Origin of the sequence: Terrimonas ferruginea DSM 30193, assembly GCF_000425585.1 — a bacterium.
GTDB lineage: Bacteria > Bacteroidota > Bacteroidia > Chitinophagales > Chitinophagaceae > Terrimonas > Terrimonas ferruginea.
Map to the genome: position 1 here is coordinate 1 of NZ_AUDS01000008.1, position 361,787 is coordinate 361,787.

General features: G+C 47.4%; 305 protein-coding genes, 3 tRNA genes and 4 pseudogenes. 142 read left to right on the plus strand and 170 right to left on the minus strand.

All coding sequences use genetic code 11. From position 1 onward, the window contains the following. Positions 1-352: 352 nt before the first annotated feature. Complete coding sequence (locus H608_RS0100010; protein ID WP_028785868.1) at positions 353-1,423, minus strand: mechanosensitive ion channel family protein; 1,071 nt, start codon at positions 1,421-1,423, stop codon at positions 353-355. A gap of 354 nt (positions 1,424-1,777) precedes the next feature. Here H608_RS0100010 and gcvT point away from each other — a divergent pair, with 354 nt between their 5' ends. The 7 genes from gcvT (at position 1,778) to H608_RS0100045 (ending at position 15,770) form a co-directional block, all read left to right on the plus strand. Then, positions 1,778-2,863 (plus strand): glycine cleavage system aminomethyltransferase GcvT, encoded by a 1,086-nt coding sequence (gene gcvT, locus H608_RS0100015; RefSeq protein ID WP_028785869.1) that lies wholly within the window; start codon positions 1,778-1,780, stop codon positions 2,861-2,863. Positions 2,864-2,975: 112 nt separating this feature from the next. Next, on the plus strand, positions 2,976-3,452 hold the full coding sequence (locus H608_RS0100020) for an SRPBCC family protein (RefSeq protein WP_028785870.1): 477 nt from the start codon (positions 2,976-2,978) through the stop codon (positions 3,450-3,452). A 636-nt stretch (positions 3,453-4,088) separates the two neighbouring features. Continuing rightward, positions 4,089-4,838 (plus strand): 2-phosphosulfolactate phosphatase, encoded by a 750-nt coding sequence (locus tag H608_RS0100025; RefSeq protein ID WP_245565692.1) that lies wholly within the window; start codon positions 4,089-4,091, stop codon positions 4,836-4,838. A gap of 148 nt (positions 4,839-4,986) precedes the next feature. Then, on the plus strand, positions 4,987-8,748 hold the full coding sequence (locus H608_RS0100030; protein ID WP_028785872.1) for a DEAD/DEAH box helicase: 3,762 nt from the start codon (positions 4,987-4,989) through the stop codon (positions 8,746-8,748). A 352-nt stretch (positions 8,749-9,100) separates the two neighbouring features. After that, positions 9,101-12,031, plus strand: coding sequence for an outer membrane beta-barrel protein (locus H608_RS20660; protein ID WP_081658726.1), 2,931 nt, complete (start codon positions 9,101-9,103; stop codon positions 12,029-12,031). Between the two features lie 246 nt (positions 12,032-12,277). Then, on the plus strand, positions 12,278-12,880 hold the full coding sequence (locus H608_RS0100040; protein ID WP_028785873.1) for a hypothetical protein: 603 nt from the start codon (positions 12,278-12,280) through the stop codon (positions 12,878-12,880). A gap of 91 nt (positions 12,881-12,971) precedes the next feature. Beyond that, positions 12,972-15,770 carry an outer membrane beta-barrel family protein gene (locus H608_RS0100045; RefSeq protein ID WP_028785874.1) on the plus strand — a complete coding sequence of 933 codons (2,799 nt, stop codon included), beginning with the start codon at positions 12,972-12,974 and terminating at the stop codon, positions 15,768-15,770. A gap of 115 nt (positions 15,771-15,885) precedes the next feature. Here the strand turns inward: H608_RS0100045 and H608_RS0100050 are convergent, their stop codons facing one another. The 10 genes from H608_RS0100050 to H608_RS0100095 all read right to left on the minus strand — a co-directional run bounded on the left by H608_RS0100050 (position 15,886) and on the right by H608_RS0100095 (position 29,206). Then, on the minus strand, positions 15,886-17,583 hold the full coding sequence (locus tag H608_RS0100050; RefSeq protein WP_038006546.1) for a HAMP domain-containing sensor histidine kinase: 1,698 nt from the start codon (positions 17,581-17,583) through the stop codon (positions 15,886-15,888). Positions 17,584-17,585: 2 nt separating this feature from the next. Next, positions 17,586-18,659, minus strand: a complete 1,074-nt coding sequence (locus H608_RS20665) for a histidine kinase (RefSeq protein ID WP_051267859.1) — start codon at positions 18,657-18,659, stop codon at positions 17,586-17,588. A gap of 9 nt (positions 18,660-18,668) precedes the next feature. Further along, positions 18,669-19,748 carry a porin gene (locus H608_RS0100060; protein WP_028785876.1) on the minus strand — a complete coding sequence of 360 codons (1,080 nt, stop codon included), beginning with the start codon at positions 19,746-19,748 and terminating at the stop codon, positions 18,669-18,671. A gap of 7 nt (positions 19,749-19,755) precedes the next feature. After that, positions 19,756-20,319, minus strand: coding sequence for a K(+)-transporting ATPase subunit C (locus H608_RS0100065; protein ID WP_028785877.1), 564 nt, complete (start codon positions 20,317-20,319; stop codon positions 19,756-19,758). Between the two features lie 18 nt (positions 20,320-20,337). Beyond that, positions 20,338-22,374, minus strand: a complete 2,037-nt coding sequence (gene kdpB, locus H608_RS0100070; protein WP_028785878.1) for a potassium-transporting ATPase subunit KdpB — start codon at positions 22,372-22,374, stop codon at positions 20,338-20,340. An 18-nt stretch (positions 22,375-22,392) separates the two neighbouring features. Next, complete coding sequence (gene kdpA / locus H608_RS0100075; protein WP_028785879.1) at positions 22,393-24,108, minus strand: potassium-transporting ATPase subunit KdpA; 1,716 nt, start codon at positions 24,106-24,108, stop codon at positions 22,393-22,395. A gap of 3 nt (positions 24,109-24,111) precedes the next feature. Beyond that, entirely contained in the window at positions 24,112-24,192 is an 81-nt protein-coding gene (kdpF, locus tag H608_RS24885; protein WP_162142831.1) for a K(+)-transporting ATPase subunit F, read from the minus strand. A 272-nt stretch (positions 24,193-24,464) separates the two neighbouring features. Then, positions 24,465-25,808: a sigma-54-dependent transcriptional regulator gene (locus H608_RS0100085; RefSeq protein ID WP_342664834.1), complete on the minus strand. Its 1,344-nt coding sequence runs from the start codon at positions 25,806-25,808 to the stop codon at positions 24,465-24,467. 173 nt (positions 25,809-25,981) lie between these two features. Continuing rightward, positions 25,982-28,258, minus strand: coding sequence for a cation:proton antiporter domain-containing protein (locus H608_RS0100090; RefSeq protein ID WP_028785881.1), 2,277 nt, complete (start codon positions 28,256-28,258; stop codon positions 25,982-25,984). Between the two features lie 159 nt (positions 28,259-28,417). After that, positions 28,418-29,206 (minus strand): GLPGLI family protein, encoded by a 789-nt coding sequence (locus tag H608_RS0100095; protein WP_028785882.1) that lies wholly within the window; start codon positions 29,204-29,206, stop codon positions 28,418-28,420. 159 nt (positions 29,207-29,365) lie between these two features. On the opposite strand from H608_RS0100095, the gene H608_RS23240 reads away from it, so the two are divergent. The 5 genes from H608_RS23240 to nagA all read left to right on the plus strand — a co-directional run bounded on the left by H608_RS23240 (position 29,366) and on the right by nagA (position 33,852). Next, complete coding sequence (locus tag H608_RS23240; protein ID WP_051267860.1) at positions 29,366-30,988, plus strand: sensor histidine kinase; 1,623 nt, start codon at positions 29,366-29,368, stop codon at positions 30,986-30,988. Between the two features lie 5 nt (positions 30,989-30,993). Next, complete coding sequence (locus H608_RS0100105; protein WP_028785883.1) at positions 30,994-31,683, plus strand: response regulator transcription factor; 690 nt, start codon at positions 30,994-30,996, stop codon at positions 31,681-31,683. A gap of 106 nt (positions 31,684-31,789) precedes the next feature. Next, the gene (locus tag H608_RS20675) at positions 31,790-32,404 is read left to right on the plus strand and encodes a Pr6Pr family membrane protein (RefSeq protein WP_051267861.1); all 615 of its coding nucleotides are present in this window, start codon (positions 31,790-31,792) and stop codon (positions 32,402-32,404) included. Positions 32,405-32,452: 48 nt separating this feature from the next. Beyond that, positions 32,453-32,746: a hypothetical protein gene (locus H608_RS0100115; protein WP_028785884.1), complete on the plus strand. Its 294-nt coding sequence runs from the start codon at positions 32,453-32,455 to the stop codon at positions 32,744-32,746. Continuing rightward, a complete protein-coding gene (gene nagA, locus H608_RS0100120) occupies positions 32,743-33,852 on the plus strand; it encodes an N-acetylglucosamine-6-phosphate deacetylase (RefSeq protein WP_028785885.1) in 1,110 nt (369 codons plus the stop codon). Before H608_RS0100115 ends, nagA begins: the two co-directional genes overlap by 4 nt. On the opposite strand, the gene H608_RS0100125 is transcribed toward nagA, so the two are convergent. The 7 genes from H608_RS0100125 to mqnC form a co-directional block, all read right to left on the minus strand. Then, positions 33,853-34,410, minus strand: coding sequence for a dihydrofolate reductase family protein (locus H608_RS0100125; protein WP_028785886.1), 558 nt, complete (start codon positions 34,408-34,410; stop codon positions 33,853-33,855). A 232-nt stretch (positions 34,411-34,642) separates the two neighbouring features. Continuing rightward, on the minus strand, positions 34,643-36,457 hold the full coding sequence (locus H608_RS0100130) for a right-handed parallel beta-helix repeat-containing protein (protein WP_028785887.1): 1,815 nt from the start codon (positions 36,455-36,457) through the stop codon (positions 34,643-34,645). A 158-nt stretch (positions 36,458-36,615) separates the two neighbouring features. After that, on the minus strand, positions 36,616-37,536 hold the full coding sequence (locus H608_RS0100135; RefSeq protein WP_038006550.1) for a YeiH family protein: 921 nt from the start codon (positions 37,534-37,536) through the stop codon (positions 36,616-36,618). A gap of 56 nt (positions 37,537-37,592) precedes the next feature. Further along, complete coding sequence (locus H608_RS0100140) at positions 37,593-38,489, minus strand: LysR family transcriptional regulator (protein ID WP_028785889.1); 897 nt, start codon at positions 38,487-38,489, stop codon at positions 37,593-37,595. A 334-nt stretch (positions 38,490-38,823) separates the two neighbouring features. After that, on the minus strand, positions 38,824-39,327 hold the full coding sequence (locus H608_RS23245; protein WP_051267862.1) for a hypothetical protein: 504 nt from the start codon (positions 39,325-39,327) through the stop codon (positions 38,824-38,826). Between the two features lie 144 nt (positions 39,328-39,471). After that, entirely contained in the window at positions 39,472-39,804 is a 333-nt protein-coding gene (locus H608_RS0100150) for a DUF3817 domain-containing protein (RefSeq protein WP_051267863.1), read from the minus strand. 132 nt (positions 39,805-39,936) lie between these two features. Next, a complete protein-coding gene (gene mqnC / locus H608_RS0100155) occupies positions 39,937-41,061 on the minus strand; it encodes a cyclic dehypoxanthinyl futalosine synthase (protein ID WP_028785891.1) in 1,125 nt (374 codons plus the stop codon). A 164-nt stretch (positions 41,062-41,225) separates the two neighbouring features. Between mqnC and H608_RS0100160 the strand changes: the two genes are divergently transcribed. The 4 genes from H608_RS0100160 (at position 41,226) to H608_RS0100175 (ending at position 47,585) form a co-directional block, all read left to right on the plus strand. Further along, entirely contained in the window at positions 41,226-42,425 is a 1,200-nt protein-coding gene (locus tag H608_RS0100160) for an aspartyl protease family protein (protein ID WP_038006553.1), read from the plus strand. A 95-nt stretch (positions 42,426-42,520) separates the two neighbouring features. Further along, complete coding sequence (locus H608_RS23250; protein ID WP_051267865.1) at positions 42,521-45,055, plus strand: endonuclease; 2,535 nt, start codon at positions 42,521-42,523, stop codon at positions 45,053-45,055. Beyond that, positions 45,052-46,290: a M16 family metallopeptidase gene (locus H608_RS0100170; RefSeq protein ID WP_028785893.1), complete on the plus strand. Its 1,239-nt coding sequence runs from the start codon at positions 45,052-45,054 to the stop codon at positions 46,288-46,290. Before H608_RS23250 ends, H608_RS0100170 begins: the two co-directional genes overlap by 4 nt. Positions 46,291-46,310: 20 nt before the next feature. Next, positions 46,311-47,585: a M16 family metallopeptidase gene (locus H608_RS0100175; protein WP_028785894.1), complete on the plus strand. Its 1,275-nt coding sequence runs from the start codon at positions 46,311-46,313 to the stop codon at positions 47,583-47,585. Between the two features lie 2 nt (positions 47,586-47,587). Here H608_RS0100175 and H608_RS20690 read toward each other — a convergent pair whose 3' ends face one another. Next, on the minus strand, positions 47,588-48,673 hold the full coding sequence (locus H608_RS20690; RefSeq protein WP_162142826.1) for a DUF4421 domain-containing protein: 1,086 nt from the start codon (positions 48,671-48,673) through the stop codon (positions 47,588-47,590). 164 nt (positions 48,674-48,837) lie between these two features. Here H608_RS20690 and H608_RS0100185 point away from each other — a divergent pair, with 164 nt between their 5' ends. Beyond that, positions 48,838-50,832 (plus strand): alpha-ketoacid dehydrogenase subunit alpha/beta, encoded by a 1,995-nt coding sequence (locus tag H608_RS0100185; RefSeq protein ID WP_028785895.1) that lies wholly within the window; start codon positions 48,838-48,840, stop codon positions 50,830-50,832. Here H608_RS0100185 and H608_RS0100190 read toward each other — a convergent pair whose 3' ends face one another. The 7 genes from H608_RS0100190 to H608_RS0100220 all read right to left on the minus strand — a co-directional run bounded on the left by H608_RS0100190 (position 50,833) and on the right by H608_RS0100220 (position 56,566). Further along, on the minus strand, positions 50,833-51,822 hold the full coding sequence (locus tag H608_RS0100190; protein WP_028785896.1) for an MvdC/MvdD family ATP grasp protein: 990 nt from the start codon (positions 51,820-51,822) through the stop codon (positions 50,833-50,835). It lies immediately after the preceding gene. Between the two features lie 287 nt (positions 51,823-52,109). Beyond that, positions 52,110-53,120: an MvdC/MvdD family ATP grasp protein gene (locus H608_RS0100195; RefSeq protein WP_028785897.1), complete on the minus strand. Its 1,011-nt coding sequence runs from the start codon at positions 53,118-53,120 to the stop codon at positions 52,110-52,112. Between the two features lie 69 nt (positions 53,121-53,189). Beyond that, the gene (locus H608_RS0100200) at positions 53,190-53,372 is read right to left on the minus strand and encodes a microviridin/marinostatin family tricyclic proteinase inhibitor (protein ID WP_028785898.1); all 183 of its coding nucleotides are present in this window, start codon (positions 53,370-53,372) and stop codon (positions 53,190-53,192) included. A gap of 96 nt (positions 53,373-53,468) precedes the next feature. Then, the gene (locus H608_RS0100205) at positions 53,469-53,654 is read right to left on the minus strand and encodes a microviridin/marinostatin family tricyclic proteinase inhibitor (protein ID WP_028785899.1); all 186 of its coding nucleotides are present in this window, start codon (positions 53,652-53,654) and stop codon (positions 53,469-53,471) included. A 142-nt stretch (positions 53,655-53,796) separates the two neighbouring features. Beyond that, positions 53,797-55,380, minus strand: a complete 1,584-nt coding sequence (locus H608_RS0100210) for an N-acyl-D-amino-acid deacylase family protein (protein ID WP_028785900.1) — start codon at positions 55,378-55,380, stop codon at positions 53,797-53,799. Between the two features lie 129 nt (positions 55,381-55,509). Next, the gene (locus tag H608_RS0100215; RefSeq protein WP_028785901.1) at positions 55,510-55,932 is read right to left on the minus strand and encodes a YybH family protein; all 423 of its coding nucleotides are present in this window, start codon (positions 55,930-55,932) and stop codon (positions 55,510-55,512) included. A gap of 241 nt (positions 55,933-56,173) precedes the next feature. Next, positions 56,174-56,566, minus strand: coding sequence for a MerC domain-containing protein (locus H608_RS0100220; protein ID WP_028785902.1), 393 nt, complete (start codon positions 56,564-56,566; stop codon positions 56,174-56,176). 222 nt (positions 56,567-56,788) lie between these two features. On the opposite strand from H608_RS0100220, the gene H608_RS0100225 reads away from it, so the two are divergent. Both H608_RS0100225 and H608_RS0100230 read left to right on the plus strand, forming a co-directional pair. Further along, entirely contained in the window at positions 56,789-57,394 is a 606-nt protein-coding gene (locus tag H608_RS0100225) for an SCO family protein (protein WP_028785903.1), read from the plus strand. 13 nt (positions 57,395-57,407) lie between these two features. Further along, positions 57,408-57,827, plus strand: coding sequence for a Fur family transcriptional regulator (locus tag H608_RS0100230; RefSeq protein WP_028785904.1), 420 nt, complete (start codon positions 57,408-57,410; stop codon positions 57,825-57,827). A 296-nt stretch (positions 57,828-58,123) separates the two neighbouring features. Here the strand turns inward: H608_RS0100230 and H608_RS0100235 are convergent, their stop codons facing one another. Then, the gene (locus H608_RS0100235; protein ID WP_038006558.1) at positions 58,124-59,851 is read right to left on the minus strand and encodes a M3 family oligoendopeptidase; all 1,728 of its coding nucleotides are present in this window, start codon (positions 59,849-59,851) and stop codon (positions 58,124-58,126) included. Between the two features lie 255 nt (positions 59,852-60,106). Beyond that, positions 60,107-60,685: a DUF5606 family protein gene (locus H608_RS0100240; RefSeq protein ID WP_028785906.1), complete on the minus strand. Its 579-nt coding sequence runs from the start codon at positions 60,683-60,685 to the stop codon at positions 60,107-60,109. 165 nt (positions 60,686-60,850) lie between these two features. On the opposite strand from H608_RS0100240, the gene H608_RS20695 reads away from it, so the two are divergent. The 5 genes from H608_RS20695 to H608_RS0100265 are packed head-to-tail and all read left to right on the plus strand — an operon-like array spanning position 60,851 to position 65,743. Next, complete coding sequence (locus H608_RS20695; protein WP_051267867.1) at positions 60,851-63,748, plus strand: outer membrane beta-barrel protein; 2,898 nt, start codon at positions 60,851-60,853, stop codon at positions 63,746-63,748. Between the two features lie 59 nt (positions 63,749-63,807). Next, positions 63,808-64,368, plus strand: a complete 561-nt coding sequence (locus H608_RS0100250; protein WP_028785907.1) for an RNA polymerase sigma factor — start codon at positions 63,808-63,810, stop codon at positions 64,366-64,368. Between the two features lie 49 nt (positions 64,369-64,417). Then, entirely contained in the window at positions 64,418-64,762 is a 345-nt protein-coding gene (locus H608_RS0100255) for a hypothetical protein (protein ID WP_028785908.1), read from the plus strand. After that, positions 64,762-65,292: a Spy/CpxP family protein refolding chaperone gene (locus tag H608_RS0100260; RefSeq protein ID WP_028785909.1), complete on the plus strand. Its 531-nt coding sequence runs from the start codon at positions 64,762-64,764 to the stop codon at positions 65,290-65,292. Before H608_RS0100255 ends, H608_RS0100260 begins: the two co-directional genes overlap by 1 nt. Before the next feature lie 43 nt (positions 65,293-65,335). Beyond that, the gene (locus tag H608_RS0100265; protein WP_028785910.1) at positions 65,336-65,743 is read left to right on the plus strand and encodes a hypothetical protein; all 408 of its coding nucleotides are present in this window, start codon (positions 65,336-65,338) and stop codon (positions 65,741-65,743) included. A gap of 54 nt (positions 65,744-65,797) precedes the next feature. On the opposite strand, the gene H608_RS0100270 is transcribed toward H608_RS0100265, so the two are convergent. Both H608_RS0100270 and H608_RS0100275 read right to left on the minus strand, forming a co-directional pair. Further along, a complete protein-coding gene (locus H608_RS0100270) occupies positions 65,798-66,553 on the minus strand; it encodes a LytR/AlgR family response regulator transcription factor (RefSeq protein WP_028785911.1) in 756 nt (251 codons plus the stop codon). A gap of 9 nt (positions 66,554-66,562) precedes the next feature. Further along, positions 66,563-67,639 carry a sensor histidine kinase gene (locus H608_RS0100275; RefSeq protein WP_245565693.1) on the minus strand — a complete coding sequence of 359 codons (1,077 nt, stop codon included), beginning with the start codon at positions 67,637-67,639 and terminating at the stop codon, positions 66,563-66,565. A gap of 119 nt (positions 67,640-67,758) precedes the next feature. Between H608_RS0100275 and H608_RS0100280 the strand changes: the two genes are divergently transcribed. Continuing rightward, positions 67,759-68,256 (plus strand): SRPBCC family protein, encoded by a 498-nt coding sequence (locus H608_RS0100280; RefSeq protein ID WP_028785913.1) that lies wholly within the window; start codon positions 67,759-67,761, stop codon positions 68,254-68,256. A 46-nt stretch (positions 68,257-68,302) separates the two neighbouring features. Here the strand turns inward: H608_RS0100280 and H608_RS0100285 are convergent, their stop codons facing one another. From H608_RS0100285 to recA, 9 genes are all read right to left on the minus strand, one after another. Then, positions 68,303-68,974: a DUF1579 domain-containing protein gene (locus H608_RS0100285; RefSeq protein WP_028785914.1), complete on the minus strand. Its 672-nt coding sequence runs from the start codon at positions 68,972-68,974 to the stop codon at positions 68,303-68,305. 98 nt (positions 68,975-69,072) lie between these two features. Then, on the minus strand, positions 69,073-69,729 hold the full coding sequence (locus H608_RS0100290) for a DsbA family protein (RefSeq protein WP_028785915.1): 657 nt from the start codon (positions 69,727-69,729) through the stop codon (positions 69,073-69,075). 168 nt (positions 69,730-69,897) lie between these two features. Next, positions 69,898-72,750 carry a DNA polymerase I gene (gene polA, locus H608_RS0100295; protein WP_028785916.1) on the minus strand — a complete coding sequence of 951 codons (2,853 nt, stop codon included), beginning with the start codon at positions 72,748-72,750 and terminating at the stop codon, positions 69,898-69,900. Between the two features lie 190 nt (positions 72,751-72,940). Next, positions 72,941-73,174, minus strand: coding sequence for a hypothetical protein (locus H608_RS0100300; RefSeq protein ID WP_028785917.1), 234 nt, complete (start codon positions 73,172-73,174; stop codon positions 72,941-72,943). 149 nt (positions 73,175-73,323) lie between these two features. After that, a complete protein-coding gene (gene uvrB / locus H608_RS0100305; protein ID WP_028785918.1) occupies positions 73,324-75,363 on the minus strand; it encodes an excinuclease ABC subunit UvrB in 2,040 nt (679 codons plus the stop codon). 51 nt (positions 75,364-75,414) lie between these two features. Next, positions 75,415-75,870: a methylglyoxal synthase gene (locus tag H608_RS0100310; protein WP_028785919.1), complete on the minus strand. Its 456-nt coding sequence runs from the start codon at positions 75,868-75,870 to the stop codon at positions 75,415-75,417. A gap of 131 nt (positions 75,871-76,001) precedes the next feature. Next, positions 76,002-76,538, minus strand: coding sequence for a YceI family protein (locus H608_RS23255; protein WP_028785920.1), 537 nt, complete (start codon positions 76,536-76,538; stop codon positions 76,002-76,004). A 36-nt stretch (positions 76,539-76,574) separates the two neighbouring features. Continuing rightward, complete coding sequence (locus tag H608_RS0100320; protein ID WP_028785921.1) at positions 76,575-77,477, minus strand: OB-fold protein; 903 nt, start codon at positions 77,475-77,477, stop codon at positions 76,575-76,577. Positions 77,478-78,514: 1,037 nt separating this feature from the next. Then, positions 78,515-79,525: a recombinase RecA gene (gene recA / locus H608_RS0100325; RefSeq protein WP_028785922.1), complete on the minus strand. Its 1,011-nt coding sequence runs from the start codon at positions 79,523-79,525 to the stop codon at positions 78,515-78,517. 218 nt (positions 79,526-79,743) lie between these two features. Here recA and H608_RS0100330 point away from each other — a divergent pair, with 218 nt between their 5' ends. Further along, complete coding sequence (locus H608_RS0100330) at positions 79,744-81,618, plus strand: transglutaminase domain-containing protein (protein WP_028785923.1); 1,875 nt, start codon at positions 79,744-79,746, stop codon at positions 81,616-81,618. Between the two features lie 24 nt (positions 81,619-81,642). After that, entirely contained in the window at positions 81,643-83,907 is a 2,265-nt protein-coding gene (locus H608_RS0100335) for a DUF3857 domain-containing protein (RefSeq protein WP_081658730.1), read from the plus strand. A 562-nt stretch (positions 83,908-84,469) separates the two neighbouring features. Here H608_RS0100335 and H608_RS0100345 read toward each other — a convergent pair. After that, positions 84,470-85,165: a hypothetical protein gene (locus H608_RS0100345; RefSeq protein ID WP_028785926.1), complete on the minus strand. Its 696-nt coding sequence runs from the start codon at positions 85,163-85,165 to the stop codon at positions 84,470-84,472. Positions 85,166-85,342: 177 nt separating this feature from the next. Between H608_RS0100345 and H608_RS0100350 the strand changes: the two genes are divergently transcribed. From H608_RS0100350 to H608_RS0100365, 4 genes are read left to right on the plus strand one after another with little or no spacing between them, the layout of a single operon-like run. Next, positions 85,343-85,819 (plus strand): glucosaminidase domain-containing protein, encoded by a 477-nt coding sequence (locus H608_RS0100350; RefSeq protein WP_028785927.1) that lies wholly within the window; start codon positions 85,343-85,345, stop codon positions 85,817-85,819. An 18-nt stretch (positions 85,820-85,837) separates the two neighbouring features. Then, a complete protein-coding gene (locus H608_RS0100355) occupies positions 85,838-87,217 on the plus strand; it encodes an SGNH/GDSL hydrolase family protein (protein ID WP_051267868.1) in 1,380 nt (459 codons plus the stop codon). Between the two features lie 9 nt (positions 87,218-87,226). Further along, positions 87,227-88,879 (plus strand): MBOAT family O-acyltransferase, encoded by a 1,653-nt coding sequence (locus H608_RS0100360; protein ID WP_028785929.1) that lies wholly within the window; start codon positions 87,227-87,229, stop codon positions 88,877-88,879. Between the two features lie 45 nt (positions 88,880-88,924). Continuing rightward, entirely contained in the window at positions 88,925-89,281 is a 357-nt protein-coding gene (locus H608_RS0100365; RefSeq protein WP_245565694.1) for a DUF3127 domain-containing protein, read from the plus strand. A gap of 128 nt (positions 89,282-89,409) precedes the next feature. Here H608_RS0100365 and H608_RS0100370 read toward each other — a convergent pair whose 3' ends face one another. Together H608_RS0100370 and rpoN are read right to left on the minus strand one after the other, a co-directional pair. Continuing rightward, entirely contained in the window at positions 89,410-90,654 is a 1,245-nt protein-coding gene (locus H608_RS0100370) for a GDSL-type esterase/lipase family protein (RefSeq protein WP_028785931.1), read from the minus strand. A gap of 42 nt (positions 90,655-90,696) precedes the next feature. Next, positions 90,697-92,184 carry an RNA polymerase factor sigma-54 gene (gene rpoN / locus H608_RS0100375; RefSeq protein WP_038006565.1) on the minus strand — a complete coding sequence of 496 codons (1,488 nt, stop codon included), beginning with the start codon at positions 92,182-92,184 and terminating at the stop codon, positions 90,697-90,699. Positions 92,185-92,283: 99 nt separating this feature from the next. Here rpoN and H608_RS0100380 point away from each other — a divergent pair, with 99 nt between their 5' ends. Beyond that, positions 92,284-92,631 carry a hypothetical protein gene (locus tag H608_RS0100380; RefSeq protein ID WP_028785933.1) on the plus strand — a complete coding sequence of 116 codons (348 nt, stop codon included), beginning with the start codon at positions 92,284-92,286 and terminating at the stop codon, positions 92,629-92,631. On the opposite strand, the gene H608_RS20705 is transcribed toward H608_RS0100380, so the two are convergent. The 5 genes from H608_RS20705 to H608_RS0100405 form a co-directional block, all read right to left on the minus strand. Beyond that, the gene (locus tag H608_RS20705) at positions 92,628-93,860 is read right to left on the minus strand and encodes a glycoside hydrolase family 10-like protein (RefSeq protein ID WP_051267869.1); all 1,233 of its coding nucleotides are present in this window, start codon (positions 93,858-93,860) and stop codon (positions 92,628-92,630) included. The genes H608_RS0100380 and H608_RS20705 overlap by 4 nt on opposite strands. Positions 93,861-94,119: 259 nt before the next feature. Next, the gene (locus H608_RS0100390) at positions 94,120-94,581 is read right to left on the minus strand and encodes a MarR family winged helix-turn-helix transcriptional regulator (protein ID WP_028785934.1); all 462 of its coding nucleotides are present in this window, start codon (positions 94,579-94,581) and stop codon (positions 94,120-94,122) included. Between the two features lie 27 nt (positions 94,582-94,608). Then, positions 94,609-95,091 (minus strand): DinB family protein, encoded by a 483-nt coding sequence (locus H608_RS23260; protein ID WP_051267870.1) that lies wholly within the window; start codon positions 95,089-95,091, stop codon positions 94,609-94,611. A 71-nt stretch (positions 95,092-95,162) separates the two neighbouring features. Continuing rightward, entirely contained in the window at positions 95,163-96,188 is a 1,026-nt protein-coding gene (locus H608_RS0100400) for an SPASM domain-containing protein (RefSeq protein ID WP_028785936.1), read from the minus strand. Between the two features lie 109 nt (positions 96,189-96,297). Continuing rightward, positions 96,298-97,035 (minus strand): murein L,D-transpeptidase catalytic domain family protein, encoded by a 738-nt coding sequence (locus H608_RS0100405; protein WP_028785937.1) that lies wholly within the window; start codon positions 97,033-97,035, stop codon positions 96,298-96,300. A gap of 401 nt (positions 97,036-97,436) precedes the next feature. Here H608_RS0100405 and H608_RS23265 point away from each other — a divergent pair, with 401 nt between their 5' ends. The 5 genes from H608_RS23265 to H608_RS0100430 all read left to right on the plus strand — a co-directional run bounded on the left by H608_RS23265 (position 97,437) and on the right by H608_RS0100430 (position 104,410). Next, the gene (locus tag H608_RS23265) at positions 97,437-100,490 is read left to right on the plus strand and encodes a PAS domain S-box protein (RefSeq protein WP_162142827.1); all 3,054 of its coding nucleotides are present in this window, start codon (positions 97,437-97,439) and stop codon (positions 100,488-100,490) included. Positions 100,491-100,516: 26 nt separating this feature from the next. Continuing rightward, on the plus strand, positions 100,517-101,146 hold the full coding sequence (locus H608_RS0100415; RefSeq protein ID WP_028785938.1) for a response regulator: 630 nt from the start codon (positions 100,517-100,519) through the stop codon (positions 101,144-101,146). 105 nt (positions 101,147-101,251) lie between these two features. Continuing rightward, positions 101,252-101,623 carry a response regulator gene (locus tag H608_RS0100420; RefSeq protein WP_028785939.1) on the plus strand — a complete coding sequence of 124 codons (372 nt, stop codon included), beginning with the start codon at positions 101,252-101,254 and terminating at the stop codon, positions 101,621-101,623. Positions 101,624-101,806: 183 nt separating this feature from the next. Beyond that, the gene (locus H608_RS0100425) at positions 101,807-102,208 is read left to right on the plus strand and encodes a response regulator (RefSeq protein WP_028785940.1); all 402 of its coding nucleotides are present in this window, start codon (positions 101,807-101,809) and stop codon (positions 102,206-102,208) included. 12 nt (positions 102,209-102,220) lie between these two features. Continuing rightward, positions 102,221-104,410 carry a PAS domain-containing sensor histidine kinase gene (locus tag H608_RS0100430; protein ID WP_081658732.1) on the plus strand — a complete coding sequence of 730 codons (2,190 nt, stop codon included), beginning with the start codon at positions 102,221-102,223 and terminating at the stop codon, positions 104,408-104,410. 609 nt (positions 104,411-105,019) lie between these two features. On the opposite strand, the gene H608_RS0100435 is transcribed toward H608_RS0100430, so the two are convergent. Beyond that, positions 105,020-106,441: an MATE family efflux transporter gene (locus H608_RS0100435; RefSeq protein ID WP_051267873.1), complete on the minus strand. Its 1,422-nt coding sequence runs from the start codon at positions 106,439-106,441 to the stop codon at positions 105,020-105,022. A gap of 561 nt (positions 106,442-107,002) precedes the next feature. On the opposite strand from H608_RS0100435, the gene H608_RS0100440 reads away from it, so the two are divergent. Next, positions 107,003-107,179 carry a hypothetical protein gene (locus H608_RS0100440; RefSeq protein ID WP_155989995.1) on the plus strand — a complete coding sequence of 59 codons (177 nt, stop codon included), beginning with the start codon at positions 107,003-107,005 and terminating at the stop codon, positions 107,177-107,179. A 123-nt stretch (positions 107,180-107,302) separates the two neighbouring features. Here H608_RS0100440 and H608_RS0100445 read toward each other — a convergent pair whose 3' ends face one another. Genes H608_RS0100445 through H608_RS0100460 form a run of 4 tightly spaced genes read right to left on the minus strand, consistent with a single transcriptional unit; the run spans position 107,303 to position 113,629 of the window. Further along, a complete protein-coding gene (locus H608_RS0100445) occupies positions 107,303-108,166 on the minus strand; it encodes a DUF7281 domain-containing protein (protein ID WP_425425952.1) in 864 nt (287 codons plus the stop codon). Between the two features lie 36 nt (positions 108,167-108,202). Next, on the minus strand, positions 108,203-111,859 hold the full coding sequence (locus tag H608_RS0100450) for an ATP-binding protein (RefSeq protein ID WP_028785945.1): 3,657 nt from the start codon (positions 111,857-111,859) through the stop codon (positions 108,203-108,205). Then, positions 111,843-112,415, minus strand: a complete 573-nt coding sequence (locus H608_RS0100455; RefSeq protein ID WP_028785946.1) for a condensin complex protein MksE — start codon at positions 112,413-112,415, stop codon at positions 111,843-111,845. The genes H608_RS0100450 and H608_RS0100455 overlap by 17 nt, the downstream gene beginning before the upstream one ends. A gap of 26 nt (positions 112,416-112,441) precedes the next feature. After that, entirely contained in the window at positions 112,442-113,629 is a 1,188-nt protein-coding gene (locus tag H608_RS0100460; protein WP_028785947.1) for a hypothetical protein, read from the minus strand. 278 nt (positions 113,630-113,907) lie between these two features. On the opposite strand from H608_RS0100460, the gene H608_RS0100465 reads away from it, so the two are divergent. The 3 genes from H608_RS0100465 to H608_RS0100475 all read left to right on the plus strand — a co-directional run bounded on the left by H608_RS0100465 (position 113,908) and on the right by H608_RS0100475 (position 115,340). Next, positions 113,908-114,369, plus strand: a complete 462-nt coding sequence (locus H608_RS0100465) for an Hsp20/alpha crystallin family protein (protein ID WP_028785948.1) — start codon at positions 113,908-113,910, stop codon at positions 114,367-114,369. A 146-nt stretch (positions 114,370-114,515) separates the two neighbouring features. Then, positions 114,516-114,944, plus strand: coding sequence for a MauE/DoxX family redox-associated membrane protein (locus H608_RS23270; RefSeq protein ID WP_051267874.1), 429 nt, complete (start codon positions 114,516-114,518; stop codon positions 114,942-114,944). A gap of 66 nt (positions 114,945-115,010) precedes the next feature. Beyond that, entirely contained in the window at positions 115,011-115,340 is a 330-nt protein-coding gene (locus tag H608_RS0100475; RefSeq protein ID WP_028785949.1) for a hypothetical protein, read from the plus strand. Positions 115,341-115,411: 71 nt separating this feature from the next. Here the strand turns inward: H608_RS0100475 and H608_RS0100480 are convergent, their stop codons facing one another. The 6 genes from H608_RS0100480 to H608_RS0100510 all read right to left on the minus strand — a co-directional run bounded on the left by H608_RS0100480 (position 115,412) and on the right by H608_RS0100510 (position 124,002). Continuing rightward, positions 115,412-116,752 carry a RagB/SusD family nutrient uptake outer membrane protein gene (locus H608_RS0100480; protein ID WP_028785950.1) on the minus strand — a complete coding sequence of 447 codons (1,341 nt, stop codon included), beginning with the start codon at positions 116,750-116,752 and terminating at the stop codon, positions 115,412-115,414. Between the two features lie 18 nt (positions 116,753-116,770). Next, entirely contained in the window at positions 116,771-119,956 is a 3,186-nt protein-coding gene (locus H608_RS0100485) for a SusC/RagA family TonB-linked outer membrane protein (protein WP_028785951.1), read from the minus strand. Between the two features lie 31 nt (positions 119,957-119,987). Next, positions 119,988-120,938: a thioredoxin family protein gene (locus H608_RS0100490; protein WP_028785952.1), complete on the minus strand. Its 951-nt coding sequence runs from the start codon at positions 120,936-120,938 to the stop codon at positions 119,988-119,990. A 594-nt stretch (positions 120,939-121,532) separates the two neighbouring features. Next, positions 121,533-122,189 (minus strand): DUF3800 domain-containing protein, encoded by a 657-nt coding sequence (locus H608_RS23275; protein ID WP_051267875.1) that lies wholly within the window; start codon positions 122,187-122,189, stop codon positions 121,533-121,535. A gap of 381 nt (positions 122,190-122,570) precedes the next feature. After that, positions 122,571-123,239 carry a response regulator transcription factor gene (locus H608_RS0100505; RefSeq protein WP_028785953.1) on the minus strand — a complete coding sequence of 223 codons (669 nt, stop codon included), beginning with the start codon at positions 123,237-123,239 and terminating at the stop codon, positions 122,571-122,573. After that, positions 123,232-124,002 carry a sensor histidine kinase gene (locus H608_RS0100510; protein WP_028785954.1) on the minus strand — a complete coding sequence of 257 codons (771 nt, stop codon included), beginning with the start codon at positions 124,000-124,002 and terminating at the stop codon, positions 123,232-123,234. The genes H608_RS0100505 and H608_RS0100510 overlap by 8 nt, the downstream gene beginning before the upstream one ends. A gap of 166 nt (positions 124,003-124,168) precedes the next feature. Between H608_RS0100510 and H608_RS0100515 the strand changes: the two genes are divergently transcribed. After that, the gene (locus H608_RS0100515) at positions 124,169-125,152 is read left to right on the plus strand and encodes a GlxA family transcriptional regulator (RefSeq protein WP_028785955.1); all 984 of its coding nucleotides are present in this window, start codon (positions 124,169-124,171) and stop codon (positions 125,150-125,152) included. A gap of 14 nt (positions 125,153-125,166) precedes the next feature. After that, on the plus strand, positions 125,167-125,844 hold the full coding sequence (locus H608_RS0100520; protein WP_051267876.1) for a rhodanese-like domain-containing protein: 678 nt from the start codon (positions 125,167-125,169) through the stop codon (positions 125,842-125,844). Positions 125,845-125,942: 98 nt separating this feature from the next. Here H608_RS0100520 and H608_RS0100525 read toward each other — a convergent pair whose 3' ends face one another. Further along, entirely contained in the window at positions 125,943-126,704 is a 762-nt protein-coding gene (locus H608_RS0100525; RefSeq protein WP_028785957.1) for a DUF3050 domain-containing protein, read from the minus strand. Positions 126,705-126,832: 128 nt separating this feature from the next. Between H608_RS0100525 and H608_RS0100530 the strand changes: the two genes are divergently transcribed. The 3 genes from H608_RS0100530 (at position 126,833) to H608_RS0100540 (ending at position 130,439) form a co-directional block, all read left to right on the plus strand. Then, positions 126,833-127,975, plus strand: a complete 1,143-nt coding sequence (locus H608_RS0100530) for a hypothetical protein (RefSeq protein WP_155989997.1) — start codon at positions 126,833-126,835, stop codon at positions 127,973-127,975. 70 nt (positions 127,976-128,045) lie between these two features. Then, positions 128,046-129,299 carry a serine aminopeptidase domain-containing protein gene (locus H608_RS0100535; protein ID WP_051267877.1) on the plus strand — a complete coding sequence of 418 codons (1,254 nt, stop codon included), beginning with the start codon at positions 128,046-128,048 and terminating at the stop codon, positions 129,297-129,299. A gap of 135 nt (positions 129,300-129,434) precedes the next feature. Further along, entirely contained in the window at positions 129,435-130,439 is a 1,005-nt protein-coding gene (locus H608_RS0100540; protein ID WP_028785960.1) for an IS30 family transposase, read from the plus strand. A gap of 67 nt (positions 130,440-130,506) precedes the next feature. Here H608_RS0100540 and H608_RS0100545 read toward each other — a convergent pair whose 3' ends face one another. Together H608_RS0100545 and H608_RS20730 are read right to left on the minus strand one after the other, a co-directional pair. Beyond that, positions 130,507-130,797: a GNAT family N-acetyltransferase gene (locus H608_RS0100545; protein WP_028785961.1), complete on the minus strand. Its 291-nt coding sequence runs from the start codon at positions 130,795-130,797 to the stop codon at positions 130,507-130,509. Positions 130,798-130,881: 84 nt separating this feature from the next. Further along, complete coding sequence (locus H608_RS20730; protein ID WP_081658735.1) at positions 130,882-131,754, minus strand: carboxylesterase family protein; 873 nt, start codon at positions 131,752-131,754, stop codon at positions 130,882-130,884. A 59-nt stretch (positions 131,755-131,813) separates the two neighbouring features. Between H608_RS20730 and H608_RS0100555 the strand changes: the two genes are divergently transcribed. The 6 genes from H608_RS0100555 (at position 131,814) to H608_RS0100580 (ending at position 135,394) form a co-directional block, all read left to right on the plus strand. Further along, positions 131,814-132,134: an ArsR/SmtB family transcription factor gene (locus H608_RS0100555; protein ID WP_028785962.1), complete on the plus strand. Its 321-nt coding sequence runs from the start codon at positions 131,814-131,816 to the stop codon at positions 132,132-132,134. A 9-nt stretch (positions 132,135-132,143) separates the two neighbouring features. Continuing rightward, the gene (locus tag H608_RS0100560; RefSeq protein ID WP_028785963.1) at positions 132,144-132,611 is read left to right on the plus strand and encodes an SRPBCC domain-containing protein; all 468 of its coding nucleotides are present in this window, start codon (positions 132,144-132,146) and stop codon (positions 132,609-132,611) included. 5 nt (positions 132,612-132,616) lie between these two features. Beyond that, a complete protein-coding gene (locus H608_RS0100565; protein WP_211226998.1) occupies positions 132,617-133,210 on the plus strand; it encodes a YdeI/OmpD-associated family protein in 594 nt (197 codons plus the stop codon). Positions 133,211-133,220: 10 nt separating this feature from the next. After that, positions 133,221-133,610, plus strand: a complete 390-nt coding sequence (locus H608_RS0100570) for a DoxX family protein (RefSeq protein ID WP_081658736.1) — start codon at positions 133,221-133,223, stop codon at positions 133,608-133,610. Between the two features lie 40 nt (positions 133,611-133,650). Continuing rightward, positions 133,651-134,214, plus strand: a complete 564-nt coding sequence (locus H608_RS0100575; protein WP_028785966.1) for a DUF4256 domain-containing protein — start codon at positions 133,651-133,653, stop codon at positions 134,212-134,214. A gap of 73 nt (positions 134,215-134,287) precedes the next feature. Further along, positions 134,288-135,394: a DNA alkylation repair protein gene (locus H608_RS0100580; protein WP_028785967.1), complete on the plus strand. Its 1,107-nt coding sequence runs from the start codon at positions 134,288-134,290 to the stop codon at positions 135,392-135,394. A gap of 855 nt (positions 135,395-136,249) precedes the next feature. On the opposite strand, the gene H608_RS0100585 is transcribed toward H608_RS0100580, so the two are convergent. Together H608_RS0100585 and folE are read right to left on the minus strand one after the other, a co-directional pair. Continuing rightward, positions 136,250-136,702 (minus strand): SRPBCC family protein, encoded by a 453-nt coding sequence (locus H608_RS0100585; RefSeq protein WP_028785968.1) that lies wholly within the window; start codon positions 136,700-136,702, stop codon positions 136,250-136,252. Between the two features lie 96 nt (positions 136,703-136,798). Next, entirely contained in the window at positions 136,799-137,473 is a 675-nt protein-coding gene (gene folE / locus H608_RS0100590) for a GTP cyclohydrolase I FolE (RefSeq protein ID WP_051267880.1), read from the minus strand. A gap of 167 nt (positions 137,474-137,640) precedes the next feature. On the opposite strand from folE, the gene H608_RS20735 reads away from it, so the two are divergent. Next, a complete protein-coding gene (locus H608_RS20735; RefSeq protein WP_038006572.1) occupies positions 137,641-138,519 on the plus strand; it encodes a MerR family transcriptional regulator in 879 nt (292 codons plus the stop codon). On the opposite strand, the gene H608_RS24870 is transcribed toward H608_RS20735, so the two are convergent. Both H608_RS24870 and H608_RS20740 read right to left on the minus strand, forming a co-directional pair. Further along, positions 138,489-138,665, minus strand: a complete 177-nt coding sequence (locus tag H608_RS24870; protein WP_071836894.1) for a DUF2256 domain-containing protein — start codon at positions 138,663-138,665, stop codon at positions 138,489-138,491. The genes H608_RS20735 and H608_RS24870 overlap by 31 nt on opposite strands. A 23-nt stretch (positions 138,666-138,688) precedes the next feature. Beyond that, positions 138,689-139,978 (minus strand): DASH family cryptochrome, encoded by a 1,290-nt coding sequence (locus tag H608_RS20740; protein WP_051267881.1) that lies wholly within the window; start codon positions 139,976-139,978, stop codon positions 138,689-138,691. A gap of 67 nt (positions 139,979-140,045) precedes the next feature. Between H608_RS20740 and H608_RS0100605 the strand changes: the two genes are divergently transcribed. Continuing rightward, complete coding sequence (locus H608_RS0100605; protein WP_028785970.1) at positions 140,046-141,530, plus strand: cryptochrome/photolyase family protein; 1,485 nt, start codon at positions 140,046-140,048, stop codon at positions 141,528-141,530. Positions 141,531-141,543: 13 nt separating this feature from the next. On the opposite strand, the gene H608_RS24285 is transcribed toward H608_RS0100605, so the two are convergent. From H608_RS24285 to H608_RS0100615, 3 genes are all read right to left on the minus strand, one after another. After that, on the minus strand, positions 141,544-142,065 hold the full coding sequence (locus H608_RS24285; protein ID WP_155989998.1) for a hypothetical protein: 522 nt from the start codon (positions 142,063-142,065) through the stop codon (positions 141,544-141,546). Between the two features lie 245 nt (positions 142,066-142,310). Then, a complete protein-coding gene (locus H608_RS0100610; RefSeq protein ID WP_028785971.1) occupies positions 142,311-143,366 on the minus strand; it encodes a DNA polymerase beta superfamily protein in 1,056 nt (351 codons plus the stop codon). Between the two features lie 7 nt (positions 143,367-143,373). Next, a complete protein-coding gene (locus H608_RS0100615) occupies positions 143,374-144,255 on the minus strand; it encodes a nucleotidyltransferase domain-containing protein (protein WP_211227000.1) in 882 nt (293 codons plus the stop codon). 389 nt (positions 144,256-144,644) lie between these two features. On the opposite strand from H608_RS0100615, the gene H608_RS20745 reads away from it, so the two are divergent. The 14 genes from H608_RS20745 to H608_RS0100700 all read left to right on the plus strand — a co-directional run bounded on the left by H608_RS20745 (position 144,645) and on the right by H608_RS0100700 (position 167,981). Then, positions 144,645-148,784, plus strand: coding sequence for a response regulator (locus tag H608_RS20745; protein WP_051267882.1), 4,140 nt, complete (start codon positions 144,645-144,647; stop codon positions 148,782-148,784). 628 nt (positions 148,785-149,412) lie between these two features. Continuing rightward, complete coding sequence (locus tag H608_RS0100640; RefSeq protein WP_211227002.1) at positions 149,413-152,517, plus strand: SusC/RagA family TonB-linked outer membrane protein; 3,105 nt, start codon at positions 149,413-149,415, stop codon at positions 152,515-152,517. A gap of 36 nt (positions 152,518-152,553) precedes the next feature. Then, positions 152,554-154,032, plus strand: a complete 1,479-nt coding sequence (locus H608_RS0100645) for a RagB/SusD family nutrient uptake outer membrane protein (protein ID WP_028785974.1) — start codon at positions 152,554-152,556, stop codon at positions 154,030-154,032. Positions 154,033-154,128: 96 nt separating this feature from the next. Beyond that, positions 154,129-155,190, plus strand: coding sequence for a glycoside hydrolase family 130 protein (locus tag H608_RS0100650; protein WP_038006578.1), 1,062 nt, complete (start codon positions 154,129-154,131; stop codon positions 155,188-155,190). A 4-nt stretch (positions 155,191-155,194) separates the two neighbouring features. After that, positions 155,195-156,490, plus strand: coding sequence for an MFS transporter (locus H608_RS0100655; RefSeq protein WP_028785976.1), 1,296 nt, complete (start codon positions 155,195-155,197; stop codon positions 156,488-156,490). Positions 156,491-156,596: 106 nt separating this feature from the next. Then, positions 156,597-158,327, plus strand: coding sequence for a hypothetical protein (locus tag H608_RS20750; RefSeq protein WP_071836900.1), 1,731 nt, complete (start codon positions 156,597-156,599; stop codon positions 158,325-158,327). Positions 158,328-158,491: 164 nt separating this feature from the next. After that, positions 158,492-159,187, plus strand: a complete 696-nt coding sequence (locus H608_RS0100665; protein WP_028785977.1) for a LytR/AlgR family response regulator transcription factor — start codon at positions 158,492-158,494, stop codon at positions 159,185-159,187. 210 nt (positions 159,188-159,397) lie between these two features. After that, complete coding sequence (locus H608_RS0100670; RefSeq protein ID WP_028785978.1) at positions 159,398-159,607, plus strand: hypothetical protein; 210 nt, start codon at positions 159,398-159,400, stop codon at positions 159,605-159,607. Positions 159,608-159,633: 26 nt separating this feature from the next. Further along, entirely contained in the window at positions 159,634-161,817 is a 2,184-nt protein-coding gene (locus tag H608_RS0100675; RefSeq protein WP_028785979.1) for an ATP-binding protein, read from the plus strand. A 101-nt stretch (positions 161,818-161,918) separates the two neighbouring features. Next, a complete protein-coding gene (locus H608_RS0100680) occupies positions 161,919-165,302 on the plus strand; it encodes a trifunctional glycoside hydrolase family 18/polysaccharide deacetylase/glycosyltransferase family 2 protein (protein WP_028785980.1) in 3,384 nt (1,127 codons plus the stop codon). A gap of 143 nt (positions 165,303-165,445) precedes the next feature. Further along, positions 165,446-165,799, plus strand: a complete 354-nt coding sequence (locus H608_RS0100685; RefSeq protein WP_028785981.1) for a hypothetical protein — start codon at positions 165,446-165,448, stop codon at positions 165,797-165,799. A gap of 170 nt (positions 165,800-165,969) precedes the next feature. Beyond that, the gene (locus H608_RS0100690; RefSeq protein ID WP_028785982.1) at positions 165,970-166,551 is read left to right on the plus strand and encodes a hypothetical protein; all 582 of its coding nucleotides are present in this window, start codon (positions 165,970-165,972) and stop codon (positions 166,549-166,551) included. Positions 166,552-166,643: 92 nt separating this feature from the next. Continuing rightward, positions 166,644-167,336, plus strand: coding sequence for a VIT1/CCC1 transporter family protein (locus tag H608_RS0100695; RefSeq protein ID WP_211227004.1), 693 nt, complete (start codon positions 166,644-166,646; stop codon positions 167,334-167,336). 15 nt (positions 167,337-167,351) lie between these two features. Then, positions 167,352-167,981, plus strand: a complete 630-nt coding sequence (locus H608_RS0100700; RefSeq protein ID WP_028785984.1) for an MgtC/SapB family protein — start codon at positions 167,352-167,354, stop codon at positions 167,979-167,981. Between the two features lie 3 nt (positions 167,982-167,984). On the opposite strand, the gene H608_RS0100705 is transcribed toward H608_RS0100700, so the two are convergent. Further along, positions 167,985-168,557 (minus strand): NAD(P)H-dependent oxidoreductase, encoded by a 573-nt coding sequence (locus H608_RS0100705; RefSeq protein WP_028785985.1) that lies wholly within the window; start codon positions 168,555-168,557, stop codon positions 167,985-167,987. Positions 168,558-168,709: 152 nt separating this feature from the next. Here H608_RS0100705 and H608_RS0100710 point away from each other — a divergent pair, with 152 nt between their 5' ends. After that, positions 168,710-169,231 (plus strand): hypothetical protein, encoded by a 522-nt coding sequence (locus H608_RS0100710; RefSeq protein ID WP_028785986.1) that lies wholly within the window; start codon positions 168,710-168,712, stop codon positions 169,229-169,231. A 253-nt stretch (positions 169,232-169,484) separates the two neighbouring features. Here the strand turns inward: H608_RS0100710 and H608_RS0100715 are convergent, their stop codons facing one another. The 8 genes and pseudogenes from H608_RS0100715 to H608_RS0100745 form a co-directional block, all read right to left on the minus strand. Further along, positions 169,485-170,828 (minus strand): alkaline phosphatase family protein, encoded by a 1,344-nt coding sequence (locus tag H608_RS0100715; protein ID WP_028785987.1) that lies wholly within the window; start codon positions 170,826-170,828, stop codon positions 169,485-169,487. Positions 170,829-170,849: 21 nt separating this feature from the next. Next, positions 170,850-171,554: an HD domain-containing protein gene (locus H608_RS0100720; protein ID WP_155989999.1), complete on the minus strand. Its 705-nt coding sequence runs from the start codon at positions 171,552-171,554 to the stop codon at positions 170,850-170,852. Between the two features lie 6 nt (positions 171,555-171,560). Beyond that, entirely contained in the window at positions 171,561-172,991 is a 1,431-nt protein-coding gene (locus H608_RS0100725) for a tetratricopeptide repeat protein (RefSeq protein ID WP_028785989.1), read from the minus strand. Between the two features lie 21 nt (positions 172,992-173,012). Then, positions 173,013-175,901, minus strand: a complete 2,889-nt coding sequence (locus tag H608_RS20755; RefSeq protein ID WP_081658739.1) for a TonB-dependent receptor domain-containing protein — start codon at positions 175,899-175,901, stop codon at positions 173,013-173,015. A 240-nt stretch (positions 175,902-176,141) separates the two neighbouring features. Next, positions 176,142-176,378, minus strand: coding sequence for a hypothetical protein (locus H608_RS24590; RefSeq protein WP_211227006.1), 237 nt, complete (start codon positions 176,376-176,378; stop codon positions 176,142-176,144). 36 nt (positions 176,379-176,414) lie between these two features. Then, positions 176,415-176,537 (minus strand): hypothetical protein, encoded by a 123-nt coding sequence (locus H608_RS24790; protein WP_281169152.1) that lies wholly within the window; start codon positions 176,535-176,537, stop codon positions 176,415-176,417. 26 nt (positions 176,538-176,563) lie between these two features. After that, positions 176,564-177,264 (minus strand): annotated as a pseudogene (locus H608_RS20765) (SDR family oxidoreductase). A 72-nt stretch (positions 177,265-177,336) separates the two neighbouring features. Continuing rightward, positions 177,337-178,188, minus strand: a complete 852-nt coding sequence (locus tag H608_RS0100745; protein ID WP_028785990.1) for a bifunctional transcriptional activator/DNA repair enzyme AdaA — start codon at positions 178,186-178,188, stop codon at positions 177,337-177,339. 159 nt (positions 178,189-178,347) lie between these two features. On the opposite strand from H608_RS0100745, the gene H608_RS0100750 reads away from it, so the two are divergent. Further along, the gene (locus tag H608_RS0100750) at positions 178,348-179,349 is read left to right on the plus strand and encodes an aldo/keto reductase (protein ID WP_028785991.1); all 1,002 of its coding nucleotides are present in this window, start codon (positions 178,348-178,350) and stop codon (positions 179,347-179,349) included. Positions 179,350-179,475: 126 nt separating this feature from the next. Here H608_RS0100750 and H608_RS0100755 read toward each other — a convergent pair whose 3' ends face one another. The 5 genes from H608_RS0100755 to H608_RS23280 all read right to left on the minus strand — a co-directional run bounded on the left by H608_RS0100755 (position 179,476) and on the right by H608_RS23280 (position 190,707). Continuing rightward, positions 179,476-180,876 (minus strand): S41 family peptidase, encoded by a 1,401-nt coding sequence (locus tag H608_RS0100755; RefSeq protein WP_028785992.1) that lies wholly within the window; start codon positions 180,874-180,876, stop codon positions 179,476-179,478. Between the two features lie 64 nt (positions 180,877-180,940). Beyond that, complete coding sequence (locus tag H608_RS0100760; RefSeq protein ID WP_028785993.1) at positions 180,941-182,077, minus strand: helix-turn-helix domain-containing protein; 1,137 nt, start codon at positions 182,075-182,077, stop codon at positions 180,941-180,943. 233 nt (positions 182,078-182,310) lie between these two features. Next, positions 182,311-183,651 (minus strand): Fic family protein, encoded by a 1,341-nt coding sequence (locus H608_RS20770; RefSeq protein WP_162142828.1) that lies wholly within the window; start codon positions 183,649-183,651, stop codon positions 182,311-182,313. 160 nt (positions 183,652-183,811) lie between these two features. Next, positions 183,812-188,389, minus strand: coding sequence for a PKD-like domain-containing protein (locus tag H608_RS0100770; RefSeq protein ID WP_028785994.1), 4,578 nt, complete (start codon positions 188,387-188,389; stop codon positions 183,812-183,814). 329 nt (positions 188,390-188,718) lie between these two features. Beyond that, positions 188,719-190,707: a metallophosphoesterase family protein gene (locus tag H608_RS23280; protein ID WP_051267886.1), complete on the minus strand. Its 1,989-nt coding sequence runs from the start codon at positions 190,705-190,707 to the stop codon at positions 188,719-188,721. Positions 190,708-190,887: 180 nt separating this feature from the next. Between H608_RS23280 and H608_RS0100780 the strand changes: the two genes are divergently transcribed. Together H608_RS0100780 and H608_RS0100785 are read left to right on the plus strand one after the other, a co-directional pair. Continuing rightward, positions 190,888-192,120, plus strand: coding sequence for a WG repeat-containing protein (locus H608_RS0100780; RefSeq protein ID WP_028785995.1), 1,233 nt, complete (start codon positions 190,888-190,890; stop codon positions 192,118-192,120). 44 nt (positions 192,121-192,164) lie between these two features. After that, the gene (locus tag H608_RS0100785; RefSeq protein WP_028785996.1) at positions 192,165-193,403 is read left to right on the plus strand and encodes a WG repeat-containing protein; all 1,239 of its coding nucleotides are present in this window, start codon (positions 192,165-192,167) and stop codon (positions 193,401-193,403) included. A gap of 215 nt (positions 193,404-193,618) precedes the next feature. On the opposite strand, the gene H608_RS0100790 is transcribed toward H608_RS0100785, so the two are convergent. From H608_RS0100790 to H608_RS23285, 7 genes are all read right to left on the minus strand, one after another. Next, positions 193,619-194,956 carry a DUF4302 domain-containing protein gene (locus H608_RS0100790; protein ID WP_028785997.1) on the minus strand — a complete coding sequence of 446 codons (1,338 nt, stop codon included), beginning with the start codon at positions 194,954-194,956 and terminating at the stop codon, positions 193,619-193,621. 17 nt (positions 194,957-194,973) lie between these two features. Then, complete coding sequence (locus tag H608_RS0100795; RefSeq protein WP_028785998.1) at positions 194,974-195,897, minus strand: zinc-binding metallopeptidase; 924 nt, start codon at positions 195,895-195,897, stop codon at positions 194,974-194,976. Between the two features lie 19 nt (positions 195,898-195,916). Further along, entirely contained in the window at positions 195,917-197,419 is a 1,503-nt protein-coding gene (locus H608_RS0100800; protein ID WP_038006586.1) for a RagB/SusD family nutrient uptake outer membrane protein, read from the minus strand. After that, positions 197,419-201,045 carry a SusC/RagA family TonB-linked outer membrane protein gene (locus H608_RS0100805; RefSeq protein WP_051267887.1) on the minus strand — a complete coding sequence of 1,209 codons (3,627 nt, stop codon included), beginning with the start codon at positions 201,043-201,045 and terminating at the stop codon, positions 197,419-197,421. The genes H608_RS0100800 and H608_RS0100805 overlap by 1 nt, the downstream gene beginning before the upstream one ends. Before the next feature lie 58 nt (positions 201,046-201,103). After that, positions 201,104-202,288 carry a FecR family protein gene (locus H608_RS20780; RefSeq protein WP_051267888.1) on the minus strand — a complete coding sequence of 395 codons (1,185 nt, stop codon included), beginning with the start codon at positions 202,286-202,288 and terminating at the stop codon, positions 201,104-201,106. Between the two features lie 18 nt (positions 202,289-202,306). After that, positions 202,307-202,864: an RNA polymerase sigma factor gene (locus H608_RS0100815; protein ID WP_081658741.1), complete on the minus strand. Its 558-nt coding sequence runs from the start codon at positions 202,862-202,864 to the stop codon at positions 202,307-202,309. Between the two features lie 109 nt (positions 202,865-202,973). Then, a complete protein-coding gene (locus H608_RS23285; protein WP_051267890.1) occupies positions 202,974-203,564 on the minus strand; it encodes an RNA polymerase sigma factor in 591 nt (196 codons plus the stop codon). A 247-nt stretch (positions 203,565-203,811) separates the two neighbouring features. Here H608_RS23285 and H608_RS0100830 point away from each other — a divergent pair, with 247 nt between their 5' ends. Then, positions 203,812-205,155, plus strand: coding sequence for a hypothetical protein (locus H608_RS0100830; protein ID WP_028786002.1), 1,344 nt, complete (start codon positions 203,812-203,814; stop codon positions 205,153-205,155). Between the two features lie 66 nt (positions 205,156-205,221). Here H608_RS0100830 and H608_RS0100835 read toward each other — a convergent pair whose 3' ends face one another. The 6 genes from H608_RS0100835 to H608_RS0100860 form a co-directional block, all read right to left on the minus strand. After that, on the minus strand, positions 205,222-205,842 hold the full coding sequence (locus tag H608_RS0100835; protein ID WP_028786003.1) for a hypothetical protein: 621 nt from the start codon (positions 205,840-205,842) through the stop codon (positions 205,222-205,224). Positions 205,843-206,012: 170 nt separating this feature from the next. Next, a complete protein-coding gene (locus tag H608_RS0100840) occupies positions 206,013-210,854 on the minus strand; it encodes a DNA repair ATPase (protein WP_028786004.1) in 4,842 nt (1,613 codons plus the stop codon). Between the two features lie 110 nt (positions 210,855-210,964). Further along, the gene (locus H608_RS0100845) at positions 210,965-212,992 is read right to left on the minus strand and encodes a flotillin family protein (protein ID WP_028786005.1); all 2,028 of its coding nucleotides are present in this window, start codon (positions 212,990-212,992) and stop codon (positions 210,965-210,967) included. Between the two features lie 65 nt (positions 212,993-213,057). Beyond that, positions 213,058-213,735 (minus strand): OB-fold-containig protein, encoded by a 678-nt coding sequence (locus H608_RS0100850; RefSeq protein WP_028786006.1) that lies wholly within the window; start codon positions 213,733-213,735, stop codon positions 213,058-213,060. A 6-nt stretch (positions 213,736-213,741) separates the two neighbouring features. Beyond that, positions 213,742-214,452, minus strand: coding sequence for a PspA/IM30 family protein (locus H608_RS0100855; protein WP_028786007.1), 711 nt, complete (start codon positions 214,450-214,452; stop codon positions 213,742-213,744). 44 nt (positions 214,453-214,496) lie between these two features. Further along, positions 214,497-214,889, minus strand: coding sequence for a YbjN domain-containing protein (locus H608_RS0100860; protein ID WP_028786008.1), 393 nt, complete (start codon positions 214,887-214,889; stop codon positions 214,497-214,499). A gap of 104 nt (positions 214,890-214,993) precedes the next feature. Here H608_RS0100860 and H608_RS20790 point away from each other — a divergent pair, with 104 nt between their 5' ends. From H608_RS20790 to H608_RS0100885, 4 genes are all read left to right on the plus strand, one after another. Beyond that, positions 214,994-215,671, plus strand: a complete 678-nt coding sequence (locus H608_RS20790; RefSeq protein ID WP_051267891.1) for a helix-turn-helix domain-containing protein — start codon at positions 214,994-214,996, stop codon at positions 215,669-215,671. Positions 215,672-215,830: 159 nt separating this feature from the next. After that, positions 215,831-216,826 carry a virulence RhuM family protein/type II toxin-antitoxin system death-on-curing family toxin gene (locus tag H608_RS0100875; RefSeq protein ID WP_028786009.1) on the plus strand — a complete coding sequence of 332 codons (996 nt, stop codon included), beginning with the start codon at positions 215,831-215,833 and terminating at the stop codon, positions 216,824-216,826. 54 nt (positions 216,827-216,880) lie between these two features. Then, on the plus strand, positions 216,881-217,357 hold the full coding sequence (locus H608_RS0100880; protein WP_051267892.1) for a PPC domain-containing DNA-binding protein: 477 nt from the start codon (positions 216,881-216,883) through the stop codon (positions 217,355-217,357). A gap of 75 nt (positions 217,358-217,432) precedes the next feature. Next, positions 217,433-217,822, plus strand: coding sequence for a hypothetical protein (locus tag H608_RS0100885; RefSeq protein ID WP_028786011.1), 390 nt, complete (start codon positions 217,433-217,435; stop codon positions 217,820-217,822). Here H608_RS0100885 and H608_RS20795 read toward each other — a convergent pair. Genes H608_RS20795 through H608_RS24290 form a run of 4 tightly spaced genes read right to left on the minus strand, consistent with a single transcriptional unit; the run spans position 217,800 to position 220,137 of the window. After that, positions 217,800-218,189 (minus strand): DoxX family protein, encoded by a 390-nt coding sequence (locus H608_RS20795; protein ID WP_051267893.1) that lies wholly within the window; start codon positions 218,187-218,189, stop codon positions 217,800-217,802. The genes H608_RS0100885 and H608_RS20795 overlap by 23 nt on opposite strands. Positions 218,190-218,240: 51 nt before the next feature. After that, positions 218,241-218,945: a LytR/AlgR family response regulator transcription factor gene (locus tag H608_RS0100895; RefSeq protein ID WP_155990000.1), complete on the minus strand. Its 705-nt coding sequence runs from the start codon at positions 218,943-218,945 to the stop codon at positions 218,241-218,243. Positions 218,946-218,962: 17 nt separating this feature from the next. Further along, complete coding sequence (locus H608_RS20800) at positions 218,963-219,982, minus strand: sensor histidine kinase (RefSeq protein ID WP_051267895.1); 1,020 nt, start codon at positions 219,980-219,982, stop codon at positions 218,963-218,965. 11 nt (positions 219,983-219,993) lie between these two features. Continuing rightward, on the minus strand, positions 219,994-220,137 hold the full coding sequence (locus tag H608_RS24290) for a hypothetical protein (RefSeq protein WP_155990001.1): 144 nt from the start codon (positions 220,135-220,137) through the stop codon (positions 219,994-219,996). Between H608_RS24290 and H608_RS0100905 the strand changes: the two genes are divergently transcribed. Both H608_RS0100905 and H608_RS0100910 read left to right on the plus strand, forming a co-directional pair. Continuing rightward, positions 220,138-221,013 carry a DUF5694 domain-containing protein gene (locus tag H608_RS0100905; protein WP_028786013.1) on the plus strand — a complete coding sequence of 292 codons (876 nt, stop codon included), beginning with the start codon at positions 220,138-220,140 and terminating at the stop codon, positions 221,011-221,013. A gap of 214 nt (positions 221,014-221,227) precedes the next feature. Then, on the plus strand, positions 221,228-222,049 hold the full coding sequence (locus H608_RS0100910) for a hypothetical protein (protein WP_028786014.1): 822 nt from the start codon (positions 221,228-221,230) through the stop codon (positions 222,047-222,049). Here H608_RS0100910 and xth read toward each other — a convergent pair. Further along, positions 222,036-222,824, minus strand: a complete 789-nt coding sequence (gene xth, locus H608_RS0100915) for an exodeoxyribonuclease III (RefSeq protein ID WP_028786015.1) — start codon at positions 222,822-222,824, stop codon at positions 222,036-222,038. The two genes, H608_RS0100910 and xth, sit on opposite strands and share 14 nt — an antisense overlap. Positions 222,825-222,834: 10 nt before the next feature. Next, positions 222,835-224,799, minus strand: coding sequence for a DNA ligase D (ligD, locus tag H608_RS20805; protein ID WP_245565696.1), 1,965 nt, complete (start codon positions 224,797-224,799; stop codon positions 222,835-222,837). Between the two features lie 99 nt (positions 224,800-224,898). Between ligD and H608_RS20810 the strand changes: the two genes are divergently transcribed. From H608_RS20810 to H608_RS20820, 3 genes are all read left to right on the plus strand, one after another. Further along, positions 224,899-225,654, plus strand: a complete 756-nt coding sequence (locus tag H608_RS20810) for a DUF72 domain-containing protein (RefSeq protein ID WP_038006593.1) — start codon at positions 224,899-224,901, stop codon at positions 225,652-225,654. Positions 225,655-225,681: 27 nt separating this feature from the next. Continuing rightward, positions 225,682-226,587 carry a lytic transglycosylase domain-containing protein gene (locus tag H608_RS20815; protein ID WP_071836895.1) on the plus strand — a complete coding sequence of 302 codons (906 nt, stop codon included), beginning with the start codon at positions 225,682-225,684 and terminating at the stop codon, positions 226,585-226,587. 84 nt (positions 226,588-226,671) lie between these two features. Further along, positions 226,672-227,001: a hypothetical protein gene (locus H608_RS20820; RefSeq protein WP_051267896.1), complete on the plus strand. Its 330-nt coding sequence runs from the start codon at positions 226,672-226,674 to the stop codon at positions 226,999-227,001. Positions 227,002-227,004: 3 nt separating this feature from the next. Here the strand turns inward: H608_RS20820 and H608_RS0100940 are convergent, their stop codons facing one another. The 3 genes from H608_RS0100940 to H608_RS0100950 form a co-directional block, all read right to left on the minus strand. Beyond that, on the minus strand, positions 227,005-227,511 hold the full coding sequence (locus H608_RS0100940) for a hypothetical protein (protein WP_028786016.1): 507 nt from the start codon (positions 227,509-227,511) through the stop codon (positions 227,005-227,007). Positions 227,512-227,634: 123 nt separating this feature from the next. Beyond that, on the minus strand, positions 227,635-228,471 hold the full coding sequence (locus tag H608_RS0100945; protein WP_245565697.1) for an SDR family oxidoreductase: 837 nt from the start codon (positions 228,469-228,471) through the stop codon (positions 227,635-227,637). A 100-nt stretch (positions 228,472-228,571) separates the two neighbouring features. After that, a complete protein-coding gene (locus tag H608_RS0100950; protein ID WP_028786018.1) occupies positions 228,572-229,480 on the minus strand; it encodes a helix-turn-helix domain-containing protein in 909 nt (302 codons plus the stop codon). A gap of 125 nt (positions 229,481-229,605) precedes the next feature. Between H608_RS0100950 and H608_RS0100955 the strand changes: the two genes are divergently transcribed. Further along, positions 229,606-230,211 (plus strand): class I SAM-dependent methyltransferase, encoded by a 606-nt coding sequence (locus tag H608_RS0100955; protein ID WP_038006596.1) that lies wholly within the window; start codon positions 229,606-229,608, stop codon positions 230,209-230,211. On the opposite strand, the gene H608_RS0100960 is transcribed toward H608_RS0100955, so the two are convergent. Beyond that, positions 230,186-230,947, minus strand: a complete 762-nt coding sequence (locus H608_RS0100960; protein WP_028786020.1) for a methyltransferase domain-containing protein — start codon at positions 230,945-230,947, stop codon at positions 230,186-230,188. The genes H608_RS0100955 and H608_RS0100960 overlap by 26 nt on opposite strands. A 98-nt stretch (positions 230,948-231,045) precedes the next feature. Here H608_RS0100960 and H608_RS0100965 point away from each other — a divergent pair, with 98 nt between their 5' ends. Further along, positions 231,046-231,399, plus strand: a complete 354-nt coding sequence (locus H608_RS0100965) for a nuclear transport factor 2 family protein (RefSeq protein ID WP_028786021.1) — start codon at positions 231,046-231,048, stop codon at positions 231,397-231,399. Between the two features lies 1 nt (position 231,400). On the opposite strand, the gene H608_RS0100970 is transcribed toward H608_RS0100965, so the two are convergent. Then, complete coding sequence (locus H608_RS0100970; protein ID WP_155990002.1) at positions 231,401-231,700, minus strand: hypothetical protein; 300 nt, start codon at positions 231,698-231,700, stop codon at positions 231,401-231,403. 91 nt (positions 231,701-231,791) lie between these two features. Between H608_RS0100970 and H608_RS0100975 the strand changes: the two genes are divergently transcribed. The 4 genes from H608_RS0100975 to H608_RS20825 all read left to right on the plus strand — a co-directional run bounded on the left by H608_RS0100975 (position 231,792) and on the right by H608_RS20825 (position 238,706). Further along, positions 231,792-232,370 carry a Crp/Fnr family transcriptional regulator gene (locus tag H608_RS0100975; protein WP_028786023.1) on the plus strand — a complete coding sequence of 193 codons (579 nt, stop codon included), beginning with the start codon at positions 231,792-231,794 and terminating at the stop codon, positions 232,368-232,370. Positions 232,371-232,451: 81 nt separating this feature from the next. Beyond that, positions 232,452-232,856 (plus strand): VOC family protein, encoded by a 405-nt coding sequence (locus H608_RS0100980; protein WP_028786024.1) that lies wholly within the window; start codon positions 232,452-232,454, stop codon positions 232,854-232,856. A 313-nt stretch (positions 232,857-233,169) separates the two neighbouring features. After that, the gene (locus tag H608_RS0100985) at positions 233,170-235,290 is read left to right on the plus strand and encodes a catalase (RefSeq protein WP_028786025.1); all 2,121 of its coding nucleotides are present in this window, start codon (positions 233,170-233,172) and stop codon (positions 235,288-235,290) included. Between the two features lie 341 nt (positions 235,291-235,631). Continuing rightward, positions 235,632-238,706, plus strand: coding sequence for a T9SS type A sorting domain-containing protein (locus H608_RS20825; protein WP_071836896.1), 3,075 nt, complete (start codon positions 235,632-235,634; stop codon positions 238,704-238,706). Positions 238,707-238,992: 286 nt separating this feature from the next. Here the strand turns inward: H608_RS20825 and H608_RS0100995 are convergent, their stop codons facing one another. Then, a complete protein-coding gene (locus H608_RS0100995) occupies positions 238,993-239,967 on the minus strand; it encodes a hypothetical protein (protein ID WP_155990003.1) in 975 nt (324 codons plus the stop codon). 11 nt (positions 239,968-239,978) lie between these two features. Then, positions 239,979-240,671: a hypothetical protein gene (locus H608_RS24295; RefSeq protein ID WP_155990004.1), complete on the minus strand. Its 693-nt coding sequence runs from the start codon at positions 240,669-240,671 to the stop codon at positions 239,979-239,981. 263 nt (positions 240,672-240,934) lie between these two features. Here H608_RS24295 and H608_RS23290 point away from each other — a divergent pair, with 263 nt between their 5' ends. The 4 genes from H608_RS23290 (at position 240,935) to H608_RS0101020 (ending at position 245,087) form a co-directional block, all read left to right on the plus strand. Continuing rightward, complete coding sequence (locus H608_RS23290) at positions 240,935-241,714, plus strand: energy transducer TonB (RefSeq protein ID WP_028786028.1); 780 nt, start codon at positions 240,935-240,937, stop codon at positions 241,712-241,714. A 128-nt stretch (positions 241,715-241,842) separates the two neighbouring features. Beyond that, positions 241,843-243,372, plus strand: coding sequence for a SulP family inorganic anion transporter (locus H608_RS0101010; RefSeq protein ID WP_028786029.1), 1,530 nt, complete (start codon positions 241,843-241,845; stop codon positions 243,370-243,372). 271 nt (positions 243,373-243,643) lie between these two features. Beyond that, positions 243,644-244,258 (plus strand): hypothetical protein, encoded by a 615-nt coding sequence (locus H608_RS24300; protein ID WP_155990005.1) that lies wholly within the window; start codon positions 243,644-243,646, stop codon positions 244,256-244,258. Positions 244,259-244,505: 247 nt separating this feature from the next. Beyond that, positions 244,506-245,087: a hypothetical protein gene (locus H608_RS0101020; RefSeq protein WP_155990006.1), complete on the plus strand. Its 582-nt coding sequence runs from the start codon at positions 244,506-244,508 to the stop codon at positions 245,085-245,087. Between the two features lie 103 nt (positions 245,088-245,190). Here H608_RS0101020 and H608_RS0101025 read toward each other — a convergent pair whose 3' ends face one another. Continuing rightward, complete coding sequence (locus H608_RS0101025; protein WP_028786032.1) at positions 245,191-245,514, minus strand: hypothetical protein; 324 nt, start codon at positions 245,512-245,514, stop codon at positions 245,191-245,193. Between the two features lie 21 nt (positions 245,515-245,535). Further along, positions 245,536-246,327 carry an SDR family oxidoreductase gene (locus H608_RS0101030; RefSeq protein ID WP_028786033.1) on the minus strand — a complete coding sequence of 264 codons (792 nt, stop codon included), beginning with the start codon at positions 246,325-246,327 and terminating at the stop codon, positions 245,536-245,538. Between the two features lie 128 nt (positions 246,328-246,455). On the opposite strand from H608_RS0101030, the gene H608_RS0101035 reads away from it, so the two are divergent. Beyond that, a complete protein-coding gene (locus H608_RS0101035) occupies positions 246,456-246,803 on the plus strand; it encodes a winged helix-turn-helix transcriptional regulator (protein ID WP_028786034.1) in 348 nt (115 codons plus the stop codon). Between the two features lie 201 nt (positions 246,804-247,004). Here the strand turns inward: H608_RS0101035 and H608_RS0101040 are convergent, their stop codons facing one another. Continuing rightward, the gene (locus H608_RS0101040; RefSeq protein ID WP_028786035.1) at positions 247,005-247,376 is read right to left on the minus strand and encodes a hypothetical protein; all 372 of its coding nucleotides are present in this window, start codon (positions 247,374-247,376) and stop codon (positions 247,005-247,007) included. A 283-nt stretch (positions 247,377-247,659) separates the two neighbouring features. After that, entirely contained in the window at positions 247,660-248,790 is a 1,131-nt protein-coding gene (locus tag H608_RS0101045; RefSeq protein ID WP_028786036.1) for a S41 family peptidase, read from the minus strand. Positions 248,791-249,126: 336 nt separating this feature from the next. Here H608_RS0101045 and H608_RS0101050 point away from each other — a divergent pair, with 336 nt between their 5' ends. The 5 genes and pseudogenes from H608_RS0101050 to H608_RS24895 all read left to right on the plus strand — a co-directional run. Continuing rightward, positions 249,127-250,002 carry an SDR family oxidoreductase gene (locus H608_RS0101050; protein WP_038006600.1) on the plus strand — a complete coding sequence of 292 codons (876 nt, stop codon included), beginning with the start codon at positions 249,127-249,129 and terminating at the stop codon, positions 250,000-250,002. A gap of 133 nt (positions 250,003-250,135) precedes the next feature. Next, on the plus strand, positions 250,136-251,062 hold the full coding sequence (locus H608_RS0101055; protein ID WP_028786038.1) for a helix-turn-helix domain-containing protein: 927 nt from the start codon (positions 250,136-250,138) through the stop codon (positions 251,060-251,062). Positions 251,063-251,154: 92 nt separating this feature from the next. Next, the gene (locus H608_RS0101060) at positions 251,155-252,540 is read left to right on the plus strand and encodes an ATP-binding protein (RefSeq protein ID WP_028786039.1); all 1,386 of its coding nucleotides are present in this window, start codon (positions 251,155-251,157) and stop codon (positions 252,538-252,540) included. A 166-nt stretch (positions 252,541-252,706) separates the two neighbouring features. After that, positions 252,707-253,033, plus strand: a complete 327-nt coding sequence (locus H608_RS24890; RefSeq protein ID WP_081658743.1) for a DDE-type integrase/transposase/recombinase — start codon at positions 252,707-252,709, stop codon at positions 253,031-253,033. Continuing rightward, positions 252,952-253,152, plus strand: a pseudogene (locus tag H608_RS24895) (integrase core domain-containing protein); the annotation flags it as partial. The gene H608_RS24890 and the pseudogene H608_RS24895, both read left to right, overlap by 82 nt. Positions 253,153-253,440: 288 nt before the next feature. On the opposite strand, the gene H608_RS0101065 reads toward H608_RS24895, so the two are convergent. The 5 genes from H608_RS0101065 to H608_RS0101085 form a co-directional block, all read right to left on the minus strand. Continuing rightward, positions 253,441-253,950, minus strand: coding sequence for a hypothetical protein (locus tag H608_RS0101065; RefSeq protein WP_028786040.1), 510 nt, complete (start codon positions 253,948-253,950; stop codon positions 253,441-253,443). 182 nt (positions 253,951-254,132) lie between these two features. After that, a tRNA-Asn gene (locus H608_RS0101070) sits at positions 254,133-254,206 on the minus strand. Between the two features lie 89 nt (positions 254,207-254,295). After that, positions 254,296-257,532 carry an error-prone DNA polymerase gene (locus H608_RS0101075; RefSeq protein ID WP_028786041.1) on the minus strand — a complete coding sequence of 1,079 codons (3,237 nt, stop codon included), beginning with the start codon at positions 257,530-257,532 and terminating at the stop codon, positions 254,296-254,298. Between the two features lie 210 nt (positions 257,533-257,742). Next, complete coding sequence (locus tag H608_RS0101080; protein WP_028786042.1) at positions 257,743-259,245, minus strand: Y-family DNA polymerase; 1,503 nt, start codon at positions 259,243-259,245, stop codon at positions 257,743-257,745. 2 nt (positions 259,246-259,247) lie between these two features. Beyond that, positions 259,248-259,976, minus strand: coding sequence for an ImuA family protein (locus H608_RS0101085; RefSeq protein ID WP_028786043.1), 729 nt, complete (start codon positions 259,974-259,976; stop codon positions 259,248-259,250). A gap of 234 nt (positions 259,977-260,210) precedes the next feature. Between H608_RS0101085 and H608_RS0101090 the strand changes: the two genes are divergently transcribed. The 3 genes from H608_RS0101090 to H608_RS0101100 all read left to right on the plus strand — a co-directional run bounded on the left by H608_RS0101090 (position 260,211) and on the right by H608_RS0101100 (position 262,331). Further along, positions 260,211-260,534 carry an ArsR/SmtB family transcription factor gene (locus tag H608_RS0101090; RefSeq protein WP_028786044.1) on the plus strand — a complete coding sequence of 108 codons (324 nt, stop codon included), beginning with the start codon at positions 260,211-260,213 and terminating at the stop codon, positions 260,532-260,534. A 9-nt stretch (positions 260,535-260,543) separates the two neighbouring features. Continuing rightward, complete coding sequence (locus tag H608_RS24215) at positions 260,544-261,482, plus strand: SRPBCC domain-containing protein (protein ID WP_081658745.1); 939 nt, start codon at positions 260,544-260,546, stop codon at positions 261,480-261,482. Between the two features lie 69 nt (positions 261,483-261,551). Beyond that, complete coding sequence (locus tag H608_RS0101100; protein ID WP_028786046.1) at positions 261,552-262,331, plus strand: hypothetical protein; 780 nt, start codon at positions 261,552-261,554, stop codon at positions 262,329-262,331. Between the two features lie 6 nt (positions 262,332-262,337). Here the strand turns inward: H608_RS0101100 and H608_RS0101105 are convergent, their stop codons facing one another. The 5 genes from H608_RS0101105 to H608_RS0101130 all read right to left on the minus strand — a co-directional run bounded on the left by H608_RS0101105 (position 262,338) and on the right by H608_RS0101130 (position 269,274). After that, a complete protein-coding gene (locus tag H608_RS0101105; protein ID WP_028786047.1) occupies positions 262,338-263,651 on the minus strand; it encodes a TolC family protein in 1,314 nt (437 codons plus the stop codon). A gap of 29 nt (positions 263,652-263,680) precedes the next feature. Further along, a complete protein-coding gene (locus H608_RS0101110; protein ID WP_211227008.1) occupies positions 263,681-265,969 on the minus strand; it encodes a peptidase domain-containing ABC transporter in 2,289 nt (762 codons plus the stop codon). Continuing rightward, positions 265,947-267,119 (minus strand): HlyD family secretion protein, encoded by a 1,173-nt coding sequence (locus H608_RS0101115; protein ID WP_028786049.1) that lies wholly within the window; start codon positions 267,117-267,119, stop codon positions 265,947-265,949. The genes H608_RS0101110 and H608_RS0101115 overlap by 23 nt, the downstream gene beginning before the upstream one ends. Positions 267,120-267,193: 74 nt before the next feature. Then, positions 267,194-267,394 carry a hypothetical protein gene (locus H608_RS0101120; protein WP_028786050.1) on the minus strand — a complete coding sequence of 67 codons (201 nt, stop codon included), beginning with the start codon at positions 267,392-267,394 and terminating at the stop codon, positions 267,194-267,196. A 461-nt stretch (positions 267,395-267,855) separates the two neighbouring features. Then, complete coding sequence (locus tag H608_RS0101130) at positions 267,856-269,274, minus strand: RtcB family protein (RefSeq protein WP_028786052.1); 1,419 nt, start codon at positions 269,272-269,274, stop codon at positions 267,856-267,858. A gap of 196 nt (positions 269,275-269,470) precedes the next feature. Here H608_RS0101130 and H608_RS0101135 point away from each other — a divergent pair, with 196 nt between their 5' ends. Next, positions 269,471-270,487 carry a helix-turn-helix transcriptional regulator gene (locus tag H608_RS0101135; protein WP_028786053.1) on the plus strand — a complete coding sequence of 339 codons (1,017 nt, stop codon included), beginning with the start codon at positions 269,471-269,473 and terminating at the stop codon, positions 270,485-270,487. Between the two features lie 82 nt (positions 270,488-270,569). On the opposite strand, the gene H608_RS0101140 is transcribed toward H608_RS0101135, so the two are convergent. Beyond that, positions 270,570-271,049, minus strand: a complete 480-nt coding sequence (locus H608_RS0101140) for a DinB family protein (protein ID WP_028786054.1) — start codon at positions 271,047-271,049, stop codon at positions 270,570-270,572. 108 nt (positions 271,050-271,157) lie between these two features. Here H608_RS0101140 and cysC point away from each other — a divergent pair, with 108 nt between their 5' ends. Then, positions 271,158-271,691 carry an adenylyl-sulfate kinase gene (cysC, locus tag H608_RS0101145; protein ID WP_038006604.1) on the plus strand — a complete coding sequence of 178 codons (534 nt, stop codon included), beginning with the start codon at positions 271,158-271,160 and terminating at the stop codon, positions 271,689-271,691. Here cysC and H608_RS20835 read toward each other — a convergent pair. The 4 genes from H608_RS20835 to hflX all read right to left on the minus strand — a co-directional run bounded on the left by H608_RS20835 (position 271,649) and on the right by hflX (position 275,354). Beyond that, on the minus strand, positions 271,649-272,629 hold the full coding sequence (locus tag H608_RS20835; RefSeq protein ID WP_162142829.1) for a sulfotransferase family protein: 981 nt from the start codon (positions 272,627-272,629) through the stop codon (positions 271,649-271,651). The two genes, cysC and H608_RS20835, sit on opposite strands and share 43 nt — an antisense overlap. After that, positions 272,614-273,291, minus strand: a complete 678-nt coding sequence (locus H608_RS0101155) for a Fe2+-dependent dioxygenase (RefSeq protein ID WP_028786056.1) — start codon at positions 273,289-273,291, stop codon at positions 272,614-272,616. The genes H608_RS20835 and H608_RS0101155 overlap by 16 nt, the downstream gene beginning before the upstream one ends. Positions 273,292-273,344: 53 nt before the next feature. After that, positions 273,345-273,677, minus strand: coding sequence for a Rieske (2Fe-2S) protein (locus H608_RS0101160; protein ID WP_038006605.1), 333 nt, complete (start codon positions 273,675-273,677; stop codon positions 273,345-273,347). A gap of 486 nt (positions 273,678-274,163) precedes the next feature. Beyond that, complete coding sequence (hflX, locus tag H608_RS0101165) at positions 274,164-275,354, minus strand: GTPase HflX (RefSeq protein WP_028786058.1); 1,191 nt, start codon at positions 275,352-275,354, stop codon at positions 274,164-274,166. An 86-nt stretch (positions 275,355-275,440) separates the two neighbouring features. Here hflX and H608_RS0101170 point away from each other — a divergent pair, with 86 nt between their 5' ends. Further along, complete coding sequence (locus tag H608_RS0101170) at positions 275,441-276,394, plus strand: bifunctional helix-turn-helix transcriptional regulator/GNAT family N-acetyltransferase (RefSeq protein ID WP_028786059.1); 954 nt, start codon at positions 275,441-275,443, stop codon at positions 276,392-276,394. 51 nt (positions 276,395-276,445) lie between these two features. Here H608_RS0101170 and H608_RS0101175 read toward each other — a convergent pair whose 3' ends face one another. Continuing rightward, positions 276,446-277,171: an outer membrane beta-barrel protein gene (locus H608_RS0101175; RefSeq protein WP_028786060.1), complete on the minus strand. Its 726-nt coding sequence runs from the start codon at positions 277,169-277,171 to the stop codon at positions 276,446-276,448. Between the two features lie 429 nt (positions 277,172-277,600). On the opposite strand from H608_RS0101175, the gene H608_RS0101180 reads away from it, so the two are divergent. Beyond that, positions 277,601-277,792 (plus strand): hypothetical protein, encoded by a 192-nt coding sequence (locus H608_RS0101180; protein ID WP_028786061.1) that lies wholly within the window; start codon positions 277,601-277,603, stop codon positions 277,790-277,792. Positions 277,793-278,076: 284 nt separating this feature from the next. Then, positions 278,077-278,223, plus strand: a pseudogene (locus tag H608_RS24900) (HigA family addiction module antitoxin); the annotation flags it as partial. A gap of 201 nt (positions 278,224-278,424) precedes the next feature. Here the strand turns inward: H608_RS24900 and H608_RS0101185 are convergent. The 4 genes from H608_RS0101185 to H608_RS0101200 form a co-directional block, all read right to left on the minus strand. Next, positions 278,425-279,561: a hypothetical protein gene (locus tag H608_RS0101185; RefSeq protein ID WP_028786062.1), complete on the minus strand. Its 1,137-nt coding sequence runs from the start codon at positions 279,559-279,561 to the stop codon at positions 278,425-278,427. Further along, positions 279,558-280,100, minus strand: a complete 543-nt coding sequence (locus tag H608_RS0101190; RefSeq protein WP_028786063.1) for a DUF4365 domain-containing protein — start codon at positions 280,098-280,100, stop codon at positions 279,558-279,560. Before H608_RS0101190 ends, H608_RS0101185 begins: the two co-directional genes overlap by 4 nt. 129 nt (positions 280,101-280,229) lie before the next feature. After that, positions 280,230-280,303: transfer RNA gene (locus H608_RS0101195), tRNA-Ile, on the minus strand. A 58-nt stretch (positions 280,304-280,361) separates the two neighbouring features. After that, positions 280,362-280,607, minus strand: coding sequence for a DUF4834 family protein (locus tag H608_RS0101200; protein WP_028786064.1), 246 nt, complete (start codon positions 280,605-280,607; stop codon positions 280,362-280,364). 219 nt (positions 280,608-280,826) lie between these two features. On the opposite strand from H608_RS0101200, the gene H608_RS0101205 reads away from it, so the two are divergent. The 6 genes from H608_RS0101205 (at position 280,827) to H608_RS0101230 (ending at position 289,729) form a co-directional block, all read left to right on the plus strand. After that, a complete protein-coding gene (locus H608_RS0101205; protein WP_245565698.1) occupies positions 280,827-281,270 on the plus strand; it encodes a ribosome maturation factor RimP in 444 nt (147 codons plus the stop codon). A gap of 54 nt (positions 281,271-281,324) precedes the next feature. Beyond that, positions 281,325-282,569 (plus strand): transcription termination factor NusA, encoded by a 1,245-nt coding sequence (gene nusA, locus H608_RS0101210; RefSeq protein ID WP_038006608.1) that lies wholly within the window; start codon positions 281,325-281,327, stop codon positions 282,567-282,569. 113 nt (positions 282,570-282,682) lie between these two features. Next, positions 282,683-285,571 carry a translation initiation factor IF-2 gene (gene infB / locus H608_RS0101215; protein WP_028786067.1) on the plus strand — a complete coding sequence of 963 codons (2,889 nt, stop codon included), beginning with the start codon at positions 282,683-282,685 and terminating at the stop codon, positions 285,569-285,571. Between the two features lie 114 nt (positions 285,572-285,685). Next, positions 285,686-287,068, plus strand: coding sequence for a peptidylprolyl isomerase (locus H608_RS0101220; RefSeq protein WP_028786068.1), 1,383 nt, complete (start codon positions 285,686-285,688; stop codon positions 287,066-287,068). A 148-nt stretch (positions 287,069-287,216) separates the two neighbouring features. Next, positions 287,217-289,064, plus strand: a complete 1,848-nt coding sequence (locus H608_RS0101225) for an amidophosphoribosyltransferase (protein ID WP_028786069.1) — start codon at positions 287,217-287,219, stop codon at positions 289,062-289,064. Between the two features lie 167 nt (positions 289,065-289,231). Continuing rightward, entirely contained in the window at positions 289,232-289,729 is a 498-nt protein-coding gene (locus tag H608_RS0101230; RefSeq protein WP_028786070.1) for a SixA phosphatase family protein, read from the plus strand. Here H608_RS0101230 and H608_RS0101235 read toward each other — a convergent pair. Genes H608_RS0101235 through H608_RS23295 form a run of 3 tightly spaced genes read right to left on the minus strand, consistent with a single transcriptional unit; the run spans position 289,726 to position 292,147 of the window. Continuing rightward, positions 289,726-289,968: a 4a-hydroxytetrahydrobiopterin dehydratase gene (locus H608_RS0101235; protein ID WP_028786071.1), complete on the minus strand. Its 243-nt coding sequence runs from the start codon at positions 289,966-289,968 to the stop codon at positions 289,726-289,728. The two genes, H608_RS0101230 and H608_RS0101235, sit on opposite strands and share 4 nt — an antisense overlap. Before the next feature lie 40 nt (positions 289,969-290,008). Then, a complete protein-coding gene (locus H608_RS0101240) occupies positions 290,009-290,458 on the minus strand; it encodes an IPExxxVDY family protein (RefSeq protein WP_028786072.1) in 450 nt (149 codons plus the stop codon). Between the two features lie 51 nt (positions 290,459-290,509). Continuing rightward, positions 290,510-292,147 (minus strand): M28 family peptidase, encoded by a 1,638-nt coding sequence (locus H608_RS23295; RefSeq protein WP_162142830.1) that lies wholly within the window; start codon positions 292,145-292,147, stop codon positions 290,510-290,512. 171 nt (positions 292,148-292,318) lie between these two features. Between H608_RS23295 and crtD the strand changes: the two genes are divergently transcribed. From crtD to H608_RS0101280, 7 genes are all read left to right on the plus strand, one after another. Next, positions 292,319-293,800, plus strand: a complete 1,482-nt coding sequence (crtD, locus tag H608_RS0101250; protein ID WP_028786073.1) for a 1-hydroxycarotenoid 3,4-desaturase CrtD — start codon at positions 292,319-292,321, stop codon at positions 293,798-293,800. A gap of 66 nt (positions 293,801-293,866) precedes the next feature. Next, positions 293,867-294,619 carry an ABC transporter ATP-binding protein gene (locus H608_RS0101255; RefSeq protein WP_038006612.1) on the plus strand — a complete coding sequence of 251 codons (753 nt, stop codon included), beginning with the start codon at positions 293,867-293,869 and terminating at the stop codon, positions 294,617-294,619. A 1-nt stretch (position 294,620) separates the two neighbouring features. Next, a complete protein-coding gene (locus tag H608_RS0101260; protein ID WP_028786075.1) occupies positions 294,621-295,928 on the plus strand; it encodes an ABC transporter permease in 1,308 nt (435 codons plus the stop codon). 39 nt (positions 295,929-295,967) lie between these two features. Continuing rightward, positions 295,968-296,219: an acyl carrier protein gene (locus H608_RS0101265; RefSeq protein WP_028786076.1), complete on the plus strand. Its 252-nt coding sequence runs from the start codon at positions 295,968-295,970 to the stop codon at positions 296,217-296,219. A gap of 4 nt (positions 296,220-296,223) precedes the next feature. Then, a complete protein-coding gene (locus tag H608_RS0101270) occupies positions 296,224-297,531 on the plus strand; it encodes a hypothetical protein (RefSeq protein WP_028786077.1) in 1,308 nt (435 codons plus the stop codon). Positions 297,532-297,706: 175 nt separating this feature from the next. Further along, on the plus strand, positions 297,707-298,957 hold the full coding sequence (locus H608_RS0101275) for an FAD-dependent oxidoreductase (protein WP_028786078.1): 1,251 nt from the start codon (positions 297,707-297,709) through the stop codon (positions 298,955-298,957). Between the two features lie 33 nt (positions 298,958-298,990). Further along, positions 298,991-300,430 carry a class I adenylate-forming enzyme family protein gene (locus H608_RS0101280; RefSeq protein ID WP_028786079.1) on the plus strand — a complete coding sequence of 480 codons (1,440 nt, stop codon included), beginning with the start codon at positions 298,991-298,993 and terminating at the stop codon, positions 300,428-300,430. Between the two features lie 89 nt (positions 300,431-300,519). On the opposite strand, the gene H608_RS0101285 is transcribed toward H608_RS0101280, so the two are convergent. The 7 genes from H608_RS0101285 to H608_RS0101315 form a co-directional block, all read right to left on the minus strand. Then, positions 300,520-301,272, minus strand: a complete 753-nt coding sequence (locus H608_RS0101285; protein WP_028786080.1) for an MBL fold metallo-hydrolase — start codon at positions 301,270-301,272, stop codon at positions 300,520-300,522. A 153-nt stretch (positions 301,273-301,425) separates the two neighbouring features. Continuing rightward, positions 301,426-302,139, minus strand: a complete 714-nt coding sequence (locus H608_RS0101290; protein WP_028786081.1) for a lycopene cyclase domain-containing protein — start codon at positions 302,137-302,139, stop codon at positions 301,426-301,428. A gap of 6 nt (positions 302,140-302,145) precedes the next feature. After that, the gene (locus H608_RS20845) at positions 302,146-302,664 is read right to left on the minus strand and encodes a sterol desaturase family protein (protein ID WP_051267900.1); all 519 of its coding nucleotides are present in this window, start codon (positions 302,662-302,664) and stop codon (positions 302,146-302,148) included. 16 nt (positions 302,665-302,680) lie between these two features. Continuing rightward, positions 302,681-303,328 (minus strand): carotenoid biosynthesis protein, encoded by a 648-nt coding sequence (locus H608_RS20850; protein ID WP_051267901.1) that lies wholly within the window; start codon positions 303,326-303,328, stop codon positions 302,681-302,683. Next, on the minus strand, positions 303,321-303,845 hold the full coding sequence (gene idi / locus H608_RS0101305; protein ID WP_038006615.1) for an isopentenyl-diphosphate Delta-isomerase: 525 nt from the start codon (positions 303,843-303,845) through the stop codon (positions 303,321-303,323). Before idi ends, H608_RS20850 begins: the two co-directional genes overlap by 8 nt. A 2-nt stretch (positions 303,846-303,847) precedes the next feature. After that, positions 303,848-304,684, minus strand: a complete 837-nt coding sequence (locus tag H608_RS0101310) for a phytoene/squalene synthase family protein (protein WP_028786083.1) — start codon at positions 304,682-304,684, stop codon at positions 303,848-303,850. Between the two features lie 132 nt (positions 304,685-304,816). Then, complete coding sequence (locus H608_RS0101315; protein ID WP_211227009.1) at positions 304,817-306,304, minus strand: phytoene desaturase family protein; 1,488 nt, start codon at positions 306,302-306,304, stop codon at positions 304,817-304,819. Positions 306,305-306,541: 237 nt separating this feature from the next. Between H608_RS0101315 and feoB the strand changes: the two genes are divergently transcribed. Next, positions 306,542-308,599: a ferrous iron transport protein B gene (gene feoB / locus H608_RS0101320; protein ID WP_245565702.1), complete on the plus strand. Its 2,058-nt coding sequence runs from the start codon at positions 306,542-306,544 to the stop codon at positions 308,597-308,599. Here the strand turns inward: feoB and H608_RS0101325 are convergent. Together H608_RS0101325 and H608_RS0101330 are read right to left on the minus strand one after the other, a co-directional pair. Then, positions 308,588-309,487, minus strand: a complete 900-nt coding sequence (locus H608_RS0101325) for a serine hydrolase (RefSeq protein WP_028786086.1) — start codon at positions 309,485-309,487, stop codon at positions 308,588-308,590. The two genes, feoB and H608_RS0101325, sit on opposite strands and share 12 nt — an antisense overlap. Further along, positions 309,484-310,758, minus strand: a complete 1,275-nt coding sequence (locus H608_RS0101330) for an amidohydrolase (RefSeq protein ID WP_028786087.1) — start codon at positions 310,756-310,758, stop codon at positions 309,484-309,486. Before H608_RS0101330 ends, H608_RS0101325 begins: the two co-directional genes overlap by 4 nt. 122 nt (positions 310,759-310,880) lie before the next feature. Between H608_RS0101330 and H608_RS0101335 the strand changes: the two genes are divergently transcribed. Continuing rightward, the gene (locus H608_RS0101335; protein ID WP_028786088.1) at positions 310,881-312,119 is read left to right on the plus strand and encodes a chromate transporter; all 1,239 of its coding nucleotides are present in this window, start codon (positions 310,881-310,883) and stop codon (positions 312,117-312,119) included. A gap of 6 nt (positions 312,120-312,125) precedes the next feature. Here H608_RS0101335 and nadD read toward each other — a convergent pair whose 3' ends face one another. Both nadD and H608_RS0101345 read right to left on the minus strand, forming a co-directional pair. Beyond that, a complete protein-coding gene (gene nadD / locus H608_RS0101340; protein WP_028786089.1) occupies positions 312,126-312,698 on the minus strand; it encodes a nicotinate (nicotinamide) nucleotide adenylyltransferase in 573 nt (190 codons plus the stop codon). A gap of 15 nt (positions 312,699-312,713) precedes the next feature. Beyond that, entirely contained in the window at positions 312,714-312,944 is a 231-nt protein-coding gene (locus tag H608_RS0101345; RefSeq protein WP_038006618.1) for a FeoA family protein, read from the minus strand. Positions 312,945-313,004: 60 nt separating this feature from the next. On the opposite strand from H608_RS0101345, the gene ybeY reads away from it, so the two are divergent. From ybeY to H608_RS24305, 4 genes are all read left to right on the plus strand, one after another. Beyond that, positions 313,005-313,460: an rRNA maturation RNase YbeY gene (gene ybeY, locus H608_RS0101350; RefSeq protein WP_028786091.1), complete on the plus strand. Its 456-nt coding sequence runs from the start codon at positions 313,005-313,007 to the stop codon at positions 313,458-313,460. Positions 313,461-314,481: 1,021 nt separating this feature from the next. Beyond that, complete coding sequence (mnmG, locus tag H608_RS0101355) at positions 314,482-316,344, plus strand: tRNA uridine-5-carboxymethylaminomethyl(34) synthesis enzyme MnmG (protein WP_028786092.1); 1,863 nt, start codon at positions 314,482-314,484, stop codon at positions 316,342-316,344. Between the two features lie 70 nt (positions 316,345-316,414). Continuing rightward, positions 316,415-318,796: a T9SS type B sorting domain-containing protein gene (locus H608_RS0101360; RefSeq protein ID WP_028786093.1), complete on the plus strand. Its 2,382-nt coding sequence runs from the start codon at positions 316,415-316,417 to the stop codon at positions 318,794-318,796. Between the two features lie 129 nt (positions 318,797-318,925). After that, complete coding sequence (locus H608_RS24305) at positions 318,926-319,357, plus strand: hypothetical protein (protein ID WP_071836898.1); 432 nt, start codon at positions 318,926-318,928, stop codon at positions 319,355-319,357. A 316-nt stretch (positions 319,358-319,673) separates the two neighbouring features. On the opposite strand, the gene H608_RS0101370 is transcribed toward H608_RS24305, so the two are convergent. Further along, a tRNA-Phe gene (locus H608_RS0101370) sits at positions 319,674-319,746 on the minus strand. Positions 319,747-319,891: 145 nt separating this feature from the next. Further along, the gene (gene recQ, locus H608_RS0101375; protein ID WP_081658748.1) at positions 319,892-322,156 is read right to left on the minus strand and encodes a DNA helicase RecQ; all 2,265 of its coding nucleotides are present in this window, start codon (positions 322,154-322,156) and stop codon (positions 319,892-319,894) included. A 269-nt stretch (positions 322,157-322,425) separates the two neighbouring features. Between recQ and H608_RS0101380 the strand changes: the two genes are divergently transcribed. From H608_RS0101380 to H608_RS0101405, 6 genes are all read left to right on the plus strand, one after another. Beyond that, positions 322,426-323,391, plus strand: coding sequence for a KpsF/GutQ family sugar-phosphate isomerase (locus H608_RS0101380; RefSeq protein WP_028786095.1), 966 nt, complete (start codon positions 322,426-322,428; stop codon positions 323,389-323,391). A 71-nt stretch (positions 323,392-323,462) separates the two neighbouring features. Next, the gene (locus H608_RS0101385; RefSeq protein ID WP_028786096.1) at positions 323,463-324,545 is read left to right on the plus strand and encodes a mannose-1-phosphate guanylyltransferase; all 1,083 of its coding nucleotides are present in this window, start codon (positions 323,463-323,465) and stop codon (positions 324,543-324,545) included. Positions 324,546-324,554: 9 nt separating this feature from the next. Beyond that, positions 324,555-325,277, plus strand: a complete 723-nt coding sequence (locus H608_RS0101390) for a 3'-5' exonuclease (protein WP_028786097.1) — start codon at positions 324,555-324,557, stop codon at positions 325,275-325,277. A 5-nt stretch (positions 325,278-325,282) separates the two neighbouring features. After that, the gene (locus H608_RS0101395; RefSeq protein ID WP_028786098.1) at positions 325,283-325,615 is read left to right on the plus strand and encodes an MmcQ/YjbR family DNA-binding protein; all 333 of its coding nucleotides are present in this window, start codon (positions 325,283-325,285) and stop codon (positions 325,613-325,615) included. A gap of 30 nt (positions 325,616-325,645) precedes the next feature. Further along, entirely contained in the window at positions 325,646-327,316 is a 1,671-nt protein-coding gene (locus tag H608_RS0101400) for a hypothetical protein (RefSeq protein ID WP_028786099.1), read from the plus strand. A 62-nt stretch (positions 327,317-327,378) separates the two neighbouring features. After that, entirely contained in the window at positions 327,379-328,527 is a 1,149-nt protein-coding gene (locus H608_RS0101405) for a methionine aminotransferase (RefSeq protein WP_028786100.1), read from the plus strand. On the opposite strand, the gene nadA is transcribed toward H608_RS0101405, so the two are convergent. Next, positions 328,528-329,538, minus strand: a complete 1,011-nt coding sequence (nadA, locus tag H608_RS0101410; protein ID WP_028786101.1) for a quinolinate synthase NadA — start codon at positions 329,536-329,538, stop codon at positions 328,528-328,530. A gap of 564 nt (positions 329,539-330,102) precedes the next feature. Between nadA and H608_RS0101415 the strand changes: the two genes are divergently transcribed. The 3 genes from H608_RS0101415 to H608_RS0101425 all read left to right on the plus strand — a co-directional run bounded on the left by H608_RS0101415 (position 330,103) and on the right by H608_RS0101425 (position 335,223). Further along, positions 330,103-332,268, plus strand: a complete 2,166-nt coding sequence (locus H608_RS0101415; RefSeq protein WP_028786102.1) for a S46 family peptidase — start codon at positions 330,103-330,105, stop codon at positions 332,266-332,268. Positions 332,269-332,429: 161 nt separating this feature from the next. After that, entirely contained in the window at positions 332,430-334,607 is a 2,178-nt protein-coding gene (locus tag H608_RS0101420; RefSeq protein ID WP_028786103.1) for a peptidylprolyl isomerase, read from the plus strand. A gap of 100 nt (positions 334,608-334,707) precedes the next feature. Then, entirely contained in the window at positions 334,708-335,223 is a 516-nt protein-coding gene (locus H608_RS0101425; RefSeq protein WP_028786104.1) for a DUF2480 family protein, read from the plus strand. 4 nt (positions 335,224-335,227) lie between these two features. Here the strand turns inward: H608_RS0101425 and corA are convergent, their stop codons facing one another. From corA to dnaN, 5 genes are all read right to left on the minus strand, one after another. Then, positions 335,228-336,337 (minus strand): magnesium/cobalt transporter CorA, encoded by a 1,110-nt coding sequence (gene corA / locus H608_RS0101430; RefSeq protein WP_245565699.1) that lies wholly within the window; start codon positions 336,335-336,337, stop codon positions 335,228-335,230. A 160-nt stretch (positions 336,338-336,497) separates the two neighbouring features. Next, entirely contained in the window at positions 336,498-337,223 is a 726-nt protein-coding gene (gene kdsB / locus H608_RS0101435; protein WP_028786106.1) for a 3-deoxy-manno-octulosonate cytidylyltransferase, read from the minus strand. Positions 337,224-337,249: 26 nt separating this feature from the next. Next, positions 337,250-338,074 carry a sterol desaturase family protein gene (locus H608_RS0101440; RefSeq protein WP_028786107.1) on the minus strand — a complete coding sequence of 275 codons (825 nt, stop codon included), beginning with the start codon at positions 338,072-338,074 and terminating at the stop codon, positions 337,250-337,252. 43 nt (positions 338,075-338,117) lie between these two features. After that, entirely contained in the window at positions 338,118-338,510 is a 393-nt protein-coding gene (locus H608_RS0101445) for a putative signal transducing protein (protein ID WP_028786108.1), read from the minus strand. Between the two features lie 243 nt (positions 338,511-338,753). Then, the gene (gene dnaN, locus H608_RS0101450; protein WP_028786109.1) at positions 338,754-339,869 is read right to left on the minus strand and encodes a DNA polymerase III subunit beta; all 1,116 of its coding nucleotides are present in this window, start codon (positions 339,867-339,869) and stop codon (positions 338,754-338,756) included. Between the two features lie 144 nt (positions 339,870-340,013). Between dnaN and H608_RS0101455 the strand changes: the two genes are divergently transcribed. The 4 genes from H608_RS0101455 (at position 340,014) to H608_RS0101470 (ending at position 343,935) form a co-directional block, all read left to right on the plus strand. Then, entirely contained in the window at positions 340,014-341,339 is a 1,326-nt protein-coding gene (locus tag H608_RS0101455; protein WP_028786110.1) for a type III secretion system chaperone family protein, read from the plus strand. Positions 341,340-341,365: 26 nt separating this feature from the next. Further along, entirely contained in the window at positions 341,366-342,469 is a 1,104-nt protein-coding gene (locus H608_RS0101460; RefSeq protein WP_028786111.1) for a trypsin-like peptidase domain-containing protein, read from the plus strand. Positions 342,470-342,520: 51 nt separating this feature from the next. Next, positions 342,521-343,375, plus strand: coding sequence for a hypothetical protein (locus H608_RS0101465; protein ID WP_155990007.1), 855 nt, complete (start codon positions 342,521-342,523; stop codon positions 343,373-343,375). Positions 343,376-343,449: 74 nt separating this feature from the next. After that, on the plus strand, positions 343,450-343,935 hold the full coding sequence (locus H608_RS0101470) for a regulatory protein RecX (RefSeq protein WP_028786113.1): 486 nt from the start codon (positions 343,450-343,452) through the stop codon (positions 343,933-343,935). A gap of 34 nt (positions 343,936-343,969) precedes the next feature. On the opposite strand, the gene H608_RS20855 is transcribed toward H608_RS0101470, so the two are convergent. After that, positions 343,970-345,628, minus strand: coding sequence for a PQQ-dependent sugar dehydrogenase (locus tag H608_RS20855; protein WP_051267902.1), 1,659 nt, complete (start codon positions 345,626-345,628; stop codon positions 343,970-343,972). Between the two features lie 67 nt (positions 345,629-345,695). Further along, positions 345,696-346,367 carry a hypothetical protein gene (locus tag H608_RS0101480; protein ID WP_028786114.1) on the minus strand — a complete coding sequence of 224 codons (672 nt, stop codon included), beginning with the start codon at positions 346,365-346,367 and terminating at the stop codon, positions 345,696-345,698. Between the two features lie 165 nt (positions 346,368-346,532). Between H608_RS0101480 and H608_RS0101485 the strand changes: the two genes are divergently transcribed. Further along, positions 346,533-347,321 carry an amidohydrolase gene (locus tag H608_RS0101485; RefSeq protein WP_028786115.1) on the plus strand — a complete coding sequence of 263 codons (789 nt, stop codon included), beginning with the start codon at positions 346,533-346,535 and terminating at the stop codon, positions 347,319-347,321. Here H608_RS0101485 and H608_RS20860 read toward each other — a convergent pair. The 3 genes from H608_RS20860 to H608_RS0101500 are packed head-to-tail and all read right to left on the minus strand — an operon-like array spanning position 347,273 to position 350,693. Then, entirely contained in the window at positions 347,273-348,805 is a 1,533-nt protein-coding gene (locus H608_RS20860) for a S41 family peptidase (protein WP_051267903.1), read from the minus strand. The two genes, H608_RS0101485 and H608_RS20860, sit on opposite strands and share 49 nt — an antisense overlap. A 53-nt stretch (positions 348,806-348,858) precedes the next feature. Then, positions 348,859-349,896 carry a thiamine-phosphate kinase gene (gene thiL / locus H608_RS0101495; RefSeq protein ID WP_028786116.1) on the minus strand — a complete coding sequence of 346 codons (1,038 nt, stop codon included), beginning with the start codon at positions 349,894-349,896 and terminating at the stop codon, positions 348,859-348,861. A gap of 17 nt (positions 349,897-349,913) precedes the next feature. After that, the gene (locus tag H608_RS0101500; protein ID WP_038006623.1) at positions 349,914-350,693 is read right to left on the minus strand and encodes an inositol monophosphatase family protein; all 780 of its coding nucleotides are present in this window, start codon (positions 350,691-350,693) and stop codon (positions 349,914-349,916) included. Positions 350,694-350,779: 86 nt separating this feature from the next. Between H608_RS0101500 and H608_RS0101505 the strand changes: the two genes are divergently transcribed. The 3 genes from H608_RS0101505 to H608_RS0101515 all read left to right on the plus strand — a co-directional run bounded on the left by H608_RS0101505 (position 350,780) and on the right by H608_RS0101515 (position 355,015). Further along, entirely contained in the window at positions 350,780-352,720 is a 1,941-nt protein-coding gene (locus tag H608_RS0101505; protein ID WP_028786118.1) for a glycosyltransferase family 2 protein, read from the plus strand. Positions 352,721-352,806: 86 nt separating this feature from the next. Continuing rightward, on the plus strand, positions 352,807-354,342 hold the full coding sequence (locus H608_RS0101510; RefSeq protein WP_028786119.1) for a GH3 family acyl-acid amido synthetase: 1,536 nt from the start codon (positions 352,807-352,809) through the stop codon (positions 354,340-354,342). 43 nt (positions 354,343-354,385) lie between these two features. After that, a complete protein-coding gene (locus H608_RS0101515; protein ID WP_028786120.1) occupies positions 354,386-355,015 on the plus strand; it encodes a LysE family translocator in 630 nt (209 codons plus the stop codon). A 269-nt stretch (positions 355,016-355,284) separates the two neighbouring features. On the opposite strand, the gene H608_RS0101520 is transcribed toward H608_RS0101515, so the two are convergent. The 11 genes and pseudogenes from H608_RS0101520 to H608_RS0101575 form a co-directional block, all read right to left on the minus strand. Beyond that, positions 355,285-355,842 carry a hypothetical protein gene (locus H608_RS0101520; RefSeq protein WP_155990008.1) on the minus strand — a complete coding sequence of 186 codons (558 nt, stop codon included), beginning with the start codon at positions 355,840-355,842 and terminating at the stop codon, positions 355,285-355,287. A gap of 15 nt (positions 355,843-355,857) precedes the next feature. Beyond that, a complete protein-coding gene (locus H608_RS0101525) occupies positions 355,858-356,430 on the minus strand; it encodes a hypothetical protein (protein ID WP_155990009.1) in 573 nt (190 codons plus the stop codon). Between the two features lie 94 nt (positions 356,431-356,524). Further along, positions 356,525-357,115 (minus strand): hypothetical protein, encoded by a 591-nt coding sequence (locus H608_RS0101530; RefSeq protein WP_028786123.1) that lies wholly within the window; start codon positions 357,113-357,115, stop codon positions 356,525-356,527. A 25-nt stretch (positions 357,116-357,140) separates the two neighbouring features. Next, positions 357,141-358,013: an RHS repeat-associated core domain-containing protein gene (locus H608_RS0101535; protein ID WP_155990010.1), complete on the minus strand. Its 873-nt coding sequence runs from the start codon at positions 358,011-358,013 to the stop codon at positions 357,141-357,143. 239 nt (positions 358,014-358,252) lie between these two features. Next, the gene (locus H608_RS0101545; RefSeq protein ID WP_028786125.1) at positions 358,253-358,552 is read right to left on the minus strand and encodes a hypothetical protein; all 300 of its coding nucleotides are present in this window, start codon (positions 358,550-358,552) and stop codon (positions 358,253-358,255) included. Positions 358,553-358,575: 23 nt separating this feature from the next. Further along, entirely contained in the window at positions 358,576-358,842 is a 267-nt protein-coding gene (locus tag H608_RS24905; protein WP_028786126.1) for a DUF7683 domain-containing protein, read from the minus strand. After that, positions 358,843-359,082, minus strand: coding sequence for a hypothetical protein (locus H608_RS24715; protein WP_245565700.1), 240 nt, complete (start codon positions 359,080-359,082; stop codon positions 358,843-358,845). Between the two features lie 33 nt (positions 359,083-359,115). Continuing rightward, positions 359,116-359,358 (minus strand): annotated as a pseudogene (locus H608_RS24910) (colicin E3/pyocin S6 family cytotoxin); the annotation flags it as partial. A 381-nt stretch (positions 359,359-359,739) separates the two neighbouring features. Next, positions 359,740-360,222, minus strand: coding sequence for an SMI1/KNR4 family protein (locus tag H608_RS0101565; protein WP_028786129.1), 483 nt, complete (start codon positions 360,220-360,222; stop codon positions 359,740-359,742). Positions 360,223-360,377: 155 nt separating this feature from the next. Continuing rightward, complete coding sequence (locus tag H608_RS0101570; RefSeq protein WP_028786130.1) at positions 360,378-360,686, minus strand: hypothetical protein; 309 nt, start codon at positions 360,684-360,686, stop codon at positions 360,378-360,380. A gap of 1 nt (position 360,687) precedes the next feature. Further along, a partial coding sequence (locus H608_RS0101575; protein WP_028786131.1) for an RHS repeat-associated core domain-containing protein occupies positions 360,688-361,787 on the minus strand: 1,100 nt, incomplete at its 5' end.

A 361,787-nucleotide genomic window follows, 5' to 3' on the forward strand; every position in this document is an offset into this window, starting at 1 on the left:
TGAAGCGGCAGATCGCTGTCCAGGATCTTTTGGTAAAAGCTGTTGAGCTCACGCTGTATGGAACGGGAAAGGCCCTGCACTAACAGAACAATCAAATGAACAAAGGTCAGCTTGCGATCACGGACAAATCCATTCCGGCCGGATTCTGTACGGCAGTCGCTAACAAATTGTTCATTATGTAATTTTTGAGTTAATTCATTGAGATAGGTTACTCTAAAAACAGGTTCGCTATTCAATACCCCCCTGTAATCCTATCCTAAAAATAACAAACTTTTTCTCTACTTAACACCTGTCAAAGAACTTCAGCCTTAAGGAAACGACATTGATTCACCATTGACCATTCACTATTCACTTATTGACGATTCAACATTGCCGCTCCTTCCTGCAAATACACCATACTCGCCGGGTGTGCAAACGAAATACCTTCTTCTGCAAAACGCTGAAATATCTCCAGGCTCACGGCATGATGCACATCCATGAATTTGATGTAATCCGCCGACTCTACATAATACACGATTTCGAATTGTATTGAAGACTCGCCTAATGTTTTTAAATGTGCCCGGTCAAAACTTACTTCCTCCTGCTCTGCAACGATTGATTTTATCATTGCCGGAATGTTGCGCAGGCTTTCAGCATCGGTCTGATAAGTAACGTTGATGATGAACACCACACGACGGCGCTGCAATCTTTTGTAGTTATGAATAACCGTCTTCACCATTTCGGCATTGGGCATCACCAGTTGCTGTCCATCGAGGCTGCGCACATGAGATGTTTTGATGCCGATCTTTTCAACGATACCACTGTTGTTTCCCACTGCAATAAAGTCGCCGACCTCAAAAGGCTTGTCAAAAAAGATGACCAGATAACTGAAGAGATCGCCGAGTATGTTTTGCGCAGCCAATGCAATGGCAATACCACCCACGCCAAGTCCTGCAATGATTGTGGTCACATCATAACCAAGATTATCAATGAGCATGATAAGACCTGCCGCCCATACGATGATTTTTACAATGAGTAAAATGCCGTTGAGTTGCCGGAGCCGTTCAGGCGGCTCCTGCCTGCGTTGCATGGCGGCCTGTACCATTCCATGCAAGAGAAAATTGATCAGTCGTATCACAAACCAGCTTACTACTACCAGCATGGCCACATCCAATATCTTGCTGAATCTGGGATGAAGGTTGAGTTGCAGCAGTATGCTGTAGTTAACAGAAAGATAAGCGAGCGGTAACAAAAATTTCTCTGCAGCGGTTACCAGCAGGTCATCGAATTGATGTTTGGTCCGGCTGGTTATTTTACGGAGAACACGTATGAGCTGACCACGCAGGAGCCGCAGCACGAGCCAGGACAGCACAACGCCGCCCAATGCGATCAGGTATGCCAAAACAGTATTGCCCCAGTAGGTCTGGTAAAGTAATTCCTTCATGTTACAAGGGATTTAAAGTATGAGTGCAGGGATTGGTTGCGGGAGCTGCAAAGATAAGACAAATGTGAGAGAAGGCACGTCAATCGTGAATCGTCAATGGTGAATAAGTCAATAAGTGAATGGTGAATAGTGAAGGGTGAATGCCATGGTTCGTGTATACACGAACCATGGAGTAGAAGTGATCTACCAGTTTCACCAGAGCAGCTTACTTGCCATTTATTACCGATAACCGCTGCTCGCCTATAACCTTACACCCTATGCCTTACACCTTACACCTTATGCCTTACGCCTTATGCCTTACACCTTCTCTCAAAACTTATAACTGAATGCTTACAACTTATTACCTTCGTGGCCATGAAAGCAACGCCATTTACGGAAAAACATATCGCCCTCGGAGCCAAGATGGCTCCGTTCGCCGGCTACAACATGCCTATTTCATATACCGGTATTAATGATGAACATGCCGCCGTGCGCAAAAACGCCGGTGTGTTCGATGTAAGCCACATGGGCGAATTCATTCTTAAAGGTGAAAATGCTTTGGACCTCATACAACGCGTTACCAGCAACGATGCTTCCAAACTCAAAGCAGGCCAGGCTCAATATAGCTGCCTCCCGAATGATAACGGCGGTATCATCGATGACCTGCTTGTTTATTGCATAGAAGAAAACAAAACCTACATGCTGGTGGTAAATGCCTCCAACATCGAAAAAGACTGGAATGCAATCAGCCGTTTCAATGACAAGGATGTTGAAATGCATAATATCTCCGAAAAAACTGCGTTGCTTGCCGTACAAGGTCCTGCCGCTACCCGCATCATTCAATCCCTGACAGATCTCGATGTACTCAACCTGAAATATTACACATTTGCCAAAGGCCGGTTTGCCGGTGTAGACAATGTACTGATCAGCGCTACCGGTTATACCGGTGCCGGTGGTGTGGAGATTTATTTTGAAGACAAAGACGATGACGCTTCCAAAATCTGGGACGCGATCTTTGAAGCAGGTGCAGAGGCAGGCATCAAGCCTGTTGGCCTTGGTGCACGCGATACACTCCGACTCGAAATGGGTTATTGCCTTTACGGCAACGACATCGACGACAACACTTCACCACTCGAAGCCGGACTTGGCTGGATCACACGTTTCACCAAAGAGTTCAATGGACGCGCGATCATCGAGCAACAGAAAGCCGCAGGCGTGGAGCGCAAACTCGTAGGTTTTGAAATGATAGACAAAGGCATTCCACGTCAGGGCTATGAAATAAAAGATCACACGGGTGCCACAATCGGTCATGTAACATCCGGTACGCAATCCCCCAGTTTCGGCAAAGCCATTGGTCTTGGTTATGTGAGTACGGCTTTTGCCTCGATCGACACACCGGTGTTCATCAAGGTGCGCGACAAACTGCTGCAGGCCAAAGTGGTTAAATTGCCCTTTGCCTGATTCTTTACTATAATCTTAACCGGTCAGCCCTGAGGCCGATACTTCAGCACTCGAAGGGTGGCCCGAATCTTCGGGCCCTGAGCTTGTCGAAGGGTTGACTTTTGAATTGGTAATGCCTACGATTCATCTTACTACATTTATCCAGGCTCCGGCAGCCCGCGTATTCGATCTCGCACGCAGCATCGACCTGCACCGGATTTCTATGGAGAAATTCAGGGAAGAACCCGTAGCCGGTACCCGGTCGGGACTGATCGAACAAGGTGAAACCGTCACCTGGAGAGCCAAACACCTTTTCAAGAACAGATTGCTGCGGGCACGCATCACCGAAATGAAAAGGCCCGAAAAATTTACCGACGAACAAGCCGAGGGAGATTTCAGCTCCATGCGCCATGAACATTATTTCAAACCCTGCGAGAACGGCACGATCCTCATCGACCTTTTTCATTTTGAAACGCCGTACGGCTGGTTGGGAAAAATGGTGAATACCGTGTACCTGACCGGTTACATGAAGCGCATGCTCGAACACCGTAACGAAGTGATAAAGAAATATGCCGAAAGCGATCAGTGGAGAAAGCTGCTGCAGGCGTGAATGGTGAATAGTGAATGGCTGTTTTCACCTTAAGCCTTATACCTTATACCTTATGCCTTAAGCCTTATACCTAACAGCCTCCAAAGTCGCTTAAGGGGCAAAGCTGCTGCAGGCGTGAATCGTCAATCGTCAATCGTGAATAGTGAATGGCTGTTTTCACCTTAAGCCTTATACCTTAAACCTTATGCCTTAAGCCTTATACCTAACAGCCTCCAAAGTCGCTTAAGGGGCAAAGCTGCTGCAGGTGTGAATCGTCAATCGTCAATCGTGAATGGTGAATAGTGAATGGCTGTTTTCACCTTAAGCCTTATACCTTAAACCTTATGCCTTAAGCCTTATACCTAACAGCCTCCAAAGTCGCTTAAGGGGCAAAGCTGCTGCAGGTGTGAATCGTCAATCGTCAATCGTGAATGGTGAATAGTGAATGGCTGTTTTCACCTTAAGCCTTATATCTAACAGCCTCCAAAGTCGCTTAAGGGGCAAAGACGGAAAGAATTACTTAAAACCTATGCCCGAAGTATCGGGCGGCGTTTCCACCTTACACCTTAAGCCTTAAGCCTTCAACCCTACACCTTATACCCTACACCTTATACCTTACGCCTTACGCCTTCCACCTTTCACCTAATTACTGTATTTTTGCGCCTCGTTATGGAAAACAAACCATCGCTACACACTTCGTTATCCCCTGCTTTACTCCATCTTTACGACCTGAGCAGCAGCATAGTAGTTATTATTGACGTTTTCCGGGCTACCTCCACTATCGCGTCCGCTTTGTACAATGGTGCCCGCTGTGTAATCCCCGTAGATTCCGTTCCTAAAGCAATCGAGATCAGCCGCAATATCGATGGCATCGCCGCCGGTGAACGCGACGGTAAATTAGCTGAAGGCCTCAGCCATGGCAATTCCCCACTCGAATACCAGCGTGAGTTTATTGAAAACAAAACCTTGGTGCTCACTACTACCAACGGTACACGCCTGCTTCACATGGCACTCGAAAGAGGCGCCGATACCATCATTTCCGGCTCCTTCCCCAACCTTTCCGCCGTTTGCCAGTACCTGGTAGCACAAAAGAAAAATGTAGTGCTTGGCTGCGCCGGCTGGAAAGACCGCTTCAACCTCGAAGACACCCTGTTTGCCGGGGCCGTGATCAGCCAGGTGAAGAAACACTTCACCATCCATTGCGACAGCTCCCTGATGGCCGAAGCCATGTACGCCAAACACAAGAATAACCTCGCCGGATTTGCACCCAAACTCACGCATTATCACCGCCTTGTAGAACGTTTCGGACTGATCGAAGACATTAATTTTTGCCTCACCCCCGACGGAGCCAACGTACTGCCGGTATACAAGGAAGGGAAACTGGTTGTAGAGCAGGCAAACTCCTAAAGATACGACAATTTAATGGCTTCCGGCGGGCTTGCGCCTTATTTAATAATTCTTCGGTTTTTCCAAGGAAATACGCCTGCTATTCTTTTATTTTTGCCGATTGCCCTTGTCCAAAGGACCTGGATCACCTGTTAAAATTGTACTTGTTTTGGCCTTACCTCACCTTATCAAATATGTCTATACCCACGGTACGGATGAAGTGATCCGTCGTGGCAAAAAAATTCACGCGATCAACTTCGTGGAGCTGATTGAATACGACGACCTTTTCGGGTCCGCCGTATTCCGTGTTAAAGACGATACCTATTCCACTTTTTATAAAGTATATATCCAGAAGTTCAAGGAGCCGCAGTCGCTGTCATTGCGCTGTACCTGCCCCTATAATCTTGGAGATATTTGCCGCCATGAAACAGCGGCCCTGTTCTATTTACAGGAACTGATCGATAAAGGACAACTGCGTGCAGGCGATACCCAATACGATCAGCGGCACACGGTGGCCAAGATGAAACAACTGGACATCAAAACACTCCGGTTGCTTTCTTCCCCCGAGATCATGGAAGAAGCGGAAAAATTTCTCAGTGAAAATTCTGTCACCATTCTGCATGCGGAAAATGAAATGGTGAAAGCGGAAGTAACCCTGAATGGCAGCACCTATCCCGTTATCATCCGCAAAAACGAAGAAAGAAATTTTGATACCAGTTGCGATTACGCAGATGAAGACCATCTGCTTTGTCTTCCTAAAATAATCGTGTTCCTTCATCTCTTGCAGCAACACGGTGCTAATTATTTCGACAGCATCCGCAACTGGGATAAAGAAAAAAATAAACTCCTCGAGGCTTATGGCTACTCTTTGAGCGACGACCTCAAAGGGAAGTTTGAATTTGTATACAAAGAAGGCAAACCCTTCCTGCGTGTGCTCGATCCTTCCATCAAGCGTGTAGTGCAACCAGCCCTCACACCGCGACCGGTGCTGCTGCCGCAGAAACCGAAGGAGGAAGAAGTGATGGTGGAAGAACCGGAAGCGCCTTCGCCCACCAAACGCCTCGCCGTCGTTTTCAATTTCAACAAAGCCAATTATCCCTACTTCACGCTCGACGTGGTTTCCGGTGATGCTTCCGACGGCGATATGCCCTTTGCCGGCAATGTTGAAAAGCTGGACATCAGCCGCTATGTCAATGCCGATCTTTATCCCGAACAGGACCGCAACATGCTGAGTGCACTGCGCAAATTGCAGGAGGCAGAGATCAGCAAATATGTGAGCCGCAACTCGCCCTTCTCCGGTATCTGGGAAAACATCATCCAGTCCGACGATGAAGAATTGCCCGAGGAAACAAAATCACTGATGGCAGAATACATGCTGCCCAAACTCAAAAAGATCCTTACCGACCCCGAGGGCAGCTCGATCTTCTTCATCCTTCCGAAAGGAAAGTCTTTCAAAACTTCACACCTCGAACCTTTGCAACCTGTTGCCGATTCAGCGCAACCAAAGTTTTATGTAAAAAAGGAAAACGATCAATACAGCGTTCAGGTTAAAGCCAAACTGGGGAATCTCGAGTATGAACTCGAAGACAATGAAAGCCCCAGCGGCATGCTGTTTCTTTACAACAACCAACTCCATCTCTGGCCGGAAAAAGAAACCATGCAACTGGTGGAAAAATTCGGCACAAATGGCAAAATGCTGATCTCCGCCGCCAATTGGCCTAAACAACTGACTGAATTCGTTTTGCCATTGACACGCGAATACAAAGTTGATTTCGATAAAAGTCTCGTACAGGAAATCAAAGACGGCGAACCGGAGGTAAATCTTTTTCTCGTTGAAAAAGGCGACTACCTGATCTTCCAGCCTTCTTTCACTTACAAAGGTTATGAAACCCGCGCCCGCGACCGCGATGCAGTTGTGGTGCCGCAGGACGGCAAAGTGACCATCGTTCACCGCAACCGCGACGCGGAGAGGTTATTTGTTGAAAAGTTACAGAACCTTCATTCCAATTTTATCGTGGATGAAGAGAACGGTTCTCTCGCATTGAAAGGCAGCGATGTGTTAAAAAACAACTGGTTCTTCCTCTTCGTGGATGCGATGAAGGACATGAAGACGCCGGTATTCGGATTTGAAGCGCTCCGTAATTTCCGCTTCAATACCGCCAAACCCCAGACACGCATTTTCATCAGCAGCAATACCGATTGGTTCGACGCAAAAGTGGATATCATTTTCGGCGATCAGAAAGTAACCGTAGCTGAAGTAAAACGTGCGCTAGCCAACAAACAGCAATTCGTACAACTGAATGACGGCACACTCGGTATCCTGCCTGAAGAATGGCTGAAAAAATATTCATTACTCTTCCGCGTGGGCGAAGGCAACAGCAACAACCTGAAGCTTTCCCGTTATCACCTGAGCGTAGTGGACGAATTGTATGAAAACCGTGATGAAGAAGAGCTGAGCATTCAACTGGAAGAGAAATATGATCGCCTGCGTCAGTTCAACCAGATCGAAGAGATCGAACCTTCCGAAACACTGAAGCCGATCCTGCGCCCTTACCAGGTAGCCGGTTATCAGTGGCTCAATTATCTCAAAGACATCAACTGGGGCGGTATTCTGGCCGATGACATGGGTCTGGGTAAAACCGTGCAGGCGCTTTCCTTCATGGAATATTATCACCGCCGCAACGAACGCCTGAAGGCATTGGTGGTTTGTCCTACCACGCTTATCTATAACTGGGAAAACGAGATCAAGAAGTTTACCCCAACGCTTACATACCGTATTCATCACGGCCCTCTCCGCACGCGCGACAGGGAGCAGATGATCGATCACAATATTACCATCACCACTTATGGAACCTTGCGCAGCGATATCAAACTGCTGATGAGCATCGACTTCGATTATGTGGTACTGGATGAAAGTCAGGCGATCAAGAATCCTACCAGCAAGGTAACCAAGGCCGCCTGCCTGCTCAATGCCAAGCACCGTCTCTGTCTCAGTGGTACGCCGCTGCAGAACAACACCTTCGATGTGTTTGCCCAAATGAACTTCCTCAACCCGGGCATGCTGGGAACCATGGAGTTTTTCCGCCAGGAATTTGCCATTCCCATCGATAAATTCGGAGAGGCCGACCGCAAGGATCACCTCAAAAAAATATTGTACCCCTTTATTCTCCGCCGTACCAAAGAGCAGGTAGCCAAAGACCTGCCGGCCAAACAGGAAATGGTATTGTGGTGCGAAATGGAACCCGATCAACGCAATATTTATGATGCCTACCGCAATGATTTCCGCGACCGCATCCTCGGCTCCATCGAAAACCAGGGTATACAGAAATCACAACTCACGATCTTGCAGGGCCTGATGAAGCTCCGCCAGATCTGCGATTCGCCGGCCATTCTCAACGAAGAAGAAAAATTCGAGAACCATTCTATCAAATTGGAAGAGATCAGTCGTGAACTCACCGAAAACATCGGTGACCATAAGGCGCTTATCTTCTCGCAATTCCTGGGTATGCTGGCCCTCATCCGCGCCAGACTGGAAGAACTGGGCATTTCGTACGAATATTTCGACGGAAGCACCTCGGCACCCGACCGCGAAAAGGCGATCCAGCGATTCCAGAACGATGATACGGTCCGCGTATTCCTCATTTCACTCAAAGCAGGTGGCGTAGGTCTCAACCTCACCGCCGCGGATTACGTATATATCGTCGATCCCTGGTGGAACCCGGCCGTAGAGCAACAGGCCATCGACCGTACACACCGGATCGGGCAGACGAAGAACATTTTCGCTTACCGCATGATCTGTAAAGACACGATCGAAGACAAGATCATCCAGTTGCAGGAGAAGAAACGCGCCCTCGCTAAAGACATCATTTCAGACGATACCTCGTTTGTGAAGAGCCTCACGCGCGAGGATGTGGAGTATTTGTTTAGTTAAGGCGAGAGGTGTAAGGCCCGACACTTCGGGCCGAAGCTTCGGCCATAAGTTTTAAGTAATAAGTTGTAAGTAGTTCTTTGCGTCTTTGCTCCTTAGGCGACTTTGCGTGAAACCGGAGTTTCTGTTCACGCAAAGCTGCGAGTAATTAAGGCGTGAGGCTGAAGGCATAAGGAGTAGGATGGGAACAGCTATTCACTATTCACCATTCACTATTCACTTATTGACCATTCACTTATTGACGATCCGTCCGGCCAGAACTACCGTCTGTCCATTTTTCAGGCAGATCGGCCATCCGGCACAGGTTTGTATGCATACTTACGTATAATTTCGCTTACTATATTCTGAACTACTTATGAGATCACTTATCCTTTTCTTACTGTTACTGGCAGTTGCCGGCCCTGTGATGGCCCAGAAAAACGACGGCCAGATCACGGGCAAACTGGTTGATACCGCCGCCGCAGCCCAGCCCGTTGTTGACGCAACGATTTCCTTACTCAAGGCCTCGGATTCATCCCTGGTCACCTTTACACTCAGCAACAAAGAAGGCAGGTTTGAAATAAAAGGATTACCCACAGGCAGCTACCGCCTCATCATCACCCACCAGGCTTTCAACGAAATCAAAAGAGAGATAACCTTATCCGATGATAAGCGTCAGCAGGATCTCGGCGACGTGATCGTGGGAAAAGACATACGTACATTAGGAGAAGTAGTGGTAACAAGCGAAGCGCCGATCGTGGTGAAAGGTGATACCATCCAGTTCAATGCCAGCGGCTTCAAAACAAGACCCAACGCCACAGTAGAAGACCTGCTGAAAAAACTGCCCGGCGTGGAAGTAGATAAAGAAGGTAACGTAAAAGCACAGGGCGAACAGGTACAGAAAGTTTATGTGGATGGCAAAGAGTTTTTCGGCAATGACCCCAAACTGGCTACCCGCAACCTCACCGCCGATATGGTGGAAAGCGTACAGGTATTCGACGACATGAGCGACCAGGCCAAGTTCACCAAAATCGACGATGGCAGCAGAAGCAAAACACTCAACATCAAATTAAAAAAGGATCGCAACAAAGGCATCTTCGGCCGCGCATTGGCTGGTTACGGCGACCAGGGCCGCTATAAAGGCAACCTGAGCGTCAATAAATTTAACGGCCCGCAACGGCTATCGCTTTTACTAAATACCAATAACGTCAATGAACTCGGGTTTTCTTTCTCCGACGTGATCGGCGCCATGGGTGGTTTTGGCGGTGGCGGTGGTGGATTTGGAGGCGGCGGCGGAGGCGGTTTCGGTGGTGGCGGCGGTGGCTTAGGCGGTAGCGGCCTCAATATGGTAGCCGCACGTGGCGCCGGTTTCGGCAACATCGGCGCAGGCGCTACCGGCATCATCAAGTCATTCTCTACCGGTCTGAACTATACTGATGAGTGGGGCAAAAAGGTAAAAGCTTCCGGCAGCTATTTCTTCTCGCGCACCAATGCCGACCAGGAACAAGGCATTCTCCGCCGCAGCACCTTCACCGATCCTTCCACCAACATCGACTCTGTGGTGGGACTGAACCGTCAGGCGCTTACCAATAATATCAATCAAAACCATCGTTTCAATATGCGCATCGAAGCGCAGATCGACTCGCTGAGTTCTATTTTGTATACACCTTCACTGACATTACAACATTCAGAAAACAGCAACCAGGACACAGCTTTCACCAACGTAGAACAACAAAACCTGAAGTTTCTTGCCCTCACCAGCAACCGCGTCAACAGCAACAGCCGTGATGGTTACAGCTGGAACAACAACCTGCTTTATCGCAGGCGCTTCCGCAAGACCGGCCGTACGCTTACACTTGGCTGGTCCAACACATGGGGACGCAGCACGGCCAACGGCGCCTTGCGTGCCAATAATGATTTTTATGATGAAAACGGCAACCCGCTGAATTTCACCCGTCAAAATCAGCAGGACGAACAAAAAACACGCACGAGCAATAACGTGGTGAGCGCATCGTATACCGAACCGCTCGGCCTCAACAAACTGCTCGAGTTCAACTATGCTTATACGTTCAATAAGAACACCTCAAACAAAGAAACCTTCAACTACAACCCGGTTTCCGATAAATACGACAGTCCAAACCTGCCGCTGACCAACGAATTCGAAAACCTGTTCAATGCTCACCGTGTCGGCGCCAACTTCCGTGTACAAAAACCAAAATATAACTATCAACTCGGTTTCGCGGTACAACAGGCTACCCTGGAAAGCAAAAGCTACCAGGCGCTTACCGGCAAAGATTCTGTGAGCAAAGCAAACTATACCAACCTGTTCCCGACCTTCAATTTCAATTTCACACCTGCGCGCAGCAAGAACCTCCGCTTCTCGTACAATGGACGTACCAACCAGCCAACCATCAGCCAGTTGCAGAACGTGCCGGACGTAACGGATCCGCTGAACGTAAGCACAGGTAATCCCGACCTGAAACAGGAATTCAATCATACCTTCAACGTAGGCTACAGCACTTTCAACATTCTCACCTTTAAATTCATTGCTGCCAACATCAACGTCAGCACAACAGCTAATAAGATTGTGAACTCGATCGACACCCTGGGCCGGGGCGTACAGCTGACACGTCCGGTGAATATGAACGGTTATACGCGCGCCTTCTCCTTTGTTACATTGGGTCTGCCGTTTAAGAGCGCGAAATGGAAGGGCTCCAGCGTGAACCTCACCAACAACCTCGTTTACCTGCGTGATGTGGGCCTGCTGTATAAACAACGTAACATCGGTAAAACATTTACCGGCACACAGGCTGTTGGCGTGAACCTGAATAAAGACAAATACAATATAGGGCTGAATGCGGGCATCACTTATACGAACATCGCGTATTCAGTGAACAAGGCGCTCAACGAAAGCTATTTCACCCAGACCTATTCAACCGACTTGTCTTACAACCTGCCGAAAGATTTCATCATCTCTACGGATTTTGATTACCTGATCAACACGGGCCGTGCCGAAGGATTCAACCAGAATATTCCGTTGTGGAATGCGTCGATAGCCAAACAAATCTTCAAAAAGAAAAACGGCGAGATCCGTGTATCGGTAAATGACATCCTTAATCAAAATAAAAGCATCACGCGTACCAACAGTGACAACTATATCCAGGATACACGCAGCATGGTATTGCGCAGATATTTCCTCGTAAGTTTCCTCATCAATATCAATCGCATGGGAGGCAAAGCGCCGCAACAAATGCCGCTGCCACCCGGCATGAACAGGATGATGAACCGGAATATCCGTTTTAATTAAAAGGTATAAGGTGGAAGGTTTAAGGTATAGGGTATACGGCGAAGCCTTTGCTCCTTATGCAGCTTGCGTGACACCGGCGCTCTTTTCACGCAAAGCCGCAAAGGAATTAAGGCGCAAAGGTTGCTATTTTGACCATTCACTATTCACTCATTGACAATTCACAATTGAGATTTTTTTGAATTTTGACTTTTGAATTTTGAATTAATAACTAGCTTTGAGCGTTCTTAACCCTTTAATCCAAACTGAATGAAATCCAATCTACACTGCTTTCTTTTTCTCGTTTGCTTTTCGCTTTTTACTTCTTCCGTCAATGCACAATTAAAATCTCCTTTTGCCAAAGGGCGCTCGGTAGCACAGGATGTGGAGAAAATCCTCGACGATTATCCCAATCGCTTCAGCAGTTTCACGGGAGAAAAGATTGCCGAAAACCCGCAGTCTGTTGAGTATGCCTGTACTTTTCTGCCGGAAGGCGCGGAAGAATCTGTCATCACACGTTACAGCGCAGGTGGCAGAAGAACTGTGGTGGCCTGGCGCGCCACGATGCTGACGACCGAAAATTTTAGCGAAGCAAGCAAAAAATTCCGCCAGCTCTACAGCGCACTTAACAACAAAAAGATCTCCATCCGCCTCAATCCTTACAACCTCAAAAACGAAGGCACCTATGAACCGCCTACGGAAGAAAAGGATTTTTACTCCGTTATTTTCAAACTCGATCCCAACGATGACCGCTATGGCCACCTGCGCGTGGAAGTAAGCCTGCAGGCAGTGATGATGGAATGGAGAATCAGCGTGATCGTTTATGAACGCGACCGCGCCGACAACGAACGTGGCGATATCAAGGCCGATTAAGCTTTAACATCCATTAACATTATAGCAAGGCTAATTAACCGGCCTTGCAGCTGGCTAAGAATACTTTCGTAACCGGAAAAAACTACCGGCTATGCGTCAGACCTTTACCCTGCTTATTCTGCTTTTTGTTACCACCACCATCCATTCGCAACGCAACGGCGTGGTCCGCGGCGTTCTTACGGACACCCTGAACAATGTTTCCGTAGTGGATGCCACCGTTACCGTCATGAACAGGAAAGACTCATCACTGGTGAGTTTTGGCATGACAGACAACACGGGCAAATTTGAAATAACCAACCTTCCGACAGGAGAGTATCGCTTGCTGTTTTCGCATGTCGCTTTCCACAACACTTCCGTTTTTTTTAAAATAACGGCAGAGCAGCGAACCGCAGAGCTGGGACGAATCGTGATGCACGACCGGACCAAAGTGCTCGATGAGATCATCGTAAAACAGGAAGCCGCACCTGTAACCATGATCGGTGATACGATTCAATATCACGCTCCGGCATTCCGCACACCGCCAAATGCCAGCGTAGAACAATTACTGAAAAAACTGCCCGGCATCGAAGTGGCAAAAGACGGTACCATCAAAGCACAGGGACAGGAAGTAAAACGGGTACTGGTCGACGGCAAGGAATTTTTCGGCAGCGACCCCAAGATGGCCACCAAAAACCTCCCTGCCGATGCCATTGAAAAAGTACAGTTGTACGACCGCATGAGCGACCAGTCACAACTCACCGGCTTCGACGACGGCAACAGCCAGAAAACATTAAACCTGAAATTAAAAGAAGACAGGAAGAAAGGCAGCTTCGGAAAAATCATGGGCGGCGGTGGCACCGACGGACGCTTCGAAGGCCGCTTCAACCTGAATTCCTTCAAGGGGGCACGGCAGATGTCTGTATTGGGGCTGACTAACAATACCAATAAAGAAGGCTTCTCCTTCATGGACCTGATGAACTTCAGCGGCGACCTGAGCCGGATGCTGCAGGGCGGCGGCAGCTTCAGCCTCAGCGGCGACGACCCAAATGCGGAACTGCTCCGGTCCATGGGCAACACCAACAGCGGTGTACGCACTATCTGGGGTGGCGGCGTGAACTATAATAACCTGATCGGAAAAAAGGCCGAGTTCACTTCCAATTATTTTTACAATGCGTACAATCCGCTTACTTACTCCGATGTAAATCGCCAATACCTGTTGCCTGATTCTACCTATTTCTCTACCCGCTCCACAAGAACAGACAACAGCTACCAGACGCATCGCCTTAATCTTGGTTTAGATTACCAGATCGATTCATTCCATTCCCTTAAAATCACACCTTCGATCGGTTATCAGCGCAACAACATGGACAGCTGGAGTGCCTATACTCAAAGCGGTGAAGAAGGTCGCGTCAGCAACCAGGGCACTACCGCATCCGGACAATCAGGTTCCACTTTTAATTTCAATAATGATGCTTTGTTCCGTAAAAAATTCAGGAAACGCGGACGCACGTTGTCGCTGCTCCTGCAAACTTCTTTATCCAGCGGAAACAGCGATGGCGATCTGAAAATAAACAACCAGTTTTTCGACAGGTCAGGTAATCCGGCGGGGCAGCAGTTAGCCGATCAGCAGATATTCAAAGACAATAGTTTGTCGGGCTACACCGCACGAGCGGCTTACACGGAACCGATAGGACGATACTCGTTGATGGAATGGAGCGTTGCGCAGGGAAAAACAAAAAACCGTTCAGAAAAAACAACCTACGATTATAGTGCTGCCAGTGGCAAATATGATGAGTTGAACGATTCCCTGACCAATGATTTTACCAACCGTTATGGATACGTAAACGCCGGTATCCGCTGGCGTACACAGAAAAGGAAATTCCTCTATTCTGTTGGCGCCAACTGGCAGCAGGCCAACCTCGAAGGAGAAATAATAGCGGTGAAAGATTCCATTATCCGTAAGTCATTTACCAATATCCTGCCTACCGCACGTTTGCAATACAAGTTCACCAACAACAAGAGCATCACTTTACTTTACCGTACCAGCACCAATCAGCCAAACGTGAACCAACTGCAACCGGTGCCTGATATCAGCAACCCGCTAAACATCAAAGAAGGTAACCCGGATCTGAAACAGGAGTACCAGCACAACCTGCAAATCAATTATAACAGCATCAGCACGTTCAAAGGAAAAAGTTTTTTTGCCGCACTCAATGCTTCACGTGTAGACAATAAGATCGTGAATGCAGATACGTTGCAGGCAAATGGGGTGAAACGCACACGGCCTGTGAATGTGAATGGTGTTTACAATGTAATGGGAAATATCAATTATGGCATTCCATTGCGGTTTACGAAAGGAAGACTGCGTGCCGGAGCCACCCTGTTGTACAACCGCGGTCGTCAGTTCATCAACGGGCAGGGCAACGACATCTCCATGTTCAATGCGGCCCCACGTTTAGCGCTCGACTTTGATATTTCGGATAAAATTGACTGGACTTTCTCCGCTGCCGTAAACTATACGCGCACAGGCTATTCATTGCAACCTGCCCTTAACAACCAATTCATCTCGCAGGATTATGAAACCGAATTAAACATTGAGTTGCCAAAGCAATTCCGTTTTTCAACCGATTTTCTTTACCGTGTCAACAATCAGCGGGCAAGTGGTTTCAATGCGAAAGTGCCGTTGTGGGGTGCCTCTCTCAGCAAGCTTTTCCTGAAAGGTCAGCGGGGAGAACTGAAATTCACGGCCAACGACATCCTGAACCGCAACCTTGGTATCAATCGCACCACTGTACAAAATTTCATTGAGGACAGCCGCGTAAATACGGTGCGCCGTTATTTTATGCTGAGCTTCACTTACAGCCTGAGCAAGGTTGGCCTGGGGCAACCGAACGGGATCAGAATCAGGTAGAGGAATAGGTGAATCAGTGAATGTGCCTCCTGTCTTAATGCCCTGGTTCGTGATACAGAAACCAGGGGAGCAGTTTCATTCACTGATTGACTGATTCACTTATTCACCTATTGACCTATTCACTGACTGCCCCGCTGGCGGCCAAACCAAACCCAAACGTACTCCCCTTCCCATACTCGCTCTCCACCCAGATCCGCCCGCCCTGTGCTTCAATGAACTCGCGGCTGATGGCGAGGCCGAGACCGGTGCCGCCGGCTTTGGAGCCCGGCACCTTGAAAAAGCGGTCAAACACCTTCTCCTGGTATTCTTTGGGAATGCCCGGTCCCTGATCCGTAACGGAGAAAACCACATTTCCTTCTTTCCGGTAAATACGCAGCGTCACTATCTGTTCTTCTGACGAATACTTAATCGCATTCATCAGGAAATTATTCAATACCCAGGTAGTTTTTTCTGCATCGGCTTTGACCGCCGGCAGGTCTTTTTCAAATGTCCGTTCGATCACCACCTGCTTTTCCCGCGCTGCTGTGTTCACCGATAACACCGCATTTTCCATGATCGAGACAGGATCCGTCTCGGCAATATCCAACTGTATCTTGCCCGCCTCTACCTGCGACATATTCAACAGTTCGCTTAGTATACGCAGCATACGCTGGTTGTCTTGTTTGAGGTTGTTGATGAGCTCGCGTTGTTCTTCTGTAAGGGTACTCACACGCTCATCAGACAACAACTTCAGGCTGAAATCAGAAGAAGCCAGCGGTGTTTTTAATTCGTGAGAGATGGTGGCGATGAAATTCGTTTTGGCCACATCCAGTTCCTTAAAGGAAGTGATGTTGCGGAGAATGATCACCTTACTGTTCGCATCCTGCTGCGATATATCGATGATCTCTTTGGTAAAATAGTTCTCGCGGTTATCGAGTACAATTTTGAAGGGAAGGTTACCTCTGTCTTCCAGTAAAAAACGAAACAGGTCATTTCTGCTGCTTACCTGCTCAACAGATTTCCCGACTACGTCTGTTGTCTGCATACCGAGCAGTTGCAAAGCCTGGTCGTTGGCAAACAGGATAACATCATTTTTATCGATCCCTATGCTGGCTTCTTTCAGGCTGTTGATCACCGCTTCAGCCCTGGTTTTTTCGAAGATTAGTTTATTTAGGTTGCTGTTTTCAAAATATTCCAGGCGTTCGGCCATGTCATTGAATGATTCGGCCATCTGGCCAAACTCATCCTTGCGATCAAGGTGGATACGGAAATGATAGTTCTTCCGCGCTATTTCGCGGAGGCCTTCTGTTAATGTGCTTATCGGCGTGGTAAGTACACCCGGAAAATTGAAAGAGAAAGTAAAGCCGATCAGAAAAATAATAGCGGCCAGCAGGGTGATATAGGTAAGTGCCGTATTGGCGGTATTACCCGCTTTTATATTTTTCGTTTCGATTGCCGACATATTGAGACGAAGCACCGTGTGTAAGGCCGCTCTTATTTCGGCAAGGCCAGCTTTACCTGTATCAAGTTTATATTTTTCATAAGCTGCTCTCACGCGGTGCGTAGCTTCCTGTTCGCCCGGCTCGGTGATATTCTGTTCCTGCTTTTTTAACAGGCTGTCAAATGCCGCCGGCAGGATTTTGCCCTCGCCGGATGTATCCATGATCTGTTGCAGGGAATACGTATAATCCAGCGACTCATAGTTATTCTTTAAAATGAGTGTAGCGTCATTTTTCAGCCGCACCAGGTGAAAGATGCCCACACCGCAGGAAAGCAGTGTCAGCAGAAAAAGGAACAATGTTCCCAGCCGTATCCTTTTCTTTACCGTTGTCATGTTCAGGACAAAATTACCAGGTCTACGTCATTTTCCGACAGGGCTTTCAATAAGCCGTTGAAAACGCCTGTGCGCAAAATGATCCGCCAGAGTTTAATATGTGGTTTGCCGATGCAGACGGTCGTGATTTTTTTAGTTTGAATTTCATGGATAATGGCGCGGGCAATGTTCTCTTCTTTCACCTGCAACACTTCCGCCCCCAACTCCGTCGCATTTTGAAAGTTATTGATCAGGTGACGTTGAGCCGCCAGTGATATTTTATCCGTCGATTCCCTGGCGGTCTGTACATAAAGTACATACCATTTGCTGTTGTAATAAGAAGCCAGCCTCGCCGTTTTGCGGATAATGTGCTGCGCGATAAGATGGTTCGACGAAATGCAGGCCAGCAGCCGTTCGTGGCGCCAGGGTTTTTCTTTGGCCGTTACTTCATAGTCAACCTTACGCTCTACCTGGCCTGCCACTTCTTTTAAGGCCAGCTCGCGTAGCTGAAGGATTTTATCGGGTTTAAAAAAGTTTTGTAACGCCTGTTGTACTTTACTCGCATCATAGATCTTCCCTTCTTTCAACCGTGTGATGAGGTCGTCTGCGCTGAGGTCGATGTTCACTACTTCATTGGCGATCTGCAGCATTTTATCCGGAATACGCTCTTTCACTTCCACGCCCGTGATCGTTTTCACATCCTGGTTGATGCTTTCGATGTGTTGTATGTTCACGGCAGAAATAACATCGATACCGGCCTCGAGAATATCCATCACGTCCTGCCAGCGCTTGGCATTTTTACTGCCGGGGATATTGGTATGCGCCAGTTCATCCACGATCACCACAGCCGGATGCAACAGCAGGATGGCCTGTACATCGAGCTCTTCGAGTTGTTTGCCTTTATAGAATACTTTTCTGCGGGGAATGACGGGCAAGCCTTCCACCAGCGCTTCCGTTTCCACCCGGCCGTGCGTTTCCACATAACCGATTTTTATGTTGACACCGTTGCGCAGCAGGTTATGTGCTTCCTGGAGCATGCGGTAAGTTTTACCCACGCCCGCACTCATGCCGATATAAATTTTTAGTTTGCCCGTCATATAGTGTTATTAAAAACTCACCGCCGCAGAGAAAGTAATGGTGGTTGTGTTATCGGTTGCTACGCCATCTTTTGAAAAAATAGCGTCTTTGCTTTTCAGCCATCGTCCTTCTGCCCGCAAGGCGAGATTGGAAAAAGGCAGATAGTCGGCATTGAATGAAATACCGGATGTCCTGAATCCGTCCGGCGTTCCGGTGGCAATGATCACTCCGTTTTTGTCTTCGTAATACTCCCCGCGCAGGGCGAATGCCCATTTCGCTACAGGCGTGAACCGCAATATGCCAACCGGCGAATACCAGGTGTTCATTTCACTTCCGCCTTTGGCTTTTTGTTCGGTACCTATATCCAGTCCTGCAGTAAAGCCCCATTGATCAGAAAATTGAAAGATGCCATAAACATTGTGAAAGAGCCGGTTCAACCTGACGGAATCGGGTTTATCAGAACCATAGAAGGTACTGTAGTTAAGCGTGAGCTTACTGGCCGGCTTATACGTCACCTGTGTTCCCCAATTCATTTTTGAATTGGCATCCACGCGTTTGATGCGCTGCCACCCATTCAGCGCAAGGGCACTGAATGTCCATTTACCATCATTGGTGCCATAAGTCAGTTTGGCGCCGCTTTCATAATAAGGAGAGTTTTCCGCCATCAGACTCCGGGTCAATGCCCAGCAGTCTTTGCTCACCGCGCTTTCAAAACCTATATGTGAGGGGAAAATGCCGATGTCGAACCAAAGATTATGTTTTGTACTGAGCTTGTATCCGGCATTGGCCTCGAAAATATTTTTCATCACGCCGGTCTCCGCAGCATAGTTGGCATTGATATACGTACCCGCTGCCAGGGCAATATTGGCTCTTACGCGTTCGGTATTGTACGCCGCCTTTATATAAGCCAGGTTGGCCGTGAATTCATTATGCCTGTTATGGCTGTACAAAAATCCGGGGCGATTGTTATCCGCCGGTTTATTGAAATCATAGCTATAGTATGCTTCTGCGTAGCCGCTGATAGTCAAGGGAGAAGTTTGCCTGGTAGTATCCTGCGCTGCACCTGCCAGTGATAATAAAAGGGCAGCACTTGTCATCCTGAGTTTCATGTTTAATTTATTTTAATTCGTCGAGTGCAATATTGAGTTGGAGCACGTTAATTTTTGATGGTCCGAATACACCAGCCAGCGGTGCCTCGGTGTGCGCATCGACCAGAGATTTTATTTTCTCTTCTGCAAGGCCACGCGCCGCGGCTATTCTTTTTACCTGGATGAATGCGGATGCGGGTGATATGTGCGGGTCCAGACCACTGCCCGATGCCGTTACCATTTCCGCCGGAATGTCTTCTTTTCTTATCCCGGGATTATGCACCAGGAAGCTGTTGATGCGATCTTGTACGAGTTGGAGGTAATCGGGATTAGACGGGCCTTTGTTGGATCCCGCCGAACCCGCCGCATTGTAATCAGCCGCGCTGGGACGTCCCCAGAAATACTTGTCTTGCGTGAACTTTTGTCCCACATTGGAATAACCCACTACTTTGCCATTGACCTTTTCTGTCTGGCCTTTGCCGACGCCCGGTGTCAGTTTGCCTACGGCAGCGATCACCAATGGATAAACAACAGCACACAACACGATCATGACCAGCGTGAGACGAAGTGATATTGAAAGATTCTTTTTCATGTTTATATTTTTTAATGCTTACATAAATAAACCAAGCAGCATATCGATCAGCTTGATGCCGATGAAAGGAACGATCACGCCACCCAAACCGTAAATGAGCAGGTTTCTTCTGAGCAATGCCGAAGCGCCGATGGGTTTATAACTCACGCCTTTCAATGCGAGTGGTATCAGCATCGGTATGATGATGGCATTGAAAATAACCGCTGAAAGAATCGCCGACTCCGGGCTCTTCAATCCCATGATGTTGAGCGATTGCAATGCCGGTATGGCGGCAATGAACAGCGCCGGAACGATCGCAAAGTATTTGGCCACGTCGTTGGCAATGGAAAATGTTGTAAGCGTACCACGGGTGATCAGCAGCTGCTTACCGATTTCCACCACTTCGATCAGTTTGGTAGGATCGTTGTCGAGGTCCACCATATTGCCGGCTTCTTTGGCGGCCTGCGTGCCGCTGTTCATCGCCACGCCAACATCCGCCTGTGCCAATGCGGGTGCGTCGTTGGTGCCGTCGCCCATCATGGCCACGAGTTTACCGGCGTTCTGTTCTTTTTTGATGTAATTCATTTTATCCTCGGGTTTTGCTTCCGCGATAAAATCATCCACACCGGCTTTTTCGGCAATGTACTTTGCGGTCAGGGGATTGTCGCCGGTTACCATTACCGTTTTCACACCCATTTTACGTAAGCGCTGAAAGCGTTCCTGAATGCCGGGTTTGATGATATCCTGCAGTTCGATTACACCTTTTATCTTATTGTTAACGGCTACCACCAGCGGGGTGCCGCCATTTTCCGCAATCGATTTTACTTTTTGTTCGGTAGTGTGAGACACTGTGTGTCCCGCCTGGATCGCCATTTGGCGGATAGCATCGAATGCCCCTTTCCGGATTTTATTACCATCAGGTGTGTCCACACCGCTGCTTCTTGTTTCTGCCGTGAATTGTACGAACTGCGATCCTGCTGCTGCCTGCGCATTCACGCCTTTGGCATGTGCCAGCTCCACAATAGATTTTCCCTCGGGTGTATCATCCGATAAAGAACTCAGCAAAGCTTTTTGGATAAATTCATTTTCATCTTCCGTTTCCGTTGCGTAAAAGTGGGTGGCTTTGCGATTGCCGATTGTGATGGTGCCGGTTTTATCAAGCAACAATACATCTACGTCGCCTGCGGTCTCCACCGCTTTACCGCTTTTTGCTATTACGTTTGCCCGGAGTGCCCTGTCCATACCCGCGATACCAATAGCAGATAACAAGCCGCCGATGGTGGTGGGAATAAGGCAGACAAAGAGTGAAATGAAAGCAGCGATTGTGATCGGCGTGTTGGCATAGTCAGCAAAAGGCTTCAGCGTCACGCACACGATAATGAAGATCAGGGTGAACGATGCCAGCAGAATCGTCAATGCAATTTCGTTCGGCGTTTTTTGCCGGGATGCTCCTTCCACAAGTGCAATCATTTTATCAAGGAATGATTCGCCGGGTTGCGTGGTTACTTTCACAACAATGCGGTCGCTGAGTACTTTTGTTCCACCTGTAACGGAAGACTTGTCGCCACCTGCTTCGCGTATTACCGGAGCAGATTCGCCGGTAATAGCCGATTCATCGATGGTGGCGATGCCCTGGGTAATCTCCCCGTCCATCGGAATAATATCGCCTGCTTCGCAAACAAATTGATCACCGAGGTGCAGCATGGAAGAAGAGAGGATGTCTATTTTTCCATCTGATGTGATCTTTTTAGCCGGCGTTTCTTCGCGCGTTTTGCGGAGGCTTTCTGCCTGGGCTTTGCCGCGCGCCTCTGCCAATGCTTCCGCGAAGTTGGCAAAGAGAACGGTCAACAGGAGAATAGAAAAGATCACCCAATTATACCAGGCAGCGCCTTGCGAAAGATCACCGGTAATCAACTGATAAAGTGAAACGATCAACATGACGGCCGTGCCGATCTCTACGGTGAACATCACCGGATTTTTGATCATCAATCCGGGATGCAGCTTTACGAACGACTGGCGGATGGCCGTGTTGACGAGTGAAGGTTCGAAAAGACTTACTTTATTATGTTGTTTCATTATGCTTGTAATTAGCTGTTAGTATAAAGAGAAGTACTCCGCCAGTGGTCCGAGTGTCAATGCAGGGAAAAATGATAACGCATTGATGACAATGATCACGGCAAAGGTCATGATGCCGAAGGTCCAGGAGTCTATGCGGAGCGTACCCGGAGAATCGGGAATGAATTTTTTATTCGCCAGCAAACCGATGATGGCAACAGGACCGATAATCGGAATAAACCGCGCGAGGAGCAGGACGATGCCTGTCGTTACATTCCAGAACACATTGTTATCGCCCAGCCCCTCAAAGCCGGATCCGTTATTGGCATTGGCTGAGGTGTACTCGTATAACATTTCCGAAAAGCCATGATAGGATGGATTATTGAGCCAGCTTCCCGGCTTTACCGCCCACGCCATCTCCGGATGATGTGCTACCATATACGCGGCCAATGCCACAAATCCTTTTATGAGAAATGCCGACAGCAACGTAACCAGTGCAGCGATCTTCACTTCGCGGGCTTCTACTTTGTGGCCCATGAACTCCGGCGTTCGTCCTACCATCAACCCGGAAATAAAAACGGCAATGATGATATAAATGAGATAGTTTAATATCCCCACCCCGCATCCGCCATAAAAAGCATTGATCATCATGCCTAACAATTGCATCAGCCCGGAAACCGGCATGGAACTGTCGTGCATGGAATTCACAGAACCGGTAGAGATGATTGTGGTTACCGTACTCCAATAAGCGGATGCGGCGGGACCGAACCTCACTTCTTTCCCTTCCATGGCTCCCGTTGCCTGCGTGATGCCCATTTTTTCTATGGCAGGATTACCGCCTACTTCCGCCATGATCGTAGGAATGAGCAGGCAAAGCATGCCCAGCGTCATGATACCAAACAACACCCTGGCGAGTTTGCGCCTGTTCAAATAAAACCCAAGGGCAAAGAGCAATGCCACTGGTATCACTACCTGCATGACCATTTCCAGGATATTGGTAAAGTAATTCGGGTTCTCCAGGGGATGTGCAGAGTTGGTACCGAACCAGCCGCCACCATTTGTACCCAGATGTTTAATAGCGATCATACCAGCCGCCGGCCCGCGCGACACCTGCACAGAATCGCCCTGCAGGGTAGTGATCGTATCTTTTCCATCGAAGCTGGTGGGTGTGCCGTTGAAGGCAAGCAGCACCGCACCGATGATGCAAAGCGGTAATAAGATGCGGGTAATGGACCGCGTAAATAAGTTCCAGAAGTTGCCGAGGTTTTGCGTTGTCTTATGTTTAAGACCATTCAGCATGCCGGCAAGCGCAGCAATACCCGTGGCGGCACTTACAAATTGCAGGAAAGTGATCACAAATAACTGTGTGAAATAAGTAAGTCCCGATTCGCCGGAATAATGTTGCAGGTTACAATTGACAAGGAAACTGATAGCGGTATTAAAAGCAAGATCAGGTGTTTGCCCGCCATTGCCGTCAGGGTTCAGCGGGAGTTTATCCTGGAACACCAGCAACAACATGGCATACACCAGCCACAGCATGTTGATGGTGAGCATGGCTTTGAGAAACTGTTTCCAGTTCATCGGCTCTTTGGGATCGATGCCCGATACCCGGAAGAAGAAACGCTCCGCCGGGTTCATAAGATCCATAAAACTTTTTTCGCCGCTGAATACCCGCGCAATGTATTTGCCGAGGGGATAAGCCAGCAGCAGCGTCAATAAAAAGGTGAATACGACACCTGTAATTTCGCCGGTCATAAATCAGAATTTTTCAGGTTTGATCAATACATAAAGGAGATAGCCGAAGACAAACAGAGAGAGAATAAAGAGTAGGTTCATCATAGTTTTAAATTTTTTCAAACCAATCAATGCATTTATAAAAAAGTCCGAAAATGAGCAGGCCGGCTGCCAGAAGAATTACCGTGAGCATGAGCTGTTGTTTGAATGAAAGTGTTTGTTTCCACGGCTGGCATAAGGCAAAAGAGATACCGCCCGCTTTCTGTCAAAGCGATTAGCCCTTTAAGGAAATGAGGAGCAACCAGTTAAAGAATGCTGTCAGAAAAAGTGGAACTGTGCCGGCATAAAAAAACCTTCTCATTTTGAGAAGGTTTTTTTCATTTTGAGAAATCCGGTGATATCTGGTATTCTTCCATTTTGCGGTAAAGTGTGGCCAGGCCGATCTCGAGTAGTTTGGCAGCACGTGTTTTATTCCATTGCGTTGCCTGTAATATTTTTCGGATATGCTGTTGCTCTACCGCAGCGAGTGAAAGGCCGGCTGTTGAAACACCTGAATGTTGTTGTATCTCGAAAGGCAGATGTTCCGGGAGAATAAGCTGGTCATCCTGTAACACAAATGCTCTTTCGAGCACGTTCTTCAATTCACGGATATTTCCTTTCCAGGAATATTTTTTCAGTAAGGACATGGCTTCCGCACTGACGGCCGGTGCAGGCGCCTGATTTCTTTTGGCCAGTTGCTGAAGAAATACTTCAACGAGTGCCGGAATATCTTCTGTGCGTTCGCGCAGTGCGGGAAGTGGTATGCTGAATACATTGAGGCGATAATAAAGATCTTCGCGAAAACGTCCCTGCCCTGCCTCCGCTCGCAGGTCCCTGTTGGTAGCTGCAATGATGCGTACATCGGCCGATGAAACTTTTGTATCGCCGAGTTTGATGAACTGACCGTTTTCCAGCACGCGCAGCAGCTTTGCCTGCAGGTCGATGTGCAACTCGCCTATTTCATCCAGGAAGAGTGTGCCACCGTTGGCCATTTCAATCAATCCTTTTTTGTCTTTGTTGGCTCCCGTAAATGCGCCGGCTTTGTGCCCGAACAGTTCTCCTTCGAGCAGGTCTCTGGCAAAAGCGCTGCAATTGAGCGCGATGAAGGGCTGGTCTTTTCGTTTGCTGCTTTGGTGAATGGCATTGGCAAAAACTTCCTTACCCGAGCCGGTTTCTCCCAATAACAGTACAGTGGAATCGCCGGGGGCTATGCGTTTGGCGAGGTTGATTGCTGTTTGTATGCTTTTGCTTTGGCCAATGATGGTGTCAAATCTGTACTTGTCTGTCCATTCAAGTTTGACGGCATTCTTGCGGTTGAGCAGGGCCTGCTCTACGGCCTGGTGCAGCAGCGGAATGATGCGGTCGTTGTCATTTCCTTTTACGAGGTAATCAAACGCTCCTTTTTTCATGGCGTTTACCCCATCGGGAATATTGCCGAATGCGGTAAGCAAAATGATCTCCGTGCCGGGATATGCTTTTTTTACGGTTGCCACAAAATCAACGCCGTTGCCATCAGGCAGGCGTACGTCGCAGAGAATGACTTCGGGTTGCTGTTGTTGCAGTTGTATCGTTGCGGCTTTTATGGTAGAGGCTTCCGTAACCGAAAACCCTTCCAGCGCAATGATCCGGCCCAGCAATTTCCGGAGTTGTTCTTCATCGTCTATGATCAGAATGTTTTTCAAAGTCAAAATTCAAAAGCGCCATCGTGAAACGTCAATCGTCAATCGTGAATCGGCTGTTTCACTTATAACTTATTACTTAAAACCTAATACCTATGGCCGAAGCTTCGGCCCGAAGTATCGGGCGGCTGTTTAACCTTAAGCCCTACCCCTTATACCTTATACCTTACACCTTTCTATGGTTTCAACACCAACACCGACGGCGAATGCGACAACCACTCGCTTTGGGCCTCTACCGCTTTTTTCCAGCTTTCGAAGCTGATCAGCATCAGATCCTGCTGGCCGAGTTGGGCTTCGGTTATCGTCTCATCACCGGCGATCAGGATGCGTCCTGAAAGGTCTTGTTCCACCGACGTGATCGTATGACGTATTTCCGGATTCTGCGCAATGATGCCCGATGCGTCCTGCACGGTTACCAGGGCTTCGCTGTTGTGCATCAGCTTTTGTGCATAGATCAGCAGGAAACTATCGCTCATGGCAAAGAACGGAATATAAATGCGATTCACCTTTTCCATGCCCTTATCCAGGAAGATACCAACCGGCACTTTGGTGCCGCGGGTGATCTGGCGGATACGTTCGTCAAATACAGCGGTTTCAAACAAACCTTCCTTACCGGTGATTGTATCGTACAGACGTTCGGGGTTGATGATGCGGTTGGTGAACCCTAACAGTTTGCCCAGCAGTGTGCCTTCGAATACGGAATGTCCGGCACCAACCAGCAACAGATCGTATTGGCCGGAATTCGCTGTTCCGATGATCTCTCCTTCGATGTCGGATGTGGGTTTGAATAAATTAGCAACCGGAAGATTGAGGCGTTCTGCTTCCTGGCTGATCGGTTCAAAGTTATCTTTTTCCACTTCGGCCTGGTTAAACGCATTGAGTTCGGCACTTGAGGAAAGGTGAAGCGCCGTTACCGATGCCTGTGCAATATTTTTCCGGATAAGGCTATTGGCAAGCTTTAGCAGGGCTATACCTTTTTCCGGCGTACTGAATGACACCAATACATTATAGGTTCGCGGTTTTTCCAGGGGTGCTGTCGGATCGTCGGCCGATTTGGAACGGCTGAACCGGTTGATCAGATCGAGTGCAGGTCCGGTCATGAAAGTGGTTACCAGCGCCATGATCACCATCATGGCAAATACTTCTTTCGTCATTACGCCCAGGTCGTAACCGATGTTCAACACGATCAGTTCCATCAGTCCACGGGTGTTCATCAATGCACCCAAGGCAAGGCTGTCTTTCCAGCTTTGCCCTACGAATCGTGCAGCCAGCGCGCTTCCTACAAACTTGCCCACTACGGCTACCAATATGATCAAACCGCAGATTTTCCACAGATACGGGTCGTTGAGCAGGCCTATTTCCGTTCTCAAACCGGTGAATACAAAGAACAATGGCAGCAATAATACCATCGAAACGTCTTCCACCTTTTCAATAAAAATATTACGGAAGTTGGCGGTAGCCGGCATGATCATTCCCGCCATGAACGCGCCGAACAAGGCATGAATGCCGATCACTTCCGTTGCATACGAAGAAATCAGCAGGATGATAAAGAAGATGGCCACGGCAGGTTTGCCGAGTGATTCACGGTTGGAATATTTTTCTCCGAGTTTTTTCAAAAACGGTTGTACTACTTTGAGCATGATCACTACATAAGCACCTGCCATCAGGATTGTGTACACGGAGCTGTAAATAGATCCGGCTTTTACAATCGCGATAACCGCCGCCAGGATACACCAGGCAGTAATATCATCTGCTGCCGCACAGGTAATGGCTACCGTGCCCAGTCGCGTTTTAGACAACCCCCGTTCCTGCACGATGCGCGCGAGTACCGGAAAAGCGGTTATACTCATCGCAATACCGGTGAATAAGGAGAAGGAAAGGAAACGTATCCCCGGCGGGGCGAATTCTGTATATATGTAATAGGCCAGTGTGATGCCCAACGCAAAAGGGAATATGATACTGGCATGGCTCACCACAATAGCATCTTTGGCTTTATTGCGCAGCACTTTCAGATCGAGTTCCATTCCCACTACAAACATGAAAAGGATCAGGCCGATCTGGCTGAGGAATTGCAGGTTGGGAAGCGACTGTGGAGGAAAAAGAAAAGAGGAAAATCCCGGGAAATAAGTGCCGATAAAAGAAGGGCCTAAAAAAATACCCGCAATGATCTCCCCGATCACCGACGGCTGGCGGATTTTTTTGAAGAGGTAACCAAACACTCTTGCCACCACAATGATGGTGATGATCTGCAGCAACAGGATGGACAACGGATGCGTCAGGTTTTCCGAATAAGTTTGCTGAAACTGATCCCACGAAGACCCGGGCATTTTTGGCTTACGAAAGGCGGCCGTTCCCGACTCCAGCTTTTCACCGCGATGAATAATAAACCAGATCAATGCGGAGAAGCCCGCAATGGTCAATACATAAAAAGAGAGATTCCTGTACTTTTTCATGAGTGGTCGTTGAAACTGTGCGGCGCAGCATCGTCAGGTTTGTGCTCATCTTCTCCGGAAGCACGATTGTGGCGTAAAGATAAACTTTCCGGGTTGAGCTTAACATGAAAAAAGCGGCACCAGGACGGCACCGCTTCCGAGCAAAGATGGCTTATCTTTTTATCCGCCGATGCGTATTACGCCACCACTGTTTTTCCGTAGTTCGTCGGTCATCTTTTTTCGTTCTTCCGCAAATGCCGTTGCCGTCATCTTTTTGCCCTTGGTCGGCTCTTTCAGGGTTGAAGCAGTGGCTTTGGCATTTATCTCCACCGCGCGGTAGATTAATTTTCCGTTATTCATTTCAAGCTGCAGGATCATACCGGGCAATTGACCCTGCATCTCCGGACCGCCGGGCACAGGTATGTCCGTTGCATACCAGGCAATGGCCAGACTTGTATCGATGACCTCCTTGTTTTCCATTTTTCCGTTCTCCATGCGCATGCTCGTGCGTTTCATGATGCGTTCGGTCGTTGCTTTGCGGCAGGGATGTCCGAGGATGTCCATCGTTTCGTCACTCAGTTTCCATTTGGCCATTCTGATGCTGTCGGTAACCAGATAGGTTTTTTCAAACATTTCTTTCTGCTCAATACGCAGCCCTCTTTTAAAGTCACAAAAAATAATATCGCTGCTGCCCAAGCCCACCGTACGTATAGTTAACCCTCCGCCCGAACCCATATCTGGATCCTGGCTGTCGTCGGGCAACTGCAGGCTGGTCATCTGGTCGTTTTTAAAATTTACTTCAAGGCGATTGACACGCGGCTTGGATAACTGCCGTTCCAGTTCAGGGTTGCCGGCAATCGAGATCTGTGTCTGTAAGGTGCGTTCATAGATGATCCGGCCTTCTTTCTGTTGTGCATGAAGCGTGGTAGCCGCAAGCAACGTAATCGCCGGAATAAACAGTCGTTTCATATCGTTTTTTGTTTAAATAAATGGACAACAGCCTGTGGTATCTGTCAGGGTCCAAAGCTAAGTGCCGGTCTATTCCCAATAAGTTAAGGCACCTTGGTTTTAGGTTAATAAACGTTAATAATACTACCCCGCTCAAAGGCATTCCTTTACTTTTGATATATGAAAAAAACGGCGTGGTTGCTGGCACTGATCATTCCTGCTATCCTTGTGGTGGCGGGCTTCCAGGTCTACTGGCTGGCCGATACATTTCAACGTGAAAAAAAGACGCTTGATATAAAAGTCAATACCGCCTTCAGCGAAATGACACGCCAGATGCAGGATTCATCGATCCAGGCGAAGATCACCGGCATCATCAAAGACTCCAATCGCGTAGTGGTTCGTGCCACAAAATCTGCTGCGAGCACCAAGAAAACGCCCGGGCCGGCGGAAGCACGTGCAGCAAGGCTTGCCGCCGCCGTCAGCAAACAACTCCCTGAAGATTCTGTACGCGTGCGGGTGTCCGGCAATTCGGGTATGATCATCACTTTCCGCAAAACAGCTCAGTCAGATTCGCTGGGCACCGTATTCCCGCTGGATTCCATCAATCCGGATCACATCAAGCGCATCGTAATTACAAGCGGAGGTTCTTCGCCCGAAAACATTTCGCGGGCACTCGACTCTATAAAAAAAAGAACACAACTGAGAGCACTCAGCACCGACACTTTACGAAGATTGTTTCGCCGAACCAATACACCTTCGCGTGTACCCGGTAGCGTAACAGTAAGACCGGTTAAGTTTTCCTATCGCGACAGCGGATTCAACGGTGCCATCCGTATTGATTCTATTCTGTATGATACACTGCCGCTGAACCTGCTGGTGAACAAATTCAACCACAGGCTGGATTCCATGCAGGCCCGGGTGCCCTTTTCCATTCTCCATAAAAAGGAGCAGGACAGTACGGCTTATCCCATGATACCATCGTATGAGTTATCCGTTGGCAATACAACTCCCTACTTATTGAAACGATTGAGTCTGCCGATCGTGTTTTCAGTAGGTCTTGTTACCATCACGCTGCTCTCCTTCTTCCTGCTTTATGCGGGCCTCAAACGGCAGCAACGCCTGGCCGCTATCAAACAGGAGTTTATCAGCAACATCACACACGAACTCAAGACGCCGATCGCCACCGTGGGTGTAGCCATCGAAGCATTGCGCAATTTCAATGCACTCAACGATCCCGCCCGCACACGCGAATACCTCGATATCTCCCGCAACGAATTGCAACGTCTGTCACTGCTGGTGGATAAAGTCCTCAAGCTTTCCATGTTTGAGAAAAAAGAAATTGAACTGAGACCCGAGCTTGTCAACCTGCAGGAATTAGTGGAGGAAGTAGCGGAGTCCATGCGTTTGCAACTGGAAAAACAACAAGCGTCGCTTTCCATCGAAACCAGCGGCGAATGCACCATTACGGGCGACAAACTTCACTTGCAAAGCCTGGTGTTCAACCTGGTGGACAACGCACTTAAGTACAGCAGCGAACATCCGCAGATAACCGTTCGTCTTCAGGGTACTGAAAATGACCTGGCCCTTGAAGTGAGTGACAATGGCATCGGCATACCACCCGAATACCGGCAAAAAGTATTTGAGAAATTTTTCCGCGTGCCACATGGCGACACACACAATGCCAAAGGCCACGGACTCGGCCTGAGTTATGTGGCACAGGTGGTAGCCAAGCACAACGGCACCATCCATATTGAACCGGGGACCGGTGGTGGCACAAGATTCATCATCCATTTCCCAAAATAAAATGCATGGAACCGATCAGAATATTTTATGTGGAAGACGAAGTGTTTCTGGGCAAAATTGTCAAGGAAAGCCTGGAAAGCCGCGGGTTTGAAGTGGTAATGGAAGCCGATGGCGGACGGGCAATGGAGGTGTTTGCCGGCAGCCGGGCCGATATCTGCGTGCTCGATATCATGCTGCCCAACAAAGATGGCTTCGCCATTGCAGATGAAATACGTCAGCTCAATGAAGACATTCCCATCATTTTCCTGACGGCAAAGACGCAAACAGAAGATGTGATAAAAGGATTTTCTGTCGGTGGCAACGATTATATCCGCAAGCCCTTCAGCGTGGAAGAACTGATCGTACGCATACAGCATGCTTTACGCCGGCGCGTAGATGCACCCGCGCAAACCTCTTCCGATTCGGTCGCTATCGGGAAATTTCATTTTCACCTCAACCGGCAGGTACTTTCCAACAATACGGCAGAACGAAAACTTTCCTATCGCGAAAGCGAATTGTTACGCTTGCTGTACGAACACCGCGACCGCGTGATCGACCGCCGCGACGTACTCAATCTGCTTTGGGGCAACGACTCCTTTTTCAACAGCCGCAACCTGGATGTATACATCACCAAACTGCGCAGTTACCTGCGGGAAGACCCCAGCCTCGAGATCATTACCATAAAAGGAATCGGCTATCGCTTTGTAACCGGTTAGCGGATACTGAAACTCAGCACTTGCTTTAGACCGTTGCTTTTGTATCTTTAAAACATGGCAAACAGTGCCGGCACCTAAGCGACCGCTAAACTAAAACAACCTGCTAATGTCTTCCAACAAACTGTTATACGGTATTTTTATACTGGTGGTCGCCTGGTTTGCCTTAATAGCGCAATGGATTATCACCATATTCGGGCTTGTTGACTTTCTCAGTTTCTTTACGGTGCAAAGTAATCTGATGGTGGCCGTCTGCCTTAGTTTTTCACTTTTACTGCCACGTTCAAAGCCCGGCATTTTCTTCGCAAAAAGCAGCGTGCAGTCGGCAATCGCCTTATATATATTTATTGTCGGGCTTGTTTATAATACACTGCTCCGGGGCCTTGCAGACTATACAGGGCTTCAATGGGTCCTGGATAACCTGCTGCATGTGGCGGTGCCGATCTTGTTTGTCATCTATTGGTTTCTGTTCACGCCGCGCACCTTTTTCCGGTGGAGCCAATGCTTGTACTGGCTGATATACCCTTTCTTTTATACACTTTATTCGATGATAAGAGGTTCCATTGTGCATTGGTACCCTTATCCTTTCCTCAATGTGGATACGCTTGGCTATGCACAGGTATTCATCAATATGTTTTTTATATTGGGGGCATTCAGTATAGCCGGGCTGATCATCATTGCCATCAACCGTTCGGCCGGAAAAGGCCGGATTATTTCCAATTGAATTAATACCAGGCTGATGCTGCAATAGCATAAAAGCTATCTTTGGGTAATGAAGCGCAAGACCTTCCGCAATACCGTATTTCTTTTTATCGTTGGCGTCATTCTGGCGTCCTTTATTACAAGGCCGGGGCTTAACGATTTCACTGCTTACCTGGAAAAAAGCGGCCAGCTAAAAAGTCCGCCCTCGATCGAACATAGTAGCAGTGGCCTGTATTCCACCTTCACCGTTACTTATTTTGAGCCTGTTGCCGATACTGTCGCCGGTGGCGGGAGCAAGATCGTAGCCGTGCCCGCACGCAAAGAAAGTTATATCGGATTCCTGGGACGATTCTGGAAACAATGAGCAACAGACAGGTTTATATTCCTGGTCAACTCTTTACCGGCGACAACTGGTTGAGCGGTCATGCCGTGGTTACAACCGGCACTGAAATAACTGCCGTCATTCCCGCAAACCTTCTTCCTGACGATGCAGTTGTGACAAAACTGCCGGATATTTCCATGGTGCCCGCCTTTATCGATGTGCAGCTTTATGGTGCATCAAAACGATTACTATCTGCTTACCCGGATACAGAAAGTCTTTCCCTATTGAATGAAAGCAACCGCCGTGGTGGCACGGCATTATGTCTTCCTACCATCGCCACCAATACACAGGAGGTTTGCCTGAAAGCGATCGATGCGGTGAAAGCCTACCATGCTGCAGGCGGAGAGGGCATTTACGGTCTTCATCTTGAAGGTCCGTGGCTGCATCCCTTGCGCAGGGGTGCGCATATTGAATCGCTCATTCATCCGCCAACAGAAGATGAAGTTGCCCGCCTGCTTGATTATGGCGCTGAGGTGATCAAAATGATCACGCTGGCACCGGAAGTTTGCACGGAGCCTATTATCCGGCGTTTGCTCGACGCAGGCATCGTTCTTTCTGCCGGACACAGCAACGCTACTTATGCCGAGGCTGTCAACGGTTTCAGCCAGGGCATCAGCGCTGTCACGCATTTATTCAATGCCATGAGTCCGCTTCATCACCGGGAACCCGGATTGGCGGGCGCCGCAATGGACGACAAACGGATCATGTCGGGCATCATTCCCGATGGTTATCATGTGGATTATGCCGCAGTGCGTATTGCCAAAGCTGCAATGGGCGAACGGCTCTTTGCGATCACGGATGCCGTTACCGAAACGGATCAGGGACCTTATCAACATACACCTGCGGGCGATAAATATGAAGCGGCAGGTATTCTCAGCGGTTCTGCCCTCACCATGGAAAAATGTCTGCACAACCTGGTAACGCATGTACACCTCGCTGAGAGCGAAGCGCTGCGTATGTGTTCATTGTATCCTGCGCGCGTACTGCGGCTTGATTATAAACTCGGCAAAATTGAACCGGGCTATAAAGCGTGTTTTACTTTATTGGATAAGGCGCTGCATGTGAAGGAAGTGATCGGCTTTGCCTGATTATCTGGTATAATGAAGCGCTATACACCCTGATTTGAGCGTTTTCGACTCAGCAAGTTTCAATGGTAACTTTTCCGGCAGGCTCACATTGTCGAACAACCGTCTGCCTTCCCCCACGATCAGTGGCTGCACCATAATACGGTACTCATCGATCAGGTCAAGCTCCATCAGTTGCGAAGGGAGATCGACTCCGCCGAGCAGCATGTCTCCACCTTCTTCCTCTTTAAGTTTAAGTATCGCTTCCCACAGGTCGGTATTAATAATGTTTGTTTTCGGATCGTCTGCTTTCTCCAGCGTACGCGAAAACACAATGATTTTTTTAACGGAAATAAATGCTTCCGCAAACTCGCTCATTGAGTCGGCGGGGCCGGTATGATTTTTTGCCACATCGGGCCAGAACGGGACCATCAGCTCATAGGTCTTGCGTCCGTAAACAAACACATCCACTTCGCGCAGCAGATCCGCGAAATAGGTATGTACATCTTCACCGGCCATTCCTTTGGTGTGATCACAACAGCCATCGAGGGTAATATTTATCGAATAGATTAGCTTCCGCATACGAAATGATTTATTGTTCCTTCCAAATTAATCCGCTCTTGTATTCCGGCAAAAAGAAAAGAGGCCGACCCGGAAATTATCCGGACCAACCTCTTTCCCTTCGAGAGCCTCAGGACCCGAATATTCGGGACCACCCTTCGGGAGCCTCAGGGAACACCCTTCGAGAACCTCAGGAGCGCCTTCGGGAGCCTCAGGGCCCGAAGATTCGGGCCACCATTCGAGAACCTCAGGGTCAATTTCTCAGCGGCACCGTTGTCTCGATACCCTGACCAAGCACACGTACATATACATAGCCGCGTGCGCCGATGGCAGGAACGGTTACTTCGGCCCGGTTGCGTCCCTGTACAGCCGTGGCATTGTACTGTCCGAGGAACTGACCTGTGGCCGAGTAGAAACGGAATTGAACCTGTTGTGCCACAGGACTATTAAATTCCGCAGTTACTTTCCTTGACGCCGGAATTTCGGTTGGATACAATTTAAATCTATTCAAAGGAGGCAGCTTCACTTCTATCACCTGAGAGTACTCAAAACGGCCGAGCGCGTCAACCATACGAAGACGGTAGAAGACCGAACCATTTTGCCAGTTGGGACTTGCATCTTCGTAAGTATAAGAGCGCGGGGTATTGCTATTGCCCGATGCCGCCACGGTACCGATGGTACTGAATGTTGTGGCATCGATGCTGCTTTGCACTTCAAAACTGCTGCTGAACAATTCCGCCGAAGTTGACCAATTGAGCAACGATGTCTGGCTCTGCGTCAGCGCCGCGGTAAAATTCAGTAGTTGAATGGGTGAAGGGATGTACGTATTGTAGGTAATAAGACCAAGCGTAGCGTTATCGGTTTTATGGAAAATAGTGGCCTCCACGCCTGTTGCATCACCTACGCCCCAATAGTTGTTTTGTGCCATGATCGGATCAGATGAATTGTTGTACACACTGATGCCGGGCGTGGTATTGTTGGTATTGCCGATGAAATAGTTTTTGCCATCATCGGTTGTATCGGCATTATTGAGGTTACCGAGATTAGGCTGAGGACCGGTGAGTGTGGCGCCGGAGCCTACGATGGTAATACCCCACAGGTTATTCTTGAAGATATTGCCCGTGATGATTGTGTTCTGTTTGCTGCTGGCGCTGCCGCCGCTCAGGCTGATACCGCTACCGCCTGTGTTGGAGTTGCCTTCGATATTATTTCCATCAATAACATTGTAGCTGACCAGCGCGTTAACGTTGGCACCACCATTCAGGAACACACCGTAGCGGTTGCCGCGGATCAGGTTGTTGGATATAACAGCGTAAGTATTTCCCAAAGGAAGAAAGCCAATGCCACCTGTCATAACGGAGCCGGCATCGAGGATCTGGCAGTTAAGAATCTTAACCGTGTCGTCACCGGCGCTGGTAGCACCAAGGTTGATCTGCGGAACGTTCTGCCCAGCCGTACCATTCCCCCGGAATGTACAACCGATCATTTTCGGCGCATTGAAGATGTTGGCACCACCCTGGATCGCCGCACGTTTGTTATCGATAAAACGGCTGTTGGTGATCATGGGGCTGGAGCGGAAAAGCGCTATTGCGCCATTGCCGAAAGAAGTAGAACTGCTGTTGTTGTTATAGCGGAACGTACAGTCGTCGATCCTGATGTGTGAATCGGACAGGCGGCACGATACGGCATATTCGAACGTCAGTTTTTTAAGCGACGTGTTGTTGCTGGTGTCGATACGCATCCCTAAAAATCCGGTCGCAGGATCCTGCGCGGTGAACGTAACACCGGTGGGCGGATTCACGATGAGCGTTGCGCCACCTCTGACCCACAAAAAAGTGTTGGGTGCAAACCGCACGTTGGCATTTTGTGCAATGTTGAGAATATCCGTCTTGCGGATCTCAACGGTGTCGTTGATGATGTAATCGGTACCGTTGAAGGTAACAATGCCTCCAGAAAGACTAACAAGATCCGTGAGGGTAAGTGTAACACCTGTACCAGGCGTTACAAAGTTTGCTTTGCTTTGAAGCAGAAAGGAAAAAAGAAAAAGGCAGAGTAAAGTTTTTCTCATAATAACGATGATTTTGACAGACAAAAAAAGATTACCCGGACCTGGCCGGCCTCCGGTATGGACAATAGATGACGGCTTCATCCGAATGCGTGATGAAGATACAGAATCACCTCAACTCTGAATGAGTACAATAAACACAATACAAGTGCTTGTATGTCTTACATCGTTTTACAAATAACCCAAAGGCTTATTGCCGCAATAAAAATCCATACCGACGTGCCCATCAGCAACGGCCGCCAACCCGCTCTGCGCAAGAGTTTTGGCGTAAGCGAAGCGCCTACCCAAAACAATGTAACAACCAACAACCGGTGACACACCGCTACAATGTCTTTGGTAAAAAAATCAGGCAGCGGCAGCCAGGCGTTTAACAAAACCGCAACCGCAAAAACCAGCATAAACCATGGCACGCGTAAACTTTTGAGGGTGCGGTGTTTTATCCAACCTATGCCAGCCGTCAACGGGATGATCCACAATGCACGTATCAGTTTAACGGTTGTCGCTATCTGCAAAGCAACCATTCCATACTTCTGTGCGGCGCCCGCAACAGAACTCGTATCGTGTATGGCAATAGCTGCCCAGAAACCAAACTGCTCCTGCGTCAATGATAACAGTTGTCCTATCCAGGGAAAAACCACCAGTGCTATTGCGTTCAAAATAAACACCGTGATCAGGGCAACGGCGATCTCCTCTTCACGCGCTTTAATAACCGGCGCCGTGGCCGCTATAGCGCTTCCCCCACAAATAGCCGTGCCTACAGCAACCAACGCCGTTGTACGTTTTGGAAGATGAAACAGACGTCCGGCAAACCATCCGGCTGCCAATGTCACCACTACTGATCCTGCAGCCAGCCACCAGCCTGCTGCTCCGGCTTGCAAGGCAGCCGTAACCGGCACACCGAAACCAAGACCCGCAACAGATATCTGCAAAAGCAAACGCGTGATCCCGGCACTGTGCTGTTCAAAAGGATGGCCCGCAATTGAAACAATGAAAATACCCGCGAGCAAAGCAACCGGTGCAGACACGAAAGGAAAAAGACAACAAAGCAAACCTGCGGTAAAAAGAAAATGGTTCCGTTTCATGTTGCAAAATTGCAACGACCCTGCCGCATAGCCCTATACACATTTGTTATGCGTGATCACTTTCTGTTATAACGTTTGCGGATAAACTGAAGTAGTGTGGCAGACAAACCGGAAGGCTTGCCCTGGAGGTGAACAAAATAGAAAGTACGTGGGACAGACCATCCTTTCACCGGAATGATCCGGAATTCTTTCCCGGCCAGTTCCGGCTGCAAAGCTGCTACCGGCACGATGCCGAGGCAATTGGTATGACGCAGAAAAGATTTAATACCTTCCGTACTGCCGATATGCATTACAAGGTTCATGTTGTCGAGCCGCATATCATGCGATGCCAGTGCATGCTCCACCACTTCCAGGCTACCGGAGCCACGTTCCCGCAACACCAATGGCAAAGCGGCCAGTTGTTTCAGCGACAGGGAAACCTGTTTGGCCAAAGGTTGTTGTGTATGCGCAACGACTACCAGTTCATCTTCCCGGAAAGCTGTGTACCGGAGTTGGGTGTTTCTTGTTTTGCCTTCTACAAAACCGAGCTCGATCTTTTTATCTAGCAGTGCGGCTTCTATTTGTTGCGTATTGCCGTTGAGTAACGAAAGCTTTACATCGGGATAAGCCTGATAAAATCCGGCAAGCATCGAGGGCAACACGTATTGCCCGATCGTGGTGCTGGCGCCGAGTTGCAGGGCGCCGGCAAAGCGCTGACGAAGCTGGTTGATATCGAAATCGATCTGTTTGTAGATGTCAGACACGCGTCCCGCATGTGCGAGCAGAATATCGCCTGCCTGCGTAAGTTGAACGCGGTTGGCTTTGCGTTCAAATAAACTAACGCCCAGTTCTTCTTCCAGTTCGCGGATATGCCGGGTAACGGCAGGCTGTGTGATGAAAAGTTCTGCTGCGGCTTTGGTAAAGCTGAGATGAGCGGCTACGGCCTGAAACACTTTTAAACGGAAATCGCGCATACGGGAAGGTAAGTTAAACAGCCGCCCGATACTTCGGGCAGAAGCTTCGGCCATAGGTATTAGGTAATAAGTATTAAGTAATAAGTATTAAGTAATAAGTATTAAGTTAAAACAGCCTTTAGTGCTTTGTTAAACGTAATGGTGGCGCGAGATATAAGTTGGCGCCCTTGTTGGTCTCCGGACCAACGGGCAAGCGCCAGGTTGCTTTGACAGGTTAAAGTCAACTTCGTACATAACGCAACGACAGGTTTTAAAATCTTCCGAACATTTGTGGTGTCTCAATGCTGGTTCGTGAAAACACGAACCAGGGATACAAAATATATTCACCATTCACTTATTGACTTATTGCCCTGTTCACCTGCATAAGCACCTCCTGCATTTTCTCAGGCTGCCGTGTACCCAACGTGAGGCGGCTGCCGGATTTTTTCACCAGATGGAGACCGGTCTTGCCACCCAGTGTATAAACGGTACCGTGGCCTGTCAGCCGCCATCCGTATCCGACAAAGCCATAGTCGAGCATTTCTGCCTTTTTCAGATCAGACCAGCGGATGAAATGGAATTTTTTTCTGAACGGACTCCAGCGATAGTACACGCCTTCGCGCGTCAGTTGTGTCTCTAAAAAACAAAAATGAAAAAGCAATAAAAGGGAAAGAGGAAGCAGGGCGCCGGCGATGAGTAAACCATCCGTTGCGGGTTTGTCGCCAAAAGGTTTCCCCAAAACAAGTTGCTGAAAGATGCCGTAGGCGAACAACAGAGTCAACCCCAATAACAGCACATAAAAAGGAATAGTGTGACGGCCGCGGAAGTATTGTTTTTCCCTGAACAATATTGGTTCCATAGTTGACAATAAGTTATAAGTGCTAAGTGGTAAGTTATAAGTAAACAGCCGGTAGAAGCCCGAAGTATCGGGCGTAAGGAGGGAACGAAAAGCATTGACCATTGACCATTCACTATTCACCATTCACCATTCACTATTCACCATTCACCTATTAACCGCTGCCTCTTCTTCCTTCTTCCATTGTTTTTCCATTACAAACGTACCGAATGGAATGATGGAGGCGACAAAGGCTTTCAGTATCCAGCCCCAGCTTTTTTTATACTCGCGTTTTACTTCGAGTGCCATTATACCGAAAGCCACGAACAGCACACCGTGCAGCCCGCCCACAATGGTTACTGCCTTAGGCATATCCGCCCAGTATTTCAAAGGCATGGCGATCAGCAAAAGCACGAGAAAAGAAACTCCTTCTGCCCAACCAATTTTTCTGAACCAGCTAAATGATTTTGCATCGGGTTGAGGACTTTGTGTTCCTGTCATGAGAAATGTTTGTCAATAGTAAATATTTTTTGCGGGGCCGGCGCGTCTATTTCACGCAAAGGCGCTTAAGGAGCAAAGGCGCAAAGAACAGCGATACCCCACACCTTACACCTTATCCCTTATCCTTATGCCTCAGTAGTCGACCACCTGCTCCACAATCGTCTGTGGTATCTCGCGCCATTCGTACTGCTGATTGCGGAGTTGCGGCTCAAAGCCGGCTTCGCGGATCGCATCCTGGATGGTTTTATAGGTAAAACGGTGAGGTGCGCCGGCGGCACTTACCACATTTTCTTCGATCATGATACTGCCGAAGTCGTTGGCTCCCGCATGCAGGCACAGTTGTGCCGTTTGCTTACCAACCGTCAGCCAGCTTGCCTGGATATTTTTCACATTCGGCAGCATGATGCGGCTGAGCGAGATCATGCGGATATATTCGTCGGGAGTGGTCAGGTTGTGAACGCCGCGGATCCTTGCCAGTAATGTGTCCACATCCTGGAAGGTCCAGGGAATGAATGCCAGGAAACCTTTGGCATGTTCGGGTTTCCGGCTTTGCACTTCGCGGATGCTAACCAGGTGTTCGAAGCGTTCTTCGATCGTTTCCACGTGTCCGAACATCATGGTGGCAGAAGTGGTGATATCCAGTTTGTGTGCTTCGTGCATCACATCCAGCCATTCCTGCGCGCCACATTTCCCTTTGGAGATGAGGCGGCGTACGCGGTCGGTCAGTATTTCGGCGCCGGCACCGGGCAGGCTGTCGAGGCCCGCTTCTTTAAGGGCTGACAATACTTCGTGGTGGGTGCTTTTTTCAAGTTTGGTGATATGTGCGATCTCGGGCGGCCCGAGTGCGTGCAGTTTTACATGCGGAAACTCCTGCTTCAATTGGCGGAAGGTATCGGCATAGAATTGTAATCCGAGTTCGGGGTGGTGACCGCCCTGCAGCAGCAATTGATCGCCGCCGTACCGGAGTGTTTCTTCAATTTTCCGGCGATACGTGGGCATATCGGTAATGTAGGCATCCGCATGACCCGGTATTCTGAAAAAGTTGCAGAATTTACAGTTGGCAATGCACACGTTCGTGGTGTTCACATTACGATCTATCTGCCAGGTTACTTTTCCGTGCGGCACCTGTTTTTTGCGCAGCTCATCAGCGATGTACATCAGATCGGCCAGCGGTGCATGGTGATACAGATATACGCCTTCCTCAACGGAAAGGAAGCCGAAGCCGGCAGCTTTCTTATAAAGTTCTTCCAATTGCATAAACGGGATTATCGGCTGCAAAGTTATACCATGTAAAACAAAAGGACGTCAGAAAGGTTGCGTAGCTGCCGTCCGGCGGGCATTATTTGCCGTCGGTTGATGACCCGGGGCCGGGCGGGGGAAAAAGCTTAAATTGAGTATGCCTGTCAAAAAACGGTTACCACATGCCGGCGCGATTGCTTTACCTGCTTATGTTTCTTGGGCTTAACTGGCCCTGTAGCCCCGTGGCTGCACAGGAGGAGTTTGTGGAACCACCAGCCCGTTTCCTCAGCCGCACGCCTATCGGACTTTTCACCGGCGGCGTGGTGGTGCTCAGAGCCCGGCTCGAACCTTTCACCGACACACTTAGTTTTATTTTCGACACCGGCAGCAGTGGCATTTCGCTGGATTCGTCTACGGCAGTTTATCTCGGCCTGCAGCCCGGCCCGCCCGAAAAAACGATCCGCGGCATTGCCGGTATGAGAAGAGTCGGTTTCCTGCACAACCGCAGCCTCACCCTCGACGACCTTACTATCGACAGCCTGAATTTTCATGTCAACGATTATAGTATCCTTACCGAAGTGTACGGCGAAAAGATCGATGGCATCATCGGTTATTCCATCCTCAGCCGGTACATCTTACAGATCAATTACGACAGCCTGTTCATTGACTTTTACAGCCCGGGAATAATCCGCTATCCCAGGGGCGGCACCCTTTTCAAACCACAGATCAACAATCTTCCGCTGATCACGGCCCGCGTCCGCGACGAACGCCCGATCAACTCCCGTTTTTTATACGATGTAGGCGCGGGATTATGTGTCCTCTTTTCCTCCGACTTCATCAAGGACAGCACCCTGCTCGGACGCAAGCGGAAGTTTTATCCCAAACAAGGCGAAGGCGTTGGCGGCAAGATCGATATGCAAATGACGCTGCTCAAAGAGTTCCGGCTCGGCCCCTACCGCTTCCGGCGCGTGCCGGTTTATATTTTTGATGATGAGAACAACGTAACGTCGTATCCGCAATTGGGCGGATTGATCGGCAACGACCTGCTGCGGCGGTTCAACTGCATTCTTAATTACCCTAAAAGAGAGTTTTACCTCATCCCCAATACGCATTTCAAAGAACCATTCGACTATGCGTATTCCGGGCTTGAACTTTATCTCATCAATGGCGTCATAACGGTCGGCGATGTGGCGCCGGGCTCACCCGCGGACAGGGCGAAAATCAAGGAAGGTGACCATGTACTGGCCATCAACAATAATTTTTCCCAGAACCTTAACCAGTATAAAGTGGCCTTGCAGGCGACAGGTCAGCACATCAAATTATTGCTTCGCCGGAACGGGCAACTCATCACGGTGGAGTTCACGATAAAGCGGATCCGGTAGGCCGGGCTTCTTTTTTTTACCTCATTTTTTCCTCCCATCTTTGTCGCTGCGCAGGCCGCAACCCGCTACCGGCGCGTGTCTAAATGTTGCTTTTTATGAAAAAACTCCTTCTGCTTGCCTTCACCGCCCTCACTGCAATCGTGGCCTGGTGCCAGGGCAGCGAGACCTTTATCAACATTCCCACCAACCAGGGCAACTATGCCCTTCGTCAATGGACGGGCGACAACGGACTTCCCTGGTCTGCCACTGACTCCCGCACAGACCAATGGGCCACAGCCAGCGGCAATAAAGCCATCTGCTATCGCAATGGCATCGTTTCGTGCGATGGCATCCCCGGAGGCATCGGCTCCCTTACTTTTCGTCACCGCCTGCCTTTTGACGCCAACGCAAGCATCCAGGTTTGGGTGAATAATTCACAAGTCGGAACAGCTGCCGTCACCGGCACGTCCCAATCAACAACGATATCAGGTATCAATATCGCCGGCAATTTCAAACTGGAATTCCGCAATGCCTCGACCACTACACGTATTGCATTGGATGATGTGGTATGGACGGGCTACGCGGCACAGGCCTGCACCACTCCCACAGCACAACCACAATCACTCATTTTCAATTCCGTTACGCAAAACAGTATCGCCGCTTCTTTTACCGCAGCTTCACCCGCCGCAGATCAGTATCTCGTGTTGATGAGTACGGCACCTTCGCTGACCGGCTTTCCCGTTAACGGCAATATTTATTCCACGGAAGATGTAATTGGCAATGCAGTAGTGGTGGCCAACAGCAGCACCACTTCTTTTACCGTAAATAGCCTGAGTCCCGCCACTGCTTATTACTTTTTTGTTTTCGCACTTAATAATCAAAATTGCTCCGGGGGTCCGCTTTATCTTACCACGACTCCCCTGAGCGGCAATATAACGACCAGTGCACCGCCGGTTTGTGCCACACCGGCAGCAGGTCCGGGTTCACTTACCTTGAATGCCACTGCCAGTACGGTGAGCGGCAGTTTTGCTGCCGTTGCAGGTGCTGATGGTTACCTGGTGGTGCAAAGTTCTTCCGCAACATTGGGTGCCATACCCGCGGCTATGACAAGTTATGCTCCGGGTTCTGCGTTTGGCAGCGGAACAGTTGTGAAGTTTGGCGCAGGCACCAGTTTCACGGCCACCGGCCTCAGCCCCAACACCCCTTATTATTTCTTCGTATTTGCGGTAAGCGGCTTCAGTTGCACCGGCGGACCTCTTTACAATACCACTTCAGGTAACGGCACCATCTCCACCAATGACAACACCACCGGTGAACCTGCGGGTTATTATTCCACCACTACCGGTAAAACCTGTGAGGCATTGAAAACCGAACTTTCCACGATCATCACCAGCGGCCACTCTCCGCGCACTTACGGCGATCTCTGGACACAATACCTGAGCACGGATGTCATTCCTAATCCTGCCGGTGCCGGCAACGTGATCTGGGATATGTATTCCTTCAAAGCCAATGGCACGGCCAACTATTACTATACGCCGGGCAGCGATCAATGTGGCCAATACGACAGTGAAGCCGATTGCTATAACCGCGAACACAGCTTCCCCGCAAGCTGGTTCAACGATGCCGCACCCGCGATCACCGATTATCATCATATTTTCCCGACTGATGGCTGGGTCAATAACAAGCGGTCCAATCACAAATACGGTGTGGTGGCCTCCGCCAGTTATACTTCGTCCAACCTTAGCAAACTTGGCACTTCTGCCACTGCCGGCATCAACGGAGAAGTATTTGAACCAATTGATGAGTACAAAGGGGATGTAGCGCGCGCTTATCTCTATATGGTCACCCGCTATGAAACCAACCTCAGCACCTGGAAAAATTACAACACCGAAGGCGCCGCAACGTTGACAGCGGCCACTTTCCCCGGCGTGGAAATAAATTACCTGCGGCTGATGATCAAATGGCACCGGCAGGATCCGGTAAGCAACAAAGAAATTGTCCGCAACAACGGCGGATACAATTTCCAGGGAAACCGCAACCCGTATGTGGATCATCCGGAATTTGTGGACCTTGTCTGGAACAATACCTGCACGGGACTCGGCGCGCTGCCCGTAGATATTCTGTTGTTCTCCGGTAAACTAACCGGCGATAAAATTGTTTTAACATGGGAAGTTGATAATGAACGCAATCTTTCCCGTTATGAGGTAGAAAAAAGTTTCAACGGCACAAGCTTTACGTTCATCGGCCAGGTATCGGCTACCGGCCTGCCTGCTTATCATTTTACCGAGTCGGTTCAGGCTTTTCGCGGAAGAAGAGTATTTTACCGCCTCAAAAAAGTAGACAGGGACGGCCGCTTCACGTACAGCGAAGTTTTCACCGTTCATATTCCGGCTGTCAACAAAATGAGCGTTTATCCCAATCCTGCCCGCCATACCCTGAGCGTGCAATTGACAGAAAACGTCAATACCCCGGTTGAGATAAAACTGACCGACATGACTGGCCGCCTGCAAATGCAGATGAACTACCAGGCAGAAGCCGGACTGATCAACATTCCGCTGACAAAGATCAACAGCGGATTATACCTGCTCACCGTGCGCAACGGTGAGCAGCAATACACACAAAAAGTAATAGTAGATAAAATACATCCATGATACAATTTGATCGATTTACACTTTCCAACGGGCTTCGCGTAATCGTACACCAGGATACGTCCACGCCGATGGCCGTGATGAACGTGATGTACGACGTGGGCGCACGCGATGAAGATCCGGACCGCACCGGCTTTGCCCATCTTTTTGAACACCTCATGTTCGGAGGCTCCGTGAACATTCCCGATTACGACGAGCCATTGCAAATGGCCGGCGGAGAAAACAACGCTTACACCACAAACGATCTCACCAACTATTATATCACCCTGCCGTCGGAAAACCTGGAAACAGCTTTCTGGCTCGAAAGCGATCGCATGCTGTCGCTGGCTTTTGATGAAAAAAGCCTGGAAGTACAACGAAAAGTAGTTTGCGAAGAATTCAAAGAACATTATCTCAACAAACCTTACGGAGATGTGTGGCACACGCTGCGCAGCGTGGCTTATAAAGAACATCCTTACCGCTGGATGACCATCGGGGAAAAACTGGCCCACATCGAAGACGCAAAACTCGAAGATGTAAAAGCCTTTTTCTTTAAACATTACCGTCCGCAAAACGCGGTGCTGGTGGTTGCCGGAAACGTAACGACCGAACAGGTAAAAACATTGACAGAGAAATGGTTTGGTGATATCCCCGCCGGGGATAAATATGAACGCCACCTGCCGCAGGAGCCCGAACAAACCGAAGCGCGCAAGAAAGAAATGCATGCGGCCGTTCCTGTCGATGCATTCTACAAATGCTGGCACATGGCTTCACGTCTCGACAAGCGTTATTACATCGCTGATCTGCTCACCGACATTCTCGGAGGTGGCGCTTCCAGCCGGTTGTATCAATCGCTGGTAAAAGAACAACGGTTGTTCAGCAATATCGAGTGTTTTCATTTCGGCAGCACCGATGCCGGCCTCGCCTGCATCAGCGGAAAGCTGGTAAAAGGTGTAACGATGGAGCAGGCAGAAAAAGCGGTAGAGGCAGAACTCGAGAAAATGAAAACGGCTACGGTTTCCGACACTGAACTCCAGAAAGTGAAGAACAAAACCGAAAGCATGATCGCTTTCGAAGACATGAGCGTGATGAGCCGCGCGGGCAGCCTCGCTTATTATGAAATACTCGGCGATGCCGCACTCATGAACCAGGAGCTCGACAGATACGCTGCCGTAACCGCTGCCGATATTCTGCAGGAAAGCAGGATCCTGTTCCGCCCCGAAAACAGCAGCACGCTTTATTATTACGCCAAACAGTAAGTTACCTTTCAATCAACAACATGCCAGACAGATCCATAGCTCCCGTAATTGTAGATGCCGTCGATTTTAATCCCAAACTGCAACCCTGCGAAAAATGGACGCTTAAAAACGGAGTAGAAGTTTATAGTGTAAATGCCGGTGCCGAAGAACTCATGTCGCTGGAACTCGTCTTTTATGCAGGCAACTGGTTTGAAGAGAAAAACCTCGTAGCGGCCACTACCAATTTTTTATTGAAAAATGGTACCCGCCAGCGCAATGCCTTCCAGATAAACGAACATTTTGAATATTACGGCGCGCATCTCAGCCGCGCCTGCTACAATGAAACGTCCACGCTTTCCCTGCACACACTTACCAAACACGTCCGCGAGCTGCTGCCCGTTGTACGCGAACTGGTGACCGACGCGCAAATGCCGGAAGAAGAATTATCCATCTACCAGCAAAACATGAAGCAGCGACTGAAAGTGAACCTTCGCAAAGCCGATTTTGTAGCCGGACGCCTGATCGATGTATACCTTTTCGGAGAAGAACATCCCTATGGCCGTTATACCAGAGATGAAGATTTCGACACCCTGAACCGCGAGGAGCTGTTGCAATTCTATCGCCGGTATTACCAGCAGGGACGTTTTATTATTTTCGCCGCAGGCAAATTGCCATCCGACCTCGAAGCATTGCTCAATGAGTACTTCGGTGATCTGCCTACGCAGCCTGTGACCCTTCCCACACACGCGTTGCAACCGGCAACCGAAAAAAAATACCGCATCAGCAACGATCCGGATGGTGTACAGGGCTCTATCCGCATCGCGCGCGAATTCCCGAATCGTCATCACCCCGATTTTATCCGCGTGCAAACGCTCAACAGTTTATTCGGCGGCTTCTTCGGATCGCGGCTGATGAGCAATATCCGTGAAGACAAGGGTTATACCTACGGCATTCACAGTTACCTGCTCAACCACATTCATGATTCTGCGTGGATGATCAGCACCGAAGCAGGTAAAGAAGTTTGCGAAGCCACCATTGCGGAAGTATACAAGGAAATGAAGGAACTGCGCGAAGTAGCGGTAGATGATGAAGAACTGTCGCTGGTTAAAAACTTCATGATCGGCAGCATCCTCGGCGACCTGGACGGACCTTTCCAGATCATCGGCAGGTGGAAAAATCTTATCCTCAACGGACTCGACGATCAGTATTTCTATAAATCCATTGAAACGATCAAAAGCATCACGCCGCAGGAATTACAGGAACTGGCCAACCGCTATCTCGTAGAGAAAGATTTTTATGAACTGGTAGTGGTATAAGGTTATTTACCTTCTGTGCTGATGATTGGCAATTTCTCTTCTGCATTGCGCAGACGTTTACGCAAAATACCTTTGGGATTAAACCGCTTTGCAACCGTAAGGCGGTAATTTCCCGTGGAAACAATATAGCGGTAATCATCCGTTGCACTGCCAACAGACACGCGGTTTCCAAACCACGAAATATTGGCGGTCCACGTATCGCTGTTATAGCCCACTACCGCACGGAAAATAAGGTTGGGGCTGAAGGTCACGCGTGTACGGCTTGTATTGTCCTCTTCAAATTCTTTAATGAAACTGAGGTCGCCATTGACAGTAGCGGAGCCTGTAAGGAAGAAATGTTTTTTCAGTACCCAGGTGTAAGCATAGCCGGCACCTGGTCCTACTTCCCAGAAACGCGCCTTGCGCACGTCCTGCTGCGGAAACACATCGGCATATTCCGAAGGCACCAGCGCACTGTCGCCGCGGATAGTGCCATAATATACTTCACCACCTAACAGGAAGGAACCTGCTGATTTTTTCTGCCATTCATTTTGCAAAAATGCGGCGCGGTAAGAAAATTGACGGGAGTTGAACAGACGGTACAGCGCACCACCGATCATCTGTACTTTCAGATCGGGTCGCGTATAATAAGCCTCATCCGGAGCCGCCGCCTTTCCTTTCGGCCGCAGGTAGTAGCCTTTGTAAAATTGTCCGAATATATCGCCGACCCATTTGCGTGCATAAATGTGCGATTGCAGGTCGAGGGAACGCGTTTTGCCTTTGTCTTTATTGTCCGGATCCACGAAACGCAGGGGAACGCCCACGTTCAATGTGAGGATGCCGTAGGTCACGCCCACGCCCGCATTCAAAGCATTATTGGGTTGATAGTGCAGCGTCCGGTTGTTATCGGTATTGCGAAGGCGAAGACTGGTATATTTCTGTGAAAAGAATACCCGGCCGGTGATGAGCTTAGGATAGGTCTGGTAATAGCTGCTGTCGAATGGCACGGGTTTGCGGCGTTGCGCAGAAACAGACATCGGCGTCGAAAGGGCCATTATCAGCAGGACCGACGTAAAAACGAAAAGCAAACAGGCTCGGGATTGTTGCATAGTGTAAACATAAAGCAAAAAACTATGCCGCATCTGCAGCAACGCGCTACCCAATGAGAGTACCCGCAATAACCTGCGAAAAATGGTTGGTTAAGCGGAATATTTTCCCCGCTCCGTAAAGCCCACGCCCTTTTACGTTAATTTTACCCGCAAAGCATGTTTCCATGAATTTCGACCGGAAGGATCTCTCCAAAGAACAATTGCTCGACATATACCGGAAGCTGTTATGGCCCCGGATGATAGAAGAAAAAATGCTCGTCCTGCTGCGCCAGGGAAAAATCAGCAAATGGTTCAGTGGTATCGGCCAGGAGGCCATTGCCGTTGGCGCTACCATGGCGCTGGATAAAGATGAATGGATCATGCCGTTGCACCGCAACCTCGGCGTATTCACCACCCGCGATATGCCGCTCGATAAACTGGTAAAACAATGGCAGGGCAGCCGCGACGGGTACAGCAAGGGCCGCGAACGCAGTTTCCATTTCGGCAATAAAGAGCATCATATCTGCGGAATGATCTCCCACCTCGGTCCGCAACTCGCTATTGCAGATGGTGTGGCATTGGCACATAAACTCCGTCAGGAATCTAAAGTATCACTGGCCTTCACCGGCGAAGGCGGTACCAGCGAAGGCGACTTCCACGAAGCGCTCAACGTGGCCGCCGTCTGGGACCTGCCCGTCATTTTCCTCATAGAAAATAACGGCTACGGACTGAGTACGCCTACAAGCGAACAATACCGCTGCATCAGCCTCGTTGACCGGGCCAAAGGCTACGGCATGGAAGGCGTGCAGGTAGATGGTAACAATATTCTGCAGATGTATGATACCATCCGCGGTGTGCGCGACTATTGCATTAAACACCAGAAACCTTACCTGATCGAAGCCATCACTTTCCGCATGCGCGGACATGAAGAAGCCAGCGGCACCAAATATGTACCGCCGCATCTCTTCGAATTATGGAAACAAAAAGACCCGGTCGATAATTTTGAGCAATACCTGGTCGCAGAAGGCGTATTGACGGAAACACTCCGCGATGAAATCCGTCAGGGATTCCGCGAGAAAATAGAAAGCGAATTGGTAAAAGGTTTCGAAGCACCGCCGATGCCCGTGGATGAAGAGGAAGAAGTAAATGATGTATATGCGGAGTCCGCACCCGGTGCACGTGTACTCGATCATTCCGGCATGGAAGACGAACCGTCTACCGAACTCCGGTTCATCGATGCTATCCGCCAGGGATTGCAGCAATCGATGGTTAAGCACCCGAATCTCGTGTTGATGGGACAAGACATTGCCGAATACGGAGGCGCCTTCAAGATCACCGAAGGCTTTGTACAGGAATTTGGTAAAGAACGCGTACGTAATACGCCCATCTGTGAAAGCGCCATCGTTGGTGCAGCATTGGGTTTAAGCCTGGAAGGACATAAGGCCGTTATGGAAATGCAATTTGCAGATTTTGTAACCGTAGGCTTTAACCAGATCGTCAACAACCTGGCGAAAATCCATTATCGCTGGGGACAAAATGCGGATGTGGTTGTGCGGATGCCTACGGGCGGTGGTGTGGGCGCAGGTCCTTTTCACAGCCAAAGCAATGAGGCCTGGTTTGTGCACACACCCGGATTGAAAATAGTATACCCTTCCACCCCTGCCGACGCAAAAGGATTGCTGATCGCCGCGATCAATGATCCCAACCCTGTTTTATTCTTTGAACACAAAGCACTTTACAGAAGTGTGAGCGGGCAGGTTCCGGATGAAATATATGAAGTGCCGATCGGTAAAGCACGCCAGGTAAGAAGCGGCGACGAGATCAGCATCATCACCTATGGAAGTGGCGTACACTGGGCGGAAGACTATGCAGCCGAACATCCCGAAATATCGATCGACATTCTCGATCTCAGAACATTACTGCCATTGGATTATACGGCCATCCGCGACGCGGTGCGCCGCACGGGCCGCGTGTTGCTGCTGCACGAAGACACACTCACCGGTGGCATTGGCGGAGAAATAGCGGCGTGGATCGCCGAGCACTGTTTCAAATGGCTCGATGCACCCGTGATGCGTTGCGCTTCGTGGGACACACCTATCCCCTTCAATATAGAACTGGAAAAAGGATTCATGGCCAAATCACGCCTCGGCGAAAGCATCGAAAAATTGTTGAACTACTGATCAATTCTTTCCCTGCGCCAGTAACCAACCGGCGATCGCCTGTGAAATCTCGTGCCGGCAAAGCCTGTCCAGCCAGAAGTATTCGCCGGCGGCATTGACCTCGAGGAAATAATAATTATCCTGCGGATCGATGATGATGTCGATAGCGCCATACTCGATTTGGAGAATGGACATGAGCCGCAATAATTTTTGGTGAATCTCTTGAGGCAAAGCAAAAGGTTCCCATTTGTCGATGAGTGCCACACCTTCCTTGCGCCAATCCAATTTGGCTTCTTCGTTTTGCTGCGAGTCAACACCGAAGGCAAAAACCTTTTCCCCGATTATCGTGATACGCAATTCTCTTTTCTTTTCAATTTTTTCCTGGAATACCATCGGGCAATACTGCACGGACTCGAGGTCATCGGCATCAGCGGCCTCGAGTTGATTGGTAAATACCACATGCTCCGTTTTTTCTTTATAAATAGCAAAAGAGCTTTGCATTTTGGTAATCACGGGGCCACCCACGCGATCCATGAACGCGCGGATATCATTTGCATCATTGCTGATGCAGGTGGCAGGAATCATCAAACCCACTTCGCGGGCCACCAATAGTTGTTGTTCCTTGCTATCGAGGCGTCGATAGGTTGCGGGTCGGCCGAGTGTATAGCAACGCAGCCCTTCGATCATACCAAAAATCGTTTGCCGTATCTCGCCAACGGCGGCCTGGTAAAACTCGCGGTCCAGGATGTCTTTCAGGTCACCCGTGATATTGTAGGCACGACGGAACCAAGCGGCGTGCAGGGACTCAAGCTCGTGCGCCACGCCGTCGGTATGCAGGGTTATTTTCCAATCACCGTCAACATAAGAGGTGGTCAGTGTATGATGTAACGGATAAAGGTCTACGTTGAAGCGTACCACTTCTGCGCCGGCTTCTTCCAGGAATCTCGTTACGTGTCCGATGCATTCGTTATCACGGCTATGGGTGACAATTAAAATTTTCTTTTTACTCATATTACTTTTTTTATAAAGGCTGAAGGTATAAGGTGTAAGGCCCGACACTTCGGGCTAAGGTATAAGTTGGCACCCTTAATGGTCTCCCAGTTAGCGCCCTTGTTGGTCTCCCGACCAACAAGCAAGCCTCAGGTTTTTTTGATAGGTTAAGGTCCACTTCGTACACAACGCAAGGATGAGCAGGTCAGTTGGTCTGGAGACCAACGGTGGCGTGATGCAGGATGACAGGTTTTAAAATCTTCCGAACACTTGTTGGTCGGAGACCAACAAGGGCCTCTCCCCGATCCTTACGCCTTATACCTTACGCCTTCCACCTTCTCCATCAATAAATCTGCAATTGTTTCAGCGATCGGATAATGCAGATCGCGTTGCAGCATACCCCATTCGCCCTGCGGATTTACTTCCAGAAAAACATATTCGCCATCCGGCTGGCGAATGATATCGATGGCGCCGAAAGATAATTGCAGGGATTGCATCAGCGCATGTAATTTTTCTTTTAACGGACCAGGCAACTCATAGGCCTGCCACCGGGATGCTCCTGTATGCGTGCGCCAGTCGGTGGTAGCCGAGCCATCCCCGTATTGCGAAGCAACAATGGCTGTATCGATACGACCGGTAAAAAAACGGCCGGCGATATATACTACGCGCAATTCATAAGCCTTGTTGATGGCCTGCTGAAAAATCATCGGGCAGTAAATCAGCGATTGCAATCCCGCAAGGTCTGCTTCCTGCAAAAAGGTTGCCGGGAAAAAAGCACCGCGCCCATGCATATTGCGTTGCAGTCCGCCGTGCAGTTTCATGATCACCTGCCCGTTGTGGCGATGATAAAAATCACGGACAGCCTGTTCGTCGCTGGTGAACAACGTATCAGGAACAACAAGGCCGGCTGCTCTTGCTTTCTGCAATTGATACATTTTCCGGTCTATCACATATTGAGCATGATGAAAATCGTTGATCCATGGACGGTCTTTCAATTCATCCACCAGCAATTGCCATACGGTATTATATTCCTGCCGATAGATGGCGAGAAAATCTTCGTCGAGTGCTTCGGGCGTATCGAGGTGCCAGATCTTGCGGTACCATACGGCTTTTACCTGTGAGAGATCGACTATTGCTCCGCCTGCAGACGTCAATATCATTTTGCGAGGCTGACCTTTTTCATCGGAATATGCAAAACGGTAGCCGGTAGCCAGTTGGTCGGTATCCAGCCGGAAGCAGGGAATATGGCGGCGTTCGAGATATTCTTTGAAAATATCGATCGTATAGGTGTCTTGTGAATGCGTGATGTAAAGGATCATAAAGGGGCAGCCGTGAAGTAAAAAGGCTGCCGGAAAAGACCGGCAGCCTCTGCATGTTGACGTTAATGATTATACACCTCCTTCGTCGCCGTCGGAAGGGTATTTGTGTGTTTCATCGTGATGATCCAGCCACGGTTTTGTGATGGATGATTCCAGTTGTTCACCGTTGGCATTTTCCTGCGGCTGCGGCACATTCTTGTGTTGTGACTCCAGGAACTTTGCAAAAAAGGGCTGTTGCTTTTTTTCTTCCATGTTTCGCATTTTTTTACGTTAGTGAAAATTGGGAACGAGTGAATTTGTCCGTGCTGCGTACGCAGACAGATAAGTGTTGATGTTGTTTACCCGGGCTTAAATTTCGTCGCCGTCCGAGGGATACTTCTGCGTTTGCTCCATGTCGAGCCATGGCTTGGTTATCCATGCTTCTACGGACTGCTGCTCGCTGGAAGTTACGCGGCCATCAGGGTTTGTCTGCTTGTCCTGGTTTTCCAGGAAACGTGCAAAAAAGGGTTGCTTTTTTTCGTTTGAGGTTTGCATACAAATTTTCATTTAGGAATGAAGGAAATACTGACTGATGGCTTGTGAGTACAGTAAGTTAAGGAAAAAAAATTCATTCCCGGCAAGCTTTTCCGCCGAAATAACACGTTCAGATTTTCGCGCAACTGATAACAGTTGATTATTAAAGGGTTTTTCCCTGGCCGTACAAGGCCTTTCCCGACCGGGCGCCGGTATGTTTCTCCTGGTCCACCGTCACCTGGCCGTTGACGACCACAAAATGAAAGCCGGTGGAATAAGCGTGTGGTTTTGAAAACGTGGATACATCGTTTACTTGTTTTTCATCAAACACCACGATATCTGCAGCAAAGCCCGGCTGAAGCAAACCACGTTCATGCAATTGAAACTTTTGTGCCGGCAGGGAGGTCATGCGGCGGATCGCTTCTTCGAGTGAAATCACTTTTTCTTCGCGCACATATTTACCCAATACACGTGCATTGGTGCCATAGCCACGCGGATGCGGCATGCCGGCATTCAGCACGCGGATCGAAGCATCGCTGGCAAACATGTTAAAAGGATATTGCATGATGCGTTTTACATCTTCCTCTCCCATACCGTGAAATACGGCACTGGCTCCACCGGCGATCATGATATCGAGTACGGTGATGGCTTCTTCGCGGGCTTTGTGTTTGCGGCCTTTGAGTAAATTGATTTCTTCGATACTTTTTCCGTTATAAGAAGTGTCGGCAGCGTGATAAGCCACTACGGCATAATTGAAATGTTTGAGTTTGCGTTTTTTCAAACGGGCCAGCATGCTTTTGATCACGTACTCGCGCACTTCGGGGCGCTGCAACCGCGCGCGGATGCTGTCTTGTCCGTCGGCCAGGATTTCATCAGGGATCAACGTACTGATGGAAGTGCTGCTGGCGGTATAAGGATACTGATCGATGGTCACTTCTATCCCCTGGCGGCGCGCGGCTTCCACCATAGCGACGGTTTCGCGGCTGCGTCCCCAGTTTTGCTGACCACTTAATTTGAAATGCGAAATCTGTACAGGAATATTTGCTTCACGGCCAATGGTGAGCGCTTCTTCGATGGCCGCGGTAACGCTATCGCCTTCATCGCGCATGTGGCTGGCATAAACACCGTGATAGCGGGCCGTAACGCGGGCCAGTGAAACGATCTCGGGAGTTTTGGTATAAGTACCGGGTATATAAATGAGTCCGGTAGAAAGGCCGACCGCACCATCTTTCATGGCTTTGTCGACCAGTTGTTCCATTTTTTCCAATTCGGCTGGCGTAGCATCGCGGTTGGCTCTTCCCATGACGGCTTTGCGCACATCATTGTGCCCGATTAGCGAAGCCACGTTGACGGATAACTTCAAGGAATCGATCCAGCGCAGGTATTTGCCGATGTTGACATTGGAAGAGCCGCAATTGCCGGTGATCACGGTGGTAACACCGTCGTAAATGAAATTGGCAGCGGTAGGGTCTTTCACTTCATCGTCTTCTATATGTGTATGCACATCGATGAAGCCGGGTGCCACAATCAGACCGGTTGCATCGATGGTGCGTGCGGCGTTGAACTTTAAGGCCGTGCCCGCCTGAATAATGCGGCCGTTGCTGATGGCCACGTCGCCGTAGTACCAACTGTTGCCCGTGCCGTCGATGATCTTACCGTTTTTGATCAGCAGATCACAGGAGGGAATGTTTTGGGCAAAAAGCAAAACAGGCAGGAAAGCAAGGAGTGACAGCGCGCATTTTTTCATAGGGGGAAGTTACGGTATGCGGCAGAGTAAACAAAAGAACTGATGACCTGAAATGAGGACGATGCAGGTTATTGCTTTTATTATTTTTCTTACTAAAATAAAAAGATCAGCAGCCGCATCAACCGGCACTCAGCTACTATGATCGGAAACAATCACCCATTTGTTATTGATCTTGCGGAACAGCAGGGTGAAATGTCCGCTGAGGTCACCAATCGATCTGGCGAGATGCCATTTTCCTACCACAGAAAAATAAATCACCGATAAACGCTTTACCTGGATGATATCGAAATGCAACTTGCCCATGGCGGCGGTATCGGGATAACCTTTTTTATAATTGTTCAACGTATTCTGCCAGCCGTAGGTAACGCCCGACTTGCCAATGAACATAAGGGAATCGCTTCGCCAGTAGCCGTCCATAAACGCTTCGAGGTTGCCGCTGTTCCAGGCAGCCGTCTGCCGGTCAAGCGTGGTGCGTATTTGTTTTTCATCCGCTGATTGTGCGTGCAGCACGGCGGACAACAAAAGAGCGGTGAGGAGGGTTTGCATTTTCATACGGCGAAGATAAACAGCCGCCCGATACTTCGGGCCGATACTTCGGGCCGAAGCTTCGGCCTAAGTAATAAGTTATAAGTATTAGGTACTATGTATTCTTTGCGTCCCGGCTTCCTGGCGTCTTTGCGTGAACCCTTCGGGATGCCGAAGTATCGGCCTCAGGGAGGCAAAGGCGCAAAGCTATTCACCATTGACGATTCACGATTCCCGATTCACGCCACTTGCCTTTTGAATTTTGAATTTAATGATTGCAATCTTCCTCATGCGCATGATCATGCTGGCGGCAATAACGGAAATTGAGGAAATGCGCGGCCACGATGAAACCAACCGAAGGGATCAGCAGCCAGTGATTGTGATGCGCGAAAAGAAGTCTGACAATGAGGAGCGCCATTCCAACGGAAAATAAAATAACCGGCAACTGGCGGTGATGATGCAGACGATAACCGTGATACAATGAATAAACGCCCACAATAAGTGCCAGCAGCACCATTCCCGCTTCGAAGTAATGATTATCAATGATGTTGACGCCGAAAAGCGGAAGGCTGCTCATGACCAGGGGCAACAGCGCACAGTGGATCGCGCAGGCCAATGAAGCCCCGATACCCAATGCGTCCCAATTGATCCTGAATTTCATAAAGGACAGCAAAAATACATAAAAAGCAACAATGTTGCAAAATAGATATGCAGGAGTTTCGTTAAAATGCCAAAATGCAGGTCTTCCGTTTCAGTTGGCTTAACTTTGCAAAAAAAGGGTGGTTCTGTTTTCAACACCGCCTGTTTGCGTGAATATCAACAAAAGCGCCAGGAGATTGTTCTCGCTTTATTCACTATTGACAAGTCACAATTGACCCCGGATATGAAAAAGAAATTATTATACGGATTGTTTTTCGGCGCGCTGATGCTCGGGTTTTATTTTATGTTGACGGCATTGATCCCGGGATTCGGTCAACGCAAAGTAAATCCCATCAGTGAAGTAAAGCCTTTCCGCTTTACGAACCAGGACGGTATTGCTGTGACCAATGAAGATGTGAAAGGGAAAGTGTACGTAGCGGAATATTTCTTTACTACCTGCCCCGGCATCTGCCCCATGATGAATAACAACATGCGGCTGGTATATGATCGTTTCAAAGAAAACCCCGACTTTCTGATCTTATCGCATACCTGCCAGCCGGAAGTGGATTCTCCCGCAGTATTGCGTCATTACGCGGATTCCATGAAAGTGGACACGAAGCGTTGGGTATTCCTGACCGGGCGCAAAGACAGCCTTTACAATATGGCGCGGCTCAGTTATTCGATCGATGACCCGGCCAATAACCTGCAGAATTTCCAGGACGATTTCATGCACACCCAATTCTGGGCGCTCGTGGACCGCGAAGGGAAAGTGCGCAAGATCTACGACGGCCTGAAGAAAGCCGAAGTAAAAGAACTGATCAGCGATGCTGAAAAATTTTTGAAGAAGTAAACAGCAACAAGTCATGAAAGAAGATATTACCAATATTCTCAAGCGCAACAGCCTCAGTCTTACCGCCAGCCGCGAAAAGATCCTGCAGTTGTTTCTCAGCAATGATGGCGCCTTGTCGCATGGTGATATTGAAAAGAAAGCCGGCGAGCGTTTTGATCGCGTAACCGTCTACCGCACACTTCAGACCTTCACGGAGAAAGGGATCATTCATACGATTCCCACAGCCGATAATGCCGTGCGGTATGCTTTATGCAAAGACAATTGTTCCGAAGGTCATCATCATGATCATCATGTGCATTTCATCTGCCAGCAGTGCAAACAAACTTTTTGCCTGGATGATGTAGTTACACCCGATATCAAATTACCACGTGGTTATGCCTTATCACATATTGAGGTTGTAGCGGAGGGAGTGTGCAGACAGTGTAAGAGATGATTTGCCTTTGGCAAAATGTGTAAATGTGCCCGTCTTTCAGACGGGACCATGTGTAAGTGTGAAAATGAAAAAAGCATTTCTCACATTTTCACATGGCCCCTGCAAGGGCACATTTACACATTAAATAAAAAAGCCCCCGTGTGGAAACACGGCGACTTAGGTTAAGGCTCTGATTAGTAGCTATGTGAAGACTACTGGTGTAGTCGTATAATCTTTATCAATAATACCCGGTAAAAGTAATAGTCCTCTGCCAAATTTCCGAATTATTGACCTACCATCTTCTGGGTATTTTTCGGCTATTTTTCCAGGTGATTTAACTCCTGATCCACAAACTGCATCAAGCCGCGGATATGATCCGGTGAAAGGTCGAAAACCAGGCCTGCAGCGGCAAAAAGCTGCGGCAATGTGCGGGTTCCGCCTAAACTTAACGCTTGTTCGTAATTGTCTAATGCCTTGTCCGGATTCGCTTTATACTGTTGCCACAGACCGATAGCACCCAGTTGCGCAATTCCGTATTCAATATAATAAAACGGCACTTCGAACAAATGCAATTGCCGCTGCCATCCATAAGCGCGGTATTCTTCCAGTCCGGTAACATCCAGTTCTGAAGAGGTAAACTCGTTCAGTATCTCCGACCATTTCGCGCGGCGCTCTTCAACCGTATGCTGCGGATGTTCATAGGCCCAATGCTGAAACTTGTCGATCGTAGCGATCCAGGGGAAGATCGTGATCACACGCTCGAGTTGCTGTGTACGTGCACGGCGCAGTTCCTCCGGCGAATCAAAGAATACATCCCAATGATCCATGCTGAATAATTCCATGCTCATACTGGCTACTTCCGCGATCTCCGTGGGATATTCTTTGAACCCGTTGAGCTCGAGCGGATGAGCAAGGAATGAATGAATGGCATGGCCACCTTCATGTACCATCGTGGTTACATCATCGAGCTGCCCGGCCGCATTCATGAAGATGAACGGCGCGCCGCTTTCGGCAAGCGGGCAGTTATATCCCCCGGGCGCTTTGCCCTTGCGGCTTTCGAGATCGAGATGACCAAGCGCTTTCATTTTGCGCAGGCAATCCGCGAAGAAAGGACGCAGGCGGGTAAAACAATCGATGGTTTTTTCTACCAGCTCTTCGCCGGTGCGGAACGGGCGAAGCGGCTGTGTACCGGCCGGTTCCGCGTCTATATCCCAGGGACGCAGCGTGTCCAGACCGAGTTGCTTCTTTTTGGTACGATAGATCTGATCTACCAGCGGCATCACGTGCAGCTTTACCGCTTCCTGAAATTTGAAACAATCTTCTTTGGTATAATCAAAGCGGCCGAGTTCACGGAAACGGTAATCGCGGTAGTTATCAAATCCTGCATTTACCGCTATCTGGTGACGCTTCTGCAACATGGAGGTAAACAGTTCATCGAGTGTTTCCTTGTCCTGCAAACGGCGATCGGCTATTTTGCGGTAAACGTCCTCACGCAATCCGCGGTCGGAATCTTCGAGGAAACGTGCTGCCTGTTGTAAGGTGAATTCTTCTCCGTTCACCTGCACGGTCATTTTACCGGCCACCATGCCAAACTTCTGTGCTTCCACGTTCAGTTCGGCCTGCAGCGGCACGTTGGCCGGGCGGAACAGTTCGATGCTCTTACGCACGTTGCGCAGGTAGGTGAAATATGCGTCCTGATCGAGGTCTTTTACAAAAGGATTTTCAACCAGCTTGCGGTTGAGCAGATCCGACCATTCCTGGATTTTCGGTTGTATTTCCATCATGAAGAAGTTGAAAGCTTCTTCGAGTTGTTTGTTCTCCGTATCGCAGGTCATGCGTATCTGGCGCCAGCAAGCGTCTTCACTGATCACGGCTTCAAGTTCGCTGGCATCTTTCAACCATTGCTGCAGCTCTTCCGCCGAACCGATATTACGGTCGCGGAGATCGGTGAAGTAGGGCTCCAGCGTATTCCATGCAGTAACGGTAAAGTCAGCGGGCAAAAAGTGGCGGGGAAGTTTTTGTATGTCTGCGTTCATTGTAGTCATATAACGTTCGTTGAAGGCTTCTTGTTTAGGTAAAAGGGATAAGGCGTAGGGTTATAAGTTTTAAGTAGTAAGTTATAAGTACAACAGCCCGGAAAAAGTCAAAATTCGAAAAAGGAACAACATACCTATTGACGATTGACTATTCACCATTCACTATTCACCATTCACTTTTGACTTTTGACTTCTTTGTTTTTTTCCTGAAAAAACAAAAGCGGGAGCTTTCGGCCACCCGCTCTGCTTATGTAATGAGCTGAATTATTCTGCTTTTTTCTTCGCTGCCTTTTTCGCAGGTTTCTTTTCTTCGTCGCCGTCTTCTTTCTTCTTAGCGGCTTTTTTTGCAGGCTTCTCTTCGGCGGCCTCTTCTTTTTCTTCTTTTTTCTTCGCAGCCTTTTTCGCTGGCTTTTCTTCCACAGGCGCTTCTTCTACTTCTTCAGTTTCTTCTTCTTCAGGCTCGGAGAGTTTGAGTTCTACGTTATTTTTCTGCAGCACTTCAAACCATTTCACCATCTTTTTCATATCGCTGCCGTATACGCGCTCGAAGTCCATATCGGGATAGGCAGACTCAAAGTATTTTTTGATCGCGCCGTTGTCTTTTACATCGGGCAATTGACCACCTGCTTTTTGCATTGCCTGGAATACCTCCACGAGGTTCACATTATCGCGGATGGTATATATTTCGATACTTTCCAGGTGTGAGAACTGGTGTATACGGGAAGAGGCAAATTTTGTTGTCTGGTCATCCAATGAACGCACAATGGCTCCGTCTGTTTTGCTGCTGATCAGTTCGTACAGTCCGGGCAAACCGCTAACGGCTACGAGTTTACTATATTCCATAATTCTAATATGTTAAGGACGTGCAAGATAAATGAGTTCTGGCAAATGAACGCCCCCTGAGCCCCTGATCTTTTATTTTAGGAAAAACTTAGTTAACCGGGATATTTAGCGCCGCCGCCGAAAGAAACTGTCCTTCATGGCGTCTTATAGGGAATAATAGTTTATATGAAGGGATTTCAACTTTTGATTATTGGCCTCATCTTTTCAGTGGCCGCCAAAGCACAGTCTGTAACCGGAAAACTTCTCGATCTTATTGATAATAAACCTTTAGCAGGTGCAACAGTGCTACTTAAAGGTGCCCGCGACTCCACCGTTCAGTACAATTCCCTTGCCGACAGCACCGGTTCTTTCCGGTTCGATGGCATGGCGCTGGACAGCTTTTACCTCGAAGTAAGCGCCATCGGTTATGAGCGTTACCGCCAGATTGTGCCGTTAAATGACTCGGTTACCAACCTCCAGCTCGGTACTCTTTTTATCCCCAAAACCTCTGTTCAGCTCGGCGGAGTGACCGTAACGTCCACCGCAGCAGCTACCGTACAGAAAGGTGATACCACCCAATTCAGCGCCGGCCAGTTCAAAGTGAACCCCGACGCCACCACAGAAGACCTCATCAAAAAGATGCCCGGCATCACCGTAGACAGAGACGGAACAGTGACTGCACAGGGCGAACAGGTGCGAAAAGTAACCATCGACGGCAAGGATTTTTTTGGCGATGATGCTTCCGCAGCGCTCCGCAACCTTCCTTCCGAAGTAGTAGATAAAATCCAGGTATTTGACCGGCTGAGCGATCAGGCGCAGCAAACAGGCTTTGACGATGGCAATTCCGTTAAAGCCATCAACATCGTTACCAAATCCGGTATCAAGAACGGACAGTTCGGCCGCGTGTTCGCAGGCTATGGTACCAACGACCGCTACCAGGCCGGAGGTAATATCAGCCTGTTCAACGGCGATCGCCGTATTTCATTCGTAGGCAATTTCAATAATATCAACCAGCAAAACTTTGGTGCACAGGATCTGCTCGGCCTCACCAGCAGCAGGGGCAATAACCGCGGTGGTGGCGGCCGTGGCGGCGGTGGCAATCGCGGAGGCGGAGGCAATCGTGGCGGTGGTGGCGGATTTGGAGGCGACAACTTCCAGGTAGGCCAGCAGGCCGGTATCAGCCGCACCAACGCGGCAGGTATCAACTTCACCGATAAGTGGGGCAAAAAAGTAGATGTACAGGCCAGCTATTTCTTTAACCAGAGCCGCAACATCAACGACAATATTACCCGTACTACCACTCCATTGAATGCAGACAGCACCCGCGAGAATAACCAGTTCAACCGCGCAGAAAGCCAGAACTACAATCACCGCATCAACATGCGCCTGCAATACAATATCGACTCCAACAATTCGATCACTATTATTCCAAGCCTGAACTTTCAAAAGAACAGATCAATCACCAACGCTTTTGAAAACACGCTTTATCTGCCCAACGATACGGCCAACACTTCAACGAGCGACAGAAACGTACTGCGTAGCGGCTACAACCTGCGCAACAGCATTTTCTACCGCCACTCCTTTGCCAAACGCGGCCGCGTGCTCTTCGTTGGTTTCAATACAACATTGAATAAAAACAACGGCGAAACTTACAGCAATGCCAATTACCGTTTCTTTGAAACCGGTGGTATCCGCGATTCGTTGCAGAATCAGTTTACCGATAATCCTACCAGCGGTTATACATTGTCCGGTAACATCTCTTACATGGAACCGCTGGGACAAAATAGCCAGTTGCAGATCAGCTACGAACCTTCTTACACGAAAAACAAAGCAGATCAGCAGACTTTTGGTTTTGATGAACTGGGAGGCAAATACACGGAGTTCATCCCTGCCCTTTCCAACCAATTCGATAACACGGTTACCACGCAAAACGGCGGATTGACCTATCGTCTCGGCAATAGCCGCGACAACCAGTTTTCTGTTGGTGTAAACCTGCAGCATTCGGTATTACAGAGCGACCGCACGTTCCCGACCGTGACAAATGTGAATCAATCGTTCACCAATGTATTGCCGAATCTCCGCTGGCGCAAAAAGATCGGGCAGCGCAGCAACATCAACCTGTTCTATCGTGCAAGTACCAACTTCCCGAGCATCTCGCAGTTGCAGGACGTGGTAAACAACAGCAACGAGTTGCGTAAAAGTGTCGGCAATCCCAACCTGAAACAATCTTATAATCACTTTGTAACGGCGCGCTACATTTTCACCAATACACAGAAAGGACAAAGTTTCTTTGCCAACATATTCCTGCAGGCGCAGCAGAACTATATCAGCAATGCCACGTTTATCGCGCGCCAGGACTCGGTAATCCAGCCCGGAAGTGTATTGGCCGCCAATGCACAGCTCACCAAACCGGTAAACCTGGATGGATATAAAAGCCTGCGTACCTTCTTTACATTCAGTCAGCCTATTAAAGTGATCAAGACAAACCTGAACCTGAATGCAGGTTTCAGTTACTCACGCCTGCCCGGCCTGCTGAATAATGTAGAGAACATCACCAACAACTATACCTATAGCGGCGGCATCGTACTGGCGAGCAACATCAGTGAATACATTGATTTCAACCTGTCGTACAATGCCAACTACAATACCGTTCACAGCAATACGGTGACCAGCAGCAATACCAGCTACCTCAATCAGGCGGCCGGCATCCAGTTGAACCTGTTATCGAAGAGCGGATGGTTTGTTCAGAATGACGTGAGCAATCAATCCTACTCCGGCTTGTCCGACGGATTCAACCAGAGCTATTGGTTGTGGAATGCAGCGGTTGGTAAAAAATTCCTGAAGAGTCGCGCAGCAGAACTGAAATTGTCGGTGTTCGATTTGCTGAAGCAGAACCAGAGTATTTATCGTGAAGTAGGCTCCAACAATGAGATCATCGATTCGCAGAGCAATGTGTTGCAGCAATACTTCATGCTGACGTTTACGTACAGCCTGCGCAACTTCGGCAAAGGCCGTGCGGCAAGTCAGGGTCGCGGTGGTGGTGAGCGCCCGAGAGGTGATGGTCCCCCGCCGATGATGTTCTGATAGTACTACGAGCTACGGAACAGAAAAAAGTGTAATATCGTTCTCCTAAAACATGCACGTTGGATGAAAGGCTACTGGTGGAGCGATTGAAAGAAGGTGACGAATCCGCCTTCCGTATCATCGTTGATACCTGGCAGAATATGGTTTACAACACGGTGCTGGGTATTGTGCAGCAGGCAGAAGATGCCGAAGACATCACCCAGGATGTGTTCGTACAAGTGTACCAGTCCATCCATTCGTTTAAGGGAGATGCTAAATTTTCCACCTGGCTTTATCGCATTGCGGTAACCAAATCCCTGGATCACGAACGAAAGAAAAAACGAAAGAAACGTTTCGGCTTTATCAGAAGCCTCTTTGGTGAAGACAATGAAGTGGTGATCCATCCGCCTGATTTTAACCACCCGGGCGTAGCACTGGACAAAAAAGAAAAAGCCGCCGCCCTGTTTCATGCTATCAATCTGCTGCCCGAAAATCAACGGATCGCATTTGTGCTGAATAAAGTAGAAGGGCTTAGTTATCAGGAAGTAAGCGATGTAATGGAAACATCGGTGTCGTCGGTGGAATCCCTGCTGCATCGTGCCAAGAGCAATCTTCGTAAACACCTGGAAGAAGAAAAATAATGAAATGACACAAAGGTTTGTGTGACAAATAACGTCTAAAACTATAGTCATGAGTGAGCAAAAGCATAGAGACACAGAAGAGATCATGGACAGCCTTGATGGCATCCGCCGCGCCACGCCGGCTCCTTTTCTTTACACGCGGGTGAAAGCCCGTCTGCAAAAAGAAGGACGCACGATCTGGGAGCAGTTGGGTTCATTTGTGGCCCGTCCCGTAGTAACCGTATCCACGCTGATACTGGTGCTGATCTTTAATGCAGTGATCGTAGTGAATAAAGAAAAATCGGTGGAGTCGTCGCGCATTGCGATCACCTCACCGCAGGATAATAATTCCTACGATGAAACCAGCCTGCTTGCTGCCACCACATCTTATGACTATGTAAATGCTGAACCGTAATGAATAATGCTTCGAAAAACAGGACTTTGCTGTTCATCATTGCATTCTTGTTGCTGACGAATATTGCAGTCGTTGTTTATTTTCTCCGTCAGCCGGATTGTAATAAAAACGGAAAGGATGCTGCACCACCACCACAGGGGCAACCCGGTGGAAGAAACGGCATAGCGACCCAACTCCAGAAAGACGTTGGTTTTTCCGAGCAACAGATAGCGCAGTACAAAGACATGAAAGCTGCCCATTGGAAAATTGCCAAGCCCCTGTTCGATGCCATGCAAAAATCCAAAGACAGTCTTTATGAACTGGTAAAACTGCCCACCGTTGATGAAGCTTTGCTTCAACAGCGTGCAGAAAATATTTCGGAGCGGCAGAAAGCGCTGGAAATACAGGGCTTCCGTCATTTCAAAGAAGTGCGTGGGCTTTGCACACCGGAACAATTGCCGCGGTATGATTCGCTGCTGAAAAAAATCATCAACCGGAAAGGACGTCCGCAAAGCGGACCGCAGGCCGCAGATAGTACGGCCCATAAATAAGTAACAGTTGACACACAATATCAATACCTCACATTTTACCGCTATGCTTAAAAAATCAATCTTAGCCGCCTCCTTCAGCCTGGTGCTGGCAGTTGCTGCAAATGCTCAGGGCGGATTTCAACGCCGCACTGTTGAAGAACGTGTACAAACCGTTCATCAGAAAATAGATTCGGCTTTCAAACCAAGCGCGGAAGTGCTTACGAAAGTTGACGCTGCTTTCAAAACGTATTACACGGAGCAGGATAAAATCATGGCTGAATCGCGCAGCGAAGGCCAGCGTCCCGACATGGATGCGCTCCGCAAAAAAATGGAACCGCTGATAGACGCACGCGACAAAGAACTGAAAGCCGTGCTCACAGAGGACCAATTCAAAAAATTTAAAGACGAGATTGAACCTTCACTCCGTCAGCGCCGCCCGGGTGGTGGCAACGAACGCCGCAGAGACGGTTAACTTTTTTCGTAGTTTAATGTGCATGTCGCCTGGCATTTTCTAGTGCCGGGCTTTTTATTGCCCCATCCATTCCTTGAATGCCGTTACGTTTTCCTGTGAGATCACTACTTCCTCCCCTACGGCCGGTTGCAATTCCAGCAACAGCTTGCTTTTCGGATAGGTTTTAATGCGCTGGATCGCCGACATGTTTACCAGGTATTTTCTATTTACCCGGTAAAATAATTCCGGATCCAGTTGACGCTCGATATCTGTCAGCGACTGATCCAGTATAAATTTCGATCCCTTAGATTCAACAAGGCATACTACTTTGTGTGTAGCATAGAAATAGGCAATGTCTTCCGTACGGATACTCACATAATCGGCGCCGCGTTTTACCAGGAACCTTTTTTTATGTGCGCCTGCAGGTTCTGCCTGCTGCCAGCGTTGCAGCGCATCGAGATGGTTGGAAAAGAATTTGCGCAGCAATTCATACTTGCGCAGGGAAGCGCCCAGCTTTTCCTGGCTTACGGGTTTCAGTAAATAGTCGATGCCGTTTTGTTCAAAAGCCTGTTGCCAGTAATTGTCATATGCTGTAATGAAGATCGCGGGACAACCCGGGTTTATTTCTTCGAAAATGCGGAACGACAATCCGTCGGACAATTGTATATCCATCAGCAACAGGTCCGGCACGGGGTATTGCCGCAGCCAGTCAACTGTTTCGCTGATGCTGTCAGTGATGCCTACTACTTCTGCATCGGGTTTTGCCAACCGCACAGCTTTTTCCAGTTTTTGTGCTGCCGGCTTTTCATCTTCAACAATTAAAATCCTCATAGTTTTTGTTTAACCGATCTTTAATAACGGGAGCCCTACTTCAAAACTCTCTTCGGTTTCATGGACAATGATCTCCATACCGGTGGTTAACCTGTAACGGTCTCGCAGGTTATTAAGACCGATGTAAGACCCGGTGGCGGCAGATTCTTTTCGATGGATCGGATTGTACACCCAAAGGGTGTGATCGCGTACGCTCATAATAATTGTCAGTGGATGGCTTTCGGAAAAACGATTGTGCTTCACGGCATTTTCCACCAGCAATTGTAATGATATCGGTGGGACAAGATGTTCATCCAAAATGTTGCACGGTACGGAAGAATTAAGTTGCAACCCCTCCTCAAAACGGATTTTGAGTAAGGAAAAATAATTCTGCAGAAACTGTACTTCTTCGCGCAGCAAAACCAGTTCACGGCCTTTCGTTTGTAAAAGATAACGGTAAACACCGGCGAGATCATCATTGAACTGCCGCGCCCGCGAAGGTTTTTCTTCAATGAGATGCGATAAGGTGTTCAATGAATTAAAAATAAAATGCGGATCGATCTGATTCTTCAATGCCTCCAGTTCGGCCTCTGCTTTGGCGCGTTCGAGTTGCTCATTGCGCAGCATTTCATTTTCCGACGCCTTTACAAGAAATACGGTTTCGTATACGTGGGCAATAAAAATAACACATACGAGAATAATGAGTGTGGCCAGGATGATGGTCTGCCGGTCGGGAGGACCGGGAACAAACAATTGATACCAACCCAGCAACATCAATACGCTAAGGGGAATGGTATAAAAACAGATCGTGAGCAGCATGGCAACGATCTTGTGTACGGGTTTGCGGTACCAGTCGAAATAGCTTCTCAGCGAAAAATGCAGATAGCGGTTGCCCTGCCAGACCACCAGTGAGATCAGCGTGGTATAAACGAAACTCAGCCGGTTGAAATTAACGGAAAGATCAACCTCCCTTATCATACCCGAAACCAGCGGAATGCAAATGCCGAGTATGGGTATGACAATGAAGCGAAACCATCTGTCATTGACCGGCGTAAACGGCCGTGGTTTCGTCGCGGAAGAGAAGGTATTGATCGTCCATTTTTCCATACTGAGCAAGGTAAAGTTATAAGTAATAAGTATTAAGTTATAAGTTGGATAATAGTGGCAGGTCAATAGACAGTCTGGCTGTTTTACTTATTACTTAATACTTAAAAACTTAAAACTATATGGATTTCGATTGGAGCCGTTTTCGTGTAAAAATTCCTGTAAGGGCCGACCTGGAAACATTATACCGTTGCTGGAGTACCCGCGGTGGCATGGAACGCTGGTTCCTGCGCGCTTGTGAATACCGCCGCCCCGATGGTACATTGCTGAAAGACGATGAACCCGTGTCCGTTGGCGACACTTACAAGTGGCACTGGCATGGCTATTCCGATGAAGACACCGAGCACGGAACGATACTGGAAACGAACGGAAAAGATTTATTCCGTTTCAGTTTCGGCAAAGCCGGTAATTGCACCGTCAGACTTTATGAAGAAGAGGGTGAGCACATCGTAGAACTTGTACAGGAAAACATCCCGACCGACGAAAGCGGGAAAGTATATTACCACATGGGATGCAAGAACGGATGGACCTTTCACATGACCGATATGAAATCTATCCTTGAAGGAGGTGTGGACCTGCGCAACCGTAACCTGAACCTGAAAGGCGTAGCGAATTCCTGATTAGCCTGACGTCCCGCCTTGTAGCGGGACGTCAGACATCAGTTACTTATTTTTTCCTTGTGAGTTTGAGCTCCATCATTTTGAATTCTTTGCCATCCGGAGCGGGCCCGTACATTTCCATTACCTGGTTGTTGTCGTCCACTATCCTGAATACTTCTCTCACATTCATTTCACGACCGTTACCGGCACTGGGATCCACACATGTTCCGCTGAGGTTCATGCTTTTGGAAGCATCGTCCCATTTTCCTCTCATAACCATCAGGCCTGTGCCTACGTTGTCTACCCATGTAGTGATAAATTCTTTCCGTGCATTATCATAAGCTACGGTGCTGCGGCCTTCGAACGGCATGCCCATCATCTCACTTTTGTGAATGGACTCCTGGTAGCGGCCACCCATGATCATTTTGTTGACGGTAGTGCCTTTGCTTACCTGTGGTGGTGCACCGGGTGCGTGCCACATGGTGCTTTCGCTGGTCCAGTTACCATCCCAGCTGGCCATCATCTTGTGTACATCGGATGGAGTGGCATAGGCTTCCCAGTTCTTCATCATGGTTGCGGAATCCGGCATTGTGTAAGACTGGTCTTTAGCATCGGCAGGCTTGTCTTTTTCCACCACAGTGGAATTGGAATCTTTTGTAGCGTCGGTGTTCTTGGTTTCGTTGTTACAGGCAGTGGCAATCATGGCCGTAGCCATGCAGGCAAACAGTATACGTTTCATAAACAATGGTTTTTGAAACGATAAGGTAGCGTTACGCCTTCAGAATGCCTAAAATAAGCAGACCAAACAGGAAATTAGGGAGACGAACACCAGTTTGATCAGCCCTCATTTAATTGCTTCAAAGCATCGTCCAGCCTCGCTTTCAGGGTTTCATGACTCGTGTAACCCCTTGCAAGCAGGTAAAGCCGGGCATCCGAAGCCTGAATAAATACGGCAGGGAAACCTGTTACTTTCAAATGACGGCAGAGCTCGAATTCCTCTTCGGCTTTCTCGCGGTAAGCTTCAAAGTGAAGGCGTGAATAAAAGATTTCCGCTTCTATTGCATACTTCTCCAGCAGGTGACGATACGCTTCATCGTCGTCCAGGTCGCGGCCTTCGAAGTTGAGTGCATATTGCAGATCCGAAGCAAACTCCACCTGCCTCTCCGGGTAAATTTCTTTGAAAATAACCATGGCAATCGCCGGTTTCAGCGAATTGGGAAACCAATCGCTCTTATCCGGATTTTCCATGTGCCAGAGAAAATCCTGCCCGAACTTGATACCTGTCGTTTCCTCCACCATGGGATAATGTGCTTTCACAATGCCCGCCAGCGCGCTCACCGGTTTTACATATTCGCCGGTAATCATTCCTCCCGACAATACTTCTATATGACAGGTTTCCGCGTATTCTTCTGCGATCTTTTTCATCACCGGGCTGAAGCCATAGCACCAGCCGCAATAAGCATCATAGCAATAATATATAGCGTGTTTTTTCATGAGTGAATCGTGAATGGTGAATCGTCAATCGTGAATCGTCAATCGTGAATCGTGAATCGTGAATCGTGAATCGTCAATAAAACAGCCCTATACAATCGCTAAAAGCTCAAGGACCAATTTATGGCTGTTTATACTTACTACTTATAACTTATTACTTACAACGGCTGTTTAATGCGCTTCCAGCCAGTTATTTCCTGTTCCTGCTTCGGCAATCACCGGCACATCATTGGGTAATATCAGTGCCGACTGCATGGCGTCGAGAATAAGCGGTTTTAACCGGTCGAGCTCTTCGCGGTACACATCAAAGATCAATTCGTCGTGCACCTGCAGGATCATCCGGCTTTTAAAACCTTCGTCCTTCATCATCTTGTGCACTTTGATCATCGCCATCTTGATCATGTCGGCAGCCGTACCTTGTATGGGTGAGTTAATGGCATTTCGCTCCGCGAATCCGCGCACCGTGAAGTTGGAAGAGCCAATATCGCGCAGCCAGCGTTTACGTCCCATCAATGTCTGCACATAACCATGTTCACGCGCAAAATTGATCGTATTGTCCATGTATTGCTGAATACCGGCAAATTGTTTTTTATAGTTATCGATGATCTCTTTGGCTTCCGTGCGGGAAATGCCGAGGTTATCGGCAAGACCAAACGCGCCCTGACCATAGATAATGCCGAAGTTTACACTTTTCGCTTTATACCGCATCTCTTTGGTCACGTCTTCTTCTGCGATATTGTAAACTTTGGCGGCCGTTGCCGTATGGATATCTGTTCCTTTCTGAAAGGCCTCGCACATAGCGGGGTCGCCGCTGATGGCCGCCACAATCCGCAATTCAATCTGCGAATAGTCGGCAGACAACAACACATGTTCTTCATCGCGCGGAATAAAGGCCTTGCGTATTTCCTTGCCTCTGTCCGTACGGACGGGAATGTTTTGCAGGTTGGGATTATTGCTTGCCAGACGGCCCGTAACCGCGACGGCTTGCCCGTAAGTGGTATGCACGCGCCCGGTTTTGCTGTTGATCAGCACCGGCAACGCGTCTACATAAGTTGATTTGAGTTTGGTCAGTTCGCGGAAGGTCAGGATGTCGGCAACGATCGGGCTTTTGTTTTCCAATTTGGCCAGCACATCTTCACCTGTTGCATACTGACCGGTCTTGGTTTTTTTTGCTTTCGGATCGAGTTGCAGTTTTTCAAACAATACTTCGCCCAATTGTTTGGGTGAAGCAAGATTGAATCTTACACCTGCCTGCTGGTATACCCGTTCTTCAGCGGTCTTTGCATCTTTTTCAAGTTCGCGGGAGTATTCATGGAGAAACGGGATATCTATCTTCACGCCTTCAAATTCCATATCGGTGAGCACGGGCACGAGCGGGTTCTCCACTTCATTGAACAAACGCTCCACTTCCTTTTCTTTTATCTGCGGAGCAAATACTTGTTTTAATTGCAAGGTGATGTCGGCATCTTCTGCTGCATAGTCCTTGATTTTTTCGAGTTCCACATCGCGCATAGTCCCCTGGCCTTTTCCTTTTTTACCAATGAGCTCCTCAATGGACACCGGTTCGTAGCCAAGATACTTTGCGCTCAACTCATCCATGCTGCGTTTGCCGTCTGGTTCTATCACGTAATGCGCCAGCATCGTGTCAAAGAACTGGCCTTTGATTTCCACACCGTACCATTTCAAGATCAACAGGTCGTACTTGATGTTTTGTCCGATCCAGGTGATTGTCGGATTGCCGAACAGTGGCAGGAAATGTTCGAGTACGGCCAATGTTTGCTCTTTGCCGGGAGGACACGGAACATAGAACGCTTCACCGGGTACTACAGAAAAGCTAAGCCCGACCAATTCGGCTTCGTTGGCATCGATGCCCGTTGTTTCCGTGTCGAAACAAATTTCCGTGTGATCGGATAACTTGCTGACAAGGTGTTGTATTTCTTCCGGCGTAGTGCATGCTTCGTAATGGTGCGGTGTGTTGTGAATATTGTTGCCGCCGCCTTCGATGAGTTGTGCGATGCCCGGCACTTCCTCTGTTGATTTTTTGGAAGCGGGTTCCGGAGCGGCGATCACATTACCAAAAAGATCGGTTTGCACAGCCTGCGGTGCCGCGGCAGTTTTTGCAATTGTTTCTTCAGTACCAGAGGAAGGCAACTCTTCACCGAGCAAGCGCTTGGTGAGTGTTTTAAACTCCAGTTCGGCGAACACTTCACTGAGCGCTGGTTTGTCCCACTCTTTCAGGCAAAAATCTTCTTCATGAAAAACAACCGGAACATTGGTAATGATGGTCGCCAGTTTTTTCGAAAGAATGGCGCTCTCGCGGCCGGCTCTGATCTTCTCGCCCATCGATCCTTTGATCTTATCGGCATTGTCCAGGATATTTTCGAGTGTTTCGTATTCGGCAAGCAATTTGGCTGCTGTTTTTTCACCAATCCCTTTAATACCCGGAATATTATCGACGGCATCACCCATCAGGCCGAGCACGTCGATCACTTGTGATACGTCTTTGATCCCCCATTTGGCGCATACTTCTGCGGGCCCCATGATCTCCACCTCACCGCCCTGGTAGCCGGGTTTGTAAATCTTGATTTTTTCGCTCACGAGCTGGCCATAATCTTTATCGGGTGTGACCATGAATACTTCGTAACCAGCGGCTTCGGCTTGTTTGCTCAATGCGCCGATCACGTCATCGGCTTCGTATCCGTCGATGGCGATAACCGGGATGTTGAATCCTTCAATGATACGGATGATATCGGGTACAGCCAGGGAAATATCTTCGGGTGTTTCCTGGCGATTGGCTTTATAATCAGCAAAATCGGTGTGGCGCTCTGTGGGCGCGGCCGTATCGAAACACACGGCCATGTGTGTAGGCTTTTGTTTATTGATGAGTTCGGTCAGGGCGTTGGTAAAACCAAACTGGGCATTGGTGTTTTTGCCTTTGCTGGTCAGCCGCGGGCTGCGGATCAGTGCATAGTAAGCCCGGAAAATCAATGCATAGGCGTCGAGCAGAAAGAGTCTTTTGTCCATGCCGCTAAGGTAATCCGTTTCGCGCTTTCCACCAGCCACCGGCGAACCAGCCGGGTCAACAAACCGACCGGGCAAAAAAAAGCCCTGCTAAAAAATTAGCTGGGCGTGTCTAAACTCTGCTTTGTTTGAAAAAGATCATGCAAGGGCGAAGTAAAAACTTCACCAGAGCCGAGGCTAAAAAAATTTATCCTTACTGCTGTGCAAGCTGACCTGCAGCCAGTGGCTGACCGGCGGTCTTTTGTTGCAAATATGCTTCGGGGTGTTCTACTACTACAGTACCTGTAACGCTGGCTGATTTGTGCTGGTTTTCAACAACAGGCACAATGGAAGCGCTTTGATCTTTGTGAATGAAGTTCAGGTAGAGAGCGAAGAAAAGAAGGTTGAATGCAGAAAAATTCAGGATTTTCTGAACACGACGTTTCATATCTATTGGATTTTTTGGTTTTAAAAAATATTGGATTCCCGTGGTTTTCATGTGCAAGATAGAGCGGCACATAATGGTTCGCAAGTTCCGGCGGGTGGAATTTGTCAAAATAGAGGGAAAATACAAAAGGGCGTTTCGTAGTATTACGATTACACTTTCATGCCTTCCAATTGTTTTTGCAGGGCGAACATTTCGTCGCGCAGGCGGGCCGCTTCCATGAAATCCAGGTCCCGCGCGGCTTTCTCCATGTCTTTGCGCATTTTACCAATAGCTTTTTCCACCTGCGGAATGGTTTTGTAAACGGGTTGTTCATCGGCGGCCTGGCTGATCATATCCTGGCTATCGGCAATGGCATAAGGATTGGCCGGATCGAAGCCTTTGACATCGAGCACGGATGTTTGGGCAAACACCTGTTCCTTGCTTTTCTTGACGGTTTGGGGCGTAATGTTATGTTCGATATTATAAGCCATCTGTTTCTCGCGGCGGCGCAGTGTTTCATCAATTGTTTTCTGCATGCTGTCGGTCATCTTATCCGCATAAAAGATCACACGTCCGTCTACGTTGCGCGCAGCGCGGCCTGCCGTTTGGGTAAGTGATTTCTCATTCCGCAGGAAACCTTCCTTGTCGGCATCGAGGATGGCCACCAGCGATACTTCCGGGAGATCCAAACCTTCCCGCAGCAGGTTTACCCCAACGAGCACGTCGATATCGCCCAGCCGTAACTGGCGCAGGATCTCCACGCGCTCCAATGTATCTACTTCGCTGTGGATGTATTTGGATTTGATATTGATGCGGTGGAGGTATTTGTCCATTTCCTCCGCCATGCGTTTGGTGAGGGTGGTCACCAGCACGCGATCACCTTTCTTCACTGTTTTATCGATCTCGTCGAGCAGATCATCGATCTGGTTAACGGATGGTCTTATTTCAATAGGCGGATCGAGCAGACCTGTTGGCCTTACCACCTGCTCCACTACCACACCATCTGTTTTTTGCAATTCATAGTCATCGGGTGTAGCGGATACAAATACTACCTGGTTCAGCAGCGATTCAAATTCATGAAAGTTGAGTGGCCGGTTATCCAGTGCGGAAGGCAGGCGGAATCCGTAATCAACCAGGATGAGTTTGCGGCTTCTGTCGCCGCCATACATACCACTTACCTGCGGAATGGTCTGGTGGCTTTCGTCGATCACCATCAGAAAGTCTTTGGGAAAATAATCGAGCAGGCAGAAGGGACGCGTGCCTGGCAGGCGGCGGTCGAAAAAGCGGGAATAGTTTTCGATACCGTTGCAATAACCCAGTTCGCGGATCATTTCCAGGTCATACTCCACGCGTTCTTTCAGGCGTTGCGCTTCGATGAGTTTGCCCGAAGCTTTATAATATTCCACCTGCGCCGCCATTTCATCCTGTATTTCATACAGCACCTGCTGCATGATGTCTTTGGGCGCTACATAAAGATTAGCAGGAAAGATGGCTGCATTTTCCATTACACCAATGCGTTTGCCGGTTACCTTTTCGATGCTTTCTATTTCTTCAATTTCATCTCCGAAAAAAGTAATGCGATAGCCATAATCAACATAAGGAAGGTTAATATCAACGGTGTCTCCTTTTACGCGGAATGTACCGCGGTTGAACTCCAGTGTGGTGCGTGTATAAAGTGAATTGACAAGATTATGGAGAAAAGCCTGCCGTGAAATGGATTGTCCTTTGTTGACACGGATGATCCCGTTTTCGTAGTCCGTGGGATTACCCATACCATAAATACAGCTTACGGATGCCACCACGATGATGTCGCGGCGGCCGCTGAGTAAGCTCGAAGTAGCACGCAGGCGGAGTTTATCCAGCTCGTCATTGATGCTGAGATCTTTTTCGATGTATACATCACTCACCGGCATATAGGCTTCCGGCTGGTAGTAGTCGTAATAGGAAACAAAATATTCAACCGCATTTTCGGGGAAGAACTGACGGAACTCACCGTAGAGTTGTGCTACGAGTGTTTTGTTATGCGTCAATACCAGCGTAGGACGTTGCACGTTCTGGATCACATTGGCCATGGTGTAGGTCTTGCCCGATCCGGTTACGCCCAGCAGGGTCTGAAACCTTTCACCGCTTTGTATTCCTTCAGTAAGTTGACGTATTGCTTCGGGTTGATCTCCGGCCGGAGTATAGGGACTGTGTAACTGGAAAGCCATACTGCAATTTACCACAGTTTTGCCTTCTTTAACCGTTAAAAAACACAGAACTCAGGAAGTAATTTTCCTGTTCAGATAGGCGGAAAAATCGGGAAGCAGTGGTTCATAATCTTCCGTCATCAGGGGGCTGGTGAGCAGGAAGTCGGCGGTGGCTTCGTTGCAGGCGGTGGGGATATTCCAGGTGGCGGCTACGCGCAGCAGTGCTTTCACGTCGGGGTCATGGGGTTGCGCCTCCATTGGATCCCAGAAAAAGATGAGCACGTCTATTTTTCCTTCGGCGATGCTGGCACCGATCTGCTGATCGCCGCCGAGTGGACCGCTGAGAAACTTGGTTACCGTTACCTCAATGGCGCCTTCTACCATGGAGCCCGTGGTGCCGGTGGCGTACAAGGCATGGCGTGTAAGTGCCTCGCGGTTGCGGATGGACCAGCGGATCAATTCGTCTTTGCGATGATCGTGCGCTACCAGTGCAATGTGTTTGCGGCTTCCCAAAACTCTAGTGCTCATGGCCTAAAGATAAAAAAGCTCCCGCATGCGGGAGCTTTTTTAATTCAAAAATTTGCCTCGTCAATGGTCAATCGTGAATCGTCAATATGTATTGCCTTCTATTCACGATTGACGATTCACCATTCACGTTTTTACTTAAACTCAGCGTTTACGTTCACTTTAGGAGTTTTGCTGATCTTCTCACCGTCAGCCATTACACCATAGTCGGCCAGTGTAAGATCGAAAGAAGAAGAAGCGGTAACGCTTGAACCTTTTACCACGAATGTAACAGGAACAGTAACGTCGTTTGTTTTGTCTTTCACTGTCAGTTTACCGGCAACGTCGGCAGTATAAGAACCATCTTTACCGAAGTTCACTTTCGAAGGATCAACGATTTTACCGGCGAAGGTGAAGGTTTTGTATTTATCGGAATTCAGCCATCTTTCTCCGTTGAAATGTTCCTGGATCGTTGCGTTGGGGAACACGAAGTTTTTCACCGGTACTTCAAATGCAACTGCAGAAGTCTTGGTGTTAAGAGAAGCGATAGCTGTTTTGTTTTCAGCTTTGGGGAATGCGTCTTTAGGCGTAGTAGCATCGAAGCTAACTGTTGCGGAAGACGTGGTCTTTTTTTGAGCGAAAGCGCTGCCGGTCAGGGCCACGAGAGCCAGGGCAAGAATGATTCTTTTCATTTTTGTTTGTTGTTTGTTTAGTTAAGTTTTATTTATTCAGGGTTGATTGAGAACGCAACGTTCGAAGTTGATGATCCTTGTTTCGAGGATCTCGCTGTATACATCTCCGCTACAGGCGCCTTTCACGCCGATGCTATCGCCTTCTTTGAGGTCTTTCACACGGCTGAAAGAAGTTTTGTCGAACGGAAAAATAATGTAGGATCCGTTTTCATCAGCGAATTTGACATTCAATGTTGAATCGGCAGATTTCTGAATTTCGGCTATGCGGCCATTGACCAGCACGATCTGGTTGAGGTATTTTTTATTGGCGGTGCTGTCACCGGTTTCGAATTCTTTCAGCAGCGCCTGCGCGCTGACGGTATAAGCGGGCTTGATATCGTCGGTCTTTTCGTAGGTTTTGTTTTCGATATAGCTGCTGATCAGGATGAACCCGGCCCAGGTGGCCAGCGGCCCCAGCAGGACAATGATAATGCGACCAGGAAGCGGAAAGGCACCGGAAGTGATGATGATGCCGACACCTGTTGCCATGGCTATCCACCAGGCTGGCTGGATGGCGGCCCAAACATCTTCAACGGCACCGAGCATATTCAACGTGCGGGTGAAAAGAAAGAACACGGTGGCGAGGCTCAAGGTCAATACACCGGCGAGGCAGGAGAAAAACCAGCGTTTACGTCCAAATACCGACTGACCCAAAGCGATCAATGCCGCGGCCGGAGCAAACCAGAAAATATAGTTCACCCATGCAAACTGCGGGAAGGGGTTGCTAAGACCGAATCTTGCGGAAGACACTTCAAAAAAACGACCGCCGGGAAAATCGGCGCCATTGATTTTGTGGCCGTCCCAGGACACCCAGCTCAGAAAAAAAACACCTATGAGTAAGGTGCCGAATACAAGGTGCAGTGCGCGACTGACTTTTGAAGGGGAAGCTTGTGCGGTCATATCAATTTATTAAGCCAAAAATATAATGTTTAAACATTGAGCGGGTTGATGTATGTTAAGAAGTTGCGGTTAGTTGTAAGTAATAAGTTATAAGTTGTTTGTACAAGCTCTTAGGTCTCACTCGTCTCCTTGCCGGTCTTTTGAATTTTGACTTTTTACTTTTGAATTGTTATGACGCAAAGGATTCGCCACAAGTTCAAACTAAAAGTCAAAATATCGTCAAAAAGAGGCTTAATAAGTTTTAAGTAGTAAGTTTTACGTGCCGCCCCCGTCTACGCCGGGAGTTTGGGGTCAGACCGGGGCTTTATTACGTTAGTGACTTATTACTTGTCCGCGGCATTTGGATTGTCGGCTGTTGGTTCGTGTATACACGAACCAAGGCAGCTTGAGAGTCTGACCATTCACTTATTCACTGATTCCCCTATTGCTCTCCGCTGACTTCCGGTTATCGGCTGGGAATTCTCAGTCAAACCACAACTGTTTATTCGATTGTCGGCCCCTGGTTCGTGTATACACGAACCAGGGCAGCTTGGGAGTATGACCATTCACTTATTCCTGATTCCACTATTGCTCTCCGCTGGCTTCCGGTTATCGGCTGGGAATTTCCGGTCAAACCACAACTGTTTATTCGATTGTCGGCCCCTGGTTCGTGTATACACGAACCAGGGCAGCTTGGGAGTATGACCGTTCACTGATTGATCTATTGCCGTCCCTGAGGTTCTCGAAGGGCGGTCCCTGAGGTTCTCGAAGGGCAAAAAAAACCGCTCCGTGAAAACGGAACGGTGACACTTACTAACCCATCTAAACCTAAAAAGGTTTAAACATTACATTCTTTATAAAAAGCCCGAGGGCATCCTTTCTTATTTTTTGTTGTTTTTCAGGTGATTAGCATTGACCAGGCAGATCGATCCCGCCCGGACATAACTATTCCCTTAGCTGATTTTCATCGCTAAAGCGCACAGCTCCCATGAAGCTTTCTGCCGCTTTGCTTTACTTTTTACCTTGTTTGTGGAACTACTTTACAACCAGCCTGCTTATCAGGAAGCCTGCATTTCCTTGATCTTCTCCCGGATCTTGGTCTCAATCTCCATGGAAAGCTCAGGATTATCAAGCAGCAACTGACGAACCGCATCACGGCCCTGGCCGAGTTTATCGCTGTTGTAGCTGAACCAGCTACCGCTCTTCTGAACGATGCCCAGTTCTACACCCATGTCGATGATCTCGCCGGTTTTGGAGATACCCTGGCCGAATATGATATCGAATTCAGCAGCGCGGAAAGGAGGCGCCACTTTGTTTTTTACCACTTTTACTTTTACACGGTTACCAATCGCTTCGTCACCATCCTTTATCTGTGTGCTGCGACGGATATCCAAACGTACAGACGCATAGAATTTCAGCGCATTACCACCAGTGGTGGTTTCGGGGTTACCGAACATTACACCGATCTTCTCGCGCAACTGGTTAATGAATATGCAAATAGTATTAGTCTTCGAAATAGTTGCTGTCAGTTTACGGAGAGCCTGGCTCATCAGACGGGCCTGAAGACCCATCTTGCTGTCACCCATTTCTCCTTCGAGTTCACCTTTTGGTACAAGTGCAGCTACCGAGTCGATCACGACCACATCCAGCGCGCCGGAAAGAATCAAACGGTCGGCAATTTCCAACGCCTGCTCACCATAATCCGGCTGGGAGATCAGCAGATTATCAACATCCACCCCCAGTTTCTTGGCATATGAACTGTCAAAAGCGTGCTCCGCATCGATGATGGCACACATGCCACCCTTTTTCTGCGCTTCCGCAATAACATGGGTTGCCACCGTGGTTTTACCAGATGATTCCGGACCATAGATCTCTACCACACGGCCACGCGGTAAACCGCCAATACCCAACGCCACATCCAGGCCGATAGAACCGGTGGACACTACTTCCTGCGTGACCTCGCCTTTTTCATTCATCATCATTACACTGCCCTTACCAAAATCTTTGTCGATCTTGTCCATGGTAAGCTTGAGCGCCTTTAATTTCTCTGCATTGGTATTGCTTGACATTTCTATAGTTTTTGCTGTTTGTCCCAAAATTATATGCTTTAATTACCGCCCACCTAAAAATTTTACTAACGGTACAAAACTAAATCATTTAGCAACACGGCGCTAATTTTTTTGGATTTTTTTCTTTTCCCCGCCATCCTGCATTTACCGCCCGGCCCATTTACTTTATTTGACGGATATTTGCACCCGAACCAACTCCGTCCACCAAAACTAAGAGCATGCAACGCCTTTTCCCTGGGATTTCAGCGGCCATTTTGCTGTTTTTTTCCACCAGCCTGCAGGCGCAGGATACCGACAACAATGTGGTCGTCGAAAACAAGATCCAGACCTTCCGCTTTCAGACAGCCGCCAAAGGCGAACGCGTTGAGATTGCCGAAGAGTATGACGTCACCTTCCGCTGCAACGATGTGCGTACCGAAATCCCCTTCAGCGAAATGTACGATTCCACCACCACCATCGACGATGTAACCATATATGTTAACGGCAGCAAAGCCAAACAGATCCGCCCGCGCTACGAATACTATTCCGTAGAAAGCATTTTCTATTCCGATGCCCGCATCTGCTACTTTTCCCTGCCGCTCGAAAAAAGAAACAGCACCAGCCGCGTCGTACTCCGCAGAACCCATCAGGACCCGCAGTATTTTACCAGCGTTTATTTCACAGAACCCTATCTCACTGAAAAAAAGACGGTTCGCTTTATCATACCCATCTGGATGAACGCAGAGCTGGTGGAGTATAATTTCAAAGGCTTCGATATCCGGAAGGCCGAGTCTATCGAAAATAATGAACGCATCATTACTTATACACTCAGCAATATTCCCAAACCCATGCGCGAGTCAAGAGCACCGGGCAGCTCCTATATCCGCCCGCATATCCTTGTGCGCTGCCAGGAAGCCAGGCCGGGCAATAAGCAATTCGTTTATTTTAAGACATTGCAGGATCAATACAAATGGTATATATCCCTGGTACGCCAGGTGCAGGATGACCAGGAGCTACTTAAAAAGAAAGCGACCGAACTCACCGCCGGCCTCTCGTCCGACATGGAAAAAGTAAAAGCCATTTTTTATTGGGTACAGCAACATATCCGCTACATCGCTTTTGAAGATGGTATTGCCGGTTTCCGCCCCGCTCCCGCCGGCGATGTGCTTCGCAAACAATACGGCGATTGTAAAGGGATGGCCAATCTCACCCGCGGATTATTAAAAGCCATCGGCCTAGATGCCCGCGTGTGCTGGCTCGGTACCAATCATATCGCTTATGATTATTCCACACCTTCCATGGCCGTAGATAATCACATGATCTGCGCATGGATTTATAAGGGTAAAAAATATTTTCTCGATGCTACCGAAACCAATATCGGCCTGAATGAATACGCCGAACGCATCCAGGGCCGGCAGGTGTTGATCGAAAACGGCGACAGCTACCTGCTCGAAACCATACCCGCCACTACACCCGAACAAAACGTTCAACGGGAGACGGCCAAACTGCATTTCGCAAACGCACTCGACCTCAAAGGCGATGTACAACTTTCTTTCAAAGGCGAATCACGCTCAGACCTGCTCAACAGCATCGAACGTACCAAGAAAGACAATATGCAGCAATCGCTGATCTCTTATCTTTCCAAAAGCAACCAGGATTATGCCATTGAAAATCTGCAACCCGCCATTTTCAATACACCCGATACCCTGCTCAACATTCAATACCATTTGCATTTCCGCAACGCCATTACTGCGTTCGACAAAGAACTTTATGCAGAACTGGATTTCCGGAAGGAGATGAACGACTTTCGCGTTGACGCGGCCAAACGCCAGCACGATATCCTGCTTCCTTATAAAGAACATATCATTACCGAAATAGAACTGGATATTCCCGCAGGCTATCGCGTTAAAACCGTTCCCGATAACCTGAAAAGCCAGCATACCAACGCCGACGTTTCCATTTCTTATCAGCAAAAACCCGGTAAACTTATTTACCGCAAAGAGATTCGCATCAAGGAAACCTGGTTGCGTAAAGCCGATTTTGAAAAATGGAACACCTTTATCAATGGACTCGCCGGCAAGTACCGCGAACAGATCGTTTTTGAAAAGAATTAAACCCACCAGAAAACCAAGCCAAGCATGAAACATTTCCTGGGACTTTGTGTCCTCCTTCTCTCTTTGTCTGTTGCAGCACAGAATGATGATTACAAAAAGATGGCCGACGAACTCGAGCAACGCATTTTCGGTACGCCGGATACGGCTTTTGCAGCCAATACGGTTCCGGATTTTTATAAAAATGAGTCCGCTGTTATCCTCGCAAAAAAGATCAGCCTCGAGACCAGCTCCAAAAAAGTAGGCAGCTTTTTCGTGAACCGCAGTGCACGCACCATGTTCAACTTCCTGAATATTTACCGGGAAAAAATTCTTCTCAACGACAAATCCGCACTCGACGAATACTCCGAACTCACCTTCACCGAATTACAGGAAAAAAACAAAACCATTGTTGGTAATTATAAGAACTATTCATTTGTCAATATCCGTCTCATCAAACCCGACGGCAGCGTTCATAAAATAAACGTGGACGAAGCGGTAGCGCTGGAAGGAAGAAACAACAAGAAAAAAATAGCGATCCCCGGTCTGTCGGTTGGTGATATCCTTGATTTTTATTCTGTAAAATATTACGATATCAACAGTGCTGCACAAAATCAAATGCCCGATGAATCGAATGAAGTACTTGCGGGAGACTATCCGGTGATCAACTACGAATTGAGCTTTGTGTTCGACAGCCGTTTTTCTGCAGAATATCAAACGATCAATGGCGCACCTGACTTTAAAGTAACCTACGATTCAGAAGAAGAATCCAACCGGCTGGTATTGAAAGCCCGCCATCTTCCGAAGATGAAAGACATGTTGTGGTATTCCATTCCACGCCAGATCCCTATTGTGCGGGTAAAATATACAACGGGCAGTATTGTGCGTAAAGACCTTCCGGCCATCAAACCCGGTAGCGTGGAGAAGGCGAAGAAATACGAAAACCTGATCGAAGCAAAGTTTGGAGATATTGCTGCCAACATTTTCACTTTGCAGACAAGAGCAGGCTCACCTTATTATTCGCGCGGCTTTGCCCCTTTCCGCGAGCAGTTCCGCGACGCGTATAAAAAATATAAAAAGGCACATCCCGAAGCCGATAATACAGACTCGCTTATTTCGTATCTGTACCGGTTTAGCAAGTGGACGGATTCTTATTCCAGTTTCGACCTCGAATCCAATTTCTCTACACCTTATATCGAGTATGGCCTGTATCATCAGATACTTGGCTGCCTGCAGTTTGCTTTCACGCTGGAAAAAGAATATAAAATCCCCAGCGATATCGTGATCGTGGCGGGACGCAACAGTGTATCGCGCGACAACCTTTTTGATTTGACAGACCTGAGCGTAATGGTACGTGCTGGTAGCAAGAAAGAGCGTTTCTTCTCCTACTCCACCAGTCTTTACCAGGAAAATGAAATCCCGGCTTCCTTCCAGGGCGAAGAGGCTAAAGTAATCTACTTCGATTTTTCACGCAGCAATATTGATTTCGACAAAGGAAGAGTGATCAAGCTGCCGGTGAGTTCGCATAAAGACAATAACAAGGCGGAAAAGCTTCGCGTAAAATTCAACGCTGACAATCCCGAGCAAATGCTGATCTACCGCAACCAGAAAGCAACAGGCATCCAACGCCGGGATCAACAGGCCTGGCTTGGTTTGTTTGAAGACGCGGCCATGGAAGCCGGCTGGTCGGTTGGAGAAAACAAAACATTACTCGAGATCAACGACGACCGCAATAAAAAATCGAGAAAGCAGGCCGATGAGTTAGCCTCCGTGATCAAAAAAGCACGTACCGAAAAGAAAAAAGCTTTCGAAAACGAAATAGAAAGCTCGTACGGCACCGCCGCCAAAGAACTCAAGGATTTCAGGATCATTTCCCTGGGATCAATGCCCGGTCAGCCGGTGTTTGAAATGGAACAAAATTTTGTCATGGAAGGCTGGGTGAAAAAAGCCGGTAATAATTATATCGTGGATGCCGGTAAGCTCATCACCGAGCAACTGGAACTGAAACCCGACCAGCGCGAACGGAAGATCAGCGTGTACATGCCTTATCCGCGCAGCTACAGCTACCAGATTGAATTGGAAATCCCCGAAGGTTTTACAGCCGAAGGATTGGATAAATTTAACCGCAAGGTGGAGAATGTTTCGGGAGGTTTTGTTACCACCGCACGCACCGAAAATAATAAGGTGCTGATCACGGCCGAGAAATGGTATACCAAATCATGGGAGCCGGTAGAGAACTGGCCGAACATTACGGCATTTATCGATGAGGCATTCCAGTTTACCAAAGAGAAAATATTGCTGAGAAAAAAATAACATCGTTCATGTATGTTATGTTCTCACCCTAACTCTTCGGAATATTTCAAACCCTGTCAGGCAGACATCAGCCACCGTTGATTTCCAGACCAACGGGCCTGCTCGCTCTTGCGTTATGTACGAAGTTGACCTTAGCCTATCGAAGCAATCCGACTCCTGCTTGTCGGTCGGGAGACCAACAAAGGCGCTAATTTGTCCCTCTCGTAGACATCAGCCACCGTTGATTTCCAGACCAACGGGTCCGCTCGCTCTTGCGTTATGTACGAAGTTGACCTTAGCCTGTCGAAGCAATCCGACTCCTGTTTGTTGGTCGGGAGACCAACAAAGGCGCTAATTTGTAGCTCTCGTAGACATACGCCCCCGTTGGTCTCCAGACCAACGGACCTGCTCGCTCTTGCGTTATCTACGAAGTTGACCTTAGCCTGTCGAAGCAATCCGACTGCTTGTTGGTCGGGAGACCAACAAAGGCGCTAATTTGTACCTCTCGTAGACATACGCCCCCGTTGGTCTTCAGACCAACGGGCCTGCTCGCTCTTGCGTTATGGCGTTAATAATGCCTTTTTTATACCGTAAAAAAAACAGCAATCACCACGGAGGCAATACCGGCAATTAAACCAAGGTATACTTCAGCCGTAGTATGATCGGACACGATCAGGCGCGATGTGCAGGTAATACCGCCTACGAGCAGGGCCACCATCATATAAACCGTAAAACTGATATCTGATCCCAGCGCCAGGAATCCGAGGAAGCCGAGCATTACGCCAATGGAAATAGCATGCAGACTGATCTTCATGCGGATGTTGGCCATCAGCGCTATAATGGAAGAAACGAAAATGGCCAGCCCAAGCACAACAATACTCCTTGGGATTTCAGGTAAGTTCTTCCATACATACCAGATCCAGAAATACAAGGTCATGCAAGCGATGATCGGAATGATGCGGTCTTTCTGCGTGCGGAGTTGAATGGAGTCAAGAAATTTCAACGCCTTCAGCAGAAGCAGGATAACAACGGGGAAAAAGAAATACGGAAGAAAAGCCTGGATAAAAATCAGCACTTTTTTTTCCGCCGGAAATCCGGTGAACATTGATGGATGAATGAACAACAGGAAGGCGATCGTATACAACGGGATAAATACCGGATGGAATAAATAGGAGAAAAAACGCGCGAATGCTTTCACGATGGGTGAAAACTGTACCTGCGGAAGTTCATTGGCTTCCACCAGTTCGCTGTCACGGTTTACGATCAATCGGGTGTTCATATTCTTTATAAAATGCTAGAAATATCCCGCAAGATAAATCATTCCGGCGGAGGCAGCAGCAATACCCCGCAATTGCAACGTATCAGATGCTAAATTCATCAGGATACTATGAAAAATCGGCATTTTCTTGTAGGTTTACCGCCATCCATGGCATGTATACCCCGTAAAAAACGACGAATGCTGCCTTTTCGCAGGACTTTTATTTTCCTCGGCCTGCTGGCGCTGATGGTGCTAACCGTTCCGGCCCGGGCACAAAAGGCGTATGTCAGTAAATACCGGCCGTTGGCAGATTCGCTGTCAGCCGTGTACGGCATCCCGAGTTCCGTAATCCTGGCAGTGGCCATCGTCGAATCAGGTGCCGGCACTACGCGCAACGCCCGTTTACTGAATAATCATTTTGGCATCGTAGGCAGCAACCGGCTTCAGAAAACACATGGCATCCGCACGCGCTACAAACAATACCCCAGTGTGGCCGCATCCTATGCGGCATTTTGTCAATTGGTGGCACGAAGAAAATTTTATCCTAAATTGAAGGGGGAAAAGGATTACCGGAAATGGGTCGAAGCCATCAGCAAGACCGGCTATTCGGAACGTCCCGCAGAATGGCGGAAAAAAATAATCACTGCTATTCAAAGAAATAAACTGGCTAACTAATCGTTTCTTCGTGTTTGTATGAATAGCAACCGCCGCGTCTTCCTATTTGTGGTGTATGCCGTTTCGGCTTATTTGTTTTTTTCCCTTGTGAGCTACGCGTTTGGTTTGCATTGGCGTCCGTTCGACCGTGTGAACCTGATTGCCGATGTGGTAACAGGTGATTCCACCTTCCTCGCCGACGGACCCGGGTCCGATACAACAGGTGGCAGCCAACCCATCATCATTGAAGAAAGACCACAACAGGACTTTTTACTTTACCACACACCTCATTACATTACCGGGTTTCAAACCGACACCAGCCTGGCTTCGCTGCCACACCTGATGGCAAAGTTGTATGCGTTGAAAAACGGGCAGCAGCAAAAGATCCGCATCGCCTATTTCGGTGACAGCATGATCGAAAACGACCTGCTGACACAAACATTCCGCAAACGTCTGCAGGAATATTTCGGCGGACAAGGCGTGGGTTTTGTCAATATCAATTTTGTAGGTCACAAACTGCGGCAGACCATCGAACACGATTACTCCAACGGATGGAAGGACGACAACCTGCGCAACGCAAGCGACAAATCCACACTCTATTTATCCGGCCACCGTTTCACTACTTCAGGCGACTGGGTGAGCGTAACCGATAAAACAATTACCGATTCCACTTACGTTACGGAGAAAATTTTACTCTGCGGAAAAACAGAAGCGCCGGTTACCATACGCGTGAACGGACAACCGGTGAGCATCAACGCCGACAAATCATTCAACCGCATCGTACTGGCCTCAGACATTTCCCGCAAACTGCGACTGGACGTGGACGACAGCCGTTTGCCCCTCTACGGCGTTTCATTTGAACCGCTTTCGGGTGTGATCGTTGATAATTTCTCTTTCCGTGGCTCACGTGGCGATGAATACAAATCACTTGACAGCAATTTCCTGCAGACAATCGCGCAGGAAAACCCTTACGACCTGATCATTTTTCAATACGGTGTGAATGTATTGTTCCGCGCCAACGATAAAAACTTTACCTGGTACGCGCGCATGCTGATGCCGGTAGTGGAACGGTTCCGCAGTAGTTTCCCCAAAGCAGATTTCCTGATTACCGGAACAGCAGACCGCGCATTCCGTTACCCTGACGGCTATGCTACTGCCGTGGGCATCGATACCCTGCTGAAGATCCAGGCTACCACCGCTTATGAAACAGGTTCGTATTTCTATAACCTGTACAGTACGATGGGCGGAAAAAATTCAATTGTGGATTGGGCCAACCGTAAACCATCCTTAGCAAACAAAGATTATGTACACCCTAATCACCAGGGTGCTGAAATACTCGGCAATTGGTTTTTTGAAGACCTGCTTCGTGAGTTTGAAAAATACAGCCGGCGCCAGCAAAAAGGTGATACTCCAAAATAAAAGTTAAGTATGCCATCGTTCGATATTGATGCTTTTCTTCATCAGTTCGTCTACGACGAATCCAATCCGCTGTTGTTCAACAATGGGTTCTTTGTTTTTTTCTTCGCCACATTCATGGCTTTGTATTACCGGTTCCGGCATAACTACGTCGTACGCCGTTATATCTTTTGCGCTTTTTCTCTTTACTTTTTTTACAAAGCGAGCGGCTGGTTTGTAGGACTCGTGATCGTTTCGGCAATTGTCGATTTCATTTTATCCAATGCCATCTGGCGGCAAAAAAATAAAACGAAAAAAACCACGCTGCTGGTGATCAGCATCGTGTTCAACCTCGGGCTGCTGTTCACTTTCAAATACACCAACTTTTTTATCTCGCTGTCCAATGACTTATTAAATACGGGGTTTCATCCGTTGAATATCCTGTTGCCGATCGGCATATCCTTTTACACGTTCGAAAACCTGAGTTATACGGTGGACGTATATCGCGGGCAATTTGAGCCTGCGCGCAAGTTCAGCGACTACCTGCTATTCCTTTCATTCTTCCCTAAACTGATGATGGGACCGATTGTGCGAGCACATGATTTTGTACCGCAGATCAACAAGCCCTACGAGATCACGGAAACGGATTTTGCCAAAGGATTTTACCTGATTATTTCCGGTCTTATTAAAAAACTGGTCATCTCGGATTTTATCACACTGAATTTTGTCAACTATATCTTTGACGATCCGGGGCGCTATACGGGCGTTGAAAACCTGTTTGCCGTTTACGCGTATGCGATTGTTATCTACTGCGACTTCAGTGGTTACAGTGATGTGGCGATAGGGATTGCGCGTTGGCTGGGTTTTCATATTCCGACCAACTTCCTTTCGCCTTATCAAAGTAAAAGCATCACCGAATTTTGGCGGCGCTGGCATATTTCCCTCTCCTCCTGGCTGCGCGACTACCTGTACATTCCCATCGGTGGCAACCGAGGCGCCACCATTACCACCTGGATCTTTTCGCTGCTCTTCTTTGCAGGGAGCTATTTTGCCGGTGTTCACCTGCTTGGGTTTGGCGTAGTCGGCTCGCTGCTGATGAGTGCAGGCATCCTCCTGATCTTTCTTTTGCCGGCCATTATCGAGCGAAAAAAGAAAGGAGTGGCTGCCAATATGAACCTGCTGACAACGATGTTGCTCGGTGGCTTCTGGCATGGTGCCAACTGGAATTTTATAATCTGGGGAGCGTTGCATGGCATAGCCCTGGCCGTACATAAAGTTTGGATGCTGCTGACGGCCAACCGCATCCGCGAAACAAAGTTGTCACGCATACTCGCGGTATTACTGACCTTTCATTTTGTGTGTTTCTGCTGGGTATTTTTCAAATCTGCGGACTTTGATGAAAGCACTCCCGACTTCGATCGTGCAATGGTGATGTTGCGCCAGATCTGGTATAATTTCGACTTCTCCGTATGGGGCGCATTCAGCAACAACTACTGGCCCGTGCTGCTGATGATGACAATCGGTTATCTCATTCATGCCATTCCGGATAATTATGCAGATAAATTGATCGGTCGTGTGGGACGTATTCCGCTGATCGGTTACCTGGTCATCTTCTTCCTGTTTGTGTTGTTGTATGGCTCCCTGAAATCGTCGGAACCGGTGATGCCGATTTATCTGCAGTTTTAAGAAAAACGGGAAATAGCCTACATTCGCAGCAAAATAACACGGTCTATGTCAATGCAACTTACAGCCAAACTTGTGCAGGTATTACCGCTGCAGAAAGGTCAGGGAAAGAATGGCGAATGGAAAAAACAGGATATCATCGTTGAAACCGATGGTCAGTATCCGAAGAAAGTGTGTGTTTCCATCTGGGGCGACAAGATCAACGACAACCAACTGAAACCAGGCAACTCGCTTACCATCTCCTTCGACGTTGAAAGCCGCGAATATAACGGCCGCTGGTATACCGATGTAAAAGCGTGGAAAGTGGAACTGGCCGGCGGCGCAGGACCTGTTGATGCCAGCCCTTCAGACGACTATCACGATACGCCGTTGACAAGCGATCATGAGGATGATCTTCCCTTCTAGAATGTGAAAATGTGCCGGCCCTCCGGGCCGGATGTGGAAATGTAAAATGAAATACAATGTAGCAGCGTCTGGAAATCCATTTTCACATTTACACATGGACCCGGCCTCGCCGGGCGCATTTCAAATCGCTACTGCGATTTGAACTTCCCTTCCCACCAGCTATTATAGCCCAAAGCAAGCGCATTCCAGAGCAGATCGCCCTGAAGGCGGTAACCTTCTACCGTATAATGTACGCGGTCGCGGTTAACGAGGCCGCGCTGTATCCAGCGTAGCATAGAGCCGGAACCACCGCTGACGCGGAACAGATCCCACAATGCTATTTGCTGGTTATTGCAATAAGCCGCCAGCGCCTGGTTGAGTTGACGCAAAACCGGATTGGCCACTTTCCCTTTGTAAGAATCGGGCGCGGTGGTGATGAGAATAGCGGCGTTGGGAGAAATTTCTTTGATGCGTTTAATCATGGCGGTTACCTGTTGCTCGAATTCTGCACCTTTGAATACGGAACGTTGCGCTTCATTTGTGCCCATCGATACAATGTAAAGATCTGCGTTGAGGGCGGGCAATTGCTGCCAGAACAAAGACGATTGTACATAGTGATCATAACGTGCACCGTTGACACCGATGGTATGTACCAACACTCCGGCGCTGTCATTTTCCATCGATACACCATAAAATTCTTTGGCAGAAGCTGAGGGCAATGAACTCAGCGTGATGGATGAGGAAGGAATACCGAGCCGGACCGGTATGTAGCTAAGACTGTCGGCGTCTTCGCGGCGCAACAAATACGGCGCTTCGCCGGTATTGGGTTCGAGTATCCAGCCGTTACTCCTGTTATCGTCTACAAATACTTTGATTTGGGTAAAGGTCTGCGGTTGTCCGTTGACCGGCTTGAGCGAAATAGAAAAAGAAGCAGTAGAGGCCAAACTGCGTATGACGAACCCGCCAATACCTGGCGTCAAGGGAAGTTCGGGATGTGCGAGGCGGTTTAATTGCCACTTTACCGGTGATGATGTGAGAATATCATCCGGCGGGTTGGAGCCTGCCAGGCGATGGGGAAATACCAGACCGCGGCCCGCATTCCCGAAATATTGCTGAAAACTCTGACGCACGCGTGCCGTCATAAAATCGCCCTGCACATGCGAATCACCGATATGCACAATGGAAACAACGCCCTTTCCTGTCTGTCGGAGCTTGAATAATTTTTCATAAAAACTATCCAGGCCATTGCTGTTGAAAATGCGGTTGTAAACGGGATGAATAAAGTTGTAGCGGCGGGCCAGATCAGCGTCTGTAAGCGGAAGTGGTTGCGCAAGCGCTACTGAACCTGTAATAAGGAGCAGGAGGATGATATAAAATGACCGTCTGGTATTCATGTATGCGGTTCCCTGGCCCGGTAAGCCCGGGGCGGCGCGGCTTTACAGCTCTTTACGGAGACGTGCCACAGGAATGTTCAGTTGCTCGCGGTATTTGGCTACGGTGCGGCGGGCAATATTGTAACCTTTCTCCTGGAGCATTTCGGTCAGTCGTTCGTCACTCAGCGGATGTTTTTTGCTTTCTGATTCGATCAGATCGCTCAATATCTTTTTCACTTCACGTGTGGACACTTCTTCACCACTTTCCGTGCTCAATGATTCACTGAAGAAGAATTTGAGACGGTAGGTGCCGAATTCCGTTTGTACGAACTTGCTGTTGGCCACACGGCTGACAGTGGAAATATCGAGGTTTGTTTTTTCTGCAATGTCTTTCAGGATCATCGGCTTGAGGTTGGTCTCGTCGCCGGTGAGGAAGAAGTCGTGCTGGTGATCCATGATCGCGGTCATCGTCGACAGCAATGTATGCTGGCGTTGTTTGATAGCATCGATGAACCATTTGGCTGCGTCGATCTTTTGTTTGATGAAAAGAACGGCTTCTTTCTGACGTTTATCTTTTTTGGCACCACGGTCGTACTCCTTCATCATATCGCGGTAACCTTCGCTGATGCGAAGCTCGGGAGCGTTGCGGCCGTTGAGCGTAAGTTCGAGTTTACCGCCGTTGTTGAGAATGAAAAAGTCGGGGACCACATAGCTTTCGGCTTTGTTGATCTCGCCGATGTTTCCGCCGGGTTTGGGGTTGAGTTTGATGATCTGCTGCATAACGGCCTTCAGTTCCTGGTCGTTCAGACCAAGACCACGCTGGATTTTTTCGTAATGCTTCTTGGTAAACTCATCGAAATATTTTTGAATAGCGAGGATCGCTGTGTCAACATCCTTGCCTTCTTCTTTCTGACGGAATAATTGCAGAAGCAGGCATTCCGGAAGATCGCGGGCGGCTACGCCGGGGGGATCGAATTGCTGGATCCTTCTGATCAGCCCTTCTACTTCTTCTTCGGTGGTGGAAATATTCTGGCGGAAAGCGAGGTCATCCACGATCGCAGGAGTTTCGCGGCGGAGATAGCCGTCTTCGTCGATACTGCCCACCAGGTGCTCGGCAATTTTTTTCTCTTTTTCGTCGAGGTTCAGCAGTCCGAGCTGATCAAACAGCATATCATAAAAGCTGGTTTCCGTTTTGAACGGAAGTTGCTTTTTTTCGTCGTCTTCGGGATAATTATCGTCCCGCATTTTATAGTCGGCTACTTCGTCGTCACCTTCGTGAACATATTCGCTTACGTCGATGTTATCGTAATCATCAGTGCTGCCGTCGGCTTCGGAATCGTATTCGTCCGCGTCACTGAACTCGTCTTTCATATCATCGTGCGAGTCTTCATGCTTTTCCTCGTCGAGTTCGAGTGCGGGATTTTCTTCCAGTTCTTCTTTAATCCGCTCTTCGAGGTTTTGCGTAGGTACCTGCAGCAACTTCATCAGCTGAATTTGCTGTGGGGAAAGTTTCTGCAGGAATTTCTGTTGAAGGGATTGACTTAGAGCCATCTATATAATAGTTGAACCGTTATAAAGGCCTAAAGTTTCCAAAAATTCGGCCAATTAGCAAAAATCAGGCCGTAAATTTACAAATAAATCATTTAAAAGATGGTGCAACGCATTTGTGGGTTACTTGTTGTCCTCTTATGGGTATCAAACGGGGAAATTTTTTCACAGAATTTACCGGGAAGCGCCCCGTTTTCCCCGAATGCAGGCATTTCGGTAGTCCGTCCTGTGCAACCGGATTCGTCGCTGGCATTCAACCGGTTGTTTGTATCCTACCCGCTTTTTTCACCTTCTTCTGTAGCGGGGAAACCTGCCAGCCTGCCTTTTTTCTGCCGGATTGAGGCGGCTTTTGAGCAAAAAACTTCCCTCCCGCTGCGTGTGCGGCTCGGATCGCTGGCTTATACTGATTACCTGGAGAAGAAGTCGGGCACCAATCCGCGGATCCCTTAAAGTGCAGCAGGCGTTACGCGCTGCGGCAGCCAGGGCATCGGCGGAATCTGGGCAGGCAGCCGGTAATAATTGTTCTGCAGGCTGTCGTTCCAGCCATTGGGATTGCGGTTGAAAGATTTACTGCTGAAATAAATACTTCCCTGCACGTTTTTTTCCTCGCGTAATAACTGGATCTGCCTGGGCAGTTCTTCCGGATTTTTCCAGGCCGCGCTTTTTTCTCCCGCGCGATAAATACCATGACCGATATAGACGTGCCGGCCATAACTGTGATCGGCCCACCATTTCACCATTTTTTCGTACGCGATAAACTTGTTACCGATTTCTAAATACAATTGCGGAGCAACGTAATCGATCCAGCCTTTGCGCAGCCAGAGGAGAATATCGGCGTACAGGTCGTCGTAATTGGTTTGTCCTGCTTTGCTGTCGCTTCCCATCGGATCTTTATCACCATTGCGCCATACGCCGAAAGGTGAGATGCCGAATTTGCAGAAAGGTTTTTCCTTTTTGATGGCACTGTCGAGCTTGCGGATGATCGAATCCACGTTGGCACGACGCCAGTCATCTTTGGATAAAGTAGAACCTGATTTCATATAGGCAGCGCCATCAGGAAACTCCTGGCCAGCGATGCGGTAAGGGTAGAAATAATCGTCCATGTGGATGGCATCCACATCATAACGCTTAACGATATCGGCAACAACGGTCACTACAAAATTCTGTGCATCGTTATTCGACGGATCGAAATAACGTTTGCCGCCATAATCGAGGAACCAATTGGGTTTAAGTTTGGTGAGATGTGTTGGCGCGATGGAGGAGCCGCCAATTTTGAAATCGGCGCGATAGGGATTGCACCATGCGTGAAACTCCATTCCGCGTTTGTGTGCCTCCTTGATCATGAATTCCAGCGGATCATAAAAAGGAACCGGAGGTTGTCCCTGTTTGCCGGTAAGCCATTGGCTCCACGGTTCGTATTGTGAAGGATAAAAAGCGTCTGCTGCGGGCCGCACCTGTACAATCACGGCGTTCATGCCATTGCGTTTGTGCATGTCGAGCTGGCGGATATATTCCGCACGTTGCAGTTCGGGGTCGGATACATTCCTGGGAGGCCAGTCGATATTATCTACAGTAGCAATCCATACACCTCTGAATTCGTAAGCGGGCAATTGGGCATGCGTAACCGGTCCGGCGAAGGATAAACATAAGGCGGCAAAGGCACAGACGATAAGTTTCATTCGTTCAATGTTCGGGGCAAGAAGTTAAAAGGCTAAAATAGGTCAATTTGCCAAGAAGCGGGTGAGAAGAAAAGTTAATGCGCGGGAAGGAAAGGCGGAAGGTTTAAGGTGTAAGGCCCGACACTTCGGGCCGAAGCTTCGGCCATAAGTATTAAGTATTAAGTGTTAAGTATTAAGTAAAACAGCCATTGACGATTCACGATTGACCATTGACCATTCACCATTGACCATTCACCATTGACGATTCACGATTGCCCATTCACGATTGCCGGTTCACGCGGATCTTGTCCAGCAAATCGCTCAACAGTCCTGCTTCTTTCTGCGTGAGATTGCTGAGAATATTATCGATCTCATCCTGTCGTTCATCCATTTTTTCGAGAAGGCGGCGGCCTCTTTCGGAAATGAGAATATCCACCAGTCTCTTGTCCTCGCGACAGGTGGCTTTTTTGGCCAGGCCCTTGATCACCAGACGGTCGACAATGCGGCTGGTATCGCTCATTTTATCCAGCATGCGTTCGCGGATCTGGAGCGTGGAAAGTGGTTGCGGATAGCTGCCGCGTAAAATGCGGAGAATATTGAACTGCTGGGGAGTAATGTCTTCGCTTGCGCAGAAGTTTTTGATTTGCTCCATCACCCATCCATAAGTATAAAGCAGATTGATAGACGCTTTCTGATATTCGTTGTTGAAACTGCTTTGCGAAATGTCGTTACCGATGCCCATAGGCTGTTTTTTAATAGAAAATTGCCGTTAAACAGTGGCAACCGCTTTCAGTTGGGCGGCCAGCTTAAATATGGCAAACAAATGGTGTGCCTCATGCAACAGGAAAAAGTTGAGGCATTGCACCAAATTCATTTCTCCGTAAGTTTTATGAACCCCTTTTTTAGCCAGGTCATATTCGGCAAAGCCATTCAGTTCGGCGGCCATGGACTTGCGCGTGCCGAGCAATTCGCGCATCACGTCCACAGTGGTCTTGTTGCAGATTTCGGGAAAACACGGATCTTCTTCGGCCACATACACTTCAAGTATGGGCGCATCGCCGTCAAGGATTTTTTTGATCCGGTCGATCATCACGTGCTGGTAGCAGGAAAGGTGGGCGATGTGTTGGAAAATGGACCATTTACCCGGAATTACTTCCTGGTGTACCTGGTCGTCAGACAGCCCGTCAATTATATCCAGTAATGACTTGTGCTGGTATTGCAGCCGGGTTGAAATGGATGAAGGCATTTGCATATACAGTGATTTTGGTGGCCGCCTCTCTTAAATATCGGAAAATATTTTAAAACAAGGCGGCGGCTACTGTGCTATCCCCACACGCGCGTTCCTTCGCTGCAGTTGGCACAGATATCTATTTCTTTCCGTCCTTTCAGCAACTTGGTGCGAAAGGTGCGGTAAACGGGGCTTTTCCAGATTTCGCGGAAGCTCTGTTGTTTGAGATCGCCCATGCGGTGAGAGGCGTCTTTGTCAAAACAACACGGAGCCACCAGGCCGTCCCATGTAATAACAGGATCATGCCAGAGGCGCCAGCAATGATTGGAGAGCTTTCCTTTGAATTCGTAGCCCTTGCCGGTCTTGCGATACCGGCTGAATCGGTCGAGGGTAGGGATTAAACGGTTGGGGTCGTTTTCATAGTCATAGATCTGGGCGGTTTTCAGCCAGACGTCGTCAACGCCAATCTCTTCGGCCAGTTGGCGGACTTCATCGATCTGGTGTTCATTGGGCTTTACAACGAGAAATTGAAAGATCACAAAAGGTGTGCTGCTTTTCATTTCGCGTTTGGCCTGAACGATATTCCTGGCACCGGCCAGCACTTTTTCAAGACGGCCGCCTACGCGGTATTGCTGGTATACATCCTGTGTGGTGCCATCGATCGAGATGATCAGCCTGTCGAGACCGCTTTCAACCGTGCGGCGTGCATTCTGTTCGGTAAGATAATGCGCGTTGGTAGACGTAGCGGTATAGATTTTTTTCTCCGAAGCATATTTTACCATATCCAGGAATGCCGGGTTCAGGTAGGGCTCGCCCTGGAAATAAAATACAAGGTAAAAAAGTTCGCGGTGCAACTGATCGATGGTTTCACGGAAAAAATCCCGTTGAAGCATACCTGTGGGGCGGGTGAATGCACGCAGGCCACTGGGGCATTCCGGGCAGCGGAGATTGCAGGAGGTAGTGGGTTCAAAGGAAATGGACACCGGCATTCCCCATTGTACGGGCTTGCCAGTCCATTTGCTGTAATAATAACTGCCCAGCACCCTGGCAGCATTCCAGCCGCGGCGCCAGGTAAGTTTACCCAACATATTCCTCACATCTTTCCTGTTGAAACGGGACATTACCACAAAGATAGCCGCATGGGACCAAATCGCGTCATGCCTTTCATTCAAACAAAAACCCCTGCGGCAAAGCAGGGGTCATTTGTATCAATCCATCCTTAGTATCCAATCAACCATTTAGTATTTTCGAGCCCTTCAGATAGGAGGCTGTAGGATGGTATATAAATAGTACCGAACCGTTTTTGATTGTATTGATGAGTTGCGCGCTTTCCGCAGCAGGCACCGCAGGGCAACCAAAACTTCTGCCCATGTAGGAACCACCCCATTTTTCTCCGATATAATTGGCACCATGCACCACGATTGCGCGCTGGTAAGCGTTATCATTAATACCTTTCTCAATGCCATTTACACGCAGGGAAAGGCCATGCTGTCCCATGTAAGTTTCTCCGGTAATATAAAAACCGAGGCTACTTTGCAGCGATTCCGGACGATTGCTGAAGTTGCTGGCGAACTCAGCTCCCGAATTGCGGCCATGTGCCACATATGTGTATTTAACCAGTTTTCCCTCCGACATATCGATCAGGAAAAGACGTTTGCTGTTGGAAGAGCGACTGAAATCACAAATGGTCAGATAGCCGGGTTCTTCGATGCGGTGATCCTCAAGCATGTGCTCATACCCCCTGACGGCATAACGAAAAGCTTCTTCTGAAAGACCTTTGTCGTCCAGATCGAGCGAATCATAAAGCGCATTGAATACGGCTTCGTTGTTTTTTGTTTCGGGAACCGGTTTTTCTGCTACTGAGGCGGAAAGTGTTCTGGAAGAAGCAGGCTTTACAAGGGGCAACCAGGCCAGACCTGCAAGGGAAAAAATTAATAATAATAGTGATACCGGATGTAGTTTTTTCACAGGTTGATGTTTTAGAGGAATTGGTATAACGTTAGCGGGTACAAAGTTAGTATATGCAAAAAGGGATACTGTTAAAAAAACCTATAAGAAAAAACAGAACTGAAAAAAGTTTATTGGTGTGCGTTACATTACATATTTTATTTAATTTTAAAACATAACACGCTATATGAGGGAAAAAGGTTGATTTCAGAGCGGAACTCATCAGAAAAGGATTTGATTTTTGACGAACCATGTTTTTTTATTACCTTAGAAATTAAAGCCTTATCCCGGTTTCTACTCTTCTGCACTCGTCCCGTTACTCCACCTTGCAATGAGTGATGGCAGCCTCACCGGTATGGCCCTGCTAACCTTTGGATTGTATTATTTCAACCCGGTCACGGCTGGGAATGACGATTCAAATCATGACGTATTTAGAACCGGATATTGTTCTTCAAAATCAATTTAAACGTTGGTCCTTCCGCCTGGCAGGAGCTATCGTATTGCTTGGTTTGTTGGTACTTGTGGCCTGGCTGCTGGGCCTGGGACAATTATATATCAATGGACGTCTTTTCGTTCAGATGAATCCATTGACCGCCGTATGTTTTATTGTTCTTGCTGCCGCGTATTGGCTGCTCAACAGGCATTCACGCACAACCGGCCCGATGCTGTGCATCCTGGTGGCGCTCGTGGCTTTGTCCAAAGTGATCGAATGGGTGGGCGGCCCGGCTTTGGCACTCGACCAGTTATTGTTTTCAGGACAATTGCGGCAGCATACCCCGCCGAATCAAATGGCTCCCAATACGGCAGCGGGACTGCTCATTGTAAGTGCCGGGCTATTGCTGTTGAATGTAAATATCCGTTCCCGGCACAGGCCTGCTCATTACCTTGCTTTTTTACTATTTATTCTTTCGCTCGCCTCCCTGCTTGGTTATCTCTACCAGGTAGAACAATTTTACGGCATCATGACTTATATACCCATGTCGCTGCTGACGGCACTGGGTTTCTTTTTGTTTTCACTGGTCTTATTTTTTCAGGCACCCGATAAGGGTTTTATGCAATTGCTCACGAACCGCCTGCCGGGCAGCAATACCGCGCGCTTACTCGTGCCTGCCGCCATCATCGTTCCCGCTGCACTCGGATTGATGCGTTTATGGGGCACCTGGGAAGGCGTTTACACACACGAATCTGGCGTGGTATTCTACTCACTCAGCATCACTGTTATTTTTCTCGCCATTATTTTTTATCACACCTACCAGGTTAATCAGCGGGAAGGAGAACGGCTGCGTACCGAAGAAGCCCTGCAGCTCAGTGAGCAGCAAATCCGTAATATTTTTACACACGCACCCGATGCCGTTGTGGTGATGGACAACGATGGCCGGATCGACAAATGGAACAATGAAGCCGAGCGCCTGTTTGGATGGAGTGCGAAAGAAGCTCTGGGACAGCCGTTAAAAGATCTCATCATGCCCGCAGGGCAAAATGCCGATATCATACAATACATCGATGCTGCGCGGATCGCAACGCCTGACGACACCATCGATCTCACGGCAGAAAAAAAAGATGGCTCTTCGCTGGACGTAGCACTGCGCATCTCCCCGCTCCAATTAAAAGATTCGCTGTTATTTGTAGGGTTTATCCGCGACATTACCGAACGAAAGCAGGTAGAAAACAGACTCAAAAGTTTCAACGAAGAACTGGCCCTGCAGGTGCGTGACCGTACAAGAGAAATACAGGAAATATTCGAGCGTGTAACCGACGGCTTCATTGCGCTGGATAATAATTTTTACTTCACTTATGTCAATCAGCGTGCGGGCGAAATACTTCATCGCGATCCGGTGAAACTTACCGGGAAAAACATCTGGGAAGAATTTCCGGAAATGGTGAACTCGCCATCGTTCTTTGCCTATCACAAAGCGCTGGCCACACAACAACATCTTTTTGTTACGGACCAATACGAACCGCTCGGGCTCTGGCACGAAGACCAGATCTATGCGTCGGCAAATGGCCTTTCTGTTTTTCTCAGGGATATATCAGAGAAAATGAAAAGCGAAAAAGCCGTGCGTGAAGCGGAAGCACTGGCCGACAAACTCATCGACAGCCTGCCCGGTGTATTTTATTTCTATAATGCCGATGGAAAATTCATCCGCTGGAACCGCCGGCTCGAAGAAGTAACAGGCTATTCGAGTGAAGAAATTGCCGCTATGCATCCCGTTGAATTATTCCCCGACGACGAAAAGGAATACATCGCAGGGCGTATCAATACCGTTTTTGAAACCGGAGCAAATGATGCCGAGGCCAGTTTCATCAGCCGCACCGGCGAAAGAACGCCTTACCATTTCAAAGCGGTACTGGTCGATTACAAAGGCGGACCCTGCCTGCTCGGGACCGGCATCGACATTCGCGAACGCAAGCAGGCCGAACAGGAACTGAGAGAGTCTGAACAAAAATACAAGTTGCTCTTCCAAAGCAACCCATTGCCGATGTGGATGCTTAGTCTGCCGGACTATGACATCATCGAAGTGAACCAGGCTGCGCTGGTGCAATATCAATATGAGCGTGAAGAATTTCTGGCTCTCGATATCATGAATCTGCGGCCTGAAGAAGACCGCCGCAAACTGGAAGTAGTTACCAACCGCAACTTCCGCGGACTTTATCACGCAGGCGTGTGGCGGCACTCAAGAAAAGATGAAAGCATCATCTATGTCAATATCACCACGCACGATATTATTTATGAAGGAAAACCCGTTCGCCTGGTATTGGCCGATGAAATGACGGAGCAATATCTCGCCGAGGAAAAACTCCGGGATTCCTACGCTTCCATCCGTGAGCTCACTGAATACCTGCAGAACGTGCGCGAAGAAGAACGCCTGAATATCTCCCGGGAAATACACGATGAGTTGGGACAGTTACTGACTGTATTGAAAATGGATGTGTCGTGGATCAACCGGAAAATTGAAGAAGACAATGCACCGGTAAAAAATAAAATCGGGGAAGTGCTGAGCCTGATCGACAATACCGTAACGACCGTAAGGCGCATTGCCTCTGAATTGCGGCCGAGCCTTCTGGATAATCTCGGCCTGCTGGCTGCCATGGAATGGCATGTAGGTGAATTTGAAAAACGCTCGGGAATCAAAAAATATTTATCATTGCCGGAAACGGAAGTGCCGCTGCCGGACCCTGTTAAAATCGGACTGTTCCGTATCATGCAGGAATCGTTGACAAACGTAGGCCGCCACTCGGGCGCTACGGAAGTAACGGTGACACTCACGGAAGAAAATGAAGGCCTGGTATTGGTAATACATGACAACGGACATGGATTTGATCCGGCCAAGCCGCGGAAAAAGACATTGGGGTTATTAGGGATGAAAGAGCGTGCCGAGGTGATGGGTGGTAGTTATGAAATCAGCAGCCGCCCCGGTGAAGGCACAACCGTGACAGTGACAGTACCGGTAACAAAAGAAATTATTGCAACGTGAACCGTTGTTGAAACCATTTATAAGTTATGCTCAAGATTTTAATTGCAGACGACCATGCCGTAGTCCGCAAAGGCCTGAAACAAATTTTGCTGGAGGAATATCCGTCCGCAGAAATCGGTGAGGTAGAAGATGCAGAAAGCCTCATCACCGCGGTTATCGGCAAACCCTGGGATATCGTTATTTGCGATATGAACATGCCGGGTCGGAGCGGACTCGACGCCCTCACGCAGATCAAACAGACTGCTCCCGATCTTCCGGTGCTTATCATGAGCATGTATCCGGAAGATCAATACGCGTTGCGGGTATTGAAAGCCGGCGCCTCCGGTTACCTGGGAAAAAACACGATCCACGATGACATCATCAAGGCTGTGCAGACATTGCAGCTCGGGAGGAAATTCATTACCCCGGCCGTAGCAGAAAAACTGGCCGACGCTTTCGGCGGCAACAGTGAAAAAGCAGCACATGAGTTTTTATCCGACCGCGAGTTTGACGTGTTCAAATTACTGGCTGATGGCAATTCCGTGTCAGACATCGCTTCCCGCCTCTCGCTCAGCAGTACGACGGTGAGTACTTACCGTTCGCGCATTCTGGAAAAAATGAACCTGAAATCCAATTCAGAGCTGACGCGTTACGCCATTGAACATCACCTGATTTAGTAGTTTGTAGTTAAAACACTACACAAATTCCTTACGGCGGCCTACAATTGCTCCGCCCGGCAGCAGGTAATTTGCAAGGAACATCTGACCAGATGTTACCTCGCTATGCTCAGAATACTTATAGCAGATGATCATGCAGCCGTACGCCAAAGCCTGAAGGATATTTTGCTGGAAGAATTTGTTTCCTCGCACGTCGATGAAGCGGATGACACAGATACCCTGCTGGAAAAAATTGCAGACGGCAACTGGGATATTATCGTCTCAGACCTTGATATGCCGGGAGGTGGCGGACTAGCCATGCTAAAACACATTCGTTCTGCCAATAATTCTACGCCCGTTATAATCGTGAGTATGTTTCCTGCCGATCAATACGAGCAAAGAGTGATCGATGCAGGAGCCAATGCATTTCTCGGCAAAGATTTTATCGCAACAAAGCTTTGTCCGCTGATCAGGGAGATCACCGGGAGTGTCAGGTAAATATTGACTTATTGACTCAAACTAAGTGATTCCACCAGACTCAGGCAAGAGTATCCACTAATCGTTTGATTAATGTAGACCTCGCACTACAATCCTGCCAACCCATCCCTACATTTATTTGGTACACATATTGATTTTCTATGATAGGCGGTTGATCTTATTTTGTATGTAAGACTACCTATCATGAAACAACACCGCCTGTTATTAGTAGACGATAGCCAGGTGTTCCTGCAGCGCTTGCATATAATGCTCGCTGAGCTCGAACCTGTTGAGGAGATTCATACGGCGAACAATTATGAACAAGCGCTTTCCGTACTCGACAACACCGGCTGCACCATTGCCTTACTCGACATCGATATGCCGGGACGTAATGGTTTACAATTATTACGCGCTATTAAAAAGCGCGACGAAGATGTATCTGTAATCATGTTATCCAACCAGGATAATGATATATACAGGAAAGAATCGATTAAACGCGGAGCCGCATTTTTTGTCGATAAGACGGCAGAAATAGAGCGTCTCCCTGAATTGATAAATAGTTTTTCTTTTGATATGATTGACGACCTTCAAAAAACCTTACCTTAGTCGCGTACCCTTATGACCAAAACAACGCTGGCGTCTATCCGACAATTAATTGGCGCATCCCATAGTCCTTCGAACCGTTTTCTTTCCGTTATCGACGAAAGTGGGCAGATTATTTGCGCTAATACAGGTATGGTCAAAGGGCTGTTGATCAGCCATCCGAAAACATCCCCGGTTAATTTTCTCGAATTACTTCATCCCGTACATACGGCTGATTTTTGGAAATCGCTGCGCATTGCAGGTGGTGGAGCTTCCCCGGTCATGGAAGTTTTTCTTCGTCATGAACATCCCAACCCGATGCGCTGGCAGTTCAACCTGCTCGATGACGATGGAGGCAGGCGAACTTTTTTATGCGTAGGCCATCCATTGATGGACCGTGAACGCCAGCAACGCTTCAATAAACTTGCCGCCAGTCATTGTCAACTGATCGTTGAAGGACTGTCCGGTATCATCTTCCAGGATCACCAGGGCGAAATCATTGCCGTCAACAAAAAAGCGGCAGCTATTCTCGGCACCAATCTCGAACAATTATACCGCGCCGACAACATTTCACAGTTGTGGGAGACTATGCTGGCCGTAACCGATGATAACGGGCAACGTGTTGCATTCCGCGATGCGCCTTTTCTAAAGGCAGCCCGCACAGGTCTTGTACAGAAACGTACGCTTTGCCTGCAACTACCCAACGGTGATACCCGCTGGGTAATGTTCAATGCACAACCTTTACCCGAAGACAGCGACGGGCAGGCGCTCGTACTTACGAACATTGTGGATGTTACACGCGAACGCCGCCTCTCGGGCAAACTCCGTGAAAAAAATGCCATCATCGACGGCTTCATGAAGTCGACACCGCATCTCTGCTGGATGGTAGATGAAGACACACGTCTTCAATTCGCCAGCGATGCCTTCTTCCGCCTGTTCCAGGCTGACGAAAAAAAATCGATCGGCCGCCGCATCAGTGAAGTGGTACCAAGCGTGGTAACGGATGCCGTTTACCAAAAACACATCGAAGTACTCGAATCAGGTATTCCGGTAGAACTCAATCATAAAGTAAAATGGGCCGATGGAAGCAATTTCATTTGCCATATCAATATTTTTCCGATCGAAAGCAACTCCGCAAAAAGATTGCTTGGCGGCCAGGCTGTGATCATTCCGGATAATGGCGCATTGCAACACGAACTTCACCAGGCCAATGAGCGGCTGCTTCATCTCAGCCGCGCCACCACAGACGCCATCTGGGAATGGGATATGCAGACCGGCAATATGTTCCGCAACGAAACATTGATGGACATGATCGGTTACCAGGTCGATCATTCCCGCGGTCTTTCCTGGTGGCTTCGCCGTATTCATCCCGAAGACCGCAACCGCGTGGCCGATTCAGTACGCGATGCAACGGAAAGCCAGCATCAGTCGTGGCAGGAAGAATACCGTTTCAAATGCGCAGACGGCTCTTATAAGCAAATGCGTGATAAAGGATTTGTAGTATACGAAAATGGCCTTCCGGTTAAAATGATCGGATCACTCACAGATATTTCCTATCAGCGCGAACTGGAAGATAAACTGGCCGACGAAAAGATTCTGCAGCAAAAGAAAGTATCCGAGACGGTGATTCACATGCTGGAAAAAGAAAGAAGCCGCATTGGGCATGAACTGCACGACAACGTAAACCAACTGTTATCTACCAGCAAACTGTTCATCGATGTACTGCAGCCTGCGACAGACCAATTGCAGCTCAAAGAAAAAAGTATCAATTATCTGCTGATGGCTATTGAAGAGATCCGCAATCTCTCCAAAGAACTTGTGGCGCCGCAGATGAACCACGGAAGCCTGGTGGATGCTATTGGCGCATTGGTGGAAGACATCAATCTCGCCGGCAAAATTCATTTTAGTTTTATCAATACGCTCGACGATACCGATGTATCAGTGGGCAAACGCACGACCCTGTTCCGCATTGTACAGGAGCATATCAAGAACATCATCAAACACAGCGGCGCCTCCGAAACCAATATTATACTTGGCGCAACGGACGGGCAGATCCGCCTGCTGATCCGCGACAATGGCAAAGGATTCGATCCCCAACAAACTTATCGCGGCATTGGCCTGGCCAGCATATATGAGCGCACCAAATTCTACAATGGCAAGGCCGATATTCAGTCCATTCCGGGTAATGGTTGTGTGCTGAATGTGAGCATTCCGCTGGCTGATTAGTCAGGGTGGAGGCAGCAGGTTTAAGGCATAGGGCTGACGGCAACGGCCGTTATGATTCCTGCGGCCTATACTTCAGCCTCAACGTCTCCATGGTTCGTGTATACACCTCAACTGTTCGAACGTTTAACCAAAAGTTGCTTTTCATTTTTAAACGTAATGGCGGCGCGAGTATAAGTTGGCGCCCTTGTTGGTCTCCCGACCAACAAGCAAGCGTCAGGTTGCTTTGCGAGGTTAAGGTCAACTTCGGACCTGACTCAAGGATGAGCAGGTCCGTTGGTCTGGAGACCAACGGTGGCGTGATGTCGGATTAACAGGTTTTAAAATCTTCCGAACAGTGTAGTGTGTACCCCGTTGAAAGGCCGGAGTATCGGCCTCAGGGGGGCGCAAGAATATTCACTTATTGACCTATTCATTTATAAAAAAGTATCCCGCCAAAGCGGGACACAGTGAAAAGGACGGCTCGTCCGGTGATGGCCCCTGGACCATACAACGAGCTGCTTGTCCGACAAAGTAACACTCCGGGTTGCATCACCGGAATAGAATCCTTTATCAATAAATCGTCGTTATATATTTACCGTTACGTAGTTATCCTACTACAAGTACCGGTCATCAGATATTCACCTTCTGCCATTTTCCCTTGCGGAAAAGAATAAAGGCTACGACTGCAACAACCGTCTCTGCAACAGGTACGGCAATGAACACGCCGGTTGGGCCCCATGCGAAATGAATGGCCAGGGTATAAGCAAGCGGCACCTGAATCATCCAGAAGCAAACGAGGTTCACCCATGTAGGCGTCCAGGTGTCTCCGGCTCCGTTAAAAGCATTAATCATTACCATACCGATTCCGTAGAAAATAAAACCGGCACTGAGAATGCGTAATGCCTGCACTCCCACCCGACGCACCTCGGGATCATTGGTAAACAATCCAACGAACCAGTGGCCGCATGCAAAAAACAGGATCATTACAACGCCCATGAAGATGACATTATACAACGTTGTCTTCATTACAGACTCCGATGCACGCTGCGGTTGTTTGGCTCCGAGATTTTGTCCAACTAATGTCGCCGCCGCATTACTCAAACCCCATGCAGGTAACATAAAAAACATCATCAGCCGGAGTGCCGTCTGGTAACCGGCCGAACCATGATCACCGCCGGTCTCTGCCACCCATTTCGCCAGAAATATCCAGCTACAGGAAGCAATAACAAACTGAAACACCGCAGGTGCAGACAATTTGATAATGGCACGTATCAGTGAAAAATCAGGTTTCCAATGTTCGAGGCGTACACGCAGTTGCTGGTTGCCGCGGAACAAATAATAAAGCTGATAAATAACACCGATGCCGCGGCCGACGGCGGTAGCAATGGCCGCACCGGTGAGGCCGAGACTACCGAAAGGTCCGTAACCACCCACCAGTACAATACATAAAATGATATTGCATACGTTGGCCACTGCCAGACTTTTCATGGCGATGGCCGCATTGCCTGCACCACGGAAAATACCATTGATCAGAAACAGCAACATAATCACAACACTGCTTCCCATCATGATGCGTACGAAGATGGTTCCGTGTGAAACCACGGCAGGTGAACCACCCATCAGGCGGAGAATATCGGATGCGAATATCATTCCCACAATGCTTAACGTAACCGTTACTGCAATGGCGATGATCAATACCTGCACACCGGCGCGTGCGGCCTCTTCGGGCTTCTTCTCGCCTACTCTCCGCGCAACCATGGCAGTGGCTGCCATACTCATTCCTATTGCCAATGAATAAATAACGGTGAGTACAGACTCGGTAAGACTAACGGTTTGAATAGCAGCACTGCTCTCTTCGAGGTGACCTACAAAGTAAAGATCAACGAGTGCGAAAACAGATTCCATGGCCATCTCCAGCATCATGGGGATAGCCAGCATAAAGATGGCGCTGCGAATACTGACCTGCGTATAATCCAATTCTTCGCCTTTGATAGCGCGGATAATACGATTGAAAAAAGACACAGGCCGGTCCTTATAAATCGATTGAGACATAAAATAACATTGTTGAATAAAGAATGGCAAGGGTCACATCGTGCGATGCGCCGTTGTATTAAAGAAGCATTAAAAAGGGCAGGTTCTGGTTTATAATGGGGGCGAACCTTAGCAGATCTTCATAAGTGTATACTTGAGGGAAGCGAAGCTAAATTGAAACCACGAGCTGTCAAAACAAAATATACCCGGAACCCGGGAATCTCCTACCAGAGGCGGACAAATGCCGACGAGCCGGGTGACGGCATGAGTGGTACAACAAAATAATTTACAGTGATATATGTCTTTACGCTGCGTATAAAATATTTTGCCGACAACACATAGTCGTGAACCGCTGCACCTGTTTATAAAAAAATTCCCTACAAAACAGATAGACAATTGTTTACTATAATATGAAAAGAAAATTTTACTAAAGCATCCCCTTATTATGTTATATCGGAGAAGATATTCACATTTTGGCAAGGTTGGCAACGTTATTGTTTTATGGTGTCAGAAGCTTGCAATCACGGTTACCGTGAAGTATCAGCATCGTAATTATTTGTTTTATTTATAAATTCTATGATCATGAAAAAAGTATTTTTTGCATGCGCCATAGCTGTATCAGCTATCGCATTTGCTACCACAAACAGTGGTGCCATCAAGAGTGAAAAGTTCAATCAAACATACCAGGATACGGTTCCTAAAGACACAACCGTTCCCGATACTACTAAGACTCCGCCAAGCGTATTCTTTCAGCAGTAACGGAAGCCTGGTAAGGTTTACCCTAAGCAAAGTGTAAAGCCGCTCCCATGGAGCGGCTTTATTAATATGTAAATGTGGAAATGTGCCCGCCTGCGGCGGGGCCATGCGTAAATGAGGTGTGGTTCATCCCGACACATCCTTCTCCTTCAGATATATTTCTTGTTCTATTACCTTCCTATTTTTCAATAACAACTCATATAGTCTGATCGCATCATCATCTTTAACATCTTCTAATTTCTTTCTTAGGTGAAATTGTTCATTATACAATTTCGTGCTGCCGTCTTTCAGTTTTTCACCGAGATTTCCTGGGATTAATAATGAAGCCCGGACTCCGAGTTTGGCTTTGTATTCATCGAGATAAATATTCATACCAGCCCAATCAAAATCACCGAAATGTATGTATGGATTTTGATGACGGCTGATCCACGTAACCAGGTCTCCGGAATAGGGATAGCGACAAACAAACAATGCTTCTTTAATATTCAGTTCGTCCGGCAGTCGCCGGGGGTAACGAAATACTTCTCCGTTCTCCACTCCGACAATCTTAATGCCTGAAGGGATTTCGAAGCCTGTCCAGTCGTATATATGAATGAACGTCCCTTCCTGCGGAGGCAGCACAAGCAATCGTCCATTTAGTTTCGCTTCTATTGGCTTAATTGAATTGACCAGAAATCCTTCGAACGTTCTCTTGCGTGTGAGTTTTGAATTGGTTGCCACGGCCACGGCATCAGCGCGTAATGGTCCGGGTTGCTCCAGCTCGTCGACGTACTTGTCAAGATCCGGAATGCCCTTTTTATTCCGCAGATAATTGATAACGGCGTCTTTGTTGTGCGCGTAAAGAGCCTTTCTTGTCCTTCCGACCTGCACAATAGTTACCACCTGCTCTTCCATCAATTCACGAAAAATAGCCTGCGACAATTCCGATAACGGAACCGGTTTATCGGAAGATAACAGGTCCCTTAATTTCCTCGCTGCTGCTAAAGTCATTTCCACATTTTCACATTTACATATTTACACATTCTGTCATGCTTCCTGCAAAGCAATATGCGTGATGATCCGCTTGATGCGCGTGTTACGCTTCGCGTCTTTTTCCAGCTTGTAAATATGACGGTAGTTCAACGCATTCGTTTCTGTAGGCGAACCATTGATCAGCAGGATATTCCTGTCGTTGGCAAACTGCAGGATGCCCTTGATGTTATTCGGGTGAAGTTTGCCGATTTCATCCATCATACAATGTAACCGGAACTCGCGGAAGCGTTTGCTGGCGCCTTCTTTGAACACGTTCAGCAACATGATGTTGATCATGGCTTTTACCAGTACGTCCGTTCCTTCCGATCCTACATTCGACAGCTTTTCCACCCAGCCGGTATCGTTCTGGTTTTCTTCAATACGGAATTTCAATTCAAATGAATCAGACAATGATACCGTGTCTTTTCTGTACTCGCTGATGGCCTTGCTTAACTGACGAAGCAATTCAACGGCTTTCTTGTTTTTGCTTACCTGATCTACTGAAGAAAACAGGTTGAGGCCGCCGATATCAAATGCATTTTCATCATTGTATTTTTTGATCTGCAACAACAACTGCACTACCTTATTCGCACTATCGTCGATACGCAGTTCGATTTTCCGGATGGCGCCCACAAAGTTTTTGTTATCGAAGTCTTTGTTAATGTTGGTGATCACCTTCTGGATATCGCCGGTCTTCGACATCAGGTCGCCGGTTTCTTTTCCTACCAGCCTGATCACATTCGCAAAGCGTTCATTGACCCGCTTTTCAAATTCTTCGATCTTACTGTTATTCACAAATTCGTTGAGGTCCTCCGCGAATTGCTGATAACTGTGTTTATCCGTAAGGCTTTCCGGGAAGGCAAAGATGTTGGCTGCTGAAAAGTTACCCAGGAATTTGTTCGCCGCTTCCTTCAGGTCATCGAGACGTTTGATCGCTGTATAATAACAGCGGTTCATATCGTCGATGAGCGTTTTTGTAGACTTATCGTTTTTATAGATTTCTTTTTCTTCGGTATAAGCAGCCGGCAGACTCAGGTAAGCTTCGGTTTGCTGGAAACGGACGAATGCACGGGCATCGTCTTCAGCCTGCCGGAGCTGATCCTGCAGTTGTTGCTGACGCAGATCCGTTTCATTCATCTCCGCATAGATTTTTTCTTTCTGCACCTTATACTTCTCCTGCTCGAGTTCATATTGCTTTTCGAGTTGTCCCTTTTGTGTTTTGTAACTGTCGGACTTATCGATAAGCTCTTTTTTATCTTTTTTATACTCGGCCACCAGGTCGCGGCGGTCGTCGATAAATTTCAGTTCTTCTTTTATCTGACGAATTCTTTCCGTGATTGCATCCAGCCGGCTGGTGTCGGCGCCTTTGCCGGCGAGCTCTTCCTGTTGCCGGTTTTGTAACTCCTGGCGTTGTTGCTGAAGGTTGTTCCGGAAGACCTTGATTTCTTCGTTCAGTTGCTGTGTTTGCTGTGTAAGCAAATGATCGACTGCCGCTACTTTTTTAGTGTGTTCGCGTTCGCGTGCTTTCAATTGACGAACGAGCTCTTCTTCCGTGTTTTGCAAGGCCTGTTGAGCCTGCACCAATCCTTCACTTGCAGCGCCTATGGCCGCATCCGCCTGTGCCAGTGCCTCACGGCGGGCTTCCAGGGCCTTTACTTCCCAATCTTTTTGCTGCAGTCTCGCCTGCGTCAATTGAATGGTATCCTGCTCCTGCTTGTATTGTTTTTCCAATAATCCGTCTTTCGTATCTTTCAGCAACGGCTGATATTTCTTGCGCAGTTTCTCCAGTTGCTGGTTCTGCTGTGCTTGCAGTCCCTGCAATTGTTTCTGTTCATCCTCCATCAATTGTTGCAGTTGTTTGATGTCGGATTTATAAGCAGCAAGCGTTTTTACCTGTACCGGCAGGTCGGACAAGCTGAGTTTTATACCGAAAAGGTTGTCGCCCGTTTTGGCCACCTCTGGTTGCAATTCGGTATCGAACAATACGTCTTCGTGAAGAAGGCGGCCGATAGTATCTTCCCAGCCTGCCTTGTTTTTGTTGAGCCAGCCGTACAGCGATTGCTCGCTGCTTTCGAGTTTGGCATTGATTGCATCAATTTGTTTCTGACGCGCCGCAATGGCATCCTGTAATTTTTCCTGCTGACGTTCTGTTGCCTGGCGAACGGATGTTTCATCCAGCTCCCATTGTTTTTGTAATGTTTCTGCCTTGTTCTTCAGGTGTTCCAGTTCATGCGTGTTCTGCTGAATAGCAAGCTCGTAGGCGGCCACCGTGCCCCGTGCTTCATCCTGTTCTGCTTCAAAGAAGCGCTGGTGTGTGATCGTGGCTTTCCGGAGTTTTTCCTGTTGGAGATTGGCCTGCTGCTGTTCTACCGATTGACGGCCGGTTTCGATCGCCTGGTCGTGCTGCTGTCTTGTGTCAGCAATGATTTTTTCCAGCCAAACGCGCGCTGTTTCTTTTTCATTTGCCGCTTGTTCGCGCAGCGCTATTTGTTCTTCTTTTTTATCCTGCTCAAATGCACGCTCCGATTGTTCGATGGATTGCAAAAGGCTTTCAAATTTCTGGGTTACTTCGGAGAATTGCGTGGTTAGCAGGCTTCTTTCCTTGTCGAGGCGCGCTTGTTCGGTGTCAAGATCGCGGCGTTTCGCCACGCGTTCCATTATCTGGTCTATTTGCTGACGGCTGTAATAGTCCGCTTTCTCTTTTGCTTTTTTGATATCACTTTCCAGTACGCTTACCTCGCCTTTGATCTTGTCAGCTTTGTTGTGGAAGCGTTGCTCCGCTCCTTCTGCTTTGTCGCGCAGGGCGGCTTTTTCTGCTTCCCCTTTTTCGCGTTTATCCACCAGTTTGGGAATGCTGCGTTGGATCTGTGCCGCAGTCCACGCAAGCTGTAAGGCAAAAGAATTCTTTTCGCTTTCCAGGTGACGGATAGCGAGGTGATTTTTTACTACGTTCTCCGCCTGCCGCTGGATCGCGGGTTGTTTATACAGGTGAATGTCATTCAGTTGCTGCTCGAAGCTCTTGAGGTGATGCATGTAACTCTGCAGATCGATCGTGATGTCTTCTTCGTTGAGCGACATGATCATCGTCTGTTTGATGAACTCTGCTTCCAGCTTGCTGTTGAGGAATACGTTCTGAATGGTACGCGGAATATTCTGGTACTGCTTGCTCTGCAGCAAGGCATATTTTACAAATTCCTTTTTCCCTACTTCATTGTTCCCGTAAAGAATATCGCGGTATTCTTCGTAACGGTCGATCTTGCGGGTATGATCAATGCCGCGTGCGTCGAGAATATGGCGGTTGTCTTCCCATTTTTCAAATGCCCGTCCGTCTTCGGCCACAAAAATATCGCGGTCATAGGCGCCGTCGAAGAAACGGAAACATACTTTGCCCTGGCTCTTGAAGGCGACGATACAGAATGGTCCGCCTTCGCGCATTACTTCATAGATCAGGAATGAATTCTGAAAAGGGAAATAATATTCGGCAAAACTTTTCTTCTCACGGGAGATGCCGAGTTTGAGGGTGTCTGCATTATAGAAAAACAGCACGGCGCGGAGCAACGTGCTCTTTCCGACGCCTTGTGTACCGATCAGGTGAACGTTGCCGTCGACCATTACCTCTGCGTAACGGATGGTGGCACTGTTGATGAATACGATCTTATTCAGGTATCTCATGTACGATCTCCTCTTGTATTTGGATACTGACGATTAGTTGTTTGATGTAATTGAACGAGGTGAGCACTTTGTATTGCATGGTGATCTCGTTCTCCAGTTCTGCATAACCCGGCGCTACCAGTTGCTTTTCCACGAGCGTGCTGATGCGGTCGGAATAACTTCCGTCGCCGGTGAGCCTTTTCATGATCTCCAGTTTGTCTTTCAGGCTGGCATCGATTTTTACCTGTACCATGATATCGGAAGGGGTAAAACGAAAGCCCGGGGCAAAACCGTTATTGAAAGCCGTGAAGAAATCCACTACGTCGATCCAGCGGTAGGCCTGTTCGATTTTGTTTTCCAGCGTTGCACGCGCTTCGGTGCGCGAGAAATAAAAATATTCATCGCCTTTCTCCAATACAAAACCAATGGCCATGAAATAATGATACAGGTCGTCGAAATTTTCTTCAATGACCGTATACAGCTTGCGGCTGCTGTCTTCCACACTGTTGCTGCAGATAAACTTTCCCTTGCTGAGCCATTCAAAAATATCGGCAGTATGACGGTTGGGTATGTTCATGATGCGTTTTTGATAAAAAATAAAAATTACCGGGGCAGTACGACTGCGTACTCAACAGTACCATCGTCCTGGTAAGCTTCCTTGATCACAAAATCCTGTTCGTACATCGATACCATCTGGCAGAAGATGGTGATCTTTTCTTCATAGCTTACTTCCCGCGGATAATTGTATTGCATGATATAGTTATAGAGATGGCGTCCCGATGCGGTGAATCCGTTGCGGATCTCTTCGAGGTCGATGTAAATTTCCTCTTCCGTTTGGGGCAGCAGGTCGTCGCTGGCAATGCTTTCTGCCACGGCCATGGAAGGGCGTTTGGCTTGTTTTAGTTTGTCCGCCACCTTGCGCACCGACTGGTTGCCCTCATCGGTGTGCAGCAGATCGAGTGAAAGTTTGAGCGGATAAGCAGGTCTTGATTCAAAGACCACATCGTTTTTCTGCTGCATCAGTTCGGCCAGGTTGGTCTTGGCTTTGAGTTCGAACTGATCTTTCAGGTACTTCACCTGTTTGATTTTTTCCTGTACGCGGCTATGATATTTAACCTGGTTCAGGTATTCGATCACCTGCTTCTGCGTTTCGATAAGGTTGTGGCGGCTTTCGGTCAACTGGCCGCGCAGCAATCCGACTACCTGTTTCAGTTCTTCGTCCATCGCCGTGGTGAAGAAGGTGAGTTCTTCATCGGTGATGAGGTGATCGGTTTGTTCGATGAGGTTATAAACGGCACGTCGTTTTTCATCGAGCGATTCCAGTTTGGCGATCTTAATGCCGTAATTCGGTTCTGTTTTGAAGGTGTTCTCGATATTCCGGTTAAGATCGATCACATTGCGCAGTGTGATACGCCCGATCTTGCGGAGCGCTCCTTTGACCTGTTTGAGATAGGAATAGCGGCGGTGTTCGTTATTTTCCTGCAGGTAATAAACGATGTGTTGTTTAACCTGCTGAATATTTTCGTTAATATAAGAGGTATTGATCTCTTCGTTGACCTCGAGTACCTGTTCAAAAAATTGTTGAAACTGATCGTCGATTTCCACGTAGGGACCGTTGCGCCGCAGCAATTGTTTATTGATGAGTATCTCCAGCTTGTCCTCGCCCATGATCTCGGCGGCGTCATCATATTTGAAAGCAAAAGACTTTCGCTTCTCAAACATTTCCACCAGCAGATCCCGCGCCCAGTAAAGGGTGTTCACCAGTTCTTTAAGCGAAAGAAGGTACGACATTGGTTCGTCGGCAATTGTTTTAAAAAGATGGATGCAGCCTGCAATAGCAGGGGAGCGAAAATAAGGGTTTTAGGGCTGAATCCGGCGGTGGTTTTTCCCCGAAAAAGAAAGCATTAATTTGTTGTATATCAGATGTTTAAACCCTATTAAAGTGAATTTTTTGCAGGAAAAACTGCAAAACTGACAAGGAAAAGGACGGATTTTCAGTTTTGTGGCCACTGGTACAGCTTTCGCTGTTTTCTGGTTGATTGTAAAAAAATAAAAACAAGGAGGTTGTTATGACCACAAATCTGGTAAAAAGAAACAATGGCGGTCCCTCTTTCAGCAATGTAATGGACCAGGTTTTCCGGAACAGTCTTAACCGCTTTTTTGACGATGAACCCTGGGGTCTGGAAAAGACTCCGTTGAGAACTGCTCCGGTGAACATCCGTGAAACGGATCAATCTTATGAACTGGAACTGATTGCACCCGGATGCCGGAAGGAAGATTTTAAAATCAATCTTCAGGGAAATCAATTGATGATTTCATTTGAACATTCAACAGAGAAAAAAGAAAAAGACAAACAAGGCAATTGGGTGCGCCAGGAGTACCAGCATCAATCGTTTAGCCGGAGCTTTACGCTGGATGATTCGGTGGATGCGGAAAAAATCGTGGCGCGTTACGAGGATGGTATTCTCCATCTCAACCTGCCGAAGACCGAACGTGCTGCCCGCACCAACCGGACTATCGAGATAAATTAAGTGGGATTTTTAGTGTTAAAAAGCAAAAGCTGTCTGCCTCGGTGCGGGCAGCTTTTCATTTTTTTAAAAGGTAGTACTACGCAGTCAAATCAGGTAGTGCCACGCTTGACCCCGGCTTTATAGTGGCGCATATTGCAGAAAAAAGAATGAAAAGGAACTGGCCGGTGGAAGTTGCGGCGTCGCTGCTGATCCTGTTGTTTGCTTACACTGGCATCAGCAAAGCAGCGGGTGTTCCGCAATTGATCATTACGTTGCGGCAATCGTTTGGTCCGCTGTTGTATGACGCGATTTGGGCTTATGTGCTGATTGGCACTGAACTACTGGCGGTGCTGTTGTTGCTGATCCCTTATCTGCGGCCGGCCGGCTTTTTACTCTCTTCATTTTTGATGACCCTCTTTCTCTTGTATACGGTTTACGGTTGGATGCATCCGCGTGACATGCCTTGCAGTTGTGGCGGCGTGATCGGCGGCATGAGCTGGCCGGTGCATACAGTGTTCAACGGTGTGTTTTGGCTGATCGCTTTATACGGATCGGTGAAGAGTATTAAAACGAGACTCAACTATTTATTGCAATAAACAGGTTTTGAAAAGTCTGTTCCTGTAAAAAACGGACGCATCTGACAACTTTTAAATTTTTCCTGTATGAAAAAGTATGTATTTGGTCTTGGCAGTTTGCTGCTGGCCGCTGTATTGTTTGCATTTACGCCTTCGCCTAAAGTGGAAAAGGCTTCGCTCGATCAGGGTTATTTCACGCGCTTGAGTGGTGACGGTACGCAGCCGGAGCACTACGAATATGTAGGCAACGTGCAGCCTTCAGACGGCTGTGTGACAGGCACAGTAATCTGTACGATCAAGGCAGATATTGATGAAATGGGATCTTCCGACCCTGCCCTGTGGCTTCCCGATTTTTCTTCCGGCAACCCGGTAGACAACGAGTCAGAATTTGATCTGATTACCAAACGCGCTAACTGACGGCGCAAAAAAGGGGCTGTTGTGAGCAGCCCCTTTGTTTTCTGTGTACGGAGTTAAAAACTAATCGGCAATTAACGTGGATTTTGCGGCATCCCGGTCATGTCGATAACGCGGCGGGGAATTGGTATGGCGTAACGCAGATCGTTGGGCAACAACTCGAGCAGTTCATTTCCGATCTTTCGTCTTACAATGATATTTGCTCCCCGTTTGTTCCATCTTTTGAGATCGAAAAAACGCAGACCGCGAAACGTCAGCTCCTTTCTTCGCTCTGTACGGATTATGGCGATAGCATCCTCTTTAGAATTGGCCGTCAATGGAACAAATGTGCCCGTTCTCCATCTTTTTTCAAGCAGCAGGTTTAACGTTGCCATACCATCGGTATAAAACCCCTGTTCCGTCAACGCTTCTGCTTTGATCAGGTAGGCTTCTGGTGAACTAATCCCGGAAAAAAAATATCCCCCTGCATATGACCCGGTGTGTGCCTGACCGTCTGTGACCGTATTAAAGAATAACTTTCGCCGCAGATCATCGGTGGAATAAGAACGGTACAATAACGTGTCGACCCTTACCCTGTTAGGAAACATGAACGGGGATGACCCGCCAACGGCATGAAAGATTACATCCTCGTTAAACATCGGGAATGCCGCTCCCGGATTGAGGCTGACATTGTTATAGTTCAACAGTGTCGGATACAACCGGGTGCATGAATCAGCGTAATCACCTGCCTTCTTAAAGTCGTTAATGGTAAGGTAAATACGCGCCAACAATGCGAACGCGGCGGGCTTGCAGGGTCTTGTTTTATAAACCGGCTCAACCGGCAATCCACGCAATGCTTCCGTGGCATCGAACAAAATCTGATCGTAACACTCTTTCACACTGCTGCGAACAGAGAGAATATTGAAGTCTGATTTTAACCTTAAACAAACACCCATGTCCGTATGGTAAGTGGACGGATCATAAGCCGGGGCAAAAGTGTTTATCAAAAGATTATAAGCATATGCACGGAAAAAATGTGCAGTGGAATAAACGCGGTCCCATTGAAGGGCGTTGCGATCTGTCCGGTCGATCTCACTTATTTTTTCCAGCACTATATTGGTGTAATTTATAACGAGGTAAGCCTGCGACCAGGTAGACTGGACCTGATCGAAAAAATATTCAGGACCCCATGTATAATTGTTATAACTCCCTTGGTCAAGGGTGGCTAATGTTGCCGGCGGAACATATACATCGTCAGAACTACCGTCGGCATGGTCAGCCATCATGAAGCTCATGGCATTGCCATGATCCATCATCTTTTCAATATCATCGAGCGTAGATGGTATCACCATGGCCGCATCCTGCCTCTCATCCAGGAATTTTTTACAGGAAAGCAGTAAGCAACTACTGCAAAAGATCAGCAATATTTTTTTCATGCTATAATTTTTTGTTGGTTAAAATCCGGCACGCAGGCCGATTGAATAGGTTTTGATGGGTTGCAGATCCTGGTACTCCGGATCGAGGCCTTTGCTATTGGCGCGCCAGATGATACCAAGATTGGAAGCCAATCCGTACACACTGATATTTTTAATACCGGCTCTCGCAAGTAAGTTGCCGGGCAGTTGATAGTTCAGGCTGATAAACTGTAGCCGTACATGCCCCGCTTTTTCCACTAATGCTTCCGAGTTACTGTAAAACGCGTCAAAATTTGCAGGCACGGGGTACACAAATGCCGGCACATCGGTGTGCAGTTCGTCGCCGGGTTGCCGCCAGCGGTCAGCAAAATCACTGTGTAATCTGTTTCGGGCGCTATACGCCTGACTGTAGTCAACAGACCTCCGCATAAAATAATGACCAAACTTATAAAGCAGGTTCACCGTGGCAGAAACACCTTTCCAACTGAATGTATTTTCCAGGTTACCGAAATAAGCCGGTGTGCTTCGCCCTTTCGTTACCAGGTCGTTTTGTGTAATGCCATTACCCGTTAACTGTGAATAAGCACTGCTCACCTGCCCGTTCAGATATCCGCGTGGTGCACCTGTGGCAGGATCGAGCCCGGCCCATTTGTAAACAATAATGCCGTACACCGGCGCGCCTTCCCGCGCTGTAATCGCCGATCCGGTTTTTACATAGGAGGAGCCGGTAAAGCTCACATTGTAAAAACTGGTAATCTCGTCTGTATTATAATTGAACAACACGCGTGTTTCCCAACGGAAAGCTTTATCGATGTTGCGGGTAAGCAAACTAAGCTCCACGCCTCTTCCTTTCATGGCCGCCACATTCCGCAAAACGGTATTACCAGCGCCCGCTGTGGGATCTACAGGTGTCGTAGCGATCAGGTCTGTCGCCTTTTTCCAATACCATTCCAGCGAGCCGCTGATGCGGTTACCTGAAGTGGCAAAATCAACGGCCACGTTGCGCATCCGTACTTTTTCCCATCTTAATTCAGGGTTAGCATATTGCGTAACTACGGATATGGGCAAAGGCGTGAATTGTGAAGTGGTTCCGTAGCGAATAATCGTTACCGCAGATCTCACAGGATCTACATTACCACTGAATCCATGTGAAGCGCGGAAACGCAAAACCGGCAACCATTCTACGCGATAAAATTTTTCCGTTGCGGCATTCCAGGCCACGCCGGCCGACCACAAAGGGTTCCAACGGTTATTGGTATTTACGCCGAGTACATTCGATGCATCACGCCGCGCACTCACTGTAGCGGTGTAACGCGACAAATAAGTATAAGCCGCATTTCCGTAATAAGAAACAAAACGGTTATCCTTCCGGCTCCTGGAATCGATGTTGGAGATGCGCGTTTGAGATCCGCTGACATAGGTAGGGATTGTGTTTACCACATCCACCGGTGTACTTACCTCGTGTTCCTTATCGTAGCCGTATAACCGGTAATTCTTTGAGGTGGTTACGGTTTTTCTTACATCCGATCCGGCAATGGCGCTGATCTCATGATCATGCCATTTTTTTTGCAAAGACATCTGAAGGCGGCCATTCAGCGCCTGCATCATGTCATCGCTGTTATCCAGTATGCCGCCTAATGGAATATTGTATTTCACGGCGCCGGTAGCCCGGTTAAGCTGTGAATAGGTATTTATGCGATCCCGGGTATAATAGCTCTCCTGGGCATAATACCTCGTGCCATATTTTACCTGGTCTTCATGCTGGAAGCTGGCATTCAACGTAAGAAATGAGGACAGTTTGTACCGCAGATCTGCGGTTGTACGCCAGTGTCTGTATTGTGTTCTGTTCTGCGTGTGTTTGTAATCGTCCAGCGGATAATAATTCCAGTTCAGCAGCTTTCCCATGCCGGTCGTGTCTTTGTACGATTGACGATAATCCTTGTAGATAGGCAATGCGTTTCCATTATCATCCATCAGTTTCGCATACGGATATAGCATTACTCCGTTGAATGTGATTTCGCTCCATTCAGGCCGGTTATAAGTCATGGTGCCGTTGTTCAGGGAAATGGAAACATCGGCTTCCAGTTTTTTCGACAGTTTTATCGAAGCTGCCGACCGCAGGGATAATCGTTCATATACCGCATCGGCGCTGCTCCGGTTGTTATCATAACCCGCAGAAAAATTCCAGGACATCTGTCTGCTGCCGCCACTTATTCCCAGTGCATATTGCTGGTTCAATGAGTTTTGATACAGGTATTTCTCCATGTCAGATCTGTAATCGAGCTGGCGGAGCGAGTCGAGAAGGTAATTGGTTTGTGCCGCAGACAATTCCCCTCTTCGCTGACGGAAGAGAATTTCATAGGCCGGTGTAAATACGGGTTTGAAATTGGACAGGGTATCTGAAAAGCGGTGGTTCCGCGCAAACAGCAACTGTTCCATTTCTATATAGTCAGCCGAGCCCGCGTAACGCAGTTGATAAAGATCCGGTTTTCCGCCAAACGTATAACTGTTGTTGAAGGAAACCTGTAGTGGTTTATCGAAGCGTCCTTTTTTGGTGGTAACCACTACCACACCATTGCCGGCACGTGCACCCCATATCGAAGCGGCGGCCGCATCTTTCAAGATGGTAATGCTTTCAATTTCATTGGGGTTGATGTTGGATAAATCTCCTTCATAGGGAAAATTATCCAGGATCACCAGCAGGTTTTTCGGACCGTTAAAGGAACTAACCCCGCGCAGCGTGATGCCGGGCCTGCTTACTGCTTTATCGAACAACAACGATGACTGACCTTCGAGGCGATCGAGCAATGAAGAGGCCACCTGCCTGTTCAATATGGTGCTGTCTATTACTTCAAAGGAGCCGGTGATACGTTCGCGTGGCAGGCGCTGATAGCCGGTGCTGATCACGTTTACTTCCTGCAGGTCAGTGGAAGCAACCAGCAAAATTTCGTTGCCGGAGGATTGAAGCGCTGTAACGGGCATATCGAGCGGTTGGTAACCCGCAGCGCTGATACGTAGCGTATCCGGTGTGGTGGTGATCAGCAGGGAGAAAGAACCCTGTGCATCGGCCACCGTGTGTGTACGGCTCCGGATGGCGGTAATGGTTGCGTGGGCCACCGGCGTTCGTTCGCCGGAGCGGCGTATGTGGCCGCTGTAGCTACCCGGGTCCTGCGCCGAAAGCGCGGATGCCGTGAGCAGCATGATCAGTAAAATGAATGTTCGCATAAGTATAGGTTGTTTTGGTGAAGAAATGGTTCTATAGCCGGTCGGTGAGGATGGTGCTTGTAATGAGGCGGCCATTGGTTTTCACAGTTTTTTCTTTGCGTTGGTAGTTGAAAAGCCGGTCAAAGTCTTCGAGCATCAGCCGGCGGATGGTGGATTGATCTGTGGTGGCTGGCACCATCAGTTCGTAGCAATAACGGTACTGATTGCTATCGGATGCAGGATTGAAAGCGAGGGTGTCGCGCAGTCTTAAATCGAAATTTCTTTCAGAGGAAGGAGTGGCATAATAATAAAGTTCTTTCCGCGTCACATTAATCAGGTAAATACGGCGTACTGAATTATTATAAAGTAAATGTCTGCCCACGCCGTCTGCCAAACCTTCGGCATAAGGCAACAGGGAAGAACTGATCAACGGTGGCCGGAGAAGCAGCAACTCTTCCTGTGTAGCGAAAGGTTGCTCGCGTTGAAAGTTTATGAAGTCTTTCTTTAGCGGAAGACTGATCGTCTTTCGGTGGGTAAGGTCATTGAGCGCAGCAGGTGTTACTTCTTTGGCGCCTGTAATTGCTGCCACCCGCCCTGAATGTCCGATCCATACGAGATGGGGAACGAGATAATAAGGAAATCGCTTTCGTAAAAGCGTATCAGCTGTTAAAAAAGAAAGGTGAGGGGATCGGAGCAGGGCAGGTGTCAGCAATTTGTTCTGCAGTTCGGGATAGGTATAACGCGTGACTGCAATAATTTGTAAGGACGCGGGCAATGAGGCGCCGATGCTGTCGAGATAACGCAACTGCTGGTCGCAGCTTCCGCAGGTGGGGTTGATAAAAACAAGGAGTAGCGGCTGGTCTTTGCCCGTGAAGGCACGTGGCTGTCCTTTGCTGTAAACAACAGCGGGTTGCCAGTGTAATGTATCGCCAACAGTGAGTGGTTGGGCATGCAGGTGCAATGCCGGGCATAGGATGCCCAGGACGAAAAACAATGTTTTCATTTTGCCTAAAATTTTAAGATCAATAAATCAGGAGCAGGAAGGATGCTCCTTACACAGGGTTCTTTGGCTTCTTGGCGTATTGGTTGCGCACGAGATAAATAGCCCTGTGCGGCCGGAGGGAAGCCTCGGAAAAAATGGGAGCAGTAAAAGCAGCGGCCATTTTCATAACAAAAGGTTTAAACTTCCGCCCGGCAATGAGGAAGGTTCATGGTCTCCGGACAGCGGAGTACATGGTTGCCGTGACTGGCGGTCTGACCAAATATAGAACACGGTGGAATAAAAAAAACATACGTCAATAAGACGAATAAAATCACCTGTATGCTGAAATGAAAACAGTACGTATTAATGCGGCTGGTGTTGATGCGGGCTTACAAGCCTGAAGCAACAGCTATTCAATTGATTAAAAAATGAGTAAGGTGAAAACACCCGCAAAACAATGAGGAAAACATTCGTGGAAACGCGATAGGAGAAATTGGGTAGGGAAAACCGGAGGGAGAAGGTGGAAGGTGTAGGGCGTAAGTAAGGGAGAAGGTGATAGCTTTTTCATACCCATGGTTCTTGTATACAAGAACCATGGAAGAATCAAGTTTGGCCTTAGTTAAAAAACAATTGCTTCTCCCTAATAGAACCGGCAAGCAAATCGCACCAGGAGGAATGTTTGTCTTCATATTTACTCCAAACGATGTTTGTTATCCAGTCGATAAAGATAATACCATCATCAGTATGACTATGTGTTGGGTTGTCCTTCAAAAATGTTTCCTTATTCCTATGATAAAAAGTAAGCGTCTGCAGGTAATCAATACAACTGCTTCCGCTTAACCGTTTGACGTTCCGGTAGTCTCTGGTTATTTTACACGTTTCGTGCAGGTCAATGTGATCGAGAAGCGACTCCCCCATCATGTAATTGTAAAGAGAATTTCCGTCTCTTCTGAATCCGGCATTTACACCTTCTTTCCGGACAGTAATTGCCCCTAAATTAAAATCGGTGTACTTATTTACCATCTTTATCGCTTCTTTACAGATAAACTCTTTATGATGCGATTTCAGATCAGAAGCTTTTATTTCAACCTTTGGATTAAAATTGAATTTGTTATAAAAATCTCTGACCAGACGTTTGGGAATATTGCAATGCGTAATTGGGTTAATCAAATAACCAATTGTCAGGTATCTGCTTGATCCTCCTTGTCGGTATGGTGAATGAAATTTCCAGCCTAAATCGCCGCTTTCATCCATGTAAATATGGCTGTGCATTCGTAGTAGTGTATGGGCATAAAAAAAGGCAGTCCCTGAAGGCGGTGCACTTACAGTACACTTATGATAACCCAGATGGTCGTCACGCTTGTTCAGGCTTTATCTGCCGTTCACAAATATACAAATGCCAGACTGATCTGCTAAATTTCTTTGTAAAAGATTTCTTAATTGTGAGGGAAGGCATCAGGGAAGTAGTAAGTAAAACAGCCGTGGTCCCGGAGCGACTAAACTATCGCACACCCATGGTTCGTGTATACACGAACCATGGAGAGTACACAGTAAATAGACTATCTCAAACACTACCAATCCTACACCCTTGGTTCGTGTATTCACGAACCAAGGAAAAGTAAACAGCAAATGGACTATTGATAATTCACGCATTCACAACTTAAAAATCCCCCTCCGGATCGCAAATACTACCAATCCCGCCACCGTACGCACACCTGCCTTTTCCATTATGCGCAAACGATACCCCTCGATAGTACGGATACTTAGGAACAGCTTTTCCGATATGTCGCGGTTGGAGAGCTCGCTGCAGATCAGCCGCATGATTTCCTGCTCCCGCTCAGAGAAGCGTATTTCCGAGGCCAGCGGATTATTGGGATCGAAACGCGAGGTGGCAATAAATCTTGTCAGCCGTTGCGCAATATGTGGTGAGTAGTAGTTTTCCTGCTGATGCACCGCGCGAATCGCTTCGAGGATTTCACGCTTGCTGGCGTTTTTCAACAGATATCCCTGTGCACCCGCCTTAATGGTATCGATCACCAATACATCATTATCGTAGGAAGAAAGCGCAATAACGCCGATCTGGGGAAACCGCTCGCGGATAAGCTTCGTTACCTCTATCCCGTCCATCTCCGGCATTTCAATATCTACCAGTACTACGTCTGGCATCGTCGATTCAACCAAACGCAGCAACGACCGGCCATCCGCTGCACTGCCGACCAACACGATATCCGGCACACGCCTGAACAGAATAGCAAATCCATCCCGGAAAATCTCGTGGTCATCGGCCATCACAATCTGAATGGTGACAGGATAGTTATTCATGCGTATCAATTGACTTTGCAGGAAACGTAATAGTTATCGAAGTGCCTTTACCGGGAGATGTTGTTAAATAAAACGATCCGCCAAGCAGTTCCGCCCTGTGATATAACTGATATAAGCCGCGTCCGGAGTGCCTGCTGTTATTGATAATGTGTTCATGAAAGCCACAACCGTCATCTACCCCGTAAAGATGGACCAGTTTATCTTTTACAAAAAAATGAATGTCAAGTTTTGATGCCCTTGCATGGCGTGCCGTATTGTGTACGATCTCCTGTACCATCCGAAATAGCTGAATGGATTGTTGTTGCGAAAGCGGCGGCAATGGGTTGACGGTTAAATTTATTTTTACCGGAAATGATTCCTGTGCAGCGTGAATAAATGCTACAATCGCATCGGTTGCACCTTTGCGGATCAATACGGCCGGCAGCAGATCATGCGCAATGACCCGCAACCGCTCATGTATGTGATCGAGATGCTTACGGGATTTTTCCAGCAGTAAATGGTCTTCATCGGTAGCCGGCTCTATTTCTTCCAGTTGAAACCTTATGGCCGATACCAACGGACCCAGATCATCATGCAGATCGGACGCAATCCGCAGCCTTTCCTTTTCCATGATAGCAATCTCCACTTCCGTGCGATTTTGCTGCAACCGTACATAACGCCGGTGCAGCCTTACCATGATGGCCATAAATATAATCAGACAACAACCAATCAGGCAGGCCGTGATCAGTATGGCCTGGTATAGTGTTCGCTCATGCAGATCCATCGGATAAAGTTTAGGGCATCACTAAGTTACAGCGGCAAGTTTATCGGAAATAGCCTTATAAAAAACCGTACTACTACGCTTTTTGCACTTGAAAGGCATTTTAAAGGGGGTATATACGGCCATTACAGGGGTTGATTGCGACGGCCGCAGCCGGTACTTTTGGTAGATGAAAAAGATTACCATCCTCATCCCCGAGGGCGAAACCAGCCTCAGCAATATTGAAGCTGCCTATAAAATGTTTTCCAAAGTAAACGAAGCCGTGGAAGCCCGTGGCGGCCTTCCGCTTTTCAAAGTAGAACTGGCGGGTCTTACGCGCGAATCCTCCGTGGGCAAAGGCCTGTTTCGCATTCACCCCGATAAAGTATTCCAGGAGATCGAACAGACCGATCTGATCATTATTCCCGCCGTACACGGTGATATGCAAAAAGTGGTGGAGGCCAATTCCGCCATGATCCCCTGGCTGGTGCGTCAATATAAAAATGGCGCAGAACTGGTGTCGCTGTGTATCGGCGCTTTCATTCTTGCTTCAACGGGTTTGCTCAATGGCCGCAGTTGCACCACGCACTGGCTTTCGGCAGATGAGTTTAAAAAAATGTACCCGGAGGTTAATCTGCAACCTTATAAGATCATTACGGATGAACACGGTATTTATTCCAGCGGCGGCGCTTATTCTTCGCTCAATCTTATTTTATACCTCGTAGAAAAATTTGCCGGCAGGGAAATGGCCCTCCGCTCCTCGAAAATTTTTGAGGTGGATATCGAGCGCAACAGCCAGTCGCCGTTTATCATGTTCAGCGGGCAGAAAGATCACGAAGACGATTCCATTAAACAGGCTCAGTTGTTCATCGAAAAAAATTTCCAGGATCGTATCACTGTCGATCAACTGGCCGATATGCTGGCGCTTGGCAGACGTAATCTTGAGCGCCGTTTCAAAAAAGCAACATCGAACACGGTGGTGGAATATATCCAGCGCGTCAAGATCGAAGCGGCCAAACAAAGCCTGGAGTCGTCAAGAGAAAACGTAAACGAAGTGATGTACAGCGTTGGCTACGCAGATCCGAAAGCGTTTCGCCTCACATTCAAAAAGATAACGGGCCTGTCGCCCATCGAGTACCGCAATAAATACAACCGCAGCATTCCTGCGGCATGAGTTATCTTTGCGGTATGTTTTTACGCTTCCTTTTTATCCTGTTTATGGCTTTGCCTGTGGCAAAGGTTTGTGCTCAGTCCGAACTCGACGCAGAAAAATTTTCTCAAAAAGTCGCTGACACAACTATCCAATTGTTAGATGTACGCACATCGAAGGAATATAATTCCGGCCACCTGAAACATGCATTGCAGGCAGACTGGAACCAGCCCGATCAGTTTCGTGAGCGTGTGCAGAGTCTCGACAAACAAAAGCCTGTATATGTTTACTGCCTGGTAGGTGGCCGCAGCAGTGCCGCTGCGCAGTGGCTCCGTGAAAAAGGCTTTACTGTATACAACCTGCAAGGCGGCATCAATGCCTGGAAAAAAGCTAATAAACCGGTAGAACAGGCAGAAGCCATACCACCAATCAGTTATGCTGAATATCTGTCGCGTATTCCGGCAAAGGGGCTGGCCCTGGCGGATGTTGGTGCTCCCTGGTGTCCACCCTGCCGTAAGATGGCTCCGGTGATCGATTCCATCGAACAACAATACCCAAAAGTAAAAGTGATCCGCGTCGATGGCAGCGGACAGGATGCATTAATGGATCAATTGCAGGTCCATTCGTTCCCCACTATTATTCTTTATAAAAACGGAAAAGAGATCTGGAGGAAAGAAGGAGTGATGGAGGTGAAGGAGATAACGAAGCAATGGTGAATCGTGAATCGTCAATGGTGAATGGTGAATCGTCAATGGTGAATGGTGAATCGTCAATGGGTGAACAGGTCGGCTGTTTACTTAATACTTATAACTTACTACTTACAACTCTCCGCCACGGCATCCCACAATTTCCTTCTCAACGTAAGCGCCTTTACACAGGCTTCGGTCGCCTCCTGCCAGCGCTGACTGTCCTCACCACAAAGTTCTTCCACCATTTGCAACGCAAGCTTACTATGATGATCGCCGTCTACTTCAATATGGCGTTCGAGATAATAACGGAACGTAGTTAACTCGGAGGGATATTTTTCTGATAAACGCGTCACCATTTCATGAAACATATCGGGGATCAGGTCTTCACGGCCGAAGGTAAACACGGCCGCCTGCACATGTACCGGAGCATTTTCAATCAACTCGAATGTAAATCCGCAAAATTCTTTCACTGCCGGTGGCAAGGGTTCGTTATTGATAACATCCCGTACCGTTTTACCGGCAGCCAACGCTTTTATTACATTGGAAATGCCGGTCGTATCGGCAGCCATTTCCTGCATTGACCGGAGATATAATTCAAAATGGCTTATACGGTTGCCTTCCTGGTCCACATCACTTTCTTCGCCGGTTACGATTTCATTGACGAGGAAACGTGTATTGGCCGAACCTACAGGCAGCCAGGGATTGGCTACACAGGTAAGATGGCGCTGCAAACTTTTCAGCAAACTCATAAAATCCCACACCGCAAAAACATGGTATTGGGTAAAAGTCTGCAGGTCTTTCAGCTCCTGTAAATGCGCATAAAGCGGATGATGGATGATTTTATTCCGCTCCGCTTCAATGGCAGATTGCAAAGTGGTGTAGTTCATAACCGGTATTTTTCGAATTGCGTGCAAAGATAACTGTCTGAAGCATGGGCCGGGACAGAAAAACCGGAAAAAACCCCGGTGTCACCAATCGGGATACAGGGTATTTTAGCCGCTTAACACCTTATACTATGTCACTCCTTACCACCATTGCCAGGAACCTGGCAGCTATCTGTAGTTTTGTCATCATTGCATCCGTAAATGCGCAGCAACCCGTAGAGGTTACGGATCAGAAAATCAAGATCAGCGCAAAAAGCAGTGAAGAACTTTTATTTGCTTTTGCCGCCGGAGACCAGGTTGTATTCAATTTTTCCGAAATCAACAAAAAAGACCTGAAAGAGCTTGAAATCCTGGAATATCCCAACGTTTCAAAATTCGCGGAATACAAAATCGAAAAAATAACAGATAAACGCTTGTCGGTAACCCGCAATACCGTGCTGGTATTCCGGTTCAAAAACAGTTCGTTTGTCAGCCGCATCTGCCATATCAATATTCAGCGCATTCCGGCTTCTCGCCAAACACAGCATTTCAATCCCGCCGTTGTATGGAAGATGCGTTCTGATACAACCTGGAATACTGTTATAAAAAATGTGGCAGAGGGTTATGATACCGTTTATAATCAGACCGTGAGAAAAGTAGTAGTCAGGAAAGATACGCTGGAAGAACTGATCATTGATAAGATACAGCGCGTGCATTCCGTAACCAATGGTAACGGAAACACCACCAGTATTAGTTTTTTACTTCCTGTGAATGTTAATCTTCCTAATAACCGTAAGCGGGTCATTGGCTGGGCTTACTGGATTGCCGTGGGAGACGAAGCACGTAAGGCCTGGGAGAAAAACCTGAGAGCTGTACAAAAAGTAGCAATACAGACTGCCCCCTTAACTCCGTTAGGGGCGTTGATTACAGGAGTCGTTACAGAACTCATTATTCCTACGTTAGGCGAAGATGTGATCTATGCTATTACCGATGAGGATAACCGTAATTTGTTTATCAATAACCAGACTTATCGTCACTACGGAAATGGTAAAGGTCCCGGCGGAGTGGAGAAGGTCACGCACCCCGCCTTATCACAGGGGCGTTATTTTATCTGCCTAAGCAATGACAATTTCAGGACGGGCGTCGACGCCACTGTTAAGGTGCTGGCCCTGGTAGAGCAAACGGTATTGGAGGACAAAGCCTTCACAGACATGGAAGTTACGCCGCGTTACAGGAAAGAAATGTTGCAGGAACCGAGTGTACGTCAATACCGCTTCCCCTTTCCTGCCGATTAGCGGATTGGCTCTTACAGAAAAAAATGGGATATTCGTCTGAATCACTGATACCAGCAATAAATCTTTTAGCATGACAACCCGTTTATTCTTATTCATCGCCGTATGCCTTCCCTTTGCTACGACTGCGCAATCCGATAATAAAACCAAAGCGGTCCGCTTCATGCAATGGCTCAGTAATAACGAAGCGGATTCTGCAGCAACCCTGGTTGCGCCGGAAGTAGCGGGCAAGCTCTCCGGCCCTGTACTACAAGGCGCCTGGCAGCAGATCTCCGCGGCTTATGGCAAATGCGAATCCGTGTCGAGCAGTTCCGCCGCTAACGACGCCTCCATATCAGTAGATGGCACTTTTGAAAAAGCCATCCTTGTTTTTGCTATTAATTTTAACGACAAGGGCATCATAGGTTTCTTCGTATCGGGAAGTAAAGAACGAAACCTGGTAATTTCTGCATTTAAAGAAGAAGAGAAAGCAATTGACGTAAACGGTGGCAAGCTTTATGGCACATTGATGTTGCCAGACAACAAAACCACATTTCCCATTGTAATGATTATTGCCGGCAGCGGTTCCACCGACAGAAACGGGAACAGCATTCCCTTGCTGACCGCCGGCTCCTATCGCCTGCTGGCAGAAGCCTTGGCGAAAAACGGCATCGGCTCTTTCCGCTATGATAAGCGCGGCGTCGGCGAAAGCAGTTCATTCAATCCGCCCGCCACCTCAGCCTTGTTCAATGATTATATCAGCGATGCAGCCACGCTCGTAAAGGAATTACATAAAGACAAACGCGTGTCAAAAGTGATTGTCGCCGGACACAGCGAAGGTTCCCTGATCGGTATGGTCGCCGCGCGGGAAGAAAAAGCGGAAGGTTTTATTTCGCTCTGCGGCGCAGGCGAACCAATCAACTATACCTTATCGCGTCAGTTAAAACAACAATTGCCCATTATGGGCAATAAGATCGATAACATTCTCGACAGTCTTAAAAATGGCAATACGGTTAAAGAGGTGCCGCCAATATTGCAATCCATCTTCAACCCGCAACTACAACCTTACCTCATTTCCTGGATACGGTTCGACCCGCGTGAAGAAATTAAAAAGATGAAAATGCCGGTACTGATCATCGGCGGCGGTACGGATGTGCAGGTGCCCGTTGCCGATGCTGAAGTATTGCATAAAGCGCTTCCTTCATCGAAAAAATTGATCATCGATAGTATGAACCATATCCTCAAAAATGCTCCGTCCGATCGCGCAGCTAACATTGCGACTTATACAAAAGCTGATCTGCCTTTAAGCCGGGAACTAGTGGAGGCGATAATAGCGTTTACGAAGTGAGAGTATGACTTCCGACGAATGTGAAAATGTGTTATTGGCTGAGTTCAATAGATAAGTGCAATTTTTGAAAACAAAAGAAAAAAGCTTTTAAGGGCTTTTTTCTTTTGACTGAGTAGTGCAATCTTTGGATTACTTATGTCAAAAAACTACACTCATCTCAGTTTGGTACAAAGATATCAGATTGAGGTATTGCTTTTAGCGGGTTGCCAACAAAAACAGGTTGCTGCTCAATTGAATGTTCATCCCAGTACCATCAGCCGGGAGTTAAAGCGTAATACCGGTCTTCGCGGTAAACATGCCCAACAGTACCTTGCCTTTAATGCCCAGCGCCGGGCTGACCTGCGCCATACGCATAAGCCTAAACATGTGGTATTTAATGAAGCAGAGAAGCTGCAGGTTTGTTCGCTGATGCAGGTACAGAAGTGGAGCCCTGAACTGATCAGCGCCTACCTTCGCCGGCAGGGACAGCCGATGGTAAGCCATGAACGGATTTATCAGTGGATCTGGCATTGCAAGCATTCTAACTGCGGAGAGGATCGCCCTTACAAAGAGATTTTCCGGCTGCTCAGGCATGGTCGCAGGCGAAGGAAACGGGGTAACCGCAAGGACTCCCGGGGTATTATCCATGGCCGGGTAGGCATTGACAAAAGACCGGCCATTGTAGCCAAAAGAGAGCGTACCGGGGATATTGAAGTAGATCTGATGGTGGGCAAAAACCACCGGGGTGCTATCCTGGTAATGACCGACAGAGCTACCCTGCATACCCGTTTACACAAGCTCCTTACCAAGGACAGCCGGGACATTACACGGGCTATCATTAAACGATTGTCTGTGTCGGACTATGAGATCAGAACATTGACCTTTGATAATGATCAAAGCTTTAGCGGACACCTGCAAATAGCCGATAAGCTCAAAGCCAGCACCTATTTTACCCGTCCCTATACCAGCCAGGACAAAGGAACAGTGGAAAACAGGATCGGCGTATTAAGACGCTTTCTACCTAAAAAAACGGATCTTAGCCTGGTTAATCATCAACAAATAAAAAAAATACAGGCCTTTCTGAACGAAAGACCTGTACGGAAATTTAATTATCTAACACCTAATCAAGTACTACAACAAAAAATTGCACTAGCTACTTGAACTTGGATTGTTTTGCATTTTCACATCTTCACATTTATCACATTTTCACATTTATCACATTTTCACATTATTCTCTCTGCCACACATCCTCATACAACTCCGGATGGCGTTTGAACTGCGCCAGCACGTAAGGACAAAGCGGTACCACCTTCAGGTTGTTTTCACGCGCATGTGCAAGCATGGCATCGAGCATTAGTTTTGCCCAGCCCTTGCCCTCGCCTCCGGCAAATACTTCGGTGTGGTAAACTGTCAACAGGTTGTTGTGAATACCCACTTCCATTTCGCCTTTCTTCTCCCCTCCTTCATACAGGTCGAATGCCTGATGATTGCGTTCGTTTCTTTCAAATTTTATTTCCATAGTTATAAATTCAAAAGTCAAAATTAATAATTCAAAAAAAGATACCTGAAGCAGCGAGATCGGGATATTTTGAATTTTGACTTTTTACTTTTGAATTGAGAAAAGCCATTCCGCCCAGTTTCTTCTGCTAACAATTTCCTGCTGCATCTCATTATGTCCAAGACCGTTGTATTCGATCAGGCTTGTTTTTGCATTTTTCTTTTGGCTAATCTCCCCGAAAAAGCGGCGGTCGCTGTCAATCGGGTTTTCATTGTCCGCATTTCCGTGGATCAGCATTAACGGAAATTTTTGCAGACGATCCAGTTGGTCAAATTGCGGAATACCCGATATACTAACGGCTGCAGCAAACCACTCCGGATGGCGCGATATCACATTCGTGACCGTCGATGCACCCATCGAAAATCCAACCACATAGATGCGGTTAGTGTCGATACGCGGATCATGCCGGTAGTGATCGATCAAGGCCAGGGCCATTTCCCCGCAGGGCTGCATGATTGATCGCAACACAGCACGCGTACTGTCCATTACGTAGTTCGATGACCGGGATGGAAACTGCGGCACTATTACAAACGCCGGAAAAGCCCGGCGGTTCAGCGAATCCGCAAAATACTTTGCCAGTATGCCTACCTGGCCGCGATTGTCCGTTCCCACAGCGCCAGATCCGTGAAATACAATCACCAGCGGATATTTTTTGGCGACCGGTTCCGGCGCCCGAAGAAACCGGTACGGCAGGCGGCCACTTTTATTTTCAAAAACAAGACTGTCAAACATTTCCACCGGTATCGACCGCAAAGCCATTACTTTCTGCTGTCTTGCCAACGTATCCGCTGACGGTATACGTGTCTGGTGCAATGCCTCCGAAGCGCCGCATGAATAAATGACCATCGCTGCAACAAAGCCTGTCCATAAGTACCGGAGATTCATCTGATCGTATTTTGCGTAAAGATAAAAAGCCACGAGAAAAAATTTGCGTAGCTAAATAACTACGCTTATATTTGTAGCCAAATAGCTACACAATGAATCTGAGAAGGGATGTTTTCCAGGCAATCGCTGATCCGACAAGACGAGCGATTCTTTTATTGCTCACCTCGCAATCCATGACGGCCGGCGCCATCGCGGCCAATTTCGATACCGCGCGCCCAACCGTTTCCAAACATTTGCAGATCCTCATCGAATGCGAATTGATCGAACAGGAACCAAACGGCCGCGAAATGCATTATCACCTGAATCCACAGAAAATAAAAGAGATCGCCGCGTTCATCGAACCCTTCCGCAAACTTTGGGACGATCGCTTCAATAAGCTGGAAGCCATCATGAAAAAACACAAACCGAAATAAAGCTATTATATGGAACAAAAAACAAAAGTCCACGCCGAAGACGGCCGCTCCGATTTGCTGATTACCCGGGAATTCGATCTTCCACTCGAACTCCTGTTCAAAGCTTACCAGGACCCCGAGATCGTTGAACAATGGATGGGTACCAAAGTGCTCAAATTGGAAAACAAAAAACATGGCAGCTGGCAGTTCCAGACATCTGATGACAAAGGAAATATTTTGTTCAGCGCTAATGGCACCGTGCACGAGTTTGTCGAAAACAAACGGATCGTCCGGACTTTTGAAATGGACAACGCAGGGTTTGAAGTTCAACTCGAGTTCCTCGAATTCGAAGCCGTTAATGAAGACACCAGCAGGCTGAATATGCACATCGTGTACCGCTCCAATGCCCACCGCGATGAAATGCTGAAGCTGCCATTTGCCTATGGCATCAATATGGCACACGACCAGTTACAGAAAGTTGTCAGCCAACTAAAATAATCGTTATGGCAAAACATGCAATCAGTCAGGATGTTGATTTTTATTTTGATAAAGCAGAAAAATGGCAGGAAGCCATCACACGCCTTCGTACGCTTATACTTGACTGCGGGCTGAACGAAGAGTTAAAGTGGGGTTGCCCCTGCTATACGTCCGAAGGCAGCAACATCGTGCTGATCCATACATTCAAAGAATATTGTGCGCTCTTGTTTTTCAAAGGCGCTTTGCTTCGCGATGAACAGCAACTGCTTATTCAGCAGTCGAAAAATGTACAGGCGGCGAGACAGTTTCGCTTTACTGATGCCAAAGAAGTAACCAATCATAAAACAGCTATCAAAGCATACGTGTATGAAGCCATCGAGATTGAACGTGCCGGATTGAAAGTGCCTTTGAAAAAGACTACGGCTTATGAAGTTCCGGAGGAGTTTCAACAAAAACTCGACAAAAAAGCTTCGCTCAAAAAAGCATTTGAAGCCCTGACTCCCGGACGCCAACGCGCCTACCTGTTGCATTTTGCAGCGCCGAAACAATCCAAAACACGCGAGTCGAGAATAGAAAAAGCGATTCCGCATATCATGCAGGGAAAAGGATTAAACGATTAAACTACCAACCATGAAAATCGAAAAACGCAACAGGCTCATTTACTGGATTGCAACGGCATGGCTTGCTTTGGGCATGTTGTCCACAGCCATCGTGCAACTCCTGCATCACCGGCAAGAGCTCGACAGCATCACGCATCTCGGATACCCGGCTTACCTGCTTACGATTATCGGTGCCTGGAAGATCCTGGGCGTCATCGCTGTACTGGTTCCGGGATTTCTTTTGTTGAAAGAATGGGCTTATGCCGGTTTTTTCTTTGTGATGTCGGGCGCCGTTGTTTCCCATATTATCATGAACGATTCTTTTAAAGAAATCGGCCCCGGACTGTTGTTGATTGCACTGACTGTTTTGTCGTGGTATTTCCGCCCGCCCAATAGAAGAATTGCCACTCATTCCAATTGATCTGTAGTAAATTCATCTCTCCTTTTCAAACAAATGAACCATGAGCCCTAACAAAAAGTTACCCGCCCAACAGAGCAAGGAACTGCTTCGGGCGTTAAAAACCCGTTTTGAAAAAAATATGGCACGCCACAAAGGAATCGCCTGGGCCGATGTGGAAGCGAAGCTGGAAACTAATCCCGGCAAACTCCGGTCGCTGGATGAAATGGAAAGTACGGAAGGTGAACCGGATGTAATTGGTTACGATAAAAAAACAGGCGAATACCTTTTTGTTGATTGCTCGGCCGAAAGCCCCAAGGGACGCAGAAGCGTTTGTTATGATCATGAAGCGTTAGAGTCAAGAAAAGAACATAAGCCCAATCATAGTGCCGTAGGCATGGCTGAGGAAATGGGAATTGAATTGTTGACGGAAGAACAATACCGCGAGCTGCAAAAGCTCGGGAAGTTTGATACCAAAACATCGAGCTGGATCGTTACGCCTCCCGATATCAGAAAGCTGAAAGGCGCCTTGTTCGGCGACTGGCGCTATGGTCATGTATTTGTTTACCACAACGGTGCAGAGTCGTATTATGCTGCACGCGGATTCCGCGGCCTGTTGCGGGTGTGATCGTCAGGCCGCAAAAAACATCCTTGACGCTTTCATAAAACGACCGAATTTTGCGCCAGATAATATCATCGTTATGGCGCTCATCAAAGACATCTACTCCAAAGAATTTTACGACCGTTTTTCCAAAAGCCTTGCAGTTGTGCGGCCCGGCAACAATGCGGCTTCCTTCACACGCAAGGTGATGAATAAAAACTTTGCCGGAATGGAATGGAAGGAAAGAATGCAGCATACTACGGTGACGCTACATGACTACCTGCCAGAAAAATTCCCTGCGGCCGCCCGCACAATAACGAAACTTATCCGCCAGCTTCGCAAAGACGGCTGGAATGGCGGCCTGGAGTTCATGTTTCTCCCTGATTATATCGCAACTTACGGCCTTGATCATTTCGATGCATCTGCGGAAGCATTGGAAGAGATCACTCAATTCATCAGTGCGGAATTTGCTGTCCGTCCTTTTTTGTTGAAATATGGGCAACGCATGCTCGAGGTGATGACCGGCTGGTCCATGCATCCGCATTATGCAGTGCGGCGGCTGGCGAGTGAAGGCAGCCGTCCGCGTTTGCCCTGGGCGATGGCCATCCCTTCATTGAAAGCCGATCCGGCTCCGCTATTTCCTTTACTGGAAAATTTAAAAACAGATCCGCATGAATGGGTCCGCCGGAGCGTGGCGAATCACATCAATGATATAGCGAAAGATCATCCGCATGTGGTGTTGCAATTTGCCAAAAACTGGAAAAATATCAGTGCCGAAACCGATGGCATCATCCGCCATGGCAGCCGGACTTTGTTGAAAAAAGGTCATCCGGAAATACTTGCTTATTTCGGCTTAGATGATAAAGGTATCGGTTGGCAGGACTTTACGATCCACACACCTAAAGTAAAAGAACATGATAAGCTGAAATTTAGTTTCAGTGTACAGAATCAAACTAAAAAACCGGTAACGATCCGCCTGGAGTATGCTGTTCATTTTTTACGGGCAAATGGTCAGTTATCACCCAAGGTTTTCAAAATAAGTGAGCGCAGTTATGCTGCCGGTGAATTGGTGACGCTGACACGCGAGCATAGTTTCAAACCTATCACCACGCGTGTGTATTATCAAGGGCCACATAAGGTGTCGTTGATTATTAATGGAAGGGAGAAAGAAGTGGCGGATTTTGTTTATGGGAGTAGGAAGTATTGAGTTTTAAGTAATAAGTAAAACAGCCTTGGTTCGTGAAGACACCACAACTGTTCGGAAGATTTTTAAACCCTTTCAATCCGGTATCACGCCACCGTTGGTCGCCAGACCAACGGACCTGCTCAGCCCTGAGTCAGGTACGAAATCGACCTTAATCTCTCAAAGAAACCTCACCCTTGCTTGTTGGTCGGGAGACCAACAAGGGCGCTAACTAAAAAGAGTAAATTCTCACTGGTTCATGTACAGACCACAGATGTTCGGAGAATTTTAAACCCTGTCAATCCGGTATCACGCCACCGTTGGTCGCCAGATCAACGGACCTGCTCAGCCCTGAGTCGGGTACGAAATCGACCTTAATCTCTCAAAGAAACCTCACCCTTGCTTGTTGGTCGGGAGACCAACAAGGGCGCTAACTAAAAAGAGTAAATTCTCCCTGGTTCGTGTACACACCACAGATGTTCGGAGAATTTTACACCCTGTCAATCCGGTATCACGCCACCGTTGGTCTCCAGACCAACGGGCCCGTTCATCTTTGAGTTTTGTACGAAGTTGACCTAACCTGTCAAAGCAACCTCACGCTTGCTTGTTGGTCGGGAGACCAACAAGGGCGCTAACTGGGAGACCAACAAGGGCGCTAACTTATACCTCACGCCGCCATTACATTTAAAAATGAAAAGCGACTCTTGAGCGTAAACTTTCCGAACAATTTGTGGTGTGTACCCCTTCGAGAGCCTCAGGGAACGCCTTCGAGAGCCGAAGTATCGGCCTCAGGGAGCACAAATGGGAGTCATTTCACCATTCACCGATTCACTTATTCACTTATTGACGATTCACGATTGACGATTCACGATTGACCATTCACGCAAACAGCTCATCCAATTTCTTTTTCCTGAAATCAAAAATGCCCTGCAATTGCTTTTTCACAAAAAGGCCATGCGCTATTGTTCCTAAAAAACCTAAGGGCAACTTATAATGAACGATGTCGGTCATCAAAGTGCCTTCGGGCGTTTCCTTCAGAAAATGTTTGTGGTGCCAGAATGAGTACGGACCGAAGCGTTGTTCATCAATGAAATATTCTTTGTCCTTCACTTGTGTGATCTCGGTTACCCAATGCAAACGGATACCGAATACTGGTGACACATAATATTCAATGATCTGGCCGGGAAATACTTTTTCTTCCGGCGCCGACAACACTGTAAACTTCATGTAATCCGGGGTGATCGTGGCCAGGTTGGCGGGATTGCTCATAAAGTCCCAGACGCGATCGAGCGGCGCTTTGATCAATTGCTGACTATGGATGGTGTAAAGCACAGTTATAGTATTTTCAATACAGCTGTATAAGTTAACTATTTAATCCTGGAAAAAAGCCCCCGACGAGGCGGGGGGCTTTTCGAAAAATTACAGGGATCACAAGCTCCTCAGAAATTCGTTACGCGTCATATTTTCCCTGAACTTTCCTTCGTAAAACGAAGAGATGGTGGAAGAGCCGGTGTCCTGTACTCCTCGCATCGAAACACACATATGACTGGCCTCTATCCTGACGGCTACATCTTTTGTTTGTAATATCTGTTGCAACGCCTTCCCGATCTGAACCGTTAGCCTCTCCTGCACTTGTGGCCTTTTTGCAAAATATTGTACAACCCGATTGAGTTTCGACAACCCGATGACTTTGCCGGAAGGGATATATGCAACATTCGCTTTTCCGTAGATCGGTACAAAATGATGCTCACAATGGCTGAAAACCGAAATATCCTTTTCGATCAGCATTTCCCTATACGCATACTGGTTCTCAAACAACGTTATATCCGGCATTTTGGCGGGATCAAGTCCTGAGAAAATTTCCTGCACATACATCTTAGCCACACGCAAGGGAGTTCCTCTCAAACTGTCGTCCTTAATATCAAGTCCCAGCGTATTCATGATTTCACCAAAATGATACGCTATACTTTTGATTTTCTCGGTTTCGGTCAGCGCAAAGGCGTCTTCCCTCAGTGGGGTTTCATAGCTGTGCCCGGTACGATGATCGTCTTCCAAGGCTTCGTTTTCTGAATTGTGCCGCCAGGCCCGGTCTGTTATTTTCATATAATTACTTACTAACAACATTATAAGTACAAAGTTGAGGCCATTTGTCTAATTTTTTAAATAAAATGTTAGACAAAAGATGTAGGCACATAACTTATTGAAACTGTGTTGTCTTCTTTTTGTTTGGGCTGGTTTTTGTATATTTTTGATCGATAATCCTAATCAACTTGGAGCGGTATTTTATCAAAGATGTAGAAAGGCTTACCGGCATCAGTGCCCATTCATTACGGGCCTGGGAAAAGCGATATGGTGTGTTGAAGCCACACCGTACGGATACCAATATCCGTTTTTATGATGCCGGCCAGGTAAGGCGGTTGCTGAACATAGCCGTACTTCAGTCTGCTGGCTACCGTATTTCCAGCCTTATGCAGCTAAATGATGATGAAATGGCAACCGCCATTCTCATGCAGGAGCAGCAAATGACCGTGGAAAATGGTCAACTCGACCTGCCCGTTAATAACCTGGTGGCGTCGATGCTGGCATTTGACGAACAGCTTTTTACTAATATACTGTCCACTGCCATCAGGCGGTACGGTGTTTATGAAACCATGTTATATGTTGTATATCCTTTTCTCCGCAAAACATCTTTGTTATGGAGTATCGACAACATAACACCTGCACAGGAACATTTTGCCAGTCAGCTTATCCGGAGAAAATTGCAGTCGGAGATTGATATGATCCCCCCTGTTATAAGTACGACTAAAACCTTTTTGCTTTTCCTTCCGCCGGGCGAAACGCATGAAATAGGGTTGCTTTTTGCCGATTACCTGATCCGGCGTGCAGGATACAAGTCAATAAACCTGGGGCCGGATTTACCATATAAGAGCTTGGGTGTGGCCATCGCCGGTATCAAACCCACCCATTTACTCACTTTCTTCGGCGGCAGTTCAGACACCGCAGTCCATTTTAATGAAATTTCCTCGTTAACCAAATTGCATAAAAAGCTACAGGCCCTGATCTGTACATCGAAGCTGCTGACCGGGAAACATGCTGCCGACCGCGTGCGCATATTGGATCAACCGGAAAAATTGTTTGATTTTCTCTGAGGTGTTCTGCGGCACCGCTCACTGCAGTAGCGGACCTCCGGCCAGTTTTTCTCCCATTTTTTTCGCCAACGGAATGGTCGTTGACAAACGGGACAAACTTTTTGCGGCAGTGCTGATTTATTGGTAAACCGGGTGAATTTTTTCATGGGATTTGTGTTAAACAGGAATCTTACACCAGCCAGCGTTTTCTATAAGTACCCGAGGAATCGTATAACATCGACTGGCGGCTGGTATTAAAATAGCGGTCCTTGCGGGGGTCACAACCCACACCGGCAACATATGCCCAATTGCCATAGTTGCTGTACACATCGTAATCAACTAGCTGGTGTTCAAACCAGGAAGCGCCGATCCGCCAATCCATTTGAATATCATGCACAAAATAACTGGCCACGTTTTGACGACCACGATTGCTCATATAGCCGGTCAGTCTCAACTCGTTCATATTGGCATCAACCAGTTCATCGCCCGTTTTTCCATAGATCCAGTTTTTCAGCAGCTCAGGATTTTTGCTTTTGACCGTTATTTTTTCCTTAAGCCCGCTGGCGCGGAAATATTTCCGTCCATTCTTTGCCATATTGAAGCGGAAAAAATCGCGCCATAGCAACTCAAACCCGAGCCAATAGGTGGACTTATCAGCTCCGTATTGTTTCTCGAACGCCTTTATTTCATGTATAATCTGCCGTGCAGACAGGCAGCCGATACTTAGCCACGCAGAAAACTTCGACGAATTATTCTTGCCCACCATTTCGTTTCGCGTCAGGAAGTAAGACTTTACGGCCTGCGTATCCCATACAAACTCCTTGAGGCGGGCGAGTCCGGCGGTTTCGCCCCCTTTAAAAAATATGGATGCCCGGTCATCGGGCACCACTTCTGCCAGGCCAAATGCACTCAGTGATGGTATTTCGCCCAGGGCAATATCTGGCATGCGCGGCAGCGAAGCGGGCAGATCGAGCGGGTCGCCGGGCTGGCTGAGGGCTTCTACCCAGTGTCTGAAGGATGTGAAGGTGTCCGGAATAGCATTTCGCCTGAATGGCAACTGTTCAAGATGATAAAGTGACGCCGTTTCGCTGAGATGCCATCGCACGCCCAGATCTGACAGCTCGTTGATCAATACCTGCTCCTGGGTTTCTTCGTAAGGCGAAAATTCTTTTCCAAAAAAGAGGTGTGTCAGCGCAAACTGCCTGCACAATTCGGGAATAATCTGCTCTGGTATGCCTACACGAATGATCAGGTCTCTCCCGCGTTCCTGCAATTGTCTGCGCAGATCAGCCACCGACTGCCACATAAAACGTCCGCGAAAATGACCGGTTCGGGGCCATCCGTGATCGGTTTTGGCAAAAATCCGGGGATCAAAAATATAAAGGGGTACCCATACGTCGGCTCGCTCCAGGCTCGCCAGCAGCGCCGGATGATCATGAAGACGGAGATCGTTGCGAAACCAAAGTAAATGCCTTGACATGGGCCTGTTTTTTGTATTTTCAGCTGTCTAAGAATTTGAAGCAAAAATTAGACAAAAATAGCTTGCCATGAACGAAATTTCAATTGTTTTTCCACATCAGTTATTTATGTCGCATCCTGCCCTGTCAAAAAAAAGGGAAGTGTGGCTGGTAGAAGAGCAGTTATTTTTCAAACAATACGCTTTCCATAAAAAGAAGCTCGTGTTCCACCGGGCTTCCATGCAATACTATGCGGATTTTCTCCGCAAAAAAGGTTACACCGTTCATATTACTGAAGCTGTTGAAGAGGCAGACATACGATTGCTTGTCAAAAAATGGAACGGTAAAGTATCCGCTATTCACATAGCTGATGTTGTGGATGACTGGCTGGATCGCAGACTGACCAAAGCAGGTGAGATGAATAATATAAGATTGATCCGCTATGCGAGTCCTGGTTTTCTGAACGAAGATCCCTGGCAGGATGGCTTGTTGAAAAATAACCGGTATTACCAGGCAGACTTTTATATTGGTCAGCGCACAGGCCGGCAGATATTGTTGGACCGCACAGGCAAGCCGGAAGGAGGCAAATGGAGTTTCGATACAGACAACAGGAAACGTTTACCGAAAAATCAGGCTGTTCCGGTACTGGCGATTCCTTATAACAACCATTATTTGCCTGAAGCGGTAAAATACATCAATAAACACTTCGCCAATAACTACGGTGTTGTCGATGGCCTATTCGGTTATGCGGAAGGATTTTATCCTGTTACCCATGCTGAAGCTGAAGCCTGGCTCGATGATTTTCTGGCCTACCGATTTTCTTTATTTGGCGATTACGAAGATGCGATTGACCGCCGGCACGCCGTATGGTTCCATTCGGTGCTATCTCCTTTGCTGAATGCCGGCTTGCTGACACCGCAGCAGGTAATTGACCGTGCACTGGAAGCGGGCACGGAGAAGCGCATACCCATAAATGCACTGGAAGGATTTGTGCGGCAGATCATGGGGTGGCGCGAATTCATCCGGCTGGTGTATATAAGAGAAGGGCGAAAACAGCGCACACGCCACTTCTGGAACTTTCACCGTCCGGTCCCGGAATCATTCTGGAACGGGACAACAGGCATTGCTCCAGTGGATCAGGTCATCCGCAGTGTATTGAACAACGCTTATGCACATCATATCGAGCGGCTGATGGTAATGGGAAACTTCATGCTGCTCTGCGAATTTAATCCTGATGATGTGTACCGCTGGTTCATGGAACTATTTATCGATGCTTACGACTGGGTAATGGTGCCCAATGTTTATGGTATGAGCCAGTTTGCCGACGGTGGTTTGATGACCACCAAACCTTATATCAGCGGCTCCAACTACCTCATGAAAATGGGCAACTGGCCAAAAGGACATTGGCAGGAAAAATGGGACGGACTTTTCTGGCGTTTCTTATCAAAGCAGCGTGATTTCTTCCAGCGCCAACCGCGTCTGGGGATGCTGCTGACAACCTGGGATAAAATGGATAGGGAAAAGCAGAAAATGCATTTGAAAAATGCGGATGAATTTTTGAAAGGTCTGGGGTGATTAATTTTTTACCTCAACGTCGACTGGGACTACTACGTGTGTGCGGCTGTACGTATGTACCATTGCTTCTGTAATACCCTTTAACCTGTACAGGGCCTCCGGACGATGGCGGAGTACTGGCCGTACGTGTTGATTTATTACCTGTGTTTAATGGACCCGACTGGTTATTTCGCTGCGCAGATGCAGAATAAGAATCCTGGCCGTCCGCTAATTCACTTCTATACTTTTTAAAAGCATATGTCGAATCGCTATTGATATAAAGTTTTTTTACCTCTGCTTTTGAGCAAGCTATTTCGCGGGAGAACTTTCGTTTTACTATGTAGCCTCCTCTATTGGCATACACAATCTTCCTGTAACCCTGTTTGGCATTCCCGGCAAGCATATTTTTTCCGTAAGGAATAAAAAAGGCCGCTGGTGATGTACTATCAGCAGTTGCGTATACCGCGATTCGTTCGTCAACGCTGCAGAGGTGTGTGCTTTGGCATCCGCCGAAAATCGCTCCAAGAGTCAAAACAAATAACAATTTCTTTCTCATAATAAGGTTTGTACAACCAAACTATGAAGAAGTCAACAAGTGCTAAAACTTGAGGTCAAAAAACCGGAATTTTCCCCTTCCGGACTTTCATGATTGTATTGCTTCCGCTATGCCTAAATCCGGGCTTGCCCAGCCCCATTGTACAATAAGCATGCTTTGGCGACGCATTTAAATGAAGGCATTCCTCGCGGTGGCTACGTTCTCCAAGTCGGTCTGTAAATAAAACATGATAAATCTTGGGCCTGTTATTGCCGATCATAAATTTGTTTCCTGATCTTTATCAGCAGCTCTTCGGCCAGTTCGGGATCCGGGGATTCTGGCAGATCACTTTTTTCATACGCCTCCTCTATAGAGATCATTTTCTCATCCACCATTTTAACCAACTCGTCAAAAGCATAGTTTCCGGCTTTTATTCCAAGTAAAAACTCCCTGTCAGGCCTGAATACATTGATTGTTTTGAACCTGGCAATCTCTTCCGCCATGGATAACAAGCGCATGGTGTGCATCATATTTTTAGTATCGTACTGCCTGCCGTGCGTCATATTGGTTTTGTATCGATCTTCGTTTCTCTTCTCTAACCATTCGTGGTATTCGCGGTATTCCCTGCAATGCATGGAGTATCCGTCCTTATTAAAATAAAGCAAACCTGAGGGTGCCATTCCCTTGGAGATCTCGCTGGTATTAACATCATTGCTCCCGGCTGATCTAACAATTCCGTTCAGCCGGGTATTCTCTGGCATATTCCGTTGTACGAATAGTTTATAACAATCTTTGAAATGATTCATTGCACCAAGCCCACAGTCTTCCTGCATAATTCCCTCGTATTGCAACCACTCATTCAAGGAATATGTCGCGTTACCTGAATAAACCCAACAAAAATCCATTACCCCCTTTCGCACCGGAGCCTCCCGAACATTCATTTTTTTATTAAGTCCGCGCGCTTTTTGCATTTGAGTTCTGGCATATCCGGCGAATGTATCCCGACACAATTTCGAAAGAAATATCTGAGGATCAAACATATCCATCACCGGATGCCGGAAAAGTATATGCGACCGCGGAGTCGCCAGCAATTCCAGCACTCCCGGATTGTTTTTCAGCAGCAATTCAATCAGCCTGCCTATTTCAAAAAATGTTTCGTCATTAGTAGGATTAGATACCTGTGGAGTATAATTTAATCCATACAATTCAGTCATGGGCTGAATGAATACGCCTTTAAGATCCGTGTCTGATCGAGGTCCATCTAGGTTATACGCCCTGCTACCGCTGATACATTTCAAAAGGAAGTGCTCAGGTTCGTTCATTAGTCTTTCATATATCATACTCCAACTGCTTTCTGAAAAAATTATCCAAATAGGCTTTGTTGAATTGCTTGGGCTTGGTCGACATTGTCTTTTCGCGGCAATACTCCAAAGTTCTCACAATCCAGTTGTCAAGTATCATGGATCGTTGAATAGCATCTTTTTCTGTCACGTCTTTTTTGATTGTCAGAAACCTGTCGATTTCGTTTTGCCAGTTTTGATCTAAGACCTGTACTCTCAATAATGACAACTGCATCGGCGGGCAATTTTGGTTATCGACCGTCCACTGTGCCGCCAGCAGCGAACGTAATACATAAAAATATTTTTTCAGCCGCATCGTGTCTCCTCCCGACTCAGCATTCCAGACATTTGTTGCCATTGAAAGATAATGGTGGGCTGCGGCACGTGGGGAAAAATAATGTTCCTGCAGTTTCAGCAACGAAGTCGAAAAATCCTGATCCTGGTAATAAACAATCGGGGATTGCAGCCACTCATATAAAGGTGCATTCGACTTCATGAATAGCTGAAGACTCTTTCTTAATTCCCAACCTCCGATATCCAGCAGTTCATTTACCGGTAAGTCGATGGTATCAGCGGGCATTGAAATACTCAAATATTCTTCCTGTCTGTGCCGATAAATGAAACGCACATCGTAATCGCTGTCAGTTGAAGGAAATCCCCACGCACGTGATCCGGATTCACAGGCATAAAGGATTTTGATTGAATGCTTTTCCGCCAGTTCTTTAAGTTTCCCGGTTATTAAATCCTGCATTTCGCCTTGTTTGTTGTTTTTATGCGAATATCCGACGTTTCCAATTATCATTGGAAATCTCCCTCCCCACAGCAGTAGCAAAAGCCCCGGCAGTGATCCGATGTGTATGATGAGCGCCACATGCAGGATTTTCACCCGCACTCTGCCGGGACATTTTGCTATATATCCCTTCTTCGGATGTAAAACTAGCATGCACCACAACCACAACAATGAGAAAATCACGCATGGATCGGCGTTTTTTTCAGCCCACCTGTCTTTATCCCATAACCTCACTTCAAACAAGCCTGATATAAATTCAAAAGTCGAAAAAGATTCCGCGGCCGAGACTTTTCACGCAAAGCTGCACAAGAAGTAAAGACGCAAAGCAACGCCTATACCTAAACCTTACCCCAATACCTTACGCCTTATACCTTACACCTTATACCCTATGCCTTATCCCCTATACCTTATAACTTACAACTTATTACCTAACTTTAACACACTTTAAGGCTCACCTACAACTCACGCCAATGCGTCGCCTACTTGCCATCCTGTTATCGCTTGCCCTGGCCGGCACACGCATCAGTGCTATGCCCGGTGATACCGAACCTTTTTCCCTTCAACAGTACGATAACCGCAGCGGCCTCTCCAACAGTTCCATTAATTTCCTTTTCTCCGACCGCTCCAATCTCCTTTGGGTCGGCACCTGGGATGGATTGAACCGCTATAACGGCTCCGGCTTTCATGTCTTCAATTACAGCCGCGAAAACGACAGCCGCAGCATCGGCAGCAACGTAATCCAAAAACTCAGCGAAGACCGCGATGGCAATATCTGGATCACCACCATCGAAGGTATTTCACGTTATACTAAATCGACAGGCCGCTTTTCCCATTATTTTTATAACCAGTACCGCCGCTCGCGTGTCAGTGAAAACGAATTCGCCCTGGCCATCGATACCGCCGGCAACGTTTTTTGCCTCAGCCAAAAGACCGGCCTCAGCCGCTATTATGCAGCCACCGATCAGTTCGTTCCCGTACAATTACCCCTGCAAAATGCCCAACCGCTTGTCAACCTGGCCATCGACGCGGCCAATCGCTTGTGGATGCTCGATGCAGGCGGCCGCTTGTTTGGTTTCTCCGCCACTACTTTGCATCCTGTCGCCGGTTTTCATGCCATTACAAATGTGAGCCAACTCTTTCCCGTTGATGGCCGCATTTTTTTTACCAATCAGCAAAACCAGTTGATGCAGGTCGACCCTGTTTCGCCCGGCACTAATTTTTTATTGCAACTTCCCGCTCCGCTGGCTGCTATCGGATTTTATAAAAATCATTTTTTCCTCGCCTGGACCACACGCGGTTGCGGTATCTATAATCAAAATTTTCAACCCGATAATTTTCTGGGTGACCAGTCACGACAGTTTGATCAGCTCCGCCTTACTGCTTTTGCCTCCGGCACTGAAGATATTCTCTGGTGTGGTACCGACGGCAGCGGCCTCGTAAAGTTGTGGCCCAAAACCAAACCTTTCGGCACCGTCACTACTTCCGATAATGGCACACCTTATAACCGGTCCGTTCGTTCCTTCACCGAAGTAAACGGCAACCTCTGGGTAGGCACCAAAGGCAACGGCATCCTTGTACTGGATAATTTCCGGCAACTGCGTGACCAGGCTCCGCGACATTTTCTTACCGCCCCCGCTTCACTCGATAATAATGCCGTTTATGCGTTGCTGAAAGGCGCTGATGACCTTGTGTACATCGGCACCGACGGACGCGGTATCGGGGTTTATGACGAACGGAAACAACGTTTTTATAAATGGAACGAGATCAAAAAGTCATCCGTTGCCGAATTCGGCTCCGTTTACAGCATCCGCCAGGACAATGACCGTTCACTCTGGATCGGCACCAGCGGCTTCGGCCTTATCCATTTGCTGATCGATCGCGACAACGATGGTTTAAGTCTGCGTTTTTTAGAACGTTTTACTTACAACGGAGGCGACAGCGGCCCCGCCAATGATATCATTTACGCACTGGCCGACGGCGGTCAGGATAAGCTATGGATCGGTTGCCGTTATGGTGGTTTGAGCCTGCTCGATAAGAAAACGAAAAAGTTCCGCACATTCAAAGCCTTTGCTTACGAGGGCAGCCTTTCCAACAACGATGTACTTTCTTTGTTCCGCGATCAGCAACAACGTTTGTGGATCGGCACCAGTTACGGATTGAACTGGCTGGACGAATCAGTGCTAAACACGCCCTATCCCGTTTTTCAAAAACTGACAACGGCTGAAGGGTTGCCCAACAATACCATTCATGCGATCGAGCAGGACAGTCTTGGCCATATCTGGATCAGCAGCAATAAAGGTCTCGCCTGTATCAACCGCGATGGTAAAATCTCTTTTTACCAGCAGATCGACGGCTTACAAAGCAATGAATTCAGCGATGGCGCCGTGTGGAAAGACAATAACGGATATCTGTATTTTGGTGGCATCTATGGTTTCAATCATTTTCTGCCACGCCAGATTGCGCGCTCTTCCTGGCAGCCGCGCTTATTGGTATCCGGGTTGGTTATCGGTGACCGGCGTCCTGCCGGCGACGGTTACCAGGTGATCGATCAAAACGCCCGTTACGAAACCCCTTACACGGTTGAACGCAATGCCAATTATTTTGAAGTAGATATCAAAGCACTGAGTTTTTTGAACGCGGAGAAATGCGAATACGCTTATTTCCTCAGCGGATACGATAAGGCCTGGAAATATACCGGTACCAATGGCCGCATCAATTACAGCAACCTGTTGCCCGGTACTTACAAGTTATGGGTAAAATGGAGTAACGGCGACGGTGCCTGGTCGTCGGAAAAAATGTTGCTCAGCATAGAAGTGAAACAGTATTTCTGGCTTCGCTGGTATGCATTGTTGTTCTACGCCTTGTTGCTCGGTTCCGTTATATATATTATATACCGCTACCGCAAAAACAGACAGGAGATCCGTCATCAACTGGAAGTAGAGCATTTGCTGCGCGAAAAAGATGAAACCGCCCACCGCAGCCGTATTGGCTTTTTTACCAATATTGCCCACGAATTGCAAACGCCGCTCACGCTGATCATGGGTTCTGCGGAAAGATTCCGCGACAAAAAATCAGGCGGGCAAAACCGCGACGGCAATTATTTCCTTTCAATTATCCATCAACAGGCATCCAAACTCACCTATCTCGTACATCAGTTGCTGGATTTCCGCAAGGCGGAAGAAGGGTTTGCTTCGAATCATTATGCTTTTATTTCTCTTTCAGAATTGTTGCAAAATCTTGCGGAGCCTTTTGCTCCGCTCGGCGAGCGCAATAAAATGGAGTTTGATATCCAGATCGAGGAAGGCATCAGCGGCTGGACCGATAAAGACAAATTGGAAAAGGTTATTTATAATCTTTTATCCAATGCATTCAAATATACCGGCAACGGCGAACAGATCAGTTTTCGCGCTTTGCGCAACAGTGCAGATGATAAATTGGAAATTGAAGTCACCAATCCCTGCAACCCGGTTTCGCACAGCGAACTCACGCATTTGTTTGACCAGTTTTATACCGGCACACAATCCGTTAAAGGTGATAAGTTCGGCACAGGCATCGGGCTTGCTTTTACCCGGCAGCTTGTAGATCTGTTGTATGGAAAAATTGACTGCCGCTATGAGCAGGGCCGTATTATTTTCTCCGTCAGCCTGCCGCTGCAACCCCCGGCCATGGCGGCCGTGCCTGCCGCCGAATTAACCGGCACCGATCAGCCGTCTTCGCTCTATAAAGCCATCACAACGACCGAGCCGGGACCCTCATTATCTGTATCGCCGGAAGAAACCAACAAAACCGCGCTCATCGAACAATTGGAGAACAAAGACAGACAAAGCATTTTGTTAGTCGAAGATGACGAAGACATCCGTTTCCTGTTGAAAGACCTTTTGCGCGAAGATTATATCATTCACGAAGCGGCCGACGGGCTCGAAGCCATCGGGCTGATTGAAAAACTGATTCCCGATCTCGTGATCTGCGATGTGATGATGCCGAACATGAACGGACTGGAGTTGTGCAATCGCGTCAAGAACACATCGGCCACCTGCCATATTCCTTTTCTCATTCTTTCCGCCCGCGGCAGCGAAGACCACCGTCTCGAAGGTTATGAAGTGGGAGCCGATGCCTATATCGCAAAACCATTTCAGGCCAGCCATCTGAAAACCCGTGTCAGAAAACTGATCGAATACCGGCGCAAGCTCCTGCATATTTTCAGTCAGAACGAAACCGGCGACAACCTCGCCAATCCCGAACTGGCAGCGGAAGACCGGAAGTTCCTTATCCAACTCGCGCAACTCATCCATACGCATATCGCGGAGGCAGAACTGAATGCCGTGTTGCTGGAAAAACATTTCAGTTTGAGTAAAATGCAACTTTACCGGCGACTGAAAACCCTCACCGGCATGACGCCTGGCGAGTTCATCAAACATCTTCGTTTGCAGGAAGCCGCGCGGATGCTGAAGACCACGCAACTCACGGTCACCGAAATTTTCTACCAGACCGGTTTCAACAACCAATCCTACTTCTTCCGGGAGTTCCGGAAAAAATATCAATGCGCTCCCAACGAATACCGAACACAACACTCGGCATCTGCTTTGCGGTCAGAGGAAGGTGAAAGGTAAAAGGTGCAGGGCATAAAGTGTTTTAGCCTCGCCACTGTTGGCTCATTGCCGCCATTTTAAACCGGACCCGACCCGTTGGTCTGGAACCAACAGGGGCCTTATGAGAAAAAAAAGGACCAACATCTCACCGTTCTTGGTCTGGAGACCAATAGGGGCATTGTGAGAAGAGCAAGGACGAAACATCCCGCCGTTGTTGGTCTCCAGACCAACAACAAACAAGCAGCACCTCCACAGCACAAATGAATAAAAAATAAAATATGTTCCCTAAACAGCCAACCCATGGTTCGTGTATACACGAACCATGGCATGTCGGGCGGCCCATTCACATAGTCATCCACTACGAAGATTTGATCTCACCAATCAAAAAACACCCTGTTTTGTAATTATAGTACAGTGAAATGCAACAATAGTGTAGTGATTCTTTTTTATAAGAGGCTAATTTTCAACCTCAAATTTTGCTGTATGCCATTTCCAAAACGATGCTTGTTACCTCCGGGTGCCAGTTCCGGCATCCCTTATTCTTACCAATCCGATTCGTCATCCATCTCACAAAACAATTTTCATCCTCCGGTGAAGAGATCAATTCGCTGATCTTCTTCAGGTCATTCACTGCTAAAACGGTTGTATTATGAAAAAACTAACTATGATTGATTTGGGACTGCGTGCGCATTTTGGCGGCACCAGACCATTGGCCTTTTTACTCCTCTTTTTATGTTTCGGCACATTCGCCTTTGCGCAAACAACACGTATCTCTGGTAAAGTCACCAACATCCAGGGCGAACCCATGAGTGGCGTTACCGTAAAAGCCGGTAGTCAGACCGCCGTTACCGACAACGATGGTTATTATGCGCTGGAGGCCACTCCCGGCGATTCCTTACAGATCTCCTATGTCGGTTTTAAAGCACTCAGCCGCGTCATCACAGCCGGCGGCAATCAATTGAATCTTACACTCGAACCGCAGGAAAACACACTCGGTGACGTGGTAGTGGTTGGTTATAGCAGCCAGCGCAGAAACTCCATCACCGGCGCGGTGAGTTCGGTAGACATGAACAGCCTTTCCAAAACGCGTATTCCCGAAGTGGGACAGGCTTTGCAGGGCCAGGTAGCCGGTGTATTCGTTGCCGCCAATACCGGTGCCCCCGGCGACGGTTTTAAATTGCGGATCCGCGGCGAATCCACTCTCGGCAATAATGATGTATTATATGTAGTGGACGGTGTGCCTACACGTGATATCCGCTTTTTAAATGGAAATGATATCGCTTCCATGACTGTATTGAAAGATGCGGCTTCTGCCGCCATCTACGGTTCACGCGCCTCTGCGGGCGTTGTGGTGATCACCACCAAAAGTGGTCAAAAGGGAAAGACCAGCATCGACGTTGATTACTTCACTGGTTTTTACAACGCCGTGAACCTGCCGAAAATGCTGAACGCCAGTCAATACATGACCGTGAAAGACAAAGCATGGCGCAACACATTGGGTAATGATCCCAACGGCACCAGCCCCTACCAGGCTGATCTTGGCCGCCCGGGTATGGCCAATACAGATTGGTTGAATGAATTGTTTGAAACCGGCATCACCAACAGCGTACAGGTTTCCGCAAGCGGCGGTACCGATAAAGTACAGTTCTTACTTTCTGCCGGTTATTTCGGACAGAACGGTATTGTGGTGGAAGATAATGACCAGTTCATGCGTTATAATTTTCGTATCAATGTCAATGCACAGTTAACCGAACGCCTCAGAATAGGCACCAACCTCAACCTGAGTTACGCAAAGCAGGATAAAATGTCTTCTGCCGGCGACGCACCCGGTGTGATCCGCCACGCTTTGATCCGCCCGCCGGTTCTTCCTGTGTATAAAGACCCTTCCGATCCTACTTACAAACCCAACGACCCCTACACCGATCTGCCTTTTTACACGGGCAACAACGGTGGATGGAGCCGCAATTACGAATACTCCTCTAATCCGATCGCGATCGTGCATTTCACCGATGATAAACGCAAGACTTACCAGACCTTCGGAAATGCGTATGCTGAGTATGCTTTCCTGCGTGATAAGTCGCTGCGCTTCCGCACCAACCTCGGTGCCGATATCAGCTTTGCACATAACAAAAACTTTGCACAGAATTTCGGCGACGACAACGACAATGATCCGGCTGAATTATACCCCGGACAGGGACGCAACAACCGCCCGAATAACCTCGACGAAAATTTCGGCGAAGCCTTCACTTTCACTTTTACCAATACATTGAATTATGCCAAAACATTGGCCGGCCGTCATAATATCAACGTATTATTAGGTACAGAAAGCATCAGCCTTCGCACCTCCGGCATTGGTGGCAGCCGTCAGAATTTTGACAACAGCACGCCTCCTTTCCGCTATCTCGATTATGGAAGTGATGTAAACAAGAACAGCGCAGGCTCCGCAACAGAATGGAATCTCGTTTCCTTCTTCGGATCGGCCGGTTATAGTTTTGAAAACAAATACTTCGTAAACGGAACTCTCCGCGCAGACGGTTCTTCCCGCTTCGGACCGAATAACCGCTGGGGTTATTTCCCTTCCGTTTCAGGTGCATGGCGCATTTCACAGGAGTCATTCATGCAAAATATTACGTGGCTCGACGACCTGAAATTGCGCGCAAGCTGGGGCCAGGCCGGCAACCAGGAAATTCCTGACAAGGCCTACGAAACCCTGGTTTCACAAGTGGGTGGTGTCGTTAACATCGTTCGCTACGGCAACCCCGACATCCGCTGGGAAACGACCAGCCAGACCGATATCGGATTTGAGTTGTCTGCTTTGCGCAACAAACTCAGTTTTACCGCTGATTATTTCAACAAAAGAACGTCCGATATCCTGCTCGCTGTAGGACTGCCTGCCGTGTCAGTTGGTGTTATTGCACCTACGTATGTAAATGCTGGCGAAGTAACCAACAAAGGTCTTGAGTTCTCCATCGGTTACCAGAACCGCGACCGCGTCTTTAAGTATGGCGTTAACGCAAACCTGTCAACCGTTACCAATCGCGTAGACAAACTCCAGACATTCGTAAAAAATATCATCGATGATGCCACGCATACCCGTACGGTAGTGGGTCAGCCGATCAGTTCTTATTATGGACTGGTATTCGACGGCATCTACCAGAACGCTGGTGAAATCACGCGTCATCTGTTTACCAATGCCAATGGTGCATTGCCCGGCGACATCCGCTTTAAAGACATCAACAACGATGGTCAGATCAATGCGGATGACCGCGCCTTCATCGGTAATCCTATTCCGAAATACACTTACGGTTTGTTCTTCAATGCCGAATACAAAAACTTCGACATCAGCTTCCTGGTGCAGGGCGTGCAGGATGTAGACCGCTACAATGACCTGAAACAAATCCTGAATTACGACAGCCGTCCTTTCAATTCCACAACTGACGTGCTCAATTCATGGGATGGAGAAGGAAGCAGCAACACCACGCCCCGCCTCACTTTCAATAACAACGGCGGTGCCAACGTGTCGAGCGTGTTTGTAGAAGATGCTTCTTATGTACGTCTTAAAAATATCGAGATAGGTTATAACCTGTCGATGAAGAAAGGCAACCTGAAAGCATTACGTTTTTATGTTGCTGCGCAAAACCTGATCACTATTACCGATTATTCCGGTCTGGATCCAGAATCCACTTCGCTGATCGACAAGGGTACTTATCCTCAGTCACGCGGATTCCTGATTGGTGCAAGACTCAAACTCTAAACAAAGCGGTTATTTAATCAACTAAAAAAGAAACTGATGAAAGCTATAATCACTTCTGCTTGCATAGCCGGGTTACTTGCCTTTACCGGTTGCAAGAAAACGCTGGATACGGATGCCATCGGTCTTACAACGATCGACCAGGTAAATGCCGTACCTACGCTCAATACCGTTGAATCTTCTGTACGTTCATCTTATCAGCTCATGTCTAACCGCCTGAACATACTCGGTCAGTGGGATTGGGGAGGCGGACTTGTTTTTCATAATGATTTCGTACTGCAGGACATTGCCTCCGATGATGTAGAAAAAAAATGGAGTCCTGACGGTGACCAGCCCTGGATGGATGAAGTGAACAACTTTACGTTCACGTCTACCAACGGCGGGCCCAATGGCCTTTGGAAATACAACTATGAAGGCATCAAACGTATTAACCTGGCCATTCAGCTACTGACCAAACCAGACATCGAAGCGATCACCGGTATTACTCCCGCGCGCAAAAATCAATTACTCGGCGAAGCTTACTTTATCCGCTCGCATTATTATTTCTCCCTGATCACCAACTTCGGGGATGTGCCGCTGATCCTGAAACCTGTGCAGACATACCAGGAAGCTTTTGAAGTGGCCGTGCGCGCCCCGGCAGCACAGATCTGGGACACCATTAAGGCCAACCTGGCAACGGCAAAAACATTACTGCCGAATACAAAATACAGCTCTACTACGGAGAAATGGCGCGTATCAAAAGGTGCCGTCATTGCCATGCAGGCCAAAGCAGCCCTGTATACAAAAAAATGGGCGGATGTATTAACCTTCGTAACAGAACTGGAAACCCTGGGCTTTTATCATCTTAATGCAAATTATTTCAGCTCTTTCAATACCGAGTTTACCGACGACGAAGTAATCTTTGCCTATGACCACCGTTCGCAGGAGCAGCCCGCAAATGGTAACGGCATCTGCGCACCGCTCGGCTGGGGATTCCTGGCGCCGAGTACCGATTTCCTGAATGCATTCGAAGCAAACGATCCGCGTAAACTTTATACCGTGAACACGGCTTTGCAAAACGTCAACAAATTACTTGGCAGCATAGACGGCACCAACAAAGGCAATGACGACGCGCCCAACAACCGCATCTATATCCGCTATGCCGATGTGCTGTTGTGGAAGGCCGAAGCTTATCTTGAAACACAGCAATATCCCCAGGCCATTGCAGCGATCAACCTGGTGCGTGCACGTGCCCGCACATCGGTCAGCGCCACCGGCACCGTTCCTCCCGCCGGTACATTGCCTGACCGTCCGGCATCAACAGATCCGGTTACCATTAAAAACTGGCTGATTGCTGAACGCCGCGTGGAGCTTGGTTTTGAAGAGCAGCGTATGGCCGACCTCAAACGCTGGGGCATCGCCAAGCAGGTAATGACCGCACAGGGGAAAAACTTCCAGGACCGTCATTATCTCTACCCGATTCCGCAAAGTGAGATCGATGCTTCTGCCGGTACACTGACGCAGAATTCCGGTTACTGATTTCTCGTTTACGATTCATACACTTCCTGCCCTCTGTCCCGCTTGCGGGACGGAGGAACAGGAAACTTTTTCCCGCACCTTTCAATTGATACCTTCATGAGCACCGCTACCGATCTGGCAAAACGTTTTTCACAAAACCCGTTGCTTTCTCCCGGCGATCTTCATCCAAGTATGGAAGGATTGGAAATTGCCTGCCTGCTCAATCCCGGCGTATTTCAGTTTGATGGAAAAACATGGCTGATCGTTCGCGTGGCGGAAAGGCCAAAGCAGCAGGACGGCATCATCTCCTTCCCTGTGCTGGATGGCAAAGGCGGCATGCAGATCATGGAAATACCATCGGACTCGCCGGAACTCGACGCCTCCGATGCGCGCGTGATCAATTATCAAGGACAGGATTTTCTCACCACACTTTCTCATCTGCGTTTACTCTGCAGCGACGATGGCATCAACTTCCGCGAGCCCGAAGGTTATCCCAAACTTATGGGCGAGGGTAAATTGCAAACCTTCGGTATTGAAGACTGCCGCGTCAGCCAGTTAGGTGAACAATACTACCTGACCTATACTTCCGTTTCTGAAAACGGAGTAGGCGTTGGCATGAAAACGACTCGCGACTGGAAAACATTTACCGACCACGGTATGATCATTCCACCGCACAATAAAGACTGCGCTATTTTCGAAGAAACCGTCAACGGCAACTATTATGCGCTGCACAGGCCCAGCAGTGTTGACCTCGGCGGCAACTATATCTGGCTTGCTTCTTCTCCCGACAGCATCCACTGGGGAGATCACCGTTGTTTGCTGCGCACGCGTCCGGGACATTGGGATAGCAAACGTGTTGGCGCCGGTGCTGCTCCCATTAGAACAGCAAAAGGCTGGCTGGAAATCTATCACGGGGCAAACGAAGCACATCAATATTGCCTTGGGGCCGTTTTATTGGACCTCAATGATCCTTCCATCGTGATTGCAAGAAGCGAAGAGCCGCTGATGCAACCGCTGGCGGAATATGAACGTACCGGATTTTTTGGTCATGTGGTATTTACCAATGGGCATATTGTACATCCCGATGGCGACCGGCTTACCATCTATTACGGCGCGGCTGACGAACACGTTTGTGCCGCCGACTTTTCAATCAAAGAAATTCTATCACAATTAATCTGAAAATATGCTGGGTAAATTAAACAAAGAGATCAGACATTTTCAGCAGCAACCGCACGACTTCAAGATATTGGTGTTAACCAACCTGGTCTATGCTTTTGTGTTGCCGGTTATCGACATCTTCGTGGCTGCATATGTGATGCGTCATTCCAATGATCCCTCCAAAGTAGTGATCTATCAGTTGACGATCTATACGGGCATTCCGCTGACATTTTTACTGAATGGCATCCTGCTTAAACATTTCAATATCCGCAAACTGTATTCCGCGGGCATGATGCTGAGCGGCATTTCCATGATCATCATGATGTCGCTCAAAACCCTTGATCTCGTGGGAATTGGCGTAGCGGGCATTACGATGGGCCTGTCTTTTGGTTTTTATTGGGCCAACCGTGATTACCTGGCGTTGGCCATCACCAACGATCACAACCGGAATTACTATTATGGACTGGAAACTTTTTTCTATACGATTATCGCCGTTATTATTCCGTTTATGATCGGCTGGTTCATTGAGTTCAGAGGCGGCGGCACCGACGACAAAGTGAACGGTTCTTACCGGATCATTACAGGTGCCGTATTAGTGATTACCATCCTTGCATCAATCGTCTGCTTCAGAGGCAACTTTAAAAATCCCGCACAGAAAAAATATATTTTTTTCAAATTTCATCCGCTCTGGTACCGGCTGCTATCGCTGGCGATGCTGAAAGGCCTGGCGCAGGGGTTCCTGGTAACGGCACCGGCCATGCTGATCATGCAATTATTGGGAAAAGAAGGCGCATTGGGTTCTGCCCAATCTATTGGTGCCATTATTGCCGCCGTAGTGATGTATGTACTCGGACGTTTTTCAAAACCTTCGGACCGTGTCAAAATATTCGCAGCCGGACTCGGCCTGTTTTTCCTGGGTGCTTTGTTCAATGGTATCCTGTTCAACGGCACCGGCGTGGTAATTTTTATTTTGCTCTTGCTGATTGCCAAGCCGCTGATGGACCTCGCTTATTTTCCCATACAATTCAAAGTGATCGATATTGTGTCGAAAATTGAGAACCGTGGTGAGTTTGCCTACATCATGAACCACGAATGGGGATTGTATGTCGGCCGCTTTCTCGGCGCGGGCACATTCCTGGCGCTGGCTTATCTTGTATCGAGAGATGCAGCATTACGCTACGCTATTGTGATCATTGCGGCACTCCAGCTTTGTTCCATTTTTGTAGCGAAAAAAATTATCGCCGAAGGAGAAAAGCTTCAACCCGCAGAAGAACCTGAAGAAGAGAAAGTGACGAGCGCCGTGGCGGAATCGATTGTATAATGGCATGGCCATTATACAAAATGTGTAAATGTGCCCGCCGGCGGCGGGACCATGTGTCCCGAAGCCTCGGGAATGCGAAAATGATATTTTAAAAAAGTAAATGATCATGAAGAAAGTTATAACCCTTGGACTGGCATTATCAACCTTATTCATAGCTCACACCCAGGTTGTTCAACGAAAACTGCAACGCGTGGAAAAAATGGCGCAGTTGCCACAGCCTTACCACATCATTGATTACCGCGGGCTGGCACATAAATTCGATGAAACGGTATACGACTTCAATGCCAAAGGCAAACACTGGCCGCTGATCTGGATGGACAGCTCACGCAAAAATGTGGACCAGGTAGTGGCGGGCATTTACACCGCTATCGGCGACGTGCGCCAGGGACCGGCGCACAACAAGGGAATGTTTCATGAATCCCTCGCCACCATGGGCGCTGTGCTGGGCGCAACGCTCGTTGGCATCGATAAATCAGCACAGCAACACAACTATGTGTCCATGCTGAAAAATTATTTCAACAGCGGCACCGGCTGGAACATCATGATGAACAACACCTGCCCCGAAGTGGCGTTGCTCGGTGGCGGTTATGGCCGTGACTGGTGGTATGATGTTTATCCGAATGTATTGTTTTATGCCATTTATGATCTTTATCCCAACGAACCGGGCTTCACCGATATCGCGCGTACGATCGCAGAAAGATTTTATGCCGCCGACTCCATACTGAACGGTAATTATAACTGGTCGTTTTTTGACTACGGGAAAATGAAACCCATGAAAAACGACATCTGCATCCAGCCCGATGCGGCAGCCGGTCATGCATGGGTGCTTTACAGCGCATGGAAAAAATTTGGCGATAAACGTTACCTGCAAGGTGCCCAACGCGCCATGAAAGCTTTGCAGGCACAGCCCGCCAATCCTACTTACGAAGTGCTGATGCCTTTTGGTGCTTATCTCGCCGCGCGTATGTATGCAGAAACGGGACAGCATTTTGATACGGATAAAATGTTGCGCTGGAGTTTTGACGGCACGCCCAAATGCCGCGAGGGCTGGGGCGTATTGGTAGGAAAATGGAATGGCTTCGATATTTCCGGTATCGTCGGCAGCACTTTTGACCGCGGTGGTTATGGATTTCTAATGAACACTTATGATGCTGCCTGGCCATTGGTGCCGATGGTTCGTTATGATGCTTCTTCGGCCAATGCAATCGGCCGCTGGATGCTCAACGCCGCCAATGCCGCGCGTTTCTTTTATCCGCAATACATTCCTGCCGAACACCAGACCCTGCCCGATCTCGCCGAAGTAACCAAAGGCGTGATCGCTTACGAAGGCATCATCAAAAATCCTTCGTACGAAGCATACCGCCATCTCAAAGCTCCCGTGGCCCAGGGCGACGGTCCGTTGTGGGTGCAGGACCAGAATCCTCCGGAATCGCAGTTCAGCGTATACGGCAGCGGGCATGTAGGCATTTTCGGCAGCATCATCGACACCACGGATGTGCAGGGCATTTTACGGCTCAATCTGCTGGCTACCGATTTCTTCCGCGACAACGCTTTCCCTTCTTACCTCTATTACAATCCGCATACGGCAGCACGAAAGGTGTCGGTGATAATTCCTGAAGGACAAAAAGCCGATTTGTACAATACGGTTACGCGCCGTTTCATCGCGCGCAATGTAAGTGGTAAAAGCAAAATTTCCATTCCGGCCAGGAGCTCGGCGGTTATTGTTATTTGTCCCGCCGGCGGCAAACAAGTGATCCGCAAAGGGCAGTTACTGGTGAATGATACGGTGGTTGATTATGGTGTAAGTTCAAACAGCCGCCCGATGCTTCGGGCATAAGTAATAAGTATTAAGTACTAAGTATAGCAGCCATAACCGCCCTTCGAGAACCTCAGGGAGCTGTTATGGCTGTTTTATTGACGATTGACAATTGACGATTGACAATTGACGATTGACCCAATAAGGGTATTCGTCCGCGAAAAGGTATTTACTATCTTTATCGCATGAATTGCCTTATTGTAGACGACAATAAAATAGCAAGAACCACCCTCAGGCAGATGGCCGGCAAGGTCCGCGATCTTATCGTAACCGGGGAGTGCGAAACCGCTATGGACGCCTACAATCTCATGCAGGAACAACCTGTGGACCTGCTGCTCCTCGATATCGAAATGCCCGGCATGACCGGCCTCGAGCTTACCAAACACCTGGGAGATAACCGGCCGGTTATCATTTTCACTACGTCAAAAAAAGAATATGCTTCCGAAGCATTTGACCTGAACGTGGCCGACTACGTGATCAAACCCGTGAATCCCGCGCGTTTTCTCCAGGCAATAGACAAAGCCCGCGACATCATCGACAGCCGCCGCGAAGAGGTAAAACTCGAAGAGGACAATTTCCTTTTTATCCGCGATTCCGCCATTGTCAGACGGCTCAATCTCGACGAGATCCTGTATGCCGAAGCCATGGGTGATTACGTCAAACTGCACACCCTTCATAGATTTTTTGCCATTCATACCACCCTCAAGGCCGTGGAAGAACGATTACCCGTCTCCCGGTTTATCCGCGTACACCGCTCTTATGTAGTGGCAGTCAATAAGATCGACACCATTCAGGACGGCGCCATTGTGATCCAGGGCAAGCCGGTTCCCGTAGCGGACGCCTACCGCGCAGCCCTCAACCGCCGGATGAATATCCTGTAAGCCCGTCTTTTGCCCATTTCAACGACTCATTTTGCCTTTTTACCGATTGGGCCGCCGCAACCCTTCCGGACGGTTATAGATTTGTTCTCAGAAGCGATCGAAACAAATAATACGAACGAATCGACATAAAAATATTTTCAACCTTTCTTCTCATAAGCAGTTGGTTTTGGTTTACCCGGGCTGTATGTCTATACGGCCCTCTTTTTTATCATGAAAAAATTCTTTTACACCATATTATTTTTTGCAGACACGCTGATCCTGATCCTGCTCGCATTCTTCCTGCTGCGGGGTCTCGATGAAGGCATGCGCCCGCTGAATTGCACGCTCACCGTTGCCGGTATCGGTGGCAGCATCGTGCTGCTGGTATGGTTGCTCCGCCGTTATCTCAACATCAGAACTCCCGACCACCATCATCCCTGATTTTTAGTACATTCGAGGTATAGCGTATGACGGCAAAAAAACTGGTCTATTATATCCTGGCCGCTTTTATAGCGGGAACGCTGACCCTCGTTTATATTCAATACAACTCTTCCAAAAACATCAACGAACTGATCCGCGGCAATGAATTGTTGCTCGGGGAAATGAATGTCAGCAATCAACTCAAAGACCTGGAGAAAGGTGTGCTGACCGTGGAAAGCAAAGTCCGTGGCGCCGTCACCACACGCGACACATCGCTCGTGGAGGGGCTGGCACAGCAGATGGCCCGCATCGACAGCGAATTGTTATTACTGCAGAAATTATCCGACAACGACAGTTCCATTCTTTTTATCGACCAGCTCGACGATCTCGTACACGAGAAACTTTTATTTAACAGGACCATACTCGACTCCCTTCGCGAACATGGTAAAGCTTCCGCTGAAGCATTGATCACAACCAAAAAAGGTCATGACCTGACCATCGCCATTACTTCCACCATTGAAAAAGTGGACAGCGCCCGCCGGAAAATTTTAGCCGAGACCACCGCCGTCATCGACCGGAGCGGCAAACGTGCTTTGCAACTAAGTACCATTTTAATAGTGATCGTGCTCATCAGTGCCGCGGGATTATTCTGGTACATTATCAACATCATTCGCAAGCAGCTACGCCTGATAGACGCATTGAATATTTCTGAAAAACAAGTACTCGAGTCCGCACGGATCAAAGAAAACTTCCTGGCCAACATGAGCCATGAGATACGCACGCCCATGCATGCGATCCTAGGTTTTACCAACCTGCTTCAACGCCGTCAGCTCGATAACACCTCCAAAGAATATGTACAAACCATTCAGAAGTCGAGTGAAAACCTGCTCAGCCTGATCAATGACATACTTGATCTTTCCAAGATAGAAGCCGGCATGATGCGCATCGAGTCTGTGCCATTCAGCATAAGAGGTTTGTTGCATTCGGTAACAGTAATGCTGCGTTCGCGGGCTGCCGAAAAAGGCATCGGGTTGGAAGCCCGGGTGGCGCCAGGTGTTCCTGACACACTCGAAGGCGACGCTTCACGTCTCACGCAAATACTGGTGAATCTCATTGGCAACGCTATCAAATTCACACAACAGGGAAAGGTGACCGTACATATCGAAGAGGGCCTGCGCAACGGCGATGTATTGCAAACACGCATTTTGGTAAAAGATACCGGCATTGGTATTGCCGCCGCCAAACAAGCCGCGATCTTCGATCGCTTCAGACAAGCGGAAGATAATGTTACAAGACAGTATGGCGGTACTGGTCTCGGGCTTTCCATTGTACAGGAACTGGTGAGCCTGCAAAACGGACAACTGTTACTGGAAAGTGAACCCGGAAAGGGAAGCCTTTTCACCGTCATCCTACCCTATCATATTGCCAAAGACCAACCGGCTGGCGCAACGGAGGAAAGCAACACGTCCATCGATCTTGGCTATATCAAATTACTGGTGGCAGAAGACAATCCGGTCAACCAGCAATTAATCCGCCACTTGTTTCATGAGTGGAATATCTCTTTTGACCTGGTAGGAAACGGTCTGCTGGCTATTGAAAAATTGAAACAAGAGGCATACGATCTCGTATTAATGGATATTCAGATGCCGGAAATGGATGGCTACACTGCAGCGCGCCACATCCGTGACGTATTGCACCTGTCAACCCCGGTGATTGCCATGACCGCACATGCTTTCGCAGGCGAAAGAGAGAAATGCCTCAGCTTCGGCATGAACGAATACATCGCCAAACCTATCCGCGAAGAGCAATTAAAAGATTTACTCATCAAATTCACCGGAGCGCCGGTTTCCGATCGCCGGCCAACGTCCTTCAATGAGCCGCGGCCTTCTTATCAACACATCGACCTTACTTATATGAAAGAGGTCAGCGGCGGCGATAAGGAATATGAACAAACCGTGACAGCGCAATTCATTGAAGCTATACCCGAAGACCTTGCCAACCTGCAACAATCCTGGCAGCACGGCGATCACGCCAGCGTTAAACGCATTGCCCACAATATGAAAACGACTGTTTCCATAATGGGACTGGATATCGCTTTGCAACCTTTCCTCGACCGGCTTGAATACGATCAACCGGACAGTGCCTCCTTTGCCACCAACTTCGCAGGCTTACAGGAAAAATGCATGGCCGCATTGGATGAAGCCGCTCATTTCCTCACGACGCTTAAATAATTCACCGAGCATTTTTGCCCGTTCGGCTAAACCTGACCAGGTAACACTTACCGCATAAGTAGTTTTGAGCTGTTATTATCAAACGGCAAAAACCACTTCTTATGTCAGGCAGCAAACAGGTTTTCCAAACATCATCACGGCTCCGCTGGAGGGCTTTTCAATGGACCGCCCGCGTGGTACTGCTTTGCCTGATACTCATGGTACCCGTAGTATTGATCACGCTTGCCCGTGGCCTGCGACCCGGATTGCCAGCCCTCACCGGTGAAGACAGTTTACTGCGGGCTAACGCACATCCCGTTATTCCTGCCGGTCTCAACAACAAGGACCTGAAAAAATACAAAGGTTTTAATGAATACCTCAAAGCCCGTCAGCATCTGCGCCAGCTCACGGATTCCTGCCGGGTGAAAACCAACACCCAGCGTATCAGAGCTGCCTTCTACGTTGACTGGGATCCGCAGTCTTTTTATTCCTTACAGGAAAATGCCAACCGGTTGAATACCGTTATTCCCGAATGGTTCTTTATCGATCCGGTAAAAGATACATTGGTTACCCGCATTGATACGGCCGCACTGGCGAGTATGAGAAAAGCGGGGATGAGAATTCTGCCACTGCTCAACAACGTGAACATCCATGATGAAAACGGCAACTTTGATGGCAACCTGCTTCACCGCATCCTGCATGATCCGGCTAAAAAAGCGAGACTGCTCAACCAGCTTGTGCAAACATTAAAAGCCAACAATTTCCAGGGCATCAATATCGACTTTGAAGATTTTCAGGAAAAAGGAGACGAACCAATCATCGCTTTTCAACATGAACTGTATGACCGGCTGCATGCAGCTGGCCTATTGGTTACGCAGGACATCATGGCCAACAACAGCGACTTCAACATCACTGAACTATCGAAGTACAATGATTATATGTTCCTGATGGCTTACGATGAACATTACAGCGAAAGTGTTCCCGGCCCCGTGAGCAGCCAGCGGTGGATTGAAAAAATGCTCGATGAAACCGCGGCAAATATCCCGTCTGACAAGATCATTCTTTGTATAGCCGGCTATGGCTACGATTGGCCCGAAGGCCGCGAAGCCACTACCATCACCTATCAGCAGGCACTGGCAAAAGCCAAGCAATACAACGCCACCATTGATTTCAATAACGACACATATAGCAGCCATTATCAATACACAGATGCAGACGGTTTGAAACATGAAGTATATTTCACCGATGCCGCCGGCAATTTCAATACCATCCGTTTTGCCGATGAATACGGAACGGCAGGCACTGCCCTCTGGCGCCTGGGAAGTGAAGACGCGCGCCTGTGGGGGTTTTACAACAAACCACTCGACAATGAAAGCCTGGCGGCGCATCCCTTCAAATATCAATCACTGGAACAGGTAAAAGCCGTTGTCGAACGACCCGACTACATCGGTGATGGTGAAATACTCAATGTGATCAGCGCACCCGAGCAAGGCCAGATAAAAATCGATATCGACAGCACGGAGAATATGATCGCGGAGCAGCGGTATGTGTCCATGCCTTCAAGATATGTGATTCAGAAATATGGAAAAGTAAACAAACAGGTTGTGCTCACCTTCGACGACGGACCAGACCCCATTTATACACCGCAGGTTCTTGACATCTTAAAAAAAGAAAAAGTCCCCGCCGCTTTTTTTGTTGTGGGAATAGAAGCAGAAACAAACCTCCCTTTATTGCGAAGGATTTATCGTGAAGGCCATGAGATCGGCAATCACACCTTTACACACCCCAATATTGCGGCCGTAAGTGCAGATCGTGCAGCAACCGAAATGGAAACCACCCGATTGCTGATCGAAGCAGTAACCGGACACAGCACGGTGTTGTTTCGAGCACCTTACAATGCAGATGCGGAACCAAGTTCCGATGTTGAGTTAAGACCTGTGGCACTCAGCAAACAACAACATTATTATACAGTCGGAGAAAGCATCGATCCGGAAGACTGGGAAACACCGATCAATGCTGACACCATTTACAATCGCGTGGTCAGGCAATACGAAGCCAACCCGGACAAGGGCATTATTCTTTTGCACGATGCCGGTGGCGACCGCTCCGCAACAGTGGAAGCATTGCCACGTATCATCCATTATTTCAAAAACAAAAACATTCAGTTTACCACCGTTGCGGGTTTGCTTCATACCAACAAAGAAACCATCATGCCTGCCGTACACAGCGGATGGATCGGTTTGAACGGAAGCATCTTTGAGGCAGGATACTGGTTGCAATACCTCCTGACGACAGCATTCTGGCTCGCCATACTGTTGGGCCTCGGCCGGATCGGCTTACTCGGTATCATGGCGATTATGCAGAAGATCAGGAAGAGGAAAGCAGTGCACCAGGCATTCATTGAACAATCATTACCCGAAGTAACGATTCTCGTTCCCGCTTACAATGAAGAAATAACTGCCGTAAAAACGATCAGCAACTTACTGATGCAGGACTACCCCGCATATTCCATTCTCTTTATCGACGACGGCTCAAAGGACCAGACATTTGAGAAAGTAAAAATGGCCTTCGGCAGCGAACCTCGCGTGCGGCTGCTATCGAAAGCTAACGGGGGAAAAGCATCTGCGCTTAACACCGGTGTGCAGGAGGCCACTACCGAAATGGTCGTTTGCATAGATGCCGACACTCAACTGCGGCCCGATGCCATCAGACGACTGGTAGAAGCCATGCTGCGCAAACCTTTAACGGGAGCCGCCGCCGGCAATGTAAAAGTCGGCAACGCGCGCACCTTACTCACACGCTGGCAAAGTATTGAATATACCACATCGCAGAATTTTGACCGTCGTGCATTGGAGCTGGTCAATGCTATTACGGTAGTGCCCGGCGCCATCGGAATATTCAGAAAAGAAGCGATAGAAAAGGCCGGCGGATTTACGTCCGATACATTGGCAGAAGACTGCGACCTTACTATACGCATGCTGCGTCAAGGTTACACAGTGGTGAACTGCCCCGATGCCGTCGCGGTTACCGAAGCCCCGGAGACACTCCGGCAATTCATGAAACAACGGTTTCGCTGGAGCTACGGTGTGATGCAGGCATTCTGGAAAAACAGGCAGGCCTTGTTCAATACAAAACAAAAAGGATTAGGATTTGTGGCCATGCCGAACATCCTGTTCTTTCAGATCCTATTGCCCCTGCTGGCACCGCTTGCAGACCTGGTGCTGATCAGCAGCCTGATCTGGAACCGCCATCATCCCGAAAGTCTTGAGAAGATCGGGCTGTATTACCTGGTGTTCCTGGCAGTTGATCTGCTCGTGGGAGCGATTGCCTTCGCTTTTGAAAAGGAAAAGCCCTGGAAGCTGTTCTGGTTATTGCCACAGCGCTTTATCTACCGCCAACTGATGTATGTCATATTATTTAAGTCAATACGTAAAGCCATCAAAGGTGAAAACCAGGGATGGGGCGTACTGCAACGAACCGGTTCTGTGCAGGTGATCACGCAATAGATCAATAAGTGAATAAGCAATAGGATTTCACCGACTGATTTTGCCCAACGGCCGATTGCCTCAATAAAAACGATAAAGGTGAATGTAGGTTTACATCAACGGAGCAAACGATCAACAACTGCTCTTTTAATAAAACAAACATCATGAAAAAAATCATTCTTGCCGCCTTTGCCATCATCGGATTCAGCGCAGCCAGTTTTGCGCAAACAACACAAAAAGTTGCCGAACCTGTACAAAAGAAAGAACATAAAATGGTGCAGCCTGCAAAAACTGTTACAAGTAAAAACCAGGCAAACATGACAAGCGCCACCGCGCCCGGCGTAACCCAGAAAAAACAAACAACACCTGTAACGGCAACCGGTCCCGCTAAAAAAGACGGCACACCGGACATGCGTTACAAAGCCAATAAAACAGCCGTTGCAGCCACACCACCCAAACACCTGAAGAAGGATGGAACACCAGACAAACGTTACACAGAAAATAAGAAGAAAAGCTGATCCTGTTCATTCCATCCGACCCTCGCCCCCGGCGATGACCGGGGGCTCTTTCCTCAATAAGTGAACAGATCTGCTATAATTGTTAAGTTATTGACTTATTCACCTATTCACTGATTGACCTATTGACTGATTCACTGATTCATTTATTGCTGACTTTTTAATTTTGAATTATGAAAAAGTTCCTGATGCTCTCAGCCGGCGCCATGCTGATCAGCAGCATTACCCTGGCGCAAAACGAAGTGGCCATCAAAAAAAATGAAAAAGCCCTGAAGCAGGAAGAGAAGCAGCTCCGGGAGGAAAAGAAAGAAACACGAAAGGAACTGAAGAAACTGGAAGGAAAAGAGGTCAGCTACATGACCAAACAACAATTTTATCATGATTTCGATGGCCTGACAGGTGAAACCTGGCGCCGTACCGAAAACTATGATATCGCCGCCTTCACACAGGATGGCATCAGAAAATCCGCGTATTACGACAGCAATTCCAAACTGGTCGGCACCGTTGAACCTAAAACGGTGAAAGACCTTCCCGAGAAAGCCCGGCAATACATTAAAAAGAAATGGGCTGGCTACGACGTGGTCCACGTTATTTACTTCGACGATAACGAATGGAACGACACCGACATGTTGCTGTATGGTCAGCAATTTGACGATGAAGACAATTATTTTATTGAAGTGGTCAAAGGCACGGATAAAGTGATACTCCGGTCAGACCTTGATGGCGAAACAGACTTTTTTGCACAGGTTAAATAAACGGTCCTACCCTACTCCTACGTTGCTTCCCGCCCCCGGCGGGAAGTTTTTTTTACCTGCTTTTTATTGTACCTTGATTGCAGTACTGCACCATGATGAATAACGAAAAACATTACATGACCCGCGTGGGTTGGCTGCGGGCGGCTGTGTTGGGTGCCAATGACGGCATTCTTTCTACCGCCAGTATTGCTATTGGTGTGGCCGCTGCCAGCACGGGGCGTTACCCGGTTATTATCGCAGCTCTTTCAGCATTGGTAGCCGGCGCCTTGTCGATGGCGGCAGGAGAATATGTATCTGTGAGTTCGCAGGCCGATCTGGAGAATGCGGATCTCAAAAGAGAACAGCAGGAGCTTGCAGACATGCCGGAAGCAGAACTGAAAGAACTGGCCGCCATTTATGAAGGCCGCGGCCTTTCTCCCGAACTATCATTACAGGTGGCACAACAACTGACGCAGCATAATGCACTGGAAGCACACGCGAGGGATGAGTTAGGGATTAATGATCTCACCAAAGCCAGGCCGCTGCAGGCGGCGCTGGCTTCAGCGGCATCCTTCATTGCTGGCGGTGCCTGTCCGCTGCTGCTGGCTTTTGTAGCGCCCCTGAAGGAAATGGTATGGATCCAATACGTTGCTTCCATCTTATTCCTCGCCGCATCCGGATGGCTCGCGGCCTATTCCGGCGGCGCCCCCGTGTTTAAGTCTGTACTGCGCATTGTGATCTGGGGCACGATTGCCATGTGCGTTACCGCACTCGTAGGATACCTTTTTGGGACACAGGTCGCTTAAATCAAACTGTTTTTTATGGAATGGGAAATTCTCCTGCGTTTTTTACTGGCAGCTCTCTGGGGCGGCATTGTAGGTGCGGAAAGAGAATACCGAAGCAAATCCGCCGGATTCCGCACAATGATAATGATCTCCATCGGTGCGTGTTTTTTTACCATCATTTCTAAAGAACTGGGCGGTATCAGCAATCCCGACCGGCTTGCGGCAGGTGTGGTAACAGGTATCGGCTTCCTGGGTGCCGGCGTTATTTTCCGCGGCGAATCACGTGTATTGGGCATTACAACCGCTGCCAGTATCTGGACGGTGGCTGCAGTAGGCATGGCCATCGGCGCCGGGTTATATACTGCTTCCGCATACGCCAGCATCCTGGTGGTAATCGTACTGGCCGTACTTCCGTCGCTCGAAAATATCATCGACCAATTACATCAGTCAAGAGTTTATACGATTACGTATGCACTCGACAGCCAAACGCATGAACAGGTCGTGCGTTTCATAAAGGAACTAAAATTACATGGATATGTAAGCGGTGAACAAAAGGATCATGAATGGCTTATCACATCCTGGCAGATAAGAGGCAGTCGTGCACGGCACGAAGCATTCATCTCGCAATTGAAAAAAGAAAAAGGAGTTGTACGGTTCTCCTACTAAACATCAATTGCGCGCCGCCATCCTTTCAATCTTCTCCAACGATCTCTCCCGCTGCTTTTCCGATAAATACCGCAGGCGGCTTATGCGTGTAAAACGAACAGGTTTGATGCCGCAGAATTTCAGCGTTGCCGTCACAAGCGCACGTTTATCGCTACTGCGGTTGACCAGCCATACCCATATCGAAGGACTATCGCAGGTATTGATCACTTCAGCTTTTCTGCCGGAAAGAAATTTATCCCAAAAAGGATCTTTCTCATGATATTTAAAAGCAAAGCCTGGCAATAATATTCTGTCTAAAAAACCTTTCAGCAATGCCGGTAATGAACCCCACCATAGCGGATAAATAATCACCCATTTCTCGCACCACAATAAATGTTGCTGGCTGATAAGCAGATCGGGCTCAAGCGGTTGAATTGTTGTATATCCCTGGTGAAGAATGGGATCAAACTGCAGCTCTCCCAACTTTTGCACCCTTACTTCATGTCCGGCTTTTACAGCCGCTTCCACATACCGGTCAGCAATACGACCGTTGAAGCTGCCGGCATCCGGATGACCAAGCAGAACGAAAATTTTCATACCCAAAAGTCACAATTCAAAACCTGATAAAGTATGAGTAAGGTCAGCTTTCTGGTTTGTGTTAGCTGATTTCTGTAGACGGATACTATAAATTGAGTATTGCAGCCGGTGTTCATTAAACCAAACTTCGCGCATAACCTCAAATCTTAGTTATGCAAAGCAACAACAGTTTTCTGACCAGGCTCGTATTTTCCTTATTCCTTTTATCGTTAACCGGCCTTATTTCCTGCAGCAAAAACCAAAACGATGATGAAGAGCTGAAAGATGCCTATTTTGAATTTACGCTCGGTGGCAATACACAACGGTATAACAACTGTTCTATAGCGAGAGTGCAGAGTGGGGGTTATTACCGTTACGTCGTTTCCGCTCAGCAGCCTGGATCAACGGTGGGTCGTAACAGTGTTAGTATTGAAATCAATTATATGGCACCGGGAAACGGAAGTGAAATCGATCCGGGACAAATTACTTCCGGCAGCGAGATCTATGTCCGTTTCTATCACACAGATGCAACTGGTACTATGTTCAATAGTTCCGGCACCACACCTGTGCCGTTTTTAACAGTAACCGATGCCGGCAGCAAATTCCTCGAAGTGTCAAATTTCTCCACACGCATTGCCAACGGCTCCAATACACAAACGATGACTGGTTCGTTTTATGCAAGAGCAGCACAGTGAGGGGCAATAAGTGAAGTGAATGGTGAATAGGCAATAGTGAATAAACAGCCATTGCCGCTCCTTGAGGCCGAAACTTCGGCCCCTCGAAGGCGTTCCCTGAGGCCGAAACTTCGGCCCCTCGAAGGGCAGCGCTACGTCAGTCGTGAATCGTCAATCGTGAATAAGAAACAGCCCATATCACTCTTTTGACTTTTAAATTTAAAAGCCCGCTTTTCAGAAGCGGGCTTTTGCCTGTTTACCTAATACTTATTACTTAAAAACTTACAACTTCTTTATACAATTCCGTGCGCGCCTCCCTGAACGGTACACCGAGCAGCTTCGCTATCAACGGTGCAATATCAACCAGCTTCATCTCCTTTACCACTACGCCATTTTTTATTCCCGCACCAAATGCTACAAACCCTGTTTGTATTTCGCGGAAGTCGGGATAATATCCATGTGCGCCACCTTTTCCTTTAGCTACTAATGTACCTGTTGAGCGGGCATTGATGGACACACCTTGCACTGCAGCCAGGGCCAGCGCGGCACGCGGATCAGCGCCGATTTTTATCAACTCCTGTTTTTCCACTATCCGGTACATCTTGCGTATAGAGTCCGGTTGCTGCTCCATCAGCATGCGTACTTTATTCAATGTCGTTTTATCCGTGCCGTCTTTCAATTGCAGAAATACAGAACCGCCTCCGGAATGAAATTGCGCTTTCCATTGACGGCCCGGACCATCTTTCGCGTCCATCAGACCGGCTTGCACCAGCAGAATATTTGGCGAAAAACTTTTGCGTACATCTACAAATCCGTGATCGCCGGTGATGATGATCACGGTGCTGTCCTGCATCCCGCTCAGTCTTACCGTTTCCATCAGGCTGCCGATTACGCGGTCTGCATTGGCTATCGCCGCTTTTACCAATTGACCCTGGCGGCCCTCCGCATGCTCGGCATGATCCACACCGGGCAGGTGCAAGGTGAGCAATGCAGGCTTGTACGTGCGGAATAAATAAGCCGCCACGCGCCCGAGGTTCTCATCCATCTTTGAGTAATTGATGTTGAGATCGATGGCTTCCATTTCTCCGGTGGCCTTACGCTGCACTTCTTCAAATAATCCTTTCGGTGTTGCATGAAGACTTGTCGGTTCGCGGCGATCCAGCGGATTTTTTATCGTGAAGGCTTCCGGAATGTTGTAGTCCACCGGTGCGCCCACCGATACGGGCCACGAAACGGAGGCACTGATGCGTCCCGCTTTTTTCATCGCCGCCCACAAGGTTTCGGTTTTGATCAATTCCGTTTCGCTGTTCCAGATACCTGTAGCGCCTTCCGGCTGAAACGGTGTATTGTAATAAATACCGTGTTCAGCCGGGTAAGCGCCTGTGATAAGGGTGGTGTGCGAGGGATAGGTTACGGATGGAAAAATACCGTCAACGCCTTTGGCCATCACACCCTGGCGCGCGAGCAATTGAATATTAGGTGCCGGCCACATCGTGTCCTGGTAAAAGTCGGGACGGAATCCATCCACACTCACCATGATCACATGGGCAGGGCGTTGTTGTGCCTGCATTGCCAGGCTTTGCAGGCAAACAAACACGAGAAGCATAACAACCCGCATAGTTATTTATTTTGTTGTGCGTTACGGAAGTGTACTGATTTCCCAGTTCACATTGGCACGCGCACGCTCTTCGTAGAGCTGATGAAAAAAATCTGTTTTGAAAATACGTGGCATCTTCAGAAAATATTGCAGCACACGTTTACGACCTGCATCAAAGTTGGGTGAGCTGGCATATTCCTTCCGCACATTTATTACATATTGCTGATAGTACGGCAGGTCGAGCCCGAGTATAGACATGTCCGCATCGTTGAACAGGTTTATATCCATATCCGGCGACAGCGCATGTGTTTTGGTAGCGCGGATCAGGCTGTCCACTTTCGCGATCTTTTCTTTCGCCAGTCCTGTTTTAGTGAGTTGTGTTACTGCCAGCTCGGCGCTGCGCTCTTCATCACGGTGATCGGTCGATCCGTAAATGATATCGTGATAAACCATCGCCAGGATCAGCGCATCCCAATCCTGTACCAGCTTCCGGCATTTCGAGAGTTGGTTATAAAAATTGGAGATGTGCTCGAGATTATGATAAAAGCGTGTCGGACCTGTATACAATTGCACCGCCTCCGCCCACAGTGAGTCAGCTGTGGCTGTGCTGCCGGTATAACCGGTGATGATGCGCCGGAATTCTATTCCCGCTTCTTTTGCCGTGGAATCAATTTTCATCTGCGCAATTACGGCATTTGTAAACAATACCAGCAACAAAACAAAAGGAATTCTTTTTATAAAATACATATCCATTTATTTAAGAAGTGGCAGTACCCCGGCAGTAGCCTGTTGCTGTACCAGTACTTTGTTCATGTCGTGCTTCATGGTAACGATACTTGCTGTACGGTCATAGGTAAAATCATCCATGCCCAGTTGCCCGGGAATATAGGCCGGAATGGTTGCGATCGTTTGTGCATCGGTCACATTCGGGTTGTTTTGTTTTTCTACCTGGGAAATGGGAAAACGGATTCCGAGATCCGTCATGCGGCGGCCTTCGGACATAAAAATTTCCTGGCGCATCAGGCATAACAGATAAACGAGTTCGTCTTTGGTGCCGGCGGCATCGATGTCTGCGGTTCTTACAGAAGTACCGGAAACTCTTTTCACTGTAATGTTACCAGCCTGCCGGTCGAGAATGAACCCCGGACGTGCAGGAGAAGCCGCATCAAATTTCACCTGCACGGTAGCCAGCAGCGGATAGTCGCTGCGGTTGCCTTTGCGTTGTTGCGTGGCGGCATTAACCGATGCAGTGGGACGTACATTGACAACATTGGTGATCAATTGTTTCAACGTCGTGCGTGCATCCGTCAGCAGGTTGCTGCCCAGTTGCGCCTCCGCAACGATCAGGAATGCTTCTTCCCCCTTCAGGATAGCGATCGGCTTCTGGTCGGCAGACGCATTGCCTACGTGATAGTATTTCGGATCGAGAAAGTCGAGACGCGGAAGTGGCGCAAACGTGTTGGTAGAACTGCTGAACGTATTTGATTGCATGGTGTTGGAGACGCCATTGATACCATCATATACGGCATTCAATACCAGCGTCGGCGCAGTAGTAATGATGGTTTGTGCAGTGGCCTGCGCGTTGGTACGGTCGCCGAGGTTGTAATACGCGCGGGCCTTTGCCAATGTGTAATTATTTTTCTTGTTGGGGTCCAATTGCAGGCTGATGGCTTTGTCAAAATAAGCAATCGCTTTGCGCAGGATGTCGCCGGAGCTGACAACAGGACCATTCGCTTCCAGCGGCAACCCTTTATAAAGTTCGGATGCCAGTATGCAGGCATATCCGCCGAGAAAATTCATTTCGGCTTTGATATCGTTCGTAGCGGTTACATCGGCAGGCGCCACCTGGTTGATGCCGTACTCTGCCATTTGATAAAGACGGCCTACAGCACGCTGCATGTTATCAACGTCGAGATCAGAAAAAAGAATCGTCGGAATGTCGAACACCTTATTGGAAAGGGAGCTGTTGTTATAGTAGTTATCAGACGTGATTTCGGTGAAAGAAACCACTTCGTTCAATGTAAGTGCCAACTGGCGATACATGCCGTTGAGCCAGATGGAAGAAGATTGCGTAGTGCCAACAAAAGATTTGTCGGTGATGTTGGGGTTCTCAACATCTTTGAGCTGGCAGGAAGCCATTAGAGCCACAGCAGCTACATAAAAGATTGCGGATATATTTTTCATAAATAAAATGCTGTTAGGTTTTTAAAAATTCACACGGATCGTACCAATAAACTGACGGGGCATTGAATAAGCCGCATAGTTGAGACCACCTGTGGTTGCAGAGCCCTGTCCCTGTGCGCCACCCGCCATTACGGCTTCAGGGTCGGAAGAAGAGGCTGTAAAGTTGAAGGGGTTTACTGCCGTTGCTCCGATCGTGAGTTGCTTGATGTACTTGCCGGTTACGTTTTTACCAAACTCATATACCACACCGATTGTACGGATTTTGATAAAATCACTTTTTTCAACAAACAGCTGAGAATAGTTCAGCCAGTTGGTAGCGCCATGTGCAGTGATTTCTTCGGCAGGCACACCTTCTGTTGAAGCGCCGTAGTTGATACGGAATTGTTTGTCCCAATTGTGCAGGTAACCGCCTTGCTGATAATCGGCATTGGCAAAAAGAGAAAGTGATTTATAACGCACATTCAGTCCCGCGCTGCCGGTAAGTGTAGGAATGGTAGAGCCGAGGAAAGATTGCGGAACATAACTTTCGAGCACACCGTTTTTAAATGTGCCGAAGTTGCCGCTGATATAACCGACAGGATAGCCTTCTTTGACGACGGTTTGTACCGTACGTGAAGTCATGCCGTTCAGGTTGAAAGAGGGGGCTCCGCCGGTGCTTACCACGAGATTGTCAACCGTATTGGCAGAAGCTCTTACGCGAACATCCCAGTCTTTTGTTTCCATAACAGATACCACTGCTGCAAACTCCCAGCCTTTGTTGGTGATAAGGCCGATGTTCCGCAAGGTATTGGCCTGGCCGGTTGAAGCAGCTGGAGGCACCACGAACAACGCGTCGCGTGTTTCGTTGTTGAAATAGCTGATGGTCAGAGATACTTTATTTTTCCAGAGACCAAGATCAACACCTACTTCTTTTGAATAAGACTTCTCGGGCTTGAGCTGATCGTTACCCGGCTGGCCGAAGGTGGCTGATTGGCCGCCATTGAAACCGGTGAAAGCGATCGTGCGTTCATGCGCAAATGGGGTAGGGAAAATACCCGCAACACCATAGTTGGCGCGGATCTTAACCGTTTTGATAAAGTCCTGGTTCCAGTTGGTGAAGAATGGTTCGGCGCTCAGGATATAAGAAAGACCGACTTTCGGATAATATTGTGTGCCAATAGAAGAACCGAAAGCCGAGTTGTTGTCGCCACGGACACCGAGGTCGAGATAATAACGGTTTTTATAGCCAACGTTTTCCTGCACAAATACACCCGAGTTCACCACTACAGAAAGATATTCGTTGCTTGTACGTGTGGCAGCCTGACCCACTGTTAATGCTCCATCGCGGATGTCCTGACCGATATAGGAAATCTGGTGATCCTGGTTGCGGAACAACTGTGTACCGGCGGTTGTAAGGAAAGAGAAGTCGCCGACCTTTGCATCATACTGACCGGTAAGTTCGAAAGTAAGACCAAGGAAATTACGGTCATACTTGCTCAATGAACCGGTGGTATTGGAACGGATATGACGGTTGAATGCGTTGGAAACAACAGACTGTTCTGTCTGCGTGCGATAATCAACACCAAATGTTCCTTTGAAAACAAGGTTCTTCAGCGGTTGCAGTTTCAATACCTGTGAAGTCTGGAAGCGGTTTACTTTAGATGTATTGTTCATGAGCATCTCTGCGGAATCCACAAACGATTTTACGCGTGCAAAATCTGCTTCGGAAAGCGAATCCAATTTGGGATTGAAGCCGGGACCGATGATCTTGGAAGCGCCGTCTTCAGCAAACCAGAGTGCAGAGTAACCGCCGGAATTGCCGTTGCGTGTACGGCGCAGGTTCTGGTTGTTATAGCTAAAAGAGGATTCGTAAGTCAGGGAGTTGATCAGACGGGCATGAAAACCTGTGCGGAAATCAATCTTCTTTATCTGGTTCTGGTTATGAATCAGTACACCTTGTGATTCGCTGTAAGCCGCAGCCATGCTGAATCCGAAGTCGCTGTTACCACCGTCCATGCCTATACTGTATTTCTGATACGCGCCGTTCTGGAACAGCAGGTCTTTTGTGCGGTTAAAATACAGGTAATCGTTGGTGGGTGTTTCTAAGCCAAGATCGATAGAAGCACGGAAGTTGGCTTTGCCGGATCCTCTTTTTTTGGTGAAAATCTGCAGCACACCGTTTGCGGCATCGGAGCCATACAAAGTGGTAGCGGCACCACCGTTAATGAATTCAATCTTTTCGATATTCTCCACGGGAATATCGGCGAGTGAGCTGGTAGAAGCACCTTGTGAAATACCGCCGGACAAAGTCATACCGAGCATGGGCGCTGTATTAAGGTTGTCGACGCGCACGCCATCTATATATACAATAGGCGTTGAATTGGCGAAGGCGGAATTGAACCCTCTTGTCTGAATGATGGAAGTAGCGCCGGCCTGTCCTGCGGACATTTTGAACTGTGCGTTCGGAACCTGTGATTGCAGCAACTGATCGATGCGGTTTTGCGGAAGATTGCGCAATTGTGCTTCTGAAATAGAAGTGACGTTTGTTGACAGGCGGCGTTTGTTTACGTTCAGCCCCTGACCGGTAACAACTACTTCGTTGAGTTTAACCAGGTCTTCTGACATGCGCACTTCCAATGGAGAAGTGGCGGCGGACGGATCTATCTTTCGCTCTACCGGTTGAAAGCCTACTGCGGTGAACAACAATGTGTAGTTGGTTTGCGCAGTTTTCAATGCAGGCAGATCAAATGAAAAACGTCCGTTGACATCTGTAACGGCACCGGCAGTGGCACCGCTTACGGTGACGTTAACGCCGGAAATTCCTGTATTACGTGTGGCATCCAACACAACGCCTTGCAGTTTTTGCTGCGCTGCGGCTTGTTGCACCCATAATAGTAGAAGGAAAAGTGAAGTTAGTTTTGCTACTCTCATGATAACCTTAAGTTTGTTTGGAAAGTCGCAAAGCTCTTCGATGGTTGTTACCTTAACATAAAGTGTTGATTAAGGAATGGTGAATTGTCAATCGTGAATTGCTTCCTTGGTTCGTGTATACACGAACCAAGGGGATGACGTATGAAGTACATCGTGAATTGTTTCTATGGTGCATGTATACAGGAACCATGGGTATGGCGGCGGGGTATTAAATGAAAAAGCCTCCCGAAGGAAGCCTTTCTATTTCAATCTCTCCAATTTCCCCTTTCGTTTCACCAGGTTCTTATAATCCCATTGGACATCCCGCGCTTTCGCCAACCACACGCGCAATAAGTCAACATCCACTTGTTTCTTATCCGTATAGCGTGCTTCGGCCGCTTTGAAAGTACCTCCCGGCTGAAGACCCGGCTCATCAAATGATTGCCCGCTCCAGAACAACAGTCGCACACTATCTTTCAGCTTGCTGTAACCCGCCACAGGATTGCCATCCAGGAACCATACCGGATGCCGGTGCTAGATCTTGTTCTCCGCTTCCGGCAGGGCCGCGGTTATTTCTTTGGCGAGCAGTGTACAAATGGCTTTATCCGCAGCCGCCTGCTCTTCGTTGTAAGCTTTGATGTCTTTGTTGATGGGCATAATCGCTATTTGTCTCAAGATACAAACTATCGCGACACCCTGATCTTCGGGAAACCTCCATCCACAAATACTTCTGAACCGTGCATAAATGATGCCTCATCCGATGCCAGGAACGACACCACCTTCGCTACTTCCTCTGGTTGACCAAATCGCGCCAGCGGTACTTGCGGCGCAAAAGATGCTTTAAACTGTTCATATTGCTCCAATGTAAGATTGGATCGCTGAAAATAATTGGTTTCGATCGGGCCGGGACTGACCGCGTTGATACGGATATCTTTCGGTGCCAGTTCTGCTGCAAATGTTTTGAGAAAAGATTGCACGGCCGCTTTGGCTGCGGAATAAATAGCAGAGTTGGGCATGCCTGTTTCCGTACGGTAAACAAAGTGCCTTTGACGATGATGTTGAATAGTTCATCAACATGTTTTTCATCAATCAGTTCTATGGGTGCATATTTTCCAATGCCAGCGTTGACATATAAAATATCCAGCGATGGATAAATAGCTTCTGTCTGTTCACGCAACTGCATCAGGTCACTCATCTTTCCCGCATCGGAAACAATACCTCTTGCACTTTCTCCCAGATCTTTCACTGTTTCTTCAACGGTTTCCCTGTATCGTCCGGTGATGGTGACCTTTGCTCCGTTAGCAATAAAATCTGCTGCCGTGGCTTTTCCGATTCCGCTCGTAGCACCGGTGACCAGTGCTGTTTTGTTTTCCAGTTTACGCATAAAAATTGTTGTTTGTGTTTTATGCGAAGCTGGTTGATTATATGGTGAAGAAAAATCCGGTTCCTGCTGTTTTCACTCCGCAGTTTCTATCATGGCATTTTCCCAACCGATGATGGCTGTCTTGCGCGTGGTGCCCCACATGTATTGCCCGATAACACCTGATGACCGGATCACGCGGTGACAGGGAATTAAAAACGCCACGGGATTATCGCCCACTGCCGTGCCCACTGCGCGCGATGCACCGGCATTACCGATACGCTCAGCAATCGTACCATAAGTAGATAACCAACCCATCGGTATTTTCAACAAACTCTCCCATACTTTCAATTGAAAGTCCGTACCGCGCAGGTGCAGCCTGATCTCCGGGAGCTTTGTCCAGTCACGTTGAAAAAGTTGCAGCGCAATTTCCTGGTGCGGACTTGTTCCCTCCACATAGCTGGCATTCGGAAATTTTTGTTGCAGGTCGTATACTGCTTTTTGCCGGTCGGCTTCGAAGGCCATATAACAAATCCCTTTTTCCGTTGAAGCGATAATGAGTTGTCCGAACGGACTTTGTGCAAATGAATAACGGATGGAAAGTTGCGCGCCGCCATGCCGGTACTCCGCCGGCGTCATGCCTTCCATTTTGATAAATAATTCATGCAGGCGGCTGGTGCTGGACAATCCTGTTTCAAAAGTAGCATCGAAAACCGTTGCCTGTTTGTCTTTTTCCAATATGGATTTCGCGTGTTCAACGCTGATGTACTGTAGAAATTTTTTCGGGCTCGTACCGGCCCACTCGGTGAACAGCCGTTGGAAATGTGCAGGGCTCAAATGCACTTGCTCCGCAATTTCCTCCAAACCGGGCTGATCGCGGAAATTGTTGCGGATAAAGTCGATTGCTTTGGCAATCCGTTCGTAATTCAATGTTGCCTGCGAGATCATATCACTCATTTAACTACAAAAGTGACTCTTTCATTTTGTATAAAAAATCCGGATCGTGCGGAATGGAATTTTTGAAGGGCAGGTCCCCGATTGAACTTTTCCCTGTTCATATTGGTTAAAGATAAGGCTCGCGCCGATTACCATAAAAACAAAGCATTTATGACATACAGGAAACTGGGAACCACCAACGAACAATTATCCGCCATAGGACTCGGGTGTATGGGAATGAGCTTCGCCTACGGTCCTGTCGATGATAAAGAAAGCATTGCCACGCTCGAAAAAGCCCTCGACCTCGGCATCAACTTCTGGGACACCGCCGATATGTATGCCAATGGCGCCAACGAAGAACTCATTTCCAAAGTGCTCGTGCCCAACCGCGACAAAGTATTCATTGCTACCAAATTCGGCTTCCGCTTCAAAGACGGTATTGCCGGACCAAGCAATGCATCCGGCACTTACTTCGACGGCTCGCCCGCCTGGATCAGACAAGCCGTGGAGAAAAGTCTGCAACGATTGAAAATAGACACCATCGACCTTTATTATGCACACCGTATCGATCCGAATATTCCTGTTGAAGACACCGTTGGCGCTATGGCCGAACTCGTGAAAGAAGGAAAGGTTCGCTATCTCGGCCTGAGCGAAGCCTCCGCTGCTTCCATAAGAAAAGCACATGCCGTTCACCCGATCGCCGCATTGCAAAGCGAATACTCCCTGCTCACACGGGATGTGGAAGCAGAAATTTTACCCACCATTCGCGAACTCGGTATCAGTCTTGTTCCTTATTCGCCACTTGCAAGAGGACTCGTGACCAACACATTGAATATGGATACACTGGCCGAAACCGATTTCAGAAGAACATTGCCGCGCTACCAGCAGGAACATTTACAAAACAACCAGTCTCTGGTCAACGAGTTTGCTGCGCTCGCGAAAGACAAAAATGCCACACCTGCACAACTTGCTCTGGCCTGGGTACTCGCGCAGGGAGATGATATCATTCCTATTCCCGGTACCAAAAAAAGAAAATACCTCGAAGACAATGCCGGCTCGATTGATGTGGAATTATCTGCAGCCGATCTTGCGACCATCGATACATTATTGAAAAAGTATCCCGACACCGGAGCGCGCTACAGCGAGGGATCCATGAAACTCGTGAATAATTAAACCTAAAAAGTCCGGTAGCGCGCTACCGGACTTTTTTTATTCGCTACAACAACAGCAGCAACACAATTATCTCCAAGAACAGCAATACCAGGATGACGATTGCCGCGTTCCTTTTTTGCTTAGTTGTCACTTTATCAGTTGAAGGGCTTTTTCCAAGACAACATCGCGATTTTTCAGCACGTCAGTGATCGTCGGTCTTACCGTATGATCTACCGGCACACCGCCGCGCGCAGTTGCATGTTTCGGTGACAAATGCATATAATAACCTAACAGCGGCACCGCGAGTCCGATTTTGGTATTGGGTAATTTAACTATTGCAAAGGCACCGCTGTTATCACCCTGAAACGTTCCCCCGGATTCTTCCCCCACAAAAACCGCGCGGTTATTGTCCCTGGCAATCGCCGCAAACTCCGACGTAACCGAGAAGCTGCGTCCGTTTTGAAGAATATATAATTTATCCTGAAAGGCGTCCGTCTTTGGCTGTCGCACATCTAATCCTTCTTTAGCAGTAAAATGATATTCATTACCCACTTTCACAATGAACTGTTTGAGGTAATCGAATTGCGGAGGAAGACTGGCATATTGAAGAAAAGAAAAATTACCATCGCTTGCGGTCGTAAAGCGATCATAATAGCGGAATGGTTTTAAGGCCAGGTAGCTATATAATTCGAAGCCGAATGCATCGGTGCCGCCTTCGTTGCCGCGCAGGTCGATGATCAGCGAGGTGATGCCTTTTGCTTTTATCTCGGCAAATGCAGTCGATAAAAAATGGGCGAAGCCTCCTTCCGTTGCTTCCTGGAATACGGGAATACGCAGCAAAGCAACCTTACCGGAGGGATAAGTTAATTGAAACCCTTCGTTGACCACAGGCTGTTTTGTTATCTCATTCCTTTTAATTCCACGGACCGTCAGCTTTCCTTTTTTCCCCATCACCTCTTTGTATTCTATCCGCAGCTGTTTGGAGGGACCGATAAATGTGGCGTAGTAACCAGCAAACTGATCGCTGAGTTCTTCATACTTCCAGCTTGTTACATCGCCATCGGCTAACACCTGGCGGAAAAGTAATGACATGATGTCTTCCATTTTCCGGCCATTGATGCTTTTGATCTCGGTGCCCGCGGGAAGAGTTGCATCCTGCACATAAGAGTGCCGCACGTATGCTTTGCCATCACGGAAGTAAAGCTGGAAGGGAAAATATCCATCGTCAAAAAAAGCAAAGTAATCATCCGGCTTACCGTCGCGGTGAAATTTTGTATGTCCATCGCCGATGCCCGCAATGAACGGATTGACCAGTCTGAAAAATTCTAGTTCTGTCATTACCTTATTCAACTGACGTTCCAGTTTTGCAAATTCGCCCCTGATCTTATCGCGGCTGTTGTAACGGTACAAACCGGGATGTGCTTCTTCCAGTGCTTTGCGGAGGATGGAGAAATCTTGTTTTAATTCCGCCGGCATAAATACTTGCTGGCTGCTGGCTGTATACGCGATCACGACCAGGCCAATTGCCAGTAAGAAACTTTTTTTCATAATTCGTTGTTTTTGATCACAAAACTATCGGTACACCATTGTCTGGTCGACCGGCCCGACAGGATCAGACCTGCTTTTCCGAAGATTTCTGGTATGCCGACGGCGTCATGCCCGTGAACTTGCGGAAAGTGGCATTGAACGTAGCCTTGGAATTGAAACCCGCATCAAAGGCGATACTCAAAATGGTATGATGACTGAATGCCGGGCTTTTCAACCGGCGCTTCACTTCTTCCACACGATATATATTAATGAAGTCGTAAAAACTTTTTCCCGAACGTTCGTTGATCACCTGCGACAAATGATGACGGCTCACCTGCAGTTTTTCTGCCAACGTATAAATGGTCAGCGCGGGATCGAGGTAAGGTTTCATCGTGTCCATTTCGAAAAGCAGCTTTTCATAAATGGATTGTTCGCCTTCGACAGGCAGCCCGGATTTACGGTATTTCTCTTTGCCCGTTTTTTCAGGCCCTTCATTTACGCTGAATAATTCCGGCTGGATGAGGCACTTGTAAGCAAGCCAGTAAACCAGTCCCACTATGATCACATAGTTGTAATGATAAAAATGGGTGATCAGCGGAATGTTCCATTTTCTCCCATAAAATCCTAACCCGGAAATTACCAGGATAATCAGTAGGCTGTACAGGAACTGACGGATCCAATCGAGCCGCCGCATGCTGATATCCGAAAAAGTATTTTCAATTCGCTTTCGATAGATTGACTGCTGACGAAGGGAAAAGAGCAGGTAAATAAAAATCATGACGAGACTTACCTGGTTGAGCCAGCCGAAATCATGGCGGCTGAGCCCTTCGAAATCTTCCAGTATCCGTCTCTTTTCGCTTGCAGGTTTCAGGAACCAGGGTGCAAGAATAACACAATATATAATGAAAGGAATTACATGAAGTGCATCGACCCATTTAAGTCGCTGCGACTCGCTGGTGAGCACTTTAACGAGTAAATATATCAACGGACCAAAAAGGCTCAGTTGCAGCCATGATACACGGAACAGGTTGGGATGGGCCAGAAAAAAATCTCGATTATCAAATCCATTCAACAATGCCTGGAATGAGACGAGCAACATCAGGCATATCAAAAGAATAGTGGCCGTGTTGTTGCGCTTGTTGAGCAGTAACAACACTACAAACAAAGCAGTATTGATCAATCCGGCTACGACAAAATACCGGAAAAGCGACAGCATGTCCATTCGTCAAAAATAGAATACCACAGTTTTCTTTCCGCACACGGAGACAGATAATTGGTGAACGCACGTGAAAAAAGATTGCCGGCAAATAAAGGGGCGCTCCGGTATCGCATTCCCTTTTTATAAGGATAAAGTTGTTATCCTTTTTTCCGCAACAGGTTATTTGTTTGTCCAGCATTTTCATACATCCGTAATTCGGTTATTTTACCTTCGGTATTTCTATTTATAAAAAATTGTTACTCCGATATCTTTCTGGCAAAATCTTTCACTGGCAGAAACTGTATGTGGTGGCCGTTTCGCCTGGTTTCAAAAAAGCCCTTTTCCACAAGGCCTTTCAAATCGTTTCTTCCCGTTTGGTTACTGACACCGAACTTATTTTCCATCTGCACAACGGTAAAATAAACAAGCGGATGCCGGATCACTTCCTGTATGAGAAGAATCTGCCGCTCATTCAGATCGGTATTCCGCAACAATGTCATGGCGTTTTGCTTTTCGGAAGATTTTCTTTTAATATAAATCTTGAGGCCTGCCAATGCTAAATGGATCGACCGAAGATTATATATCAGAAAATAAGTAAGATCATTATCATCTTGCTCCGTATGAAGGTACGCTCTTGCATACTGCGCCTTGGAATTCAGAATGATGCGTGAAACGGACATGTATTCAATTAACCAATATCCATGCTTTATCAAATACCAGTAAAAAATGGTTCTTGCTGTACGGCCGTTACCATCGGAAAAGGGATGGATATAGCCAATCAAAAAATGAAGAATGATTCCTTTCGTAACGGGATGAATAAAAAAATCATTTTTATTCTGATCATTGGCGAAAAGGCAAAAATCTTTCATTAAAAGATCAATATACTCTGCAGCGGGTGGCCTGTAAATTATTTCCCCGGATTGAACATCTACTACGTTGATATCATTCGTTTTCCTGAAAGTACCCTCCTCGTTAACCGGTAAAGTTGAAGCTGTAAGGATGGAATGCAACTGCTGAATCGTTTCTATGGAAAATGGCGCGGACTTATTGGCAACAATCCATTTCATCGCTTCATAGTTGTTAAGAATCATTTGCTCGGAGGCATTTTTTGGCTTTCTCTTGCTTTCCAGCATTTCTTTTGCAATCCTTCGGGTGGTGGCTGCTCCTTCAAGCTGGCTAGATGCAATAGCCTCTTCCATCAGGGAACTAATCAGGTACCTGTCCCTGTCTGTTGCCGGAATAATTCCATCACCCAGCAGGCTTCCCCCAAGCTCCATATCAAACTTGTGAAGATACTCCTGCACTATCGAAGGTGAACCTATCTGGAAGTCAAACCCCCTGACATCCGAAATGCTTAATCGTATATTCCCCGCACGGGTCGATTTGACTGCAGCCCACAGCACTTTAGGATCGAAATTCCAGTCCTGCGCCAGGTAGCGCCATTTATCATAGTAATAATAACGGCTTTCGTTAGCCAGTAAAAATGCTGAAAACCTTCCCTGCTGGCGTAACTGCTCTAATACCTCTCCATAGTTAAAGTCCTTTGGCATAACCGGAACTTTCTGGGGGATTTTCATAATAACTCCTAATTTCTCCAAAATTAGGAGTTTTAAAGCCATCAAACGAACACAACTCCAAATTTTTGAACTTTTGGGAGCTGTTGGGAATACGTTTTTTGATTGACTTTCATCTGTTTATATATTAATAAAAAAAGCGGCCGTTGCCGGCCGCTTCGTTGTAACGATTCTATGCTCAGGGTCAATTCTGCTTGAGTACTTTGATTTCTCCTTTATGACCGCCTCCGCGACCCAGGGAGATGATATACATACCAGCCACTTTTCCGGTAAGGTCCACCTGGAACTGGTTCCAGCCTTTGCGCAACGGAATCTGCTGACGCTGTACCAGTCTGCCGGTGATGTCTGTTACATCGATCGTCCAGTTGGACGCGATGGTCACCAACGCTTTCACCGTCACCTGTCCTTGTGTCGGATTAGGATATGCCTGGATTTCCAGCAGGCTGCTTCTGCCATTGCAGGTTTGGAGGTCAAATACTTTAGAAGTAGCAACCGTACATCCATTACCATCGGTATAGCTATACTGGATGGTGTTGGCACCGGCGGCAGGAATTTCAAGATTCCAGGTAGTGCCGGTTACACCCGTTCCGGTAAATGTACCGCCTGAAGGTGTCGCCGTCAATTGTACCGTACGGTCTTGCAGACAAATCTCCGTCGGCGTGGTGATCACCGGTTGAGGAAGTGCGTATACGGTAAGCGTTACTTCGTTGGAGAAAATAGTGGTACAGGTTCCCGCTATTCTTACACGGTAACGTGTACCGCTTTGTGTAGTTGTCGTATTAGATACCGTATATGATGCAGCCGTTGCGCCGTTCACATTTACCCATGATCCGCTTTCAAAACGCTGCCATTGATAGCTCACCACGTTGCTGGAAGCAACAGTGAAGGTGGCATTCAGTCCTGCGCATACGGATCGGTTAACAGGTTGCGTACTGATCACCGGCAACTGACCATCGTTAACGGTTACAGTGAATGAACAGTTTGAGCTATTACCACAGGCATCAGTTGCTGTTGCCGTTACGGTTGTTGTGCCTAAGGCAAATACAGATCCTGATGCAGGCAGTGTTGTGACAGTTACTGCACCGCCACAGCCATCCGTTGCATTTACGGTAAAGTTTACCACCGCATTACAAGAACCGATTGGCGAGCTGACAGTGATGTTAGCAGGACAGGTGATCACCGGAGCCGTCTGATCATTGACAGTGATGATCTGTGTACAGTTTGCGGTATTGCCTGCCGCATCCGTTGCAAGGTATGTTCTGGTGATCGTGTATCTGTTGGCACAGGTCTGGTTGCTGATCACATCACTCACATGGGTTACCACTACACCAGAACAATTATCTGTTGCCGTTACGCTTGCAGGAGCAGGAGCCGGCACGTTACCCGCGCAGCTTACTGTTACAGGAGCAAGGCAGGTGATAACAGGACTCTGTGTATCGTTTACTGTAACAGTGAATGAACAATTCGTCGTACCACAGCTATTTGTAGCCGTCAATGTTACGGTTGTTACACCCACGTTGAATGTGGATCCACTGCCGGTACCGCTACCGCTTCCGGTGGTAGCACCGGTGAAGGCATAAGTGATCGAAGGAGCCGGTATACCTGTAGCAGTTGCCGTATAAGTTGCAGGAGCGCCGCAGGTATTGGTTACGTTGTTCAGTGTGATGTTACCAGGACAAACAATTGCCGGAGCGGCACCAACAGTCACCGTTGCGGTGACCGGCGTACCGGGACAACCATTGGCCACAGGCGTGATGGTAAACGTTACGGTTACCGGGCTGGTAGTTGTATTGGTCAATGTACCGGAAATATTTCCCGTGCCGCTGGCAGCGATGCCGGTGGCGGTAGTTGTATTATCTCTTGTCCAGTTGAATGTAGTACCGGTTACGCTACCATTGATAACGATAGGAGTAATAGCGCCGGAACAAACAGTTTGTGCTGCCGGAGTTGCCACAGCCGTAGCCTGCGGATATACAGTAACAGTGGTAGTAACTGGTGTACCCGGGCAACCATTCGCTGTTGGTGTAACGGTAAAGGTTACGATTACAGTTGAGTTGGTCGTATTCACCAAAGAACCGGTGATGTTGCCTGAACCGCTCGCAGCAATACCAGTTACGGAAGACGTGTTGTCTCTTGTCCAGTTATAGGTGGTGCCGGAAACTGGTCCGGACAATGTGATAGTGGAAATGTTTGCACCAGAACAAATCGTCTGCGGTGTCAATGCATTTACAGCCGGAGTAGGGTTAACAAGCACTGTTGCTGTTGCGGCAGTGCCCGGGCAGCCATTGGCTGTTGGCGTAACAGTAAAGGTCACTGTTACAGGTGCGTTGGTGGTGTTCACAAGTGATCCGCTGATATCGCCTGAACCGCTCGCAGCAATACCAGTTACGGAAGAGGTATTGTCTCTTGTCCAGTTATAAACGGTACCGGTTGCATTACCGCTGAATGCAATAGCCGTGATCGCACCGCCGGAACAAATGGTTTGACTGGTTGGAGTGACCACCACGTTCACAGCAGGATTAACAACAACAGTAACCGTTACCGGCGTACCGGGGCAACCATTGGCTGTTGGCGTAACAGTAAAGGTTACCGTTACAGGTGCGCCCGTAGCATTCACCAGTGATCCGCTGATGTTTCCGGAACCGCTCGCAGCAATACCGGTTACAGAAGAAGTATTATCTCTTGTCCAGTTGTAAACAGTACCGGTTGCGTTACCGCTGAATGTGATAGCCGTGATCGCACCGCCGGAACAAATGGTCTGGTTGGTTGGGGTGGCTACTACATTTACAGAAGGGTTGACGGTAACCGTAGAAGTTACCGGCGTGCCGGAGCAGGTATTGATAACAGGCGTGGCAGTAAAGGTTACCGTTACAGGTGCGTTGGTATTGTTAACGAGCGAGCCGCTGATATCACCGGAACCGCTTGCTGCAATGCCGGTTACAGAACCTGTATTATCTCTTGTCCAGTTGTAAACAGCGCCGGATACGTTGCCTGTCAGCGCAATAGAAGTAATAGCGTTACCCGAGCAAACCGACTGATTGCTAACAGATGCCGAGACAGTTGGGATCGGACTAACGGTTATATCAAAACTAAGCGGTGTGCCGGTGCAGCCATTTGCCGAAGGCGTAACGGTGAAGGTTACGGTGACCGGAGCACTGGTGGTGTTGATTAATGTACCGCTGATCGTTCCTGAGCCGCTTGCGGCAACGCCGGTCACGGAAGAAGAGTTGGTTCTTGTCCAGTTATAAACAGTTCCTGATACAGGACCATCCGGAGTGACATTCACCGAAACACCGGAACAAGCCGATGTGGAAGATATAGCGTTTACGGAAGGTCTTGGATTAACCAGAACAGTGGAGGTTTGCGGTGTAACGCAACTTCCTACTGACGCTGTAGTGTTAAACGTAACGGTTACAGGAGCACTGGTGGTATTGGTCAATGTGCCGGAGATCGTAGCACCACTGCCGCTCGCGGCAATACCGGTAACAGCAGCTGTATTATCTCTCGTCCAGTTGAAAGTGGCAGCACCATTGGTATTAGTCGTAACAATATTGCCGATGGCATCACCGCTGCAGATAGTCTGTGACGAGGGAGAAATACCGGTAACGCCACCGTCAAACACCGTGAATGTTGCATTTGTATTAAAAGCACATCCATACGGATCGGTATAATCGTAGGTAAGTGTCTGCGTGCCTGCAGCCGGGTCAAATACATTTCCGGTGACGCCTGTACCGGAGAAGGTGCCACCTGCGGGGCTTGCCGTTAATGTATACGGTGAGGTAGAACACACCAAGGCGGATGTGAAGGTGATGGGGTTACTACCGCATATAACTGTGATTGAATAAGATTGAGAACCGGAACAACCGCTTGCGTCACTAGCCGTTACCGTAAAATTAAATGTACCGGTAGCTGTAGGAGTACCGGAAATCGTTCCGCCTACAGAAAGAGTAAGGCCCGGAGGCAACGCACCGGCAGTAATAGCAAAATTAGGAGCGCCTAATGCGCCGGTCTGCGTCAATACACGACTATACGCAGCTCCCGCCGTACCTGTTGTTAACGCTCCGCCGGGGGTGAGCGTAAAGGCGGGACACACATAGGGATAGTAATCAACCTGGTCGATGCCGATATAATCGCTGTTAGTACCGGTTGGCCCGGCGCCGGTAACAAAATACCGGAAGGCGATACGGCCCGATGTCGGGGCCGGCAGACCGGAGATCGTAATAGTATATTGCGTCCAGTTATAGGGATATCCGCCTGCAACCAGCGTAGGGTTAATAGAAAGAAGCAATGTTGTAAAATTTCCGACATTGTTACCTGCAGCACCCACATTGGTACTTGCGCCATTGGTACTCAAGCGCACTTCCAACCGGTCGGGGTAGTCCGTTCCGCCTCCGGGTGTTGGCGGTTTTTTGGTATAAAATGTCAGTACATCCCCATTTCTGAATGTACGGTTAGGCGTTATCAGCCAGCTGCTGATGATACCTGTGCCGCCGGTGGTGTTGTTGAAGTTGGCACCGATGTAGGAATTAGGTGCGCCGTTGTAAGAATCAAACGGTCCGCCAGCTGCAACATTGGTTCCCTGAAACCAGTTGGTAACACCAACAGGGCTACTGTTGTTTATCGTCACCCATCCGGAACCCGGTAAGGTGGTGATGTCATTGAACCCTTCACTAAATGCCTGGGCATTACTCCGGTTGAATTGCAGCAGGGAAATAAAAAACAGCAGGAAAAGACAAACTCTTTGGGTAAAGGTTTTGATCATAAGGTGGTAGTTTGGTTTAAAGAGGGTGAAGATTCTGATAATACAGTTTGCAATACTGTGACGGGGAGCAGTAGCAGGCAGGGTACAGTCAGAATTTCAGGGTGCAAAGAAGATAAATAAAAACCATTATTCAAAGCGATCACACCATAAAAACTGTAGACTACGGAAAAAATATATGTGGGCGTTAAAATTTTTTATGTGGCGGAAGAGAAATCACCTGTTTCCAAACAGCATAATCACCCTTGTTATTCTAATGGTTTTCTAATAGTATCAAATAAAATATTTTTAAAAATAACCCCGGAGCTTTTCCGGGGTTATAAATTAAGCATTTATTCCATCGTGCAGAATCGCCACCAGTAGTCCGCCCCAACTTCAGTGGTAAGATAAATCATTGACCACTTCACCGCATACACCGGTTTGAGGTACTGCCCGGTATAAGCTACGTTTTCAAGATAAATAGCATCGCCTATATTGATACCGGCACTACCCTGCTCCTTCTTCTTAATCACCCACAGTGAGTTATTGTTCACTGCCGAAGCATAGTACAACCAGGGCGTTGTTCCCGCGGTCAGGTATTGACCATTCTGCGTTGTCTGAATACTGACAACGTCTCCGGATATGAGCGGGGTGCCATCCGGGGCAGGATGACCATTTACATATTTCCTGATGGTGTGTCGCCTCGCGTAGTCTACCATTCCTGGCGCAGCAACAGGATAGTTATAGCCAAACGATCCGGCATAGAAATCCTGCACGTCCATACCGTCCATATTAGATAACATATGATTTCCGCCGGAGTGGACCTGATCACCGTACTCAAAGGGTTGTGGTTTGCTGAACGGCTCCTGGTATAACTGTGTTGAAACAGGATTCGGCGGCGGTGTGCTGCCCCAGGCGGGAAACTGGTAATAATTGGCCTGCACAGGATCTGTCGGATTTTTTCTTCCTGACAAATCAATGATCGCGTATCCGTGGTTGTAGTACTGAACGCCGTTACTGTCCTGGTTGATGCCGAGTTTATATTGATCGTATTGTGGCTCCGGCATTACGTAGGGTATCTGCGGATAATTGACCTGGTAAGGATTGGCACTGGTCAGTTCTTCATAAGCACTGTTGCCAACCAGTCTGCCGATTGGGAGTTGCGCAAGATAATCCCGGTACATCACAAAATTATGTTCATGTCCCCAGATCCATCCCGCTACTTTTGTTGGCAGGTATTCACCCACCGCGCGATACAGGTAAGGATTGTAATAAGGGACCGCATTCATCACCGAAAACGAACCGTTGATCTTACTGTTGGACGAATACAATTGGTGATGTGAAAGAAGAATGGTCAATCCCGGAAAGTTGGCCAGCTTGTCCTGGTGCCAGGTTATTTCATTGGGCTGCAACCATGGACCGGCATATGTCGTATTCAATTGGTTGGCCGGATTGGAATCGTTGTATCCCGTGTCCATGCCGAGAAATTGCCAGCCATTATCCTGCGTGCGCAGGCAAAAATAGCTCGCCTGCTGCGTAGCACCGGGAATATTATTGTTGAGGTTGGTTACCACATTATAATATTCCGCGCCCCATGCATAGTAGTCGTGGTTGCCGGGAATAGAAAACACGGGAATCCGTTTGCCCGGTCCTAATACTTCATTGAACACCGTGGTGAAGACATCACGGAAATAGGTATCACATTCCTGCGGCGTGCCGGAATAATAAATATCACCAAGATGGATGATCACATCCGGTTTGTGTTGCACCATCATGTCTTTCAGCAAAGCAATAGCATCGGGCATGCCTGTGCCCCAGTCGCCCAGTATGCCTACTTTGGCATTGTTGGGCAGCTTCCAGTTGATCACGCCATAGTTAATGTTATTGCCGCCCGCTGTTGTCCAGTCGTTGTATGTCATTCTTCCTCCTGAGGAAAGAGCATACTGCGCATAGGTAATGGGACAGGTAGCAAAACCTGTTGGTGGCGGACCGATTGAATAATCTTCGTCGCAGAATTTGCGGTAAGCAACAGACAATGCTTCGTACCGTTCCATATCGTTGGTAGCAAGTGCTTCACCAATCTGATGACCGAGGTGTGACCTGAATACCAGCGCTTCATGACTGGTATCGCCTTTGAATGAGGCAGGAGGCTGATAAGTGGGGTCGTTGAACTTCCGTGTTACATAATCGGCCGTTGCGATTGATAACGGATGATCAAGAAGGTCCCGCATGGCAGCAGGCTGATTGTTTTTTTTTAATTCGCCGCGGAGATACTCTGCTACAGCCGATTGCCATAGCGAAAGCTCACGGTCGCGCACACGCGCAAAGTTTAGAGCGTTCATGTTGTGGACAGGTTTGAGGTTGAATAAAAATGGACTTGACGTCAAGGCAGGATGCTACCAAAGTAGTCAATCACAACAGCGATTGACAAGCGTTTTAAAACAAAGAATCAGGCGTGATTACACGCTTTTAACATACCGGTGAAAGACCCCTCCGCTTTCTTTTAAGTATATTTACAGTCTATGCTGACACGTACAAATAGCAAGATCAAAATGGTTATACTGCTTCCATTGATACTGTTCTCCACGACGTTGGTTGCACAGGACGTACTCGTTCCCTTCCGTGTCAAAGACAAATGGGGCTACTCCGATCTGAATGGAAAAATCAAGATCAAACCGCGCTATGATTACGCGTCATTCTTCGACGGGGATTATGCGAAGGCCTATGAGGGCACCCGCACGGGTCTCATCAACAAATCCGGCAAAACAATCATCCCCTTCCATTACCGCGATCTGCAAACCGGTCCGGAAGGTGTTATTGCCGAAACAGCCGATCAGCGTACCGGTTTTTACGATCTGCGTACACGCAAGCTGGTAATAGATACACAATACAGCATGATCACGCCCGTGGTGGAAGGATTGTTGTTAGTGGTAAATGATCTGGGTAAACAAGGCATCTTCGATTCACGGTCTAAAAAATGGATCGCTCCGGCCGAATATGATTACGCGTCACCGATGGCCGATCCGTCAAAAGTAATCGTGGGCATCAACGGCAAAGTTTTTACCATTGATGTATTGGCCAATGGCCCGGGGCCGGTTACTCCCTACAAAGAAGAGCAGGATATTGAATTGGAAGATTTAAAAACGGTCACTATCACCAGTAAACCGGATGCGGGTAAAAAAGAAAACACGTCCTCTTCCGCTTATACCGAGCGGTTGTTCAGGGAAAAAAATAAATATGGTTTCGTTTTCGACGGACAGTTTGCCGGTGACAGCATTCCCGCGATGTATGATTCCATCGACCGTTCAAGGGAATACAATGGATATCTCGGCGTAAAGAACATGGCTCGCTGGGGAATCATTAATTCCAAAAACGAAATCGTCCTGCGCATCGAATATCCTCCGCTCGACATGGTCAACAGCGATCCGGCCAACGGTTTTTATGTAGTGCTGGTCAATGGTAAAAAAACAGTCATCAGTCAAAACGGATCGGTACTGGCACGCGATTATGACCAGGTAACTTTATTGCAGCGGAGTTATATCCTCGAGAAAGATAAAAAGCAAGGATTGCTCATACTTACTGATAAAAATGCACCGGTATTGATCGAACCGGCATTTCTGCGCATAAGCAAAGACATTAAAACCATTTATCCCGCCAATGGTGTGCAACTGAAATTCTGGTATGGGTACACTGAAGCTTATCCGAATGCCGGTGGTTATATTTCGGAGAAAGGAGTGCGGTTTTTTCAGGATTAAAGTTTACGAACCGTCTAAGATTTAGTAAAAGAAAATTCCAGCATATGTTATTAAGAATGAAAAGCCTACTGGTGGTTTTGTTCGTCTCGGCGTGCTTTACGCTAAATGCACAATCAATACTGGTGCCTTATAGAATAAAAGATAAATGGGGCTACTCCGATCTTAAAGGAAAAATAAAGATTAAACCACAATTTGATAACACTTATTTTTTTCATGGTGATTATGCAACGGTCATTAGCGGGGGTCGGGCAGGACTTATTAACCGTTCGGGTAAAATAGTTATCCCATTTAACTATAGTGAATTAACGGTCGAAAAAAACGGCATTCGCGCAACTACAAAAAGCGGACTTACTGGCTATTATGATTTGAACACCAAAAAACTCCTTGTCGATACACTATACCTGGGTATTAGCGTCGACGGGTCGCTGCTGCTGGTTATGGACAAAAATTATAAACGCGGCATTTTTGACATGCATTCGAAAAAATGGATAGCCCCTGTTGAATATAATATGGCCGAGCCGATATACAACTCATCGACTGTGCTTGTTGCCAGGAACAATCAGAAATACCTCATTCCCGTACTACCCGATGGTCCCGGTAAAATTACACCTTACATAGAGGACTATAGTGACATGGAAGAATTGATTCCAGTTAAAATCGGTCAGGGGCGCGACTCGAGCAGGCCAATAGAGGCAACACCCAGTACAATACCTCCGCCAGCCTTTTACGAAAGCCGCCTATTCAGAGAAGAAAACAAGTATGGCTTTATTTTCAGCCCTGTTCTGGGCAGCGATAGTATTCCGGCGATGTATGATTCGATTGACCGGATAAAAGAAAGAGAAAGATTTCTGGGTGTACAAAATGGGGGGCGTTGGGGAATTGTCAATTCGAAAAATCAAATAATATTGCCGCTGGAATATCCCACACTTGACCTTGCTAACAGTGATATCCCCAACAACTTGTTTGTTGTATCAATTAATAACAAAAAAACGGTTATTACACAAACCGGCGCCATACTGGCCAAAGATTACGATGCAGTATTTCCTTTAACGCAGAGTTATATCCTGGAGAAGAATGGAAAGAAAGGGCTGCTAATCGCCGTCGACAGAGATGCGCCGGTTATTATTGAGCCTGCGTTCGATTATATAATTAATTATGTCCATTCCGTACCTCTTCCAAACAATGACCATATTAAATTCTGGATGGTAACAATCAGGACAGGAGAATACAGTGATCACAGAGGCTTTATTTCTGAAAAAGGCGTACAATATTTTAAAGACTAAAAAAGAGACCCCGGCAAATGCCGGGGATCTCTCACCCTCCACTGGCTGCGAAACCAGCGACCATTTTTAAACTGCTCTGAGAAACTCTATATAACTAACGCCAGACATGAAAAAGCGTCTTTAATTTTTAAAAGGGGAAGGCCTGGAAAGGCCCTCCCGCCAATGTACACATACTGCTTGTGAGAAAAATTAGTAGTGCATCGTAAAGAAAAAACTTATCGCTCCCAGCTAACCCAACTGGTTGCGTTTACCGGATCGACCAGGTCATAAGTATCATAAATCTGTACGGCTATGTAACCCTGCGCATCTGCCAGCTTTGTGACAGCAGGAAAGAATGTATTAATGGCTGCCTGTCCGGGATTGGTACCGAAGAATGAAAAAGTAGCGGGATCTCCTGATGCTCCCAACACTCTCGTGAACATAACCCTTCCATCATTGCCAAAGCTGGGAGGCGATACTACTGCCGGTGCAAAAAGTTGTGTGCGGTTCCGGATATAACCAAAACAGTCGGTTGTTGTCCCGCGTACGGTTCCCCATTCAGCACCATACATCAACGCCGTATACCCTGCCAGCCTGCTGACACCATAAGCGTCATCCACACCATTTACCCGGAAGCCGGTTGCAGATACCCAGTAGGTATCCTCGTCTTTGCTCGTTTGCCACCAACGGCGTGGTGCAGTGAGATCAACCTGCAGCGGGCGGGTAAAGCCAACCGGCGTAACACGTTCACCATTTATTGCAAAACTCAGCGATACGGCCGCATTATCCCATCGCATGTCCGTGAATACAGAAATTCTAACCCCATTTGCATCAACGGGTGAAATCAGTTGAACGTTGCCGGAGGGCGTGGTCATATAATAACTCATTGCTTCTTTATAAACAGCTCCTTCCATCCAGGCAACCTTTAAACTTTTCTTGCGACGGTTAACCACCAGCTCATAGGTATTGCCTCCCAGCGTAAACCGTTTGAAATAATTCAAATAACGTTTTGGCAAACTATCGAATACCTGTGCGTTACTCAGGCCACCCGCGTCGAATGCGTCGCCGTCCGTCCGTGTGCCGGGACGAAGAACCAGTCTGCTGTTATGCATCCTTCCAATTAATACAATGGAATCCTTGTTATCGGCCGAAGGATCATATGCAAACTCAAAATCGGATTGCAGCCCTGCGCCATCTGTGCCGCCATTGACATCACCATTCGGATCGGCGAGTATGTGCAGATAAGAATAGGTATCGAAGATCAGGCAAGGCTGCTGCAGCGCCTTCAAACGATAACTGCTTTCTTTTACCATGTCTCCTCCCGTCACCACATCAGACACCATGGATACGCGGTTGTTCTGCGTGAATTTAAAATAAAAGCCCGCCCGCAAACCGGTACCGGTTGTAAGAAAACCTGTCCAGCCTCCCGGCTCACCGGCCAGCCGGCTCTGCAGGCTGTCGAGCGTTTTGGTTAACCGTGCATCGGGCGTTTCTCCGAAAATAGTTTCGTCAAAATCGCGGCGGCAGGCAGTGAGCGAAAGCAATAAGATCAGTACAGTGATATAATTTTTCATTTACTCCTTTTTAGCAGTTAGATAAATCTTTCCAGTGCAGTACGGCAACGTGCCTGAAGCGTGTAGAAATCGATATTCCATGCCTGACGGAAATAGCTTACTACCAGGGCTTCCTTCTGCCGCAGATAAGTTTGCGCCTGGGCCTGTGTGGTACCGTTGCCACTGGTGCCTGCAGGAATCCGGTTGATCAGCGCATCGAACCCGGCACGGCCTTCAATAAGCATGATGGCAATCGTTTCTACAAAATCATCGTCATAACCCGAGGAAGCATAGGCCGTCACAAAACCATCCCGGCGTGCATTGGCATCCGTAATGTTGATCCAGTTATTACCACTGAACAATCCCGGGTTCACGCGTTTAAATTCGATCGGATACATGATGGTCTGGTGCAGGATATGCCCGAATTCGTGGTGAATGGTTTGCAGGAAAAATTGCTTCACAAAAGAAGAATCCCTTGATGCGGTATAACCGGTCATTCCTCTTACCAGGAAATGATTGGCACCATACAGGACGATCTTCCGTCCGCCTTCGGCGGTACCCAACGTTATGGAACCATTGGCGTTGTACGAGAAGTCACCGGACAGAACAAACAGTTTCGGAGAATATTTATTAAAGAACGGAAGCCCGAGCACATCTACATAAGGCTGTATCCACGCCTGGCGCAACATGGACCAGACGGGTATGATCTTCGATTCGTCCGGCGGCACCAGGGTTTTACTTACGTCAAATTCAGATTGATCCCACTTGTATTTCACCTGGATATTGTGCGGTCGTACAAGACTGTCATAAAGCCAGTTGTCGATAGGCGTTCTTTCCCATGTATCACCACCCAGACCGAGCAGATCATCGGCGGCATTGAGATCATCTTTATCCTTTCCGCAGGAACTAACCACTGTAACGACCGACACTGCGATTATTATATTGACAATTATTTTTCTCATATATAAAAGGATTAAAAGATTAACGGGGATTTAATGGGAGGCCGGATAAGGTAGCCGATGCCGGGAGTTGCAGCACTCTTCGCGGGTCGCCATCGCGCACCTCGATTGTCCGCTCCACTGTGCCTGCCGTATTGCGGATCGCGTGTCTTACGGTAATACCATAACGCTGTACGTCGAACCAGCGCATACCCTGGCTGATATACTCGAGGCGGCGAAGACCAAGAATTCCCTGCACCAATGCCGTATCCCTATTCTGCGTGCCTGCATAAGTTCTAAGCTTTGCTTCATCCACTATATGCCTGGTGGCATTGTAGTTCAGCGCACGCTTGCTGATATAGGTATTCATATCGGCTATGGCTCCGGTTGCATCACCCAGGTATACTTTGGCTTCCGCACGGTTGAATAATACTTCTTCGGCATCGAACAACGGAAGCATGATATAACCGGTACCAAAATTGGCATTGATGGACGCACGTTTGAAGTATTCTCCCAATTTGGGTATATAGACATGCGGCTGTGAGCCGTAGATATATTCTTTCTGCTCAAACTGCCAGGTGGGATTGCTGGCACAGATCGCCTTCACATTATAACACACATTGAAGATCGAATCACTGTAACCATATCGTGACCCATTGGACCGGAAAAACCAGGAAGGCGCTTCACAAAGAAGGATGTTAGACGCCAGCGAAGATTTAGAATATTCGTTCCGCAGATCCGCGGCGCCGAATGCCGTCCATTGCACACCGTTCCACGGGCGCAATTGATCGGGCAGATTATTAGCCGGAAAAACAGCATTGGCATACAACAGCACGTTTGCATATTCCCTTTTCACCAGGTAAAAACGTGCAGCAAATGCATTCGCGGCTGCTTTGGTGAAATGATATTTAGGAATATCATAAGCCCTGTCGTCAATCAGCGGGAGTCCTGCAAGCAGGTCTTCTTCAATACGATCAAATACATAAGCAACTGTTTTCCGTTCGTATTTTTTTGTAACTACATCCTCCGGTTGATCTACATAAGGAATACCCATGTCCTGCTCCGCGGTGGCAGCATTATAAAACCTCGAAAAGAATGATACCAGCATAAAGTGATTGTATGCCCTGGCTACCAGGGCCTCTCCTTTCTGCGACCGGAATTTATCCGGATCAGACGATTTGGCGATAATACTCAATGCCTGGTTCGTGGCCGCAATGGCATTGTAACACTCACTCCAATACATTTGCGGGGAATCCTGCTCATTCGGTGTTGCATTTGTTTCTTCATACATATAGCAACTGCTGTTTGTTTCATAGGCATTCAGTTGCGTGGACTTATCATCTGCATTGTCCGACAAGGCTTCACTGAACATCATATAGTTGGCCTTTGGGTAGGCAGAGATGAGCAGTTGCGACATTTGTTCCGGTGTTTGTATGGATGCGCGGTTGCTGTCAGGATCTTTTTCCAGGAACTTGCGGCAGCCTGTTGTTGCCAGCAACAGCATTGACAATACCGGAAAGGTGAACTTTGGGTTGCAATATTTCATTATAAGCCAAGTTTGATAGATAAAACGATTTGTTTCTGAATTGGCTGGGCCACACCTCCCGTATTAAAAAACTCCGGATCCTGACCTTTCAGTTTTTTGTCTGAATAGATCAGCCAGGGATTGATAGCGGAGACACCGATGTTGGCATTGGTAAAGCCTGCACGCGCGATCCAGGCAGAAGGAAGGCGGTAGTTCAGGGAAACGGATTTCAACCGGATAAAATCACCTTTGGCCACACGCACATCAGAAAAATTATAACTGCTGTAAGGATAAATGCCACTCAGGTTGTTGCCGTAAAGCCTGTCGAGCATGGCGGGTACGGCGGTCGTATTTTCTTCACCACTCTGCACCCAGCGATCGATAAAATCAACTGGCAATGCCGTCCAGTCAGAATACGAGGTGGAAAATACAGGAGCCAACCTGATTTTGTTTCCCGCCTGCGAAGTGATCAGAAAATTGAACGTAAAATTTTTGTACGTCACCGTGGAACCGAAGCTGCTGTTATAGGGCGGATCAACCGGTCCCTCATATTTCAGGTACGCAGTATTATTATCCTGGTAATAAACGTCGGACGATACTTCACCTTTTTCATTGATGAATACCGGCACACCCGATGCGTGATCAAGACCGCTGTACCGGATGGAGAAGAGTGAGCGTACGGGATAACCCAATACATTGTATCCGTCCGGCTGAACAAGGTCAAAAAGAATAGGCAGGTTAGACAGGTTGGTAATTTTTGTTTTGGCGTAGCCAAACGTGAGCTTGCTGTTCACTGACCAGTTTCTCGTCTTGACGAGGTTGGCGTCGACCGCAATATCCCAACCGTTTGATTTCAGATCGGCGTAATTGGCAAACTTCCAGTATTGACCACCTATACCCGATGTGGCAATCTGATCAATGAGGTCGTAGCTTCTGCGAAGAAACCGGTCGATGGTAAAGGAGAGTTTGCCTTTCAACACGCCAAACTCAAGGCCGATGTTGGTGCTGTACTGTTTTTCCCAGGTAAGTTCTTTATTGGCCAACGACGCAAGCTGGATAGCCGATTCACGGTCAGCGGTCCATTGCCTGTCGGTAATGTAATTGCGTAACAAAACATCTGCATTGATCGCCGGACCCATGTCTCCCGAAAGACCATAGCTTCCGCGAAGACGGGCAAAATCAAGCCAGTTGATATTCTGGGCGAATTTTTCCTTGTCGATATTCCACGCACCCGACACACTCCAGGTAGGCAGCCAGCGATTGAGCGCAGCTTTACCAAAGCGGTTGGAACCATCGTAGCGGCCATAAAGGCTTACGCTATATCTTTTATCATAACTGTAACCGGCTGTGGCATAAAACGCGGCAAAGCGATCATACACCTGTTCCATTCCGTAATAAGGAAAATTTCCTTCGATGGCCTGTTTGATGATCCGGTAGTCTACAAACGGAATTCCACCCTGATCATACTGGTAACCATAGCCCGTGTTGTTGGATGTTTTGCGGTTGGTAAACTTCACCTCTTGTCCGGCAAGTACATCCACGGTATGCCTGCCATTAATGACTTTATTATAGTTGATGCTATTACGCACGTTGTAAAAGATCATCTCATCTTCTGTGCGGTTATAGAAGCCACCCCTGGGCAACACGATCTCTTTTTCTGCTTCAGGATTATCCGGGTCCTGGTAAAGAAAGTTATTCAATGAACGGATGGTGGAGTTGGCGGCTGAGCGATAAGCATTGGCCATGTTGGCGCTTTCTTTGATCTGGTGCTCGCGGCCCGTTTTCACCATGCGGATGGCGCCCAGGAAATCATAGCGGAAATTTTTGGCAAACTTGTAAGAGAAGTCACCCTGCAACCGCAGATCGATCATATTGATGTCGATATAATTATTGGCCAGCTCATCAATAATGTTGAAAGGAGTAAAATTCCGGTTGAAGTATTCGAGATTTCCCTTTTCATCATAGGCTGTAACGGCACGGCTGGTGTTCAGGGAGTAGCTGAACGGATTGATATCAAAATCTCTGTCGTAACGTCCTTCAACCGGATTGCTTCTGCGTGCAAGCGCTCCGGGGGCGCGTTGCTGACGTACGGATCCCAACGTAGAGAATCCCCCGGAAACTTTGTCTGAGAATTTATAGTTGTTGCGGAAGTTGAGCGTATAACGTTTTACCTTATCACCAATAGTCCATCCATTGTCGCCCAGGAAGCTGGTGGAAAAATAAGATTGTGATTTGTCGGAGCCATATTGAATACTCAGTGAATGTTCCTGTATAAAACTGTTGCGGAACAAAATATCGAACCAATCGGTGTTGGCTTTTGCATAGCGCAGCAGAAATGCACGGCGCGCTTCCGGTGTATTTTCCAATGCAAAGTTTCCGTTGTCATCCCCTACCAGGCTTTGATAAAGTTTACCATACATCGCATTGTTTGATTGCGAAAGGATATCTGAATTGAGGTATCCTTTGCGTTCAAGTTCGGCGAGTACAGACATCTGTTGCGCCGAGTTCATGATATTGAAATCATTGTAAGACGGCTTCAATTGTGTGCTGAAGTTGCCGGCATAACTGATCTGCGCTTTTCCACTGCGTCCTTTTTTGGTGGTGATGACGATTACGCCGTTCATGGCACGCGCACCATAGAGCGCTGCGGCAGAGGCGTCTTTCAGGATGTCGAAGCTTTCAATATCATTCGGGTTCAGGCCAGCGACCGGTGAGCCCAGCAGTGTAGTGGGATCACCACTGGTCAATTGGTCATTGGATATATTCACGATGTCTTCCAGCACTACACCGTCGATTACCCAGAGCGGTTTATTGGCACCGTTGAGCGAGGTAGCGCCACGTATACGGACTTTGGGCGCCGCACCGAATGCGCCGGATGGGTTCTGAATGGAAACACCGGCGGCACGTCCTTCCAGCATACGGCTGATATCGGTCATCCCATCCACACGTACCTGGTCGGCTTTCAGCGTTACTGCCGAGCCGCCGAATTTCGTTTTATCGATGCGTTGAAACCCGGTTACCACCACATCATCCATTGCGCGCACTTCCTGCTGTAAAACGATTTCGATGTTGGGGTTGCCGGTCAACCGGTACTCCTGTGTTTTATAACCGGTAATGGATATTTCCAGGACCGCATTGGCCGGTATATCTTTGAGGGTAAATACGCCGCTTTCGTTGGTGGTGGTCCCGAGCGTCTGGCCTTTTACCTTCACACTTACACTGCTGAGTGGTTCGCCGTTTTCATTTTTGACAATGCCGCGTATATCGATGGCCGGCAGTTCTGTATGCAGGGAGGCGATGGGGGCTGGTACATTTTTCTTTCTGATTACGATCGTTTTTTCGACCATCTGGTAAGCGAGTGGCTGGTCCGTAAAGCAGATATCCAATACGGTTTTTATCGAGGCGTTTTTTACCTGAATGTTTACCTTTTTGGCAGCACGCAAAACTTTACTCTCATACCAGAAGCGATAATCGCTTTGCGATTCGATCTTCCTGATCACCGTTTCGATCTGTGCATCCTTTTCAGCAAGCGTTATTCCCTGTTCTGCTTTTGTTTGCTGTGGCAGTAAAGCGATGGTCAGCAAACAAACACACAGGTTCTTCAGCCATAGCCTGGGGCTATGGAGAATTGTAAGAACTCTTCCCATTTTTACAGTTTGTTGTTTAGATTAAAAGAGGATGGTTTGGTGTTTTTAGAATTGTTGATTATGGTAAAACGATTAGCTTTTTGTCTTCGAGGCGGAAGTTTACATCACTTAACCGAAGAATCTCCAGCACCTGGCTCAGGTTGATGTTGCGGCTGATACGTCCGTTGAAGAAGCGTTCACCACCGGTTATTCTCATTTCCACATCCACATCATACCAGCGGGCGAGCTGTGCCATTACTTTTGAAAGTCCGGTTTCGTTGAACTGGAAGGCGCCATCTTTCCAGGCCATTACTTCATCCATGTCGACCGATTTCACTATATCTATCTTTCCGTTGTTATTGTTGATACGCGCCTGCTGACCGGGCGAGAGGAATGTTGCGTCGGCAGCATTGCCCTTACTCACTTTTACCGACCCGTGTAATAGCGTAACACTTCTTGCATCATCATCATTATAGGTATTAACATTGAAAGCCGTGCCCAGCACTTCGATTTCCATGTCATTGTTCTGTACAATAAAAGGTTTTGTTTTATCGGGCGTTACTTCAAAATATACCTGACCCGTTACTTTTACTTTACGCTCATTGCCAATGAATGCGGTGGGAAAGTAAACCGATGAGGCGGCATCGAGTACTGCCGATGTTCCGTCCGGCAATACCACTTTGAACTGTCGCCCGCGCGGAGTACTTACGGTATTGTATCGCACTTCCCTGGCTGCGCCGGTGCTATTGAACGCATAGGTTATTTCATTGCCGTTTTTCACGATCCGCACATCGCCGTCCGGTGTGAGGTTGCCATTGCCCGCATCGTCGAGCACAATTTTGCGGTTGTCAGATAATGTAAGAATGGCACCATCACGACCAGGGGCAACATCTCCGGACGGAGTATTGTGTACGATCTCTGATTTTCCGTTTTTGCCAGCCTGGTTGTTAGTCAAAAGAAAAGCTATTAATCCTCCGGCCACCAACAATAGTATGGCGGCCGCCCTCCACCAGTTGATCTTTACGACTTTCCGGCCTTTCTCCTTCGTGATCATCTCCTGCAACTCGCTCAGCATTTGTTCACCAAACTGATCTGGCGTTTGCGCTGACCTGGTGAAAATGAATTCGATCTCCTTTTCATCCACTTTGTCATACCACTGATGCAATGCCCGGGCCTCCGCATCGGTAGCGGAATGGTCGAGGTACTTGCGCGCAAGCAAAGCAAGTTCTGCATCGGTCAGGCCTGTGGGTTCTTTATGCGACATATAAATAGTTTAAACTCATCACAGCAACAATGAAAAAGCCACTTTTTTGTGATGATTGCGCATCAGCGCCATTACTTTTGACACATAACCTTCCGCCGTTCTGGGGGATACACCCAACTGATCAGCCACCTCCTCAATCGGCTTGTCCAGTAGTTTATGATGGAGAAAAACGATCCGGTACTTTTCCGGAAGTTTGCTGGTAAACCTGTTGAGCAGTTCCAGCAGTTGTTTATTTTCTACATCAAAAGCAGCGGTTGGTTTTATGTTCTTTTCAATTTTTTTTAATTGGTCCTTTCTTTTTTTCTCCTTTGAAATATGCCTGTATACTGCATAGCGTGTCATGGCAGCGAGATACAGGGAAAGCTCATTGATCAGGAGATTTTCCCGTTTTTGCCAAAGCGTAAAAAAAACACCCTGCACGATTTCCTTGGCATCCTCTACAGACTGCAGCTTTTTATGAGCAATGAAGAACATCGGCTTCCAGTAACGGTTGTAGATAACCGTAAACGCCTGCTCCTCTCCGGAAGCAAGATGGCGTAGTAGTTCATATTCCTCGCAGTGTGTATAGTTAATCATGCAGTTTAACGGGTGGCATGTCCGGGCTCTTATATATAGAGTCTTGGGAAAAAGGTTTGTACGCAGATTTTGGAAAAAAACTTTGAAGAATTTTTACGGAAGCTGATTATCAATAATTAATAAGCCATTCAGGCCACAAGGGGTATAGCCAGAGCAATTGAAGGAAGCGGTCGTAATGCAGTTTTGTGCGCAATGCTTTAAGTGTACGGGCTATGTAACCTTCTGCCGTACGCCGGGAAATGCCGAGCGCGGCGGAAACATCCTTTACAGATTGATCGCGGAGTTTGCATTCTACAAATACAATCCGTTGATTGGGTGGAAGACTCTCCGCAAACTTTTCGAGCCAGCGCACAAGATGTCGGTATTCGGCATCGGGGTTGTCAGCTGCTTGCAGTTCATCTTGCGGCAATGTGGAACTGGTCCTTCCGTTTGTGGCGAGGTGGCGGTATACAGCATGACGCACCATCGCTGACAGGTAACCAGTAAGATGAAGGATGCGGAGTTGTGTCCGGCATTTCCATAAAGTAAAAAATACCTGCTGCACGATCTCGCGTGCGTCTTCTGTATTGTGCAAACGGTTATAGGCAGCACTGAAAAGTTTCTTCCAGTAGCGCTGGTAGATTTCAGTGAAGGCCGCTTCATCACCCCCTTGAAGCAGACACAACAACTCCTGGTCGGTATGTGCCGTGTATACAGACATAGGTCAGTTATTCTTAGTGAAAAGAGGACTGAATTTTCCGGGAAAAGGGAGAAAATAACGCAGGAGCCTTGCTGCCAGCGGGTTTGAGGGGTATCGTAATTTACCAAATGAAGTAATGCTGACGATCACCGTTCCTGTTTTATTGATATCCATCAAGTCAGAACGGAGGTAACAATCATTGCAAACGATTGATATTGGTTAAAGCTGTTAACCTTTTAACCAAATCATCACAACACAAACTGGCATCATGAAAACAAAATTGACACTTGTCCTGCTGACACTTGCACAGATCGCTTCGGCACAGACCTTTTCCCTGAGTTCCGGTATTACCAATACTTCGGGTAAAGAAAAAGACAATCTTATCGGTAATGGTTATAATATCCAGGCCGATGCTTTTCTCCCTTTTTATAAAAAAAACCGTTTCTCACTGGGCCTATCCCTTGGCGCCGATTATACAAGATTAAAAAATCTGTCGCCGGACAATGAAGCCGTTGCTAACCGTTATAAAGTACACAACACCAATGTCACCATAGGTGCCAATACTGACCATGCAATGTCGAACAGCATCGCCGGTTTGCTGGGACTGCAGGCGCAGTTTCAATTTGGCAACTTCTCCGTATCGCCAGGAATCAGTTCCGGCTACCTGCATTTCAAACCCGGCGGTTCCGTTCAGACCGGCAGCGCCGATATTAACGGTGAGCAAAGGCAGATCGGGCTGGTAAACGAAGAGCAGGAAACAGTAAAAGGCATTTTATTTAAGCCTGTTTTAAAAATCGGCTACCAGTTTACGCAGCGCATTACGGTGTTTGCACAAACATCCCTGGTAAGCGGACCGGAGATCCGTCGCACTACTTCTTATCTCGTGCCGCAGGGAGGATTCAGAGACGATAACATTTATGAGCCAACGCAGTTGGCGAATGGTACATGGGCTTCCGTAACGAGTGTGGCGACTTATACTATTAAAGAGATCAACATTGGTGTATCGGTAAACCTGGGTGCGCGGAAAAATAAACCATCCGGCCCCCGCGGCGGAGCGGCATCGGCTTCGTATGCAGCCGGGAAAGCGATCGTTAATGATCCTTCCGGAAAAAGTATCAGTACCAAAGGCGTTAAACGCAGCGAAGCAGTAGTGGCACCGACCAATGAAAAAAGTATTTCTGAGAAAGGGTTGAAGCGCAGCGAAGCGAAGGCGGCACCCGGAAATCCCATCGGCGGCATCATCGTAAAAGGTGGTAAAAATCCCGGCGGTAATATGCTGCAATTTGTAAGCAATGACAATGGTGAAGTGATCATGAATGGTCTTGAAGCGGGCAGTTATACATTCAGGCTTGCAACGGGAGAACAATCCGCCGGAAAAAGTATCAGTACCAAAGGCGTTAAACGCAGTGACATGGCGAAACCTGGCAGCCCGATCGGTGGTATAGTAGTGAAAGGAGGCAAAAACCCCGGCGGTGGTATGAATATCCAGGCCGTGAGTAATGAAAATGGTGACGTTGAATTAACGATCCCTGAGGCCGGAGATTATCTTTTCAAACTGGAAGCGCCCAAAAGAAACAGTGGTTTAAAAGATACGCTGAAAACACAGGTTTGAGCGTTAGTAAGTCCATTAAAAAAGCCCCGGTATTACCGGGGCTTTGAAAAAGTATGTCCTCCAGCTTTATTTAAATGTAGCAGAAGAAGAAATGATGCTATAGATCTTTTTCGTATTCTCTTCATTCGCCATTTTATCGTCATATACGCCGGCGTGTGCGTCTTCAATGCGGATCAACTGATCTCCTTTCAAAATAAAGTAAGTAAAGTGTACAATTGGTTTTTTATCAATAAGGCTGCCGTCCTCGGCTTTTACCTGTGACGAATAGATGTAGCCGTTAGCATCTTCCGCAATCAGCTTGGTGTCGTTCGTGGCTGATCTGGCGCTGTCTACTTCGAGTAGCCGCTGGTTGGTCACATACTCCTTCAGTGGTCTCAATGCCTCTTGCCCCCTGATCTCCAGTACATATTCATGTGCATTGGGGAACAGTACTTTTAAATCAAGAAAGTCTTTTTCGATGATTGCACCTTTGGGAAGTTTCACCGAAAACCCGGAAATCTGTTTCAGCGAATCCAGGCCGGTAAGGTCTCTCAACTCCCATTCAGCTTCATTAACGGTAAAAACAGAGTCAACTGTCTTTGTGGAGTCTGTCGCATTCGTAACGGTTTCTGATTTTACGTTGGTTTCGCCGCAGGACATAATGGCGGCAGAAGCAGCCACAGCTGCAACGATGAAGATTTTTTTCATCTTAAACAATAATTGGTTGGTTAGAAAAATGCTGGATGGCGCGGGACTATCACATCCCGGTTTCAAAGGCGGGCAAATGTAAAGTTTTTACTAATCCGGTGTTACAACGAACATTATTAAATTATAAAACGCCCGGCTAAAGCCGGGCGTTTTTTTAGCAACGATTTCTCTCACTTCTTACTGATCGCTTTCGCTATCGCTTCGAGGTGTTCATTAAACGAACTCAACTGGATCAGTACCTGGCCGGAGGCATCTGTATCTTTCATCATTCCGAATTTGTTATTCTTGACAAACACTTCTTTGATATGCTGCCAGCGGGTTGCTTCTTCTTCATTCAGGAAACCCGCAATTTCTTTCAACTTAAGCAGGTTGGCTTCCGCATCGGAAGTAAGCGTTTGTGATTCCCCTTCGTAGTGCGAACGGATCAACGTATCAACTTCTTCCGGGTTCATCAGCGGTACGATCTTGCCCGTCATCTTATTCATATTACGGTAGGAACCCTGTAGCTTGAAAGCCGGTTCCGTCCGGTAGGCATCTTTCATGGCGGCGCTGGCAATATACTGCTGGTTCACCAGGAGCACGATGTCGCGAATACGGATAATACTTCTCAGCACTGCAATTGCGTCGTCGGTTTCCTGGCGGTTGTAATTCCCTTCGAGCTCGGGCAGCATTTCGCTCTGCGTCTCTATATAGTTGATCAGCTTGTACAGGTCTTCAAAGCTGCGGTTGCTGATCCGTTGCAGATATTTGTTTTCCGCAACGGAGTTTTCGATCAGGCTGAGTTTGAATAATTGATCCGAGCTACCGATCACATCGCCCAGGTTATAGACGTCTGCCCGGTTGGCCAGCATGTCCGGAATCTTAAATTGTTCCCCGCTCTCGGTATACGGGTTGCCGGCCATGACAATACAAAAGCGTTTGCCTCGCAGGTCATAGGTTTTGCTTTCGCCTTCGAATATCCCGTCCATTTTACGCTGGCCATCGGCTAACGAAATAAATTTCTGTAAAAACTCCGGGCTGCAATGCTGGATATCGTCTACATACAACATCACGTTGTCCGCCATTTCAAAAGACAGGTTGATCTTTTTCAACTCTTCCCTGGCGCCGGAGGTAGTAGCCTCCTGCGGATCGATGGACGTAATAGAATGGCCGATCGTAGGACCGTTGATTTTCACGAAGTGCAGCCCCATCGTTTTGGCCAGGTATTCCATCAGCGTCGTTTTACCATAACCGGGAGGAGACACCAATAATAACATACCCATCCGCGCCGTGCGCTTGTCGTCACCCGCCGCACCGATCTGCTTGGAAAGATTGGCTCCGATCAATGGAAAATATACTTCATTGATCAGGCGGTTGCGCACAAATGAGCTCAATACCTTCGGCTCAAATTCGCTGATCTTCAACTGTTGCCTGTATTCGCGGACCAACGCTTCTTTCAGTTGATTAAACGCCGTAAACGCGGGAACAACCGTAGCGAAATAAGCTCGAAGCTTATGGATAAAGCGATGATAATTCAGGAAATATTTTCCGTCTTCCGCAACAACAGCATGCGTGCCCTTCAGGCCTTCGAGCAAGAGCGCATCAGCCGCTGCACGCTCCTTATAGGGATGATCTTTGAACAGCAGCATACAAACTGCCTCATCTACATACTGCGGATCGGCTTCAACGGTATTTGTCTGGAGGAATGCGAGCAACCAGCTCTGAATGATATAAAAGCGTTCGGTAATATCAAATGCTGTGTTACCCACTTCCTGTAAGAACAATTCCGTCCTGCGCCTCAATTGCAGGTATTCCTTGAATGACTTTTTCAGGTGAAGCGCCTGCTGGCTGCAGGTAAACTGTTTCGATATCGAAAACTCCTGGTACAGGTAGTGAGCAACATCTGCCGCGTCTACCGTTTCATACGCAAGAGCCGATTGCAGGAAACGCGTGGAAATTTCTTTCGCAACAAATGCCGCCCGCTCACTGCCGGGAAAACTTTCCTGGATAGAATGGGCGGCGGTAATAAGCTGCAATAGCTTGTTCCGCGACGAATCTTCTATTCCGAACCAGAACAATTGTGCCGCCACGCGCACAGCCGGCGAATAATGAAGAATGCCAAGTTCTTCCTGTAATCTTTTTAATCCCTGAAAGATAGCAATGGCATCTGTGTTGTGCACACCTTTGAGGTAAGCGGCCGCATAATCACGCTCCACACGGTCATTGAGAAATGTTTCAAAATTCCACTGAGCATTTTGCCGGAGGCTTTCCAGGAATGTCTGATAAGCTAAATATTCAGCACGATAAACACCGGCATTTTCCGAAACCAGTTCCTGCTCCCAGATGGCGCGGTGCTGGTAAAGCGATTCAGCTTTTACTTCTTTATAAAAACTTGTGCCGATCAGGTGATAAAATAATTTATCATTGCGGCGGATGATCGTAAGATCGAGGACTTGTTTGTTAACAACAAACTTGTAATTTCCCAACGAAATGATGTTTTGTCCATCGACAAACAAATCCGTTTTGTCTTTGAGATTGCGGAGTGCCGTCTCCTGTGCAACTTTAACAAGGTTCTCCAGGTTCTCTGCTTTGGCTACATCGCCGAGGTCTTTCAGTTCTTCTACGAGATTGCGGACCTTATCGATCATCAGGTCGGTTGAAAAGAAAGCATAAATACTCTCCTTTTCATTGAAGGACTGCGCCTTGTTCTCCACATTCTTCAACACACGCAATCCTATTTGTTCCAGCGAAGATGTGCGTTTGTTGATCTGCGCGATCAGCATTTCCTTTTTGCCGTTGAACGCTTTGATGATCTCGTCGCGCTTGTCGGCAATCTTCATCACAAACTCTTCGAAATCGGCGAATTTGCTTTCGAGTTCTTCTATTTGTATGCTGATCTTGGTGAAATAGTCTTCGCATTTTTCCGGCGTATTGGAAAGATCGAGGAAATTGACAATACTCTGGTCGAGCAACGTCAACTGTGCATAAAACTCGCCTGTCAATTCCTGGCTTCGCAATGTAGTGACTGTGCGGACCAACTCCGCTTTTACTTCGTTCAGCGAAGCAAAGATCAATGAAATCTTTTCGACGATGCGCGTGGTTTGTGTGGTATCATCGATCTTCAGGCTGTTGAGGATATCGATCAGCATCTCCAGTCCGGAAGCGATGCGCTTTACTTCTTCTTCTACCGGCTGTGCATCTATTACCTTCGTTACCGAAGCGGCAGCTTTCTTTTGTTCGGCTACTTTTATTTCATAAGGCGCAAGCGCTTCTTCTTTCAGGAGAAACTGAATCGTATCCTGAGAGAGAGAACTATTGTACTGCTGTAATGTTTCTTTTAATTCATTGACCGCCTTTGCGTCGATATAGCGGACGTTGAGCAGATCGATCACAGCGCCTTGCATGCTCCGGGTAGACGCGAGTAATTCGACCAATTGATCGAGTGAAGTGATCGTTGCATTTTTTACATCGATCACCAGTTGATCCACTCGCTTCTGCATGGCAGCCAGCGTGTCTTTTGCATGTTGACGCTGTGCTTGTACTTTGGCAAATTCATCTATCGCTGTGCTGGCGATATCGCGGATCTGGATCAACGGTGCAGCCAGATCAAAGGTAGCTTCATCCTTTAGCCAGAAATAAGCGTCGATGATATCGTTTGTGCGCTTATTAATGTCCTCATAAAGATCCTCGTAACTATCTTCCTTCTGCAACAACTGTATCACTTGCTGGCTTTCGCTCATTGCGCTCACGATATCCTTGTTACCGATCTTGTACAGTACGTTGTTGCTCATCGCCGCATTCTCTTGTAACGTGGCGGTATAAGGTGTTTGCCAGATTTGCACCTGGTGATGACGGATCGCTTCGTTCTCCGAACGGAAATAGACCAGCGTACCGTCATTAAAAACCGTAAAGCCATTACAGATGATCGGCGTTTCCACCTGCTGCACGATCATATTGTATGACATCAGTACATAGGTGTTGGTCGTTCTCTGATAAAAAATATAAAGAAAATCTTCTCCGTTGGGCGATGCAATACTTCGAACGAATTCGAGTTCGGTGATATCGGATTCGAAGATTTTGTATTCTCCATTTTGCAAATAATAACCGTTGGGGAAAATGACACCCTGGTTATCGGGAAGCAGGATACCCGCATCGAGTAACGTGGGAATAGGAACAACCTGGCGCGTACGTACGTTGAAAATATAAGCGCGAAAATCTTCCTGGTAGGGCTTGATTTTAATAGCTATCAGGTTGCCGAGATCCGCGTAATAATACGCCGCATCATCAAGTTGCTGGTCTTTATTACGTACAGGTTCGGAGAAAATACCTTTTCCCGTATCTGTATTGTTTTCAATTTTAAACGTGATATCGCCGTTGGTTGCTTCGATAAAAACTTTATCAAGCACAGAAATATGCGGATGCAGTCCGAGCCGGCGATTACTGAGATCCGTTTTTATCCATTCAAAATCGTGCTGTGCTGATTTTCTTACTTCATGGATACTGCGGTCATCTACATAAATTAACTGATCATCTTTGATCAACCACTTAAAAGCCTTCCGGTCATCGGGACTTTTACTGGTCTGGAAAATCATGTAAAGATAGTTCTCCGTTTTGGTGAACTTGGCAAAGATTGAATCGCGGTAATATTTATAGAGATTACTAAAGTCGGTGATGAAGGTTTCGTCTTCGATCAGGGTAAGTGGTTCCGGCTCAAAATGATCGCCGGTGAATTTGTAAATGCCGAATACATCGCTCAGTTTAATGTCTTCGCGCAAACCGAAGTGAACGTTGTAGGCAAAAATGGTCAGGTCGCCGAAAGCCATGATACCGCGCGCTACGCCGTTGTTGACGGTGGTGATGCGCTGGTTGGCCACTAGCTGAAACCCGGAAGAATTGAAAATCTCTTTCCGCGCGGCGTTGAGTTTTGCCAGGCGTTGTGCCAGGTTGAGTCGCTGCTCTTCGAGCCTGTTGCGGATAATCTCATACGTGCCCGAGTCCAGTATTGCCGTTGTGTTGTTGTCTGTACCTGCCATTGCTAAAAAATAAACGTTCGAAAAAAAATCCCTGTTCTAAAAATGTGCCATGAGAAGAGAGGCCGACAGGTGTCAGCCTCTCAGCGTTAAAAACAATCCGTCATGGCGGATCACAGCTTTCTGTTGGAGAGACCGAGGCTGCTCGCCAGGTTCGCCAGGCTCAGCAGGGAGGAGCGATCGCCTTCCGAGCTTTGCTGTTGCATTTTCAGAATAAGACTGGAAATGGTCAGGTTCTTGATATCGTTCGTTGAAATATTATACTTGTCTGCGAATTCGCGGATGCGCCCGAGCAGATCACCGCTGTTGGTGCCGTCGCCGATCAAAGCCGTTTTGATCTGCGAAGCATTCTCACTTTCATTGATCAATCTGTCGAAACCTTTGGCATTCGAGATCTGGTTGATGATGTTATTGAAGAACATCGTCTCACCGCCTACGATATCGATGTTGGCAGATTTCAGTGCATCTCCGAGAACGGCCGCCTGCGCATCGGCAATATCTTTCTGGATATTGATCTGCGCAAGAGCGATATCTCTTTCTTTGTTCAGCAATAATTTAAACTCTTCGTGATCTTTCCCGACTGCGTCGAGTTTCTTCATGGCCTCTGCTTTCTCTTCGATACCTGCAGCCTCGGCGAGCGCTTTCTCTTTGGTCACTTCGGCCTGTGTGAGACCTTCCTTGCGTTTTGCTTCAGCGATTTTTTCGATAACGGTTGCGTCAACAGAGCCTTGTCTTTCGGCAGCTTCTGCTTTTGCCATCATTACTTCCGCTTCGGAGAGACCTAGGGTTGCTTCTTCGCGCGCCTGTGCTTCGGCGAGGATCTTGCGGGCTTCGGCTTGTTTGACTGCCGCTTCTTTCTTCGCTTCTGCGTCAATGATCAGTTGTTTGGCCTTTTCTTCGGCAGCTTTCTTCTCTGCTTCAGCTTGTTTAACGGTGTAAATCAACTTTTCTTCTGCCTGCTGGCTGGCCTGTGTGATGCCGACGGTTTTATTCCGTTCTACTTCGCGGAATGCTTCGAGGTCTTTGACGCCCTGCTGTTCTTCCACTACACCTTTTTCGAGACGTACGCGATCGCGGATCACGTCCTGTATATTCTTGCGTTCAATCTCGAGGGTTTTGTCTCTTTCGATCTGCGCGAGGGTGACGATCTTTTCACGTTCGGTGGCTTCCAATGCGCGATCTTTCTCTACGCGCTCTGCCTCTACTGCGTCCGTACGTTGTTTATTTTTCTCTGCAATAATGATCTGGCGGAGTTTATTCTCTTCCTGTACGGCGAGCGACTCTTCTGTTTTAATGCGCACGGTTTCTGAACGCAGTCTTTCTTCTTCGCGCACTTTGGCCATCTCGGCTTGTTCGCGGGCCTTTATATTGTCGATCTCCCGGCGTTGTTTTTCTTCCTTCTCGGCCATCTGGCGTTCAAGTTCGAGGATGGCTTCGCGCGCTTCCACGTTTTGTTTCTTGATCACTTTTTCTTCCTCACGTTTAATGAGGTTTGCTTTGATATTTTGTTCGGCGGTCAGCTCGGTGATCTTTTTGATACCCTGTGAATCGAGGATATTCTGTGCGCTGAGGAACCGGATTTCGGTTTGTTCGAGGTAGTCGATGGCGCAGTCGTCGAGAATGTACCCGTTGAGGTCAGTGCCGATGATGTCGAGAATCTCGGTTCGGAATTCACGGCGGGCCTCATACAGTTCGATGAAATCGAATTTTTTACCTACCGTTTTAAGTGCTTCAGAGAATTTTGCCTCGAAGAGATTGCGGAGTGTTTCCACATCGCTGGCCCGCTCTGTGCCGATGATCTGTGCTACGTTGAGTACATCGTCTGCATTTTTGTTTACACGGACGAAGAACGCCACTTTGATATCTGCGCGGATATTGTCCTTACAGATAAGGCCGTCGTTTTCCATCCTGTCGATCTGCAGTTTTTTAACGGAGATGTCCATGATCTCCATTTTGTGAAGCACGGGAATCACGTACATACCTTTGTTGAAGGCAACTTTACCGCCGCCGACACCGGTACGGACGATTGCTTTTCCCTGAGGGATTTTTTTGTAAAACGTAGCAAAAGCAAAGAGGATAATGAAAATGATAAAAGCAATTCCTCCGACAAACAATAAACTGATTCCACCGATTTCTCCCATAGTTGTGTTGTGTTTTAGTTACGATTAAAGTGAATGGTGACTTGTAAAAGATATATTAATGATGATTATACTACATTGGCCAGGTTGATCTCGGGCACCACGAGGTAATACTTTTTATCGGCAGACTCATCGGCGATCATTACCTCGGCGTCATAGGGAATAGGATCGCCGGTTTTACTTTTCACATTGACGCGTATTACATCGCTTTTAATCTTCAGTTCTGCGGCACCGATCGTATTGCCGGAAATGGTTGAACGCATTCGTGCGGTTCTGCCGAGTAGTTCGTGTCCTTCTTCTCCGTTATAGCCCATTGCGTGATAAACTTTTACTAATGGTTTGGTTGCGTACCGCGTGATCAGGAATGCCACCAGGAAGACGGGTATTAAAATGAGTACCGATTTCCAACCCCAGGCGGCGAGTCCGAATGCTACCGACGTGGTCAGGGTAACGATCCATGCGATGAATTTGAAGGTAGTATAAACTACCATAAACGGTACTTTGCCTATGTTAACAAATTCAAGTGCTTTCTGGAAAAATGGTTTATCGCCGGTGGACTCTCCCACATCTGCGTCCGTATCTGTATCTACATCGGCGCCATGTACATCCACGTCTGCATCGGCATCACCAAAGAGATCACCGGCGAGAAAAGTAAAAATCCAATAGATAGCGGTGATGCCGGTGAGCACCGTCATGATGGCATTGCTAAGCGGATGAAACAGGATGTCGGTGATACTTAAAAGCATAGATTATTATTCGTTTTCCTTGATGCCGAGTTTTTCTTTGATGGCCTGCAGGTCTTTTTCGATCGACAGGGAATCGTCTTTTAGAAGGCTGTTCAGTTCGTCTTTGAGGCTATGTTTATCGCGTGCTATTTCGCCGTAAGCCTGTGACAATGCTTCCTGGTCTTCTACTTTTGCCTTCATGCGTTCGAGCATGGCGATAGTGCCGTTATTATCGAGTTGTGCCAGTTGTTTATTGACCTGTTCGGTGGCTTTGCTCACTTTTACGCGTGCCTTTAAGGTACGGAGTTCTTTCTCCCATTTCTCCATATTCTCTTTGAGAATCTCGGTATTGCGCAGCATCTCGCGTGAAGACTGTTGCAATGCGGCAGACTGACTGCCGAGTTCTTCGGCTTCCGTATAATACTTTCTGCGAAGCGAAAGCGCTTCTCTTGCGAGCTCTTCAGCCTTGGTCATGTCCACTTGTCCTGACTGTGCTTTCTGCATAATCAGGATGGCCTTTTCGGCGTAAGTGGTCGACTCCTGCAGGCAATGTGCCTGGTCGTTTTCGGTGCGTATGGCCAGTGCTTTTACCTGGGCATATGCTTCTGTTGCTTCGGTAAGGTCTTTGCGCAATTCGCGGAGTCCCTGCTCTGTCATCTTCACGGGGTCTTCCATTTTGTCCACTGCGGCGTGTATTTCTGCCTGTCCTATTCTGAAGAGTCGTTTGAAAATGTTCATGGCTGCAAAATTTTATGATAAAAAATAACCGTTATTAATAGGGATTACAATTTGGAAAAACCGATGATGGGTTGTGCAAATTCGCTGAGCAGGAGGCCGAGTGAATTGAGTGCGCCTTCGAACTCATTGAAATCGATGTTACCCAATTGCATGGTGTAGCGGAAAAGCACTTTATCGCCGTCTTCGTTGATTACGAAAGCACCGTGAATCGTGTCCCTGTTTTTTTGCAGGAGACGTTTGAACATGTCCATATTGTCTTCGCGGAAGGAAAACAGGAACTGTTCCATGATCAGGATGGGCGGTGCGATACCGATGATCAGGTTGTGAATGCCGTCGGGCTGGTTGTCGATCTTGAGAATGCCGTTTTGCTCACTCTTGTAGATGATCCTGCAATGGAGCCGCTTGGCAAAATCTTCGATGGTTTCTAAATAACTCATGGGCGGTTGGTTAACGACTGATAGAACAAATTTACAAACAAATTGGCCAATTGCAAAAAATATTTGCATTGTAGTTAAAAAAAATATCACCTATCTTTGCATGTATGACCAAGATCGGGGCTAATATCAAAAAAATACGCACCACAAAGGGTTTGAGCCAGCAGGCTTTCGCTGATTTGTTTAACCTTACCCGCGGTAATATCTCCTCATATGAAGAGAGCCGGGCCGAACCCCGCATAGAGACAGTAGTGCAGATTGCCAATTATTTTTGCATTCCGGTCGGTCAGTTCATCAGCGATCACCTGACAATCAATGAAATCCTGAAGTTCAACGGCGACAAACTCATTGAGGACGAGAACCATATCATTAAGCTACAGCTGCGTGAAGTGCCTTTCATCAACGATAATATATATATGAAGTGTTGCTACCAGGAATTACAGTTCAACGACTGGGCAGCTTTTCCACGGTTGGTGCTTCCCGAGGCCAATAATCACAATATGCTGGCGCTTACCTTCAACCCCAACATTCCTCACCCTGAATCACTGCCCCAATACCAGTTGCATGATGTGCTGATTTTTGAAGAGGTGACCGAACAGAATATCCATCTCTGTCAGCACAAGACAGGCCTGTATACTTCGGAACGAGAGATTATGCTGGGCAAATACGATATGAGCGCCGATCATATCGACCTGGTGTTAAATGATTTCAAGAAGCAACAGTTCGATTTCAAACACCGCACGGCTTTCTGGAAGTTATTTGCTGTTTATAAGCATGAGGGCTGAGAAAATTTCACCGGAATTGCACTGATTGATCACTCAAATACACAGCCCTCGCACCTGCATTCTTCCGTTTTCTAAATGGGTATTTTAATCTTATTTCTGTTTGTACCAATTCGGTATTCCGTAATGTATATTGCCTTGTTATATTGTAAAAGCTGAACCATGTCTGCAAATAAAAATATTGTCTTTTATCAATCTTCTGATGGAAAGGCTTCTATAGAGGTAACTCTTGATAAAGACACTATCTGGCTCGACCAATATCAATTGGCAGCGCTTTTCGAGACTGACAGAACCTCCATTTCAAGACATATCAAAAACATTTACAAATCCGGAGAACTGGACGAGGCTGCAACTTGTGCAATTTTTGCACAAGTTCAACAAGAAGGAAAGCGAAACATTAAGCGTCAGATAACCCGGTATAACCTGGATATTATTATCTCCGTTGGATATAGGGTAAATTCGGTTCTGGGTACACACTTTCGTATCTGGGCTAATCGTGTGCTCAGAGAATACCTCGTCAAAGGTTATTCACTGAACGAAAAAAGACTGAAAGAGCAGGTACAACAATTGGAAACCCTCAAAAAAACTGTGGGACTGTTGGGCAATGTACTGGAAGCAACGGACCTTACGACCGACGAAGCCAGCGGATTATTAAAAGTACTGACCGACTATACTTATGCGCTTGATATATTAGACAAATATGATCACCAGAAACTTACCGTGGATGGCATTCATACCACAAGTTCATTTGTAGCAACTTATGAAGAGGCAATGAAAGTAGTATATAGTATGAAGGAACGGTTTGGCAGCGGCAGTCTTTTTGGAAACGAAAAGGACGAATCATTCAAAAGTTCCATCGCCACTATATATCAAACTTTTGAATCTACTGACTTGTACCCCAGTATCGAAGAAAAAGCCGCTACTTTTATCTACCTGATCATAAAAAATCATTCGTTTTCTGATGGCAATAAACGAATTGCTGCATTTCTTTTCGTTTGGTTTTTGGAAAAAAATGGATTACTGTATAATTCGAATGGCAGCAAAAGAATAGCCGATAATGCACTCGTTGCACTCACATTGATGATTGCAGAAAGCCGGCCGGAAGAGAAAGATATCATGACAAAAGTTGTGGTAAATCTAATCAACAGCTATAATTGACAGCGTGTGGGATACACTAGCCCGTTTTTTGCAGCCCTTCCCCTAAAAAAACCTATGCGTTTACTCCTGAGCATACTTGTATTCATCACCGCCACGGAAGCCTCCGCCCAAAGCCGCTACACCAAAACGCCCACCGGCTACCTCATGGTACTCCGCCAGGGCGACAGCATCATCCAACACCTGGAAAAATTTGCCGTTGCCGAAAATATTCCCTCTGCCAATTTCACCGGCATGGGCTTCGTGAATGTGACATTCGGATTTTTTGATGCAAAAACAAAACAGTACAACCCCAAAGAATTTCGCGATGTGGAAATGTCCGGCATGCTCGGCAGCATCGCCTGGCAGAATGGCAAACCTTCAATCCATACACATGGCGTAGTTACGGGCCGCGACTTCGTCGCTTACGGCGGACATATTCTATCCGGAACCGTTGGTACAGGTTCTTTGGAGATCGCTATTACGGTACACGATAAAAGACTGGAACGTGAACACAACGAAGAACTCGGCGCCAATGTGCTTTCGGTGGAATAAATAAACTTCTCTAACTTTCGTCCACCAACGATGCGCCCAATAGAAATCAGATACAACAGGAAAAGATTAGCCCTTATGCTCGCCTTTATTACCCTGCTGCTTGGCGGAGGCATCTTTTATTCATTCTACACCCAGGCGCTGGATCGCAGATTAGCCGTCCCGGTATCGATCGCTGTTTTTATCGTTTTCGGCCTTTCTCTTTTCCCCACGGCTAAAAGACTGTTCAATGATTCCATAATCCTGTCCTTCGATTTTATTTCCATAACCATAACCGACCGGCACCAGTCCGTCACCATCGACTGGGCCGATGTTACTGATTGGAAAATAGAAAAGGATAATAACAACTATTTGCTGATCATCAAGACACCTAACCTCAAAAAGAAGGTCGATTTACAATGGCTCGAGAAAACGCCTCCGGAAATTGAAGCTCTAATCCAACAGGTCACCTCCCGCTCTTATCAATAGCATAGCGCCCCGCTCCCGTAAAAAACAAACACAAACAACCAAACAACAACGCCAATGCCGGTGTCATCCCTTCTATTGTATCGCCCATTTTAAAATGAACAAATACTGCTATCCCAAAGTTCAGCACCATGAGCATCGAGGCAATCCTTACCTGGTATCCTATGAGTATACCAATACCACAAATCGCCTGTAAATAGACCGATACATTTGCCGACAATAAAGGAAAAGGGAAGTTGAATTGCGCAAGAAAGGCCTCAAATTCTTTCATCCTGGCCCAACTGATAATATTATCGATCACACCATAAACCAACCGCAGACCGATAAACAAACGAAGGAGCAAAAGTCCCAATGATGTATTCATTTTCATTCACAATTTTTACATACTTATACTAATCGTGAACGATACCGTCCTATAAATTTAAGGCTTTCCCGATAATCTGCCCAGGCGCGATTGGTATTTCTCTCCCACCGGAATAAGATTTTTCTCAATGCCGATTTTATTTCCTTCGATAAAATTTACTTTGTCAGCATTGATAATATACGACCGGTGAACACGGATGAACCGTTCAGGCAGTTGTTCCTCGAAGCTGGTCAGGCTTTGCAGTGTCATTAGTTTTTCATTGGGTAAATGAATGCTGATATAGTCGCGCATCGCCTCGAGGTATAACACATCATCATAAAAGACCTTCATCAACCGGGAACCCGTTTTCACAAAAAAATAGCCCGCCTCGGGCTGATCATTTGCCTGAGCCGGTATACTCTTCGATTGTGCGGCTATCCTTTTACGACATTTATTGATCGCGCCGAGGAAGCGCTCAAAGCTGAATGGCTTCAGCAGGTAATCCACCACATCGTATTCATATCCCTTCAGCGCATATTGCGGAAATGCCGTGGTCAACACGATCTCGCATTTTCCGCGTAACAAATTTGCCACCTGGAAGCCATCCAGTTCAGGCATCTGTATGTCCAGAAATAAGATGTCTACCGGCTGTTGCTCCAGCAAGGCAATCAGCTCCACGGGGTTGCGGGAGGCCGTTACCAGTTTCAATCCGGGCGTACGGCTGATATAATCGCGCAGCAACTCGATGGGCAACGGCTCATCGTCTGCAATGGCGCAGTTCAATATGTGTTCTGAGTTAATCAAAGTGCAATTGTCAAAGTAATGGAAAATTGCTGATCCGATTCGTTGATCCGGCAGGTATGCCTGTTTTCATATAACAGTTCCAGCCTTCGTTTTATATTTTGCAGCCCGATACCACCCTGCATTACCGGTTTGCTTGCTTTTTTGTTGGCAATATGATAGATAAGCGTATTGTCATTCGTCGTAGCCCTGATGATCAGCGGAGCTGCCGGATCGGTGAAATCTCCGTGTTTGAAAGCATTCTCCGCCAGGTTGATCAGCAAATGCGGACTGATCAACAGACTGCCATCAATGTTCTCTACATCCATATTCAACGCCACTTCCTCGCCAACACGCAACCTTTGCAGTTCAATAAAATCTTTAAGATGGTTGATCTCCGTTTCCAGATCTACTTCCATCCGCTCCTCATACAATGCATAGCGCAACAAAGACGACAGTTTTTCCGTAGCAAAGAGCGCATTGTCATTTTTCTGGTAAACAAGTGTATAGATGCTGTTCAGGGTATTGAAGAGAAAATGCGGATTGATCTGCGATTTCAGGAAAGCCAGCTCCGATTCTTTGGCGGCAATAGTCAACGCTGCCTGCCTTCGCTCCGATACTCTTATATAACCAACAAAAAAATACGCCAGCCCGAAACAGGAAAATAATACGGCGAAATACAGGTTGTCCTGAAAGTAATATTTCGCAGAAACCGGACGAAAATAGTTACCAAAACCAAACACGGCGGGACAGACAATTTCCTGCAAAAAGTAGCGAAAAAAAATAATAACGGGGATACAGAGCAGACACAACAAAAGCGCGCGCACTACCCTTCCCGGCAGAAACCTTCCAAACCAGATACAGATCGATAACGGATAGAGGAAAAAAGAGGTAAAAGTGGTTATCGTCAGCACAATTATTTTGAACGTAAAACTGTCGTCGTTAAAAAAAGGCCTGTTGGCGAAGTAATCGATGGCGCCATCCCAGAATACATAGAAGACGAAAAAACAAATCAGCAGATGCCAAAAACGAAGACGCATGCTCAAAAGTATTAAAGCGCAGAGGATAACCGTCTTCCGATCTGCGAAAATCCTGTTTCAATCTGCGAATCTTTATCCGGTACTTTATGAAGAGCCATTGCCCTTGTTGGCAGATCGGCCGGATAAGGAATAGCAAGCGATAATAGCTTTGGCACATGAAACATTTACCAAACATCCTCCTCTGCTTTACAACGCTATTTTGCTGCGCAAACCTTTCAGCACAGAAACCAGTCGATCCGGACAACTTTCTTATCGGAAACAGAAAACAACCCTCCGTTTTCCTGGTAGGTTCTTTCCATTTTGCCTACTATAACCTCGATGCGCATAAGACATCCAAAGACAAACAGGTAGACATCAAGAGCAAAGAAAAACAGAAGGAACTTGCCGCTTTACTGGATTATATCGCCAGGTTTAAACCAACGAAAATTGCGGTGGAAGCCGGACGGAACACCGGTTACCTGATGCAGCGCTATCGTGAATACAAGGCCGGCAAAAGAGAACTGGGTGCCGACGAGAGGGAACAAATCGGCTTCCGTTTACTGGACCGGTTCAATCTCGATACTATTTACGGAACAGACGATATGCCTTTTGTTTCAAGCCTGCGCAACTCAAAAGATTCGAATTTATACCGCCCGCTGATCGACAGCATCTACAAGGACTGGGATTTCCAGAACGACGACTCGCTTTCGCAGCTCTATAAAAAATTCTACGAGTATAAAGATGTGCTGGCGGCAAAACTTCCCTTACTGGATTTTTTCAAATACATGAATTCCGAAAAAGTATTGAACCGCGGTTTTGGCGCTTACCTGATTGGTGATTTCAAATTGGGAAATACCCGCGGGGCCGACGCACTTGCCATGCATTGGTACAGCCGCAACCTCCGTATTTTCCGGCATATTCAGCAGATCACTACCTCACCTGATGACCGGATATTGGTTTTGTATGGATCAGGACATATTCAATTGTTGAACCAGCTTTTTGAATGTTCCCTTGAGTATAATTATATTAAGTTTAATGAGCTGAAGAAGTAATAAGTTTAAAGTAAACTGCCCGGCTCTCGCAGACGCTTATGATGGTGTTAACAAGACAAAGCGGATGAAAACACCAGCGGTCCGGCCTCATTTTCTATTAACAGACCCGGAGGACAATCCTGTTTTGATGCATCCGCACGTATAATACCCTCTCCCGGGTATTTCCCATAAAGCGGGTATAGCTATTTTGCCTATAGCTATTAAACCTCTTTATATGAAACTGCTCCTCGCCTTACTGCTGACATTTGCACTATCGGCCAATGCTCAAAAAACCGCCTGGAATGAACTTGAATTGAAGGGAAAAGTAAAGTCACTGCAGATAAAACAGACGCACCGTTATAAAAAAAATGGTGTCTTCACACCCTGGGAAAATTCATACGGATATCTCACTAAATTCAACAGCACCGGTTACCGAACGGAGTATAACGAATTTCTCGGCAACGACAGTCTTTCTTACCGCATCACCTATACCTATACTCCCAAAGAGAAAAAAGCAGACCTCACCTATTTCAGTAAAGAACTGAAACCTACCATTAAGAAAAAATACCTCTACGACGACAAAGGCCGCCACATCGATCAACTCGAATACACGATGGAAGGCGAACTCGATCGTCGTTATACCTACAAATACGATGATCGCAGTAACCTGATTGAAATCAGCGGCTACAAAAAAGACGGAACCCTTTCCAGCAAAACCACTTACACATACGATAACAAAAACAACAAGACGGATTACCTATTGGAAACGCCGGGTTATGCAAACAGCTACAGAAAATTTGTTTACGATGAAAAAGGAAACCCGGTAGAAGAAACCTGGTTCAATGGCCGGAAAGAGGTGGATTTTAAGTTTGTCAGATTGTTCGATGACAAAGGCAACAAAATCCAGGAAACCAATTATAAACAAGGCACAAAGCTGATCGGCACGACCAGGTGGATTTATGAATACGACGCTAAAGGAAACTGGACGAAGAAAACGGATGTTACCGAAGACGGCGTGGATTTTCATACAGAAACCCGAACCATCATTTATTATTAAGCTGGTTCCCTTTCAGCTCAATCCATACCGGCGCGTGATCACTTGTCTTTTCCCAACCGCGCACCTGCTTGTCCACTTCGGCCCGTTTCAGCAGTTTTACGCAGTGCGGGCTTAGCAAAAAGTGATCAATCCTTAATCCCGCATTACGCGCATAAGCATTGCGGAAGTAATCCCAGAACGTGTAGATCGTTTCATCCGGATGCAGGTGGCGTATGGCGTCGGTCCAACCCTGGTCCACCAATTTTTTAAATGCGGCACGCACTTCTTTCCGGAACAAGGCATCATTGATCCAACGCTCGGGCTTGTACACATCGAGTTCGGTCGGCATCACATTGTAATCGCCGGTCAATATCACCGGTTCATCCAGTTTCAGTAAACTCTTTGCGTGACGGCTCAGCCGCCTGAACCATTTCAATTTATATTCAAACTTCGGCCCCGGATACGGATTGCCGTTCGGCAGATAAAGGCAGCCAATGATCAATCCGTTGATCGAAGCCTCGATGTAGCGGCTTTGGATGTCGTCCTTATCGCCGGCCAATCCACGGCGTCTTTCTTCCATTTTATATTTTGAAAGAATGGCCACGCCGTTCCAGCTCTTCTGCCCGTGCCAGATAGCATGATAGCCGGCTTTGTTGATGGATTCCAGGGGGAATTTTTCATCCGGCGATTTCAATTCCTGCAGGCACACGATGTCCGGCGACGCAGTTTTCAGCCATTTCAACAGGACCGGCAATCTCCCGTTCACTCCGTTTACATTGTAAGTGGCAATTTTCATTTGATACTATTTAAGCACCTTTCAGTACGCGTGCAAGATTTATTCCTTTTCCGAGTACCGGTTTAAATATGTCGCCTTCCCGCCTGATCCGGGCCACGGCATTTTGAATGGTAAAATCTTTTAGCTTCAACCCTTTCTTTACTTCTTCCCAATGCAGCGGCATGGATACTGTTGCACCGGGCTTGGGCCGCAGCGAATACGGCGCGGCAAGCGTCGCCTTCGGCCGGTTCTGCAGGTAGTCAATGTATAACTTATTTTTCCTGTTTTTTACCAATCGTTCGATGGTGGTCATCTCCGGAAGAAGCTGGTTCACCTGCGTGGCAATGATCTTACCCAGTAATTGACATTGGTCGTAATCATATTTTGCACCCATCGGGATATAGATATGCATGCCGGTGGAACCCGATGTTTTGGGGTATCCTTTAATGCCCATGTGATCCAGCACTTCCTTTGTCACCAGCGCCGTTTCGATCACCTGATCAAACGTATTCTTTGCAGAAGGATCCAGGTCGATCATGCACCAATCCGGATAATCTTCTTGATGGATCGTACTGTTCCAGGGATTCATTTCTATTGACCCGAGATTGGCCATGTATAAAATGGCGGCCTCGTCCTCCGGCACCAGGAAGTTTTTAGCCTCTCCTTCCGAAGTGGTGTATGGTTCCATTTTTACCCAGTCAGGTGCACTGTTCGTTACATCTTTGTGATAAAAACTTTTACCATTGATCCCATTGGGAAAGCGGTTGAGCGATTGCGGGCGGTCTTTAAGATAAGGAAGAATATATGGCGCAACCTGGTAATAATAATTGAGCATGTCGCGCTTGGTGTGACCCTCTTTCGGCCAGAAGATTTTACTGAGATTGGTAAATTTCAGTTCATGGCCGTTTACTTTTCTTACCTGCGTATTTTCGGTTGGATTGAGTAATGTTTTGCGACCGCCATCCTTTGCGGCCCTGGTATATTCAGAGGTAACCTTTTTTGTACTGACGGCCTTTTCCCTTATCACTTCTTTTGGTTTTTTATCGATCCGCATTCCTTCGAATGACGGATGCCGCATCACGCCATCGCTGGTTATCTCCGCATAGCTTACCTCACAAACGAGTTGAGGTTTCAACCATGTTGCTTTGGCTTTGGGCGGGTCCGGACGAAACCGCGAAGGTTTGTTGACATCCGGCGTCTCACTGAACGGCACACGCGTGGATTTCAATTTCATCATTTGTAATAAAATTTCTTTCTGCGTTTTTACATTGAAGCCGGTGCCGATCTTGCCGATATAATCAAGTTTGTTTTTATGATTGAATACGCCCACCAGTAGGGAGCTGAACGGTTTGGACGATCCTTCGTTTTGCGTAAACCCACCGATCACTACTTCCTGTCTTTTATTGGCTTTGATCTTCAGCCAGGTTGTTGACCGGTCTCCTTCGACGTAAGTGCTGTCTGCTTTTTTAGCCATAATGCCTTCCATTCCTAATTTGGAAGCCCTGGCGAGAAAAGAAGAAGCTGGTGTATCAAAGTTTTCACTGAGCCTGATGGTGTCAGAGGCCGGCAGGTGTTTTTTCAGCAAGGCTCTTCGTTCGCTTAGCGGCAGCTTTTTCAGGTCGTAACCATTTAAATGCAGGATATCGAAGACATAAAACAATAACGGACCATCCGCTTCACTGCGCCAGTTTTGCAACGCACCGAACCGGGCGATGCCTTTTTCATCGGGCACCACTACCTCTCCGTCCACCACGGCACTGATTTTCCATTTTTCCATCTCCGCCTTTATGGGATAAAATTTTTCGTTGAAGGATTTGTTGTTGCGGGAAACCAAGCTCACTTTCCCTTTATTTGCCAGGGCAAGAGCCCGGTAGCCGTCCCACTTTACTTCATAGATCCAACCGGGTTCGTCGAATGGTTTGTCGACCAGGGTGGCGAGCATGGGCTTCACCTTTTTGGGGAAAGTTGCTTTTGTACCTTTTGATTTACTTGGCATAAATGGTGTTCTTTTTGCAACGGTATATATAAAAGCATTCTAATACTGTACCGCTTTTAAATAATGGTGGCATATCCTTTGACCCCGATAGATATAGTTATGACAAAAGGAAAAATATGGCTTGGGATCAGCAACGGACAAATGCCGGGCAACAAATCGACTTTCCCGGCGGATTATCAATCGAAAAGCCGGTTGCATTATTATGCAAGCCTGTTCAACACCATAGAGGTCAACAGTTCCTTTTTTAAAATTCCGCTTCGTAAAACCTGTGAAAAATGGGCGGCAGAAGGGCCCGATGATTTCCGTTTCACCCTGAAACTAAACCGCGATGTTACCCACGCCAAAGAATTGAAGTATGATGAAGCCATTATAGAAAAGTTCATGGAGGCCGCCGATGGCATCGGGAAAAAGAAAGGTTGCCTGCTGATACAGTTTCCCGGAAAGATTACAGTAGAATATTTTAGCCAGGTGGAGCAAATTCTCACACAAGTAAAAACCTTTGACCCCTCGGAAGAATGGAAGATAGCCGTCGAGTTCCGGCACGAGAGCTGGTATATCCGCGAATCGACGGAACTGGTGGATGAGTTTAATGCGGCCATGGTGCTGCACGATCTGCCGAAGGGAAATATCGAAACCATTGCCGATCACGCAGCCTTTGCCTTTATACGCTTTCATGGTCCCGAGCAGGGATACCGCGGTTCTTACAGCGAAAATTTACTGAAGCAAAAAGCCATCTTCATGCTGCAGCAATCACAGGAAGGAAAAGAAGTGTACGCTTACTTCAATAACACAGCTGGTGGCGCTTTTGAAAATGCCCGCTATCTGCAACAAAAGATTGGCGGCCGGGAGAATTGATGGCATACTTTTTTCGGCAATGAAAGCATGAAAAAACTTACATCCTGGACCCTCGCCTTCCTTGCCGGTAGTTTATTTGTTGCTTTATTGGCATTCAGGGACGATAAGAGCGTTACCACTCCGCAAAAAGACAGCATTACAGCAATCTCCATGCAGCCTGAGATACCCGAACGGATGGATTTTGCCGGCGAAGCAGTGCCCCTCGATAGATGGGATGTAAAGGAGCGTCTCGACCGCGAACTGCTATTCAACTATTACAACAAACCGCATATTCTCTACATCATCAAACTATCCAACCGTTACTTTCCCCTCATAGAGGAAAGATTAAAAGCGAATGGTGTGCCCGACGATTTCAAATATCTCTGCGTGGCGGAAAGCGCGCTGATCGACAATGCTATTTCAAAAGCAGGCGCAGTAGGCTTCTGGCAATTCATGCCTGCCACGGCGCCGTCTTATAATTTATCTGTTAACCAACAGGTAGATCATCGCTATGACCTCCGGAGATCGACCGACGCTGCCTGCGTTTATTTCAAACAAGCCTACGCCAAATTCGGCAGTTGGACCGCGGCCGCCGCCTCTTACAATTGTGGTATGGGCGGCTATAATGGCAATGCGACTTTTCAGCAAACCAAACATTACTATGACCTGCAACTGCCGGAAGAAACGAGCCGTTACATGTTCCGCATTTTAACGTTCAAGCATTTGCTCTCCAATGCTGAAGCATTAGGCTTTAAATTAGCGAAGGAAGACCTGTACGAGCCCGTTCCTTCGCGCGAAGTAACGGTAACGAAATCCGTTCCCGATCTGGCGGCTTTTGCTATCTCGGAAGGCACCACCTACAAAACCCTGCGCCTGATGAATCCCTGGATCCGCGGCCGCTCGCTTTCAGTAGCAGCGGGAAGTACGGTAACGTTGAAGTTGCCCCTGAAGTAGCTATATAGAAAGCGTTTTACCGTCTACGGAAAAACCTCGACAGCACCGGTTATTGTCTTATTTTCCCGGACAAAATATAATCATATGAAAATAACTGGTCTGCTGATCCTGCTGTTGACTTTTTCAACGGTGAATGCACATGACAGGGGTTCCATGACTCCGGCCATCCTTGCCAGTGAGGCAAAATTTATTTATGCCGAGCTTGTCTTTCAACGAAACTATGGTGAAAACAAACTCTGGGTCAGCAGCAATTATGTATCCGAGCAAACGAAACAATTAATCGCGAAGAAAAAATATGCCGACGAAGGACTGGAGATCCTGGGCCAGGAAGATTGGGAGCTCACCACAGCTGTTACCCGCGAATTCAACGGCGGGTTTGAGATTTATTATTATCTGAAGAAAAAAGTGGGATAAGGTTCACTCACATGCCACTCCTGCAAACGCTTTGCTTTCGTAAGCTTTCAGATAGCCATATGCATGCTTTAACGCTTCGGAAATTTTACTGCTTTTTTCCGTATTGATGTTTTTACCATCCATAAAGCGAAGCGATTGGTCGTCCTTGAAATAATAACGGTACTCGCTCCTGGTTGCGGCGCCTTCCGCCGGGCCGCCCACCAATGACTCCAGGACAAAAACAGGTTTTCCTGCCTGGTAATAATATTCTGTTTTCCAACTGCCGTCGCCGATGCTGCCCGACTCTACGATCTTTACGATCGCATTCTTATTACGGTAGTAAGTCACCACGCCTTCTTCTACACAACCCTCAGCTTCATAAGTAAATTTTTCCGGTTGCAGCTTCATCGAGTTTATCTGCGCATACGCTTGCCGGATGGCTGCGATATCTTTTTCAGTAGCTGATTGCGCGTTGGATTGAAAACAGAAGAACGTAAAGGCAATAGACAAAAGCAGGGAAAGGGGTTTCATGATTTCGGTTTTAAGAGCATTTGCTTAAAGCCAAACAAAAACAATTCCAGTTTACTCCTCATACATGCAGGCAGCAAAAAAGCGGCTACCGGTTGGCAGCCGCTTTTGTTTGAAGAAACCTCGTTAAATATTCGTAGCTGCAGCCCACTCTTTCAAGGCTTCCATGTCCTTTTTCACCAGGTCGATCTTCGCTGCAGAAAACTGGTACGAATCTGCGCCGAGGAACAAATGAATTGGTGGTTGTTGCATCTCGGCCGTGCGGATCAACACATCGGCCGCTTTGTCCGGATCACCAGCCTGCTGACCATTGTACTGATCAGTATGCGTGCTCTGCACCGCTCTTACTGCCGTATACTCGGGCATTTCATTTTTCGGTGTGCTTAATGACGAAGACGTCAGAAAGTTGGTGCGGAAATAACCGGGGAATACAACCGTGGCAAACAGACCAAATTCTTTGATCTCATGTGCCAGTGATTCGGTGAAACCATGCACCGCAAATTTCGTAGCGCAGTAAATACCAAATCCCGGGAAGCCACCGGTAAAGCCACCAACAGAAGCTATATTGAAAATATGCCCTGATTTTTGCGCGCGCAGATAAGGCAACGCTTTGCGGATTACATTCAGCGATCCAAACACGTTCACATCAAAATTGGCTCTTGCCTCGGCATCGGTCAACTCTTCCAATGCGCCTGCCATTCCATAGCCTGCATTGTTTACCACCACATCGATACTGCCGAAATGACCAACCGTATCGGCAATGCTTTGCTGCACACTGCTTTCATCGAGGAGGTTCACAGGTAAAGCAAGAAATGAATCTTTACCGGCGTCTACCGCTTTTTCCAATTCCGCTGCTTTGCGGGAAGTGGCCGCTACACGATATCCTTTTGCCAGTAATTTTTTTACCAATGCCAGTCCCAATCCCTGTGACGCACCGGTTACATACCATACTTTACTTTTCATAATTGACATTTTCTTCTTGATTAATGATAAAGCAAAGCTATAACGGGGAGGCAGGCTCCTGTTAGTACAAAACAAACGGATACTTGTAAAATTCAAACAATCAGGCAGATTCCATCGCGCGGAATGCAGACGGTGTAGTGCGGGCAGTCTTTTTAAAGAAATGATTGAAATGGGCAGGCTCTTCAAAGCCCAGGCTGTAACTGATTTCGGAGATATTCCAGTCGGTGTGTTTCAATAATGCACGGGCTTCGGCAGCCAGGCGCTCCATGATATGTTCGGTTGTCGTTTTGCCCGTGGTGGTTTTGATGGCGCGATTCAGGTGGTTGACATGCACGGCCAGTTGATTCGCAAAATCTTTTGCGCTGCGCAATTTGAATTGTTGCGCCGGTGAGTCTAACGGGAATTGGCGCTCAAGTAATTCGGTGAATACGGCCGTAAGGCGCGAGTTGGCATCGGTATGCTCATACAAGCTATTGGACGGTTCCATTTTGAGCGCGTAATGGAGCAACTCAAGCGTGTAGTTGCGGATCAGATCATACTTAAAACGGTAGTCAGAACCGATTTCGTCCAGCATTTTATTGAAAATAGCACTTACATGGTCGTCTTGTTGCGCATTTAATACAAATGCAGGCTTACCTCCCGGCTGGTACATCGGCAGGTCGGTGAGATGGCCGCGTATATGCGTGGCGAAAAAATCTTCTTTGAAAATGCAGAAATAGCCGGTTGCGGTTTCGCTGATCTGTTCGAAAGTATAAGGTACACGCGGATTGAAAAATAAAAGGGAGCATCCGTTAACCTCCAGGCTTTTGTCAGCGTAATGATACAAATGCCTGCCGCGCATCAGCGAAATCTTGTAAAAATCCCTCCGGCTGTATTGCACGGGCTGCTTCCCCTGGCCCACACAATCTTCTGTGCGGAACACGTTGAAATGTCCCGGCTCCTGGTGACCATCGGGCACCTGGTTGAGTTTAATTTCATAAAAATCGGCGAGGGTTTCCGTTTTTATCATGTTGCGAAATTAAAACAATTCAGGGAATACAAACTAATGACAACCTTCTCTCTTTTTTGTTCACTTTAGTGCAACAATGTTGCATTATATAAACATTGCGTAGCTTTACGAAAACAAGCTCAGTCATGGAATTCTGGGAATCAGCTTTCAGGGACAAGCAGGAAATGTGGGGCCCGGAGCCGGCACAGGCAGCGATCATCGCTAAAGAATATTTTATAGAAAACGGTGTAAAGAATGTGTTGATTCCCGGAATTGGTTATGGGAGAAATGCGCAGCTTTTCCTGGAGGCCGGAATGCAGGTAACGGGCATCGAGATCTCCGCAACGGCGATAGCGCTGGCAAAAAAACATTACGGAGAAAAGATCAGCATCCATCACGGATCGGTAACCGGTATGCCGTTTGATGACCAGAAGTACGACGGCATATTCTGCTATGCATTGATTCACCTGCTGGATACGGAAGAAAGAAAAAAATTAGTACGCGATTGTTTCAACCAGCTAGAAGAAGGTGGTTATATGGTTTTCACCGCGATTACGAAAGAGGCGGCGACCTATGGACAGGGAAAATTGATCGGCAAAGACCGTTACGAGCAATTCGGTGGCGTGCGCGTCTTCTTTTATGATGACGAATCCATTCAAGACGAATTCAAAGAAGCCGGATTAATAGAAGTGAGCAAGATCACCGAAAATTTTCCTTTCTACCTGGTTAAGGGAAAGAAGCAACCAGGATAATGCGTTTGAATGCATACACCATCGGCGCCGACGGGAATTGCCGGGCAATCCTTTGTTTAAACTCTTTTACGAGTGCAGACTTGATTGGCTCGTTTAGTTTCTCCATATAAGGCACCAGCGCCGAACCCGAAATGAAATCGTATAAAGTATCGGCAGACTGCGCGATAATCGGATACACTTTCTGATAAACCAACACTTCGCTGGCGCCATTACTGTACAGCAAGGCTGTGTATTCATCGAGCGAAAGAACGGGCGAATGCCGGATATCGTTTTTCAGTACCTCATAATATGGACTTTCATGCACCAGTTTATAGAGTAGCTGGTTCAATATATTTTCCTGCTGTGAGGGCATTTGTACGGCTAACTGTCCGCCGGGCCGGAGTTTCGAAATAATCCTGGGAAAAAGGGAAGGATGATCTTCCACCCACTGAAGTGAAGCGTTGGCGACAATAACATCCCATTGATCATCGAGCGTCAATTGTTCTTCCACGGCGCGTTGAACGAAAGAAATATTTTGCTGTGCCGGCGCTTTCGCCAGCATTTCCGCGGAACTATCGATGCCCAGCACCTTGCTTCCTGCAAATTTATTTGCCAGTATGGCTGTCAGTTCGCCTGTACCACAACCCAGATCGATCATGCGCATGTGGGGCTTTGCCTTTATATGGCTGATGAGATCGTAGAAAGGTTCGTAACGTTTTTCTTTGAACTGGTTGTATACATCGGGGTTCCAGGGCATGATTAAAGATACAAAAACCCGCGCCTATGTTGGTCTGGAGACCAACATAGGAAACGTTCCTGAATTTGGAATTGCACATACCTTTGAAAAAAAACTACATGCCTTCTTCATACGAACAATTAATCCGCAAGGCTTACGCCGCCTTCAACGCAAGAGACATCGATTCGGCCTTATCAACGATGCATGAAAATATTCAATGGCCGAAAGCTTTCGAAGGGGGCTTTGTCACCGGTAAGGAAGCAATACGGGAATACTGGACACGGCAATGGAGCGAAATAAATCCCAATGTCGAACCTGCTGGATTTAAGGCAAGAGAAGATGGCTCATTAGAAATTTTGGTGCATCAAAAAGTAAAGGACCTGGAAGGGAATATTCTTTTCGACGGCGTGGTGAAGCATATTTATTCGCTGGAAGACGGACTGTTGAGAAGAATGGATATAGAGCTGGAATAAGTTAGAGATTTAACTGATAACGGGTACTTCTTCCTCCTTCAGGTCCGGCGAAAACAAACGCGCCCATATCCAACAGATGTTGCATATCTCTTGTGGCCGTAGCTTTGGACGCCTGGGTGATATGCATATACAGGCTGGCATTCATTTCAATTTTATTACCATTGGCCTGCTCTTTCAACAGAAAACGAATGGCCGCAAACTGCCGTTCTCCAAACTGTTGCCCGTATTTTTCAAAAAACATTTTTCTTTTTAACACCAGGTCAATCAGTTTTTCCGTTTGCTGCTGGCCTTCAAGCGACATTTTTACCATTCATCTGCCAACTTTCCGTCTCTGTAGGTTTCCTTTCGCAGATACCCTCCTGCGTCGCTAATTTAGGAGATAGAAATCAACTATGTCGACCGATCAGTTTTTTAAGAAGATAAAAACTTACACAAATCTTTCCGCAGCAGCCGAAGAAGCCTGGCTGCAATTGCTCAAAGAAAAAACATATCCCAAAGGCGATAACTTCATCCGCATCGGGCAGGTACCCAGGCGCGTGGCCTTTGTCGTAAAAGGGCTTTTCTCGCAATACTATGTCAACGACAATGGCGATACCATTATCAAATACTTTTTTCCGGAAGGAAGAATTGCGGGCTCCATACCCGCAACGTTGACCCAGTCAGTCAGTATGTTTGAGATTACCGCCCTAGAAGAAACAACCGTTCTCGAATACGACTTCAGTGAGTTCAAAATACTGGTGGCCACATTCAATGATATCGCAGCATTCTACATAAATTATCTCGAACAGCATTGGGTGATCGACAAGGAGCCCTACGAAATCTCACTCCGCAGCGATTCTGCAAAAGTCCGCTACGCCGACTTCCTGCGTAAATACCCGGATCTTGTAAACCGCCTGAAGAAGCACCAGATTGCCTCCTACCTTGGTATTACGCCTACGCAGTTAAGCCGGATTTTTGGTTATGGAAAATGAATTTTATTTCTCAACATTTGTAAAGCGTTTTCCATTTTCAGCGTGTGATCTTTGTTCCTGTAATCAAAAAAACAATTAAACATGAAACAGGTATTTATCAATCTCGCCGTGAAAGACGTTCAAAAATCTATGGACTTTTACACCAGCCTCGGCTTCACCAACAATCCGCAATTTTCAGATGAGCAGGGAAAATGCATGGTGTGGAGCGACTCGATTTTCGTGATGTTGCTGAGCCATGAAAAGTTTAACGGCTTTATCAAAAAACCGCTTGCCGATACGAAAAACAATATTGCAGCCCTGTTTGCCTTGTCAGCAGAAAGCGTCGATAAGGTAAATGAAATAGTTGATAACGGATTAAAGGCGGGTGGCTCAGAGCCCACGCCGATGACGGATTATGGCTTCATGCAATTACGCAGAATAGAAGATTTCGACGGGCATACCTGGGAAATTTTCTTCATGGACATGACCAAGATGCCCGCCGAATAACAACGCTTGTAATGTATATCCCAAAATAACCCACGGGTCATTCGCCTTCGTGGGTTTTATTTTTAAACCCGGGCCCCCTCTCTTTACGTCAGCATTAAATCGGTTGAGTCCGATGCGGGCAAATCCGGCGGTTTATCTGAAAGCACAAAAGCGTCAAACTGTTACGAAAAAGCGATAATCTGAGTAGGTTTTTCCCTAAATGGTTCCTCATGCTTCTATTGCCATGACAGATATAAGTATAAACTGATTGGCATATTTTTTTCGGCAGTTTACGGATTTTCTATACGCGCTGTTATTTATTAAAACTATAATTATGAAACGGACTGCTTCTTCCAAAGGAAAAAATCAAAAGTCTTCGGATCTGGCAAAATTCACTACGGATGCCACCGATAACCTGATGAATACAGACCAGGGTTTGCTGATTAATGACGACCACAACTCCCTGAAGGCGGGTGGGCGCGGCGCAACACTTCTGGAAGATTTTATTTTACGGGAGAAGATCACCCACTTTGATCATGAACGCATACCCGAGCGCATCGTTCATGCACGAGGAAGTGGTGCCCATGGAATATTCAAATTGACCAGGTCGCTCAGGCAATTTACGAAGGCGGGTTTCCTGACAGATACCTCTCGTGAAACTCCGGTATTTGTGCGCTTCTCCACCGTAGCAGGATCCCGCGGTTCTACGGATCTTGCCAGGGATGTTCGCGGTTTTGCTGTAAAATTTTATACAACAGAAGGAAACTATGATCTCGTTGGAAACAATATTCCAGTGTTCTTTATACAAGATGCAATGAAGTTTCCGGACCTGATACATGCCGTAAAGCCGGAGCAGGATAACGAAATTCCGCAGGCAGCATCGGCTCACGATACTTTCTGGGATTTTATCTCACTGATGCCCGAGAGCACACATATGATCATGTGGGCCATGAGCGACAGGGCTATCCCACGCAGCTACAGGATGATGGAGGGATTTGGTGTGCATACCTTCAGGTTGATCAACGATAAAGGAGTGGCCTGCTTTGTGAAGTTTCATTGGAAGCCCGTGCTGGGGGTTCATTCAGTTGCGTGGGATGAGGCCCAGAAGATTTCCGGAAAAGACCCTGATTTTCATCGCCGCGATCTGTGGGAAGCAATCGAAGAGGGGAACTTTCCCGAGTGGGAGTTAGGCGTACAGATCGTTCCGGAAAAAGACGAGCATAAATTCGAATTCGATCTGCTTGACCCCACCAAGATCATACCGGAAGAACTGGTGCCTGTGCAGCTTGTCGGCAAGCTTACCCTGAATCGAAACCCGGATAATTTTTTTGCCGAAACGGAGCAGGTTATGTTCAGTCCCGCGCATCTTGTGCCTGGTATAGACTTCAGTAATGATCCTCTTCTCCAGGGAAGATTATTTTCTTATACCGATACACAATTGTCGCGGCTGGGAGGGCCAAACTTTCACCAGATTCCGATTAATCGCTCTGTTAATCAGATTTATAATAACCAGCGTGACGGGCACATGCAGATGCAGATCAACAAAGGCAAAGCCAGTTATACTCCTAACAGCATCGGTGGCGGTTGTCCTTATATGGCAAAAGCCGCAGAAGGAGGTTTTACAAGTTATACGGAACGCATAGACGCGGAAAAAATACGAGGACGGAGTAAAAGTTTTCTCGATCATTTCAGCCAGGCGATATTGTTTTACAAAAGCCAGACCCCACCCGAACAGCAACATATTAAAGATGCCCTGTCCTTCGAATTGTCGAAAGTGAACATCCCTGACATCCGGCAACGCATGGTCAACAACCTCACGAATGTAGATATGGATCTGGCCAGATCCGTCGCCGCAAAGCTGGGTCTTGAAATACCGAAAAAAGTAATGCCCGTAACAAACGGTGCCATTCCGGCGGATGGAAACCCTAAAGATTATACACCGGTAAAAGTAAAACCTGCGATAGAAAAATCTGCTGCGTTAAGCATGGCAAACGTAAACGGCTCCATTGCCACCCGTTGTATCGCCGTGCTGATCGCAGATGGAGCAGATGCGGCCTCTGTGGAAGAACTAAAAAAGAAGGCAACGGCAAAAGGAGCTAAAATAAAAATTATCGGTCCTTCGCTGGCACCGGTAAAAGCTGCTGATGGAAAAACGCTAACCGTCGATGAAACATTATTTAACACAGCATCCGTACTCTTCGACGCGGTATTTATAGCTGGAGGGAAATCGGCGGCAAACCTGTTAAACGAACCCGATGCCATTCATTTTGTTAACGAACAATTCCGGCATTGTAAGGCAATCGGCACGGAAAAGGATGCCGGTACATTTCTCGATCAAACGTATGTAAAAGAAGGACCTGGCGTTTCAATAAACAATACGGTCGATAAATTTTTGAAAGATGTTGGCCGGCATCGGTTCTGGGAAAGAGAGATGGAGCGGAAAGTGCCCGCATAAAACAATGCAGTAAATTCATCAATACAACGGCTGTCCATTTAAAGGGCAGCCGTTTTGCATGGGAAATTTACAGCTTATATTATACCGGAAAGGAAATACGGTCAGCACTCTTTTTTATTTTTAATCGTAACAAAATCCTCCATCTTTTTAAGAAAATCTGACATTTTAAAAGTCTGTCTGCTTGCTAGCTTTATTATCGATTGTAGTGCCATCTTCGTCCCTTGCTAGCGGGAACCAAACCAACTACATTCCTTTTATTTTATCTCTCGTTTGATTTTGCTGCCATCACTGCCGCCCGGGAGGGATTTGCCATCCCTTACTGTTTATTTAAAATCTAACGTATGCCTTGCCGTCTACACATCCTTTTTTGCTGGCTTGCCATAGCCGGTTTTTTCCATCTGTCCGCTTCGGCCCAACATCCCGTTTATAAAGTCGACTTCGACATGACGGGTCGGCCATCCGCCGCCGTAACTGAACCCGGCTTTATCGCCTGGGCTCTTCCCACAAATGTGGTGGACACCGCTACGCTCGTATTAGATCCCTCAACCGGCCTTACCCTTCGTATGATCCGCAAAGGACCTTATGGCGACAAACTAAATACCAATTGGTACAAGGCCGGCACCGAAACGCCTTTTTTCGCCCGGTTGGGAAGCGATGGCATCCGTGTTAACAATGCCAGCAACGGCGCGCAGATCGAAATGAGAATAAGCGGTCTGCCAACCGGACGACACAGCATTCTCACCTATCATAATAATGTAGATAACCCCGCGACCAACAGTTTTTCTCCTGTTGATGTTTACCTCAATGGCGTAAAGGAAATCGAAGACCTTGCTCCGAGTGTGCGGGCCCTGACTATACCCGAAATTCCAACGGCCTACCTTTACGTTGATGCCGTAGCCGGGGAAGATGTGGTGTTATTATATGCGGCCGATACGGCGTTTACTGCCAGTAACAAAAATCTGCTGATCAATGGCTTTGAGCTGAACACTTCCAATCCTTTGTACAAATCCCAGGGGCCCTTTCCTTCCAACGGCGATGAACATGTGGATGCCGATAATGGTTCATTGCAATTAAGATGGATGAAAGCGCAAAACGCCGTGGCCGCGCACGTATATGTCGGTGGCGATTCAACAGCAGTCTCCAATGCCGTATCGGGTGGCGCTTTGTATAAAGGACGCGTCGTGGATACCTTCTTCCACTCCACTGATCAATACAGCATGTATAAATATTTCTGGCGGATAGATATGGAAGACGAGGAGGGCAATATTACGAAAGGCGATGTATGGTATTACCAGCCGCGGCAACCCGCCTTCCGCGACGCTGAGGGTTACGGCCGCTTCGCCCGCGGTGGACGAGGCGGCAAGGTGGTGTATGTAACGAACCTGAACGACAGCGGTCCCGGCAGTTTACGCGAAGCAGTAACCAATGACACCGGTCCCCGCACGATCATGTTTGATGTATCGGGCATCATCACCCTCAATTCAAGGCTCGTGATCTCCAGCAACTATGTAACGGTTGCCGGACAAACAGCTCCGGGTAAAGGCATCTGCATAAAAGGCGCGCCGTTTGGCGCAGGAGGCCGCGACATCATTATCCGGCACCTGCGTGTGCGTGTTGGCGGAGGTCAGACTTATGATGGTATGGGAATGGTGGGCGATCATTGCATCCTGGACAATTGTTCCATCAGTTGGACCATCGACGAATCTTTCAGTTCACGCGGCGCGAGAAACATCTCCTTTCAGCGCAACATGATTTCCGAAGCGTTGAACGTGGCGGGCCATCAGAACTATCCTGCTGGCACAGCGCATGGCTATGCCGCTACCATCAGCGGCAACAAAGGGAGTTTCCATCATAACCTGCTGGCACATAACTCCGGGCGCAACTGGAGTTTGGGTGGCGCGTTGGATGGTAATGCTTATTACTCGGGATACCTGGATATCCGCAACAACGTGGTATACAACTGGGGCACGCGTACAACGGACGGCGGCGCCCACCAGGTGAACTTTGTCAACAATTACTACAAACCCGGCGCGGCCTCTACTATCTTCTACGCATTAACAGCGCAGCACGAAGGTGTAGGATTGGGAACACAACAATATTACTTCAGTGGCAACGTAATGCCGGGACGATTTGATGAAAGCAACCAGGATGCCGGCAGAAGAATCCAGATCTCCAATGGAGCGGTGGTGAACTGGCAGACCTGGGTCGATACCGCTTTCTTTCCGTCTTATGTCAACACGCAATCGGCTACCGATGCCTATAAACGTGTGTTGTCGAATGTGGGTGCCAATCAACCGGCTTTCGACGATCACGATGTGCGTATAGTAAATGAAACATTGAACGGCACCTATACCTACTCCGGAAGTGTGAGTGGCAAACCCGGATTGATCGACAACCAGAACGACGCGGGCGGATGGGAAGACTATGGCTCGGCGCAAAGACCTGCAGCCTGGGATACGGATCGCGATGGCTTGCCAGACTGGTGGGAAAGACTGACAGGATCCAGCACTACCTCTGCAGCCGGCGACTTCAGTGATGCCAATGCCGACCCCGACAGGAATGGCGCAACGCAACTGGATGCCTATCTCGAATGGATGGGTGGTCCGCATTACTTTACAAGGCCAACCGATCCGATCCAGGTAAACCTGAGTAACCTGAGCCGTGGATATACCAGCAATCCGTCGTTTACGGTATCGAACGTGACCAACGGATCGGTGGTGTTATCGGTCGTAGGCGGAGCAACAATTGCCACCTTTACACCGGCCGCTGCAGGATTCGGGTCTTTTGAATTTACGGTAACCGATGCACAGGGTGCAACGATGACCACGTTGGTGAACTTAGTAGCGGATGATAACCCGGTCACCTTGCCGGTGAGGCTGACGAAATTTACCGCGGCAAGAAAAGACAGGCAGCAGGTAAACCTGGAATGGGAAACCGAACAGGAAATCAATAACAGTCATTTCGAAATAGAGCGCAGCTTTACGGGCAATGGTTTTGCAAAAATTGCGCGGGTGGTGAGTGCGGCACCGGATGGAAACAGCAATACGCTTTTGCAATATCAATTAACAGATAACAATGATCACGCCGGCAAAACCTATTACCGTCTCGTGCAGGTGGATATCGATGGCAGGGTGAAATACAGTGATGTCCGTATGGTGAACGGCGTTGGGGATAAGGCTTCGCTGCGTTTGTGGCCGGTGCCATCTAAAGGCAATGTGAATTTATTGCTGGATGGTGGTACGGCTGGTCGTGTAAGTATCATCACCATCGATGGAAAAACATTGGTACAGGAATTTAGTCTGCTGCCGGGCGTTACCCGCACTGTTCATCTTTCAAAGTCCGGGACTTATTTGGTTAAAGTGGTGGATCGTGTGAGTGGGGAAGTACGGTTTACGGAGAAGGTGGTGGTGTGGTGAGAGCGTTTTTGAAATTAATACAGGCCGCTCCGCATGGGGCGGCTTTTTAATTAGCATGATCTATAAGCGTTATTGAAACGATGAGTTTTTGAAGCAGGTATTCTGAATGAATTTTGTAGATTAAGTAGCTGATACAACAACAAAGTCCTTATTAATTGCTCTAAACCTATTGACGCTGTCTCTTGCTGCGGTGGTATTTGACATTGGTTCTCCTACAAATAGCCTGGCATTTGTAATAAAAACGCATAACCTTATGGACTTTTTATTCTCAGGAACTTATACCCTATCAGGGTCTTGCAATAATCGGTTGGAAAATTTTCCCAATGTTCTGGAAATTAAACGCCTTGGACAATGTAACACCATAGTACGGTCTGGATTGACGAAGATTATTTGTAACCTCCGCCTGTAATGTAATTCCGGTTACGGCTTCAGTGATCCATAATTTCCCCGAGAAAAACATATCCCATTTTTTTTCATAAGGATCTCCCAACAAATCAAAAGAGTCTGTGGTTCCATCGGAATTGACTTTTTTTGCTGTTCCGGGATAATATAACGAGCTGTAGCCTGTCGTCATAAATAACCTCATGCATATATCCTTACTCTCGTGTATCAATGTAATGCCAGCAAAGCCGATATTGAATGCAAATTGATTCGTTTGAAGTTTTGTCACCTGATCTCTTGGAAGTTGATCAGAAGGACCTCTGACCACCAGCGTATCTTTATTAAACGTTCTTGAAATCTCTCCGGTTTGTTCAATTCGTCTCCAGACAAATTCCATCGAAGGAGAAAGATACAATTGAATCAGGTTAGAGGGATTGCTCGCGCCTCCGAGTTTGATGAGCCCATTTACATAAGCACCTAAATTGTCTGATACGGTGGTCATTTTAACAGATCCCTGCCTCACAAATGAATAATAAGAAGTGTCGTCGCGCCGGCTGGTAAGCCTTTCCTGGAAATTTAGCGAATCAATTCTGGACATCGTTCTGTTTCCATAGAGACTCAGATACATGCCCATAGATTTTTTCTTTAATGGTGGCAGAAATACATTGGTAGCGAAAAAAAGATTTTTCGCTTTGGTTCCATCTACAAGATCGAAGTTCGTTCCAACATAAGCCAAATAGCGAAACCCCTTCAGCGTATCATTCACAAATTTGCCGATTTTAAATTCAGCGGGAATCAGTCTGTTGGCCGTATCAGGCACCAATACGCCATTTTTATAAACCTCAAACTTCAACGTGACTAATTTGTCTTCCAGAGACAAGGAGTCGCCGTTCAATTCAAGATGTACATTATTATTTGAACTGTCCAGCAGGTCGAGTTGTGGAAATTTTCGAGGGAAAAATCAACCTTAAACTCCCTGGCCAGAAGATTTGTATTCAGTCTGTCGACGACGACCCTCAGTTCGTAAGCGCTGTCACGGGCATAACTACCGGGGTTGGCCACCACGGGAATGGTTACCGATTGCCTGTTGCGGGTCCGTTCGATCTTCTGTGTTTTTCCAAAGCGAAAACTATACGGTGTCCTGATCACGGGTTGCGGAATGGGCGTAATATTGACCGTATGTGTAGTTATCGCCTGGCGATTGTCTGCGGTCACCTGCTGTGCTGAATCATCAACAATTATTCTTAATAGCAAAATGCCGGAGGAGGGATCGATATTATTACTCCGGACGGTCAACCGGACACCATAGTTTATTGAGTCATTTAGCGCTAAAGAATCCAATAACTGTGAAAAGTTAGCAATCGAAAAGGAGCTGGAAGGCACTGTTGACGATTCCAAAAACGCCCGGACTCTGAAACGTCCGGAACCTCCGCGCTTCACCAGGGGAATGAAAACAGAGGAATCGGTAAGTGGGCGGGTAAGTGTTGTTTGGGATGTTAAAAAGCCAACATTAATTTGGGCATTGGACGTTGTTGTCCATACGCAACTGCAGAGAGCTGCGAGCAAAAAAAATTGAATTTTCATGGTTGTGTTTTACTAACAAAAAATGATAGTCAATACAAGGTATAAGGTCTGCTGTAAAGGATCGGCTAACTAAAAGTAGAAAGATTTCTGATCTTTTAAAATATACCCGGGTGTGATTATGTTCGCCGGAATTGGCTGCGAAACAAATAGCAGGCAGCTCAGACATTCAGACTATCCTGAACACGATATGAAGTATCAGGTCTGAAGGATAATGTATTTATCGGAAAAAAGTAGTAAATTAAACTTCATCATTAAACGTTACGGTGAGGTCAATTTTTTTCCTTTTACTCAGTTGGTTAATAGCCAGTGAGGCCGTTAGTCAGCCCACCTATGGAAAGGCATTTGTCGAATTTGACGTTCGTGCCGACACCATTCTTATTAAAGTAAGTGTCAGCGAAAACGTTCCGCACGATACCGCGCTGCGAAAAGACATGATGCAAAAGATCAACACCGCATTTTTATCAAAAGAAATTAAAAAAGGCGTTTATACGGTGGTTGTGCAATTTGTGACCGACAAAGACGGTAATATATCAGATGTAAAACCGCTGACCACTTTAGGATATGGTTTGGAAGCGGAGGCCGTCAGGATAATCAAAAAACGAACAAAGTGGGTGCCCGCAACTCAAAACGGTTCTGTAGTCATAGTTTACGAACAACTGGACATCGAAATCACCAGAGAGAAAAAACCGGAAAAGGTGTATGCCCAAGTGAAAATCAAATATCCTCTTCCGGGAGCAGACTACTCCTGGACGCAAACGCTGGAAGAAAAGCTCAACCAATCCATACAACTTCCCAAGCGCGCTAAAAAAAAGAAATATGTAGTTTCAGTCAGTTATCGTGCAATGAGAGATAGCACATTCGGCGAAATCCGTTGTTTAAATAATCCAGCGTATAACATATACGATGAGGTGTTGAAGGTGCTCAGTACATACAAAAAAACATGGCCAGCCGCTGCTGTACATTCTGTTGCCGGCAATGAAGCTTGTCTCCTTTTTCATAAAGAATATATTCTCAAAGAAGTTAATCCGCATACGTATCAATAAAGAGATCCTGTTTAAATTTTTATTGTCGCTCCTCCCTTTATATCCTAAGTTCGCGGCCGGATGAATAAGATTATTATGGCATCCTCCCGATCCTTTTGCACTATCCATTCTACTAAACCGGTTCTTATATGTGGACATACCCACGCCTGTTCGACTTTTCGCAGAAAGTAAACTACAAAAACGAAATACTGGCCGGGCTTACCGTTGCCATGACTATGATCCCCGAATCCCTGTCATTTGCAATACTGGCGGGCTTTCCACCGCTTGTCGGATTGTATGCTGCTTTTATGATGGGGCTGGTTACAGCCATCCTGGGTGGTCGTCCCGGCCTTATATCCGGTGGCGCCGGTGCAACGGTTGTGGTGCTTATTGCACTGATGAAATCCCATGGCCTCGAATATGTTTTTGCCGCCGTGGCACTGGCGGGTATTTTCCAGATTGTTGTCGGACTTTTTAAACTGGGCAAATTCATCCGGCTGGTGCCACAACCGGTGATGTACGGATTTGTCAATGGCCTTGCCATTATTATATTCATGGCACAACTGGAGCAATTCAAAAGCGGTACCGCCTGGTTGACCGGCGGACATTTCCTGATTATGGCAGGACTTGTGGCGCTAACGATTGCGATTGTGGTGATACTCCCGCGGTTTACCAGACTCATTCCTTCCTCGCTGGTCGCTATCGTAGTAGTATTTCTTATCGTATTGGTATTCGGAATAGAAACGAAAACAGTGAATGACATCGCATCCGTTAGCGGCGGCTTTCCTCCTTTTCATATTCCTTCCGTGCCTTTCAATTGGGAAATGCTGGAAACGATCGCTCCCTATTCGCTTGTTATGGCCGGCGTTGGTCTGACGGAAGGCCTGCTCACGCTAAATCTCGCAGATGAAATAACAGGCACTAAAGGAAATGGAGACCGGGAATGTGTTGCCCAGGGAACAGCCAACATACTAAACGGTTTTTTCTTTGGAATGGGTGGCTGTCCGATGATTGCACAGACGCTGGTGAATCTTTCTGCAGGCGCAAGAGCAAGGTTGTCCGGCATCATTGCTGCACTCACCATTCTGTGCATCATACTATTCGGTGCTCCGGTCATAGGAAAATTGCCGATGGCGGCGCTCTCGGGCGTAATGATCATGGTAGCAGTGGGTACGTTTGAATGGTCCAGCTTCCGTATCATCAACAAAATGCCCAGGCACGACATATTCGTAGGCATTCTCGTTGCCGCCATCACTGTATACCTGCACAACCTGGCGCTGGCGGTGCTGATTGGTGTTATCATATCTGCACTTGTTTTTGCGTGGGAAAGCGCGAAAAGAATCCGGGCCAAAAAATATGTAGATGCACAAGGCGTCAAACACTATGAAATATACGGTCCGCTGTTTTTCGGATCGGTCACGGCTTTTCAGGAAAAATTCGATGTGTCCGGCGACCCGGACGAGGTAATTATTGATTTCAGAGATAGCCGTGTGGCTGATATGTCGGGTATAGAAGCACTGAACAAATTAACCGAACGGTATAAACAAGCCGGCAAAAAATTGCACCTGCGTCATCTGAGCGAGGACTGCCGGGCATTACTGCGTAATGCGGGAGCTGTTATCGATGTAAATGTGATGGAAGACCCGGAATATCATGTGGCGATTGAGGGAAAGGTTTAAAATGATGATTGAGTTTCTCATGAGTACTGCTTGATTTATAACAATGGAAAAAAAATGGTATTCGTTGGATGTTGCTCGTAAATATTTACCATTTACTGCTAGCCAACTCATCAAGCACCTCAATCTTTTTTTGACATCCGTCAACTAGTTAATCTGAACTAGCAAAACTTATTCTATAGAAATGGTAACGGTTTCTTCCTATTGGTGCTTGTACAGAATGATCGTACCTTGAAGTATAACAACCTTATCCAACAGAAAATTTCAACGTATGATGAAAAGAAAATTAATGTATGTGGCGCTGGCCGGAATGCTTGTCTCCTGTTCAAAAGCCAAAACGGAACCTGTTCCTGAAGAACAACTAAAAGACGCGGCGATATCAGCAACAGACATGGCGCGGCTACCACCTCAAACGGGTCACTCGGTCTATGTCACCCTAAATGCCAGTACGGGAGAATATGTAAGTTCATATGGGGGCGGAATAAATTTTGGAACGATGTTTATACATCCGCTCAGTGTTCCTGCTGGTCAAAACGGTCAACCTTATGCTCCTTCTTTTGCCGGCTTCAATGCGAGCAACCTCATCGGATTTCATATTAACGGTGCGCATTTTACCATGCAGCAAGGTACTATTGTAGGTGGGATGTCGACCAACGATTGGGAAGCAGTACATAACTACTACAGCGATTTTGACAAATTCATTAGCGGCGACACCTCGGTCATGTTTCTTCCGGATCCCGGTACCTATTTCAGTGGTATCAATACCTCTTCGAACGGCATATTAACCACTACCGGCACGTTTATTTACAATAACAACTCTCCCACTAAAGTTTCGATTACACACTTAACAGTCGGCCCGCCACTTGTACCGGAGCTCGAGCTGGAGTAAGATGAGATTTATATTCATCAGGGAGACCGGTATCAGGAATGCTACCGGTCTTTGATTTTATGGCTGCTCACAGGTTTAAAATAGTGCCGGTCACGTGACATGAGGTTTTGTCATGTTAGCGAAAGAGTAAGTGCTAATCGCTATTAATTCTGCCTAACTTTAGTTCGCGCCCCAGGCTGGGGAATCATGGAAATCCCCGCAGCCACAAAACCCGGACGATAACTATTACTCGTAAACTATCCAAAACATGAATCATTTTACAGCGCTTTGCTTTTTTTGCCTTGTTGCATACTTATGTTCATGTAATTCGCTTAAACCTGTTACGCAAAATAATCTTTTGCAGAACTTAGGTTCTAACGAGTTGTCTAAACTGGATGGAGACTACGAAATCATATCGACAGACACTTCGTATCCGACATTAGCCCGTGCACTGACTTTTACTGACAAAAAAAATTTAAAGAATTTCAACCATATGGACCAGTTAGCCAGGAAAGATTTCAGGCTTAATTTAAAAGCGCTTGACGAAAAACACCTGAAGGTTACACTGTACAGCCAAAACAAAATTATTAAGACCAAAACACTGAAAGGGACAGTATCCGACAATTATTTTCAATTCAAAATGAGGAAAATTTCCCCTGTTTCTCCGTTTTATATTCTACTAAGTCTTTATAAAAAGCAGGAAAACCGAATAGGATTAACCAAAAACGGAGAACTGCTTTTAGACAGTTATGAAGGAGGTGTATTATTACTGCTTGTGATGCCAACGTTTGGAGGGGACACCGACGCTTATAACTTAATTTTTAAAAGAAAAAATGTCAACAGCCATTAACCGGCTTGTTAATTTCAGCACATCGGAATACCAACAATCGTTTACAACGCGGCCCTGTTTAAAATCCATTCATAAAAAATGGCTGCAATCAGCCATTTGTACTTTATCCGGTAACTTTCAGCGACTGTATCAATCCATCAGTTATTCCTAAATGATAACTCAATACAATCGGGCTGCCGTCAAACTTTCCGGACACTTCTACCTTTAAAAGACTTTCCGGTCCATTTTCTTCAAAGCTTATGGGCTGCATGGTGGCCTCGTATCGTGCGTTGGCGTCCGCAATCCAAAGTTCAATCTCTTTTCGTCCGTTGTGTGTTTTGCCTTCGTCATGTACAACGGCTTTTTCGGAAAAACAATTTGCGTAAGCAACGCTATCAAAACTGTTTTGTGTGTTTACTAAATCTGATACTACTTTCGGTAAGTTCATTGTTTTTAAATTATGAGGTTATTAAATAGTGGGTACGGTGCCGCCGTCGATTACAAAATTTGTCCCGGTTAAATAATTGGCTCTTGGGGAAACAAGAAAACCGACCAACTCTGCAACTTCTTCTGGTTGTGCTGGTCTGCCATAAGGTATGCCGCCCAACGCATCCATGACACTTTGTTGGGCTTCTTCTACGGTGCTATTGGCATTTCTCGCGATCTCGCCCAACCAGGCTATCGATGCTGTTGTATTAATCCATCCAGGCGAAACAGTCAGTACACGTACGCCTTTGGGCGTAACTTCATTCGACAAACTCTTGCTGTAATTGATCAGTCCGGCTTTTGCGGCTGCATAGGGCAAGGTAGATTCGAACAATGGCAGCTTGCCCTGTATCGAAGCGATGTGAATAATAACACCGTTTTTCCGGTCGATCATCTGTGGCAAAAATCCTCTGTCCAGCCGGACTGGAGCGAGCAGATTAGCCTGTAATGTAGACACCCAGTCATCATCGGACAAGACTGCGAAGCCACCGGCTGGAGTTACCGAAGAACCAAGATTATTTACGAGGATATCCAGTCTCCCGTAAGTGGATAACACTTCGTTGACTACTTTTTGTGTGCCTTCTGCCTTACTCAGGTCGGATGGAATGAAATGCAACTGGTCATTTTCCTTCTCCGGTGCGTTCCTGGCGGTAATGATCACTGTTGCGCCAGCTTGTAAAAGCCTTTCCGCAATGGCTCTCCCGGCTCCTTTTGTACCTCCCGTTACCAGGGCGATCTTTCCTGATAACTCGTTGTTGAAATTAAACTGTTCCATTATTTTGATTTTTCTTTAGGGCAAAATTGGCGGGTAAAAACAGTTTGGACAAGTACGGCATTACGATTCATATAGGGATAAATTATTCCCCTATTGCACTAATTGGTACATAGCTATAGCTTTGCGATATGTATGAAAGAAAGACAATTCCGAATCTGAATTGCGGGCTTGACCTGATAGGTGAAGTGCTGTATGGCAAATGGAAAGTGCGTTTATTGTGGTTTATCAATGAAAATCATAAACGCCCAAGCGAACTACAACGAAAAATTCCCGATGCTTCACGCCGGGTTTTAAATATCCAATTGAATGAATTGGAAAAGCACGAACTGATTACGAAAAAGATTTACCCCGTGGTACCACCAAAAGTGGAATACAGTCTTACCGAATTTGGAAAGACCTTAATTCCTGTGATTGCCGCACTGGGTCAATGGGCCGATGAACATGAGGAGCGGTTAAGGGGTGTGATATTGCAATAGGTGTTGGAGCTTCGACCTAAAAGTTCATTCTGAATAAGACAGCATGTTCTTCTGGAGGGTTTACAGCGACTTTACCTACACTCCCATGGTTTAAATAATTGAGTTCTGTATGACGTGGGTGATGAGATAAAAAATCAACAAAGGCAAACGGGCTACCCTATTTGCCTTTGTGTTATTGATTCAATAGTACTGCAGTAGTGGCTAAGTTCCTATCACAAAATCTGCGCAGGCTTGCTGAAAGCCCCAATAGTAACCATTCCAGCCAGCGTTGACATCTTTCATTGAAAGAACGTACCCGCCGTAATCGGTATTAACTGAACTGGCCGCCAGCATGCATTTTTGGTAATCATCATTGGCGTCTTTGAAGGTAATGACCTCACCGTCAAAATACTGTCTGGTAATCTGGACCATTATCAGCCCCCATTCAGGATGTGCATCTGCTGCCATCTTCAGTTTTTCCGTGGCAAACTCATAGCCCGCGATAAAACCCTGTTCGAAAGTCTGAGCGGAAGCATTGGTACTCTTTAATGTAATGATGGCCGTTAATAAGAAAACGGTTAAAAGTTTTTTCATAAAATCAGGTTTGGTTTATTAATATCCTGAAGATAGAAACTTGCATTGGCAATTGCAATAGCAGGGCGTCGTAAAAACATTTTATGACTATACTAAACTTAGCATGGTATTGAAATGACAAGTCGCGGAATTCACTGGCAGCCAGGCATGAAAAAAGCTGCAAACATTAATGCAGCTTTGCCCCGATGAAGAGTTATTGAACTAATTCCGTTAACGCAATACCAGGTAATATATCATGCTCTTAATCATAATAACGCTGAATGCCAATGCTGTTAAAAGGTGGTCATCGGCCACCTGCTTGTTCCAACTGTTCCTGGATAAACCTGATCTTATCCTTTCTTTGTGGATCGATCTTTACAGTTGGTGTAATACCGATATTATCGATAGGATGGTCCGGCAATCTTGTAGAGCGGGCAATGGGTATGACGAGGTTAAAGTTATCATCAGGAATATCGAAAAAATGGGCATTATCATAATCGAGAATACCCGCAGAATTTTCTCCGTAAACGGTTACTTTTTTGCTCTGCATGGCGGTCAATAAAAAAGATTCTGCCGAGCTTGCACTATTACGATCTATTAATATGGCAATATGATTGGGATATGCATAGACAGAATCAAGCTTGCTTTCGAAATACTTCTTGCCATAAGGATTTACATATCCGGAAGGGTTGGCCTTCATCAGACCGATCAGGCGCAGCGTAAACTCTTTTGCAGTAGCTGAAAGGTCTTCATCTTTTAAACTTTCGTCGAGAATTTCAATATTGCTTTTTGAAGATCTGAATTCATCCGGGTATGTCTTAACCGGTGTTGTATAAATAAAAGGCAGGAGATTGCTGAACGCGTAGTCAGTACCTCCGCTATTACCCCTGATATCGATGATCCAGTTCGATGTTTCACTCAACCATGTTTCGTTTGCTGTGATCAGGCTATCAATTATGCCTTTTTGATTCCATTCAAATGAAGGTAGTCGTATCAGCAAAGTAGAGGGGCTCAACTTTGTGATGCTGCTGGTAGTGGACAATACTTCACCGGTTGAGGGAGAACCGGCGGGCTTACTAAGCAGGGCATTTAGTCTTTTTACAGCGTCAGGATTTTTCTCCCGGTATCGCCAATCCAGTTGAACCCGTAAATGGCGATCCTTAAAATAATTTGTCCAGGTCCGTAATAGCAGATAGCAGGAATCTGTGGTATTTGAGGTCTGTGCTTTCTGGCGTAATCCCTTGGTAAATGCATTGAAATCTTTCCGTGTATCCTTTTTTACTTTATCGGGAAAGCCAGCATAACTCGCTGTCACCCGGCCGACCATCGTATCAAAATTTGCCAGGCAGTCGCAATCCTGTGCTTTTAAATGCTGGCTGCATAATATAAGGATGCAAAAAAGGCTGGCTTTCAGGGCAGTAATCATATGATACATACGGTTGAGAAGGGTGTTTTGTTACAGGAACGACGGCCAGGCAGCAAAAGAAGGCGCAGGTTCACAGATTTACAACAATGCAGCGCGCGCAACAGGAGGCTTTGTGTTATGGCAGCGGAAGAATAAGTGCTAATCACTCTGAATGCTATCTGACTTTATTTCCCGAAGCCGGCTAAGGAAAAAGAAATCCGCAGGCCACAAAACCCGTACGTTAGCTGTTACTCGTACAGGCCAGTACCCCATTTCATCATTTCTTTTTGCCTACAACAACCTGAACTTTGGCTACAACTGTTTTTTCAATGGTGCGGAACTTTGTTCCAACAAAAACACATTAAAATGAAAATATTTGTGACAGGAGCTTCGGGCTTCATCGGTTCTGCGGTAACCAGGGAGTTGGTCGGTGCAGGACACCAGGTAGTTGGTTTAGCCCGCTCAGACGAATCGGCAAAAAAAATCCGCGAGAGCGGAGCAGATGTTTTGATCGGCGACCTTACTGATCTGGACGTGTTAAAACAAGGCGCGTTAAACGCTGATGGTGTTATACACACAGGTTTTATTCACGACTTTTCCCGGTATGAAAATGCGGCGGCAATAGATAAGACTGCTATTGATACTATGGGCGAGGCTTTAATCGGTACAGATAAGCCCATAGTGGTATCGGCCGGTATTTTAGGTTTGCCCCTTCACGATGGATTTGTAACGGAAGAAAGCGTAGCAAAATATTCCATTCGTTTTTCGGAGGCAGCAGCTTTAGCATTAGCGGAAAAGGGCGTACATGCCTCGGCCGTTCGTTTATCACCATCTGTACACGACAAAGGAGATCAGGGGTTTGTGCCGTTTATCATTTCACAGGCTCGTAAACATGGTGTTTCGGCCTATCCCGGAAATGGGACGAATCGCTGGTCTGCCGTACACCGCTTAGATGCTGCAACATTATTTCGTTTGGCCGCAGAAAAAGCGGCAAAAGGTGCTTTATATAATGCCGTGGGTGATACGGACATTGAAATTAAAAGAGTGGCCGAATTAATAGGTGAAAATCTCAACCTACCCACAGCATCTTTATCAGAAGAGGAAACCGCCGCACATTTTGAATGGATGAGTCGCTTTATCGTGTTTGACAATCCGGCAACCAGCATAAAAACACAGGAGCAGCTGGGCTGGCGGCCGAAACACATAGGATTGTTGGAAGACATGCAACAAAACTATTTTTAGCGTAAACGCATTGCATAAAATATATTTACATAACAGGAATTTGCAGCGGATGGCCTGATAATTAAACATTAGATGGTATCGCTAAGAACCTGTATACGTGAATGAGCAAATTCGACTACTATAAAGTGGTTATATGGAGCCAAATCGAACGGTACGAATAAAAACCATCAGCGAATTTCACCAATTGAGAGGGTTACCCAAGCCTGATCATCCGCTGATCAGCATTGTAGACTATGCTTCCATAAAACGCCCTCCAGACACCAACGAAGTAAACTGGATCTTTGACTTCTACCAGGTTTCGGTTAAACGGGGCATTGAAGGAATAATGAAGTATGGGCAACAGGAGTATGCTTTTGATTTTAATGAAGGAGTTATGTTTTTCATTGCGCCTAACCAGGTTTTTAAAATCCAGTTAGGCAATCATACTACCAAAGAACGTTCCGGGTGGATGTTGCTTATCCACCCGGATTTCTTTTGGAATACCTCATTGGCCAGGAACATTAAGCGATACGAGTTTTTTGATTACTCGGTAAATGAAGCATTGTTTCTGTCAAATAAGGAAGAAAAAACATTGAATGGGATTATTGACAACATCCGGCAGGAGTATCATTCCAATATTGATCAATTTAGTAAGCAGATCATTGTCTCACATATTGAAGCCTTACTCAATTATTCTGAAAGGTTCTATCACCGTCAATTTATTGTAAGAGAAAAAGCCAATCACCAGATTTTGGAAAGACTGGAGGATTTGCTTGCCCGCTATTTTGACAATGAAGAACTGATTTCAAAAGGTGTGCCTACGGTACAATATATTGCAGAAACCTTAAACGTATCGCCCAAGTATCTAAGTGGTCTATTGAAAGTGCTTACCGGGCAAAGCACACAGCAACATATACATGAAAAGCTGATAGAAAAAGCCAAAGAAAAATTATCTACCACTCATTTATCGGTCAGCGAAATTGCTTACGAATTGGGCTTTGAGCACTCGCAATCATTTAGTAAGCTATTCAAGACGAAAACCAAATTGTCCCCTTTGGAGTTCAGGCAATCGTTTAATTGATGTGTAAGTATCCCTAATTTCGTTACGATTTATTTTTAATATATCCCTAATTTTAATACAATTATATTAAAATAATACCCTAACTTTGTTACATGTTTCGGAGGGATATTTTGGAGGAGTTGCAAAAATGGCGTCATCGGGATGCCCGAAAACCTTTAGTTATCCGGGGCGCCAGACAGGTTGGAAAAACAACGGTGGTGCGCCAGTTTGCTGCTGAATTTGAGCAATATCTTTATCTCAATTTAGAGCTTCCCGAAGACAGGAAACCCTTTGCGGAATTCAGCAATTTTGATACCCTCCTGCAGTCCTTATTTTTCCTCAAAAACCTTTCGTTTGCAAAAAGAAAGGAGACGCTCATTTTTATAGATGAAATCCAGGAAGTTCCTGAAGCCTTACAGCAGCTTCGTTATTTCTATGAGGAGGAGCCGGACATCCCGGTTGTTGCGGCCGGATCAATGCTGGAAAGTCTGTTCAATACAGAGATTAGTTTTCCGGTTGGAAGGGTAGAATACCTGGTAATACACCCAGTTTCTTTTCCTGAATTTTTAGGGGCCGTTGACGAAACAGCAGCACTTGAACAACTAAAGAACATTCCGTTGGCGGACTTTGCACATGATAAACTAATGCAGCTATTTCGCACTTACTGCGTGATTGGCGGGATGCCTGAGATAATCGAACAGTATGCGAGGGATAAGGATCTGACTGCTTTAACTACTACCTATGAGTCACTCCTGGTTTCTTATATGGACGATGTAGAAAAATATGCGGCAAACAACGCACAGGCGAATTATATCCGACATGCCATTCGTTCTTGTTTTGCCGAAGCAGGGAAACGAATAAAGTTTCAGGGGTTTGGCAACTCAACTTATAAGTCAAGGGAAATGGGCGAGGCATTGCGCACATTGGAAAAGGCCTTGCTAATTCACCTGATCTATCCACAAACCAGTCCTGTACTTCCGCTTCAACCTGATTATGAAAGATCGCCACGGCTGCAGTATTTAGATACAGGGATGCTGAATTATTTTGTCGGCATACAGAAGGAAATAATAGGAACAGCAGATCTTAATTCAGTATATGGCGGTACAATGATAGAGCACATTGTCGGACAGGAATTACTGGCAAGACAATATAGTGCCTTACATGGTCTTAATTTTTGGGTAAGAGAGAAAAACACGGCCGTAGCAGAGATAGATTATTTATATCAGTATGACGGGAAGTTGATACCTCTTGAGGTAAAATCAGGAGCCAACGGCCGATTACGTTCTTTACATCTGTTTATGGACATGGCTCCGCATAATATGGCCATACGATTCTATGCAGGTAAGCTAAGTATTTCTGTTCTCACAACATCTGGACAAAAGACATTTTATTTATTGAACCTTCCTTATTTCCTGGTGTCACAAATTGAAAACTACCTGCCCTGGTTTGAGGAGGAGATAAAGAAGATGGCAATGGGTGAACGTAAAAACGAAGCATGATAAATTTGTATTGTTTAACTGTTTATGTCGATCCCGGTAGTTTTTTACAAGTTTTGTTCAAAGGACAATAAAAAAGCGGCCACATAAACTATCACTACTTCTTCCTATGCTTCCCTGCTGTCTCGGAAATTCTTCCAAAACGTCGGTATGATCCAGCGACCTTACTCTGGTAAACAGCAGAAGGTTCAGACTGCAGAATATCATCGATGATTATAACCGTGAGTCGCTGGCTATCGAAATCGATACTTCGCTGCCAGCACTCAGAGTGATCCGAACACTTGAACAGTTAATAGAACGAAGAACAAAACCAGCGCGAATACGTGTAGACGATGGTCCCGAATTTATCAGTGACAGATTGCAACAATGGTGCGATAACAAACAAATCAGGCTACAGTTCATACAACCAGGCAAACCTATGCAGAACGGATTTGTAGAACGCAACAATGGTTGTTTAAGGAAAGAATTACTGATGCTTATTTGTTTTACAGCCTAAGGAAAGTACGGCAAATGGCTGAGGAGAGGCAGCACGATTACAACTACGAAAGACCTCACGAATCGCTGGGAAATGTACCGCCGGTTGAATTTATTAATCCAACCTTTTTTGAATACTAAAAAACTGAAAACTCTAATTACGAATGGCCCGAATATAGGGGGAGCTTACAGAGCTATTTAATAAACAATTTTAGTGGGACGATAGATATTTATATACTTTACTTAACTGTCCGTTTTTGATCCTATTATTCGTTGGCGTAAAATTGTTAAATTGACTTTGCAGAACCGGTTGTGCTTGCGTTTGATTTGCCGCGAAAGATATTATGTGACTTTAAATGAATTCCCTTTTCAAATTCAGAAAATCTTAAGTTGCGCTGCTTTGCTGATTTACAGACTTTAAGTGAAATCTTAGAGTAATCGTCCGTCTACCTTATCAAGTATGAAATCTCGCCATCCTCCAGGAGGATCCCATTCACCAGTGCCGAAAATTTTCCCATTATCAAAATTTTTAATCAAAACACCATCAACTCCAAGATCAGTGTTTATCCATAAGATTGAACCTTTCTTAGTTACACAATATATGCTTCCAGCACTTGAAATGTAGAAGGAATCAGAATCAAAGTACAAGTGGGAAAAATACCCATCCATTTTTATTGCCGCCAAATTTAAGTCCTGCTTCAAGTCGTAGAGATAGAAATACTCTTCATAGCCAACAGCCAAATATTCTTCCAGAATCGAAGCCTGCCTGAAGGGACTGCAATGATATTCGAACCTGATTTCGAAGACATTTAGTATGGAATTCCCCTCACGACAAATCAGGTAGGAGATATTGGGAAGTAATTGGATGTTACCGCCGGAAATCAATTTGACTGATCCTCTAAACCCACTTGGTACTATTGGGGAAAATTCAAAATCCATTTTGTTAATCTTATTAATTACTTCTATACAGCTAAATTACGCCAATCTATTTCTAGTCGCTTTGGTGGTTTAACACGTAAGTGCATTGTGAGATTTGCAATTGAAAAGGTTAGTTAGTATTAAGAATAGTAGATAATAGGCAAATAAAAAAGGGGCAAACAGAATTGCTTGCCCCTTTCTTGCTCCCCCTGCCCGACTTGAACGGGCGACCCTCTGATTAACAGTCAGATGCTCTAACCAACTGAGCTAAGGAGGAATTTTTCCCCTTTCGGGGCAGCAAAAATAGGGATTTTCAAACATTTAGCACAGCGAAACGCATTTTTTTTAAGACTTTTTCCACCATTCCTATTTAAAATTCCGCGCCTCCGGTATCCGCAGATCCGGACCGCCCCTCTCCGCTTTCAACCGCCGCACATCCTTCCGGTAGTCCGGCAGCTCGCCATCCTTCTCGTCCGCACGGCTCAGGGTCAGCACCGGCAAGTCCTCCCGCCCGCCACCGACCAGACCGGCCATCAACCTGGTAATATTATGACACCGCTCCGCTATGATGTGCACCACCTCACCCTCCCTTTGCAAACGCCCCTCGATCATCAGCAATTTCGCCTGCAGAATTTCCTTCCGGTCCCGTTCAAACAGGTTGGCAAAGACTACCGCATTTACTACCCCCGTTTCATCTTCCAGCGTCACAAAACAGACCCCGCTGGCCGTACCCGGCCGCTGACGTACCAATACCAGTCCCGCCACTTTCACTTTTTCCTTGTCCTTCACCTGCTCCAGATCAGCCGCCGACCGGATCCGTAACAGTTCCAGTTTTTCCCGCACAAAACTCACCGGATGCGCCTTGATCGATAATCCCATGCTCCCGTAGTCCCGCACCACCTGCTCCGATTCACTGATCTGCGGCAGCGGGATTGCAGGCTCCTGCTCCGTTTCCGATGCCTGGCCGGCAAATAGTTTTTCCGGGTGATCCGTTAACGCAGCCACCTGCCACATCGCGGCCCGCCGGTCCATGCCCATCGACCGGAAAGCATCGGCTTCGGCCAACCGCTCCAACGCATTCACCGGCACACCCGCATCACATAATGCCCCTACCGTACGATATCCCTCTCCGCGCCGCGTTGTAAGCATTTCCATATCATCTTCCCGCAATCCTTTTACCTGCCGGAAACCTAACCGCAATACCTTATAGGCACCCGCCTGCTCTTCGAGTGTGTTGTTCCAGTACGAGTGGTTCACATCCACTTCCTTCACCGTTACGCCATGTTTTCTTGCATCGATCACCAGTTGCGCCGGCTGATAAAATCCCATGGGCATACTGTTGAGGATGGCCGCCGCAAATACATCGGGGTAGTAACATTTGATCCAGGAAGAAATGTATACCAGCAGCGCAAAACTCACAGCATGACTTTCCGGAAATCCATAACTTCCAAATCCTTCCAGTTGCCGGAATACACGTTTAGCATAGTCTTCTTTATAGCCATTTTTTATCATGCCGCCGATCAGCTTCTGCTCAAACGCACTCACTTTACCATGCGCTTTGAACGTAGCCATACTTCTGCGCAGTTCATCGGCCTCAGCCGGCGTAAACCCTGCGGCCACAATAGCAATCTTCATCGCCTGCTCCTGGAACAACGGCACACCCAATGTCTTGTTCAATATGGCTTCTAACTCTTTCGACGGATACGAAACGTCTTCCAGCCCATCGCGTCTCCTTAGATACGGATGCACCATGTCTCCCTGTATTGGCCCCGGTCTTACAATGGCCACTTCTATTACCAGGTCATAAAATTCTTTTGGTCTTAACCGCGGCAACATCGATTGTTGTGCGCGGCTTTCAATCTGGAACACCCCGATCGTATCGGCGTGGCTGATCATTTCATATACTTTCGGATCATCCTGCGGAATACTTGCCAGCGTATGATCGATTCCATAATGCTGTTTCAGCAGGTCGAATGTTTTCCGGATACAGGTGAGCATGCCCAGTGCCAACACATCCACTTTCATAAAGCCTAAAGCATCGATGTCATCTTTGTTCCATTCTATATTGATGCGGTTTTCCATGCGCGCATTTAGTAATGGACACAATTCCGTAAGCTTTCCCTGCGTGATTACAAATCCTCCGGTATGTTGCCCCAGTTGCCTCGGAAAACCCATCATCTGACGTGTCAGTTGCAGTACTTTTTTCAGATGCTGATCTTTCGAGCTTAATCCTGTTGCTTTCAGGCGCTCTTCGTCGTACCATTCATCCGAATAGGGTTTCACCAGCCCAGAAAGTTTTGCCAGCAGATCAGGCGATAGTCCCATGGCTTTCCCCACATCACGCAGTGCCCCCTTCTGATGTTGCTGGGTGACGGTAGCCACAATTGCTGCGCGGTCGCGGCCATATTTATCATATACATATTGGATCATTTCTTCGCGGCGTTCGTGCTCAAAGTCTACGTCGATGTCCGGCGGTTCATTACGCGCAGAAGAAATAAACCGTTCAAACAACAGATCGAATTTTGTCGGGTCTACAGAGGTAATGCCGAGACAGTAACAGATCGTTGAGTTGGCGGCGGAACCGCGTCCCTGGCAGAGTATACCGCGGCTGCGTGCTTCACGCACGATATCGGCCACCGTAAGAAAATAGGGCGCATAGTTCATCTCCCGCACAAACGTCATTTCATGCTGTATGTTTTTTACGATCTTACCCGGTACTTTTGCTCCGAATAAACGTCTCGCTCCTTCCCAGGTCAATTGTATCAAACGCTCCAATGCCGGCTGGCCATCAGTGATCTCTGCCGGATATTCGTATTTTAATTCATTCAATGAAAACGTACAGGCTTCCGCTATTTCATTCGCGCGTTCGATCGCATCCGGGTATTGCCGGTACAAGCGCTGCATTTCCTCCACCGGTTTCAGGTATCGTTCTGCATTGGCATGCAGCCGGAAGCCTGCATCGTAGATCGTACATTTCTCGCGAACACAGGTGAGAATATCCTGCAATTCTCTTCTTTCCGATTCGTGATAGTGCACATCATTCACCGCTACCAGTGGCAGATCGTATTGCTGCGACAATTGCCATAGCCGGTGCATTTTCTTCAGGTCATCTCCCTGGTAATATCTTGCCGCCGCGAGATATAGTTGCCTGCCCAATATTGATCGATATTCTTCTAGTGCAGCAACGAAAGAGGTGTCATAGTTGAACGTGTGATCGAGTTGGTCAGGAGGAACGACTATCAGTTTCATGCCTTCCGCATGTTCATACACATCTTTTTTATACAATTCGCATTGTCCTTTTTCTGTACGCAGATTGCCTTTGCTCAGCAAGACACAGAGTCTTGCATAGGCATATTTGTCTGTAGGATAGGCAAGTAAAGAAGGACCGTCACGCAAGTCCAGTCTTGCAGCGGGAATAAATTTTATGCCTTTCTTTTTTGCTTCCACATGCGCGCGTACAATGCCCGCCAGCGTATTGCGGTCTGTGATGGCAATAGCTGTATATCCAAGCGCCGCGGCCTGCGCGATCATTTCTTCGGGGTGCGATGCTCCGCGGAGAAAGGAGAAGTTAGACGTTGTTTGTAGTTCGCTGTAGCAATTCAAAGTGTCACACTGAGTTTATCGAAGTGTCAAAAAAGCAAAGTCGTGAATAGTGATCCCGAAGCCTCGGGAGTCGTGAATGTTTTTCCACGCAAAGGCGCTAAGATTTAAGCGACCGCTCCTACCTCTATTACCAGTTCCTGAAAACACGAACATGGGCTGATAACGGCTGTTTTACTTACTACTTATTACTTAAAACTTATAACCTTTCCCTCACGCGAAGATTCCATGCAAATACCAATGCCTTTGTCTCTTCGCGTCATAATGCCCGTCACGGAAGATCCAGAACCTTACTCCCTCTTCATCTTCCACTGTATAGTAATCACGGTGATCACCGGACTGCAGCCACCATTCCTGTTCAATGCGCTCAGGACCATCGGCTCTTTTTACCTTGTGCAGTTTTCCTTTATACCGGAACAACATCGGCGGATAATCGGGTACCGGTGCCGTTACTTCAATGGATACGGGTCTCGGAAAAAGACAAACCGGTCGCGGACGCTGAACAGGCACCGGCCATTCATTGTTCTTATTTTCGGCAAACGGTTCAATGCGACTGTATGCCCTTTCCGGCCAGTAATGCGCCGCCGGTTGATAACGATGTATCATTCCTTTTCCCAGCTTTCCTTCTATCCGGTCCAGCAATTCTGCAAGCACAGCTTTGTCGGAACTCCCTCCGTCCCATATGCGCTGTTGCTCAGGCTCAGCATCATCCACACGCGTGGCCTCTAGTATAAATAATTCAAATCCAAGATCTGGCTGCAGCGTATTTATTTTTAACGCTAACAGCTTTTGCAGATGCACCGGCTGTATTGAAGGACGTGTGGTATTGATTTGTATTTGTTGCACATGTCCATCCACTCTGAAACATTTCAACACCGCTTCACGTACTCCTTTTCCTTCTTTTGCCAAACGCTTGCATAAGCTGTCCAATAGTTGTTCTATGGCTATCTCAATACCAGTTGCGCTGACGATCGGATCGAGACAGGGCAATCGCTCTGCATAAGGAACCGGCGGCACCAAGGGTTCCAGGTGTTCTATTGCAAAACCCAGAGCCTGATCGAGCCGCTCCAATAAGGTGGAACCAAAGCGACGTTGCAATGCTCTTCGCGGCATACCCATGAACCGGCCGATCGGTTGAAGTCCGAGCTGCAACAGTTTTGCTATAACCGTTTCTTCCAGTCGCAGCGCCTGCGGCGGCAACGATTGCATTGCTTTCAGTTGTTCGCCTGGTGCAATCCATTTTTCATCGGCATATCTGGCCGCGGCCCATGCAGCTCCAATCGTATCCGCCATGGCCGCACGCGCAGCATAACCCCAGCGCCGTAGACATTTTTCTATCGCCTCCAGGTAGGGTTGTTCGCCACCCCAGAGATGTGCACAGCCACTGGCATCAAATAATAACCCATCAGGTTGGTTCATCGCAACAACCGGCGTGAACCGTATACAGGCAAATCCTAAAGCCTGAATTATTTTTTCCAGCAACCCATTCTCTTCTTCAATGATCTCCAACTCCGGCACCAACGCCCGCGCATCCGTGATGGTCATGCCTTTTTGCAGACCCGCTGCCTCTCCTTTATAGTTTACTTCACCGATGATGCGACGGTTACGTTCCACGCATTGAATGACCACCGGCCTGTTCGCCCGTTCGGCATTCCGCCGCGTATACCAATCTGTCTGTGGGTAACACAACCACACCGCCACATACCGTGTACTCATGGTTATCCTGTTTTTCGCATCGGTATAATTTTTTTCGCAGGAACAGTTTCTTCCTTAAACGCAAACTGTCCGTCCCGCCACGTTATTTCCCAACTTCCCGGCTTACCATTACGTACGCGCAGCAATTCCACTTTCCAGCGCGGAAATCCTACGCCCGGCAGATCATCGTCTATTGATCCCGGCAACGATCGTATTTGCCAACGCGCAATAGAAGTACTGTCAAGCACACGCGGTTGCGGGCGTATGATCAATGCCGTAACGCCACTCGTCTCAACCGCTAATTGTAACCGGCGCGACGATGTAAAATCGAGTTGACGTACTTCTGCCACCACCACATTCAGCGGGGTACATTTCAACGCTTCCTCCAATGTCCATAACACATCTTTTTCGCGTCGCAGATCTGCGAACAGCATTTGATGAACCGGTATACCAAATGCGGCCAAGGCAGGAGGATATATATTTCTGGCAGCACTTATCCATAAAGATGGATTGTCCTTTTTCAATAGCGTATGCAACAGACCAGTAATAAATCCCGATGTGGCAGCCATGTCTTCTGCACGTGCCGCTATGAATTCATGCACCGCTCCTGTAGCAAATATGCCATTGGGAAATGCGCTGTTCAACGGACCTAACGCCGGTTCTGCACATGCGCCGGTGAGCGGCCGGTAACCCTGCCAGCGCAATAACTCCTGCCGGAGTGCAGCAATATGTTCGGCATTGAAGGCGGACATCTCATCAACATTTCAAAACAAAGCTAAACTATTTAGCCATTAATTACTAAGTAATTTAGTCATATAATATGAGGTTTTTTCCGGCTCGGTTACCCGGCAATAAGTCAATAAGTGAATAAGTCAATAGCAACAACTCGTTCATGCTCAGGCGCAAAGCGATCAGATGCCTCTTTTGATTTTTTAATTTTGAATTTGACTTATATTTGTAACCGAACGGTTACAAATATATTTTTTATGCGTCGAGATGTTTTCCAGGCCATAGCAGATCCTACACGCCGCGCCATCATTGGCCTGCTGGCCAGTCAGTCTTTGAACCTCAACGCCGTAGCAGACCATTTCCCCGTCAGCAGGCCCGCCATTTCCAAACACATAAAGATCCTTACCGAATGCGGACTCATTCATGTGCGCAAGGAAGGACGCGAACGATATTGCCAGGCCAACCTGCACCAGCTTCAGCAGGTATCCGCCTGGATAGAACAGTACAGAAAGTTCTGGGAAACCAAACTCGATGCACTCGAATCTTTTCTCAAGGAACAAAACCCCAAACCTTCATCTTAATTTTTTCCTATGGCACATCTTGGTCAACTCAGCCGGCAGCCCGATGGCTACAAAGTTGTATTCGAACGGTTACTACCCCATTCCATCCAACAGGTATGGAAAGCGATCACCGATCCCGCACAACTTCGTTTCTGGTTTACCGATATTGAAATGGACTTTCGTCCCGGCGGCAAGATCAGTTTTCATTTTGCCGATAAAGACCATTCCGTTTCGTACGGTGAGATCGTACAGATCGATGAACCACATCTGTTTTCCTGGACATGGGAAAAGGAATTAGCCGAGTGGAAACTTTCCGAGGTGTCTGCCAATAGCACCCGCCTCGAGTTAACGTATAGCAAACTCACTGATGATTTTGCCGTGAAAGCTCCTGCCGGTTTCCATGATCTGCTCGATCAACTGGAAGAACGGTTGAGTGGCAGCGATACTGTTCATACATTGGGAGAAGACGATCACCAGTCAGATACCGCATTGAGTTATGCCGCTGTTGCGTATGAAAAGTTTCCCGACCTTATAAAAAATCAACCTGTTGTCACCGAACGTACAATTCCCGTAACGGTTGAGCGCCTGTGGCAGGCATTGACAGACAAAGAGCAATTGCGTCAATGGTTTTTTAACCTCGATGATTTTAAACCCGAAGTCGGATTCCGCTTTCGTTTTCCCGGCACCGGCCACAAGGGAGAACAATACATTCATATTTGTGAGATCACGGATGTCGTTCCGTTGCACAGGTTACAGTTTAGCTGGCGCTATGATGCACATCCGGGTTACTCCATTGTAAACATTGAGTTGGGAGAAAAAGATAATCAGAGCTGGATAAGGCTCAGCCATCACGGCATTGAAACATTTCCCAAAGGACCCGATTTTGCTGCGGAAAGTTTTCAGGGTGGCTGGAACGAAATCATTGGTAAGATGCTGCCGGATTTCCTGGCAAAAGAAAAAACGGCATAAATCACTGTTTCGGTGGATTGGCAAAACCGGGCAGTTACGCATTTTTACGGATCATCAAAATCAATAAATATGCGTTTCTGCCTGGTTTTTTTATTGGTGGCCTGTTTTGTCGCCTGCCGGAAAAGTAACGGGGATCGTTCTTCCTCTCCCTATCGTGTGGTTTCCGCCATTCATCACCTTAACGGCGAGACAGATACCACCCGTTATACCTACAACGGACGAAACGTTGAAATCCGGCAGGTTTACAGCCGCACACCGTCCGATGTGTATCTCTCCCGCTATATGTTTGAAGGAAGCGGTTACCGCCTTGCTGGTTTCACGGGTTCCACCCCAACTCAATCCGGCTGGTTCCGCACCGGTTCAAATGGTTATATCGATTCAAGCCGTACGATCCGGCAAAACGGTACGATCAATAACACCTTGTTATATCAATACGATAGTGAAGGAAAAGAAATCCGTAACCAGGCAGATTGGGGTACGTATAAAAATGATTACAGGAAATTTTACCGGGACGGTAATTATAGTTATTGGTTGAATGATTACACCAATGTATCCAATCCGTCATTAAATCAACGCGACTCCATTGCATTTGAGTTTTATACCGATAAACCTCAAAAAGATTTTTACAAAGGTCATTTACCCGATATGTATGGCAAGCCTGTTACCCATCTCGTTAAAAGCCGGCGCTATTACAATATGAACCGTAGCGGTGAACTGTACCAGCGCTGGGAGTATAATTATCTCACCGATGCGCAGGGATATGTTACGCGCGAAGTGTGGCTTATCTACACTTATCCCGGTGAAGTTTTATCCCGCAGCGACACGACGTTTTATACTTATGGCCGGTAATAATTATTACCAATCGCCATTGCTGTAATACTCGAGCACCTGTTGTTTTAATACCAGGTCGTATTTGGCAAGGATCATATTTTGCCGGGCACGATCGAGGTTATTTTTTGCCAGCAGGTAATTCAGCGAGCCGTCAACACCGGTTACAAAACGCGCTTCTGCGGCTTCATAAGAAACTTCGTAAGCGCTGATCTGTGTTTGCAGTGCCTGATATTTTTGTCTGGCATTAACCATGGCCACATCGGCCCTTTCGATCTGCCGCCATATTTCTGTCCGGTTGGCTTCTTCCGCTAAGGCCGTACGTTTTCTTTGTACATCTGCCAGCTTTATTTGATTGCGGATAGCCCCACCGGTAAAGATGGGTATGCGTATTCCCAGGTTGAGGGTGGCAAAGCGGTTGTTCCAAAACTGATCGCCGAAAGCCACTTTATCGTTGGCGATTCGTGCCGAACTTGCGTATACCGTCTGCACCGTTCCGCCAAGGATCACCTGCGGATACCGCAGGCCTTTTGCTGAACGCCAGCGATAAGCCGCACTCTCCGAACGTAACTGCGCTGCACGTACCTGCGGCAACACGCCAAGCGCGCGGCTATACACATTGCCCGCTCCCTGACTTACAGCTTTCGTCATGCCATCAATATTTATAGCCTGCAAACGGATATCCTTATTATAGGGCACATTCATGTGCTGGGCCAATTCCATTTTATACCACTCCAATGTATTCTGCAAATCAACAATAGCGAGTTGGTCATTCTGCAATTGTCCCTGCAGGTCGCTCACCTGCGACGCGGCCGTTACGCCTTTTTTCTTCCGCAGCTCAAGACGTTTAAGCTGTTCCTCGCTGGCGAGTGCCTGTTTGCGTACAGCCTCGAGTTGTTCGGCGGTGCTCAATACCTGCAGGTAAGCAAGCGTAACATTCAACCGTGTTTGCTGGCGCACGGTTTCGATATCGAGTTTGGAGGCATTGGCTTCGAGTTGCTGCTGCTTTACGTTGTTGCGGATCGAGTTTCCACTAAACAATGTAACGGAAGATGACAGGCCATAACTACCGAAATCAATCGTGCGCTGTACATAGTCGTTCGTAAACGGATCCACATTGCGTCCGAAGTTCACGCCCTGATTCACACTACCATAAAGGTCAGGCATCATGGAAGCTTTGGCGATATCCGCATTGCGATCGGCAGCTTCGGATGCCAGCCGTACATCCCGCAAGGGAATATTACGCCGGAGTGCGGTATCGATACATTGTTGAAGCGTTAAGACCTGTGCCGTACAAGCGGCAGACAATAACAGGCAAATGATAAGCGTTGGTGTTTTCATATCTGCAATGAACTGGTTTTAGAAATTTTTCATTTGGGACTTATTGCTTGTTCAGTATCCGTTTTCTTTCTCCGCGTTTTTTTCTGTGCCGGAAACTGACGCTCCCACAAACCACTGTAGGCGCCTTTTTTCTTTAACAACATTTCATGACTACCTTCTTCTACCAGCTCACCTTTATGCAATACCACAATCTTATCGGCAAAGACCACGGTGCTCAGCCGGTGAGCAATAATGATGATTGTTTTCCCTTGTTGTTGTAATTGGGACAATGCTTCCTGTATATATTGCTCGGATAAAGAATCAAGTGAAGAGGTGGCTTCATCCAGTACGAGGATTTCCGGATCGCGGTAAAGCGCGCGTGCGATAGCGAGGCGCTGCCGCTGTCCTCCGGAGAGGTTTACGCCATTTTCTCCCAGCATTGTATCAAAGCCGCCCGGCAGCGACTCGATCATTTCCAGGATGCCGGTCTCTTTGCAGATGCGGATCACCTTGCGTATGTCCGGCTCAAATTCCCCAACGGCGATATTCTCCAATACGGTACCTGCAAACAAGTCGACTTTCTGCGGCACGACGCCTACCACAGACCGCAGGCTGCCCGGACTGATATATTTCAGGTCATATTCCCCAATATGAATGCTGCCTGACTGCAGGGGATATAGATTCTGCAGCAATGCCAACAGTGTCGTTTTTCCGGAGCCGCTTTCACCTGTTATGGCGGTTACTTTTCCCGCAGGAAACGTAACAGAAAGATTGGCAAATACGCTGGCCCTGGTGCCATAGCGGAAGTTCACTTCCTTCAGTACCACATCGCCTACCATGTCTTTTTCCAACGTGATCTTATTCTCATATTCTTCGCGATCAAGATCCATGATCTGGAATAAACGGTCAAAAGCAATGAGCGCATCCTGCATGATCTTGTTCATGTTGATCAACGAAAGCACGGGGCCGGTGAAGTAACCGACAAGCGCATAAAAAGCCAGTAACTCGCCGGGTGTAATGCCGCGGTTCAACACAAAGGTGGCTCCCGTCCATAGCAACACCACGATAAACAATCCCGATACAAAACTGGTAGCGGCATTGATGCCGGCGGTGTTGACGCCGGATTGATAAACGGAACCAAGCAGTTTGACAAACCGGTTTTCCGTTTTCACATTGGCATACTCTTCCAGTGAAAATTGTTTGATCGTGCTCACCGCATTTACAGACTCCACGAGTTGGGCGCCCAGCTCTGCATTGTCTTCCATCAATCGGCGTTGTGTCCGCTTGTTGATCTTATTGGATAAATAGTAGATAACAGCATAGAGCGGAATTACCACCAGCATGATCAGCGCCAGCTTCCAGTAGGAGGTAAACATCAATACAAATGCAAAGACCAGGATAAAAAGATTAACGGCAAATGATACCAGCGCTTCGTTGATAAATACACGGATTTTGACAGCATCGTTCAACCGGGAAATGATTTCACCCGTACGCATAGTATCGAAAAACGATTGCGGTAATCGCAGCAGGTGTTTATAATAACCCAATATCAACTGTGCATCGATCTGTTGACCGGTTTGCATGGTCAGCAATGTGCGGGTGTAATTAATGAACAGTTGAATAAGCAGGATGCCGATCATCACCAGGCTCAGTGTGTTGAGCAGATTTTGATTTGAATCGGGAATAATGTTGTCAATTATTTTTTGCAGAAAAATGGAAGTGCTCAGTCCGAGTATGGTATAAAAAATAGCGCCGATTAACACTTGTATCAGCAATAAGCGATGCGGGCGAAGTAATTGCCAGAGGCGTGTGAGTGGCGGCACGGTATGATCTCCTGCCTCAAATGCCGGCAGTGGTGCCAGCAAAACAAGAATACCTGTCCACAACTTTCTAAAATCCGCATGTTTGATGGTGGTATAGGTGCCGCTTCCCGGATCCATTACCTGTACGGCTGTTTCATTCACTTCATATATTACCACGTAGTGATGCAGGCCATTCGGCAAAACCACATGTGCGATAGCGGGCAGTGGTATTTCAAAAACACTTTCCGCTTCGCCTTTCACGCCTTTGGCGGAAAAGCCCAGTTGTTGTGCTGCTTCGATGAGTCCGAGGACATTGGTTCCTTTTTTATCGGTGGATGCCAACTGGCGTATGCGCGCGATCGGGTAGCGCAGCCCGTACCACGCGGCTACGGAGGCCAGGCAGGCAGCTCCGCAATCTGTAAGATCCTGCTGGCGTATTACAATTCCCTTACGGCGTCTGCGCGACGCGTTCATTTTTTTGCCAAGCCAATTTGCCAGCCAGGAAGTCCGTTGTTTATTTTTTTGCTGTCGGGCCATTGGTTACATCGTTTGGATTGAGCCAATCTTCCAATTTATCTGAAAGCAATTGAAACAGCGAGCGTCGGGCAATTTTGAAGCGGACCTGTATGGTCATGCCTTTTTTTAATTGCCCGGCATATCCATTGTTCAATTGCAGTTGTGTCTTGTCTAACCGGCACCGGACTTTGAAATAGGGTTGTCCTTCTGTGGTGAATACATCGGGCGAAATTGATTCCACTACTCCTTCCACATCACCCCATGCATTGTAATTGAAGGCATCCACCTGCATCTTCACGTTTTGTCCTGTACGGATGAGCGCAATATCTTTTGGCAGCACATAAGCTTCTGCCAGTAATCCTCCTTCCGGTGATATTTCACCGATCACTTCACCACTTCCAACTACGTTGCCGGGCTGAACGCCTTTCAGCCCCTGCACGGTGCCATCTATTTGTGCCTTGATTTCATACTGCGCTACATATTCTTCATTGATACCGAGCTGGGCCGACAACTGCTGAAGCTGGTTGTTGAGGTTCGTAAGTTCTGTCTGCCACAAACTCTGCTGTTGTTGTTTGATCAGTGCGGCCTCGCTTTGCGCGGAAGTCTTTTCGAAAGATGCTTTATCGTATTCGAGGGCCGATACAGCTTTATGTTGATAGAGATAAGCAAACCTGTCGAAGTTTTTAACGGCCAGGCTGACCCGGTTGTTCACTTCGGCGAGCCGCTGGAGATAATACCTGTATTGTTGTTGGTAAACGGCGGACGACAAAGAGTCGTACCGGCCGCTAGTGAGGAATCGCAGATCGTTTACCTGAGCTTCCAATTCTTTATATTGTTGTGCAAGCGCTGCATTTTTTTGTTCGAGCGCCGCAGAACGTATTTTCATAAGTGGTTGTCCGGCTTTCACTACGCTATTCTCCTGCACATACAATGAATCGATAACACCATCGGTACCGGTTCTGATCTCGTTTCGTTCGGTAAGTGATTTGATGGTTCCACCACTTTTAACGGTTACGTCTGTATGAATAACAAACAAAAGAATAAAACAAGCGAACACGGTGAAAAGTATCGTCAGATAGATGATACGTGTAGGACGATTGGTCCGTGATAAATGCTGTTCCACCGAATGGGGAATCGCAGCGAGGGGTACTATTTTCCGGGCAGATGACATAGGAAATTTTGAAAAGAATATAAAGGGATAAACAAGTTGTTTATCCCTTTATATATATTAAGCCTGGTGCGGGCTTAGTCGTTAGCGAGGAAATTCAGATTAAATGCATCACCAAGCATAAAGCTGGTTGATTCACCGTCGTCGTTTGTGTGCTGGAATCCCAGCTGGAAGCCATTACTGATGTTGAGCATTCCGTTGTCGCCGCCCAAAATACCACCGATGAAGCCACCGTTTGTTTGTTGTAATTCCTGGGCATTAAGTTCTCTGGTTTTCATAACTTAAAATTTAGACTGTGATGCCTACTCATTTTGAAAAGGGGTTTTCGGCTTTGTCCCCTGCATGTTCAAAGGCCTCTGAAACATGTGAAGCAGAAACCCAAAGCCATGCCATACCAACCCTTTCAGAACTATATTTTTTTTTGAAAACCATATCAATTTTGTATTCGTATATCGGCGCCGGACAAGGGTTTCAGCCTGTGCATAAAAAAATAATCCCTCTATGAAATCCGGAGGCATCTATGCTTCGTTTATAAGTGGTTCGCTTTTGTTGCAACCAATCATTATAAATAAATAACCCGCTATAACAAGCGGGTTATTTTGTTTTATTCATTCTCCTTTAATGTATGAATTGTCCTTTACCAGGAGAGGAGGAAGAAGCATTTCTCACATTTTCTCATGGCCCCGCCGGAGGCGGGCACATTTCCACATTGTTTAATCCGGGTGTGGCCGGATTAAACTCAATCTTCCCTGCTTCCATCTGCCGCCATGCGCACGAGTCGCGGTTTAAAAGTAGCCACCACATCTACCAGATCTGTTTGTGCAGCCATTACCTGGTGAATATCTTTATATGCCATCGGCGCCTCATCCATTCCACCGCCGATCAATTCCACTTCATTCGCAACAAGCGCCGCTTTTAATGCTTCTTTTGAAAGATTTTTTACCGCGGCTGTGCGGCTCATCTGACGACCTGCGCCATGAGAAGCAGAGTTGATCGCATCGGTTTCTCCGCGGCCACGTACCAGGAAACCTGGCGCGGCCATAGATCCGGGAATGATGCCCATTACTCCTCTTGCAGCCGGCGTCGCTCCTTTGCGGTGTACGATTACTTCTTCTCCATTCAGTTGTTCTTTCCAGGCAAAGTTGTGATGGTTCTCCACTTTCGCCAAGACCTGTGCTCCTATGGCTGCTGCCATTTTATTATGGATCACTTCGTGGCAGGCAGAGGCGTAATCACCGGCAAGGTTCATCGCTTCCCAGTATTCCTGTCCTTCCTGTGTATCCAAACCCAGGTAAGCCAGGTTCACTGCTTCGTGTGGTAGCTGACAGATTTTTTTGGCGAGCTGTGTGTAGTGGCCGGCAATGGTTGCGCCGAGTCCGCGTGAACCGGAGTGTGTCAGCAATGCAATATAACGTCCTGCCTGTAACTCCATTACCTCATCGGGTTCGGCTAATTCGAGTACACCAAATTCTGCAAAGTGATTTCCTCCGCCGGATGTTCCCAACTGCGACCAGGCACGGTCTTTCAGATGCTGAACAAAACTGTTCATTCCAAATGAAGCATTATCCAGCACGGCATGTTCTGCACGCGCAGCTCCTTTGTATCCCTGACCTGCACCGAAGATGGTTTGCGCGATCAGTTCGCGGCGAAACCGGTCTTTATTTTCGTTAAAATAATTTTCCGGAATATCATATATCGATAACGCCATACGGCATCCGATATCCACGCCCACTCCATAAGGAATAACCGCATTCTTCGTCGCCAACACACCGCCGATCGGCAGGCCATAACCCGCATGTGCATCGGGCATAAGGGCGCCCGCCACGGCTACCGGTAGTTTAATAGCAGTGTCCATCTGCGCGCGGGCACCCTTCTCGATGAAGCCTTCTCCATAGATGGCGTAGGTTGGTGGGGTGTTATTTAAAGAAATGATCTTGCTTGGTTCTTCTCTTTCTGCGATCAATGCCGCCGCTACATCTTTCATCAAAGGGTCTTCCAATGCAGCTTCCGGGTTTTCCAGTACCCTTTTATATAGCGCGAGCATTTCTTCACGGGTGAATTGATTTCTTTTTTTGTTCGCTTTTAAGGCTGTTCCCAGTGCCGGTCCCTGAGGGTATCCGAGGTCCAGCAGATCGTCTCCATTGATTCGTTGTGTCATCTTCTTCTGTTTTTAATCCGGAAAAACATTCATTGTCTTTCACAACACAAAAATGCATACCCAGGTACGCAACCGAACTGCGCAGTGAAATTAATTGTCAAAAAATCCTTTTTTCGACGGATATAGATTAAAAATATTTTCCCGTTTCACTTAACTGCGCAACTGTATTGCGCAGTTAATGCCTTTTCTTTGTCTTATGGCCGTGAATAAACTTGCATTGTTACGTTACAACACCATTGATAAATGTCTTTCCAATCGTTATCGCCAGTGGACATTGAATGATCTTATTCAAAAAGTATCTGAGGCGTTGTACGAACAGGAAGGCATTAGCTCAGGCGTCAGTAAAAGAACCATACAGGCCGATCTCGAACTGATGCGCAGCAACAAGCTTGGTTACAATGCTCCTATTGTAGTATTGAACCGCAAGTTTTATACCTATGAGGATGCGCGGTACAGCATCCACCGTTCGCGTGTGACACCGGCAGATATGGAAAAGATGAACGAGATGGTGAGTGTGCTGCAACAGATGAGCGGCTTTGATTATTTTAAGGACATGACTGATATTATGGCGAGGCTGCAGAATTCGTTACAGAACGCTGCAGGCAAGAGTCCGGGTTATATTCAGTTGGAAAATAATCATCGCCTCAAAGGCATCGAACATGTCGGGCCATTGTACCAGGCGATTTTGAAGAAAATCCCGCTGCTCATCCGTTATCAATCCTTTCAGCAGACAGAGCCGAGAGAGCAGGTTTATCATCCTTATCTGCTTAAAGAGTACCGCAACAGATGGTTCCTGCTGTGCCGGCCAAGGCAAAGCCAACACCTCCTCACGCTGGCCCTCGACCGCATGATTGATTTCATGGAAATGTCGCCGCGTGATTTTGTTCCTTACGAAGGCGTGGACTTCGAGCGTTATTACGCAGATTGCATCGGTGTAACGAAAAATAGTAAGGACCGCCCGCAGAAAGTTATTTTAAAAGTTGACAAGGAAACAGCTCCCTACGTATTGACAAAGCCGATTCATCATTCACAACAATTATTGCACGAAGAGGAAACGGGCATAATCATCCGTATCGATGTCGTATTGAACTTTGAGCTGGAAAGGGAACTGCTGGGTTTTGGAGAATGCATAGAGGTGAAAGGTCCGCTCAGGCTAAAGAAGCGCATGAGCAGCCGGCTGGAACGGGCGGCAAGGCAATACAGGAATGTATAAATGTGCAGGCGTTTTCACATTTACACATGGCCCCGCCGGAGGCGGGCACATTTACACATTTTTTAATCCGGGCGGGGCCGGATTAAACCTCCCTCTCCCGTAATTCTTTCAGCAATTGCCTGATTGCTCCGAGGTGATAGGCCATGTGCGGTACAAAGGCCAGCACGCCGGTCTCGAGCTGGACGTCAGACCAATCTTCGCGTTCTTTCACTTTATCGCGGAAGGCTTCTGCGCGGTCCTCGATCTGCTCCAGTAGTTTCAACCAGTCCTCTTCGTCGAGGTCTTTGGTTTTCCAGCTATCTGGCCATTTACCCGTGGGTGTTTCACCATTCAAAAATGTCAATGCAAAATCCAGCGCCCAATTAACATGGCCGGCATGCGAAGCAATGCTGATACCGTCTTTGCGCAGCGGCGTAGACGCTTCCTTACCTGAAAGTTCCTGGAGAGAACGCAAAATTCCCTGACCGGGATCGCGATCGATGATCCAGGTATACTCGCCGGTTCTGCCGATCATTATTTCTTCGAAAAGCGTGAGGTAGGCTTTTAATGAAAAAGGATGCATAGGAGTAATAATGGTTTTAGGGATGAACAATTTAATTCATTTCAGACAAATAATATTCCCGCATTTGCCCAGGCGCCTGCGATAATGTATTTTGTCCCAAACTTTTCTATGATCGTTCAGTTCACCGGGTTGTCCGGTGCCGGTAAATCTTCTCTGGCTCAACAACTGCGCCAGATCGCGCAGCCCGGTCACGAAGTAGTGATCGTCGATGGTGATGCCTACCGGCAGACCCTTTGCCGGGACCTCGGATTTTCAAAAGAAGACCGGATGGAAAATATCCGTCGCCTTGGCGCAGAAGCGGCCAGGCTCGACGCAACCGGTAAGATCATCATCATCGCCGCCATCAATCCTTTTAATAGTGTAAGAAAAGAGTTGGAAGAAAAATACAACACTCTCACCGTCTGGATTCGCTGCGACATTCCCACTTTAGTGCAGCGCGACACAAAAGGTTTGTATCGCAGAGCGCTGTTGCCGGAAGATCATCCGGAAAAATTGCACAACCTTACCGGCATCAATGATCCGTACGAATCGCCGGAATCCGCACACCTGATCCTCGACACCCATTTACAATCACTGGAAGAGTCGGCGCAGGCACTTTATCATTTTCTATTGGATAAACGCCAAGCCTCCAGCGCTTCGTAAGCTTCTACAGCAGCAGAAAATTTCTCCGGATCAATAGCCATTTCGCTGTCTCCTTTAAAAGATTCATCGGGATATTTTGCATGGTATTGTGAGCGTTCCTGCCAGATGGCACGCTGTTCTTCAGTGGGCGTTATTCCAGTAGCCACGCTGATCTTTTCCATCATCGATAGCACGCCCTCGCCATAGTTAACGAGTACGGCATGCTTATCCTGCTGTGCAATCGCTAAAAAAAGCTGATAATATTTTTCGAGCACCGCACCCATGTATTCTTCTCGGCTTGCCAACTCATCTTTGATATCAAATAGCCGTGCAGGCGACAATCCCTGCACGGCGTGCATGCCCGGATTTTTTTTCTGCGAACGGATAACGGCCGCCGGTTCGCGGTACAACAGTATCAGCGGCAAGGCAGGAAACAGCTCGCGGTATTCTTTGTAGTAGAACATGTGCCAACTGTCCGTCTTAATGAAAAAACGTTTTTGTGCGGGATGACGTTGATGCGTATAAAAGTCAATGGCTGCAGACAACAAAGCCGTGTCCGGTACATTGATATCAATGCCATTTTTCCCCATCAACAATTCATCGAAGAAAGGAACTTCCGACAACACAATATTTTCTTTTGATGAGGCAAGCAATTGCGATACCAGCGTGGAGCCGCAGCGCGACACATGAAAGATCAAAGCGCCCGGATCAACCGGGTTCGTATAGGCCTGCCATTGTTTCAGCGCATCAGCATCGCTCACCGATCGTTTCAACTGCGAATTCTGTGATGCCTGCTGACACATACCTATCGTGCTGTCAAAAAAAGGTTCGGTAAATTCTTTTTCACCAACATACAACCAACGGCACAAGGCCTGGCCATTGTCTTGCACGAGGCGATAAGGAATCCAGTCGAGGAGCGCGGACTTGCTTTGCTGATCCATGATTATAAGTCCGCCCACATGCGGAACAGGTTACTGTGTGTTTGAAGAAGTAATTGTGTTTCGGGTGCCTGCGGTGCGCGTTGATGCAGCATGGCATGTACCTGGTTGAGTTGAAACAATATCTGCCGTTGCTCCGGTGATTTTACATTGCTTTGAATCCAGGTAACGGCGGCCACACGTTCGCCACTTGTTACTTCATTCACGCAATGCAGGAACTGACAGGGATAAAGAACGGCGTCACCTTTGGCGGGTTTGAAATTGAATACGCCACCGCCTGTTTGTAATACGAGTTCACCACCTTCATAAGTTGAAGGATCGCTGAGGAAGATCGTCATGGCGAGATCGGTACGTATGGCCGGGTTGCCCATAACAGGACTATCCACATGCCAGCCATAGTAACGGCCCGGGCCGTATTTGCTGATCAGCGGAGGAAAGATTTCTCCGGGCAATGCCGCGATCTGGAATAGTGGACTTTGCTGAAGAGCCTGGTGAATAAGGCTGCGGATTTGTTCGAGTATCGTCGTTTCTCCGGCATCGAGCTGCAGGTTGTTTTTCACCTCTTTTGCGGCCATGCTGGCGGTAAGTTTGCCGTCAACAAAATTTGCGCGGGAAATAAGGTTCTCGATTAATTCGAGTTCACCCGAACGAAGCAGTGCTGGGATATGAATGAATTGACTCAAGGGAAAGGGTTTTGGTTCAAAAGAGCGTAATCGTTTTACGCCTAAAAGATACATCATCCCCACCAACTCGCTTGTTCCATTTCCACAAAAACACCGTCTTCTCTCCATTCCACTTTCCAGCGTTTGAGAAAATATCCTTCACCGCTGGTGTTTCGTCCGGTGCGCATATCGAATTTGTACCGGTGCAGCGGGCAAACAACCTGTCCCATGGCATCGATATAACCATCGGCCATGATGCCGCCGGCATGCGGGCATTTATAAGCAAAGGCAAACAGTTCCTCGCCATGGCGACCTATGCAAAAAGTTTTGCCTTTCACTTTAACCACGGCAATGCGGTTGGTAGCGAAATCAAGTTCGTTGGGATGTTCGGCGATTTTGTGCCACATGTGAGGAAAATTCAAACGTAAAATTGGAGACCCGAATCGTCAATCGTGAATCGTCAATCGTGAATAAACAGCCGTTGCTTAGGGCCTTTGCCCCTTATGCCGCTTTGCGTGATATTTAAAGAGAGCTTGAATCTCCACGGCTGTTTTACTTATAACCTATTACTTAAAACTTATAACTCTTTTGAATTATAACGGATTTTCTACCACTCCCGCATCTTTTACCTTTGCTTAGCGCCTTTGCCCCTTATGCCGCTTTGCGTGAAATTTAAGGAGAGCTTGAATCTCCACGGCTGTTTTACTTATAACCTATTACTTAAAACTTATAACTCTTTTGAATTATAACGGATTTTCTACCACTCCCGCATCTTTTACCTTTGCTTAGCGCCTTTGCCCCTTATGCCGCTTTGCGTGAAATTTAAGGAGAGCTTGAATCTCCACGGCTATTTTACTTATAACTTATTACTTAAAACTTATAACTCTTTTGAATTAATAAAAGAAGTCTGTCTTATACGGATAACGAATCCTGTACAGCTCTCTCACTTTTGTCAAAATAGTATTGCGTAATTCGTCGAGATTGCGGCGTTCGATGGCGGAAATAAAAACGGCATTGCCGTTGGTTTCGCTGTTCCACCGTTCTCGGAGGTCTTCGAGAATTTCGCGGCGTGTATCGTCGCTCAGCCATTCGTCGAAAGTGCGCGCCTCGTAGAGATCCATTTTATTGAAAATGGTCAGCACGGGTTTGTCGTGCACTTTCAGCTCCTGCAGGGTTTTATTCACTACGCCCAACTGATCTTCATAAGCGGCGTGACTGATATCTACCACATGCAATAAAATATCGGCTTCCCGCACTTCATCGAGTGTGCTTTTGAAACTCTCCACCAGGTGGTGAGGCAGTTTGCGGATAAAACCAACGGTATCACTCAGCAGGAATGGTGTGGTATCCAGCACGATCTTGCTGGTCGTTGTATCGAGTGTGGCGAATAATTTGTTTTCGGCAAACACATCACGTTTGGACAAAAGGTTCATGATGGTAGACTTACCGACGTTGGTATAACCGACCAGCGCCACGCGGATAAACTCGCCGCGCTCTTTGCGTTGGGTCTGTGCCTGCTTATCTATTTCTGCTAAACGTTTGCGAAGCAATGAAATCTTATCGCGGACAATACGGCGGTCCGTTTCGATCTCGGTTTCACCCGGACCTCTGGTACCGATACCGCCGCCGAGGCGTTCAAGGTGTTTCCACATACCGCGGAGGCGCGGCAGGATGTACTGGTATTGGGCCAGTTCCACCTGTGCGCGGGCCTGTGCGGTTTTTGCCCTTCGGGCGAAAATATCCAGGATCAGGTCGCTGCGGTCGATGGTCTTGGCGTTGAGTTCCTTTTCAATATTGTTAATCTGCGCACCGGTAAGCTCATCGTCAAAGATCACCAGGTTGATGTCTTTTCCCGTGATGTACTCACGGATCTCTTCCAGTTTACCTTTACCAACGAAAGTGCGGCTGTCGGGGTGTGACAATTTCTGTGTGAAGCGCTTAACGGCTTTGGCTCCGGCGGTTTCGGCCAGGAAAGCCAATTCATCCAGGTATTCCTGCAATTGCGGCTCTGTCTGGTCCTTTTGCACCATGCCTACAAGCACGGCCTTCTCTTCTTTCTCGATGACGTTCTTTTTCTCGATCATATGCTGTGTCAAAGATAGTTACTAAAACGGTGCCGCCGGAAATGAGCCGGTTTTGTATATTTGCGTAATCAATTACGTAATTAACTATGGAGTTTTATAGCCGCGTAGGAAAAATGGCCATTGGCAGCCGGCTCCGGCGTCTCAGCGAAAGATTAACCGACCAGGCTGCCGCTGTTTATCGCCTTTATGAAATTGATTTTCAGCCGAAATGGTTCCCCGTTTTTTATATGCTGTCTCAACGTGATGGCATGACGATTACGGAAATTGCCGCGGAGATTGGCCACAGCCATCCTTCGGTCAGTAAAATCGTGAGTGAAATGCGCAAGGCCGGGCTGATCGAAGGACGTAAAGATGACAGCGACGGCCGCCGCAACCGTGTGGTGCTTTCAGCCAAAGGGGAAGAAATGCGGGAAAAAGTGAAAGAACAGTACCAGGATGTGGAACAGGCGAGCCTGAAATTATTGAGCGAAGCCAATCATAATCTCTGGAAAGCGATGGAAGAATGGGAATACCTGCTGGACCAGAAAAGCCTCTTGCGCCGCGTGGAAGAAGCACGCAAGGAGCGCGAAAGCCGCGACGTACGGGTGATTGATTACACGCCTGCTTACCGCGACGCCTTCCGCGAATTGAACGAAGAATGGATCCGCACTTATTTCAAGCTGGAGCCAAGCGACCTGAAGGCCCTGCATCATCCGGAGGAATATATTTTAAATCCGGGCGGGCATATATTGGTGGCCATCGATAAAGCAGGTGAAGCCCTGGGTGTGTGCGCATTGATCCCGATGAAAGAAGGTCCGTATAAATATGAGCTGGCGAAGATGGCGGTATCGCCGGATACGCGTGGACGCGGGGTGGGTCATTTATTGGGCAAAGCGGCGCTGGGCTGGGCACGTCAGCATGGTGCGGAAAAGGTTTACCTGGAAAGTAATACGGTTTTAGCACCGGCTATCCGGTTATATGAGAAACTTGGTTTTCAGAAAATAACCGGTTATCCCTCGCCTTACGAACGATGCAACATCCAGATGGAATGTATCTTATAAAAAAAGCCCCGCCAGATGGCGGGGCATATTATTTAAAGGAACGCAGATCGGTTAAAGTCCGCTGAGTGTAATCCCGATGGAATATGGGCGGATTTCAGCGGCAACACCGTCTTTGAACAGGTTGGTAAGCTGATAAGAACCATAAAGCGTGAAGTGTCCCCAACCGATGCGCGCCGTGGCGGCAATGCGGGTAGTATTGAAATAACGCTTGCTGGCTTCTTTGAGTGTATAATCGTTGAGCGTGGTGCCGCTGCGGGATTTGAGCGTACGATTGCGGGTATGTGCATTCAGCATGGTACCCACTTTTACGCCGAGCGCCGCTTTGAAGCTACGGTCGCTGTTGTTCGGATCGGATACAAACCGCAATTCGAGGGGAGCCTCGAGATAGGTTGTAGCGAGTTTGGTCTTTTTGAAATAGTTGGTATCATTCAGGTCCTTGAAATCAAGGGTGGGCGAAGAGCCTTTGATATCAACATATGTTTTACGGAAAATGATATTGTCGGAGCCGATGCCTGCGCCGATGCCAACACTCAGTTTAGGATTGGACTTAAAGGGCAGGTCGAGCATGAAATAAATGTTCAGGCTTTTGGAAAAACCGCCGGTATTGATGGTGTCGGGTTGGCCGGCCCATCCGGTATAGCCGAGTTGCACCATCAGGTGATCGTTGGCGCGACCGGCCCTTTTGAATGGATTGCTCTTAACGGTAACGGTAGAGTCTTGAGCCGAGGCGGCCAGCGTCATGGCGAAACCTGCGACCAGCAGAAATACTTTCTTCATAATGAATGCGGTAATGGGCAAATGTATTTTCATCCGTGGTTAATAAAAGGTTAAAGAAGACGGATAAAGAACAAATACCGTGAATTAGGCCGCAAATATAGTTTTTTGGGGTAGAAATACAGAAAAACCGCGGATCATAGGCGTTTTTCACTTATTCGGAACTTACCCGTTTATTCTCCGGCTTCCGGTCCTCCGGCATACGATTATTGCAATAAAATGTGTGACTATTGAAACAAGACAGTCTATAAGCACAATTGGAAGTAGTTTCCATCGACTGAATAAATCCAGTCTTTAGTTTTTACTTCGGAGCACTAAAGAAGTTTTGACCTAATTTCAGCTTTGCCATATCTAGTTACTGTGCCGCTGAAGGAGCCCTGATCGGTTCGTCAGCGGACGCTGGTAGAGATTTGTGATCACAATTTTCTAAATATGAACTGGAAAACAACCCTTGGAGTAATACTTATTTTCGGTGCTGCAAGAGAACTGATGAGCGTTATAGTCGATTATCGTTCCGGCAAACTTCAGTCATGGCCCCTCGGTATTGAAATTGGTTGTGCCGCGGTTGTTGCTTTAGGAACTTATCTTATTTGGAAAGGTCAGAAGCAGAGAAAGTCACTGTGATCTGATTGGGAAAATAGATAAAATTTTCCATGTTTGGCAAACAAGCCTAGAAGTACTAATCATTGAAGCAAGTATAATTTCATCGCGTTTTGAATGATGTAGGTCTAAGTTTGGAAGAGTTCGATTCTTCCGTGCTTAAAAATGCATTTGCCCCAACAGACAGACATTCCCACCTGCAAGGGCTTTCTAACAAACTGGTGAACCTTTTTCAAGCTTGAAAACCGGAACGTTCATTTTGTCGACACAGCTTATGCGCAAACAAGGAATGAAGCCCATACAAACCAAGTCCAACCCTCAAACAACTTTACCTTGAACCCTTAGGCATAAGTCAGGCAGATGCAGCCGGCAATCTCGGGGTCACCCGCAAAACGCTCTCGATGTTATTGAATGGACATCAGGGAATAAGTGCGGAAATGGCATTACGCCTTTGAAAGGCATTTGGCACAACGCCGGAGTTCTGGCTGAATATGCAATGCAATTATGATTTGTGGAACGCCGGGCAGTATGTGAAGCTTTCGCAAATCAAAGTTTTTCGTAAGCGGCGATCTGTTGCTCGCACAGTGTAACATTCCGAAAAACAAAAGCGGTTGTAAAAAATATCTGTTCTTAAAAACCTACGTAAATCGCAGACATCAAGTCAACAAACTAAACTCAGTAATTTTTTCAATCAGCCCGAACCTGTTTTGCCTGTTGAGAATTCCTTTTGCCATAACATAGGCTCCGCCTTGCTGGTGAGCTTCGATAGCGGTCTTATATTTTTCTTTGTCCAGGTTTGCCCGGGCCCGGACTATTTCGTTTTCGATTAATACGGACAAGGTAACTTCTCCCGATCTCATACCGTCAGGCCCTATATCACCATTTAAAGATTCAACCGTTGCATAAAAAGTGTCGGCTACAGCTTTCGTTGCAGGAGCCAGATAATTCTTTAGCTCCTGGAGTTTGGGTTTATAGTCAAACGGGAAAGATACCCTTCGGGGAGCCGTAGGCACAGGATATGTTAGTGCTGAAGATTTACTCCAATTAAACAACAGCTCAAAGGGCAGTTCTCTTTCGTCATCAAAAACTTTAATCAGGGCGTCACAAAAGTTATAGCTGATTATCGGGTTGGTTTTTTTTGCTTCGGCCACATATAGCGCCTGAATTGAATTAGATTCTATCGCATCGATAATAGCCTGGGACGACTGACTGATAACTTCTATGGTTTGCCTTCCGATTGGCATATTGCTGCCACACTGTTCACTGAAAAATACCTTGCCGGAAGAAGCTTTTTCAAAGGGTATGGAAACCTTTATAATAAAACTTCCTTCTTCCGTATGCCGAAACCTGGTGTTTTTAATAATTTCCTGGGGCTCGGTTCTGTTGAGTTTACGATGAAACAACTGAGGGTTTACCACAGTACTCGCAGCAGATAGAATCAGTTGCCGGGTAGCAGCTATTGCCTGGTAAGCCTCTTCGAACGAAATTGAATTCACTGTTTTATTCGCAGAATAATACCGAACACCAATTACATCATCGTTGACCTCCCGAATATCTTCGGCGATAGCCTCAATTGGTTTTTTATAATATTCAGCTAATCGTTTTAAACTCATATAAGCCAATTCCTGAAACGAGGCAGAGGCAACCTCTTTTGGAAAAAGTAATTGCGTATTACTTCCGTCCGGACTGTTTAAAACAAATAACCCTTCCTGCAACGCCTCTTTAACGAGCGTCCAGTTGAGACTTTGTGCATAATCCCGGATCTCTATAGCACTTACATCGACAAATTTCATTTTGCGGAGCTTACATAGTTTGGAATCTTTTTTACTGCTGCCAGGTTAGCTATCCGGATCAATTCGTCCGGCGTCAGAAGATGGGATCTTGGAATATATATGGTTTGTCCGGAGTCGTTTCCGGATTGCTCGGCGCCATACAGGCAAATCCAATAAGCAGCGTGCTTCATTATCAATTCATCTTCGTCGCAGCCGAGCCAATCGTTTGATTCTCTCGGCAGAAACAATACAACCAATATTTTATAGATATCACTGTCCTCCCTTCTTAGTTTATCATATCGCTTCGTATCGTCGATAAAATAACGGGCATGCCCTTCATCTTTACCGGAAGAGCCGGTGGTCGCTTTTAATTGAATGTTTAGCTGAATATGCTTGTGAAAGGGGTGGCTTGTCACATTTCTGTAGTTTAGTTCAGCATCTACACCATGCCCATCGTCGTGTCTGTCACCTGGTTTGCAGCTCATTCCCGCTTTGCTGGCCACCGCATGGAGATAGGCGTAACTCAATTCGGCTTCTATGTTGTTTATGGTAAGGGCCATTTCTATCGAGGTTAATGGCAGCAAGATAATACCCCAATGTGCCGGCTACCGGTAATAAACGTTTAATTTTTTGCCTCGTTCCCTCAAACAAAAAAAGCACCTACAAAAACGTAAGTGCTTACTATTCAGTGGACCCTGCCGGGCTCGAACCAGCGACCCTCTGATTATGAGTCAGATGCTCTAACCGACTGAGCTAAGGGTCCGGTGCCATAAAGGCAGGCGCAAAAATAGCTATTTTGACGGCATTTACAGGAACCCCGTCTACTTTATTTCTTCAAATTCAATGTAATCGCCCTGGGATTTGGGAGCCGGCTGCGAAGAGGCCTGCTGATGCGGGGCCGCCTGAGCCGACTGATGCTGCTGGCGCGCAGCCTGCTGAAATTGCTCCTGCACCTCGCGGAATTGCTTCCGCATCTGGCGCGACGCCCGGTAAACCGGTATGATAAACCGGAATATGAGGTTGTACAGAAACCAGGCAAGCAGTATATAGAGAATGATCTTAAACATTGTGCAACAAAACTACCATTGTTTGTCTTTTTATAACCCCGCCACAGATAAATAGTTCGTTAAAGGTTTCCGCACTCCCGGCAAAAAAGATATCCACGGTTTTTTGACATTTCTATCGTATTTCTCCTTACCTTCGCATCGGAATTAGACAATAGAAGGGAACGAAATCGTTCCCTTCTTCTTTTGCCCGATATGAACAATGAAACTATAATTTCCACAGTGACCGAAAAAATCGGCCCGCTGCTGGAACAGAACCCATCACATTTCCTGGTTGAGATCAAAATCAAGCCTACCAATAATATTAAGGTATTTATCGACGGCGACCAGGGAGTAGGTATCGACCAGTTGGTACGGTATAACCGGCAACTCTACAAGGCTATCGAAGAACTGGGAACATTTCCCGAAGGCGATTTTTCGCTCGAGGTTTCCTCCCCCGGACTCGATGAGCCCCTCAAGCTGCAACGCCAGTACCTCAAAAATGTAGGCAGGTATGTTGAAATCTTACTCCTCGACGGCACCAAACTCGAGGGTAAACTTACCGGCGCCGATGACACCAGCCTGACGGTAGAAGAAGAAAAGGGAAAAGGAAAGAAGAAAGAACTGGTTTCACATACGATCCTGTTGTCAACGATTAAAACCACAAAAATTCAAATCAAATTTTAACCGGTAACCCGAAACAGTCAACTGTTCCGGAGCCAGATTTCAAATTTTGTTCTTATGGCAATCAATCTTATCGAAGCATTCCAGGAGTTCAAGGATGCGGAAAATATTGACCGTCCCACGATGATGAAAGTGGTAGAGGATGTGTTCAAGACCCTGCTGCGCAAAAAATTTGGTAGCGATGATAACTTCGACGTGATCGTGAACGCAGAGAAAGGTGACCTCGAGATCATCCGCCACCGCCTGATCGTGGAAGACGGACAAGTAGAAGATCCCCTGGCCCAGGTTGGTTACCAGGACGCCATCAAAGTTGAACCCGACTTTGAAGTAGGCGAAGATCTGTACGAAGAGATTGACCTGTACGATTTCGGACGCCGCGCCATCCTGGCCGCCAAACAAACTCTGGCCAGTCGTATCGGTGACCTGAAAAAGAACGTTCTCGCCAAGAAATATGAAGGACGCATCGGAGAAATCATCAGCGCCGAAGTTTACCAGGTCTGGAAAAAAGAAATCCTCCTGCTCGACGAAGAAGGCAACGAACTGATCCTCCCCAAAAGCGAACAAATCCCACAGGATTACTTCAAAAAAGGTGAAAATATCCGCGCCGTTGTGAAGAAAGTGGACATGAAGAATAATAACCCCGTTATTATCCTCTCCCGCACTTCACCCGACTTTTTGGCCAAGTTGTTGGAGATAGAAGTTCCCGAAATATTCGACGGCCTGATCGTTATCAAACGCATCGTCCGCGATCCGGGAGAACGCGCCAAAGTAGCCGTAGAGTCTTACGACGACCGCATCGACCCCGTAGGCGCCTGCGTGGGTATGAAAGGTAGCCGTATCCACGGTATCGTCCGCGAACTGAAAAACGAAAATATCGACGTGATCAACTGGACCAGCAACACACAGTTGCTTATCCAGCGCTCCCTGACACCAGCCAAGATCACCAATATGGAACTCGATGCAGAGAAAAAACACGCCAACGTGTACCTCCGCCCCGATCAGGTGTCACTGGCCATCGGCCGCCGCGGTGTAAACATCAAACTCGCGAGCGAACTGACCGGCTACGAACTGGACGTATTCCGCGACAACGAAGGCGAAGAAGAAGAATTTGACGTTGACCTGGAAGAATTCAGCGACGAAATTGAAACATGGGTGCTCGATGAACTGAAACGCGTAGGCTGTGACACCGCCCGCAGCGTACTCAACCTGACACCGGAAGAACTGGAACGCCGTACCGACCTGGAAAAAGAAACTATTTCCGAAGTACGCCGTATTCTGCAGGCCGAACTCGAAAGCGAATAAAAACGCTTCCCGACCACTGCCTGTAAGCGCAGCGATGCAGCTTTCCGGTGCAGCCCGGTGCCTTATTGAACCCGTGTGAGAGCATTTGACTTTATAGACTATAAATAAACTGAATGTCAGAAACAACCACATTACGATTAATGGCTGCGGCCAAAGAGTTCAACATCGGTAAAGAAACCCTTGTGAACTTTTTGGTGGGGAAAGGCTTCAATCAGGATGACCTTAAACCAACCTCGAAGCTGACCGAGGAGATGTACCGTGCCCTGCAAACGGAGTTTCAGAGCGACAAGGCCGCGAAAGAAAAAAGCGACCGGGTAGATCTTCCCAAAGGCAACATCGCTGAGCCGCGCAAGAAGAAAGAAGAAGCAGAAGTCCTTTTCAAAAAAGAAGACAAACCTTCCAAAACAGCCGAGCCCGCAAAGCCCGCCGTGGTGGAAGAAAAAGCGCCAGAGCCCGCTCAACCCGAAGCTCCGGCCACTCCCGAAGTAAAGGCAGAAGAACAACCAAAACAGGAAGAGGCCAAGCCTGAACCCCCGGTTACAGGTATCAGCCCCAAAATCATCGATAAGATCGACCTCTCCGCTATCGATTCTTCTACCCGCCCCAAAAAGGTAATCAAGAAGAAAACCGAAGAGAAAAAAGAGGCCGTTCAACAGGAACAACCCGCTCAACCCGAAGCTCCGGCCAGGGAAAAAGAAGAGGTTGCAACGCCTGCCGTAACAGCAGAAACTCCCGCAACACCGGCCGTTGAAGAAACACCCGGCGTTAAAGAGACTTCCGAAGAAGAACAGGCTCCCGTTATCGAAAATATCAAGGCGGAAAAACTCGAAGGTCCCAAAATCCTCGGCAAGATCAACCTGCCCGTGGACAACGACACCCGCCCGAAAAAAGACGAAAAACGCAAACGCATCCCGATCGAGAAAAAAGATACCAAAGCTCCTGATACAGGACGCAGCGGTCATCAGGGTCAGGGTGGCCAGCGCCCCCATCAGGGCGGTAACGCCGGTCGCGGCGGCCATCAGCGTGGCGGCACACAAGGCGGCGGTAACCGTCGCGGTGCTCCCGTTCGCAGAGAAGATAAACAGATCGACGAGAAAGAAATCCAGGAAAAGATCCGGGAAACGCAGGCCAAGTTGTCCGGCGGCGCCAGAGGCGGCAAAAATTTCAAGGCGAAACTCCGCCGCGAAAAACGCCAGGAAATGGCTGAAGCCATGGGCAACCAGACCGAAGACGGCAAGTTGCAGGTGACCGAGTTTATCAGCGTTAGCGAACTCGCCAACCTGATGGACGTAGGTTTCACCGAAGTCATCAGCAAGTGTATGGGCCTCGGTATCATGGTTTCCATCAACCAACGCCTCGACGCTGAAGTAATCGAACTGGTAGCCAGCGAATTTGGTTTCGATGTTGAGTTCATCGACATGGATAAACAAGCCGAACTCGAAGAAGAGGAAGAAGATGACAGCCCTGAAGACCTCGTGCCACGTTCCCCCATCGTTACTATCATGGGTCACGTTGACCACGGTAAAACCTCCTTGCTCGACTATATCCGCAATGCCAACGTGGTTTCCGGTGAAGCCGGCGGTATCACCCAGCACATCGGCGCCTACGAAGTAACTGCGCCGAGCGGTAAGAAGATCACCTTCCTGGATACACCAGGTCACGAAGCGTTTACCGCGATGCGTGCCCGCGGTGCCAAGATCACCGACATCGCCGTAATCGTGGTAGCTGCCGACGACGCCGTGATGCCTCAGACAAAAGAAGCCATCAGCCACGCACAGGCTGCCGGCGTTCCGATGATCTTCGCCGTGAACAAAATCGATAAAGACGGAGCCAATCCGCAAAAGATATACGAGCAATTGTCAGGCATGAACATCCTGGTAGAAGAGTGGGGCGGTAAGTTCCAGAGCCAGGAGATCAGCGCCAAAAAAGGCCTGAACATCGACCTGCTGCTGGAAAAGATCCTCCTCGAAGCCGAATTGCTGGAACTGAAAGCCAACCCCAACAAGTTGTCTAACGGTACCATCATCGAAGCAACACTCGACAAAGGCCGCGGTTATGTAGCCACCGTACTTGTACAAAATGGTACACTGCGCCAGGGCGACCTCGTAGTGAGCGGTCAGTACTTCGGACGTGTGAAGGCAATGTTCAACGAACGCAACGAACGCAGCGAAGGCGCCGGTCCTTCAGCTCCCGCAGTAGTGCTGGGCCTGAACGGCGCTCCGCAGGCCGGCGAAAAGTTCCGTGTATACGAGGACGAAGCCGAAGCCAAAGAGATCGCCTACAAACGCGGTCAGATCCTCCGCGAACAGGGTATGCGTACCAAGAAACACATCACCCTTGATGAGATCGGTCGCCGTCTGGCCCTGGGTAACTTTAAAGAACTGAACGTGATCATCAAAGGTGACGTGGACGGTTCCGTAGAGGCCCTCAGCGACAGCTTGCAGAAACTGAGCACCGAGGAGATCGTGGTAAATGTGATCCTGAAAGGTGTAGGTGCGATCAGCGAAAACGACGTTTCACTGGCCAACGCTTCCGATGCCATCATTATCGCGTTCAACGTACGCGCCAACCTGCAGGCAGCACGCCTGGCCGAACAGGAAGGTATCGAGATCAAACAGTACTCAATCATCTATAACGCCATCAACGACGTGAAAGCAGCCATGGAAGGCCTGCTGGAACCGAAGATCGAAGAGAAAGAAGTGGCCACAGTCGAAATCCGCGAGGTGTACAAATTCGACAAAGCTACCGTTGCAGGTTGTTATGTACAGGAAGGTAAGATCAAGCGCGACGCGAAGATCCGCCTGTACCGCGATGGTGTACTGATCTACCCTCGTACGGAAGGCGGCTTCGCCGAACTGGCGAGCCTGAAACGCTTCAAAGACGACGTGAAAGAAGTAGCCAGCAATACGGAGTGCGGTCTTACTATCCGCAACTTCGCCGACATCCAGGTGGGTGACACCGTGGTGGCTATTGAAGAAGAAGAAGTTAAGCGAACACTTTAATAAAGCAAGGGGCTGGCCGCAAGCCGGCCCCTTTTTCATTTCAGACCAGAAAATATTTGTTAAATAGACCGCCCTCCGCACCACCAGTGTGCCGGCGGGTTTATTTTTGATACTATGCGTTTTATCCAAACTCTCCTGCTGGCTGCATGCCTGCTCACCGGAGCAACCGTATTTGCACAGGGTCAGTCTTTCAAAGCCGTGGCTGACAAGATCGTTGCCGTTGTTGGTGACAAGATCATCCTGCGCTCCGATATTTATAACTCTATCGCTGACGCTCGCCGCCAGGGTGCCAACGTTCCCGAGAAAGCCGAGTGCATGCTGCTGGAACAGGCCATCATTTCCAAAGTACTCATGCTGCAGGCACAGAAGGATTCCCTGCCCGTTACCGACGAAGAAGTAGAAGCTGAACTCGATCAGCGTATCCGCTACTACGTTAACCAACTCGGCAGCGAAGACGAACTTGTGCGCATGGCCGGTAAGTCCGTTTACCAGATCAAGGACGACGCCCGCGAATCGGTGAAAGAGCGTAAATGGGCCGAAGCGATGCAACGCAAGATCGTAGAGAACGTACGCATTACTCCACAGGAAGCCAAAGCGTTCTTCGACAAAATTCCTTCAGACAGCCTGCCGTTCTTCGAATCGGAACTGGAAGTTGGTCAGATTATTTTTTATCCGAAAGCTACCCGTGACCTGGAGGAATACATCGTTACGGAAATGAATAACTACAAACGCCAGATCGAATCGGGCTCCATTTCTTTTGAGGCGCTTGCAAAACGAGTGTCTGAAGACCCGGGCAGCCGCGACCGCGGTGGCATGTACGAGATCAACCGCAACGACAAAGGCATGTGGGATCCCGTTTTCCTGTCTACTTCCTTCCGCCTGAAAAAAGATGAGATTTCTGTTCCCGTGAAGTCCGACCGCTTCGGTTACTTCCTCATCCAGATGATCGAACGTAAAGGTGACAAGGCAACCATCCGCATGATCCTGCGCGTGCCGCCAGTGACCAAGAATGAAATCCTGGCCTCCACTGTCAAACTCGATTCAATCCGCACACTGATCACTACCGGTAAAATGAACTTCAACGAAGCTGCGACCAAGTTCAGCGAAGACCCTTCCGTTAAGTTCTCCGGCCCCTTCATGATGAACCGCGAAGGCAATCCTTATGTGACCATCGATCAGTTGGATAAAGAAACTGTGGCTCTTATCAGCAAAATGAATGTGGGCGATATTTCTCCCGCAACAGCTTATACTTCCGAAGAGAAAAAAGCCGCCGTGCGTATCGTTTTCCTGAAGTCCCGCACAGAGCCGCATATCCTGAACCTCCGCGACGACTACAACCGCATTGCCTCCGAAGCATTGGAGCAGAAAAAAGCGGAAGTGATCGACAAATGGATGGCTACAAAAATTCCGACCTATTATATCATGGTGGATAAAACCTCTTCTGAATCCTGCGAGAGTTTGCAGAAGTACAATAGCACCGATTCACGCGGATTTTAATATGGAAAAAACTGGCAGTGAGGAAACTATGATTTAATTTTCCCATTGTTGCACCAGCGGACAGGTCTCACGGCCTGTCCGCTTTTTTGTTTTGTTAAGGTCCCGGAAAGTTTCTGCGAATGGACTAACTTTGCGCTTTCCTACAACAATGAGCGATCCAATAAAACACGAATGCGGCCTTGCTTTTATGCGGCTGCGGAAACCGTTCTCCTACTATCAGCAACAATACGGCTCCGTCATGTGGGGACTCAACAAGATGTACCTCCTGATGGAAAAACAGCACAACCGTGGCCAGGATGGCGCCGGTGTAGCCGCTGTAAAGCTGAATGTTGAAGCCGGTTACCCGTTTCTTCACCGTATCCGCAGCGCCGCTCCCCAGGCAATTGCCGATGTGTTCCGCCAGATCGGTGCCGAAGTAGACGAACTGGCCCGCTTTAATCCGGAAGTGCACAAACACCCCGGCCTCATGAAAGGACACATCTCTTTTCTCGGTGAATTGCTCCTGGGTCATCTTCGCTACGGCACACAAGGAAAAAACAATGCTGAATTCTGTCACCCGTTTATTAAACGTGACACTATTCCCAGTCGCAACCTCGCGCTGGCCGGCAACTTCAACCTCGTTAATACAGAAGAACTTTTTTCTCTCATCAATATCAATCCGGGCGAGTTTCAACGTCAGAGCGATCTCGCGGCCATGATGGAAGTAATCCATCATTTCATCGTTAAAGCCGACGAAGAGCAACCCGGTAACCCCGATGTAAAATCTGCCCTGCGCAAAGCGCTGCCATTGTTCGATGGCGGTTTTCATGTTGGGGGATTACTCGGCAACGGCACCTCATTCGTTTTCCGTGATGCACATGGCATCCGCCCTTCTTATTATTATATCAATGAAGAAGTGATCGTGGCTGCTTCCGAAAGAGCCGCTATCCGCACCGCATTTAATGTGGGGGAAAATGAAGTGAAAGAACTTCTGCCCGGACAGGCACTCATCGTGCAGGAAGATGGCAAGTGGGAAATAGAACAGATCATCGACGCACAGGAACGCAAAGCCTGCAGCTTCGAACGCATTTATTTCTCCCGCGGCAGTGACGAAAAAATTTACAAAGAAAGAAGCGCATTGGGACACAACCTCAGCGAGCAGGTTCTCAATTCCGTTAATCACGATTTGAAGAATACCATTTTCTCTTTTATTCCCAATACCGCCGAAGTAGCTTTCTACGGATTGCAGAAAGGGTTGGAAGATTACCTCAACAAAGTAAAACTGGAGCGGATTCTCAGTTGGGATAAAGATTTCGATGAAGAGAAGTTGTCTGAGATGATCAACCGCCGCATCCGTATAGAGAAGATCGCGATCAAAGACGTCAAAATGCGCACCTTCATTACCGGCGACGATGCCCGCAATGAAATGGTGCAACACGTTTACGATATCACTTACGGAACTGTTCGCCCCGGCGAAGATACCCTGGTGGTGATCGACGATTCCATCGTTCGCGGCACCACTTTAAAGGAAAGCATCATCCGCATGCTGGCACGCCTGAAGCCCAAAAAGATCATCGTGGTTTCTTCCTGCCCGCAAATCCGCTATCCCGATTGTTACGGGATCGACATGAGCAAAATGGGCGACTTCATCGCATTCGGCGCCACTGTGGAGTTATTGAAAGAAAAAGGCAAAGGAGATTATCTCAACGAATTGCTGGAAAGATGCCGCGAACTGCAGCATAATAATCAACTGCACACAGAGAACGTGGTTAAACAGTTGTATAAAACCTCTACTACCGAAGAGATCAGCGAGCGCATCGCCAAAATGATCACGCCGCCCGATATCGATATCCCCGTTGAAGTAATTTTCCAGAATATAGAAAATCTTCACAAGTCCTGCCCCAGCAACCTGGGTGACTGGTATTTCACCGGCAACTACCCTACGCCCGGCGGAAATAAAGTGGTGAACAAGGCATTCATCAACTACATGGAAGGGAAAAATGTACGGGGTTACTGATCCTGCTCATGATTCTGATCATTAAAATTCATACTTAAGCGGTACACGCATTGCTTGTGCTCCGCATTCCTTATTTTAGCAAAAGGCGATCCTCCCAACCAAGGGTCGCTTTGATGTTTGTTATGCCCGTCTGTCACTGGTCTTGTTATTATTTTAAACGGTGAGAAATGAAAACGCTCATATTGGTCCGTCATGCGAAAAGTGACTGGCAGGATGTTACACTCGAAGATTTCGACCGGCCGCTGAACGCACGGGGAAAAACAGACGCGCCCGTAATGGCAGAACGCTTACGTAAACGCGGCATTGTGCCTGATTTGTTTATCAGCAGCCCGGCAAAACGCGCCCGCAAAACCGCAGACATTTTTGCCGAAACCTATGACGTAGATAAAAAAGATATCCTGTTTGAAAAGGATCTTTATCTCGCCCCTCCTTATGTTTTTACGGAAGTAATCGGCCGCTTCAAAGATGAAGGAAACATCGCTGTGATTTTCTCCCACAATCCCGGTATCACCGATTTTGCCAATACATTGACGAATGCACGCATCGACGATATGCCCACCTGTGCCATATTTGCTGTAGAAGCGGATACAGAGTCATGGGCTGCTTTTGATACAGCGGCCAAGCGTTTTCTTTTCTGTGATTATCCGAAAAAACCGCAGGATTAATAATCGAAAAGCGCATCGATTCTTTTGGCTAACGTATGGTCTTTTTCTGTGACCACATCTCCGGCATCATGCGTGCTGAGCCAGATCTCCACTACATTATAGGCATTCTTCCACTCGGGATGATGATCCATTTTTTCTGCCTCCTGTGCCACACGGGTCATAAACGAAAAGGCTTCGGTAAAATCGCGGAAACGGAACAAACGATACAGCTTGTTGCTTTTTTCTTGCCAGTTACTCATACCTGTATTATTTGCCGTAAACGGCAGGAAAACCGTGCCACTAAAACACGAGGTGTTCTTTGTTTTTGATCTTTTCGTTGGTAAGCTCCGTTACGAGTTGTACTCCGTTGAGACTGCGCAGGGAAGACATGATTCCCTGGAAATAGTCGTCGCTGACCGTATCGCCTTTCATGAGCCACAAAAAGTCCAGGTGTCGGAATTCAGGCAACAGGTATTCACCATCAAACAGATTGTTGTAGAGATAATGGCACAGTGAGCCGGTCGGCTCAGGATATTCGTATACGGAAAAAAAATATTCGCGTTTTTTGCGGATCAGCTTGATCTCGATCTCATGATTGATCCGGAAATCAATCGCCATCAGGCTGTTGAGATGCCAGCAAAATTGGTAATCTTTTACCGGCGCCATGATGCCCAGTAGCTTCGTTTCTTCGAAGAACTCATCCGTAAGATCCTGGGTATTCAGTGTCAGCTTGAAGGGACGTTCGGCCATGACATCGGTTGTTAGTGAAAGATACGCTATTTAAACGGGCTTACCCTTTTATCAGAATTCTATATCTGCCGTCTTCTCTTCGTTGCCGCGTTTAAATTTCACCGTTGTTTTTTGCCCTTTGCTGAATCCATTCAACGCTTTCATATAAGTCTCCATGTCCGAGATCACACGCTCACCAAGCTGTGTTACCACATCACCCGCTTTGATGCCCGCTTTTGCCGCAGGCCGGCCATCCGTTACGCCATCCACTCTTACGCCTGCGCCGGTGAATGAATAATCCGGCATGATGCCTAATGTTACTTTAAATGGCGTTACCGATACCTGCTGCTCACGTGTTTTGAGAAAAGATAATTTCCCTTGTTTATCGAGAGTTTCTATTAGTTGGCGGATATGCTGAATGATCATTACTTCACCAACATAGTTGATTTTGTCAAAGTCATCACTTGGTTTGTGGTAGTCGGAGTGTGTGCCGGTGAAATAGAATAAAACCGGAATGTCTTTGCGGTAAAACGACGTATGATCGCTCGGACCGGCGCCGCTTGAATCGATGTTGATATTGAAGTATCCTTTCTTCGCGGGTTGAATAACAGATGCCCATTGTGGCGAAGTGCCATAACCGCCAATCGTCAGCGCTTTCGTACTGTCTTTTAATCGTCCGACCATATCCATATTGATCATGTAGTTGGCCGCGGCCAGATCGATCGTTGGATTTTGGGTAAAATATTTTGACCCAAACAATCCCAGCTCTTCTCCGGAAAAGGCAATGAAGAGATAGTTGTTCTTTTTCGCTTTGCTTGTTTTCAGTATTCGCCCAAGTTCTATAAGGGCCGCGGTTCCGCTTGCATTGTCATCAGCACCGTTATGAATTTGTTTTTCTCCGGTGCGCATCATGGAGTTGCCGTCTTCACCATAACCCAGGTGATCGAAGTGTGCGCCGAGTATGACGGTTGTCGGTGCGCCGTTGTCGATATAACCGACTACATTATGGCCGGTACGTTTGCGTGCAATGATCGATACATTCAGGTTGATCTCGAATGAGCTGGTTGGATCGGAGAAAAAACGTTTGGCTACATCGCGGCTCACATAGATCACGGGAATAGGCGTGGCTTCCGAACGGTCCCTCGGATCGAAAGCCAGTTTGTCTTCCACATCGGATGTGTTGTATAATACGATCGCTGTTGCCTGTTTATCTGCCGCCTTCTTTGCATTGGTGCGGATATAGTCGGCCAGGTCGAAGTGCGGGTTGTGGCTGTTTGCTTTAATGATTTCGCTCAGATCAACAAACCAGGGCATGTCGTCTTCTACCAATGCAATCGCAGGCATCGCATTGATGCGGCCATCAGGAGAAAAGGATAAGGGGAAAAAGTCGGTTCCGGGCTTCAACTGATGATCATTGATGGAAAGAAATGTTTCGGGGCCGATCTGTTTGCCATCGTTGATATCAAATGCCTGAAAATATTCCTGCGTACCCTTAGGCGCCAGTCCTGCAGCACGGAATTGCTCCGCGATGTATTGCATGGCCAGTTCTTCCCCCTTGCTGCCGGCGCGGCGGCCTTCCAGCTTATCGTCCGCCAGGTAGGCAACATGTTGCTGAATATTAGTCAGCACTTCCTTCTCCGCCTTTTTCAGTTTCTGGGCTGAAGCGGCCGTGGAAATGCAAAGCAGGATTAAAACCAGTTTGGTACGCATACGCATCATAATAAAACAACATTAATTGGTGCAAAGGTATTCAAGACTACCCGGTTTTCCGGTTACAAAACGTTTGTTTTTCGTCAGTAATTCCGTGGTGGCCGGTAATGACCGCTGCCCGAAATGCAGTATTTTTGGCACCGCGGAAAGCAGAGCCGCCCTTATCAAAATATGACCAGCCAAAACAACAAGCGCTGTGCCGTAATCGGCGCAGGTGTGTCGGGAATAGCGGCGTCCATCCGCATGCGCAACAAAGGTTATGACGTAACCGTGTACGAAGCAAACAGTTTTCCCGGCGGCAAACTTTCTTCCGAAAGCAATAACGGTTACCGTTTCGACATGGGTCCCTCTGTTTTTACCATGCCTTCGTATGTCGATGAATTATTCGAACTCTCCGGAAAAAATCCCCGCGATTATTTCAATTACACACAATTAAATCCTGTTTACCATTATTTTTTCGAAGACGGAAGCAGGTTGGACGCTTTTCATAACAAAGAAGGTTTTGCCGAAGCAATGGCCAAAACCACCGGTGATAGTAAAGAAGCCATCGTCAATTACCTCAATCGCACCGAAACGATCTATCGTTTGACGGATGAGGTTTTTCTGCAAAATTCTTTGCATAAGTTCCGCAACTTCCTCACCTGGCCTGTATTACGCGGCATTCTCAACTTCGGAAAGATCGGCGCATTCGATACCATGAACGGCGCCAATGAAAAATCGTTTAAGGATCCGAGGCTGGTACAATTGTTCAACCGTTATTCTACTTATAATGGCTCCAGCCCTTATCTCGCTCCGGCCACGCTCAATGTCATTGCCCACCTCGAGATCGCCAAAGGCGCTTATTATCCCGAAGGTGGCATGTACAGTATCACCCGGTCATTGGTAAAACTGGCGAAAGATATCGGTGTGCAGTTTCGTTTTTCCACACCGGTAAGAGAGGTCCTTACCGAAAACAAAAAAGTCAGCGGCATCCGCACCGATGAAGGAACAGAACAGTACGACGTAGTGATCAGCAACATGGACGTTTACAACAGCTATCGCCTGCTGCTGCCCAATCTGAAGAAGCCGCGTAAAACGCTCGATCAACCCAAGTCAAGCTCGGGCATTATTTTCTATTGGGGTATCAAAAAAGAATTTAGCGAACTCGGTTTACACAATATTCTTTTCAGCGCGGACTACCGCAAAGAGTTTGAAGCCATTTTCAAACACAAGACCATCGACAACGATCCCACCATTTATATCAACATTACCAGTAAACATTCTCCCGGAGATGCGCCTGCCGGTGGCGAAAACTGGTTTACGTTCATCAATGTGCCGAACAACAATGGTCAGGATTGGGACCAGCTCATCGCGCAGGCAAGAAAAAATATTGTCAGCAAGGTAAACAGGATGCTGAAGACGGATATTGAGCCGCTGATCGAAGCGGAGATGGTGTTTGATCCGCGCGTGATAGAGAACCGCACCTCGAGTGCATTCGGCGCTATTTACGGAAACAGCTCTAATAATAAGTTCGCGGCCTTCCTGCGGCATGCTAATTTTTCCAAAGAAATCAAAAACCTTTATTTCTGTGGCGGCAGCGTACATCCGGGGCCAAGCATTCCGCTTTGCCTGCTTTCCGCCAAGATCACCACCAATCTGGTAAAAGAACCTTAATGCCTTGATCTGCGGGCATTCCATTGCCCGGCATTCCGTATTTTCGCGGCGACGCAAATCTCCCTTATGAGCCATTCCGCCATTATAGAAATCAGCGAGCTCACGAAAAAGTTCCGGAATGCGACCGAACCATCGGTCAAGGGAATTTCGTTTTCCATCGAACGCAATGAAGTGTTTGGTTTGCTCGGACCCAACGGCGCAGGCAAAACCACCACGATCTCCATTCTCTGCGGATTGTTTCCGCCAACCAGCGGCACCGTGAAGATCGATGGAAAATATTTACACGAAGATTTAGCCTCCATACGTCCGATCATCGGCATCGTGCCGCAGGACATTGCTTTGTATCCGACCCTCACGGCCCGCGAGAACCTCGATTTTTACGGCCATATGTATGGATTAAAAGGAAAAGAATTGCGCAGCCGCATCGATGAATGGCTGGAAAAACTGGGATTGACCACCGCAGCCAACCGCCCCGTTGCCGGTTATTCCGGCGGTATGAAAAGAAGGGTGAACCTCATCGCCGGTGTTCTTCATCGCCCGCGCATTTTATTTCTCGACGAACCAACGGTAGGCGTGGATGTGCAAAGCCGCAATGTGATCATCGAACACCTCCAGGAATTAAACAAAGAAGGAACGACCATCATTTATACTTCGCATCACATGGAAGAAGCGGAGAACTTCTGTACGCATGTTTCGATCATCGATCATGGAAGAATTCTGACGGAAGGTTCTCCTGCCAGCCTCATAGCGGCACACCCCGGATGCAACAACCTGGAAACCGTATTTCTCCACCTGACCAACCGTAAACTCCGGGATTAACATGATAAGCAAGCTACTCGCCACCATCCGAAAAGAAATCTGGCTGCTGCTGCGCGACCGCGTTGGCTTATCCATCCTTTTCCTCATGCCCATGATCCTCATCTTCGTAATGACGATGATCCAGGATGCGGCTTTCAAAACATTGAACGAAAAAGGTATTCCCGTTGTGTTTGTTAACCAGGACCGCGATTCCCTCGGCAGCATGATCGAATACGGTTTGCGCAATAATGATCTTTGTACGTTTTACGATTCCATCGATGGGCAGCCCGCAACATTGGAGTCTGCACGCAAGGCCATTGCCGATGGTAAGTTTCTCATTGGTATCGTTGTGCCCGCCGGCGCTACGGCCGCCATCCGCGAAAATGTAACGGCGCTGATCGCCGAAACGATCGACAACAGCGGCGACACCACACATACTGATCCATCCAAAGTTGCCGTCATCGATTCGGTGGAGATCTCCATACTCATCGATCCGGTAACCAAAAAATCGTTCATTACCTCCATTACCAGCAATCTGCGTGAATTTATTTCGGAGGTAAAGACAAAGATCATGTTCGAGACCTTCTCGAAAGAAATAGCGGAGATCATTCCCGATAACAATGGCAAAGGTCCGCGCAATGCCTTTCAGCGTACACAGATCATCCGCTACAATGAAGAGTATGCTTCACGCACCTCCGACACGGTGGTGCCCAATGCCGTGCAGCACAATGTTCCGGCCTGGACCATCTTCGCCATGTTCTTTATCGCCATTCCGCTTTGCGGAAGTATTATGAAGGAAAAAAGCGAAGGCAGCGCTTTCCGTTTGCACACGATGCCCACTTCTTACCTGTTGCTGACACAAGGCAAGCTGATCGTGTATGTAATGGTTTGCCTGATCCAGTTTATGCTGATGTTATCGGTTGGTTTATATTTCCTTCCGATGCTGGGCCTTCCCAAATTAGTATTGGGTCATAGCATGGCGGGCATTGCAGTATTAACGATCGCCACTTCGCTTGCAGCAACAGGATATGGTGTGCTGGTTGGAACACTGGCGTCTACCGAACAGCAGGGCGCTATCATGGGCTCGTTGTCTATTCTTTTGCTCTCTGCATTGGGCGGCATTTGGGTACCGACTTATGTAATGCCGGAAGCCATGCGCCAAATCAGTGTCTTCTCGCCGTTGAACTGGTCGCTGGATGGTTATTATCAATTGTTCCTGCGGCAGGGCGGACTAAGTGATATTTTGATTTATTCGTTGAAGCTCTTCCTGTTCTTCGTGATCACACTCGGATGTGCCACAGCGATTAACAAATGGAAACGGCGCATCTGACAACGCATCTTCAATTTCCCCTATCTTAGCAATTACACTATGGAAGAATCTGTGATCATAGCCGATATAAGGCAGTTTATTGAAACAAACATCCTGGCGGGTGGTGTGGAACTGACACCGGATACCAATCTGCAACAGGCAGGCATCGACTCGTTCTCTACCGTTGAGATCATCCTTTTCCTCGAGCGGAATTTCAATACACCTGTACCGGACGACAAATTGCTTCCTGAAAATTTTCAAACCCTTCGCAGCCTGGCCCGCCTGGTCCGCGAATTGTCGGCCACTAACTGACCTTATGCCTGCGCTTCCCCGTAAAGTAATATTGAGCGGTTCGGATTGTTTTCATCTCGTACTGGACAAACACGCACATAAATACGGCACTGGAAGCAACGTCATGCGGATCGTTTTTCAATCGCAGGAAAAAATAGCGGCACAACAGTTATCCGCACAACTTAACGCGTCTCCGCTTGTCCAATGGCTTTGCAACATACGCCTTCACAGTGGCGGATTATTCGGACGACCTTATTGGGAATACACCGGCGGCAACCAACCTATCCCGTTTTACGAACATCAATACGGACAAGCCGGAGAATTACCGGCAACACTTTTGCAGCGCGATCTTCCGTTGCGTCAGCAGCATTTTATAGAATGCGACCTGGTGCATTATCCCGATGACACAACGGCGATTGTTATTTCCTGGAATCATATTTTACTCGACGGCCGCGGTATCGGTATGCTGATACAACACCTGAATGAATTGCATGAAGGACAGCCCGCGAGATCGGCCGATGTTTTATTTCCTCCTCCGGAGAAAAAAGCAAACTGGCCTGCGTATATCCGCAACATGTATCGCGTAAAAAGTTTTATCGAAAAATCTTCCCGCGCGCCTATTGCCTCTGTTGCATCCGGTTATGGTAAAGAGCCATCACAATTTCATACGCAACTGGTTCAGTTTTCTGTTGAAGAAACGGCGCGCATTCAGCAACAGGCCACGGCAGCAGGCGCGAGATTTGGTCCCAATCTTTTTTATTTATCCTGTTGCGCGCAGGCAGTGCGTGCAAGGTTGGATGAAAAAAATATTCCCGGTCCTTTCTGGATCCCCATTCCCTATGACGGACGCCTGCGTGGATCATTCGGGCCGGTCATCACCAACACCGTTGCTTTTCTTTTTTACCGGCTGGAACGCGACCAGTTACATCAGCTTCCTACGACCGTGGCAGCACTGCAGCAGCAAATGACCGATCAGATGCGCGACAAAATGCCGCAGCGTTACAGTATGCTGCTCAGCATGATGCGGCACATTCCCCTGAATCTTTACTATTTCCTGGTCAACCGGCGCGGCAAGGGCGCTTTTGCCAGTTTTCTTTATTCTTCTACGGGCGACAGTTTCAACAAAACCGACCGTTTTATGGGCATTCCGGTGGAACATGTCACGATCTACCCGTCGCCCACCTTCCCGCCCGGCCTCACTTTTTCCTTCCTCAAACACCGGGAAGCGTTGAATATCAACATTGCGTACTCACCCGATATTGTTCCGCAGGCAGACCTGCAACTACTTATAGCGCGGCTTCGTCAAATGCTGCTGGGCAGCGGTTCCGAATGATACAATACGGTTTTTCACGGATATAGGAAATACGTATTTCGTGGGATTGGTCAAATGCCCGGAGAGTCGTAACTATGCCCTTTAAGGCCCATCGCCCTTCGTTCCCAAAGGTCCCTGAGGCACTCGAAGGGCTCAGGGAACGAAGGGCTCGGAGAATTTCGGGTAACCATTAACCATGAAGCTTCAACGCACAGATATTCTTGTACTGGGAGGAGGCGCGGCGGGAATCGCTGCCGCCTCGGCCGCCGCCGACACGGGACTCGACGTGACCCTGGTGGAAAAAAATGGTTATGCCGGCGGCAAAGCCACTGCCGCTGAAGTGGGCACCATCTGCGGACTTTATCGCTTCAGCTTTGATAGTGCAGATTATATCGTCAAAGGTTTTGCACGCGATTTTGCAGAAGAACTGCGTATCCGCTCCGGCACAACCCCGCTCAGCAACGCATCCGGTCTTCACTATCTCCCCTATCATATCGACGTTTTTAAACAATACAGTTACGAATTACTGAATACAAAAGGTGTTCGCGTATTCTTTCATAGCCATGTTACGGCAGTAACGGTAAAAGAAAAACAAGTCAATGCCGTTTTCATTCACACGCAGGATGAAGGTGAAATAGAAATTCGTCCGCGTATCGTTATTGATTGTACGGGCGAAAGCACCGTTGCACGCCTTGCCGACCTGACGGTAATCAGAAGTGAGCACTACCAGGCCGCAGCGCAGGTATTTACCCTGCAGGGAATCAAAGAAACGCATGAAGGAAAACTGGGCCTGATCCTGATGAAAGAACTTCGTATGGCGATTCAACAGGGCAAACTCGATCATTACTTCGATCGCGTATATGTGGTGCAGGGCTCGTTGCATGATGGCACCGTGAGTCTCAAGATCGGCATTCCGGTGCCGGTTACTTATTGCCCCGGCAATCTCGATGCGCTTCGGGCTTCGGCCTTTGATTTTATTTACCGCCTTACCACTTATCTCAAAGAAAATGTAGCCGCTTTCAAAGAAGTGACCATCGAACATATTGCCCCCGAAGTGGGCATCCGTGTCGGTCAGCGTACACATGGACGTTATGTATTGACAGAAGAAGATGTATTGGGTTGTAAAAAATTTCCCGACGCTATTGCGGATTGCGGCTGGCCCATTGAAGAATGGGAACAGGACCGCCGTGTACATATGCGTTACTTCGAACCGGAAGAATTTTACCAGGTGCCGGCCCGTTGCCTCCGCGCCAACGGCATCGACAATCTTTATATGGGTGGACGAAACATATCTGCCACAGACGGCGCCATTGCCAGTGCGCGCGTGATCGGTATTTGTTTACAAACCGGCTATGCCGCCGGGCGACTGGCCGCCGCGCAATTACAAGGCATCTCTGCCGACAGCATCATTGAAGAAATTCAACTCGGTGCGGTTTACTCTTCCTGAAAACTCCATTCCCTTTTTGAATATCTTCACGAGATGAATGACCAGCCCGTATATGAGGTGTTGCGGCAAGCCGCGATCAACTGGCCGCAACGGCCAGCCGTGATCGACGAATACGGCACCATGACCTTTGATATGTTGTGGAATGAAACGGAGCTGCTGAAAGCACAGCTACAACAACAAGGCGTAACCTCCGGGCATGCAGTTGGCATGAAAGCGCACAACGGCCGCTATTTCATCATCGGACTATTTGCCGTAGCCGGATGTGGTGCTGCCGTGATGCCACTCTATCATTTATTAAAAAAAGAAGAAACAGCGCAATGCATCGCCGATGCCGGGCTTCATTTTTTACTGGAAGAATACATTGGTATAACCAATGAAAATGATCAGCGTGAACCGCTGGCCCTTTCCGGAGGAGGCTTTTATTTTTCCCCGACAACTATTGACGCAGACTATCCCTTTGCTCCGCATGTAGATCATCCGGTGTTTGTCCGTTTTACTTCGGGCACAACGGGCACGTCGAAGGGCGTAGTACTATCACAAAAAACGGTAATAGATCGCATTGAAGCCGCGAACCGTGGCCTGGAGCTGGGGCCGGAAGATGTGGTAGTGTGGGTTTTGCCAATGGCCTATCACTTTGTGGTGTCGATTGTATTGTATGTGCGTTTCGGCGCCGCCATAGCAGTGGTCAGTGATTTTCTCGCGCGCAATATCATTCGCATGACCAACGACCACAACGGCACGATGATCTATGCCTCGCCCCTGCAGATACGGTTGATGGCGCATGATAAAAGTGAAGAGCAATTGCCGTCGCTGAAAAAAATCATCTCTACGTCCGCAGGTATTGGCGTGGATGTATGCAACGACTTCCGCGCAAGATTCGGTAAAGACGTGAGCCAGGCTTATGGCATTATTGAAATCGGCTTGCCCATGATGAACCTGCGCAAATCAGCGGAGCATCCTGATGCGGTAGGCTACGCATTGCCGGGATACGATATTGGTATTCTGGATGACAACTATCAACCACTTCCGCCGGGGCATACGGGCTACCTGGGTATTCGCGGTCCGGGTATGTTTGATGCTTACCTGAAACCCGCCAAACGCAGTGCAGAAGTGTTGGTCAATGGTTATTTTCTGACCGCAGACTACGCCAGCAAAACGGAAGATGGCCTGGTAAAAATAGAAGGGCGTGCGAAGTCGGTGATCAATGTGTCGGGTATAAAAGTTTTTCCGGAAGAAGTGGAAGCGGTGATCGAAACTTATCCCGGTATTCTTCAGGCAAAAGTGAGCAGCGTTCCGCATCCATTGATGGGGCAGTTGATAGAAGCAGAAATTGTGGTGGAGAAAAATGCGGACATCAATATAGAAAAAGTAATGACCTATTGCCGGCAAAAACTCTCCAATTTCAAAGCGCCGCAAAGAATGCGGGTGGTCGAATCGCTGGAGATGACAAGCACGGGAAAGTTGAAACGATAACGGCGATCTGCCTTTGCGCCTTAATTTCTTGGCGTCTCTGCGTGAACCGAAGCCGCGTATCACGCAAAGCAACATAAGGAGCAAAGACGCTAAGAAAGTTTTAACTCGCTTCTATCGTGGTAACCAAACACCTCTACTTCCGGATGTTCCTTTATTAATTTCCTGATTTTATCGAGGCTCGCCAATCTTTGTTCATTGTCATCGGCTCTTGCAATGGCCAGTGCGGTAACGGGATGTTCGGGATCTTCCAATTCTCCCCGTAAATAATAAGCATCGCCAACATACAACACCCAGCGGTCACCTTGTTCGATGGCGACACCGCAATGTCCGCGCGTATGGCCAAACAACGGCACAAGATAAACGCGTGAGCTAAAGCCCAACTTCACTTCGCGGGCTTCGAGTCCCATCCATTTTTCGTCGCCAGCCTTATACGCAATGATCTCGGGGTTGTGTGATAACTGATGCGGCAGGTAACGTTGATTGCCGCTGTTGAAATTGGCGAGTTCTTCTGCACCAACGTGTATGGTCATTCCGGAAAAATCTGCGAGGCCGCCGATATGATCCGGATCGAGATGGGAAATAACGGCTTGCTTCACGAGCAGGGGATCGAGTCCGAGCAGACCGATTTGTTTATAGGCGGCCAGGTCTTCATCCAATCTGAACCCCACGAGGTCGATGAGTGTCTGACCCACGCGCGTCTGTGGTTGTTGTGCATCGAGCATGCCCATACCCGCATCCACCAAAGCAAGACCCGCAGGATCTTCGAGCAGCAGGCAATGTCCGATCACATCGTCATTAACCGGCGTTACGATTTTGAGGCAATTGAGATGATGAATTTTCATAAGCAAAATTAAAAATTCAAAAATGTTGAATGGAGATTCATTGGCCTTCGCGACTTAATTTCTTAGCGACTTTGCGTGAAAGCGGCGCCGGTTCACGCAAGGATGCATAAGGGGCAAAGACGCGAAGGATTACTTACAACTTATTATGGCTGTTTACCCTTTTGAGTTTTTACTTTTGAATTGTTCTCTTTTGAGAACACGCTCATAAAGCGCCACGTTCATCATGATTAATAACATGCCGTAAAAAGTATCTTCAAAAGGAATGGTATACATGCGGATGCCGAGATTTTCCGCATCGTTATACAACACCACCGGAATAGCCGTAAGGAAACCATTTACTATCAAAAACGGCACCAGGATGATGATATACGATACCACAAACGAGACCGCATCAAAGCCTTTGAACCATGACTTCCATACATACACCATACCGATAAAGATGCCGAGGAAGAAAAAGGTCCAGGAGGTATAATATTTATCGTAGAAGACTGCACCGGCGATAATAGACAATACTGCTATCAACTGCAGCACCCGGTTACCCCATACCTTCTTTTTAAGATTGGGAAAATAACAACGGATACATTCATATACAAACACGCAACAGTACGGCACTACGAAAAAGAAAAGTATTTCCTCGATAGGTAATCCGAAAAGGCGATGCCCTGTAATATATTTTTCATTAAACCACCATACGCCTTCCTTCGTGAAAAAGGAATCCCAGGCAACATAAAGTGCAGCTGGAATCAGCATGGGAATAACCAGGTATTTCCACCTTTTATAAAACGCTACTTTTTTATCAAAGCTAAGCGCCAACGGACCGGCGAGCGATGCTGCCAGTATGATATAGTACGTGTAATGACTGTTCACGGAAAATCAGGATTCAGACTTTTCAATGGTAGGATAGGCGACTCCGCGGCCGGAAGCTTTGCGTTTTTTGTCCGCCTGCACTTTCTCCCAATATTTTTTTGCCACCCAAAGCATACCAAAGCTTTCGCCGTCATGTTTGTCCAGATGCTTATGGTGCATCTTGTGCGCCCAGCGAAGCGTACGGATATAGGTATTGTTGCTGCGGGAAAACCATTTGAACCGCTGGTGGATGATCACATCGTGCACCATGAAATAGGCGAAGCCATAAAGACTCAGACCCGCCCCGATGGCAATGGACCAGTAAGCCTGGTTCATTACTCCCAGCATGATCAGCAACCAGCTTGGAATAGCGAAAATGAGAAAGAAGGCATCGTTCTTTTCAAAAAAGCCCGGCTCCGGCTGGTGATGGTCTTTGTGCAGGTACCATAAAAATCCATGCATCACATAACGATGCAGGCACCAGGTAAAACCCTCCATCAGCACAAACGTGGCTAATGCAATGCCTATGTACAATAATATGCTCATGGCGCCGGATGAACGTTTAGGTTAAAAAGATGCGAAGTACCAAAAAGAACAGGAGTTGTATGAGCAACAAATTTACACCGAATTTATTATCCTTTGAGACTTTACACCAGTGAAAAATCGCGGCCAGCAGCATACTTACCAAAAACCAGGTGATATAGTTATATACCGGCACAGATCCGTCACCGCCCCATTGCCAGTATCCCAATCTGATCGCAACAGGTTCCATCAGCCAGTCATACCCCACGGCTAACAATGCCGTGACAATTATCTTTATCAAGGGTGCCGTGCCTGACAGCAACCGCCACGTGGTAATAGCACTGATGTATACGACCATGAACCAGTTGACGCCCAGCATCAGCGGCACACCCAATACTTTGATGCCCATGATCCAGCCATAATTATAATGACCAAACAAGGCCGAGGTCTGCACGCCCACTATTTCCACGGTCATGCCCGCCACAAAACAGCAAAGCACAAATATCCAGAAGCCCGTGTTGCGCGGCTTTTGCGTCCAGAACAAAAGACCCATCATCAATAGCAGATTGAAGGGCGTCGCCGTCAAAAAAAACTCATGCGGAAAAAACAACATGCCCACCGCTCCGATTACATGGAACAGCGCAGCAACGGCTGTTGCCTTTTGATAAATGGATAAATTTTTAAGCACCGCTATTTTTTTCCTGTAAAAAAGCCATCAGTCTTGGAAGCGCGATCTTGAACCACTCGGTATATTTCTGCGGATGCGTTTGCATGGACTGCACAATTTCCTCAACAGGTTTGTAGCAATAATCGGCTACTTCGTCCGGATCGGGAGACACGGCTCCTTCGTAGGTGCCGGTAAATACATGGTCGTATTCATGTTCGGTAAGGCCGTTGTCGAAAGGTGCCTTGTATACAAACGAAAAAGCATGCTGAAGCGGAGTATTGAACCCCATTTCTTCCTGCAATCGCCGCGAAGCGGCATCCGCTGTTTTTTCTCCGGGAAAAGGATGACTGCAGCAGGTGTTGGTCCACAAGCCACCGCTGTGATATTTGCTCAGCGCACGCTGGTGCAGGAGCAATTCTTTTTTTTCGTTGAAAATAAAAATGCTGAAGGCCCGGTGCAGTACCGCCTGCCTGTGCGCTTCCATCTTTTCCATCGTTCCCAACTCAACATCATGTTCGTCCACCAGGATCACATCCATAGCTATAGTATATTGAACTGGCTTCGCACGCCGGCTTTTGCTACGATGTATGCTTTGCCGTAATTGGGAATGCGGATTCGCTGCTCGAGAATGCAGGAAGGCGCCGTTCGTTTTATTTTTTTGAAAAGAGACAGATAATATTTGTAAGCAACGTACACTCCGAAGCGCGCTTTCACCGGTAATTCCAGTATGCCTTTATACGCATCTTCAAAATCTTTCGCGATATCATCTTCAATCTCGCGTTTCATGTCGAGGGTGAAGTTGCGGAAGTCTACGCCGGGAAAATAAGTCCGGTTGAGGTGTTCGTAGTCTGCTTTTACATCACGCAGGAAGTTTACCTTCTGAAAGGCCGCACCCAATGATTGCGCTGAAGGTTTCAGCTTTGCATACATGTCGCGGTTGCCTTCGCAGAATACGAACAGACACATCAGTCCTACCACTTCCGCACTGCCATAGATGTATTCTTTGTATCCGCAGCTATTGTATTTTGTTTTGCTGAGGTCCATTTCCATGCTTTGGAAAAACGCTTCGATCAGTTCATGATCGATGTTGTATTCACGCACGGTTTTCTGAAAGCTGTGCAGAATCGGGTTGAGGCTGATGCCCCTTTCGATTGACGCATAGGTTTCTTTCTTGAATTCGAACAGGAGCGTTTCCTTATCGTATTCATGGAAAGTATCTACAATCTCATCGGCCAGGCGCACGAAGCCGTAAATATTGAAGATCGGTTTGCGGAGATCTGCATGAAGCAGCCGGATAGCACTGCTGAAGGATGTGCTGTACTTTTCCGTCGTGGCCTTACTGCACTGTTCACATAGATCATGAAATAGCTGCATCATCGCATTCAATCGGTTTAAGGACTGGTTATTCGTTTTGGTTAAAGATATGTCTGTCTGTTCGGCTATTAATTTACGCTTTTTTAGGAAACTGACACCTCCGGAGATGGTTTTTCCCCGTTGGCGGTTGCCTGATCAATGACTAAAAACACGGGCTACTTCTCCCGCTACCACTTCGCCGCTGATCAGGCTGGGCGGCACTCCCGGCCCGGGAACCGTCAGTTGGCCTGCATAAAACAGGTTCCTGATTTTCGAACTCCGGCAGGAAGGTTTCAATACTGCGGTCTGGCTCAGCGTATTAGCCAGCCCGTAGGCATTTCCTTTAAAAGAATGATAGTCCGTCGTGAAATCGCTGACGGAATAACTTTTCTTATATATAATGGCATCTTCCACGGAAGTGCCTGTCTGTTCTTCATAACGGCGGAGAATCTGCCTGAAATATTTTTCCCGCAATTCTTCCGTATCTCCTTCCAGTCCCGTGGCTACAGGAATCAGGAAAAAGAGGTTTTCGCAACCGGCCGGCGCTACCGTTTCATCGGTTACGGACGGTGCACATACATAAAACAAAGGATCCGATGGCCATTCACGCGAGCGATAGATCTCTTTTCCATGCACACCAAAATCCGTATCGAAGAACAAAGAGTGATGCAATATGCCGGGTAGTTTTTTGTTCAATCCCACATAATACAACAGGCAACTCGGCGCCATCACGCGTTTGTTCCAATATGACTCACTATACGAACGGTCTTCGGGTGCCAGCAGTTTTGTTTCGATGAAATGATAATCTGCGGCTCCTACTACCACATCGGCTTCGAGACTTCCTTCTTTTCCGGAGGCATCCGTATAACGTACGCCCGTTGCACGACCATGGCCCGTCTGGATGCCTGTCGCCGGCGTATTGAAACGGAATTTCACTCCCTGTTCCTGTGCCAGTTGATACATCGCATCCACCACCTGGTACATCCCTCCCTGCGGATACCAGGTACCCAGACACATGTCAGCATAGTTCATCAGGCTGTAAAGTGCCGGTGTATTTTCAGGAAGCGCTCCTAAAAACAAAACCGGGAACTCCATCAGTTGCTGCAGTTTGGGGTCGCGGAAATATTTGCGGATATGCTTTTTCATATTGGTCAGCACATCCAGTTTAAATACGCCTTTTGCCACATCCCAATCCAGGAACTCGGCCCATGAGCGACCGGGTTTGTGCACGAGCTTGTTGATACCAACTTCGTATTTGTAGGCCGCTCCCTGCATAAACTGGTCGAGCTTTGCGCCGCTGCCGGATTCTATCGATTCAAATAACTGTTTCAGTTCTTCGTAAGAAGCGGGAAGATCCATCGGCCCGTCCTGCCAGTATACACGATAGGACGGATCCAGCCGGTCAAGGTGATAATAATCGCTCACTTTTTTACCAAAACATGCAAAAAAGCGTTCGAAAACGTCCGGCATCCAATACCAGCTCGGTCCCATGTCGAAAGTAAAACCTTCGGCTTTCAGGATACGGGCACGTCCGCCGGGGGTGGCATTTTTCTCCAAAACGGTCACATCCCAACCCGCGCGGGCGAGAAACGACGCAGCAGAAAGACCCGCAAATCCGCTTCCTATAACGATGGCTTTTTTCACGAAGGACGAAAATAGAACTATTCAGCATAATTCTGCATACCGCAAACTGGGTAAAATATTGAATTATACATTAATAGATAAGACAACCAACCCGGCCCTCTACCCTTAAATCTTTGTATAAAATCGTAATTCGTAAACGGTTATAACCCGCGCGGGGTTATTTTTGCAATCGTTTTGTTGAAAAAAGAAAAGCTACATATCGCGCTCGTCGGAAACCCCAATAGCGGGAAAAGTTCCTTGTTTAATTGCCTGACTGGTCTGAATCAGAAGGTCGGCAATTTTCCGGGCGTAACAGTCGACAAAAAAACCGGGTTCATGCAACTGGGTACGGGTGAGGCTGAAATAACGGATCTTCCCGGATCTTATAGTTTGTATCCGCGCCGGCTGGATGAATGGGTAAGCTATAAAGTGTTGCTCGGCCAGGACAAAACGGTGAAGGCAGATGTTTTTCTTGCCGTTGTCGACGCCAGTAATCTCCAGCGCAACCTTCTTTTTTGTACACAGCTCATCGACCTCAAACTCCCGATCGTAGTGGTACTGACCATGACCGATCTTGCCGCACGCAAAGGAATCAAAATCGATACCCCGGAACTTGAACGTGAATTGGGCGTACCCGTTGTTGCTGTCAATCCGAGAAAGCAAAAAGGCATTCCGGCTTTGAAAAAAGCAATCGAGCAAACAGCGCAGGGGCTTTACAAACCACCGGTCAATAACTTTATCGATCTGCAGGCACTTGCCGGGGCACCGGTCAGTGATCTGAAAAAAGAAATTCCCGGCATCGGTGACTACACGGCCATTCATTACCTGATCAATCACGAATCATTTGATCTGCCCGTGGATATGCAGGATCGCATCGAATCCATCGAGCAGAAAAATGCATTCAATCCAACGAAGACGCAGGCCGAAGAAATATTGCAACGATACGGTCGTATCAAACATATCATGCAGGTGGCGGTATCCGTGCCCGATCCATTGCAAAAATCACGGGTCACCGAAAAGATCGACAACCTTTTGCTGCATCGCCGTTGGGGTTACCTGATTTTGCTGGCCGTACTTTTTTTACTTTTCCAAAGTGTATTCTGGCTGGCCAGTTATCCGATGGACTGGATCGACGCGGGCACGGCGTCATTCAGCGGATGGTTATCTTCCGTGCTTCCCGAAAACGGCTGGACCGATCTGCTTATCAACGGTATCATCGCCGGTCTTGGTGGCATCGTCATCTTTGTTCCACAGATCGCCATTCTGTTCGGATTAATTACCATATTGGAAGATACCGGTTACATGGCGCGGATCAGTTTTCTGACCGACCGGCTTATGCGAAGCGTGGGTTTGAACGGGAAAAGTGTCATGCCCATGATCAGTGGATTTGCCTGTGCCATTCCCGCCGTGATGAGTGCACGCAATATCGAAAACAGGAAAGAAAGATTACTGACGATTCTCATTACTCCGTTGATGAGTTGTTCGGCACGTTTGCCGGTATACACCATTCTCATCGGACTGGTGATTCCCAATAATTATTTGCTTGGATTCATTGGCCTGCAGGGCCTGGTGATGCTCGGACTTTACCTGCTCGGATTTGTAATGGCACTGATCGTTTCTTATGTAGCAAAATGGTTTATCAACATCAACGAAAAAAGTTTCTTCATTCTTGAATTGCCGGTATATCATTCACCTCGCTGGAAGAATGTATTGAACACGATGGTAGAGAAGGCCAAGATCTTTGTGTTGCAGGCCGGTAAAGTGATCATGATCATCAGCCTTGTACTTTGGGTATTACAATCATTTGGTCCCGGCGACCGGATGCACCGCGTTACAGAAAAATACGAAGCAGCACTCGCGCAACCCGGCGCCGACTCAACCCAACTCAAGTTTGACTACGACAACGAGCATCTGGAAAATTCCTATGTCGGCATTGCCGGTAAAGCGATCGAACCGGTAGTAAGTCCGTTGGGATATGATTGGAAAATTGGCATTGCCCTGATCACTTCTTTTGCAGCGCGTGAAGTATTCGTCGGCACTATGGCTACTCTTTATAGTGTGGAAGATGACGGCGAAGAAAACGCCACACTCAAGGAAAAAATGCATGCGGCTGTTCGCGCGGATGGCACGCCCGTGTATACACTGGCAACCGGAGTGTCACTCATGGTCTTTTACGTATTTGCCATGCAATGTATGAGTACGCTCGCGATCGTCCGCAGAGAAACGCGCTCCTGGAAATGGCCTGCGATACAACTGGTGTACATGACGGCATTGGCTTATGCCATGAGCTGGCTGGTTTACCAACTATTCAGGTAACGGCGTCCATTTATCTTTCGGTTCAAAATACTCCCACAACATCGTTGAAATTTTTCGCGTAAGCGTCCAGGCCTCGTTACTTTTCCGCCAGCTACGGTCTTTATTGTTTTTGGTAAAAATGCAGAAGATATAGGGGTTGTTTGGAGCATTCACCAGCAATGCTTCATTCCGGGATTGGTCTACGCAACCATTTTTGCTGAACACTTCGATGTAAGGTGGAATGACGGAAATCGCTTCTTCCTGGTCCCAGAAATTGCGACCCATGCAGCGCATCATGCGATCGCAGGCAGCCGGAGAAAAAACCTGGTTACGATAAATCCGTTCGAAGATCTCTCCCATTTCCTTCGGAGTTGTTTGTCCCCAACCATATATTTTTCGGATGTCTTCGCGGCCGGGTGTTCTGGAATTGACGCGTGTGTCTTTGAAACCAAGACTGTCTAAAAGCTGGTTGATGCGTGTGCCGCCACCAGCCAGGCCTTGTAACCAAAGGCTGGCAGTATTGTCGCTGGTAGTCATCATCAGCATCATCACTTTTTTCAATCTTATTTTTTCGCCATCCTTAAAAGAACCGAGAATATCTTCTCCGGCGTAGAGCAATGAGTCGCGGTAAGTAATGGTTGAATCGTAGAACAATTCACCGCGTTCGAGTTTTTGCATAACCCCCAGCAGGATCGGTACTTTCACAATACTGGCGGTTGGAAAAACAGTATCCGCATTGAAAACGGCAATTTTTCCGGTCTTTAGATTTTTTACATAAATACCGATATCACCGTTGAAGCCAGACACGGCTTCGCGCAAGCGGGTTTCCAGTTTTTTATCTGTCTGTTGTGCAAACGATGCAACGGAGAAAAAAAGGCCGAGGAATAGAATAGAAAAATTTCGTCTCATTTCAGAAAGTCGATTACGATTTGACAGAATGCGCGGATGCCGGGTTTCATGCCGCTGTCATCCACAAAAAAGTCGGGTGTATGATGAGGCGGGGCTTTGGCCGGATCGTTTCCGGCCGGCATACCGCCGAGGTAAAAAAAGAAAGCGGGAGCCTTCGTGCCGTAATAAGAAAAATCTTCCGCGCCGGTTACCCATTCTCTTTCTTTTACGCGGTCGGCACCCAACGCGGCGCGCAGCGATGGCAATGTGCGATTGACCAATGCAGGATCATTGAACGTGACCAATGTTTTTGTATCGATCACAGCTTCGGTCTGCACGCCGGCGGCCTCGCCGATCAGGCGGATGGTTTTGTAAAACTGTTCGTGCACCCGGAGTTGCATGGCACTGTCGAGTGTGCGGATCGTTCCGAGCATGGTGCACTCTTCCGGAATAATATTATTACGTACACCTGACTGAATTTTTCCGACCGTGATAACCACCGGCGCTTTGGTCAATTCTGAATAACGGCTTACGATATACTGCAGGCCGTTGATGATCTGCGCAGCAGCGGCAATCGGATCGGCGCCTTTCCACGGTTGAGATCCGTGACTTGCGCGGCCTTTTATTTTAATGGAAAAAAAATCGGCAGCGGCCATGAAAGCGCCGGGTTTGTATTCGATCGTGCCCGCTTCAATATTTGATTCGATATGTAAACCAAAAACCGCGTCGACACGGGGATTTTCCATCACGCCTTCCTTTACCATCAATGCAGCCCCTCCCTCTTCCCCGTCGGGTGCTCCTTCTTCGGCGGGTTGAAAAATAAACTTTACGGTGCCTTTCAGTTCCGAACGATAAGCCGTCAATACTTCCGCCACACTCATCAGCATGGCCACATGTGTATCATGTCCGCAGGCATGCATCACACCTACTTCTTCATTATTATATTGTGTTTTTACTTTTGAGGCATAAGGCAACGGCACGCGCTCGGTCACGGGTAAGGCATCCATGTCTGCCCGCAGCGCAATGCAGGGACCAGGTTTGCCTCCTTTGAGAATGGCAACCACGCCGGTTTTTGCTACCTGTTCTTTTACTTCCAAACCCAATTGCCGCAAATGATCGGCGACCAGTTTAGCTGTTTTGAACTCGCGGTTGCCGAGTTCAGGATGCTGGTGAAGCTGATGTCGCCAGGCGATACATTTCGGTTCAACTTTATCGATGGCATCCGAAATTTTTTTCGGCAATTGCGCATGGGCAAATGCGGAAATAAAAAGAAGGGGCAGCAGCAGGCGCATTGGCTGGAATTTGTATGAATTTAGTTTAAATGTCGCAAAGCGAAGCATCATACGAACGGTCAAAAGTTTTTATAAAAAACGACGTCCAAAAAGTTATACCTTGTACGCCAAGAACCCCTGCTATGTTACTGCGCCATTTTTCATTTCTGAAATCGGTACTGTTGCACGCCGTCACTGCATACGGCGGTCCGCAGGCGCATATGGGCATGATGATGAAAACATTTGTGCGGCAGACACCTTATATAACAGAGCAGGAATTACTCGAGTACAATGCATTTTGTCAGTTGTTGCCCGGTGCGTCTTCCACCCAAACGATTACGCTCATTGGTTATAAACGCGGTGGTGTTCCGCTGGCCATTCTTACACTGGCTATCTGGATTTTGCCTGCATGTTTTTTAATGGGGATGCTGTCGTTTCTGCTCCGGTACATCGACCAGCGGGCGTTACATACAGATATATTCAAATTCATTGCGCCGATGGCGGTGGGGTTTCTGCTGTATTCCTGTTTCACTGCATTTCCCCATGCCGTAAAAAATACGATCACTACAGTGATCATGCTGGTAGGTAGTCTTATCACATTTTTCTTTTTCCGTTCACCATTTATTTTTCCGGCGCTGATCCTCATTGGGGGTGTTACTACCAATCTCAGTCACAAACGGATTCCGCAGGTACACGAGAAACCGAGGAAAATAAGGTGGTGGAATTTCTGGTTGTTTGGTATCATCTTTCTTGCGGCCGGTGTACTCAGTGAAACGGCGAGAAAAAATGAATGGACCCATCGAAAGCCGTTGAACCTTTTCGAGAACACCTACCGGATGGGCAGCCTGGTGTTTGGCGGCGGGCAGGTGTTGATGCCAATGATGATCGAACAGTTCAGCGTGCGTCCAGAGGTGGTGAAAGAAAAAAACCCCAACGTAATTCAGATCGACAAAAACGACATGTACACCGGGATGGGGATCGTGCGTGCGGTACCGGGACCAGTATTTTCGATCGCGTCTTTTACCGGTGGAATGGCGTTGAAAGACATGGGGCCAGAAATGCAAACCGTCGGCTGTATCATTGGGTCGATCGCTATTTTTCTGCCGAGTGCATTATTGGTGTTATTCTTTTTTCCGATCTGGAACAACCTGAAAAAATATGCGGTCATCTACCGTTCGCTGGAAGGTATCAATGCGGTGGTGATGGGGATCATGATCGGTTCCACCTTTTACCTGATGAAAGATATATCGCTCATCGATGTAAAGACAGTAAGCCTGATGAATATCGGTGTGATTGCCGGGACGAGTTTATTGCTGGCTTATTCGAAACTTCCGGCACCTGTGATCGTAATCGTGTGCCTTGCTCTTGGTTACTTTTGGTAACAAACGTTATTTTTTATAGTAGCCTCCCTTTTCGATCTCGTCTCTCACATTTTCGGGCACGAGATAGCGGATAGATTTACCGTCGCGGATAAGCTGGCGGATCTGCGTGGCGGAAATCTCAAGTAATGGAGCATTCGCCTGGTGCAAATCTGCATTCAGTTCGTTGTTAATCGGAAAACCCGGACGATCGTAAACGTAGATTGGGTAATTATTAATAATGAAAGACGCGTTGTGCCACTTACCCAGATTCTGAAAACTGTCACCGCCCATTATGATACTGAATTCGTAGCCGGGGTATTTTTCGGCGAGGTGCGTCAATGTGGTGGCGGTATAAGACGGTTTGGGCAAAGAGAACTCGATATCGGAAGCCCGGAGACGATCATCACCATCGATCGCTACGCGTACCAGGTGCAGGCGGTCGTACTCGTTGAGTAAAGTTTTGCTTTCCTTGAAAGGATTCTGCGGAGAGATCACAAACCAAATCTTCTGCAAACCGGTTTGATTGAGCAGGTGGTTTGCGATGATCAGGTGACCGGTATGAATAGGATTGAAGGAACCGAAAAATAAACCGACTTTCATCTAAAAAATTGAATATCAATCAATTGTATCAACAACAATATGGCCAGCTTCGTTTTTCCGAAGGCTGAGTGTATAACCCGCAACTGCTACGGACACCGGATCTCCGAGTGGTGCCACATTTTCCACCACGATTTTTTCACCTGGCAGGCAACCCATTTCCATGAGTTTCAGAAAAATTTCTTCTGACGTGAATTCCTTGATGATCGCTTCTTGTCCGGGCTTGAGTTCTGACAGTAATGTTTCCATGGTGTTGTATTCCTGCAAAGCTAACGTTGTATTCTGGGGTTTGTTTACGAATTTTGAAAAATGAGCATAGTAACATCTTCAGTATCATTTTTCTCCGAGCATCCTGTCACGCTTCGGCATCGTCGCTTATTAAAGCAATTTATAATTTCGTTGTTCCGTAGCGAGGGAAAAAAACTTCAACACCTGAATTACATTTTTTGTAGTGATGAGAAGATTTTGGAGATCAACAAGACCTATCTCAGGCATGATTACTATACCGATATTATTACGTTCGAACTTCAGCCAAAAGGAGAACCTGTGGAGGGTGATATCTTTATCAGTGTAGAGCGGGTGAAGGACAATGCACAACAATTGGAGCAGACACAGACCCGCGAGCTTCACCGGGTAATCTTTCATGGTGCGCTTCATTTGTGTGGATACAGGGATAAAACAGCAAAGGAGGAAAAGCTGATGAGGGCAAAAGAAGATCATTACCTGGACAAGTATGAGAAATTTCTCCGGAAGGAATCTAAATAAGCTTCTTGATAGATGATTGCGAAAAGCCTCTGACTTATAATCGGAGGTTTTTTATTCTTACCTCTCGCCTTGTTAATGTTTCACGTGGAACAAGCTTTTGTCTTCGATCGAACGCGGTTTTCAAAGATAGGTTATATGGGATAAGAATCTTTGATGCTTCGTTTCACGTGAAACTGATAGTTACGGAAGCATAACCGATCGCCTCGGGATTTTAATTGGATTAAAGGAGGAGACGTCCATCATACTCACGAATAGGTGGCTCCCCTGCTGGATACCACATACCATCTTACGAAGGACCCCGTTTCACGTGAAACATCAAAGGAGACACTTCCTGTAAACTTCTTCTGCGGCGTCCAGATAAGAAACAAAACACTCAAACCATCCATGTTACGAAACACCGGCCTCCTATTAGTTCTTCTCCTACCGCACCATCCAGGTTCCACGTGAAACGATACCCCGCGTTCAGAACCACTGTTCCAGCTCAAGGGAGAATCGAACTCTCTCTCTTCTCAACACCCAAGTACCTGAACCAGTTATCGGCAATTGCCACCATGTTCCACGTGAAACGGAAACATGCGCAACTTCGAATAAGGGAGCCGTAGCTTAGATCTCAACCTGAAAACCCTGCGAATCCGGCTTATAAGCCAAGGTCATCAGTTGGGTGAGATTATTATCTAGCTTTTAAAAAGATTACTGGGTCCAGTTCCCATGCGAGCTGTTCATTCGTTCCACGTGGAACAAGGTGGTTGCCAAGTGCTTTCAAAGGTCTTCGGCATATTCAAAACATAAGAGACCAGTCTGCTCTAAAGAAGAACGATGCTGCACGTCAAAGAAGCCGCATAATTCCGTCAAGCTTGAACGTCGCACCCGTTCCACGTGGAACGTGAACATCTGGCCGCTCATTATTACGTAACAAACGGGCTAAGTTTCACGTGAAACTACAGCGGTCGAACTGCTCCATCCGATAGACGCGTTCCACGTGGAACAAGCGAGCTCCTGCTTTTATCCTACCTTTGCTCCCATGTTTCCAGAATACGATGTTATAGTGGTAGGTGCCGGTCATGCCGGTTGTGAGGCGGCAGCGGCTGCAGCCAATCTTGGCTCCAAGGTTCTGTTGGTGACCATGAATATGCAGACGATTGCCCAGATGAGTTGTAACCCAGCCATGGGAGGAATTGCCAAAGGGCAAATCGTCCGGGAAATCGATGCCCTCGGAGGTTACTCGGGCATTGTTACGGACAAAAGCATGATCCAGTTCCGCATGCTCAATCGTTCAAAGGGACCGGCCATGTGGAGTCCCCGTACGCAAAACGACCGGATGCTCTTCGCTGCTACCTGGAGAGAGATGCTGGAAAAAACGCCAAACGTAGATTTTTACCAGGACATGGTAAAAGGCCTTGTCATCAAAGACGGCAAAGCGCAAGGGGTAATTACTGGATTAGGCCATGAGATCAAATCAAAAGCGGTGGTGCTTACCAACGGAACCTTTCTTAATGGTATCATACATATCGGAGAAAAGAACTTTGGGGGCGGCCGCGCCGCGGAAAAAGCAGCTACTGGCATAACAGAACAGCTGGTTTCTCTCGGCTTCGAAAGCGACCGGCTTAAAACGGGAACTCCTCCCCGGGTGGATGGCCGAAGCCTCGATTATTCAAAAATGGAAGAACAACCTGGTGATGACGACATCAGCGGGTTCTCCTATCTGCCCGTTCCAAAACCAGCCAAACAGGTTTCCTGCTGGATCACTTATACCAATAATAAAGTACACGATATTCTGAAAACCGGCTTCGACAGAAGCCCCATGTTCGCCGGACGGATTGACGGTGTTGGTCCCCGGTATTGCCCCAGTATTGAAGACAAGATCAACCGTTTTGCAGAGCGTGAACGCCACCAGATCTTCGTTGAACCGGAAGGATGGAATACTGTTGAAATCTATGTAAATGGCTTCTCAACTTCTCTGCCCGAGGATGTACAATACGAAGCGCTTCGTATTATTCCCGGCTTTGAGAATGTCCGCATCTTCCGGCCAGGCTATGCCATTGAGTACGATTACTTCCCACCAACGCAGCTCAAACACACATTAGAAACTAAACTAATATCGAATCTGTTTTTTGCAGGACAAATAAACGGTACTACCGGGTATGAAGAAGCCGCTTGCCAGGGCTTGATGGCCGGGATCAATGCGCACCAAAAAACAAAGGAACTTGCTCCACTGATTCTTCAAAGAAGTCAGGCTTATATCGGGGTGCTCATCGACGACCTGATCAGCAAAGGAACCGAAGAACCTTATCGCATGTTTACCTCCCGTGCAGAGTTCCGTACTTTGCTCCGCCAGGATAATGCCGACATAAGACTAACCGGACTGAGTCACGCGATCGGTCTCGCGTCGGATGAAAGAATGGAACGATTGACAAAAAAAGAAACTGCCGTACAACAAATAAAAAAACTACTTCACGATATTCAGCTCGAGCCGGAAGAAATCAACGGTTATCTACTTTCCCTCGACTCTTCTCCGATTTCCGAAAAACAACGCGCGGACAAAATTCTCCTACGGCCAAATGTTGGTCTGGCCGAATTGATCGACAACGTTCCCAAACTTGCCGAACACCTCAATTCATTCAACAACGAAGCGCTGGAACAATCGGCTATCCAGATCAAGTACGATACCTATATCCAGAAGGAGCGAGATCTTGTAAACAGGATGAGTCAACTGGAGAACCTGGAAATACCTGATAGTTTCGACTATTTCAAAATACCGGCTCTCGGTAATGAAGCCCGTGAAAAACTGCTCCGCGTAAAGCCGCGTACTTTAGGGCAGGCGAGTCGCATCTCCGGTATCAATCCCAGTGATGTGCAGATACTGATGGTATACATGGGAAGATAAGAATACCCTAACAAATCAAGCTTCTTTACCTGCGGCATTAATATTAGTTTTGCCGTTTGCACCGAACGTCATGTTTAAGCCACTCCGGACATCGAGGTTATTGCTGCTTGGCCTGATCTTTCTTACAGGATTGATCGTTCCGACATATATATATGGACAATGTCCGACGCGGATCAATTCATTTCCCTATACCGAAAGTTTTGAAGCAACCGATGGTAACTGGGTTACAGGCGGTACCGCTTCAGACTGGGCATGGGGAACACCTGCCAAATCAATTATTAATCGCGCTGGTTCGGGCACCAGGTGTTGGATTACTGGCGGGCTCTTCGATAACTTCTACAACAACGGCGAAGCCTCCTGGCTCCGAAGCCCTTGTTTTGATTTTACAAACGTGACGCATCCCTTTATAGCATTCAAAGTTTTCTGGGAAATCGAGCGGATCTGGGATGGTGCCGGTTTTCAATATTCATTGGATAATGGCGTCACCTGGACCACTGCCGGATCCGCAGGCGATCCAACAAATTGTCTAAATGAAAACTGGTTCAATTATCCAACCATCAGAGGGCTTAGTCCGCTGGGTTCAACTACGGCGGGATGGAGCGGCAACAGTCGCCCTACACAGGGAAGCTGCCAGGGTGGTTTCGGTAGCAACGGCTGGGTTACAGCAAAACATACTTTCCCGAATCTCGCCGGTCAGTCTTCTGTTGTTTTCCGTTTTACGTTTGGTGCCGGTACAACCTGTAACAATTTCAATGGTTTTGCAATAGATGATATCTTCATCGGTGAAGCCCCTGTTAACCAGGCATCCTTCACCTATACCTGTACAGGTAATCAGCAGGTATCTTTCACGAATACATCCACTCCCTGCCCCACTAGCATTCAGTGGAACTTTGGTGATCCCTCAACGGGAGCCGCCAACACATCTTCGGACGCAAATCCATCACATCTTTTTTCCGGCGGTGGTACTTATACGGTAACGCTTACAGTTGGTGGTCCGGATAATGCCTCTTCAACAACTACGCAAAATATTACAGTTCTTGAAGCTGACGGTGTTGAAGTAACGCCAGTTTCCTGCAATGGCGCCAGCGATGCAACAGCATCAGTAACCGTAATCGGCGACAATGCTCCGCTTAGTTACAGTTGGTCAACAACACCTGCGCAGAATACGCTCAATGCAACAAATCTTTCAGCAGGCAATTATACCGTTACAGTATCGAGTAACAATGCTTGTCCGGCCAGTTCCACCATTACACTTTTCGATCCTCCGGCAATTACACATACGGCCACAACCGTAGCTCCGGCTTGCAACACGGCAAATGGATCCATCGATCTTGCCGTAACCGGCGGCACTCCCGGTTATACCTACTCCTGGTCGCCCAATGTAAGTACAGGTTCACGTGCAGACAATATTCGCTCCGGAACTTACACTATTACTATTACCGACTCACGCAACTGTACACACACAGCTACGGTAATATTAAATGATCAGAATGCCCCGGTGATTAGCGGACAATCTTCCACAAATGTTTCGTGTTTCAACGGAACAAATGGAAGTATTACAACAACCATCAGCGGTGGTACTCCTGGTTATTCTTATAGCTGGTCTCCATCCGGCGGAGCACAACCGAATGCAACAAATCTTTCGGCCGGCACTTATACATTAACCGCGCGTGACCAATTAGGGTGCATTGCCCAATACACACAAACCATCACACAACCTGCAGCTGCATTATCCGTTACCACCTCAGTTGTTGATGCTACTTGTGGTAATAACAATGGGCGTATACAAACAAATGCAACCGGTGGAACTACTCCTTATCAATATACCTGGACTCCATCAACCGTAACCGGAGCATCTGCAACAACACTGCCACCAGGGAACTATATCATTACGATCACCGATGCCAATAACTGTACAACCTCCACGCCGGTACTTACCGTACAAAATAGAGGATCGATTGCTCCACTCGATTTAGGACGAGACACAACACTTTGCTTTGGTGAAACACTATTGTTATCCCCGCCAGGAAACTATCAATCTTATCTTTGGCAAGATGGTTCAACGGCTTCAACATTTCTTGTCTCTGAACCAGGAAACTATTCGCTCCTTGTCGAATCGACTGATGGATGTCAAACATCTGATGCCATAATAGTACAGGTCAATCCTGCCTGCAACGCTATCTATTTTCCAACTGCTTTTACACCCAACAATGATGGCCGCAATGATCTGTTCGGCCCTATTGGTAATCTTGCCGGCTTATCGCAATATCAATTTTCCATTTACAATCGTTGGGGACAACGGATTTTCTTTACCAATGACCCTTACAAAAAATGGGATGGGCGGATACAGGGAACAACATCTTCATCTACTGTTTATACCTGGTTTGCGCGCTTCTCACTAAATGGTGCTGCTCCAGAAACCCGGAAAGGAACAATACTGCTGATACGATAAAAAGCAAAACTAACTTACCGGGAAAATGAAAGCCGTATAATAAACGGGTAATAAAATCAAAAAACATAAGTATTTATAACACGGCTATCGTTATGGCCTCTCCGATATTTGTCCTGCCAATCAATAGCTATGGACTATACCGGAATCTGTTTATATTGTAATGAGCCGCTACGTGGACGGGCAGATAAAAAATTCTGCGACGATCAATGCCGTAATAATCACAACAACCAAAGGAAGATTGCTGCCAATCCTTTCGTTCGTCATATTAATCAGATCCTTCACCGCAACCGGCGTATACTTGAAAAACTTTTGCGTGGCCGGGTAAGTCATGTAAGAATTGAAAAGGCTTTGCTCGACAGCACGGGTTTCAATTTTCAATATCACACCCACCTTCTATCGCCGGTTGCGGATCAACCCGCTATCCGATTCTGCTATGAGTTTGGTTTCTGTGTTATGGGGAATGAAGTAATCCTGGTGAAACAGGAACACATTCTGCCGGGGTCGGTCGATGAGGTGAATCCATTTAAGCCAACAACCAGAAAAAGCAGGGATAAAGGCTGACGTTCTTGTTATTCTTACAAATCCAATCTGATCGAACCGCCGGCGCGCCAAAGGCGGATACCGCACCATACACTCCTCCTGACATAGAAACTTTTCACTCACTTTTTATCATAAAAAAAACCGGCATTTCTGCCGGGCATTTCCGTGGTGTGGGGCGGGATCGAACCGCCGATGCGCCACGGCGACACTGGCACAAGGATTTTCAGTCCTTTTCCGCCAAAGGCGGATACCGCCCATCCACTCCTCCTGACATAGAAATTTTTCCCCCACCTTCTACCGTAAAAAAAGACCTGGCATTTCTGCCAGGTCTATTCCGTGGTGTGGGGCGGGATCGAACCGCCGACACAAGGATTTTCAGTCCTTTGCTCTACCAACTGAGCTACCGCACCATTATCTTTCAGTTCTTTTCCGCCAAGGGCGGATACCGCACCTTTTCCGCACCATTACTACACTATCCTTCCATAACAGCGGAGCGCAAAAATAGCCGTTTTTTCGGAAAAAAGACATTTCCACACCCTTTTTTCCAATAGTTTTTTACATTCCGTATTCACTTAAGAACTTGATCCGCATGATCTTCAATTGCTCCCAGTTGAAATCAAATTCGGCCAGTTCCTCCAAAGCTACCTGCAGCGAAGACGTTTCACATCCTTTAAAATATTCAATGATCTCTTCCTGCTCATGCTCATCCAGCATCTCGTCAATCGCATAATCCAATTTCAACCTGGTCCCGCTCGCCGCGATCGTTTCCATTTCCTCCAGCATCTCATCCATTCTCCAACCCTTGTTCCTGGCGATTGTTTCAAGAGAAACCTTCTTATCCGTATTCTGAATGATATATACTTTATTCCCACTTTTATTCACCACACTCTTCATCACAAAATCATCGGGGCGTGTGATCTGGTTTTCTTCCACATATCTCGCTACCATTTCCACGAAAGGTTTTCCGTAACGGATCGCTTTACCCTTGCTTACACCCTGGCATTTTTCCAGGTCGGTTACACTCATCGGGAACATCGTGGCCATGTCCTGCAAGGACGATTCAAGGAATATTACAAACGGAGGAAGGTTCTTTTTCTTCGCCTCCTTCTGCCGCAATTCCTTCAACATTTCAAACAGTTTCTCGTCAGTAGCGGCACCGGTACTTGTTTCAACTACTTCCTCGTCATCTTCATCGGCATCCTTGTACAGATTGTTCAACACCACAGAGAAACTCTTCGGCTTCTTCAGGAATGCTTCACCCTTCTTCGTCAGTTTCAACACACCATATTCCTCTATATCCTTCGTCAGCAATCCGCCCAACAACATCTGACGGATCAGTGAGTTCCAGTAAAAACCATCTTTATCATTTCCACTCGCAAATACTTCTATTCCTTCGTGGCGGAACATCTGGATCTGCGGTGTCAGTTTTCCACTTATAATCTGCACTACATATTCTGTGGCAAATCTTTCATCCAGCGCTTTAACGGCTTTCAACACCAATTGCGCTTCTGTTTTTGCTTCCAGCTTTTCTTTCGGTTGCTTACAGTTATCACATTGTCCGCAATTCTCCTGCTCATATTCCTCACCGAAATAACTCATCAATACTTTACGGCGACAGACTCCGGTTTCAGCAAATCCAACCGTCTCATTGATCAGTTGCGCGCCAACTTCGCGTTCACTTAATGGCTTATCACGCATCAAATGTTCGAGTTTACTCACATCCTTGTGTGAATAATACAGCACACATTTTCCTTCCAGTCCATCGCGACCTGCACGGCCTGTTTCCTGGTAGTAGTTTTCTATTGATTTGGGAATATTATAGTGGATAACGAACCGGATATCCGGCTTATCGATGCCCATACCGAATGCGATCGTAGCACAGATCACCTGCACATCCTCACTGAGAAACTGATCCTGTCTTTCCGCACGCAGTTTAGCATCCAGACCGGCATGATAGGCAACCGCTTTTATGCCGTTTGCTTCAAGCAATGCCGCCATTTCTTCAGTGGTCTTGCGGTTCAATGTATAAATGATACCGCTTTTCTTCTTCATGCTTTTGATAAAGCGGACAATACTTTCGTTGGTCTGATTCTTCTTGATCTTCGGCAGTACTTCGTAATAAAGATTGGGTCTGTTGAAGGAAGAGATAAAGATGTTGGGTTCACGCAGGTCGAGGTTCTTCGTGATATCGCTCTGCACTTTGGGTGTTGCAGTAGCCGTCAACGCAATCACCGGTGCATCGGGATTGATCTGGATCATCATCTCACGAAGGCGGCGGTATTCAGGCCGGAAATCGTGTCCCCATTCCGAAATACAGTGTGCTTCGTCAACCGCGAAAAATGATATTTTAAGATCGGAGAAAAATTCAAGGTTCTCTTGTTTGGTGAGTGTTTCCGGGGCCACGTACAACATTTTTGTACGTCCGGTAAGCAGGTCATCATGAACTTCCTTGATCTCTTTTTTTGAAAGTGTAGAGTTAAGAAAATGCGCTACTTCGTCATTGCTTGAATAGCCTCTTACCAGGTCAACCTGGTTTTTCATCAGCGCAATAAGCGGGGAAACAATAATTGCCACGCCTTCACTTACCATGGCGGGCAGTTGATAACAAAGGCTTTTGCCGCCACCGGTGGGCATGATCACGAAAGTATCGTGCCCGGCCAACAGCGATTCAATCGCTTTTTCCTGCGTGCCTTTAAATTTATCGAATCCAAAATTCTCCTGTAATGCTTTGTGAAGATCGAATCGTTCTTTGGGTGCAGCAGCGTCCTTGCTCTTCAGTTTTTTGGAACCTGTGGTTCGCTTTTCGGTTGATATTGCCATTGCTCAGTTTTTCAATCGCACTTCTTCAGTGCCGACATAAGTAAGGTACTTAATTTTACCCGTTCATGCCATCCTTGCGGGTGGTGAGATTCATGAGGAAGGTTTAATACGTGACATTTGGCTGATTAGCCAGTGTGACGGGGCCCGTAACTAAGTGGGCAGCGAATTTACGAATCAAACATGGTTTATTCAAGTGCTGAATCGTTAAAATTAAGTACATCGATTGCGAAATTCTTTTCATGATAAATACGGTTAATTTTGTACTCTTCATGAAACCGACAATTAAGCAAATTGCCTTACGAACGATTGAATTGGAATCACTTGCCATAGCAGGTCTTGCCAACTACATCAACGAAGATTTTGAAAAAGCCGTCGATACCATCAGCCGCTGCAAAGGCCGCGTGGTGTTCAGTGGCATCGGCAAGAGCGCCGTTATTGCCCAAAAGATCGTTGCCACTTTCAATTCAACAGGTACTCCTTCAATTTTTATGCATGCCGCAGACGCCATTCACGGTGATCTGGGCATCGTTCAACAGGATGATATTGTTGTTATTATCAGTAAAAGCGGGGAAAGTCCGGAGATCAAGGTGCTTGTTCCGCTCATCCGCAATTTTGGTAATACCCTGATCGCCATCGCTGGTAATGATCAGTCGTATCTGGCCCGCAGGTCCGATATCCTGCTCAATACAACGGTTGACCAGGAAGCCTGTCCCAACAACCTCGCTCCTACATCCAGCACTACTGCCCAGCTCGTAATGGGCGATGCGCTGGCTGTTTGCCTGATGGAAGAAAAAGGCTTCCGCAGTGATGACTTTGCACGTTTTCATCCCGGCGGAGCGCTGGGTAAAAAACTCTACCTGCGTGTTTCTGATCTTTATATTAATAATGAAAAGCCTGAGGTCACTGCCAATCAATCACTTAAAGAAGTGATCATGGAAATGACCCGGAAAAGACTGGGTGTTACCGCCGTTACCGGCGACAACAAAGAATTACTTGGTATCATCACCGACGGAGACCTTCGCCGGATGTTAAAAAATGATCTTACCATCAACGATAGCATCACTGCCTCTGATATTATGACCAAAAATCCCAAAACCATTCAAGCTGATCAATTAGCGGTTGAAGCGTTGGATCTTCTGCGTAAAAACGAAATCACACAACTCGCTGTGGTCGACAACGGAGTGTACCTGGGCATCATTCACCTTCACGATCTTGTTAAAGAAGGTATTATCTGACGTCGGCCAAACATTTACTACGTAAAAAATAGATAGTTTTGCCGGTCTTAATCAAGCGTTAATCAACGTACATGAACAAACATCATTATGTAGCCATCATGGCCGGTGGTATCGGCAGCCGTTTCTGGCCGATGAGCCGCGCCAACCATCCTAAGCAATTTCTCGATATCCTTGGAATAGGACGTACGCTGATACAGCAGACCTTCGACCGCTATAGCCAACTCGTTCCCGCAGAAAATATCTTTATCATCACCTCCAAAGAATATGTTGAGAAGGTAAAAGAACAACTACCCGGTATTTCTGCAGATAATATTCTTGCGGAACCTTCACGCAAGAATACAGCGCCCTGCATTGCGTACATCGCTTTCAAATTATTTCAGAAAGATCCCAATGCCTTAATGATCGCTGCGCCCGCCGATAACCTCATCCTCGATACGCAGGCGTTTATTGAAACGGCTAACAATGCATTCAGATTTGTAGATCATATCAATGCTTTGGTAACGATCGGTATCAAACCCACTTCACCCAATACGGGTTATGGTTATATCCAGCATGAAGCACCGGAAGCCGCGCCAGGTGTGCATAAAGTGAAAACATTCACGGAGAAACCCAACCTTGAACTCGCCAAAACCTTTGTGTCCAGCGGAGACTTTCTCTGGAATGCGGGCATCTTCACCTGGAAAGTGAAAAATGTTATCGCTGCTTTTGAAAAATATCTTCCGGAGATGTATGAAGTATTTGCCCCGGAAAAAGACAAATTCAATACACCGGAAGAAGCGGCCGCCATCGAATCCATTTATCCGCAATGCACCAATATCTCTATTGATTTTGGTATCATGGAAAAAGCGGAAAACGTGTATGTGATACCTGCTTCCTTCGCCTGGAGCGATCTGGGTACATGGGCCAGTGCCTGGGATAATATGGAAAAAGACTATTTCCAGAATGCCGTGGTTGGTGATCAGGTGATGGTAGTAGACGCCGGCAATTGCATGGTACACGTACCCGACGGTAAACTCGTTGTTCTGCAAGGCGTACAGGACTACATCATTGTAGATACAAAAGATGTATTGCTGATTTGCAAAAAAGACAAAGAACAGGAGATCAAAGAATACGTTGCCGAGATCAAACGCAACAAAGGAGATAAATTCCTTTAACTATAAACTATGCCTTACCCCGTCAACCAGGTTCTCTTTATCGACATAGAAACCGTGCCGCAATATGCGGAGTTTGAAGAGGTACCGGATGCATGGAAAGACCTCTGGCAAAAGAAAGCAGCTTCTTTACTGCGCTCGCGGGAAGATGAAACAATTGAAAGCATTTATCCGAGAGCCGGCATCTATGCAGAGTTTGGAAAAATAGTCTGTATCAGTTGTGGCTTTCTGCAAGGATCAGGTGATCAACGCAAACTTGTTATCAAATCATTGTCCGGCGATAACGAACCACAACTGCTGGCAGCTTTCTCCTCCATTCTCGATAAATGGAGCCACAACAATGAAGCGCGTTATCTCTGCGCGCACAATGGAAAAGAATTTGATTTTCCTTATCTGTGCCGCCGCATGATCATCAACAATATTCCCCTTCCATCATTGCTGAACATCGCCGGCAAAAAGCCCTGGGAGATTACGCATCTTGATACACTGGAGCTGTGGAAATTCGGCGATTTTAAAAATTATACCTCCCTCAATCTGCTCGCCACTGCGCTGTCTATTCCTACACCCAAAGATGATATCGATGGTAGTATGGTTTGGGAAGTATATTGGAAAGAACGCAATCTTGATCGTATCGTCACCTATTGTCAGAAAGACGTGATCACCCTGGCACGTATCTTCCTGCGCCTGCAGGGCGAACCGGGCGTAGACGATCAACAAGTTGAATTTAAAAACTAATAGCAATGGATATCGAAGTGATCAGAGATTATTGTCTCTCCAAACCGGATGCAGTAGAAACACTACCCTTCGGACCGGATACACTTGTATTCAAAGTAAACGATAAGATCTTCCTCCTGCTGCCACTCGACTCAGATCGGGCACAATTCAATGTAAAATGTGATCCCGATCTCGCGCTCGAACTGCGCGAAACCTATCATGCCGTACAGCCGGGTTTTCACATGAATAAAAAACATTGGAACACGGTCATACTCGATGGAACCGTTCCCGCCAAACTGATCAAAGAGTGGATCGATCACTCTTATGAACTCGTAGCCAAACCAAAAAAGAAAAAATAAGCCACCAATTTTTAACAAGCCATCACCAACATGAAGAAGTTATTTTTTGCAGCATTTACGCTGTTGCTATCACTATGTAGTTTTTCCCAGAATTATCAACTCATCAGCGGGGATCAAATAAAAGTAAGTAAATACTCATCCGACCTCGACATTGTAGCCAGCGACAAAACCGGTAATTATTTTGCCGAACAAAGATGGTCCTGGAACCTGAGAGCAAAACTTTACAAATTCGATAAAAACTACAACGATATTTATGAAAAAGATTACCGGAAAGAATTGCGTGGCTCCATCTTTCGTGGCTTCTACCCGATCGACGAAGAGCTGGTGATGTTTTCCACAGAGTATACCAGGAAAGAAAAAACGTTCACCTTATATGCCCGCAAAATCAACAAGACCACTGGCGAAATAAAACAAGACGCCAAAGAGATAGGAACCTTTCCTCTGGAAGATAAGCGTGATGATTTCGAAGTAAAATTTGCACCTGTTTCCAATGGAAAAAAATTACTTTTTGCTGCCAACGTTTCCAATAAAGACAGGGTGTCTTTAGTTACCGCGGTACTGGATCCCCAACTTAAAAGAGAAGCCACGGCTACCATTGATTTTCGATTTACGCCTAAGCAATTCAGTATCCAGGATGTATTTTATACTGCCAATGAAAAGATCGTTGTACTGGGTAAAGAATCGGAAGAAACACAGGTTGGAAAACGTAAAAAGAAACGCTGGGTATTCAAACAATATATACTGCACATTTACACAAAAGCAGGAAAAAAAGAGAAAGAAATTCCTATTACCGCCGATCAGCGTTTCGCTATTAGTGGAAAACTTATCGAGCATACAGATGGCACATTAGCTCTTGCCGGCTTTTATGCTACCGATCCCAAGAAAAAAGATTTAAGCGGATTTTTCCTGAGCAAAATAGACACAGATAAAAACGAATTACTCCTCACCTCTTACAAAGAGATCAATGCTTCCATGATCGGCCAGAACTATACAGAAGATGCAGATGACGATAACGACGATGATAGCAAGAAGTCCAAAAAAGAAGAAAAGAAAAAGGATGATGACGACGAGGAAGAGGAAATACCAAATGATTATGTTCTCAAATCTGTACTGATCAATCCGGCAGACAACTCGATGGTTATTACTGCAGAAATATCACAGCTATATGTTTATCAAACACAGAATAGAAGCGGTAATATGACCACATATACTACCGTTTATAGTTATACAACAAAAGACATTTTACTTATAGGACTTAACGCCGAGGGAAAGGTTAAATGGGTCAACAGTATTCCAAAGAAACAACAGGAAAAATACGAGAATCCTAATATCACCCGCTCAGAAGAAGATTATTTCTCAGGAAAAACTGCCCACCCTTATTTTTCCTCCTTTGCTGCCCTTATCAATAAGGATAAACTCATCATTCTGATGAATGATCACCAAAGCAATAATGTTAATCCCGAATATGGACACAAAGTAAAACGTGTGTATAATTTCAAAAAGAAAAGTAATTTTTACGGCATCAGCGTTGACCTGGTAACAGGCACCATGAAACGTAAAATGATCTACGATAATTCATCCGATGGTATCATGATGCCAAGAAGCGCTTATATTAATGGTAGTACCATTTTAATACCAGCAACCCGGGTCAAAATGTTTGGTAAGAATGAATTGAAAATGTCCCAACTAACAATAAAATAAAAACACAGGCCTCCTCCGGGAGGCTTTTTTATTTCATCCATTCATCCTGTAAATTGCATATCATGACAACAGGTATACAATCCAAACTCCCCGAAGTAGGCACTACCATCTTCACTACCATGAGCGCTCTGGCCAATGAACACAAAGCCATCAACCTCGGTCAGGGTTTTCCAGACTATGATATGCCGGAAGAACTTATGTCATTGGTCAATAAAGCCATGCATGACGGCTTCAACCAGTATGTGCCCACGCAGGGTTATCTTCCCCTGCGGGAAGCCATTTCCCAAAAAGTACTTAGTCTTTACAATGCATCCGTAAATCCGGATACGGATATCACCATCACACCCGGTGGCACCTATGCTATTTATACCGCGCTTACAACTGTATTAAAGCCTGGTGATGAAGTGATCGTATTCCAACCCTGTTACGACAGCTACATACCCAATATCGTACTCAATGGCGCCACACCGGTATTCGTCGACCTCAGTTTTCCCGATTACCGCATCGATTGGGAGGAAGTGAAAAACAAGATCACACCGCGCACGAGAATGATCATGTTGAACAGTCCGCATAATCCAACCGGCACAGTTCTATATCCGGAAGACCTGCAACAACTGGCTGCGATTGTACAAGACACTTCCATACTTATTCTCAGCGACGAAGTTTACGAACACCTCATTTTTGATGAAATACCACATCAAAGCGTATTGCGTATTCCCGAGCTGAGAGAGAGGAGCTTTGTTTGTTTTTCCTTCGGAAAATTATACCATTGTACCGGATGGAAATTGGGTTATTGCATAGCACCCGCTGAATTGATGTCCGAGTTCAGAAAAGTTCATCAATTCAATTGTTTCAGTTGTCATTCGCCTTCACAGGTTGCGTTGGCTGCTTACCTGCAGGATCCTTCTACTTATAATTCGTTGGGAAAAATGATGCAGGGTAAACGGGATCATTTTGCGGGTCTGATGCAATCATCCAGGTTCGATCCACTGCCTTCACACGGGAGTTATTTTCAGTTGTATCGCTACAACCGCATTTCAGAAGAAAATGATGTGGAGTTTTGTAAACGTATTACCAGGGAATATGGTGTTGCAGCCATTCCTGTTTCCGTATTTTATCAGCAGTCAACCGATCACGGCGTGATAAGGTTTTGCTTCGCAAAAAGAGAAACGACATTGGAAGAAGCTGCTTCAAGACTGCAGCGCATCTGATTACAACCCCGCCTTTGCACTGATCTCCAACATACGTTCAATCGGCTTACGTGCAGCGAGACGGAGTTGTTCTTCCATTTCAATAGCCGGTTGCTCGTATTTCATGCAGAGATAGATTTTCTCCAGCGTATTACGTTTCATGTGCGGACAATCATTACAGGCGCAGCCATTGTCGGGAGGAGCTGGTATAAACGTTTTTCCGGGGCTTGCCTTCATCATCTGGTGCAGAATGCCTGTCTCTGTAGCTACGATGTATTCCTGCGCATCATCGGTCTGAGAATACTTCAGAATGCCGGTTGTGGATCCGACATAGTCCGCAATGCGCAGAATAGGTTCTTCACATTCGGGGTGTGCCAGCAGTTTGGCCTTCGGATATTGCACTTTCAGCTTCGTTATTCTTTCCAGGCTGAAAATTTCGTGCACCATACAGGCGCCATTCCACAGGACCATGTTGCGTCCGGTGACTTTGTTGATGTATGCGCCCAGGTTTTTGTCGGGTGCGAAAATGATCTTCTGGTCCTGCGGGAAACTATCCACGATGATCTTGGCATTGCTGCTGGTAACGATCACATCGCTGAGGGCTTTGATGCCGGCACTGCAGTTGATGTAACTCACCACCACGTGGTCCGGATGTTGCTCTTTGAAACGTTTGAAAAGCGGCGGCGGACAACTGTCGCTCAGGGAACATCCCGCTTTCAGGTCGGGGATCACCACTTTTTTTGTCGGGTTGAGGATCTTGGCAGTTTCAGCCATGAAGTGTACGCCGGCAAACACGATCATGTCGGCTTCTGTTTTTTCTGCCTGCTGTGCCAGACCGAGGCTGTCGCCGATGTAGTCGGCGATATCCTGGATATCCGCATCCTGGTAGTAGTGCGCGAGAACAATTGCATTTTTTTCCTTCTTCAACCGCTCGATCTCGGCAAACAGATCCAGTGTCGGATCCACTTCGAGATCCAGGAAACCTTTTTGTTCAATTTCAGCGGAAGCGGAGGCGAGCGTTTCTGTGTTCATCGTCACAATTTTTTTTCGACAGTGCAATGTTACGAACCCGGCAACCCAAAAAACAAATTTAAAATTCGCAGGCCCGTAGTATTAGAACTAATAATAAGTAATAAATAATTTTTATAAAAACCCTATTATTATTATGGCTGTGAATTAGTGGGTAACTATTTTTTAAAATCGGTTTTGGCGTTTGGAATTGTCGTTATTCACAATTTGATTTCCCTTATTAACATCCATTTATCACGACTGGTTTGAATTTGAGCCCGATTTCCACAATTGTGTGAATTAATCCTGATGAAAACTTTCTGATCCCTTTTTGCGATGTTGAATGTGGATTGTTGTGGAATAACTGTGCGTCTTTGCACCGCGTTATAAAAAATTAACTTTCGAAACTGTTTACATCCCACTAATCCCGTTCCATATCAACGTTTCACACAGGGTTATTCACACTTTTCCATCTCTATTCACAGCTCTGTGGGGAGAAATAGTTGTTATTCACCCGCCTGACTCAATCCAAAATCTACAACTGCTGAAAACTAACAAGTGCTATTTTTACGCAAAATCTATCGCTATATGAAGGTACTAAAACTGTTTTTGCTCGCTTTTGTCCTCTTTTTCTCCTCGCTGGCGCGCGCGGACGAAGGAATGTGGTTACCCCTGTTGCTGGAGAAATTGAATGAACAGCAAATGAAGAGCCTCGGCATGAAGATCAGCGCCAGGGATATATATAGTGTGAATAACGGAAGTCTCAAAGACGCAATCGTGAGTTTCGGTGGCTTTTGTACCGGCGAAGTCATTTCTTCCAAAGGTCTTGTACTTACCAACCACCACTGCGGATTCGATGCCATTCAGAACCATTCAACGCTTGATAATAATTATATAAGAGATGGCTTCTGGGCACGGAATTATGCCGAAGAAATCCCGAATCAGGGTCTATTTGTCACTTTTATCGCCAGAATTGAAGATGTCTCCAAACTCGTACTGAATGGCGTAACCAGCGGTATGTCTGAAAAAGATCGCCAGGCACTGATTGAAAAAAATATGGGTCTTGTAAAAAATGCGGCTAAAAGAGAAACCTACCAGGATGCTTTTATCCGCGGATTTTTTGAAGGCAATCAATATTATATGTTCGTTACGGAGACCTACAATGATGTAAGACTGGTAGGTGCACCGCCTTCTTCGATCGGAAATTTTGGAAAAGACACCGACAACTGGATGTGGCCCCGCCACACCGGGGATTTTTCACTTTTCCGTATTTATGCCGGAAAAGACAACAAACCGGCCGCATATTCAACAGAAAACGTCCCTTTTGTGCCAAAAAAGTCACTTTCTATTTCACTCGACGGAACGGCTAAAGGAGATTTTACCATGATTTTCGGCTTTCCCGGCCGCACAACGGAATACCTGCCCGCAGCTGCCGTAAAACAAATAGTAGAAGTAAACGATCCGACAAAAATCGCTATCCGCGACAAGGCACTCGCCGTGATCGATGGCTTTATGCGCAACGATGAGCAGATAAAAATCCAATACGCGGCAAAATATGCCAGCATCGCCAATGCCTGGAAAAAATGGCAGGGGGAGGTATTGGGCCTTAACCGTACAGATGGTGTCGGGAAAAAGAAAAAATATGAAGAAGAATTCAACCGCCGCGTGCTGGCCAGTGCCCAACTAAAACAGCAATACGGAACAGTGCTCGGCGACCTGGAAAAAGCTTACGCAGAACTATATCCTTACGGTATTGCACGCGATATATATGGTGAGATAATCCCTAAAATTGAACTTTTTACCGTAATTCAACAGCTAAAACAGCTAAAAGCGGCCCAAAATCAGGGAGAAACGGCTTTTCAGGCCCAACTGCCTAAAACCAAAGAACGCCTCCGTGAGTTTTATAAAGAATACGACAGCCGCGTAGATGTAAAACTCTTCGAAGCACTGATGCCTATATATATAGGACAGGATTCTGCCTATTCAGCACCCTCTGTTCGCCAAAAATCCGCCGGCTACGCCGGTGATTATGCGCGCTGGGCCCAGGAACTTTACAAAACAACCGTGCTGGCGGATGAAAATAAAGTACTCGAAGCGCTGGATAAAGATCCTGCTGGCCTGCTGAATGCCCTGACCAATGACCCGGCCGTGGCTTTGCAAACGGAGCTGGCGCAGAATTATTCGGCCAAAGTACTTCCCCGCCTCACCGAAATCCAGGCCCGCATCAACGCGCTTCAACGCACGTACATGCAGGCGCAGATGGATGTGATGACCGAGAAAAAATTCTATCCGGATGCCAACAGCACGTTACGCGTGACTTACGGAACCGTCAAAGGATACGAAGCCCGCGACGCCGTTGCATATGATATTCATACTTATCTCGATGGCGTAATGGAAAAATATGTTCCCGGCGATTACGAATTTGATGTGCCGGCCAAACTCCGCGAACTCTATCAAAAGAAAGACTATGGTCAATACGGCGCGGCCGGAAAAATGCCGGTTTGTTTTATCGCCGCCAATCATACCACCGGCGGTAACAGCGGAAGCCCGGCGCTGGACGCCTATGGCAACCTGGTTGGTCTGAACTTCGACCGGGTTTGGGAAGGCACCATGAGTGATATCAATTACGATCCTTCGATCTGCCGCAATATCATGGTGGATATCCGCTACGTATTATTTATTATAGATAAATACGCCGGCGCGGGTCACCTGGTGAAAGAAATGAAGCTGGTTCATCCGAAGAAAAAGAAATAGTTTACAGCCTATTAGCAGACCCCGCCGGACAGGCGGGGTTTTTTTATGCGAATCATTGCCGCAAGACGTGCATTCACGCTGATTTCGTGAGTTTTCCCCAATTTGTTCATAACTTCAAAACCCCTATTTTTGCCATCCTTTTTATAACCACTAATACTATTATGTCAGTTATTCAGCAGATCCAGGAGAAGTACGCCAAAGTAATGGCGGTTATCATTGCCCTGGCCCTCATCACGTTCGTGGTAATGCTTGCTTTTGAGAATGGCAACACCATCTTCGGCGGTCCTTCCAGTGTGATTGGTAAGGTAAACGGAGAAAAAATCGATGTGAATGAGTTTGGCGAGGAGTTCAAAAAAATCGAAGACCGTCTGCAAGCGAGCCAGCAGACTTATGGTCTTACAGGTCCTGCCCTTACGCAACGTGCGTTACAGGAAACATGGGACAGAGAAGTAAACAAGATCCTGCTTAACGATGAAGCTGATAAACTCGGTATCGGTGTTTCTGCTGCCGAGCTTGACGACATGCTGTTCGGTGTTAATCCTCCTGCCGATGTTCGTCAGATGGGCACCGATCCGCAGACAGGTCAATACAATGCCGAAGCAGTTCGCCAGCGTATCAACGAAATCAAAAGAGGAAAAGACGTACAGATGAAACAACAGTTGAACGACTACCTCGTTGAGCTGCGCCAGATGCGTCTTTCAGAAAAATACAATTCTCTTCTGCTGAACAGCATCAACTATCCGAAATGGATGATTGAAAAGCAGAACCAGGATAATGCGGAAATCGCAAAAATTTCTTTCGTTCGTCAGACCTATGCTGCAATAACTGACTCCAGCAAGATCACTGATAAAGAGATCGAAGATTATGTGAACAAGCACAAGAAAGATTTCAAACAAACAGAAAGCCGTTCTATCGCTTATGTTTCTTTCAGTGCGTTGCCAACAGCTGACGACACTGCTGCTACACGCGAAGCGGTGCTGAACCTGAAACCTGAATTCGATTCTACAAAAGATCCGGAGTCTTTCCTGGTGCGTAATGGCTCATCCATGGAATACTCTTCTATCTATTTCCCCAAATCCAAATTGCAGCAAGCCAACCAGTCTATCCAGATGTCTAATAAAGACACGCTGTTCAGCCTGGCCAAAGGTGCTGTATATGGTCCATACCTCGATGGCGGTGCTTATGTACTGGCGAAAATGATCGACATGAAAGTGCTGCCCGACAGCGTTAAATGCCGTCACATCCTGCTGGGAACAACCGACCGTCAGGGTCAGCCGATCATGGCGGACTCAATTGCTAAATTCAAAGCCGACAGCGTGGCTATGGCCATTGCACGCGGCGCTTCTTTCGATTCACTCGAAGCGAAATACAGCACTGACGAAGCAGCCGGACAGGAGAAAGGTGTAATGACTTTTGCTTCTACCGATATCCAGGGCGAAGGCTTCGCGAAGGAATTCGGTCAGTTCATTTTGTTCGACGGCAAACCCGGCGACAAAAAAGTAGTGAAGACCAACTTTGGTTATCACTATATCGAGATCATGTCGTTCATCGGTACAGAGCCTCACTTTAACATTGCCTACATGTCGAAGAACATCGACGCCAGCCAGACAACAACCAATGCTGCTGACGCCGCTGCTTCCAGCTTTGCCGCTACTGCACGTGATGCAAAAGAATTTGAAGCTGCTGCAGAAAAACTCCGCAAAGAACAAGGCATCAACAAAAACGTGGCAATGAACATCACCCCTGCCTCTTATGAGATCCAGGGTCTTGGTTTCTCCCGCCAGTTTATCAAGAATATCTACAAAGCGAAAAAAGGACAAGTACTGGCTCCGGAACTGGTTGGTGAAAATTACATTGTTGCCCTCGTTACTGAAGTGAACGAAGAAGGCGTACAATCTGCTTCTCAGGCCCGTCTGCTGGTTGAGCCGCTGCTGCGCAACAAAAGAAAAGCAGAGATCGTGAAAAAGAAACTGGGCACCATCACTACCCTCGAAGCTGCATCTGCCGCCCTTGGTGGTCAGCCGATCGAAGTAGCCGACAGCGTACGTTTCACCGGTTCTTCCTCTTCTGTCCTCGGTTTCGAACCTAAAGTGATTGGTGCTGCTTTCAACAAAGCAAATGCCGGCAAAGTAGTAACCACTGCTATCGCAGGTTCACAAGGTGTATATGTGATCCGTGTTGACAACGTAAGCGCAACTCCGGTTGCTGACGCCAATGTTGATGAGCAACGCAAATCACGCTACGAGCAGGCTAAAATGCAGGCAATGTACCAGGCGCCTCCTTCACAGGCCCTCAAAGAAGCCGCCAGGATCAAAGACTACCGCGGAGAATTCTATTAATAGAAAATCCCTGAAGAATATAAAAACCCTCCGGAACTCCGGAGGGTTTTTTGTCAACAAAAGAGCCGGAACCTTGTTATTTTTATAAGCAAAACACATCATGGAAGGTCCTATTGTCAATAAAGTAGCGCAAAGTGAACTGATCACGCTGGATCTGGAGCAATACTATCCTTCAGCGCCAACCGCCGTCTTTGATCTCAAGGAGCATCTGTTCATGGGGCTTATCCTGAAAGAAAAAGATTTCCGCGAAGCGCTGAAGCAAACCGATTGGGAACAATACCGCGGTAAAAACGTCGCCATCACCTGCTCGGCAGACGCCATCATTCCCGTGTGGGCCTATATGCTGGTAACGACTTATCTCGAGCCAGTGGCATTACAAGTGATTGCCGGAACCGAACAGGAGCTTCATCGGCATCTATTTATGCAGCAACTTGCTGCACTGCCGCTGGAAGAATTTTCCGATAAACGTGTTGTGATCAAAGGATGCGCAGATGTGGAAATCGGACCATTCGCCTATGCAGAAGCTACCCGCCTGTTGCGCCCGGTTGTTAAAAGCCTGATGTACGGAGAGCCCTGCAGCACGGTGCCGGTTTATAAAAAAGCCGTGCAACGCTGACACATCAGAACCAGCCCCTCCTTTTAAAAATATACAACATCACCAAGGGTACAATAAACATTCCGCCTACGGCGAAATAAAAACCCCATTCGTGATGTGCATACGGAATGATATCGAAGTTCATTCCGAAAATACCGCCGATAACCGTTGCCGGCGCCAGCAGACAAGTCACGATCGTCATGACTTTCATTACTTCGTTCAACCGCAGGTTTACGTTGCTCATATAGAGGTCCTGCAAACTCATCATTACGTCCCGGTAGTTTTCAATGAGATCAAAAGCCTGGATAATGTGGTCATGAACGTCTTTGAAATACTTGGTTGTGCGATCATCGAGCAGATCGCTTTCGCTGCGCACGATGTTGCCGATGAGATCGCGCACCGGAGCGATATTTCTTTTTAAAACAATTAACTCCTTGCGCAGTTGGTTGATCCTGGCGAGTGAACGTTTATTACTGCGCCGTACCACTTCTTCCTCCAGTAATTCGATGCGGTCACCGAGTTTGTCCATTACAAGGAAATAACTATCCACAATCATATCGAGCATGGCATAGCAGAGATAATCCGCACTGCGGCCTCTTGCTTTGCTGGTGGGTAGCCGCAGCCGCTCGCGCAAAGGGTTGAACACATCGCGGCTCGCATCTTCCTGGAAGCTGATAACAAACTGATCACCCAACACGATGCTGATCTGCTCCACTTCTACGGTCTGCTTGGCTTCATTGTAGTAAAGCATATTCAACAGGCAAAGCATCACACCTTCCACTTCGTCCATTTTCGGGCGCTGGCTGACGCTGAGAATATCTTCAATCAAAAGCGGGTGAATACCGAAATATTCCGAAATGAGATCAATATCGGCTTTGCGAAGCCCGTCTATATTGATCCAGCTTACGCGTTTGCTGGTCTTGAACGGAAATGCCTCGTCGACTTTGTCGAGTTCTTTTTCCACGATGGTGTCGGCATCGTAATCAAAAACATGCACACACACTTCTTCTGCTTCTGCGCGTTGCGGAACGATCGTGGGATTGACAGAAAGGATTTCTTTGGTCCGCTGGGTGCCGAACAAATTGGGCAGGTAGAGATACTTCAGGTATTTTTCCGGGCGCAATTTCACATTCATACTTTAAGGTAAAAAATAATCCCCACATGACTGTGGGGATCGGTGGTTTCGTGTGTGGAAGTGTGAGCACGAAACGCGTGATCAATACCAGAAACACATTGTTTACCGGAACGAAGATCAGCGTATCGAAGCGCCCGGCTATACCCGGCCCACGGTATTTTTATCGGTCAGTGAGAATCGTTTTTGCTTTTTGAAGATCTTCCGGCGTATCGATGGCCACGCTCGTGAATTCAACTTCGGCCATGCGGATCGTGACGCCATTTTCAAGATATCTCAGTTGTTCCAGCTTTTCCACCTGCTCCAGGCGACCGGCTTCCCATGTTGTGAAATCCAGCAGTGTTTGTTTGCGGAATCCATATACACCAACATGTAAAAAATAGGGCGCATGTACGGCGGGGTTTGCAGCGAAGGGAATTACACTGCGGCTGAAATATAATGCGTCATTGAATTTATTCACCACCACTTTTACACAACTGTTGGCCAGCAACTCTTCGGCTTCTGTAATCTTGCGCATGAGCGAACCTACGCGCACCGAGGGGTCGTCAAACAGCCGTACAAGCTTTTCCAGCGGCTCTTTGCGGATAAACGGTTCATCGCCCTGCACATTGATCACCACGTCTACGTCCATGTCTGCAATCGCTTCCGCAATGCGGTCACTTCCGCTCTCATGTTGCTTCACACTCATCACCGCTTTTCCGCCATGCGCTGTTATTTCACCGAAAATAATATCACTGTCCGTAACCACGATCACTTCATCAAACAAACCGGTGGCCACCGTTGCATCATAAGTATGACGGATCACCGGTTTATCGCCGAGTGTCTGCATCAGTTTAGCGGGAAATCGTGTGGCAGCATAACGTGCCGGAATGAGCGCAATTATTTTCATGGTGTAAAAATAATGGCCGTTGTTCTTTAATCATGCAATTTCTGAAAAGGCCTTTTCATCAAAGACATAAAGTCTTCGTCTTTTTCATTGGGATAATAGCGGTCAAGGCCATAGCGGATTTCTTTGGGATCCATTTTCATAAAGGTACCCAACAGCCGGTCCCAGAAGGAAAATACAGCCCCGTAGTTACTGTCTGTATAGGGTTGCTTCCAGTGATGATGCACTTTGTGCATATTGGGAGAAACAAGTACATAACTCAGCACCTTGTCCAGTTTTTTGGGAAGACTGATATTGGCATGTGTGAATGCCGTAGCGATCACCACCAGGGTCTGGTAGATCATTACCCCATACATCGGCGCGCCGGAGACGAAGATTAATAGCAGAAAGAAAACGCCGCGCAGCAGGCTATCGCCCGGATGATGCCGGAGTCCGGTGGTGACATCCACATTATTATCGCTGTGATGTACCAAATGGAAACGCCAGAGCACGGGCACTTTATGCATCACAAAATGCACAAGCCAGCTGCTGAAATCGAGAGCCAGTACAGAAATGATGATGGCGCCGGCAATGCCCGCTCCAAACCAATGAATCAGTCCGAAATCGGCTTCGCGGCACCAGTCTGATAACTTGACGATCAGGATGGCGAGCAATGTATGAATAACGAGGTGAATGCAGGTAAATCCGAAATTGACGGCAGCGTGCCGTAGCTTATTGCGCTTGTATTTCATGGGCAACAACGGAATAGCCCCTTCTATGATCCAGAAGATCAACAAACCGCCCACGAGAAAAGCCATCCTTTGGCCGGGTCGTTGCTCAAGCGTCGAGAAATATTCAATAATGCTGTCCCACATGGCAAAAAAATCAATAGGTAATTTACGAAAATCCGGTCAAATCTCAGAGAGGGGTTTCGTGACCGCAATCAAAACAACGGCGGACTTTTTTCACGGGAATGGCATAATTGCCCAATAAAAACGTGGAAATGGCGCTTATCCAGTTGCTGATCTTTCGCGGTGTGCTGATTTCTTCAGTGTTGTGCGACCCGCATTGGGAGCAGGCGTGATGGGATTTGTGTGCCTGTTCGAGGGAGGCCAGGATTTCCTGTGCGCGGGGAGCCTGCACATCGGGCACCATAAGTTTTATGCCGCCGAGCGCCTGGCTCCAGATGGGCATAATGGTAACGGTGTTTTCGTCCATCAGCCAGCATTGGATAGATTCGGCTTCCAGGCGACCTTTGGCCAGGTGTGCCGTTACGTAGTTGTCGTATGCCGCTACCGGGACGTATTTCATGATATGAAGGTAAAAGGTTTAAGGCGTAAGGCCTGGGGTGTAATGTAGCAGGTTATAAGTTTTAAGTAAACAGCCGGCGGAGGGCATGGCAATAGGTGAATGGGTGAATAAGTCAGTAATGATGTGTATTCCGCCCCCTGGTTCGTGTATACACGAACCAGGGCAGTCTGACATTATTCACTTATTACCGATTGAAAAAACCCCCGCCAATAGCGGGGGTTTGCAATTGTTTTTGTATTGAGATTACTGGTTCAGCATCAGTGGCATAACCAGCATCAGGAGTTCTTCGTTTTCGTCCTGCTCGGTCGGTTTCAACAGACCGGCTTTGGTGGGAGTGGACAGTTCGATGTTCACTTCATCACCTTCGGCCGCGTTGAGCATTTCGATCAGGAACTTGGCGTTGAACGCAATTACCAGGTCTTCGCCGTTGTACTGGCACTTCATGCGTTCGTTACCTTCAAAGCTGAAGTCAACGTCCTGCGCGGTGAGTTGCAGCTCGCTGCCGCTGATGCTCAGCGCTACCTGGTTGGTGCTTTTATTACTGAATACGCTGATACGGCGCAATGCACTCTGAAAATCGGCCTTATTCACCGTAAGGCGATAAGGGTTGTCTGCCGGAATGACCACTTTGTAATCAGGGAAACGCGCGTCGATCAGGCGACAGCTCATGCGTGTGGTACCGTGTTGTACAAACAGGTGATTGCCGTTGTAGCTCAGGGTGATCTCGTCTTCGTTGTCGGGGATCGCGGCCTTCAGCAGGTTCAGCGGCTTGCGGGGCACGATGAAGGTGTCTGATTTTGGACAGCTTGCATCGGTACGTTTGTAACGAACCAGACGGTGTGCGTCGGTAGCCACAAACTGAATTCCTTTTTTGTCGAGTTCAAAGAACACACCGGTCATGGCAGGGCGCAGGTCATCGGTGCTGGTCGCAAACAATGTTTTGCTGATAGCGGTAACGAGCGCGGTGGCCGTCATGGTGAAAGACGAAGTATCGTCTGCGGCAGGTTCTTTAGGGAAATTGTCCGGATTTTCACCCATTACCTTGTACTTACCGTTGTCGCTGGTAATTTCGATGCCGAAATTCTTGTCGATGGTAAAGGTCAGGGGCTGATCGGGAATATTTTTAAGGGAATCGATCAGGATTTTTGCGGGGATACAAACCCGTCCGCTGTCTTTGGCTTCTACATCCAACTGCACACGCATAACGGTCTCGAGGTCCGTAGCGACTACAGTCAGGGTATTTTTGTCAATCTCGAACAGGAAATCCTCAAGGATAGGTAATACCGTATTGGCATTGATAACGCCGGAGATATGCTGCAACTGTTTCAGTAGTGCAGATGATGACGCAATAAACTTCATAATAAAAATTGAATGGGGCGAAACTAAACTTTTTTTAGCTAAAAAACACGGCCGGACAGGCCCGGCATACCTCAAACTTATCCTTTTTTCCGCATGCAGATATTAGGAACTGTTTTGTACCTTCCTTGACCAAATTCCTGTACTATGTTCGATAAACTGTTTGGCTGGGGAAAAAGAAAGGATGAGCCGAAAAGCACGGATCCGGATATCCAGTTTGGACGATATTCTGATAATAATAAGTCCGTGGCCAAAGTGGCCCGCTGGACCGACGCCGATAATCTCTTTAAGGAAAAAAAGATCCCCGAAAGTATCGACGCGTTTTTCGACTACCTCCGCGACGATAATTCCCAGAATGTGGTTTACGAACGCAATGAGGCCCAGGGACGGTTCGAGTTTTACCAGGGTTCCAAGATTGTCCGCGGCACCTTCGACGACAGCCGCCTGCAGGCCGAAGTAACCCTCGCCGGCATGCCACAGGCCTCCGTGCCCGTTATGCGCCGCCTCCTGGAAATGAATTTCAGCCTTTATTACAGCCGTTTTGCACTGGATAATGAGCGCCTTTGCATGCGTTTCGACAGCAATATCGCATCCGCCAGCCCCAGCAAACTGTATTACGGACTGAAAGAACTTTCCACCAAAGCCGATAAACAGGATGACCTGCTGGTACAGGACTTCTCCATGCTACAGTCTATCGACAGCGAACACATACAACCACTTCCCGCACACGAAAAGGAAGTAAAGTATCAATACATGCAGAAATGGATCCAGGAAACGCTGGATGCCATTGCCGCCACCGACGCCGATAAATTTTCCGGAGGAAATGCTTATCTCCTGCTTTCACTGGCCTACCGCATCGACTTTCTCGTGTCGCCGGAAGGGCAACTATTGAATGAGCTGGAAAAAATTTCCGCCATCTATTTTAAAAAAGACGAACGTCAGCCTACGGAAAAAAACCGCGACATGATCGAAGCGTTCCGCAAGCTGCAGGCCAAGAGCAAAGAAGAAATTTTTCCTTACCTGTTCCGCTCCAAATACACTTTCGCCATTGTTGCGCCGCAAGTGCACAAAACACTCGCGGATTCAATACATGCGAGCAACCAGAGCATGACCTGGTACCGCGATAACAATTATCCTTTTTATGGCAACGGTATCATCGAGTACGGACTTTCTTACGCGCAATATTCTTACAGCCTTCCGCGGCCCATCACAGAATTTTTTCTTTTATACATGCGGATAAATTATCCTGATTTCTTCCTGGCACTCGGCTTCACAAGCGTATACTACGATGTTGCCAAAAATGAATTCAACATGGCGCTGATCAACGATCAGATCTATGCCATACAGGAACGGTGGAGGGAAAAATATCCGGCGATGGATTTCAAAGCGGCTAACCTGCGCCAGGACAGCCTGATCAATTTCAATCATAGTTTTACCAATGAAATTGAATTTCTGAACATGGAGTCTCAATAAGAGACACTGCTCAACCTACCAAACACATGGATCCACAACAGATAATCGAACAGTACCAGAAGGCCATCATCCAGATAGCGACACCAACCGGCACCGGTACTGGTTTTTACATAAAAGAATTTGATCTTATCGTTACCAACGACCACGTAGTTGATAACAATGCCGAAGTAACGATTGCAGGAAAAGCCTTTGAAAAAACACTTTCACGCGTATGGTACACCGATCGCAAACACGACCTCGCCTTCCTCGAAGCACCCCGCGACGTGGAATTACCCGAGGTGCGGCTCGGACGCTACGAAGAACTGAAAGACGGTGACCTTGTAGTGGCCATTGGTCATCCTTATGGCCTTAACTATACCGCTACGCAAGGTGTGATCTCCAAGGTAGACCGCATCCGCGACGGACTGAAATTTATCCAGATCGATGCAGCCATCAATCCCGGCAACAGCGGCGGTCCGCTGGTGAATAATACCGGCGAGATCATCGGCGTCAATTCCTTTATCATCAAAGGTGGCGACAACCTGGGTTTTGCATTACCCGTTTATTATCTGCGCGAAGCCCTGCAGCTTTATCAACCCAACCGCGGACAGGCATCCTGCCGCTGTTTCAGTTGCAACTTCCTTGTAACGCAAGCCAACATCGACTCTGCAAAATATTGCCCGAGCTGCGGCACGGAAGTACAGCTTCCGGAAATTCCGGAAAAAGAACTGGAGCCAATGGGCGCCGCCAAAACAATTGAAGAAATACTGCGTGAATTAGGCAAAGACGTAAAACTGGCGCGCGAAGGCGTAAACAACTGGACCGTCAAAGAAGGCTCTGCCAAAATAAAAATTGCGTACAACGCCGAAAACTTTTTCATTGCCGGTGACGCGTATCTGTGTCAGTTACCAACCGATCCGGTACAGATCAAACCGCTGTACCAATTTTTGCTGGAAGAAAACTACCAACTCAACGGGTTGGTGCTGAGCTGTGTTAAAAACAACATCGTGCTTTCGCGCATTATCTATGACCTCGATATGACCCGCGAAACCGGCGTGGCAGAATTCCGTAACCTGCTGCAGAAAGCCGACTACTACGACGACCGTCTGAAACAGGAGTTCGGCTGTACCGAAAGACTGGAAGAGGTATAGGTAACAAAAACTGCGTGGCGTTTATATCCGTATAGCTAAATAGTTATACAGATGAGACCGCAACCAATTTTCTCCCTGTTATTTCTTACAATGTTGTTTACGGGCGTTTCCGCGTCCGCGCAGGACACACGCGCCTTCAACCAGAATGCATCGCGCAGCAATCACACCCGCATACGATCTGCGCCTTTACAAAATGAACTTGTTTTTCAGGCATCGGGCGGACAAGCCAAAGCCGTTCAGCCCAATGCTTCCAGTCACTTCACGCCATCCGCGACCATCGGTTATTTTAAATCGAGAATAGGCGCTACGCTCGAGGGAGGCCATTTCCCTACAGATCCCGGCTTCGACCTTAAAAACTATTCTGCGGGTATCCAGGATTTTACCACCACCGACCTCCGGTCTTCGAAAGGAGCCTGGTACCTGGCCATCGGTCCCGTCTATCGTCAACCCCTGCCCGCCAATCTGCAATTGCAGGCAGGTATTGCGGGCGGTATCCGTAAAAATTCTTTCGCAGAATTTTCCGTCACCGATATCTCGTCAGGCGAATTGATCGCGGACTACAATAATTCACAGAAAGAGGATGTACGCGAGAAGCCTTTTCAACTACTTATTAAACCAACGATCCGCCTGGAATGGTTTCCCGGCAATAGTTTTATCGGCATGCACATTTATGCTTCGGGTCTTATCAATCCCACCGAGCAATCGGTGAGCGTACGATACAAAGATTTGTCGCGTGTAAATTATAATGCCTCACAACAGGAAATCCGTGCACAGGTAATGAATGCACCGTTCACCTCACAAACAATTAGCACGGCAAAAACGACGATGAGTTTCGGCGGTGGAATCTCTTTACGTCTCAAAACAAGACACGAGACGGCAAAAAATAGTATCAGCAATATGCGCTGATGTTTGGACGGTTTCAGCTGAGCAAAGCAGGTTTCCGAAAGGAAGCCTGCTTTCATGTTATGACGTAGTTTTGCATGATGTACAAAAAACAGTTGACCAAAGAACAGGCGTTGCAAAAACTGAAACAGTACTGTGCCTACCAGGAGCGCAGTCACAGTGAAGTGCGCGATAAACTTTATCAGCTCGGTGTGTGGAAAAGAGATCACGACGAAATTATCGGGACGCTTATCGAAGAAGACTACCTCAACGAAGAACGGTTTGCCATTGCCTACGCAGGAGGGAAATACCGGATGAAACAATGGGGCCGCGTGAAGATCAGGTATGCACTCAAACAAAAAGAGGTGAGCGAATACCTTATTAAAAAAGCGTTGAAGCAGATCGACGAAGATGAATACAGGATATTGCTGCAAAAAATTGCAACAGAGCGCTATGCTTCGCTGAAAGGGGAACAATACTTAGTCCGTAAAAAGAAAACACTCGACTACCTCATTCAGCGGGGTTTCGAACATGAGTTGATTCATCCGGTGGTAGAAAAGATCACAGCAAAGAACAAAGAATAAAAACCCCCGGCTTCTGACCGGGGCTTTTCATTTATTAAGGGATGACAATTTTTTCGGTATGCACGAATTGATTTCCCTGTATCCGCACAAAATAAACACCGGTTTTTAGCATGCTGACGGGTTGCAGGAAGAAGCCCTGCTGACCGCCACGTTCAGAACGCAATACCAGTTGTCCGGTACCATTGTAAATCTGGATATTTTCTACCGGATCTGCACTGTTGATTCGCAGTTGTCCATCGTTGATCAGGGTTGGATAGACCTGGATAACACCATTGCCTTTCCCACCCAGGGCAATAACGGCGGAATATTCATAACGGTTGTCGATGCCGTCTGTCCTCAAGCGATAGAACAAACGAGTGGATGCCGGTTGGCTGAAATGATAAGTGGTGCGACCGGATTGATTCAGTGCGGCCACCTCGCCGGCTGGTGTCCAGTTGCCACGGCCATCGGTACTTTGTTCGATCACATAACGGCTCAGTGAAGATTCTTCTTCGGTAATCCAGGTCAGTTCATGTGAACCACGATTGTCGATACCGCTGAAAGAAATCAATTTCACAGGAGTGGTGATCAATACCGTCACTTTCGATACCACACCTGTATTAAGGTTGGTCACATATAAAGTGCCGTCGGAGGCCTCACTAAAGGAAGAAACACCGCCGCCCATACCAGCCTGAGTAGTTACGGTAAACCCGCCGCCTCCGTCTGGTATCATTTTCCACAAAGTGCCGGAGAAATAATCCGTAAACAGGTAATAACCTTGTAAGGTCGGGAACTCGGAGCCTCTGTAAACAAAACCACCTACAATCGAGCGGCCTTGCGATGGATTAAGATATTCGTATACAGGTAACACATCTGTTGCGGTTACCGTATCGCAATCTGCGATGCCCGGGGCATTTACATTGACCAACGTGCCTTCCATACAAGGCCAGCCGAAATTGGCACCGAACGTACCATTGGCCCTTCGGCTGATCTCTTCACGCGCGCCTTGTCCCACATCGCCGATCCACATATCACCGGTGCCGCGGTCAAAACTCCAGCGGAACGGATTACGCAATCCCCATCCCCATATCTCCGGAACAGGTACAGGAAGATCCACATCCATGCGGATCATTTTTCCTAACAACGAAAGCGGGTTCTGCGCAGAGTTGTCGGGATTGTTGCCACTTCCACCATCGCCGGTGGCGAAATAGAGAAAGTGTAATCCGAGTTCCGTACGGAACTGCAGATGCCCTCCATTGTGATTGTCGAAAGGTTTGGGAATATTGACCAAGGACGGTCCGATCTGTGTGGGGAGCGCAACATTGGGATTGGCCGACACCTGGTACTTTGCCACGGTGACGTTTCCATTGAGTGCATTGTAATACACAAAGAAAAATCCATTGGTTGCATACTGCGGGTGAAAGGCCATACTTAATAAGCCCTGTTCGCCGGTACTGATAACAGAAGCGGAGATGTTGAGAAAAGGAGTGGGTAACAGCTGTGTACCATCCCAGATACGGATGGTACCTCCTTTTTCTACAATGAATAGCCGCCCCGATGCATCGCCGGGTGCTGTAGCTACTTCCATTGGAGCTGTAAGGCCCGATACTACGGGAACATAATTAACGGTGGGTTGGGCACCGGGGTGGAAAGAACAAAGAAGAAAAAGAAAAGAAATGGCGGCCTGCTTACGACGGGGTAAATTTATACGCATAAGCAAAGGTTTTTGTAGGATAAATCCCGCAAAATCAGTGCCCATCCGCATTTCAACGCACTAATACCTATTCAATCATAAACTTGTCGGTCTGACGCCAGTCTTTACCATAAAAAGTAATTAGGTACATACCCTTGCCTAAAGACGGAATCTGTACAGGAATGAAATCCCTTCTGCCATTCACATCTCTTACAACAGCCTGTGTACCATTACCAGCCGTAATGACAATGCGCTCAACCGGCAAATCGGCGACCACATTTACTACATCGCCTGTTACCACCGTCGGATATACCTTAACGGGTTTGATCATTTTGTTGCCTGCCAGTACAGGTTCTGTATATACAAATTGTCCGTTGGCTGTTTCTACCTTTAACCGGTAGAAGCGTGCAGTAGTATCCTGTACATAGTGGCGCAGTTTGTATACACCACCCTGGTTTACAGGATTACCAGCAGCGAGGTAATCTTTTTCATCAAAACTATATTCAACTGTAAAACTGCGAACTCCCTGGTCGCGCAGCACCTGCCACTGCACATCATTATAATAACCATTACGTTGAACACTCAACGTAACATCTTTGGAAGGCTGAACAACAGGGATATTTGCTTCAGGACGCGTTTGGTCCTTTTGATTGATAACATATTGCTGAGCCTGAACACGCACACTCATTGTCATCATCAGAAAAAAGCCAGCTACTACTGGAAAGCTGGCTTTTACAGAGGGTAAAATTGCTTTCCGCATAAAAAATGTATTTGATGTAAAAGGTGCAAAATGGGTGCCTGTCGTGCCATTGCTGCAAGAAAAAAAGCTAACGGCTTTTTAGTCAGTCTTTTCCGGGCAAACGCGTGTATCTTTAGCCTTCGCATCGCCGGTCTCCGCGCCGGGGAACAAAAACCCCATATTCACATGCAAGATTTAACCGTTACACTGGTACAAACCAACCTGGTTTGGGAGGACAAAAATGCCAACCTCGCAGCGCTTGAAGAAAAGATCAAAAGCATCGGGGGAAAAAAAGAAATAGTGATACTGCCTGAAATGTTCAGCACCGGCTTCAGCATGCAGCCGTCTTTGCTCGCTGAAAATATGCACGGAGAATCTGTTGAATGGATGCGCAGAATAAGCCGCGAAGAACGCGTGATCCTTACAGGAAGCCTGATCATTGAAGAAGACGGCGCTTTTTACAACCGGTTACTCTGGGTATTGCCCAATGGCCAATACGGCATTTACGATAAACGCCATCGCTTTGCTTTTGCCGGAGAAGATCAGTCTTATACCGCAGGCAACAAGCGACTCATTGCCTCCGTAAAAGGATGGAAAATAAACCTGCAGGTTTGTTACGATCTGCGCTTTCCCGTATGGGCTAGGCAACAAACAGCCGCTGAACCCGAATACGATGTGCTCGTGTATGTAGCCAACTGGCCCGAACGACGCAATACCGCCTGGAAAACACTCTTACGCGCACGCGCCATCGAAAATCAATGTTATGTGATCGGTGTGAACCGCGTAGGGGAAGATGGTAATGGCATTGCACACAGCGGAGACAGTATGGTCATCGATCCGCTTGGAGAAATTCTTTATCATAAGGAAAATGAAGAGGACGTGTTCACCCTTACACTCGATCGCGAACACCTGGAAAAAGTAAGACGTCAGTTTCCGTTCTGGAAAGATGCCGATCCTTTTTCGTTGACGCTCTGAGACTGGCGGATCAATTGCATCACCTTTTCCATTTTATAATCGGCGCCGCGCTGTATAGCCTCAATGGTAGGACCGGAATAGATTTCCGGCTGTACGCCTCTGCCATTCTTGGGCAAAGTATGATCGATCACCAGGCGGAAGAGCGGTAAGCGAAACCGCACGCCGGTTTCCGGCAGCGTAACATCCGGGATCAGCCAGGCAGAATTGCCGTAGGCACCTCCGCCCGTTTCCTCGCCCACCACCGTTACATTATCCTGTTTGATCAATGCGCCGGTGAAAAGTGTGGTGGCGGAAAAAGAATTACCCCCAATAAGAATATACACCTGTCCATCGTAATGATGTTTGCGGTGCGGCTTGAAACGGTGTCTTTCAAAATACCGGAAATGATACAGGCCATCTTTTTTCCGCGGTGTAAAAAAGGTCATGAATAGGCGGTTGAAGAAATCTGATTCAATATAACGGCTGTATTTTTTTCTTTTAGTAACGGCATACAACGAATCCGCCACCACAAAGGATTTATCGGAAATGTAGCGCGTAAGATTGGTGGAGTTGGTCACGCTTCCGCCGCCGTTGCTGCGCACATCGATTACCAGGTATTGTATATCATACTTGCGCAAAGCTTTGAATGACTTGCGGAAAAACTTTTTCAATTGCCAGCCGCGGCTGAAGGAATTGAGGTCCATCACAGCCATGTGGTTGGCGGTATCCATCCGCAGCAGACGCATGTTGTTCATCCGCATCCTGCGCCGCTCGCGGCGTGAAGGTTGTGGTTCTTTGGGCTCTGCCACTACATTTCTGCGGCGTACCGTATCGGTGCCAGGATAATAAGGCGTGATACGTGCCTGTTTCATCTGCCCGATACTATCCTGGTACACGATATCATAAAAACGCGGAAAGCCGTACAAAGAAGTATACATGGATCCGAACGAACCCCTGTTGCTCAGGCTCTGGTATTTGTGCGTGGTATTGTATCCGTCCGTGGAAATATAATCGAAGAGCGTGTCGGTCAGTTGCTTTGTGGTAAGCCCGTTAATACTGCGAATGAGCGTACCTCTTTTCATCAGAGAATCCTGCCGCAGCAGGCTGGCGGCTACCACCATCGTATCATTCCAGAGCTTCATGCTTAAGGGAAAAATGCGGCCGATGCGAACGGTGTCCAAATATTTGGTGTACGATCGCGAGGGACGTACGGATGTGTGTCCGCAGTTGATTTTCGCAATAACATACGATAATACTTTTCTGAATTCGGGCTCGGTCAGCGAATCGCGGAGACGGCTTCTTCCCTCATTAAAATAAAAGTTCATGCTGTCGCGCGAGGTGTACCAATACAAGCTGGGGTGCGCTTCTTCCAGGATGTTGCGGCAGATATCATAATCCTTCTGCAATTGCGCGGGCGCATATTTACGGTTGGCTGTAAATGACGATTTACCGGCCTTGCAGCCGGTAATCAACAAGATCACTGCTATGTAAACAAAACACCTCATGAAGCCATGCAACAGAAAAGATAATAAGAAAATAGCAGGAAAACAGTTTCGGTTCAGCTTCCTTTCAGGGCATTCCATCCCTGCGCCGTAATCGGATGGCGTGATCCGCCGCGGGTAATGATGTTGGCGCCTTCTTCGGCATCCGTCATGTAACCCACCACGCTGATGTTTTCGTTAAGCACCAGCTTTTCGTATTCTTCCTGCGATACGGTGAACAGCAGCTCATAATCTTCACCACCACTCAATGCACAGGCGGTGGGATCTATTTCAAATTTGAAAGCCGCTTTTTTCATGTCTTCCGAAACCGGGATTTTATCCTCGTACAGCACGCAACCCAGGTTGCTGTCTTTGCAGATATGCAGGATTTCCGAACTGAGGCCATCGCTGATGTCCATCATCGCCGTAGGCAATATATTTTGCTCCGCAAAAAAGTCCACGATGTCGCGGCGCGCTTCCGGTTTCAGCAGGCGACCGATCACATAGGTTTCATTTTCCAGGTCGGGTTGTACGCCCGGGCTTTCCATGAAAATTCTTTTCTCCCGCTCGAGGAACAGCAGACCCACATAAGCGCCGCCGAGATCACCGCTGACGCAGAGCAGATCGCCTTTGCGGGCGGTGCTGCGTTTTACAAACAAGCCGGGCGTTACCTCGCCGATTGCCGTTACGGAAATCACAAATCCTTTTGAGGAGGACGTAGTGTCGCCGCCAACAAGGTCTACCTGGTAGGCGCTGCAGGCTGCGTATACGCCTTCATAAAATTCATCAAGCGCTTCGAGGCCAAACCGGTTGCTGATGCCGATGCTCATCGTTATCTGCGTAGGCGTGGCATTCATCGCATAAATATCACTGAGGTTCACCACAACGCTTTTGTAGCCGAGGTGTTTCAGTGGTGTATAACCGAGATCGAAGTGTACGCCTTCGATCAGGAGGTCGGTGCTTACCACGGTTTGTTTACCGAAATGATCGATAACGGCGGCATCGTCGCCCACACCCAATACGGAGGAAACGTGATGCAATTCGATATTGCGGGTCAGGTGATCGATCAATCCGAATTCACCCAGAGAAGAAATTTCTGTGCGGTCGTTATTCATAAGTAATGTCGTTGGTATTAAAGTTCTTTACGTGCGTTGATTACATCCAGCAGTTCATCATGGATTTTTCCGTTGGTGGCCAGGATGCGGTGCTGATACGGGGAGTAATCATTTCCCTCAAAATCCGTTACACGGCCGCCGGCTTCTTCCACAATCAGGAAACCTGCTGCGCTGTCCCAGGCCTGCAATTTATGTTCATAAAATCCATCGAACCGTCCGCAGGCAACCCAGCAAAGATCGATGGCCGCCGCACCGAGGCGACGCACGGGAATGCCTTTGCGTACCAGGCGCTCAAAAACCTCCAGCGGTCCGTTGGGCATATTGATATACGTATAAGGAAAACCGGTAACGAGGCAGGAATGCAATGTTTCGTGCTGGTCGCTTACGCGGATGGGGCGGCCGTTAAGTGAGGCGCCTTGTCCTTTTTCTGCGAAAAATAATTCATCCATATGCGGATTGTATACACCGCCCATGATCACGGTGCCTTTATATTCCAACCCGATCGATACACAATTCAGCGGAATGCCGTGGGCAAAATTGATGGTGCCGTCGATGGGATCGATGATCCATTTATAATCCGATTCCTGTTTCACCTCGCCGGTTTCTTCACTCAGCAGGAAATGATCGGGAAAAGATTTGCGGATCACGGCAAAAATCGCCTGTTCCGAAGCATGGTCGGCTTCGGTAACGGGGTTGTTCACCCCTTCTTTATTGGTAATCTTAAATTCTTTATTAAAAAAACGGGTGATTTCTGCCCCGCCGGCCTGCAACGCCTCCAGTAATACTGTTTTAAGCATACGCAAAGATACTTAGACAAGGTGTGTTTTTGGGGTTACCGCTGGTTTAACTTTCTTTGCAGGGAATAATCTCAAACCGGACCAACTTGGATCTATCCGTTATCATAGTTAATTACAACGTCAAACATTTCCTGGAGCAGTGTCTTTACTCGGTGCGCAAAGCCTGTAATGGCCTGCAGGCGGAGATCCTGGTTATTGACAACCGGTCTGCCGACGGCAGCCTTGCGTATCTGCAACCGGCCTTTCCCGATGTGCGGTTCATTGCCAACAAAGACAATGTCGGTTTTGGAAAAGCCTGTAACCAGGGGCTGGCCGTTTCCAAAGGAAAATATATTTTATTCCTCAACCCCGATACCATCGTTCCCGAAGATTGCTTTCTGCAATGCCGCGATTTCATGGAAGCGCATCCTGATGCGGGGGCATTGGGCATTCGCATGCTCGACGGCAGCGGACGCTTTCTCAAAGAATCCAAACGATCCTTTCCCTCACCGCTTACCTCCTTTTTCAAACTCGCCGGACTGACCAGTTTGTTTCCGCGGTCAAAGGTCTTTGCACGATATCATTTAGGGCATCTTGAAGAAAAAACGGATCATGAGGTAGACGTACTGGCCGGCGCTTTTATGTGGATCCGCAAAACGGTGCTCGATAAAACCGGCGGCTTCGACGAAGCCTTTTTCATGTATGGTGAAGATGTAGACCTCAGCTACCGGATACAGGAGGCAGGATTTCGTAACTATTATTTCTCCGGCAGTTCCATCCTGCATTTCAAAGGCGAGAGCACCAAGAAGGGCAGCATGAACTATGTGCGCATGTTTTACCAGGCCATGAGCATCTTTGTGCGCAAACATTATGGTGGCGGCAAAGCGGGATTGTTCAATGTGTTTATTCACCTGGCCATCTGGATGCGCGCGGTGCTGGCTGCCATCGGCAGCTTTATAAAAAAAGCGGGACTGCCGCTGATCGATCTTGTATTGATCATCGGTTCATTCTGGATCGTAAAAGTAATCTGGTCGGGATATGTGCGGCCGGATATTCAATACTCGTCACAACTCTTGTGGATTGCTTTTCCCGCGTTTGCTTTTTTCTACCTCGTGGCCGCGTATTACGCGGGACTGTACGATAGAAGATATCATCGTTCGGAACTGATAAGCTCCACCTTATTAGCCACGCTTTTTTTATTGGCAGGATACTCGCTTTTACCGGAGCAATACCGTTTTTCGCGTGGTATTATTTTATTCGGCGCATTGCTTGGCTTTTTACTGCTGACATTGTTGCGAAGGATACTGGTGCGCATGGATGTATTGCAGGAAACACGCAAAGAAGAAGAACACGTTACCACTGTTGTGGTTGGCAGCCCGCAGGAATATACGGAAACACTTCAGTTGATGAAAGAAGCGGGCCTGCAGGAACGTGTGCTCGGCCGCGTTGGCATTACCCCAAACGAAAACGGCGCCATTGGTTATTGGAAAGACCTGGTTTCCCTGCGGAAAATGGTGCCTTTCCGCGAAATTATTTATTGTGAGGGAGCGCTTCCTTTTGAAGAAATCGTGAACAATCTTGCTGCGCAACCGGCGAATGTAAAAATGAAACTGCGCGCGGCCGGTAGCAGAAGCATCGTCGGTAGTCATTCAAAAGACGATGCAGGCGAAGCACTATCAGGCGAAAACGGATTTGCACTGAGCGATCCGCATAACCGCCGATTGAAACGCCTGATCGACTTTGGCCTGGCATTGCTTGCACTGCTGACATTCCCCATTCAATTGATATTGGTAAAAAAACCGTTGCACTTTTTATACCGTTGTGTGCAGGTGCTTGGTGCGCGCAAAACATGGATCGGCTATGCAGGAGGCGGAGCGGGGTTGCCTGCATTGCGGCCTGCCGTAATCGCTTCAAACGGGCTTCCGGTATTGGCGCAGCAATTAACGGCAGAAAGTTTGCAGATGGTAGATTACTGGTATGCGCGGGACTATCGCCCGCTGCAGGATTTGCGTTTATTGTGGCGTTCGTACCGCCGCCTGGGTAGTTAAACTCAAGCGGGGATTACACTATATTCGCACCAATTAACGCAAGAACTATTTCATTAACTTTAGGTTTTATGCGTACTGCATAACATATGGCTACGATAATTGATATTAAAATACCCAAGGCGATTGCCGCTGCACTGCGTATACCTCCCAACGACGCACGCCGCCAACAACTGCGCGTGCTGAAAAAATTGCTGAAAAAAGCCCGGTTCACTGAATTTGGACAAAAATACCGGTTCGACGAAATCCTGCTCAACCGCGATCCCGCGCAAAAATTCCAGGAATTAGTTCCCGTTCACGATTACAACAAGATTTATGAGGAGTGGTGGAAAAAGACGCTCGACGGAACGCCCGATGTTACCTGGCCCGGTAAAATAAAATACTATGCACTCAGCTCCGGTACTTCCGAAGCTGCGAGTAAATATATTCCCATCACCAAAGAATTATTGCGGAGCAACAGCATCAACTATGTGCGTCAGCTGATCAGTGTATTCGGTTATGAAGAAGCCAACCGTAAAGCGCTCACACGCGGTTTCCTGATGCTCGGCGGCGCCACTGACCTGCAAAAAGGCGAAGCAGGCTGGTTTGCCGGTGATCTCAGCGGCATCCTTGCGAAAAAAAGACCTTTCTGGTTCCAGACGTTTTATAAACCCGGCGGCCGCATCGCCGCCATGAAAGACTGGAATCAAAAACTGAGCGAAATAGTAGAACACGCCAAAGAATGGGATATCGGCTATATCGTAGGTGTGCCGGCCTGGTGCCAGATGTGTATGGAAATGATCATCGAGCGCTACAAGGTGAAAAACATTCACGAGATCTGGCCCAACTTCGGCGTATTTGTGCACGGCGGCGTGGCCTTCGAACCTTATCGTAAAGGATTTGAAAAACTATTGGGCAGACCGATCGTTTATATTGAAAACTATCTGTCCAGCGAAGGATTTATCGGTTATAAAATGCGCGAACATGCCAAAGGCATGCAGCTCATTCTCAACAATAATATCTTCTTTGAATTTGTACCGTTCGACGACAAAAACTTCGATGCCGATGGCAAGATGGTAGAAAAGCCGGAAGCATTGATGATCCACCAGGTACAGGAAGGAAAAGAATATGCCCTGCTCATGAGCACCAACGCCGGCACCTGGCGTTATCTCATCGGCGACACCGTGAAATTCGTGGACCTCGAGCGCCATGAAGTGGTGATCACCGGCAGAACAAAACACTTTTTGAGTCTCGTAGGCGAACACCTCAGCGTGGAAAACATGAACAAGGCGATCGAGGAAGCCAGCGAGCAATTCAACATCAGCATACCGGAGTTCACCGTGGTAGGATTTCCCTACGAAGGGTTCTTTGCACACAGATGGTACATAGCCACCGATGATAAAGTAGATGCAGAGGCATTGCGCAAACATATCGATCAGACCTTGCGCAATATCAACGACGACTACGCTACCGAAAGAGACAGCGCATTGAAAGAAGTATTCCTGGAAGTGTTGCCGGAAGAAAAATTCATGCGATTTATGGAACTGAAAGGAAAACTGGGAAGCCAGCATAAATTTCCACGGGTGATGAAGGGGAAAATGTTAGATGAATGGAACCGATTCCTGGAAAAGGGATCGCTGACCTGATTGTTAACCGGCGTCTCCGTTGCATCGCCACACTCGACAACGTATGATTGAGGCCTTTCTGAAAGGAATTACACTTGGATTGTTACTGAGCATTACTGTTGGCCCGGTCCTCTTTTCTATTATCAAACAAAGCCTGAACAGTGGTCATCGAGGCGGCATGGCTTTCGTGCTTGGCGTATCGGCGAGCGATATTGCACTCGTGCTGGTGAGCAACGTATTCAGTGAACTATTCAGCAGCATCAGCGCACACAGAACCGGCATTGGTATTGCCGGCAGCATCTTCCTGATCGTGATGGGCGCTTATTTTCTTTTCTTTAAAAAAATCAAGATCAACGAGCAGGGACAACCTTCGCTGATCAAATTCCGCAAGCGGGATTATGCCCGGATCTTTTTGTCGGGCTTTTTCATGAACACACTCAACCCGGCGGTATTTCTCTTCTGGTTAACCACTTCAACCACCGTTGTCAACCATACCGTGGAGCAGCGCATCGTTATCTTCCTTACCTGTCTGGCCTTTGTACTGGCCGGCGACATGGCCAAAGTAATGCTGGCCGGCAAAATCCGCAACCGCCTTACGCCGCACAATATTCACCTGGTAAACCGGATCAACGGCATGATCCTGATCGGGTTTGGCATTGCCCTGATCTGGGGGCTGCTGACTTATGCGAAGTGATTAGTTTGAATAAATTCACAGAAAGGGCTTCATTTTTTAATCCCCTCTTTTTATAATATTTTAATGTTGTTGATAGTTTTGATTTTTTGTCGGAATAAATCGACTATTGACTAATCTTTTGCAGATATACGTTTTACTATAAACAGAATATTTGTTCATACTGCAATACTTATCTTATAGGATACGTCATAATTAACGTCCAACCTCATCCAAGCTTATCCCCAAAATATTGCCTATGTAAATCGTAAGGGCAGCCGTGATCTAATCAGTTATTCTGCTTTCAATTCCCAATAACGCTCATCTTTTCTGTCATATCTGATCAAACCGGATGATTTACTCCAATACAACCGAACAACGTAATCACTGCGTTGATAGAAATCTTTTGCGTATTCATCCGGTATGATAAGAAAAACATCATCATATTTTTTGTAGGAGGTTTCAAACGTAATCGGTGTTGCCAGACTATCAATATTCACCGGGGTAATTCGATAAAAAACAGCATTTTCGGTTGACAAATTAAAAACAAGTTCAGTTTTATCTTCTCTATTTTTTTTTACCTTGAAAAAAATTAAAGTCGGACGTTGTACTTGATTTTTGGAAAAGACACAAACTTCTTCGCATTCAACGCCTCCCACTGCTGCATCTGGATGCGCCATGATAGTATCTTTTCTAATAAAATGCAAGGAGTCTGAATCTGTTCCAGGTGATTCGAAAATTAAATTTTCCGTACCATGGTAAGGCATCCAATTGTAATCTTCTGACGATAGTGTATTTTGCTTCCCACAAGACAAAGAAATTATAGCTAAGAAAACAAATAAAAGTTTCATTTAGTCTGATTTGAATTATTTATACTCTGTAACATTAATCCCTAATGATCTCCAGTATTTTGCGAGGTCATCTATCCAAGTATCTACCATATGACCGCCCAGTCCACCATTGTATTCCTCTCGCTGTACCCCCCAAGTCGCCCCTTTTATTTGTTTATAAGATGATTTTCCGAACAGGTCAGCTATAATACCCTTAGAAGAAACTTTGTCAGTTTTGGTAGAGAATTGTCGGCCAAGTACGCCTTTTGGATGTGTTATATCGCCTGGTTGATGTGGAGAAAGATAATCGACAAATTCGATAAGTGCGCCATACTTTGAGTGCTGGGATAGGGCTGAAGTTATTCCCGCGGCATATGCTGCACCTTGACTATGACCAACAATTTTTATGGTTTCGCCTTCTTGTAATGATATTTTTCCCGACTCTAGCTGAGCTATAAGATCAGCTCCTGCTTTAGCTCCTTCCTTAAACCTAGCACTTGCTGACGCCTTTGGTGTAAATGATCCGTTAGTATAATATGCCTGTTCTCCTTTAAAATCACGATGGTATTGCATATAAGCATTATCTATCCCTTCCCAGTATGAAAACATTTTCCCGTCATTTCTAGGTCCATCATTATACCAATGGCTTTAGCCAAACACATCCACCTTGTCTCCTGCCATCTTTTATGCCTAACAATAAAGTCTACTCTTTATTATCACAGCCCACATAAGGAGGTTCATAGTAACCGATAGCCTTAGTTGTGTTTACAACCTTGTATTTGTAAATATTATTACGGCAAAAGAAATAGTCCGCTCCTTTCTGTGAACCATCAGTAAGCCTTTCCGGAAGCGAAGTACGGCTGTCGATATCCGTTTGAATCAGATTATACTTGCTTAAAAGATTCATGGTTTCTGAAGTTGGGGCAACTCCCTCTTCCCACCAGTAAAACAATTTACCTCTTATCTCCAAAGCATGAGTTGGACACATTTTAGCAGAAAACTGCTTATTGCCTGAAATAATATTCACAGCCAGGATCCTATCGTAAATCTGTCCCCGTACCCATTTATATACCTGACTATCCGATTTCACCAACTCCATCTTATATAGTGTGTCATACCGGGTTACGACAAATACTTTTTCCTTTTTAAACTGTTTGTTAGTCTTTGCATAATCCGCAATAGCAACTTCTATTGGGCCATCTGTATGTTTGCCTTTTGTATCCGAAACCCTTGTAGTAGTACAACTAATAAAAACAGACATACTTATAGCGGCAGTACTTAACATTTTTCTCATTGAAACGTATTTATGCTTATCGCTTTTAAAACCCTGTTGTATAATCAATCTTAAACGGGTATGAATCACCATAAGCCAGAGGAGCTGTTAATAAATAGAACTTTAACGCCGGCATTAATTTTAATGCCTCGTCTCGCGTTTCTATATCTCGCTTGGATGGCACTATTCGATCTGATGTACTTATGTTAGTACTAGGATGAGTATGAAAAAAACCATTTAAAGTAAGCCCTTTCCTTAGTCCTTCTACGTGGCCCGCTGAAAACGATTGAGTAAACGTATTCCCTCCGTAAGCGCCAAAGCTAATATGAGTTGTACCTCCCTCCCCGAAATAAGCACCCTTAATTTCCACACCCAGATAATCAGACAGCCTTAGTGGGAATGTTTCTACACCTTTTTCGGTGGGCTGATCTTTTCCGCCAATCGTAATTAAATTATGCTTATCCTTAAAGTTCATCCCGTTTTTCAAGATACCTTTTTCAATATCATCAACAGCAACTTTAGCCATTCCCTCTTTTTTATATTTTACTTCCCCTTTTCTATTTGTTTTTAGAATCCTATCAGGCTGATCATTTTTGGCTCCAATCTGAGTCACTTCGCCTGTTTTACGATTAAAGGTAAAATCTGTCAGTCCAGTAGGATCAATGTTGAGTACCGGATTATTACTTCCATAATTATTAGTCGTAAGCCAATGTTTCTTTTCTGAAAGCGGGTCAATCATATGCCACCGTCCCATCTGGTTATCATACATCCTCGCGCCATAATCCATCCACTCCAACCCGCTACCATCACTAAACTCTTCCCACTGTTCTTCTTTACCGTTGTACTTAAACCGGTTCTTCAACTCGCCGGCCGCTTTATGGCTTATCCCCGCCATCGTCATCCCGAATTCTCGGGACAATGGATAATAATGGGTCTCTTCGAGTAAGGGGCATCGCGTGTGTACTAATTGGGTCCCGAAGGTTCGGGATATCAAAGAATGCCGAAGTATCGGCACAGGGCATTCACGGGACTCTCATTACTCACATAGACATAAAGATAACCGTTTTTGATGGCAGCGAGATTTTGCAAGTCTGAGAAGTGATCCTTGATAAAACCAGTCGGATTTACCGGGCTGGCGCCACCGCTGACCATCTTAAATTATTCGTCGAAGAAGATGTAGTTGATAAAGGCGTTGGGGCGTTGCGGGTAGCTCGCATCGTCACGGCTTGGGTCATTGATAAAGGCGCCAAGCGGCGTAGTGATATCGGTGATCGCATTCAACTGGCTGGCCGTGGCTTTGCCGGCGGCAGCGCTGCCCGGAGCACCGAGTAAACCGGATAAGATATCCAGCATCACCGGTGCCACATTGGGCGAGCCGGAGGTATTGGGTGTATACCAATGGTTTTTCCCAAAAACATCCACCTTGTCTCCCGCCATTACTTTCAGCGTATGCCGCATTTTTTTAGGATTTCACCTTAAAATTAAACTGAAGCACAAACAAGAGTATATGTAAATGTTTTTAAATCAATTGAAATATGTTGCTTTAATAGCGTTTGGATTGATCGTAATTGGTTTTCATTTAAAATATAACCTTCATATAACAAGGGATCGTCCTTCCTAGGGACAACTATTTCCAACAATTTTTCAAAAGGTATTATATCTACGTTTATCTCGAACGTAGCTTCATAGGTACCAATTTTACATACATCAATCCACCGTTCAAGCTTGGTCGTCATATTCGTAATCATTTATAATGCAAGTAATGGACTTGCTGCGCCACCCGTACCAATCGTAAGCGCAGCCGCTCCCAATTTCCAAATAATATAGAACGTTATTACAATTATCCCAGTTTTGATTCCTTGTTCCAGAGATTTATTATCGTTTGCCGGTGGTGGCACATGATGAAGAGGTTCAGGCGTTATAGGACGGACATCTTTGGGAATAAGTAGGTTATCTTGAACTGCACTTGGTGGTTCAGATGGGTCCAAAGCCGAATTAATTTTTGGAGTTGTCCGACCAGGAAAAGGGTCTTTAATAAGTTCGCCCGTATTGGGATCAAACGCTCCTTGATGCTTTTTCCCGGTCTTATCATACTTCTCAACTTCTCCGTGTTGTTTATCCCATTCCAGTATCGATTGGTCTGGAAGTTTCCATCGATACCGCTCACTTTTTGGATTCCAACTCCTCTTACCTGCATTCGGGAAACCTGGTAAAGTCTTTGGAGCCGGAACGTATCCTCGTTTAGGGTTGGTTGTATCAGCTATCTACTAAAAAATCAGTAAACTTAATCGGGTTATTCAGCATACTAACGTAAGGACTGCAAGAAAAAAAGCTTTCGACCTTAGGATCAATTTGTCGGAATTGCCCTAGTTGTGGATCATGTGTACGATAGAACGATTCATAGAAATTAATATCAAAGTCTGAAAGCAACTCATAATTCTGATATTTTTTTGCTTTCGGGATTTCCAAATTTTACAGCCTTCGAACTCTCTCCCGCCATCGTCAGCCCGAAAGGATAATAATGTGTCTCCTCTAATAACGACCCACGGACATGCGTTACCTTCAAGTTATCAAAGTTAACAGGAGTAAATGCTTTAAAAATGAACATCATGTTTATCGACAATCCAATTCCAATTTTCAAGACATTAAAACTGAAGTTCATCAGGATTCATAAGATATATCTCAAGAAATCGAGAAAACGAAGTTGCCACCACTTGATATTTATCGCCGGAAATCACAACTATCTCATTCTTGTTGGAGCTATACGTGTATAACATTATCGCATATGAAAACGTATGAAAAAGATAGTCAGCAAATACAAAGAAAGATGCATGGTGTGAAAGCGTATTGGTAATATTGGAATAGTCCGGACTCCCTGTCCAATTCTTTAAACTTTGTCCGACACTTTTAAACTCTTCTAATGAATAAAAGTGAAAAAAATCATTCTCGTCTCCCCCTTCTGTTCCGTTGACTTTAATAAAATATTCCTTCATATCAATCGGAATCACTAACCCTGTGATTTTCTCAAAGGCAACTATGTCCTCTTCTGAATTTGGAGGAAGATTGTGAGCATTTTTATTTCGCCATTTATTCATGACCTTTTCCAATGTCGTAAATTTTTCTTTCATTTAATATTCTCCAGTGCTTTATTAATCATATTAAGACGATCGGTTTGGACCGTAATAACAGTGGGAGTTAATTTTTGATAGGCACCGCCACTTTCATTTAATATTCTTGTGGCAGCTCTTTGTATGCTAATAAGGCTGCCTTTGAAGCAACTATTTTAGGCCTCTTCATCAAAAGAAGACACTTTTTTACTAAAATTTTTCAGAACCGCAGCGAGGCGCTCCAATTCCAAATATTGGGTATCATAATCTTCATCAATCAAAGACTTTAGGAAATGTATATCATCTTCTAATGAACCGATAGTCAAGTCTGGCTCTTCAGTTATTATATCAATACTTTTTAGGGGAATGTTCCAATACAATTCGTTGTCAAAAGAAAGCGTATCAAAGCCATCTTTTTTAAGACGTTCAATTAATCTCTCAAATAGACGTTCTATATAGTAAACCTCAATTTTAATTTTATTCATTTTATTTAGTTGCAGTTATTTTTTGTTTTTCATCTTTCAAGCCTTCGATTTTCTTCTCATTTTTCTTTATATTGTTCCTGAAGCTTCTAATCTCAGTCTCCAAATTCTTAACTCTTTTTTCAATAATTTTTTTTCTTAATTCGGGGCTTTGATCTTTTAAATATCCTTTGTTGTCATTTTTATCTGGATCATTCTTAAAATCTTTCAACTTTTGTTCATGCTCGGAAGCTCTTCGTTCCAAGGATCGGTTTGCCTTTTCTAGAGAAATAATTTCCTTATCAATCTCCTCGGTTTTTTCTATTCGAACTTGTGTTTCAAACTCTTTTATTTTACTTTCTGGTACACTGACTGTCTGTCCTTGTGCATCAGTGGTAATAATCATTGGCGTCATTATCACAGCCGCAGCAGGGGGCGAATGAATACTTGCCTTAGAAACTGTAGTCACCTTTTCTAAAACTTGAAATGTTTTATACGCTCTATAAGCACGCATACCCCAAACAATAAATGGACAAATTGGGCATTTGCCATCCGCATCTTCATATCGAACCGGATTGTTAAACCCAAAATGGTAAGAACTCAGACTTTCTTGGCCTGCTTCTTCGCCTAAGGGATCACTTTGAATAAAACGTGCCATTTGAGGGTCATAAGTTCTGGCATTAAAATCGTACAGTTCTAACCCTATAGTTCCCGAAAACTCTCGACTTTGTATTTCATTGCCGTTAAAACCATTTTTATTAGGGCACCCACAATTGTTTTTTGTTGGAATATTAATTGTACTATTACTTATCCCCGCCATCGTCAGCCCAAAAGGATAATAGTGGGTTTCTTCGAGTAAAGCACCGCGTGTGTGAATCAACTGCAGGTTATCAAAGAACACATTCACCGGGCTCTCGTTGCTCACATAGACATAAAGATAACCGTTTTTAATGGCAGCGAGATTTTGCAGGTCTGAGAAGTGATCCTTGATAAAACCAGTCGGATTTACCGGGCTGGCGCCACCGCTGACCATCTTAAATTGTTCGTCGAAGAAGATGTAGTTGATGAACGCTTTGGGACGTTGCGGGTAACTCGCATTATCGCGGGTAGGATCATTGATAAACG

Bases quoted from the DNA above. Each gene is read 5' to 3' on its own strand.
- H608_RS0100010 (WP_028785868.1), bottom strand. From the start codon at position 1,423: ATGAAGGAATTACTTTACCAGACCTACTGGGGCAATACTGTTTTGGCA.
- gcvT (WP_028785869.1), top strand. From the start codon at position 1,778: ATGAAAGCAACGCCATTTACGGAAAAACATATCGCCCTCGGAGCCAAG.
- H608_RS0100020 (WP_028785870.1), top strand. From the start codon at position 2,976: ATGCCTACGATTCATCTTACTACATTTATCCAGGCTCCGGCAGCCCGC.
- H608_RS20660 (WP_081658726.1), top strand. From the start codon at position 9,101: ATGAGATCACTTATCCTTTTCTTACTGTTACTGGCAGTTGCCGGCCCT.
- H608_RS0100040 (WP_028785873.1), top strand. From the start codon at position 12,278: ATGAAATCCAATCTACACTGCTTTCTTTTTCTCGTTTGCTTTTCGCTT.
- H608_RS0100045 (WP_028785874.1), top strand. From the start codon at position 12,972: ATGCGTCAGACCTTTACCCTGCTTATTCTGCTTTTTGTTACCACCACC.
- H608_RS0100050 (WP_038006546.1), bottom strand. From the start codon at position 17,583: ATGACAACGGTAAAGAAAAGGATACGGCTGGGAACATTGTTCCTTTTT.
- H608_RS20665 (WP_051267859.1), bottom strand. From the start codon at position 18,659: ATGACGGGCAAACTAAAAATTTATATCGGCATGAGTGCGGGCGTGGGT.
- H608_RS0100060 (WP_028785876.1), bottom strand. From the start codon at position 19,748: ATGAAACTCAGGATGACAAGTGCTGCCCTTTTATTATCACTGGCAGGT.
- H608_RS0100065 (WP_028785877.1), bottom strand. From the start codon at position 20,319: ATGAAAAAGAATCTTTCAATATCACTTCGTCTCACGCTGGTCATGATC.
- kdpB (WP_028785878.1), bottom strand. From the start codon at position 22,374: ATGAAACAACATAATAAAGTAAGTCTTTTCGAACCTTCACTCGTCAAC.
- kdpA (WP_028785879.1), bottom strand. From the start codon at position 24,108: ATGACCGGCGAAATTACAGGTGTCGTATTCACCTTTTTATTGACGCTG.
- kdpF (WP_162142831.1), bottom strand. From the start codon at position 24,192: ATGATGAACCTACTCTTTATTCTCTCTCTGTTTGTCTTCGGCTATCTC.
- H608_RS0100090 (WP_028785881.1), bottom strand. From the start codon at position 28,258: ATGAAAAAGTACAGGAATCTCTCTTTTTATGTATTGACCATTGCGGGC.
- H608_RS0100095 (WP_028785882.1), bottom strand. From the start codon at position 29,206: ATGAAACGACTGTTTATTCCGGCGATTACGTTGCTTGCGGCTACCACG.
- H608_RS23240 (WP_051267860.1), top strand. From the start codon at position 29,366: ATGAAAAAAACGGCGTGGTTGCTGGCACTGATCATTCCTGCTATCCTT.
- H608_RS0100105 (WP_028785883.1), top strand. From the start codon at position 30,994: ATGGAACCGATCAGAATATTTTATGTGGAAGACGAAGTGTTTCTGGGC.
- H608_RS20675 (WP_051267861.1), top strand. From the start codon at position 31,790: ATGTCTTCCAACAAACTGTTATACGGTATTTTTATACTGGTGGTCGCC.
- H608_RS0100115 (WP_028785884.1), top strand. From the start codon at position 32,453: ATGAAGCGCAAGACCTTCCGCAATACCGTATTTCTTTTTATCGTTGGC.
- nagA (WP_028785885.1), top strand. From the start codon at position 32,743: ATGAGCAACAGACAGGTTTATATTCCTGGTCAACTCTTTACCGGCGAC.
- H608_RS0100125 (WP_028785886.1), bottom strand. From the start codon at position 34,410: ATGCGGAAGCTAATCTATTCGATAAATATTACCCTCGATGGCTGTTGT.
- H608_RS0100130 (WP_028785887.1), bottom strand. From the start codon at position 36,457: ATGAGAAAAACTTTACTCTGCCTTTTTCTTTTTTCCTTTCTGCTTCAA.
- H608_RS0100135 (WP_038006550.1), bottom strand. From the start codon at position 37,536: ATGAAACGGAACCATTTTCTTTTTACCGCAGGTTTGCTTTGTTGTCTT.
- H608_RS0100140 (WP_028785889.1), bottom strand. From the start codon at position 38,489: ATGCGCGATTTCCGTTTAAAAGTGTTTCAGGCCGTAGCCGCTCATCTC.
- H608_RS23245 (WP_051267862.1), bottom strand. From the start codon at position 39,327: ATGGAACCAATATTGTTCAGGGAAAAACAATACTTCCGCGGCCGTCAC.
- H608_RS0100150 (WP_051267863.1), bottom strand. From the start codon at position 39,804: ATGACAGGAACACAAAGTCCTCAACCCGATGCAAAATCATTTAGCTGG.
- mqnC (WP_028785891.1), bottom strand. From the start codon at position 41,061: ATGCAATTGGAAGAACTTTATAAGAAAGCTGCCGGCTTCGGCTTCCTT.
- H608_RS0100160 (WP_038006553.1), top strand. From the start codon at position 41,226: ATGCCGGCGCGATTGCTTTACCTGCTTATGTTTCTTGGGCTTAACTGG.
- H608_RS23250 (WP_051267865.1), top strand. From the start codon at position 42,521: ATGAAAAAACTCCTTCTGCTTGCCTTCACCGCCCTCACTGCAATCGTG.
- H608_RS0100170 (WP_028785893.1), top strand. From the start codon at position 45,052: ATGATACAATTTGATCGATTTACACTTTCCAACGGGCTTCGCGTAATC.
- H608_RS0100175 (WP_028785894.1), top strand. From the start codon at position 46,311: ATGCCAGACAGATCCATAGCTCCCGTAATTGTAGATGCCGTCGATTTT.
- H608_RS20690 (WP_162142826.1), bottom strand. From the start codon at position 48,673: ATGCAACAATCCCGAGCCTGTTTGCTTTTCGTTTTTACGTCGGTCCTG.
- H608_RS0100185 (WP_028785895.1), top strand. From the start codon at position 48,838: ATGAATTTCGACCGGAAGGATCTCTCCAAAGAACAATTGCTCGACATA.
- H608_RS0100190 (WP_028785896.1), bottom strand. From the start codon at position 51,822: ATGAGTAAAAAGAAAATTTTAATTGTCACCCATAGCCGTGATAACGAA.
- H608_RS0100195 (WP_028785897.1), bottom strand. From the start codon at position 53,120: ATGATCCTTTACATCACGCATTCACAAGACACCTATACGATCGATATT.
- H608_RS0100200 (WP_028785898.1), bottom strand. From the start codon at position 53,372: ATGGAAGAAAAAAAGCAACAGCCCTTTTTTGCAAAGTTCCTGGAGTCA.
- H608_RS0100205 (WP_028785899.1), bottom strand. From the start codon at position 53,654: ATGCAAACCTCAAACGAAAAAAAGCAACCCTTTTTTGCACGTTTCCTG.
- H608_RS0100210 (WP_028785900.1), bottom strand. From the start codon at position 55,380: ATGAAAAAATGCGCGCTGTCACTCCTTGCTTTCCTGCCTGTTTTGCTT.
- H608_RS0100215 (WP_028785901.1), bottom strand. From the start codon at position 55,932: ATGAAAATGCAAACCCTCCTCACCGCTCTTTTGTTGTCCGCCGTGCTG.
- H608_RS0100220 (WP_028785902.1), bottom strand. From the start codon at position 56,566: ATGAAATTCAGGATCAATTGGGACGCATTGGGTATCGGGGCTTCATTG.
- H608_RS0100225 (WP_028785903.1), top strand. From the start codon at position 56,789: ATGAAAAAGAAATTATTATACGGATTGTTTTTCGGCGCGCTGATGCTC.
- H608_RS0100230 (WP_028785904.1), top strand. From the start codon at position 57,408: ATGAAAGAAGATATTACCAATATTCTCAAGCGCAACAGCCTCAGTCTT.
- H608_RS0100235 (WP_038006558.1), bottom strand. From the start codon at position 59,851: ATGACTACAATGAACGCAGACATACAAAAACTTCCCCGCCACTTTTTG.
- H608_RS0100240 (WP_028785906.1), bottom strand. From the start codon at position 60,685: ATGGAATATAGTAAACTCGTAGCCGTTAGCGGTTTGCCCGGACTGTAC.
- H608_RS20695 (WP_051267867.1), top strand. From the start codon at position 60,851: ATGAAGGGATTTCAACTTTTGATTATTGGCCTCATCTTTTCAGTGGCC.
- H608_RS0100255 (WP_028785908.1), top strand. From the start codon at position 64,418: ATGAGTGAGCAAAAGCATAGAGACACAGAAGAGATCATGGACAGCCTT.
- H608_RS0100260 (WP_028785909.1), top strand. From the start codon at position 64,762: ATGAATAATGCTTCGAAAAACAGGACTTTGCTGTTCATCATTGCATTC.
- H608_RS0100265 (WP_028785910.1), top strand. From the start codon at position 65,336: ATGCTTAAAAAATCAATCTTAGCCGCCTCCTTCAGCCTGGTGCTGGCA.
- H608_RS0100270 (WP_028785911.1), bottom strand. From the start codon at position 66,553: ATGAGGATTTTAATTGTTGAAGATGAAAAGCCGGCAGCACAAAAACTG.
- H608_RS0100275 (WP_245565693.1), bottom strand. From the start codon at position 67,639: ATGGAAAAATGGACGATCAATACCTTCTCTTCCGCGACGAAACCACGG.
- H608_RS0100280 (WP_028785913.1), top strand. From the start codon at position 67,759: ATGGATTTCGATTGGAGCCGTTTTCGTGTAAAAATTCCTGTAAGGGCC.
- H608_RS0100285 (WP_028785914.1), bottom strand. From the start codon at position 68,974: ATGAAACGTATACTGTTTGCCTGCATGGCTACGGCCATGATTGCCACT.
- H608_RS0100290 (WP_028785915.1), bottom strand. From the start codon at position 69,729: ATGAAAAAACACGCTATATATTATTGCTATGATGCTTATTGCGGCTGG.
- polA (WP_028785916.1), bottom strand. From the start codon at position 72,750: ATGGACAAAAGACTCTTTCTGCTCGACGCCTATGCATTGATTTTCCGG.
- H608_RS0100300 (WP_028785917.1), bottom strand. From the start codon at position 73,174: ATGAAACGTCGTGTTCAGAAAATCCTGAATTTTTCTGCATTCAACCTT.
- uvrB (WP_028785918.1), bottom strand. From the start codon at position 75,363: ATGGCTTTCCAGTTACACAGTCCCTATACTCCGGCCGGAGATCAACCC.
- H608_RS0100310 (WP_028785919.1), bottom strand. From the start codon at position 75,870: ATGAGCACTAGAGTTTTGGGAAGCCGCAAACACATTGCACTGGTAGCG.
- H608_RS23255 (WP_028785920.1), bottom strand. From the start codon at position 76,538: ATGAAAAGAATCATTCTTGCCCTGGCTCTCGTGGCCCTGACCGGCAGC.
- H608_RS0100320 (WP_028785921.1), bottom strand. From the start codon at position 77,477: ATGACCGCACAAGCTTCCCCTTCAAAAGTCAGTCGCGCACTGCACCTT.
- recA (WP_028785922.1), bottom strand. From the start codon at position 79,525: ATGTCAAGCAATACCAATGCAGAGAAATTAAAGGCGCTCAAGCTTACC.
- H608_RS0100330 (WP_028785923.1), top strand. From the start codon at position 79,744: ATGCAACGCCTTTTCCCTGGGATTTCAGCGGCCATTTTGCTGTTTTTT.
- H608_RS0100335 (WP_081658730.1), top strand. From the start codon at position 81,643: ATGAAACATTTCCTGGGACTTTGTGTCCTCCTTCTCTCTTTGTCTGTT.
- H608_RS0100345 (WP_028785926.1), bottom strand. From the start codon at position 85,165: ATGAACACCCGATTGATCGTAAACCGTGACAGCGAACTGGTGGAAGCC.
- H608_RS0100350 (WP_028785927.1), top strand. From the start codon at position 85,343: ATGCTGCCTTTTCGCAGGACTTTTATTTTCCTCGGCCTGCTGGCGCTG.
- H608_RS0100355 (WP_051267868.1), top strand. From the start codon at position 85,838: ATGAATAGCAACCGCCGCGTCTTCCTATTTGTGGTGTATGCCGTTTCG.
- H608_RS0100360 (WP_028785929.1), top strand. From the start codon at position 87,227: ATGCCATCGTTCGATATTGATGCTTTTCTTCATCAGTTCGTCTACGAC.
- H608_RS0100365 (WP_245565694.1), top strand. From the start codon at position 88,925: ATGTCAATGCAACTTACAGCCAAACTTGTGCAGGTATTACCGCTGCAG.
- H608_RS0100370 (WP_028785931.1), bottom strand. From the start codon at position 90,654: ATGAATACCAGACGGTCATTTTATATCATCCTCCTGCTCCTTATTACA.
- rpoN (WP_038006565.1), bottom strand. From the start codon at position 92,184: ATGGCTCTAAGTCAATCCCTTCAACAGAAATTCCTGCAGAAACTTTCC.
- H608_RS0100380 (WP_028785933.1), top strand. From the start codon at position 92,284: ATGGTGCAACGCATTTGTGGGTTACTTGTTGTCCTCTTATGGGTATCA.
- H608_RS20705 (WP_051267869.1), bottom strand. From the start codon at position 93,860: ATGAAACTTATCGTCTGTGCCTTTGCCGCCTTATGTTTATCCTTCGCC.
- H608_RS0100390 (WP_028785934.1), bottom strand. From the start codon at position 94,581: ATGGGCATCGGTAACGACATTTCGCAAAGCAGTTTCAACAACGAATAT.
- H608_RS23260 (WP_051267870.1), bottom strand. From the start codon at position 95,091: ATGCAAATGCCTTCATCCATTTCAACCCGGCTGCAATACCAGCACAAG.
- H608_RS0100400 (WP_028785936.1), bottom strand. From the start codon at position 96,188: ATGTCCCGTTTCAACAGGAAAGATGTGAGGAATATGTTGGGTAAACTT.
- H608_RS23265 (WP_162142827.1), top strand. From the start codon at position 97,437: ATGACGTATTTAGAACCGGATATTGTTCTTCAAAATCAATTTAAACGT.
- H608_RS0100415 (WP_028785938.1), top strand. From the start codon at position 100,517: ATGCTCAAGATTTTAATTGCAGACGACCATGCCGTAGTCCGCAAAGGC.
- H608_RS0100420 (WP_028785939.1), top strand. From the start codon at position 101,252: ATGCTCAGAATACTTATAGCAGATGATCATGCAGCCGTACGCCAAAGC.
- H608_RS0100425 (WP_028785940.1), top strand. From the start codon at position 101,807: ATGAAACAACACCGCCTGTTATTAGTAGACGATAGCCAGGTGTTCCTG.
- H608_RS0100430 (WP_081658732.1), top strand. From the start codon at position 102,221: ATGACCAAAACAACGCTGGCGTCTATCCGACAATTAATTGGCGCATCC.
- H608_RS0100435 (WP_051267873.1), bottom strand. From the start codon at position 106,441: ATGTCTCAATCGATTTATAAGGACCGGCCTGTGTCTTTTTTCAATCGT.
- H608_RS0100440 (WP_155989995.1), top strand. From the start codon at position 107,003: ATGAAAAAAGTATTTTTTGCATGCGCCATAGCTGTATCAGCTATCGCA.
- H608_RS0100445 (WP_425425952.1), bottom strand. From the start codon at position 108,166: ATGACTTTAGCAGCAGCGAGGAAATTAAGGGACCTGTTATCTTCCGAT.
- H608_RS0100450 (WP_028785945.1), bottom strand. From the start codon at position 111,859: ATGAGATACCTGAATAAGATCGTATTCATCAACAGTGCCACCATCCGT.
- H608_RS0100455 (WP_028785946.1), bottom strand. From the start codon at position 112,415: ATGAACATACCCAACCGTCATACTGCCGATATTTTTGAATGGCTCAGC.
- H608_RS0100460 (WP_028785947.1), bottom strand. From the start codon at position 113,629: ATGTCGTACCTTCTTTCGCTTAAAGAACTGGTGAACACCCTTTACTGG.
- H608_RS0100465 (WP_028785948.1), top strand. From the start codon at position 113,908: ATGACCACAAATCTGGTAAAAAGAAACAATGGCGGTCCCTCTTTCAGC.
- H608_RS23270 (WP_051267874.1), top strand. From the start codon at position 114,516: ATGAAAAGGAACTGGCCGGTGGAAGTTGCGGCGTCGCTGCTGATCCTG.
- H608_RS0100475 (WP_028785949.1), top strand. From the start codon at position 115,011: ATGAAAAAGTATGTATTTGGTCTTGGCAGTTTGCTGCTGGCCGCTGTA.
- H608_RS0100480 (WP_028785950.1), bottom strand. From the start codon at position 116,752: ATGAAAAAAATATTGCTGATCTTTTGCAGTAGTTGCTTACTGCTTTCC.
- H608_RS0100485 (WP_028785951.1), bottom strand. From the start codon at position 119,956: ATGCGAACATTCATTTTACTGATCATGCTGCTCACGGCATCCGCGCTT.
- H608_RS0100490 (WP_028785952.1), bottom strand. From the start codon at position 120,938: ATGAAAACATTGTTTTTCGTCCTGGGCATCCTATGCCCGGCATTGCAC.
- H608_RS23275 (WP_051267875.1), bottom strand. From the start codon at position 122,189: ATGCACAGCCATATTTACATGGATGAAAGCGGCGATTTAGGCTGGAAA.
- H608_RS0100505 (WP_028785953.1), bottom strand. From the start codon at position 123,239: ATGAATAACTATCCTGTCACCATTCAGATTGTGATGGCCGATGACCAC.
- H608_RS0100510 (WP_028785954.1), bottom strand. From the start codon at position 124,002: ATGGATCTGCATGAGCGAACACTATACCAGGCCATACTGATCACGGCC.
- H608_RS0100515 (WP_028785955.1), top strand. From the start codon at position 124,169: ATGAAAAAGATTACCATCCTCATCCCCGAGGGCGAAACCAGCCTCAGC.
- H608_RS0100520 (WP_051267876.1), top strand. From the start codon at position 125,167: ATGTTTTTACGCTTCCTTTTTATCCTGTTTATGGCTTTGCCTGTGGCA.
- H608_RS0100525 (WP_028785957.1), bottom strand. From the start codon at position 126,704: ATGAACTACACCACTTTGCAATCTGCCATTGAAGCGGAGCGGAATAAA.
- H608_RS0100530 (WP_155989997.1), top strand. From the start codon at position 126,833: ATGTCACTCCTTACCACCATTGCCAGGAACCTGGCAGCTATCTGTAGT.
- H608_RS0100535 (WP_051267877.1), top strand. From the start codon at position 128,046: ATGACAACCCGTTTATTCTTATTCATCGCCGTATGCCTTCCCTTTGCT.
- H608_RS0100540 (WP_028785960.1), top strand. From the start codon at position 129,435: ATGTCAAAAAACTACACTCATCTCAGTTTGGTACAAAGATATCAGATT.
- H608_RS0100545 (WP_028785961.1), bottom strand. From the start codon at position 130,797: ATGGAAATAAAATTTGAAAGAAACGAACGCAATCATCAGGCATTCGAC.
- H608_RS0100555 (WP_028785962.1), top strand. From the start codon at position 131,814: ATGAATCTGAGAAGGGATGTTTTCCAGGCAATCGCTGATCCGACAAGA.
- H608_RS0100560 (WP_028785963.1), top strand. From the start codon at position 132,144: ATGGAACAAAAAACAAAAGTCCACGCCGAAGACGGCCGCTCCGATTTG.
- H608_RS0100565 (WP_211226998.1), top strand. From the start codon at position 132,617: ATGGCAAAACATGCAATCAGTCAGGATGTTGATTTTTATTTTGATAAA.
- H608_RS0100570 (WP_081658736.1), top strand. From the start codon at position 133,221: ATGAAAATCGAAAAACGCAACAGGCTCATTTACTGGATTGCAACGGCA.
- H608_RS0100575 (WP_028785966.1), top strand. From the start codon at position 133,651: ATGAGCCCTAACAAAAAGTTACCCGCCCAACAGAGCAAGGAACTGCTT.
- H608_RS0100580 (WP_028785967.1), top strand. From the start codon at position 134,288: ATGGCGCTCATCAAAGACATCTACTCCAAAGAATTTTACGACCGTTTT.
- folE (WP_051267880.1), bottom strand. From the start codon at position 137,473: ATGAAAATAACAGACCGGGCCTGGCGGCACAATTCAGAAAACGAAGCC.
- H608_RS24870 (WP_071836894.1), bottom strand. From the start codon at position 138,665: ATGAAAAAATTCACCCGGTTTACCAATAAATCAGCACTGCCGCAAAAA.
- H608_RS20740 (WP_051267881.1), bottom strand. From the start codon at position 139,978: ATGTCAAGGCATTTACTTTGGTTTCGCAACGATCTCCGTCTTCATGAT.
- H608_RS0100605 (WP_028785970.1), top strand. From the start codon at position 140,046: ATGAACGAAATTTCAATTGTTTTTCCACATCAGTTATTTATGTCGCAT.
- H608_RS24285 (WP_155989998.1), bottom strand. From the start codon at position 142,065: ATGAGAAAGAAATTGTTATTTGTTTTGACTCTTGGAGCGATTTTCGGC.
- H608_RS0100610 (WP_028785971.1), bottom strand. From the start codon at position 143,366: ATGAACGAACCTGAGCACTTCCTTTTGAAATGTATCAGCGGTAGCAGG.
- H608_RS20745 (WP_051267882.1), top strand. From the start codon at position 144,645: ATGCGTCGCCTACTTGCCATCCTGTTATCGCTTGCCCTGGCCGGCACA.
- H608_RS0100640 (WP_211227002.1), top strand. From the start codon at position 149,413: ATGAAAAAACTAACTATGATTGATTTGGGACTGCGTGCGCATTTTGGC.
- H608_RS0100645 (WP_028785974.1), top strand. From the start codon at position 152,554: ATGAAAGCTATAATCACTTCTGCTTGCATAGCCGGGTTACTTGCCTTT.
- H608_RS0100650 (WP_038006578.1), top strand. From the start codon at position 154,129: ATGAGCACCGCTACCGATCTGGCAAAACGTTTTTCACAAAACCCGTTG.
- H608_RS0100655 (WP_028785976.1), top strand. From the start codon at position 155,195: ATGCTGGGTAAATTAAACAAAGAGATCAGACATTTTCAGCAGCAACCG.
- H608_RS20750 (WP_071836900.1), top strand. From the start codon at position 156,597: ATGAAGAAAGTTATAACCCTTGGACTGGCATTATCAACCTTATTCATA.
- H608_RS0100665 (WP_028785977.1), top strand. From the start codon at position 158,492: ATGAATTGCCTTATTGTAGACGACAATAAAATAGCAAGAACCACCCTC.
- H608_RS0100670 (WP_028785978.1), top strand. From the start codon at position 159,398: ATGAAAAAATTCTTTTACACCATATTATTTTTTGCAGACACGCTGATC.
- H608_RS0100675 (WP_028785979.1), top strand. From the start codon at position 159,634: ATGACGGCAAAAAAACTGGTCTATTATATCCTGGCCGCTTTTATAGCG.
- H608_RS0100680 (WP_028785980.1), top strand. From the start codon at position 161,919: ATGTCAGGCAGCAAACAGGTTTTCCAAACATCATCACGGCTCCGCTGG.
- H608_RS0100685 (WP_028785981.1), top strand. From the start codon at position 165,446: ATGAAAAAAATCATTCTTGCCGCCTTTGCCATCATCGGATTCAGCGCA.
- H608_RS0100690 (WP_028785982.1), top strand. From the start codon at position 165,970: ATGAAAAAGTTCCTGATGCTCTCAGCCGGCGCCATGCTGATCAGCAGC.
- H608_RS0100695 (WP_211227004.1), top strand. From the start codon at position 166,644: ATGATGAATAACGAAAAACATTACATGACCCGCGTGGGTTGGCTGCGG.
- H608_RS0100700 (WP_028785984.1), top strand. From the start codon at position 167,352: ATGGAATGGGAAATTCTCCTGCGTTTTTTACTGGCAGCTCTCTGGGGC.
- H608_RS0100705 (WP_028785985.1), bottom strand. From the start codon at position 168,557: ATGAAAATTTTCGTTCTGCTTGGTCATCCGGATGCCGGCAGCTTCAAC.
- H608_RS0100710 (WP_028785986.1), top strand. From the start codon at position 168,710: ATGCAAAGCAACAACAGTTTTCTGACCAGGCTCGTATTTTCCTTATTC.
- H608_RS0100715 (WP_028785987.1), bottom strand. From the start codon at position 170,828: ATGCGGGTTGTTATGCTTCTCGTGTTTGTTTGCCTGCAAAGCCTGGCA.
- H608_RS0100720 (WP_155989999.1), bottom strand. From the start codon at position 171,554: ATGTATTTTATAAAAAGAATTCCTTTTGTTTTGTTGCTGGTATTGTTT.
- H608_RS0100725 (WP_028785989.1), bottom strand. From the start codon at position 172,991: ATGAAAAATATATCCGCAATCTTTTATGTAGCTGCTGTGGCTCTAATG.
- H608_RS20755 (WP_081658739.1), bottom strand. From the start codon at position 175,901: ATGAGAGTAGCAAAACTAACTTCACTTTTCCTTCTACTATTATGGGTG.
- H608_RS24790 (WP_281169152.1), bottom strand. From the start codon at position 176,537: ATGCCCATCAACAAAGACATCAAAGCTTACAACGAAGAGCAGGCGGCT.
- H608_RS0100745 (WP_028785990.1), bottom strand. From the start codon at position 178,188: ATGATCTCGCAGGCAACATTGAATTACGAACGGATTGCCAAAGCAATC.
- H608_RS0100750 (WP_028785991.1), top strand. From the start codon at position 178,348: ATGACATACAGGAAACTGGGAACCACCAACGAACAATTATCCGCCATA.
- H608_RS0100755 (WP_028785992.1), bottom strand. From the start codon at position 180,876: ATGAAAAAAAGTTTCTTACTGGCAATTGGCCTGGTCGTGATCGCGTAT.
- H608_RS0100760 (WP_028785993.1), bottom strand. From the start codon at position 182,077: ATGGACATGCTGTCGCTTTTCCGGTATTTTGTCGTAGCCGGATTGATC.
- H608_RS0100770 (WP_028785994.1), bottom strand. From the start codon at position 188,389: ATGATCAAAACCTTTACCCAAAGAGTTTGTCTTTTCCTGCTGTTTTTT.
- H608_RS23280 (WP_051267886.1), bottom strand. From the start codon at position 190,707: ATGAACGCTCTAAACTTTGCGCGTGTGCGCGACCGTGAGCTTTCGCTA.
- H608_RS0100780 (WP_028785995.1), top strand. From the start codon at position 190,888: ATGCTGACACGTACAAATAGCAAGATCAAAATGGTTATACTGCTTCCA.
- H608_RS0100785 (WP_028785996.1), top strand. From the start codon at position 192,165: ATGTTATTAAGAATGAAAAGCCTACTGGTGGTTTTGTTCGTCTCGGCG.
- H608_RS0100790 (WP_028785997.1), bottom strand. From the start codon at position 194,956: ATGAAAAATTATATCACTGTACTGATCTTATTGCTTTCGCTCACTGCC.
- H608_RS0100795 (WP_028785998.1), bottom strand. From the start codon at position 195,897: ATGAGAAAAATAATTGTCAATATAATAATCGCAGTGTCGGTCGTTACA.
- H608_RS0100800 (WP_038006586.1), bottom strand. From the start codon at position 197,419: ATGAAATATTGCAACCCAAAGTTCACCTTTCCGGTATTGTCAATGCTG.
- H608_RS0100805 (WP_051267887.1), bottom strand. From the start codon at position 201,045: ATGGGAAGAGTTCTTACAATTCTCCATAGCCCCAGGCTATGGCTGAAG.
- H608_RS20780 (WP_051267888.1), bottom strand. From the start codon at position 202,288: ATGTCGCATAAAGAACCCACAGGCCTGACCGATGCAGAACTTGCTTTG.
- H608_RS0100815 (WP_081658741.1), bottom strand. From the start codon at position 202,864: ATGATTAACTATACACACTGCGAGGAATATGAACTACTACGCCATCTT.
- H608_RS23285 (WP_051267890.1), bottom strand. From the start codon at position 203,564: ATGTCTGTATACACGGCACATACCGACCAGGAGTTGTTGTGTCTGCTT.
- H608_RS0100830 (WP_028786002.1), top strand. From the start codon at position 203,812: ATGAAAACAAAATTGACACTTGTCCTGCTGACACTTGCACAGATCGCT.
- H608_RS0100835 (WP_028786003.1), bottom strand. From the start codon at position 205,842: ATGAAAAAAATCTTCATCGTTGCAGCTGTGGCTGCTTCTGCCGCCATT.
- H608_RS0100840 (WP_028786004.1), bottom strand. From the start codon at position 210,854: ATGGCAGGTACAGACAACAACACAACGGCAATACTGGACTCGGGCACG.
- H608_RS0100845 (WP_028786005.1), bottom strand. From the start codon at position 212,992: ATGGGAGAAATCGGTGGAATCAGTTTATTGTTTGTCGGAGGAATTGCT.
- H608_RS0100850 (WP_028786006.1), bottom strand. From the start codon at position 213,735: ATGCTTTTAAGTATCACCGACATCCTGTTTCATCCGCTTAGCAATGCC.
- H608_RS0100855 (WP_028786007.1), bottom strand. From the start codon at position 214,452: ATGAACATTTTCAAACGACTCTTCAGAATAGGACAGGCAGAAATACAC.
- H608_RS0100860 (WP_028786008.1), bottom strand. From the start codon at position 214,889: ATGAGTTATTTAGAAACCATCGAAGATTTTGCCAAGCGGCTCCATTGC.
- H608_RS20790 (WP_051267891.1), top strand. From the start codon at position 214,994: ATGACCAAGATCGGGGCTAATATCAAAAAAATACGCACCACAAAGGGT.
- H608_RS0100875 (WP_028786009.1), top strand. From the start codon at position 215,831: ATGTCTGCAAATAAAAATATTGTCTTTTATCAATCTTCTGATGGAAAG.
- H608_RS0100880 (WP_051267892.1), top strand. From the start codon at position 216,881: ATGCGTTTACTCCTGAGCATACTTGTATTCATCACCGCCACGGAAGCC.
- H608_RS0100885 (WP_028786011.1), top strand. From the start codon at position 217,433: ATGCTCGCCTTTATTACCCTGCTGCTTGGCGGAGGCATCTTTTATTCA.
- H608_RS20795 (WP_051267893.1), bottom strand. From the start codon at position 218,189: ATGAAAATGAATACATCATTGGGACTTTTGCTCCTTCGTTTGTTTATC.
- H608_RS20800 (WP_051267895.1), bottom strand. From the start codon at position 219,982: ATGCGTCTTCGTTTTTGGCATCTGCTGATTTGTTTTTTCGTCTTCTAT.
- H608_RS0100905 (WP_028786013.1), top strand. From the start codon at position 220,138: ATGAAACATTTACCAAACATCCTCCTCTGCTTTACAACGCTATTTTGC.
- H608_RS0100910 (WP_028786014.1), top strand. From the start codon at position 221,228: ATGAAACTGCTCCTCGCCTTACTGCTGACATTTGCACTATCGGCCAAT.
- xth (WP_028786015.1), bottom strand. From the start codon at position 222,824: ATGAAAATTGCCACTTACAATGTAAACGGAGTGAACGGGAGATTGCCG.
- ligD (WP_245565696.1), bottom strand. From the start codon at position 224,799: ATGCCAAGTAAATCAAAAGGTACAAAAGCAACTTTCCCCAAAAAGGTG.
- H608_RS20810 (WP_038006593.1), top strand. From the start codon at position 224,899: ATGACAAAAGGAAAAATATGGCTTGGGATCAGCAACGGACAAATGCCG.
- H608_RS20815 (WP_071836895.1), top strand. From the start codon at position 225,682: ATGAAAAAACTTACATCCTGGACCCTCGCCTTCCTTGCCGGTAGTTTA.
- H608_RS20820 (WP_051267896.1), top strand. From the start codon at position 226,672: ATGAAAATAACTGGTCTGCTGATCCTGCTGTTGACTTTTTCAACGGTG.
- H608_RS0100940 (WP_028786016.1), bottom strand. From the start codon at position 227,511: ATGAAACCCCTTTCCCTGCTTTTGTCTATTGCCTTTACGTTCTTCTGT.
- H608_RS0100945 (WP_245565697.1), bottom strand. From the start codon at position 228,471: ATGAAAAGTAAAGTATGGTATGTAACCGGTGCGTCACAGGGATTGGGA.
- H608_RS0100950 (WP_028786018.1), bottom strand. From the start codon at position 229,480: ATGATAAAAACGGAAACCCTCGCCGATTTTTATGAAATTAAACTCAAC.
- H608_RS0100955 (WP_038006596.1), top strand. From the start codon at position 229,606: ATGGAATTCTGGGAATCAGCTTTCAGGGACAAGCAGGAAATGTGGGGC.
- H608_RS0100960 (WP_028786020.1), bottom strand. From the start codon at position 230,947: ATGCCCTGGAACCCCGATGTATACAACCAGTTCAAAGAAAAACGTTAC.
- H608_RS0100965 (WP_028786021.1), top strand. From the start codon at position 231,046: ATGCCTTCTTCATACGAACAATTAATCCGCAAGGCTTACGCCGCCTTC.
- H608_RS0100970 (WP_155990002.1), bottom strand. From the start codon at position 231,700: ATGTCGCTTGAAGGCCAGCAGCAAACGGAAAAACTGATTGACCTGGTG.
- H608_RS0100975 (WP_028786023.1), top strand. From the start codon at position 231,792: ATGTCGACCGATCAGTTTTTTAAGAAGATAAAAACTTACACAAATCTT.
- H608_RS0100980 (WP_028786024.1), top strand. From the start codon at position 232,452: ATGAAACAGGTATTTATCAATCTCGCCGTGAAAGACGTTCAAAAATCT.
- H608_RS0100985 (WP_028786025.1), top strand. From the start codon at position 233,170: ATGAAACGGACTGCTTCTTCCAAAGGAAAAAATCAAAAGTCTTCGGAT.
- H608_RS20825 (WP_071836896.1), top strand. From the start codon at position 235,632: ATGCCTTGCCGTCTACACATCCTTTTTTGCTGGCTTGCCATAGCCGGT.
- H608_RS24295 (WP_155990004.1), bottom strand. From the start codon at position 240,671: ATGAAAATTCAATTTTTTTTGCTCGCAGCTCTCTGCAGTTGCGTATGG.
- H608_RS0101010 (WP_028786029.1), top strand. From the start codon at position 241,843: ATGTGGACATACCCACGCCTGTTCGACTTTTCGCAGAAAGTAAACTAC.
- H608_RS24300 (WP_155990005.1), top strand. From the start codon at position 243,644: ATGAAAAGAAAATTAATGTATGTGGCGCTGGCCGGAATGCTTGTCTCC.
- H608_RS0101020 (WP_155990006.1), top strand. From the start codon at position 244,506: ATGAATCATTTTACAGCGCTTTGCTTTTTTTGCCTTGTTGCATACTTA.
- H608_RS0101025 (WP_028786032.1), bottom strand. From the start codon at position 245,514: ATGAACTTACCGAAAGTAGTATCAGATTTAGTAAACACACAAAACAGT.
- H608_RS0101030 (WP_028786033.1), bottom strand. From the start codon at position 246,327: ATGGAACAGTTTAATTTCAACAACGAGTTATCAGGAAAGATCGCCCTG.
- H608_RS0101035 (WP_028786034.1), top strand. From the start codon at position 246,456: ATGTATGAAAGAAAGACAATTCCGAATCTGAATTGCGGGCTTGACCTG.
- H608_RS0101040 (WP_028786035.1), bottom strand. From the start codon at position 247,376: ATGAAAAAACTTTTAACCGTTTTCTTATTAACGGCCATCATTACATTA.
- H608_RS0101045 (WP_028786036.1), bottom strand. From the start codon at position 248,790: ATGTATCATATGATTACTGCCCTGAAAGCCAGCCTTTTTTGCATCCTT.
- H608_RS0101050 (WP_038006600.1), top strand. From the start codon at position 249,127: ATGAAAATATTTGTGACAGGAGCTTCGGGCTTCATCGGTTCTGCGGTA.
- H608_RS0101055 (WP_028786038.1), top strand. From the start codon at position 250,136: ATGGAGCCAAATCGAACGGTACGAATAAAAACCATCAGCGAATTTCAC.
- H608_RS0101060 (WP_028786039.1), top strand. From the start codon at position 251,155: ATGTTTCGGAGGGATATTTTGGAGGAGTTGCAAAAATGGCGTCATCGG.
- H608_RS0101065 (WP_028786040.1), bottom strand. From the start codon at position 253,950: ATGGATTTTGAATTTTCCCCAATAGTACCAAGTGGGTTTAGAGGATCA.
- H608_RS0101080 (WP_028786042.1), bottom strand. From the start codon at position 259,245: ATGAGTACACGGTATGTGGCGGTGTGGTTGTGTTACCCACAGACAGAT.
- H608_RS0101085 (WP_028786043.1), bottom strand. From the start codon at position 259,976: ATGTCCGCCTTCAATGCCGAACATATTGCTGCACTCCGGCAGGAGTTA.
- H608_RS0101090 (WP_028786044.1), top strand. From the start codon at position 260,211: ATGCGTCGAGATGTTTTCCAGGCCATAGCAGATCCTACACGCCGCGCC.
- H608_RS24215 (WP_081658745.1), top strand. From the start codon at position 260,544: ATGGCACATCTTGGTCAACTCAGCCGGCAGCCCGATGGCTACAAAGTT.
- H608_RS0101100 (WP_028786046.1), top strand. From the start codon at position 261,552: ATGCGTTTCTGCCTGGTTTTTTTATTGGTGGCCTGTTTTGTCGCCTGC.
- H608_RS0101105 (WP_028786047.1), bottom strand. From the start codon at position 263,651: ATGAAAACACCAACGCTTATCATTTGCCTGTTATTGTCTGCCGCTTGT.
- H608_RS0101110 (WP_211227008.1), bottom strand. From the start codon at position 265,969: ATGGCCCGACAGCAAAAAAATAAACAACGGACTTCCTGGCTGGCAAAT.
- H608_RS0101115 (WP_028786049.1), bottom strand. From the start codon at position 267,119: ATGTCATCTGCCCGGAAAATAGTACCCCTCGCTGCGATTCCCCATTCG.
- H608_RS0101120 (WP_028786050.1), bottom strand. From the start codon at position 267,394: ATGAAAACCAGAGAACTTAATGCCCAGGAATTACAACAAACAAACGGT.
- H608_RS0101130 (WP_028786052.1), bottom strand. From the start codon at position 269,274: ATGACACAACGAATCAATGGAGACGATCTGCTGGACCTCGGATACCCT.
- H608_RS0101135 (WP_028786053.1), top strand. From the start codon at position 269,471: ATGGCCGTGAATAAACTTGCATTGTTACGTTACAACACCATTGATAAA.
- H608_RS0101140 (WP_028786054.1), bottom strand. From the start codon at position 271,049: ATGCATCCTTTTTCATTAAAAGCCTACCTCACGCTTTTCGAAGAAATA.
- cysC (WP_038006604.1), top strand. From the start codon at position 271,158: ATGATCGTTCAGTTCACCGGGTTGTCCGGTGCCGGTAAATCTTCTCTG.
- H608_RS0101160 (WP_038006605.1), bottom strand. From the start codon at position 273,677: ATGTGGCACAAAATCGCCGAACATCCCAACGAACTTGATTTCGCTACC.
- hflX (WP_028786058.1), bottom strand. From the start codon at position 275,354: ATGATCGAGAAAAAGAACGTCATCGAGAAAGAAGAGAAGGCCGTGCTT.
- H608_RS0101170 (WP_028786059.1), top strand. From the start codon at position 275,441: ATGGAGTTTTATAGCCGCGTAGGAAAAATGGCCATTGGCAGCCGGCTC.
- H608_RS0101175 (WP_028786060.1), bottom strand. From the start codon at position 277,171: ATGAAGAAAGTATTTCTGCTGGTCGCAGGTTTCGCCATGACGCTGGCC.
- H608_RS0101180 (WP_028786061.1), top strand. From the start codon at position 277,601: ATGAACTGGAAAACAACCCTTGGAGTAATACTTATTTTCGGTGCTGCA.
- H608_RS0101185 (WP_028786062.1), bottom strand. From the start codon at position 279,561: ATGAAATTTGTCGATGTAAGTGCTATAGAGATCCGGGATTATGCACAA.
- H608_RS0101190 (WP_028786063.1), bottom strand. From the start codon at position 280,100: ATGGCCCTTACCATAAACAACATAGAAGCCGAATTGAGTTACGCCTAT.
- H608_RS0101200 (WP_028786064.1), bottom strand. From the start codon at position 280,607: ATGTTTAAGATCATTCTCTATATACTGCTTGCCTGGTTTCTGTACAAC.
- nusA (WP_038006608.1), top strand. From the start codon at position 281,325: ATGGCAATCAATCTTATCGAAGCATTCCAGGAGTTCAAGGATGCGGAA.
- infB (WP_028786067.1), top strand. From the start codon at position 282,683: ATGTCAGAAACAACCACATTACGATTAATGGCTGCGGCCAAAGAGTTC.
- H608_RS0101220 (WP_028786068.1), top strand. From the start codon at position 285,686: ATGCGTTTTATCCAAACTCTCCTGCTGGCTGCATGCCTGCTCACCGGA.
- H608_RS0101225 (WP_028786069.1), top strand. From the start codon at position 287,217: ATGAGCGATCCAATAAAACACGAATGCGGCCTTGCTTTTATGCGGCTG.
- H608_RS0101230 (WP_028786070.1), top strand. From the start codon at position 289,232: ATGAAAACGCTCATATTGGTCCGTCATGCGAAAAGTGACTGGCAGGAT.
- H608_RS0101235 (WP_028786071.1), bottom strand. From the start codon at position 289,968: ATGAGTAACTGGCAAGAAAAAAGCAACAAGCTGTATCGTTTGTTCCGT.
- H608_RS0101240 (WP_028786072.1), bottom strand. From the start codon at position 290,458: ATGGCCGAACGTCCCTTCAAGCTGACACTGAATACCCAGGATCTTACG.
- H608_RS23295 (WP_162142830.1), bottom strand. From the start codon at position 292,147: ATGCGTACCAAACTGGTTTTAATCCTGCTTTGCATTTCCACGGCCGCT.
- crtD (WP_028786073.1), top strand. From the start codon at position 292,319: ATGACCAGCCAAAACAACAAGCGCTGTGCCGTAATCGGCGCAGGTGTG.
- H608_RS0101255 (WP_038006612.1), top strand. From the start codon at position 293,867: ATGAGCCATTCCGCCATTATAGAAATCAGCGAGCTCACGAAAAAGTTC.
- H608_RS0101260 (WP_028786075.1), top strand. From the start codon at position 294,621: ATGATAAGCAAGCTACTCGCCACCATCCGAAAAGAAATCTGGCTGCTG.
- H608_RS0101265 (WP_028786076.1), top strand. From the start codon at position 295,968: ATGGAAGAATCTGTGATCATAGCCGATATAAGGCAGTTTATTGAAACA.
- H608_RS0101270 (WP_028786077.1), top strand. From the start codon at position 296,224: ATGCCTGCGCTTCCCCGTAAAGTAATATTGAGCGGTTCGGATTGTTTT.
- H608_RS0101275 (WP_028786078.1), top strand. From the start codon at position 297,707: ATGAAGCTTCAACGCACAGATATTCTTGTACTGGGAGGAGGCGCGGCG.
- H608_RS0101280 (WP_028786079.1), top strand. From the start codon at position 298,991: ATGAATGACCAGCCCGTATATGAGGTGTTGCGGCAAGCCGCGATCAAC.
- H608_RS0101285 (WP_028786080.1), bottom strand. From the start codon at position 301,272: ATGAAAATTCATCATCTCAATTGCCTCAAAATCGTAACGCCGGTTAAT.
- H608_RS20845 (WP_051267900.1), bottom strand. From the start codon at position 302,664: ATGAGCATATTATTGTACATAGGCATTGCATTAGCCACGTTTGTGCTG.
- idi (WP_038006615.1), bottom strand. From the start codon at position 303,845: ATGGATGTGATCCTGGTGGACGAACATGATGTTGAGTTGGGAACGATG.
- H608_RS0101310 (WP_028786083.1), bottom strand. From the start codon at position 304,684: ATGATGCAGCTATTTCATGATCTATGTGAACAGTGCAGTAAGGCCACG.
- H608_RS0101325 (WP_028786086.1), bottom strand. From the start codon at position 309,487: ATGAGACGAAATTTTTCTATTCTATTCCTCGGCCTTTTTTTCTCCGTT.
- H608_RS0101330 (WP_028786087.1), bottom strand. From the start codon at position 310,758: ATGCGCCTGCTGCTGCCCCTTCTTTTTATTTCCGCATTTGCCCATGCG.
- H608_RS0101335 (WP_028786088.1), top strand. From the start codon at position 310,881: ATGTTACTGCGCCATTTTTCATTTCTGAAATCGGTACTGTTGCACGCC.
- nadD (WP_028786089.1), bottom strand. From the start codon at position 312,698: ATGAAAGTCGGTTTATTTTTCGGTTCCTTCAATCCTATTCATACCGGT.
- H608_RS0101345 (WP_038006618.1), bottom strand. From the start codon at position 312,944: ATGGAAACATTACTGTCAGAACTCAAGCCCGGACAAGAAGCGATCATC.
- ybeY (WP_028786091.1), top strand. From the start codon at position 313,005: ATGAGCATAGTAACATCTTCAGTATCATTTTTCTCCGAGCATCCTGTC.
- mnmG (WP_028786092.1), top strand. From the start codon at position 314,482: ATGTTTCCAGAATACGATGTTATAGTGGTAGGTGCCGGTCATGCCGGT.
- H608_RS0101360 (WP_028786093.1), top strand. From the start codon at position 316,415: ATGTTTAAGCCACTCCGGACATCGAGGTTATTGCTGCTTGGCCTGATC.
- H608_RS24305 (WP_071836898.1), top strand. From the start codon at position 318,926: ATGGACTATACCGGAATCTGTTTATATTGTAATGAGCCGCTACGTGGA.
- recQ (WP_081658748.1), bottom strand. From the start codon at position 322,156: ATGGCAATATCAACCGAAAAGCGAACCACAGGTTCCAAAAAACTGAAG.
- H608_RS0101380 (WP_028786095.1), top strand. From the start codon at position 322,426: ATGAAACCGACAATTAAGCAAATTGCCTTACGAACGATTGAATTGGAA.
- H608_RS0101385 (WP_028786096.1), top strand. From the start codon at position 323,463: ATGAACAAACATCATTATGTAGCCATCATGGCCGGTGGTATCGGCAGC.
- H608_RS0101390 (WP_028786097.1), top strand. From the start codon at position 324,555: ATGCCTTACCCCGTCAACCAGGTTCTCTTTATCGACATAGAAACCGTG.
- H608_RS0101395 (WP_028786098.1), top strand. From the start codon at position 325,283: ATGGATATCGAAGTGATCAGAGATTATTGTCTCTCCAAACCGGATGCA.
- H608_RS0101400 (WP_028786099.1), top strand. From the start codon at position 325,646: ATGAAGAAGTTATTTTTTGCAGCATTTACGCTGTTGCTATCACTATGT.
- H608_RS0101405 (WP_028786100.1), top strand. From the start codon at position 327,379: ATGACAACAGGTATACAATCCAAACTCCCCGAAGTAGGCACTACCATC.
- nadA (WP_028786101.1), bottom strand. From the start codon at position 329,538: ATGAACACAGAAACGCTCGCCTCCGCTTCCGCTGAAATTGAACAAAAA.
- H608_RS0101415 (WP_028786102.1), top strand. From the start codon at position 330,103: ATGAAGGTACTAAAACTGTTTTTGCTCGCTTTTGTCCTCTTTTTCTCC.
- H608_RS0101420 (WP_028786103.1), top strand. From the start codon at position 332,430: ATGTCAGTTATTCAGCAGATCCAGGAGAAGTACGCCAAAGTAATGGCG.
- H608_RS0101425 (WP_028786104.1), top strand. From the start codon at position 334,708: ATGGAAGGTCCTATTGTCAATAAAGTAGCGCAAAGTGAACTGATCACG.
- corA (WP_245565699.1), bottom strand. From the start codon at position 336,337: ATGAATGTGAAATTGCGCCCGGAAAAATACCTGAAGTATCTCTACCTG.
- kdsB (WP_028786106.1), bottom strand. From the start codon at position 337,223: ATGAAAATAATTGCGCTCATTCCGGCACGTTATGCTGCCACACGATTT.
- H608_RS0101440 (WP_028786107.1), bottom strand. From the start codon at position 338,074: ATGTGGGACAGCATTATTGAATATTTCTCGACGCTTGAGCAACGACCC.
- H608_RS0101445 (WP_028786108.1), bottom strand. From the start codon at position 338,510: ATGAAATACGTCCCGGTAGCGGCATACGACAACTACGTAACGGCACAC.
- dnaN (WP_028786109.1), bottom strand. From the start codon at position 339,869: ATGAAGTTTATTGCGTCATCATCTGCACTACTGAAACAGTTGCAGCAT.
- H608_RS0101455 (WP_028786110.1), top strand. From the start codon at position 340,014: ATGTTCGATAAACTGTTTGGCTGGGGAAAAAGAAAGGATGAGCCGAAA.
- H608_RS0101460 (WP_028786111.1), top strand. From the start codon at position 341,366: ATGGATCCACAACAGATAATCGAACAGTACCAGAAGGCCATCATCCAG.
- H608_RS0101465 (WP_155990007.1), top strand. From the start codon at position 342,521: ATGAGACCGCAACCAATTTTCTCCCTGTTATTTCTTACAATGTTGTTT.
- H608_RS0101470 (WP_028786113.1), top strand. From the start codon at position 343,450: ATGATGTACAAAAAACAGTTGACCAAAGAACAGGCGTTGCAAAAACTG.
- H608_RS20855 (WP_051267902.1), bottom strand. From the start codon at position 345,628: ATGCGTATAAATTTACCCCGTCGTAAGCAGGCCGCCATTTCTTTTCTT.
- H608_RS0101480 (WP_028786114.1), bottom strand. From the start codon at position 346,367: ATGCGGAAAGCAATTTTACCCTCTGTAAAAGCCAGCTTTCCAGTAGTA.
- H608_RS0101485 (WP_028786115.1), top strand. From the start codon at position 346,533: ATGCAAGATTTAACCGTTACACTGGTACAAACCAACCTGGTTTGGGAG.
- H608_RS20860 (WP_051267903.1), bottom strand. From the start codon at position 348,805: ATGAGGTGTTTTGTTTACATAGCAGTGATCTTGTTGATTACCGGCTGC.
- thiL (WP_028786116.1), bottom strand. From the start codon at position 349,896: ATGAATAACGACCGCACAGAAATTTCTTCTCTGGGTGAATTCGGATTG.
- H608_RS0101500 (WP_038006623.1), bottom strand. From the start codon at position 350,693: ATGCTTAAAACAGTATTACTGGAGGCGTTGCAGGCCGGCGGGGCAGAA.
- H608_RS0101510 (WP_028786119.1), top strand. From the start codon at position 352,807: ATGGCTACGATAATTGATATTAAAATACCCAAGGCGATTGCCGCTGCA.
- H608_RS0101515 (WP_028786120.1), top strand. From the start codon at position 354,386: ATGATTGAGGCCTTTCTGAAAGGAATTACACTTGGATTGTTACTGAGC.
- H608_RS0101520 (WP_155990008.1), bottom strand. From the start codon at position 355,842: ATGAAACTTTTATTTGTTTTCTTAGCTATAATTTCTTTGTCTTGTGGG.
- H608_RS0101525 (WP_155990009.1), bottom strand. From the start codon at position 356,430: ATGTTTTCATACTGGGAAGGGATAGATAATGCTTATATGCAATACCAT.
- H608_RS0101530 (WP_028786123.1), bottom strand. From the start codon at position 357,115: ATGAGAAAAATGTTAAGTACTGCCGCTATAAGTATGTCTGTTTTTATT.
- H608_RS0101545 (WP_028786125.1), bottom strand. From the start codon at position 358,552: ATGCGGCATACGCTGAAAGTAATGGCGGGAGACAAGGTGGATGTTTTT.
- H608_RS24905 (WP_028786126.1), bottom strand. From the start codon at position 358,842: ATGATTACGAATATGACGACCAAGCTTGAACGGTGGATTGATGTATGT.
- H608_RS0101565 (WP_028786129.1), bottom strand. From the start codon at position 360,222: ATGAAAGAAAAATTTACGACATTGGAAAAGGTCATGAATAAATGGCGA.
- H608_RS0101570 (WP_028786130.1), bottom strand. From the start codon at position 360,686: ATGAATAAAATTAAAATTGAGGTTTACTATATAGAACGTCTATTTGAG.